This window comes from Achromobacter spanius, assembly GCF_002812705.1.
Classification (GTDB): Bacteria; Pseudomonadota; Gammaproteobacteria; order Burkholderiales; family Burkholderiaceae_B; genus Achromobacter; species Achromobacter spanius.
Genome location: NZ_CP025030.1, coordinates 682,674 through 1,144,046 on the forward strand (window position 1 = coordinate 682,674; position 461,373 = coordinate 1,144,046).

At 65.0% G+C, this 461,373-nt stretch carries 384 protein-coding genes, 2 tRNA genes, 1 pseudogene and 1 riboswitch (2 of these 388 running past the window's edge); of the genes and pseudogenes, 147 read left to right on the plus strand and 240 right to left on the minus strand.

Annotated features, from left to right (window positions below; all coding sequences use genetic code 11):
* The 6 genes from CVS48_RS03170 to CVS48_RS03195 form a co-directional block, all read right to left on the minus strand.
* Positions 1-210, minus strand: the beginning of a protein-coding gene (locus CVS48_RS03170; protein WP_100853221.1) for a DUF3426 domain-containing protein. It extends 1,104 nt beyond the left edge of the window; 210 of the gene's 1,314 nt are visible here — the first part of the coding sequence; the start codon lies at positions 208-210; its stop codon lies beyond the left edge, outside the window.
* Positions 211-237: 27 nt separating this feature from the next.
* The gene (prmA, locus tag CVS48_RS03175; protein WP_100853222.1) at positions 238-1,164 is read right to left on the minus strand and encodes a 50S ribosomal protein L11 methyltransferase; all 927 of its coding nucleotides are present in this window, start codon (positions 1,162-1,164) and stop codon (positions 238-240) included.
* Positions 1,165-1,260: 96 nt separating this feature from the next.
* Positions 1,261-2,607 (minus strand): acetyl-CoA carboxylase biotin carboxylase subunit, encoded by a 1,347-nt coding sequence (accC, locus tag CVS48_RS03180; RefSeq protein ID WP_050447096.1) that lies wholly within the window; start codon positions 2,605-2,607, stop codon positions 1,261-1,263.
* 9 nt (positions 2,608-2,616) lie between these two features.
* On the minus strand, positions 2,617-3,072 hold the full coding sequence (gene accB / locus CVS48_RS03185; protein ID WP_100853223.1) for an acetyl-CoA carboxylase biotin carboxyl carrier protein: 456 nt from the start codon (positions 3,070-3,072) through the stop codon (positions 2,617-2,619).
* A gap of 90 nt (positions 3,073-3,162) precedes the next feature.
* Complete coding sequence (gene aroQ / locus CVS48_RS03190; protein WP_006217272.1) at positions 3,163-3,597, minus strand: type II 3-dehydroquinate dehydratase; 435 nt, start codon at positions 3,595-3,597, stop codon at positions 3,163-3,165.
* A gap of 97 nt (positions 3,598-3,694) precedes the next feature.
* A complete protein-coding gene (locus CVS48_RS03195; RefSeq protein WP_100853224.1) occupies positions 3,695-4,228 on the minus strand; it encodes a TlpA family protein disulfide reductase in 534 nt (177 codons plus the stop codon).
* Positions 4,229-4,389: 161 nt separating this feature from the next.
* On the opposite strand from CVS48_RS03195, the gene mpl reads away from it, so the two are divergent.
* From mpl to CVS48_RS03260, 13 genes are all read left to right on the plus strand, one after another.
* Positions 4,390-5,760, plus strand: coding sequence for a UDP-N-acetylmuramate:L-alanyl-gamma-D-glutamyl-meso-diaminopimelate ligase (mpl, locus tag CVS48_RS03200; protein WP_100853225.1), 1,371 nt, complete (start codon positions 4,390-4,392; stop codon positions 5,758-5,760).
* 25 nt (positions 5,761-5,785) lie between these two features.
* Complete coding sequence (locus CVS48_RS03205; RefSeq protein ID WP_050447091.1) at positions 5,786-6,388, plus strand: YqiA/YcfP family alpha/beta fold hydrolase; 603 nt, start codon at positions 5,786-5,788, stop codon at positions 6,386-6,388.
* A gap of 77 nt (positions 6,389-6,465) precedes the next feature.
* The gene (locus CVS48_RS03210; RefSeq protein WP_100853226.1) at positions 6,466-8,361 is read left to right on the plus strand and encodes a ribonuclease catalytic domain-containing protein; all 1,896 of its coding nucleotides are present in this window, start codon (positions 6,466-6,468) and stop codon (positions 8,359-8,361) included.
* A 144-nt stretch (positions 8,362-8,505) separates the two neighbouring features.
* A complete protein-coding gene (locus tag CVS48_RS03215) occupies positions 8,506-9,177 on the plus strand; it encodes a response regulator transcription factor (protein WP_100853227.1) in 672 nt (223 codons plus the stop codon).
* The gene (locus tag CVS48_RS03220; protein ID WP_100853228.1) at positions 9,164-11,662 is read left to right on the plus strand and encodes a sensor histidine kinase; all 2,499 of its coding nucleotides are present in this window, start codon (positions 9,164-9,166) and stop codon (positions 11,660-11,662) included. Before CVS48_RS03215 ends, CVS48_RS03220 begins: the two co-directional genes overlap by 14 nt.
* Positions 11,663-11,768: 106 nt before the next feature.
* The gene (locus CVS48_RS03225; RefSeq protein ID WP_100853229.1) at positions 11,769-12,866 is read left to right on the plus strand and encodes an ABC transporter substrate-binding protein; all 1,098 of its coding nucleotides are present in this window, start codon (positions 11,769-11,771) and stop codon (positions 12,864-12,866) included.
* Between the two features lie 61 nt (positions 12,867-12,927).
* Positions 12,928-14,706: an ABC transporter permease gene (locus CVS48_RS03230; RefSeq protein ID WP_100853230.1), complete on the plus strand. Its 1,779-nt coding sequence runs from the start codon at positions 12,928-12,930 to the stop codon at positions 14,704-14,706.
* Complete coding sequence (locus CVS48_RS03235) at positions 14,699-15,787, plus strand: ABC transporter ATP-binding protein (RefSeq protein ID WP_100853231.1); 1,089 nt, start codon at positions 14,699-14,701, stop codon at positions 15,785-15,787. Before CVS48_RS03230 ends, CVS48_RS03235 begins: the two co-directional genes overlap by 8 nt.
* A gap of 120 nt (positions 15,788-15,907) precedes the next feature.
* On the plus strand, positions 15,908-16,804 hold the full coding sequence (locus tag CVS48_RS03240) for a TonB family protein (protein WP_100853232.1): 897 nt from the start codon (positions 15,908-15,910) through the stop codon (positions 16,802-16,804).
* Positions 16,801-17,664, plus strand: coding sequence for a shikimate dehydrogenase (gene aroE / locus CVS48_RS03245; protein WP_100853233.1), 864 nt, complete (start codon positions 16,801-16,803; stop codon positions 17,662-17,664). Before CVS48_RS03240 ends, aroE begins: the two co-directional genes overlap by 4 nt.
* Positions 17,665-17,669: 5 nt before the next feature.
* A complete protein-coding gene (gene mtgA, locus CVS48_RS03250; RefSeq protein ID WP_100853234.1) occupies positions 17,670-18,395 on the plus strand; it encodes a monofunctional biosynthetic peptidoglycan transglycosylase in 726 nt (241 codons plus the stop codon).
* A 91-nt stretch (positions 18,396-18,486) separates the two neighbouring features.
* Positions 18,487-19,665 carry an LPS export ABC transporter permease LptG gene (lptG, locus tag CVS48_RS03255; protein WP_100853235.1) on the plus strand — a complete coding sequence of 393 codons (1,179 nt, stop codon included), beginning with the start codon at positions 18,487-18,489 and terminating at the stop codon, positions 19,663-19,665.
* The gene (locus CVS48_RS03260) at positions 19,662-20,495 is read left to right on the plus strand and encodes a symmetrical bis(5'-nucleosyl)-tetraphosphatase (protein WP_100853236.1); all 834 of its coding nucleotides are present in this window, start codon (positions 19,662-19,664) and stop codon (positions 20,493-20,495) included. The genes lptG and CVS48_RS03260 overlap by 4 nt, the downstream gene beginning before the upstream one ends.
* 103 nt (positions 20,496-20,598) lie before the next feature.
* Here the strand turns inward: CVS48_RS03260 and CVS48_RS03265 are convergent, their stop codons facing one another.
* The 7 genes from CVS48_RS03265 to CVS48_RS03295 form a co-directional block, all read right to left on the minus strand.
* On the minus strand, positions 20,599-21,870 hold the full coding sequence (locus tag CVS48_RS03265) for an IS256 family transposase (RefSeq protein ID WP_100857483.1): 1,272 nt from the start codon (positions 21,868-21,870) through the stop codon (positions 20,599-20,601).
* 265 nt (positions 21,871-22,135) lie between these two features.
* Positions 22,136-22,861 (minus strand): amino acid ABC transporter ATP-binding protein, encoded by a 726-nt coding sequence (locus CVS48_RS03270; RefSeq protein WP_100853237.1) that lies wholly within the window; start codon positions 22,859-22,861, stop codon positions 22,136-22,138.
* Positions 22,858-23,574 carry an amino acid ABC transporter permease gene (locus tag CVS48_RS03275; RefSeq protein ID WP_100853238.1) on the minus strand — a complete coding sequence of 239 codons (717 nt, stop codon included), beginning with the start codon at positions 23,572-23,574 and terminating at the stop codon, positions 22,858-22,860. Before CVS48_RS03275 ends, CVS48_RS03270 begins: the two co-directional genes overlap by 4 nt.
* A gap of 1 nt (position 23,575) precedes the next feature.
* The gene (locus CVS48_RS03280; protein ID WP_100853239.1) at positions 23,576-24,277 is read right to left on the minus strand and encodes an amino acid ABC transporter permease; all 702 of its coding nucleotides are present in this window, start codon (positions 24,275-24,277) and stop codon (positions 23,576-23,578) included.
* Positions 24,278-24,305: 28 nt separating this feature from the next.
* Positions 24,306-25,133, minus strand: a complete 828-nt coding sequence (locus CVS48_RS03285; protein ID WP_100853240.1) for an ABC transporter substrate-binding protein — start codon at positions 25,131-25,133, stop codon at positions 24,306-24,308.
* Between the two features lie 82 nt (positions 25,134-25,215).
* Complete coding sequence (locus tag CVS48_RS03290) at positions 25,216-26,433, minus strand: aminotransferase class I/II-fold pyridoxal phosphate-dependent enzyme (protein ID WP_100853241.1); 1,218 nt, start codon at positions 26,431-26,433, stop codon at positions 25,216-25,218.
* Positions 26,430-27,104 carry an RraA family protein gene (locus CVS48_RS03295; protein ID WP_100853242.1) on the minus strand — a complete coding sequence of 225 codons (675 nt, stop codon included), beginning with the start codon at positions 27,102-27,104 and terminating at the stop codon, positions 26,430-26,432. The genes CVS48_RS03290 and CVS48_RS03295 overlap by 4 nt, the downstream gene beginning before the upstream one ends.
* A 215-nt stretch (positions 27,105-27,319) precedes the next feature.
* On the opposite strand from CVS48_RS03295, the gene CVS48_RS03300 reads away from it, so the two are divergent.
* The gene (locus tag CVS48_RS03300) at positions 27,320-28,210 is read left to right on the plus strand and encodes a LysR family transcriptional regulator (RefSeq protein WP_100853243.1); all 891 of its coding nucleotides are present in this window, start codon (positions 27,320-27,322) and stop codon (positions 28,208-28,210) included.
* A gap of 43 nt (positions 28,211-28,253) precedes the next feature.
* On the opposite strand, the gene CVS48_RS03305 is transcribed toward CVS48_RS03300, so the two are convergent.
* The 6 genes from CVS48_RS03305 to CVS48_RS03335 all read right to left on the minus strand — a co-directional run bounded on the left by CVS48_RS03305 (position 28,254) and on the right by CVS48_RS03335 (position 32,701).
* The gene (locus tag CVS48_RS03305; protein ID WP_100853244.1) at positions 28,254-28,994 is read right to left on the minus strand and encodes a lysophospholipid acyltransferase family protein; all 741 of its coding nucleotides are present in this window, start codon (positions 28,992-28,994) and stop codon (positions 28,254-28,256) included.
* On the minus strand, positions 28,991-30,316 hold the full coding sequence (locus tag CVS48_RS03310; RefSeq protein WP_100853245.1) for a dihydroorotase: 1,326 nt from the start codon (positions 30,314-30,316) through the stop codon (positions 28,991-28,993). The genes CVS48_RS03305 and CVS48_RS03310 overlap by 4 nt, the downstream gene beginning before the upstream one ends.
* Entirely contained in the window at positions 30,313-31,383 is a 1,071-nt protein-coding gene (locus CVS48_RS29555; protein ID WP_242001378.1) for an aspartate carbamoyltransferase, read from the minus strand. The genes CVS48_RS03310 and CVS48_RS29555 overlap by 4 nt, the downstream gene beginning before the upstream one ends.
* Positions 31,384-31,405: 22 nt before the next feature.
* Complete coding sequence (gene ruvX / locus CVS48_RS03325) at positions 31,406-31,807, minus strand: Holliday junction resolvase RuvX (RefSeq protein ID WP_100857484.1); 402 nt, start codon at positions 31,805-31,807, stop codon at positions 31,406-31,408.
* The gene (locus CVS48_RS03330; protein ID WP_050447075.1) at positions 31,800-32,387 is read right to left on the minus strand and encodes a YqgE/AlgH family protein; all 588 of its coding nucleotides are present in this window, start codon (positions 32,385-32,387) and stop codon (positions 31,800-31,802) included. The genes ruvX and CVS48_RS03330 overlap by 8 nt, the downstream gene beginning before the upstream one ends.
* Before the next feature lie 149 nt (positions 32,388-32,536).
* Positions 32,537-32,701 (minus strand): rubredoxin, encoded by a 165-nt coding sequence (locus tag CVS48_RS03335; RefSeq protein ID WP_003814980.1) that lies wholly within the window; start codon positions 32,699-32,701, stop codon positions 32,537-32,539.
* Positions 32,702-32,863: 162 nt separating this feature from the next.
* On the opposite strand from CVS48_RS03335, the gene CVS48_RS03340 reads away from it, so the two are divergent.
* The 3 genes from CVS48_RS03340 to hemL are packed head-to-tail and all read left to right on the plus strand — an operon-like array spanning position 32,864 to position 35,618.
* Positions 32,864-33,673: a hydroxymethylpyrimidine/phosphomethylpyrimidine kinase gene (locus CVS48_RS03340; protein WP_100853246.1), complete on the plus strand. Its 810-nt coding sequence runs from the start codon at positions 32,864-32,866 to the stop codon at positions 33,671-33,673.
* Complete coding sequence (thiE, locus tag CVS48_RS03345) at positions 33,670-34,335, plus strand: thiamine phosphate synthase (protein WP_100853247.1); 666 nt, start codon at positions 33,670-33,672, stop codon at positions 34,333-34,335. The genes CVS48_RS03340 and thiE overlap by 4 nt, the downstream gene beginning before the upstream one ends.
* A 5-nt stretch (positions 34,336-34,340) precedes the next feature.
* Entirely contained in the window at positions 34,341-35,618 is a 1,278-nt protein-coding gene (hemL, locus tag CVS48_RS03350) for a glutamate-1-semialdehyde 2,1-aminomutase (RefSeq protein ID WP_100853248.1), read from the plus strand.
* Positions 35,619-35,686: 68 nt separating this feature from the next.
* Here hemL and CVS48_RS03355 read toward each other — a convergent pair whose 3' ends face one another.
* The gene (locus CVS48_RS03355; protein ID WP_100853249.1) at positions 35,687-36,442 is read right to left on the minus strand and encodes a lytic transglycosylase domain-containing protein; all 756 of its coding nucleotides are present in this window, start codon (positions 36,440-36,442) and stop codon (positions 35,687-35,689) included.
* Positions 36,443-36,687: 245 nt separating this feature from the next.
* Here CVS48_RS03355 and CVS48_RS03360 point away from each other — a divergent pair, with 245 nt between their 5' ends.
* Positions 36,688-38,502 carry a DUF342 domain-containing protein gene (locus CVS48_RS03360; protein ID WP_100853250.1) on the plus strand — a complete coding sequence of 605 codons (1,815 nt, stop codon included), beginning with the start codon at positions 36,688-36,690 and terminating at the stop codon, positions 38,500-38,502.
* A gap of 74 nt (positions 38,503-38,576) precedes the next feature.
* Here the strand turns inward: CVS48_RS03360 and CVS48_RS03365 are convergent, their stop codons facing one another.
* From CVS48_RS03365 to CVS48_RS03390, 6 genes are read right to left on the minus strand one after another with little or no spacing between them, the layout of a single operon-like run.
* Positions 38,577-39,383: an SDR family oxidoreductase gene (locus tag CVS48_RS03365; protein WP_100853251.1), complete on the minus strand. Its 807-nt coding sequence runs from the start codon at positions 39,381-39,383 to the stop codon at positions 38,577-38,579.
* Between the two features lie 13 nt (positions 39,384-39,396).
* Positions 39,397-40,005 carry a cysteine hydrolase family protein gene (locus tag CVS48_RS03370; RefSeq protein ID WP_100853252.1) on the minus strand — a complete coding sequence of 203 codons (609 nt, stop codon included), beginning with the start codon at positions 40,003-40,005 and terminating at the stop codon, positions 39,397-39,399.
* Complete coding sequence (locus tag CVS48_RS03375) at positions 40,005-40,538, minus strand: aromatic-ring-hydroxylating dioxygenase subunit beta (protein ID WP_100853253.1); 534 nt, start codon at positions 40,536-40,538, stop codon at positions 40,005-40,007. Before CVS48_RS03375 ends, CVS48_RS03370 begins: the two co-directional genes overlap by 1 nt.
* Positions 40,529-41,872 (minus strand): aromatic ring-hydroxylating dioxygenase subunit alpha, encoded by a 1,344-nt coding sequence (locus CVS48_RS03380; protein WP_100853254.1) that lies wholly within the window; start codon positions 41,870-41,872, stop codon positions 40,529-40,531. Before CVS48_RS03380 ends, CVS48_RS03375 begins: the two co-directional genes overlap by 10 nt.
* Before the next feature lie 9 nt (positions 41,873-41,881).
* Positions 41,882-43,126, minus strand: a complete 1,245-nt coding sequence (locus CVS48_RS03385; RefSeq protein WP_100853255.1) for a dienelactone hydrolase family protein — start codon at positions 43,124-43,126, stop codon at positions 41,882-41,884.
* A gap of 60 nt (positions 43,127-43,186) precedes the next feature.
* Positions 43,187-44,365 (minus strand): ABC transporter substrate-binding protein, encoded by a 1,179-nt coding sequence (locus tag CVS48_RS03390; protein WP_100853256.1) that lies wholly within the window; start codon positions 44,363-44,365, stop codon positions 43,187-43,189.
* 280 nt (positions 44,366-44,645) lie between these two features.
* Between CVS48_RS03390 and CVS48_RS03395 the strand changes: the two genes are divergently transcribed.
* Positions 44,646-45,632 (plus strand): AraC family transcriptional regulator, encoded by a 987-nt coding sequence (locus CVS48_RS03395; protein WP_100853257.1) that lies wholly within the window; start codon positions 44,646-44,648, stop codon positions 45,630-45,632.
* 55 nt (positions 45,633-45,687) lie between these two features.
* On the opposite strand, the gene CVS48_RS03400 is transcribed toward CVS48_RS03395, so the two are convergent.
* From CVS48_RS03400 to CVS48_RS03480, 17 genes are all read right to left on the minus strand, one after another.
* On the minus strand, positions 45,688-46,095 hold the full coding sequence (locus CVS48_RS03400; RefSeq protein ID WP_006217230.1) for a RidA family protein: 408 nt from the start codon (positions 46,093-46,095) through the stop codon (positions 45,688-45,690).
* 50 nt (positions 46,096-46,145) lie between these two features.
* The gene (locus CVS48_RS03405) at positions 46,146-46,571 is read right to left on the minus strand and encodes an acyl-CoA thioesterase (protein ID WP_050447059.1); all 426 of its coding nucleotides are present in this window, start codon (positions 46,569-46,571) and stop codon (positions 46,146-46,148) included.
* 34 nt (positions 46,572-46,605) lie between these two features.
* Entirely contained in the window at positions 46,606-48,246 is a 1,641-nt protein-coding gene (locus CVS48_RS03410) for an AMP-binding protein (RefSeq protein ID WP_100853258.1), read from the minus strand.
* A gap of 61 nt (positions 48,247-48,307) precedes the next feature.
* On the minus strand, positions 48,308-49,477 hold the full coding sequence (locus CVS48_RS03415; RefSeq protein ID WP_100857485.1) for an acyl-CoA dehydrogenase family protein: 1,170 nt from the start codon (positions 49,475-49,477) through the stop codon (positions 48,308-48,310).
* A 2-nt stretch (positions 49,478-49,479) separates the two neighbouring features.
* Positions 49,480-50,337: an enoyl-CoA hydratase family protein gene (locus CVS48_RS03420; protein ID WP_100853259.1), complete on the minus strand. Its 858-nt coding sequence runs from the start codon at positions 50,335-50,337 to the stop codon at positions 49,480-49,482.
* Between the two features lie 42 nt (positions 50,338-50,379).
* Positions 50,380-51,171, minus strand: a complete 792-nt coding sequence (locus CVS48_RS03425) for an SDR family NAD(P)-dependent oxidoreductase (protein WP_100853260.1) — start codon at positions 51,169-51,171, stop codon at positions 50,380-50,382.
* Positions 51,168-53,519, minus strand: a complete 2,352-nt coding sequence (locus CVS48_RS03430) for a bifunctional salicylyl-CoA 5-hydroxylase/oxidoreductase (RefSeq protein ID WP_100853261.1) — start codon at positions 53,517-53,519, stop codon at positions 51,168-51,170. The genes CVS48_RS03425 and CVS48_RS03430 overlap by 4 nt, the downstream gene beginning before the upstream one ends.
* 1,042 nt (positions 53,520-54,561) lie before the next feature.
* Positions 54,562-57,135 (minus strand): sensor domain-containing protein, encoded by a 2,574-nt coding sequence (locus CVS48_RS03435; RefSeq protein WP_242001377.1) that lies wholly within the window; start codon positions 57,133-57,135, stop codon positions 54,562-54,564.
* Positions 57,136-57,174: 39 nt separating this feature from the next.
* Positions 57,175-57,975 (minus strand): biofilm regulation diguanylate cyclase SiaD, encoded by an 801-nt coding sequence (siaD, locus tag CVS48_RS03440; protein ID WP_100853263.1) that lies wholly within the window; start codon positions 57,973-57,975, stop codon positions 57,175-57,177.
* Complete coding sequence (siaC, locus tag CVS48_RS03445; RefSeq protein ID WP_100853264.1) at positions 57,972-58,349, minus strand: biofilm regulation phosphoprotein SiaC; 378 nt, start codon at positions 58,347-58,349, stop codon at positions 57,972-57,974. The genes siaD and siaC overlap by 4 nt, the downstream gene beginning before the upstream one ends.
* Positions 58,350-58,389: 40 nt before the next feature.
* Positions 58,390-58,929 carry a biofilm regulation protein kinase SiaB gene (siaB, locus tag CVS48_RS03450; RefSeq protein WP_050447051.1) on the minus strand — a complete coding sequence of 180 codons (540 nt, stop codon included), beginning with the start codon at positions 58,927-58,929 and terminating at the stop codon, positions 58,390-58,392.
* Positions 58,930-58,952: 23 nt separating this feature from the next.
* Positions 58,953-60,941, minus strand: coding sequence for a biofilm regulation protein phosphatase SiaA (gene siaA / locus CVS48_RS03455; RefSeq protein ID WP_197723164.1), 1,989 nt, complete (start codon positions 60,939-60,941; stop codon positions 58,953-58,955).
* 238 nt (positions 60,942-61,179) lie between these two features.
* Positions 61,180-61,884 carry an ABC transporter ATP-binding protein gene (locus CVS48_RS03460; RefSeq protein WP_100857487.1) on the minus strand — a complete coding sequence of 235 codons (705 nt, stop codon included), beginning with the start codon at positions 61,882-61,884 and terminating at the stop codon, positions 61,180-61,182.
* Positions 61,884-62,672, minus strand: coding sequence for an ABC transporter ATP-binding protein (locus CVS48_RS03465; protein WP_100853265.1), 789 nt, complete (start codon positions 62,670-62,672; stop codon positions 61,884-61,886). The genes CVS48_RS03460 and CVS48_RS03465 overlap by 1 nt, the downstream gene beginning before the upstream one ends.
* A complete protein-coding gene (locus tag CVS48_RS03470) occupies positions 62,669-63,634 on the minus strand; it encodes a branched-chain amino acid ABC transporter permease (protein ID WP_100853266.1) in 966 nt (321 codons plus the stop codon). The genes CVS48_RS03465 and CVS48_RS03470 overlap by 4 nt, the downstream gene beginning before the upstream one ends.
* A complete protein-coding gene (locus tag CVS48_RS03475; RefSeq protein ID WP_050447047.1) occupies positions 63,634-64,554 on the minus strand; it encodes a branched-chain amino acid ABC transporter permease in 921 nt (306 codons plus the stop codon). The genes CVS48_RS03470 and CVS48_RS03475 overlap by 1 nt, the downstream gene beginning before the upstream one ends.
* Positions 64,555-64,685: 131 nt before the next feature.
* Positions 64,686-65,849 carry an ABC transporter substrate-binding protein gene (locus CVS48_RS03480; RefSeq protein ID WP_100853267.1) on the minus strand — a complete coding sequence of 388 codons (1,164 nt, stop codon included), beginning with the start codon at positions 65,847-65,849 and terminating at the stop codon, positions 64,686-64,688.
* A gap of 337 nt (positions 65,850-66,186) precedes the next feature.
* Between CVS48_RS03480 and CVS48_RS03485 the strand changes: the two genes are divergently transcribed.
* The 9 genes from CVS48_RS03485 (at position 66,187) to CVS48_RS03525 (ending at position 75,595) form a co-directional block, all read left to right on the plus strand.
* Positions 66,187-66,681, plus strand: a complete 495-nt coding sequence (locus CVS48_RS03485; protein WP_100853268.1) for a MarR family winged helix-turn-helix transcriptional regulator — start codon at positions 66,187-66,189, stop codon at positions 66,679-66,681.
* Between the two features lie 62 nt (positions 66,682-66,743).
* On the plus strand, positions 66,744-67,784 hold the full coding sequence (locus CVS48_RS03490) for a hypothetical protein (protein WP_100853269.1): 1,041 nt from the start codon (positions 66,744-66,746) through the stop codon (positions 67,782-67,784).
* A gap of 111 nt (positions 67,785-67,895) precedes the next feature.
* On the plus strand, positions 67,896-69,122 hold the full coding sequence (gene argJ, locus CVS48_RS03495; protein WP_100853270.1) for a bifunctional glutamate N-acetyltransferase/amino-acid acetyltransferase ArgJ: 1,227 nt from the start codon (positions 67,896-67,898) through the stop codon (positions 69,120-69,122).
* A 373-nt stretch (positions 69,123-69,495) separates the two neighbouring features.
* Entirely contained in the window at positions 69,496-70,362 is an 867-nt protein-coding gene (locus CVS48_RS03500) for an ATP-binding protein (RefSeq protein WP_100853271.1), read from the plus strand.
* A complete protein-coding gene (locus CVS48_RS03505) occupies positions 70,355-71,317 on the plus strand; it encodes a Nudix family hydrolase (RefSeq protein ID WP_100853272.1) in 963 nt (320 codons plus the stop codon). Before CVS48_RS03500 ends, CVS48_RS03505 begins: the two co-directional genes overlap by 8 nt.
* 377 nt (positions 71,318-71,694) lie before the next feature.
* Positions 71,695-72,075 carry a DUF7259 domain-containing protein gene (locus CVS48_RS03510; protein WP_100853273.1) on the plus strand — a complete coding sequence of 127 codons (381 nt, stop codon included), beginning with the start codon at positions 71,695-71,697 and terminating at the stop codon, positions 72,073-72,075.
* 3 nt (positions 72,076-72,078) lie between these two features.
* A complete protein-coding gene (locus tag CVS48_RS03515) occupies positions 72,079-72,741 on the plus strand; it encodes a TetR/AcrR family transcriptional regulator (RefSeq protein ID WP_100853274.1) in 663 nt (220 codons plus the stop codon).
* Positions 72,742-72,748: 7 nt separating this feature from the next.
* Positions 72,749-74,266 (plus strand): N-acyl-D-amino-acid deacylase family protein, encoded by a 1,518-nt coding sequence (locus CVS48_RS03520; RefSeq protein ID WP_100853275.1) that lies wholly within the window; start codon positions 72,749-72,751, stop codon positions 74,264-74,266.
* Between the two features lie 78 nt (positions 74,267-74,344).
* Positions 74,345-75,595 (plus strand): D-amino acid dehydrogenase, encoded by a 1,251-nt coding sequence (locus CVS48_RS03525; protein WP_100853276.1) that lies wholly within the window; start codon positions 74,345-74,347, stop codon positions 75,593-75,595.
* A 60-nt stretch (positions 75,596-75,655) separates the two neighbouring features.
* Here CVS48_RS03525 and CVS48_RS03530 read toward each other — a convergent pair whose 3' ends face one another.
* The 8 genes from CVS48_RS03530 to CVS48_RS03565 form a co-directional block, all read right to left on the minus strand.
* A complete protein-coding gene (locus tag CVS48_RS03530) occupies positions 75,656-76,672 on the minus strand; it encodes a Bug family tripartite tricarboxylate transporter substrate binding protein (protein WP_167400941.1) in 1,017 nt (338 codons plus the stop codon).
* 181 nt (positions 76,673-76,853) lie between these two features.
* Positions 76,854-78,419: an efflux transporter outer membrane subunit gene (locus tag CVS48_RS03535; RefSeq protein WP_242001376.1), complete on the minus strand. Its 1,566-nt coding sequence runs from the start codon at positions 78,417-78,419 to the stop codon at positions 76,854-76,856.
* Entirely contained in the window at positions 78,416-81,529 is a 3,114-nt protein-coding gene (locus CVS48_RS03540) for a multidrug efflux RND transporter permease subunit (protein ID WP_100853277.1), read from the minus strand. Before CVS48_RS03540 ends, CVS48_RS03535 begins: the two co-directional genes overlap by 4 nt.
* Entirely contained in the window at positions 81,526-84,627 is a 3,102-nt protein-coding gene (locus tag CVS48_RS03545; protein WP_100853278.1) for an MdtB/MuxB family multidrug efflux RND transporter permease subunit, read from the minus strand. Before CVS48_RS03545 ends, CVS48_RS03540 begins: the two co-directional genes overlap by 4 nt.
* Positions 84,628-84,639: 12 nt before the next feature.
* A complete protein-coding gene (locus CVS48_RS03550; protein ID WP_100853279.1) occupies positions 84,640-85,905 on the minus strand; it encodes an MdtA/MuxA family multidrug efflux RND transporter periplasmic adaptor subunit in 1,266 nt (421 codons plus the stop codon).
* A gap of 1,091 nt (positions 85,906-86,996) precedes the next feature.
* Entirely contained in the window at positions 86,997-87,749 is a 753-nt protein-coding gene (gene zapD, locus CVS48_RS03555; RefSeq protein WP_100853280.1) for a cell division protein ZapD, read from the minus strand.
* A 68-nt stretch (positions 87,750-87,817) separates the two neighbouring features.
* Positions 87,818-88,435, minus strand: coding sequence for a dephospho-CoA kinase (gene coaE / locus CVS48_RS03560; protein ID WP_100853281.1), 618 nt, complete (start codon positions 88,433-88,435; stop codon positions 87,818-87,820).
* Positions 88,436-88,475: 40 nt separating this feature from the next.
* On the minus strand, positions 88,476-89,333 hold the full coding sequence (locus tag CVS48_RS03565; RefSeq protein WP_100853282.1) for a prepilin peptidase: 858 nt from the start codon (positions 89,331-89,333) through the stop codon (positions 88,476-88,478).
* Between the two features lie 193 nt (positions 89,334-89,526).
* On the opposite strand from CVS48_RS03565, the gene CVS48_RS03570 reads away from it, so the two are divergent.
* A complete protein-coding gene (locus CVS48_RS03570) occupies positions 89,527-90,288 on the plus strand; it encodes a copper resistance protein NlpE N-terminal domain-containing protein (protein ID WP_100853283.1) in 762 nt (253 codons plus the stop codon).
* 134 nt (positions 90,289-90,422) lie between these two features.
* Here the strand turns inward: CVS48_RS03570 and CVS48_RS29760 are convergent, their stop codons facing one another.
* From CVS48_RS29760 to CVS48_RS03590, 4 genes are all read right to left on the minus strand, one after another.
* Entirely contained in the window at positions 90,423-90,866 is a 444-nt protein-coding gene (locus CVS48_RS29760; RefSeq protein WP_100853284.1) for a response regulator transcription factor, read from the minus strand.
* 137 nt (positions 90,867-91,003) lie between these two features.
* A complete protein-coding gene (gene panC / locus CVS48_RS03580) occupies positions 91,004-91,858 on the minus strand; it encodes a pantoate--beta-alanine ligase (RefSeq protein ID WP_100853285.1) in 855 nt (284 codons plus the stop codon).
* 36 nt (positions 91,859-91,894) lie between these two features.
* Positions 91,895-92,785 (minus strand): segregation and condensation protein A, encoded by an 891-nt coding sequence (locus CVS48_RS03585; protein WP_100853286.1) that lies wholly within the window; start codon positions 92,783-92,785, stop codon positions 91,895-91,897.
* A 17-nt stretch (positions 92,786-92,802) separates the two neighbouring features.
* Positions 92,803-92,991: a DUF3460 family protein gene (locus CVS48_RS03590; RefSeq protein ID WP_100853287.1), complete on the minus strand. Its 189-nt coding sequence runs from the start codon at positions 92,989-92,991 to the stop codon at positions 92,803-92,805.
* Positions 92,992-93,091: 100 nt separating this feature from the next.
* Between CVS48_RS03590 and CVS48_RS03595 the strand changes: the two genes are divergently transcribed.
* From CVS48_RS03595 to CVS48_RS03605, 3 genes are all read left to right on the plus strand, one after another.
* Positions 93,092-94,546 (plus strand): DHA2 family efflux MFS transporter permease subunit, encoded by a 1,455-nt coding sequence (locus tag CVS48_RS03595; protein ID WP_100853288.1) that lies wholly within the window; start codon positions 93,092-93,094, stop codon positions 94,544-94,546.
* The gene (gene glpK, locus CVS48_RS03600; RefSeq protein WP_100853289.1) at positions 94,533-96,053 is read left to right on the plus strand and encodes a glycerol kinase GlpK; all 1,521 of its coding nucleotides are present in this window, start codon (positions 94,533-94,535) and stop codon (positions 96,051-96,053) included. Before CVS48_RS03595 ends, glpK begins: the two co-directional genes overlap by 14 nt.
* 80 nt (positions 96,054-96,133) lie before the next feature.
* The gene (locus CVS48_RS03605; protein ID WP_100853290.1) at positions 96,134-97,405 is read left to right on the plus strand and encodes an IS256 family transposase; all 1,272 of its coding nucleotides are present in this window, start codon (positions 96,134-96,136) and stop codon (positions 97,403-97,405) included.
* 377 nt (positions 97,406-97,782) lie between these two features.
* Here the strand turns inward: CVS48_RS03605 and CVS48_RS03610 are convergent, their stop codons facing one another.
* On the minus strand, positions 97,783-101,394 hold the full coding sequence (locus tag CVS48_RS03610) for an indolepyruvate ferredoxin oxidoreductase family protein (RefSeq protein ID WP_100853291.1): 3,612 nt from the start codon (positions 101,392-101,394) through the stop codon (positions 97,783-97,785).
* A gap of 172 nt (positions 101,395-101,566) precedes the next feature.
* Between CVS48_RS03610 and mutY the strand changes: the two genes are divergently transcribed.
* Positions 101,567-102,646 (plus strand): A/G-specific adenine glycosylase, encoded by a 1,080-nt coding sequence (gene mutY, locus CVS48_RS03615; RefSeq protein WP_167400942.1) that lies wholly within the window; start codon positions 101,567-101,569, stop codon positions 102,644-102,646.
* A gap of 54 nt (positions 102,647-102,700) precedes the next feature.
* Here the strand turns inward: mutY and CVS48_RS03620 are convergent, their stop codons facing one another.
* A complete protein-coding gene (locus CVS48_RS03620; protein ID WP_100853293.1) occupies positions 102,701-103,531 on the minus strand; it encodes a helix-turn-helix transcriptional regulator in 831 nt (276 codons plus the stop codon).
* A 93-nt stretch (positions 103,532-103,624) separates the two neighbouring features.
* Between CVS48_RS03620 and CVS48_RS03625 the strand changes: the two genes are divergently transcribed.
* Entirely contained in the window at positions 103,625-104,395 is a 771-nt protein-coding gene (locus CVS48_RS03625) for a class I SAM-dependent methyltransferase (RefSeq protein WP_100853294.1), read from the plus strand.
* A 57-nt stretch (positions 104,396-104,452) separates the two neighbouring features.
* Here the strand turns inward: CVS48_RS03625 and CVS48_RS03630 are convergent, their stop codons facing one another.
* From CVS48_RS03630 to CVS48_RS03670, 9 genes are all read right to left on the minus strand, one after another.
* Positions 104,453-106,000 (minus strand): mannitol dehydrogenase family protein, encoded by a 1,548-nt coding sequence (locus CVS48_RS03630; protein ID WP_100853295.1) that lies wholly within the window; start codon positions 105,998-106,000, stop codon positions 104,453-104,455.
* Complete coding sequence (manD, locus tag CVS48_RS03635) at positions 105,988-107,199, minus strand: D-mannonate dehydratase ManD (RefSeq protein WP_100853296.1); 1,212 nt, start codon at positions 107,197-107,199, stop codon at positions 105,988-105,990. Before manD ends, CVS48_RS03630 begins: the two co-directional genes overlap by 13 nt.
* Before the next feature lie 34 nt (positions 107,200-107,233).
* Complete coding sequence (locus CVS48_RS03640; RefSeq protein WP_100853297.1) at positions 107,234-108,052, minus strand: amino acid ABC transporter ATP-binding protein; 819 nt, start codon at positions 108,050-108,052, stop codon at positions 107,234-107,236.
* Positions 108,049-108,708, minus strand: a complete 660-nt coding sequence (locus tag CVS48_RS03645; protein WP_050450249.1) for an amino acid ABC transporter permease — start codon at positions 108,706-108,708, stop codon at positions 108,049-108,051. Before CVS48_RS03645 ends, CVS48_RS03640 begins: the two co-directional genes overlap by 4 nt.
* Positions 108,705-109,370, minus strand: coding sequence for an amino acid ABC transporter permease (locus tag CVS48_RS03650; protein ID WP_100853298.1), 666 nt, complete (start codon positions 109,368-109,370; stop codon positions 108,705-108,707). Before CVS48_RS03650 ends, CVS48_RS03645 begins: the two co-directional genes overlap by 4 nt.
* A gap of 41 nt (positions 109,371-109,411) precedes the next feature.
* Entirely contained in the window at positions 109,412-110,449 is a 1,038-nt protein-coding gene (locus tag CVS48_RS03655; RefSeq protein WP_100853299.1) for an L-idonate 5-dehydrogenase, read from the minus strand.
* Positions 110,450-110,459: 10 nt separating this feature from the next.
* On the minus strand, positions 110,460-111,308 hold the full coding sequence (locus tag CVS48_RS03660) for a substrate-binding periplasmic protein (protein ID WP_100853300.1): 849 nt from the start codon (positions 111,306-111,308) through the stop codon (positions 110,460-110,462).
* Positions 111,309-111,469: 161 nt separating this feature from the next.
* Positions 111,470-112,387: a substrate-binding periplasmic protein gene (locus tag CVS48_RS03665; protein ID WP_242001375.1), complete on the minus strand. Its 918-nt coding sequence runs from the start codon at positions 112,385-112,387 to the stop codon at positions 111,470-111,472.
* 95 nt (positions 112,388-112,482) lie between these two features.
* The gene (locus CVS48_RS03670; RefSeq protein ID WP_100853301.1) at positions 112,483-113,211 is read right to left on the minus strand and encodes a FadR/GntR family transcriptional regulator; all 729 of its coding nucleotides are present in this window, start codon (positions 113,209-113,211) and stop codon (positions 112,483-112,485) included.
* Positions 113,212-113,393: 182 nt separating this feature from the next.
* Here CVS48_RS03670 and iaaH point away from each other — a divergent pair, with 182 nt between their 5' ends.
* On the plus strand, positions 113,394-114,872 hold the full coding sequence (gene iaaH, locus CVS48_RS03675; RefSeq protein ID WP_100853302.1) for an indoleacetamide hydrolase: 1,479 nt from the start codon (positions 113,394-113,396) through the stop codon (positions 114,870-114,872).
* 114 nt (positions 114,873-114,986) lie between these two features.
* On the opposite strand, the gene metH is transcribed toward iaaH, so the two are convergent.
* Positions 114,987-118,760 (minus strand): methionine synthase, encoded by a 3,774-nt coding sequence (metH, locus tag CVS48_RS03680; RefSeq protein WP_100857490.1) that lies wholly within the window; start codon positions 118,758-118,760, stop codon positions 114,987-114,989.
* Between the two features lie 455 nt (positions 118,761-119,215).
* Here metH and CVS48_RS03685 point away from each other — a divergent pair, with 455 nt between their 5' ends.
* From CVS48_RS03685 to CVS48_RS03710, 6 genes are all read left to right on the plus strand, one after another.
* Positions 119,216-121,261 carry a TonB-dependent receptor gene (locus tag CVS48_RS03685; RefSeq protein ID WP_100853303.1) on the plus strand — a complete coding sequence of 682 codons (2,046 nt, stop codon included), beginning with the start codon at positions 119,216-119,218 and terminating at the stop codon, positions 121,259-121,261.
* Positions 121,262-121,313: 52 nt separating this feature from the next.
* The gene (locus CVS48_RS03690) at positions 121,314-122,300 is read left to right on the plus strand and encodes a cobalamin-binding protein (RefSeq protein ID WP_100853304.1); all 987 of its coding nucleotides are present in this window, start codon (positions 121,314-121,316) and stop codon (positions 122,298-122,300) included.
* Between the two features lie 225 nt (positions 122,301-122,525).
* Positions 122,526-123,335, plus strand: a complete 810-nt coding sequence (locus tag CVS48_RS03695; protein ID WP_100853305.1) for a thiazole synthase — start codon at positions 122,526-122,528, stop codon at positions 123,333-123,335.
* Complete coding sequence (thiD, locus tag CVS48_RS03700) at positions 123,332-124,174, plus strand: bifunctional hydroxymethylpyrimidine kinase/phosphomethylpyrimidine kinase (protein WP_100853306.1); 843 nt, start codon at positions 123,332-123,334, stop codon at positions 124,172-124,174. The genes CVS48_RS03695 and thiD overlap by 4 nt, the downstream gene beginning before the upstream one ends.
* 184 nt (positions 124,175-124,358) lie before the next feature.
* Positions 124,359-125,039, plus strand: coding sequence for a protein-L-isoaspartate O-methyltransferase family protein (locus CVS48_RS03705; RefSeq protein ID WP_100853307.1), 681 nt, complete (start codon positions 124,359-124,361; stop codon positions 125,037-125,039).
* Between the two features lie 79 nt (positions 125,040-125,118).
* The gene (locus CVS48_RS03710; protein WP_100853308.1) at positions 125,119-126,450 is read left to right on the plus strand and encodes a TolC family outer membrane protein; all 1,332 of its coding nucleotides are present in this window, start codon (positions 125,119-125,121) and stop codon (positions 126,448-126,450) included.
* A 366-nt stretch (positions 126,451-126,816) separates the two neighbouring features.
* On the opposite strand, the gene CVS48_RS03715 is transcribed toward CVS48_RS03710, so the two are convergent.
* The 7 genes from CVS48_RS03715 to ubiE form a co-directional block, all read right to left on the minus strand.
* The gene (locus tag CVS48_RS03715; protein ID WP_100853309.1) at positions 126,817-127,950 is read right to left on the minus strand and encodes an IS481 family transposase; all 1,134 of its coding nucleotides are present in this window, start codon (positions 127,948-127,950) and stop codon (positions 126,817-126,819) included.
* Between the two features lie 148 nt (positions 127,951-128,098).
* Positions 128,099-128,587 carry a D-glycero-beta-D-manno-heptose 1-phosphate adenylyltransferase gene (gene rfaE2 / locus CVS48_RS03720; protein ID WP_050449144.1) on the minus strand — a complete coding sequence of 163 codons (489 nt, stop codon included), beginning with the start codon at positions 128,585-128,587 and terminating at the stop codon, positions 128,099-128,101.
* A gap of 161 nt (positions 128,588-128,748) precedes the next feature.
* On the minus strand, positions 128,749-129,627 hold the full coding sequence (locus CVS48_RS03725) for a ferritin-like domain-containing protein (RefSeq protein WP_054421289.1): 879 nt from the start codon (positions 129,625-129,627) through the stop codon (positions 128,749-128,751).
* Positions 129,628-129,807: 180 nt separating this feature from the next.
* Positions 129,808-131,361, minus strand: coding sequence for a ubiquinone biosynthesis regulatory protein kinase UbiB (gene ubiB, locus CVS48_RS03730; protein ID WP_100853310.1), 1,554 nt, complete (start codon positions 131,359-131,361; stop codon positions 129,808-129,810).
* A gap of 3 nt (positions 131,362-131,364) precedes the next feature.
* A complete protein-coding gene (locus CVS48_RS03735; protein WP_100853311.1) occupies positions 131,365-132,012 on the minus strand; it encodes a ubiquinone biosynthesis accessory factor UbiJ in 648 nt (215 codons plus the stop codon).
* A gap of 188 nt (positions 132,013-132,200) precedes the next feature.
* A complete protein-coding gene (locus CVS48_RS03740) occupies positions 132,201-133,205 on the minus strand; it encodes a Tim44 domain-containing protein (RefSeq protein ID WP_100853312.1) in 1,005 nt (334 codons plus the stop codon).
* A 174-nt stretch (positions 133,206-133,379) separates the two neighbouring features.
* Complete coding sequence (gene ubiE, locus CVS48_RS03745; protein WP_100853313.1) at positions 133,380-134,156, minus strand: bifunctional demethylmenaquinone methyltransferase/2-methoxy-6-polyprenyl-1,4-benzoquinol methylase UbiE; 777 nt, start codon at positions 134,154-134,156, stop codon at positions 133,380-133,382.
* 162 nt (positions 134,157-134,318) lie between these two features.
* Here ubiE and phoB point away from each other — a divergent pair, with 162 nt between their 5' ends.
* From phoB to serA, 8 genes are all read left to right on the plus strand, one after another.
* A complete protein-coding gene (gene phoB, locus CVS48_RS03750; protein WP_006227196.1) occupies positions 134,319-135,017 on the plus strand; it encodes a phosphate regulon transcriptional regulator PhoB in 699 nt (232 codons plus the stop codon).
* Between the two features lie 12 nt (positions 135,018-135,029).
* Positions 135,030-136,337 (plus strand): phosphate regulon sensor histidine kinase PhoR, encoded by a 1,308-nt coding sequence (gene phoR / locus CVS48_RS03755; protein WP_100853314.1) that lies wholly within the window; start codon positions 135,030-135,032, stop codon positions 136,335-136,337.
* A gap of 84 nt (positions 136,338-136,421) precedes the next feature.
* Positions 136,422-137,108 (plus strand): heavy metal response regulator transcription factor, encoded by a 687-nt coding sequence (locus CVS48_RS03760; protein WP_100853315.1) that lies wholly within the window; start codon positions 136,422-136,424, stop codon positions 137,106-137,108.
* 39 nt (positions 137,109-137,147) lie between these two features.
* The gene (locus CVS48_RS03765) at positions 137,148-138,548 is read left to right on the plus strand and encodes a heavy metal sensor histidine kinase (RefSeq protein WP_167400943.1); all 1,401 of its coding nucleotides are present in this window, start codon (positions 137,148-137,150) and stop codon (positions 138,546-138,548) included.
* 144 nt (positions 138,549-138,692) lie between these two features.
* Positions 138,693-140,483 carry a copper resistance system multicopper oxidase gene (locus tag CVS48_RS03770; protein WP_100857492.1) on the plus strand — a complete coding sequence of 597 codons (1,791 nt, stop codon included), beginning with the start codon at positions 138,693-138,695 and terminating at the stop codon, positions 140,481-140,483.
* Positions 140,484-140,510: 27 nt separating this feature from the next.
* Complete coding sequence (locus tag CVS48_RS03775; RefSeq protein WP_100853316.1) at positions 140,511-141,485, plus strand: copper resistance protein B; 975 nt, start codon at positions 140,511-140,513, stop codon at positions 141,483-141,485.
* A gap of 39 nt (positions 141,486-141,524) precedes the next feature.
* Positions 141,525-141,980: a DUF411 domain-containing protein gene (locus tag CVS48_RS03780; protein WP_100853317.1), complete on the plus strand. Its 456-nt coding sequence runs from the start codon at positions 141,525-141,527 to the stop codon at positions 141,978-141,980.
* A 211-nt stretch (positions 141,981-142,191) separates the two neighbouring features.
* Entirely contained in the window at positions 142,192-143,388 is a 1,197-nt protein-coding gene (serA, locus tag CVS48_RS03785) for a phosphoglycerate dehydrogenase (RefSeq protein ID WP_100853318.1), read from the plus strand.
* 199 nt (positions 143,389-143,587) lie between these two features.
* Here serA and CVS48_RS03790 read toward each other — a convergent pair whose 3' ends face one another.
* Positions 143,588-144,721: an IS481 family transposase gene (locus CVS48_RS03790; protein ID WP_100853319.1), complete on the minus strand. Its 1,134-nt coding sequence runs from the start codon at positions 144,719-144,721 to the stop codon at positions 143,588-143,590.
* A gap of 137 nt (positions 144,722-144,858) precedes the next feature.
* Complete coding sequence (locus CVS48_RS03795) at positions 144,859-145,722, minus strand: LysR family transcriptional regulator (protein ID WP_167401087.1); 864 nt, start codon at positions 145,720-145,722, stop codon at positions 144,859-144,861.
* Between the two features lie 145 nt (positions 145,723-145,867).
* Between CVS48_RS03795 and CVS48_RS03800 the strand changes: the two genes are divergently transcribed.
* From CVS48_RS03800 to CVS48_RS03810, 3 genes are read left to right on the plus strand one after another with little or no spacing between them, the layout of a single operon-like run.
* Positions 145,868-146,299: a VOC family protein gene (locus CVS48_RS03800; RefSeq protein ID WP_100853321.1), complete on the plus strand. Its 432-nt coding sequence runs from the start codon at positions 145,868-145,870 to the stop codon at positions 146,297-146,299.
* 23 nt (positions 146,300-146,322) lie between these two features.
* Positions 146,323-147,057, plus strand: coding sequence for a 5-oxoprolinase subunit PxpB (pxpB, locus tag CVS48_RS03805; RefSeq protein ID WP_100853322.1), 735 nt, complete (start codon positions 146,323-146,325; stop codon positions 147,055-147,057).
* Positions 147,054-148,052: a 5-oxoprolinase subunit C family protein gene (locus CVS48_RS03810; RefSeq protein WP_100853323.1), complete on the plus strand. Its 999-nt coding sequence runs from the start codon at positions 147,054-147,056 to the stop codon at positions 148,050-148,052. Before pxpB ends, CVS48_RS03810 begins: the two co-directional genes overlap by 4 nt.
* A 13-nt stretch (positions 148,053-148,065) precedes the next feature.
* Here CVS48_RS03810 and CVS48_RS03815 read toward each other — a convergent pair whose 3' ends face one another.
* Complete coding sequence (locus CVS48_RS03815) at positions 148,066-148,779, minus strand: GntR family transcriptional regulator (RefSeq protein ID WP_100853324.1); 714 nt, start codon at positions 148,777-148,779, stop codon at positions 148,066-148,068.
* A gap of 141 nt (positions 148,780-148,920) precedes the next feature.
* Positions 148,921-149,559, minus strand: coding sequence for a trimeric intracellular cation channel family protein (locus CVS48_RS03820; protein ID WP_050449121.1), 639 nt, complete (start codon positions 149,557-149,559; stop codon positions 148,921-148,923).
* 291 nt (positions 149,560-149,850) lie between these two features.
* Here CVS48_RS03820 and CVS48_RS03825 point away from each other — a divergent pair, with 291 nt between their 5' ends.
* On the plus strand, positions 149,851-150,720 hold the full coding sequence (locus tag CVS48_RS03825) for a universal stress protein (RefSeq protein ID WP_100853325.1): 870 nt from the start codon (positions 149,851-149,853) through the stop codon (positions 150,718-150,720).
* Positions 150,721-150,777: 57 nt separating this feature from the next.
* Here the strand turns inward: CVS48_RS03825 and CVS48_RS03830 are convergent, their stop codons facing one another.
* From CVS48_RS03830 to metX, 3 genes are all read right to left on the minus strand, one after another.
* Complete coding sequence (locus CVS48_RS03830) at positions 150,778-152,061, minus strand: muropeptide transporter (protein WP_419191461.1); 1,284 nt, start codon at positions 152,059-152,061, stop codon at positions 150,778-150,780.
* 75 nt (positions 152,062-152,136) lie between these two features.
* Complete coding sequence (gene metW / locus CVS48_RS03835; RefSeq protein WP_100853326.1) at positions 152,137-152,751, minus strand: methionine biosynthesis protein MetW; 615 nt, start codon at positions 152,749-152,751, stop codon at positions 152,137-152,139.
* Positions 152,748-154,022 carry a homoserine O-succinyltransferase MetX gene (gene metX, locus CVS48_RS03840; RefSeq protein WP_172616211.1) on the minus strand — a complete coding sequence of 425 codons (1,275 nt, stop codon included), beginning with the start codon at positions 154,020-154,022 and terminating at the stop codon, positions 152,748-152,750. The genes metW and metX overlap by 4 nt, the downstream gene beginning before the upstream one ends.
* Positions 154,012-154,093: riboswitch (SAM riboswitch) on the minus strand. (Overlaps the previous gene by 11 nt.)
* A gap of 134 nt (positions 154,094-154,227) precedes the next feature.
* On the opposite strand from metX, the gene CVS48_RS03845 reads away from it, so the two are divergent.
* Positions 154,228-155,235, plus strand: a complete 1,008-nt coding sequence (locus CVS48_RS03845; RefSeq protein ID WP_100853327.1) for an Ldh family oxidoreductase — start codon at positions 154,228-154,230, stop codon at positions 155,233-155,235.
* An 84-nt stretch (positions 155,236-155,319) separates the two neighbouring features.
* On the opposite strand, the gene CVS48_RS03850 is transcribed toward CVS48_RS03845, so the two are convergent.
* Entirely contained in the window at positions 155,320-156,216 is an 897-nt protein-coding gene (locus tag CVS48_RS03850; protein ID WP_100853328.1) for an AEC family transporter, read from the minus strand.
* 272 nt (positions 156,217-156,488) lie between these two features.
* On the opposite strand from CVS48_RS03850, the gene CVS48_RS29565 reads away from it, so the two are divergent.
* On the plus strand, positions 156,489-156,734 hold the full coding sequence (locus CVS48_RS29565) for a helix-turn-helix domain-containing protein (RefSeq protein ID WP_279629469.1): 246 nt from the start codon (positions 156,489-156,491) through the stop codon (positions 156,732-156,734).
* On the opposite strand, the gene CVS48_RS03860 is transcribed toward CVS48_RS29565, so the two are convergent.
* Positions 156,724-157,281, minus strand: a complete 558-nt coding sequence (locus tag CVS48_RS03860; RefSeq protein WP_100853330.1) for a hypothetical protein — start codon at positions 157,279-157,281, stop codon at positions 156,724-156,726. The genes CVS48_RS29565 and CVS48_RS03860 overlap by 11 nt on opposite strands.
* A 42-nt stretch (positions 157,282-157,323) precedes the next feature.
* Between CVS48_RS03860 and CVS48_RS03865 the strand changes: the two genes are divergently transcribed.
* From CVS48_RS03865 to CVS48_RS03875, 3 genes are all read left to right on the plus strand, one after another.
* Positions 157,324-158,232, plus strand: coding sequence for an alpha/beta hydrolase (locus CVS48_RS03865; protein WP_100857495.1), 909 nt, complete (start codon positions 157,324-157,326; stop codon positions 158,230-158,232).
* 32 nt (positions 158,233-158,264) lie between these two features.
* Positions 158,265-159,836, plus strand: a complete 1,572-nt coding sequence (gene gshA, locus CVS48_RS03870; RefSeq protein ID WP_100853331.1) for a glutamate--cysteine ligase — start codon at positions 158,265-158,267, stop codon at positions 159,834-159,836.
* A gap of 97 nt (positions 159,837-159,933) precedes the next feature.
* On the plus strand, positions 159,934-160,452 hold the full coding sequence (locus CVS48_RS03875; protein WP_100853332.1) for a lipocalin family protein: 519 nt from the start codon (positions 159,934-159,936) through the stop codon (positions 160,450-160,452).
* 22 nt (positions 160,453-160,474) lie between these two features.
* Here CVS48_RS03875 and CVS48_RS03880 read toward each other — a convergent pair whose 3' ends face one another.
* From CVS48_RS03880 to CVS48_RS03935, 12 genes are all read right to left on the minus strand, one after another.
* Complete coding sequence (locus tag CVS48_RS03880) at positions 160,475-161,419, minus strand: M14 family metallopeptidase (RefSeq protein ID WP_100853333.1); 945 nt, start codon at positions 161,417-161,419, stop codon at positions 160,475-160,477.
* 93 nt (positions 161,420-161,512) lie between these two features.
* Entirely contained in the window at positions 161,513-162,505 is a 993-nt protein-coding gene (locus CVS48_RS03885) for a Bug family tripartite tricarboxylate transporter substrate binding protein (protein ID WP_100853334.1), read from the minus strand.
* Positions 162,506-162,661: 156 nt separating this feature from the next.
* Positions 162,662-163,576, minus strand: a complete 915-nt coding sequence (locus CVS48_RS03890) for a LysR family transcriptional regulator (protein ID WP_100853335.1) — start codon at positions 163,574-163,576, stop codon at positions 162,662-162,664.
* Positions 163,577-163,601: 25 nt separating this feature from the next.
* The gene (locus tag CVS48_RS03895; RefSeq protein WP_100853336.1) at positions 163,602-164,486 is read right to left on the minus strand and encodes an alpha/beta hydrolase; all 885 of its coding nucleotides are present in this window, start codon (positions 164,484-164,486) and stop codon (positions 163,602-163,604) included.
* Positions 164,479-165,240 (minus strand): GntR family transcriptional regulator, encoded by a 762-nt coding sequence (locus tag CVS48_RS03900; protein ID WP_100857496.1) that lies wholly within the window; start codon positions 165,238-165,240, stop codon positions 164,479-164,481. Before CVS48_RS03900 ends, CVS48_RS03895 begins: the two co-directional genes overlap by 8 nt.
* A 96-nt stretch (positions 165,241-165,336) precedes the next feature.
* The gene (locus CVS48_RS03905) at positions 165,337-166,041 is read right to left on the minus strand and encodes an ABC transporter ATP-binding protein (protein WP_100853337.1); all 705 of its coding nucleotides are present in this window, start codon (positions 166,039-166,041) and stop codon (positions 165,337-165,339) included.
* Complete coding sequence (locus tag CVS48_RS03910; protein ID WP_100853338.1) at positions 166,028-166,798, minus strand: ABC transporter ATP-binding protein; 771 nt, start codon at positions 166,796-166,798, stop codon at positions 166,028-166,030. Before CVS48_RS03910 ends, CVS48_RS03905 begins: the two co-directional genes overlap by 14 nt.
* Positions 166,788-167,774 (minus strand): branched-chain amino acid ABC transporter permease, encoded by a 987-nt coding sequence (locus CVS48_RS03915; RefSeq protein ID WP_100853339.1) that lies wholly within the window; start codon positions 167,772-167,774, stop codon positions 166,788-166,790. Before CVS48_RS03915 ends, CVS48_RS03910 begins: the two co-directional genes overlap by 11 nt.
* The gene (locus CVS48_RS03920; protein WP_054421256.1) at positions 167,771-168,685 is read right to left on the minus strand and encodes a branched-chain amino acid ABC transporter permease; all 915 of its coding nucleotides are present in this window, start codon (positions 168,683-168,685) and stop codon (positions 167,771-167,773) included. Before CVS48_RS03920 ends, CVS48_RS03915 begins: the two co-directional genes overlap by 4 nt.
* A complete protein-coding gene (locus CVS48_RS03925; RefSeq protein ID WP_100853340.1) occupies positions 168,682-169,875 on the minus strand; it encodes an ABC transporter substrate-binding protein in 1,194 nt (397 codons plus the stop codon). The genes CVS48_RS03920 and CVS48_RS03925 overlap by 4 nt, the downstream gene beginning before the upstream one ends.
* 46 nt (positions 169,876-169,921) lie before the next feature.
* Entirely contained in the window at positions 169,922-170,833 is a 912-nt protein-coding gene (locus CVS48_RS03930) for a fumarylacetoacetate hydrolase family protein (RefSeq protein ID WP_100853341.1), read from the minus strand.
* 116 nt (positions 170,834-170,949) lie between these two features.
* Positions 170,950-172,074, minus strand: a complete 1,125-nt coding sequence (locus CVS48_RS03935) for a cupin domain-containing protein (RefSeq protein ID WP_100853342.1) — start codon at positions 172,072-172,074, stop codon at positions 170,950-170,952.
* 199 nt (positions 172,075-172,273) lie between these two features.
* Between CVS48_RS03935 and CVS48_RS03940 the strand changes: the two genes are divergently transcribed.
* Complete coding sequence (locus tag CVS48_RS03940; RefSeq protein WP_006217094.1) at positions 172,274-172,519, plus strand: hypothetical protein; 246 nt, start codon at positions 172,274-172,276, stop codon at positions 172,517-172,519.
* A gap of 285 nt (positions 172,520-172,804) precedes the next feature.
* On the opposite strand, the gene CVS48_RS03945 is transcribed toward CVS48_RS03940, so the two are convergent.
* Positions 172,805-172,879 (minus strand) — tRNA-Arg (locus CVS48_RS03945).
* A gap of 231 nt (positions 172,880-173,110) precedes the next feature.
* On the opposite strand from CVS48_RS03945, the gene CVS48_RS03950 reads away from it, so the two are divergent.
* Complete coding sequence (locus CVS48_RS03950; protein WP_100853343.1) at positions 173,111-174,109, plus strand: c-type cytochrome; 999 nt, start codon at positions 173,111-173,113, stop codon at positions 174,107-174,109.
* A 210-nt stretch (positions 174,110-174,319) separates the two neighbouring features.
* Here the strand turns inward: CVS48_RS03950 and CVS48_RS03955 are convergent, their stop codons facing one another.
* From CVS48_RS03955 to CVS48_RS03970, 4 genes are all read right to left on the minus strand, one after another.
* A complete protein-coding gene (locus CVS48_RS03955) occupies positions 174,320-175,843 on the minus strand; it encodes a 3-hydroxyacyl-CoA dehydrogenase (protein ID WP_100853344.1) in 1,524 nt (507 codons plus the stop codon).
* A gap of 89 nt (positions 175,844-175,932) precedes the next feature.
* Complete coding sequence (locus tag CVS48_RS03960; protein ID WP_100853345.1) at positions 175,933-177,162, minus strand: CaiB/BaiF CoA transferase family protein; 1,230 nt, start codon at positions 177,160-177,162, stop codon at positions 175,933-175,935.
* Positions 177,163-177,368: 206 nt separating this feature from the next.
* Positions 177,369-178,517 carry an acyl-CoA dehydrogenase family protein gene (locus tag CVS48_RS03965; protein ID WP_100853346.1) on the minus strand — a complete coding sequence of 383 codons (1,149 nt, stop codon included), beginning with the start codon at positions 178,515-178,517 and terminating at the stop codon, positions 177,369-177,371.
* A 49-nt stretch (positions 178,518-178,566) separates the two neighbouring features.
* Positions 178,567-179,190, minus strand: coding sequence for a TetR/AcrR family transcriptional regulator (locus CVS48_RS03970; RefSeq protein WP_100853347.1), 624 nt, complete (start codon positions 179,188-179,190; stop codon positions 178,567-178,569).
* Between the two features lie 204 nt (positions 179,191-179,394).
* Here CVS48_RS03970 and CVS48_RS03975 point away from each other — a divergent pair, with 204 nt between their 5' ends.
* Positions 179,395-180,366 carry an NAD(P)H-dependent flavin oxidoreductase gene (locus CVS48_RS03975; RefSeq protein ID WP_100853348.1) on the plus strand — a complete coding sequence of 324 codons (972 nt, stop codon included), beginning with the start codon at positions 179,395-179,397 and terminating at the stop codon, positions 180,364-180,366.
* Positions 180,363-181,100 carry an enoyl-CoA hydratase-related protein gene (locus tag CVS48_RS03980; protein ID WP_100853349.1) on the plus strand — a complete coding sequence of 246 codons (738 nt, stop codon included), beginning with the start codon at positions 180,363-180,365 and terminating at the stop codon, positions 181,098-181,100. The genes CVS48_RS03975 and CVS48_RS03980 overlap by 4 nt, the downstream gene beginning before the upstream one ends.
* A 177-nt stretch (positions 181,101-181,277) precedes the next feature.
* Here CVS48_RS03980 and CVS48_RS03985 read toward each other — a convergent pair whose 3' ends face one another.
* Positions 181,278-182,111, minus strand: coding sequence for an enoyl-CoA hydratase/isomerase family protein (locus CVS48_RS03985; RefSeq protein ID WP_050446752.1), 834 nt, complete (start codon positions 182,109-182,111; stop codon positions 181,278-181,280).
* A gap of 115 nt (positions 182,112-182,226) precedes the next feature.
* On the opposite strand from CVS48_RS03985, the gene CVS48_RS03990 reads away from it, so the two are divergent.
* From CVS48_RS03990 to dapD, 11 genes are all read left to right on the plus strand, one after another.
* Entirely contained in the window at positions 182,227-183,105 is an 879-nt protein-coding gene (locus CVS48_RS03990; protein WP_100853350.1) for an NAD(P)H-hydrate dehydratase, read from the plus strand.
* 121 nt (positions 183,106-183,226) lie between these two features.
* Entirely contained in the window at positions 183,227-183,460 is a 234-nt protein-coding gene (locus tag CVS48_RS03995; RefSeq protein ID WP_050446754.1) for a hypothetical protein, read from the plus strand.
* A 368-nt stretch (positions 183,461-183,828) separates the two neighbouring features.
* Positions 183,829-185,442: an ABC transporter substrate-binding protein gene (locus tag CVS48_RS04000; RefSeq protein ID WP_100853351.1), complete on the plus strand. Its 1,614-nt coding sequence runs from the start codon at positions 183,829-183,831 to the stop codon at positions 185,440-185,442.
* A gap of 93 nt (positions 185,443-185,535) precedes the next feature.
* Positions 185,536-186,507: a M14 family metallopeptidase gene (locus CVS48_RS04005; RefSeq protein ID WP_100853352.1), complete on the plus strand. Its 972-nt coding sequence runs from the start codon at positions 185,536-185,538 to the stop codon at positions 186,505-186,507.
* Positions 186,508-186,648: 141 nt separating this feature from the next.
* Entirely contained in the window at positions 186,649-187,626 is a 978-nt protein-coding gene (locus CVS48_RS04010; protein WP_100853353.1) for an ABC transporter permease, read from the plus strand.
* Positions 187,627-187,632: 6 nt separating this feature from the next.
* Entirely contained in the window at positions 187,633-188,550 is a 918-nt protein-coding gene (locus CVS48_RS04015; RefSeq protein ID WP_100853354.1) for an ABC transporter permease, read from the plus strand.
* Between the two features lie 138 nt (positions 188,551-188,688).
* Positions 188,689-189,672, plus strand: a complete 984-nt coding sequence (locus CVS48_RS04020; RefSeq protein ID WP_100853355.1) for an ABC transporter ATP-binding protein — start codon at positions 188,689-188,691, stop codon at positions 189,670-189,672.
* Complete coding sequence (locus CVS48_RS04025; protein ID WP_050446760.1) at positions 189,669-190,679, plus strand: ABC transporter ATP-binding protein; 1,011 nt, start codon at positions 189,669-189,671, stop codon at positions 190,677-190,679. The genes CVS48_RS04020 and CVS48_RS04025 overlap by 4 nt, the downstream gene beginning before the upstream one ends.
* Positions 190,679-191,584, plus strand: coding sequence for an alpha/beta hydrolase family protein (locus CVS48_RS04030; protein WP_100853356.1), 906 nt, complete (start codon positions 190,679-190,681; stop codon positions 191,582-191,584). The genes CVS48_RS04025 and CVS48_RS04030 overlap by 1 nt, the downstream gene beginning before the upstream one ends.
* A 39-nt stretch (positions 191,585-191,623) precedes the next feature.
* Entirely contained in the window at positions 191,624-192,754 is a 1,131-nt protein-coding gene (locus CVS48_RS04035) for a M20 family metallopeptidase (RefSeq protein WP_100857497.1), read from the plus strand.
* A 284-nt stretch (positions 192,755-193,038) separates the two neighbouring features.
* On the plus strand, positions 193,039-194,016 hold the full coding sequence (dapD, locus tag CVS48_RS04040) for a 2,3,4,5-tetrahydropyridine-2,6-dicarboxylate N-succinyltransferase (RefSeq protein ID WP_100853357.1): 978 nt from the start codon (positions 193,039-193,041) through the stop codon (positions 194,014-194,016).
* An 8-nt stretch (positions 194,017-194,024) separates the two neighbouring features.
* Here dapD and CVS48_RS29150 read toward each other — a convergent pair whose 3' ends face one another.
* From CVS48_RS29150 to CVS48_RS04050, 3 genes are all read right to left on the minus strand, one after another.
* Positions 194,025-194,171 (minus strand): hypothetical protein, encoded by a 147-nt coding sequence (locus CVS48_RS29150; protein WP_157814447.1) that lies wholly within the window; start codon positions 194,169-194,171, stop codon positions 194,025-194,027.
* A 123-nt stretch (positions 194,172-194,294) separates the two neighbouring features.
* Complete coding sequence (locus CVS48_RS04045; RefSeq protein WP_100853358.1) at positions 194,295-194,915, minus strand: hypothetical protein; 621 nt, start codon at positions 194,913-194,915, stop codon at positions 194,295-194,297.
* Positions 194,916-195,072: 157 nt separating this feature from the next.
* Complete coding sequence (locus CVS48_RS04050) at positions 195,073-195,924, minus strand: class II glutamine amidotransferase (RefSeq protein WP_100853359.1); 852 nt, start codon at positions 195,922-195,924, stop codon at positions 195,073-195,075.
* Positions 195,925-196,040: 116 nt separating this feature from the next.
* Between CVS48_RS04050 and CVS48_RS04055 the strand changes: the two genes are divergently transcribed.
* Positions 196,041-197,102, plus strand: coding sequence for a threonine aldolase family protein (locus tag CVS48_RS04055; RefSeq protein WP_172616210.1), 1,062 nt, complete (start codon positions 196,041-196,043; stop codon positions 197,100-197,102).
* 28 nt (positions 197,103-197,130) lie between these two features.
* Here the strand turns inward: CVS48_RS04055 and CVS48_RS04060 are convergent, their stop codons facing one another.
* The 16 genes from CVS48_RS04060 to CVS48_RS04135 form a co-directional block, all read right to left on the minus strand.
* Positions 197,131-197,958: an AraC family transcriptional regulator gene (locus CVS48_RS04060; protein WP_100853361.1), complete on the minus strand. Its 828-nt coding sequence runs from the start codon at positions 197,956-197,958 to the stop codon at positions 197,131-197,133.
* 15 nt (positions 197,959-197,973) lie between these two features.
* Complete coding sequence (locus CVS48_RS04065) at positions 197,974-200,034, minus strand: UvrD-helicase domain-containing protein (RefSeq protein WP_100853362.1); 2,061 nt, start codon at positions 200,032-200,034, stop codon at positions 197,974-197,976.
* Positions 200,035-200,047: 13 nt separating this feature from the next.
* Positions 200,048-202,138 (minus strand): primosomal protein N', encoded by a 2,091-nt coding sequence (locus CVS48_RS04070; RefSeq protein ID WP_100853363.1) that lies wholly within the window; start codon positions 202,136-202,138, stop codon positions 200,048-200,050.
* 352 nt (positions 202,139-202,490) lie between these two features.
* A complete protein-coding gene (gene hemE / locus CVS48_RS04075; RefSeq protein WP_100853364.1) occupies positions 202,491-203,564 on the minus strand; it encodes a uroporphyrinogen decarboxylase in 1,074 nt (357 codons plus the stop codon).
* A gap of 57 nt (positions 203,565-203,621) precedes the next feature.
* Positions 203,622-204,491, minus strand: a complete 870-nt coding sequence (locus CVS48_RS04080) for a helix-turn-helix domain-containing protein (RefSeq protein ID WP_242001373.1) — start codon at positions 204,489-204,491, stop codon at positions 203,622-203,624.
* Between the two features lie 206 nt (positions 204,492-204,697).
* The gene (locus CVS48_RS04085) at positions 204,698-205,123 is read right to left on the minus strand and encodes a F0F1 ATP synthase subunit epsilon (protein ID WP_006217064.1); all 426 of its coding nucleotides are present in this window, start codon (positions 205,121-205,123) and stop codon (positions 204,698-204,700) included.
* A 9-nt stretch (positions 205,124-205,132) separates the two neighbouring features.
* Positions 205,133-206,536 (minus strand): F0F1 ATP synthase subunit beta, encoded by a 1,404-nt coding sequence (gene atpD, locus CVS48_RS04090; protein WP_100853365.1) that lies wholly within the window; start codon positions 206,534-206,536, stop codon positions 205,133-205,135.
* Positions 206,537-206,578: 42 nt separating this feature from the next.
* Positions 206,579-207,484 (minus strand): F0F1 ATP synthase subunit gamma, encoded by a 906-nt coding sequence (atpG, locus tag CVS48_RS04095; RefSeq protein WP_050446771.1) that lies wholly within the window; start codon positions 207,482-207,484, stop codon positions 206,579-206,581.
* Between the two features lie 98 nt (positions 207,485-207,582).
* Complete coding sequence (gene atpA / locus CVS48_RS04100) at positions 207,583-209,124, minus strand: F0F1 ATP synthase subunit alpha (RefSeq protein WP_006217061.1); 1,542 nt, start codon at positions 209,122-209,124, stop codon at positions 207,583-207,585.
* Positions 209,125-209,152: 28 nt separating this feature from the next.
* Positions 209,153-209,692 (minus strand): F0F1 ATP synthase subunit delta, encoded by a 540-nt coding sequence (locus CVS48_RS04105; protein WP_100853366.1) that lies wholly within the window; start codon positions 209,690-209,692, stop codon positions 209,153-209,155.
* A 12-nt stretch (positions 209,693-209,704) separates the two neighbouring features.
* Complete coding sequence (locus tag CVS48_RS04110; protein ID WP_006227275.1) at positions 209,705-210,175, minus strand: F0F1 ATP synthase subunit B; 471 nt, start codon at positions 210,173-210,175, stop codon at positions 209,705-209,707.
* Positions 210,176-210,318: 143 nt separating this feature from the next.
* A complete protein-coding gene (gene atpE, locus CVS48_RS04115) occupies positions 210,319-210,561 on the minus strand; it encodes a F0F1 ATP synthase subunit C (protein ID WP_003815363.1) in 243 nt (80 codons plus the stop codon).
* A 117-nt stretch (positions 210,562-210,678) separates the two neighbouring features.
* The gene (gene atpB / locus CVS48_RS04120) at positions 210,679-211,560 is read right to left on the minus strand and encodes a F0F1 ATP synthase subunit A (protein WP_006227276.1); all 882 of its coding nucleotides are present in this window, start codon (positions 211,558-211,560) and stop codon (positions 210,679-210,681) included.
* Between the two features lie 87 nt (positions 211,561-211,647).
* Positions 211,648-212,073 (minus strand): ATP synthase subunit I, encoded by a 426-nt coding sequence (locus CVS48_RS04125; protein WP_100857499.1) that lies wholly within the window; start codon positions 212,071-212,073, stop codon positions 211,648-211,650.
* Between the two features lie 480 nt (positions 212,074-212,553).
* Entirely contained in the window at positions 212,554-214,107 is a 1,554-nt protein-coding gene (locus tag CVS48_RS04130) for a DUF1254 domain-containing protein (RefSeq protein ID WP_100853367.1), read from the minus strand.
* Positions 214,108-214,360: 253 nt separating this feature from the next.
* A complete protein-coding gene (locus tag CVS48_RS04135) occupies positions 214,361-215,137 on the minus strand; it encodes an enoyl-CoA hydratase (protein WP_050446775.1) in 777 nt (258 codons plus the stop codon).
* Positions 215,138-215,176: 39 nt separating this feature from the next.
* Here CVS48_RS04135 and CVS48_RS04140 point away from each other — a divergent pair, with 39 nt between their 5' ends.
* Positions 215,177-216,949 (plus strand): M61 family metallopeptidase, encoded by a 1,773-nt coding sequence (locus CVS48_RS04140; protein WP_100853368.1) that lies wholly within the window; start codon positions 215,177-215,179, stop codon positions 216,947-216,949.
* Positions 216,950-217,008: 59 nt separating this feature from the next.
* Here the strand turns inward: CVS48_RS04140 and CVS48_RS04145 are convergent, their stop codons facing one another.
* The 9 genes from CVS48_RS04145 to CVS48_RS04185 form a co-directional block, all read right to left on the minus strand.
* Positions 217,009-217,962 (minus strand): fimbrial protein, encoded by a 954-nt coding sequence (locus CVS48_RS04145; protein WP_157814448.1) that lies wholly within the window; start codon positions 217,960-217,962, stop codon positions 217,009-217,011.
* Positions 217,959-220,547 carry a fimbria/pilus outer membrane usher protein gene (locus CVS48_RS04150; RefSeq protein ID WP_100853370.1) on the minus strand — a complete coding sequence of 863 codons (2,589 nt, stop codon included), beginning with the start codon at positions 220,545-220,547 and terminating at the stop codon, positions 217,959-217,961. The genes CVS48_RS04145 and CVS48_RS04150 overlap by 4 nt, the downstream gene beginning before the upstream one ends.
* Before the next feature lie 8 nt (positions 220,548-220,555).
* Complete coding sequence (locus CVS48_RS04155) at positions 220,556-221,353, minus strand: fimbria/pilus periplasmic chaperone (protein WP_100853371.1); 798 nt, start codon at positions 221,351-221,353, stop codon at positions 220,556-220,558.
* Entirely contained in the window at positions 221,350-221,895 is a 546-nt protein-coding gene (locus tag CVS48_RS04160) for a fimbrial protein (RefSeq protein ID WP_100853372.1), read from the minus strand. Before CVS48_RS04160 ends, CVS48_RS04155 begins: the two co-directional genes overlap by 4 nt.
* A 152-nt stretch (positions 221,896-222,047) precedes the next feature.
* Positions 222,048-223,010 carry a Bug family tripartite tricarboxylate transporter substrate binding protein gene (locus CVS48_RS04165; RefSeq protein WP_100853373.1) on the minus strand — a complete coding sequence of 321 codons (963 nt, stop codon included), beginning with the start codon at positions 223,008-223,010 and terminating at the stop codon, positions 222,048-222,050.
* 35 nt (positions 223,011-223,045) lie between these two features.
* Positions 223,046-223,798: a 3-oxoacid CoA-transferase subunit B gene (locus CVS48_RS04170; protein ID WP_242001372.1), complete on the minus strand. Its 753-nt coding sequence runs from the start codon at positions 223,796-223,798 to the stop codon at positions 223,046-223,048.
* Position 223,799: 1 nt separating this feature from the next.
* Entirely contained in the window at positions 223,800-224,465 is a 666-nt protein-coding gene (locus CVS48_RS04175) for a 3-oxoacid CoA-transferase subunit A (protein WP_100853374.1), read from the minus strand.
* On the minus strand, positions 224,466-225,434 hold the full coding sequence (locus tag CVS48_RS04180; protein ID WP_100853375.1) for a Bug family tripartite tricarboxylate transporter substrate binding protein: 969 nt from the start codon (positions 225,432-225,434) through the stop codon (positions 224,466-224,468).
* Between the two features lie 144 nt (positions 225,435-225,578).
* Positions 225,579-226,481 (minus strand): NAD(P)/FAD-dependent oxidoreductase, encoded by a 903-nt coding sequence (locus CVS48_RS04185; RefSeq protein WP_100853376.1) that lies wholly within the window; start codon positions 226,479-226,481, stop codon positions 225,579-225,581.
* A 124-nt stretch (positions 226,482-226,605) separates the two neighbouring features.
* Between CVS48_RS04185 and folB the strand changes: the two genes are divergently transcribed.
* Together folB and ttcA are read left to right on the plus strand one after the other, a co-directional pair.
* Positions 226,606-226,965 (plus strand): dihydroneopterin aldolase, encoded by a 360-nt coding sequence (gene folB / locus CVS48_RS04190; protein WP_050446785.1) that lies wholly within the window; start codon positions 226,606-226,608, stop codon positions 226,963-226,965.
* A gap of 2 nt (positions 226,966-226,967) precedes the next feature.
* Positions 226,968-227,957: a tRNA 2-thiocytidine(32) synthetase TtcA gene (gene ttcA, locus CVS48_RS04195; protein ID WP_100853377.1), complete on the plus strand. Its 990-nt coding sequence runs from the start codon at positions 226,968-226,970 to the stop codon at positions 227,955-227,957.
* Between the two features lie 60 nt (positions 227,958-228,017).
* On the opposite strand, the gene CVS48_RS04200 is transcribed toward ttcA, so the two are convergent.
* The 5 genes from CVS48_RS04200 to apaG all read right to left on the minus strand — a co-directional run bounded on the left by CVS48_RS04200 (position 228,018) and on the right by apaG (position 232,928).
* A complete protein-coding gene (locus CVS48_RS04200; RefSeq protein WP_100853378.1) occupies positions 228,018-228,986 on the minus strand; it encodes a D-2-hydroxyacid dehydrogenase family protein in 969 nt (322 codons plus the stop codon).
* 64 nt (positions 228,987-229,050) lie between these two features.
* Positions 229,051-229,839, minus strand: coding sequence for a DsbC family protein (locus CVS48_RS04205; protein ID WP_100853379.1), 789 nt, complete (start codon positions 229,837-229,839; stop codon positions 229,051-229,053).
* Between the two features lie 168 nt (positions 229,840-230,007).
* Complete coding sequence (locus tag CVS48_RS04210; RefSeq protein ID WP_100853380.1) at positions 230,008-231,177, minus strand: UbiH/UbiF family hydroxylase; 1,170 nt, start codon at positions 231,175-231,177, stop codon at positions 230,008-230,010.
* Positions 231,174-232,475: a murein transglycosylase A gene (gene mltA, locus CVS48_RS04215; RefSeq protein ID WP_100857501.1), complete on the minus strand. Its 1,302-nt coding sequence runs from the start codon at positions 232,473-232,475 to the stop codon at positions 231,174-231,176. Before mltA ends, CVS48_RS04210 begins: the two co-directional genes overlap by 4 nt.
* 78 nt (positions 232,476-232,553) lie before the next feature.
* Complete coding sequence (apaG, locus tag CVS48_RS04220; protein WP_050446790.1) at positions 232,554-232,928, minus strand: Co2+/Mg2+ efflux protein ApaG; 375 nt, start codon at positions 232,926-232,928, stop codon at positions 232,554-232,556.
* 150 nt (positions 232,929-233,078) lie between these two features.
* Here apaG and rpe point away from each other — a divergent pair, with 150 nt between their 5' ends.
* From rpe to trpC, 6 genes are all read left to right on the plus strand, one after another.
* Positions 233,079-233,807, plus strand: coding sequence for a ribulose-phosphate 3-epimerase (rpe, locus tag CVS48_RS04225; protein ID WP_100853381.1), 729 nt, complete (start codon positions 233,079-233,081; stop codon positions 233,805-233,807).
* An 18-nt stretch (positions 233,808-233,825) separates the two neighbouring features.
* On the plus strand, positions 233,826-234,533 hold the full coding sequence (locus CVS48_RS04230; protein WP_100853382.1) for a phosphoglycolate phosphatase: 708 nt from the start codon (positions 233,826-233,828) through the stop codon (positions 234,531-234,533).
* 286 nt (positions 234,534-234,819) lie between these two features.
* The gene (gene trpE, locus CVS48_RS04235) at positions 234,820-236,340 is read left to right on the plus strand and encodes an anthranilate synthase component I (RefSeq protein ID WP_100853383.1); all 1,521 of its coding nucleotides are present in this window, start codon (positions 234,820-234,822) and stop codon (positions 236,338-236,340) included.
* Positions 236,341-236,383: 43 nt separating this feature from the next.
* Complete coding sequence (locus CVS48_RS04240) at positions 236,384-236,950, plus strand: aminodeoxychorismate/anthranilate synthase component II (RefSeq protein ID WP_050446794.1); 567 nt, start codon at positions 236,384-236,386, stop codon at positions 236,948-236,950.
* 17 nt (positions 236,951-236,967) lie between these two features.
* On the plus strand, positions 236,968-237,999 hold the full coding sequence (gene trpD / locus CVS48_RS04245; RefSeq protein ID WP_050446795.1) for an anthranilate phosphoribosyltransferase: 1,032 nt from the start codon (positions 236,968-236,970) through the stop codon (positions 237,997-237,999).
* Positions 237,996-238,784, plus strand: a complete 789-nt coding sequence (gene trpC / locus CVS48_RS04250; RefSeq protein ID WP_100853384.1) for an indole-3-glycerol phosphate synthase TrpC — start codon at positions 237,996-237,998, stop codon at positions 238,782-238,784. Before trpD ends, trpC begins: the two co-directional genes overlap by 4 nt.
* Before the next feature lie 57 nt (positions 238,785-238,841).
* On the opposite strand, the gene CVS48_RS04255 is transcribed toward trpC, so the two are convergent.
* Positions 238,842-240,803 (minus strand): sigma-54-dependent Fis family transcriptional regulator, encoded by a 1,962-nt coding sequence (locus CVS48_RS04255; RefSeq protein WP_100853385.1) that lies wholly within the window; start codon positions 240,801-240,803, stop codon positions 238,842-238,844.
* A 229-nt stretch (positions 240,804-241,032) separates the two neighbouring features.
* On the opposite strand from CVS48_RS04255, the gene adh reads away from it, so the two are divergent.
* Positions 241,033-242,562: an aldehyde dehydrogenase gene (gene adh, locus CVS48_RS04260; RefSeq protein ID WP_100853386.1), complete on the plus strand. Its 1,530-nt coding sequence runs from the start codon at positions 241,033-241,035 to the stop codon at positions 242,560-242,562.
* A gap of 92 nt (positions 242,563-242,654) precedes the next feature.
* Positions 242,655-243,032 (plus strand): DUF779 domain-containing protein, encoded by a 378-nt coding sequence (locus CVS48_RS04265; RefSeq protein ID WP_100853387.1) that lies wholly within the window; start codon positions 242,655-242,657, stop codon positions 243,030-243,032.
* Between the two features lie 87 nt (positions 243,033-243,119).
* Here the strand turns inward: CVS48_RS04265 and CVS48_RS04270 are convergent, their stop codons facing one another.
* Both CVS48_RS04270 and CVS48_RS04275 read right to left on the minus strand, forming a co-directional pair.
* Positions 243,120-243,740 carry a 2-hydroxychromene-2-carboxylate isomerase gene (locus CVS48_RS04270; protein WP_100853388.1) on the minus strand — a complete coding sequence of 207 codons (621 nt, stop codon included), beginning with the start codon at positions 243,738-243,740 and terminating at the stop codon, positions 243,120-243,122.
* On the minus strand, positions 243,737-243,991 hold the full coding sequence (locus CVS48_RS04275) for a DUF2917 domain-containing protein (protein ID WP_242001371.1): 255 nt from the start codon (positions 243,989-243,991) through the stop codon (positions 243,737-243,739). The genes CVS48_RS04270 and CVS48_RS04275 overlap by 4 nt, the downstream gene beginning before the upstream one ends.
* A 141-nt stretch (positions 243,992-244,132) precedes the next feature.
* Here CVS48_RS04275 and CVS48_RS04280 point away from each other — a divergent pair, with 141 nt between their 5' ends.
* The gene (locus CVS48_RS04280) at positions 244,133-245,050 is read left to right on the plus strand and encodes a LysR substrate-binding domain-containing protein (RefSeq protein ID WP_100853389.1); all 918 of its coding nucleotides are present in this window, start codon (positions 244,133-244,135) and stop codon (positions 245,048-245,050) included.
* Between the two features lie 59 nt (positions 245,051-245,109).
* On the opposite strand, the gene selD is transcribed toward CVS48_RS04280, so the two are convergent.
* Positions 245,110-246,171: a selenide, water dikinase SelD gene (selD, locus tag CVS48_RS04285; RefSeq protein ID WP_100853390.1), complete on the minus strand. Its 1,062-nt coding sequence runs from the start codon at positions 246,169-246,171 to the stop codon at positions 245,110-245,112.
* Between the two features lie 166 nt (positions 246,172-246,337).
* Here selD and CVS48_RS04290 point away from each other — a divergent pair, with 166 nt between their 5' ends.
* Positions 246,338-247,441 carry a transglutaminase-like domain-containing protein gene (locus CVS48_RS04290; RefSeq protein ID WP_100853391.1) on the plus strand — a complete coding sequence of 368 codons (1,104 nt, stop codon included), beginning with the start codon at positions 246,338-246,340 and terminating at the stop codon, positions 247,439-247,441.
* 35 nt (positions 247,442-247,476) lie between these two features.
* On the opposite strand, the gene CVS48_RS04295 is transcribed toward CVS48_RS04290, so the two are convergent.
* The 7 genes from CVS48_RS04295 to fdnG form a co-directional block, all read right to left on the minus strand.
* Positions 247,477-247,572, minus strand: a tRNA-Sec gene (locus tag CVS48_RS04295).
* Between the two features lie 37 nt (positions 247,573-247,609).
* A complete protein-coding gene (gene selB / locus CVS48_RS04300) occupies positions 247,610-249,568 on the minus strand; it encodes a selenocysteine-specific translation elongation factor (protein WP_100853392.1) in 1,959 nt (652 codons plus the stop codon).
* Positions 249,565-250,995 (minus strand): L-seryl-tRNA(Sec) selenium transferase, encoded by a 1,431-nt coding sequence (gene selA / locus CVS48_RS04305; RefSeq protein ID WP_100853393.1) that lies wholly within the window; start codon positions 250,993-250,995, stop codon positions 249,565-249,567. The genes selB and selA overlap by 4 nt, the downstream gene beginning before the upstream one ends.
* Before the next feature lies 1 nt (position 250,996).
* Positions 250,997-251,929 (minus strand): formate dehydrogenase accessory protein FdhE, encoded by a 933-nt coding sequence (gene fdhE / locus CVS48_RS04310; RefSeq protein WP_100853394.1) that lies wholly within the window; start codon positions 251,927-251,929, stop codon positions 250,997-250,999.
* A gap of 101 nt (positions 251,930-252,030) precedes the next feature.
* Positions 252,031-252,663, minus strand: a complete 633-nt coding sequence (locus CVS48_RS04315) for a formate dehydrogenase subunit gamma (RefSeq protein ID WP_100853395.1) — start codon at positions 252,661-252,663, stop codon at positions 252,031-252,033.
* Complete coding sequence (gene fdxH / locus CVS48_RS04320) at positions 252,656-253,555, minus strand: formate dehydrogenase subunit beta (RefSeq protein WP_100853396.1); 900 nt, start codon at positions 253,553-253,555, stop codon at positions 252,656-252,658. The genes CVS48_RS04315 and fdxH overlap by 8 nt, the downstream gene beginning before the upstream one ends.
* A 10-nt stretch (positions 253,556-253,565) precedes the next feature.
* On the minus strand, positions 253,566-256,634 hold the full coding sequence (gene fdnG / locus CVS48_RS04325; protein ID WP_145964665.1) for a formate dehydrogenase-N subunit alpha: 3,069 nt from the start codon (positions 256,632-256,634) through the stop codon (positions 253,566-253,568).
* A gap of 287 nt (positions 256,635-256,921) precedes the next feature.
* Between fdnG and CVS48_RS04335 the strand changes: the two genes are divergently transcribed.
* Positions 256,922-258,361: a DUF1254 domain-containing protein gene (locus CVS48_RS04335; RefSeq protein WP_167400944.1), complete on the plus strand. Its 1,440-nt coding sequence runs from the start codon at positions 256,922-256,924 to the stop codon at positions 258,359-258,361.
* 77 nt (positions 258,362-258,438) lie between these two features.
* A complete protein-coding gene (locus CVS48_RS04340) occupies positions 258,439-258,939 on the plus strand; it encodes an acyl-CoA thioesterase (RefSeq protein WP_100853400.1) in 501 nt (166 codons plus the stop codon).
* A gap of 48 nt (positions 258,940-258,987) precedes the next feature.
* On the opposite strand, the gene CVS48_RS04345 is transcribed toward CVS48_RS04340, so the two are convergent.
* The 5 genes from CVS48_RS04345 to CVS48_RS04365 all read right to left on the minus strand — a co-directional run bounded on the left by CVS48_RS04345 (position 258,988) and on the right by CVS48_RS04365 (position 264,258).
* Positions 258,988-259,995: a sterol desaturase family protein gene (locus CVS48_RS04345; protein WP_100853401.1), complete on the minus strand. Its 1,008-nt coding sequence runs from the start codon at positions 259,993-259,995 to the stop codon at positions 258,988-258,990.
* A 2-nt stretch (positions 259,996-259,997) separates the two neighbouring features.
* On the minus strand, positions 259,998-260,789 hold the full coding sequence (locus CVS48_RS04350) for a polysaccharide deacetylase family protein (RefSeq protein ID WP_167400945.1): 792 nt from the start codon (positions 260,787-260,789) through the stop codon (positions 259,998-260,000).
* Positions 260,773-261,753, minus strand: coding sequence for a YncE family protein (locus tag CVS48_RS04355; protein WP_100853403.1), 981 nt, complete (start codon positions 261,751-261,753; stop codon positions 260,773-260,775). The genes CVS48_RS04350 and CVS48_RS04355 overlap by 17 nt, the downstream gene beginning before the upstream one ends.
* 176 nt (positions 261,754-261,929) lie before the next feature.
* Positions 261,930-262,802 (minus strand): DUF2950 family protein, encoded by an 873-nt coding sequence (locus CVS48_RS04360; RefSeq protein WP_100857503.1) that lies wholly within the window; start codon positions 262,800-262,802, stop codon positions 261,930-261,932.
* Between the two features lie 4 nt (positions 262,803-262,806).
* Positions 262,807-264,258 (minus strand): DUF3300 domain-containing protein, encoded by a 1,452-nt coding sequence (locus CVS48_RS04365; RefSeq protein ID WP_100853404.1) that lies wholly within the window; start codon positions 264,256-264,258, stop codon positions 262,807-262,809.
* A 206-nt stretch (positions 264,259-264,464) separates the two neighbouring features.
* Here CVS48_RS04365 and CVS48_RS04370 point away from each other — a divergent pair, with 206 nt between their 5' ends.
* Positions 264,465-264,902, plus strand: a complete 438-nt coding sequence (locus tag CVS48_RS04370) for a universal stress protein (protein WP_100853405.1) — start codon at positions 264,465-264,467, stop codon at positions 264,900-264,902.
* A gap of 92 nt (positions 264,903-264,994) precedes the next feature.
* On the opposite strand, the gene CVS48_RS04375 is transcribed toward CVS48_RS04370, so the two are convergent.
* The 4 genes from CVS48_RS04375 to CVS48_RS04390 all read right to left on the minus strand — a co-directional run bounded on the left by CVS48_RS04375 (position 264,995) and on the right by CVS48_RS04390 (position 269,692).
* Complete coding sequence (locus tag CVS48_RS04375; protein ID WP_100853406.1) at positions 264,995-266,005, minus strand: 2Fe-2S iron-sulfur cluster-binding protein; 1,011 nt, start codon at positions 266,003-266,005, stop codon at positions 264,995-264,997.
* Between the two features lie 12 nt (positions 266,006-266,017).
* A complete protein-coding gene (locus CVS48_RS04380) occupies positions 266,018-266,497 on the minus strand; it encodes a GlcG/HbpS family heme-binding protein (protein ID WP_100853407.1) in 480 nt (159 codons plus the stop codon).
* A gap of 34 nt (positions 266,498-266,531) precedes the next feature.
* Positions 266,532-267,965, minus strand: coding sequence for an aldehyde dehydrogenase family protein (locus CVS48_RS04385; RefSeq protein ID WP_167401090.1), 1,434 nt, complete (start codon positions 267,963-267,965; stop codon positions 266,532-266,534).
* Between the two features lie 194 nt (positions 267,966-268,159).
* Positions 268,160-269,692, minus strand: a complete 1,533-nt coding sequence (locus CVS48_RS04390) for a hypothetical protein (protein ID WP_100853409.1) — start codon at positions 269,690-269,692, stop codon at positions 268,160-268,162.
* A gap of 224 nt (positions 269,693-269,916) precedes the next feature.
* Here CVS48_RS04390 and CVS48_RS04395 point away from each other — a divergent pair, with 224 nt between their 5' ends.
* Both CVS48_RS04395 and CVS48_RS04400 read left to right on the plus strand, forming a co-directional pair.
* Positions 269,917-270,657, plus strand: coding sequence for a sulfite exporter TauE/SafE family protein (locus tag CVS48_RS04395; protein WP_100853410.1), 741 nt, complete (start codon positions 269,917-269,919; stop codon positions 270,655-270,657).
* 106 nt (positions 270,658-270,763) lie between these two features.
* A complete protein-coding gene (locus tag CVS48_RS04400; protein ID WP_100853411.1) occupies positions 270,764-271,480 on the plus strand; it encodes a GntR family transcriptional regulator in 717 nt (238 codons plus the stop codon).
* A gap of 47 nt (positions 271,481-271,527) precedes the next feature.
* Here the strand turns inward: CVS48_RS04400 and CVS48_RS04405 are convergent, their stop codons facing one another.
* The 4 genes from CVS48_RS04405 to CVS48_RS04420 form a co-directional block, all read right to left on the minus strand.
* Positions 271,528-271,878, minus strand: coding sequence for a 2Fe-2S iron-sulfur cluster-binding protein (locus CVS48_RS04405; RefSeq protein ID WP_100853412.1), 351 nt, complete (start codon positions 271,876-271,878; stop codon positions 271,528-271,530).
* A gap of 6 nt (positions 271,879-271,884) precedes the next feature.
* The gene (locus CVS48_RS04410) at positions 271,885-272,211 is read right to left on the minus strand and encodes a ferredoxin (RefSeq protein ID WP_100853413.1); all 327 of its coding nucleotides are present in this window, start codon (positions 272,209-272,211) and stop codon (positions 271,885-271,887) included.
* 4 nt (positions 272,212-272,215) lie between these two features.
* A complete protein-coding gene (locus CVS48_RS04415) occupies positions 272,216-272,515 on the minus strand; it encodes a 2Fe-2S iron-sulfur cluster-binding protein (protein WP_100853414.1) in 300 nt (99 codons plus the stop codon).
* Between the two features lie 73 nt (positions 272,516-272,588).
* Positions 272,589-273,320, minus strand: a complete 732-nt coding sequence (locus CVS48_RS04420) for an iron-containing redox enzyme family protein (protein ID WP_050446826.1) — start codon at positions 273,318-273,320, stop codon at positions 272,589-272,591.
* 237 nt (positions 273,321-273,557) lie between these two features.
* On the opposite strand from CVS48_RS04420, the gene CVS48_RS04425 reads away from it, so the two are divergent.
* The gene (locus CVS48_RS04425) at positions 273,558-273,773 is read left to right on the plus strand and encodes a hypothetical protein (RefSeq protein ID WP_100853415.1); all 216 of its coding nucleotides are present in this window, start codon (positions 273,558-273,560) and stop codon (positions 273,771-273,773) included.
* Between the two features lie 74 nt (positions 273,774-273,847).
* Here CVS48_RS04425 and CVS48_RS04430 read toward each other — a convergent pair whose 3' ends face one another.
* Positions 273,848-274,279 carry a ribosomal maturation YjgA family protein gene (locus tag CVS48_RS04430; protein WP_100853416.1) on the minus strand — a complete coding sequence of 144 codons (432 nt, stop codon included), beginning with the start codon at positions 274,277-274,279 and terminating at the stop codon, positions 273,848-273,850.
* 350 nt (positions 274,280-274,629) lie between these two features.
* Between CVS48_RS04430 and CVS48_RS04435 the strand changes: the two genes are divergently transcribed.
* From CVS48_RS04435 to CVS48_RS04445, 3 genes are all read left to right on the plus strand, one after another.
* Positions 274,630-276,747 (plus strand): site-specific recombinase, encoded by a 2,118-nt coding sequence (locus CVS48_RS04435; protein ID WP_100853417.1) that lies wholly within the window; start codon positions 274,630-274,632, stop codon positions 276,745-276,747.
* Between the two features lie 66 nt (positions 276,748-276,813).
* The gene (locus CVS48_RS04440; RefSeq protein WP_100853418.1) at positions 276,814-278,232 is read left to right on the plus strand and encodes an MFS transporter; all 1,419 of its coding nucleotides are present in this window, start codon (positions 276,814-276,816) and stop codon (positions 278,230-278,232) included.
* Between the two features lie 148 nt (positions 278,233-278,380).
* The gene (locus CVS48_RS04445) at positions 278,381-279,979 is read left to right on the plus strand and encodes a methyl-accepting chemotaxis protein (RefSeq protein WP_100853419.1); all 1,599 of its coding nucleotides are present in this window, start codon (positions 278,381-278,383) and stop codon (positions 279,977-279,979) included.
* Between the two features lie 37 nt (positions 279,980-280,016).
* Here the strand turns inward: CVS48_RS04445 and hutI are convergent, their stop codons facing one another.
* The 7 genes from hutI to hutC form a co-directional block, all read right to left on the minus strand.
* Positions 280,017-281,234: an imidazolonepropionase gene (hutI, locus tag CVS48_RS04450; RefSeq protein ID WP_100853420.1), complete on the minus strand. Its 1,218-nt coding sequence runs from the start codon at positions 281,232-281,234 to the stop codon at positions 280,017-280,019.
* 83 nt (positions 281,235-281,317) lie between these two features.
* Positions 281,318-282,724: an amino acid permease gene (locus tag CVS48_RS04455; RefSeq protein WP_100853421.1), complete on the minus strand. Its 1,407-nt coding sequence runs from the start codon at positions 282,722-282,724 to the stop codon at positions 281,318-281,320.
* A 115-nt stretch (positions 282,725-282,839) separates the two neighbouring features.
* Positions 282,840-284,369: a histidine ammonia-lyase gene (gene hutH, locus CVS48_RS04460; protein WP_100857504.1), complete on the minus strand. Its 1,530-nt coding sequence runs from the start codon at positions 284,367-284,369 to the stop codon at positions 282,840-282,842.
* Positions 284,370-284,425: 56 nt separating this feature from the next.
* The gene (locus CVS48_RS04465) at positions 284,426-285,826 is read right to left on the minus strand and encodes a purine-cytosine permease family protein (protein WP_100853422.1); all 1,401 of its coding nucleotides are present in this window, start codon (positions 285,824-285,826) and stop codon (positions 284,426-284,428) included.
* Positions 285,827-285,909: 83 nt separating this feature from the next.
* Positions 285,910-287,589, minus strand: a complete 1,680-nt coding sequence (gene hutU / locus CVS48_RS04470; RefSeq protein ID WP_100853423.1) for a urocanate hydratase — start codon at positions 287,587-287,589, stop codon at positions 285,910-285,912.
* A 420-nt stretch (positions 287,590-288,009) separates the two neighbouring features.
* Positions 288,010-288,603, minus strand: coding sequence for a HutD/Ves family protein (locus tag CVS48_RS04475; RefSeq protein WP_100853424.1), 594 nt, complete (start codon positions 288,601-288,603; stop codon positions 288,010-288,012).
* On the minus strand, positions 288,600-289,343 hold the full coding sequence (gene hutC / locus CVS48_RS04480; RefSeq protein ID WP_172616209.1) for a histidine utilization repressor: 744 nt from the start codon (positions 289,341-289,343) through the stop codon (positions 288,600-288,602). The genes CVS48_RS04475 and hutC overlap by 4 nt, the downstream gene beginning before the upstream one ends.
* Before the next feature lie 128 nt (positions 289,344-289,471).
* Between hutC and CVS48_RS04485 the strand changes: the two genes are divergently transcribed.
* The 3 genes from CVS48_RS04485 to CVS48_RS04495 all read left to right on the plus strand — a co-directional run bounded on the left by CVS48_RS04485 (position 289,472) and on the right by CVS48_RS04495 (position 292,361).
* The gene (locus tag CVS48_RS04485; protein ID WP_046805570.1) at positions 289,472-289,762 is read left to right on the plus strand and encodes a metal/formaldehyde-sensitive transcriptional repressor; all 291 of its coding nucleotides are present in this window, start codon (positions 289,472-289,474) and stop codon (positions 289,760-289,762) included.
* 26 nt (positions 289,763-289,788) lie between these two features.
* Positions 289,789-290,898: an S-(hydroxymethyl)glutathione dehydrogenase/class III alcohol dehydrogenase gene (locus tag CVS48_RS04490; protein WP_100853426.1), complete on the plus strand. Its 1,110-nt coding sequence runs from the start codon at positions 289,789-289,791 to the stop codon at positions 290,896-290,898.
* Between the two features lie 99 nt (positions 290,899-290,997).
* Positions 290,998-292,361, plus strand: a protein-coding gene (locus CVS48_RS04495) for an IS3 family transposase (RefSeq protein WP_100853427.1) whose coding sequence is annotated in 2 segments (ribosomal slippage) — positions 290,998-291,472 and positions 291,472-292,361 — 1,365 coding nt in all. Because the reading frame shifts where the segments join, the coding sequence is not laid out codon by codon here.
* A gap of 70 nt (positions 292,362-292,431) precedes the next feature.
* On the opposite strand, the gene CVS48_RS04500 is transcribed toward CVS48_RS04495, so the two are convergent.
* From CVS48_RS04500 to CVS48_RS04515, 4 genes are all read right to left on the minus strand, one after another.
* Positions 292,432-293,574, minus strand: coding sequence for a glycosyltransferase (locus CVS48_RS04500; protein WP_100853428.1), 1,143 nt, complete (start codon positions 293,572-293,574; stop codon positions 292,432-292,434).
* Entirely contained in the window at positions 293,574-294,584 is a 1,011-nt protein-coding gene (locus CVS48_RS04505) for a hypothetical protein (protein ID WP_100853429.1), read from the minus strand. The genes CVS48_RS04500 and CVS48_RS04505 overlap by 1 nt, the downstream gene beginning before the upstream one ends.
* Before the next feature lie 340 nt (positions 294,585-294,924).
* Positions 294,925-295,971 carry an agmatinase gene (gene speB / locus CVS48_RS04510; protein WP_100853430.1) on the minus strand — a complete coding sequence of 349 codons (1,047 nt, stop codon included), beginning with the start codon at positions 295,969-295,971 and terminating at the stop codon, positions 294,925-294,927.
* A gap of 80 nt (positions 295,972-296,051) precedes the next feature.
* Positions 296,052-297,455: a sodium:solute symporter family protein gene (locus CVS48_RS04515; protein ID WP_100853431.1), complete on the minus strand. Its 1,404-nt coding sequence runs from the start codon at positions 297,453-297,455 to the stop codon at positions 296,052-296,054.
* Between the two features lie 226 nt (positions 297,456-297,681).
* On the opposite strand from CVS48_RS04515, the gene CVS48_RS04520 reads away from it, so the two are divergent.
* The 4 genes from CVS48_RS04520 to CVS48_RS04535 all read left to right on the plus strand — a co-directional run bounded on the left by CVS48_RS04520 (position 297,682) and on the right by CVS48_RS04535 (position 302,550).
* Complete coding sequence (locus CVS48_RS04520; protein WP_100853432.1) at positions 297,682-298,638, plus strand: LysR family transcriptional regulator; 957 nt, start codon at positions 297,682-297,684, stop codon at positions 298,636-298,638.
* 39 nt (positions 298,639-298,677) lie between these two features.
* On the plus strand, positions 298,678-299,784 hold the full coding sequence (locus CVS48_RS04525; RefSeq protein ID WP_100853433.1) for a YcjF family protein: 1,107 nt from the start codon (positions 298,678-298,680) through the stop codon (positions 299,782-299,784).
* A gap of 256 nt (positions 299,785-300,040) precedes the next feature.
* On the plus strand, positions 300,041-302,125 hold the full coding sequence (locus tag CVS48_RS04530; protein WP_100853434.1) for a putative bifunctional diguanylate cyclase/phosphodiesterase: 2,085 nt from the start codon (positions 300,041-300,043) through the stop codon (positions 302,123-302,125).
* A gap of 212 nt (positions 302,126-302,337) precedes the next feature.
* Positions 302,338-302,550, plus strand: a complete 213-nt coding sequence (locus CVS48_RS04535; RefSeq protein WP_100853435.1) for a DUF1059 domain-containing protein — start codon at positions 302,338-302,340, stop codon at positions 302,548-302,550.
* Positions 302,551-302,651: 101 nt separating this feature from the next.
* Here CVS48_RS04535 and CVS48_RS04540 read toward each other — a convergent pair whose 3' ends face one another.
* Entirely contained in the window at positions 302,652-303,701 is a 1,050-nt protein-coding gene (locus CVS48_RS04540) for an ornithine cyclodeaminase (protein ID WP_100853436.1), read from the minus strand.
* Between the two features lie 124 nt (positions 303,702-303,825).
* On the opposite strand from CVS48_RS04540, the gene CVS48_RS04545 reads away from it, so the two are divergent.
* Positions 303,826-304,251: an Lrp/AsnC family transcriptional regulator gene (locus CVS48_RS04545; protein ID WP_100853437.1), complete on the plus strand. Its 426-nt coding sequence runs from the start codon at positions 303,826-303,828 to the stop codon at positions 304,249-304,251.
* 106 nt (positions 304,252-304,357) lie between these two features.
* Here the strand turns inward: CVS48_RS04545 and CVS48_RS04550 are convergent, their stop codons facing one another.
* The 8 genes from CVS48_RS04550 to CVS48_RS04585 form a co-directional block, all read right to left on the minus strand.
* Positions 304,358-331,606: an Ig-like domain-containing protein gene (locus CVS48_RS04550; protein ID WP_100853438.1), complete on the minus strand. Its 27,249-nt coding sequence runs from the start codon at positions 331,604-331,606 to the stop codon at positions 304,358-304,360.
* A gap of 97 nt (positions 331,607-331,703) precedes the next feature.
* Positions 331,704-333,860, minus strand: a complete 2,157-nt coding sequence (locus CVS48_RS04555) for an HlyD family efflux transporter periplasmic adaptor subunit (protein ID WP_100853439.1) — start codon at positions 333,858-333,860, stop codon at positions 331,704-331,706.
* Between the two features lie 4 nt (positions 333,861-333,864).
* Positions 333,865-335,346: an efflux RND transporter periplasmic adaptor subunit gene (locus CVS48_RS04560; RefSeq protein WP_100853440.1), complete on the minus strand. Its 1,482-nt coding sequence runs from the start codon at positions 335,344-335,346 to the stop codon at positions 333,865-333,867.
* A gap of 12 nt (positions 335,347-335,358) precedes the next feature.
* Positions 335,359-336,339: an efflux RND transporter periplasmic adaptor subunit gene (locus CVS48_RS04565; RefSeq protein ID WP_100853441.1), complete on the minus strand. Its 981-nt coding sequence runs from the start codon at positions 336,337-336,339 to the stop codon at positions 335,359-335,361.
* Between the two features lie 21 nt (positions 336,340-336,360).
* A complete protein-coding gene (locus tag CVS48_RS04570) occupies positions 336,361-337,800 on the minus strand; it encodes a TolC family protein (protein WP_242001370.1) in 1,440 nt (479 codons plus the stop codon).
* A 524-nt stretch (positions 337,801-338,324) separates the two neighbouring features.
* Entirely contained in the window at positions 338,325-339,839 is a 1,515-nt protein-coding gene (locus CVS48_RS04575) for an AMP-binding protein (protein WP_157814449.1), read from the minus strand.
* A 247-nt stretch (positions 339,840-340,086) separates the two neighbouring features.
* Positions 340,087-340,719: an NrsF family protein gene (locus CVS48_RS04580; RefSeq protein ID WP_157814450.1), complete on the minus strand. Its 633-nt coding sequence runs from the start codon at positions 340,717-340,719 to the stop codon at positions 340,087-340,089.
* Complete coding sequence (locus CVS48_RS04585) at positions 340,719-341,288, minus strand: sigma-70 family RNA polymerase sigma factor (RefSeq protein ID WP_242001369.1); 570 nt, start codon at positions 341,286-341,288, stop codon at positions 340,719-340,721. Before CVS48_RS04585 ends, CVS48_RS04580 begins: the two co-directional genes overlap by 1 nt.
* 352 nt (positions 341,289-341,640) lie before the next feature.
* On the opposite strand from CVS48_RS04585, the gene CVS48_RS04590 reads away from it, so the two are divergent.
* The gene (locus CVS48_RS04590; RefSeq protein ID WP_100853445.1) at positions 341,641-342,738 is read left to right on the plus strand and encodes an EAL domain-containing protein; all 1,098 of its coding nucleotides are present in this window, start codon (positions 341,641-341,643) and stop codon (positions 342,736-342,738) included.
* Between the two features lie 21 nt (positions 342,739-342,759).
* Here the strand turns inward: CVS48_RS04590 and CVS48_RS04595 are convergent, their stop codons facing one another.
* On the minus strand, positions 342,760-343,707 hold the full coding sequence (locus CVS48_RS04595; RefSeq protein ID WP_100853446.1) for a LysR family transcriptional regulator: 948 nt from the start codon (positions 343,705-343,707) through the stop codon (positions 342,760-342,762).
* A gap of 98 nt (positions 343,708-343,805) precedes the next feature.
* On the opposite strand from CVS48_RS04595, the gene CVS48_RS04600 reads away from it, so the two are divergent.
* On the plus strand, positions 343,806-345,020 hold the full coding sequence (locus CVS48_RS04600; protein WP_100853447.1) for an MFS transporter: 1,215 nt from the start codon (positions 343,806-343,808) through the stop codon (positions 345,018-345,020).
* Here CVS48_RS04600 and CVS48_RS04605 read toward each other — a convergent pair.
* On the minus strand, positions 345,004-345,897 hold the full coding sequence (locus CVS48_RS04605) for a DUF4261 domain-containing protein (protein WP_100853448.1): 894 nt from the start codon (positions 345,895-345,897) through the stop codon (positions 345,004-345,006). The two genes, CVS48_RS04600 and CVS48_RS04605, sit on opposite strands and share 17 nt — an antisense overlap.
* Before the next feature lie 89 nt (positions 345,898-345,986).
* Positions 345,987-346,901 (minus strand): LysR substrate-binding domain-containing protein, encoded by a 915-nt coding sequence (locus CVS48_RS04610; RefSeq protein WP_100853449.1) that lies wholly within the window; start codon positions 346,899-346,901, stop codon positions 345,987-345,989.
* A 125-nt stretch (positions 346,902-347,026) separates the two neighbouring features.
* Here CVS48_RS04610 and dkgB point away from each other — a divergent pair, with 125 nt between their 5' ends.
* Complete coding sequence (gene dkgB / locus CVS48_RS04615) at positions 347,027-347,833, plus strand: 2,5-didehydrogluconate reductase DkgB (RefSeq protein WP_100853450.1); 807 nt, start codon at positions 347,027-347,029, stop codon at positions 347,831-347,833.
* Here the strand turns inward: dkgB and CVS48_RS04620 are convergent.
* Entirely contained in the window at positions 347,796-348,764 is a 969-nt protein-coding gene (locus CVS48_RS04620; protein ID WP_100853451.1) for a LysR family transcriptional regulator, read from the minus strand. The genes dkgB and CVS48_RS04620 overlap by 38 nt on opposite strands.
* Before the next feature lie 95 nt (positions 348,765-348,859).
* On the opposite strand from CVS48_RS04620, the gene CVS48_RS04625 reads away from it, so the two are divergent.
* From CVS48_RS04625 to CVS48_RS04635, 3 genes are all read left to right on the plus strand, one after another.
* Entirely contained in the window at positions 348,860-349,852 is a 993-nt protein-coding gene (locus tag CVS48_RS04625) for a Bug family tripartite tricarboxylate transporter substrate binding protein (protein WP_100853452.1), read from the plus strand.
* Between the two features lie 14 nt (positions 349,853-349,866).
* Positions 349,867-351,075 carry an amidase gene (locus CVS48_RS04630; protein WP_100857506.1) on the plus strand — a complete coding sequence of 403 codons (1,209 nt, stop codon included), beginning with the start codon at positions 349,867-349,869 and terminating at the stop codon, positions 351,073-351,075.
* Positions 351,076-351,185: 110 nt separating this feature from the next.
* Entirely contained in the window at positions 351,186-353,498 is a 2,313-nt protein-coding gene (locus CVS48_RS04635; RefSeq protein WP_242001368.1) for an FdhF/YdeP family oxidoreductase, read from the plus strand.
* A gap of 24 nt (positions 353,499-353,522) precedes the next feature.
* Here the strand turns inward: CVS48_RS04635 and CVS48_RS04640 are convergent, their stop codons facing one another.
* The 10 genes from CVS48_RS04640 to CVS48_RS04685 all read right to left on the minus strand — a co-directional run bounded on the left by CVS48_RS04640 (position 353,523) and on the right by CVS48_RS04685 (position 364,324).
* Entirely contained in the window at positions 353,523-354,314 is a 792-nt protein-coding gene (locus CVS48_RS04640; RefSeq protein WP_100857508.1) for a fused MFS/spermidine synthase, read from the minus strand.
* Between the two features lie 109 nt (positions 354,315-354,423).
* Positions 354,424-356,007 (minus strand): serine hydrolase, encoded by a 1,584-nt coding sequence (locus CVS48_RS04645; RefSeq protein WP_167400946.1) that lies wholly within the window; start codon positions 356,005-356,007, stop codon positions 354,424-354,426.
* A 9-nt stretch (positions 356,008-356,016) separates the two neighbouring features.
* On the minus strand, positions 356,017-357,174 hold the full coding sequence (locus tag CVS48_RS04650; RefSeq protein WP_100857510.1) for a hypothetical protein: 1,158 nt from the start codon (positions 357,172-357,174) through the stop codon (positions 356,017-356,019).
* A gap of 35 nt (positions 357,175-357,209) precedes the next feature.
* Entirely contained in the window at positions 357,210-358,355 is a 1,146-nt protein-coding gene (gene ampH / locus CVS48_RS04655) for a D-alanyl-D-alanine-carboxypeptidase/endopeptidase AmpH (RefSeq protein ID WP_100853453.1), read from the minus strand.
* A gap of 152 nt (positions 358,356-358,507) precedes the next feature.
* The gene (locus CVS48_RS04660) at positions 358,508-359,425 is read right to left on the minus strand and encodes a GAF domain-containing DNA-binding protein (protein WP_242001367.1); all 918 of its coding nucleotides are present in this window, start codon (positions 359,423-359,425) and stop codon (positions 358,508-358,510) included.
* Positions 359,426-359,526: 101 nt separating this feature from the next.
* The gene (locus CVS48_RS04665) at positions 359,527-359,985 is read right to left on the minus strand and encodes a carboxymuconolactone decarboxylase family protein (protein ID WP_100857512.1); all 459 of its coding nucleotides are present in this window, start codon (positions 359,983-359,985) and stop codon (positions 359,527-359,529) included.
* A gap of 71 nt (positions 359,986-360,056) precedes the next feature.
* Positions 360,057-361,025, minus strand: coding sequence for a tripartite tricarboxylate transporter substrate binding protein (locus CVS48_RS04670; protein WP_100853454.1), 969 nt, complete (start codon positions 361,023-361,025; stop codon positions 360,057-360,059).
* 73 nt (positions 361,026-361,098) lie between these two features.
* Positions 361,099-362,103 carry a cyclase family protein gene (locus CVS48_RS04675; RefSeq protein WP_100853455.1) on the minus strand — a complete coding sequence of 335 codons (1,005 nt, stop codon included), beginning with the start codon at positions 362,101-362,103 and terminating at the stop codon, positions 361,099-361,101.
* Between the two features lie 55 nt (positions 362,104-362,158).
* Positions 362,159-363,442 carry a CaiB/BaiF CoA transferase family protein gene (locus tag CVS48_RS04680; RefSeq protein ID WP_100853456.1) on the minus strand — a complete coding sequence of 428 codons (1,284 nt, stop codon included), beginning with the start codon at positions 363,440-363,442 and terminating at the stop codon, positions 362,159-362,161.
* A 36-nt stretch (positions 363,443-363,478) separates the two neighbouring features.
* The gene (locus CVS48_RS04685) at positions 363,479-364,324 is read right to left on the minus strand and encodes an HpcH/HpaI aldolase/citrate lyase family protein (RefSeq protein WP_100853457.1); all 846 of its coding nucleotides are present in this window, start codon (positions 364,322-364,324) and stop codon (positions 363,479-363,481) included.
* An 85-nt stretch (positions 364,325-364,409) separates the two neighbouring features.
* On the opposite strand from CVS48_RS04685, the gene CVS48_RS04690 reads away from it, so the two are divergent.
* Complete coding sequence (locus CVS48_RS04690) at positions 364,410-365,315, plus strand: LysR family transcriptional regulator (protein WP_100853458.1); 906 nt, start codon at positions 364,410-364,412, stop codon at positions 365,313-365,315.
* Here the strand turns inward: CVS48_RS04690 and CVS48_RS04695 are convergent.
* From CVS48_RS04695 to CVS48_RS04735, 9 genes are all read right to left on the minus strand, one after another.
* The gene (locus CVS48_RS04695) at positions 365,286-366,497 is read right to left on the minus strand and encodes a pectate lyase family protein (protein WP_100853459.1); all 1,212 of its coding nucleotides are present in this window, start codon (positions 366,495-366,497) and stop codon (positions 365,286-365,288) included. The two genes, CVS48_RS04690 and CVS48_RS04695, sit on opposite strands and share 30 nt — an antisense overlap.
* Before the next feature lie 62 nt (positions 366,498-366,559).
* A complete protein-coding gene (locus tag CVS48_RS04700) occupies positions 366,560-368,521 on the minus strand; it encodes a tetratricopeptide repeat protein (RefSeq protein WP_100853460.1) in 1,962 nt (653 codons plus the stop codon).
* Complete coding sequence (locus CVS48_RS04705; RefSeq protein ID WP_242001366.1) at positions 368,514-369,677, minus strand: KpsE/RkpR family capsule polysaccharide export protein; 1,164 nt, start codon at positions 369,675-369,677, stop codon at positions 368,514-368,516. Before CVS48_RS04705 ends, CVS48_RS04700 begins: the two co-directional genes overlap by 8 nt.
* On the minus strand, positions 369,667-370,383 hold the full coding sequence (locus CVS48_RS04710; protein WP_100853461.1) for an ATPase: 717 nt from the start codon (positions 370,381-370,383) through the stop codon (positions 369,667-369,669). Before CVS48_RS04710 ends, CVS48_RS04705 begins: the two co-directional genes overlap by 11 nt.
* 9 nt (positions 370,384-370,392) lie before the next feature.
* A complete protein-coding gene (locus tag CVS48_RS04715) occupies positions 370,393-371,730 on the minus strand; it encodes an ABC transporter permease (RefSeq protein ID WP_100853462.1) in 1,338 nt (445 codons plus the stop codon).
* A 7-nt stretch (positions 371,731-371,737) separates the two neighbouring features.
* Positions 371,738-372,895 (minus strand): polysaccharide biosynthesis/export family protein, encoded by a 1,158-nt coding sequence (locus CVS48_RS04720; RefSeq protein ID WP_100853463.1) that lies wholly within the window; start codon positions 372,893-372,895, stop codon positions 371,738-371,740.
* Positions 372,896-372,974: 79 nt separating this feature from the next.
* Complete coding sequence (locus tag CVS48_RS04725) at positions 372,975-375,050, minus strand: glycosyltransferase (protein ID WP_100853464.1); 2,076 nt, start codon at positions 375,048-375,050, stop codon at positions 372,975-372,977.
* On the minus strand, positions 375,047-377,536 hold the full coding sequence (locus CVS48_RS04730; protein WP_100853465.1) for a hypothetical protein: 2,490 nt from the start codon (positions 377,534-377,536) through the stop codon (positions 375,047-375,049). The genes CVS48_RS04725 and CVS48_RS04730 overlap by 4 nt, the downstream gene beginning before the upstream one ends.
* A 39-nt stretch (positions 377,537-377,575) precedes the next feature.
* Positions 377,576-378,835: a nucleotide sugar dehydrogenase gene (locus CVS48_RS04735; protein ID WP_100853466.1), complete on the minus strand. Its 1,260-nt coding sequence runs from the start codon at positions 378,833-378,835 to the stop codon at positions 377,576-377,578.
* 644 nt (positions 378,836-379,479) lie between these two features.
* On the opposite strand from CVS48_RS04735, the gene CVS48_RS04740 reads away from it, so the two are divergent.
* Both CVS48_RS04740 and CVS48_RS04745 read left to right on the plus strand, forming a co-directional pair.
* Positions 379,480-380,067 (plus strand): TetR/AcrR family transcriptional regulator, encoded by a 588-nt coding sequence (locus tag CVS48_RS04740; protein ID WP_100853467.1) that lies wholly within the window; start codon positions 379,480-379,482, stop codon positions 380,065-380,067.
* A 96-nt stretch (positions 380,068-380,163) separates the two neighbouring features.
* On the plus strand, positions 380,164-380,679 hold the full coding sequence (locus CVS48_RS04745; RefSeq protein ID WP_100853468.1) for a DUF2306 domain-containing protein: 516 nt from the start codon (positions 380,164-380,166) through the stop codon (positions 380,677-380,679).
* Between the two features lie 519 nt (positions 380,680-381,198).
* Here CVS48_RS04745 and CVS48_RS04755 read toward each other — a convergent pair.
* A complete protein-coding gene (locus tag CVS48_RS04755) occupies positions 381,199-382,374 on the minus strand; it encodes an oxidoreductase (protein WP_100853469.1) in 1,176 nt (391 codons plus the stop codon).
* A gap of 1 nt (position 382,375) precedes the next feature.
* A complete protein-coding gene (locus CVS48_RS04760; protein ID WP_100853470.1) occupies positions 382,376-382,771 on the minus strand; it encodes a RidA family protein in 396 nt (131 codons plus the stop codon).
* 146 nt (positions 382,772-382,917) lie between these two features.
* On the opposite strand from CVS48_RS04760, the gene CVS48_RS04765 reads away from it, so the two are divergent.
* Positions 382,918-383,811 carry a LysR substrate-binding domain-containing protein gene (locus CVS48_RS04765; protein ID WP_100853471.1) on the plus strand — a complete coding sequence of 298 codons (894 nt, stop codon included), beginning with the start codon at positions 382,918-382,920 and terminating at the stop codon, positions 383,809-383,811.
* A gap of 79 nt (positions 383,812-383,890) precedes the next feature.
* Positions 383,891-384,892, plus strand: a complete 1,002-nt coding sequence (locus tag CVS48_RS04770; RefSeq protein ID WP_100853472.1) for a GSU2403 family nucleotidyltransferase fold protein — start codon at positions 383,891-383,893, stop codon at positions 384,890-384,892.
* A 76-nt stretch (positions 384,893-384,968) separates the two neighbouring features.
* Here the strand turns inward: CVS48_RS04770 and CVS48_RS04775 are convergent, their stop codons facing one another.
* A complete protein-coding gene (locus CVS48_RS04775; protein WP_242001365.1) occupies positions 384,969-385,586 on the minus strand; it encodes an SDR family oxidoreductase in 618 nt (205 codons plus the stop codon).
* Between CVS48_RS04775 and CVS48_RS04780 the strand changes: the two are divergent.
* Positions 385,537-385,914, plus strand: a pseudogene (locus tag CVS48_RS04780) (helix-turn-helix transcriptional regulator); the annotation flags it as partial. The gene CVS48_RS04775 and the pseudogene CVS48_RS04780 sit on opposite strands and share 50 nt — an antisense overlap.
* On the opposite strand, the gene CVS48_RS04785 reads toward CVS48_RS04780, so the two are convergent.
* From CVS48_RS04785 to urtA, 7 genes are read right to left on the minus strand one after another with little or no spacing between them, the layout of a single operon-like run.
* Positions 385,904-386,236: a zinc ribbon domain-containing protein gene (locus tag CVS48_RS04785; RefSeq protein ID WP_100853473.1), complete on the minus strand. Its 333-nt coding sequence runs from the start codon at positions 386,234-386,236 to the stop codon at positions 385,904-385,906. The pseudogene CVS48_RS04780 and the gene CVS48_RS04785 sit on opposite strands and share 11 nt — an antisense overlap.
* Positions 386,237-386,245: 9 nt before the next feature.
* A complete protein-coding gene (fmdA, locus tag CVS48_RS04790; protein ID WP_100853474.1) occupies positions 386,246-387,475 on the minus strand; it encodes a formamidase in 1,230 nt (409 codons plus the stop codon).
* Positions 387,476-387,504: 29 nt separating this feature from the next.
* Positions 387,505-388,197 (minus strand): urea ABC transporter ATP-binding subunit UrtE, encoded by a 693-nt coding sequence (urtE, locus tag CVS48_RS04795; protein WP_100853475.1) that lies wholly within the window; start codon positions 388,195-388,197, stop codon positions 387,505-387,507.
* A gap of 14 nt (positions 388,198-388,211) precedes the next feature.
* Positions 388,212-388,955, minus strand: a complete 744-nt coding sequence (urtD, locus tag CVS48_RS04800; protein ID WP_100853476.1) for an urea ABC transporter ATP-binding protein UrtD — start codon at positions 388,953-388,955, stop codon at positions 388,212-388,214.
* Complete coding sequence (urtC, locus tag CVS48_RS04805) at positions 388,952-390,073, minus strand: urea ABC transporter permease subunit UrtC (RefSeq protein ID WP_100853477.1); 1,122 nt, start codon at positions 390,071-390,073, stop codon at positions 388,952-388,954. Before urtC ends, urtD begins: the two co-directional genes overlap by 4 nt.
* A 10-nt stretch (positions 390,074-390,083) precedes the next feature.
* Complete coding sequence (gene urtB / locus CVS48_RS04810; RefSeq protein WP_100853478.1) at positions 390,084-391,001, minus strand: urea ABC transporter permease subunit UrtB; 918 nt, start codon at positions 390,999-391,001, stop codon at positions 390,084-390,086.
* Positions 391,002-391,055: 54 nt separating this feature from the next.
* Positions 391,056-392,318, minus strand: coding sequence for an urea ABC transporter substrate-binding protein (gene urtA / locus CVS48_RS04815; protein ID WP_100853479.1), 1,263 nt, complete (start codon positions 392,316-392,318; stop codon positions 391,056-391,058).
* A 196-nt stretch (positions 392,319-392,514) separates the two neighbouring features.
* Between urtA and CVS48_RS04820 the strand changes: the two genes are divergently transcribed.
* From CVS48_RS04820 to CVS48_RS04830, 3 genes are all read left to right on the plus strand, one after another.
* Positions 392,515-395,907: a hybrid sensor histidine kinase/response regulator gene (locus CVS48_RS04820; protein WP_100853480.1), complete on the plus strand. Its 3,393-nt coding sequence runs from the start codon at positions 392,515-392,517 to the stop codon at positions 395,905-395,907.
* Positions 395,876-396,784: a response regulator gene (locus CVS48_RS04825; RefSeq protein WP_172616208.1), complete on the plus strand. Its 909-nt coding sequence runs from the start codon at positions 395,876-395,878 to the stop codon at positions 396,782-396,784. Before CVS48_RS04820 ends, CVS48_RS04825 begins: the two co-directional genes overlap by 32 nt.
* A 147-nt stretch (positions 396,785-396,931) precedes the next feature.
* Entirely contained in the window at positions 396,932-398,254 is a 1,323-nt protein-coding gene (locus tag CVS48_RS04830; protein WP_100853481.1) for a tetratricopeptide repeat protein, read from the plus strand.
* Positions 398,255-398,482: 228 nt separating this feature from the next.
* Here the strand turns inward: CVS48_RS04830 and CVS48_RS04835 are convergent, their stop codons facing one another.
* The 7 genes from CVS48_RS04835 to glmS form a co-directional block, all read right to left on the minus strand.
* Complete coding sequence (locus CVS48_RS04835; protein ID WP_100853482.1) at positions 398,483-399,019, minus strand: hypothetical protein; 537 nt, start codon at positions 399,017-399,019, stop codon at positions 398,483-398,485.
* A gap of 189 nt (positions 399,020-399,208) precedes the next feature.
* Positions 399,209-402,412, minus strand: a complete 3,204-nt coding sequence (locus CVS48_RS04840) for a UvrD-helicase domain-containing protein (protein ID WP_100853483.1) — start codon at positions 402,410-402,412, stop codon at positions 399,209-399,211.
* A gap of 2 nt (positions 402,413-402,414) precedes the next feature.
* Entirely contained in the window at positions 402,415-405,108 is a 2,694-nt protein-coding gene (locus CVS48_RS04845) for a PD-(D/E)XK nuclease family protein (protein WP_126376243.1), read from the minus strand.
* A 73-nt stretch (positions 405,109-405,181) separates the two neighbouring features.
* On the minus strand, positions 405,182-406,837 hold the full coding sequence (locus CVS48_RS04850; RefSeq protein ID WP_100853485.1) for an ATP-binding domain-containing protein: 1,656 nt from the start codon (positions 406,835-406,837) through the stop codon (positions 405,182-405,184).
* A 782-nt stretch (positions 406,838-407,619) separates the two neighbouring features.
* Entirely contained in the window at positions 407,620-408,645 is a 1,026-nt protein-coding gene (locus CVS48_RS04860) for a helix-turn-helix transcriptional regulator (protein ID WP_100853487.1), read from the minus strand.
* Positions 408,646-408,776: 131 nt separating this feature from the next.
* Complete coding sequence (locus CVS48_RS04865; protein ID WP_126376237.1) at positions 408,777-409,505, minus strand: hypothetical protein; 729 nt, start codon at positions 409,503-409,505, stop codon at positions 408,777-408,779.
* A 418-nt stretch (positions 409,506-409,923) separates the two neighbouring features.
* A complete protein-coding gene (glmS, locus tag CVS48_RS04870; RefSeq protein ID WP_100853489.1) occupies positions 409,924-411,756 on the minus strand; it encodes a glutamine--fructose-6-phosphate transaminase (isomerizing) in 1,833 nt (610 codons plus the stop codon).
* A 150-nt stretch (positions 411,757-411,906) separates the two neighbouring features.
* On the opposite strand from glmS, the gene CVS48_RS04875 reads away from it, so the two are divergent.
* The 3 genes from CVS48_RS04875 (at position 411,907) to CVS48_RS04885 (ending at position 413,524) form a co-directional block, all read left to right on the plus strand.
* Positions 411,907-412,395, plus strand: a complete 489-nt coding sequence (locus tag CVS48_RS04875) for an Lrp/AsnC family transcriptional regulator (protein ID WP_100853490.1) — start codon at positions 411,907-411,909, stop codon at positions 412,393-412,395.
* An 89-nt stretch (positions 412,396-412,484) separates the two neighbouring features.
* Positions 412,485-412,799, plus strand: a complete 315-nt coding sequence (locus tag CVS48_RS04880; protein WP_100853491.1) for a hypothetical protein — start codon at positions 412,485-412,487, stop codon at positions 412,797-412,799.
* Positions 412,796-413,524 carry a nucleotidyl transferase AbiEii/AbiGii toxin family protein gene (locus CVS48_RS04885; RefSeq protein ID WP_242001364.1) on the plus strand — a complete coding sequence of 243 codons (729 nt, stop codon included), beginning with the start codon at positions 412,796-412,798 and terminating at the stop codon, positions 413,522-413,524. The genes CVS48_RS04880 and CVS48_RS04885 overlap by 4 nt, the downstream gene beginning before the upstream one ends.
* A gap of 33 nt (positions 413,525-413,557) precedes the next feature.
* Here the strand turns inward: CVS48_RS04885 and CVS48_RS04890 are convergent, their stop codons facing one another.
* The 6 genes from CVS48_RS04890 to CVS48_RS04915 all read right to left on the minus strand — a co-directional run bounded on the left by CVS48_RS04890 (position 413,558) and on the right by CVS48_RS04915 (position 420,380).
* Positions 413,558-414,616 (minus strand): glycosyltransferase family 4 protein, encoded by a 1,059-nt coding sequence (locus CVS48_RS04890; protein ID WP_100853493.1) that lies wholly within the window; start codon positions 414,614-414,616, stop codon positions 413,558-413,560.
* Positions 414,613-415,935 (minus strand): UDP-glucose dehydrogenase family protein, encoded by a 1,323-nt coding sequence (locus CVS48_RS04895; protein WP_100853494.1) that lies wholly within the window; start codon positions 415,933-415,935, stop codon positions 414,613-414,615. The genes CVS48_RS04890 and CVS48_RS04895 overlap by 4 nt, the downstream gene beginning before the upstream one ends.
* A 102-nt stretch (positions 415,936-416,037) precedes the next feature.
* On the minus strand, positions 416,038-417,408 hold the full coding sequence (locus tag CVS48_RS04900) for an MFS transporter (RefSeq protein WP_100853495.1): 1,371 nt from the start codon (positions 417,406-417,408) through the stop codon (positions 416,038-416,040).
* Complete coding sequence (glmU, locus tag CVS48_RS04905) at positions 417,408-418,781, minus strand: bifunctional UDP-N-acetylglucosamine diphosphorylase/glucosamine-1-phosphate N-acetyltransferase GlmU (RefSeq protein ID WP_100853496.1); 1,374 nt, start codon at positions 418,779-418,781, stop codon at positions 417,408-417,410. Before glmU ends, CVS48_RS04900 begins: the two co-directional genes overlap by 1 nt.
* A 66-nt stretch (positions 418,782-418,847) precedes the next feature.
* Complete coding sequence (locus CVS48_RS04910) at positions 418,848-419,657, minus strand: PhaM family polyhydroxyalkanoate granule multifunctional regulatory protein (protein WP_100853497.1); 810 nt, start codon at positions 419,655-419,657, stop codon at positions 418,848-418,850.
* A 39-nt stretch (positions 419,658-419,696) separates the two neighbouring features.
* Positions 419,697-420,380: a glycine zipper 2TM domain-containing protein gene (locus CVS48_RS04915; protein ID WP_100853498.1), complete on the minus strand. Its 684-nt coding sequence runs from the start codon at positions 420,378-420,380 to the stop codon at positions 419,697-419,699.
* 143 nt (positions 420,381-420,523) lie between these two features.
* On the opposite strand from CVS48_RS04915, the gene CVS48_RS04920 reads away from it, so the two are divergent.
* On the plus strand, positions 420,524-420,751 hold the full coding sequence (locus CVS48_RS04920) for a DUF3717 domain-containing protein (protein ID WP_100853499.1): 228 nt from the start codon (positions 420,524-420,526) through the stop codon (positions 420,749-420,751).
* 21 nt (positions 420,752-420,772) lie between these two features.
* Here CVS48_RS04920 and CVS48_RS04925 read toward each other — a convergent pair whose 3' ends face one another.
* The 5 genes from CVS48_RS04925 to CVS48_RS04945 form a co-directional block, all read right to left on the minus strand.
* The gene (locus tag CVS48_RS04925) at positions 420,773-421,387 is read right to left on the minus strand and encodes an SCO family protein (protein ID WP_100853500.1); all 615 of its coding nucleotides are present in this window, start codon (positions 421,385-421,387) and stop codon (positions 420,773-420,775) included.
* Between the two features lie 17 nt (positions 421,388-421,404).
* Complete coding sequence (cyoE, locus tag CVS48_RS04930; protein ID WP_100853501.1) at positions 421,405-422,298, minus strand: heme o synthase; 894 nt, start codon at positions 422,296-422,298, stop codon at positions 421,405-421,407.
* A gap of 13 nt (positions 422,299-422,311) precedes the next feature.
* Positions 422,312-423,346, minus strand: coding sequence for a COX15/CtaA family protein (locus CVS48_RS04935; protein ID WP_100853502.1), 1,035 nt, complete (start codon positions 423,344-423,346; stop codon positions 422,312-422,314).
* Positions 423,347-423,658: 312 nt separating this feature from the next.
* Entirely contained in the window at positions 423,659-424,234 is a 576-nt protein-coding gene (locus CVS48_RS04940; protein ID WP_100857515.1) for an SCO family protein, read from the minus strand.
* An 89-nt stretch (positions 424,235-424,323) separates the two neighbouring features.
* Positions 424,324-425,247, minus strand: a complete 924-nt coding sequence (locus tag CVS48_RS04945; protein WP_100853503.1) for an SURF1 family protein — start codon at positions 425,245-425,247, stop codon at positions 424,324-424,326.
* A 36-nt stretch (positions 425,248-425,283) separates the two neighbouring features.
* Between CVS48_RS04945 and CVS48_RS04950 the strand changes: the two genes are divergently transcribed.
* On the plus strand, positions 425,284-425,484 hold the full coding sequence (locus tag CVS48_RS04950; RefSeq protein WP_006392373.1) for a twin transmembrane helix small protein: 201 nt from the start codon (positions 425,284-425,286) through the stop codon (positions 425,482-425,484).
* Positions 425,485-425,921: 437 nt separating this feature from the next.
* Here the strand turns inward: CVS48_RS04950 and CVS48_RS04960 are convergent, their stop codons facing one another.
* The 5 genes from CVS48_RS04960 to coxB all read right to left on the minus strand — a co-directional run bounded on the left by CVS48_RS04960 (position 425,922) and on the right by coxB (position 430,094).
* Entirely contained in the window at positions 425,922-426,797 is an 876-nt protein-coding gene (locus CVS48_RS04960) for a cytochrome c oxidase subunit 3 (protein WP_100853505.1), read from the minus strand.
* 38 nt (positions 426,798-426,835) lie between these two features.
* Positions 426,836-427,060 (minus strand): DUF2970 domain-containing protein, encoded by a 225-nt coding sequence (locus CVS48_RS04965; RefSeq protein ID WP_100853506.1) that lies wholly within the window; start codon positions 427,058-427,060, stop codon positions 426,836-426,838.
* A 9-nt stretch (positions 427,061-427,069) separates the two neighbouring features.
* Positions 427,070-427,195 (minus strand): cytochrome oxidase small assembly protein, encoded by a 126-nt coding sequence (locus CVS48_RS29570; protein ID WP_217482134.1) that lies wholly within the window; start codon positions 427,193-427,195, stop codon positions 427,070-427,072.
* Between the two features lie 30 nt (positions 427,196-427,225).
* Entirely contained in the window at positions 427,226-428,833 is a 1,608-nt protein-coding gene (ctaD, locus tag CVS48_RS04970) for a cytochrome c oxidase subunit I (RefSeq protein WP_100853507.1), read from the minus strand.
* Positions 428,834-428,936: 103 nt separating this feature from the next.
* Positions 428,937-430,094, minus strand: a complete 1,158-nt coding sequence (coxB, locus tag CVS48_RS04975; protein ID WP_100853508.1) for a cytochrome c oxidase subunit II — start codon at positions 430,092-430,094, stop codon at positions 428,937-428,939.
* A 300-nt stretch (positions 430,095-430,394) separates the two neighbouring features.
* Between coxB and CVS48_RS04980 the strand changes: the two genes are divergently transcribed.
* On the plus strand, positions 430,395-431,201 hold the full coding sequence (locus tag CVS48_RS04980; protein WP_100853509.1) for an NUDIX hydrolase: 807 nt from the start codon (positions 430,395-430,397) through the stop codon (positions 431,199-431,201).
* A 1-nt stretch (position 431,202) separates the two neighbouring features.
* Here CVS48_RS04980 and CVS48_RS04985 read toward each other — a convergent pair whose 3' ends face one another.
* Positions 431,203-433,947 (minus strand): cation:proton antiporter, encoded by a 2,745-nt coding sequence (locus CVS48_RS04985; protein ID WP_242001363.1) that lies wholly within the window; start codon positions 433,945-433,947, stop codon positions 431,203-431,205.
* Between the two features lie 233 nt (positions 433,948-434,180).
* Here CVS48_RS04985 and CVS48_RS04990 point away from each other — a divergent pair, with 233 nt between their 5' ends.
* Positions 434,181-434,972, plus strand: coding sequence for a phosphodiesterase (locus CVS48_RS04990; RefSeq protein WP_172616237.1), 792 nt, complete (start codon positions 434,181-434,183; stop codon positions 434,970-434,972).
* Between the two features lie 304 nt (positions 434,973-435,276).
* On the opposite strand, the gene rpoH is transcribed toward CVS48_RS04990, so the two are convergent.
* From rpoH to fghA, 3 genes are all read right to left on the minus strand, one after another.
* Positions 435,277-436,161 carry an RNA polymerase sigma factor RpoH gene (gene rpoH / locus CVS48_RS04995; protein ID WP_100853511.1) on the minus strand — a complete coding sequence of 295 codons (885 nt, stop codon included), beginning with the start codon at positions 436,159-436,161 and terminating at the stop codon, positions 435,277-435,279.
* Between the two features lie 155 nt (positions 436,162-436,316).
* On the minus strand, positions 436,317-437,006 hold the full coding sequence (locus CVS48_RS05000; protein ID WP_100853512.1) for a hypothetical protein: 690 nt from the start codon (positions 437,004-437,006) through the stop codon (positions 436,317-436,319).
* Between the two features lie 98 nt (positions 437,007-437,104).
* Positions 437,105-437,971, minus strand: a complete 867-nt coding sequence (gene fghA, locus CVS48_RS05005; protein WP_100853513.1) for an S-formylglutathione hydrolase — start codon at positions 437,969-437,971, stop codon at positions 437,105-437,107.
* Between the two features lie 230 nt (positions 437,972-438,201).
* Between fghA and CVS48_RS05010 the strand changes: the two genes are divergently transcribed.
* The 6 genes from CVS48_RS05010 (at position 438,202) to CVS48_RS05025 (ending at position 447,074) form a co-directional block, all read left to right on the plus strand.
* A complete protein-coding gene (locus tag CVS48_RS05010) occupies positions 438,202-438,960 on the plus strand; it encodes a hypothetical protein (protein ID WP_100853514.1) in 759 nt (252 codons plus the stop codon).
* A 354-nt stretch (positions 438,961-439,314) separates the two neighbouring features.
* Entirely contained in the window at positions 439,315-444,054 is a 4,740-nt protein-coding gene (locus tag CVS48_RS05015; RefSeq protein ID WP_100853515.1) for a glutamate synthase-related protein, read from the plus strand.
* A gap of 8 nt (positions 444,055-444,062) precedes the next feature.
* The gene (locus CVS48_RS05020) at positions 444,063-445,529 is read left to right on the plus strand and encodes a glutamate synthase subunit beta (RefSeq protein WP_100853516.1); all 1,467 of its coding nucleotides are present in this window, start codon (positions 444,063-444,065) and stop codon (positions 445,527-445,529) included.
* A 205-nt stretch (positions 445,530-445,734) separates the two neighbouring features.
* Complete coding sequence (locus CVS48_RS29155; RefSeq protein ID WP_157814451.1) at positions 445,735-445,890, plus strand: hypothetical protein; 156 nt, start codon at positions 445,735-445,737, stop codon at positions 445,888-445,890.
* 75 nt (positions 445,891-445,965) lie between these two features.
* Positions 445,966-446,121, plus strand: a complete 156-nt coding sequence (locus tag CVS48_RS29160; protein ID WP_157814451.1) for a hypothetical protein — start codon at positions 445,966-445,968, stop codon at positions 446,119-446,121.
* 314 nt (positions 446,122-446,435) lie between these two features.
* A complete protein-coding gene (locus CVS48_RS05025) occupies positions 446,436-447,074 on the plus strand; it encodes an OmpW/AlkL family protein (RefSeq protein ID WP_100853517.1) in 639 nt (212 codons plus the stop codon).
* Between the two features lie 50 nt (positions 447,075-447,124).
* Here the strand turns inward: CVS48_RS05025 and CVS48_RS05030 are convergent, their stop codons facing one another.
* Positions 447,125-447,997, minus strand: a complete 873-nt coding sequence (locus CVS48_RS05030; protein ID WP_100853518.1) for a LysR family transcriptional regulator — start codon at positions 447,995-447,997, stop codon at positions 447,125-447,127.
* Between the two features lie 64 nt (positions 447,998-448,061).
* Here CVS48_RS05030 and CVS48_RS05035 point away from each other — a divergent pair, with 64 nt between their 5' ends.
* The 15 genes from CVS48_RS05035 to hisC form a co-directional block, all read left to right on the plus strand.
* A complete protein-coding gene (locus CVS48_RS05035; protein ID WP_100853519.1) occupies positions 448,062-449,402 on the plus strand; it encodes a YbfB/YjiJ family MFS transporter in 1,341 nt (446 codons plus the stop codon).
* A gap of 24 nt (positions 449,403-449,426) precedes the next feature.
* Positions 449,427-450,404 (plus strand): Bug family tripartite tricarboxylate transporter substrate binding protein, encoded by a 978-nt coding sequence (locus tag CVS48_RS05040; protein WP_100853520.1) that lies wholly within the window; start codon positions 449,427-449,429, stop codon positions 450,402-450,404.
* 17 nt (positions 450,405-450,421) lie between these two features.
* On the plus strand, positions 450,422-451,483 hold the full coding sequence (locus CVS48_RS05045) for an NAD(P)H-dependent flavin oxidoreductase (RefSeq protein WP_100853521.1): 1,062 nt from the start codon (positions 450,422-450,424) through the stop codon (positions 451,481-451,483).
* Between the two features lie 288 nt (positions 451,484-451,771).
* The gene (locus CVS48_RS05050) at positions 451,772-452,608 is read left to right on the plus strand and encodes an ABC transporter ATP-binding protein (protein WP_100853522.1); all 837 of its coding nucleotides are present in this window, start codon (positions 451,772-451,774) and stop codon (positions 452,606-452,608) included.
* The gene (mlaE, locus tag CVS48_RS05055) at positions 452,605-453,393 is read left to right on the plus strand and encodes a lipid asymmetry maintenance ABC transporter permease subunit MlaE (RefSeq protein ID WP_100853523.1); all 789 of its coding nucleotides are present in this window, start codon (positions 452,605-452,607) and stop codon (positions 453,391-453,393) included. The genes CVS48_RS05050 and mlaE overlap by 4 nt, the downstream gene beginning before the upstream one ends.
* A 12-nt stretch (positions 453,394-453,405) precedes the next feature.
* Positions 453,406-453,903, plus strand: a complete 498-nt coding sequence (mlaD, locus tag CVS48_RS05060; protein WP_100857516.1) for an outer membrane lipid asymmetry maintenance protein MlaD — start codon at positions 453,406-453,408, stop codon at positions 453,901-453,903.
* Between the two features lie 80 nt (positions 453,904-453,983).
* A complete protein-coding gene (locus CVS48_RS05065) occupies positions 453,984-454,784 on the plus strand; it encodes an MlaA family lipoprotein (RefSeq protein WP_100853524.1) in 801 nt (266 codons plus the stop codon).
* A 39-nt stretch (positions 454,785-454,823) separates the two neighbouring features.
* Positions 454,824-455,453, plus strand: coding sequence for an MlaC/ttg2D family ABC transporter substrate-binding protein (locus tag CVS48_RS05070; RefSeq protein WP_100853525.1), 630 nt, complete (start codon positions 454,824-454,826; stop codon positions 455,451-455,453).
* A 174-nt stretch (positions 455,454-455,627) separates the two neighbouring features.
* A complete protein-coding gene (locus CVS48_RS05075) occupies positions 455,628-456,440 on the plus strand; it encodes an ABC transporter ATP-binding protein (RefSeq protein ID WP_100853526.1) in 813 nt (270 codons plus the stop codon).
* Entirely contained in the window at positions 456,437-457,249 is an 813-nt protein-coding gene (locus CVS48_RS05080; protein WP_100853527.1) for an ABC transporter permease, read from the plus strand. The genes CVS48_RS05075 and CVS48_RS05080 overlap by 4 nt, the downstream gene beginning before the upstream one ends.
* A gap of 5 nt (positions 457,250-457,254) precedes the next feature.
* Positions 457,255-457,500, plus strand: coding sequence for a BolA family protein (locus CVS48_RS05085; RefSeq protein ID WP_046805270.1), 246 nt, complete (start codon positions 457,255-457,257; stop codon positions 457,498-457,500).
* A complete protein-coding gene (murA, locus tag CVS48_RS05090; protein WP_100853528.1) occupies positions 457,500-458,768 on the plus strand; it encodes a UDP-N-acetylglucosamine 1-carboxyvinyltransferase in 1,269 nt (422 codons plus the stop codon). Before CVS48_RS05085 ends, murA begins: the two co-directional genes overlap by 1 nt.
* Positions 458,769-458,844: 76 nt before the next feature.
* Positions 458,845-459,522, plus strand: coding sequence for an ATP phosphoribosyltransferase (gene hisG / locus CVS48_RS05095; protein ID WP_100853529.1), 678 nt, complete (start codon positions 458,845-458,847; stop codon positions 459,520-459,522).
* A 54-nt stretch (positions 459,523-459,576) separates the two neighbouring features.
* Positions 459,577-460,881 (plus strand): histidinol dehydrogenase, encoded by a 1,305-nt coding sequence (gene hisD / locus CVS48_RS05100; RefSeq protein ID WP_100853530.1) that lies wholly within the window; start codon positions 459,577-459,579, stop codon positions 460,879-460,881.
* Positions 460,878-461,373 carry the 5' portion of a histidinol-phosphate transaminase gene (gene hisC / locus CVS48_RS05105; RefSeq protein WP_100853531.1) on the plus strand. The gene runs 611 nt beyond the window's last position, so only the first 496 of its 1,107 coding nucleotides appear in the window; the start codon lies at positions 460,878-460,880; its stop codon lies beyond the right edge, outside the window. Before hisD ends, hisC begins: the two co-directional genes overlap by 4 nt.

Below are 461,373 nucleotides of genomic sequence, written 5' to 3' on the forward strand. Positions count from 1 at the left end.
AGCGGCGGCGGCAGACGACGCCACGGGCGGCACGGGCGGCACCGGCGGCGCGGATGGCGGCAGCGATCCGGCCTCGGGCAGCAGGCAGGCTCGGCCGTCAAAGACGGTCGAGCAGGCGCCGCAGCGCACCAGGCCATTGCGAACGCGGAGCTGGTCAGGCACCACCTTGAACGTGGTGCCGCACTGCGGGCAGCGGGTGGTCAGAGCCATGTGATGCAATCCTGCCTATCTGGCCACTCAGGCCTTCTGGCCGTGCAGGCATACCCAGCCGTCGCGGGCGCGCCAGACCGACATGGCGAGCCAGGGCGCGTAAGCCGCGGCCACTTCCTCGGCCTGACGCTCCAGCACGCCGGACAGCACCAGGTGGCCGCCAGCGGCAACGCGGCCCGCCAACATCGGCGCCAACACCTTCAACGGATTGGACAGGATGTTGGCAACCACCACCTGGAAGGTGCCGTCGGCCAGCGCATCGGGCAGCATGGCTTGCAGTTCGACGCGGTTGACCTCGGCGTTGTAGGCCGTGCTTTGCACCGCCTGCGCGTCGATGTCCACGGCCAGCGTCGGACCGGCGCCCAGCTTGCGCGCGGCAATGGCCAGAATGCCCGAGCCGCAGCCGTAGTCCAGCACCGTGGCGCCCGTGGGCAATTCGGCTTCCAGCCAGGCCAGGCAAAGATGCGTCGTGGGATGGCTGCCGGTACCGAAGGCCAGGCCCGGGTCCAGTTCGATATGGATGGCGCCGTCTTCGGCGGCGGCCGGGTCCAGGCCCGGCACATCGGGATTGTCGCGGTGCCAACTGGGCACGATCCACAGGCGTTCAGCAATGTGGATGGGCCCAAACTGCGATTGCGTCAGGCGCACCCAGTCGGCGTCCGGCACGTCGCGCAGCGTCCAGCCGGCAAACAGCGCCGGGTCCAGCTCGCCGGCCGAGGCGGCCTCTTCCATGATCTGCGTGGGGTCGGCGCCATCGGGCAGCAAGGCAACGACGCGGTTGCGGTCCCAGGCTTGGATGTCGGGCTCGGTGCCGGGTTCGCCGAACAAGGGGCGTTCGTCATCGGTGCCAAAGTCGGCGTCTTCCACGGATACCGACAGCACGCCCGCTTCCAGCAACGCATCCGACAGGGCTTCGGCCTGCGCCTCCAGGCAATGGAGCACGAGTTCACGCATGATTATTCTTCCATCTGGCCATCGGGCCACGGCTCGCGCCGCGGCCCGATAGACCATAAACGTAAAAAGGGGCCGTGAGGCCCCGGGGGTAGTTGGTCAGGGGCGCTGAGCCAACTTGTTTTCCAGATAGTGGATGCTGGTGCCGCCTTCGATGAAGCGGGCGTCTTGCAGCAATTCACGATGCAGCGGGATGTTGGTGGAAATGCCTTCCACCACCATTTCCGACAGCGCAATGCGCATGCGGGCCAAAGCCTGATCGCGCGTGTCGCCATACGTGATGACCTTGGCGATCATCGAATCGTAGTTGGGCGGCACAAAATAGCTGTTGTAGGCATGCGAGTCGATACGCACGCCAGGACCGCCCGGCGTGTGCCAGTTGGTGATGCGGCCGGGGCTGGGCACAAAGCGGAAAGGATCTTCCGCGTTGATGCGGCATTCGATCGCATGGCCCTTGAACGTGATGTCGCGCTGGCGCAGCGTGAACTTTTCGCCCGCGGCGATCAGGATCTGCTGCTGCACGAGGTCAATGCCCGTGATCAGTTCGGTGACCGGGTGTTCGACCTGGATGCGGGTGTTCATTTCAATGAAATAGAACTCGCCGTTTTCAAACAGGAATTCGAACGTGCCCGCGCCACGGTAGCCCATCTTGCGGCAAGCGTCGGCGCAACGGTCGCCGATGCGCTCGATGGCGCGGCGGGCGATGCCGGGTGCCGGCGCTTCTTCAATGACTTTCTGGTGGCGGCGCTGCATGGAGCAGTCGCGTTCGCCCAGCCAGACGGCGTTGCGGCCGCCATCGGCCAGCACCTGGATTTCCACATGGCGAGGGTTCTCAAGGAACTTCTCCATATAGACTTCCGGGTTGTTGAACGCGGCGCCCGCTTCCGAGCGCGTCATGGTGACGGCGTTCAAGAGCGCGGCCTCGGTGTACACCACGCGCATGCCACGGCCACCGCCGCCGCCTGCAGCCTTGATGATGACCGGATAACCGACTTCGCGCGCAATGCGGATGATTTCCTGCGGATCTTCGGGCAACGCGCCCTCGGAACCCGGCACCACCGGCACGCCCGCTTCGATCATGGCGCGCTTGGCGCTGACCTTGTCGCCCATCAGGCGAATGGTGTCGGGACGCGGGCCGATGAAGACGAAGCCACTCTTTTCGACGCGATCGGCGAAGTCGGCATTTTCGGACAAGAACCCGTAACCCGGGTGGATTGCCTCGGAATCCGTCACTTCGGCGGCCGAAATGATGGCCGGCATGTTCAGGTAGCTGTCACGCGACGGCGCGGGCCCGATGCACACGGATTCATCGGCCAGGCGCACGTACTTGGCCTCGCGGTCAGCCTCGGAGTGCACGACCACGGTTTTAATGCCCAGCTCACGGCAAGCGCGCTGAATGCGCAGGGCGATTTCGCCCCGATTGGCGATCAGGATTTTTTCGAACATTTTCAGCTATCAGCCAATGACGAACAGGGGTTGACCGTACTCGACGGGCTCACCATTTTCGACCAGGATTTCTTTGATGACGCCGGACTTGTCGGCTTCGATTTCATTGAGCAGCTTCATGGCTTCAATGATGCACAGCGGGTCGCCTTCCTTAACGGTGGCGCCCACGTCGATGAACGGGGCGGCGCCCGGGTTCGGCGAACGGTAGAACGTGCCGACCATCGGCGCCTTCACGACATGGCCCTGGATGACCGGGGCGGCTTCGGCGGCCGGCGCGGCAGGCGCGGCGGCCTGGGCGACGGGTGCGGCGTGCGCGCCGGCTTCAGGCTGGTGGTAAGCCACCGGCTGCAAGGTTTGCGAGAACTTGACGATGCGTACCTTGCCTTCGCCTTCGGTGATTTCCAGCTCGGCGATACCCGATTCAGCCACCAGGTCGATCAGGGTTTTGAGTTTTCGAAGGTCCATAGAAGCTGCTTCCCGAGATAGTGTCGGCGGCGTCCCAGCGTGGGGTCCGCGCCGTGTATAAGATGTAAAAGCCGTGAGTTTGGTGCGAGATCAGTGCCGCACTGCGTAACGCAGAGCCGCCTCGTAGCCGTCCGCGCCCAGGCCGGTGATAAGGCCTATCGCCAAGTCGGACAGATAAGAGTGATGCCTGAAGGGCTCTCGCTTATACAGATTGGACAAATGTACTTCAATAAATGGGATCGCGACCCCAGCCAGCGCATCGCGAATCGCGACGCTGGTGTGCGTATAAGCCGCCGCGTTGATGATGATGAAGTCCGTGCCGTCTTGCCGGGCCGCCTGAATGCGGTCGACCAACGCACCTTCGTGATTGCCTTGCCAAGCAGTCAGCTTGGCGCCCAATTCCCCTGCAAGCAGCTCCAGGCGCTCATTGATCTGGGGCAGCGTCAAACTGCCGTAGATATGAGGTTCCCGGGTGCCAAGCAGGTTCAGATTCGGGCCATGCAATACCAGTATGTTTTGCGCCATGCGCTTGCCAATGAGTGGATTGCCAACGGTGGAATTGCTGGCAAAACAGCCGATAAACCAGCTTTTTACGCCAATTCCTACTATTTGTCCAACAGACTTATGCCTTCAAACCCGACAGGGTTTTGTTCAGGTCGTCTGGTTGGATTTCGCCCAGTATTTTCCGGTTAATTCCGCCATCAGCATTGAACACGATGGTAAAAGGCAAGCCGCCGCTGGGGTTTCCCAGCTTGCGCAAGGTGTCGATGGCGCCTGCCCCGATAACCCACAGCGGGTAGGAAACTTGCACTTTCTCGACAAATTTTTGCATGTTGGCGGCGGAATCGACGCCGATGCCGACAAAGCGCACATGCGGGTATTTTTTCTGCAATGCATCGAGTTCGGGCATTTCGCGCACGCAGGGCGCGCACCATGTTGCCCAGAAATTGACCACCATCGGCTGGCCTTTCCAGTTGGCCAGCGACTGCGTCGCGCCGTTCAGGTCGGGCAACTGCAACTGCATGAGTCCGGCGACGGGGTCGCTGGCGTCGGCCGGTGCCGAAGACGTGCGGGACTTTTGCCCCAGCAAGGTGTAGGCGCCCGCGACCGTGGCGGCCACTGCCACGCCGGCGGATAGAAGTAGGCGTCGATTCATGGCGCGATCATAACCGCTGCCGCTGTTTTACGCGTTGTTGCGGCGTGGCCAGGTGGGCCGGTGCCCGACGCGGAGCTCCCCGCTCGGCGCGCCCAACCAGGCGTCCCGGCTCGGTGCCCCACTCTCCGCTATATATACAATGCCGGACAGGAGAGTTTTCAATGCACCTGCACATTCTAGGCATCTGCGGTACGTTCATGGGCGGCTTGGCGCTGATTGCGCGGGCCGCCGGCCACAAGGTCACGGGTTGCGATGCGGGCGTGTACCCGCCCATGAGCACCCAGTTATCCGAACAAGGCATCGAGCTGATCGAGGGCTTTGGCCCCGAACAGATGGCGCTTGCGCCCGACCTGTACGTGATTGGCAACGTGGTCAGCCGCGGCAACCCGCTGATGGAAGCCATTCTGGAGTCCGGCGCGCGCTACGTGTCCGGCCCGCAATGGCTGGGCGACAACATCCTCCCGGGCGCGCACGTGCTGGCAGTGGCGGGCACGCATGGCAAGACCACCACCAGCTCGATGCTGGCCTGGATACTGGAAGCCGCGGGCCTGGCGCCCAACTTCCTGATCGGCGGCGTGGCGGCGGACCTGCACGTGTCGGCCCGCTACGACCCCGCGCGCCGTCCCTTCGTGATCGAGGCGGACGAATACGACACGGCCTTCTTCGACAAGCGCTCGAAGTTTGTCCATTACCGCCCGCGCACCGCCATCTTGAACAACCTGGAATACGACCACGCCGACATCTTCCCCGATCTGGCGGCCATCGAAACGCAATTCCACCACCTGGTGCGCACCATCCCCGCGTCCGGTCGCATCGTGCGCCCCACCCGATGCGACGCGTTGGACCGCGTGATTGCGCGCGGATGCTGGTCTGAAGCCGTCACGTTCGGCCCCGATGGCGCCTGGCAAGCATCGCCGCCCGATGACGATGGCGCGTTCACCGTGTTGCGCCACGGCGTTGAAGCCGGCACCGTGCGCTGGAACCTGAGCGGCGAACATAACCGCATGAACGCCCTGGCCGCGCTGGCCGCCGCCGAACACGCTGGGGTTTCGGCCGCCGACGGCATCGCCGCCCTGACCCGCTTTGCCGGCGTGAAGCGCCGCATGGAATTGCGCGGCACGGTCAACGGCGTCAAGGTGTTCGACGATTTCGCGCATCACCCCACCGCCATCGCCACCACCCTGGAAGGGCTGCGCCGGCAGGTCGGATCGGCCCGCATCCTGGCCGTGCTGGAACCGCGCTCCAACACGATGAAGTTGGGCACCATGGCCGCCCGCCTGCCCGATGCCCTGGCCGACGCCGACCTGGTGTTCTGCTTCGGCGCCCACAACGGCAAGCACGCCCTGGGCTGGAACCCGGCGGACGTCCTGGCGCCGCTGGGAGACCGGGCTTCCAGTTACGATGACATCGACGCGCTGGTCGCGGCCGTGATCGCCGCCGCCCGCCCCGGCGATCAGGTGCTGGTCATGAGCAACGGCGGCTTTGGCGGCGTCCACGGCAAGCTGCTGGATGCGCTGCGCGCACGCGGCTGACCCCCCACTCTTGGACGAGCACGAAATGATCCTCTACCTGCACGGTTTTCGTTCCTCGCCAAGCTCCACCAAGGCCCGGCAGATGGCCGACGCCATGGCCCAGCGCGGGCTGGCCGCGCTATGGGCCTGCCCGCAGCTTCCCGCCAGCCCCCGGCAAGCCATTGCGCTGTGCATGGACATTGCCCAGCGCCAATTGCAGGGCGCTGACAGCCCCCGCGCGCTGACCGTGATCGGCTCATCGCTGGGCGGCTTCTACGCCACCTGGCTGGCCGAGCAACTGGGTTGCAAGGCCGTGCTGTTGAACCCCGCCGTCGAGGCGGCGCGCGACCTGGCCACCCAGGTTGGCGAGCACCACATGTATCATTCCAACGCGCCGTTCGTCTTTCTGCCCGAATATGTGGACGAATTGGCGGCCATCCACGTCCCTCGCATCACCCAGCCCGACCGGTACTTCCTGCTGGCGGCAACTGGCGACGAGGTGCTGGATTGGCGCGAAATGCGCGATCGCTACCTGGGTTGCCAACAGCGTATCGTCGAAGGCAGCGACCACGGTTTGTCCGATTTTGAACGTTGGATGCCCGAGGTGCTTGAATTCGCCCTTGGCGGCAAGCAGGTTCGCCCTCAATAATCAGTACCAGGCATCAACACTCTATCTATATAGCTGCGCAAGGCGGCGCGTGCGCGTCGCCCAGGAAGATCCCCACCATGTATGTGTTTTACGAAGATGACGGCAGCTTCAAGGCCGGCAACATCCTGTCCGAAACCGACGCCAGCCTGCAGGTGGAGTCGGAATCGGGCAAGCGCAGCAAAATCAAGCGCGCCAACACCCTGTTCAATTTCGCGTCGCCCGAACCGGCGGCGCTGATGAGCCAGGCCGCCGCGGCCGCCGATGAGCTGGACCTGCAATTCCTTTGGGAATGCGCCCCCCAGGAAGAATTCGACACGCCGGCGCTTGCCGCCGACTACTTCGGCCATGCCCCCACGCCCGTGGAGCACGCCGCGCTGCTGATGCGTCTGCACAGCGCGCCCGCGTACTTCCACCGCCGTGGCAAGGGCCGCTACCGCCCTGCCCCGCCGGACATCCTGGCCGCCGCGCTGGCCGCACTGGAAAAGAAGCAGCGCCAGGCCGAGCAGCAACAGGAATGGGTCGATGAGATGGCCGCGGGCCGCTTGCCCGAGCCCATTGCGCAGGTTGCCGAAACTCTGTTGATCCGTCCGGACAAGAATTCGCAGCAATGGAAGGCGCTGGACGCCGCCTGCGCCAAGCTGGGCAAAAGCCCCGACCGCCTGCTGCTGGAACTGGGCGCGTGGCCGCATGCGCTGGCGCTGCACAAGCGTCGCTTCCTGGCGGTTAACTTCCCGCGCGGGCTGGAATTCCCCGAGCTGGAACTGCCGCCCATTGACCGCGAACTGCCGCTGTCGGACGCCGAGATCTATTCGGTGGACGACGTCACCACCACCGAGATCGACGACGCGCTGTCTGTCACCACGCTGCCCGACGGTCGCCTGCGGGTGGGCATACACGTGGCCGCCCCCGGCCTGTCGGTCACCCGCGACAGCGAATTCGACAAGCTGGCGCGCGCGCGCCTGTCCACCGTCTACATGCCGGGCGACAAGATCCCGATGCAGCCCGACAACGTCATCAAGGCGTTCTCGCTGGACGCGGGCCGCGAAGTGCCCGTGCTGTCGCTGTACGTGGTGGCCGACCCTGAAACGGGCGAGATCATCGAATCGGACACGCGCCTGGAGCGCGTGGTGGTGCGCGAAAACCTGCGCCACAACATGCTGGACGCGCAGGTCACCGAGGCCAGCCTGGCTGACCCGTCGGTCGATATTCCTTACGGCCACTGGCTGCGCCCGCTGTGGAAGCTGGCCCAGGCGCTGTCGGCGCAACGCGAAAACGTGCGCGGCAAGCCCGAAAACAATTCCCGCGTGGAATACAGCTTCTATCTGGACGGCAACCCCGACGATCCGGACACGCCGGTGCGCCTGGTTCCGCGCCAGCGCAACGCGCCGCTGGACCGCATGGTGGCCGAATACATGATCCTGGCCAACAACCTGTGGGGCGGCCTGCTGCACCAACACGGCGTGCCGGGCATCTACCGTTCGCAACAGGCCGGCCGCGTGCGCATGAGCACGCAGGCGCTGCCGCACGAAGCGATCGGCGTGCCGCAATATGCATGGAGCACGTCGCCGCTGCGCCGCTATGTGGACCTGGTCAACCAATGGCAGTTGATTGCCGCGGTGGAACACGGCGTGTCGGCGCGCCTGGTGGCCCCGTTCAAGCCGCGCGACGCGGACCTGTTCGCCATCATCGGCGCCTTCGACGCGCAGTACGCTGCGTGGGCTGAATTCCAAAGCGCCATGGAGCGCTACTGGTGCCTGCGCTGGCTCAAGCAGCACGGCGTGACCCGCACCGTAGCGCACGTGCTGCGCGACGACCTGGTCCGCTTCGCCAACGCGCCGCTGGTGACCCGCGTGGGCGGCATGCCAGAACTGGAACGCGGCACCGCCGTCGAAATCGACATCCTCGGCATGGACGAACTCGGCCTGGAGCTAGACTGCCGCTACGTAGGCGAACTCCCCCCCACTAGCCCGTAGGATGGGTGAAGCGCGCAAGGGCCAACACAAGAACGCCACCGCCCAACGCGCGCAACCCATCAAGCACCCGTAACCAGCCCAACGCCCCACAAAAGAACCCACACCAAAACAAAAGAACAAAAACAAAAACAACGGAGACAAAACATGCGCATTCTGCTGGTCGAGGACAACCTCGATCTGGGCGATACCGTGGAAAGCAAGTTGCGGTCCGCCGGCCATAGCGTTCAATGGGTGCGCGACGGCGTAGCCGCCTTGCGCTGGGGGCTGGACGAGACCTGGGACGCGCTGGTGCTGGACATCAACCTGCCTGGCAAGGACGGGTTCCTGGTCATCCGGGAACTGCGCGCCGCCGGGGTCGACGCCCCCGTGCTGGTCATGACCGCGCGCGCGGAAATCGAAGACAAGATCGACATGCTGGACCTGGGCGCCGACGACTACCTGGTCAAGCCCTTCGACCTGCGCGAACTCGAAGCCCGGCTGCGTGCGCTCATGCGGCGGCCCGCCGGGCAGACCAGCAGCACTACGTCCTACGGCAATCTGAGCCTGGACCTGGCCGGGCGCAGCGTCACGCTTGCCGGCGCGCCGCTGGAACTGGGCCGGCGCGAATTCCGCTTGCTGGAGATCCTGCTGGGCCGCATTGGCCAGACCGTGGCCAAGGAACGGCTGATGAACCAACTGTTCGACCTGGACGATGGCTCGCTCAACGCGCTGGAACTGTTGATTTCGCGGTTGCGCAAGAAGCTGGCGGGCGCGTCGATCGACATCGTTACCGTGCGCGGCGTTGGCTATCAGGTCCGCAGCCATGAGCATTCCTGAAAGCGCCTCGATCCGGCGCCGCGTCTTCACGCTGGGCGCCGCGCTATTGGCCTGCGCGCTGATCGGCCTGGTGTTTTTCTTGCGGGGCTATGCGCATCGCGCGGCGGAACAGGCGTTCGACCGCTTGCTGGCCGCGTCGGCGTTGACGATCGCGGGCTCGGTGCAGATCGACGACGAAGGCGTGACGGTGGAGCCGCCCGTGTCGTCACTGGCCATGCTGTCCAGCGGCGAGCGCGTGTTCTACGAAGCCCGCACCTCTAACGGCCGGCTGATCACCGGTTACGGCGACCTGGCCCCCAACCTGCCGCTGGCCCTGGCGGCCACGCCGGTATTCGCCTATGTGACCTATCACAACGAACCCGTGCGCGTGGCCACCGTGGGGCGCCTGGTGTCGGCCAGCCAGCACGCAGGTTGGGTCACGGTGCGGGTGGCGGAAACGCTGGGCTCGCGCGACGCCCTGGCCGATGAAATCCTGGGGCGCGGCGTGCTGCCGCTGCTGATCATGTCCTTGGTGGCGCTGGGCCTGCTGTGGTTCGGCGTGCAACGCGCGTTTGCCCCGCTGGCCGTGCTGGAACGCGAACTGCGCACGCGCGCGCCCGAAGACCTGACCCCCGTCACCACGCCGGTGCCGCGCGAAGTGCGGCGGCTGGTCGAAGCGCTTAACGCCTTCATGCAACGCCTGTCCGTCATCATGGATACCTTGCACACGCTGGTGGCCGACGCCACGCATCAAGTGCGCACGCCGCTGGCGTCGCTGCGCGCGCAGGCCGAAGTGGCGCTGGACGAAACCGACCCCAAGCGGCTGCGCGAACGCATCACGCGCATTCACCTGAACGCCACGCACGCCAGCCAGCTGATCAACCAACTGCTGATGGACGCCACCATCACGCACCGGCTGGGCAAAGGCCCACCCGGGCCGGTGGGCGTGGCGGAAACCATCAACGAAACGCGCCGCCGCATCGGGCCGCTTGAAGCCCGGCGCCTGCGCATCGACATCGCCCCCGAGGTGCGACGCGCGCGTGTGTCAGGCGACCGCGTGGCGCTGCGCGAAATGCTGCGCAACCTGGTTGATAACGCCCTGCGCTATGCGCCGGATGGCACGGTGGACATCCAGGCCACACCGGTCGCGGGGTTCCGCGTGGCGTTGACGGTGTCCGACCGAGGGCCGGGCATTTCCGACGACGAGAAAGAAGCCGTGCAGCAGCGCTTCACCCGGGGCCGCGCGGGCGAATCGCAACCGGGTTCCGGCTTGGGGCTGGCCATTGTGCGGTCGGTGGCAACGGCGCATGGCGGTTCGCTCTGGCTGCAAGACCGGCCGGGCGGCGGGCTGTCGGCCCGCGTCATCCTGCCGCTGCTGCCCCAACCCGCCGGCCGTGGCCTGATGACCTGGCTGGGCGCCGCGTGCACCGCCTTGCTGTTGCTGGCCGGCGCGCCCGACCACGCGCAGGCGGCGGAGCTGCATGAAATCGTCACCCGCTACCCCGCGCCGCAGCCCACGTCGCGCACGCTGGTGATCGCTGGCCCAACCGACACGCCGGTCGTCGCGCCGCTGATCCAGGGGTTTCAGTCGCAGCGGCCCGACGTCACCGTCGTGTATCGCGAAATCAGCAGCCGTGATCTGTACGAAGCCACCATCGACGGACGCCTGACGCAGGTGGACGTGCTGATGAGTTCGGCGTCCGACCTGCAAATCCGCTTGGCCAACGATGGTTACGCGCAAAGCTACGCTTCGCCCTACGCTGCCAAGCTGCCTTCCTGGGCGGTCTGGCGCCACGAGGTCTACGGCTTCACGTTTGAACCCGCGGTGATCGTCTACAACCCCAAGCGCTTTAGCGAAGCCACGGTGCCGCGCTCGCGCCAGGACATCCTGCGCCTGTTGGAACGCGAGCAGGCCAGCCTGCAAGGCCGCGTGGGCACCTACGACATCGCCACCAGCAGCGTGGGTTACCTGCTGGCCGAACAGGACGAACTGGTGTCATCCAACTTCTGGGGTCTGGCCAACGCGATGGGCCAGGTGGGCGTGCGCCTGTCGCCTACCAGCGCCCAGATCCTGGATGCCATCGAGCACGATGAACTGGATCTGGCCTACAACATCCTGGGTTCGTACGCGCTGTCGCGCGAGGCTACGGGCAGCAAGATCGGCGTGGTCTTTCCACAGGACTACGTGCTGGTGCTGGCGCGCTCGGTGTTGATATCGCGGCGCGCGCCCAGCCCTGACCTGGCGCGCGCGCTGGTGGATTGGCTGCTGTCGCCTGCCGGCCAACAGGTGGCGTCCAGCCACGCCGCGCTGGGGTCCATCATGGAAGACACGCCCGGGCGCTGGACGTCCGAGGCCGTGCTGGCACGCTCGCAAGGCATTGTGCAGCCCGTGGTGCTGAGCCCCGCGCTGCTGGTGGGCCTGGACCAACGACGGCATTCCCGCTTCGTGCAGAACTGGGTGCGCCTGGTGACCGATACGCCCAAGCGGCCGGGGGATTACCCCTAGCCGCCGACCGCCGCCCTGACAGGACGGTGACAGACGCCGCCTCCTAAGATGGCCGCAGGCGGGACCCAGATCCCGCTGTAGACCAATTCCAATCGGAGACGAACTCATGCTTGCCAAGTCCCAACTGGCGGCCGCCTGCGCCGCTGCATTCGCCATCGCCACCGGCAGCGCCTTCGCGCAGGCCGCGCCGGCGGGTTACCCGGCCGACTATCAAAAAATCCTGGACGGCGCCAAGAAGGAAGGCAAGGTCGTCATCTATTCGACCACCGACACCAAGGCCGCCGGCCCCATCATCAAGGGCTTCGAAGCGCTGTATCCGGGCGTCAAGGTCGAATACAACGACATGAACAGCACCGAGCTCTACAACCGCTACATCAGCGAACAGGCGGCGGGTGGCAGCAGCGGCGACGTGGTCTGGAGTTCGTCCATGGATTCCGCCTTGAAGCTGGCCAGCGACTACGCGCTGCAGTACAAGTCGCCCGAAGCCGGCAAGCTGCCTGCCTGGGCGGTGTGGAAGGATTCGGCCTACGGCACGACCTACGAGCCGGCCGTGTTCATATACAACAAGCGCCTGATCGCCGCCAACGAAGTGCCGACCACGCACGGCGCCCTGGCCAAGCTGATTGCCAGCCAGCCGGACAAGTTCAAGAACAAGGTCACCACCTACGACATTGAAAAATCGGCCGTGGGCTTCATGCTGGCCGTGCAGGACAAGGCCAACGACCCCAAGTATTTCGACACGCTGAAAGACATCGCCAAGGGCGGCCTGGTGGTGCAGTCGTCCACGGGCACGATGATGGAGCGCGTGTCGTCGGGCGAGAACCTGATCGGCTACAACATCCTGGGCTCCTACGCCGAAACGCGCGCCAAGGCCGACCCGTCGCTGGGTGTGGCCTACCCCACCGACTACGCGCTGGTGCTGTCGCGCGTGGCGTTCATCAGCAAGAAGGCCAAGCATCGCAACGCCGCCAAGCTGTGGATGGACTACCTGCTGTCGCAAAAGGGCCAGGAAATCATGGCCAATCAGGCTGACCTGGCGTCGGTGCGCGACGACATCGACGGCGACAACGATGTGGACGGCATGACCAAGAAGCTGGGCGCCTCGCTCAAGCCGATTCCGGTCAACGAAACGCTGCTGGACTACCTGGAACAGACCAAGCGTCTGCAGTTCATCAAGGACTGGCGCGCCGCGGCCGGCAAGTAAAGGCCGCGCGGTTCCGGGGCGCGGCGCAATCGCCGCGCCCCTTCCATAACAGGATCTCCCCATGCAGTCATTGCGCAGAAAATGGCAGTCCCTGCCGCGCGGCGTGGTGGTGTTGATCACGGCATTGGCCATCTACGTGCCGCTGTCGTTCATCATCATCCAGAGTTTTCTATCCGCGCCTTTCTTTGCCCCGTCCAAGGTCTTCAGCCTGGATGCGTTCCGCTTCATCTTCGCGGACCCCGATTTCTACAAGGCGCTGAAAAGCGGCTTCATCCTGGCCTTCGGGCTGGCCATCATCGCCATCCCGCTGGGCGGCATGCTGGCCTTCCTGATGATCCGCACCGACCTGCCCGGCCGCCGCTGGATCGAGCCGCTGATCCTGGTGCCGGTGTTCGTGTCGCCCATGGTGCTGGGCTTTGGCTATGTCGTGGCCGCCGGCCCCGTGGGCTTCTTCTCGATCTGGGCGCAGAACATCCTGGGCTTCGTGCCATGGAACGTCTATTCGCTGACCAGCATCGTCATCATCGCCGGCCTGACGCACGTGCCGCACGCCTATCTGTACATCTCGTCGGCGCTGCGCAGCATGGGGTCCGACGTGGAAGAGGCCGCCCGCGTGACGGGCGCATCGCCGCTGCGCGTGATGGTGTCGGTCAGCCTGCCGATGGTGCGCCCGGCCATGCTGTATGCCACCGTGCTGCTGTTCTTCCTGGGCCTGGAAGTGTTCGGCCTGGTGCTGGTGCTGGGCGACCCGGAAGGCAACCTGGTGCTGGCCACCTACCTGTACAAGCTGACCAACAAGCTGGGCATTCCGTCGTATCACCTGATGGCGGCCGTGGCAGTGGTCCTGATCTGCATGACGATCCCGCTGGTGATGCTGCAACGCCGCCTGATGCGCACGGCAAACCGCTTTGTCACCGTCAAGGGCAAGGCCTCGCGCGCGCGTCCGCTGCCGCTGGGCAAGTGGCGCTGGTTGGCGGGCGCCGTGGTGGCGTTCTGGCTGCTGGTCACCATCGTGGTGCCGCTCATGGGCGTGCTGCTGCGCGCCTTCGTGTCCAACTGGGGCATGGGCGTGTCGCTCTTTGACGTGCTGTCGCTGGAAGCGTTTCGCACGGTCTTCGCGCAGCCCAACCTGATCCGCGCCATTGTGAACTCGGTGGCCATCGGGGTGTTTGGCGGCGCGCTGGCGGTGATGTGCTACATGTTCGTGGGCCTCGCCATGCACCGCAAGCCCGACAACGTGACGCGCTTCATGGACTACAGCGTGCTGGTGCCGCGCGCCGTGCCGGGCCTGCTGGCCGGCCTGGCCTTCCTGTGGGTGTTCCTGTTTGTGCCGATGTGGCTGGACAACGCGCTGGACGTGGACCAGAACGGCTGGCTGTCCGCGCTGCCGTTCGCCGAATGGCTGCGCGAGCACTTCATCGAATGGCTGCGCGCCATGCGCAGCACCATCTTCAGCGTGTGGCTGGCCTACACCGTGGTGTGGATGGCCTACGGGCTGCGCCTGATCTCATCCACGCTGCTGCAAGTGGGGCCGGAACTGGAAGAAGCCGCCCGCAGCGCCGGCGCGCGCCGGGGCCAGGTCACGCGCCACGTCACGGTGCCGCTGGCCAAGTACGGCCTGATCGGCTCGTGGCTGCTGATGTTCCTGATCTTCGAGCGCGAATACTCCACCGGCGTCTACCTGCTGTCGCCCGGCACGGAAACCATCGGCTCCATGCTGGTGTCGCTGTGGGCCTCGGGCGCCATCGACATCGTGGCCGCGCTTTCCTTCATCAATATCGTTCTGGTCGTGATCGGCCTGGGCATCGCCCTGCGATTCGGAGTCAAACTTCATGATTGAGCTTTCTGTAGAAGACCTGCACCTGGACTACGGCGACAACCCGGTGCTGAAGGGCGTGTCGATGCAACTGCGCCAGGGCGAAGTGGTGTCGCTGCTGGGACCGTCGGGCAGCGGCAAGACGACGCTGCTGCGCGCGGTGGCCGGGCTGGAAGGCCCAAAGCGTGGCCGCATCACCATCGGCGAGCGCGTCGTCTATGACGGCGGCGCCCGCAAAGAGATTCCGGCCGAAGAGCGCAACCTGGGACTGGTGTTTCAGTCTTATGCGCTGTGGCCGCACAAGACCGTGTTTGAAAACGTGGCCTACCCGCTGAAGCTGCGCAAGGTGCCCTCGGCCGAGGTACGCGACCGGGTGCAGGCCGTGCTGGACCAACTGGGCCTGGGCAAGCTGGGCCAGCGCCATCCGCATGCGCTGTCCGGCGGCCAGCAACAGCGCGTGGCCATTGGCCGGGCGCTGGTGTACAGCCCGCCCGTCATCCTGCTGGACGAGCCGCTGTCGAACCTGGACGCCAAGTTGCGCGAAGAAGCCCGCGCCTTTCTGCGCGAACTGATCATGCGCCTGGGGCTCTCGGCCCTGATGGTGACGCATGACCAGAGCGAAGCCATGGCGATATCCGACCGCATCCTGCTGCTGAACAACGGCAAGATCGAACAGCAGGGCACGCCGCAGGAAATGTATGGCTCGCCGTCCACGCTGTTCACGGCGGAATTCATGGGCAGCAACAACCGGCTGGAAGGCAAGGTGATCGAACTGCGCGACGGCCGCGCCCGTATCGAAGGCCATGGCTGGGCGCTGTGGGGCAAGGCGGGCGAAGGGGTGGCCGCCGGCCAGGACGGCACCGCCGTGATCCGGGTCGAACAGGTGCGCCTGGCCGACGACCCGGACGGCAACCATCTCGACATGCCGCTCTTGACCAGCATGTATCTGGGTGACCGCTGGGAATACCTGTTCCGCACGCCGGACGCGGATTCTCTGAACACGCTGGCCCTGCGCGCCTACGGTCCCGAAGGTCGCGATCCCGGCCCCAGCCGCCTGGCGCTGCCCGCGGACAAGGTCTGGGTTTTCCCACGTAAAAGCGCCTGATCTCCCTGGCCTGTGGCGGGGCAGGCGCCCCGCCACGACAGGCGGCATGCCGTCCAAAAGCTGTTACACAGCGGTCGGCCGGCATGGCCGGGCGACGCGGACTCGCCTTACAATGCGACCGTGCAACGCCCTGACTCCTCCTCCCCGCTAGGCCGTTATCTGCGGTGGCTGGGCGCTCCCGCCCAGCACTACCTGCGTATCGGCATTGCAATATCGCTGTTGGTGCACGCCGGCGCCCTGGCGTGGCGCTTCGGCGCGCCCGCGCTGACGCGCCCGCCCGTGACCAGCCTGGAAGTGGTGCTGTTGAACGCGCGCAGCGAAACGCCGCCTGAGGCGCCGCGAGCCCAGGCCCAGAACCAGATGAGCGGCGGCGGCAACGCCGAACACGGCATGACCACCACGCCGCTGCCCCAGACGGGCGATTCCGCCGAAACCATCGTGCTGGAGGCCATGCGCAAACGCCAGGTGCAACTGGAAGCCGAACAGACCCGCCTGATGACCCAGTTGCGGTCTGCGGACAAGGCGGGCGCCGAACGACAGGCCGTGAACCCGTGGCCGGATGGCGCCGACCTGGGGCAAGACGCCGAAGACCAGGCCAGCGTCATCCAGAATGCGCAAGTCGCCGCCCTGGCCGAACGGGTCCAGCAATACAGCAACGAACCCCGCAAGCAATTCGTAGCGCCCTCGGCCGAGGCCTCGCGCTACGCCGCGTATCTGGACGCCTGGCGCGCCCGCATCGAGGCCATCGGCACCCAGCACTATCCCGACGAGGCGCGGGGACGCATCTATGGGTCGTTGCGCATCACCGTGTCGGTGCGTGCCGACGGCAGCATCGCCGATGTCGAAATCGACCAGCCTTCCCCGCACGCCGTGCTGAACCAGGCCGCCCGCCGCATTGTCCAGTTGGCCGCGCCCTTCCCTCCCTTCCCGCCCGATATTGCCCGCGATACGGACGTGCTGGTCATCACCCGCACCTGGCACTTCGTCAACGACACCCTGGAAACAAAAGCCCCATGACCGAGGCGTCCCCTCTTGCCCGCTACGCCGTCATCGGCAACCCCATTGCGCACAGCCGCTCGCCCCAGATCCACGCCCTGTTTTCCCAGCAAACCGGCAAGCCGCTCAGTTATGAGCGGCTGCTGGCGCCTGTTGATGGCTTTGCCGAGGCCGTAGCCGGGTTCGTGGCCGAGGGCGGGCTGGGTCTGAATGTGACGGTGCCGTTCAAGCTGGACGCCTACGCGCTGGCGGCGGGCAATCTATCCACACGCGCGCGGCTGGCCGGCGCGGTCAATACCTTGTCCTGGCGCGATGGCGCCTGGCACGGCTGCAATACCGACGGCGTGGGCCTGGTGTCCGACCTGCTGCGCCTGGGCGTGCACCTGTCTGATGCCGCCGTGCTGCTGGTGGGCGCGGGCGGCGCGGCCCGAGGCGTGCTGCAACCGCTGGCGCAAGCCGGCTGCGCGCGCATCCATATCGTCAACCGCACCGCGGCCAAGGCGCTGGAACTGGCCGACGCCTGGCGCGCCAGCGGCGTGTCGCCGCAAACCCAGGTCACGGCGGGCGGCCTTGCCGACGCCGCGCGGCCTGGGGGCTGGAACGTGGTCATCAACGCCACGGCCAGCGGCTTGCAGGATGCCGCGCCCGCATTGCCCGGCGGGCTGTACGCCGGTGGCGCGGCGGCCTACGACATGATGTATGGCGCCAAGCCCACCGCCTTCATGAAACAGGCCGAGGCCGACGGCGCCGCACTGACGGCCGACGGCCTGGGCATGCTGGTGGGCCAGGCCGCCGAGAGCTTTTTCATCTGGCACGGGGTGCGCCCCGACCCGGCGCCCGTGCTGGCCGCGCTGCGCGAGGCCCTGGCGGCCGGGCACTAAGCGGCATGGCGACGCGCAAACAAGGCCGATCCTGGTTCCGGATCACCACCGGCGTGCTGATGGCGCTGGTGTGCGCGGTGCTGCTGTACCAATTCTGGCTGTTCTCGCAGGTGGTCTGGTACAACTACCGCGACCCCGGCAGCAGCGCCATCATGCGCGAAGAACGCTCACGCCTGCGCGAAGGCAACCCCGCCTTCCAGCTGAAATATGAGTGGGTCCCCTACGACAAGATCAGCCGCAATCTCAAGCGCGCGGTGGTGGCCTCCGAAGACTCTCGGTTCACCGAACACGACGGCATCGAATGGGACGCCATCCGCAAGGCCTGGGAATACAACCAGCGCCAGGAAGAGGCCGGCCGCAGCAAGATGCGCGGCGGCTCCACCATCACGCAGCAACTGGCCAAGAACCTGTTCCTGTCCAGTTCGCGCAGTTACATCCGCAAGGGCCAGGAACTGGTGCTGACCTACATGATCGAACACGTCATGAGCAAGGAACGCATTCTTGAGCTGTATCTGAACGTGGCGGAATGGGGCGTGGGCGTATTCGGCGCGCAGGCGGCCGCGCAGCACTATTTCAATACCTCGGCCGCCAACCTCAGCGCCAGCCAGTCGGCGCGGCTGGCGGCCATGCTGCCCAACCCCCGTTTCTACGACACCCGCCGCAATTCCAACTACCTGAACTCCCGCGTGGGCGTCCTGACCCGCCGCATGCGGATGGTTGACATCCCCTGACACGCAAAAGCACGCGCCGCCGTCCGGTCATCCCCACCCTGGACGGCGGGATTTGTTAAGCTTTCACGTTTAGCGCTCCCCCATCATTTTCATGCGTACCGCACGTCGCTACCTGGCCCGCGAGATCTATCGCTCTTGTGCAGTGGTCCTTATGGCCCTGCTGGGTCTTTTCACGTTCTTCGCGCTGGTGGACGACCTGGACAACGTGGGCGACAAGTTCTCCATGATGGCCCTGCTCTACATGCAGGCGCTGGCCATTCCCACCCGCTTGTATGACCTGCTGCCCATCGGGCTGCTGATCGGCGCGATCCTTGCGCTGGCCGGCCTGGCCCAGCGCAACGAGCTCGTCATCCTGCGCGTGTCGGGCGTCAGCGGCATGCGCCTGTTGCGCATGCTGTGGGTGGTGACCATTCCGCTGATGATCGGCGCGGCCTTGTTGTCCGAATACGTCACGCCCTGGGCCGAGATCAAAAGCGGTGAGGCCAACCTGATGTTTCGCGGCAAGGCCGGCGGCGACCGATTAAAGAGCGGCTACTGGTTCAAGGAACCCACCGCCAACGGCGGCATGCGCATCATCAACATCGCCGAACTCAAGGGCGACGGCCAGGTGGCCGGCATCACCCTGTACGAATTCAAGAAAGACCAGACGCTGACCGCGCTGTCCACCGCGCCCACCGGCTTGTTCGCCCACGGCGACCTGGTGCTCAAGGACGTGTCGGAAACGCGCCTGGATGACGACGCGGCCGATGCCCTGGCCGACGCCCGCCAGCCCAAGAACCCGCCCGCCTCGGTGGTGAAGCTGCCCGAGCGCACGGTGGACACGACCCTTAGCGCCGAACGACTGCTGGCCCGCGTGCTGACGCCCGAGCGCATGTCCATCGTTACCCTGTTGGACTATGTGGAGTATTTGCGCGACAACCAACTGCAATATGGTCGACAGGTGGTCGCCCTGTGGCGCAAACTGGCGTATCCCTTCACCCTGCTTGTGATGATCACGATTGCCGCCCCCATCGGCCTGATGCAGACGCGCCGCGGCGGCGTGGGCGCGAAGGTGTTCATCGGCATCTTGCTGGGCGTGGGCTTCTTCATGCTGAACCAGTTGGCGCTGAACGTGGGCATGCTGGGCAAATGGCCGCCCTGGTTCACCGCCCTGGGTCCGAACCTGGGCGCCATGGCGCTGGCGCTGGGCGCCATGAGCTATATGGAATACCGCCACACGATTACCCGCATCGTTCAACAACGTTGGCCCTGGAGCAAGAGTCCCGCATGAACGGCAGTATCTGGATGATCGGCGACGTGCAGGGATGCTGCTCGCCGCTGGATCGCTTGCTGGCCCACCCCGACCTGGTCGGAGATCCCCGCTCGCGCTTCTGGTTCGCGGGCGACCTGGTCAACCGTGGTCCGCAGTCGCTGGATACCCTGCGTCGCATCATCGACCTGGGCGACCGCGCGACCTCGGTGCTGGGCAACCATGACCTGCACCTTCTGGCCGCCGCCGCCGGGGTGCGCAAGCCGTCAAAGTCGGACACGCTGGACGAAATCCTGCGCGCGCCGGACGCCACCGCCCTGATCAACTGGCTACGTTTTCGCCCCCTGGCCCACTTCGAACAGGGTCACCTGCTGGTGCATGCGGGCACCTTGGCGAAGTGGGATGTCGCCAAGACGCTGGCCCTGGCGGGCGAAGTGCAGGACGCCTTGCGTGGCCCGAATTGGCAGAAGGCGCTGCAAAAGATGTACGGCAACGAGCCGGCCACGTGGAAAGAAGACCACAAGGGCGGCAAACGGATGCGGGTCATCATCAACGCGCTGACACGCATCCGCCTGTGCACGCCGAACGGCCACATGGAGTTCGCCACCAAGGTCGCCCCCGGCGCCTGGCCCCCGGGCCTGGTGCCCTGGTTCGACGTCCCCAACCGCGCCACGCGCGACATCACGACGGTGTTCGGCCATTGGTCCACGCTGGGCTTGCTGCAGCGACCCGACGTCATCTGCCTGGACACCGGCTGCGTCTGGGGCGGCTCCTTGACCGCGCTACGCTTGCAGGATCGCAAGCTGGTGCAGGTAAAGTGTTCGCAGTTCCAGGACCCGTTGTCGGAATAAGCGTTCACGCAACGTCGCAGATGGGTTACGTGCGGCAAGCACCGCATTTCTCGCGCAAACCGGGCCTGTCCGTATTTTTGTGGGCGAGGCGTTTTAAAAGTTGTTATCCCCGCACCGCAGTAAACCGTTCACCGAACAGGATAGCAAACTGGTTCATGGCGGCTTTCCAGTCGAAGGTCGCCCTGACGGACTTGGCCAGCACATTGCGTAGCGCCAGCCATAGGAGCTTGATGGCGGCCTCATCGTTGGGGAAGTGCCCCCGCGTCTTGATGATCTTGCGCAACTGCATGTTCAAACTTTCAATGGCGTTTGTGGTGTAAATCACGCGTCTGATGTCTGGCGGAAAGACGAAGAACGGCGTGACGTTCTCCCAGGCCCGCTGCCAGGCCTGGACGATCGTTGGGTACTTGATCCCCCAGGGTCCATCGGCGAACGTTTGCAGCGCCTGCTCGGCCGCTTGTTCGCTGGCGGCAGCGTAGATCGGACGCAGGGCAGCGGCCACTGCCTTGCGGTCTTTCCATCCCGCGTAATCCAGGCTGTTGCGGATCAGATGCACGATGCAGGTCTGTACCGTCGTGCGCGGGAAGGCTGCGCCAATAGCATCGGCCAGGCCCTTCAGGCCGTCGACGACCGCGATCAGGATGTCCTGGCAGCCACGGGTCTTCAGGTCATTGAAGACCTTGAGCCAGAACTTGGCCCCTTCGGTCTGCTCAACCCATAGGCCCAGCACGTCGCGCTGGCCGTCGGCCTGCACGCCCAGCGCCAGATACACCGCCTTGTTGCTGACCCCGCCGTCGTCACGGATCTTGACCCGCAACGCATCGAAGAACACCACCGGGTACATCGCCTCCAGTGGCCGGTTCTGCCAGGCGATGGTTTCGGTCATGACCTCGTCGGTGACCGAGCTGATGAAGTCAGGCGAGACCTCGGTGCCGTAGCTCTCGGCCAGGAACGCCTGGATCTCGCGCACGCTCATGCCCCGGGCGTACATGGCAATGATCCGGTCATCGAACCCGGTGAAGCGCCGCTCGTGCTTGGGGATCAGGATCGGCGCGAAGGAGCCGTCCCGGTCGCGCGGCAGTTCCACGCGCACCGGGCCATGCTCGGTCAGCACCGTCTTGCCACTGGCGCCGTTGCGCTCGTTGGCCTGGCCTTCGGGCTTGTCCTCGCCTGGCCGATATCCCAGATGCAAATTCATCTCTGCGGCCATCGTCCGCTCGATCACGGCCTTCTGGAACGACAGGAACAGGTCTTGAACCTCGCTGGGCGTCATCGGTCCCTTGACCAGATGATCCAGCAACTCGGCCGGCACTTCAGGCAGCGGCCCGCGGGCCGCTGCCTGAGCAGCTGCTGTGCGTCTCTTCTTCATCGGCATATCCATGGTCTTTAGTCCTCATGATATGCCTCGCACACAAAATCACGGATAGGTCCCGCAAACCCTCTCGCACTTCACCCATCCTACGATCCCAATCCGTAGGATCGTAGGATGGGTGAAGCGCGGCAGGGCCGCAAAAAGAACCCCACCCACGACCGCGCGCAACCCATCAAACAGCCACACCCGTAGGATGGGTGAAGCGCGCCAAGGCCGCCAAAAGAACCCATTCCACAGCCGCGCGCAACCCATCACTCCCCAAAAAAACTCAATGCCGAATCTCCGCCAGGAACTTCTGCGCCCGCACCGTTCCCGGCCGGTTAAAAAACCCCTCCGGCGTTCCCGTCTCCACAATCCGCCCCGCATCCATGAACCACACCCGGTCCGCCACCTCACGCGCGAACCCCATCTCGTGTGTCACGCACACCATCGTCATTCCGTCCCGGGCCAAACCCTTCATCACCTGAAGCACCTCGCCCACCATCTCCGGATCCAACGCGCTGGTCGGTTCATCGAACAACATCACCGGCGGATTCATTGCCAGGGCCCGCGCAATCGCCACCCGCTGCTGCTGCCCCCCTGAAAGCTGCGCCGGATACGCCTCGGCCTTGTGCGACAGGCCTACCCTTTCCAGCAACTGCATCGCCCGCTCGCGGGCCTCGGCGCGTTTTGCGCGCTTGAGTTGCAGCGGCGCCAGCATCAGGTTTTCCAGCACCGACAAATGCGGAAACAGGTTGAACTGCTGGAACACGAATCCAATATGGCTGCGCAACTGATCCAGGTGCACCTTCGGGCCATAGATGTCCTGGCCATTGACCTCGATCACGCCCTTCTGAATAGGCTCCAGGCGGTTCACGGTACGGATCAGGGTCGACTTGCCCGAACCCGATGGCCCGCAGACCACCACCACTTCGCCTTGCTTGACCTCTTCGGTCACGTCGGCCAGCGCCTGGTAGTCGCCGTACCACTTCTGCACTTGTGAAAATCGGATCATGTCGGCACCACTTTAGAGACAGCACCAAGCCCGGCGCGCCGTCTGCCGATACGTCGTTCGGTCAGGTGCACCAGTGAACTCAGGCCAAAATTCAGGATGAAATACGTCATCGCCAGCAGGCCGAACACCTCGAACGGCTTGGTCAGCAAGACGCTGTTGATCTGGTTGGCGGCGTAGGTCAGTTCCTGCACGCTGATCACATAGGCCAGCGACGTTTCCTTCACCGTCGATACGAACTGGCTCAGCATGCTGGGCAGCATGTTGTAGAGCGCTTGCGGCAGGATCACGCGCCGCATCGTCTGCATGTACGACAAGCCCAACGCCCGGCTGGCCTCTTGCTGCCCCGGCGGCAAGGCCTGGATACCCGCGCGGATGATCTCGGCCAGGTAGGCGCTTTCGTAGCAGACCAGCGCCACCACCATTGTGGTCGTGCCCGCAACGGGGCGGCCGATGATGATCGGCACGAAAAAGTACGCCCAGAAGATGAACATCAAGAGCGGCAGGCCGCGCACCAGATACACCACCGCCGACGACGGCCAGTAGAAGATGCGGTACGGGCTGATGCGGCCCAGTGCCAGCAGCACGCCGCAAGGCAAGGCCAGCGTCAGGCTGATGGCCGCCAGGCCCAGCGTGGCGACCAGCCCCCCTATCGGGCCGTGCGGATACTGCCCGATCAAGAGCAGCAGCCAATTGTCTTTCAGTATGTCCCACATCTCAGCGCGCCCCCAGCGGACGATAACGTCGTTGCAAGATCGCGCCGCCGCCCATGATCAGGAACGACAGCAACAGATAAATAACCGTCACCACCGCATAGGCCTCGAAGGTGCGGAACGTGTAGTTCTCGATCTCGCGGCCGGCCGCCGTCAGTTCCGTTACGCCGATCGCCATCGCCAGGCTGGTGTTCTTCAGCAGCAGCAGGGTCTGGTTCAGCAGTGGCGGAATCGCGATGCGAAACGCCTGCGGCAACACGACGCAGCGCATCGTGCGCAGAAAGCTCAGCCCCAGCGCGCGCGATGCCTCGACCTGCCCCGGCGGGATGCCGCGCACGGCGCTGCGCAGGTCTTCGCAGATGTAGGCCGACATCACCAGCCCGATCGCGATGCACGACATGATGAATTCACTGCCGTGGCTGTTGAGCCAATCACTCAAGCCTTGCGGCAGCAACGCCGGCACGCCAAAGTACCAGAACAGGATGTGCACCAGCATGGGCACGTTGCGGTGGAACGCGACATACACCGCGATCACCGCGTTGGCCACGGGCGAACCCGTCAGGCGGATCACCGCCAGCAGGCTGCCCAGGCAGAACGCCAGAATCCAGGCCAGCCCGGCCAGCGCCAGGGTGGTGATCAACCCCCTGAGCAGCCAGTCCGGGTACTCGCCTTGGAAAATGGCGCTGAAGTCGAAAACGTAGTGCATCGAACGAGGCTCCAGCGCGTGTCGCGCATCAACCCTTGATGGCTTCGATGCGGAAGTCGCGCTTCATGTTGAATTGCGTGCCCGCGCCGAACCACTTATCGAACAGCTTGGTGGCCTGGCCCGAGGCTTCCATGCCGTCCAGCACCTTGTTCACCTGGTTCAACATGGCGGTGTCGCCCTTGCGCACGCCCATGCCCCACGGTTCGACGAACAGCGCCGGTTGCAGGATCTTCACGGGCACCGCGCTGCCGGCCGCCTGCTGCTGCAGCTTCACCAGCATCATTTCCGACGCCACGAAGCCGCTGACCTTGCCCTGCTGCAGCGCCAGGAACGCGCCGCTGGGGTCTTTGAAAGTCACCGTATCCACATTCGGGATGTTCTTGCGCGCGCCCTGCTCCGAGGACGATCCGCGCACGGCGCTGACGCGCTTGCCCGCCAGGTCGGCAGGCGCCTTCAGGTCTTTCTCGGACTCGCGCGCCAGGATCTTCTGCAGGCTCACGAAATGCTGGTGCGAATAGTCGATCTGCTTCGCGCGGTCCGGGCTCCAGCCCAGGTTGGCGGCCACCAGGTCGACGCGGCCGGCGATCAGCTCGGGGATGCGGGCTTCGACGGCGATCAGCTTCAGTTCCAGCGGCACGCCCAGGCTATCCGCCACGGCCTGGCACATATCGACTTCGTAGCCGACCACCGCGCGGGTCTTCGGATCTTGAAAGCTGAAGGGCTCGGCCGTGCCCATGGTGCCGCAGATGAATTTGCCGCGCGCCTTGATGTCTTGCACGGTGTCCGCGTGCGCGGCGGGCGCCAGCGTGGCGGCCAGGCCGACGGCGGCAACGAAGGAAGCAATGGTGGTCTTCATGGAAATTCCCCTTGAATGTAAGTATGGGTACTGCCAGGTATGCGTACTGCCAACAAAAACGGCGTTCAGTAAAAAACCGCGTTCACCTCAGCGCCGCGCAGGCGCTGTCGATACGGCGGCATCCTTCTTCGATGTTCTCCATCGACGTGGCGAAGCTCAGCCGCAGGTAGGGCGACAAGCCATAGGCCGCGCCATCCAGCACGGCCACACCGGCCTCGTCCAACAGGTACATCACCACGTCCAGATCGCTTTCCAGCACGCGGCCGGCCGGCGTGCGCTTGCCCAGCAACCCTTCAACCGACGGGTAGACATAGAACGCGCCCTGCGGCTGGGGGCAGCGGATGCCCGGCACCGCGTTCAGCAAGGCCACGATGCGATCGCGGCGTGCATGGAATACGGTGGCGGCGTCGCTGACGCAGCGCTGGTCGGCGGTCAAGGCCACGCGCGCGGCCGACTGACTGATGGCGCTGACGCAACTGGTGCTTTGCGAAATCAGCGTGGCCATGGCCTTGATCAGCGGCTTGGGGCCGCCCGCGTAACCCAGGCGCCAACCGGTCATGGCGTAGGCCTTGGACACGCCGTTGATCGTCAGCGTGCGGCCCGCCAGCGCCGGCACCACCGCGGCGGGCGATGCGTGGCGCGCGTCGCCGTAGGCCAGGTGTTCATAGATTTCGTCGGTCATCAGCCACACGTGGGGATGGCGCGCCAGCACCTCGCCCAAGGCACGCAGTTCATCCGCGCTGTACATGGCGCCGGTGGGATTGCTGGGCGTATTCAGCAGCACCCATTTCGTGCGCGGCGTGATGGCTTGTTCCAGCGCTTGCGGCGTCAGCTTGAAGCCATCGGCTTCAGGGCAGGCCAGCACCACGGGCGTGCCATCGTTGACCAGCACCATGTCCGGGTACGACACCCAGTAGGGCGCGGGGATGATGACTTCGTCGCCGGCTTGCACCGTGGCGGCCAGCGCGGTGAAGATCAACTGCTTGGCGCCCACGCCGACGATCAGCTCGTCCAGCCCGTAGTCCAGGCCGTTTTCGCGCTGGAACTTGGCGCGCACCGCTTCCAGCAGCGGCTTGGCGCCGGCGGACGCGGTGTAGCGGATGTCGCCGCTATTCAGCGCGTCGATGCCCGCCTGCACAATGTGCGCGGGCGTGGGCAGGTCGGGTTCGCCCACGGTGAAGTCGACGATGTCGCGGCCCTCCGCGCGCAACTGGTCCACGCGCGTCTTGGCGGCCATGCTGGGCGACGGCTTGATCGCGCGGGCGCGTTCGGCCAGGAAGGCGGTGTCGGCGGCGCTCATGCCAGCCCCTTGGCGGCAAAGGCGGCCTGCATCCAGCTTTGCGTCTTATCGCCCTTGGCGATCTCGGCCATGATGCGTTCTTCCTTGGCCGCATGCGCGTGCGCGGCGGCAATCAGGCTTTCCGCGTCGGACGCGGCAAAGCAGACCAGGCCGTCTTCGTCGCCCACGATGATGTCGCCGGGGTTGACGACCTGGCCGCCGATCGACACGGGCACGTTGACCTCGCCCGGGCCGTCCTTGTAAGGGCCACGATGGATGTGGCCACGCGCATAACAAGGGAAGTTGTCGGCTTCAAACGCGGCCACGTCGCGGATGGCGCCGTCCACCACCACGCCCGCGCAGCCATGCACTTGCAGGTAGCGCTTCATGATTTCACCAAGCACGGCGTTGGACAGGTCACCGCCCGCGTCCACCACCAGCACGTGGCCGGGCTGGATTTGCATCATGGCCTTGTAGATCATCAGGTTGTCGCCCGGGCGCGTCTTGACCGTCAGCGCGGTGCCCACAAGCTTGCCGCTGCCGTTGTAGCGGTGCAGGCCCGAGATGCCCTCGCGGCGCGCCAGGTTGTCGCTAAGGTGGGGCGTGACGATGCCGGCAAGCGCTTCAAGAATGGCGGCGGGAGCAACGGGGGAAGCCGGCAATTGGCGGGCGCCGGTAAGAATATTGGCCATGACGATCTGCAGTTCCTGGGTCGGTAGCCGCCGGCAACCCTGTGGAATTTTTCAGGATGCAGGCCGGCCGGGTGAACGGTCAGATGGCATGTTGCGAGCTTTTCCATTTTGGAAAAAGGGATTAAATTTCCACGAACCTCATCAATTTTTGGAATATAGGGGTTAGCCCTAGGCGGAAATTTCGGAATGAACATCACCACCACGCGTCACCCGGCATGCTGACTTTCAAACAAATCGAGGCCCTGTACTGGACCGTCCGGCTGGGCACGTTTTCCGCGTCGGCGCAGAAGCTGCACACGACCCAATCGGCCATCACCAAGCGCATCCAGGAACTGGAGGCGGACTTCAACGTAGCGCTATTCGACCGCTCGGGCCACCGAGCCGAACTGACCGCGCGGGGTCACGAGGTCTATGCGCTTGCCGAAGACATGCTGGGCCATCGAGACCGCTTGCTGGTGCGGCTGAAAGGCCAGCACACGCTGACCGGCACGTTCCGTTTCGGCATTACCGAGATCACGGCCATGACGTGGCTGCCCGCCTTGATCCGCCTGCTGCGCGCGCACTATCCGCGCATCACGCTGGAACCGCACATCGACCTGGGCGCCGACCTGCTCAAGCGCTTGCAGGCGGGGCAGTTGGACATGGCGTTCCTGCACGGGGAATTCGCGGAACCGAACCTGCAGGTCGTGGCGCTGCAACGATTGGAATTCGCATGGATGGGCAGCCCTGACCTGATCGACGCCAGCCGCGTCTATACGCCCGCCGACATCGCGCGCCTGCCGCTCTTGCGACAAAGCCGCGAGTCGGGGTTGAACATGATCTACGACGGGTGGCTGCGGCCTCATACGCCGGACAGCAATATCTTCACGATCAACAGCCTGATCGCCATGGCGGGCTTGACCGCCGCGGGCTTCGGCGTCAGTTGCCTGCCCCGCGATTACTTCGCGGACATGGTGAGCAAAAAGCAGTTGGTGATCGCGCGCACCAGCACCGCGCCGCCGCAATCGGTCTACAGCGCCATGTTCCGCCGTGACGCGGACGTGGCGTTTTGTGAAAGCGTGGCCGAGCTGGCGGAAAGCTGCTGCGAGTTTTCCGGCGGGGTGTAGGGGGGAAGGCCTGCGCTTCAGGTCTGCGCTTCAGGCCCTGGCTTTACAACGCACCAAGAATCGCGTCGCGCGCCTGATGCGACAGTTCAAGGCGCGTCGGCAGGGTGCCATCCGGATGCCTTGCCGCCAATACCGGCAGAAACACCACTTCGACGGACAAGCCCGTCGCGCCCAGCACGCGCCAAAGATTGGCCACCAGGCTTTCTTCGCCGACGAACGCGGCGAAGCCGTCGCGCTTGCCGTCGCGCAGGAAGCGCAAGGCCACGGGTTGGATTTCCACGGCTGCCGAACGCGCCGGTTCGAACAGGCTGGCGTGGAAAGGAAGCATGTCGAAGCCTTCCGTCGTCGTGCCTTCCGGAAACAGCCCCACCGCATCGCCCAGCTTGAAACGGGCCTGCATGGCCTCGCCCATGGCATGTACCGCGTGGCGTTGGCCGCGTTCGATGAAGAGCGTGCCCGCGCCCGCCACCAGCCAGCCGATCACGGGCCATTTGCGGATCTCGCTCTTGGCCACAAACGACGTGGGGCGCGCGGAATTCAGGACGAAGATATCGATCCAGGAGACGTGGTTGGCCACCAGCAGCACCGGGCCGGTCATGCGCGGGTCACCCCTGAACACGACCCTCACTCCGCAGGCCGCCATCAGCGCGCGCGACCACGATCGATTCAGCCAGGCCCGGCTTCGCGGGCGGATGAAGGGGTAGACCAGCCCCACGCACAACAAGCCATAGACGATCAGAGGCAGCACCAGGGCCAGCCGTAAGACAAAGCGCAGCAGCTTCAAACTGAGGTCTCCCAGGCCAGTTGACCACCGACCACGGTGGCGCGTACCCGACCGGGCAGCATCATACCCGCGAACGGCGTATGCGGGCTGCGGCTTTGAAGCGCCATGGGCGTCACGAGCCATTCGGCGTCCAGATCCACCAGGCAGGCGTCGGCGGGCGCGCCCACGCCCAACTGGCCGGCCAGCGCGGCGGGGTTGCTTGTGCCGCTGCTGATGCCACTGAGTACCGCACCCGGACCCGACGTGACCCGAGCCAACGCATCGGCCAGCGGCACGCGATGGTCACGCGCCCATTTCAAGGTCAGCGGCAGCAGCAGTTCCAAGGCCGTCGCGCCGGGGGTGGACACCGGAAACGGCACCGCCTTGCCGTGCTTGTCCACGGGCGTGTGATCCGAACACAGCGCCTGGACCAGCCCTTCGGCCAGCGCCGCCTGGATGGCGTCGCGGTCGCGCTGGCCGCGCAGCGGCGGCTGCAGGTGGAAGTGCGTGTCGAAGAAGCCGATATCGACATCGGTCAGGAGCAGGTTGTGCGCCGACACGTCCGCCGTCACCGCCAGGCCCTCGCGCCTGGCCGCGCGCAGCAGCGCCAGCCCCGGCGCGGAGGACAGGCGGGTCAGGTGCACGCGCGCGCCGGTGGCGCGTTGCAGTTCGAAGATGGTGTTCAAAGCCACCGTCTCGGCTTGCGGCGGCAGGCCTTCCAGGCCCAGACGTTCGGCATACGCGCCGCTGGCGGCAACGGCGCCCTGGGCCAGCCAGGGGTCCTGCGGACGCAGCCACAGCGTGTAGCCCAGCCCGCTGGCATAACGCATCGCGCCCCACAGCACGCGCGTGTCCGCGATGCCGTGCTCGCCTTGGGCATAGGCCAGGCAGCCCGCTTGCGCGAGCAGGCCCATTTCCGTCAGCGTCTCGCCCGCCAGGCCCACCGTCATCGCGCCCAGCGGATGAATGCGGGGCTGGCCGGTTTCCATCTGGCGCATCAAGGTATCGACCTTGCCGGGCTCGTCCAGCGCGTCGTCTGAGGCGGCATCCGGCGGCATCACCAGCCGCGTGACGCCGCCGGCCAACGCCGCGCGCAGCTCGGCGGGCGCGAACGCCAGGCCCGTCGCGCGGCCAGGTTGCGCCACGCGCGCCGACAGGTCCACCAAGCCAGGCAAGACCGCCAGGCCGGTTGCGTCCAGCACGCGATCGGCCTGAAAGCCGTCCGGCGCGGCGCCAGCCGGAACCACCGCCACCACCCGGCCGTCGGCTAGGTAAAGGTCATGCGGCCCGTCCACTCCGTTGGCGGGATCGATCAAGCGGCCATTGGCGATGTGCAGCCTCATGGCGCGTCTCCGGCCAGCACGCTCAAGGCGGCCAGGCGCAGGTGTTGTTCCAGGTCGGCCAATTGCGCCTGCACGGGCGGCAGGGCCGCGGCCACGTCGCCATCCACTTCCACGCCCGGGGTCAGCGCGCCGCCGGGCAAGAGCAGCGCATCCGGCTTGGCGCCGGCCAGCGTGGCGGGAGTCAGGCCATAGGCATGGGCGTATTCACGCGCGGACGGCAGCAGCGCGCCGCTGATGCGTTCCACCTGCAAGGGCAGCACGATGATGACGTCGGCGTCTTGCAGCCCTTCGTGCAGGTTCACGCATTCGCGCACGCCCAGCTGCGGCAAGCCTTCGGGCAACAGCGTGCGCGGCGCCACCACACGCACCTCGGGCACACCCAAGGTCGTCATGGAGTGGATGACCGAACGCGCCACGCGCGAATGCCGGATATCGCCCACCAAGGTCACCGCCAGGTTCGTCAGGTCCTGCTTGGCGTGCAGCATCGCCAGCACCAGCGCCAGTGCCGGCAAGGGGTCCGCATGACACCCATCACCGGCGTTGATGACGCGCAAGCCCGGCGCGGCGTGGGCGGCGGCGCAATGGGCAGCGCCGCTGGCCGCGTGGCGCAGCACCAGCACGCCGGGTTGCAAGCGCGCCACCGTCTCGGCCAACGCGTCGCCCAGATGCGGGTTGAACGCCACCGCGCCCGACGGGGCATGCACGTCGGGCGCGTGTTGTGGGTGTGGCGGGTGTTGCGCGTATTGCGCATGTTGCGCGGGTTGCGCGGGTTGCGCGGGTTGCGCGTGTGGCTCAGTCTGCGCGTCCAGCACCACGGGCAAGAGCGACAACCGGGTCGCCAGCGCGGCATAGGCATCGCCGTCGGCAAGGTCGTCGCCAAGGGATAGAAAGACGGGGCATGGCGCGGCGTGCGCGGGGGGCATCAAGGCGGCTGGAGAACCGGCGTCGCCCGCCGCCGCATAGGCACGCGCGGCGTCCAGCAAGCGCTCGACGTGGCGCTTGGGCAGCCCTTCCGTTGTCAGCAGATGAATGAGTTCGCCGCGGCGATCAAGTTGCGGATTGAGCATAGAAAAGGCCGGGCCACGCGCGTTACGCCGCAGGCAGGGAGTCTAGATATCGTTGCAGGATAACAGCCGCCGCCATCGCGTCATCGGCGGCGTGCGTGCCCAAGAGGCGCTGCGCTTCCATGCTGGAACCGCGCTCGTCCACCAGTTCGACCGCGATGCCGAAACGGCCATGCAATTGATTGGCGAAACGCCGGCAGCGCGCGGTGGCGGGCTGTTCGCCGCCATCGGCATCCAGCGCCAGCCCCACCACCACGCGATGGGGCTGCCACTCCTGCAACAGCGCGGCGATGCGGCCAAAGCGCGCATCGCGGATTTCACTGAAGATGATTTCCAGCGGGCGCGCCTGGCGCGTCAGGGTGTTGCCGATGGCGATGCCGATCTTCTTTTCGCCAAAGTCGAAACCAAGCAGTGTTTCTTCAGGCATGGCCCGCATCGCCCGCCAGCATGACCGGATCAATGCCCAGCAGCTTGAGCGCGGCGGGGTAGCGGTCTTCGGCGGGTACGTCGAAGATGATGTGGTCGTCGGCGCCCACGCTGAGCCAGGCATTCTGGCCCATTTCGCTTTCCAGCTGGCCGGCGCCCCAGCCGGCGTAACCCAGCGTGACGAGCATGCGGGCGGGGCCATTGCCGTCGGCCACGGCTTGCAGCACGTCGCGCGAGGTGGTCAGCGCCATGGCGCCCATCTTGATGCTGGAACTGTAGTCGCCGGCGGGCGCGTGCAGCACGAAGCCGCGGTCGGTCTGGACCGGGCCGCCGAAGTAAACCAGCGTGTCTTTGACCGGGCCGATTTCAAGCGTCAATTCGATGCGCTCGAACAAGGTGCCCAGGGTCAGGTCGGTGGGCCGGTTGATGACCAAGCCCAGCGCGCCGCGTTCGGTGTGTTCGCACACGTAGATGACCGAGCCGGCCAGGCTGCCTTCGACCATGCCGGGCATGGCGATCAGGAACTGGTTGGCAAAGTTGGCCGCCTGCGATGCGGCGGATTCGTGATGTTTTTCCGTCATGGCAACCCCTTTGGGTAGTCTGAAAGAACCGTGGACGTCGCACACGCGAGCGTGGCCGTCTTGCCTGGCGGCAGACCGTCTTTGGTTACGTGGGATGGGGTCAATGCCCCATCTTACGAGCCCTGGCGGAATGGGTCAGCGGATCGGGTTCAGATTTCCATCAATTCAAAGTCCTCTTTGCGGGCGCCGCATTCGGGACAGACCCAGTTCGGCGGCACGTCTTCCCAGCGGGTGCCGGGAGCAATACCTTCGTCGGGCAGGCCGGCCTCTTCGTCATAGACCCAGCCACAAATCAGACACATCCAAGTACGCATAGTTCTCTCTTACATCAAAACCCCACCCGGTTCCCCGAGGCGGGGCAAAGGTGGGGGGCTTCCATTAGAATGGGGACAATCTTACCGAAACCCAATAGGGGTTCCCCTGATTCACCTCAAAATGAATCCGGGTACTCCGCTCAAAGCTCAAGCGCTGTCTACGTGGCCCCCGTTACCCCCCCTCTCGTTTTGGTCTTCGGCCCGTTCGATCCCTCGGGATCCGACGGCTTGCCCGCTGACGCCGTCACCTGCGCCCGCCTGGGCTGTCATGGCCTGGCGGCCGTGACCGCGCTGACCGTGCAGGACACTGCCGGCATCGAAGAAATCCATCCCGTTTCGCCCGACCTGCTGGACGACCAGGCTCGCTGCCTGCTGGAAGACATGTCCGTGCAGGCCATCAAGGTGGGCGGACTATACACCGCTGAAACTGCCAGCGTGGCAGCCCAGGTGGCCGCTGACTACAGCCAGGTGCCGCTGGTGCTGCACCTGGGCCAGCGTGCCCCGCTGCCGACCGACGCGGCTGATGAAGACGAGGCCGACGACCTTCTGGCCGCCACGCTTGAACTGGTGCTGCCGCAGACGGATCTGGTGATCATCGAGCATTTGCGCCTGGCGCAATGGCATGCCGACGGCGACATCGATATCGGGGACGCACCTTCGCCCATGCACGCCCTGGTGGCGGCGGGCGCGCAGTGGGTGCTGGTGCTGGGCAGCCCGCAGCGGCCCGGCCATTTTGCCAATGTGCTGCTGGGCCCCAGCGGCCAGACGCACACCTGGCCGTGGCAGACGCCGCCCGACCGCAATGGCGATGCCGGCGGCCTGGCCGCCACCGCCATCACCGCCATGCTGGCGCGCGGGCTGGAGATGCCCGAGGCGGTGCGCCAAGGCCTGGCGCATGCCGATGCGTCGGTCGCGGCCAGCTTCCTGCCGGGCATGGGCCGGCGCATTCCCAACCGGATCCAACCGCAATGAAACCCTTGCGCTTTCCTGCCGGCCTGTACGGCGTCACGCCTGAATGGGACGACACCGACCGCCTCTTGCAAGCCGTACGCAAGGCCGCCGACGGCGGCATGCGTTCCCTGCAATTGCGGCGCAAGAACGTGCCCGACGCGGTACGCGCCGAACAGGCCCGCGCGTTGGCGCCGCTGTGCCGCGAGCTGGGCGTGGTGTTCCTGATCAATGACGACTGGCGCCTGGCGCTGGACGTGGGCGCCGACGGCGCGCACGTGGGCCGCGACGACGAAAGCCTGGCGCGCATCCGCGCCGAGGCCGGCCCCGACCTGATCCTGGGCGGTTCCAGCTACGACGACCTGACGCGCGCGCGTGAACTGCTGGACGCGGGCGCCGACTACATCGCCTTTGGCGCCATGTTCGCGTCCACCGTCAAACCCGACACCGTGCGCGCGCCGCTGTCCGTGCTCACCGAAGCCCGCCGCCTGGTCGACGAGCGTGATGCGCCGCGCCCCGCCGTGGTGGCCATCGGCGGCATCACGCCCGACAACGCACGGCTGGTGGCCCAGGCGGGCGCCGACGCCATCGCCGTCATCACCGCACTTTTCGAAGCGCCCAGCATTCGCGCCGCCGCAACGGCCTGCTCCGCGCCCTATTCCGTCAACCCTCTTCGCAAGCCTTGAACGCCATGTCCCGTAACGAACAGCTTTTCGAACGCGCCTGCCGCAGCATCCCCGGCGGCGTCAACTCGCCCGTGCGCGCTTTCCGCTCAGTCGGCGGCACGCCGCGCTTCATCAAGCGCGCGCAAGGCCCGTACGTGTGGGACGCGGACGACAAGCAGTACATCGATTACGTGGGCTCCTGGGGCCCCGCCATCCTGGGCCATTCGCACCCCGACGTGGTGCGCGCGGTGCAGGAAGCCGCCGTCAACGGCCTGTCGTTCGGCGCCCCCACCGAAGCTGAAATCGAACTGGCCGAAGTGTTGATCTCGCGCCTGCCGTCGCTGGAACAGGTGCGCCTGGTCAGCTCGGGCACCGAAGCCACCATGACGGCAATCCGCCTGGCGCGTGGCGCCACCGGCCGCGCCAAGATCGTGAAGTTCGAAGGCTGCTACCACGGCCATTCCGACAGCCTGCTGGTCAAGGCGGGCTCGGGCCTGCTGACCTTCGGCAACCCCAGCTCGGCCGGCGTGCCGCCCGAATTCGTGTCGCACACGCTGACCCTGGAATACAACAATCTGGACGCGGTGCGCGAGGCCTTTGCCCAGCACGGCGCCGATATCGCCTGCATCATCGTGGAACCGGTGGCCGGCAACATGAACCTGATCAAGCCCACGGCCGGCTTCCTGGAAGGCCTGCGCGAGGTCTGCACCCAGCACGGCGCGCTGCTGATTTTTGACGAAGTGATGACGGGTTTCCGCGTGGGTCCGCAAGGCGTGCAGGGGCTGACCGGCGTGAAGCCGGACATCACCACGCTGGCGAAAGTGATTGGCGGCGGCATGCCGGTGGGCGCTTTCGGCGGCAGCGCTGAAGTCATGAAGCACATCGCCCCGCTGGGCGGCGTGTATCAGGCCGGCACCTTGTCCGGCAACCCAGTGGCCGTGGCCGCGGGTCTGGCCACGCTGCGCCTGATCGCCGCGCCCGGCTTCTACGACAAGCTGTCGGCGCAAACCGCCAAGCTGGCCCAGGGCCTGCAAGAGCGCGCCCGTGCCGCCGGCCTGGCCTTTTCGGCCGATTCGGTGGGCGGCATGTTCGGCATCTATTTCAGCAACACGGTGCCCACCTCGTTTGCCGAGGTCTCCAAGTGCGACACGGCGGCGTTCAACCGCTTCTTCCATGCCATGCTGGACCACGGCGTGCACTTCGCGCCGTCCGCGTTCGAAGCGGGCTTCGTGTCGGCCACGCACGACGACGCGGTGATCAAGTCCACGCTGGACATCGCCGAGAAGGTCTTCGCCGCGATGTAAGCGGCTGGGGTCCGCCCAGGGCCTCAGTTAAAAAACCCGGAATGAAAACCCCAAACAAGACGCCCTGCTCAGGGCGTCTTGTACTGTTCGTACAGGGCGGTCACGTCCCTGACATACGCCTGGGTTTCGGCATACGGCGGCACCGCATCGTATTTGCGCACCGCCCCCTCGCCCGCGTTGTACGCCGCCAGCGCCAGGTCCAGCCGGCCGGGGTATTGGTCGATCAGCCGACGCAAATGACGCGAGCCCGCTTTCACATTGGTCGCCGGGTCCACCAGCGCGCGTTCGATATCATCCACCGCCAGCACCGCCGCCGCCGTGGCGGGCATCAGCTGCATCAGCCCCAGCGCGCCCTTGGGCGAGCGCGCGTCGCTGCGAAACCCTGATTCGATGGCGATGACGGCCGTCAGCAAGGCCCGGTCCACGCCGGAATCCTTGGCGGCGCGCTCAATCAGGCCATCATGCGCGGTGGGCAGCTTGATCTCGCCCCAGCGCTGCGCCCGGGACGTCGGCGCCAGCGTCGCCATCCGCGCACCGTCGCCCTGGCGCGGCGCGCATTCCAGACAGACCTTGGTGGTGCTATTGCGGCGCCAGGCCGTGCGCGCCTGCGCCCGCTTGTAATATTTGGCGTAGCCCGTGGGCACTTTCATCACGCGCCAGACGCCGTAGGGGTCTTTGTAGCGGTAGATTTCGGCGGCCTGGGCGGGGCTTGCAGGCGCCAGCGCCAGAGCACCCACGGCCAGGGCCATCAGCACCGCCATGCCGCCGACGCGCGCCACGAAGGCGCTAAAGACAGGCGGGTAACTTCGGTGTCGAGGGTCCATGGTTTGGGGCTCCGGCGGCGTCCGAAGACGCGTTGGCGAGTCCCTATGCTGCGGCGATCAACCCGGTTTGTCGCTCGCCCCTAAGCCCTAGTCCTCGTTTTGCCCAGCCAAGCCCCGAAAACTTCGAAAACCTCGGGGACTTACCTAGGGCATATGGCGGACGACTACGCTAATATGTCGCAATATTTCCGTTATTTACCAAATGAATGAACCTGGCCGCTCGTGCCAGGCAGGGAGAGGCAAAGATGGACGCAGAAAACACGTTGCAGCTGGTGCTGGATGCCGGCACCAACGTCCTGTCGGCAATTTATACGCCGCCGCCACGCCCGGATCCCGACCCGACCCCCGACCCCGACACCGCAACCCATGCCGCCGGCGAAGCCGATCAGGGCAACCGCGGCGACGATGCCCAGGAAGCGGACACCGACGCGGCGGCCGTTGCCGCGGCGGCCGTTGCCACGGCGGCCATGGCCGAGGCAGCCAGTGACGAGCCGGTCGAGCCCGCTCCCATCATCAATACCGACATCCCCAGTTGGGAAACCCTGACCGCCGCCGCCATCGCCCAAGGCTTGAGCGCCGACGCGCTGGACAGCCACGCCGTGCTGGCCTTCATCGACCGCTGCCGCCACGCCACGGAGCCGGTGCAGTTTCCGGTGGGCCAGGTCGTGGACGGCTCGTTCGAGCTGGAACTCGACCCCGACCGCATGACCGCGCTGCTGACCCTGCACCCGCCCCGTGGCGGCCAGCCCGTCACCCTGGACGTGCTGCGCCAGGCCGTGGCCGACCGCGGCATTGTGCAGGGCGTGCAGGAACAGGCGCTGGCCGAGGCCGTGGAAAAGGGCAATGGCGAAACCGTCGTCATCGCCCAAGGCACACCGCCCACGCGCGGCACCCCCACCCGTTTCGAAAGCCTGCTGGACCGCCTCAAGCCGCGCGCGCAGGAAATCGACGAGCTGGCCCATGTGGACTACCGCGACCTTGGCAGCCTGCTGCTGGTGTCGCCGGGCACGCCCCTGATGCGCCGCTTCCCGCCCCTGCCGGGCGTGGACGGCGTCAACGTGCTGGGCGAGCCGGTGCTGCCGGACGAACTGCCCGACACGCCGTTCTCCAAGGACATAAGCGGCGTGGCCGTGGACCCGGAAGACCCGCTGCTGCTGCGCGCGACCATCGCGGGCACGCCCACGCTGGTCAGCCACGGCGTGCAGGTGAACCCGATGGTCGAGGTGGATGCCGTCGACCTGTCCACCGGCAACATCACCTTTGAAGGTTCGCTACAGGTGCGCGGCGACATCGCCGCCACGATGGAAGTGCGCGTGACGGGCGATGTGGTGGTCAACGGCACCATCGAGGCAGCACTGGTGGAAGCGGGCGGCAGCGTCACGGTCAAGGGCGGCATCATCGGCATGGCCGAAGCCTTGCAAGACCCCGCCGCCACCGCGCGCACCGCCCACATCGTCTGTAGCGGAACGCTGCGCGCCAAGTTCATTGAAAACGCCATCATCAGCGCCGGGCAGGACGTGGACGTTGAACGCGAGATCCGCCAGAGCAGTATCGCGGCGGGCGGCAGCGTCAACGTCGGTCCGCCCAACACGCAGCAAAGCGCCATCACGGGCGGCCAGATCCGCGCGCTGAACGCCGTACGCGCCGGCACCATCGGGTCTCCCTCCGGCATTCCCACGCTGGTGCAGGCCGGCCTGGACCCGCATGCCGACATCAAGCGCTCGGCATTGACGCGCAAGCGCCTGAAGATGAACGAGGAAAAGGCCAAGCTGGAACAACTGCTGATGTTCCTTCAAGCCAACCCGCAGCGCGCGCCCGGCGACGTGGTGGAACGCGCCCGCAACACCCATATGAAGCTGGGCAGCGACTTGCTGGCGCTGGACGAAGAAGAAGCCCAGTTGGTGCGCGACCTGCAACCGCTGCACACCGCCACGGTGGCCGCCACGCGGCGCTTTTGCAGCGGGACGAAGATTCAGTTGGGCAACAAGGTGCAGGAATTCCTGGAAGACCAGATCGGCGGCAAGGCCGGGCTGGAAGAAGGCGAGATCGTCATTCGCTAAGGCCGCGCCCTGCCTCCCGGCAGGCCGCCTTAGAGCCCCACGGCGCGCGTGGCCCGGCCCGATCGCTCAGGGAATCAAGGCGCCAGTTCCTTGAACCAGACGCGCGGCGAAATGCCGCGGTCTGGCCCCAGGATGGAAAAGCCGCCGTCCACGGGGATGTCCACCCCCGTCATCCAGGACGCCGCATCCGAACACGCAAAGCACACGGCGGCGGCGATTTCTTCGCCCGACCCTACTCGGCCCAGCGGATGAAAGTGCGCCCCCACGGCGTCCGCCGCCTCGCGCGAGCCGCCCGACAACTGTTCCACCGACGGCGACCAGGTCCATGCCGGCGACACCGCCAGCACCCGCACGCCGGCCGGCGCCAGTTCCACCGCGAAATTCTTGGTGATCTGCAACATGGCCGCCTTGGACGCCGGATACAGCGCGCGTCCCGCCGCGCCGAACTTGCCACCCGTGCTGCCCATGTTGACCACCACCCCGCCGCGCGGCAGATGCGGCGCGGCCAACTGCGTGAAGATGGCGGCCGAGACCAGGTTCGTGTCCAGCGTGGCGTGCCATTCGTCGCGCGAGGAGGCCAGCCCCCGGTCCGCGTACTGGCAGGCGTTGTTCACCAGGATGTCCAGACGGCCAAAGCGCGCCAGCGCGGCGTCGATGCAGCGTTGGATCTGCGCGTCGCTGCCGATGTCGGTTTCGCAAAAAAGCGCGCGCCCGTCCAGTTCCTGCTCAAGCGCCTGGCCGGCTTGCGCGTTGCGCCCCACCAGCACCACGTGGGCACCGGCGGCCGCCAGGCCGCGCGCGATGTCGGCGCCCAGCCCCTGGGTGCTGCCGGTGATGATGGCGGTCTTGCCGGCCAAGCCGGGAAAGCCTGAAAAATCCATGAATAGTCCTTGATCAGTGCGGCGCGGCGGCCCAGCGCACCGCTTCGGCCACCGAACCCGTTTGCGCAATCAGGCGCATGCTGGCCAGCGAGGCAGCATGCACCGCCGGGTCGGCGGACGCGCAGGCGTCCTCGGCCACCATCACATCAAAGCCAATGTCGGCGGCGTGCCGCACCGTGCCTTCCACCACGGAATGCGTGGCCACGCCCGCCACCACCAGCCGGCGCGCGCCAATCACGCGCAGCGTTTCTTCCAGCGGCGTGCCGTAAAACGCGCTGATGCGGGTGTGCTTCACGATGAACTCGCGCGGGCTGCCGGCCAAGGGCTGCAAGCCGTCGTAGAACTCGCTGCCCCACTGCCCTTCCGGCACCGCCCCAATCGCGGCCACGTTGCGGAAGATGGCGCAGTTGGGCAGCAGGTCGGCGTAGTCCGGGCGGAAGGCGATGCGCACATGCACGATGGGCATGGCCTGCGCGCGCGCGCCGTCCAGCAAGGCGGCGGCGTTGTCCAGCAGGCGCTGGCGCGCGCCGTTGTCAGCGTCCAGCCCGACGCGGATCTTGCCGTCGGGGTGCAGCACGTCGTTCTGATAGTGCAGCGCCAGCACCGCGGTATCCGCCGTCATCAGACAAACACCTCGAACACGTCGTGCACGTCGTCGCAATTGACGAGGTCAACGCGCTTCATGCGGATGCGCCAGCTATCGCCATCAGCCGCCAGCTTGTGCGTGTAGCGGCCGGCCAGTTGGCGCGGTTGGCGCTTGCGCCATTCGGTCATCTGGAAGGCGGAATGCACCACCAGGTTGCCGCCCGCATCCACCCCTTCCACCTGCACGCCGCCCACCAGGCGCACGCTGCGCGTGGGCGGTTGCTGCGACCAATTGCGCGGGTGCTCCAGGCGGCGGATCCGCACATCGCGCAGCATGCGGTCTTCCCAGAACAGCGAAATATGGTCGTACGGGCTTTGCTGGCCGTGCACGCGCGGCATCCAGTACATGCCGTCCTGCGTCCACAGCGCCTGCCAGTCGTCGTAGCGCCGTTCGTCCAGCAGCCGCGCCTCGCGGTACAGGAATTGCGCAATGCGGTGATAGGCGTCGGCGGGCACCTCGGCAGGTGCCAGGTCAGCCGTACCGACATCGAAATCCAGGTCTAGCAGCATGCGCCTTCTCCCGTGGCGGGCGCGTTAGACGCCGCGCCGGCTTCCATATAGGTCTTCCATGCGTGGAACTGGTTGCGCATGGGCAGTTCGCTGGTGCCGTTGACCGACACCATGCCGTCCGCGTCGCTGCGGTCGCTGCCGTGGTAGCGGTGCATGCTGACCCATTCCCCGCCGCGCGTGGCGTTGCCTTCCTGGCAGCGGTTGTAGAGTTCGATGTCGTCGGGCATGACGTTGGACGACGGCGAGTTGATGACGTTGGCGTACAGCATTGCGCGCTTGAACACGCCGTCGGGCGCGCCCTTGCAGCGGAAGGTCTGGATCTCGATCAGCGTGCGATCCACGGCAATCGGACGGATCACGCGGAACTGCTGGAACACCGTGTGCGGTGACCCGCTGCCATAGATGACCGTGTTGTGCCGGTTCATGCCCAGGATCTCGCGGGCGCGCTCCTCGCCGTAGGCGGCGGCCAGCGTTTCAAAGTGCGCGCGCGATACCGGGTCGCGTTCGGCGGCGCCCGGGTTGAAGATGCCTTCCATATAGCCGTGGCCGTTTTCGTAGGCGCGCAGTTCCAGCTTTTCCCAGAACTCGTAGGGTTCGCCGTTGCCGTCCATGATGTGCAGCTCAAGCGGCATTTCGCCCATTTCCTTGGCCTCGTCGCGCGCGGCGGCGTAGGACGATTCATGCGTGACGCGGGCGTGCATGGTGTCGTGCAGGTTTTCGTAGAACACCTTCCAGTTTGACCGCTGCATCACGCGGAAGATGCCGCCCGCCACTTCCACCTCGCCTACCGGCGAGCGGTCGCACAGGTTGTCGATGGACGAGCGCACGCCGCCCAGGAAGTCGGCCAGCGCCGGGCCTTCCTTGGCCTGGCTGGCGAACACGAAGCCGCGATAGCTTTCCACGCGCGCCAGCCGGCGCATCGAGAACGCCGGGTCGGTGGGGTCATACGACGTGCCTTCCAGGCCCTGCTTGAGCGGCACGCCCAGATGGCTGCCGTCCAGCTTGAAGGTCCAGGCGTGGTACGGGCAGCGGAAGAACTTGCCCACGCAGCCTTCGCCATCCGCCACCACCTTGGCGCCCTTGTGCGGGCAGCGGTTGTACAGCACGTGCACATGTCCGTCGGACGCGCGCACCATCAGCACGTCCTGGTCGCCCACGCGGGTGGTGTGATAGTCGCCCGTCTTGGGCACCTGGCTTTCATGGCCCACGTAGATCCAGGCGCGGCCATAGATGCGCTGCATCTCCAGGTCGAAGATGGCGGGGTCGGTGTAGACCCCGCGATGCACGCTGTCGCCACGCACCATCGCGGACAGTTGTTCGTCGGTGTAAGACATGGGGGGCTCCTACTTGTTCTCGCTGTCTTTCCAGCGCGCCATCAGCGTGTTCGACGGCAGGGTTTCGTCCAGCAGCTTGGCGGCGGTTTCGCGGCCCGCTACCGGCAGGCCGGCGGGGTCCAGCAAGCCCACCTGCACCAGCACGCTGGCCTGGTCCCAATAGATGTGCTCGTGGTAGAGCTTGTCGCCCCGGAACTTCACAACGGCGATCAGCGGAATCTCAACCGGCCGGCCCGTGGGCGCCACGCCGGGCAGCATCCAGTCGATCTCGGTGGTGTGGGTGAAGCAGAACAGCAGTTCGTCCACGATCTGCGTGGCGCCCACCGTGCGCGACAGCGGAATCAAGCGCGTGTCGGGCGGGTTGCCGTTCACGAAATGGTGCTGGTAGAAGCGCGACAGTTCCTTGTGGCCCACGCCGCCCGTCATCGTGGGGATGTGGTTCACGTAGGGTTCGGCCACCATCGTGGCCATGGTGGCGGCCACGTCGCGCGTGCCGAATTCGTATTCGCAGTGCTTGTCCCACAGGTACGAATAATCGAACTCCGGGCCGATGGCGCGTTGCAGCGCGGCCATGCTGCGCTGGTGCGCCATCAGCGCCGACGGTTTGTCGTAGTGATCGCCGCCCGTGCGGGCGAACGCATGGTCCATGCCGGGGTACACATACAGTTCCACGCCGGGCTTGCCGCCCAGCGCATCCAGGATGCGCTGGCGCGCGGCGGGCGGACAGAAGCCATCCTGCTCGGCAATGTGCAGCACCAGGCGGCCGCGCAAGTTGGCCGCTTCGTCCAGGCTGTCTTCGATGCCCACGCCGTAATAGCCCACGGCCACGTCCACATCGGTACAACAGGCGGCCAGGTAGGCCAGCTTGCCGCCCAGGCAATAGCCCAGCACGCCGACGCCGCCCTGTTGCTCGGGCAACTCGCGCAGCATGGCGATGGTGGACGCGATGTCTTTCAGGCCCTGCTCAACGTCGAAGCCCTGGTAGAGCTCGAACGCGCGCGGCATGTCGGCCGGGCCGTCGGTCAGTTGAATGCCGGGCTGCTGGCGCCAGAACAGGTCGGGCACCAGCACCACATAGCCCTCTTCGGCCAGCAACTGCGCAGCGCGGCGCATGAAGTCGTTCACGCCGAAGATTTCCTGGCACAGCACCAGCCCGGGGCCATGGCCCGAGGCGGGCACGGCCAGATAGGCGCTGAATGTCTTGCCATCGTGCGAGGGAATGGTCACCTCGCGCGTCGAGATCTGTTGGGTCATTCGGTTCTCCTGTGTTGCTTGATGCCTGATGCAAGATGCCTGGGTTGCGTGGCCGGCCGCCTATTTCATCTGGCAGGTAGCGGCAAACGGGTCCTGGTACTGGGTCAGCACCGTGCCCGACAGCTTGTTGGCCAGCTTGCCGTCCGCGCCCGCTTCCACGACGCGCAGGTAGTAGTTCTGGATGGGGTATTGGTTGCGGTTGAACTTGAAGTCGCCCCGCACCGATTTGAAATCCGCGCGCCGCAGCGCCGGGCGCAGCGCGTCGGCGTCAAGCTTGCCGCCCGTTTGGCGCACGGCGCTGTCCAGCAGCATGGCGGCGTCATAGCCTTGCGAGGCATACAGCGTGGGCGTGCGCTTGTAGGTCTTCTTGAAGTCTTCAACGAATTTGCGGTTGGCGGGGTTGTCCAGATCGGCCGCCCATTGCGACGTGTTGCGCATGCCGGCGATCGGCGCGCCGACGGCGGCGATGGTGTCCTCGTCGCCCGAGAAGCCCGGCGCCAACAGCGCGATGTCCTTGGACAGGCCCGCGCCGTTGAACTGCTTGATGAAGTTCACGCCCATGCCGCCAGGCAGGAAGAAGAAGACCGCATCGGGCTTGCTGGCGCGCAAGCGCGAAATCTCAACGCCGTAGTCCAATTGGCCGAGCTGGGTGTAGATCTCTTCGGACAAGCCGCCCTTGTATAGACGCTTGAAACCCTTTAGCGACTCACGGCCGCCCGGGTAGTCGGGCGCGATCAGCGCCACGCTCTTGTAGCCCTGGTCCGTGGCGTACTTGCCCATGGCGGCCGGGATGTCTTCGTTCTGCCAGGCCACCGCGAAGAAGTTGGGGTTACAGCCCGCGCCCGCGTAGTTTTCGGGGCCGGTATTGGTGCTGAGGTAAATGGTGTCAGACTGCAAAATGGCCGGCATCACGGGCAGCAGCACGTTGGAAAACACGATCCCGGTCATGACGTCCACGCGGTCGCGCTTGAGCAGCCGTTCCACCGCCTGGCGGCCCGTATCCGCTTTTTGCTGGTCGTCGGCCACCACGACCTCGGCGGGCAGCCCGCCCAGCTTGCCGCCCGTATGTTGCAGCGCCAGATTGAAGCCGTCGCGGATCTCGTTGCCCAGCGCGGACCCCGGACCGGACAGCGTCGTCAGCATGCCTACCTTGACCTTGTCGGCCGCCGAGGCGCCAGCCATGGCGGACATACAGACCAGTGCCGCCAGCGCGCGCCGGCTCCAGAGATTTCGATTCATGGGCCACCTTCGATTCTGCCGCCAGCCGTGCTGGCGGAAAGCTGACAGATCCCGTCTGCCGTCGGACCACGCATGTCGCCGATCAAAGTCGCCAAGCTTACGCGCCGTGACGACGCCCTCCAAGAGCTGGGGAGAGCCTGCTGGCTAGCGTATGCCTCGCGGCCGCGCGGCTCTATCCGAATACGCGCAGTCTTATCCGGGATTCACTTAATTCCAAAGCCTGGACAGTTAATTTATTCTGGGCTGCTGATACGGGAGCGTTCCCGTCCCGGAGGCACCCATGCACGGCTGGTCCCGACTCGAACTGGCGCCGCTTTTCAAGCGGCGCGTGTTCAGCTCCACCCAACAGGACGAAACACGCACCCGCGTGTCGGAAGCGCTGAAGGAACACCGGCTGACATGGAAGGCGGGCCGCGTGGACGCCGAGCTGAACCGGGGCCGGTTCGGCTCGCTAACGGTCTGTACCTTGCGCTACGGCGCCGAAGTCCACATCGAACCCGACCGCCTGCAGGACTTCATGCTGGTGCAAGTGCCGCTGCGCGGCCGCGCGCGCATCGAATGCGGCAGCGAGCACGTGGACGCCCACCCCGACTGCGCCGCCGTCATCGCGCCCAACCGCCCGGTACGGCTGCACTGGGAGGCCGGCTGCGAACAACTGTTGTTGAAGATTCCGCGCGGCAAGCTCGAAGCCATGGGCCGCCGCGCCTTTGGCGACGCCGCCACGCTGGCGCTGGACTTCCACCCCGCCCTGCGCCTGGACAACCCGGTGGGCGCGGCCTGGCGCAGCATGGTCGCCAGCATGATCCACCTGCTGCCCACGCTGGATGACGGCGCGCGGCGCCCGCCCGCCGCGTGGCTGGAACACCTGGAAGACACGCTGGTGCTGCACCTGCTGTACAACCAGCCCAATAGCTGGCAAGCGCAGGCGGGGCAAGCCCAAGATCTGCCGCGCCGCCTGACACTGGCGGAATGCTATATGCGCGAGCACCTGTCGGCCCCGCTGACGCTGACGGACATCGCCCGCCACGCCGGCGCCAGCGTCACCGCGCTGACCCGCTTGTTCCAGGAACACCGCGACACCACGCCCATGATGGCGCTGCGGTCACTGCGCCTGGACACGGCAAGGCAGAAGCTGAAGACGAACGCCCACGCCAGCGTGACCGAAGTCGCGCTGGGCGTGGGGTTTGGACATCTGGGAAGGTTCTCGGAGTACTACCGGGAACGGTTTGGAGAACTGCCGCGCGAGACGCGGCGTGGGCAGGGGTAGAAAGCGCCCGGGGGCCGGAAAGCCCCCGGCCTCACATGGCCGTAGCCCGCACTGATCAGGCCGCCGGCACCACCGCCGTCACTTCGATTTCCACCTTGGCGCGGTCCTCGACCAGGTCGGCCACTTCCACCGCCGTCATCGCCGGGAAGTGCCGGCCGATGAATTCGCGGTAGTGCTTGCCGATGGCCGGATACGCGGCCACATAGGCTTCTTTGTCGGTGACGTACCAGGTCATCCGCACAATATGTTCGGGCTTGGCGCCGCCTTCGGCCAGGATGGCGACAATGTTCGACAGCGTCTGGCGGACCTGGTCCGCCAGGTCATCCGATTCGAATTGCTGCTGCCCATTCCACCCCACCTGCCCGCCTACAAACACGAGCTTGCTGCCCACCGTCATTTCGGTAAGCACACCATTCGAATAGCCCCGGGGCGCCATCCAATCCGGCGGTTGCAGAATCTTCATAACGTCTCATCCTATTTATAAAAAACAAACGACAGGGTGGTCTCGCGGCCTTACGCCGCGGGAACCAGATAAGCCTGCATGCGTTCCCGCAGGTCGGCAGGCATGGGCATGGACTTCATCGTCCGTAAATCCACCGTCACGATCGTCAGCGTGGCCGACAAGCGCAACTGTCCGTCCGGCCCTTCAAAGCGCACCAGCGCCTTGAAGGACGCGCCGCCAATGCGCTGGACCTCAAGCGTTTGGCGCAAGCGTTCATGCCAGCGGCTGGGCGCGCTGAAATCGCAGGTGACCGAGGCCATCGGCGTACCGATATGCCGATCGACATGCAGCGCATGAAACGGCAGGCCCATGCCCTTGTCGAACCATTCCTCGACAAAGTCATTGATCATCTCGAAATAGCGCGGATAGAAGACAATGCCCGCCGGGTCGCAATGACGGAAGCGGACTTCTACCTGGCTGGTGAATGCTGCGGACATGATGATTTCCTGATTACTTATTTCAACGACCGGTTCAAGCCATCTGGCGCAACGCAAAGCGCTGCAGCTTGCCCGTTTCGGTACGGGGCAGTGCGGCCACGAACTCGATGGCGCGCGGATATTTATACGGGGCGATGCTGGCCTTCACGAACGCCTGCATGTCGGCCACGAGCGCATCGCTGGGCGCAAAGCCCGGCTTGAGCACCACGAAGGCCTTGACCAACTGGCCGCGTTCGTCGTCCTGCGCTCCCACCACGCCGCATTCGGCCACGGCTTCGTGGCGCAGCAGCGCGTCTTCCACTTCGGGGCCGGCGATGTTGTAGCCCGCCGAGACAATCATGTCGTCATTGCGTGCCTGGTAATACAGATAGCCGTCGTCGTCCTGCATGAAGGTGTCGCCCGGCAGGTTCCAGCCCTGCTGCACGAAGCGGCGCTGGCGGTCGTCGGCCAGGTAGCGGCAGCCCGTGGGGCCCTTGATGGCCAGCCGCCCCACCGTGCCGTTGGGCACGGGCTGCATGTCGTCGTCCACCACTTGCGCCACATAGCCTGGCACGACCTTGCCGATGGCGCCGCGCTTGACGGCCTCGGGTGGGCTGGACACGAACACGTGGATCATTTCGGTGCCGCCGATGCCGTCGATCATTTCAATGCCGCTGGCCGCTTTCCACAACTGGCGCGTGGCATCCGGCAGCGCTTCGCCGGCAGACACGCTTTTCTTCAGCGAAGACAGATCAAACTTGCCTACCAGCGCGGCCATCTGGCGATAGAACGTGGGCGCGGTAAAGACGATGGTGGCGCGGAAGTCCTGGATCAGTTCCAGCAGGCTTTCCGGCGACAGCTTTTCGGCCAGCACGGTGCTGGCGCCCACGCGCAAGGGAAAGCACAGCAGGCCGCCCAGGCCGAACGTGAACGCCAGCGGCGGCGTGCCGCAGAAGATGTCGTCGGGGCCGGGCTTGATCACATGCTTGGGGAACAGGTCGCACATCGCCAGCACGTCGCGATGAAAGTGCATGCAGCCCTTGGGCGAACCCGTGGTGCCGCTGGTGAAGGCGATCAGGCAGACGTCATCGGCGGCGGTGTCGCAGGCCGTGAAATCGTCGGGCTTGGCCGCGGCCAACGCGTCCAGCGCATCGGGCGCGGCATCGTTGAAGTACATGACCTGCGCGAGTTCCGGGCAATGATGCTCGTGGCCGGGCTCGGCGCAGAAACGGGCTTCGTCCTTCAGGCGCGCATCGCACAGCACGGCCTGGATCTGGGCCTTTTCGATGATCTGCTTGAGTTCCTTGGCGCGCAGCAGCGGCATCGTGGGCACCGTCACCAAACCCGCCTTGATCGCGGCCAGCCACGAGGCCGCCATCATCGGGTTGTTCGGCCCGCGCAGCAGCAGGCGGTTGCCGGGAACTAGACCCATGTCTTCGGTCAGCACGCGCGCAATGCGGTTGGTAAGCGCAGCCAGTTCGCGATAGGTCATCGTGGCCTGCTTGTCGCCGTCGCGCCAGCGCAGCGCCACGCGGTCGGCAAAGCCGCGTTCGGCCATGGCGTCCACCAGTTCCACGGCGCAATTGAAGCGCTTGGGGTAGGCCACGTCGGGGCCATCAAGCAGGAATTCAGGCCATTGTTCGCCCGGGGGTAGGTTGTCCCGGGCGAAGGTGTCGGTGTGGGCGGATACTTCCATGAAATTCCCCTTGCTTGTGCGGTGTGGTTTGCTGTGCTGATGGCGAGAGCTCGATGGCCCTTTACGCCTTCAGCAGTTCACGGGCGATGATCAACTTCTGCACTTCGGTGGCGCCTTCGTAAATACGCAGCGCTCTGATTTCCCTGTAAAGCTTCTCCACCGGCATCCCCGACACCACGCCCGCGCCGCCAAACATCTGCAAGGCGCGGTCGATCACGGTCTGCGCCGATTCCGTGGCCATCATCTTGGCCATCGCGGCTTCGCGCGTGGTGCGCAGCTTTTGCACGTCGCGCATCCACGCGGCGCGATACGTCAGCAGCGCCGAGGCGTCGATGGCGGTGGCCATGTCGCCCAGCGCGGCTTGCGTCAGTTGCAGGTCGGCCAGCGTCTGGCCGAACATGCGGCGCGACTTGGCGCGCGCCAAGCCTTCGTCCAGCGCGCGGCGGGCGAACCCCAGCGCGGCGGCGGCCACCGAGGCGCGGAAGATATCCAGCGTCATCATGGCCAGCTTGAAGCCCTGGCCCGCATCACCCAGGCGGTGCGAGGCCGGGATGCGGCAGTTGTCGAAGGTGATCGTGGCCAGTGGATGCGGGGCGATGAGTTCGATGCGTTCGCTGACCTCGAAGCCCGGAGTGTCGGCATCCACCACGAAGGCGCTGATGCCGCGCGCGCCCGGCGCTTCGCCGGTGCGGGCGAAGACGACGTAGAAGTCCGCGATGCCGCCGTTGGAAATCCAGGTCTTGGCGCCGTTCAGCACGTAGTGCTCGCCGTCCAGCTTGGCCTCGCAGGCAAGTGCGGCCACATCCGAGCCCGCGTCGGGCTCGGACAGCGCGAAGGCGGCGATGGCCTCGCCGCGCGCCACGCGCGGCAGGTAGTGCTGGCGCAGTTCGTCAGAGCCCATCAAGGAGATGGCGCCGCTGCCCAGGCCCTGCATGGCGAAAGCGAAGTCCGCCAGCCCTTCGTGGCGGGCGAACGTTTCGCGCAGGATGCAGACGGCGCGGGAATCGACTTCCGGCAACGCGCCACCCCAGGCGCCGCCCGGGCCGCCCGCGACCGCATAGCGCAGCCAGCCGGCCTGGCCCATGGCCTTGACCAGTTTCTTGCAGGCCGCGTCGGCGTCGTGATGGTCCACGTCGCCCAAGGACGCTTCGCACCAGGCGTCGACGTCGTGCGCCAGCTTGCGGTGCGCGTCGTCAAAAAAGGGCCAGTCCAGCCAGCTTGCATCACGCATCATCAGTTCCCCTCGAAGACGGGCTTTTGCTTGGCCACGAAGGCCTCGTAGGCGCGGTGGAAGTCGCGCGTCTGCATGCAGATGGCCTGGGCCTCGGCTTCGGCCTCGATGGCCTCGTCCACACCCATGTTCCATTCCTGGTGCAGCAGCTTCTTGGTGACGCCGTGCGCGAAGGTGGGGCCGGCGGCCAGTTGCGCGGCCAGCGTCTGCGCGGCCTCGGCCAAGGTGGCGGAATCGTGCAGCGCGTTGAAGAAGCCCCAGCTGGCGCCTTCGTCAGCCGTCATGGCGCGGCCGGTGTACAGCAATTCAGAGGCGCGGCCCTGGCCGATCATGCGCGGCAGCAAGGTGCAGGCGCCCATGTCGGCGCCGGCCAAACCTACGCGGGTGAACAGGAAGGCGGTACGCGCGGCGGGCGTGCCCAGCCGCATGTCGGCGGCCAGCGCCACCATGGCACCCGCGCCCGCGCACACGCCGTCCACCGCCGCCACGATGGGTTGCGGGCAGGCGCGCATGGCCTTGACCAGGTCGCCCGTCATGCGGGTGAAGTCCAGCAGTTCGGGCATGCTCATCTTGGTCAGCGGCCCGATGATTTCATGCACATCGCCGCCCGAGCAGAAGTTGCCGCCCGCGCCCGTCACCACCACCACCTTCACGTCGGTGGCATACACCAGCGAGCGGAACAGGTCGCGCAGTTCGGCGTAGGAATCGAACGTCAACGGGTTCTTGCGTTCGGGCCGGTTCAGCGTAACCGTGCCGATCTTGCCGTCGGCCGACACCTCCCACAGGAACGTCTTGGCCTGGTAACCGGCCAGCGGGCGCCTGTGGTGCTTCATGGTGTGCTCTTCGGACTGGGTGCTCATGGTGTCTCCGTTCGTTATCCAGGGGTTGATGGGGCGCCGGGCTTAGCCGGTCATCACTTCGCCGCCGTCCACGGCGATCGCCTGCCCATTGACCGAGGCGGAGGCCGGCAGCGCCAGCCAGGCCACGGTTTCGGCCACTTCCTCGGGCTGCACCAGGCGGCCTTGGGGGTTGCGCTCGGCCAGCTTGGCGCGGGCGGCGTCCGGCGTCATGCCGGTCTTTTCCACGATATTGGCGACCGCACCGCGCACGATGTCGGTCTCGGTATAGCCGGGGCAGACGGCGTTGACGGTCACGCCCTTTTGCGCGGTTTCCAGCGCCAGCGAACGGGTCAGCCCGATCACGCCATGCTTGGCGGCGCAGTAAGCGCTGACATAGCCGTAGCCGATCAGGCCGGCGGTGCTGGCCACGTTGATGACGCGGCCCCACTTGGCTTGCAGCATGCCGGGCAGCGCGGCCTGGATGCAATGGAACGTGCCGGTCAGGTTGACGGCAATCATCTGGTGCCAGAGCGCGGCGTCGGTGCGGTCAAAGCGCTGGCTGACGGCTTGGCCGGCGTTGTTCACCAGCACCAGCACCGGGCCGAATTCGGTTTCGGCCTGGGCAAAGGCGGCACGCACCGAGGCTTCGTCCGCGATGTCGGCGCTAACCGCCTGCACCTGCCCCACACTGGCCAGGCTGTCGGCGGCGGCATCCAGCGCCGCGCCATCGCGGCCCAGCAGCGTGACGCGCGCGCCGCGCGCCAGCAGCGCCCGCGCGCTGGCCAGGCCGATGCCGCGCGCGCCGCCCGTCACCAGCGCGTGGCGACCGGCCAAGGGTTGCGCAAGGCTCGTCATTTGATGTCCAGTTGCGCCATGGCGGCGGCGCGTTCGAAGTTGGTTTCCAGTTGGCGCTTGCCCGCGAAATACTGGCTGGGCCAGGCGATGTCACGATAGCCCACGCGCGCGGCTTCGCGCAGCGTCCAGGAGGCGTCGGCCAAGTGGGGACGCGCCAGGGCGCACAGGTCGGCACGGCCCGACGCGATGATGCCGTTGGCGTGGTCGGCTTCGAAGATGGCACCCACCGCAATGGTGGGGATGCCCGCTTCGTTGCGCACGCGGTCGGCGAACGGAGTCTGGAACATGCGGCCGTAGACGGGCTTTTCTTCCTTGCTGACCTGGCCGGACGAGCAGTCGATCATGTCGGCGCCGGCGGCCTTGAAGTAGCGCGCGATGTCCACCGCGTCATCAGCGGTGATGCCGCCTTCGACCCAGTCGCTGGCGGAAATCCGCACCGACATGGGCTTGTCTTCGGGCCAGACGGCGCGCACGGCCTTGAACACTTCCAGCGGGAAGCGCAGGCGGTTTTCCAGGCTGCCGCCGTATTCGTCGTCACGGTGGTTGGTCAGGGGCGAGATGAAGCTGGACAGCAGGTAGCCGTGGGCGCAGTGCAGTTCCAGCCAGTCAAAACCGGCCTGCTCGGCGCGGCGGGCGGCGGCAACGAAGTTGTCGCGCGCGTCGTCCATGTCGGCGCGCGTCATGGCGCGCGGCGTTTGCGACACGCCTTCGATGTACGGCAAGGCGGACGCCGACAGCAGCGGCCAATTGCCTTCGGCCAGGGGGTGATCGATTTTCTGCCAGCCCAGCTGCGTGGAGCCCTTGCGGCCGGCATGGCCCAACTGCACGCCGATGCGGGCGTCGCTATTGCCGTGCACAAAATCCACGATGCGGGTGAATGCCTGCGCCTGCTCGTCGTTCCACAAGCCCGGGCAGCCCGGGGTGATGCGGCCATCCGGCGACACGCAGGTCATTTCCACCATGACCAGGCCGGCGCCGCCCATGGCGCGCGCGCCCAGGTGCACCAGGTGGAAATCGCCCGGCACGCCGTCGGTGCAGGAATACATGGCCATGGGGGACACCAGAATGCGGTTCTTCAACCGTACGCCACGCACCTGGTACGGCGTCAGCATCGGGATGGCGGGACGCTGGCCGGACGCGGTGGGCGCGCCGGCGCGTTCGGCGATCCAGCGCTCAAAGCCTTCCAGCCAGGCCGGGTCGCGCAAGCGCAGGTTTTCGTGCGAGATGCGCTGCGAGCGGGTCAGCAGCGAGTAGGCGAATTGCTCGGGTTCCAGTTCGGCGTAGCGCTCGACGTTTTCGAACCACTCGGTGGAGTTGCGGGCGGCGTTCTGGATCTTCAGGACCTCGACGCTACGGACTTCCTCGTAGTGCTTCAGGCCCGCTTCGACGCTGCCTTCGGCGCCGCTCAGGCAGCGCGCGAGTTCGATGGAATCTTCAAGCGCCAATTTGGTGCCGGAGCCGATGGAGAAGTGCGCGGTGTGCGCGGCATCGCCCATCAGCACGACGGGCACGCGGCGCTGGCCGCGCGCCGTGTCCAGTGTGTTCCAGTGCACCCAGGTGTTGCAGATGACGCGCGGGAAACGAATCCAGATGGCGGACCCGCGCAGGTGCGTGGCGTTGCTGATCAGCGCATTGCCGTCCAGCCAGGGCGCGAACAGTTTTTCGCAGTAGGCAATGCCTTCTTCCTGGCTCATCTGCTCGATGCCGGCAGCCTGCCAGGTTTCCTCGGGCGTTTCCACGATGAAGGTGGACATGCCGTCTTCGTAGCGGTAGGCATGCGCCTGGAACCAGCCGTGTTCGGTCTGGACGAAGGCGAAGGTGAAGGCGTCGAACACCTTCTTGGTGCCCAGCCAGACGAAGCGGCAGCGGCGCTGGTCGATGTCGGGGTGGAAGGTGTCGGCGTAGCGGGTGCGGACCTGGCTGTTGATGCCGTCGGACGCAATGACGAGATCGGCGTCGTATTCCCGGGCGATGGCCTGGTCGTCCTGGACGAAGTTCTCGAACACCAGCTTCACACCCACGTCTTCGCAACGCGCCTGCAAGATGTTCAAGAGCTTCTTGCGGCCGATGCCGATAAAGCCGTGGCCACTGCTGCGGATGCTGCGGCCCTTGAAGTGGATGTCGATGTCATCCCAATGGTTGAACGCGTCGCCAATGGTCTGAGCGGAAACGGGGTCTGCCTCGCGCAGGTTCTGCATGGTGGCGTCGGAGAACACCACGCCCCATCCAAAAGTGTCATACGGACGATTGCGTTCGATGACAGTGACGTCGTTGGCGGGGTTCTGCAGTTTCATGAGCAGACCGAAATACAGGCCGGCGGGACCGCCGCCGATGCAGACTATTTTCATTGCCGTAACGCTCCGAGGTACGCGACAGTCGCTCGTTTATCGGGAGCGGGGCGCCGCGGATATTTAGGTCTGGATAGTTTAGGCTTGAAATATATACCCGAAGTGAGGGGTTCGCAAATGGGGGAAAGCTATTAGGCGGGAATGAAATGGGGGACGCGGTGGTGGAGGGGGAAGAGATGGGTTACGTGCGCTGGGCGCCGGGGTTCGCGGGACGAACAATCGCGCACTTCACCCATCCTACGTAGGATGGGTGCGGCGCGCCCACATGAAGAGAAGAACAACACCCCCCATCGCGCAAACCCATCAGCAGCGCCCCGCCCCGAGACAACGTATGAACCGCGCCCACGTAGGATGGGTGTAGCGCGCGCAAATGAAGAGAAGAACAACACCCCCCATCGCGCAAACCCATCAGCAGCGCCCCGCCCCAAGACAACGTATGAACCGCGGCCCCGTAGGATGGGTGTAGCGCGCGCAAATGAAGAGAAGAACAACACCCCCCATCGCGCAAACCCATCAGCAGCGCCCCGCCCCAAGACAACGTATGAACCGCGGCCCCGTAGGATGGGTGTAGCGCGCGCAAATGAAGAGAAGAACAACACCCCCATCGCGCAAACCCATCAGCAGCGCCCCGCCCCAAGACAACGTATGAACCGCGGTCACGTAGGATGGGTGTAGCGCGCAAATGAAGAGAAGAACAACACCCCCCATCGCGCAAACCCATCAGCAGCGCCCCGCCCCAAGACAACGTATGAACCGCGGCCCAGTAGGATGGGTGTAGCGCGCGCAAATGAAGAGAAGAACAACACCCCCCATCGCGCAAACCCATCAGCAGCGCCCCGCCCCGAGACAACGTATGAACCGCGGCCCAGTAGGATGGGTGTAGCGCGCGCACATGAAGAGAAGGACAACACCTCCAGCGCGCGAACCCATCAGCAGCGCCCCGACCCAAGACATCCCGTCGCCGGAGATGGGTTACGTGCGATCGGCTTCTGCGTTCGCGGGGCCGCCTTCGCGCACTTCATCCATCCTACGAGACGTATACCTACCTGCCCCGCAGCCACTCCTCCAATTCCTCCGCCGGCAACGGCGGCGAAAACAAGAACCCCTGTCCCGCCGCGCAGCCCTGCTCGATCAGGAACCTGCGCTGCTCTTCGTTCTCGACCCCTTCGGCCACTACCGGCAGGCTCAGGCTTTCTCCGATCCTGATGACGGCGCTGGTAAGGGCCCGCGCCGCATCGTCGCTTTCCAGGCCCTGCACGAAACTGCGGTCCAGTTTCAACTCATCCACGATCAAGCGCCGCAAGTGCCCCAGGCTGGAATACCCCGTGCCGAAGTCATCCATCGACAGCCTTACCCCCAGCCGATGCAGCTCGGCAATGGTGCGCAGCGTACCGGCCGTGGCATCCAGCACCACGCCTTCGGTAATTTCCAGCATCAAATCCGCCGGCGCCAAGCCGAACTCGGCCAGGGTCGCCGCAATCATCCGTGGCAGGTTCAGGTTGTGGAAATTGGTCGCCGACAGGTTCACCGACACCGACGGCACCCGCAGGCCGTTGTTGCGCCAGATAGCCAGTTGCGAACACGCCTCGCGCAGCGCCCAATCACCCAGGTCGCCGATCAGCCCGCATTCCTCGGCCAGCGGCACGAAGCGCACGGGCGAAATATCGCCCAGCGTGGGATGACGCCAGCGGGCCAGCGCCTCGACCCCATACAGGCTGCCGTTCTTCAACCCCACCTGCGGCTGATAGTGCAAGCGCAGCGCCTTGGCTTCCAGCGCATCGCGCAGCGCGGCTTCCAGGGCCAGGCGTTCTTGCGCCTGGCGGTTCATTTCGGCGCTGAAGAACGAGATGCGGTTGCGGCCCGCCGTCTTGGCCTGGTACATGGCCATATCGGCGTGGCGCAGCAAGGTATCCATGTCGCGCCCGTTTTCCGGGAACACGCTGATGCCGATGCTGACCGACGGATTCAGCGTAATACCGCCCACCGTGAACGGCTGCGCCAGCGCCACCAGCACATGTTCGGCGGCCGCGGTCAGGCGGCCGTGTTCGAAGTCCGGCATCAGCATCACGAACTCGTCGCCCGACAGGCGGCCCACGATGTCCGACGCGCGCGCCAGGCGGCGCAGACGTTGCGCCACATCGCGCAGCAACGCATCGCCCACCGGATGGCCCAGCGTGTCGTTGACCTGCTTGAAGCGGTCCAGATCCAGGAACAGCACCGCCACGCGCTTGCGTTCCGGTTCGGCGCGCGCGATGGCCTGCTCGGCTTGCGCCAGCAGCAGATTACGGTTCGGCAGGCCGGTCAGCTCGTCGTAGAACGCCAGTTGCCGGATGCGGGCGCGCGCTTCCTCGCGTTCCAGCGCCAGCGCGCACAGGTAGACGCACACGTCGACCAGGCGATGATGGAAATCATCAGGCAGGCGGCGTTCGCGGAAATAGAACCCGAAGGTGCCGATCACCCTGCCATCGCTGGACTTGATGGGAGATGACCAGCACGCCTTGATGTCGTCCGGCAAGGGAAGATGGCGGTAATCGTCCCACAGCGGGTCAGTGGCGATGTCCGGCACGATGACCGGGCGGCCCAGAAAGGCCGACGTGCCGCAGGCGCCCACTTGCGGCCCGATCTTCACGCCGTCCAGCGCGTTTGAATAGGCCTCCGGCATGCTGGGTGCGGCCAGCGGCCGCAGATGGCCGGTATCGTCCACGCGCAAGACCGTGGCCGCCACTTCGGGCGCCAGGCGCTCGACCTCGCGGCACACCATGTTCATGACTTCAACCACCGAAGCCTCGTTGACCATGGCCTGCAACACGCGCCGCTGCAATACCTCATGCACCTTGGTGGGCGTAATGTCGGTCAGCACGTCGACGATATTGACCAGCGTACCCCGGTCATCGAAGACGGAATTGGCCATGACCGACACCCACAGCGGCTTGCCGCAGCGGTCATAGACCAGCACGTCCTTGTGGAAGCCTTCGCGGCAGGCGATGCGGCGGTCCAGCTCTTCGCGGGTGCCGCCATCGGGGCGACCGCCGGCCAGCAACTCGCCCAGCTCCTGCTGTAGCGCGTCGCCGCGCGCAAAGCCCAGCATGCGTTGAAAACCATCGTTCACGTAGACGATGCGGCCATCCGAGCCGGATACCGCGACCGCGTTGCCGGTTTCATTGATGCCCAGCAGCAGCAGGCGGATTTCTTCCTGGCGTTCGGCATCGGCGATGGATTTGCGCGACACGACCGACACGCGGGCGGTCAGGCCGTCGTCGCCCGGCAAGGGCAGATAGGTGGCTTCGATCCACAAACTACCGCCGTCTTTCATGCGGTAGCGGCAGGTACCCGAAAAGTGTTCGCCCCGACGCAGCCGGGCCCACACCTGCTCGCCGCTGGCGATGCCCTTGCCTTCGTCCACGCTGTCGCACAGCATGTCGTGGCGCAGCAGCAAGGCCTCGTCAAGGGTGTAGCCCACGGCCGCCAGGAAATTGGCATTGGCGTTAAGCAGCGCGCCGTCCGTATCGAAATCGAACAGCAACAGCGCCCGGTCCATCGACGCCAGATAATTGTCGGCATGCCACGCGGCGCCCTGGGGGCCCGCGCTTGAAACGCTTGCTTGAGTGTCAAGCATAAGGGGCTCCATACCGGAATACAGCGGTTCCGGTTTCATTCAGCGCTTAGGAAAACCAAGGGCGACGCGGTCGCGTCCGTCCTGCTTGGCCAGATACAGCGCCTGGTCCGCGCGGCTCAGCGTCTCCGAGAAGGTTTCTCCCAACTGGTGATGCGCCATGCCGATGCTTACCGTCAGCCTCAATACGTCGTTTTCGCCCGCCGCCACCGCCAGTCCGCGCACCGCGCCGACCAGCCGGTCCATGACGCCCTGGGCGGCTTCGGGTTGGGTGTTGGGCAGCATCACCAGGAATTCCTCGCCGCCCCAACGGCCGCACATATCGTATTCACGCAGGCTTTCGCCCAGCACGCCCGCCAGTTCGACCAGGGCGCGGTCGCCCGTTTCGTGGCCGTAGCGGTCGTTGACCGCCTTGAAGTGATCCACGTCCAGCATGGCCACCACAAAGCTCTCTCCGCTGCGCGCGGCGCGCTCCACTTCCTTCTTGATCATGTCCATCAACGCGCGCCGGTTGAGCAGGCCGGTCAGCGGGTCGCGGCTGGACGTTTCCGCAAGCGCCGTGTTCAGGTCGCGCATCATGTTCTGGTAGTGATCGGATATGCGCGCAATGCGCGTCAAGCGCCGCAATTGGCGGTCGAACTGGTCGCATAGCCCCAGCTCTCGCTCGTGCGCCATGGACTGATAGGCGTCCGACAACTGGGTCACGCGCTCGATCCGCGCCATCTGGTCCGCCGTATGCCGCCACAGCGCCTCCAGCGCTTCGCGCAGCGGGTGTCCGGCATGGGTGGGATCAGCCAGCAGTTCGGCGATGCGGCGATCCAGTTCGGCGGCGCCCGGCTTCATTCGCGGCCAACCACCGAGAACGGAAAGGTGCAGTCTTCCTTGAATTCCTCGGCCAATTCGCCGACGCGCTCGTTGCGCTTGTCGTAGAACCAGGTGACGCTGACCTCGCGGCCCTTGCAATGGGCGGCTTCGAGCAGGTCGAAGACGTCCATGACGGACTTGATGCTGCTGGTATTGAGGTACAGCAGTTCCAGTTCCAGGTTCAGCGGGGCGGCCGTGTTCAGCAGATAGGCTTCGACCCATTCGATCACCGGACCGAACAGTTCAAAGGAATTCTCGGGATAGGAGTCGCCGCGCATCGCCAGCACGCCGGCGGCGGCGTCGGCGGTGATGGCGGGCGTGGACTGCGTCCCGGGAATGTTCAGGTCTTTCATCAGATACTCCGAAAATGATTCTTTGATGCGCGCGGAGCCTTCAAATCACGACGCTCAGGCTGAAGAACGCCTTGCCTTCGTGCGCGGTGGGCGTCAGGCTGGCTTCCAGCGGAGCGCCGGCGCGCCGCGCGATATCGATCAAGCCCAAGCCCGCGCCCGAGGCCACGCCCTGGGCACGCGGCTTGTGCAGCTGTGTCTTGTATTCGGCCTTCAACGCCGCCTTGTCCAGCGCGGCAAGTTCGCGGATGCGGGCGACCAGCGCGTGGCCATCGTCGGACTTGACCAGGTTGCCCGCCGACACCACGTAGCGGCTTTCGTCGCGGCGGCCGATGACGACCGTGGCGCTGGCCTCGGCATCGCCATTGGCGGCGGCGTACTGGCGGATGTTCTGGATCATTTCGATATAGACCGAAAAGACGTCCATGGCTTCCGCCGGGCGCGCATGTTCCGCATTCAGGTAATTCTTGAGCGCGTTGCCGATTTCTTCGATCAGGCTGCGGGAGATCGGCCCGTTAAAGCAGAGCAGGGTCCGGTTCTGGTTGAACCGTTCACCCAGCGCGTAGAGATCGGAGGCATTCATAGGGGTTACCGCCCTGATAACGATTATTCGAAACGGAAAGACAACAGGGTGATGTCGTCGCGTTGCGGACGGCCACCCTGGTATTCGGCCAGCGCTTGCGAAAACGCGGCGGCCTGTTCTGTTAACGGCCGGCGCGCGTGTCTCTTGAGCATTTCCGCAAAACGGGTGTTGCCAAAGCCAAAGCCGTGCTCGCCGCCCGCCTGGTCCAGGAAGCCGTCGGTGGCCAGGTAGTACGTCCAGCCGGCCTCCAATTGCACGTCGATGTTTTCATAGCGGCCAACCCGCTTGTCGCCCAGCGCGCGCTTGCCGCCGGGCACTTCACGCAAGGTCTCGCCATCGCTGGCGTACAGGCTGATCTTGGCGCCCGCATAGCGCAGGCGCCCGGATTGGCGGTCAATATATACCAGGCCCGCGTCGGTATTGGTGGCCAGCGCGCGCGGCAATTGCGCATCCGCAAGCATGGCGCGGATGGCGCCGTCGGTGCGGGTCAGGACGCCGGCGGGGTCGGCGGGACCGACCTCGGTGATCGCCAGGTCAATGGCGGCGCGCGCCAGCATGGTCATCAGCGCGCCGGGCACGCCATGGCCCGCGCAGTCCATGATGCCCAGCAGGCAGTTGGCGCCGTCGGAGCGGAACACGTAGAAGTCGCCGCCCACCACATCACGCGGCTTCCACAGCACGAAATGGTGCGCGCCCAGCGACTGCGTCAGTTGGCGGTCGGGCAGGATGGCGCGCTGGATCAGGCTGGCGTAGTCGATGGAGTCGCCAATTTTCTTGTGCGCGGCGGCCATGGCGCGGTTGGCGTCTTCCAGCGCCGAGGTGCGTTCGCGCACCTTGGTCTCCAGTTCGGCCGTGTGCTGGCGGACCTTGTCGGCCATGACGCCGAAGGCGCGGCTCAGGTCGCCGATTTCGTCCTGGCCGCCCGGCGGCAGGCGCACGTCGTAGCTGCCGTCCGCAATGGCGCGGGCCGATTGCTGCAGGCGGCGCAAGGGGCGCAGCATCAAGCGCTCGATGGCGAAACCGAAGCACAGCAGCATGGCGGCAAACAGCACCACCAGGCCGATGGCGGCCGGCCACAGCCAGTCGGTGTCCAGCACGCGCGCGGCGCCCAGGTCCACCACCGTCAGCACGTGCCAGTGCAGCTCGGGCATATAGGCCACCGACACCAGTTGGCGCGTGCCGTCCATGCTGACCCACGCCGTCTGCACCGATTGCGGGTCGGCTTGCGCCGCATGCATGGCCGAGCGCAGTTCGTCCCGGCCCGGGCCCGCGTCCAACAGGTTGTACACGCGCCCGCGATCGGCGGCGCCGCCACCCGCGCCGGAGTTATAGGCGATCAGCGAGGCGTCCATGTGCGCCTGGATGGCGCCCTCTTCGTCCACGATGATGGGGGTGACGCCAGGCTGGCCGCTGTTGACGAATTCCCGCAGGAAGCCGCCCACGTCCAGACCCGCGCCAGTCAGCCCCACAACCTTGTTGCCGTCGCGCACCTGGACGTTGATCCACACTTTGGTGGTCTTCAGCTTCAGGTCGGGGTTGACGTTGATGTTGTATTTGGCGGGCGATTTCAGCGACGCGTAGAACCAGCCGTCGTCGGCCGCGCTAGGGCTGAGCGTATAGCGCGGCGCTTCGGACAGCGGCTTGTCGTCGTTGAAGTAGTAGTTGCCGGTGGCGGCGCTGGCGATGAAATAGGCGCGTCCAAGCAAATCGCGCCGGTAGCCATCCGCTTCTCGAAAGAACAATTCGCGCGCGGCCGGGTCGCTTTCGTTGCGCAGCCAGCGGCGGGTGACTTCGCTGTCGGCCAGGCGCAAGGACAATGCCAGTTCACGGGACACCGGCGCCAGGATGCGTTGCCGGTTCAATTGCGTGAAGTTGTCGGCGAAGGCGCGTCCGAAGTGGTCCCTGACCCCATCCAGCACCAACCAACCGATTACCGCCGCGGGCGCCAGGGCGACCACGCACGCCAACAACAGCGCCATCAATGATTTTTTGCGCAAACCCCATTTCGCCATGCGAAGTCTTCCTGACAGCTTGATAAGACGTACTTGCGTAACGTGCGTGCCCACTCGGTAGGCTCGCGAAGGGCCTGGCGGGACAAGTGTAGAGAACAGCCGGGGCAATTGAAACAGGCGCAAACATCAAGATTCAGTGCAGACACCTTGTGTTTCAGCCCAGCAATGAAAATGGCGGTTTATTGCGATTTATATCTAATTTTTCTTTCGCTCACCCGCGCATTGTGCAGCTTTATTACTACACGCCCAGATAGCGTTCCCATAGGCCGCGGTCCGCATCCAGGGCCTTGGAATCGCCCGTCCAGACGACCTTGCCGCGTTCCAGGATGACGTGCTGGTCGGCCAGGCTCAGCAATCTTTCAACATATTTGTCGATGACCAGGATGGTCTGGCCCGCTTGGCGCAGGCGCGCCAGGCACATCCAGATTTCTTCGCGGATCTTGGGCGCCAGGCCTTCCGTGGCTTCGTCCAGGATCAGCAGGCGCGGGTTGGTGACCAGGGCGCGGCCGATGGCCAGCATCTGCTGCTCGCCGCCCGACAACTGGTTGCCCATGTTGCGGGCGCGTTCGCGCAGGCGTGGAAACAGCTCGAACACGCGGTCCGGCGTCCAGGGTTCACCGATGCCGGGATTGCGCGAGGCGGTAAACGCCGTGAGGTGTTCGCGCACCGTAAGGTTGGGAAAGCACTGCCGCCCCTCGGGCACGATGGCCACGCCGGCGCGCGCGATGCGATCGGAGCTCCAGCCGCTGATGTCCTGGCCCGCGAAATGGATCTTGCCGCCACGCAGTGGCAACTGGCCGAAGAGCGTGCGCAGCAGCGTGGTCTTGCCCATGCCGTTGCGGCCCAGCAAGGTCACCACCTGGCCGGCGCCAATCTGCAGGTCCACGCCAAACAGCACCTGGCTGGCGCCGTAGCCGCTTTGAGCGGATTCGATGGTGAGCATCATGCGGTCTCCTCGTCGCCCAGATAGGCTTGCCGCACTTCCGGATTGGCGCGGATTTCGTCGGGGGTGCCGGTGGCAATGACGCGGCCATACACCAGCACCGACAGACGGTCGGCCAGGCGGAACACCGCCTGCATGTCGTGTTCAACCAGCAGCATGGCGGCGCGGCCCCGCAGGGATTCGATCAATTCGGTCAGGCGCACGGTTTCGTCCGGCCCCATGCCGGCCATGGGCTCGTCCAGCAACAGCACGCTGGGGCGCGCGGCCAAGGCCAGGGCGAACTCCACCTTGCGTTGTTCGCCGTGCGGCAGCGTGCCGGCCGGGCGTTCCAGCAGGCTGGCGTCGATGGCGCATTCCCGCGCCAGCTCGCGCGCCTGTTCGTACAGCGCGGTCTGGGCCGTGCGCGGCGACCAGAAGCGGAAGCTGCTGCCCGCGTGCGCCTGCACCGCCAGCACCAGGTTGTCCAACACGGTGGACTGCTTGAAGATGTTGGTGATCTGGTAGGACCGCGACAGCCCGGCTGCCACGCGCTGGTGCGCGTTCATGCTGGTGACGTCGCGCCCACCCACGGTCAGCGTGCCGGAATCCGCCGCCAGCGTGCCTGACAGCAGATGGATCAGCGTGGACTTGCCGGCGCCGTTGGGGCCGATCAGCGCGTGGATTTCGCCCGGGTTCAGGGATAGCGACACGTTGTCGGTGGCGACCAGGGCGCCAAAGCGGCGCACCAGGCCGGTGGCCTGCAAGGCCGGCACGCCCGAGTTGTTGTTGGTGTTGGATGCCAGGTTCATGATCCCACCTTGCCGGATTGGGCCGCGGCGCGTCCGCCGAACATCGGGCCGAACAGGCCGACCAGACCGCGCGGCGCGCCAAACACCACACACAGCAGCAGCACGCCCAGGGGCAGGTGCCAGTATTCGGTCCACAGGCGCAGCACTTCTTCCAGCGTCAGCATCACCACCGCGCCGGCCACACCGCCCCAGCGCAGGCCGATGCCGCCCACCAGCACCATGATCAGCAGGTTGGCCGACTGGGTCCATTGCATCAGGTTGGGCGAGATGAACAGGTTGTGGTTGGCCAGCAGCGCGCCCGCCAGGCCCGCCGCCGCGCCGCTCAGCGTGAAGGCCACGAGCTTGATGCGGTAGACCGGATAGCCCATGGCTTCCATGCGCGATTCGTTTTCGCGGATGCCCTGCAAGGCGGTGCCGAAACGCGAAGACACCACGCGGCTGAATACCCACATCAACACCGCGAACAGCGCCAGCACCAGGTAATAGAAGCTGACGTCGTTGGCCAGGTCGATGCCCGGCAGCGTGGAATAGCCGGGCAGGTTCAGCCCGTCTTCCCCGCCGTACTGGCGCAGCGAAATGAAGATGTAGTAGAGCATCTGCGCGAACGCCAGCGTGATCATGATGAAGTACACGCCACGGGTGCGCAGCGAGATCGCGCCCGTGATTGCCGCCAGCACGCCAGCCAGCACCATGGCCACCGGCCAGACGATCAGCGCCGACGTGACGCCCGACATGGCCAGGATGCCGACGGCGTAGGCGCCCGCGCCGAAGAAGGCCGCGTGCCCCAGCGCCACCATGCCGCCATAGCCCAGGATCAAGTTCAGGCTGGTCGCGGCCAGCGCGTAGATCAGCACGCGGCGCACGAAGGATATGTAGAAGTCCAGGCCCAGCGCCGGGGCCACCAGCGGGAACACCGCCAGCGCCAGCAGCAGGAGAACGGTCCAGATTGTGCTTTTCATCATCAACCCCGCGCCGGAAACAGGCCAGAGGGCCGGAACACCAGCACAGCCGCCATCAATACGTAAATGGCGATGGCGGCCAGCGTCGGGCCGACGCTGGAGGCCACGGCCGGCGAAAAGATCTGGCGCAGCAGCATGGGCAGGAAGGCCCGCCCCGCCGTGTCCACCATGCCCACCAGCAGCGCACCCACAAAGGCGCCGCGAATGGAACCGATGCCACCGATGACGATGCACACCAGCACCAGGATCAGGATGTCTTCGCCCATGCCCAACTGCACGGCGGTGATCGGCCCAAGCAGCGCCCCGGCCACGGCGGCCAGCATCGCACCCAGCACGAACACGCCCAGGAACAGCAGCGGTACGCGCACGCCCATCAGCGTGGCCATCTGCCGGTTGGACGCCCCGGCCCGCACCAGCACGCCGGCACGGGTGCGCGTCACGAACCAGTACAGGCCCGCGGCGGCGGCCACGCCGAACACAATGATCATCAAGCGGTAGGCGGGATACAGCAGGTCGGGCATCAAGCGCACGGGACCTGACAGCATGGCCGGCATGTTCAGCATGACGGGGGCAGGCCCCCAGATCATCTTGACCAGGTCATTGGCGATAAGAATGACAGCGTAGGTACCCAGCACCTGGGCCAGGTGGTCGCGCAGCGCCAGGCGGCGGATCAGCGTCAGTTCCAGCACCACGCCGACCAGGCCGGTGGCGACGGCCGCCACCAGGACGGCGGCGGTGAATGAACCTGTGCGCTGCATGGTTTCGGCGGCGACATAGGCGCCGGCCATGTAGAGCGAGCCGTGAGCCAGATTCATGATGTCCATGATGCCGAAAACCAGGGTCAGCCCGGCCGCGATCAAAAACAACATCAACCCAAACTGCAGACCGTTCAGCAATTGCTCGACGATCAGCGTAAACGTCATGAACACTTCCCCCTGCCGCGAACCTTGATGGCGGTGCGCGTGCGATTCGAACCTGCATTGGACGGCGGCACGCGCCGGCCGCGTCCGGCATGGCCGGAAAGCGCGGCTGACGTGTGCTTGGGCGTCTTACCTCAGAGCTTGCACTCGCCGACGTAGACGTCCTGGTACTTGTCGAACACCTTGCCCACCAGCTTGTTGGTGATGCGGCCGCTGCCATCCTTGTCGATGACGCGCAGGTAGTAGGCCTGGATCGGATAGTGGTTCTTGCCGTAGGTGAAGCTGCCGCGCACCGAGGGGTAGTCGGCCTTTTCCAGCGCGGCGACGACGGCCGCGCGGTCCGAGGCCTTGCCGCCGGCCTGCTTGACGGCGGCGTCCATGGCCATGATGACGTCGTAGGCCTGGGCGGCGTACACCGACGGATAGCGGCCGTTGTATTCCTTGCGGAAGGCGTCCACGAAGATCTTGTTCTGCGGCACGTCCAGGTCATGCGCCCACTGCGCGGTGTTGTACATGCCCAGCATGGGGTCGCCCACGGCCTGGATCACGTCTTCGTCGGCCGAGAAGCCGGGGCCGATCAGCTTGACGCTTTGCGACAGGCCCGCCGACACGAACTGCTTGACGAAGTTGATGCCCATGCCGCCCGGCAGGAAGATGTAGACCGCGTCCGGCTTGGCCGCGCGGATCTGCGCGATTTCGGCGGCGTAGTCGATCTGGCCCAGCTTGGTGTAGACCTCGTCGCCCGGGGCGATCTTGTAGCCGCGTTTGAAGCCCGTCAGCGCGTCCTTGCCGGCCGGGTAGTCGGGCGCCATGATGAACATCTTCTTGAAGCCGCGGTCGGCGGCAACCTTGCCGGCCGCTTCGTGGAAGGCGTCGTTCTGGTAGGACGTGCCGAACCAGTAGTTGTTGCATTGGGCGCCGGCGAATTGGCTGGGGCCCGGGTTGTTCGACAGGTACGGAATCTTGGCGGCGAACAGCGCGGGGCCGACGGCCAGTGCCACGTTGGAACCAATCGGGCCCGTGAAGAAGTCGATTTTTTCGCGCTGGATGTAGCGCGTGACCAATTGGCGGGCCTGGTCCGGGTTGCCGCCCATGTCGGTCTGCACGAATTCGGCGGGCTGACCGCCCAGCTTGCTGCCCAGTTGCTTGATGGCCAGATTGAAGCCATCACGGGCTTCGGCGCCCAGCGCCGAGAACGGGCCGGAGATGTCGTTGGCGATGCCGACCTTGACGGCGTCAGCCATAGCCACGGCCGGAACCAGCGCGGCGGCGGCGATAAGGGAAGTGATCAAACGCATGGTGGTGTGCTCCGTGCGCGAGCCCGCGCAGAGGGTGTTCTTATTGAGGGTGCGATTCGAATGACTTCTTTGCCCGGCCTGCCGGCGCCAATGCGCCGCCGTCAAACACGTGCTTGCAAGCCTGCTTGCCACACCACCATCCCCCTTGTGCTGCACAGGGAAAGCTGGCGCGGTTCATAGTTTAGGTTTAAAGTATTCTTCAAAACAAGACTAGGGTTTTTACCAGCCCTGGGTTTACACCAGCCCTTCCATCAACGAAGACCGTATCGACGAAACGCCTGGTACGACGCTCGCGCGACAGTACCCGACATCTCGCCGAACCTCAAGAAAACCGCCGATGACTGACGCTCCTGATCTCGAATCCCGCGCCGCGCCCGACGACCACCACGCGCTGCGGCTGTGGCTGCGCATGCTCACCTGCGCCAATCTCATCGAAGGCGAAATCCGCAGCCGCCTGCGCAACGAATTCGACACCACCCTGCCCCGCTTCGACCTGATGGCGCAACTGCAACGCGCGCCCAAGGGCATGAAAATGGGCGAACTGTCGCGCCACATGATGGTCACCAACGGCAATATCACCGGCATTACCGACCAGCTTGAAAAAGAAGGGCTGGTAGTGCGCACCAAGGTCGAGTCCGACCGCCGCAGTTCACTGATCAAGCTGACGCCCCAGGGCAAGAAGAGCTTTGCGCGCATGGCCCGCGCGCATGAAACCTGGGTCAAATCCATGTTTGGCGAACTGCCCGAGTCCACCCGCAATGCGCTGTTCCAGGCGCTGGGCGAACTCAAGCTGCAAGTGGTGGCCACCCGCTCGGAATCCGCCAAGGGCTGAGCCCGCCGCCGCCTTGCCGCCAGGGCTGAAAACCGCATCCGGATTGGCGCATAATTGCCGCCATGATTCCGGTTTCTCTTCCTGGCGGTAACTTCTACGTGCTGATGGTGGCCTCGTTGGCCTGCCTGGCCACCTTGCTGACCTGGCTGGCCGTGCTGGCCACCACGCCCAGCGCGCGGCTTTGGCTGGGCGACCACCGGCGCGCCGGCACCATCTTGATGACCATTCTGGCGCTGGTGGGCGCCATCTTTCCGTATCAGCAGCTCAGCGTGTGGTTCGCGACCCAGCGTGACGCCCAGGCCGACGCCGGCCGCAAGACAACGCTGACGCAGCCCACGCGGCTGGCCGGTGTCGACATGCCCGCCGGCACCGTGCTCAGCCTGACGCAAGCGGGCGACCTGGCCTCGTTTGACCGCGCGGTATTTCCCGACACACAGCCCGCCGCCATCCAGGGCCTTGCCGCCACCCGCCTGTTCCGCTACGCCGCCACCCCCAAGCAGCCCGAAACCCTGTCCGTGGAAATTGCCCGCGACCAGGCGCAGGAAGGGTGGCTGTGCGCCCATGGGCACCGGCTTGAATTCGTATTGCAGGGCGGCCAGGCGCGGTTTGCCAGTTGCCATCTGGCCGTGGGCAATACGCTGGACCAGCAAGCGGTGCCGCCCGGCGCCTGGCTGAAGGTGGATGAAGCCGCGCGCGGCACGGCGCCGGACGCCAACACCGGCGCGCCGCGCTGGCTGCTGCGCACCGAAGGCAGCGACGCGATTGACCTGCGCCAACTGCCCCTGCTGAAGGTGGACATGCGACTGGACGGCCAACGCCGCCTGCTGGATTTTGAAGGCCTGCTGGCCCGCGACACCACGCTGGGCGCCATGACCTACCCGCCCGGCACCCGCGTGCTGACCGCCAACCCCCGCCTGCCCGGCGCCCAGCCAGGCGACCTGCTGTTTTCGCCCTCGCGCGGCCGCTCGGCGCGCCGTGATGGCGGCGAAGACGTGGCGGCCGGCAGTTCGGTGCTGCAAGCGCCCGACGGCACGGTGCGCAGCGTGCTGAGCAACCGCGATGCCGGGGTGCTGGACGTGGCCGCGATGCGCATGGCCCCCTGAGCCGTCCCCCTGACAAGCCCCTGCCGCAAAGCGGTGGGATAATACGAACCTTTCCCCCGCACGCCGCCTAGCCTGGCGGCGATTTTGTCCTGCCTACCAAGAGACGAAGTCATGGCCGTTAATTTGCAGATCCCCTCCGAGTCCGAAATTTTTCCTGTTGCCGGCGTTGAAATCGGCGTCACCGAGGCCGGCATCCGCAAAGCCAACCGACGTGACCTGACCGTGTTCCGCCTGGCCGAAGGCACCAGCGTGGCGGGTGTGTTCACCCGCAACCGCTTCTGCGCCGCACCGGTGCAGGTTTGCCAGGCCCACCTGGCCGCCGGCGGCCCGATCAGCGCGCTGGTCATCAACACCGGCAACGCCAACGCGGGTACCGGCGAAGAAGGCCTGAAGAAGGCGCGCGACACTTGCGACGCGCTGGGTAAGTTGCTGGGCGTGCCCGCCTCGCAGATCCTGCCGTTTTCCACCGGCGTCATTCTTGAGCCGCTGCCGCTGGACCGCCTGGTCGCCGGCCTGCCGGGCGCCATCGCCAACCTGGCGGCCGACCACTGGTCCAGCGCCGCCCACGGCATCATGACGACCGACACGCTGCCCAAGATCTCGTCGGCCAAGGTGCAGATCGACGGCAAGACCGTTACCTTCACCGGCATCAGCAAGGGCGCGGGCATGATCCGCCCCAACATGGCCACGATGCTCAGCTTTTTGGCCACCGATGCCGGCATCGCCCAGCCGCTGTTGAAGAAGCTGGCCGTGGAAATTGCCGATGCGTCCTTCAACCGCATCACGGTTGACGGCGACACATCCACGAACGATTCCTTCATCATCGCCGCCACCGGCAAGTCGGGCGTGAACATCAACAGCGAGTCCGACGCCGCCTACGCCGCCGTGCGCGAGGCGCTGACCGCCGCCGCGCTGGAATTGGCCACGAAGATCGTGCGCGACGCCGAAGGCGCCACCAAGTTCATGACCATCCGCGTGGAAGAAGCCGGCACCACGGAAGAAGCGCTGAAGGTGGCGTATGCCGTGGCGCATTCGCCGTTGGTCAAGACCGCGTTCTTTGCCTCGGACCCCAACCTGGGCCGCATTCTGGCGGCGGTGGGTTACGCGGGAATCGACGATCTGGACGTGTCGAACATCCGCCTGTGGCTGGACGATGTGCTGGTGGCGAAAGACGGCGGCCGCAACCCGGATTACCAGGAAACCGACGGCCAGCGCGTAATGAAGCAGGCCGAGATCCAGGTGCGCATCGCGCTGGGCCGCGGCAAGGTGGCGGACACGGTGTACACCTGCGATTTCTCGCATGAGTATGTGTCGATCAACGCGGATTACCGTTCGTAAATTGATGGGGTGCGCGCCATTTATTTGGTGGGTGCGCGTGGTGTAGGTTGATGGGTTGCGCGCGATGTTAGGCGGTGTTCTTCTTGAAGCTATCGCGCGCTTCACCCATCCTACGCCGGCACGGCCATCCTACGCCGGCACGGCCATCGTACGCCGGCACGGCCGTCGTACGGTCGAACGACCATCGTGCGGTCGAACGGCCATCGTAGGATGGGTGTAGCGCGGCAGGCTGCGGCCAAGAACGCAAGCGCCAAGCGCGCAAACCCATCAGGTCCGCGCACCCAAGCCCATCGTCCCACCCCACCACCACCCACAACGACCGCCCCCTCCGCCGCAACCCACAACGCCACCCACGCCACCCAAGGATGAAGACGTGACCGCAACTGAATTTTCCACCCTGATCCAGCGCGCCGAGCGGGTGTTGGCGCAGCTTGAGGCCTTTCTTCCGCCCGCCACGCCCGAGATCGACTGGAGCGCGCACGCCTTCCGTTGGCGCAAGCGTGGCTCGCGCGGCTGGCTGGACGCGGTGCGCCACGTTGCGCGCATCGACATGCAGGACCTTCAGCACATCGAACGCCAGAAGGCCACCATCGACCGCAACACCCTGCAGTTCCTTGAGAACAAGCCGGCCAACAACGTGCTCATGACCGGCGCGCGCGGCACCGGCAAGAGCTCCCTGGTCAAGGCCATGCTGGCGGCCTATGGCGAGCGCGGCCTGCGTTTGATCGAAGTCGACAAGTCCGACCTGGGCGACCTGCCCGACATCGTTGAACTCGTCGCCTCGCGCCCCGAGCGCTTCATCGTGTTCTGCGACGACCTGTCGTTTGAAGAAGGCGAGCCCGGCTACAAGGCGCTGAAGTCCGTGCTGGACGGCTCGGTGTCGGCCTCGGGCGACAACGTGCTGATCTACGCCACGTCCAACCGGCGCCACCTGATGCCGGAATACATGAGCGAAAACCTGCAAGCCAAGCATCAGCCCGATGGCGAAATCCACCCTGGCGAGACCGTCGAGGAGAAGATCTCGCTGTCGGAACGCTTCGGTCTGTGGCTGTCGTTCTACCCCTTCAAGCAGGACGACTACCTGGACATCGTCTACCACTGGCTGCGCGAGCTGGGTTGCCCCGAGGCGCATATCGAGCCCTCGCGCACCGAGGCGCTGCAATGGACCATCGAACGCGGCTCGCGTTCGGGCCGCGTGGCCTATCAATTCGCGCGCGACTGGGCGGCCCGCCATGTCTGAGAAGATCGTTGACGTTGCCGCCGGTTTGATCCTGCGTCCCGATGGCATGCTGCTGCTGGGCCAGCGGCCCGAAGGCAAGCCGTGGTCGGGCTGGTGGGAATTGCCGGGCGGCAAGCTGGAGCCGGGCGAAACCGTGCTGGAAGCGCTGGCCCGCGAACTGCACGAAGAGCTGGGCATCCGCGTGACGCAGTCGCGGCCGTGGGTGACCTATGTGCACGTGTATCCGCACACCACGGTGCGCCTGGCGTTCTGCCACGTGACCGCGTGGGAAGGCGAGCCGCAAGGGCTTGAGAACCAGCGCCTGGAATGGGTGGACCCTGCCAACGCAGCGTCCGTCGGCGATCTCTTGCCCGCCACCCTGCCCCCGTTACGCTGGCTGCAACTGCCCACTACCTACGGCATCAGTTCGATCGGCTCGCGCGCGGGCGTGGCCGCGTTCCTGGGCCGTCTGGACGCGGCGCTGGCGCGCGGTGTGAAGCTGGTGCAGTTTCGTGAGCCGCAATGGCCGGACGGCGCGGGCGCAAGCTCGCTGCACGAGGTCCTGCAGCAGGTGATCAAGCGTTGCCGCGCCGCCTGCGCGCGCGTGCTGGTCAATAGCGCACACCCCGCCGCCTGGTGGAAGGAAGCCGACGGCGTGCATTTGCGCACGGCGGATGCCGCCCGCCTGCACGCGCGGCCCGAACTGCCGGCGGGCGCGCTCGTTGGCGTGTCCGCGCACGACAACCCGCAAGTGGTCCACGCCCGCGAACTCGGCGCCGACTTCGCGGTGCTGGGCCCGGTGCTGGACACGCCCAGCCACCCCGGCGCGGCCACGCTGGGTTGGGAAGGCTTTGTTGCCGGCAACCGTGATGCCGGCATCCCCGTGTTCGCGTTGGGCGGCCAGTCGACCACGACCGTGTCGCACGCACTGCGCCATGGCGCGCACGGCATCGCCGGCATTCGTGGCGTGATCTGACACGCACCTTATCGTCTGCCAGCTGCATCAAGACGCCGCGTTCCGTGCTTGCCACGGCGCGGCGTTTTTCATTCCGGTTGCGCTTCGATTGCGTTACGACCACGTTCCGTTTGTGCTTCGATTGCGCTTGGTTGCGTACCGCTTGTCCGTCGCTTGCATACCCTTGCCCTTCGGCTGCATTGCTCATGCGCCGTCGCTGCATTGCCCCCTAGGGAAACTCCCCCCTTGCTGCCCTCTGGCCGAAAGCAATATCTTCGAATCCTTAATGTGACCATGTAGTCACATTACGTCTGAACCGCAGTCGCTGCACCCTCTCTTTGTCGTCGTCCCCACAACAAGGAAGTCCAGGATGCCCCAGCGTTCCTCCTTTGAAGGCGATGCCAATCCGGTCCGCCGCGACTTTCTCTTGCGCGGCGCCGCTGCTGGCCGACGCCATCGCGGACCTGGCCTGGTGCGCCATGACCGGTAAGCCCGCTTCCTACCGCGCCCTGACCCCGCATGCGGCAACGCCGATCACCCTCGCAACCCATGACCGCGTGCGGGTCAACGCGCTCGGACGCCTCCTCGCCATCGAACAGGCCGACCCTGCATGGCCCCTTTACCCGGGGCGTGCGAATGTGGTCTACCTGGGCAGCGAACTCTGGCAAGATGGAAGGCTATTCGGCCACACCGTCAGCGAACTTATTGCCGACCTGGCTGACGGGCAAGTGACCGGCGTGCCGGACCCCGCCCGCTTCCTCATCTTCATGAAGGAATAAGCCATGTCCCGCCGCGAAAATACCGAGAGACTGATCCTGCAAGCGCTGGAAGCCCAGATACTGGAAACGGGCATGGGCGGGGTGGGCATCAACGCCATCGCCAAGCGCGCGGGGGTCAGCAAAGAACTTATCTACCGCTACTTCGACGGCATGCCCGGCCTGATGCTGGCCTGGATGCAGGAACAAGATTTCTGGACGCGCAACCCCGGCCTGCTGGCCGAAGATGAATCCAGCCAGCGCACGCCCGCGGAACTGGTGCTGTCCATGCTGCGCGCGCAGATCGACGCGCTGGGCGGCAATGAAACGCTGCGCGAAGTGCGCCGCTGGGAATTGATAGAACGCAACGAGGTGTCCGCGCCGTTGGCCGAACGGCGCGAACGCGCGGCGCGCGGCTTCATCGACCGCCTGGACGGCCTGGCGCCCAACCTGGACATGCCCGCGACGGTCAGCGTGATGTTGGCGGGCGTGCTGTACCTGATGCTGCGCGCCAAGACCGAATCCCATTTCCTGGGCGTGCCACTGCGCACGCCCGAAGGGTGGGAACGGATCAGCGCCGCGCTGGAACACCTGGTGGCCCGTGGCTTGCCCGCCCCCCTGAATACCGAATCCCTTGCCAACCTGGAGGCGCGGCGCGGCAAACCGTCGGCCGCCGATCCCCCAACCTGAGCCCTACATGCCCGCGCATCTTGACCCGCAGGAATACGACATCATCATCATCGGCGGCCAGGTCGCCGACGGCCTGGGCGGGCCCGCCCGCCGCGCCGACATCGCCATCCAGGGCGAGCGCATCGCGGCCATCGGCGACGGCGCGCAGTGGCGCGCGCGGCGCCGCCTGGATGCCACCGGCAAGGTGGTGTCGCCGGGCTTCATTGATTGCCATACCCACGATGACCGCGCGTTGCTGGGCTCTCCGCTTATGCGGCCTAAAGTCAGCCAGGGCATCACCACCGTGGTCACCGGCAACTGCGGCATCAGCCTGGCGCCGGTGCGCGCACCGGGCGACGTGGTGCCGCCCCCGCTGAACCTGCTGGCCAAGCACACGGGCGAACTCTACGCCCGCATGCAGGACTACGCCGACGCGCTTTCCGCCGCGCCCGCCGCCGTCAACAGCCTGGCGCTGGTGGGCCATTCCAGCTTGCGCGTATCGGCCATGAACCGGCTGGACCGCCCCGCCGACAAGGGCGAGATCGCAACCATGCGGCGCGCGCTGGACGAGGCCATGGCGGCGGGTGCCGCGGGCTTGTCCACGGGCCTGTACTACCCCACCGCCATGCACGCCAGCACCGAGGAAGTGATCGGCGTGGCCGAGCCCTTGTCGGCCTGGCGCGGCCTGTATACCACCCACCTGCGCGACGAAGCCGACCACGTTTGCGACGCCATGGAAGAAGCTTTCCTGATTGGCCGCGCGGCCGACGTGCCGGCCATCCTGTCGCACCACAAGGTCACCGGCAAGCACAACCACGGACGCACCGCGCAAACGCTGGCGCTGTTCGACCGCGTGCGTGCCGACCAGCCGCTGGGCATGGACGTCTACCCCTACGCGGCGTCGTCCACCATTCTGGAACCACGCCGCGTGGCGGCCGGCGAAAAAATCATCGTCACGTGGTCGCAGACGCGCCCGGAAATCCAGGGCGTGGACCTGCGCGAACTGGCCGCGCGCGAAGGCAAGGACCCCACCCGCCTGGCCGAAGAACTGTCGCCGGGAGGCGCCATTTATTTTTCGATGGATGAAGCGGACGTCAAGCGGGTCATCGGGCATGGCAGCGTCATGATCGGGTCGGACGGCCTGCCGCATGACCAACGCCCGCACCCGCGCCTGTGGGGCGCGTTTTCGCGCGTGCTGGCGCGCTATGTGCGCGAGATGCGCGTGCTGGGCCTGGAAGAAGCCGTGCGCCGCATGACGAGCCTGACCGCCGCGCAATTCGGCTTGAAGGATCGCGGCGTGCTGCGTGCCGGCTGCTATGCCGACGTGGTGGTGTTCGACGCCGCCACCGTCGCCGACCTGGCCAGCTTTGCCGAACCGACGCTGCCGTCCACCGGCATCCACGCGGTGCTGGTCAATGGCCAACTGGTTGAAGAAGACGGCGCCCCCACGGGCGCCCGCCCGGGCCGCCTGCTGCGCGGCGACGAGCGCGCCGCCCCCGGTTTCGAAACACCGGCTTGGGCGGCCTGTAACGCGAGCGCTACTTAAAGCGAATAGCAAAAGGCAAATAGCAAAAGCAACCCTGAACGCCGCGCGCTCGGCGCGCGGCGGCTTTCCTGGAGCATCATGCACATCGTTGTCATCGGCGCGGGGGTGGTCGGCATGGCCACCGCCTACTTCCTGCATCGCGAGGGCCATCGCGTGACGGTCGTGGACGCGGGGTCCGGCCCCGGCCAGGCCACCAGCATGGCCAACGGCGCGCAACTGAGCTATAGCTTTGTGGCCCCGCTGGCCGACCCCGCCGTGTTGCCCAAGCTGCCGTCCTGGCTGCTGGCCCAGGACGCGCCGCTGCGCTTTCGCCCCCGGCTGGATCCCGATCAATGGCGCTGGAGCCTGGCGTTTCTACGCGCCTGTACGCGCGTCAAGAACCGCGAGACCACGCGCGAACTGCTGGCCTTGGGCATGTACAGCCGCTTGTGCGTGCACACGCTGGTGCGTGACGAACAGCCCGATTTCGACTTTGCCAGCGCAGGAAAACTGCTGGTCTACCAAGATGCCGACGCCTATCGGCAGGCCCTTGCGCAACGCGACTACCTGGCCCGCCTGGGCTGCGAGCAACAGGTGATGGACACCCGCGCCTGCCTCGACATGGAACCCGCGCTTGCCGGCATCGAGGCAAGCATCCAGGGCGCGCTCTATACCCCCACCGAAGACGCCGGCGATTGCCAGCGGCTGTGTACCGAACTGGAACGCATCCTGCGCGCCGCGCCCGACCCCGTGCGCTTTCACTTCAACACGCGGGTCGACACGCTGCGCCGCGAACACGGCCGCGTGATGGGCGCCGCCACGACGGCCGGCGACCTGGAAGCCGACCACTTCGTGCTGGCCAGCGGCATGGGCGCGCAAGCGCTGGCGCGGCCGCTGGGATTGAACCTGGGCATCTATCCGCTAAAGGGCTACAGCCTGACCTACACGCTGACGCCCGACAGCGTGGCGCCCACCGCCAGCATCAGCGATATCCGCCGCAAGGTGGTGTATGCGCGGCTGGGCCAGCGGCTGCGCGTGGCGGGCATGGTGGACATCGGCACGGGCGGCGCGGGCGTGGACCCGCAGCGCGCGCGCAGCCTGGAGCGCGACGTGGCGCAGTTCTTTCCCAGCCTGAAACCTAAGGGTGCGCCAAGCGCCTGGGCGGGGCTGCGGCCGGCGCGGCCCGACGGCAAGCCGCTGATCGGCGCCACGCCTTACCGCAATCTGTGGCTGAACACGGGCCATGGCGGCCTGGGTTTTACGCTGGCCCTGGGCAGCGCGCGCGTGTTGGCGGATTTGATGCGGGGCCGCGACCCCGCCGTGGACCCGTCCGCCTTCGCACTGAAGTAAGCGCAGGCGTAGGTGTAGGCGTAGACGAAGGCGGATATAGCCCCGCCTGCGCCCGCACGATCAGTCGGCCTTGATGCCGCGGCTTTGGATCAGCTTGCTCCACTTGCCGCGTTCTTTCTCTTCAAACGCAGCCAGGTCGGCGCCAAAGACATTGCCCGGCGTGGCGCCGCCTTGCGCCAGCGATTGCTGTAGCTCGGGCGCTTTCAAGGCCTGCTTCATGGCGGCAATCAACTTGTCGACCACCGGCGCGGGCGTGCCGCGCGGTGCATACAAACCGGACCAGGCGGTGACCTCGAAGCCGGGCAAGCCCGCTTCCGCCATCGTCGGCAGATCGGGCGCGGCGGGGCTGCGTTCGGCCGACGTTACGGCAATGCCGCGCAAGCGTCCGCCCGGTTTCATGGCCGCCATGGAGCTGGGCAGGTTGTCCATCAGGATGTCGACCTGACCGCCGATCACGGCGGGTATGGCGGCGGATGATCCCTTGAACGGCACGTGCAGCATCTGCAAGCCCGCCAGCGATTCGAAGTAGGCGCCCGTCAGATGCACCGATGAGCCGATGCCGGGCGACGCATAGGAATACTTGCCCGGGTCCTTCTTCACCGCCTTCATCACGTCATCCAGATTGCGCCATGGCGATGTGGCGGCCACCGCCATCACGTTGGGCGTGGACGCGATGATGCCCAGCGGCACCAGGTCGGTGGCGGGGTTGAAGCCGATGTTGCTGTACAGATACTGGTTGACCGTCTGCGTGCCGATGGAACCCAGCACAATCGTGTAGCCATCCGGCGCGGCGCGCGTCGCGGCGGCCACGCCCAGGTTGCCCGCCGCGCCCGGCTTGTTTTCAACCACGATGGACTGGCCCAGCGTGGGCGCCATGTGCTGCGCGATGGTCCGCGCGAAGAGGTCGGTGGTGCCGCCCGCTGGAAACGGCACGATCAGGGTGATGGGCCGCGTCGGCCAAGTCTGTGCGGAGGCAGCCGCGGAAAATGCCAGCGTGGCGGCTGCCACGGCGGAAGTCGCCTTGCCTGTCCAGCGCCCGGCACTGGCAATGCTCCGCCATTGAAATGACCAGCCCATCCTCTTTCCCCTTCGTGTGATTGTGTTCGTGTGATCAAACGGAAGTCGGCGTCGGTGCAGCATGACGTCATGCACAGCGAAAGTGACCATGCGGTCACTTTTCCCGCATTAAGAACCGGCGCCGAAAACTTGTCAACGACAGCAAAGAGTTTTAGGCGTAATCCCTAGCCTCAGGAATTCCCTAGGATCCTTGCGGCACCGGGGGCTGTTGGGACACCCGCGATTCCTGGGTTTCCTGAGACACCGGGGACTGCTGGGTTCCTTGGCCACCCTGGGTTGCCGGGGCTTCCTGGGAAGCCACCTCCCAGCCGCCGCCCAGGGCAACGATCAGGTTCACGCTGGCCACCAGGCGCGTGCCCAACAGGCTCAGCGCATTGCGTTCGCTATTGAGCGCGGTGGCGTCCACCACCGCCACGCTCAGGTAGTCCACCAGCCCGGCCTGGTACTGGTTCTGGATCAGGCGCAACGATTCGCGCGCGGACTCCAGCGCGCGGCGCTGCACGATCTGTTCTTGTTCCATGACCCGAAGCTGGATCAGGTAGTCCTCGACTTCGCGCAGGCCCACCAACGCCGCCTGGCGGTAGGCGGCAGCCTGCGAATCGTAGGAGGCTCGTGCCTGTTCAACTTGGGCTGCGCGCGCGCCGCCATCGAAGATCGTCAGCGCCAGCGCCGGCCCCAGGGACCAGAAGCGCGCGGGCGCGGTCAACAGTTCGGCGAACTGGCCGTTGCGAAAACCGCCATCGGCCGACAGGATCAGCGACGGGAACCACGCGGCCTGCGCCACGCCAATCTGCGCGTTGGCCGCCGCCGCGCGGCGCTCGGCCGCGGCGATATCGGGGCGGCGCTCAAGCAGCTCGGACGGCAAGCCCACCGGAATCTGCGGCAACTGCAACGTGAAGACGGCGGGCGCCAGGCTGAACTGCGACGGAGCCTGGCCCATCAGCACCGCAATGGCGTGCTCGTACTGGCCGCGCTGCCAGTCCAGGTCGATGGACTGGGCACGCGTGCTTTCCACTTGCGTGCGCGCCACCGCCACATCGGCCTGCCCCGCCACACCGACCTCGTAGCGATTCTGCGTCAGCTTCAACGACCGTTCATAGGCCGCCACCGTGGCATCCAGCAGACGCTTCTGTTCGTCCAGCACGCGCAACTGGAAATAGGTTTGCACCAGCGCCGCTTGCGCACTCAGGCGCGTGGCACCCAGGTCCGCCAGACTGGCGGCGGCGCTGGCTTCGGACGATTCGGTGCTGCGGCGCACGCGGCCCCACACGTCTACTTCCCAACTGACGCTGCCGGTCACGGAATACTGATTCGACACGTTGCTGCCGTTGGATGACGACGACGATGAGCCGTTGCCGACACCCGCGCGCGATGCGCCCGCGCTGGCGCCCACGGTGGGATAGAAGCCGGCGCGCGCGGCGCGCACCAGGCCCAGCGCCTGGCGGTAATTGGCTTCGGCCTGGGCGATGGTCTGGTTCGACGTGTTCAGGCGTTCCACCAGCGTGTTCAGCGTGTCGTCCCCATACACCAGCCACCACTTGCCACGGTCCGCCTCGTCGCGCGGCTGGGCCGGCTTCCAGCCTTCCACCTGCTGCTGGCCCTGGGCTTCCTTGTAGGACGCGCCCACATCAAGCTCAGGGCGTTGGTAATCGGGGCCTACCGCGCAGGCGCCCAGCAGCGCGCACAGCGCCAACGTGGCGGCGCTGCGAGTAAGACGGGTGGTGACTAGCGGCTTGGGTCGGATCATGTAGGTTCTATGGAAGCAGGGGCGTCTTTGCGCCGGCCGCGCCCGCGCGCGGCCCACAGGCGAAATCGGTCCAGGTAAAGATAAACCACGGGCGTGGTGTACAGCGTCAGGATCTGGCTGAGCACCAGGCCGCCCACGATGGTAATGCCCAGCGGCTGGCGCATCTCGACCCCGGCGCCGGTGGCCAGCACCAACGGCAGCGCGCCGAAGATGGCGGCCATCGTCGTCATCATGATCGGACGAAAGCGCGTCAGGCACGCCTGGAAGATGGCCTCGCGCGGCGCCATGCCCTGCACCCGCTGGGCTTCCAGCGCAAAGTCCACCATCATGATGGCGTTCTTTTTCACGATGCCGATCAACAGGAACACGCCGATCAGCGCAATCAAGGTGAAGTCATGGCGTACCAGCAACAGCGCCAGCAGCGCGCCCAGGCCTGCCGACGGCAGCGTCGACAGGATCGTCAGTGGATGCACGAAGCTTTCGTACAGAATGCCCAGCACGATGTACATGGTGACCAGCGCCGCCAGAATCAACCAGGGCTGTTGCGACAAGGTCTGCTGCAAGGCCGCCGCCGTGCCCTGGAAGCCCGCCTGGATCTGGTCCGACGGCAAGCCGATGCGCGCCACCGCCGCGTCGATGGCGGCCGTGGCCTGCCCCAGCGACACGCCGGGCGCGAGGCTGAACGACACCGTATCCGCCACGAACAGGCCCTGGTGTTGCACGCTGAGCGGCGCGTTGGAATTTTCAAGCCGGGCAAAGGCCAGCAGCGGCACGCGCGCGCCGGTCGACGTGATCACTTCAACCTGCTTGAGCGATTCAATGTCTTCGGCAAACTTCGGCTCCAGGCCCAGCACCACGTGGTACTGGTTCAGCGGGCCGTACATGACCGACACCTGACGCTGGCTGAACGAGTTGTTCAGCACGGTCGATATGGTGGCCATGCTGACGCCCAGCCGGGTCGCGGCCTCGCGGTCGATCACCAGGTCGATCTGGCGGCCCTTGTCCTCGACATCGGTATCCACGTCGGTGATTTCGGGAATCTTGGCCATGGCCTGCTGCACCTTGGGCATCCAGGTGCGCAGCAGTTGAAGGTCGCCGGACATCAGCGTGTAGTCGTAAGACCCCTGGCTTTGACGCCCGCCAATGCGGATGTCTTGCTGCGACACCAGGAACATGCGCGCCCCCGGCATGTTCTGCAGCTTGCCGCGCAGGCGGTTGATGACGTCGTCGGCCGACACCTTGCGCTCTTCCAGGGGCTTAAGCTGGATCTGCATGAAGCTGCTGTTGCTGCCGCCGCGCCCGCCCGCGTAGCCCGTCATGCTTTGCACCGCCGGGTCCGCCAGCACCACCTTGCGCAGCGCATCCAGCTTGGGCACCGTGGCCTGGAACGACGTGCCCTGGTCCACGCGGAAAAAGCCCAGCAATTGGCCCGTGTCCTGCTGCGGGAAAAACCCCTTGGGCACCGCCATGTACAGGTACACGTTCAGGCCCACGGCGACGGCCAGCGTCAACATCATCAACCTGCCATGCGCCAAGGCCCAGCTCAAGCTGCGGCGGTAGCCGTTCAGCATGGCCTCGAAGCCGCGTTCGGACCAGCTCGCCAGGCGGCCCGGCGGCTTGGCGTCCTGCGGTTCGGGGCGCAACAGCCGCGCGCACATCATCGGGGTCAAGGTCAGCGACACCACCAGCGACACCATGATGGCGGCCGACAAGGTCACCGCGAATTCGCGGAACAGGCGGCCGACCACGCCGCCCATCAGCAAGATCGGAATGAACACCGCCACCAGCGACAGGCTCATGGACAGCACGGTGAAGCCCACCTCGCGCGAGCCGCGCAGCGCCGCCCGCATCGGCGACATGCCGTTTTCCACGTGCCGCATGATGTTTTCCAGCACCACGATGGCGTCGTCCACCACAAAGCCCGTGGCCACGATCAGCGCCATCAGCGAAATGGTGTTCAGCGTGAATCCGCACATATACATGATGCAGAAGGTGCCGATCAAAGACACCGGCACCGCCACGCTGGGAATGATGGCCGCGCGCCAGCGCCGCAGGAACAACAGCACCACCAGCACCACCAGGCCCACGGCGATGATCAGCGTCAGCTCGGCCTCGTGCAGCGACGCGCGGATGCTGGGCGTGCGGTCTTGCGCCACCGTCATGTTCACGTCCGCCGGCATCAACGCCTGCAACACGGGCAACTGCGCGCGCACGGCGTCCACGGCTTCGATGATATTGGCGTCGGCCTGGCGCCGCACAATCATCAGGATGGCCTTGCGGTCGTTGTAGAAGCCGGTCTGGTAAAGGTCTTCGACGGAATCTTCCACCGTGGCCACGTCCGACACGCGCACCGGCGCGCCGTCTTTCCAGGCGACGATCAGCGGCCGGTACTGCTCGGCGCGGCTGAGCTGGTCGCTGACCATGATCTGCCAGTGGTAGCGGTCGTTTTCCAGCACGCCCTTGGGGCGGTTCGCGTTGGCGTTGGCCAGCGTGGTGCGCAACTGGTCCAGCGACACGCCCTGGTTGGCCAGCGCGCCGGGCAGCACGGTCACGCGCACGGCCGGCAGCGAACTGCCGCCCACCGTGACTTCGCCCACCCCGTCCACCTGCGCCAGCTTCTGCGCCACGATGGTGGAGGCAATGTCGTACAACTGGCCCTGGCTCAGCGTGTCGGACGTAAGCGCCAAGGTCATGATGGGCGCGTCCGACGGGTTGGACTTGTGATACGTGGGGTTGCTGCGCAAGCTGGTTGGCAAGAGCGAGCGCGCCGCGTTGATGGCGGCCTGCACGTCGCGCGCCGCGCCGTTGATGTCGCGCGACAGATCGAATTGCAAGGTGATGCGGGTCGAGCCCTGCGAGCTGCGCGACGTCATCTCGGTCACGCCGGCAATGCTGCCCAGCGACCGCTCAAGCGGCGTGGCCACGCTGGACGCCATGGTCTCGGGGCTGGCGCCGGGCAGGCTGGCCGACACGGAAATCGTGGGGATATCCACCTGCGGCAGGGGCGCTACCGGCAGCAGGAAGAACGCCAGCAAGCCCGCCATCACCACCGCCAGGCTAAGCAGCGTGGTCGCTACCGGCCGCATGATGAAAGGCGCCGACAGAATCATGACGCATCCCCGGCCGCCGGCTCGCGCACGCCACGCCAGCGGCGCGACAGGCGGTCGAACATCAGGTAGATGACCGGCGTGGTGAAGAGCGTGAGCACCTGGCTAAGCAACAGCCCGCCCACCATGACCAGGCCCAGCGGCTGGCGCAGTTCCGCCCCCGTGCCGGTGGACAGCATCAGCGGCAAGGCGCCGAACAAGGCGGCCAGCGTCGTCATCAAGATGGGCCGAAAGCGCAGCAGCGCCGCTTCGTGGATGGCCGCGCGCGGGCTCAAACCCCGCTTGCGCTCGGCGTCCAGCGCGAAGTCGATCATCATGATGGCGTTCTTTTTCACGATGCCGATCAAGAGGATGATGCCGATGATGCCGATCATGTCCAGCTCGGTACCGCTGATCAGCAAGGCCAGCAAGGCGCCCACGCCGGCTGACGGCAAGGTCGACAGGATGGTGATGGGGTGGATGTAGCTTTCGTACAGCACGCCCAGCACGATGTACATGGTGATCACGGCGGCCAGGATCAGCCACAGCGTGCTGGTCAGGGAATTCTGGAACGCCAGCGCCGCGCCCTGGAAACGGGTTTCAACGCTGGCGGGCATGCCGATCTCGGCCTCGGCGGCGGTGATGGCTTCCACCGCGTTGGACAGCGATGCGCCCGGGGCCAGGTTGAACGACACGGTCACCATCGGGAACTGGTCCAGGCGGTTCACCGCCAGCACGGTCTTGCCTTCGGAAATATGCGCCACCGACGACAAGGGCACCTGCGTGCCGGCCGAGGTGGGCACATGGATCTGGCCCAGCGCGGCGGGGTTCATCTGAAACTGCGGCTGCACTTCCAGCACCACGCGGTACTGGTTGGACTGCGTGAAAATCGTGGAGATCAGGCGCTGGCCGAAGGCGTCGTAAAGCGCCTCGTCGATGACGGCGGCGGCGGTGATGCCCAAGCGGGACGCCGCGTCGCGATCAATCTCGACCCAGGTTTGCAGGCCGTCGTCCTGCAGGTCATCGGTCACGTCTTTCAAGCCCGGCACCTGGCGCAGCCGGTCCACCAGCTTGGGTGTCCATTCGCTCAACACCTTCAGGTCGGGGTTGGACAGCGTCATCTGGTATTGCGTGCGGCTGACGCGGTCTTCAATGGTCAGGTCCTGCACGGGCTGCATGTAGACAGTCAGCCCGTCCTGCTTGCTCAGCGATTCCTGCAAGCGCGCCATGACCGTGCGCAGGTCGCCGTTGCGTTCGGCCTGGGGCTTTAGCGCAATCTGCATGCGCCCGGCGCTCAGCGTGGCGTTGCTGCCATCGACCCCGATGAACGACGACACGGCCTGCACGTCCGGGTCTTCCAGCACGAGGCGCGCCGCGGCCTGCTGGCGTTCGGCCATGGCGGGGAACGAGATGGATTGCGGGCCTTGCGTAATGGCCTGGATCAGGCCGGTGTCCTGCTGCGGGAAAAAGCCCTTGGGCACCATCAGGTACAGCACCACCGTGAGTGCGAAGGTGCCCAGCGCCACGAGCAGCGTCAGCGTCTGATGCCGCAGCACCACTTGCAGCATGCGGTCGTAGCCGGCGATGACGCGGTCGATGAAGTTGCCGGTAGCGGTATGAAAACGCCCGTGCTTCTGTTCGGATTCGGCGCGCAGCAGGCGCGCGCACATCATCGGCGTCAGGGTCAATGACACCACCAGCGATATCAGGATGGATACCGCCAGCGTGATGGCGAATTCCCGGAACAAGCGGCCCACGACTTCCGTCATGAACAGCAGCGGGATCAGCACGGCGATCAGCGAGAAGGTCAGCGAGATCAGCGTGAAACCGATCTGCGAGGCGCCCTTCAACGCGGCCTGCATCGGCGTTTCGCCTTCTTCAAGGTGGCGCGCGATGTTCTCGATCATGACGATGGCGTCATCCACCACGAAGCCGGTGGCGATCGTCAGCGCCATCAAGGTCAGGTTGTTGATGGAGAAGCCGGCCAGGTACATGACGCCGAACGTGCCCACCAGCGACAGCGGCACCACGACGCTGGGGATCAGCGTGGCGGTCAGGCTGCGCAGGAACACAAAGGTCACCATCACCACCAGCCCGACGGCCAGCAGCATTTCAAACTTCACGTCTTCAACGGAATCGCGAATGGTCTGCGTGCGGTCGGACACCACGGTCACGTCCAGCGTGGCGGGCAAGGCGGCGCGCAACTGCGGCAACAGCGTCTGGATGCGGTTGACCACGTCGATCACGTTGGCGCCCGGCTGGCGCTGGATGTTCAAGAGGATGGCGGGCTTGTCGGCAACCCAGGCGGCCTGGCGCGTGTCTTCGGCGCCCTCGACCGCGCGCGCCACGTCGGACAGGCGCAGCGGCGCGTTGTTCTTGTAGGCGATGATCAGGTCGTTGTAGTCGGTGGGCGACTTCAACTGATCATTGGCGTTGATGGTGGTGGACCGCAGCGGGCCGTCCAGGTTGCCCTTGGGCTGGTTGACGTTGGCGCCCACGATGGCGGTGCGCAGGTCCGACAGCGCCAGGCCATTGGCGGCCAGCGCCTGCGGGTTGACCTGCACGCGCACGGCCGGACGCTGCCCGCCCGCCACGCTGACGAGACCCACGCCCGGAATCTGCGACAACTTTTGCGCGACCCGCGTGTCGACCAGGTCGCGCACCTGCGGCAAGGGCATGGTGGGCGACGTGATGGCCAGCGTCAGCACGGCGGCATCAGCCGGGTTCACCTTGTTGTAGGTGGGCGGCACCGGCAGGTCGCTGGGCAGCAGGTTGGACGCCGCGTTGATGGCGGCCTGCACCTGCTGCTCGGCCACGTCCAGCGGCAGCGTCAGGTTGAACTGCATGGTGATGACCGACGCGCCGCCCGAACTGGTGGACGACATCTGGTTCAGGCCCGGCATCTGCCCAAACTGCCGTTCCAGCGGGGACGTGACCAGAGACGTCATGACGTCGGGGCTCGCCCCCGGGTACAGCGTCACCACCTGGATCGTCGGGTAGTCCACCTCGGGCAGCGCCGACACGGGCAAGAGCCGGTAGGCGATGAAGCCGGCGATCAGGATGGCCACCATCGCCAGCGTGGTGGCCACGGGACGCAGAATGAACAGACGCGACGGACTCACGATGGGCTCGGCTTATTTCGACGGCGGCGTGGTGCCGGCCGGCGCACCCGCGCCCAGCGTCTTGTCGCGGGTGGCGGGAATGACTTCGGCGCCGCCCACGATTTCAACCTTGGCGCCGGCGCGCAGGCGGTCGGTGCCTTCGGTCACCACGCGGTCGCCCGGTTGCAGCCCTTCGTTCACGGCCACCATGCCGTTGTTGATGGCGCCCAGCTTTACCGGGCGCACGACGATGGTGTCGTCTTGCTGCACCAGGAAGACAAAGGCGCCGGCCGAGCCTTGCTGCACGGCGGCGGTGGGAATGGCGGTGACGTCCTTGCGCGTCAGCACGTGCAGGCGCACGTTGACGAACTGGTTCGGAAACAGCGCATCGTCGGCGTTTTCAAACTTGGCTTTCAGCTTCAAGGTGCCGGTGGTGACGTCGATCTGGTTGTCCAGCGTTTCCAGCACGCCGGTGGCGATGCGGCGGGTGTCGGCGCGGTCATAGGCGTCAACGGGCAGGGTGCGGCCGGCGGCGATTTCACCGCGCACTTCGGGTAGCTGGGTTTCGGGCAACGTGAAGACGACAGAGATCGGCTGCGTCTGGGTAATGACGACGAGCCCGTTGGTGTCCGAACTGGACACCAGGTTGCCCCGGTCAACCTGGCGCAAGCCCAGCCGGCCGCTGATGGGCGCGGTGATGCGGGCATAGTCCAGTTGCAGCTTGGCGTTGTCGACATTGGCCTGGTCGCTTTTGACGGTGCCTTCGTATTGGCGCACCAGCGCGGCCTGCGTATCCACCTGCTGCTTGGCGATGGAGTCCTGCTTGAACAGGGCCTGGTAGCGCTGCAGGTCGCGCCGCGCGTTTTCAAGCTGGGCCAGGTTCTGCATCTGCGTGCCGCGCGCCTGATCCAGCGCGACCTGGAAGGCTCGCGGATCCACCTGCGCCAACAGGTCGCCCGCCTTGACGCGCTGGCCTTCCTGGAAAGCCACGTCCACCAGCTCGCCGCTGACGCGGCTGCGCACGGTGACGGTGTTGTAGGCGGTGACGGTGCCGAGTGACTTCAGGTAGATGTCGATGTCCTGCTGGGTGGCGGTGGCAATGCGCACCGGAACGGGCATGTTGGCCATGGCGGCCATCGACGGACGCGCCCCGCCCGGCCCCCGCGCCCCGGCTTGCTTGGGGGAAGGCCGCAGCGCAAACCAGGCAACACCCGCCACCACCAGCAACAACACGGCCAGCCCGACAACGCGGCGGCGGCTCCAGCGGGAGGGTTGGGAAACAGGACGACTTTCGGACATGGAACGGTTCCGGCACTAATGCAGAAAGCCGTATTGTCTACTAGTCAGTCCCGATTTCGCGCGTTGGAAGTTCCAGTTGAAACTGGCCGCAACAAGAATCGGGTGGGGGGTGGGGCTGGGTGGGGGGATGGGTTTCGCGCGCTTGTTCGGAGCGGGGACTTGGGGGATAGGTGTTCGGGGGCACGGGTGATGCGTGTTCGCGGAGATGGGTGAGACGTGTTTGCGGAGATGGGCGAGACGTGTTCGCGGAGATGGGTGACGCGTGTTCGGGGACGTGGGTTCTTGGCTTGGGCTTGCTGCGCTGACCCGTCCTGCGGGCTTTTTGCGGGGCCGGCGACGTGATTCGGGGTGCTTGATGGGTTTCGCGCGTTGGGGGGCTGGGTTCTTGGCTATGGCCTGCCGCGCTCCACCCATCCTACGGGTGCGTTTTGCCGGGGGGTGACGTGATGGCGCGAATTCGGCGGTGTGTGATGGGTTTCGCGCGTTGGGGGGGCTGGGTTCTTGGCTTTGGCTTGCCGCGCTCCACCCATCCTACGGGTCCGGTTTTCCGGGCGGGTGACGTGATGGCGCGAATTCGGCGGTGCTTGATGGGTTTCGCGCGTTGGGGGGGCGGGGTTCTTGGCTTTGGCCTGCCGCGCTCCACCCATCCTACGGGTGCGTTTTGCCGGAGGGTGACGTGATGGCGCGAATTCGGCGGTGTGTGATGGGTTTCGCGCGTTGGGGGGCTGGGTTCTTGGCTATGGCCTGCCGCGCTCCACCCATCCTACGGGTGCGTTTTGCCGGGGGGTGACGTGATGGCGCGAATTCGGCGGTGCTTGATGGGTTTCGCGCGTTGGGGGGCTGGGTACTTGGCTATGGCCAGCCGCGCTCCACCCATCCTACGGTGCTTTTGCAGGCGGATGGCGCGATGTGATCGTAGGATGGGTGGAGCGCGGGAAACTGGTCGCTAGAACACGATTGGATATCGCGCGAAACCCATCAGGCAGCGGTGAATTCTAGGAAAGGGGGGACGACAGCGCGACGGCTGCTTGATGGGTTTCGCGCGATCTGCGGTGGGGTTCTTGCCACGGATCCCCCGCGCTGCACCCATCCTACGAGCTGCACAGAGTCATTTGAAAGGCGACGTCGCGGGCGACTTGCTGGGGTTTGAATTCGCCGTCCTGGGTGGAAAAGCGTATCCAGATCATGTACTTATTGGCGCTGATCTCGGGAAACAGACCTTGATCCGGGTCTACCCAGACACGCAGCAATTGGAATTGCTTGCCGCCCAGCATCTGCTGGTAGGCGCCCTGCTCGGCCACGATGTCGGTCTTGCGGCCGGATTCGCGCAGCAATCGCAAGGCCAGCGTCAGCCCGTCGTACAGCGCCAGGAACGGCGACACCCAGGCCTGCAGGTCCGCGCAGCGGGCGGCTTCGGACTTGTTCTGCCAGGCGAAGTAAGAAGGCATGTCCACTTGCGTGGCACTGCCCGGCACGGACAGGCGTCCGCGCAAGCTGGTCAGCCATTCATTTTCACGCAGCGACTGCCCGGTCTTGCCGGGCGCGGTCAGGGCGCTGGCCACTTTTTCAAGTTCGCGCAGCATGCCTTCCAGCGCATCCTGCGCCACGCCGGGGTGATCGCGCAGCCCCATCAGCGCGGAGCGCTGACGCTCCAGGTCTTGCAGCACCGCGCCTTTCACGTCGGTGCGTTCGCAAGCGTCGAGCAGATCGAAAAGAGAGGTGACGGCCACCTGATGTTGGCGTGAGTCCCCAGCCCGCGAAAAGAAAAACAACCTGTCCAACAGGTATTCCAATCGCAGGTAAGCGCGGATGCGCTCATTGAAGGGATATTCGTAAACAATCACGCTTTTTTACAGGCCCATCAGTGGTCGGCCAAACGGCCGAGATGTTCAGAGTGCCGGTCAAGTTGTGCTTACCGGCCCGTTGTCGCCGCCAGCGCAAGCCAGCGGTCATGCAAGATCTTTGCCTGCGCGCGCAACTGCTCTGGTGATGTGGCGCCGTCGTTGGTGATGACGTCGTCCGCGATGTCCAAGCGAGTTTCCCGCGCAGCCTGTGCCGCCATAATACGCCTGATGGCTGGCTCCGTCAGCCCGCTGCGCGCCTGCACCCGAGCCACTTGCGTGTCGGGGTCGCAATCCACCACGCAGATGCGATCCACGCGCCCGCGCCATCGCGTCAGGGACTCCACCAAAAGCGGCACAACGAACACCAGATACGATCCGGTCGCGGCCGCGGCCTGGCGCCGCGTTTCTTCAGTGATGATGGGATGCAGCACGGCTTCCAATCGCAGCCGCGCCTGGGGGTCCGAGAAGGCGCGCTCGCGCATCCATTCACGGTTGAGCGCGCCGTCTGGCGTCAGCGCCTGCGCACCGAATTCGGCTTCAATGGCGGGCATCGCCGCGCCGCCCACCGCCGTCAACGCACGCGCGATTTCATCGGTGTCGACCAGCGTCGCGCCCCATTCCGCCAGCATGTCGGCCACGCGGGACTTGCCCGAACCGATGCCACCCGTCAGCCCGATCTTGAACATGATGTTTATCCTTTCTTGCCGGACTTTCGTCCTGGTGCACCTAGTGCATTAACTGCCACAGGCCCGCATCGCCGCCCAGCAGCAACATCACGATACCGGCCAGGGCCAGGTAGGGTCCGAAGGGCAAGGGCTGCCCTCGGCTCGCGCGCCCGCTCAGGGTCAGCGCGCCGCCGATCGCCACGCCCACCAACGACGCCGCCAGCAACAACATCGGCAGTGACTCGGCGCCAAACCACGCGCCCAATGCCGCCAGCAGTTTGAAGTCGCCATAGCCCATGCCTTCGCGCCCGGTCAGCAAGCGGAACAGATGAAAGATCAGCCACAGGAAAACATAACCGGCCACGGCCCCGATCACCGCCATGGGCAGCGTGGTGAACGTGCCGAACAGGTTGACCAACAGACCCGCCCACACCAAGGGCTGGGTCAGCACATCCGGCAGCAGCGTGGTCTCAAAATCAATCCAGGCCAAGGCGATCAGCATGGTCGACAGGCCCATGGCGAACAAGGCTACCGGCGTTGCGCCATAACGCCACGCACAGGCGGCGAACAAGGCGCAGGTCAGCAATTCAATCGCGGGGTAACGCCAGGCGATCACCGCGTTGCAGGCGGCGCAGCGTCCACGCAGCAGCAACCAACCCAGCACGGGCAGCCGGCGCCAGCCGCGTACCGGTGCGTTGCACGCCGGGCAGTGCGATGCAGGGCGGAACAGGCCATCGGGGCTGTCCGGCCGCGCGCGGCCCACCGCATCCAGGCACTGCGCCTGCCATTCGCGTTCCATCATGCGGGGCAGTCGGTAGGTCAGCACCGTGAGCCAGCCACCGATGAACAGCCCGGCCAGCGCGGCCAGGCCAATAAACATGCCCAAGGGAAAATCGAATGCCTGCCACACCACGTTCATGCAGCCGCCTGACTCACGCGCGCGCCCGATTCCGCGCCCCATCTGTCGGCCAGAAGGCAAAAGGCGAAACACCGGCCGTGTCGTTTATTGTTCATAAAGTGCTGGCTACACCCAAGAGTGGCTAAGGGAACGTATCGAATCTTCGCATAAGTGCGTAAAATCGGAGACAGACTCAATTCACGGATAAGCTGCCATGACCGCCCGCGTCGACATCGTTTCCCGATCCCGCAAACTCAGCGTCATGGGGCTGCTGCTGGCCGGAACCGCCCTAGGCGCGGCAGGCTGCGCCCAACAAAAAACCGAAGGCTATTACGACCCCCCGGTTGAAAGCACGGTGACCGATGCCCAATACCAGGGTTCGGGCGCCGGCTACCGCAGCGTCATCCGCGCGCCGTCGCAAGTGCAAATCGCACTCAAGCCCGATGCCCGCAAGCCGCAGAACCAAGCCGCGCAAGCCTCGGCGGAAACCCCCACCACCGAAGACGGCCAGGCCGTGCCGGAAGGCGCCAGCGACGCAGGCGGCGCTTCTGCCCCCGCCCCGGCCGCGGCCCCCAATGCCGCGTCGCAAAGCCTGGTGCCGCAGCCGCAAACCTATATGGGCACCCTGCCGTGTTTCTCGCCCGCCATGCAGTGCACGGCGCAGCGCGTCACGCTGACGTTGGCCCCCAACGGCCGTTGGCGCGGCCGCACGGCCTACCTTGAAGACGACCCAAAAAAGGGCCCCGCCGTCACCGAGCAAGGCTGCTGGGACGCGACCGACGAACGCCCGCCGCGCGTCATCCTGATGGATGCCAACGGCAACGTCCGTGTTGAATTCGTGGTGGCCGCCAACAATGTGCTGCGTGTGCGTTCCATTGGCGGCCAAACGCCCAACCTGAACTACAACCTGACCCGTCAGCCGGACCTGGATCCGATTGACGAGCTGGCCAAGGCCGCAGCGCCCAAGTGCCCCTGATGCCATAAAAGCAGTACGGCGGCGGGCCGGTTGAATCTGCCCTGCTCCACGACGCAACGCCCATCGGGCCTGACGAACACCACGTTCGCCAGGCCCGGTTCTTTTTGGGCGCAAGCTGGCGGCACATGGGTGCGTCATGACTCGGGCGCGCCGGGTCGGGGGTCAGGTGCGAGGGGTTCAGGAATAGAGGGTTGGGAATCACCGGCGCCCGGTGGGTAGCCGCCATATTCCTGCGTGGGTTCGTGCAGCACGTGGAACGATGGCGATGGCAATGGCGGAACATGCGCGGGGGCAATCGACGAGCTTTCAGGCAAATCCCCCAGCGCCGCGGCTTCCAGGATGGGAGACGCGCCGGAGCGGCCGTGTGCGCACAAACGGCAAGCCAGTTGCATGGCGTTGCGAACGTCAAGCTTGGCGAAGATGCGGGCGCGATGGGCCTCGGCCGTGCGCAGCGAAATGCCCAGGTCAATGGCGATGACCTTGTTCGGGCGGCCGGCCGCCACATAGGCGACGATTTGCCGTTCGCGGGGCGTCAACGCGGAAAGCGCCGTATCAAGATCGGGACGGGAAACACGCATGGGGCGACTCGTTTTTGCAATGTAGGATTACAAGAAGTCTGCCCGGCCGCCCAAAACGGCGATAGCTGGCAATTCTGTCAGGGGTCAGGGCGGCGCAGGGACGCCACGCCCGACCCGGGCCCCGCCCCCGCATAGGATCAGGCCTTGTAGGCCAGTTCCAGGTTGTCGATCAGGCGGGTGGCGCCCAGCTTGGCGGCCGCCAGCACCACCACGGGTTCGCCGGCCTGCAGGTCGGCGGCGTCAGGGCGGTTCAGGTCACGCTGACGGCGCAAGGCAATGTAGTCCACCTTCCAGCCGCGCTGGGTCAAGTGATTGGCGGCGTCACGCTCAAGAGCCTGGGCATCGCGCTCGCCTTGGGCCAGGCGCTGGCCCATGTTCTGCAGGGCGGCATAGAGCGCGGGCGCCTCGGCGCGTTCGCCCTCGGTCAGATAGCGGTTGCGCGACGACAGCGCCAGGCCGTCATCCGCCCGCACCGTTTCGTGCGCCAGCACTTCCACCGGCAGTTGGAACTGGCGGCACATATTGCGCACCACCATCAACTGTTGATAGTCCTTCTTGCCGAATACGGCCACGCGCGGCTGCACGCAGGAAAACAGCTTCAGCACCACCGTGCTGACACCCTCGAAAAAGCCCGGGCGGAACTCGCCTTCCAGGATGTCGCCCAGATCATTCGGCGGCTGCACGCGGAAGTTCTGCGGTTCGGGGTACATCTCGCGCTCATTGGGCGCGAACAGCACGTAAACGTCGCGCGCCTGCTCCAGCTTTTCGATATCGGCGGCCAGGGTGCGGGGATATTGGTCGAAGTCTTCGTTGGGGCCGAATTGCAGGCGGTTCACGAAAATACTGGCCACCACGGGGTCCCCGTGCTGACGCGCCAGCTTCATCAAGGACAGGTGGCCTTCGTGCAGGTTGCCCATCGTGGGCACGAAAGACACGCGATTTTGCCCGCGCAGGTGATCGCGCAATTCCTGGATGGTGTGTACGACTTTCAAGGAGACTCTCCGGGGTTGGGGGCAGCCCGGTCAGGATCAGGCCGCGACCGCCGCCACGCTGGTGTAAGCCAGGCGGACATAGATGGGCGCGTAGGGCTCGGCCTGCGTAATCTCAAGCAAGGATTCGCGGGCCAGCTCCAGCATGGCGATGAAATGCACGACAACGACCGCCGCGGGCGCGCCTTCGCGGACACGCTCCATGAACAGATCGCCGAATTCCATGAAGCGCACATCGTTCAGGCGCCGCAGGATATGCGTCATGTGGTCACGTACCGACAACTGTTCGCGCGTGATGTGATGGTGCTGGTTCAGCTTGGCCCGTTTCATGATGTCGGCCCAGGCCTGGCGCAGGTCGTCGACGCTGACCTCGGGCATCATGCGTTCAACGCTGAGGTCGGCCACGGCCTGGCTGCTGACAAAATCGCGGCCCAGTTGGGGCAGCTTGTCGAGCTTTTGCGCGGCCAGCTTCATCTGCTCGTATTCGAGCAGGCGGCGCACCAGCTCGGCGCGCGGATCCTCGGGCTCTTCGCCGGTGTCGGTTTTCTTTACCGGCAGCAGCATGCGCGACTTGATCTCAATCAGCATGGCCGCCATCAGCAGATACTCGGCGGCCAGCTCCAGATTGGTGATGCGGATCTGGTCCACATAAGACAGGTACTGCCGCGTGACATCCGCCATCGGGATGTCCAGAACGTTGAAGTTCTGCTTGCGGATCAGGTACAGCAGCAGATCCAGCGGCCCTTCGAACGCCTCCAGAAACACTTCCAGCGCATCCGGCGGAATGTACAGATCCGTCGGCATCTGGAACAGCGGCTCGCCGTACAGGCGCGCGAACGCCACGCTGTCGACGGTGTCTGGCGTGCTGTCCACAGGCGGTTCCACTAGCTTGGCCAGTGCCTCGCCAGGGACTGAAGGGTTACGGGACATGTCTGCCGCAACGGGGATCAGTCTGCCGAGTACACGTACGGTTTTTGCGGCACGCGGGCCGCGCGGAAGCCTTCAAGCAGTTCCGAATCTTGCTGTTTGTCCCAAAGCCGGGCGCGGCCTTCACGCTGGCGCTCTTCCGTGCCAGGGTGCGACTGCTTGAAGTCTTTCAGGAAAAGGGTGATCTCGGATTCGTAGTTGGTCGCCATGACGCCAATTTCAGTAGGTTGCAGATCCGACGAGTTTACTTCACGCCGGGCAAATCCCCCCGGCGTTACAATCGTCAGGCTTCCAACGCCCCCGCCCGCCATGTCAGCCGAATCCGCAGCCGCAGCCAATCCCGCTCCGCCCTCAAACCCGGACGCGCTGCGTGCGGCACGCATGATCCCCTTCATCGTGGGCTGTGCGCTGTTCATGCAGATGCTGGACGCCACCGTCGTGGCCACCGCCCTGCCCGCCATGGCGCGGGCCTTGGGGTCCACGCCGGTGCGGCTGAACGTGGCCATTACGTCCTACCTGCTGGCGGTGGCCGTGTTCGTGCCGATCAGCGGCTGGGCGGCTGACCGCTACGGCGCCCGTCGGGTGTTCTTGGCCGCCATCGGGCTGTTTACGCTCAGTTCGGTCGCCTGCGCCATCTCGCAGGACCTGCCTCAGTTGGTCATGGCACGGATCGTCCAGGGAATGGCGGGCGCGATGATGGTGCCCGTGGGGCGCATCATCCTGCTGCGCACCGTGCCCAAGCAAGATCTGCTTAAAGCCATGTCGTTTTTGTCCATCCCTGCGCTGCTTGGGCCGGTGATCGGACCGCCGCTGGGCGGTTTCATGGTCACGTATATGTCGTGGCACTGGATTTTCCTGATCAATATCCCTATTGGCGTGTTGGGTATTGCGCTGGTGCTGCGCTATGTAGCTGAAATCAAGGAAGAATCCACCCCGCGCCTGGACTGGCTGGGGTTTCTGCTTAGCGCGGTCTGCCTGGCGTCGCTGGTCAGCGGCTTTGAAGCCATTGGCCGCGATGTGATGCCCTTGCCCATGTTGCTGGGGCTGATCGCGGTGGGCGCGGCGTGCGGGTTCCTGTACGCCTGGCACGCGCGGCGCATCGAACATCCCATCATCGACCTGTCGTTGATGCGCATTCCCACCTTCGCCATTTCCACGCTGGGCGGCAACCTGTGCCGCTTCGCGGTGGGCGCGACCCCGTTCCTGCTGGCCATGCTGCTGCAGGTGGGCTTTGGCCTGACGCCGTTCGCGGCCGGCATGATCACCTTTGCCAGCGCCGCCGGCGCGCTGCTGATGAAATTCGTGGCCACGCCCATCGTCCGACACTTCGGTTTCCGCCGCGTACTGACCGTGAATGCGCTGCTTACCGGCGTGTTCATCATGGTGTGCGCCACCTTCACGCCCGCTACGCCGGTGTGGTTGATGATTGCCATTCTGCTGGTTGGCGGCTTCTTCCGTTCGCTGCAGTTCACCGGGGTAAATACGCTAACCTATGCCGACATACCCCCGTCCAAAATGAGCCACGCCAGCAGTTTCGCCGCCATGGCGCAACAACTGGGCATCACGTTGGGCGTCGGGGTGGCCGCGGTGACGCTGAACGTCAGCATGACCCTGCGCGGCGCCGAGACGCTTGCGGTCAGCGACGTCATCGCGGGCTTCCTCGTCATCGGGCTGATGTGCATGGCATCGGTCTTTTCCTTTAGACGCCTTGAGCCGCAGGCCGGGGCACACCTGAACGGCGGCAAACAAAGTGACGACGAATGAATTTGTCCTAGCCCTGGACCAGGGCACGACCAGCTCGCGGGCCATCGTATTCGACCGCGCGGGCGTGGTGCGCGGCGTCGGCCAGCGTGAGTTTCGCCAGCACTATCCCCGGCCGGGCTGGGTGGAACACGATGCCGGCGAGATCTGGCACAGCCAACTGGACGTGGCGCGCGAAGCGCTGCGCAATGCCGGCGCCACCGCCGCCGACATCGCGGCCATCGGCATCACCAACCAACGCGAAACCACGCTGATCTGGGAACGCGCCACCGGCCGCCCACTTGCCCGCGCCATCGTCTGGCAAGACCGGCGCACCGCGCCAATGTGCGACCAACTGCGCAACGACGGGCACGCCGACTTCCTGCAATCGCGTACGGGTCTGGTGCTGGACGCCTATTTCTCGGGGACCAAGCTCGCGTGGCTGCTGGACCACGTGCCCGGCGCGCGCAAGATGGCCGAGCGCGGCGAACTGGCTTTCGGCACGGTGGACACCTGGCTGATCTGGCAACTGACCGGCGGCGCCGTGCACAGCACCGATTGCAGCAACGCGTCGCGCACGATGTTGTTCGATCTGCACACGCAGGATTGGAACGACGAGATCCTGGCGCTGCTGAACATCCCGCGCAGCGTGTTGCCCCGCATGGCGCCCAGCAGCGCGGTCGTGGGCGAGGCCCTGCCGGAATGGCTGGGTGGGTCTATCCCCATCGCGGGCGTGGCCGGCGACCAGCAGGCCGCCACTTTCGGCCAGGCCTGCTTCACCCCCGGCATGGCGAAGAACACCTACGGCACCGGCTGCTTCATGCTGATGAACGTGGGCGACAAGCCGGTGCAGTCCAAGAACCATCTGCTGTCGACCGTGGGCTGGGGGTTGCCGCAAGCGGGGGTTGATGGCTGGAAGCCCACCTATATGCTGGAAGGCGGCGTGTTCGTGGCGGGCGCGGCGGTGCAGTGGCTGCGTGATGGGCTAGGCATCATCCAGCGTTCGGAAGACATTGAGTCCCTGGCCGCCAGCGTGTCGGATACCGACGATGTGTTCATGGTGCCGGCCTTCGCCGGCCTGGGCGCGCCGCACTGGGACCCTTATGCGCGCGGCACCCTGGTGGGCCTGACCCGCGGCACGACGCGCGCACACATCGCGCGAGCCACGCTGGAATCCATCGCCCTGCAAAGCGCGGAGTTGCTGACCTGCATGAACGGCGACAGCGGCATCGCGCTGACCGAGCTGCGGGTAGACGGCGGCGCCGCCCGCAACGACCTGCTGATGCAAATGCAGGCAGACCTGCTCGGCGTACCGGTAGTGCGCCCGCGAGTCCCGGAGTCGACGGCATTGGGCGCCGCGGGCTTGGCCGGGCTGGCGGTAGGCTTCTGGGGCAGCCAGGAAGAATTCGCCTCCAAGTGGCAAGCCGAACGCACCTTCGAACCCGCCTGGCCACAAGCCGTGCGCGAAGCCCGGATGAAACGGTGGCGGCAGGCGGTGGAATTATCGAAGGGGTGGAGTTCGGGGAAGTGATGGGTTACGTGCGCTGGGCACCTGGGACCTATCCGTGATTTTGTGTGCGAGGCATATCATGAGGACCAAAGACCATGGATATGCCGATGAAGAAGAGACGCACAGCAGCTGCTCAGGCGGCGGCCCGTGGGCCGCTGCCTGAAGTGCCGGCCGAGTTGCTGGATCATCTGGTCAAGGGACCGATGACGCCCAGCGAGGTTCAAGACCTGTTCCTGTCGTTCCAGAAGGCCGTGATCGAGCGGACGATGGCCGCAGAGATGAATTTGCATCTGGGATATCGGCCAGGCGAGGACAAGCCCGAAGGCCAGGCCAACGAGCGCAACGGCGCCAGTGGCAAGACGGTGCTGACCGAGCATGGCCCGGTGCGCGTGGAACTGCCGCGCGACCGGGACGGCTCCTTCGCGCCGATCCTGATCCCCAAGCACGAGCGGCGCTTCACCGGGTTCGATGACCGGATCATTGCCATGTACGCCCGGGGCATGAGCGTGCGCGAGATCCAGGCGTTCCTGGCCGAGAGCTACGGCACCGAGGTCTCGCCTGACTTCATCAGCTCGGTCACCGACGAGGTCATGACCGAAACCATCGCCTGGCAGAACCGGCCACTGGAGGCGATGTACCCGGTGGTGTTCTTCGATGCGTTGCGGGTCAAGATCCGTGACGACGGCGGGGTCAGCAACAAGGCGGTGTATCTGGCGCTGGGCGTGCAGGCCGACGGCCAGCGCGACGTGCTGGGCCTATGGGTTGAGCAGACCGAAGGGGCCAAGTTCTGGCTCAAGGTCTTCAATGACCTGAAGACCCGTGGCTGCCAGGACATCCTGATCGCGGTCGTCGACGGCCTGAAGGGCCTGGCCGATGCTATTGGCGCAGCCTTCCCGCGCACGACGGTACAGACCTGCATCGTGCATCTGATCCGCAACAGCCTGGATTACGCGGGATGGAAAGACCGCAAGGCAGTGGCCGCTGCCCTGCGTCCGATCTACGCTGCCGCCAGCGAACAAGCGGCCGAGCAGGCGCTGCAAACGTTCGCCGATGGACCCTGGGGGATCAAGTACCCAACGATCGTCCAGGCCTGGCAGCGGGCCTGGGAGAACGTCACGCCGTTCTTCGTCTTTCCGCCAGACATCAGACGCGTGATTTACACCACAAACGCCATTGAAAGTTTGAACATGCAGTTGCGCAAGATCATCAAGGCGCGGGGGCACTTCCCCAACGATGAGGCCGCCATCAAGCTCCTATGGCTGGCGCTACGCAATGTGCTGGCCAAGTCCGTCAGGGCGACCTTCGACTGGAAAGCCGCCATGAACCAGTTTGCTATCCTGTTCGGTGAACGGTTTACTGCGGTGCGGGGATAACAACTTTTAAAACGCCTCGCCCACAAAAATACGGACAGGCCCGGCACCTGCGTTCGCGGGCCGACCGCCTCGCACTTCACCCATCCTACAAGGCACAGCATCACACCCGTAGGATGGGTGCAGCGCGCGAGGCCCGATGCAAGAACCCCGTAGCCAACCGCGCGAAACCCATCAAGCAGCACACATCGCAGGATGGGTGCTGCGCGCCAAACCCAGCGCAAGAACCCCCCCCAACCGCGCGAAACCCATCAAGCAGCACACATCGCAGGATGGGTGCTGCGCGCCAAACCCAGCGCAAGAACCCCACCCCCAACCGCGCGAAACCCATCAAGCAGCGCCCCACTCTTAACAGAATCAGCCACACCCGATCACGGCCATCAAGCCGCCCGCACCCCAATCGCCACCACCCGCGCGCTAAAGTCCTTCAGCAACTCCTCCCTGATCTGCTCCGCCCGCGCCAACGCCTCTTCCTTCACGTGTCCGTACCCACGTATCTCCTCCGGCACACTAGCCAGCGCAACAGCCCGATCCAGATTCCCGCGATTCAGTTTCGACAAGATCGCCGTCAGCGTTTCCCGATATTCCCGAATCAACTCCCGCTCCGCGCGCCGCTCCGCCGTATACCCAAATACATCCAGCCTGGTCCCGCGCAAGCGCCGCAGTTTCGCCAACACCCCAAACACCTTCAACATCCCCGGCCCATAACTGCGCTTGGTCAGATGCCCTGCCTTATCGCGTCGCGAGAACAGCGGCGGCGCAAGGTGGAAATGCAGCTTCCAATTCCCCTCGAACTGCTCGCTGACTTGCTTCACGAACTCGCCATCCGAATACAAGCGCGCCACTTCGTATTCGTCCTTGTAGGCCATCAGCTTGAAGTAATACCGAGCCACCGCCAGCGCCAGCCGCTGGGTGCCGGTAGCCTCTTGTTCGGCGCGCGCCACCTTGTCCACCAAATCCGTGTACTGCTTGGCGTAGGCCGCGTTCTGGTATTCGGTCAGGAAGGCCTTGCGCTGCGCCACCACTTGCGCAAGCTCACCCGACGGCTTCTTCAGCTCGACCACTGGGCTGGCGGTGCGCGGCCGCTTGATCTCGATGATGTCTTCCGGCGGCGCCAGCGGCACGCCGCCGTTGGTCATCAGCCGCGCCACGTCGGCCGGGTCATGCGCGGCGCGACGGCCCCAGGCAAAGGCGGTGAGGTTATTGGCAACCTGCTGGCCGTTCAATTCAATCGCGCGCAGCAGCGCTGCTTGCGATAGCGGGATCCAGCCCTTTTGATAGGCGTATCCCATCATCAAGGGATTGGAATAGATCGCGTCACCCAGCAGCGCCACGGCCATTGCCGCGGCATCGACGGCGTGGAACTTGTCGTTGCCGCAGGCGGCTTGCAGGTCCGCCGTCAGGTTGGCGCCGGGCAGCGTCCAGTTGGGGTTGGCCACGAATGCAGCCGTAGGCGCGGTGTCGCTGTTCAGCAGCACGCGCGTGCGGCCGGGGCGCACACGCGCCATGCTGTCCGCGCTGGTCGCCACCACCAGGTCGCCCGCCAGCAACAAGTCGGCCTCGCCCATGGCAACCCGCGTATTCAACAAATGGTCGGGCGATTCCGCCAACACCACGTGCGAATACACCGCGCCGCCCTTTTGCGCCAGACCGGCCATATCCAGCACTGAACAGCCCCTGCCCTCCAGGTGCGCGGCCATTCCCAGCAATTGTCCGATGGTCACCACGCCCGTGCCGCCCACGCCGGCAATGAAGACGCCATACGGTTGATCCAGCAACGGCACGCCGGGATGCGGCACGCCTTCGTCCACAACGCCCTCTTGCGACAAGGCCTTGGGCTTTTTCAGCTTGCCGCCTTCCACCGTCACAAAGCTGGGGCAGAAGCCCTTCAAACAGGAAAAGTCCTTGTTGCAGCTTGATTGGTTGATCTTGCGCTTGCGGCCGAACTCCGTTTCCAGGGGTTCCACCGACAAGCAATGCGACGCCTTTGAGCAATCGCCACAGCCTTCGCACACGCGCTCGTTGATGACGACGCGGCGGGCGGGGTCGGGATAGGCATTGCGTTTGCGGCGGCGGCGTTTTTCGGTGGCGCAAGTCTGGTCGTAGATCAGCACCGATACCCCGGGATGCTCGCGCAGATCGCGCATCACCGTGTCCAGTTCGTCGCGATGCATCACCGGCACGCCCGGCGCCAGGTCGGAGATGTCCTTGTATTTGTCGGGGTCGTCCGTCACCACCACGATCTTGTCGATGCCCTCGGCCGCCACCTGCCGGCTGATCATCGGCACGTTGATGGGGCCGTCCACCGGTTGCCCGCCCGTCATGGCCACCGCGTCGTTGAACAGGATCTTGTACGTGATGGGCACCTTGGCCGCCACGGCCGCGCGGATCGCCAACAGGCCCGAATGAAAATACGTGCCGTCGCCCAGGTTGGCGAAAACGTGTTTCTCTTCAGTGAAGGGCGCCTGGCCCACCCAGGGCACCCCTTCCCCGCCCATCTGCGTATAGACCTCGGTATTGCGGTCCATCCACCTGACCATGTAGTGGCAGCCGATACCCGCCATGCCGCGCGAGCCTTCCGGCAAGCGGGTCGAGGTGTTGTGCGGACAGCCCGAACAGAACCACGGCTTGCGTTCTTCCACCACGCGCGGACGCGCCAGCGCCTGTTCGCGGTCGCGGATGAAAGCCAGGCGCGCATCGATGCCCGCGCGCACGTCTTCCGGCAGATCAAAACGCAGCAGCCGCGCGGCGATGGCGCGGGCCACCATCGCGGGCGAAAACTCGTAGTGCGCAGGCAGCAGCCAGTTGCCCTGCGGCACGGACCATTCACCGCCATCCTTGTCATCGAACTTGCCGACCACGCGCGGAATCTTCTTGCCGCTGCCGATCCAACTGAACAGTTCTTCCTTCAGTTGGTATTCCAGCACCTGGCGCTTTTCCTCAACCACCAGGATCTCGTCCAGCCCCTCGGCAAACTGCTGCGTGCCAGTGGATTCCAGCGGCCACACCATGCCCACCTTGAACAGGCGCAGGCCGATGCGCTGGCACACGGCTTCCGTCAAGCCCAGGTCCGACAGCGCTTGGCGCGTGTCCAGATACGCCTTGCCCGACGTCATGATGCCAAAGCGCGCATCGCGTTGCGGCACGTGCCAGAGCTCGCGGTTGAGCTTGTTGGCCCGTGCGTAGGCCAGCGCGGCATACAGCTTGTAGTCCAAGAGCCGCGCCTCTTGTTGCAGCGGCGTGTCGGACACGCGGATGTTCAGGCCGTCGGGCGGCAGAATGAAATCTTCGGGCAACTGGATTTGCACGCGCTGCGGGTCCACGTCCACCGACGCCGACACTTCAACGATATCGGTGATGCACTTCATGCCCACCCACACGCCCGCGTAGCGGCTCATGGCCCAACCGTGCAGGCCGTAATCCAGCACCTCCTGCACGCTGGACGGAAACAGCACCGGAATCATGCAGGCCTTCAGGATGTGGTCGCTTTGGTGCGGCAAGGTGGATGACTTGGCAGGATGGTCGTCGCCCGCCACCACCAGCACGCCGCCATGGCGCGACGTGCCCGCTGCGTTGGCATGCTTGAAGACGTCGCCGCAACGGTCCACGCCGGGGCCCTTGCCGTACCACATGCCAAAGACGCCGTCGTATTTCGCGCCGGGAAACAGGTTGACCTGTTGCGAGCCCCAGACCGCCGTGGCCGCCAGGTCTTCGTTGATGCCGGGCTGGAACTCAACATGGTGCGCCTTCAGGTGCTTGGCCGCCTTCCACATGTTCTGGTCCACCCCACCCAGCGGGGACCCGCGGTAGCCGGACACGAAGCCCGCCGTGTTCAAGCCCGCCTGTGCGTCGCGCACGCGCTGCATCATGGGCAGCCGGACCAGCGCATGGATGCCGCTCATCCAGGCGCGCCCGGATTCCAAGGTGTACTTGTCGTCCAACTGGACGGATTCAAGCGCCGCGCGCAAGGCGGGAGTCAGGGGGGCATTCATGTCTACTCCAAGATCCTGGATGCCCCTCCAGCTACGCGAGCCGCCTCGCTTGACGGTCACGCGGGCCAACAAGGGCCGTGAAAGTGAAGTCGTGGCGCGTACGCGCTGTAGTGCCGTCAGTTGTAACCGGTCACCCCCACCCCGGCAATAGGGCGATGCGATAATTGCCGCCATGGACTTCGCCCCTCGAATCGTTGCCTGGCAACGCCAGCATGGCCGCCACGATCTGCCCTGGCAAAACACACGTGACCCGTATCGGATCTGGTTGTCCGAGATCATGCTGCAGCAAACGCAAGTGGCTACGGTGATTCCGTATTACGAGCGCTTCCTGCAACGCTTTCCGAACGTGGCCGCGCTTGCCGCCGCCACGCAGGAAGATGTGATGCCTTATTGGGCGGGGCTGGGCTACTACGCCCGCGCCCGCAACCTGCATCGCTGCGCCGTGCAGATCGCCGAAAACTGGAACGGAAGCTTTCCGCCTTCCGCCGAAGCCATCGCGACGCTGCCCGGCATCGGCCGGTCCACCGCCGCCGCCATTGCCGCCTTCGCCTATGGCGAGCGTTCACCCATTCTGGACGGCAACGTCAAGCGCGTGTTCACCCGCCACTTCGGCATCGCCGGCGACCCCGCCAAGCGCGAAGTCGAAACCCGGCTGTGGACACTGGCCGACGCACAGGTCGAGGCCGCGCCCGGCCTGGACATGGCCGCCTACACGCAAGGCCTGATGGACCTGGGCGCCACGCTATGCACGCGCGGCAAGCCCGCCTGTGAACGATGTCCCATGGCCCAGACCTGCGTCGCCCGCCGTGAAGGACGCCAGGCCGAACTGCCCACGCCCAAGGTACGCAAGACGATTCCCGAACGCGAAACGGGTATGTTGGTGCTGCAATACCAGGGTGCATTCCTGTTGCAGCAGCGGCCCGAACCGGGCATCTGGGGTGGGCTCTGGAGCCTGCCTGAATTCGACGTGTCGGGCGACCCCGATGCCGCTTCCCGCGCGCTGGGCCTGGAACCCGAACAACGCTTTGAACTGGCCGCCTTCGCGCACACGTTCACGCACTACCGCCTGCACATCCGCCCCTGGCTGGTGCCGGTGCGCGCGGCCAGCCTGCGCGAATCGACCTTACCCGAACGCTGGGTGCCAGCCGACAAGCTGGCGTCGATGGCACTGCCCGCGCCGGTCAAGAAGCTATTGCAGGGGCTGGTCGACGCGGGGATGCAAGACAGTTTGTTCTCCACGACCAAGGCCTGAACGGCAATCACGGCGGGCGGCTGCGGGCGACCGGCGAACCGCACCCCGCCCGCGCTACCGGTCTTCAGGCGCCGCCCCGCTCAACAACATCACCAGCTTCAAGTCCGGATGCGTGGCCAGCCGGAACGTGATCTGCTGAAACGCCAGCTTGCCGTCGCGCGGATGCTGGAATTCGCGCAAGCCCCCTTCGCGTTCCACCACGGCGTGGCGCGTCCACCAATGGGCGAAGACGGGGCTTTGGCGATTCAGCGTGTCCAGCAAGGCCAGCACGGCGGACTCGTCCAGATGCGCGCCCGCGTCGGCGCGAAACTCCGCCACGACGCGGCGCGCGCGCTGGTCCCAGTCGACCACCAGATCACGGGCGGCCGGGTCCAGGAAGATGTAGCGCAGCAGGTTGGGTTCGGGGTCGCGCGTGGGCCAGTGGTCGAACAGGTCGCGCAGCGGCGCGTTACAGGCCAGCACGTTCCAGGCACGGTCCAGCACATAGGCCGGCGCGTTGATCGCGTCCACGCATTCCTGCAAGGGGCCGGGCGCGGCGCCCGCGTCATCGCGCGCGTGTTGGGGGTCGGCGCAGTCAGCCAAATCGAACAGGTAGGCGCGTTCCGCGCGCGCCAATTGCAGCACGCCCGCAATGCGCGACCACACGGACGGCGACACCGAGACCTCGCGCCCTTGTTCGATCCACGTGTACCAAGTGACGCTGATGCCGCACAACTGCGCGACCTCTTCGCGCCGCAGGCCAGGCGTGCGCCGCCGCATGCCTTCGGGCAGCCCGGCCATGCGCGGGGTGATGCGGGACCGCGCGCTGCGCACGAATTCGCCCAGTGCCTGGCGGCGCAGGGGCGATCCGTCTTGGGGGGCCGTGCCTTGGGGGGAAGTAGTCATACCAGGATAAGCAATGGACTTGTACGTGTATAAAGGCCGGCCTATCTTAGCGCCTGCACCTGACATCCCGCACAACGCCATCAAAGGAATTCCATGACCGCCAGCACCCACGACGCCGCCGTCGACCGCCAGTTCAGCCCCCGCGCCACCGCGTACCTGACCAGCGCCGTCCACGCCCAGGGCGAAGACCTGCTGCAAATGGCCGGCATCGCCCGCCAACACCCCCAGGCGCGCGTGCTGGACCTGGGCTGTGGCGGCGGCCACGTGAGCTTTCACGTGGCGCCCGAGGTCAAGGACGTGACCGCCTACGACCTGTCCCAGCAAATGTTGGACGTGGTGGCGGGCGAAGCCGCCAAGCGCAGCCTGGCCAACCTGGCCACGCGCCAGGGCAAGGCCGAATACCTGCCCTTTGCGGATGGCGAGTTCGACCTGGTGATGTCGCGCTATTCCACGCACCACTGGCAAGACGCCGGCCGGGGCCTGCGCGAAGCGTTTCGCGTGCTCAAGCCCGGCGGCATCGCCGTGTTTGCCGACGTGGTGTCGCCCGGCGAGCCGCTGCTGGACACCTGGCTGCAAACGATAGAAGTGCTGCGCGACACGTCCCACGTGCGTGACTACTCGGTGGCCGAATGGACGCGCATGCTGACCGAGGCCGGCTTCACGTTGCAGGGCCTGTCACCGCGCCGCCTGCCGCTGGAATTCCAGACCTGGGTCACGCGCATGCGCACCCCGGACACGCTGGTGGCGGCGCTGCGCCATATGTTCAGCATTGCGCCTGATGTGGTGCGCGCGCATTTCGACGTGCAAGAGGACGGCTCGTTCACCAGCGATACGGCCACGATCGTGGTGAAGAAGCCGGGCTGATTCACGCCAGCGCCAGGCGATGTCCGGGATGGGCGCCGGGCTGACGGCCACGGCAACTCACGCCAGCGCACCGTTCAGCGCCCCGCCCACTCCCTGGCTGCGTAGCGCGTGCGCCGCTTGCGACACCGCCCGTACAAAACGCGGGTCCGCACCCAGGTCGCCGAACACCGCAGCCAGCCCGGTCAGCGTTTCCGTCCAGGCCAGCATGGCGGCCGGCACCGGGCCGCCGCGTTCAGCGGCAAGTTCCGCTTGCGCGTAGCGTTGCGCTAGCTCGGCGGCCATGGGGTCCTGGATGTCGTAGCGCAGCCCAGCCTCGTCAACGCCGCGCAGGAAATGCAGCCACGCGGCCACCGCCAGCGCCAGCTTGCCAATCGGCAAATCCGCCGCCAACCGTGCTCGCACCGTGTCCAGCAGGCGCTGCGGCAGCTTCTGCGAACCGTCCATCGCAATCTGTCTGGTCTGGTGCTTTAACGCCGGGTTCTCAAAACGCTGCAACAACCTTTGCTGATAGCGCGCCAGGTCCAGGCCTGGCAAGGGCGGCAATGTCGGCACGATTTCATCCTGCATCAGCGCCGCCAGATAGGCTTTCAACGCGGGCTGCGCCATCGCTTCGTCCACCGTTGCCCAGCCCGCCATCACCGACAAATACGCCAGCGCCGAATGCACGCCGTTGACGGTGCGCAGCTTCAAGGTTTCAAACGGCGCGGCCTCGGCCACGAAGCGCGCGCCGCCCGAGGCCCAGTCCGGGCGGCCGGCCGCGAACTGATCTTCCACCACCCATTCCAGATAGGGCTCGCCCAGCACCGGCCAGGCATCGTGCAGGCCCAGCGTCCGCGCCACGTCGCGCCGGTCCTGATCGGTAGTGCGCGGCACGATGCGGTCCACCATTGAGCACGGGAACGTGCACAACGTTTCGATCCACGTCGCCAGCGCCGGGTCCACCTGCCGCGCAAACGCCAGCACCATGCCGCGCAGCAGATGCCCATTGCTGGGCAGGTTGTCCAGCGACATCAGCGTGATCGGGCCCTGCCCCGCCGCGCGCCGTTGCTGCAAGCCGCGCACCAGAGAGCCGATGGTGCTGCGCGGCGCCTGCGCTTGTGCCAGGTCATGCACGATGTCGGGGTGTTGCAGGTTCAAGCGGCCGCTGGCCGGGTCGTGGCAATAGCCTTTTTCCGTCACGGTCACGCTGACGATGCGCGTGTCCGCGTGCGCAATGCGCGCCAGTACGGCTTGCGGATCTTCCGGCGCAACCAGCATTTCAAGCAGGCAGCCGATGACCGTTGCCTGCTGTTGCTCGCGACCGTTCGCGTCGGCGCTGCGCAGCGCCAAGGTGTACAGGCCCGCTTGCGGCGCCAGCGCATCGCGCGTGTCGGCCTGCCGCAAGGACACGCCGCAAATGCCCCAGGCGAGGTCCGCGCCCCCGCTCGCATGCAGCGCCGCTTCGTTGACCGCCGCCAGATGCGCGCGCGCGAACGCGCCCAGGCCCAGATGCACGATGCCCACGCGCAAGGCGTCGCGGTCATATGCCGGCCGCGCCACCTCCAAGGGCAACGCGGCAAGATGCGCGGGCGTCAGGCGCGCGACATCGGCCGCTACCAGTTCCATAGCGTGCCGTCCTGCTGCAAGCGATTCACCGGCAGGTAGGCGCGCTTGTACGGGTACTTGGCGGCCAGTGCTTCGTTGATGTCGACGCCGTGGCCCGGCACATCGCCCGGGTACAGCATGCCTTGGTCGAACGTGTAGGCATGCGGGAACACGGCGTCGGTCTCTTCCGTGTGGCGCATGTATTCCTGGATGCCGAAGTTGGGCACCCACAGGTCAAAGTGCAGCGCAGCGCCCATGCAGACGGGCGACAGGTCGGTGGCGCCGTGGCAGCCGGTGCGCACCTGATACAGCGAGGCCAGGTCCGCGATACGGCGCAGGTGCGTGATGCCGCCCGCGTGCACCACGGTGGTCCGGATGTAGTCGATCAACTGGTTCTGCACCAGGTCCTTGCAGTCCCAGATGGAATTGAAGATCTCGCCCACGGCCAGCGGCGTGGTGGTGTGCTGCCGGATCAGGCGGAAGGCATCCTGGTTCTCGGCCGGCGTGGCGTCTTCCATCCAGAACAGGTTGTAGGGTTCCAGCGACTTGCCCAGCCGCCCGGCTTCGATCGGCGTCAGGCGGTGATGCACGTCGTGCAGCAGATGGTGCTCGAAACCCAGCTTGTCGCGGATGCGGTCGAATAGCTGCGGCGTGTGGCGCAGGTACTTTTCGGTGGACCAGTCGTGTTCGCTGGGCAGGTCGGCGTCGGCGGGTTCGTAGAACAGGTTGCCGCGCCCCACGCCATAAACCTTGTCCAGCCCCGGCACGCCGCTTTGCGCGCGGATGGCGCGGTAGCCCATGTCGGCATAGCGCAGCACTTCATCCACGGTGTGCTCGATGTCCGAGCCATTGGCGTGCCCGTAGACCATGACGCCGCTGCGGCTCTTGCCACCCAGCAACTGATATAGCGGCATGCCCGCCGCCTTGGCCTTCAGGTCCCACAGCGCGGTGTCCACGGCGGCAATCGCCGTCATGGTGACAGGTCCGCGCCGCCAATAGGCGCCTTTGTACAGGTACTGCCAGATGTCCTCGATCTGGTGCGCGTCGCGCCCGATCAGGCAGGGAATCACGTGTTCAGTCAGATAGGCCGACACCGCCAGTTCGCGCCCGTTCAAGGTGGCGTCGCCGATGCCGGTCAGGCCCTGGTCGGTTTCAATTTTCAAGGTGACGAAATTGCGTCCCGGCGAACAAACGATCACGCGAGCATTCGTAATTTTCATTTTGGTTTTCCGAGTAGACGGGAAAAGAGGCGGCCTAGCCTTCCCAGCCCAGGTGGCTGAGGAAGTCCCGGGTGCGGGCGACTTGCGGGTTATCGAAAATCTGCGTGGGCGGGCCTTGTTCAAGGATGGCGCCGTTCTCGAACACCACCACCCAATTGGCCACGCGCCGGGCAAAGCTCATTTCATGCGTCACAACGATCATCGTCATGCCTTCCTGCGCCAGCTTCTTCATCACGTTCAGCACTTCGCCCACGGTTTCGGGATCCAGCGCCGACGTGGGCTCATCGAACAGCATCACTTCGGGCTCCATCGCCAGCGCGCGCGCAATCGCCACGCGCTGCTGCTGCCCACCCGACAGATTGGCGGGAAAGCTGCCGGCCTTGGCCGCCAGCCCCACCTTTTCCAGCAGCGCCATGGCGCGGGCGCGGGCAGCCTCGGGCGACATGCCCAGCACCGTAATGGGGCCCATCGCCACGTTGTCCAGCGCCGACTTGTGCGGAAACAGCTCAAAGCTCTGGAACACCATGCCCATCCGCTGGCGCACCCGGCGCACGTCGGATTCCGATTCGGGCAGCGCCACGCCGTCCAGCAGCACACGGCCACCATCCAGCTTTTCCAGCGCGTTAGTGCAACGCAGCAGGGTCGACTTGCCCGAGCCGGACGGCCCGATCAGGCACATCACTTCGCCCTTGTTCACTTGCAGCGACACGTCGCTCAGCGCGACGAAATCGCCGTAGACCTTGCGCACGTGTTCATAGACCAGCACAGGCGGCTGGTCCGCGCCCTTGCGCGCGGCGGCGGAAGCGGCGGCGCCTGCCACGGCCGGCGCGTGTTCCAGGATCATGTCGTTCATTCCTTGACTCCGTATTTGCGATGGACCCAGTCAACCAGCTTGGCTTGCGGATAGCCCATCAGCCAATAGATCACCGCCATCGCGGTCAGCATTTCCAGCACGCGAAAGCTCTGCGCGCGCACTTGCATCGAGGCGTACGCCAGTTCGCTGACCGCGATCACCGACACCAGCGACGTATCCTTGAACAGCGAAATCCAGGTGCTGGCCAGCACCGGCAGGATGCGCCGCCCGGCCTGCGGGATCAGCACCTTGAACATCGCCTGGTGGCGCGACATGCCCATCGCCAGCGCGGCTTCCATCTGGCCCTTGCGGATGGAGTTGATGCCGGCGCGAAACGTTTCCGAGTTGTAGGCGGACACGTTCAGCACCAGCGCGACCAGCGCGGTGGTCACCGCCGAGAACTGCACATCCAGCGCCATCGGCATGACGTAGAACGCCCAATAGATCACCAGGATCAGCGGCAGGTTGCGAAAGAACTCCACGATGGCCACCGCGATGCCGTTGGCGACACGGTTGGACGACAGCCGCATCAGCGCCAGCACGATGCCACCCGGCACGGCCAGCACCATCGTCACCACCGTCAACATGATGGTCATCGCCGCGCCTTGCAGCAGCAGGTTGCGCGAATCCCAGATGATTCCCCAGTCCAGATTCATGACCGCCCCAGGTGTGCATAGCGTTGATAAAGACGATCCACCCCGCGCGTGACCGGGAACAGAATCACGAAGTACGCGATGATCACCGCCGTGAACACTTCAATGGGCCGGTAGCTCTGGCCCGCGATCGTCTCTGCCTTGTGCATGAGTTCCGGCACCGCGATCACGGTGGCGATCGCCGTGTCCTTGATGGCCACCGTCAGCACCGACCCGAAGGCCGGCAACATGCGAATAGTGGCCTGCGGCAGAATGATCTTGCGCAGCGCCTGCGCGCGCGACATGCCCAGCGCCAGCCCCGCGCGCATCTGCCCCGGCCGCACCGATTCAATGCCGGCGCGTATCACCTCGGCCGAATAGGCCGCGATGTGCAGCGTCAGCGCCACCAGCGCCGCCCAGAACGGCGCGAAGTTCACGCCGGCCAGCAAGGGGAACGCGAAGTAGATCCACACCAGCACCACCAGTACGGGTATGGCGCGCATGCTGTCGATGTAAAACACCAGCGCCACGCGCAGCCAGCGCGGCCCATACAGGCGTAACAGGGCAATCACCAGGCCCAGCAGAATGCTGGATATCGCGGTGATGGTGCTGAGCGCGACGGTGATTCCCAGGCCGCCAGCAAAGAATCGCCAGTTGTCGACGATGGGGGAAAAATCGAGATCCATGGAACCTCCGTGGGATCAGGACGCAAAGGACGCGCGGCGCCTCAGAACGTCACCATCACTTTCATTGCCTGATGCCGGTCGGCCGCCAGCGCGAACGCGGCATGCACGTTCTGCACCGGCACCGCCGCCGTCAACAGGGGCGACACGTCCAGCACGCCACGGCTCAGGTAATCCACGGCCCAGGCGTATTCGTCGACAAAGCGGAAGCTGCCGATCACCGACAGGCTCTTGACCATGATCTGGTTGAAGGGGCACTGTTCGCTGCTGCCATTCAAGGTGCCCACGGTGACGATCACGCCGCGCGGGCGCGTGGCGCGTATGCAGTTGGCCAGCCCGGCGTAATTGCCCGACGCTTCGAAGCACACGTCGATGGTGCCCTTGCCCGCCGCCAGCGCATCGATGGCGGCGGGGTCGGTGGCGGCGTTGATGGTGCGGGTGGCGCCCACGCGCGCGCAGGTGGCCAGCGTTTCGTCCACGATGTCCACCACCGTCACCTGGCTGGCGCCCGCCAGCCGCGCCGCCATCAAGGTCAGCGCGCCGATGGGGCCGGCGCCCACCACCATCACCGACTTGCCCAGCAGGCTGCCGGCACTGCGCACCGCGTGCAGCGCCACGGCCAGCGGTTCGCCAAAGGCGGCCAGTTCGAACGACAGGCCGTCTGGCACCGGCAGGCACTGCCTGGCCTCTACCACTACCTGCTCGCGCATTGCGCCCTGCATGTGCGGATACTTGCTGGCGCTGCCAAAAAAATGCACTGCTTCGCAATGGTTGGAATCGCCCTGGCGGCAATAGCGGCACACGCCGCAGGTGCGCGCGGGGTCCAGCGCCACGCGGTCGCCCGGCTTGACGCTGGTAACGGCCGCGCCCACCTCCAGCACCTGGCCGGCCGCCTCGTGCCCCGGCGTCAGCGGTTCGCGGATGACGAAGTCGCCCACCTTGCCGTGTCGGTAGTAATGCAGGTCGGACCCGCAGATGCCCACGGCCTTGATGCCCACCCGCACCTGTGTCGCGCCCAACGGCTCGGGCGCCTGTTCGGTCAGGCGCAGGTCCTGGGCCCCGTGAATCGCGCAATTCAACATGGTTGTGTGCTCACTTCAGGGTTTGCGTCATGCGGCGTTCTTCGGCCGCCAGCTCGGGGTGCAGGCGCGCTTCCACCTTGCGCAGCCAGTCCAGATAGACGGGCTGATTCTTCGCCACGCCCATGCCGGCCTTGATTTCGAAGATCTTGCTGTCCTGGCAATCGTTTTCCTTCGGGAACACGGCCAGGCCCTTCACCTTCTTGCTGATGTTGGGCCACAGCATGCGGTTCAGCGGCGCCACATCGGAACGGCCGGCCAACACTTCTTCAATGGGCGCGACCGAACCCGAATTGGTCACGCCGCGCAGGCGGGCCTTTGAAAAATGTTCCCGTACCAGCGGCTCTTCGCCCGCGCCCGAGAAATACGCCATCGTGATGCCGGGCTGGTTGAAATCCTCGACCTTGGTGGCGCTGGTGAACTTGGGGTTGGACGCCAGGCCGAACATGCACACGCTGGTGCTTGAGAACGTCACGAAGTCGATGATCTTGGCGCGTTCGGCGTTCTCGTTCAGCGGCCCGATCATGATGTCCATCTGGTTGGCGATCAGCGCGGGGACCTTGGTTTCATGGCTGACCTGCACGGGCACGACCTTCACGCCCAGCAACTGCGCGAATTCCTTGCCCAGCGTCCACGACGATCCCATCCACGGCTCGCCAGATCCGCTGGTGTTCTGCACCAGCCACGGCGGGTTGTTGACCACGCCGACGCGCAGCACGCCCGCTTTGCGGATAGCGTCCACGCGGGCGCTTTCGCCGGGCGCGGGCGGGGTCTGCGCCTGGGCGGACCCCGCACCCGCCAGCATCGCGGCGGTCAGGAAGAAGCGGGCAGCGCGGTGGCGCGAAGGGAAGCGGGACAGCATGCAAAGTCTCCTTGATGAACATCGAAATCCGGGGATTCCCGCCGCGTTCGCCCGGAGGCGGCGCGTCGGGTACCGGCGCGCGCAGGCGCCGGCGGATTCGCCAGATGCGCACGCGCCACGCGCGTGCGGAAAAGTGATCGTTTGGAATGCGGCCGAGCGGCCTACTTGCTCTGTTCGATGATGCGGGTTTCGTCAGCCAGCAAGGTGGACTTCATCGCCTGGGCCACCTGCCGCAGCCAGGCCAGGAATTCCGGCTGGTTCTTGTCCACCGCCAGCCCCACCGGCGATGCCTTTTCGGTGCTGTGCTGGCAGTTCGCCTCGGCGGGAAAAACCACCAGGCCACGCACCTTGTGGTTCAGCCCCACCCACGGCACGCGGTTGATCGGCGCGGCGTCGGCGCGCTTGGCCATGATTTCCTCGATCGGCGCCGTGGCCCCGGAATTGGCAACGGCACGCAGCCGTGCGCGCGGGAACCGTTCCTTCACCCAGGCCTCTTCGGCGCCGCCCGTGAAGTACGCGATGGTGATGTCGGGTTGGTTCAGGTCGTCAACCGATTTGACGCGGGCCAGCTTGTCGTTGCCCGCGCGGCCGAACATGCAGACGCTGGTGGCGGAATACAGCACGAAGTCCACCACCTTCAGGCGGTCGGCCGTCTCGGCCAGCGGGCTGATGGTCATGTCGACCTGGTTGGCCGCCAGCACCGGCACCTTGGTCTCGTGCGAGACAGGAATGGCGGTCAGCTTGACGCCGAGTTGGCGCGCGGTTTCCTTGGCCAGCAGCCAGGCGGGGCCGGTCCAGGCCTCGCCGCTTTTGCCGGACACATCCTGGATCAGCCAAGGTGCGTTTTGCAATACACCCACGCGCAGTTCACCGGCTTTGCGAATCGCATCCACGCGCGGGCTTTGGCCGGGCGCGGGCGCCGTCTGCGCGCTGGCCGACAGCGACACCGCCAGCAGCGCCACCGCCAGCACCGCGGAGGTCGCCAGCACCGCAGAAGTCGCCAGCACCGCGGAGGTCGCCAGCTCCGCGGCGGCCACCAGGCGCGTCAGCGCGCCGTTTCCCTTGTCCTGCTGCTGCATTGCTTGTCTCCTGATCTTGTAAGGCCCGGATCCGGGGCGCGGTTATCTTCCGCGCTCTGCCGGGGGCCGTCTGTGGCACAGCATGCCGGGATGCGCTATCGCCACCCCTGCGCGAACTCACCGATGACGCGCTCAAGGTGAGCGCGCATCGCTTGCCTGGCCGCCTGCGCATCGCTCGCGACCAAGGCGCTGAAAATGCGCTGATGGTCTTCCTGCGATGCCTGGCGTAATTCCTGCGTATGGAAGTGCTGTTCTATCTTTTCCCAGATCGGGCCTTGGGCCTGATCCCACATCGACGTCACCGTCGCCAGCAAAACGCTATTGCCGGTGGACTGAGCGATGTACAGGTGAAAGCGGCGGTCGGCCTCTTCGTTGGCCGCCTTGTCCGTCATTTGTTCGCGCATGGTCGTCAGCGCTTCAAAGATGCGGTCCAGGTCGGCGTCGTTACGGGTGGTGGCCGCCAGCGCGGCGATTTCGGATTCGATCAGGCAACGCGCCCGCAGCAATTCAAACGGCCCCGCCCCGACTTCCTGCGCCGCCGGCAGGCGGGCAACGCCGGGCTTGGCTTCGCAGACGTAGATGCCCGACCCGCCCCGCACTTCCACCACCCCTTGCAGTTCCAGCGCAATGATCGCTTCGCGCAACGCGGTGCGGCTGACGTCGAAACGTTCGGCCAGCGCGCGTTCGGCCGGCAGCCGCTTGCCAACGGCGAATTCGCCTTGGGCGACCAGGGCCTGGATTTGTGCGGCCAGCCGCACATAGGCGCGGTCCGCCCCCGGCTTGGTGGCGAGTTCTTCGGATTTGGGGAGTAGTTGCAGCGTCATGGCATTTGAAAATTGGTTAGACCAAATTTAAATTGGTTTACCAATTTTCAACATCATGGTTTACCAGTAGCCAAGCGGTAAACCACGGAAGCACACGGGCAAAGCGAGGCTGCTCGACACACCCCGCGCCCACGCGGTATAGATGGCGGTTCCACAAAATCCGTGCCGGTAAGGAAAGCGCCATGTCCGAATCATCATCCCAGCCCTCTTCCGCCCAGCCTCTGCCGCACCCGGCCGGCGACGACACCCTGGCCACCCTGACCGTGGGGAAAGCCGCCGCCCTGATCCGCGAAGGACGCTTGTCCAGCCTGACGTTGACCCAGGCCAGCCTGGACCGTATCGACGCCCAGGCGGCGCTGAATGCCTTCATCACCGTGGACCGCGACGGCGCGCTGGCGCAAGCCCGCGCCTACGACGCCAAGCCGGGCAAGGGGCCATTGGGCGGCGTGCCCATCGCCATCAAGGACAACATCCACGTGGCCGGTTTGCCCAACACGGCCGGCACGCCCGCGCTGAAATCGTTTCGCCCCGCCGAAGATGCGCCGGTGGTGCAACGGCTGCGCGCGGCGGGCGCGGTCATCGTGGGCAAGACCAACATGCATGAACTGGCCTTTGGCGTGTCGGGCTACAACACCGCGTTTCCCGGCCCTTTGGGCGATGGCACGCGCAACGCCTACGACCACAGCCGCATCGCCGGGGGCTCGTCGTCCGGCAGCGGCACGGCGGTGGGCGCGCGCCTGACGCCCGCCGCGCTGGGCACGGACACGGGCGCGTCGGTGCGCCTGCCCGCGTCGGTGAACGGGGCCGCGGGTTTCCGGCCATCGGTCGGGCGTTACGACGGCGCGGGCATCACGCCGATTTCACATACGCGCGACACCCCGGGGCCCATCGCCAACAGCATGGAAGACATCGTGCTGCTGGACGCGGTGCTGGCCAATGACACCACGCCGCTTGCCGTCCTGTCCCCAGAAAACATGCGCTTGGGACTGGCCAGCTATTTCTGGACCGACCTGGAACCCCAGGTGCGCGACGTCACTTACGCCGCGCTGCAAAAGCTGCGCGACGCGGGCGTGCAACTGATAGAGATCGACATGCCCGAGCTGCCGGCCGCGAACGCGGCGGTGGGCATGCCGCTATGCCTGTACGAACAAAAGCCCGACCTGACCGCCTACCTGCAACGCTATGGCACGGGCGTGAGCTTTGACGAGGTGGTGGCGCAGATATCCAGCCCCGACGTCAAAGGCATCTTCGAAGGCTTGATCGTGCCCGGCGTGCTGCCCACGCCGGACGGCCAGGTGCTGGCGCTGCAACCGCTGTACGAGCGCGTTATCGCGGAACAACGCGATGAACTCATCGACGTTTATCGCCGCGCGTTCCAGGAACACCAGCTTGACGGCCTGCTCTTTCCCACGGTGCCGATCCTGCCGCTGGCGGCCACGCCGGAAGCCAGCAGCTTCGAGGCGTTCAGCCAGTTGGCCCGCAATGTGGACCCCGGCAGCAACGCCGGCCTGCCGGGCTTGAGCGTGCCGGCCGGGCTGTCGAAAGAAGGGCTGCCGGTGGGCCTGGAAATCGACGGGCTGCCGGGCGCGGACCGAACGGTGCTGGCGATCGGGCTGACCGTGGAACGCATCCTGGGCCGCATTGCCCCGCCGAAGCCATAGGCAGGAATAGGCGGCGATGGTTGGGAATAGGCGCCACAGGCGCCAAGGGCGCCAATTGCCAGGGCCGGCGCTTAGCCCCGAAGGGCCAGCGCCTTAGCGCGGAAGGCCGGCGCCTTAGCCCAAATTGGGCGCCAGCGTGCGCTTCAGGTCTTCGATGCTGCGGCCGCTGCGCTTGGCGTAGTCCTCCAGCTGGTCTTCGCCGATCACGCCCACGTTGAAGTACTGCGAGTCGGGGTGGCTGAAGTAAAAGCCGGACACGCTGGACGCGGGGTACATGGCGTAGCTGTCGGTCAGCATCATGCCGATGTCGCTGCCGTCCAGCACGCGGAACATGTCGGTCTTGACCACGTGTTCCGGGCAGGCCGGGTAGCCGGGCGCGGGACGGATGCCCACGTATTTCTCGGCAATCATGTCTTCGTTGGACAGGGCCTCGTCGGGCGCATAGCCCCACAGGTCCTGGCGCACGCGGGCATGCAGGCACTCGGCGAAGCCTTCGGCCAGGCGGTCGGCCAAGGACTTCAACATGATGCTGGAATAGTCATCCAGCGCCTTCTCGAATTCCGCTTCCTTTTTCTCGATGCCGATGCCCGCCGTCACGGCGAACATGCCGATGTAGTCCATCTTGCCCGACGACTTGGGCGCGATGTAGTCCGACAGTGACTTGTTGCTGACGCCCTCGCGCTTGGCGCCCTGCTGGCGCAGGTTGCGATACGTGAACAGCACTTCGCTGCGCGTTTCGTCCTTGTAGATTTCGATGTCTTCGTCGTTGACGCTGTTGGCCGGGTAGAAGCCCACCACGCCGTTGGCGGTCAGCCAGCGGCCTTCGACGATGCGCTTCATCATGGCCAGGCCGTCGGCGTAGACCTTGCGCGCCTGCTCGCCCACGACCTTGTCGTCAAGAATGGCGGGGAACGGGCCGAACAGGCTCCACGTCTGGAAGAACGGCCCCCAATCCACGTACTTCACGATCTCGGCCAGGTCATAGCTCTTGAACGTGCGGCGGCCGATGAACTTCGGGCGCGGCGGCGTGTAGTTGTCCCAATCGATCACGGGACGCGAGGCGCGCGCGTCCGCCAGCGGCAGAATCGGCGTGGCCTTGCGGTTGGCGTGGCGGCGGCGCACGTCCTCGTATTCCTGGGCCAGGTCGGCCAGGTAGGTTTCGGATTGGTCCGACATCAGGTTGGTGGCGACACCCACCGAACGGCTGGCGTCGGGCACATAGATGACCGGGCCGTCGTAGTTGGGCGCGATCTTCACGGCGGTGTGCACGCGGCTGGTGGTGGCGCCGCCGATCATCAGCGGCAGCTTGCGGCTGCGGAAGTAGTCGTCGCGCTGCATTTCGCTGGCCACGTAGGCCATTTCTTCCAGGCTGGGCGTGATCAGGCCGGACAGGCCGACGATGTCGGCGTTTTCTTCCTTGGCTTTTTCCAGAATCTGCGCGCAGGGCACCATCACGCCCATGTTCACGACTTCGAAGTTATTGCACTGCAAGACCACCGACACGATGTTCTTGCCGATGTCGTGCACGTCACCCTTGACGGTGGCGATAACGATCTTGCCCTTGGCGCGCACGTCGCCGCCGGCCGCCGCGATCTGGCGTTTTTCTTCTTCGATGAAGGGAATCAAATGGGCCACGGCCTGCTTCATGACGCGGGCCGATTTCACCACTTGCGGCAAGAACATCTTGCCTTCGCCGAACAGGTCGCCCACGACGTTCATGCCGTCCATCAGCGGGCCTTCGATGACTTCGATGGGGCGGCCGCCCCGGTCGAAGATCTTCTGGCGCACTTCTTCGGTGTCTTCCACGATGAACGTGGTGATGCCGTGCACCAGCGCGTGCGACAGGCGCTGCTCGACGTCCGCCTTGCGCCAGGTCAGGTCTTCTTCGCGCTTGGCGCCGGAGCCCTTCACGCTGTCGGCAAACTGCACCAGGCGTTCGGTGGGCGTGCGTTCGTCGTCGGGCTCGGTCTTGCCCACGGGGTTGGGGCGGTCCAGCACCACGTCTTCAACCAGGTCACGCAACTTGGGATCCAGGTCAGCGTACACGCCGAGTTGGCCGGCGTTGACGATGCCCATCGTCATGCCTTCCTTGACCGCGTAATACAGGAACACGGTGTGAATGGCTTCACGCATGGGCTCGTTGCCACGGAACGAGAAGCTGACGTTGGAGACGCCGCCCGAGATGCGGGCGTGCGGGAGGTTGTCGCGGATCCAGCGGGTGCCTTCAATGAAGTCCACCGCGTAGTGGTTGTGTTCGTCGATACCGGTGGCGACCGCGAAAACGTTCGGGTCAAAAATGATGTCTTCCGGCGGGAAGCCTTCTTCCTCGACCAGGATCTTGTACGCGCGGCCGCAGATTTCCTTGCGGCGTTCCAGCGTGTCGGCCTGGCCCAGTTCGTCAAAAGCCATGACGACCACGGCCGCGCCGTAGCGGCGGCACAGGCGCGCGTGATGGCGGAAGGGCTCGATCCCTTCCTTCATGGAAATGGAGTTCACCACCGCCTTGCCCTGCACGCACTTCAGGCCGGTTTCGATGACTTCCCACTTGGAACTGTCGATCATGACCGGCACGCGCGCGATGTCGGGCTCGGACGCAATCAGGTTCAGGAAGCGGTGCATGCAGGCCACCGAATCCAGCATGGCCTCGTCCATGTTGATGTCGATGATCTGCGCGCCGTTCTCAACCTGCTGGCGGGCCACGGCAAGCGCCTCGTCGTACTTTTCCTCGCGGATCAGGCGGGCGAACATCTTGCTGCCCGTCACGTTGGTGCGTTCGCCCACGTTGACGTACAGCGTGTCTTCGTCGATGTTCAGCGCTTCCAGGCCCGACAGGCGCGTCTTGACCGGAATGTCGGGCACGACGCGCGGCGTCAGCGACGCGACCTTGTCGGCAATGGCGCGAATGTGGTCGGGCGTGGTGCCGCAACAGCCACCCGACATGTTCACCAAGCCCGCGCGGGCAAATTCTTCCAGCAGCGCGGACGTGTCGGCGGGCGTTTCGTCAAAGCCGGTTTCGGCCATGGGGTTGGGCAGGCCGGCGTTGGGATACACGCAGACGTAGGTGTCGCAGATCTTGGACAGCTCGGCCACATAGGGCCGCATCAGCGCCGCGCCCAGCGCGCAGTTCAGGCCGATGGTGACGGGGCGCGCATGGCGCACGGAGTTCCAGAAGGCTTCAACCGTCTGGCCCGACAGGATGCGGCCGGAAGCGTCGGTGACGGTGCCCGAGATCATCACGGGCAGACGGATGCCGCGCGCTTCGAACACTTCTTCGGTGGCGAAGATGGCGGCCTTGGCATTCAGCGTGTCGAAAATGGTTTCGATCAGGACGATGTCGATGCCGCCGTCCAGCAAACCGTTCAACTGCTCTATATAGGCCACGCGCAATTCGTCGAACGTGACGTTGCGGGCGCCGGGGTCGTTCACGTCGGGCGAGATCGACGCGGTCTTGGGCTGCGGGCCCAGGGCGCCGGCCACGAAGCGCGGCTTGTCCGGCGTGCTGTAGGCGTCACAGGCTTCGCGCGCCAGTTGCGCGGACACCCGATTCAGTTCGTAGGCCAGTTCCGGCAGGTCGTAGTCGCCCTGCGCGATGGTGGTGGCGCCAAAGGTGTTGGTCTCGATGACGTCGGCGCCCGCTTCCAGATACTGGCGGTGGATCTCGGAGATGACGTCGGGGCGCACCAGCGACAGCAGTTCGTTATTGCCCTTGACGTCCTTGCCGTGGTCCGCGAAACGCTCGCCCCGGAAGTCGGCCTCGCCCAGCTTGTAGCGCTGGATCATGGTGCCCATGGCGCCGTCCAGGATCAGGATGCGCTTGCCCAGCAGACGGGCGAATTCGCCGCCCTGGGTATAGGCTTCGGGCGGGTACGGCAGGCGGGGATATGACACGGGCAAGTCCGGATAAAGTGGCCAACGGCGGCGCGGATGTGGCTAAAAAGCGAAAAACGCCGGAAAAACAAGCCCTGATCGTAACAAAACGGGGTCTCTCGCGGCCTCGGGTGATACAGTTTCGGCCCCGAACCGGTGCTTTCGGCGCATTGGGCTGGCAAGAACGCAACACTTGCTGGTTCGCGTGCGAAAGGTAAACGGGAAACAGGAAGACGCCCACCCGGGCCGCCGCCGCCTTGCCACACAGCAGGCTGCCGGCAGGCCCCGCGTCCAGCCTGTGCTGCCCCCGCAACGGTCCCCATGCGCGCATTGCGCCCATGGCAGCCCGATACCGGCCAGTTCGATCGCCAGGAAGTCCATCGCCGCCACCCAGGCCAGCCTGGTTTGCCGTGGCGCGGGGCATCCTCCCATCGTGTTTGGCCTGCGGGGTCGCGGGTCGCATCGAGGTTACGTAGATGAAAGCCCGCTCTATCCGGCGTTACGCCGGCGCCCTGCTCTGTTCCGCTCCGGCCATCGCCGCCGCTCAGCAAGCTGCCTCCCCCACCCCTGAACTCGACACGGTCACCGTCACCGCCCAACGCGTGCCGACCGACGGCCGCACGCTGCCGGTGTCCATTTCGGTGATCAGCGCCGAAGACATCGCCGCCAGCAGCGCCCGCACCATGCAGGACCTGCTGTCGACCCAGGCCGGCATCAACCTGATCAACACCAGCAGCTCTAGCGACAACGCAATTGTCGACCTGCGCGGCTTCGGCATCACGGGCGCCAGCAACACGCTGATCCTGATCGATGGCGTCAAGCAGAACACCAACGACCTGTCGGCCCCCAGCCTGGGCGTGGTGCCGCTGGACCAGGTGGAGCGCGTGGAAATCGTGCGCGGCAGCGGCTCGGTGCAATACGGCGGCGGCACGACCGGCGGCGTCATCAACATCATCACCAAGTCCGATTTCTCGAAAGAGCCGGTGACGGCCCGCGCCACCGCCACGTTCGGCAGCTACGGCCTGCGCCAGTACGACGCCGCGGTCGCCTTGAACAACCAGAAGGTCGGCGTAGACGCCTACATGCAGTCGCTGCACAGCGACGGCTACCGCGACCACAGCGGCGAACGCCGCGAAGGCGGCGGCGCCGGCATCACGCTGCGCCACGACAACGGCTCGATCCGCCTGTACGGCCGCACCACCACGCAAAAGCTGGAACTGCCCGGCCCGCGCCTGATCAGTCCGTCGACCGGCGTAAACGAATTCCAGGACGACCCGCGCGGCGCGAAGAACGATGTGGATTACGTCAAGACCACGTCCAGCACCTTCGGCCTGCAAGTGGAGCAAGCCATTGGCGTGGGCATGCTGTACGCCGACCTGTCCACCCGCGAAAAGAAGCTGAACGGTCTGTCTTTCGACGGCTTTGGCGACACCCTGCGTGACCAGAAGCTGGAAGAGAACATCGCCAGCGTGCGCTATCGCCTGCCGATCAACGGCGGCCACAGCATCGTCTTCGGCGCCGACGCGCAGGAATCCAAGACCACCGCCGACCAGAACGCCTACTACGACTTCGAACCGTCGAAGTGGCAGTCGCGCCAGCACCAATACGGCCTGTTCGCCGAAGGCCTGATCCGCGCCACCGACAGCACCACCGTGACGGCCGGCGTGCGCCGCCAGTACGCCTCGGACGACCTGGAAGTGCTGAGCGGGTCGGGCACCGCGTCGGACCGCAGCAACCACCTGACCGCCTGGCAGTTGGGCGTGCGCCAGGAACTGTCCGCCGGCTTCGGCCTGTACGGCAAGGTCGGCCGCAGCTTCCGCCTGCCCAACGCCGACGAACTGCTGTCGGTGCAAAGCCCGCTGGCCCCGCAAACGTCCACCGACAAGGAAATCGGCGTGACGTGGCAAGGGCAGGCCAGCAGCGCCCGCCTGTCGTACTTCCGCTATGACCTCACCAACGAAATCCAGTACAACCCGCTGGCCGACGGCATGTGGGGCCCGGGCACCGGCGCCAATACCAACCTGGATCCGACCCGCCGCCAAGGCATTGAACTGGAAGGCCGCACCGCCGTGTCCAGCAGCGTCACGCTGGATGCCAACCTGACCTGGATGGAAGCGCAATTCCGCTCGGGCACCTACGCGGGCGTGGACCTGGCCGGCAAGACCGTGCCGCTGGCGCCCAAGTGGCTGGCCAACGCCGGCGTGACCTGGCGCCCCACCGATGCGTTCCTGTGGAATGTGTCGGCGCAGTACGTGGGCAAGTCGCGCATGGACAACGACCAGGCCAACCAGTTCGATAAGGAACTGGACGCCTATGTGCTGTTCAACACCAAGGTGGCCTACAAGTTCACGCGCAACATCGAAGGCGCCATCGGCGTGAACAACATCTTCGATCGCCAGTACGCCACCTACGGCATACGCGGCGGCAATGCGTCGTTCGAAATGCTGGGGCCGGTTGCCAACTACAACCTGTACCCGGCGCCGGGCCGCAATTTCTACGCATCGCTCACGCTGCGCTATTGATGGCGGACATCCGATATAGTCGGCGTTCTTCGCTGACCCTATCGGCTCTTGCATGACGTTCGCACGCGCATTGCCCCGGCCCTGCCCGGGGCGGTTCCTGAAGTGGTCCCTGGGCCTTCTGCTGGCCCAGGGCGCCCTGCTGGCTTCGGCGGCGACCATGGCCGCGCCCTCGGTCGCAGCGTCGGCCGCAGCCTCGGCCACTACCCCTGCCGCAGCGCCCGCCGTCACGGCCATCCACACGCAAGACGACAAGGGCCGCCCGGTTTCCCTGGCCGCGCCCGCGCGCCGCGCCATCACGCTGGCCCCGCATGCGACTGAACTGGTTTACGCCGCCGGCGCGGGCGACTATCTGGCCGCCACCATCCGCGGCAGCGACTACCCCCCGGCCGCGCGCCAGGTGCCCGTGATCGGCGACGGCACGCAACCCGACGCCGAGCGCGTGGCCGCCGTCCGCCCCGACCTGCTGATCGCCTGGCAACCCACCGCCGCGCAACCTGTCGTGCGCGTCATGGACAAGCTGGGCGTGCCGGTGTTCTACAGCGACCCCTTGACGCTGGCCGCCATTCCCGACGCGGTGGAACGCATGGGGGTGTTGTTCGGCACCCAGGCACAAGCCCAGCCGGCCGCCGCGCAACTGCGCGCGCGCCTGGCCGCCCTGACCGCTCGCTACGCCGGACGCCGGCCCGTGCGCGTCTTCATCCAGGCGGGGCTGGACCCGATCTACACCTTGAATGACAGCAGCATCGTCAGCGACGCGCTGCGCATCTGCGGTGGCGTCAACGTCTTTGGCCAAGCGCCCATCGTGGCCCCCCAGGTCAGCCTGGAAGGCGTGCTGGCGGCCCGGCCCGAGGCCGTGCTGGCGGGCGTGAGCCGGCCTGAAGACACCGCCCGCAACCTGGCCGCGTGGCAGGCGCTGGGGCTGCCCGCCGCCCGCCTGGGGCACGTGTACGGCGTGGATGCCGACGCGCTGTATCGGCCGGGGCCGCGCCTGATCGACGCGGCCGAGGCAATCTGCGCCGACCTGGACCGGCTGCGCTGATCGGTTTTTGCTGATCCGTCCTTGGTAATCCGTTCTTGGTAATCCGTTCCTGGTGATCCGTTCTTGCTGCTCCGTTCCTGGCAATTGCCGCAACCCTTGAAAAACGGAACGCGGCTTCCCAGGGACTTCCGCATGCGGCGCGACATCGTGCTTTATCATTCGCAAAAGCCTCTCAGTCAGCCTCCGCGGGCATCGCTGTGCGCACCCGCCCTTTGAAACACCGCCATGACCACACAAGACACTCTCACCATCGCCGGACGCGCCTATTCGTCGCGCCTGCTCGTCGGCACCGGCAAGTACAAGGACTTTGAACAGACCCGCGCGGCGCTGGACGCCAGCGGCACGGAAATCGTCACCGTCGCCATCCGCCGCACCAACATCGGCCAGAACGCGGGCGAACCGAACCTGCTGGACTACGTCCCGCCGTCCAAATTCACGCTGCTGCCCAACACCGCCGGCTGCTACAGCGCCGATGACGCCGTGCGCACGCTGCGCCTGGCGCGCGAACTGCTGGACGGCCACGATCTCGTCAAGCTGGAAGTGCTGGGCGACCCGCACACGCTGTTCCCGAACATGCCTGAAACCCTGAAGGCCACCAAGACGCTGGTCGACGAAGGCTTCAAGGTCATGGTCTATTGCACCGACGACCCCATCCAGTGCCGCATGCTGGAAGACATGGGCGCCGTGGCGGTGATGCCGCTGGCGTCCCTGATCGGCTCGGGCATGGGCATCCTGAACCCCTGGAACCTGCGCCTGATCATCGACCAGGCCCGCGTGCCGGTCGTCGTGGACGCCGGCGTGGGCACCGCGTCCGACGCCGCCATCGCCATGGAACTGGGTTGCGACGCCGTGCTGATGAACACCGCCATCGCCGCCGCGCAAGACCCGATCCTGATGGCCAGCGCCATGAAGAAGGGCGTGGAAGCCGGCCGCGAGGCCTTCCTGGCCGGCCGCATGCCCAAGAAGCTGTACAGCGGCGCGCCCAGCTCGCCCACCGAAGGGCTGATCACCGGCGGCCCGGGCGCAACGAAATGAGTTCGCGCCAACAGGACGGCAACGCCCGTCCCATTCCCAACGCGCTGACCATCGCCGGCGTCGACCCGTCCGGCGGCGCCGGCATCCTGGCCGACGTCAAGGCCATGAGCGCGCTGGGCGCCTATGGCTGCGCCATCATCGCGGCGCTGACGGCGCAGAACACCAAGGGCGTCACCGGCATCTCGGCCGTGCCGCCCGCTTTCGTGGGCTTGCAGATCGACACGCTGTTCGCCGACGTGCGCATCGATGCGGTCAAGATCGGCATGCTGGGCCAGTACCCGGTGATTGAGGTCGTGGCCGAGAAACTGGCCAAGTGGACCCCGGCGCATGTGGTGTTGGACCCGGTCATGGTGGCCAAAAGCGGCGACCTGCTGCTGGAGAACGACGCCGTGGGCGCCATGCGCGAGGCGCTGCTGCCGCAATGCACGATGCTGACGCCCAACCTGCCCGAAGCCGGAGTGCTGCTGGAAGAACGGCCGGTGGAAACCGTCAAGGAAATGCGGCGCGTGGCCGAACGCCTGCGCAACAAGCTGGCGCATTCGGGCGAACGCTGGGTGCTGGTCAAGGGCGGCCATCTGCCCGGCAACGAAACCATCGACCTGCTGCACGACGGCGACCGCATGATCGAGCTGCCCGGCCACCGCATTGAAACGGCCAATACCCACGGCACGGGCTGCACGCTGTCGGCGGCGCTGGCGGCCTTGTTGCCCCAAATTGGGGACGTACCTGAGGCCGCTCGCCGCGCCAAGGCGTATCTGACCGAAGCCATCCGCCACGCCGAGCGCCTGTCGGTGGGATCGGGCCACGGCCCGGTGCATCACTTCCACGCCTGGTGGTAGGCGCGTAGACCAAGCCTGCTTTTTGCCAGAGACCTCGCGGCGCTTTTCGAAGCGCCGCGTTCATTTCCACGGCCGAATTCGCGGCGCGGCCCGGCCTGAAACAGGTGCCTGCGGCGCGTGCCGTCACAGGACGCTACGAATCGGTACAATGGCCGGCTGATTCCTCTGTTTTTTCCTGACCGTCATGAACGCTTCGACCCTGCCCGACGTAGAACAAGCCCGCTTCAATATGGTGGAACAGCAGATCCGCCCTTGGGACGTCCTGGACGCCAACGTGCTGCAAGCGCTGTTCGATGTGCGCCGCGAACAATTCGTTCCGCCGGCCCTGCGCGCCCTGGCGTTTTCCGACCTGGAACTGCCGCTTGAAATCAATGCGGTCAACACCCGCCAGACCATGCTCGCCCCCAAGGTCGAAGCGCGTCTGGCGCAAGAACTGCAATTGACCAAGTCCGACTGCGTGCTGGAAATCGGCACCGGTTCCGGCTACCAGGCCGCGCTGCTGGGCTATCTGGCCCAACAGGTGACCTCGGTTGAAATCGACAGCCGCCTGGTGACGTTCGCGCAGCAGAACCTGCAAATGAACAACGTCACCAACGTCAAGGTCGAAACCGGCGACGCCCGCAACGGCTGGGGCTCCACCGAATACGACGCCATCCTGGTAACGGGTTCGGTGCCGGTCGTGCCGGACGCGCTGAAGTACCAATTGCGCGTGGGCGGCCGCCTGGTCGTGATCGTGGGTCAGGCTCCCGTCATGACGGCCTGTCGCATCACCCGCACCACCGCCGCCAGCTTCGAAACGGTGAACCTGTTCGAAACCCTGATCAAGCCGCTGCGCGGCGTTGCGGTGTCGCAGTTCAAGTTCTAAACCCTCTCCCTGCCGCCCCGCGCCCGCCCTGCATCGGGGCCAGCGCATTCCGGGGCGGCCCGGCGTATCGTTGAAAATCATGCGCGTCCGACTGCTTACGGCTTTACTGGTATTTACCTGCGCCGCAAGCGTCGGGCCGTCACCCGCGTTCGCGCAGAACCTGATCCAGGTCTGGCAAGCCGCGCTGGGCAATGACCCGACCTACGCCGCCGCCCGCGCCAACTATCGCGCCGGGCTGGAAAAAGAACCCCAAGCCCGTTCGCTGCTGCTGCCGCTGATCACGGCGGAAGCCGGCGGCGCCTACCAGGAAACGCGCAGCACGCGCGGCCTGGGCGTGTCGTATAGCGGCGGGCGCGGCGTCTGGGATCTGGCGCTGACCCAGCCTCTGTTTGATTGGGGCCGCTGGCAGAACTACGAACAGTCCAAGCTGATCGTTGCCGATGTCGAGGTGCAACTACAGCAGGCCTATCAAGACTTGCTGCTGCGCGTGGCCGATGCGTATTTCAATGTGCTTTATGCGCAAGACGCGCTGACCGCCACCGAGGCCGAGAAGGCCGCCGTGGCCGGGCAGTTGGAGTCGGCGAAGCGCAATTTCGAGCTGGGCAATTCCACGGTCACCGACACGTATGAAGCGCAGGCGCGCTACGACCTGGTGGTGGCGCAGGAACTGCGCCTGCAGAACGATCTGGACGTGCGCCGCGACGAGCTCGCCAAGATCATCGGCTCACCGCCTGGCGCGCTGGCCGAGCTGCCCTACGGCGTGCAATTGCCCGCGCCCCAACCCGCGCGCGTCAACGACTGGAGCACGCAAGCCGAGTCGTCCAGCCTGGAAGTGCTGCGCGCGCAGCTGCTGACCCGCATCGCGGGGCGAGAGATCCAGATCGCCAAGAGCGGCCACTACCCCAGCCTGAACCTGCGCGCCACCAGCGGCAGCGCCAGCGACGCGGTCATGCGCAATGCCGCGCCGGGCAAGCCGATCGACAACACGGTGGGCGTGGTGCTGTCCATTCCGCTGTATTCGGGTGGCGGCGTGTCGTCGCAAGTGACCGAAAAGGTGCAGTTGGAACAGAAGGCCCGGCACGACTTCGAAACCGCGCGCCGGCAAGCCATTCAGGCCGCGCGGCAGTATTACACCGGCGTGACGAGTGGGCTGGCACGTATCCAGGCGCTGGAAGCGGGCGAGAAGTCCAGCCGGGCGGCGGTGGAAGCCAACCGCACGGGCTACGAAGTGGGCGTGCGTATCAATTTGGATGTGTTGAACGCGCAGCAACAGCTTTATGCCACGCAACGGGATCTGGCGCTGGCGAGGTACAGCACGGTGTTGTCGGGATTGAGGTTGAAGGCAACCAGCGGGATTTTGGCCGAGACGGATCTGGAAGCGATCAATCGGTTGTTGCGGGAACCGCGGTGAGGGGGTGATAGGTTACGCGCGGTGGGCGTTGGGTCGTTCATGACCGATGTGCCGCGCTTCACCCATCCTACGCATCAAGGACAGGATGCCCCGCTCGTAGGATGGGTGAAGCGCGCGATACCCGCCGCAAGAACCCGGCCGAACATCGCGCGGACGTTGCTGATGGGTTACGCGCGACAGGCGCCAGTTTTCGCGGGTAGGCAGTGCCGCGCTTCACCCATCCTACGTCAAGGACAGGATGCCCCGGCCGTAGGATGGGTGAAGCGCGCGATACCCGTCGCAAGAACCCGGCCGAAGATCGCGTGTATGGACCGGGGACATGGGTGACACATGTTCGGGGACATGGGTAACACATAGGTTTTTATCCTATTGGCGTGCTCTGAGGTCGATCTGTTGAACAATTTTGTACAGGAAGACGACATCAAGCACGCCGTCTTGCGAGGAGGGTCTGACCGCGACAGGCAGACCCGCCATTCCCTCTCCGACGAAGACGACGCGTCCGTTCACAATGATCTGCCCTTTGGTCCTGACCTTGAGCACTCGATCGCCCGGCTCGTATTCGATCGGAGGCAACGAGGCAGGATAGCGACGAGGGCTAGGTCTATATCTCGACAGGGGCGGCATCTGCCCCAACGCCTGGTGGGGCCGGACGTGGTTGTACTGTTCACGCCACTGATCCATGGCTTGCTGGCAGTCCAGCAGACTGCTAAACCCCCGGGCCTGGATCAACTCGCGCTTGAGCGTTCGATGCAGGCGTTCTAGCTTGCCTTGGGTTTGCGGGTGGCGAGGGCGACTGTGGCTGATACGCACACCCAGCCGCATGAGCCAAACCTCCAGGCCTGTCAGCCCCAGGCCGCGCACCGATGCCCAGGATGGGCCGTTGTCCGCGGTGATCCGTTCGGGCAATCCGTAACGGCGAAATACGGCCTTCAGGTGCTGCTGCACGGTTTTGCTGCGCTCATCGCCACAAGCCTGGATGCACAGGGCGTAGCGTGAGTGATCGTCCAATAGCGTCAGCGGATGGCACCGTCCCTGACGCGCGTCGGTCAGGGCAAAGTGCCCCTTGAAGTCCATCTGCCACAACAGGTTTGGCGCCTCATGCTCAAAGCGCTGGTTCGCCAGCCCGGCGTTCGAGTCCTCGCCTTGGACCCGATAGCCATGTCGTCGCAAAATTGCCGAGATGGTACTGGGCGCGGGCGCCGTAGTCGGCCCAAGCAGCGCCCGCAACTTGCGAGGCCCCCAGTACGGGTAACGCTTGTGCAGGTCGATCACCTGCGCTTCGATTTGCTCACACGTGCGCCCAGGACTATTGCCTGGCCTGCGAGACAGATCTTGCAACCCAGCCTGGCCGTTCTGCTCGTAGCGGCCCAACCACTTGTATGCGGTCTTGGCGCTGATATCGAAACGCCGGCAAAGCTCCCGCACATTGCTGCCCGGTTGCAGGGCAAGCTGAACGAACTCCATTCGGCAGGACATAAGGCTTGACTCCTTCCACGGCATCGCTCGCTCCTAAAAACGACCATACCGTGATGCTAGAAGTGTTACCTATGTCCCCGAACACCCGTTACCCATGTCCCCGGGCCATACAATCGCGCGTAACCCATCAGCTTCCCGCGCAAAAAGATGCGGCCCTTGAGCCGCATGTTTGTCAGCCACCCTGGATCTTCTTCACCAGCGCCGTCGTGGACCGTTCAAATTCAAACGGGATCGCCACCGCGCGGCCGCCCCAGCTTTTTACCAGCGCCGTTTCCGGCAGCGTTTCCATGTCGTAGTCGCCGCCCTTGACGATCAGGTCGGGCTTGATCTCGCCGATCAAGGCTTCGGGCGTGTCTTCATGGAACGACGTGACCACGGTCACGCAGCCCAGCGCGGCCAGCAGCGCGGCGCGGTCTTCCATGCGATTTAACGGGCGTTCGGCGCCCTTGCCCAGGCGGCGCACCGACTCGTCGGTGTTCACTGCCACCACCAGCGTCGCGCCCAACTGGGCGGCCTGGTCCAGATACGTGGCATGGCCGCGATGCAGGATGTCGAAGACGCCGTTGGTGAATACCAGCGGCCGCGGCAGACGGCCAGCGGCGACGGCAGCGACGCATTCGTCGCGGGACAGGACTTTGGATTCAAAACGGGCGGCGGACATGCGGCGATTATATCCGCGCATCCGCCGCCAAGAAGCAGCATCCCCGGGGGCTCTCCGGCGAGCTTTCCGGGCAGCATCTCGGCATCATTCCCGGCAGCATCCCGAGCATCATCCCCCGCAACACGGCAGGCGGCCCAGAGCAGCCCGCCGCCCGAGAAATATCAGGCGCCGCCCAGGATGATCTTCTTTTCCTTGGGTACGATCAGCGCCGTCATTTCCTTGCGGTAGCGATTCAGGTCCTTCACGGTTTCGAAGCTGCGATCCATCAGCTTGGACAAAATGTGCAGGATGCGGCTGGCGACCTTTTGTTCCCAGATGCCGTCAAAGCGGATCTGCGTGTCCAGCCAGTGCTCCAGCCAGCCCGGCTCCGGCAGGCGCGATTGCACCGTGTCGTTGGGGAACAGGTCTTTGTTCACGTGCAGGTTGGTCGGGTGCAGCGCCTGCTGCGTGCGGCCGGCCGAGGCCATCAGCACGCCGATCTTCGAGAACGCCAGACGGGCCTGCTCGCTGGTGTCCTGGCCACGGTCATGCAGCGCGCGGCGCATGTATTGCAGGTACGCGCCGGCATGGCGGGCTTCGTCTTGCGCCACGGTCTTGTAGATGGCCTTGATGACCGGTTCCGTGTGCCATTCGGCGGCACGGCGATACCAGTGGTTCAGGCGGATCTCGCCGCAGAAGTGCAGCATCAGCGTTTCAAGTTCCGGCGCGGCGTCGAACTCGAAGCGCACGTTGTGCAGCTCTTCTTCAGTGGGAACCAGGTCCGGGCGGAAGCGGCGCAGGTATTCGATCAGCACCAGCGAATGCTTCTGTTCTTCAAAGAACCACACCGACATGAATGCGCAGAAGTCGCTGTCGCCGCGGTTGTCGCGCAGGAACATCTCCGTGGCCGGCAGTGCCGCCCATTCGGTGATGGCGTTCATCTTGATGGTTTGCGCCTGCTCGTCAGAGAGCTTGCTGCGATCGAAATCCCCCCAGGGGATGTCGTGAGCCATGTTCCAGCGCACCGCTTCCATGGTCTTGAAGAGTTCAGGATAAAGCATGGTCTGCCCTTGTATTCGTCCCGCTTGTGGGGCGATAGAAATTAATGAATGGCGCGCGCGTCTTGTCGGCGTGACGCTGCATTCATCCACCGCAGCGCTATTTTTCGCCGTTTCCCGCGAAGCTATGATGACCGTTTCATGAATGAAACATGACAGCGTTCGTCTAGATCATCGCGCCGCCTACCGGGTCAAGGCCCATATTGCGACCCCGATCGCAAGAGCCACTACCCCAACCAGCGCTGCAACCAGCCGGTTGTTCTGTTCCTGGGCGCGCCGCAAATGAATCATCTCGGCCAGCAGCGCCGGCGAGACGTTCGGACGGCTCAGGTGGTCATGAACCAGCCTGGGCAAAGCGGGCAGCATTTGCGACCACTGCGCGGCTTCTTTTTCCAGGCTTTGGCGCAAGCCCTTGAATCCGACACGCTGGCGCATCCAGCGTTCCAGATAGGGCTTGGCCGTCTTCCAGAGGTCCAGGTCGGGGTCGAGCTGACGGCCCAATCCCTCGACGTTCAGCAAGGTCTTTTGCAGCAAGACCAGTTGCGGCTGGATCTCTACATTGAACCGACGCGACGTCTGGAACAGGCGAAGCAGAACCTGCCCCAGCGAGATCTCGGACAGCGGCCGGTCAAAGTACGGTTCGCAGACGGCGCGCACGGCGCCCTCCAGTTCTTCTTCGCGCGTATCCGCGGGCACCCACCCGGATTCGATGTGCAACTGCGCCACACGCCGGTAATCGCGGTGGAAGAAGGCCAGGAAATTCTGCGCCAGATAGTTTTTGTCGAACTCGGACAGCGAGCCCACGATGCCGAAGTCCAGCGCGATGTAGCTGCCGAGCGTGTCGGGGCGATCCGACACATAGATGTTGCCCGGGTGCATGTCGGCGTGGAAGAAGCCGTCGGTGAACACCTGCGTGAAGAAAATCTCCACCCCCGTGCGCGCCAGCGTCGGGATGTCGATACCCGCCTCGCGCATGCGCTGCACCTGGCCCACCGGCATGCCGTACATGCGTTGCATCGTGAACACGGTGGATGCCGTGTATTCCCAGATCACCTCGGGCACGATCAGCATGTCGCCCCGGCCGGATTCCGGGCCGAAATTGCGGCGCAACTGGCTGCAGTTGGACGCTTCGCGCACCAGGTCCAGTTCGTCGTGCAGGTATTTGTCGAATTCGGCCACGACTTCGCGCGGCTTCAGGCGGCGCCCGTCGGCGCCCAGGCGCTCGATGATGCGCGCCACGATCTTCAGCAGCGACAGGTCTTTTTCGATGATGCCCAGCATGCCGGGCCGCAGCACTTTCACGGCAACCTCGCGGCCGTCGTGCAGCACGGCGAAGTGCACCTGCGCGATCGACGCCGACGCCACCGGGTCCACGTCGAACTGCGCGAACAGCTTTTCGGGCGGCGCGCCCAGCGCGGCCTCGATGCAGGCCGCGGCCTGTGCCGACGGGAACGGCGGCACGCGGTCTTGCAGCAGGGCGAGTTCGTCGGCGATATCAGCGGGGATCAGGTCGCGCCGGGTGGACAGCACCTGGCCGAACTTCACAAAGATGGGGCCCAGCGACTCCAGCGCCAGCCGCAGGCGCTGCCCACGGGGCTGGCGCGGGCGCGTACCCAGGCGGATGACGCGCAACAGGCAGGTGGCCAGCGGGTGGTTCAGGCTGGACAGGACCAGCTCGTCCAGGCCATAGCGCAGGGATACGACGATGATGCGAAGCAGGCGCAGCAGCGGAAACATGGATCAGGCACCCCGCTTTGCACTGGCGGAAGCCAGACGGGTTTGCAGCGCGCCGGCCGAACGCGCCAGCGCCTCTGCGCGCGTGTTCAGCTCGGCCAGGTCCAGACGCCATTGCTCCAGCGCGGGGCGGCCCACCAGCACGCCGCTTTCTTCGGCCAGGTATTCGGACACGTTTTCGGCCAGCCGCTTGCTGGCCGTGCGCGCGCCGTCGGCTGCCGCGCGCGCGCCACCCACGATACGCAGGGCGGCGATATCGCCCACCACGCGGGCCAGCGCGTCTTCGGGATCCCAGCGCAACTGCTTGGACAGGTCAGCCACCACCTGCGCCAGGGCGGCGTCGCCCGAGATATGCGTGGCTTCAGCGAAATCAGGGGCTTCGCGATCACCACCCAAGGCGCCGAGGCGAGGCAAGGGCAGTTTTTCAGGGGCGACCGTCAAGGTCACGTCGGGCACCACGGCCGGGTCTGCTTGCGCGGCCAGCCCTTCGCTGTCGATCGTCAAGGCCAACGTAAAGGCGCCCAGCGCAAAACGCACGGTCTTGCCCGCGTGCTTTGCCAGACGCTCGCGCGCCCAGTCCTCGCGCCGCAACAAGGCGTTGAGCGCGCTGACAGCCATTCGCGAGGGGGTGGGCAGGAACGAAAAAGGCAGCATGACGGTGTGCAACGACCCGGTAGCCGGGGTTGCCGAAATTAGTGGGTAAATCGGGAGTGTAACGGGTTAGATGCGAGCGCGTTTCACGCAGCGGGACAAGGAAAAACCGGCCCATCTAGGGCCGGTTCTATCGGATGCCGGGTGGCATCCTTCAGCAGAGGACAGGGTCAACCCCGGCCAAGCAGCGTTCAGCTGGCCAGATCCACGGGGATCTGTTGAATGCCGGCCAACAGCCAGCCGCCGTTGGCGGGCTTGAACAGGTTCCAGACTTCTTCGAAGCGGAAGGCCTCGGCGCCCGGGGCCTCGCGCAGCATGCCGGAGAAGCGCACGCTGGCCAGGTGGCCGTCGGACACGGTTTCGATACCCAGCATTTCAGCGTTCAGCAGGACCACTTCGGTCTTGTTGGGCGCCGCGCCGCGCTCGGCCAGTTGCGGCTTGAGCTCGGTGATGAGGTCGTCGGTCAGGAAGTCACGCAGACCGTCGGTGCTGCCGCTGTCCCACACGGCCTGGATGCGGACAAACTGCTCCTTGGCCTGCTTCAGGAAGGCGGGCGTGTCGAAATCGCCCGGCACGAACCAGTTGTTGTCCGCGCCGACTTCGGGCAGCACAGCCGGCGGTGCGACGGGCGCGGCGGCGGCAGCAGCGGCCGGAGCGGCAGCGGCGGTCGGCTTCAGCGCTTCACGCCACATGGGCTGCTGTTGCTGGCCCGGTGCATTGTTGGCGCCATTGAACGCGCCTTGGGTTGCCGTACGCGGGCCGGCGCCACGCAGGCGGCGGATGATGAACATGACGGCGAACACGACAGCGGCGATCAGCAGCGCGGAACCGAGGAATTCGGCGAACGCGCCCGACAGGCCCATGCTGGACAACAGGGCGGCGATACCCAGGCCAGCGGCGATGCCGGCGATGGGGCCAAGCCAGCGCGACGCGCCGCTCTTGGCGGCGGCGCCCGCGGCACCTGCCGTGGCCGCGCCCGCGGCTGCCGGGGCCGCGGTGGCGCCGGCGGTATTGTTGGCGGCGGCCGGCGGCGTGGTGGCCTGGCGCTGCTGGGTCACATTGGAGGATTGACGGCCGACGCTGCTGCCACCACCCGCGCGACGGGCTTCGGCATCAAACGATGCCGTGACCAACGCCGCGCCGGAAACGGCGATGAGCGCCGCGGCGACAAACCGCGAAAAACAGAATTTGGACATAGAGTTTGCTCCCTCGTACTCGCGCCCCCGCTGCCCCGAGCAGCAAGGAGTCCCACGGACAGCGGGACCTATTCGCGACTTTCTTACAGTAATCTGAACGCCGTAAGAATAACGGACAAGCGGCCGCCCCACAAGTTCCCCGTGGGGGACGAATCATCCGATGAATATGCCGGTTCAGCCCAGGCGCACGCCTTCGTGCAGGGCGGCGATGCCGGCGGTCAGGTTGAAGTACTGCACCCGATCCAGACCGGCGGTGCGCAGCATGTCGGCCAGGGTGTCCTGGTCAGGATGCATGCGGATGGATTCAGCCAGATAGCGGTAGCTGGCTTCGTCGTTAGCAATTTTCTTGCCCAGCCAAGGCAATACATTGAAGGAATACCAGTCGTAGGCGGGCGACAAGGGCTTTGCCACGCGCGAAAACTCCAGCACCAGCAGCTTGCCGCCCGGCTTCAGCACCCGCGCCATTTCCGCCAGTGCACGGTCCTTGTGGGTCATGTTGCGCAGGCCGAAGGCCACGCTGACACGGTCGAAATACCCGGAGGGAAACGGCAGGCGCTCGGCGTCGCAGACGGCGGTGGGCAGCAGCAGGCCGGCGTCGGTCATGCGGTCGCGGCCCACGCGCAGCATGGAATCGTTGATGTCGGTCAGCCAGACCTCGCCCGTGGGGCCGGCGCGCTTGGCGAACGCCTTGGCCAGGTCGCCGGTGCCACCGGCAATGTCCAGCACCTTCATGCCGGAGCGGATGGCGGCGCGGCCAATGGTGAAGGCCTTCCAGATGCGGTGCAGGCCCGCCGACATGAAGTCGTTCATGACGTCGTAGCGCTGGGCGACCGAATGGAAGACTTCAGCGACCTTACGGGCCTTTTCGCCTTCCGGCACCGTTTGGAAGCCGAAATGCGTGGATGAGTCGTTGGATTGCGCGGAATGTTGCGATTCGGAGGGGTTTTGCATAGTGAATTCCCGATATATCGGGCAATGGTAGCCTATCGAGCATGCGGCAGCGGCTCGAAAACCCGCCCTGAAAGCGCCTGGCGGTCACATACCTGAAATATTGCGGCCATACTATCGCAATGTTCGCGCCGCGCCGGCGCTCAGAAGCGTGCCAAATTCGCCATGTCCAGCACCATCCTCGTCGTCGAAGACGAACCCGCAATCCAGGAACTGATCGCCGTCAACCTGTCCTTCGCGGGGCACAAAGTGCTGCGCGCCTTCGACGCCGACCAAGCCCAGACCCTTATCCGCGCCGAATTGCCCGACCTGATCCTGCTGGACTGGATGCTGCCCGGCACGTCCGGCCTGGCCATGGCCCGCAAGCTGCGCAATGACGAACGCACCCGCGCCGTGCCCGTCATCATGCTGACCGCAAAGGGTTCCGAGCAAGACAAGGTTGACGGCCTGGAAGCCGGCGCCGACGACTACATCACCAAGCCCTTCTCGCCCAAAGAGCTGATGGCCCGCATCAAGGCCGTGCTGCGCCGCCGCGCGCCCCAGTTGACCGACGACGTCATCGACGTGGGCGGCCTGAAGCTGGACCCGGTGACGCATCGCCTGTCGGGCAACAGCCAGTCGCTGCAGATCGGCCCCACCGAATTCCGCCTGCTGCACTTCTTCATGACCCACCCCGAGCGCGTGTTCTCGCGCTCGCAACTGCTGGACCAGGTCTGGGGCGACCACGTGTTCGTTGAAGAACGCACCGTGGACGTCCATATCCGCCGCTTGCGCAAGGCGCTGGAACCCAGCGGCCACGACGCGCACGTGGAAACGGTCCGTGGCAGCGGCTACCGGTTTACGGCACAGCTTCCGACGCGGTAAAACTCCCGCACGATGATCTGGCTGCGCACACTTTTCCTGGTCGCCCTGTGGGCGGTGATTGCCTTACTGGCGCAATGGCTCATAGGAGACCCGGCGGGCTGGATTGTATTTTCAGCCGCACAGGCCACCATGCTGCTCTGGCGCAGTTGGCGCCTGACGCTGGTTTCCCGTTGGGCCAATCAACCCGACACCTCGCCCCCCGCTTCCGTCGGCCCCTGGGACGACATCCTTGCCCCCCTTTACCGCTATACCCGCGCCCGTGCCCGTGAACTGACCGAAACTCGCGACACCATGCAAGGCATGCTGGCCGCCGCCCAGGCCTTGCCGGACGGCGCGGTCACGCTGAATGAAGATTTTCAGATTGACTGGTGCAACCGCATGGCGCGCCAGCATCTGGGCCTGCGCCTGCCGGCCGACCGTGGCCACAATTTGCTGAACCTGCTGCGCGCCCCCGAATTCGTGGAATACGCGCATCGGCCCGCGTGGCCCGAGCCCATCCTTGTGCGCCTGGGCCAACAGGGCCAGGAACGCTTGATGATGATGCAGCTGACGTCCTACGCCAGCAACCAGCGTCTGCTCATCACCCGAGACGTGACGCAGATCGAGCGCCTGGAAACGACACGCCGCGACTTCGTCGCCAACGTCTCGCACGAACTGCGCACGCCTCTGACCGTGTTGGCGGGCTTTCTGGAAACGCTGCGCGACATGCCCGCCGACGCGCTGCCTGAAGAACAGCGCGCGCAGTACATCGACATGATGCACGAGCAGGCCCAGCGCATGCAGGCCATCGTGGAAGACCTGCTGACCTTGTCCACGCTGGAATCGTCGCCGGGCAGCGACCCGCGCGCCATCAACATGGGCGCGCTGCTGCAAAAGGCGCGCCAGCAGATCGAGGCGCTCTCGGGCGGACGCCATGTGCTCGAATGGCACATAGACGAAGCGCTGGACGTGTTGGGCGCCGAGACGGAGCTGACCTCTGCCTTGTCCAACCTGCTGACCAACGCGGTGCGCTATACGCCCGATGGCGGCACGATCACCGTGCGCTGGGAACGCGAGCCCGATGGCGGCGCACGCTACAGCGTGCAGGACACCGGCATCGGCATCCCCGCGCGCCACCTGCCGCGCCTGACCGAACGCTTCTACCGCGTGGATCGCGGACGTTCGCGCGCGGTCGGCGGCACCGGCCTGGGGCTGGCGATCACCAAGCACATCGCCATGCGCCATGACGCCGAACTGCTGATCACCAGCGAACCCGGCAAGGGCAGCGTGTTCACCCTGCGCTTTCCGCCCGAACGCATCGCCCTGGACGAAGCCGAATAAAGGGTTGCAGCCCCGGCTGCAATCCCGGCTGCCCCCCCGCCCAACCCACACCGCACTCGCGGCGCGGGTGGTAAATTCCGGGCCATGCGCATCCTGGTCATCGAAGACGAACCCAAGCTGGCCGACTACCTGAACAAGGGCTTGTCGGAACAGAGCCATGTCGTGGACGTGGCGCGCGACGGCGTGGACGGCCTGCATCTGGCGCTGGAAGGCGCGTACGACCTGATCGTGCTGGACGTGATGCTGCCCGGCGTGGACGGCTTCGGCATTCTGGCCGCCGTGCGGGCGCGCAAAGACACCCCCATCCTGATGCTGACCGCGCGCGACGCGGTGGAAGACCGCGTGCGCGGCCTGGAAGGCGGCGCCGACGACTACCTGGTCAAGCCCTTCGCCTTTTCGGAATTGCTGGCGCGCGTGCAGGCGCTGTTGCGCCGAGGCCGCGCGCAGGAACCCACGCTGCTGCGGCTGGCGGACCTGGAGCTGGACCTGGCCAGCCGTCGCGCCCAGCGCGGCGGACGCCGGCTGGACCTGACCGCCAAGGAATTCAGCCTGCTTGCGCTGCTGCTGCGCCGCCAGGGCCAGGTGCTGTCGCGCACCACGCTGGCCGAACAGGTGTGGGACATGAATTTCGACAGCGACACCAACGTCATCGACGTGGCGGTGCGCCGCCTGCGCAGCAAACTGGACGACCCCTACGAGGCCAAGCTGCTGCATACCGTGCGCGGCATGGGCTACGTGCTGGAGTCGCGCAGCCCGCCGCTGCCGGCATGAAGCCGGCTGACGAATGGCCGCGCCCATGAGGTCACTCCGATGACACCGCCCCGCCCCAAGCCGCCCCGCATGCGCTCGATGCAAGCCCGGCTGACGCTGTTGCTGGGCGCCATTGCGCTGCTGGTGTCCAGCCTGGCGGGCGCGACCTTGTTCTGGGCGCTCAAGCGCGAAGTCGAGCGCCAGGAAATCACCGAGGTCAGCGGCAAGCTGGAACTGATCGACCACTTGATCGACATGCAGAACAGCGCCAGCGGCCTGCAAGACCTGGCCGCCACCTTTGACCAGATGCGCGCGGGACAAGGCCAGTTGGGCATCTGGATCGTGGACGCGCAAGGGCATGCCGTCTATGGCGGACCGCCGCCTGAAACGCTGGACACGGTCAACGGCCGGCAGGTGGTGCTGCAAACCGCCGACGGCGGCCGCATGCGTGGTTTGCGCGTCGCCATGAACGACCGCATCCTGCCCGGCGCGCAATTGACCGTGGCGGTCAGTACCCGCACCAGCTCGCAATTCCTTTACGCCTATGGCACGGCGCTGGTGCTGATCTGCGCGCTGTGGGTGGGCGCGACCGTGGTGCTGGCGGCCTGGGCCGTGCGACGCAGCATGGCCCCCACTCGGCGCCTGTCGGAACAGGCCGCGCGCATCCAGCCCGACAACCTGGCGCACCGTTTGCCGCTTGAAGACACCGACCGCGAACTGCATGACCTGGTGCGCTCGTTCAACCGCACGCTGGAACGCCTGCAAGCGGCCTATCAGCAGATGGAAGGGTTCAACGCCGACGTGGCGCATGAGCTGCGCACGCCGCTGGCCACGCTGATCAACGGCGCCCAGGTCATGCTGTCGTCGCCGCGCGATGCCGCCGAATTGCGCGACGCGCTGGAATCCAACCTGGAAGAACTTGAAGACCTGAAGACGCTGGTCAACGACATGCTGTTCCTGGCCCGCGCCGACCGGGGCGAACAGGCGGCTGACCTGGCGCCCGTGTCATTGGCCGCCGAAGCGCGGCGGGTGGCTGACTACTACGAGGCCATGCTGGAGGCGCAAGGCGTGCGCCTGCGCTGCGAGGGCGACGCGACGGTCGCAGCCAACCCCGGCCTGGTGCGCCGCGCGCTGGCCAACCTGATCGCCAACGCCATCAAGGCCACGCCCGAGGGAAGCGAAATCGTGCTGACCTGTTCCGCGCAAGCGGCGGGCGCGCGCGTGGAAGTGCGCAACCCCGGCACGCCGATTCCGGCGGCGGATCTGCCTCGCATCTTTGACCGCTTCTTCCGGTCGGGCGCATCGCGCGCGCCGCGCAGCGAAGGCCACGGCCTGGGCCTGGCCATCGTGCGCGCCATCGCCCGCATGCATGGCGGCGATGTCGATGCGGCGTCGGACGCGAACGGCACGGTGGTGGGGATCACACTGAGGGGTTCTCACTCGACCCCAGACCGGCCCTGACCTCCTCCCCGGCGAACATTACAAAACCGTAATCCAGGCGACAGAATCGGGTCACCCCGGTTTTCCTAAAGTGTCATCACGGTCACTCCTTCAAGGACTTTCGTGAAAGACGCTTTGCCCCGCTTCCGTCCCGCCGCGAAGCCCATGGGCACCTCATCTCTTGCCCGCCGCCGCTTTGTGCAAGGTCTTGCCACGGGCGGCGCGTTGGCGGCGCTGGGCGGCTGGCGCGCCGCCTGGGCCGCGCCCACCTCCACACCCGCACCCGCCCCCACCGCCGAACTACGCGGCACCGAATTCCATCTGGAGATCGGCGAAACGCCCGTGAACTACACCGGCGCGGCCCGCACAGCCACCACGGTCAACGGCCAGTTACCTGCGCCCATACTGCGCTGGCGAGAAGGCGACACGGTCACGCTGCACGTGACCAACCGGCTGCGCGAACAAACGTCCATTCATTGGCACGGCATTCTTCTGCCCTCGAACATGGACGGCGTGCCGGGCCTGAGCTTTGACGGCATCGACCCCGGCCAGACGTTTACCTACCGCTTTCCCGTGCGCCAAAGCGGCACGTACTGGTATCACAGCCACTCGGGCTTTCAGGAACAGACCGGCCTGTACGGCGCCATCGTCATCGACCCGCGCCACCACGACCCCGTCGCCTTCGACCGCGAGCACACCGTGCTGCTGTCCGACTGGACGGACGAAGATCCCATGCGGCTGTTCAACAAGCTCAAGGTGATGCCCGATTACTACAACGGCATCCAACCCAGCGTCCAAAGCCTGTCGGCCGACGCGCGCGAGCACGGCTGGCGCGCGGCGCTCTCCGAACGGCTGATGTGGGAGCAGATGCGCATGAACCCGTCGGACCTGGCGGACGTGTCCGGCGCCACCTACACCTTCCTGACCAACGGCGCCACGCCCGCCGGCAACTGGACGGGGCTGTTCAAGCCGGGCGAACGCATCCGGCTGCGCTTCATCAACGGCTCGGCGATGACCTACTTCGATGTGCGCATTCCCGGCCTGAAGATGACGGTGGTGGCCGCCGACGGGCAGGACGTGCGACCGGTGGACGTAGAGGAATTCCGCATTGGCGTGGCGGAAACGTATGACGTGATCGTCGAACCCAAAGACGAGCGTGCCTACACCATCTTCTCGCAAGCCATGGACCGTTCGGGATACGCACGCGCCACGCTGGCGCCGCGCGCCGGCATGCAGGCGGACGTACCCGCGCTGGACCGCGTGCAACTTCTGGGCATGATGGATATGGGGATGTCGCATGACATGGGATCGGGCACGGAAGCCCCAATGGACAATGCCGGCGACACGGACCATGGCGCGATGAACCACGGCACCGTGCCCGGCATGGACCATGGCGACGCGCACGGCTCAGGGGCCGGCCAAGGCGGCATGGTTCAAGTCCAACACCCCTACCCCACGGAACGCGGCGTGGGTAATTCCATGTTGCCGGACCAGGTGTCGACGCGCCTGGACGACCCGGGCGTGGGCCTGCGCAACAACGGCCGCCGCGTGCTCACCTATGCGGACCTGCATTCGCTACGCGAACCCGACGACAAGCGCGCGCCATCGCGCGAGATCGAACTGCATCTGACCGGCAACATGGAACGCTACATGTGGTCGTTCAACGGCGTGAAGTTCACGGATGCCAAGCCCATCGTGCTGCGCTACGGCGAGCGCGTGCGCTTTGTGCTGGTCAACGACACGATGATGACGCACCCCATCCACCTGCATGGCCTGTGGAGCGACCTGGAGTCACCCGACGGCGCATTCCAAGTACGCAAGCACACCATCACGCTGAACCCCGCGCAGCGGCTCAGCTACCGGGTAAGTGCCGACGCGCGCGGGCTGTGGGCTTACCACTGCCATCTGCTGTATCACATGGAGGCCGGCATGTTCAGAGCGGTCGTGGTGGAGTAATCAATGACGCTTTCGATGAAACCCTCAATGACATCGAGCACACGGCAACTGAAGCTGTGCGCGCTGGCAATGGCAATGACGCTGGCCGCGGCAGGCGCGCAGGCGCAGTCGCCCGCCGCGGATCATGGCACGATGGACCATTCCAGCATGGACCACGGCGCGACGCCCTCACCCGAGCCGGCCGCGACAGACCACTCCAGCATGGACCACGGCGCGACGCCGCCAACTGCTCCGGCTGCGATGGATCACGCGGACATGAACCATGACGCCCCCGCTTCGGTTTCGCCGCCCCTGGGCAGCCTGCCGTCCAGCGACGGCGCGGGGGAACGCGGCTACGACAGCTATGGCATCCACCCACACATGATGGACAACGCGCCCGCCTGGCAGGTGCTGTTCGACAAGTTCGGCGTATCGCGCAACCGCGATGGCCAGAACGCGCTGGACTGGGATGGCCGCTTCTGGTTCGGCACCGCCACCGACCGCCTCGTCATCAAGAGCGAAGGCGAACGCGAAAGCGGCGGCGGGTCGGACGGCAAGGTCGAAGCCTTCTGGAGCCACGCGGTATCGCCTTTCTGGGACCTGCAACTGGGTGCGCGCCGCGACATCGGCACCGGCCCCAAGCGCAACTGGGCCGCCTTCGGCATTGAAGGCGTGCTGCCTTACAACGTGGAACTGGAAACCACCGCGTATGTGGGCGCGTCGGGCCGCACGGCGCTGGCGCTGAAGGCCGAGTACGACCTGCTGCTGACGCAACGGCTGATCTTTACACCCGAGCTGGAAGCCAGCCTTTATGGCAAGTCCGACGTCGAACGCGGCATTGGGTCGGGCCTGTCCACGGGCTCGCTGTCCTTGCGCTTGCGCTATGAAGTCACGCGCGAATTCGCGCCTTATATCGGCGTATCCTTTGAACGAAAGTTCGGCCAGACCGCACGCTACGCGTCGGACGCCGGCGCCAGCCGGTCGCAGACCGCCGTCATGGCCGGCGTGCGATTTTGGTTCTGACGAACGCCTGCCCTTTTCCATCACCCTGATCGGAGCATCATGAACGTATCCCGACTGACTCGCCTGGTTCTTGCCGCAGCGCTCTGCGCGCCAGCGTTCGCCACCGCTCAAGGCCCCATCAAGGTCGAGGTCTGGAAAACGCCCACCTGCGGCTGTTGCGAAGACTGGGTCAAGCACATGCGCGACAACGGTTTCGTCGTCACCACCCACGATGTGCAGGACACCGGCCCCATCCGCCGCAACGCGGGCATGGCCGACTACGGCTCGTGCCACACCGCGATGGTCGACGGCTACGCGGTCGAAGGCCACGTGCCCGCCAGCGACGTGCGCCGCCTGCTGCTGGAAAAGCCCGACGCCGCCGGCCTGGCCGCCCCCGGCATGCCGCTGGGTTCACCGGGCATGGATGGCCCCGAATACGGCGGCAGGAAGACCCCGCACGACGTGCTGCTGGTCGGCAAGCAAGGCGGCGCCCAGGTGTTTCAGGCCTATCGTTAAAACCATTCATCCGCACTGGCAAGCACGGCGGTGCCCAGGTTTCCGCGCTACCGCTGAAACCACTCATCGACACCGGTAGCCAGGCGCTGCCCGGGTGTTTCCGCCCTACCGTTGAAACAATTCATCCACACCGCCTCAATGGCTACTCCTTGCACTGCAGCAAAAATGCGCCACAATAAATAAAACGCTTTCTCACCACCCCCTGGCAGTCATGGCAAAAATCGTCCTGTTCGAGAACATCCATCCGAGCGCCCGCGCGGTCTTCGAAGCCGCCGGCTACACCGATATCGTCACGCACGCAGCGGCCTTGCCGCCGTCGCAGATGCACGACGCCCTGCGCGGCGCGCAGGTGGCGGGGATCCGTTCTCGCACGCACCTGGACGCCGCCTTGCTATCCAGCCCCGACCTGCGCGTGGTGGGCTGCTTTTGCATCGGCACCAACCAGGTCGACCTGGACGCGGCCATGCAGCGCGGCATCCCGGTATTCAACGCACCGTTCTCCAACACCCGCTCGGTTGCCGAACTGGTGCTGGGCGAAGCAATTCTGCTGCTGCGCCGTATTCCGGAAAAGAACGCCCGCGTGCACTTGGGCCATTGGGACAAAAGCGCCGCGGGCGCGTTTGAAACGCGCGGCAAGACGCTGGGCATCGTGGGCTACGGCAACATCGGCTCGCAGATCAGCACGCTGGCCGAAAGCCTGGGCATGCGCGTCATTTACCACGACGTCGAAGCCAAGCTGCCGCTAGGCAATGCACGCCCCGCCGGCACGCTCAACGAGTTGCTGGAGCAAGCCGACGTGGTCACGCTGCACGTGCCGGGCGGCAAGTCGACCGAGAACATCATGAATGCGGAGACCATTGCGCGCATGCAGCGCGGGGCCATCCTCATCAACGCCTCGCGCGGCACGGTGGTGGACATAGACGCGCTGCACGCGGCGCTGAAGTCCGGCCACCTGGCCGGCGCGGCGCTGGACGTTTTCCCCACCGAACCCAAGAGCGCCGACGAACCCTTGGCCAGCCCCTTGATCGGCATGCCCAACGTGATCCTGACCCCGCACATCGGCGGCAGCACGCAGGAATCGCAAGAGAACATCGGCCGTGAAGTGGCCGAAAAGCTGGTGCGTTTCATGCAGGCGGGCACCACCAAGGGCGCGGTCAATTTCCCCGAGCTGCCCTACCTGGAACCGGCCGGCGCCACCCGCATCCTGCACGTACACCGCAACGCGCCGGGCGCGCTGGGCACGCTGGACAACCTGATGGCGCAACATGGCCTGAACATCGTCAGCCAGACGCTGCAAACCAAGGGCCAAATCGGCTACGTCATCACCGACGTAGAAGGCCAGGTCGACGACATCGTCATGACCACCCTGCGCAGCCACCCTATCACCGTCCGCTGCGACAGACTGTAGGATGGGTAGGATGGGTGCAGCGCGCGAGATCGGTGGCAAGAACGCCGCCAGGTTTCGCGCGAAACCCATCGTGCGGCGTTGCCTATGTGGCTGCTGCCGTTTTGGGTTTACCGATGCTTGATGGGTTGCGCGCGTTTGTATGGACCGGGGACATGGGTGACACATGTTCGGGGACATGGGTAACACATAGGTTTTTATCCTATTGGGGTGCTCTGAGGTCGATCTGTTGAACAATTTTGTACAGGAAGACGACATCAAGCACGCCGTCTTGCGAGGAGGGTCTGACCGCGACAGGCAGACCCGCCATTCCCTCTCCGACGAAGACGACGCGTCCGTTCACAATGATCTGCCCTTTGGTCCTGACCTTGAGCACTCGATCGCCCGGCTCGTATTCGATCGGGGGCAACGAGGCAGGATAGCGACGAGGGCTAGGTCTATATCTCGACAGGGGCGGCATCTGCCCCAACGCCTGGTGGGGCCGGACGTGGTTGTACTGTTCACGCCACTGATCCATGGCTTGCTGGCAGTCCAGCAGACTGCTAAACCCCCGGGCCTGGATCAACTCGCGCTTGAGCGTTCGATGCAGGCGTTCTAGCTTGCCTTGGGTTTGCGGGTGGCGAGGGCGACTGTGGCTGATACGCACACCCAGCCGCATGAGCCAAACCTCCAGGCCTGTCAGCCCCAGGCCGCGCACCGATGCCCAGGATGGGCCGTTGTCCGCGGTGATCCGTTCGGGCAATCCGTAACGGCGAAATACGGCCTTCAGGTGCTGCTGCACAGTTTTGCTGCGCTCATCGCCACAAGCCTGGATGCACAGGGCGTAGCGTGAGTGATCGTCCAATAGCGTCAGCGGATGGCACCGTCCCTGACGCGCGTCGGTCAGGGCAAAGTGCCCCTTGAAGTCCATCCGCCACAACAGGTTTGGCGCCTCATGCTCAAAGCGCTGGTTCGCCAGCCCGACGTTCGAGTCCTCGCCTTGGACCCGATAGCCATGTCGTCGCAAAATTGCCGAGATGGTACTGGGCGCGGGCGCCGTAGTCGGCCCAAGCAGCGCCCGCAACTTGCGAGGCCCCCAGTACGGGTAACGCTTGTGCAGGTCGATCACCTGCGCTTCGATTTGCTCACACGTGCGCCCAGGACTATTGCCTGGCCTGCGAGACAGATCTTGCAACCCAGCCTGGCCGTTCTGCTCGTAGCGGCCCAACCACTTGTATGCGGTCTTGGCGCTGATATCGAAACGCCGGCAAAGCTCCCGCACATTGCTGCCCGGTTGCAGGGCAAGCTGAACGAACTCCATTCGGCAGGACATAAGGCTTGACTCCTTCCACGGCATCGCTCGCTCCTAAAAACGACCATACCGTGATGCTAGAAGTGTTACCTATGTCCCCGAACACCCGTTACCCATGTCCCCGGGCCATACACGCGTTTTGCGGCTCTTTTTTCTGACTTTCCTGCCGCGCTTCACCCATCCTACGAGCTTGCTGCCTCGGCTAAACATTCCGCCATTTTTTCGCGCACGCTGCCGGCATCGAAAGGCAGGCGGCCGATGATGCCGATTTCGCGCTGAAAGGCATGGTCGCCTAGCGGCAGCAGGCGCAGCCCCGTCGTGTCCAGCCCGCGCAATTGCGGCAGCAGTGCCACGCCAACGCCGTGCCGGACCATGCTGGCAATGGCCTCGATCTCATCAAGCTCCACGGCCTCGTGCACATTGATGCGATGTTTCTTCAGGAAGATATCCACCACGCGCCCACCGAACGACGCACGGTCGTAACGGATGAACGGTTGCGTGGCCAAGAGCTCACGCCAGGGTGCCACGGGCATGGAATCCGGCATGGCCAGCACCACCGGCTCGCTCAGCAAACGCTGCCAGCCTAGTTCCGGCGGCAGCGCAAAAGGCGGGCGGATCAGCACGGCCATGTCCACTTCGCCCGCGTCCACCTGCCCCAACAGCGACAGCGACACGCCCGGCACCACGCGCACCCGCACGTCGGGATACACGGCGCGAAACCGGCCCAGCGCGCCGACCAGCAAGTCTTGCTGCACCGAAGCAATCGCCCCGATACGCAAGGACCCGCTGACCTGCCCGGCGCCGGCCGTGGTGACCATGCGTTCGGCCATGGCCACCAATTCTTCGGCCTGCGGCAGCATCTCGCGGCCATGGGCATTCAGCACGGCGGCGCGCGCGCTGCGATCAAACAGCACCACGCCCAGGTATTCCTCCAGGCGCTTGATCTGGGCGCTGACGGCCGACTGCGTCAGGCCCAGATGCGTGCCGGCTCCGGTGAAGGTGCCATCCCGCGCCACGGCGATGAATGTCTTGAATTCTTTTATCACGATCAATTTTTTCGATGCTAAGACACAAAAAATATCGTTTTTCAATCAAAAAAACAATACCTAAACTATGCCCTGGAGCTTGTGATCAGCAACACCAGGCAAGCATCCGCATCACCATCACACTTTGAACGACCCGGAGTTTTTCATGACCGCCCAAACCAACCTGCCGCCGTTCCATTTGGCCTTCCCGGTCCGCGACCTGGCCGAAGCCCGCGCCTTCTACGGCGAAACGCTGGGCTGTCCGGAGGGCCGTAGCTCGAACGAATGGATCGACTTCAACTTCTACGGCCATCAGATCGTTGCCCACCTGGCCCCCAGCGAATGCGGCCACAACGCCACCAGCGCCGTTGACTCGCACAACGTGCCCGTGCGCCATTTCGGCGCCGTGCTTTCCATGGAACAATGGGAAGCCATGTCCAAGCGCCTGATCGACGCCGGCACGGAATTCGTCATCGAACCGTACATCCGCTTCAAGGGCGAAGTGGGCGAACAAGCCACGATGTTCTTCCTGGATCCGTCGGGCAACGCCCTGGAATTCAAGGCATTCAAGAACATGGATTCGCTCTTCGCCAAGTAATCCGCCCAACAGGTGCCGCGCCGTTGAACGATTCTTCCGAACCTCCTTCCTCGGCCCGCCCCCGCTGGCGCATTCTGCCCCAGGGTGACCGCTGCATCGTCGTCTCGTTCGGCGACCGTATCGACGCCGACCTTGGCCGCACCTGCCTGGCCGCCGCGCGCAAACTGCGCGACGCGCGCTGGGCGGGCGTCACCGACGTGGTGCCATCATTTGCCGCAGTCGCGGTGCATTACCGGCCCGATGGCCTGGGCAACGGCCCCACCTGCGCCAGCCTGACCGACCGCATCAACGCCTTGCTGGCCGAAGGCATTCCCGCCGACGCCGTGGGCGGATGCGACATCGACATTCCCGTTTGCTATGGCGGCGAACATGGGCCCGACCTGGCCGACGTGGCGCACGCCGCGGGCCTGTCGCCCGACGCCATCATTGCCCTGCACAGCCAGCGCCGCAGCATGGTCTTCATGCTGGGATTCGCGCCCGGCCATGCCTATCTGGGCGTGCATGATGAACCGCTGAACATTCCACGCCGGCCCTCGCCACGCACCGTCGTCCCCGCGGGCGCCGTGGCGGTGGCCAACCGCCAGACGGTGATCTACCCGAGCCGCCTGCCGGGCGGCTGGAACATCATTGGCGCCACCCCGTTGGCCCTGTTCGACCCTGCCCGCGAACCCGCCTCACTGCTGCAACCCGGCGATTCCGTACGCTTCGTGCCGATTACGCCCGAGGAATTCGACCGCATCCGCAAAGGCCAGCCATGAGCATGACCGTCATCAAGCCCGGCATGCTGTCCAGCTTTCAGGACCGAGGCCGCGCGGGCTACCAGCACCAGGGCATTCCCGTAGCGGGCGCGATGGACGAGCGCGCGCACCGGCTTGCCAATGCGCTGGCAGGCAACACGGGCGACCCCGCCACGCTGGAAATCACGCTGACAGGCCCCACCCTGCGTTTTGACGTGCCGGCCTGTTTTGCCCTGGCCGGCGCCGACCTGGGCGCCACGCTGAACGGCCAGGACATTCCCGTGCATCGCCCGCTGGTGGCCCGCGCGGGCGACACGCTGGCCTTCGGCGCCCGTGCCGCAACAGGCGTGCGCGCTTACCTGGCGGTGCACGGCGGCTTTGCGCTACCGCCTGTGATGGGCAGCGAAAGCACGTATCTGCGCAGCGGCTTCGGCGGTTTCCAGGGACGCGCGCTGGCCAAGGGCGACCAGGTTGCGCTACGCACGCCGCTGGCGGAGGGCCGCGACCTGGACGCCTTGCACAAGGCACTGTGGAACCTGCGCATCTATCTGCCCGGCGTGGTGGCCAACAAGCGGCGGGAGTCCATCCGCTTTCTGCCCGGCCTGCACTGGGAAGCGTTTTCGGAGGCCTCGCGACTAGCCTTCACCACGGCCGAATTCCGCATCAGCCCCCAGTCGGATCGCATGGGCTATCGCCTGCTCGGCCCGGCATTGAACATGGACGCGCCGCGCCAGATGCTGTCGGAGGCCGCCTGCTTCGGGACCGTGCAGGTGCCCGCGGGCGGCGAGGCCATCATCCTGATGGCCGACCGGCAAACCACGGGCGGCTATCCCAAGATTGCGCAGATCGCCACGGTGGACCTGCCGGCGCTGGCGCAGGCGGCGCCCGGCCAAACCTTGCGTTTTCAGCAGATAGAGATGGAAGACGCGCAGCGCCTGGATGGGGAACGTGAACGCGCCTTTGCGCAATTGCACGAGGCCTTGGCGCCGCTGCGCGCGGTGCTGGCGCCGGCTTGACGAACCAGGCGGATCAGCCCCGGGCGTAACGGGCGGGCGTGTCCGCCGTGGCTTGCGCCGTGCTCTGCCCCGCGGCTTCTCGGTAAGCCTCCAGAATGCTCGGCAGCACTTCCAGCACATACGTGCGCGTCAACTCAGCAGCGCGGTCGACGTCGCGTGCCGTCAACGCCAGCGTGATGCTGTTGGTGTACGACTGGATCACATGGGCTTGCACCGACCGCTTGGCCAGCAGAAAGCGCAGCGGCTCCACCTGTTCGTAGAGCTTGCTCAGCATGCTGGTCAGCGGGGTATTGCCCGTATAGCGGGCGCAAGCCAGATAGAACTCGCGCGCGGCCGCAATGCAGGCGCGCGCGTCGCGCTTGGCCATCGAGGACGCGATCGCCTGGTCGTAGCTGCGCAGTTCGGCAACCAGCGGCGCCAGGTCTTGCATGTCGGCCAACTGGCGCATGCAATACGCCTCCAGTTCGGCGCGCAGCATGTACAGATGACGGATCTGCGCTTCGGTATAGAGCGTGGCCCGAAAGCCCTTGCGCTGGATATGCGTGACCAGGCCACTCAGTTCCAGCAGGCGCAGGGCTTCCCGGATCGGGCTGCGGCTGGTGCCGAAACGCTGCTCCAGTTCTTGCTCCCGCAAGGGCTGGCCTGGCCGGATCGTGCCATCCACGATCAACGCGCGGATTTGTTCCTGCAGAAAATACGGAATCGTGGCGGGCGCTTTGACGTCCAATCGGCTCCCCTTTGTACTGCGCGAGGCATGGTATGAGACAGCGAGAAGATACTAGAAATCTATTGAAACACAAATAAGAAAATTGTTGCAGAGGCGAATCCGAGCCGCAGGCGAGGCCGGCAGGCGCTCGTTACCCGGCGCTCAGTGCCAATCGTCCCGATACACGAATTTGGGCATCTGCCAGTTGAAACGCAGCGCCAACAGCCGCAGCGCCAGGCCCGCCACCAGCGCAAGCGGCACGGCCGCGTTGGCCGACAGGCCCAGGGATTGGCCGCCCAGGTACAGCGCTCCGGTCACCACCGACACGCTGGCGTAGAGCTCCTTGCGAAACAGCAGCGGCACTTCGTTGCAGAGCACGTCGCGCAGCACCCCGCCCGCGCAGCCGGTGATCATGCCGCTGATCAGTACGACGGTAATGGGCAACTGCATCATCTGCGCCACCTGGCAGCCAATAACGGTAAAGGCCACCAGGCCCAGCGCGTCAGCCAGCAGGAACAGGCTGCGCAGGCGCCGCATCACCGGCGCGATCAACGCGGTCAGGATGGCCGCGCCCCCCGTCATCCACAGGTATTCGGGGTGGATGACCCAGGTCAGCGGGTAATGCCCCAGCAGCACGTCGCGCAGCGACCCGCCACCCAGCGCCGTCACGCACGCGATGATGCAGACGCCCATCCAGTCCATGTCGCGCCGGCCGGCCGACAGCGCCGCGGTCATCGCTTCGGCCACGATGGCGACCAGGTACAGCGTGTGCAGCAACAAGGGGGATATGTCGGAGAGCATGGGGAAAATTCAGGAATGTCGGGGATCGGACCCTGCCCGCGCACGGGCAAGTAACGGCGGCCAAAGCTTGAGCCGCAAGGCAAGGCTGGCCCCCATTGTATTGAGACTGACCTGGCTCAAGGCGGGATTGCCACCCGTGCTGTCATCCCCTACGCTGGACCGTGCGTTGATATCCATCAATTCCCGATTTGCATCGCGGCGAGACAATCGGGACATGCCCTTCAAGGGCCAGAAAGCCAGGCTGCGCGGACGCGGGGTTCGTCACCCTGGCTGCAACCGGGAGATAAAGATATGACACAGCAAACAGGCCCCATCCTTTTGGCGACCGACCTGAGCGCGCGCGGCGACCGCGCCCTGGACCGCGCGCTACAGCTCGCGCGTGAACTCGGCACCCAGCTGATCGTGCTGCACGTCATGGAAAGCCACGCCACAACGGCGCGCCTGACCACCCCGGTCTGGCGGCGGCTGTCCACCGACCACAAGGCGCTGGCCGAACGCGAGCTGGCCGAAGACCTGGCCGCAGCCGACGTCTCCACCGAAGTGGTCGTGGTATCGGGCGACCCTCTCACGCGCATCATCGAAACCGCCGACAGCTATGGCTGCTCGCTGATCGTCACCGGTACCGCGCGCGACGAAACCCTGGGCCGGCTGCTGCTGGGCACCACCGTCGAAAAGCTCGCCCGCCAGGCGCGCCAGCCGGTGCTGGTGGTGAAGACCCGTCCGCGCAAGCCGTATCGCGATGTGCTGGTCGCCACCGACTTTTCGGACGGATCGCGCCATGCCTTGCGTGCCGCGCTGCAACTGGTGCCCAACGCCAACCTGACGTTGTTCCACGCCTATGACGTGCCGTTCAAGGGCGCGGCCGCACCCGACGATGCCGTCACGCGCAGCTTTTACAAGGGCGCGGAGCAGAGCGCGCGGGAATTCACGGCCAACACGCCCGAATTGGCGGGCCGCACGCCGCCCGAGGTGGTGCTGGAACCCGGCCAGCCCGAGACCGTGCTGTCGGAATATTCGTTCCACCATCGGTCGGACCTGGTGGTGACGGGCACGCATGGCCGCACCGGCATCCTGCGCACCGCGATCGGCAGCGTGGCCGAGCGTCTGCTGGAATCCCTGCCCAGTGACGTGCTGATCGTCCGGCTGCAAGACGAAAGCTAGCCTGAACATGGCGGCGCATTGTGCGCCGCCATTTTTTTCACCCAGCACGCCACCGCATCAGACCTGGTCGCCCTGCTTTTCCATCGTGTCGATGGTGCCGCGCAAGACCTTCAGCAGCACCAGGCCCGGCAAGGCGATCACCACCGTCAACAGGAAAAAGCCCGGCCAGCCCATATGTTCCACCAGCGGCGGGGTCAGCGGCCCGGCCAGATAGGTGCGGCCCACGGCCGATAACGCGGACAGCAGCGCAAACTGCGTCGCGGAAAACCGCCGTTGGCACAGCGCCATCAACAGGCCCACGAAAGACGCCGTGCCCAGTCCACCGCACAGGTTTTCGATACCCACGCCGGTGGCCATCAGCCACAGCGTTTTCGGGCTGATGGCGATCAGCCAATACGCCAGGTTCGACACGGCCTGCAACAGGCCAAAGGCCATCAGCGAGCGGTACAAGCCCCAGCGCGACATCAAGGACCCGCCGGCCAGCGCGCCCACGATGGTGGCGGCCAGGCCAAGCACCTTGTTGACGGTACCGACCTCGGTGGGCGAGAAGCCCGCGCCGCGTATCAGGAAGGTGGTGGACAGGGCGCCCGCGAAGGCGTCGCCCAGCTTGTACAGCACGATCAGCGCCAATACCGACAGCGCACCGCGACGGGTGAAGAATTCGTGGAGCGGCTCGCCGATCGCCTCGCCCAGGTTGCGCGGCGCGCGCGCGACGTGCTCGGGCTCGGGCGCCAGCAGCGTGGCGATCGCGCACAGCAGCATCAGGCCGCCCATCAGCACATAGGTATAGCCCCAGCCGATCCACTGGTCCGCCATGATCAGCGCCAAGCCGCCGGACGCAATCATCGCCAGCCGGTAGCCCATGACCTTGACCGCCGCGCCGGCGCCGCGTTCCTCTTTGCGCAATACGTCCGTGCAATAGGCGTCGAACGCGATGTCCTGCGTGGCGGACAGGAATGCAACCAGCACCGCCAGCATGGCCAGCGGCATCAGCGCGGTGGAGGGTGACAGCGCCCCCATCACCATGATCGCCACGGCCAGCAGCAGTTGCGTCAGCAGCATCCAGCCCCGGCGCCGACCCAACAGGGGCGGCACGTAGCGGTCGACAAAGGGAGCCCAAAGAAACTTGATGGTGTAGGCGGTGCCCACCAGCGTAAGAAACCCGATTTCCTGAAGCGGCACCCCTTCCACGGTGGCCCAGGCCTGCAAGGTACCGCCGGTTAGCGCCAAGGGCAGTCCGCTGGCAAAGCCCAGGACCAGCAAGGGGGCCACGCGGGGGCTGGTATAGACGTTGGATACAGCGGTAATGACGGTCTCCTGAAACGCGGCGGCGCGGCGCAACAGGCGTTGCGCCACGGGCTTGCGGCATTTTAGGGCCTGTTCAGCCGCGCCGTCAGGAGGATCGGTGTCGGAATGTCAGGGCGTGGCGAAACGGTACACCGCCAGCGTGCTGCGCCAGCTTGGGAACAACTTGACCTCGTGGCCTTCGTTGAACGTGGCGCGTTCCAGGATGCGCAGCTTCAGCTCGTCGGCCAATTGCTCGAAATCGCGCAGCGTGCACAGGTGGATGTTCGGCGTGTTGTACCACTGGTAGGGCATCTGGCCGGTGACCGGCATACGCCCGCGCAGGATGGCCCAGCCATGCGGCCAGTAGCCGAAGTTGGGAAACGACACGATGCCGTGGCGGGCCACGCGCGCCATCTCGCGCAGGATGTGCTCGGTGCGGTGCATGGACTGCAAGGTTTGCGACAGCACCACGGTGTCGAACTGCTTGTCGTCGAACAGCGCCAGCCCGTCTTCCAGGTTTTGCTGAATCACCTCGACCCCGCGCCGCACGCAAGCGATGACGCAGGTGTCGTCCAGTTCGACCCCCGCGCCGCGCACCTGACGGTGGTCGCGCAGGTGCGCGAGCAGCGCGCCGTCGCCACAGCCCAGGTCCAGGACGCGGCTGCCGGGCTCGATCCAGCCGGCGATGCGCGCCAGGTCGGGCCGCAGCGCGCTATGGGCATAGCGGGGGGTGACAGGATTCATTCGGAGCGTCCTTCGGTCTGCGCGGCGCCGGCGGCCAGGCCAAGCTCGCGCGCGATACGTTCGTAGTAGCCGCGCACCACGGCGTGGTAGCGCGCGTCTTCCAGCAGGAAGGCGTCGTGCCCATGCGGCGCGTCGATTTCAGCGTAGGTCACGGGGCTGGCGTTCTTCAACAGCGCGCGCACGATTTCGCGCGAGCGTTCCGGCGGAAAGCGCCAATCGGTGGAAAACGACACCAGCAGGAAGTCGGCCTTGGCCGGCGCCAGCGCGCGCGCCAGGTCGCCCCCCGTGGTGCGGGCCGGATCGAAGTAATCCAGCGCGCGCGTGATCAGCAGATAGGTGTTGGCGTCGAAATAGCGGGTGAACTTTTCGCCCTGGTAGCGCAGGTACGACTCCACTTCGAATTCGACGTCGTAGCCGTAGTGGTAGGCGCCGTTCTCGGCCGGCGCGCGTTGGGCACGGCCGAATTTTTCGGCCATGTCGTCGTCGGACAGATACGTGATGTGGCCGATCATGCGCGCCACCGACAGGCCGCGGCGCGGCACCGTGTCTTGCGCGTAGTAGTCGCCGCCGTGGAAATCCGGGTCGGTGATGATGGCGCGGCGCGCCACTTCGTTAAAGCCGATGTTCTGCGCCGACAAGCGCGGCGTGCTGGCGATGACCACGCAATTGGCCACGCGGTCGGGCAAAGTGATGGCCCAGCTAAGCGCTTGCATGCCGCCCAGCGATCCGCCCATCACGGCCGCGAAGCGGTCAATGCCGAAGTGGTCGGCCACGCGAGCCTGGGCGCGCACCCAGTCTTCCACCGTCAATACCGGGAATGCGGCGCCCCAGGGCTTGCCGGTGGCCGGGTTGATGCTTGCCGGGCCGGTCGAACCAAAGCAGGAGCCCAGGTTGTTGACGCCGATCACAAAGAAAATATTGGTGTCCACCGGTTTGCCGGGGCCCACCATGTTGTCCCACCAGCCGACGTCGCTGGGGTTGTCGGCCGCTTGCCCGGCAACATGGTGCGAGGCGTTCAGCGCGTGGCAGATCAAGACCGCATTGCTGCGCTGGGCGTTGAGCGTGCCGTAGGTTTCCACGGCCAGTTCGTAGGCAGCCAGCGACTGGCCGCTAAGCAAGGGCAGCGGCTCATCGAAGCGGATGAAGGTGGGTGCGACCAGGCCGACGGAACCGGGATCAACGGTGTCGGAAGTCGTGACGGTGGCGGGGATGAACCCGCTGGCCGGATCAGCGGCCAGATCACCGGCCAAATGTTGGGCAGGAGTGGTCATACGGACCTCTTTAGCTGGATTTATTGGAAGGCGCCCGCAAGCGGATCAGGCAAATCGGCGCCGAAATATGGGTAATGCATGGGTACAGCGAAAAGAATTCTAGCACTGCTTGCGGATGCTGCAGCCGCCCCGCGCTGGTGGGACAATCGTGTTTACCGGCGGCGCCCCGCCCCTGCGCGGCGCGCGCTCTCCTGACAGGAAGGCTATGGCTCACATCTATCTGGACGAACTGCAACACCTGGCGGCCGCCGCGCTTGCCGCCGCCGGCGCCAACCCGGCCATGGCGGACAGCACCGCCCGCGCGCTGGTTTTTGCGGAAAGCCAGGGCATCAGTTCGCACGGCCTGTCGCGCGTGCCGTTCTACGCCGGGCACCTGCGCGCGGGCCGCGCCATTGGTTCAGCCGTGCCGCGCATCGTGCATGAACGCGGCGGCGCGGCGCTGATCGATGCGGGCTCGGGCCTGGCGTTTCCCGCCTGCGCGATGGCGGTCGAACAAGCCGCGCTGCGCGCCCGTGAACACGGCATCGCCTTCATTGGCGTGGCCAACAGCCACCATTTCGGCGAAGCCGCCTACCACCTTGAAGCCCTGGCGGACGCCGGGCTGGTAGCGCTGGCCCTAAGCAATTCCCCCGCCGCCATGCCCGCCTGGGGCGGCAAGCGCCCGCTGTTCGGCACCAATCCCATCGCGGCGGTCTTTCCCCGGCGCAACGGCGCAAGGCTGGTGATCGACATGTCGCTGTCGCAGGTGGCGCGCGGCAAGCTGATGATCGCCGCGCGCGACAACCAGCCCATTCCGCTGGGCTGGGCGCTGGACGCCGATGGCCAACCCACCACCGACCCCAAGGCCGGCCTGGCGGGCAGCATGCTGCCGGCGGGCGGCGTCAAGGGCGCCATGCTCGCGCTGATCGTCGAACTGCTGGCTTGCGCGCTGACGGGAGCGCACTTTGGCTTCGAAACAGAATCGTTCTTTGTCGACGCGGGCGGCCCCGCGCGGCTGGGGCAGGCGTTCATGGCGATCGATCCCGGCGCGCTGGCCGGCAACAACGCCTACCTGGAGCGCGTGGAAACGCTGGTCGACGCCATGCTGGAAGACGACGGCGTGCGCCTGCCCGGCGACCGCCGCCGCAAGCTGCGCGACGCCGCCATCAAGCACGGCGTGGACATTCCCGACGCGCTGATGGCGCAGTTGCGCGACATGGCCGGGGCGGCCTGAAACCGCGAGTTTGGCCGGGGGTCTGGCTGCGGGTTTCGCCACGGGCTTCGCCAGGCATCACGACCCGCATCCCAGTCCGCCGCGCTACGCCCCGTGTGTGAACCACAGCATCAGCGGGGCCAGCAGCAGGAACACCACTGTCGACACCAGCACCGCGCCCGCCGCAGTGTCGCCCATCGTCGTGTAGCGCTTGGCATACATATAGCTGACCACGGCGCAGGGCATGGCCATCTGCAAGGTCAGCGCCCCGCCGAGCACGGGCTCCAGGTCCAGCGCCCACACCACGGCCAGCCCTGCCGCCAAGCCCACCACCAGCCGGATCGCCGCCACCTTGGCGCCATCGCGCAGGCCATTGGACGGAATCAACGCCAAGGCGTGGCCCAGGCTCAGCAGCATCAGCGGCACGGTGACGGCGCCCAGCATGCGCGCCGTTTCAATCAGCCATTCCGGCACCGGAATGTGCAACAGGCGCATCGCCACCGCCACCACCGACGCCAGCAGGATGGGGCTTTTCCAGCTGCCCTTGGTGTTGACGCCGGGCAGCAGCCGCACGGCCACGGTATGCATGACGAACGAATTCACCGCAAAAAACGCCACCGCCACCGACAGGCCCGCGTCGCCAAACGCCAGTTGCGAAATCGGCAGCCCCAGGTTGCCGGCGTTCGGCAGGCTCGCCGTGGGCAGCAACGTGCGCACCGGCAGCTTCCAGACCTTGAGCAGCAGCGCGCCGACCAACGCGCACAGCAGCAGCGCCAACAGCGTGGCGGCCGCCACGTCGGCCAGCGCGCGGTCGTCGAGCTGGGTCGTGACAAAGGTGTGGAACACCAGGGCGGGCGTGGTCACCGAGGTCACCAGCGTGGTGATGAACGCGCCGCCAAAGGGGATATCGCGCTTGCCCCAGAACACCCCGATGCCCACGCAGGACAGCAGGGGCAGCATCAGCACGATGGCTGAAAGATAGAACTGGGCGATGGCCAACATACAGCTATTCCGTCAAAGATAAGTAGATCAATTCGCCAAGGCATCAATGCTTGCGCGCTGGTCGGGGCGGCCGCAGCATGCAGCAACTTCAACGACGGGGCGCCTTGCCCCCTGCCGCCATGACCGCTACCCGCCGCCTGCCCACGATTCCGCGTTCATCCGAGTTTTCGCGTTCATCCGCATTCCCGCGTGCATCCGCATTTCAACGTTTGTGCGCGTTCCACCCAGAGCTTGCCCAGAGCGGCGGGCCCTTGTCGGCCCTGGGGCCACCCTTGGCGCCACTCACGTCGCTGTCGGCGCTGCCTGCCCCGAAAGCGCTGTCAGACCGCCAGGCCATGTGCCTGTTCTGGTCGGCGGCGGGCAAAACCAGTTGGGAAACCAGCCGCATCCTGGGCGTCAGTGAAAGCACCGTGAATTTCCATCTGCGCAACGCCTGCGCCAAGCTGGGTGTACGGGGCCGACGGGCCGCCGTGGTGGCGGCGCTGCGCCAAGGGCTGCTGGACACCGTCATTGCTTGACGGGGCTGCCGGGCTTGATCGCCACTGACTGCAGGAATTCCCGTGCGCGTTCCGGGGGCAGGCTTTCCGTCGTGCCGGCGGCCACCGCTTCGATCAGCATGGTGTCGGTCACCCAGACCCTGGCCTGTAACCATCCCGGCTTGCCCATGGCCTTGCCGTGCACCTCGATGTCCTGCCCATAGGCCGGCCATTGGGTGGGCGGCGGCGCCTGCATGTTGGTGTACAAGGACTGCATCAGCGCCATGCCCAGCGCCTGCCTGGCGGCGGGGTCGGCCGAAATCTCGGGCGGCAGCGGCGCCGACCCGATCGCGAACACGGCTTCGCCCACGGTCGCGGAGGACAGGGTAAAACGCAAGGTGTGGGTATCCAGGCGCAGGTCGCGGCTGTCGGTGGACACGCGGTCCGGGAATGCCGCGCGCACATGGCCATCGGCCACGTCGACTTCCCGCCAGTTGTAACGGGGCGAACAAGCGGCCACCAGCAAAGCCAACCCCACAATCAGGCCGGCTTTCTTGAACATGAAACGAAACAGCGATGAAATCGTCATTACCGTGACCCGACGGCCCACTCATTTCGAGGAATGCTGAAATTGTCGCCGATTTCCATGACCCCCGCGCCCGACGGCACCCCCTTGGCCAACTATCTTTGGCCCGCCGCCCCCAATGTGCCCGCCCCCATCACCGGCCCCGGCACCCCCAGCGTCTACCTGATGCATGGGCTGAGCGAACACGCCGGCCGCTACGACCGCCTGGCCCGTTGGCTGGCCGCGCGAGGCTGGACCGTGGGCGCGCACGACCATCGCGGCCATGGGCGTTCGGGCGGCCCGCCCGCCACCCTGAGCCACCAGGACGACCTGGTCCACGACGCCGTGGACCGCCTGCAGGCCTGGACGCAGGCTCAAGGCCGCCCGCCCATCTTGCTGGCTCACAGCCTGGGCGCGCTGGTGGCCGTGCGCATTGCCCTGCGTCGCATGGCCGAGCTGGACGCGCTGGTACTCAGTTCACCGCCCTTTGTCGTCAACGTGCCCCTGTGGGTGCGCCGCACGCTGACCTGGATGTCGCTGCATGCGCCCGACCTGCGCGTGCCCCACGGCCTGGCGCCCGCCCGTATCTCGCACGACCGGGCCGTCGTGAAAGCCTACCGGTCCGACCCGCTGGTGCGGCGGCGCATGACTGGCCGGTTGGCCCGCTTCGTGGATGAAAACGGTCGCGAATCCCTGCGCGAAGCCGGCCTGCTACCCTGCCGCACCCTGCTGATGGTGGCGGGGGATGACTCCATCGTCGCCGCCGAAGGCAGCCGCCAATTCGCCCAGCGCGCCCCCGCCGAATTGCTGACCCTGCGCTGGTACGACACCGCCTGGCACGAGATCTTCAATGAAACGGCCCCTATTTCCGATCCGGTTTATGCTGACCTGGACGAATGGCTGGCGCGCACGGCGCAGGCATTGTCCCTGCCCCCTGTATTGACTCCCTCGGCACAGGAGGCCGGCACCCCGTAAAATCCCGCGACAGACCCAAACGAGAAGAATCCGTGACTGATACCGCCGCCAACCGCCTCTCCCGCCTAGAGGCCAACCGCTCGCTGCTGACCCAGACGCTGCGAGGCATTGAAAAAGAAGGCCTGCGCGTGGACGAGCAGGGCATTTTGTCCCGCACGCCCCACCCTGCCGGCCTGGGTTCGGCGCTGACCAATGAACACGTCACCACCGATTACTCCGAATCGCTGCTGGAACTCATCACGGGCACGCATACCGATGTGGATGCGCTCCTGGCCGAGCTCACCAACACCCACCGCCACGTCTACAGCGTGCTGGACCACGAGCTGATCTGGAATCAGTCCATGCCCGCCACGCTGCCCGCCGAAGCGGACATTCCCATCGCGTGGTACGGCAAGTCCAACACGGGCATGCTCAAGCATGTGTATCGCCGCGGGCTTGCCGAACGCTATGGCAAGAGGATGCAATGCATTGCCGGCGTGCACTACAACTTCTCGCTGCCCGAAGACCTTTGGTCGGTGCTGGACACGCAAGCCGGGTCCGCGCAAGACCGCCGTTCGCGCGGCTATATCAGCCTGATCCGCAACTTCACGCGCTATTCCTGGCTGCTGATGTACCTGTTTGGCGCGGCCCCCGCGCTGGCCAGCGATTTCCTGCGCGGCCAGGACCACCCGCTGCACCGCCTGGGTGACCACACGCTCTACCTGCCCTACGCCACCAGCCTGCGCATGAGCGATCTTGGCTACCAGAACAAGGCGCAGTCGCAGCTGAAGCTTTGCTACAACGACCTGGACACGTTCCTGGGCCGCCTGTACGACGCCGTGACGCAACCCTGGCCTGATTACGAAAAGATCGGCACGCATCGCAACGGCGAATGGATTCAGCTCAACACCAACGTGCTGCAGATCGAAAACGAGTACTACTCCAGCATCCGCCCCAAGCGCGCCACCGGCCGCTGCGAACGCCCCATCACCGCGCTCACGGAACGCGGCGTGCAGTACGTGGAAGTGCGCTGCCTGGATATCGACCCCGAATCGCCCGTGGGCATCGATGCCAGCACGAGCCGCTTCGTCGACGCCTTCCTGCTGTTCTGCGCGGCGTCCGACAGCCCCTTCTTCCCCGCCAACGGCTACTGTCAGCGCAGCGCCGACAATTTTTCCACGGTGGTCAAAGAAGGCCGCAAGCCCGGCCTGACGCTGGACCGCGATGGCCAGTCCGTCGCGCTGCCGCAGTGGGGCCACGATCTTCTGGACCAGATCGCCCCCTACGCCGCGCTGTTTGATTCGGCCCTGGGCGGCAGCGCCTACGCCGACGCGCTGGCCGCGCAACGCGTCAAGCTGGATCAGCCCGACGCCACCCCGTCGGCGCGCCTGCTGGAAGCCCTGACGCAAAGCGGCCTGTCGTTTCACGACTACTCGCTGGCGCAAAGCGCCAGGCACGCCGACACGCTGCGCGCCCAAGCCCTGCCCACAGACCTGGCCGCGGCCTATGAACAGGCGGCGGTGAAGTCAACGCAGGAACAGCTACGCATCGAGGAGTCGGACACGGTGGACTTCGCCACCTACGTGGCCCGCTATCACGACGCCCTGAAAGCACCGCGCAAATAAGGCGTATCGTTAGGGTTTGCGTTCGCGGCGCGCGCGCCCAACAGGCAAGCGCGCGCCGTGGCTCAATCCGTTATTCGTCAAGCCGGAGGTTTTTTACATGCGCCGCACCGCAACATTCCTGATGGCCCTGGCCGCCAGCGTGGGCATCGCCCATGCCGCGCCGCCGCCCATGCAGACCGTGGAATCGGTGGACCTGAAACGCTACGCCGGGATGTGGTACGAAATCGCGAATTTCCCCATGTTCTTCCAGCGCAACTGCGTGGGCGACACCACCGCCGAATACACCGCGAATGCCGATGGCACCATCGGCGTGAACAATCGCTGTCGCACCAAGGACGGCGACATTGATTCCGCGACCGGCAATGCCACCGTCGTGGAAGGCAGCAACAACGCCAAGCTGGAAGTCACCTTCTTCAAGCCGTTCAAGGGCGACTACTGGGTCATCGGCCTGGACCCCGAATACCGTTGGTCCGTGGTGGGCACGCCTGATCGCAAGTACTTGTGGATATTGTCGCGTTCGCCGCAACTGCCCAAGGAAGAATTGGACAAGGCCCTGGCTGCTGCCAAGGCCCAGGGCTATGAACTAGACGAGCTGCGGTACACGCCGCAGAAATAACGCGCAGGGTCAGCCGACGCGCTCAGCCCGCATAATCGCGGGCCAGCCGCACCACCGTCACGCCCGGCTTCAACTGCCGCAACGACGGCATGATCAAGGTGCAGTTGTCGTAGGGCGTCACGATGGGCTGGCCATCCGCCCAGCCGATCACCGACCCAGCCTGCTCCAGCGTTTCCAGGCCCGTCCACGGCTGCGCGAACGTCACATCCATCGACGGCGCGACCACGGCGTCAGTCACTTCCAGCACGCGCTGCGTTGCCGGATCGGGCAGCCGCCAGCCGGCCGGCACGTCAGCCTCATCCAGCACCCCCGACTCCACCAGCATGCGGGCCACCATGTCGCGAGCGACATCGCGCGCGGCCAGCTCACCATGGAAACCGCATTCGATCAGCAAGGCGCAGGCGTCTTCACGCGCGGCGTCGCCGAACTGCGCGAAGTCACGCATCCGCACGCCGTCCTTGTGCCCCGCATCCACGATCACGTGCTGCGGCGCTTTCAGCCGACGCGCCAGCGCAATGTTGCGCGGCAGTACGCCGGTCAGCAGTAAAGGCGCGCCCGGCTCGTGCATGGAATGCAAGTCCAGCAGCCAATCTGCTTGCTGCACCCAGGGGCGCAACTCGGCGCCGCGCTGGCGGTCGGGCGTTGTGGGGTTGTCCAGACGCTCGGCGCTCCAGACGCGGTTCATGTCTTCGGCCACAAAACGCGAGGCGTCATGGTTGGCGTGGTCGAAGCGGTCGAAGGCGTTCAGGTTGCAAAAGGCCAGCGTCAGGCTGCCACGGCGCGGCTTGACGCCGGCCGCCAGCAGGTCCTTCAGCGCCCAGGCGCCGCACAGCTCGTTGCCATGCACCAGCGCGGTCACCATCAGCGCCCGCCCCGGCACGCCCGAATCAAAATGCCAGACGCCCGGCGTGTCGGTATTGCCGGCGCGCTCGGCGCTCAGGTCAGGAACGGGTAGCTTGAATTCCATGGTGTGATCCGCTTTATTCCGGTGTGGCAAGCGCTTGCGCTTGTGCTTGTGCCTGGGCTTGTGCCTGGGCTTGTGCCTGGGCTTGTGCGTGATTTATTGCGCTTCGATCTTGGCGGCCTTGACCAGCGCGCCGTACTTCTTCGTTTCTTCAACCTGGTAGGCCGCAAGGTCCACGCCCGGCTTGGCGATTTCACCGCCAGCGTCCTGCATCTTGCCGCGGAACTGGTCCGACTTCAGCGTCTCGTCCAGCGCGCCGCGCAGCTTGGCGACCACCGGCTCCGGCAGGCCGGCCGGGCCATACAGCGCGAACCACAGGTTGATGTCGACGGATTCAAAGCCCGGCGTTGCGGCCAGCGGCGCGATTTCGGGCGCGGCCGGCGAACGCTTGTTCTCCGTCAGGCCCAGCGCCACGATGTTGCCACTGCGCACTTGCGGCAGGCCCGAGGACAGCACCAGCATGCCGAAGTCCAGTTGGCCGCTCATCAGGTCGGTGACCAGGGGCGACACGCCACGGTACGGCACGTGCTCGGCGCGTGTGCCGGTGGCCTGGTTGATCATTTCACCGGCCAGATGCAAGGTGGTGCCCACGCCGGACGAGCCGTAATTGAACGTGCCCGCTTCCGCGCCGCGCAGCTTCTGCAAGTACTCGGCAGCCGTCTTGACGCCGGAGTTCTTGCTGGCGGCCAGCAGCATAGGCTGCGACGCCACCAGGCCCAAGGGCGTGAAGTCCTTGGCGCTGTCGTACTTCACGGCGGTGTTGATCATGCGAGCAATCACCATTTCGTTGGTGGAGCCCAGGAAAATCGTATAGCCGTCGGGGGCTGCGCGCGCCACGCGCTGCGCGCCGATCGTGCCGCCGGCGCCGCCCACGTTTTCAACCACCACGGTCTGGCCCAGGCGCTTGCCCAGCTCTTCGCCCAACAGGCGCGCGGTCAGGTCCAGGCTGCCGCCGGCGGGGTAGCCGACAACCAGTGAAATGCTACGGGAGGGGTAATCGGCGGCGAAGGCGGCCGGCGCGGCGGCCACGGCCGAGGCGGCACAGAACGCAACAAGCGCCGCACGCAGCGGATGCAGGTAAGACTTCATGTTTTCTTCCTTGGGGTGCTGAGGTGGACGGCGTAGCCGTCTCGTTGGAGGTATAGGCTCGTATTTTCACGGGCGCCCCGGCCATCAGCCGTGCTGAAACGGCACATCTTCGTGCTGATCCGGCCTGATCCAACCCCGCCGCCGCGACGGCGCGCGTCAGACCTTGCGATTCGCGGTGGCCTCCCAGGCCGCCTCCGCCAGGTCCGTCAAGCGAGCGCGCGGACGGTAAAGGCGCACCTCGAAAGCGATCTCTTCGCTGCGGCCGCCCAGCGCAACCAAGGCGCCGCGACGGCAATCCGCCGCCACCATGGACCACGGCAGCCACGCCACACCCAGACCCTTGGCGACCGCGCCGTGCGCCGCGTCCAACGAATCGCTGCGCACGAAAGGCGTCAGTGCATAGGGCGTGGTTTCCAGGCGGTCGCCCACAATGCGCTCCATCGCCAGGCCGCCCGTATAGGTGATCAGCGGCACCGGCTGGCCACCGTCTTGCAGCGCATAGCGGGTACGGCCACGCGCATCCACCTGGCTCACCGGCACCAGCTTGTCGGTGGCCAGCGTCATGTAGCGGTAGCGCGCGGGGCTCAAGGGCACGGACAAGGCCGGATGCTCGTAGCAGCACAACAGATCCACCTTGCCCTGCTCCAGCCGCACCACCAGATCTTTCGCCTGACCCGTCGACAGTTCAACCTGCGTGCCTTCGGTCAGCACCTTGGGCGTGCGATGCCGCAAGCGCGCAATCCAGTCCGCGACCAGCGTGCGCGCCAGGCTGCGGCCGGTGGCAATGCGCAGCACGGCGTCCCCGCCCGCGCCCGAACTGCTGATGCGATGGCGCACCAGCCCCATCTGTTCGACCACCTGCGTGGCCGTCCTGAGCAGCGCCTCGCCTTCCGGGGTCAGCGTCACGGGGAGGTGCTGGCGTTCGACCAGCGGCGCGCCCGCCCAGGCTTCCAGCGCGCGGATGCGCCGCCCGAACGCGGGGTGGGTGACGTGACGCAGTTCGGCGGCGCGCACGAAACTGCCCGTGCGCGCCAGCGCGATCAGGTCTTCCAGGAGTTTCAGATCAGCCATGCGCGGCGGCCATCAGCGCTGGCCCTCAACGGGCGGCCAGCCCCATCATCGCCAGCGTGGCCCGGGTCAGCGCGCTGTCCGGGTCTTCCAGCTCGTTGACCAGGTCAAAGTGGTTGCAGTGCGGCGTGGGAATGCGGGTGGACGCCAGGCCCGCCGCGTTCCAGGCCGCCTCGAACGCGCTCGTCTGGTTCTTGAAGCCCTGCGTCTCCAGCCCGCCCACGGCCAGCAACATGGGGCCGGCGCGCTCGGGCAGATTGAAGATGGGGCTTTGATGCGCGGCCTGCTCCGGCGTCAGGCGCAGCCAGGTGTTGGGCAGGATGTCGCACAGCGGGCGCAGATCAAACAGGCCGGACAAGGCCAGCGTGCCCTTGATGATGTCGTCCGGCACGCCATAGCGCGCGGGCCAGCCGGGTGCGGCCAGCATGCCGGCCAGGTGGCCGCCGGCCGAGCTGCCGCTCACGTAGATGCGCTCGGGGTCCACACCATAGGCCGCCACGTTCTGGTACAGCCAGGCCACGGCGGAACGCACTTCGCGCACCACTTCGCCCAGCGTGGCTTCGGGCACCAGCGTGTATTCCAGTGTGGCCACGGCCGCGCCCGCCGCGTTGAAGGCCTCGGCCATCACGGGCGCGTCTTCCTTGCGCTGCGCGCGCCAGTAGCCGCCATGGATGAACACGAACAGCGGCGCGGGCGCGCGGGACGCGGCGGGCAGGAACAGGTCCAGCCGCTCGTCCTGACCCATGCCGTAGCGCAGGTCCAGCACGCCGGGGCGGCGCGAGCGTACCCGCGCCGACGAGTCCGCGTAGCGCCGCACGCAGGCGTCAAAGTCGGCCACGGACTCGCGCGCGTTGTATTGCACATCGCGCTCGGCGATAGAGGAAAAGAAAAGATCGATCTCGGCGTTATGCATGTCGTGCCTGGGTGTCGGGCTGTGAAATGATGCGTTCGATGAACTGCGCGGTCTTGCGGTAGTGCGCGGCCAGCATGGCCACGGAACGCTCGGCGTCGCGCGAGATCGCGGCGTCCAGCAGTTGGCGGTGCTCGTCATCAACGTTGCGTTCCGGCCCATAGGCCGTGGCGCCCGCGCGCGCGGGGCGGCGGTAGCGCTCGGTTTGCGCATACAACTGCGTGGACAGGTCCAACAGCCAATGCGAGCGGCAGGCGCCAATCAGCGCGTGATGGAAATCCAGGTGGCGGGCTTCCAGCAAATCTTCCAGTTCGTCGGACGGGGCTGACGCTTCACTCGCGCGCTGCGCCGCCAGCGTCAGCGCGTGGTAGGCGCCGACCAGCCGCGCTTCCCAGGCGTCGTCCGCATTCGCCAGCGACCGGCGCAAGGCATCGCAGTCGATCAGGATGCGGGTTTCACAGGCGTCCCACATTTCCTCGACCGACAAGGGCGCGATGCTGAAGCCGCGCGACGTGGTGTTCACCACCATGCGTTCGCTGCGCAAGCGGTTGAGCGCTTCGCGGATGGGCGAAAAACTGCTGCCGTAGCGCTGCTTCAACAATTCCAGCCGCAGCGACTGGCCCGGCGCGAAAACCCCGCTCATGATGTCGCGCCGAAGCAGGCGGTAAACCTGCTCCGACAGCGTGATGTCTTCAACGTCGGCATTCCCGGCCGATCCGGAATCGTCCTGGCGGGAAGCTTTGATTCTTGGCTTCAACATGCTCTCCAGATGTCAGCGGCGTGTCCGCTGATCCGCGCACAGGCGGCCCATTCTACTCGCGCCCAGGGGCGGCACGGGTAGGCCGGGCGGGCCTCATATACCCAGATACCGCTGCGCCAATTCGGGTTGGGCGGACAGCTCGGCGGGCTTGCCCGACCAGGCCACGCGGCCCTTGTCCACGATGTAGTGGCGGTCGACCAGCGTGGCCATTTCGGGCAGGTTCTTGTCGATGACCAGAATGGTCTGGCCCTCGGCCTTCAGCGACCGTAGGCAACGCCAGATCTCCTGGCGAATCAGCGGCGCCAGCCCTTCGGTGGCTTCGTCCAGGATCAGCAGCTTGGGGTTGGTCATCAGCGCGCGGCCCACCACCAGCATCTGCTGCTCGCCGCCCGACAAGGTGCGCGACGACTGCCCGCGACGCTCTTTCAGGCGCGGGAACAGGGTGTAGACGCGCTCCAGGTCCCAGCCGTTCGTTGACCCACCCGCCGCCGCGCGTGCCGTCGCCACCAGGTTTTCCTGCACCGTCAGCGAACCAAACACGCGCCGCCCTTCCGGCACCAACCCCACGCCCAGGCGCGCCACCGTGCTGGGCGCGGACCGGCCCAGCGTCTGCCCCCGGAACTGCACCGCGCCGCCGGTGGCGGGCAACATGCCCATCAAGGTCTTGACCGTGGTGGTCTTGCCCATGCCGTTGCGGCCAATCAGCGAAATCACCTCGCCCTCGCTGGCCTCGAACGACATGCCGAACAGCACCTTGCTGGATCCGTAACCGCCCGTCAGGCCGTCAACCTTCAACATGTTCTTCTCCCAGGTAGGCCGCGCGCACTTCCGGATGGCGGCGCACCTCGTCCGGGGTGCCGCTGAACACCACGCGGCCGTAGACCAGCACGCTGATGCGGTCGGCCAGCGCGAAGACGGCGTCCATATCGTGTTCGACCAGCAGCACCGCGTAATCACCCTTCATGCCTTGCAGCAGGCGCGTCATGCGCGCCGATTCCTCGGGCCCCATGCCGGCCATGGGTTCATCCAGCAGCAACAGACGCGGCTCGCGCGCCAACGCCACCGCCAGTTCCAGTTGCCGCCGTTCGCCATGCGCCAGATCGGCCGACCGCACATGGCGGCGGTCAGCCAGCCCCACATGCGTCAACCACTGCATGGCCTCGGCCTTCAGGCCGGCGTCGCGGCGCGGATCGGACCAGGCGCCAAACGCGGGCCCGTCCTTCAGCATGCGCGACAAGATCACGTTTTCCAGCGCGGTGAATTCGTGGCAAAGCTCGGTGATCTGGAACGAACGCCCCAGGCCCAGCCGCGCCCGCTCGAACGCGCGCAGCCCGGTCACATCCTGCCCGTCCAGATGGATGGTGCCGGAGTCCGGCTGGATCTCGCCGCAGATCTGCGCAATCAGCGTGGACTTGCCCGCGCCGTTGGGGCCGATGATGGCGTGGATTTCGCCGGGCCGCACATCCAGGTCCACCCCATTGGTGGCCACCACCGCGTCAAAGGCCTTGCGCAACTGCGTCAGCCGCAACAGGCTTGCTTGGGCGTCAGTCGACATGGCGCGTCTCCAGCAATTTGCCGAACAGGCCCTTCTGGCCCCACAGCACCACCAGCACCAGAATCGGCCCCATGTACAGCAGCCAATGCTCGGTCAGGGACGACAGCATCTGCTCCAGGCCCAGGAATACCGCCGCGCCCGCGATCGGGCCCAGCAAGGTGCCCACCCCGCCCAGGATGACGATGGCCATCAGCTCGCCGGACTTCGTCCACGCCGCCATGTCGGGCGTCACCAGCCCGGCATAGTTGGCCCACAGCACGCCCGCCAGCCCCGTGCCCACCGCCGACAGCACGAACGCGCTCAGGCGGTACGGCGTGGGCGCCACGCCCAAATTCAGCGCGCGCCGCTCGCTTTGGCGTAGCGCCTGCAACACCATGCCGAAGCGCGAATTGGTGATGCGGATGCACAGCAGCGTCCACGCCGTCAGCAGCGCCAGGCACACGTAATAAAACACCATGGGGCTTTCCAGATTGATGCCCGGCAACACGTTGCGCTGCGTGATCATCAACCCGTCGTCGCCGCCGTAGAACTGTAGCGACACCAGGATGAAATACACCATCTGCCCGAAGGCCAGCGTAATCATGATGAACTGCACGCCGCGCGTGCGCAGCGCCAGGTAACCGAAGACCCAGCCCGCCAACGCGCACACGGCCAGCGCAATCGGCCACACCACCAGCGCGGCATTGCTGCCGGCCCAGCCGAAGATGGGCCCCGCCTCGGCCGTGTGAAAGGCAATGATGCCCACCGCGTAGCCGCCCAGGCCGAAGAACATGGCGTGGCCAAAGCTGACCATGGCGCCGTAGCCGATCACCAGGTCCAGGCTGACCGCCGCCAGCCCGTAGATAAGAAAGCGCGTCACCACGCCAATCAGGAACGGCGAGCCCGAAGCCAGCGCGGCGGCCGGCAGCAGGATCAATACCACCAGGCCGGCCAAGCCCCAGCGGGCGCGATTCGAAAGTGTCTTTGCCATCATCATCCTCGCGCCGGAAACAAGCCGCCCGGCTTGGCGATCAGCACAATCGCCATCAACACATAAATGCTGGCCGACGCCATGCCGGCGGCCAGCGGGTCCGCCGTGGCGGGCGAGAACATCGTGGACAGCAACTGCGGCAGGAAAGCCCGACCCAGGCTGTCGACCATGCCCACCAGCAAAGCGCCCGCCAAGGCGCCGCGCACCGAGCCGACGCCGCCAATCACAATGACCACGAAGGTGGTGATCAAGATGCGTTCGCCCATGCCGATTTCCACCGCCAGCAGCGGCGCGGCCATCACGCCGGCCAGCCCGCACAGCAGCGCGCCCAATCCGAACACCAGCGTGTAGAGCTTGCGGATGTCCACGCCCAGCGCGTCCACCATTTCACGGTCATCCGCGCCGGCGCGGATCAGCATGCCGATGCGCGTGCGGTTCACCAGCCACCACAAGCCCACCGCCACCAAGGCGCCGATGGCGATGAACGACAGGCGGATCAGCGGATACTGAAAGCCCGGCGCCAGCGTCACCGCGCCTTCCAGGAACGACGGAATGCCCACCAGCGGCGGACGCCGGCCAAAGATCAGGCTGACGGCTTCGTTCGAAAACAGCAGCAGGCCGAAGGTGGCCAGCACCTGGTACAGGTGATCGCGCTTGTAAAGCTTGCGTATCACCAGCACTTCGACGGAGATGCCGTACAGCCCCGCCCCCAGCAGCGCCGCCAGCACGCCCGCCAGGAACGAGCCCGTGGTGCCGATGGCATAGGCCGCGCAGTACGCGCCCACCATGTAGAACGAGCCATGCGTCAGGTTGACCACGCCCATGATGCCGAAGATCAGCGTCAGTCCGGCCGCCAGCATGAACAGCATGGCGCCGAACTGCAGGCCGTTAAGCAGTTGTTCGAACAGCAGCGTCATGACGGCATCTTGCAGAATTGGGCGTAGGCGTCCTTGTCGTCAGACACCAGCTTGCGAACCAGATGCGGCGCCAGGCCGCCCGCGCTGTCCTTGTCGATGCGCATCAGGTACAGGTCCTGAATGGGATGCTGATTGGTGTTCATGCTGAAGTTGCCGCGCAAGGACGTGAAGTCGGGCTTGCGCAGCGCCGCGCGGAATTCCGCCGCCTTGGACAGATCGCCACCCGTGGCCTTCAAACCCACGCCGATCAACTGCGCGGTGTCGTAAGCCTGCATCGCGTAGTCGGTGGGCACGCGGCCATAGGCTGCCTTGAAGGCTTTGACGAAGGCCTGCGATTGCGGGTTGTTGAAGTCTTGCGACCAGATGCCCGTGGTGTAGGAACCCAAGGACGCGTCGCCCGTGGCCTGGATCATGCGCGCGTCCATCGAGAAGCTGGGCATCAGCATGGGGATGCTCTTGTTCAAGCCCGCCGCCGCATACTGCTTGACGAAGTTGATGCCGGTGCCGCCCGGATGAAACTGGTAGATGGCTTCAGGCGCCAGCGAGCGCAAGCGCGCCAGTTCCACGGAAAAATCCGACTGGTCGAGCTTGGTGTAGATCTCGGCCACGACCTCGCCCTTGTAGGTGCGCTTGAACCCTTCGATGGCGTCGCGGCCGGCCTGGTAATTGGGGGCCAGCAGCACCACGCGCTTGTAGCCCAGTTCATTGGCCGCCACGCCGCCCGCCGTGTGGAAGGCGTCGTTCTGGTAGGACGCCACAAAATAGTTGGGGTCGCACTTTTCGCCCGCGAAGTTCGACGGGCCAGGATTCAGGCTCACGTAGAACGCGCCCGACTTCACCACGCCGGGCACCACGGCGGCCAGTACGTTGGAGAAGTTCACCCCGGTAAAGAGCTTCACGCCGGATTGCACCAGGCGGTCGGCCGCCTGCTTGGCGTTGGCGGGCTTCAAGCCGTCGTCTTCGATGACCAGTTGCACGGGCACCCCGCCCAGCTTGCCGCCGCCTTCCTTGATGGCCAGGTTGAAGGCATCGCGCTCGTCTTCGCCGATGTAGCCGGCCGGCGTGGACAAGGTGGCGATGAAGCCGATCTTGACGGGCTCGGCGGCGCGCGCGGCGCCCATCACAACGGCCGCGCCCAGCGCGACGGACAACGCGGCGGCCACGCCGCCCAGTTTCTGTTTCTTGATCATGTTTTCCCCTTGAAGACTGCGTTGCCCGCCTGGCGGCAGGCCTGAGCTAAACCGCCACCACCGGATGGCGCAGCGTGCCGATGCCTTCCACACACGCCACCACCACATCACCCGGCCACAACCATTCCTGCGGCTTGCGGCCCGCGCCCACGCCTTCCGGCGTGCCGGTGGCGATGATGTCGCCCGGTTCCAGCGTGATGCCGGCGCTGATGTCCGCAATCAGGAACGGCACTTTGAAGAGCATGTGGCGCGTGTTCGATCCCTGCTTTTTTTCGCCGTTGACGGTGAGCCACAAGTCCAGCACCTGCGGGTCCGGAATTTCGTCGGCGGTGACGATGCACGGGCCGAACGGCGCGTAGGTGTCCTGGCCCTTGGAATAGATCCATTGCCCGGCGCGGCGGCAGTCGCGCGCGCTCATGTCCAGCATGACGCTGTAGCCGAACACGTAGGACAGCGCATCGGCCTCGGCCACGCGCGAGGCACGGCGGCCCATGATCACGGCCAGCTCCACTTCCCAGTCCAACTGCTGCGTGATCTTGGCGTTGTGCTCGATGGCGTCGCCCGGACCGATCACGGTGGTGGGCGGCTTGGAGAAGATCACGGGCTGCTTGGGCAGGTCGGCCGACGTATCCAGCGTGCGGCTGGATTCAGCCACGTGTTCAACGTAGTTCAGGCCGATGCCGAAAATGTTCTTGCGCGGACGCGGAATGGGCGCCAGCAGCTTCACGTTCTCTTGCGGCAGCGCCGTGCCCACGGGCCACTCGCCACGGTAGGCGTCCATCAGGCGGCTGGCCTGCGCCACGGCCACCGGGCCCAGGTCGATGAACGCCAGCATGTCGTCGGGCAGGTCCACGCCGCCGGCACGGCCGAGCAAGGCCAGGTCAATTACATAGCCTTCGGCCAGCGCGCCAAGCCGCGCGGCAGCGGTGGGATGAGCGCGAAAAGTCACCAAGCGCATAGGAACTCCATTGATTCAGGACGGGTTGAGTAGGAAGAGTTAAGTCAGGACGAGTTGAGCCAGGCGCGCGGACCAAGCCCGCGCGGCGGATAAAAATTCGAACAGGGGTGGCGGTGCTAGATCAGCACTTGATGGCCGTCGTTTTCCTTGACCGCTTCTTCGCGGTAGAGCGCCAGCGACCGCATCACGGGCAGGTCGTTGAAACAGAACAGGCAGGCGTCATCGTTGCCGGACAGGTTGGCGTGTTCGTGGATGGCCCAGGACGGCACGCAGAAAATATCGCGTTCGGTCCAGTCATAGCGTTTGCCGTCGATGATGGAAAAGCCGCTGCCCTTGGCCACCTGGTAGATAAAGCTGCCCGTGTGCCGATGGGCCTTGGTGTGTTCGCCCGGGCGCAGCAACTGCATGCTGGCGCCGATGGTCGGCATCACCGGTCCGCCCGTGGCGGGGTTCACGTAGTCAAGCAAGATGCCGTCGTACGGGCTGCCGGCGGTGGTGCGCGCATAACGGCGCAAGGCCTCGTAGGTGGGTTCCCATTCGTACTTGAAGAGCGGCGAATACGGTTTGGTCCAGCCCGACACTTGCGGGCGCAAGGCCGCGTTGCCCCAGGCGGCGCTGGTGTCGTCCACCGGATGGGTCACGGTCTGGTTCAGGTCGGGATGCACGGCGTAGAAGCCCGCTTCCAGCGCATTGACCAGCGGAATGTCCAGGCCGTCCTGCCAGATGCAGGTGGTGCCGTCCGCGGCCACGCCGTGCTCATGCCAGGTGCCGTTGGGCGTCAGCACGAAGTCGTTCGCGCCCAGCGTCATCTTGTGGCCATCCACCACTGTGTAGGCGCCCTGGCCTTCCATGATGAAGCGCAGCGCCGAATGCGAATGCTTGTGGGCCGAGGCCAGTTCGCCGGGCTGCATCACCTGCAAGCCGGAATACAACCAGCCCACGGCCGCGGCCACGTCGCGCCGGCCAGGGTTGTTCAGGTAGATCACGCGGCGGCCCGCTTCCTCGGGCGAGACCAGTTCGGCCGACCGCAGCACATGCGCGCGCAGGTCCTGGTAGCGCCACACCACGGGCACCGACGCCGAGCGCGGCGCCCAGGGTTCAATCTTGTTCGCCACGGTCCACAAGGCGCCGGTTTCCAGGCGCGCCAGCTCCTGGTAATAGGCAATGCGTTCGGGCGAGTCCGCCACATTGGCCCGGCCTGCGGTGTCCTCGCGATAGGCGTCGTACCGGTTCGCTTCCATCCCTTGCCTCTTTTTATAAAATCGTGAAGATTTTCGAAAATAATAGAGGCGAGCGGAATTTCGGGCAATGATTGCCCGCTAGGGGTTTTCCCGCCGCGCAAGAATTAGTTGGTGCGGCGCTTCAAAATACTGTACAAAAACACAGTGCGACGTGATACATTTCGCTCGCCCAAAAAACCTGTCATCCAGGGAGAAACCTGTGTCAGAAGCCGCTCATCTTGTTCAGTACATCGTCGTGCCCTATCGCGCTGCCGCCAACGGCGTGGCCCCCGGGGAAATCCGTCCGGCCAGCAGCGAATTCGGCGCCATCCGAATTGCCAATTCCATGGCCTCCAAATTCGCGGGCGTGGCCGCTTATGAAGTATGGATCGACAAAGAAACCGGCGACATGGAATCGCCGCGCATCCTGACGCAAATCGGCACGGTGCCGTCGCTGGATGATTGAACGCGAATATGCCGCCGCGCGTGTCGAAGCGAATTTAATCCAGGGGGGTTTGATATTCAGGGAGCTTGATGGCCGCATGACTGGATGGCCGCCCTGATGTGTCGATGTTGATGTGTCGACGTTGATCTATATACGCTGATGAATCCCGGGTTTCGAATGTCGAATCCCGGGATTCGATTTTCTAAGCCACGTATCTACATCAGGTAGTGCACGTCACACATTGCGCGTCACGTATTTGCACATCCGCATTTGCACATCCGCATTTGCACGTCATGCCATGATTTGTGGTGCGCCCGACAGGAATCGAACCTGTATCAAGAGCTTCGGAAACTCTCATTCTATCCATTGAACTACGGGCGCAGCGCAAAGAGGCGACATTGTACCTAGTTTTCGATAGCCTGCATGAAGCTGATCAAATCTTCTGTCAATCTCATCGAAAACCCGGTCAGATGCATTGGACGTGCGTCCCTGACACCGTTATATAATCCAGCGTTTGCTTGCAGGCGGATGCCCGACTTGTTCGCCGATTTGTGCAGTTACTGATTTTCTGTTGCCGCCGCCAGGCGCCCCACCCGTTAGCAGGATTTGGTCATGAGCAACGAGCAGGAACACATAGAAGAGCACTCCTCCCCCATCAAGACCCCCAAGCAACTGGTCGTCACGATCGTCCTGTCTTTCGTGATCCCAATCGCCATCATCATCCTCCTGGTGAACATGGTGGTCTCCGGCAACAAGACCGGAGCCGGCTCGGACACGCTGACGCCGGAAGCCGTCACCAAGCGCATCGCCCCGGTCGCGGGGTTTGAACTGGTAGACGCCAACGCCCCCCGAGTCTTCAAGACGGGCGAACAGGTCTTTGCCGCCGTCTGTACGGCCTGTCACACCGCCGGTGTGGCCGGCGCACCCAAGATGGGCGACAACGCGGCCTGGGCGCCGTTCATCAAGGCCGGCTACGACACCATGCTGAACGTGGCCCTGCACGGCAAGGGCGGCATGCCCGCCAAGGGCGGCAACCCCACGCTGTCCGACTACGAAGTCGCGCGCGCCGTGGTCTACATGGCCAACAAGTCCGGCGCCTCGCTGCCCGAACCCGCCGCCCCCGCCGAAGAAGGCGCGAAGAAGGAAGCGGACGCGGCGCCGGCCGTTGCCGCGCCGGCCGTTGCCGCGCCGGCCGCTGCCGCGCCAGCTGCTGGCGCGCCTGCCGCTGGTGCTGCTCCCGCCGCTACTGCCGCTGCTGCCGCTGCTGCTCCCGCCGCTGCTTCTGCACCCGCTGCTGCTGCACCCGCAGCCGCTCCTGCTCCGGCCGCTGCCGCACCCGCCGCCCCGCAACAGGCCGCCGCTGCCGTCAACCCGGCCGGCGAAAAGCTATACAAGAGCGTCTGCTTCGCCTGTCACGCCACCGGCGTGGCCAACGCCCCCAAGTTTGGCGACAAGGCCGCCTGGGCGCCCTACATCAAGACCGGCATGGACGCCATGGTGAAGGTCGCCATGCAAGGCAAGCCGCCCATGCCCCCCAAGGGCGGCGCCGCCAACGCCTCGGAAGAAGACATCCGCGCAGCCGTCCAATACATGGTCGACCACGCCAAGTAGGATGGGTGAAGCGCGACAGGCTTTGTGCTACTGAGATACTGCCCAACGCGCGCAACCCATCAAGCAACCGAGCAAATAAAAAACCCCCTGAGTTTCTTCTTCAGGGGGTTTTTTCTTGCCGGGGTCGGGTGACGCTTGGGGTGCTGCTTGATGGGTTGCGCGCGTTGGCCGGCGGGGTTCTTCTGCCGGGCCTTGCGCGCTTCACCCATCCTACGAGGCTGATGATTTCAGTAGGGACAGGCCCAATTGGACGCGGCGTTGCAGCCAGAGGCTGGGGCGGTAGCGCGGGTCGCCGGTCACGCGCTGCATGCTCTTCAGGATTTCCAGGATGCGGTCGGCGCCCAGCTTGTCGCCCAAGGCCAACGGCCCTACCGGGTAACCCAAACCCAACGTTACGGCTTGGTCGATGTCTTCCGGCGTGGCGATCTGCTGCTGCGCGATGTCGCTGGCAATGTTGACGATCATGGCCACGATGCGCTGGGCAATGAAGCCCGGCGAGTCCTCTATCACCGTGACCGGCACGCCATCGGCGGCCAGCAGCGCGTGCGCGGCGTCGCGCCATTTGGCTTCGGTGGCGGGCGACACCATGATGGTGCGGCGCTTGGCGCCATCGAAGGCATACAGCGTATCCAAACCCACCGTGCGGCCGGCGTTCAAGCCTTGGGCAGACACCGACGTCGACACATCATCACCGAACGGCGTGACGATAATCAACGCGTCGGCGTCGGGCGTCGAACCCGTCACCAACGTGGCGCCCAGCTTTTCGATCAGTGCCGACGCGCGCGCGTAGCCTTCCGCGTGCTTGGGGCTGACCCAGACCTTCAGGCCTTCGGGCAGCGCCGGCACGGGCGGCTCGGCCGGCACTTGCTTCTGGCCGTCGGCGTAGACGTAGAAGCCTTCGCCCGCCTTGCGGCCGATCAGCCCGCCCGCCAGGCGCACGGTCGTGATCGGCGATGGGCGGAAACGCGCTTCGTCGAAGAACTGGCGGTAGATGGATTCCATCACCGGATGCGACACGTCCAGCGCGGTCAGGTCCAGCAGTTCAAAAGGCCCCATGCGGAAGCCGGCCTGCTCGCGCATCACGGCGTCGACTTGCGCAAACGTGGCCACGGCCTCTTGCGCCACGCGCAGGCCTTCGGTATTCATGCCACGACCGGCATGGTTGACGATGAAGCCGGGCATGTCCTTGGCGCGCACGGGCGTGTGGCCCATGCGGCGGGCCAACGCTGCCAATGCATCGCCCACTTCGGGCGCGCTGCGCAGGCCGTCGATCACTTCAACCACCTTCATCAACGCCACCGGGTTGAAGAAGTGATAACCGACCACGCGGCGCGGGTGCTTGCAAGCGGCCGCGATGGCGGTGATGGACAAGGACGACGTGTTCGACGCCAGGATGCAGTCTTCCGACACCACGCCTTCCAGCGCGGCGAACAGGTCACGCTTCACGTCCAGCCGTTCAACGATGGCTTCCACCACCAGTTGGCAGGCCGACATATCGGTCAGCGCGGTGGCGGGCTCCACACGCTCCAAGGCGGCTTGCGCATCGGCGGCGGTCAGCTTGCCCTTTTGCGCCAGCTTGTCCCAGGTCTGACGCAAGGACTCGCGCGCGGCGGCAACCGCATCGGCGCTGGTGTCGTACAAGCGCACGCGCAAGCCGGCTTGCGCCGCAATCTGCGCAATGCCGCGCCCCATGGCCCCGGCGCCCACGACGCCGATGGTTTGAATCTCCGTCATCAACTCTCTCCTGCCTGTATTGGAATGGATGGTGCGCGCCGCGGCATGGCGCGTGGCAAGCGGGGCGGCGCGCGGCCACCCCGCCGCGATCAAGGCTGGCTTTGTGCCAGCGCCTGGATGTCTTCGGCCGACAAGCCCAGTTTTTCCGCCAACACCTGTGCGGTGTGCTCGCCCAACATGGGCGGCGGACGGCGGTATTCAACGGGGCTATCGGAAAACTTCAGCGGGCTGGCGGCCATCGGCACCTTGCCGGCGGCCGGATGCGGCAGTTCGCGCTTCATCTGACGCGCCAGCACGTGCGGGTCTTCGTAAACCTGGTCCAACGTGTTGATGGGGCCGGCCGGCACGCCCACAGCTTCCAACGCGGTCAGCCAGTGGTCGCGCGCGCCGGTGGCCATGCGTTCGGCCAGCAGCGGCACCAGTTCAGTACGGTTCTTCACGCGCTGCGGGTTGGTGGAAAAACGCGGGTCGGCCGACAACTCGGGCAGCCCGATGGCGCCGCAGTAATTGCGGAACTGGCTGTCGTTGCCCACCGCCACGATCAAATGGCCATCGGCCGCGGCGAACACTTGGTACGGCACCAGGTTCTGGTGCGCGTTGCCCGCGCGCTGGGGCGCCACGCCCGAGGTCATGAAGTTCAAGTTCTGGTTGGCCATCATGCTGACCTGGCAGTCCAGCAAGGCCATGTCGATGTGCTGGCCCAAGCCGCTATTGGCGCGCTCAAGCAGCGCGGCCAGGATGCCCACCGTGGAATACATGCCGGTCATCAAGTCAGCCACGGCCACGCCGGCCTTTTGCGGGCCGCCGCCGGGCAGGTCGTCGCGTTCACCGGTGATGCTCATCAGCCCGCCCATGCCCTGGATCATGAAGTCATAGCCGGGGCGGCTGGCGTACGGGCCGGTCTGGCCGAAGCCGGTGATCGAGCAATAGATCAGGCGCGGGTTGATGGCCTTCAGGCTTTCGTAGTCCAGCCCGTATTTCTTCAGGCCGCCCACTTTGAAGTTCTCAACCAGGATGTCGCTTTGCAGCGCCAGTTCGCGCACCAGCTCGGCGCCGCGCGGCGACGCGATATCCAGCGCCACCGACATCTTGTTGCGGTTGGCGGACAGGTAGTAGGCGGCTTCGGTGGTGTCGTTGCCCGCTTCGTCCTTCAGGTAGGGCGGCCCCCAGGCGCGCGTATCGTCGCCCGCGCCGGGCCGTTCGATCTTGATCACCTCGGCGCCAAGGTCGGCCAGGTTCTGGGTGCACCAGGGGCCCGCCAGCACGCGGGTCAGGTCCAGCACGCGGATGCCGGTAAGGGGAGCAGGACGTTGCGACATCTGTAGTCTTTTCGCTAGATGAGAAATGAAAACGTCCGGCTTGCGGCCACGCGCGAAGCCAGACTGGAATTCCGTCATGCCGGCGGCCCGGGCCGCCAGCGCGTCATACCCGGACGCGGACCGTTAGGGTCGCGCCCGGAGCACCATTCGTCAATCCGGATATTAGCTGTTTGGACACTCTGGCCGGATTTCCGCTTGCTGCCGGCTCAGGAATGCGCCTTGATCGTCTCGCGCGCGATCACCAGTTGCTGGATCTGCGAGGTGCCCTCGAAGATGCGGAACAAGCGCACGTCGCGGTAGAAGCGTTCCACGGCGTACTCGGACATATAGCCCGCGCCGCCGTGGATCTGCACGGCGCGGTCGGCCACGCGGCCCACCATTTCGGTCGAATACAGCTTGCAGCAGGCGGCCTGCATGGTGGTGTTCTCGCCGCGGTCGCGCATGCGGGCGGCGTCCAGCACCATGCAGCGGGCGGCATAGAGTTCGGCCTGGCTGTCGGCGATCATTGCCTGGATCAGTTGAAACTCGGCAATCGGCTGGCCGAACTGCTTGCGCTCCAGCGCGTACTTGACCGCGTCAGACAGCAGGCGATCGGCAATCCCCACGCACAGCGCCGAAATGTGCAGCCGGCCCTTGTCCAGCACGCGCATCGACGTCCGGAAGCCGTTGCCCTCTTCCCCGCCCAGCAAGGCGCTGGCGGGCACGCGGCAGTTGTCGAACACCACGTCGCTGGTCAAGGCACCCGCCTGGCCCATCTTCTTGTCGGGCTTGCCGATGATCAGGCCCGGCGTGCCGGCTTCGACCAGGAAACACGAAATGGAATTGGCGCGGCGTTCGGGCGCGGTGCGCGCCATCACCGAGAACAGGCCGGCGATGGGCGCGTTGGTGATGTAGCGCTTGGTGCCGTTCAGCACATAGCCGTCGCCATCGCGCTCGGCGGACAGGCGCAGCGCCATGGCGTCCGAGCCGGCGTCCGGCTCGGTCAAGGCGAACGAGCCGATCAATTCACCGCTGGCCAGCTTGGGCAAGTAGCGCGCGCGCTGCTCGTCGGTGCCGGCCAGCACGATGGCTTGCGAGCCGATGCCGATATTGGTGCCGGCCAGCGAACGGAACGCGGGCGAGGTCTGGCCCAGTTCGAACACCACGCGCACTTCCTCTTCCATCGTCAGGCCCAAGCCGCCGAAGTCGGGCGAGATCGACAAGCCGAACAGGCCCAGCTCGCGCATTTCGTTGACGATGTCCGGCGGCACCTGGCCGCTAGAGGCCAGTTCGTCTTCGGCGGGAATCAGGCGTTCGTGCACAAAGCGGTGCACGGCGTCCAGCAACAGGTTCAGGGTTTCGGTGTCGAGGGCCATGATGAAAGTCTCAGTAAATAAGCAATGCAGTTTCCGGACGGCGGCGCGATCAGGCGCGCATGCCGCCAACCAATAAATCGAAGTAACCGGCGGCGATGGCTTCGGCGCTGTCGCCCTGGCCGGGCTTGTACCAACGCACCATCCAATTCAGCATGGACAGCACGGCGCGGCCGGTAGCAGCCACGTCCAGCGGGCGGAACACGCCCTGCTCCACGCCTTGGGCGATCAGTTCGCGCAGGCGCTTTTCGTAGCCGTCGCGCAGGCGGGCGGCGTCTTCGCGTTCGGGTAGCGCCATGCCGGAATAGCCGATCAGCATGGTGACGAATTCGGCATGGTGCTGTTCAAAGTAGCGGGCGTGACCCACCATGAACGCGCGCAACCGGTCGGCGGCGCCCTGCGCATCGGCCACATCCTGGCCGACGTTTTGCGTCAGCCCGTTCAACACGCCCAGGATGATGGCGTCGTAGATGTCCTGCTTGGTGGTGTAGTAGTGATAGATGGCCGCCTTGGACACCCCGATGGCGGCGGCCAGGTCAGCTACCGAGCTGCCGTCGTAACCGCTTTGCGCGAACAGCTTGGCGGCTTCTTCCAGGATGCGTTCACGCGGGGCTGCCAGCGTGGGGGGCCGGCCAGCGCGGGCGCGTTTCTGAGCGGGAGGGGCGGAGGTCGCCATGACAGCCTTTGCAAGGGCCGCGCCTGAGGCTGCGGGCAGGCCGCGCGGGCCTCCATTGACAGCGGTTCGGCGCATGCCGTTAAATAAAGATTAATTAATTACCGGACGGTCGGTAGGTAATTATAGGCACATCCGCTTTCAGGGCTCAAGGCCCAATTGCGGAACGCCTTTTCTGGACTGACCTGAACACAACGCGACGACGCTATGCCCCACTCTCTTGTGACAGATTTGTATGGCCAGATGTCCCTGCCGGTCATCAGCGCCCCCATGTTCATCGTGTCCAACCCGCAACTGGTGATCGCGCAGTGCACGAGCGGCATCGTGGGTTCGTTCCCCGCACTGAACGCGCGCCCGCAAAGCCTCTTGACCGATTGGCTGGACGAGGTCCAGGCCGGGCTTGCCTCGTACCGCGAAGCGAATCCCGGCGCCGCCGTGGCGCCGTTCGCGGTCAACCAGATCATCCACCAGTCCAACGACCGCCTGGAACAGGACCTGGCCGTGTGCGCCAGCCACCGCGTGCCGCTGATCATCACCAGCCTGCGCGCGCCGGGAGACCTGGTCAAGGGCGTGCACGACTGGGGCGGCAAGGTCTTTCACGACGTCACCACGCTGCGCCACGCCGAGAAAGCGCTGGAAGCGGGCGTGGACGGGCTGATCCTGGTGTGCTCGGGCGCGGGCGGCCATGCGGGCACGCTGAGCCCGTTCGCGCTGCTGTCCGAAGTGCGCCGTTTTTACGACGGCCCGCTGATCCTGTCGGGCGCCATCACGTCCGGCGCGCATGTGCTGGCCGCGCTGGCCATGGGCGCCGACTTTGCCTACATGGGCACGCGCTTCATCGCCAGCCAAGAAGCCAACGCCAGCGAGGGCTATAAGTCCGCCATCGTCGAGGCCAGCGCGTCCGACATTCTGTACACCCCGTTTTTCACGGGCATTCCCGGCAACTATCTGAAGGCGAGCATCACCGCGTCGGGGCTCGACCCGGCCAACCTGCCGCAGCCCGACAGCGGCGCGTCCAACTTCGGATCGACACGCGTCAAGCCGTGGAAAGACATCTGGGGCGCGGGCCAGGGCGTGGGCGGCATCGCCAGCGTGCTGCCCACGCGGGAAATCGTCGACACGCTGCGCCGCGAATACGCCGAGGCCAAGGCGCAACTGGCCGGCAGGTCGTTCGCATGAGCGCGGGCCTGAAAGTCAGCCGGGATGGCGCGGTGCTGACCCTGATCATCGACCGCCAGGACCGCCGCAACGCGCTGGACACGGCCACCTACGCCGCCCTGACCGAACAGATTTCGCTGGCCAGCGCCGACCAGGCCATCTCGGCGGTGATCCTGACCGGTGCGGGTGAACACTTCACGGCCGGCAACGACCTGCGCGACTTTCAAGCTGAGCGCGGAGCGGGTGACAGCGCGGGGCTGACGTTCCTGCGGGCGCTGACCCTGGCCGACGTGCCGGTGATTGCCGCCGTCGAAGGCTATGCGATTGGCATCGGCGTCACGCTGCTACAGCATTGCGACTTTGTCCACATTGGCGAAGGCGCCACGCTGCGCATGCCGTTCGTGGCGCTGGGCCTGTGCCCGGAGGGCGCCTCCAGCCTGTTGATGCCCCGCCTGGCCGGGCGGCGCGCCGCCGAATGGCTGTTGCAGGGCAAGGCGTTTTCCGCCAAGGATGCGCGCGAGGCTGGCTTGGCAACGTCGGTTACGCCAAAAGGCCAAGCGCTGGCCGCGGCCCGGGCCACCGCTGCTGATTTGGCCCGCCAACCGCCCGCCGCGCTGCGCCTGACCAAGGCCATGATGAAGCGGGCGGACCGCCAGGCCATCCAGGAAACGCTGGATTACGAAGCCCAGCAGTTTCGAGCGCGGTTGCAGACCGAGGAAGCGCAGGCTGCGTTCGCGAAGTTTTTTAAGAAATAGTGGGACTGCAGTTCATGGGTTGCGCGCGTTGGGTTTTGGCGTTCTGACGTCGAGTCATTCGCGCTTCACCCATCCTGCGGTTGAGACGTAGGATGGGTGCGGCGCGGCACAACCGACATAAGAACCCGGCCGCCGACCGCGCAAACCCATCAAACAGCCGCCATCAAACAACACCCCTCAAAACGGCGAATCCGGCCGGAAATTCGGCGCCCGGCGTTCGCGCAACGATTGAATCCCCTCTTTCACGTCCGGCCCGCCAAACCCCATGAACTCCAGGGCCAGCGACGTATCGAAGCTCGGCCCCGCCATGCGCAGCCAATTGTTCAGCGAATACTTGGTCCAGCGTATCGCCGTCTGCGAGCCTGCCGCCAGCTTGTTGGCCACCTCGAACGCGCGGGAAATCAGCTCGGCTTCATCCACGCACAATGACACCAGGCCGATCCGCTCCGCCTCTTCGCCGGTCACGGTTTCGCACAGCATCAGGTAGTACTTGGCCTTGGCCATGCCGCACAACAGCGGCCAGACAATCGCGGCATGATCTCCCGCAGTCACGCCCAGGCGGGTGTGGCCATCGATAATGCGCGCGTCGCGCGCCGCGATCGAGATGTCGGCCAGCAAGCCCGCCACCAGCCCCGCCCCCACCGCCGCGCCGTGCATGGCGGACACGATGGGCTTGTTGCAATTGATGATGTTGTAGACCAGGTCGCGGGCTTCCCGCCACACGCGGGTACGCACGTCGAAGTCGTCGGCCATCTGCTGCACCAGTTCCAGGTCGCCGCCGCCCGAAAAGCCCTTGCCTTCGCCCCGGATCACCACCACGCGGGTGTCGGGATCGGTATCGATGTCGCGCCAGATGTCGGCCAACTCGCGGTGCATGCGGTCGTCCGCCGTGGACAGCTTGCCGGGCTGGCCGCCCTTGGCCCCCATGATCACCTCCAGCACCCCGCCGGGATGCCGGCGCAGCTTCAGGGATTCATAGGCTGAATAGTGTTGCAGCGTGATATCAGTCATTGTCTACTCCGCGTTGTCTTTAGCCGCTGCGCGAGCCTTGGGGCCGGCGCGTTTTTGCGCACTATAGTGGATACGCGGGCGCCCGCCCCGCCGCTTTCCCACGGAGCCTCAGCCAATGAACACCCTCGTCACGTCCGTCGGCGCCCCCATCGACCGCGCCAATCTGCCCGCCCTGTTCGCCCCGCGTGGGCAGGACACGCATAAAGGCAGCTTCGGCACCGTCGGCGTGGTGGGCGGTGGCCCGGGGATGACAGGCGCCGCGCTGCTGGCCGCCCGCGCCGCATTGAAGACGGGCGCCGGCAAGGTGCTGGTCGGCTTCGCCCAGGAAGCCGCGCCGCTGGCGTGCGACCCGCTGCAACCCGAACTGATGCTGCGCGACGCCCGCTCGCTGCTGGAGGCGGACTGGGGCGTGACCGCCTGGGTGGCCGGCTGCGGCATCGGCACGGATGCGCTTGCCGCAAACGCGCTGTCGGAATTGTTCGTGCTGCGGCGCGAAGCCCCGCTGGTGCTGGACGCCGACGGCCTGAACCTGCTGGCCACGGGCGACATCCGCCCCAACTGGGGCGCGGGCTCTGTCGTGCTGACCCCCCATCCCGCCGAGGCCGGGCGCCTGCTGGGCGTCAGCGCCGCGCAGATCCAGTCCGACCGCCCCGGCGCCGCCCGGCAATTGGCGCAGCGTTACCACTGCTGGATTGTTCTGAAGGGCGCGGGCACGGTCGTTTGCAGCCCGGCGGGCGACATACGCATCAACACCAGCGGCAACCCGGGCTTGGCCACGGCGGGAACGGGCGATGTGTTGGCCGGGATGCTTGGCTCGTTGTTGGCGCAAAAGCTGCCGGTGGACCAGGCCGTGGCCGGGGCGGTCTGGCTGCACGGGGCCGCGGCCGACGCGCTGGTGGCCCAGGGCATCGGCCCCATCGGCTTGACGGCGGGTGAGCTTGCGGACGCCGCCCGCGCCCTGCGCAACGAGAAATGGGGCAGCTTGGGCAGCTAAGTCCCCGTCAAATAAACATTTTTACAACATACTAGGGTTTTCCCTGAAAAGCCCATTGCTTTCGGACTAGGGTTATCCCTATAATGGTTTTCACCAAGACGAAACGGACTGGAGAAAGACCATGAGCGAACTGACCCTGAATAGCACTGCCCGCCTGACCGACGCGCTGGAGCGCGACCTGCTGCGCGGCGCCCTCGAGAACCAACCCAATTCCCATCCGCTGACCAGCCTGAAGAAGGCCGGCCAAGCCGTGATCGCCGCTGTCGCCAGCGTGTTTGCCTTCATCGACGAAGTGAACGAATCGATGAACAAGGCCCGCGCCGCCAGCTCGCGCTTCTCCGGCTCGCAGTGGTAAAAACAGCCGCGCTGGGCTGAAACCGCGATCGATATTCGCGGTTTCGCCCGGCGCGCTGCCGTTTTCGGCCCGCTTGTCGGAGAAGCAGCCGAAGACAGGCGTTAGGTGTCTTTTTTCGGCACTCTCGCCCGAGCAAGCATCCCCGCTTGTTCCCCCACTTGTTCCCCTCCTCTCGGCGTTTTCCCTAGCGCCAGATTCGCCGTTCTTCATTGACAACGCGCGAAGCCCCTATTGATAATCGGCCCCTTGCCGTCGTGCCTGGCGCCAACCCATCCTAGTTTTCCCGCGGCCGACAATTGGGTCCGGCCGCGGCGGCGGTGGTTTTCGCGCAGGCATGATCCGGTTCGCTATCCCTCCGGAGTTGTCACATGAAGTTGCGCACCACCCTGGCCCTTGTGGCCGCCGCCATTCCCCTGGCAGCCGCTCAAGCCCAGACGCTGAAGATCGGCCTGTCGGCCGAACCCACTTCGGCAGATCCCCACTATCACAAGATGACGCAGAACGATGCGTTCTCCGCGCACGTCTACAGTTCGCTGGTGGGCCGCAGCGCCGACATGAAGCTCACGCCCCAGTTGGCCAAGTCCTGGAAGAACCTTGACGATCTGACCTGGGAATTCAAGCTGCGCGACGACGTCAAGTTCTCGAACGGCAAGCCGTTCACGTCCGAAGACGTGCTGTTCACGATCTGCCGCACGCTGAACAACGAAACCAACGTGTCGCAGTCCTACATGGACATGACCAAGCGCATCGCCGACGTGCAAACGCCCGACGCGCACACCGTCATCATCAAGACCTCCGAACCCTTCCCGCTGATGCCCGCCGAGCTGGCCCGCTCGCTGCCCATCATCTGGAACGGCATCGTGGAACACGGCAAGCTGACATTCGACCCCAAGAAGGGTTGCGGCGTGACCGGCGCCTGGCCCACGGTTGCCGACTTCAACAACGGCAAGGATGCCATCGGCACCGGCCCGTACACCCTGAAGTCCTACGTGAAGGGCACCGGCATCGAACTCGTGCGCAACGAGAACTACTGGGGCGACAAGCCGGCCTGGAAGGAAGTAAAGTTCGTGCCCGTGCCGTCCGCCGGCCCGCGCCTGACCGGCCTGCTGTCGGGTGATTTCGACATGATCGAAAACCCCGCCGCCCGCGATCTGCCCCGCCTGAAGGACAACCCGAAGTTCGGTTTCGTCGCCACGCCGTCCACCCGCCTGGTGTTCTTCCAGCCGGACGTGGCGCGCAACCCGAGCCCGTTCGTCAAGAGCGCCGACGGCAAGAACCCGCTGCAAGACCTGCGTGTGCGCAAGGCCATTTCGATGGCCATCGACCGCAAGACCATCACCGCGCGCATCATGGACGGCATGGCCACCCCGGCCTACCAGTTCATGCCCGACGGCATGTTCGGCGCGCTGCCCAAGGCGCCGGAAATCAAGTACGACCCGGAAGGCGCCAAGAAGCTGCTGGCCGAAGCCGGCTACCCGAACGGCTTTGAATTGACGCTGTCGTCCACCAACGACCGCTACGTCAACGACGGCCAGATCGCCCAGGCCGTGGCCCAGTACCTGGCCCGCGTCGGCATCAAGACCAATGTAGACGCCATGACGGCCTCCATCTATTTCCCCAAGCGCGCCAAGCGCGAATTCAGCTTCTCGCTGGGCGGCTGGCCGGCGGAAACGGGTGAAGCCTCGGCGCTGTTCCAGTTGTGGGTCGCGTCGCTGGATTCGCCCAAGAGCCTGGGCACCAGCAACTACGGCGGCTTCTCCAACGCCGATTTCGACAAGGTCTACAAGGAAGCCATCGTGACGGTTGACGCGCCCAAGCGCGAAAAGCTGTTGCAGGAAGCCACCCAGATCGCCCTGGACAACGTGCCGCTGATTCCGCTGCACTTTGAAAGCAGCATCTGGGCGTTCCGCAAGGGCATCACCTACGAAGGCCGCCGCGACCAATACACGCTGGCGACGTCGGTCACGCCCGAAAAGAAGTAATCTGGTTCGCTTGAACCGTGAGACGGCTGCCTCGTGCAGCCGTTTTCTTTTGCCGGATCCCTATACAATTCCCCCGCTTCATCGGAGTTCCCCATGCCCACGTCCACGCCCGCGGTCCAGCCCCGCCCTTTTCTTCTTGCCTGTCCGGATTTGTCGTCGGAGCGCTTGGGCAATACGGAGACGCCCGGCGTCTGGCATTTTGACTCCGGCGTGCCGGGCAAGCGGGTGATGTTGAGCGCGCTGATCCACGGCAACGAGCTGTGCGGCGCCTGGGCCTTGAAGGAAGCGCTTGCGGCCGGGCTGCGTCCACGCCGGGGCTCGCTGACCCTGGCCTTTTGCAATCTGGCGGCGTTCGACCGCTTCGATTCCACCAATTACGCGCCCGCGCGTTTTGTCGACGAAGACATGAACCGCGTCTGGAGCGACGACAAGCTGACCGTGCCGATCAGCCAGGAACGCCGCCGCGCCGCGCAGCTTCGCCCGTGGGTGGAGCAAGCTGACTGGCTGCTGGACTTCCATTCCATGAGCAATTCCGACGTGCCGCTGCAATTGACCGGCATGGAACAGCGCAATATCGACCTGGCGCTGGCCTTGGGCAACCCCGCCACCATCATCGCAGACGCGGGCCATGCCGCCGGCGTGCGCATGCGCGACTACGGCCGCTTTGGCGAAACGGGTGACAACGGCACGCGCTCGCTGCTGATCGAATGCGGCTTTCACGGCGCCCCCGAAGCACGCGGCGTGGCGGTGGACCAGATGGCGCGCTTCCTGCTGCAAGCCGGCACGGTAGACAGCGACGATATCCCCGACGCCTGGATCGCGCCCGCACAAGCAGCCCAACGCGCGCTGCGCGTCACCCACGCCATCGCCGCAAAAAGCGCGGACTTCCGCTTCGACCAGCCCTGGAAGGGCCTGGAAACCCTGGCGAAGGCGGGCACCGTCATCGGCTGGTCCGAAGGTGAAGCGGTCGTCACGCCTTATGACGACTGCGTGCTGATCATGCCGTCCACCGCCAATCTGCGGCCCGGCGTCACCGTGGTCCGCCTGGCGCAAGCTATCGTTTGATCTTGAAGAACACCCTGGCCATGTCGGCGAAATACGCCAAGTAATTCCGCCAAGTAATTCCGCCAAGTAAACACGCCAAACAAACCCGCCAAGCAAGCACTCGGCGCCAAGCAACCCTGAGCCCACCAAGGAAATCATCACGTGGCCTTGTTCATCCTGCGCAGACTGATACAGAGTCTGTTCGTACTGCTGGCCGTTTCGGTCGTGGTCTTCTTCGCGGTGTATGCCGTGGGCGACCCGATCGAACTGCTGGTCAGCCCCGAAGCCAGCCAGGCAGCTCGCGAGGCGATGATCGCCCGCCTGGGCCTGGACCTGCCGGTTTGGCAGCAATACATCGGGTTCCTGTGGCGCGCGCTGCATGGCGACCTGGGCACGTCCTTCGTGCACGGCATCCCGGCCATTGAACTGATCGTGCAGCGCATCCCCGCCACGTTCGAACTGGTCATCGTGGCCATCATGCTGACCTGTGTGATCGGGATTCCGCTGGGGCTGGTCGCCGGCCTGTACCGCGACGACTACCTGGGACGCGGCATCATGGCGTCGTCGGTGCTGGGCTTTTCGCTGCCGAACTTCTGGCAGGGCATGATGCTGATCCTGCTGTTCGCCGTGTGGCTGGGCTGGCTGCCCGCCACCGGGCGCGGCGACACCGTCACGGTGCTGGGCATCCGCCTGTCCATCCTGACCGCCGACGGCTGGTCGCACCTGATCATGCCGGCCATCAACCTGGCGCTGGCCAACATTGCGCTGGTGCTGCGCCTGACCGCCTCGGGCGTGGTCGAAGCGCGCAGCCAGGACTACGTGAAGTTCGCGCGCGCCAAGGGTGTGAAGCCCGGGCGCATCGTGCGCCGCCACATCCTGCGCAACATCCTGATCCCGGTCGTGACCGTGATCGGCATGGAGTTCGGCACCTTGATCGCCTATTCCACCATCACCGAAACCGTGTTCGCGTGGCCGGGAATGGGCAAGCTGCTGATCGACAGCGTCTACCAGTTGGACCGCCCCGTGGTGGTCGCCTACGTGATGCTGGTCACCCTGATCTTCGTGGTCATCAACCTGGTTGTGGACATTCTGTACGCCGCGCTCGACCCGCGCGTGCAGCTCGTGGCCCCCGCTCAATAATCCGCCATGGCTAACATTCCCAATTCCGGCCGCACTCGCACCGTCCAGCCTTTGGCCGAGACCCCGCAGCGCGCCTCCATCCTGAAGAAACTTCGTGCGCGCCCCACGGTGCGCGGCTCCGTGATCGCGCTGGCCATCCTGATCATCCTGGTGGTCTTCGCGCCCTACTTCGCGCCGCAAAACCCCTACGACCTGGCCAACCTGTCGCTGCTGGACGGCCGCCTGGCGCCGCGCCAGGCGCTGATGGACGGCAGCATCGCCTGGCTGGGCACCGACGACCAAGGGCGCGACATGCTCAGCGCCATCCTGTATGGCTTGCGCATCAGCCTGATGGTGGGCCTGTCGGCCGTGGTGCTGGCTACCGCCATCGGTGGCGCCATCGGCCTGATCGCCGCCTACATCGGCGGCCTGGTCGACACGGTGCTGATGCGCATCGTCGACTTCATCCTGGGTTTCCCGACCATCCTGGTGGCGCTGGTGCTGCTGGTGGTGCTGGGGCGCGGCGTGGACAAGGTCATCCTGGCGCTGGTGCTGGTGCAGTGGGGCCACTACGCCCGCATCATGCGCAGCCGCGCGCTGCAAGAGCGCCGCAAGGAATACGTGGAAGCCGCCGCCAATCTGGGCTTTCCGGCCTGGCGCATCATGGTGTTCCACCTGCTGCCCAACTGCCTGGGCCCCGTCATGGTGTTCGCCACCATCCAGATCGCCACCGCCATCGCGCTGGAAGCGACGCTGTCGTTCCTGGGCGTGGGCGTGCCGATCACCGAGCCGTCGCTGGGCTTGTTGATTTCCAACGGCTTCCAATACCTGCTGTCGGGCGATTACTGGATCAGTCTGTTCCCCGGCATTGCGCTGCTGGTGCTGATTCTTTCCATCAACATCGTGGGCGACCGCCTGCGTGAAAGCCTGGATCCCAAACGATGACGCCCACCCCGAAGCGCGATGCGCTTCCCCCTCAAGGGGGCATGCCGGCGGACCGGCAAAGCCGGCTCCGCGGCATCCCGATGGCGCGACTCCCGTGGCATACGCTGCGGGTAGCCTGTGGCGCAATGGACTACTGAAATGAGCGATATCCTTCTTGATGTGCGCGGACTGCGCACTGCATTCCATACCGAAGCCGGCGCGTATCTGGCTGTCGACGGTGTCGACCTTACCGTGCGCCGTGGCGAAATCGTGGGCCTGGTGGGCGAATCGGGCTCCGGCAAATCCGTGACCGGCTTCTCACTGCTGGGCCTGATCGATCCGCCCGGGGAAGTCGTCGACGGCGAAGTGAAGTTCAAGGGCACCGACCTGCGCAACCTCACGGAAGAGCAGATGCGCCAGTTGCGCGGCAACCGCATCGCCATGATCTTCCAGGATCCGCTGATGACGCTGAACCCGGTGCTGCGCATCGGCGAGCAGATGATGGAAGCCATCCTCACGCACGAAAACGTGTCCCGGGCGCAAGCCGAGGAACGCTGCCGCGAAGCGCTGGAGATGGTGGGTATTCCGTCGCCCGAAAAGCGCTTGAAGAGCTACCCGCATGAGTTCTCCGGCGGCATGCGCCAGCGCGTGGCGATCGCCATCGCCATGCTGAACAAGCCCGACCTGATCATCTGCGACGAGCCCACGACCGCGCTGGACGTCACCATCCAGGGCCAGATTCTCTACCGCATGCAAGAGATCTGCCGCGAGCACAACACCGCGCTTATCTGGATCACCCACGACCTGGGCGTGGTGGCCGAACTGGCCGACCGCGTGGCCGTCATGTACGCCGGCCGCATCGTGGAAAGCGGCCCGGTTGAACAGGTGCTGGAATCGCCGCGCCACCCCTATACCCGGGGCCTGTTGGATTCGATGCCCGGCGCCACCCAGCCCGGCGCGCGCCTGCACCAGATCAACGGCATGGCACCCAGCCTGGCGGGCCGCCCGTCGGGCTGTGCGTTCCGGCCGCGCTGCCCCAAGGCGATTACGCGCTGCACCGAACAAGCCCCCTCCGTTACCACCGAAGGTCCGCGCAGCTACCGCTGTTACGTGCCGATAGCCCGCGAGGCACAGCAAGCATGAGCCAAGCCGATACTCCCGTCATCGAGCTCAAGAACGTCCACAAGCGATTCGAACAGCGCCCCGACCTGGCCCAGCGCATCCTGGCCCTGACCGGCCGCCCGCTGGACCGCCGCACGGTGTATGCCGTGAACGGCGTGGACCTGTCCATCAAGCGCGGCGAAGTCGTCGGGCTGGTGGGTGAGTCGGGTTGCGGCAAGTCCACCCTGGGCCGCGTCGTGGCCGGCCTGCACCGCCAGACCGAAGGCGAGCTGCTGTACCAAGGCCGCGACGCGGTGCGCCTGCGCGGCGCCGACAAGCTGGCCTATACGCTGGGCGTGCAGATGATCTTCCAGGACCCGCAAGCGTCCTTGAACCCGCGCCAACGCCTGCGACAGATCCTGGGCGAATCGCTCAAGGTCCACAAGCTGGCGCCGCCCGCCGAGATCCCCGCGCGTATCGACCAGGCCTTGAAGGAAGTGGGCCTGGACGCCGAATACCGCGACCGCTTTCCGCATCAGATTTCCGGCGGCCAGCGCCAGCGCATCGGCATCGCCCGCGCACTGATGGTGGCGCCCAAGTTCCTGGTTTGCGACGAACCGGTGGCCGCGCTGGACGTGTCCATCCAGGCGCAGGTGATCAACCTGTTCATGGACCTGCGCGAACAGCACGGCTTTACGTATCTCTTCATCAGCCACGACCTGGGCGTGGTCAAGCACATCTCGGACCGCGTCGCGATCATGTATCTGGGCAAGATCGTGGAAATCTCCACGTCGGCCGAGATCTTCGCGCGCGCCAACCACCCGTACACTCAGGCCTTGATGGCCGAGGTGCCGGACGTGGCCCGCCGTGGTCGCAAGTTCACGCCGATCAAGGGCGAAATCCCGTCGCCGCTGAATCCGCCCCCGGGCTGCACCTTCAACCCCCGTTGCCCCCACGCCATGCCGCGATGCCGCGAGCAGGCGCCGGCCCTGAAAGAAATCTCGGCGGGCCACTGGTCGGCCTGTCACCTGAACGAAGCGAGCGCCTGATGAAACCCTCCGACATGTCCAACGTGGACCGCATCGCCATCGAAATGGGCCATGCGGGCCGCAACACCATCCAGTACATCGACGAAGATCGCAATTCGGATCGTCCGTTCAAGCTGCAAACGTACCGCCCGTACGGCTACACGCCCGACCGCCCGGTCGTCATCGTGCAGCACGGCGTGCTGCGCAACGGCGACGAATATCGCGACTTCTGGGTCGAAGCCGCCGACAAGCACAAGCTGCTGATCGTGGCGCTGACGTTCTCCAACGAGATCTGGCCCGGCGTGGAAAGCTACAACAACGGCCGCGTGTTCTCGGCCGGCGGCAACCCGCGTCACATCGACGGCTGGACGTATGCGCTGGTGGGCAACGTCATCAAGGACATGATGGACGGTGAAATCACCGACGGCCAGAACGTCTACCTGTTCGGCCACTCGGCGGGCGGCCAGTTCGTGCACCGCCTGATGAGCAGCCAATCGCACGCGCCGTTCAAGGCCGTGGCGGCGGGCAACCCCGGCTGGTACACGCTGCCCACGTTTGACTACCCGTTCCCCGAAGGCATGGACGGCGTGGGCCTGACCGAAGAGCATCTGGTGAAGCTGCTGGCCTATCCCATGACGATCCTGGCGGGCGATCAGGACATCGCCACCGACGACCCGAACTTGCCGGCCGAACCGGCCGCCATGCGCCAAGGCCCGCACCGCTTCGCGCGCGCCCAGAACTACTACGACTTCGGCAAGCAAGAGGCCGAACGCCGTGGCGTGCCGTTCGGCTGGACGCTGCAAGTGGTGCCCGGCATCGGCCACGATGGCCGCGCCATGTCGGCCGTTTGCGCCAGCCTGTGGTTTGACGGCAAGATGCCCGACGACGCCGAACTGGCCCGCCTGGCCGGCCAGCAGGTCGCCTGATCGATCCTTCCTTTTTCATTGCTGAACATCGAACCCGCCATGTCCAACACTCAAAGCACTGAACAGATCGTCGCTGGCATCCAGAGCTGGCTGCAATGCGAATCGCCATCGAACTTTCCCGAAGGCATCGCCGCCATGGCGCGCATCATCGCCGACTACGCGGCCGCCGCGGGCTTGACGGTGGAACTGTCGTCGCTGGGCCCCACCACGGGTCCGCTGCTGTACGCCACCAACCGCGCGCCCGGCGACACCCGCCCCGGCATCCTGATCCTGGCGCACATGGATACGGTGCATCCGGTGGGCACGCTGCTTGAGAACCCGGTGCGCATTGATGGCGACCGCCTCTACGGCCCGGGCAGTTATGACATGAAGGCGGGCATCTACCTGGCGCTGACGGCGCTGGCCGGCGTGGCGCGTCCCGGCGCGACGCAACTGCCGGTGGACTTCCTGGTGGTGCCGGATGAAGAAACGGGCAGCCATGCGTCCCGCGTGCACATCGAACGCTTCGCCGCCAACGCCAAGTACGCGCTGGTCTGCGAACCGGCCCGCCCGAACGGCGGCAAGTGTGTGACGGCGCGCAAGGGCACGGGCATGCTCAACCTGAACGTAAAGGGCCGCCCGGCGCACGCCGGCATGCAGCACGAAAAGGGCCGCAGCGCGATCCGCGAAATGGCGCACCAGGTACTGGCGCTGGAAGCGATGACCGACTACGACCGGGGCATCACGGTCAGCGTGGGCACGATTGCGGGCGGCACGGTCACGAATACGGTGCCGGCGCTGTGTCGCTGCGTGGTGGACTTCCGCGTGCCGGACATGGGCGCCGCCGAAGACGTGCTGCGCCGCATGCGTGAATTGTGCGCGGTGGGGCCGGACGTGGAACTGGATATCAACGTTGAACTGAACCGCCCGCCGATGGTGAAGACGGACGCGGCGGCGGCGTTGCTGGCGTTGGTGCAAGGCTACGCGGATCGGGCGGGCTTCCTGCTGGAAGACGCGCCGATGACGGGCGGCGGCAGCGACGCGAACTTCACGTCGGCGATGGGGATACCTACGCTGGATGGGTTGGGCGCTGATGGGGACGGGGCGCATACCTTGAATGAGTATGTGCTGGTGTCGACGCTGGAACAGCGGCTGAAGTTCTGGGAATTGCTGTTGAAGGAATTGGCGTAGGGGGTGATGGGTTGCGCGCGATTTACGGCGGCGTTCTATTGAACGGCGGTTCGCGCTTCACCCATCCTACGTTTGCCCCGCATCGTAGGATGGGTGTAGCGCGCGGGGTCGATGGCAATGGCGCCGGTGGCCCATCGCGCGTAACCCATCTTGCGGCGGTCACGGGTTCATCCACGGGCGGCTGATGGGTTGCGCGCGATTTACGGTGGTGTTCTTTTGAACGGTATCGCGCGCTTCACCCATCCTACGTTGAATTTTTCTATTTTTTTTTATCGCAAATTATCATGTCTGCCGCTTCCTCCAGCGCCATCGCCTACGGCTTGGCTACGCTTGCCGCCGATGGCTCCGTGCTTGACACCTGGTATCCGCGCCCGTCGCTGGCCGAGCGTACGCCCGCTTCCGGCACGCGTCACCTTACGCCTGAAGAAGCCCGCGCGGCGTTGGGCGAACATGTGCCCACGGCCTTGATCCGCGACACGCGGCGCAAGGTGGATATCGTTGCCGTGCGCACCGCCATTGCTTCGCTGGATGAACCGCCTGCCGATGCGCATGACGCCTATCTTCGGCTGCATCTGCTCAGCCATCGCCTGATCCGCCCTCACGATGCAAACCTGGATGGCTTGTTCGGCGTGCTGACCAACGTGGCGTGGACGTCCGTGGGGCCTTGCGCGGTGGATCAGGTGGATGCCTTGCGCTGGCAATTGCGCGCCACGGGGCAAACGCTGGAAATACGAGGCGTGGACAAGATTCCCCGCATGACCGACTACGTAGTGCCCAGCGGCGTGCGCATTGCCGATACGGCGCGCGTACGGCTGGGTGCGCACTTGTCAGCGGGCACGACCGTGCTGCATGAAGGGTTCTGCAACTTCAACGCCGGCACGCTGGGCGCCTCGATGGTCGAAGGCCGCATTAGCGCGGGCGTCATCGTGGACGACGGCAGCGATATCGGCGGCGGCGCGTCCATCATGGGCACCATGTCGGGCGGCGGCAAGCAGGTGGTATCGATCGGCAAACGCTGCCTGCTGGGCGCGAACTCAGGCGTCGGCATCTCGCTGGGCGACGACTGCGTGGTGGAAGCCGGCTGCTACATCACCGCCGGCACTCGGGTGCTAACGCCGGAAGGCACGGTCGTGAAAGCGGCGTCGCTGGCGGGTCGGCACGGGCTGCTGTTCCGTCGAAATTCGCAGACGGGGGCTGTGGAAACGCTGATCCGCACCGCCGCCTGGGGCACGCTGAATCCCGCGCTGCACGCGGGGCATTGATCCGCGCGTCAAGACGGTAAGGACAACAGCAACCTCAGCGGCAGCAGCATCAGCAACTGCGCCAGTGATGGCGTCACCGTCAACAGCAGCGCCAGCAACTGCGCCAGCGATAGCGTCACCGTCAACAGCAGCGCCAGCAACAGCATCAACGTCATCGGCAAAGCGACACAACAACAAACGCCAAACCCCATGCAAAAGGGCCGCTCGTAATGCTCGGGGCGGCCCTTCGTCTTTACGTATCAAGCGAGCCCGTTACGCTGCTTGCGGGACGACTCCCGTCAGGCGTATTCCGCCGTTTGACCCAACTGGTCATAGACCAGGTTCACCAGCAGATCCGAGCTGAGAATGCGCGTCGCCACGCATGAAAACACGGTCTTGCCGTTGTCGTCTTGCAGGGTGATCGTCTCGGTCCAGTCGTTCAGGTCGATGCGCTGCAACGATTCATAGGGCCAGGTGGCGCCGTCAATATGCAGGCCTTCGGCCGACAGGGCCAATTCCTGCGTGTCAAAGCCGGGAAAATCACCGGACTTGATCGTCCGGAATGCCACGCGCTTGCCGTCGGCCATCAACGCTTCCAGCACGGGCAGGCGCTGCGCGACGTAGCGCGAGCGGAATGCATCCAGGAGCTGGGCGAAGTTGCTGACGTCGCCGGACACCACGGTCCAGTCTTGCGTCGTGCTGGTACGGTAGGCAAATTGGTTAATCGGGCCTGCCGTTGCGCCCGCTTCGGCGGGGAACAGGCAAAGGTCCAGTACATCCGCGAAGGCGGTGTAGCTGCGGGTGTCGCCTTGTTGGCGGACCACGCCCTTGTCATGCAATTCAAAGCGAACCGGGGCGTTCCCCGTGTGCGTAAACACCGCCAATGCGTCTGAGACCTGCGGGGTTTTGCTATCTGTCATGCAACTTCCTTATTGAGTTGGGGTGCTTTCGCGGCCCAGGACGTCGCAAAGTCACTGCGACACGCATTCTCCCTTATATGAGCGATACGTGCTTGATGACCCCTACTTATCGGCCATTTTCGACGATATTTGGCCGGATTTTGCCCAAAACCGCGCGTCAAGGGCCCGGCGCGATCGGTACGAAGGGGTAATGCCTCACATCGCCGCCCCCGGCGATGATGGCGGTGGCTTCGGGCACTTCTTCCCAGACGCCGGGCATTTCGCTCAAGGGCTCGGACAGCAGCAGAAAGGCGTTTTCGTCCAGCGCGGCGATCTGCGGGTCCTGCGGATACAACTCGCGCAAATGGCGCACGCAGGTGTTGTGGAACAGCGTGCGCGACTCTGCCTCGCTGGAATAACGCACCGCAATCAGCCTTTCGCCGTCCAGCGCGCACACCGTCATGTTGATGGGATGCGTCACGCCATGGCGGCGACCCGTCTCTTCCACCGCGCCCACCATGCGGGCCAGCGCGGGAATCGGGTCTTCCTCCAGCCCGAAAGTGAGGGCCAGCAGGAACATCACCTCGGAATCGGTGGACCCTTCCAGCGACCCGAAATAGGCCGGCGCAATCATCAGCATCAGGTCGCGGCGCAGCAGGGGGTAGTCGCGGATCACCCCGTTATGCACGAACAGCCACTGGCCGTGGCGAAACGGATGGCAGTTGGTTTCTTGCGCGGGCGTGTCGGTGGCCGCGCGGATATGCGCCACGAACAGCGGCGCGTGGATGGCGCGCGCCGCCTCGCGCAGGTTGCGATCGTTCCAGGCGGGGTGCACGCTGCGGTAGCGGAACGGCGGTTCGATGTGGCTATTCGCGGGCCGACTGTACCAACCCAGGCCAAAGCCATCGCCATTGGTCGTGGTGGCGCCCAGGCGCGCATGCAGGCTCTGGTCGATAAGCGAGTGCTTGGCCTTGAACAGCACGCTTTCCATCTGTAGGGGACTTCCGGTGTAAGCCAGCCAACGACACATGATGCGCTCCTTCAAGATGGACTTGCCCAGTGTAGGAGCCCGCCGCAATTTTCTACAAGCCCGCAAGCACGCGCCCCGGCATAGTGACGGCTTTCCCGTATCAGCCGAAGCCAACCGTGAACACGCCCCTATCCGTCCCCGCCCCCAATATGGGCTTTTCCAGCGACAACATCGCGGGCGCCAGCCCCGAAATAGTGGAAGCGCTGCTGCGCGCCAGCGCCGGCCAGGCCCAGCCGTATGGCGCCGACGACAGCACCCTGAATGTGCAGCGCCGGCTTGCCGATCTGTTCGAGCACGAGGTCGACGTGCTGCTGGTGCCCACCGGCACGGCCGCCAATTCGCTAAGCCTGGCCGCGCTGACGCCGCCCTGGGGCGCCGTGCTGTGCCATGCGCAAAGCCATATCGCCAACGATGAGTGCGGCGCGCCGGAGTTCTACACCCATGGCGCCCGCCTGATGCTGCTGGGCGGGGCCGACGCCAAGATCGACCCAGTTGAATTGGCGGAGCAGGCGCGGCGCAAGGTGGGTGACGTGCATTCCGTGCAGCCGTCCTGCGTCAGCATCACGCAGGCCACGGAAACCGGCAGCGTCTACACCCTGGATGAAATCCAGGCCATCAGCAGCGTCTGCCGCGACGCGGGCCTGCCCTTGCATATGGACGGCGCGCGCTTTGCCAACGCGCTGGTCAGCCTGGACTGCACGCCGGCGGAAATGACGTGGAAGGCGGGCGTGGAGATCTTGTCGTTCGGCGCCACCAAGAACGGCGTGCTGGGCGCCGAGGCCATCGTCATGTTCAAGCCCGAGCGTGCGCGCGACCTGGCATTCCGGCGCAAGCGCGGCGGCCATCTGTTGTCAAAGATGCGCTTGCTGTCCGCACAAATGGAAGCGTATCTGGACGACGGCCTGTGGCTGCGCAACGCGCGCCAGGCCAACGCCATGGCCGCCCGATTGGCGGCGGGCATGCAAGGCCTGCCCGGCGTGACGCTGCAAGGCAAGGCCGATGCCAACATCCTGTTCTGCCAATTGCCCACCGCTGCCATCGACGGCCTGCTGGCCGACGGCTTCCGTTTCTATCACGACCGCTGGGGCCCGGGCATCGTGCGTCTGGTGACGTCCTTTGCCACCACGGAACAAGACGTCGACCACTTCCTGTCGGCGCTGCGCGCGCGGGTGAGCTGAACCAGCCGTGTGACGCCCGCGGCTTCGCCTACGCTGCGGGTTGATAAGCCGAAGGCGGTGCGCCATAGGCGGCGCGGAAGGCGCGGTTGAAATGGCTTTGATCATAGAAACCCACTTCCGCCGCCACCTCGGCCACCGACATGCGCGCGGTGGCCAGCACCGCGCAGGCCCGCTCCAGCCGCAGCCGCACCAGCCAGGCGTGGGGTGTCAAACCGGCCGTGTGCGTAAAGCGCCGCAGGAATTGAAACCGGCTGATTCCGCACAACCGCGCCAGGTCGTCCAGCGCGATCTTCTCGCTCAGATGCGCATGGCAATAATCCCGCACGGCAAGCCGGTGCGCCACCGACAAGCCGCCCTTGACCACTTGCGGCGTCACCGTGCGCGTGCGCAGGAACAGGTCGGCCATCAAGGCCAGTGATTGCGACTGCCGCGCCAACGGCTCGTCCGGCGCGCGCGACATCCACACATTGTGCAAGGCCATGAAGCGCTGCGCCAGCGGGGCGTCTTGCAGCAGCGTGCCGAAGAAGTGCTCGCGGGGCGCGGCGTCCGACACGTCTTCGATCCAGGCGCGCATCAGCGCCGCTGAAATCCGGAACGTCTTCAGCACATAGGCCGAGCCATGGTCGTCCGCTCCCATGCCGTCATGGATTTCGCCGGGCGGCATCAGCGCAATGCCGCCCGGCCCCAGCAGAATGCTCTGCCCGCGAAAATGCTGGCGTTGCACGCCCTGCGTCACCAGGCCGATGTGATAGTCCTCGTGATAGTGGCGGTCAAACTGGAATTCGCTAAGACGCGCCTGCCCCAGCACCAGCCCCGGCGTGCCGGGCACGGGCAGATAGCGGACGTCGTCTTTCATGGCACGGGCCGCCCGCTACTTCTTCAGCAGCGCTTTCAACATGGCCATGCGCTCCTTGGGGTTCATGGCGGCGGTGGCTTCGTCTTCCTGCACGCGCACATCTCCCAGCCCCATCTCTTCGATGAAGCGCGACGGCTCGCGCACCAGGTCTTCGCGCGCGCGGCGGCGGCGCTTGCACCAGCTCAGGTTCAGGCTGCGCTGCGCGCGGGTGATGCCCACGTACATCAGGCGGCGTTCTTCCTGAATGCGCGTGGCCAGGTTCTCTGCCGCGCGCGCGGGGTCGCCCACTTCATCGTCCTTGCCCAGGTGCGGCAGCAGGCCTTCTTCAACGCCCGCCAGGTACACGTGCGGATACTCCAGGCCCTTGGACGCATGCAGGGTCGACATCTTCACCGCATCGGGCTCGTCTTCCTCGCCGCGCTCCAGCATCGTGACCAGCGCCACGTGCTGCACCAGGTCGAAGAGCGTCATGTTGTCTTCTTCGGCCTTGCGCTTGAGCCAGCCGGTCAGCTCCAGCACGTTCTGCCAGCGCGTTTGCGCGGGGCGTTCCTCGAACAGTTCAAACAGATGGCGTTCGTACTGAATGGCTTCCACCAGGTCGTCAAGGATGACGCCGGCGGGTTCGGCCGGCGCGGCGTCCTTGCCCGTGGCGCCGCGTCCGGCGCGCCACTGCATCCGGCGGATGAATTCGGCAAAGGTGCGCAAGGGCTCCAACTGGCGCGGCGCCAGCAGGCTTTCCAGGCCGGTTTCGGCCACGGCGGCCAGCAGCGACGTTTCGCGCGTGGCCGCGTATTGGCCCAGCACCTGCAACGTGGCCTGGCCGATACCGCGCTTGGGCGTGGTGGCCGCGCGGATGAACGCGGGGTCGTCATCGTCGTTGGCCAACAAGCGCAGGTACGACAAGATGTCGCGCACTTCCGCCTTGTCGAAAAAGCTTTGCCCGCCCGAGATCGTGTACGGAATCTTCAGGTTGCGCAGCGCCTGTTCCAGAATGCGCGACTGGTGATTGCTGCGGTACAGGATGGCGAAATCCTTCCACTGCGCCTGCCGCTCGAAGCGCGAGGCCGACACCTTCATGGCGATGGATTCGGCTTCCTGCTCTTCGCCATCCATGGCGGACACCAGGATGGGCTCGCCCACGCCCAGGTCGGACCACAGCTTCTTGTCGAACAGCTTGGGGTTCTTTTCAATGACCGCGTTGGCGGCGGCCAGAATGCGCTGCACCGAACGGTAGTTCTGTTCCAGCTTGATGAGCTTGATGTTGGGGTAGTCGGTGGTCAGCTTGGCCAGGTTTTCGATGGTGGCGCCGCGCCAGGCATAGATGGCCTGGTCGTCGTCGCCCACCGCCGTGAACATGGCCCGCGAACCCGTCAGCAACTGCACCAGCCGGTACTGGCATACGTTGGTGTCCTGGTATTCGTCCACCAGCAGATAGCGGACGCGGTTTTGCCAGCGCGTGCGCACCTCTTCGTTGCTGGACAGCAGCAGCGCGGGAATACGGATCAGGTCATCGAAGTCCACCGCCTGATAGGCCGCCAGCGTGGCGGCATAGCTGCGGTAGATGTGGGCGGCTTCCACGTCGCCGGGCGTGACGGCTTCGCGCGCGGCGTCGTCCGGCTCCATCAGCCCGTTTTTCCACAGCGAAATAATGCCCTGCACGTGCCGCAGCCGCGCCTTGTCGGTGGTGGCCAGCAGTTCCTGGATGATGGACATGGCATCATCGGCATCCAGGATGGAAAACGTGGGCTTGAGCCCGGCGTTGCGCGCTTCCTCGCGCAGCATCTTCACGCCCAACGAGTGGAACGTGCTGATGATCAGGCCCTTGGACAGCTTGCGATCCACCAGCGTCTTCACGCGCTCGTCCATCTCGCGCGCGGCCTTGTTGGTGAAGGTCAAGGCCACCACGTTGCGGCCCATGTAGCCGCATTCACGCAGCAGGTACGCAATTTTCTGCGTGATCACGCGCGTCTTGCCGCTGCCGGCGCCGGCCAGCACCAGACAGGGGCCGTCCAGGTACAGCACCGCCTCGCGTTGGGCGGGGTTCATCCCTTGGGCAATGGCTTCGTTGGCGGACATGTTGGACCTTAAGCTAGATTTCAAGCGGATCGACTTCCAACTGCCAGCGCACCCGCGCCTCGTTGGCGATATACGGCAAGTGGTGCGACCACGACGTCAGAAAGGCCTGCAAGGCCGGCCGGCTGCTGCTTTCCACCAGCAGTTGGGCACGCTCGATATTGGCCACCCGCACCACCCGCAGCGGCACCGGGTCGTACAGCATGATGGCGTCCAGGCCGGGGAAGTCGGCGGCCCATTCGCCTTCGGGCAGCACGCGCGCGCGCTCCAGGAAGGCTTGCGCCACCTTCAGTTCGCGCGCTTCGGCCGTCAGCAGGGCTTGATAGACGAAGGGCGGCAAGCCGGTGCTTTCGCGTTCATGCAGGGCATGGCGCGCAAAGCCCGCGTAGTCATGGCGCAGCAAGGCCTGATACACCGGCTGCTCCGGGTAGCCGGTCTGGATAAGCACCTCGCCATTGCCCTGGTGGCGGCCGGCACGGCCCGCCACCTGCATCAGCTGAGCAAACAGGCGCTCGGGCGCGCGGAAGTCGTGCGCGAACAGCATCGAATCGGAATTCAGCACGCCCACCAGGCCCAGCCGCGCAAAATCATGCCCCTTGGCCACCATCTGCGTGCCGACCAGGATGTCGACCTCGCCCGCGTGCACGGAGGCGAACAGCGCTTCGGCACTGCCCTTCTTGCGCGTGCTGTCGGCGTCGATGCGCAGGATGCGCGCGCCTGGGAACAGCTCGGCCAGATGCTCTTCGATGCGCTGGGTGCCACGGCCCATGGGCGCCAGGTCCTGGTCGCCGCATTCCGGGCACGCACGCGGCACCGGCGCCTGGTAGCCGCAGTGGTGGCACTGAAGCCGATGGCCGCGCCCATCCGTGCGATGCAGCACGGTAAACGCGGTGCAGCGCGGGCAGTTGCTGACCCAGGCGCAGGACTGGCAATGCAGCACTGGGGAATAGCCGCGCCGGTTCAGGAAGATCAGCGACTGCTCTTTGCGTTCCAGTCGCTGGCCGATGGCCTCCAGCAAATGCGGCGACATGCCGTGCTTCATCTGCAGGCGGCGCGTGTCCACCAGGCGCATCGACGGCAGCGTGCTGGAGCGCGCCCGGCCCGGCAGCGTCAAGCGCAGATAGCGGCCGCGCTCGGCGTGCTGCCAGGTTTCCAGGGACGGCGTGGCCGACCCCAGGACCACGGGAATATCCAGATCATGCGCACGCCACACGGCCAGGTCACGCGCCGAATAGCGCAGGCCGTCCTGCTGCTTGTAGGAAGCGTCGTGCTCTTCGTCCACCACGATCAAGCCCAGCTTGCTCAGGGGCGCAAAGATCGACATCCGTGTGCCCAGCACCATGCGCGCTTCGCCGCGCTGAGCGCGGGCCCAGGCTTGCAGCCGTTCACCGTCGGACAAGCCGCTGTGCATGACGGCCAGGCCATCCGGCCCCACCAGGGCTTCCAGGCGCGCGCGCAGCGCGGCTTCCAACTGCGGCGTCAGGTTGATCTCGGGCACCATCAGCAGCACTTGCCGCCCCTGCCCCAGCACTTTTTCGGCCGCCCGCAGGTAGACCTCGGTCTTGCCGCTGCCCGTTACGCCATGCAGAAGCACCGGCTTAAAGCTGGTCAATGCCCCAATGGTGTCCACGGCGGCGCGCTGCGCGTCGTTAAGTTCCGGCGGCTGATCCGCCTTGGCCGGCGCACGCACCGGCTTGCGCTTGCGGTTGTCCAGGCGCGCCACCGGGCCGCCCGCCGAGCGCTTGCCTTGATACGCGGTAGGCTTGCGCAGTGGCGGCGGCAAGGTCGGCAACATCACTTCGCCCAAAGGCCGCTGATAGTAGTCCGCCGCAAAGCGCGCCATGCGCAGCCAGTCTTCATCAAAGGGGGGCAGGTCATCCAGCACCTGCTCGATCGGCCGGATCTGCTTGGGGTCGTATGACGGCTCCGCCGGGTTCTCCACCACCACGCCAACCATCTTGCGCCGCCCGAACGGGACGATCACCCGCAAGCCCACCGCAACCGGCGCATCGCTGCGGTAGTCGAAGGGGCCGGGCAAGGGGACGTCCAGCGCCACGCGCACCCAGCAGACGGCTTCGGAAGTCGTTCCTGGCAGCGGTTCAGACATGGATGCTTGGACGGGTCATGGAAAAAGGATTAATCCGAATGGCTGATAAGTAGTGGGGGATGGCGCCGCCGGACAATTGCCGCCCGGGCGCGCCGGCCGGCTTGGGCGGCGCCTGTGGATAACTTTGGGGAAAAGGCTGGAGCAACGTCAATTTTCGGAATAAGCCAAGATTGCGAAGCCCGCTGCAATCCGGTGGAAAACTCACTTTTTCCGTTTAAAAACAATAGCTTATATAACGTTCCAAGATTGTAAACTAGCTTCTAAAGGGTTTTCCCCGAGCAAATTCCTGCTGTGCACAAGTACTTGCCCGGGCCCTCAAATGTCGGCCCTTGGAACCGAAGCGTCCACTCACTTACCCCCGCAGCGTGCGGCTGTGTTGGTGGACTTCTTCGACCAATTCGGCTACGGCTTCCGGCGGAGTGAAGCGCGAAATTCCGTGTCCCAGGTTGAACACGTGGCCGCCCTTGCCGACCGGACCAAAAGCGTCCAGCACGCGGCGGGCTTCGGCGCGGATGGCGGGGCCACCGCCAAACAGCGCCATCGGGTCCAGGTTGCCCTGGAAGGCAACCGAGTCACCCGTGCGGCGGCGCGCCGCGGCCAGGTCCACCGTCCAGTCCAGCCCCACGGCGTCGCAACCGCAAGCCGCAATCTGCTCCAGCCATTGGCCACCGCCCTTGGTGAATACGATGACAGGAACGCGCCGGCCTTCGTTTTCACGGGTCAGGCCATCCACGACCTTCTTCGTGTACGCCAGCGAAAACTGCTGGAACAGGCCATCGGCCAACACGCCGCCCCAGCTGTCGAACAGCATGACGGCCTGCGCGCCCGCGGCGATCTGCGCGTTCAGGTATTGCAGCGTGGCCTCGGCGTTGATTTCCAAGATGCGGTGCAGCAGGTCCGGGCGCGAATACAGCATGGTCTTGATCAGGCGGTAGTCGTCGCTGCCCTTGCCTTCGACCATGTAGCAGGCGATGGTGAACGGGCTGCCGGCAAAGCCGATCAGCGGCACCTTGCCGTCCAGCTCGCGGCGGATCACGCCTACCGCGTCGAAGACATAGCGCAGCTTGTCCATGTCGGGCACCGCCAGGCGGGCGACGTCTTCCTCGGTACGCACCGGGTGGGCAAAGCGCGGGCCCTCGCCTTCAGCGAAGTCCAGGCCCAGGCCCATGGCATGCGGCACCGTCAGAATGTCCGAAAACAGAATGGCGGCATCCAGGTCGTAGCGCGCCAGCGGCTGCAACGTGACCTCCATGGCGTAGTCCGGGTTTTGAGCCAGGCCCATGAAGGAGCCTGCACGGGCCCGCGTGGCGCGGTACTCCGGCAGGTAGCGACCCGCCTGGCGCATCAGCCAGATCGGGGTATAGGGCACGGGCTCGCGCAGAAGCGAGCGCAAGAACACATCGTTCTTCAAGCTGGAAGCAGACACGACTATCCTCGTTGATCGGAAGCCGTGATTTTACTTCCCTTGGGGATGAAGAGCGGTTTAGTCACGCATCCGTCGTCCTTGCGCCGCCTGCCGGTACGGCGCGGCCTCGATGCCGTGCTTGCGCATCAAGGCCCAGAAGGCACGCCGATGCTTTTCGCAGGCCCGCGCGGCCTGCGCCACATTGCCGCCATGGCGTGACAGGGCGTGGCGGATGTAGTCGCGCTCGAACCCATCCACCACCCGCGCCTTGGCCTGGCGGAATGACTCCTGCGCCGCCTGGCGCCGGGTGTCGCGCAGGTTGGCCAACCCCTGTTCCAGGATGTCCGGCGCCACTGGCGGCCGGGCAGCGTGTGGCGGTGGCGCGGGGCTGGCGCCATGGGCGGCGTAGCGCGCCGGCGCCTCTTCCACCCTGGCATGGCGCCAAGCCGGGTGCGAGCCCGAGGCGGGCCGGCGCATACGGGCGAGCCGGACCCGCATGCTTTCCACGCAGGCGGGCTGCGCCATGAAGTCGGTGACGCCCAGGCCCAGCAAGTCTTCGATGGCGGGCGCTTTCATGCCGTCCATCAGTAGCAGCAACGGCGTGGTCAGCGCATCGCCCGCGTGCGACAGGGCCATGCGCGCCCAGGCCACCGACGAGGGCGCCACCGGCAGCACGCAACTGTCATAGCGCCGTAGCGACACGGCAACGCGGGCCAAGGCCTGCACGTCTTGTTGCAGGCTTGCGGGCAGGTAGGTGGTCTCGGGTGCGCCCGCGTGGTCCACGGCCGCATGACCCGTGGCCGTACTACCCGTGGCCGCCTGCGCCTCCAAAGGCACCAGATGCAGGCGGACGCGCGGCAGCCCGCCCTGACACCGCGTCACCCAGTCGCGCATGGCGGCTTCGTGGCCGGGCGCCAGCAGCACCCCGCAATCCAGGACTTCTCGCACGCTTCCCCCCAAGGCTCGTTAGGCAAGCTTGAAGGCTACTGTTGCAAATCCCGCCCAGCTATTCGTATCGAACGCATTGCGGTCGCCACGCCCAGGGCCGGCGCGGCTTGTCCGTGCAATCCCGAGCCATTCGAACGGGCATGAAAAAAGCGGCCAATGGCCGCTTTTTCCAATCCGGAGCAAGCCCCGGCGTACTGCTTTGCCGCTTAGTGCGAACGGCCGCCTTGGCGCAGCTTGCGCGCCGCGATGGCTTGCGCAGCCAGCATGGCGAGTTCCGCTTCGACAACTGCGATGTCCGCCTTGTCCTTGGCGTTCGCCAGGGCCTCTTCGGCCTTCTTGCGAGCTTCCACGGCGCGGGCTTCGTCCAGATCGGAAGCACGGATAGCGGTGTCGGCCAAAACCGTCACGCTGCCCGGCTGCACTTCCAGAATGCCCCCGGCGACGAAGATGTTTTCCTCGCCTTGGTCGGCACGAACGATCTTGACCGTGCCGGGGCGTATGCGCGAAATCAGCGGGGTGTGGCCGGGCAAGATGCCCAGTTCACCCGCTTCGCCAGGCAGCACCACGAACTTCGCCTCACCGGAGAAGATCGCTTCCTCTGCGCTGACGACATCCACATGCAGGGTAGCCATATCGGTTCCTTATTGCAGTTTCTTGGCCTTCTCGAAGGCCTCGTCGATCGAACCGACCATGTAGAAGGCCTGTTCCGGCAGTGCATCGCACTCGCCTTCCACGATCATCTTGAAACCACGGATGGTTTCGGCCAGCGGAACGTACTTGCCGGGCGAGCCGGTGAACACTTCAGCAACGTGGAACGGCTGCGACAGGAAGCGCTGGATCTTACGCGCGCGGGCCACGGCCTGCTTGTCTTCCGGCGACAGTTCGTCCATGCCCAGAATCGCGATGATGTCGCGCAGTTCCTTGTAGCGTTGCAGCGTTTGCTGCACGCCACGGGCAACCGCGTAGTGCTCTTCGCCGACGACTTGCGGGTCGAGCTGGCGGCTGGACGAATCCAGCGGGTCCACGGCCGGGTAGATACCCAGCGAAGCGATGTCACGCGACAGCACGACGGTGGAGTCCAAATGCTGGAAGGTCGTGGCAGGCGACGGGTCGGTCAAGTCATCCGCGGGAACGTACACGGCCTGGATGGACGTGATCGAACCGGTCTTGGTCGACGTGATGCGCTCTTGCAGCTTGCCCATTTCTTCAGCCAGCGTGGGCTGGTAGCCCACGGCCGACGGCATACGGCCCAGCAGTGCGGACACTTCGGTACCGGCCAGGGTGTAGCGGTAGATGTTGTCCACGAAGAACAGGATGTCGCGGCCTTCGTCACGGAACTTCTCGGCCATCGTCAGGCCGGTCAGCGCCACGCGCAGACGGTTGCCCGGGGGTTCGTTCATCTGACCGAACACCATCGCAACCTTGTCCAGAACGTTCGACTCTTCCATTTCGTGGTAGAAGTCGTTGCCTTCGCGGGTACGCTCACCCACGCCGGCAAACACCGACAAACCGCTGTGCTGCTTGGCGATGTTGTTGATGAGTTCCATCATGTTCACGGTCTTGCCCACGCCGGCGCCGCCGAACAGGCCGACCTTGCCGCCCTTTGCGAACGGGCAGACCAAGTCAATAACCTTGATGCCGGTTTCCAGCAGTTCCACCGACGGCGACAGTTCGTCGAAACGGGGAGCCGGTTGGTGGATGCCACGCTTTTCTTCGTGTTGGATCGGACCGGCTTCGTCGATGGGACGACCCAGCACGTCCATGATGCGGCCCAGCGTGCCGGTGCCGACGGGCACCGAGATCGGGCCGCCAGTGCCCGTGACCTTCATGCCGCGGCGCAGGCCGTCGCTGGAGCCCAGCGCAATGGTACGCACCACGCCGTCGCCCAACTGTTGCTGCACTTCCAGCGTCAGGCCCTTTTCGGCGAACGAGGAGGACTCGTCGTCGGCCAGGGTAAGCGCCTCATAGATCTTGGGCATGTGATCGCGGGGGAACTGAATATCCACCACGGCGCCGATGCACTGAACGATGGTTCCGTTGCTCATGTCGATTCCTTGCTTGATAGCTTTAGATGGGAGCTGCCTGCCTTAAACGGCGGCAGCGCCCCCTACGATTTCCGAAATTTCTTTGGTGATCGCGGCCTGACGGGTCTTGTTGTAGACCAGTTGCAGCTCTCCGATGACCTTCTTGGCGTTGTCCGACGCCGCCTTCATGGCGACCATCCGGGCCGACTGCTCCGAAGCCATGTTCTCGGCCACGGCTTGATACAGCAGGCCTTCAACGTAACGCTGCAGCAGGTCGTCGATCACGCTACGGGCGTCGGGTTCGTAGATGTAATCCCAGCTGTAGTCCGACTTCACTTCCGACGTCTTGGCCAGGCTCTCGGCGCCCGATTGGTACGGATCGTCCAAACCACTGGCCAACGGCAGCAGACGCAAGAACAACGGCTCCTGCTTCATCGTGTTGACGAAGCGGGTCGAAGCCACGTACAGCGCGTCGATGCGGCCTTCCAGGTAGGCGTCCAGCTGCACCTTGATCGCGCCCAGCAGGCGGTCCAGTTGCGGCTTGTCGCCCAGTTGCACTTCCTGGGACACCAGTTTGGCGCCGATACGGGTCAGCACACCCACGCCCTTGTTGCCGAAAGCGGTCGCTTGCACGGCGATGCCGTTTTTCTCGAACTCTTTCAGCTTGCCCAACGTCACGCGAGTGATGTTGGTGTTCAAGCCGCCGCACAAACCCTTGTCAGTCGTCACCATGACCACGCCGACCGCTTTGACTTCGCGTTCGACCAGGTACGGGTGGCTGTACTCGGGGTTGGCCTGCATCAGGTGCGCAGCAATCTCGCGCACCTTGGTGGCGTACGGACGACCAGCACGCATCCGTTCCTGCGCCTTGCGCATTTTGGATGCGGCGACCATTTCCATCGCCTTGGTGATCTTGCGCGTGTTTTGCACGCTCTTGATCTTGGTTCGGATTTCCTTAATTCCGGGCATTGCGCTTTCCTGTGAAGACTGGCCGATGGGTTCCGCTCACGCCTCAACCATCCGGTAAGGACGGGTGAGGCGTTGCAGACGCCTAACCCATCACTTTCTTAAAAAGCACCGTGCTTCTTGAATTCCTGAACGGCGGTGGCCAGTTCGGCCTCGTCGTCCTTGGACAGTTCCTTGGTGTCTTCGATGCGTTGGATCATGGCCGCATGCTTGGCCTTCAGTTGATCCTTCAGCGATTTCTCGAACGACAGCACTTGGGCCACGTCCACGTCATCCAGGTAGCCGTTGTTGACCGTGTACAGCGTGACGGCCAGTTCCCACACTTGCAGCGGCTGGTATTGCGGCTGCTTGAGCAGTTCGACCACGCGCTTGCCGCGTTCCAGCTGGCGACGGGTGGCGTCGTCCAGGTCGGAAGCGAACTGCGCGAAGGCGGCCAGTTCACGGTACTGCGCCAAGTCGGTACGGATACCGCCGGACAGCTTCTTGACGACCTTGGTCTGAGCAGCGCCACCCACACGCGACACCGAGATACCGGCGTTGATTGCGGGGCGGACACCGGCGTTGAACAGGTCGGTTTCCAGGAAGATCTGGCCGTCGGTGATCGAGATCACGTTGGTCGGAACGAAGGCGGACACGTCGCCTGCCTGGGTTTCGATGATCGGCAGTGCGGTCAGCGAACCGGTCTTGCCCTTGACGGCGCCGTTGGTGAACTTTTCGACGTAGTCTTCGTTCACGCGGGCAGCACGTTCCAGCAGACGCGAGTGCAGGTAGAACACGTCGCCCGGGTAGGCTTCACGGCCCGGCGGACGGCGCAGCAGCAGCGACACCTGGCGATAGGCCCAGGCTTGCTTGGTCAGGTCGTCATAAACGATCAGGGCGTCTTCGCCACGATCGCGGAAGTATTCGCCCATCGTGCAACCGGCGTAGGCAGCCAGGTATTGCATGGCGGCCGAGTCCGAAGCCGAAGCGGCCACGACGATGGTGTATTCCATCGCGCCGTGCTCTTCCAGCTTGCGCACCACGTTGTTGATCGTGGAAGCCTTCTGGCCGATAGCGACGTACACGCAGGTGACGCCCTTGCCCTTCTGGCTGATGATAGTGTCGACGGCGACAGCGGTCTTGCCGGTTTGGCGGTCGCCAATGATCAGCTCGCGCTGGCCACGGCCGATCGGCACCATCGAGTCGATAGCCTTGACGCCGGTTTGCAGCGGCTGCGACACCGAGCGGCGGGCAATAACGCCAGGCGCCACTTTTTCAATGATGTCGGTTTCTTTGGCGTTGACCGGGCCCTTGCCGTCGATCGGCTCGCCCAGCGTGTTGACCACGCGGCCTTTCAGTTCCGGACCAACCGGAACTTCCAGAATGCGGCCGGTCGTCTTGACCTGGTCGCCTTCGGAGATGCCGGTGTAGTCGCCCAGAATAACGGCGCCGACGGAGTCGCGCTCGAGGTTGAGCGCCAGACCGAAAACGTTGTTGGGAAATTCGAGCATTTCGCCCTGCATCACGTCGGACAAGCCGTGGATGCGGGTAATACCGTCGGTCACGGACACGACGGTGCCCTGAGTACGGACATCAGCCGAAGCGCCCAGGCCCTCGATGCGGCTCTTGAGCAGTTCGCTGATCTCGGAGGGATTGAGTTGCATATTGACTCCTGGAATCCTGTTAGTTGCCTTAAGCGGCGAGCTGATCGCGCATGCGGACCAATTGGGCTTGTACGGAAGTATCGAGCACTTGGTCGCCGACAGCCACGCGCACGCCGCCGATCAACGACTGGTCGACGGTGACGTTGGGCTTGAGCTTGAGGCCGAATTTTTGTTCGAGCGCGTCGACCAGGTCTTTGACCTGGGCGTCGCTCAGTTCGAACGCGCTGGTGATTTCCGCCTGCGCCGTGCCCTCGTGACGATTGCGCAGCACCACGAATTGCGAGGCGATGTCGGGCAGCAGCAGCAGCCGGTCGTTTTCGACCAGCAGCTCGATGAAATTACGGGCGGCCTGCGGCAGTTCGGCCTTGATCAGGCCGGAGAACAGCTCGACGCGCTGCTTATCGCCCAGACGCGGGTCGGCCATGGCCTCGCGCACGTCGGGGTTGGAGGCGACCTGCGACATTTCGCTGACCAGGTCGGCCCAGGCCGGCAAGCCGGCCTTGTCGTCGCGCGCTGCGCTGAAGAGCGCTTCAGCGTAGGGCCGGGCAACAGTGGAAAGTTCAGCCATGACGGTCCCGGATTAAAGCTGCGCGCGAAGCTGGTTGAGCAGCTCGGCGTGGGCGCGGGCGTCAACCTCGCGCTTGAGGATCTGTTCAGCACCCTTGACAGCCAACGCGGCAACATCGTCGCGCAGCGAGTCACGAGCGCGCTGGACTTCCTGCGCGGCATCCTGAGCGGCTTGAGCCACGATACGGGCGCGTTCAGCTTCCGCTTCACGGCGGGCTTGCTCGATCAGGGAGGCGGCTTGCTTCTCGGCCTCGATGATGCGGGCGTGGTTTTCGGACTTGGCAGAAGCCTCGATCAGACTGACACGCGCCTGGGCTTGAGCCAAATCGGCTTTGCCCTTCTCGGCGGCGGCAAGGCCGTCGGCGATTTTTTGGCGGCGCTCGTCCATCGCCTTCGTCAGAGGAGGCCACACGAATTTCATCGTGAACCAGCCCAGAACGAAGAACACGAGCATCTGGAAAATGATCGTCGCGTTCAGATTCACGGTCGTTCCTTTAACACCTTGCGGCTCCGACCGCACCCGGAAAGGGGCGTCACGGAGCACTCGATACTTTGCTGGCCGGCGACGGGGCTATGCCCACATCGCCGCCAACGTCATGACCCGCCTATTCGCCGGCGGGCGCTGCCTTAACCGACGAACGGGTTGGCGAAGGCGAACAGCATGGCAATACCCACGCCGATCAGGAATGCCGCGTCGATCAGGCCGGCCAGCAGGAACATCTTCGTTTGCAGAGCGTTCATCAGCTCAGGCTGACGAGCCGAAGCTTCCAGATACTTGCCGCCCATCAATGCGATGCCGATGCAAGCGCCGATAGCACCCAAACCGATGATGAGACCGCAAGCGAGGGCAACGAAAGCGACGTTGGTCATGACAACTCCTTGGTTAGAAATCTGAAGTCAAAAATTGAAAATAAGGGGTACAGCTCAATGCAAGATAATCTTGCTATCCCACGCTGGCCGGGTGGCCAGCGCAAGAAATTCGGGGGATCAGTGACCTTCGTGTGCCTGGCCGAGATAAACCAGCGTCAGCATCATGAAGATGAAGGCCTGCAGAAGGACGATCAGGATGTGGAAGATCGCCCAGATGGAGCCGGCCAGGATGTGGCCGATTCCCAAGCCGATGCTGGCACCGTTAAAGCCGGTCCAGGCGCCACCCAGCAGGGCGATCAGCATGAAAATCAGTTCGCCGGCGAACATGTTGCCGAACAACCGCATGCCCAGCGACACGGACTTGGCGGCGTATTCGATCAGGTTCAGCAGCAGGTTGAACGGGGCCAGCACAACGGCGCCCAGGCCATGCGCATGGAACGGCGCGGTGAACAGTTCTTTGACAAAGCCGCCCGGGTGCTTGATCTTGATGCCGTAATAGAACATCAGCAGCAGCACGCCCAGCGACATGCCCATCGGCACGTTCAGGTCGGCCGTCGGCAGAATGCGGTGGTAATAGAGGGGATCGCCGTGCTCGGCACCCAGGCCGGTCAGGCGCCAGATGGAGGGCAACAGGTCAACCGGCAGCAAGTCCAGCGCGTTCATCAGGATGATCCAGAGGAACACGGTGAGCGCCAGCGGGGCGATGAAAAGACGGCTTTTGGCGTTGTGGACGATGCCCTTGGCCTGGTCGTCGACCATGTCGACGATCATTTCCACGAAAGCCTGGAAGCGGGTCGGCACGCCACTGGTGGCGCGGCGAGCAGCGCGCCACAGAAAGAAAATGACGATCAGACCCATCAGGCCGGACCAGAACAACGAGTCGTAATTGATGATGTCGAACTGAGCAATTGCGCTCTGTTTTTCACCGGTATTGTTCAGATGCACCAAGTGATGCTGAATATACGCGGACTGAGGCGACACGTCGCTGGCAGCAGCCATTTGAATCCTACCCTATTTGCTGTATGCCCGAACCCTTGCGAGTCGGACGATTCCACGATCACGTTTGCCGCTACTTACTGCTCGGCGCTAAGACAACTTGCGGAACATCAAGAGCAAGAGATAACCCTTCAATGTGAGTATCAGACCCAGCAATGCGGCAGGCCAAACCAGACTGTCCTGTGCCACACGCGAAAGCATCCACAACAGCAATGCGGTTGCGAACAACTTGATCAACTCACCAGAGAGAAAGGTAAAGGGATTGGCTTTACCGGCCCGAACACTGACAGCCAGGCGCAATGCAAACAATGCATTGGGTATGAAATACGCTCCCGCCCCCGCCAGCGCCGACCAACCAGCCGCCGCCCCTCCGACAACTCCCGCAATTACCGCTGCTGCGAGCCCCATGGCGCCTTGCGCCGCCAGTGCCAACAGGAGACCGCGGCTTGCCTGAGCATTCAGCGCCACGCGATCCGCGTCGCTTAGAACCAGGACCTTGATGTCGTCATCGACGATGCCATCACTATTGATGCCACCACCGCCAACTCCACCCTCTTTACCGCCCTGGCCCGACAACCCTCGTTGCTGTGCACCTTGCGCTGTGTCTCGTATTGAGTCCCGCACCGTGCTTTGCATCGAGTTTTGCATTGGCTCATGCATCAAACACCCCGCTACTTCTTGCCCCTGTCAGAACCGGCTTAGCCTGCACAAAAGTAGTGTCTTTCAACTACTTTTACCTACCCGGCCGCCACGTGTTCTTATCCCGCAAGCGTCAAACCCGCAGAGTATAGCTTGAATCTTTTTGCCCAAGCAAATGAACTTTCGGGAGTTTGTAAGGTGCGCGCAACGTCCCGGCAAACATCGAAATTAGGGACGCGAACCGCGCTGGCCGCGCGCTGCGCAAGCCTTGCGCAGCGCGGCCTCGGCACGAAAAAACGGCCCTTCATCGAAGGGCCGCTTTTGGTTCCGGTGGGCGGTGCTAACCCACGCCGAAGATCAGTCTTCCTTGACGGGCGGCGGGGCCCACAGGCCGTCCAGCGCCGTGTCCTGCGGCCAGTACAGGCGCATGCTCAACAGGAACTTGCCGTCGGCGGCCGGCGTGCTGACCCAGTTCGAACGCTTCCTGTCACCCGGATCCCGGCGCTGGATGTAGATGTCCAGCGAACCATCGTCGTTGTACTTCAGGTCGTCGGTGCTGCGCAGCGCGTAGCGGTTGGCGGGGTTTTCAGCAAAGCCATGCTTGTCGTTATAGACATGCAACGACCAGAACGCATTGGCCGGCGGCAGTTGGCCCTTGTCGAAATGCAGCACGTAGTCTTCGTTCGAATCGAGCTGGCGACCCTTGGAGTCCGACATGGTCACCGGGTAAAGCACGTCTTCCGGCGTGGGCGCGCCCAGGCCTGCATAGGCAATCGCGGCGCGGCGGGAATAGTCGGTGCCATAGGTGCCGATGCCCGACAGCACGGTATTCCAGTTATTGATCGGCGTGCCCAGGCGCGACACTCCATCCGCAATGCGGCGGCCCGCCATCGGCTGCGCGTCGGCCAGCGCCTGCTGCACGGCCGGGCTCAGGCGTCCGTACGAGAACGGTTGACGGCTATCCAGGCCGATGCGACGCATGCGGTCAAGAATCGGCGTGTCGTTGGCGTGCGGCGGGTTGTTGCGCATCACATCAAAGAACAGCGTGAAGAACGAGGCCGCGTCCATGCTGGCGGCTTGTTCGGCCGGCGTGCCGTCGGGCACCGTCACCGGCATCGGCATCGGCAAGCCGCTGCCGATGGGCGCCGAGCCCACGCGCGAGCCGGTTTGCGGATACGCGTTGCCGGCGTTGCGGTTGCGCGATGACGGGGTCGCGGCCATCGGCGCCATCATCGGCGAGGCCGTCATGCCTGCCTGGATCTGATTGACGGCGGCATAGTCCTGCGGGCCCTTGGCCTGCGTCCAGCCGATCAGCCAACCCGTGGAGGTGGGGCTGTGGATGACGTCGACACCCGCGGGCACGCTGCCCTGCCAATTGGGGCCGACGATGGCGAACGACTGAGCGCCGGATCCGTTGGTGCGCGTGCCGCGCGAGGCGAACACGTCGCTCCACATATCCAGCGCCGACAGCACCGAATAGCGGCCGCCGGTATCCGGCAGGTTCACGATCAAGGGCGCTTGCGACACGTCGAACCACAGGCTGGAATACAGCGCATCGGCGCTGGGCCACGGGGCGTCGGCGGCGCGCGGATCCGGGAAAGCGGTCTTGTGGCCGAACTGGTTGACCGGCGCACGCCCATCCAGAGGCGTCTGTACGGCGGTGGCCTTGCGGCGCGCCAGTTCCATCAGCACCATCGGATAGGCGTAGACGTAGGCGTCGATCGCCGTGTCGCGCAGTTCCTGTTCGCTCATTTGCGGGGCGGGCGCGGACGACGCCGGATACGGCGTTTCAGAGACCAGCCGCAGCGTGGACTGCGGCGCTTGAGCCTGGGTGGCGGTCATGGCGCAGGCGCTCAAGGCACCGGCAAGCACCGCGGTGGACCACCGGCGGCGAGCAATAAATGTACGCATGCAAGGCTCCTTCTTGATTTTGTTTGCTAGCGAGCCGCCGCGCGGGACTTGCCAGTGGGGCAAGCCGCTCTGGCGCGGCACCTCTTGATGTCGCTCAACCAGCATAGGGAAGAAGCCTGCAACAAGGTGCTGCCCAGACGTTTCAATGCGCAACGGCCGTGCAACACCCACGCGCCCATGAAAAAGCGCGCCGGAATGGGCGCGCTGGGCTTTCTGCGACAAAACCGCAGGCGTTTTGCGGTAGTAACAAGCTTTAACGGTGTTTAAAGTCCGGTTTGCGCTTTTCGGTAAATGCGGCCATGCCTTCCTTCTGGTCTTCGGTGGCGAACAGGGAATGAAACACCCGGCGCTCGAACAACAGACCTTCGTTCAAGGACCCTTCGAACGCGCGGTTCACGCATTCCTTGGCCATCATGACGGACGGTAGCGACATCGACGCGATGACGGTGGCGGCGTCCAGCGCTTCTTCCATCAGCTTGTCGGCAGCGACCACGCGCGACACCAGGCCGGCGCGTTCGGCTTCTTCGGCGCCCATCATGCGGGCGGTCAGGGCCAGGTCCATGGCCTTGGCCTTGCCCACCGCGCGCGGCAGGCGCTGCGTGCCGCCGGCGCCGGGAATCACGCCCAGCTTGATTTCGGGCTGGCCGAACTTGGCGGTGTCGGCGGCGATGATGATGTCGCACATCATGGCCAGTTCGCAACCGCCGCCCAAGGCGTAGCCGGCCACGGCGGCGATCACGGGCTTGCGAATGCGCTTCAGGGTTTCCCAGTTGCGGGTGATGTATTCGCTGCCGTACACGTCCATGTACGACCAGTCTTTCATGGCGCCGATGTCCGCGCCCGCGGCAAACGCCTTTTCGCTGCCGGTGATGACCACGCAGCCGATGTCGGCGTTGTCCTCGAACGCCAGCAGCGCCGCGCCGAGCTCATCCATCAGTTGATCGTTCAGCGCGTTGAGCGCCTTGGGGCGGTTCAGCGTCAGCAGACCGACGCGGCCCCGGGTTTCGACCAGTACAAACGACTCGCTCATTGAATGTCTCCAGTAGGAAGTATGAAATAAGATACGAGCATGAAAAAAGACAACGCTTGCCCCGTACTTTACCGCCTGACGCCCCATGACCCGGCCGGACACCGCTACCGGATAACCCTAACGATCGACACGCCCTCGCCCGACGGTCAGCGCCTGTCTTTGCCGGCCTGGATTCCGGGCAGCTACCTGATCCGCGACTTCTCGCGCCAGATCGAATCCGTAACGGCCCACGCGGGCTCGCGCCGCGTGATTGTCGACAAGATCGACAACCACACCTGGCAGGTCGCCCCCACCGACGGCCCGCTGCGGGTGGAGTACGTGGTGTACGCCTGGGACTTGTCGGTACGCGGCGCGCACCTGGACGAAACCCACGGCTTCTTCAATGGCACCAGCGTGTTCCTGCGTGTGCATGGGCAAGATCACCTGCCCTGCCTGGTGGACCTTGCGCCCCCGCGCGGCATCGACGGCTGGAAGGTCTACACCAGCCTGCCCGAAGCCGCCGGCCAGCGCGGCGCGGCACGCCGCCACGGCTTCGGCCTGTATCAGGCACCCGACTACGACGCGCTGATCGACCATCCGGTGGAAATGGGCACACCGCAGGTTGCCCGCTTTACATCCCACGGCGCCGAGCACGAATTGGTCTTCACCGGCGTTGCGCCCAATCTGGACCTGGCGCGCATCGCGACCGACGTAAAGAAAATTTGCGACACGCAGATTGAATTCTTCGAACCGCGCACCAAGCGCGCGCCCTTCCTGGACAGTTCCAACCGCTACGTCTTCATGACGATGATCACGGGCGACGGCTACGGCGGCCTGGAGCATCGCGCCAGCACCGCGCTGATGACCGCGCGCAAGGACCTGCCCGTGCTGGGCCAGCAAGGCCAGGGCGAAGGCTATCGCGGGTTCCTCGGGCTGGTCAGCCATGAGTACTTCCACACCTGGAACGTCAAGCGCATCAAGCCGCAGGCCTTTGCACCCTACCATCTTGAGCAGCCGGACCTGACCCGCCTGCTGTGGGTGTTCGAAGGCTTCACGTCCTACTACGATGATTTGCTGCTGCTGCGCTCGGGCGTCATCACGCAAACGGAGTATCTGCGCTTGCTGGCCAAGACCATCACCAGTGTGGCCCGCACCCCGGGTCGCGCCAAGCAATCGGTGGCGGAAAGCTCGTTCGACGCCTGGACGCGCTATTACAAGCAAGATGAGAATTCGCCGAACGCGCTGGTCAGCTATTACACCAAGGGCGCGCTGGTGGCATTGGGGCTGGACTTGTTGATCCGCCGCGAAAGCGCCAACGCGCATTCGCTGGACGACGTGATGCGCCTGCTGTGGGACCGCTACGGCCGCGACTTTTATCAAGGCAAGCCGCAAGGCCTGGCGGAAGACGCGCTGCCCGGCCTGATCCGGGAAGCCACCGGCGTCGACACTCGCCGCTTCATCGCGCGCCATGCCTATGGCACGGCGGATGTGCCCTTGGCCGAACTGCTGGCCGATCAAGGCATCACGCTGCAATGGAAGACGGCGATGAGCATTCCGACTCTGGATGTCCGCCCCCGCAAGCAGGGTGACGCGGTGATGCTCGCCACGGTGCTGGAAGGCGGCGCGGGCCACAAGGGTGGGTTGTCGGCGGGCGATGTGCTGGTGGCGCTGGACGGGCTGCGCGTGGAATCACCGGCAGGCCTGGATATGCTGCTGTCGCAGTATCTGCCCGGCGACCGCGTGACGGTGCATGTATTCCGGCGCGACGAGCTGCGCGCGTTCCGCGTCAAGCTGAACGCGCCCGAAGCGCTGGACTGCGTGCTGACGGTGTAGGAAAGTGGGCGGGCCGCTTCATCCGCGCCCGCCCCGGTCACTGCCCTGGCCACTGATCCCTATTCGTAGAACAGCGTCACGGTGGCCGTGGCATTGATTTTTCCCGCCACCAGCGTGTCATCGGTCTGGTAGTAGCGCGCCACCAGCGGGATGGTCAGCTTTTCCTCGTCAACCGTCGTCACGGCGGTCGTGAATTCAGTACGGGTCGCAAGCGGTTGGACGACATTGCTGCCGAGATCGCCCCGCAGCAATTGCACGCCGACGCCCCGCGCCATCTCGCCCCCTTGAGCGTTCTTGATGACGTGTTCCGGCGTGCCATCCGCATCGATCCGATAGGCCACCTTGACGCCTTGATCGCATTTCAGCTTGATGCCAAACGCCTTGTCCGCGGCCGTGGCGCCGCGATGACCCAGGTGACGGTTGTTGATCGTAAGAAGTTCCACCTCTACCAAAGGCCCGCCGTCCACCGTACAGCCGCTGCTGTTGACCTCGTAAGGCACGTTGCTGAAGAGCACCATATTGCTGCGCAGCGCGCCGTAATAAACATCCGCGCGATGCGCGAAGGACACGCCGGATTTGATGGGGCCGATCTTGATGAGTTCGAACTCGAAATGCTGCGGCGGGGAATAGTGGAAGTTTCCGAGCTTAAAACCATATCGGGGGTAGTTCATATACACACCCCCTTCGTGCGTCCAGAATATGCGCATACCAATGCCCGGGATGCCACTCTCATACACGTTTTTGTAACCCGGCACCGCTTTCGCCCCCGCCTGCAAACCATACTCGAACCGCTCGCCGAAGGTGTTGCAATGGAGATAGGCAATCCCCTCGTTGATCGTTTTCTTGTATATCGTGCTGCCTATCGCCGCGTCACGCGGCGGCTTCATTTCTTTCAAGTGCTGCGCGGTGATGGTCGTCGTCAAAGACAGTCCGGTACATTTCGCCCAAGCCGGACGCGCCAGGCACATCAACAGGGCGACTCCAAAAACCGCCCTCCGCAAGTTTGTATTCATGACGCTGATTCCTGTAGAGCAAAGGGTTGGACGGTCGTGCACGACAACTCCAACTGCGGGTAGTAACGCGCGTCTTCGGGCACCGCCTGCTCGTCCACCTGATAGATGGCCTGGCATTGCTGGTCGGCAGCTTCTCCCCACTTGACCGCCAACTGCCCGTGCCCCTGCAAGCCGCGCACAAAGGCCCGCCCCCCCTGGCCCACCAGCGTGACGGCGTCGATACCCGGGATGATGACTTCCGCGCCCATGGGTATCGTCGCACCACGATCACGCACCAGTTTCAACAAGATCGGCCGACCCGACACGGTGGGGTAACGCAACAACACGACCGCCCCCGCGCGCGGGGCAACCTGCTGCGACGTGATTTCCAGTTCGACATCACGTGACGTGCCCTTGGGATCCAGCCCGACCTCGTTGCGGCGGTACGGCATCAGGCCCGCCATGACGCCATAACCGTTACTGCCGATGCGCCCGCGCGCGCCCGAGACGATTCCCGCGCCGTAGGCCTCGGGCGCTTCAAGCACCGCCATCGTTTCACCCTGCGCCTGGGTCGCGTTGATGCCTCCCGCGTGGGCGATCAAGGTGCCGCGCATGCCTGCGCCGAACTGGCGATAGCCGCCGCCGCCGCTGCCCGACAAGGTGTAGTTCGCGTGTGCCGTGTCATAGCGCAAGCTGCCGCCCTGGTTGCGGCTGCCTTGGTTGTCGGTACGGTTATACGTTCCGTACACGTTGTACCCAAACTGCCCCGTATCACCGGCTGATCCGCTAACAGAAGCGTTGGTGCCGCGCTTGCCGTTGCCTTCAAGGTTCAACGATGTACTGAGATACGCCGAGTTCGGCCCACGCCCCAAGGGCAGGTTGAGGCTAAGCAGATACTGGTTGCCGAAGCGGCCGCCCTGGTCCCGCGTGCGGGATACGCTGATATTGACGCTGCCCCAAGCGTAGCCATTGGAGTAGCTGGCGTAGTAGCTGGTATCGCGGCTTTGGTGGCGGTTCCAGTAGTTCTGCGCCACCCCGGCCAGCGTCACGTGCCCGTAGCCTTCGCCCAGGGGTTGGCTGACGTTGAACTGGAGGCGGCTGCGCTCTTTGCCACCATATGCCACCGTGCCGCGCGATTCGCGCAGGCGTGCAAATTCACCAAGGCTCAGATAGCCTTCGCTGGAAAACCGATACGCCACCACGCTGAAGTTCGTCGATGTAGGCTCCACCAGCTTGCTATAGCTCAGCCGCACACTGCGCCCGCTTGACGGGCTGCGCGTTGATTTCGTTGTGGCGTGCGACTGCGTCAGGTCCGCCGCCAATGCGCCCAGCGGCGTACTCAAGGCAACGCCGCCCTGCATCGCCCGATACTGCTGCGCCGCGATGACGCCACCGTAGCCCGTCACCGTATCGGACAGCCCGCGCTGATACGTTCCCTGCAAGAACGCGGGCGGTGCATCCAGGGTGTCATCGCGATACCGTCCGCCCGTCACGCTGAAACGCGAACTACCCGGGCGCAACAACTGAGCCACCGACGCATAGGGCACCACAAACTGTTTGGTTCGCCCGTCCGCTTCGGTGATGGTCACGTCAAGATCCCCGGCGTAACCGGTGTTGTAAAGATCATCGATGGCAAAAGGCCCGGGCGACACGGTCGTTTCATACAACAGGCTGGTGCCCTGGCGCACGCTGACCTTGGCCGTGGTATCGGCCACGCCACGCACCACCGGCGCAAAACCGCGCATCGAGTCCGGCAGCATGCGTTCGTCGCTGCTGAGTTGAATGCCCGTGTACGGCATGCTGTCAAAGAGATTGCCGGGCGTGTAGAACTGCCCCAGCGTCAGCTGGGCGCTGGCCGCGGTCACTTCACGCTGCGCATAGCTGCTTAACGCCTGATAGCGACTGCGCTGGAGAGCGCCCGGCAGATCGGTATAGCTGAAAGACCCGTTGTGCCGAAAGCGCCAGTCGCCCAGATTCAGGCCCGCGTTTGTACTGCTGAAGAACTGGCGCTCGGTGCGGTTGCCAAAGCGGTTGGACGACAGGTTGATGCCATACCCCAGAAAGCCGGCGTCGATGCCCGAGTCCCACTCTTCGGGCGGCACATAGCCGCGCGCCGTGGACTTGATATAGATCTGCGGAATGGAAAGGTCCGCGCGCAGCTCTGACATATCCACATCAAAGCGGCTGGAAGGCGGCAGGCCCTCCAGCCCTACGCATTGTTCGTCGGACACCGGCTCGGCCTGCTCCGCGTTCAGCAGCGGGATGTTGACGCCGATCCGCTCATACACCTTCATGGGCAGGCAGGGTTGGGCGTCGGCATGCGCCGCGGTGGTGGCCGGTGTTGTGGCCGACGGAGTGGCGGTATCAGCCACGCGCACCCGGACCTGCTGCCGCCCGACGTGGTTGCCGTTCAGATACAGGTCCAGTTGATGGACCCCGGGAGTCAGCGCATTGCCGCCTTGAAAGCGCGACAAATCGACCGCTTTCCCGTTGCGTCCACCAAAGAACGCAGGATTGAACTCAACGGGTTCCTGCGCTTGGAGCGTGGCGCTGAGCAAACCGGAAAAAAGCAGGAATGCGATGCTCAACCGTACGTGACGAGACACGGCGCGGCCTACGGCTCAAGCGGACTTTCGCGCCGCTCGGCGGCGCCATAGTCATTGATCCATTCAAACGCCACGGCGCCCTTGGCGCCCGCCGCATTCGACAATTTTCCAAGACCCAGATCCGTCACGGATAGTGGCGGCAACATTTGAGCGGGCACGGTAACGTCACGTCCATTGCCAAGCTGCACGGTCACGGCGGTCAGAGACACATGGAATGCGCTGTCATTGCGCACTTGCAGCGCCCCGCCCTTGCTGGTGGCCACCACGCGCCAATTCAGGCGCTCGGCGGCCTGGCGGGGTGAACCGGACAGGCCGGCGGGGCGGTAGAACAGTTTGATGCGGCTGCGGAAAGCCAATTGCATGTGGTTCGCAACCTGGGCGGACGGCAGGGGGGGAACGTCAAGCACGTTCATCCAGAACACGGATTCGCGATCCGTCGCAACGCCAGGTTGGGGAATATAGGCAATGCGCAGCGTCTGACCCATGCGCGGATTGACGCGCGCCAGCGGCGGCGTAATCGCGAAGGGCACGTCCGTTTCGTCGGGGCTTGAATCCAGGTCGCCGTCGTCTATCCAGGCCTGCACCAGCGCCGGCTTGCCGCCTTCATTGGTCAGGCGCAATGTGACTTCGCGTTCTTCGGCGGGGTAGATGATGCGCGTACCACCGATCACCACATTGGATTGGGCGGCAGGGGGCAGCAGGGTCGCACATGCCAGGCACAGCAACGCGCAGAAACGGCGAAGCGTGGCCCGGCTTGCGTGGTCCGAAAGCCCCCCGAGCATGCGCTCAAGGGGGATCGGCTTCATTCGTAGATCAGGTCCAGCAGGACTTCGGCATGGACCGGGCCGGGCGTGGTGTTGCTGGTGGCCGCCAGGTACTGCGCGTAGAACTCAATGTTCGCGGCATTGCCCTCGATGCTGAAGGTTTCAGTGCCAGAGTTGTCGGACAGGCGGATCGGCTGGTATTTGCTGTTCAGCAGCTGGACTTGGGCGTTTGACGGCGTCTCGCCGTCGCCGCTGGGCAGTGCCTGGTTGATCAAGGCGCCCGTGTTGGGATCGACGCTCGAACCGTTGTTAAAGCGCGTGGTGACCTTGCTGCCCGAGCAGCCGGACAGCTTCAACTCGACCAGCTTGCGGCCGGCCACATCGTTCTGCTTGGCCAATGCACGAGTGCTGACGTTGGGCAGTGTAACTGCCTTGACGTATTGGCCCTCATCACTGTCGCCGATTTTGCAGGTGGACGGAGACACCTTGCCCGTGAACACCAACTTCACATCCGCTGCCATCGCGCTGCCGCACAACAGCAGGGACGAAAAGGCCAAACTTGCCGCAACAATCTTCTTATTCACCGAAATCTCCGAATGCCTGTTTCCCCAAGTGGGGGATGGCAGTCATTGTTTCGATTTCACTTGGCAAGCAATATGAGAAAGTTCTCAAAGGAAACACGCAGGGAATGTAGTGATGTCGCCCCGCCACATATCCTGCTGGTGAACGACAGACGTCAATTCACTTTGGCGCCCGACTGCTCAACCGCCTGCTTCCACGTGTCCAGTTCGCGCTCGATATGGCTGGCGAAGGCTTCCGGCGTGGACCCGACGGTTTCATAGCCATAGCCCATCAGTTGCTGCTTCAAGGCGGGCACCGCCACGGCGTCGGCGATGGCGCGGCTTAGGGCGTTGACCACGGCGGGCGGGGTGCCCGCGGGCGCCAGCACGCCGTACCAGCCGTTCACCACAAAGCCGGGGACGGTCTCGGCCACGGTCGGCACATCGGGCAGCAGGGGTGAACGGCGTTCGCCCGTCACCGCAAGCGCCTTCAACTTGCCGGCCTGCACCTGCGGCAACGACGTAGAAATGCTGTCGAACATCAACGAGACCTCGCCGCCCAACAGCGCCACCACGGCCGGGCCGCTGCCTTTGTAGGGCACATGCATCATGTCGGCGCCGGTCTGGCTCTTGAACATCTCGGCAGCCAGATGGCTGGTATTGCCGTTGCCCGCCGATGCAAAGCTGAGCTTGCCGGGATGGCTCTTGCCGTAGGCGATCAGCTCGGCAATGTTGTTGGCCGGCGTGCTCAGGGGCGCGGCCACCAGCATCGGCAAGGTTGCCACCAGCGAGACCGGTGCAAAGTCTTTCCGTGTGTCGTAAGGCAGAGACGGGTACAGGCTGGGGTTGATGGCGTGCGCGGCCAGCACCATCAGCAGGGTGTAGCCGTCGGGCTTGGCGCGGGCCAGTTGCGCGGAGGCGATCGCTCCGCCCGCACCGGGCTTGTATTCCAGCACCACGGGCTGGCCCCACTTTTTTTGCAGTTCCGCCCCCAAGGGGCGCGCCAGCATGTCGGCGCTGCCGCCGGGCGGGTATGGAATCAGCAAGGTGACGGGCTTGTCGGGATACGTGGGCGCGGCTTGCGCGGCGCCCACAGACGCCAGGCAGAGCGAGGCTGCGGCGAACAGGGAACGGATCATCAACGGTCTCCTTGGCCCGGGCCGGGCGCTAACAATCAGGCGTAGCGCGGCGCGCCGGCCGGGTCCAGGACGATCGCGCGCGGCGTCGCCGGGAAAGTCAGGGGTGCATCGGTAACGGAACGCAGGAAGGCGGCGTCGACGCCGGCGACCATGGCGTAAACGGCCAACCCATCCGGCGTTACGTCGATCACCGCCAGGTCGGTATAGATGCGCGTCACCACGCCCTTGCCGGTCAGCGGATAGGTGCATTGGCGCAGCACCTTTGGCGTGCCGTCGCGGCCGCGATGCTCCATGGTGACCAGCACCTGCTTGGCGCCCACGGCCAGATCCATCGCGCCGCCCACGGCGGGGATGGCGTCGGCCGCGTCGGTCTTCCAGTTGGCCAGATCGCCGTTTTCCGACACCTGGAACGCGCCCAGCACGGCGTAGTCCAGATGGCCGCCGCGCATCATCGCGAACGACACCGTGTGTTCGGTAATGGACGCGCCGCCCAGCAAGGTGATGGGCTGGCGGCTGGCGTTGATGAGGTCCGGGTCCACGTCCTTGCCGCTGGCGGCGGGGCCCATGCCCAGGATGCCGTTTTCGCTGTGCAGCAGGATGTCTTTGTCGGGCGGAAGATAGTCGCCCACAAGCGTGGGCATGCCGATGCCCAGGTTGACGATGGAGCCGTCCGGGATATCACTGGCCAGCAATTGCGCAATCTGTTGCCGGGTCAGGCCCTTGATGTCTTGCGCGTTGTTCGCGGCGTTGGTGTTGTTGCTGCTGTTCGTGCTGTTCGCGTCTTGCATGTCAGGCCTCCACCCGCACCACGGCTTTCACGAAGATGCCCTGCGTCATCACCTGTTCCGGCACGAAGGTGCCCAGCGGCACCACCTCGTCCACTTGCGCGATGGCGTGGCCCGCGGCCATGCACATGACCGGATTGAAGTTGCGCGCCGCGTGGCGGTACATCAGGTTGCCCCAGCGGTCGCCCAGATGCGCGCGGATCAGCGCGAAGTCGGCGCGCAGCGGATGCTCCAGCACGTAGCCCACGCCGTCGATCACTTCCTGGCGGCGGCCTTCGGCCAGTTCCGTGCCGTAGCCGGTGGGGGTGTAGAACGGCCCCAACCCGGCGCCCGCGGCGCGCAGGCGCTCGGCCAGCGTGCCTTGGGGCACACATTCCAGTTCGACCTCGCCGGCCCCGTAGGCGCGCGCGAAGGCATCGGAATTGGGCGGGCGCGGATGCGAGCAGATGATCTTTCTGACCTGCTTGCGGATCAGTAATGCGGCGATGCCCCGTTCGAACGTGCCGGCGTTGTTGGAAATGATGGTCAGGTCGCGCCGCCCGGCATCCGCCAGGCATTGCAGCAACTCGTAAGGCACGCCCGCTTCGCCAAAGCCGCCGACCAACACGGACGCGCCGTCGGGAATCACGGCCACGGCCTCGGCCATGGAGGCTTGAATCTTGTCGATCATTTATTGCTCCCGGGCCAGGCCGGCCGTATCCACGATCTGCTTCCAGCGGGCGCGCTCCTGGTCAATGAAGGCCGTGAACTCGGCGGGGGTGTTGCCGCCCGCCTGCCCGCCCATGGCCTTGAAGCGGCCGCTGATGTCGGGGCTGCGCACCACGTCGCGCGCGGCGGCGTAGAGCTTGTCGACCACGTCCTTCGGTGTGCCGGCCGGGGCTATCAAGCCGAACCACGCCGTGACCACCATGTCCTTGACGCCCGCCTCGGCCATGGTGGGTACGTCCGGCAGTTCGGCCAGCCGTTTGTCGCTGGTGACGGCCAGCGCGCGCAGCTTGCCGGACTGGATGAACGGCATCGAGCTGGGCAAGTTGTCGATCATGAAGGTGAACTGCTGGCCCAGCAGCGCGGCCACGGCAGGGCCGGCCCCTTTGTAGGGAACATGCGTGCCCGCGATGCCCGCGCGCTGCTTGAAGAGTTCGGCGGACAGGTGCGGCGATTGGCCCGCGCCGGAACTGCCGAACGACACCTGGGACGGGTCGCGCCTGGCCTCGGCCAGCAAGTCCTTCACGCTGCGGGCAGGCGACGCTTCGTTGACGACCAGCACGTTGGGCACCGAGATCACCAGCGTCACGGGCGCGAAATCGGCCGGCTTGTAGGGCAGTGTCTTGTACAGGGCGTAGTTGATGGCGTTGGGGCCGATGTTGCCCATCAGCAGGGTGTAGCCGTCGGGCTTGGCCCGCGCCAAGGCCTGCGCGCCGATGATGCCGGCCGCGCCCGCGCGGTTTTCCACGATGACCTGCTGGCCTAGCTTGGCGGCCATTTTGTCGGCGATCAGCCGTGCGGCGATGTCGGTGGTGCCGCCAGGGGCAGCCGGAATGATCAGGGTGATCGGCCGTTCAGGCCAGGCGGCGTGGGCCGGGCTGGCGATGGCGGCCGCCATCACGCCCGCGGCCAGCCAGCGATGCGCTTGCAACATGCTTGTCTCCGAACGCGGTCATGGATGACCAACTTGTCGGGCAAGTGTGTGCGCCGCGCGGGCAAATGCCAATTCTGCAATCTGGAGGGCAGGCTTCGCCTGGGCTGAACGCCGGGCTTGGCTGCCACGCAGCCGCGCGGAAACTTAGTCGCCCGCCCGTTCCCAGCGGCGCTGGATCGCCTTGGCCGCCACCACGCCGTCCGCCATCGACGTCACCACGCACGGATGCATGCGGTGGGCGACTTCACCGATGGCATAAATATCCGGCACGCTGGTTTCGGCGGTGGCGAAGTCGGTGCGGATATAGCCGCGCTCGTCGCGGGCCAGTTGCAGGCTGTCGGCAAAAGCGGCCTGCGGTTCCCAGCCATAGAACACCAGGATCAAGTCGTATTGCCGGCCATCGACACTGCGGCTGGCGGGGTCCACCGTGTACGGGCCGATGCGCACGCCTTCGCGGCCGGCGCGGGTAACCCATTGCTGCTGGGCGCGCACGCTGCGGGCATACAGATGCACGGCGCGGGCGCCCCGGTTGCGCACATAGACGTAGTTTTCGAAGGCGTTGTCGCCCCCGCCCAGCACCGCCACCGACAAGCCGGAATAGTCCTGGGCGACGATGGGCGAGCCCGGGCCGATCAGCACGCCGGGCCATGACGCGCCCAGGGGATGATCCGGCAAACCCTTGGCGCGCACGCCGGACGCAATCACCAGCGCGCGGCCGCGCACCTGCGTCTGGTTGCCGTCCGCACCGACCAAGCTGGCTTCAATGCCGCCTTTGCAGGGCACCAGGCCGACGACGCGGGTTTCCATGCGCAGCGGCACCTGGGCCGCGCGCACGCTGGCGTCGATGTTGTCAGCCACCTGTTGCCCGGTCACGCGAGGCAGCACCGCGATCCAGTCGTCGGCGAAGGGGTTGTCCTGGGCCAGGCCGCCCAGGCGGGCGCTGGCCTCAATTAATATTGGGGACAAACCAAGTCTGGCCAGCCACAGGGCGCAGGACGCGCCGGCCGGGCCGCCGCCTACAATGACCGCATCGTGCATTTGTTGCATTTGAACCCTTATTGACCGCGCCGGCGCCTCACGGGCGCACGGACGTGGCTGAATTGTAGCCAGCGCGCCGCCCCCCGATCCGCCGTCCCCTTACAATTCCGGCTGTCCCACCCAGGTTTTCACCATGCCCACACGTCGCATCATCCTATCCGGGCTTGCGCTCGACGCCCGCATCGGCATCCTCGAACACGAGCGCCGCGCCACCCAGCCCCTGCATGTCGACGCCGAGTTCGATGTGGACATCCATCGCTCGGTGGACGACCACGATATCCACAGCGTGCTGGACTACCGCCGTCTGCGCGAGGCCATCGTCGAGGAATGCACGCAGGCGCATGTGAACCTGATCGAAACCCTGTCCGAACAAGTCGCCGCGCGCCTGTTGGCCGACTTCCAGGAAATCCGCTCGTTGCGCTTGCGCATCAGCAAGCCCATGGCCTTTTCCGACTGCGCGGCGGTAGGCGTGGAAATCCAGATCACCCGCTGACCATGAACGATATTGCTCCGCCCCCCGCCGTCCGCTCCCCCGAGGTCCGCTATCGCACCGAGGCCGAGGAAAAGGCCCGCCACGAAGGCAACAAGCTGACCAAGCGCCTGGCCCGCGAAACCACGCGCGCGCTGTCCGACTACAACATGATTGAAGAAGGCGACCGCGTGATGGTCTGCCTGTCGGGCGGCAAGGATTCCTATGCCATGCTGGACATCCTGCTGCAATTGCAGAAGCGCGCGCCGTTCAAGTTTGAACTGATCGCCGTCAACCTGGACCAGAAGCAGCCGGGCTTTCCCGACCACATCCTGCCCCAGTACCTGAAAGACCTGGGCGTGCCCTTCCACATCGAGACGCAGGACACGTATTCCATCGTCACGCGCGTGCTGGAAGAAGGCAAGACGATGTGCTCGCTCTGTTCGCGCTTGCGTCGCGGCATTCTGTACCGCGTCGCCTCGGAACTGGGCGCCACCAAGATCGCGCTGGGCCACCACCGCGACGACATCCTGGCCACGTTCTTCCTGAACCTGTTCTATGGCGGCAAGGCCAAGGGCATGCCGCCCAAACTGGTGTCGGACGACGGCCGCCACACCGTGATCCGTCCGCTGGCCTATGTGGCCGAAACGGACCTGATCGCCTATGCGGAGTTGAAGCAATTCCCCATCATTCCGTGCAACCTCTGCGGCTCGCAGGAAAACCTGAAGCGCAAGGAAGTGGGCCGGATGATCAAGGACTGGGACAAGCAGCATCCCGGCCGTTCGTGGAACGTGTTCAACGCCTTGTCGCGCGTGGTGCCGTCGCACCTGATGGACCGCGACCTGTTCGACTTTGTCGGCCTGAAGCCCACCGGCGTGCCGGACGCGAATGGCGACACGGCGTTTGACGCGGTGGACCCGGACGACAACGCGGACGAGGCTTGCGGCGACACGCCCGAAGCGTCGACCGACGCAAGCGGCATCGTCGAGAAAAAGGTGATGTTCACGCGCGGGTAGTTGCCCGCGCTGTTGCCTGGGTAGTGTCATGGACAGGCGCGCGAACCCGCGCGCCTGCGATCACGCAGCCGTTGATGGGTTCAACACCCGAATCGGCTTGCCCGCCTGAAACGCCTTCACGGCGTCCAGCGCGTTCTGGTAGAACGCCTCGAAATTCTCGCGGCTGACATAGCCCAGGTGCGGGGTCAGGATCACGTTGTCCAGGTCACGCACGGTGTCTGTCGGCGACAGCGGCTCTTCGGGGTACACGTCCAGGCCCGCGCCCGCGATGCGGAACTTCACCAGCGCGTCCATCAAGGCTTCGTTGTCCACCAGCCCGGCGCGCGACGTGTTCACCAGATAGGCGGTCGGCTTCATGGCGGCCAAGGCCGCGGCGTCCACCACGTGGCGGCTGCGGTCGGACAGGATCAGGTGCAGGCTGACCACGTCGGACGTGGAAAAAAGTTCGTGCTTGTCGACCCGCGTCACGCCCGCGGCCTCGGCGCGTTCGTCAGTCAGGTTGGGGCTCCAGGCCACCACATCCATGCCGAACGCCAGGCCCACCTTGGCCACGGCGGCGCCCAGCTTGCCCAGGCCCACCACGCCCAGGCGCTTGCCGGCCAGCGGTTCGGGCATGGCGGTTTGCCACATGCCGCGCCGCATGGCCGCGTCTTCCGTTGTCAGGTGCTTGAACAGGCCGAGGATATGCGCCCAGGCCAGCTCGGCCGTGGCGGTATTGGCGTCGGCGCTGCCCGGCGCGCCGCACACGACTATGCCTTGGTCCGTGCAGGCTTGCATGTCGATGGCGTTGTTGCGCATGCCGGTGGTGATCAAGAGCCGCAGGCGGGGCAAGGCGCGGATGCGTTCGGCGGGGAATGGCGTGCGTTCGCGCATCGCCACGATCACGTCGAAGGGTTCGAGCGTGGCCTCGACCTGTTCCGCCGGAATGAAGTTATTGAAGATCTGCACCTCGGCGTCACCGCCCAGCGAGGTCCAATCCGCATAGCGCCGTGCTACGTCGTGGTAATCGTCGAGTATTGCGATTTTCAAGTGAGGTCTCCGGGTGGCTAGGCGGCAATCGCGCCAGCCACCCGGCCGGCGCGACCAGCGCCGGTCAGTTCAAGCGTTCTTTCAGTTGGTCCAGCGGAATGGCGCCGCTGACGCGCGAGCCGTCGGCAAAGAACAGCGTGGGCGTGCCGCGCACCATCAGCTTGTGGCCCAGCGCAAGCAGCTTGTCTTCAGGCACGTCGCAGTTGGCGGTGGCCGGCTTCTTGTTGCGCACCATCCAGTCGTCCCAGGTCTTGCCCTGGTCCTTGGCGCACCAGACGTCGCGCACCTTGTCCTTGGAATCCGGCGACAGGATCGGGTACATGAAGGTGTAGACGGTGACGTCGGTAAGCTCTTCCATCGTCTTGCGCAACTGCTTGCAATAGCCGCAGTTGGGGTCTTCAAAAATGGCGACCTTCTTCGCGCCGGTGCCCTTGACCTGCTTGATGGCCAGTTCCAGCGGCAGTTGGTCGAACGTGACGGCGCTGAGCTTTTCCTGCGTGGCGCGCGTGACGTCCTGGCGCGTCATGGCGTCTATCAACGGACCTTCCATGACCCAGGTGACCTTTTCGTCGGTGTAGATCAGGTCCATGCCCAACTGCACTTCAAAAATGCCGTAGGGCGTCAGGCGCACGGCGGTCACGTCCATGCCGGAAAAGCGTTGCTGGAAGCGTTCCTTGACGGCGTCGAGCTGGGGCGTGGACACGCTTTTCTCGCCCTTGCCGGGCTGTCCGACCGACTGCGTGGATACGGTCTTGCCGCCTTCGGCGGGCGCTTGCGCCAGGGCCGAAGCGGACAAGCCCAGCCCGCCGGCCAGGAAACAAGCCGCCAGCGTGGCGGAGATGCGGAAAGTCATGGGTGCTCCTGTACTTATCGTGTTCTTTGGGGAAAAGCGTAACTCATCCGGCTGGGAGCCGGGCCGGACGACATGCCGGGGCGACGCGGAAAGGCGGAGTGTCCTTCAGACGCCGGCCGCCCCTCAAGGTTCCAAAAGAAAACCTCAAGAGACCACCGGAAATACGCGTCAATTGGCCGACGCCCCGGCGATCAGGCGGCGCTTGATCAGGGGCGCTTTTTCCACCCAGTGCATGCCGGCGTTGCGCAGCCACACCAGGGGCGTGGCGCGCGAGGCGAACAGCTTGTGCAGGCCGTCGGTGGCCAGGCGCATCGCCAGTACCGGTTCGGCGCGCGCACGCTGGTAGCGGTGCAGCACACGGATGTCACCCGCCGAGCGGTACGGCTCGCGCCCCGCCACGGTGCGGGCCAGCGCCTCGACATCGCCCAGGCCCAGGTTCAGCCCCTGCCCCGCCAACGGGTGCAGGCGGTGCGCGGCGTCGCCGGCCAGCGCGATACCGGGCGCCACCATCTGCGCGCGTTCCAGCGTGAGCGGAAAACCGTGCAGCTTGCTGCGGACCGTCAAGCGGCCCAGCCGGCCCTCGGCGGCATCGGCCAGCAAGGTTTCCAGGCGCGACGCCTGTTGTTCGGGCGGCAAGGCCAGCAGGCCCTGCGCCAATTCGCTGCGCATGGACCACACCATCGACACTTGCGGGCCGCTGGCGGTGTCGGGCAGCGGCAGCAAGGCCAGCACGCCGTCGTCGCGGAACCACTGGAACGCCGTGCCGTGGTGGGCGCGTTCCGCGTCCAGGTGCACCACCAGCCCGGTGTCGTTGTACGAGACCGCATCGTGCTTCAGGCCCGCCGCCGTGCGCAGCGGCGAGGCCGCGCCATCGGCGCCCACGAACAGTTCGGCCTGGATGCGCGCACCGCTTTCGGTATCGACCGCGCCATCCCGATAGCCCGTGCAGCGGTCTTCCAGCCAGGGGATGCCGAACATCCGCACGGCTTGGATCAGCACGCGCTCGATCTCGCCGGATTCGACGATCCAGGCCAATTGCGGCAAGGCCGCCTGCCAGGCGTTCAGGTTGACTTGCCCGTCGGCGTCGCCGTGGATCTCCATGGCCTCGACCGGCGTCAGCCGCGCGGCGGGCATGGCGTCCCAGACGCCCAGGTCGGCCAGAAAACGTTGGCTGGCGGGCGAAATGGCGTAGACGCGCGGGTGGTAGTGATCAGCGTCCGCTGCGGGCACGGATGCGCGCGGCGCCAGCACGGCAACGCGCTGGCCGCGCCGGGCCAGCGCCAGGGCGGTGGACAGGCCGACGACGCCGGCCCCGCAAATAACAATTTGATGGCTCATCTTGCCGAGGGCTCCCCCGCTTGCTTGGGCCACAGCACCCACATCTGGCCCCGTTGTTTCATGCGGCCCGCCTGCTGGCCGGCTTCTTCGCCGTAACCCCAGTAGAAGTCTGCGCGCGCGGCGCCCCGGATGGCCGTGCCCGTGTCCTGCGCGAACACCAGGCGTTGCAGCGGCCGGTCGGAAGCCGGAAGGGTCGTGCTCAGGTACACCGGCGTACCCAGCGGCACGAAAGTGGCGTCGACCGCGATGGAGCGCCGGGGCGACAGCGGGATCGCGTAGGCGCCCTTCGGCCCTTGTTCGGGATCGATGACGGGCTCTTCGCGGAAGAACACGACCGCCGGATTGGCGTTCAGCATCTCGGGCACGCGCTTGGGATTGCGCTGCGCCCAGGCGCGGATGTTCTGCATGGACGCCTGATCGGCGGTCAGCTCGCCACGGTCGATCAGCCAGCGGCCGATGGATGCATAGGGCTGGCCGTTATGGTCGGCGTAGGCGACACGGATCGTCTTGCCGGCATCCGGCCCATCGGTCAGTTGGACGCGGCCGGAGCCTTGCACCTGCAGGAAGAAGTTGTCCACCGGGTCGTCTACCCAGACCAGCACCGGGGGCTTGCGTCCCGAGGACTCGATGGCTGCCCGGGTGTCATAGGGCACGACGCGCTTGCCGTCGAGCTTGCCGCGCACGCGCTTGCCGGCCAGGTCCGGATACACGGAACCCAGGTCGATCGTCAGCAGGTCGGCCGGCACGGCGTAGAGCGGCCACTGATACTTGCCGCCCTGGCGACGCGAGCCGCGCACCAGGGGTTCGTAATAGCCGGTGACCGTGTTGGCCGCGGGCTTGCCGTCGGCGGCATTCAGACGCCACGGCTGCAAATAGGTTTGCAGGAAGCGGCGCACGCCTTCGCCGTCGCCGGCGGCCGGTGCGCGGGCCGGGTCGATGGCGGCGGCGCAGACGGGCTGCCAGACGCGCGGCGTGGCGCGCGCGGGCGCGGCCAGGTTGCCGCTGGTCTGCCGCATCAAGCCTTTGCAATTGCGCAGGAACAAGGGCCAGAACTGGGTCAGGTCGTCGGACGTCCAGCCCGGCATTTCCGACCAGTTGGCCGGTTTGAACTTCCCGGCCAGCGCCCGGGCCGGCGTATCGCGCAGCGCCGACAGCGACGGCACCACCAGCGGGCCGTCGGCCACGGGGGCCGCCACGCCGGGCGTACCGAGGTCGCCTGAATCAGGAGGAATATCCGACGGGGTGGAACATGCGGCCAACAGGATGGGCAGCAGGGACAGGCTAAGAATGCGCTTCATGAGCAAAGGAAAAAAGCGGGCGACGGGCAACCGGCGACGGGCGGCGGGCGGCGTGCAACAGAAGGCGGGCACAAGCATTCAATGCAGGGTGCGAGGCATGGCCAGGACGAATTCAGAGATCGGCACTTCGAACGGGATACCGTTCTCGCCGACGCAATGGTAGGTGCCACGCATGGTGCCCACCGGCGTGGGCAGCGGACAGCCACTGGTGTATTCGAAGGTTTCGCCGGGCGCCAGCAGGGGCTGCTGGCCCACGATGCCCAGCCCACGCACTTCCTGCACGCGCTGGTTGCCGTCGGTGATGACCCAGTGGCGGCTGATCACCTGGGCGGGATGTTCGCCGGTATTGGTGATGCGCACGGTATAGGCAAAGACGAATTGCTGCTCGCTGGGATCAGACTGTTCAGGCACGAAGCGCGGAGAGACAGAGACGCTCAGGTCGTAAGGTTTCACAGTCCTTCCTGTGTGGCTGGACGCCCCGGGCCGCAGACCGGCGCCGGGCGCTTGGGAGACATTTGGGAGACGTATGAGAAACGCAGATTTCGGTCCCGCGAAACCGGGCCTTTTCCGAAGCCGCGCCCCAAACTGCAATAATGGCACATTATGCCCTCCCCGATCCCGAACATCATGTCATCCTCCATGGCCTCCACTCGCATCACCCCCAGCATCCTGTCGGCTGACTTCGCCCGCCTGGGCGAGGAAGTCCGCAACGTTGTCGCCGCCGGCGCCGACTGGATCCACGTGGACGTGATGGACAACCACTATGTCCCCAATCTGACGATCGGCCCGATGGTGTGCGCGGCGATCCGCCCCCACGTGCAAGTGCCGATTGACGTGCATCTGATGGTTGAGCCGGTGGATGACCTGGTGCCGATGTTCGCCAAGGCGGGCGCCGCCTACATCAGCTTCCACCCGGACGCCAGCCGCCACGTGGACCGCACGCTGTCGCTCATCCGCGAAAACGGCTGTAAGGCCGGCCTGGTCTTCAACCCCGCCACGCCGCTGTCCTACCTGGATTACGTCATGGACAAGATCGACCTGATCCTGATCATGTCGGTGAACCCGGGCTTTGGCGGCCAGAGCTTCATTCCCGGCGCGCTGACCAAGCTGCGCGAAGCGCGCGCCCGGATCGACGCCTGGATGCAGGCGGGCGGCCAGGAAATCGTGCTGCAAGTGGACGGCGGCGTAAAAATCGACAATATCGCCGAAATCCGCCGCGCGGGCGCCGACACCTTCGTGGCCGGCTCCGCCATTTTCGGCAAGCCGGACTACGCCGGCATCATCAAGTCCATGCGCGAACAGATCGCCATCGGCGAAACCACCGCCGTCTAAGCCCCAGGAATATTCGACATGACCGCTTTTCGCGCCGCGCTGCTGGACCTGGACGGCACCCTGCTGGACTCCATCCCCGATCTGTCCTTCGCCGCCAACGCCATGCGCGTTGAGCTCGGCATGACGGCGCTGCGTGTAGACGTGGTGGCCACGTTCGTGGGCAAGGGCGTCGACAACCTGGTCCGCCGCAGCCTGGCCGGCAGCCTGCACGCCGCCGACCCCTCGCCCGCCGAATTCGAACGCGCCCGGGAATCCTTCTATCGCCACTACCACCTGGTCAATGGCGAACGCGCCCAGGTCTACCCCGGCGTCATCGACGGCTTGAAGCACATGCGCGACCAGGGCCTGAAGCTGGCCGTCGTCACCAACAAGCCCACCGAATTCACGCTGCCGCTGTTGCAGCGCACGGGCCTGGCGGGCTTTTTCGACGCGGTGGTCTGCGGCGACACCTGCGCGCGCCGCAAACCCGACCCGGACCAGGTCGTGCACGCTTGCGAACTGCTGGGCGTGGCGGTGGGCGAAGCCGTCACCATCGGCGACTCGATCAACGACGCCCAGGCGGGCCGCACGGCCGGCACGCAGGTGCTGGTGGTGCCTTATGGCTACAACGAAGGCCGTGACGTGCGGGAGCTGGATGTCGATGGTATAGTTGACACGCTTGTTGACGCCGCCCAGTGGGTGGCGCTCTGGAACCAAAACCAGAACGCCGCGAAAGTTGCCTCATGATCGGTGCCTGAAGCTGAATTTCAGAACACCAGCAATACCCCCAACACGTAAAGACACACCCGGATCAATGAACGCTTACCCCAAGAACCAAATGCTCGGCGCCTCGTGGCGCTGGTGGCGTTTGTCTTCCGGGTGGCGATGATCCCTCCCGGCCCTGGACGCGTATGCCGCCTAGTGCCGTAGCTGTGTAAACACAGAGCCAAGCCCGGAACCAGACACCTGGACCGGGCTTTTTTGTTGTGCGCCCGGTCTGAAAGCAAATCAAAAATCGCTCACGAGACCCGACATGACCGAAATCGAATTCAAGGCCCTCGCCGCACAAGGCTACAACCGCATCCCGCTGGTGGCCGAAACCTACGCCGACCTGGATACCCCGCTGGGCATCTACCTGAAGCTGGCGCACGCGGGCCCCTTGGCCGGCCGCATGACCTGCCTGATGGAATCCGTGGTGGGCGGCGAGCGCTTCGGCCGCTATTCCTTCATCGGCCTGCCCGCCCGCACCGTGATCCGCGCCAGCGGCAGGCTCACCGAAGTGCTGCACGACGGCAAGGTTGTGGAAACGCACGAAGGCGACCCGCTGGCCTTCATCGAGCAATACCAAAGCCGCTTCAAGGTGGCGCTGCGCCCCGGCATGCCGCGCTTTTGCGGCGGCCTGGCCGGCTACTTCGGCTACGACACCGTGCGCCACATCGAGCCCTGCCTGGGCCCTGCCGTCAAACCGTTCCCGGCCGGCATGGAAGGCGGTACGCCCGACCTGATGCTGATGCATGTGGACGAACTGGTCATCGTGGACAACCTGGCCGGCCGCATCTACCTGATGGTGTACGCCGACCCCAGCCAACCCGAGTCCTACAGCCGCGCCCAGCAGCGCCTGCATGACCTGCGCGCCCGCCTGCGACGCCCGGTTGAAATTCCGTACAGCCACGCCAGCATGCAGACCGAAGAGCGGCGCGACTTCAAGAAAGAAGACTATCTGGCCGCCGTGCACCGCGCCAAGGAACACATTGCCGCCGGCGACCTGATGCAGGTGCAGATCGGCCAGGTCATTGCCAAGCCGTTCCGTGATTCCCCGCTGTCCCTCTACCGCGCCCTGCGTTCGCTGAACCCCTCGCCCTACATGTACTTCTGGAACTTTGGCGACTTCCAGGTGGTGGGCGCGTCGCCCGAGATCCTGGTGCGCCAGGAAAGCGTGGTGGACAACGGGGTGCCCAAGTCGCAGATCACCATCCGCCCGCTGGCCGGCACCCGCAAGCGCGGCGCCACGCCCCAGGAAGACGCGGCGCTGGCCGCCGAGCTGAAGGCCGACCCCAAGGAAGTGGCCGAACACGTGATGCTGATCGACCTGGCGCGCAACGACGTGGGCCGCGTGGCCGAAGTGGGCTCGGTCAAGGTCAGCGACACCATGGTCATCGAACGCTATTCGCACGTGATGCACCTGGTGTCCAACGTCACCGGCAACCTGAACCCCGGTATGAGCAGCATGGACGTGCTGCGTGCGTCCTTCCCCGCCGGCACCCTGACGGGCGCGCCCAAGGTGGAAGCCATGAAGATCATCGACGAACTGGAACCCGTGCGCCGTGGCATCTACGGCGGGGCTGCCGGTTACCTGAGCTACGGCGGCGAAATGGACGTGGCCATCGCCATCCGCACCGGCGTCATCAAGGACGGCACGCTGTACGTGCAGGCCGCCGCCGGCATCGTGGCCGACTCCAACCCCGAAGCCGAATACGCCGAAACCGAAGCCAAGGCCCGCGCGGTGCTGCGCGCCGCCGAGCAGGTCCAGCACGGCCTGGACGAACCCATCTGATTCCGGCCCCGGCCAGACGACCCCCGCCCGCACGGAGAAAAAAATGCTGTTGATGATTGATAACTACGATTCGTTTACCTACAACCTGGTCCAATACTTCGGCGAACTTGGCGAAGACGTGCGTGTGGCGCGCAACGACCAGATCACACTGGAAGAAATCAGCGCGCTGAACCCCGACCGCATCTGCGTGTCGCCCGGCCCGTGCTCGCCTTCTGAAGCCGGTATTTCAGTGGCCGCCATCCAGGCCTTCGCCGGCAAGAAGCCGATTCTGGGCGTGTGCCTGGGCCATCAGGCCATTGGCGCGGCCTACGGCGGCGACATCGTGCGCGCCCAGCAGATCATGCACGGCAAGACAGTGCAAATTTCCCATACCGGCACCGACATCTTCACGGACCTCCCCACGCCGTACACCGTGATCCGTTACAACTCGCTGACCATCGACCCCGCCACCCTGCCCGACTGCCTGGCGGTGACGGCAACGGCGCCGGACGGCGACATCATGGGCGTGCGCCACAAGACCCTGCCCCTGTACGGAGTACAGTTCCATCCCGAGTCCGTGCTCAGCGAACACGGCCATGCCCTGCTGCGCAATTTCCTGAACCTCGCCTAAGACAAGAAGGACGCACCGTGACTATTTCCCCCACCGAAGCCCTGACGCGCTGCATTGAACACCGCGAAATTTTCCACGACGAAATGCTGCATCTGATGCGCATGCTGATGCGCGGCGAGATGTCGCCGCAGATCGCCAGCGCGCTCTTGATGGGCCTGCGCGTCAAGAAGGAAACCATCGGCGAGATCACCGCCGCCGCCCAGGTCATGCGCGAGTTCGCCACGCCGGTCGTCACGCCCAACCCGCAAGACCTGCTGGACATGTGCGGCACGGGCGGCGACGGCAGCCACACCTTCAACATCTCGACCACCGCCATGTTCGTGGCGGCGGCGGCCGGCGTGCCGATCGCCAAGCACGGCAACCGCAGCGCCTCGTCGTCCAGCGGTAGCGCCGACGTGCTGGAAGCGCTGGGCGCCAACCTGGTGCTGACGCCTGACGAAGTGGCCGAGTGCATCCAGGCCACCGGCATCGGCTTCATGTTCGCGCCCGCGCATCACGGCGCCATGAAGAACGTGGCCGCCGTGCGCAAGGAATTGGCCGTGCGCACCATCTTCAATATTCTTGGCCCCCTGACCAATCCGGCCGGCGCCGCCAACCAGTTGATGGGCGTGTTCCACCCCGACCTGGTCGGCATCCAGGTGCGCGTGCTGGAACGGCTGGGCTCGCGCCACGTGCTGGTGGTGCATGGCAAGGACGGCATGGACGAAGCGTCGCTGGGTGGCGCCACGCTGGTGGGCGAGCTGAAAGATGGTCAAATACGGGAATATGAAATCCACCCCGAAGACTACGGGCTATCCATGATGTCCAACCGGTCCATCAAGGTGTCCAATCGCGAGCAGTCACGCGAACTTGTCATCGAGGCGCTGGAAAATGTCGAGGGCACGGCCCGCGACATCGTCGCCCTGAATGCAGGACTTGCCATCTACGCCGGCAATAAAGCCGATTCCATTCCCGAAGCCTTAGCGCTAGCATTTGAACTGATCGCCACCGGCGCGGCGCGAGCCAAGCTGGAAGAATTCTGCGCATATACCCGGAAATTCCAGAAATGAACGATATTCTCGCGAAGATCCTCGCCGTCAAGGTCGAGGAAGTCGCCGCCGCTCGCCAGATGCGCAGCGAAGCCGAAGTCCTGCGCGAAGCGCAGGCTCGCCAGGACGTGCGCGGCTTCGCGCAAGCCATCGAAGACAAGATCTCGCAGGGCAAGGCCGGCGTCATCGCTGAAATCAAGAAAGCATCGCCCTCCAAGGGCGTGCTGCGCGAGACCTTCGCCCCCGCGGAAATTGCGTCGTCCTATGCCGTGCATGGCGCGGCCTGCCTGTCGGTGCTGACCGACGTGCAGTTCTTCCAGGGTTCGCACGACCACCTGCGCCAGGCCCGCGCGGCCTGCTCGCTGCCCGTGCTGCGCAAGGACTTCGTGATCGACTCCTACCAGATCATCGCCGCACGCGCGATGGGCGCCGACTGCGTGCTGCTGATCGTGGCCGCCCTGACGCCGTCGCAACTGCGCGACTACGAAACGCTGGCGATGGAATTGGGCATGGACGTGCTGGTGGAAGTGCACGACGCCCGTGAACTGGACGTGGCGCTGACGATGAAGACGCCGCTTTTGGGCATCAACAACCGCAACCTGCGCACCTTCGAAACCAGCCTGAAGAACACACTGGACCTGCTGCCCAACATTCCGGCGGGCAAGCGCGTCGTCACGGAAAGCGGCATCCTCAAGCCGGAAGACGTCAAGCTCATGCGCGACCATCAGGTCAATGCCTTCCTGGTTGGCGAAGCCTTCATGCGCGCCAAGGACCCGGGCACGGAACTCGCCCGCCTGATGCACTGAAGCATCACAACGGGTGGTGGCCGGGGCCGAGAGGTCAGCGGCCGAGAAATCAGAGGCTTAGCGCGATCGCGCCAAACCCAGCGCGCCCGCGCGCCGGTACACGGTGCTGCGGTGCACACCCAAGGCTCGCGCCGCGCGGCTGACATTGCCGCCGTGCGCGGCCAGCGCGTCGCGGATCGCCGTGTCCGTGATCGATTGCAGATCGTCCATGCCGCTGTCAGCAGCAGCCGCCGCGTCGGTGGCGTGGCGCGCGTCCATGGTTGGCAGCACATCGGTGGACAACGAACCGGCGGGCAGCACATCACGCGGCAACCCCTTGGCCGGCAACAACTCGGCCGGCAACATGTCGGCATCCACCACGCCCGACGGGCCCGCCAATACATGCATGTTGCGCAGCACCGCCGCCAACTGGCGGTAGTTGCCCGGCCAGGAATACGCTGCCAACAGCGCTTCGATGTGCGGCGGCAGCATCGGCCCGGGGCCTTGCGCCGCCCACAACCCCCGCAGCAATTCCAGGCGGTCGGCGCGGGCGCGCAGCGGTTCCAGCGTGACCGTGTATTCGGCGATGCGAAAGTACAGGTCAGGGCGCACCGGCGCATCCGTCCCGTCATGCGCCAGCGGGCGATGGGTGGCGCACACCAGCGCAAAATCCACCGGCACCGGCCGCGCCGCGCCCAGCGGCGACACTTCGCGCGTCTGCAACACCCGCAGCAAACGCGATTGCAGCAACAGCGGCATATCGCCGATTTCATCCAGGAACAGCACCCCGCCATGCGCCTGGCGCAGCAAGCCCTTGCTGCCCTGGCGGCGCGCACCGGTAAAGGCGCCGTCCTCGTAGCCAAACAGTTCGGATTCGATCAGGCTTTCGGGCAACGCCGCGCAATTGACGGCCACGAACGGCCCCGCCGCGCGCTTGCCGCGCGCATGCAATTCGCGGGCAAACACTTCCTTGCCCACGCCGGTTTCGCCTTGCAGCAAAATCGATACGCCCGCGTCCGACAGATGCACGGCACGCGCCAACGCGCCCAGTGTGGCCGCGTCGAAGCTGGGCGCCACGGGGCGCTTGGCCTCGGTGGGCGGCTCGCCGAGCGGTAACGCGGGCGCCGCAGGGCGCGGCGGACGCGAACGCGGCAGGCGCAAGCGGGCGTGGTAGCTCGTGCCCGCGCGCGCCTGCACGCGGCCGGCCGCGTCGGGGCAACGTTCCAGTTCGCCGTCGAACACATCGGCGTAGCGGTACACGCCCAAGGCGGTCGCGGCCAGGCCCAAGGCCTGCAAGGCGCGGCGGTTCGCGCCGATCAACACGTCCCCCTGAAACGCCAGCAAGCCTTCACCCGGCGCGCCCAGGCCGGACGCATCGGCATGCAGGCGCAGCACGGCGTAATGCTCGTAGGCTTCTTCGAACAGCCGGTGTTCGATCACATCCACGGCCGCGCGCACCAGGGCCAGCACATCTGGCCGGACCTCGCGCGCCTGGCTGGACAGGTCCAGCACTCCCAGCATGCGCCCTTCACTGTCAGTGATGGGCACGGCCGCGCAGGTCAGGATGCGATTGGGTTCGAAGTAGTGTTCCGCGCCATGCACGGCGATGGGCCGGCCTTCGACCAGCGCGGTGCCGATGGCGTTGGTGCCGGCCGCGGCCTCGTCCCAGGGCGCGCCGGGCATCAGCGCCACGCGGGACGCGCGGCTGGCGAATCCCGTATCGCCATCGCTGTCCAGCACCAGCCCTTGCGCGTCCGACAAGATCACCAGGTTGCCATTGCCGCCGGCCTGGCGGCGCAGGTAGGACATGGCGGGTTCGGACAGGCGGCGCAGGGCTTCGTTGCGCTGCTGGGCTTCGCGCAGTTCGCCTTGCGTCATGAGTTCAGCCCGGCGCACGCCACGCATGTCAAAGCCCAGGTCGGCACAACGCCTCCAGGATCGCAGGATGGGTTCAGCGACGATGCCGCCGGGCACCGCCCCCTGCTGGTTGAACAGCAGGCGCGCTTGCGTCAGCGCGTGCTGACGGGATTGACTGGCCATGCATGTCTCCTTGGACGGGTGTTCTGCGACACCTGTTCCGCGACAACGTCGCAAAAAACGTCATCTTGAAAGGGCAAAAATCGTGCACGCCCGTCGGGGCGCGTCGAAATCAACTTTCGCACGCTGGGGCCCGGACTGTCCAGCGGGGAAGCCCCAACGTTGGCACGCTCCTTGCTTGATAGGAAGCAGGCAGCTCACTGCCACTATCCCAACAATATCGGAGACAAGCATGGACATCGCGACCCGCATCACCCCGGACACGTACGGCACGCGCCTGGACCTCAAGACGCAGTACGACAATTTCATCGACGGCAAATGGCAGAAACCGGCCGATGGCGAATACTTCGACAACGTGACCCCGGTGACCGGCCAGGTGTTGACGCGCAACGCGCGCTCGAAGGACCGCGACATCGAGCTGGCGCTGGACGCCGCACACCGTGCCGCGCCGAAATGGGGTTCGACCCCGGCCGCCGAACGCGCGCGCATGCTGATGCAGATCGCCGACGTCATGGAAGCCAACCTGGAACGCCTGGCCACCGCCGAAACCTGGGACAACGGCAAGCCGATCCGCGAAGCCCGCGCCGCCGACATCCCGCTGGCCATCGACCACTTCCGCTACTTCGCCTCGTGCATCCGCAGCCAGGAAGGCGGGCTGTCGGAAATCGATAGCGACACGGTGGCCTACCACTTCAACGAGCCGCTGGGCGTGGTGGGACAGATCATTCCGTGGAACTTCCCCATCTTGATGGCCGCATGGAAGTTGGCGCCAGCTCTGGCCGCCGGCAACTGCGTGGTGCTCAAACCCGCCGAGCAAACGCCGCTGGGCATCCTGCTGCTGATGGAACTGATTGGCGACATCCTGCCCCCGGGCGTGCTGAACGTGGTGACGGGCTTTGGCCTTGAAGCCGGCAAGCCGCTGGCCTCCAGCAAGCGCATCGCCAAGATCGCCTTCACCGGGGAAACCACCACCGGCCGGCTGATCATGCAGTACGCCTCGCAGAACATCATTCCCGTCACGCTGGAACTGGGCGGCAAGTCGCCCAACATTTTCTTTGCCGACGTGGCGGCGCAAGACGACGACTTCCTGGACAAGGCCGTGGAAGGCTTCGTAATGTTTGCCCTGAACCAGGGCGAAGTGTGCACCTGCCCCAGCCGCGCGCTGATCCAGGAATCGCTCTACGACAAGTTCATGGAACGCGCCTTGAAGCGCGTGACCGAGATCAAGCAGGGCAACCCCCTGGATGGCGACACGATGCTGGGCGCACAGGCGTCCACCGAACAGTTGGAGAAGATTCTGTCGTACCTGGACATCGGCAAGCAGGAAGGCGCCGACGTGCTGGCGGGCGGATCTCGGGCGCAGATGCAGGGCGCGCTGGAAGGCGGCTACTACGTGCAGCCCACGGTCTTCAAGGGCCACAACAAGATGCGCGTCTTCCAGGAAGAAATCTTCGGCCCGGTCGTCGCGGTGACGACGTTCAAGGACGCCGACGACGCGCTGGCGCTGGCCAACGACACACTCTATGGCCTGGGCGCGGGCGTGTGGTCGCGCGACGCCAACACCTGCTACCGGATGGGGCGCGCCATCAAGGCCGGCCGCGTGTGGACCAACTGCTATCACGCCTACCCCGCGCATGCGGCGTTTGGCGGATACAAGCAGTCGGGCATCGGGCGGGAAAATCACAAGATGATGCTCAACCACTACCAGCAGACGAAGAACCTGCTGGTGAGCTATTCGCCGAAGAAGCTGGGTTTCTTCTAAGCATCACGCCGCGACACGCGCACCGGGCCATCGGGTCCGGTGCGCGTATTTGCCGCCAGTCATGCCACTAGGCAAGCGACAAGGAAAACACCATGGATGAACCCACCCCGCGCGTGGTTGCCACCGATGCGGCGCGCGAGTTGATCGACACGCTACGCGCCAAACACGGCCCGCTGATGTTCCACCAATCGGGCGGGTGCTGCGATGGCAGCTCCCCCATGTGCTATGCGCAAGGCGAATTCATGGTGGGCGGGTCGGACGTGTTGCTGGGCCAGCTTGATGGCTGCCCGTTCTATATGGGCGAGGACCAGTTCGCGTACTGGGAACACACCCAGCTCATCATCGATGCCGTGCCCGGACGCGGCGGCGCGTTTTCGCTGGACAGCGCGGAAGGCAAGCGCTTTTTACTGCGCTCGCGGCTGTATTCGGACGACGAATGGGCGCGCGTGGCGCCCGTGACGAAGGGATAGCGCGCGGGTAAAGGCTGCGAGACGGGGCTGCGAGTCGGGGCTGTAAATCGGGACTGTAAATCGGAACTGTAAATCGGGGCTGACGAATCAGGCCTGCCCGCGACGCGCCCAGTCCAGCGCGTCTTCCAGCCGGTCATTGCCCCAGAACATTTCATCGCCCACAAAAAAAGTGGGCGCGCCGAACAGGCCCAGATCGCGCGCCCGGTCAACCTGGCGGCGCAACGCTTCCTTGGCGGCTTCGGACTTGGCGCGTGCGATCAGCGCATCGGCGTCCAGCGACAGGCCGTTCAGCAAAGCGTGCACCACGTCTTCGGACTGGATGTCCTCGTCATGCTGGAAGTTGGCGCGAAACACCGTCACGCAGAAATCCCGGCACCAGGGCTCGTCCTGGCCCAGCAGCGCGATGCGGGCCGGCAGCACGCTCATGCGCGGAAACAGGCGCGGGCGCTTGTAGACCACGCCGTACTTGTCGGCCAGGCGCGCGATGTCGCGCATCATGTACGCGCCCTTGCCCGGAAACAGCCGGAACGGCGAATCGTTCCAGCCCTGCGCCTGGAAAATCGGCCCCAGCAGGAAGGGACGCAGGTCCACCCGCACGCCGGCGTCTTCCGCCAGGGAGTCTATGCGTTCGATCGCCAGATAACTGTACGGGCTGGCAAAATCGAACCACATCTGCATGCGGGGACCATCGGGCAAAGGCGCGGTCATTCTGGGGACTCCGACAAGGAAAGTAGCGCGACCTGCGCATTCGGCAGGCCGCTGAGCACGACATCGCGATCGCTGTCGACGGTAAGGGAGTCGCCGGCTTGCAGCACGCTGTCATCCAAGCGGCGGTACTCGGAAATCCACACCGTGCCGGCACGGCACACGATGCGGACGCCCGAGGCGCGCTTGAGCAGCATAGTCGAGCCGCCATCCAAACGGAATGACATTCCCGTGGTGCAGCGTAACTGGATCATGGCAACCCCCTGGCCGCGTCGGCGGCGATCACGTCGGACATCAGGGATATTTCCCTCCGCCTGTCGCATGGTTCCCATTGGACGCTGGCGGCGTACTATTGCTCAAGCGACTTTTCCGTCCAACACGCATGAGTTTCACGAATGCCATATCCGCTAGCCAAGCTTCCTCCGCTGGACCTGGTCCGAGGCTTTGTCGCCGTGGGCCGGCGCATGAGCATCACCTTGGCCGCGCAGGATCTGCACGTGACGCAATCCGCCGTCAGCCGCCAGATTCGCGCGCTGGAAGAACACCTGGGCGTGCCCCTGCTGGTGCGCGGATTCCGCAGCGTGTCGTTCACGTCCGAAGGCGCGCAACTGTTTCGCATGGCCGACGTGTGGCTCAGCCAATTGGGTGACCTGACCGAACAACTGCGCGCGCCCGAGCGGCGCACGCCGGTCACCGTCACCACCACCATCGGCGTGGCCTCGCTGTGGCTGCTGCCGCGCCTGGGGGATTTTCAGGCGGCGCATCCGCATATCGACGTGCGCGTGGCGGCCGACAACCGCCTGATCGACATCGACCGTGAAAGCGTGGACATCGCCATTCGCTACAGCGAGCGCGACAAGGTGCCGGACGCCGCCGCGTGGCTGTTCGGCGAAACGGTGGTGCCGGTGGCCCATCCCTTGCTCAATGTGCGCGAGCTGGATGCGCGCGCGCTGCAACGCCATGTCTTGCTGGAATTCGATGACCCGACCCGGCCGTGGCTGCAATGGTCGGAATGGCTGAGCGCGCGTGGCCTGGGCCGCACGCGCGCGCGCGGCATGCTGCGCTTTAACCAATACGACCAGATTGTGCTGGCGGCGCTGGCCGGCCATGGCATTGCGCTGGGCAGGCTGGCATTGATTGCGCCCATGCTGGCCGACGGCCGGCTACAGGCGGTGGGCGACCAGCCCGCCCGCGCCACCGAACTTGCCTATTGGCTGGTGCGCAATACACGCCGCAGCACGCCGGATGCGGATGTGGTGGCCCAATGGTTGATCGAGCAGGCCGCGAGTACCGCGCAAGATCTGCGGGCTTGAGGTAACGCGGGGCAACGCGGGCCTGCGCGATGCGGCCCGCGCTCGGTCAGCCGACCTGCTCAGCCGACCTGCACCCGCGCGTCGCCTTCGACCATCTCACCGACCACCGTGGCGTCGCCGAACCCCTGGCTGTGAAACAGCGCCAGCACCGCATCGGCCGCTTCCGGCGCGCACGACACGAGCAGCCCGCCGGAGGTTTGCGGATCGGTCAGCAAGGCGCGTTGCGTGTCGCTCACGTTGGCGCCCAGCCGCACGGATTCACCATAAGACGCCCAGTTGCGGCCGGATGCGCCGGTAATCACGCCGTCCGCCGCAAAGGCTTCCACTCCAGGCAACCACGGCAGCGCGTCCAGGCGCAGCCGCGCCGTCAGATTCGCGCCGCGCGCCATTTCCAGCGCGTGGCCCGCCAGGCCAAAGCCGGTGACATCCGTGACCGCATGCACGCCGTCCATTGCCGCCAAGGCGGCGCCGGGCCGGTTCAGCCGAGTGGTCGTATCGATCATGACGCGGTAGCCGGCGTCGTCCAGGCGGTTCTTTTTCAGCGCGGCCGACAAGATGCCCACGCCCAGCGCCTTACCCAGAATCAGCACATCGCCCGCGCGCGCGTCGGCGTTACGCTTGACGCGGCTGGGGTGCACCAGCCCCATCACGGCCAAGCCGTAGATCGGCTCGACCGAATCAATGCTGTGCCCGCCCGCCACCGGAATGCCCGCTTCCGCGCAGACCGATTCGCCACCGCGCAAGATCTCGGCAATGACGCTGTGCGGCAGCACGTTGATCGGCATGCCCACGATGGCCAGCGCCATGATCGGCGTGCCGCCCATGGCATACACGTCCGACAGCGCGTTGGTGGCCGCGATGCGGCCGAAGTCATGCGGGTCGTCCACGATGGGCATGAAGAAATCAGTGGTGGCGATAAGCGCCTGCTCGTCATTGAGCCGGTAGACCGCCGCGTCGTCGGCGGTCTCGGTGCCGACCATCAGGTTGGGATAGCTTGCGGCGGGACCGAAACGCTTGAGCAATTCGGACAGCACGCCCGGCGCGATCTTGCAGCCACAGCCGCCGCCGTGCGACAGCGAAGTCAAACGCGGCACTGCCGCGGACGCTACTTCCTGGGTCATTTCAGTCTCCGGGGATCAATCAAAAAAGGATAGCACCGCGCCCGCCGTTGGCCCTATGATGTTTCGGCGGCAGGCATTGCCGCAGTATGCTCGACTTCAGCAGCAACGGACGGCCGCCCGGCCCCGGGCGCACCGACAGCCAATCTTCACCGTGCGTGAGGGCTCTATGGATCGCCGACACTTTCTCCGTTTATCTGGCGCATTGTGCGCCGCCACCACCACCGCCTTGCCACAGGTGCTGCGCGCGCAGCAAGCGCCCGTCACCGTGGGTTGGCGTGGCTTTGAACTCACTACCGACATCAGCGTTGCGGATTCCGGCGCACACACGCGCATCTGGATTCCGGTGCCCTACGCCACCGACACGGACTACCAGCGCGGGGTGACGACCACCTGGAACGTCAGCGGCGGCGGCACCGCGCAGTTGACGCAAGCCCCCGGCTACGACGTGCAGATGCTGGCCGTGCAATGGCCGGACACCCAGGCGCCGCGCGGCGTGACGGTGACCAGCCGCTTCCAGACCCGCAACCGCCGCGTGGACCTGACGCAGCCCCCGCCCGCCAACGCCGTGCTTGAAGACCCGGCGGTACTGCGCGAATTCGTGAAGCCCACGGCGCTGCTGCCCACCGACGGCATCGTCAAGGCCACCGCCGACCAGATCACACGCGGCCACCAGGGCGACGTGGCGCGCGCCCGCGCCATCTACGAATGGGTCGTTGAAAATACCTGCCGCACCGCATCAACGCCCGGCTGCGGCGTGGGCGACGTGCATTACATGCTTAGCGCCAACGACTTGAACGGCAAGTGCGCCGACATCAACGCGCTGTTTGTGGCGTTGGCGCGCGCCTCGGGCATTCCCGCGCGCGATGCCTACGGCGTGCGCGTGGCCAATTCCGAGTTGGGCTACAAGAGCTTGGGCAAGGCAGGCGACGTCACCAAAGCGCAGCACTGCCGCGCCGAGTTCTATGCCGCCGGCTATGGCTGGGTGCCGGTCGACCCGGCTGATGTGCGCAAGGTGATGCTGGAAGAGCCGCCCGGAGAACTACCCTTGACCAATGCCAAGGTGCGCGCGGCGCGTGTCATGCTGTTTGGCGCCTGGGAAATGAACTGGGTGGCGTACAACCACGGCCACGACGTCGCGCTGCCGGGCTCGGCCCACGACCCCGTGCCGTTCCTGATGTATCCCAACGGCGAGACCAGCGCGGGCCGCCTCGACAGCCTGGACGCGGACGGTTTCCGGTATCGGATCAGCGCGAAACCCGTGTCCGTCTGAGACGGCAAGACACGCCGCCTGGGTCAGAAAGGAGGTGGCGGAAGGCAGCAGGAGTCGAACCTACCTGGGAACGTCTGACGCCCCCAACTGGGTTTGAAGCCCAGCCGTGCCGCCGGGCACGGATGCCTTCCGTGGCGGACTGCCTATGATACCGGCTGCCGGCGAGTTTTACGTCGACTCTTGCCTGGAGTCTTGCATCGGGTTTTGCATCCCCGCATACGCGCTTTCACCGCGCAGGAGGTGCGTGTCCCGCACGCGCCGGGTATAGCCGACGCGGTCGAAGAATTCCAGGATCTGGATGGCGCGCTTGCGCCCCAGCCCCGTGCGGTCGCGGAACACTGCGGCGTTCAGGCCCGGGGGCTGGGCGGCCAGTTCGGCGGCCAGGCGCGCCAGTACGCGCACCTGGTCGCGGTGATAGAACAGGTCCTTCACCACTTGCGCGACCTCTCCGCGCCGCAGCAGCTTGCGCATCAGTTGCCGCACACGCTCTTCAGGTTCGCCTTGCATGCGCGCCAGGTCCCGCACCCAGGGCGGATCGAATGCGCCGGCATCCAGCAGCGGCAACAAGCGCTGCGCCAGCGCGCTTTCCTCGCCGGCCAGCGTGGCCGTGTGCGAAGGCAGATGCAGCCAGGGGCCGTTGCGCGCCACCCGACCATCGCGTTGCAGGTGGTCCAGCACCGCCGTCCACAAGGCATCCGATCCCACCGGCATGGCCATACGGCGCAGGCGCGCGCTATCCGGGCCGGGTTCGTCCGGCGCACTCTGATGAAAGCTCGCCAGCGCCTGCTCCACGCGGCCGCGCAGCGCATCCCAATGGGCTGACCCGATCAGCGTGCGCGGGCCTTGCGCGTGGCGCGACTCGATCCACAAGGCGCCGTGCGGGGCTTCGATGTCTTGCACAGGCTTGCCGGTCAGGCGTTGCAAGGCCCCTTCGTCCAAGCCCAAGGGTGCATGCGCCAACACCGGGGGCAGCCCGCCGCCGTCCAGCATGTCGCACAGCGCCTGCAAGCCCTGCATGCGCGCCGCCGCGCGGCGCTTGCGGTCCGGTGCGTTGGGGTCCAGCACGCGGCCGCCACCCACCGTGCGGGTGGCCTGCGCGTTGCGCACAATGAAGCGGTCGCCGGGCATGGCGCACACCGGCTCGTCGAACACCAGTTGCACCCAGCCCGATTGCCCCGGCGCCAGCGTCTCCGCGCTCAGCGGCACCACGTGCGCCACCTGGCGCGCGGCGCCGATGTGCACGTGCAAGGGCGCCCAGGCACGCAAGGGCGCGTCGGCCGACGGCAGCAGGGTCAGCGCAACATCGACATGGCGCGACGGCAGGAAGCAACGCGCATCCGCGATCCAATCACCGCGTGAAATAGCCTGCTTGTCGATACCCGCCAGGTTCAAGGCGCAGCGCTGGCCGGCCGTGCCGGTGTCGCTGGGCTGGTTTTGCGCGTGGATGCTGCGGACCCGCACGCGCGTGCCGGCCGGCATCACGCGCAGGTCGGCGCTGTCGTCGCCCGCGCGCGCCTGACCCGAATGGGCCGTGCCCGTCACCACCGTGCCGTGGCCCGCCAGCGTGAAGACGCGGTCGACCGCCAGCCGGAACAGGCCATCGCTGCCCCGCCGCTGCAAATGTTCTGCCTGCGCGTGCAGGTAATGCTTGAGATCCGCCGTGCCGGCATCGTCGGCTTGCGCCGCGCAGACGGCGTATACGGGTGTGCCATCCAGGAACGTGCCGGCCGTGAGCGCGGCGATCTCGGCGCGCACGGCCGCCAGCCGCGCGGCGTCGGCGCGGTCGGCCTTCGTCAGCGCCACCGCGCCCTGGGCCACGCCCAACAGCGTCAGGATGGCCAGGTGCTCGCGCGTTTGCGGCATGACGCCGTCGTCCGCCGCCACCACCAGCAGGCCGAAGTCGATGCCGCTGGCGCCGGCCGCCATCGTGTGCACCAGCTTTTCATGGCCGGGCACATCGATAAAGCCCAGCACGTCGCCGTTGGCAAGTGGCGTATAGGCGTAGCCGAGTTCGATGGAGATGCCGCGCGCCTTCTCTTCCTTGAGCCGGTCTGTGTCGACCCCGGTCAGGGCGCGCACCAGCGTGGTCTTGCCGTGGTCGATATGGCCCGCCGTGCCGATGATCATGCCAGCGGCTCCGCCAGTTGCTCGACGAAGGCGGCTTCATCGCGCGCTTCCAGGCAGCGCAGGTCCAGCCACAAGGCGTCGTCGGCAATCCGGCCGATGACGGGCGTGGGCAAGCCGCGCAGTTGCGCTTCCAGCTTGTCCAGATGCCGGCCCGGCCGGCCGCTGCCGGTATAACGCGCCGCCAGGCCGAAGCTGGGCAATTGGTCCACGGGCAAGGCGCCGCTGCCGATCTGGCTGAACATGGGCACCGCCTCGACCGCGTAGTTCGCGCCCACCGCATGCGCCAGCACGGCGCGCAGCCGTTCGGCCTGCGGCTGGATGTCGCGCTGCGGCCGGGTCAGCAAGCGCAAGGTGGTCAGGCGCTGCGCCAGGAATTCCGGCGCGCGGTACAGGTTCAGCACGGGTTCCAGCGCCGCCAGCGTCAGCTTGCCGACACGCAATGCGCGCTTGAGCGGGTTCTTCTTGATCTTGCGGATCAGGTCGGCGCGGCCCACCAGCAAACCCGCTTGCGGCCCGCCCAGCAGCTTGTCGCCGCTGAAGGTGACCAGGTCCGCGCCCGCCGCGATGGTGTCGCGCACCGTGTCTTCGCGCGGCAGGCCGAACTGCGTCAGGTCCACCAGCGTGCCGCTGCCCAGGTCGACCGTGGCGGGCAGGCCCTTGGCATGCGCCAGCGCCGCCACCTCGGCCAAGCCGACGCTTTTGGTGAAGCCGGTGACGGCGTAGTTGCTGCAATGCACCTTCATCAGCATCGCGGTGCGCGGGCCGATGGCGCCGTCGTAGTCGGCGGCGTGGGTGCGGTTGGTGGTGCCGACTTCAACCAGCTTGGCGCCCGCGCGCTTCATGATGTCCGGAATGCGGAACGCGCCGCCGATCTCGACGAGTTCACCGCGCGACACCACGACCTCGCGCCGGTCGGCCAGTGCGTTCAGCATCAGCAGCACGGCGGCGGCATTGTTGTTGACGACGGTGGCGGCTTCGGCGCCGGTCAGTTCGCATAGCAGCTCATCGACGAGATCGTCGCGGTCGCCGCGCCCGCCCGTGTCCAGGTCGAATTCCAGATTGGCCGGCGTGGTCAGCGCGCGCATCACCGAGGCCACCGCTTCGTCGGGCAGCAGGGCGCGGCCCAGGTTGGTGTGCAGCACGGTGCCGGTCAGGTTGTAGACGGCGCGCAGGCGGGGCTGGGCGGCCTTGTTTAACGCCGCCGTGACGCGGGCCGCCACGGCGGCGGCTTCCAGTTCCGGGCGCATCAGGCCGCCCGCCAGCGCGCGTTGGCGCAAGGCGTCCAGGTCGCGCCGCAACGCCGCCACCACTTGCGTGCGGCCGTGCGTATCCAGGGCGGCGCGCAGGGCATCGGCGTTCAGCAGACGATCCAGCGGAGGAATATCCGAGGCCGCGGCCACGTCACCGCCTGACGGTTGCTGGGCCATGCTATTCCTCGTTGCCATGCCACAACAGGGGGTTGCCGCTGGCACGCGAATAGCCGGCCTCGCCCACCAGCACATCCAGCATCAAGCTGGCCAGGTCATCGGCCACCGGCTCAACGTACAGGTCTTTGTCTTGATAGAAGATCTTGCGGTAGGTGTGGCAGTGGTCGCAGGTCTCGGCCTTGATGGCCGGCGAGCGGCCGTCGATAGCCTGATAGGCGACGGATTCCACGTCTTCACAGTGCGTGCACTTGACGCGCACCATGTGCCACTGCGTGGCGCACAGGCTGCAACACAGGTAGCGGTAGCCTTCGAATTGGCCGCCCACGCGCACCACGCTGGCCACCGGCAGGCTGGCGCAGACGGGGCACACGCCAAAGGGGCTGACCACCGGCAATTGCTTGGCGTCGAAGCGGCTGGCCAGATCAGTCCAGTAGACCTGCAAAGCCGCCATCACGAAGGGCGCGGCGGCGCCGTCCACGCCCTGGTCCTGCTCGGACAACACGGCTTCGGCCAGGTCTTCCAAGGATTCGGGGTCTTCATCCACGGCACGGCGCAGCGCCGTACAGACTTCAATGGCTTCGGCCGGCACGCCCTGGCCGCGCGCCACGTCGTCGACCAGCCGCGCCAGAATGCCGCGCCACAGCGGGTCGCGCGGCCAGCCTACGGCCTGCAACGGCGGCATGGCATGGGCCTGCGCCAGCGCCAGCCGGTCTTCGGACGCACCGGGCGCGGCGCAGTCCTGCAAGGCACGGTGTTGAGCGTCAACCAGTTGTGCCATCAACAGCAGGTAATCCGCCACCGGGCTGTCTGAGGCCAGTTGCCGCAGGCGCGCGGCGCGCGTCGAAAAAACCGACCCGCGTTCAGGCAGGCTGACGCGGGGGATGACATTGTGGTCTAGCGCTTCGATCTCACCGCGCGGAAGAATTCGCTGCAATTGCGTCTCCAAGAAAACAAACACGGCTGCCAGCCTTCGTGCAAAGAAGGATAGCAGCCGTTGGCTACCCGGGGGCAAGCCCCCGGCGGGGCGGGCGAACCCTATTTTTTGACTTGCTCGCGGAACCAGGCGCGGTGGTGTTTCCAGGCCCATCCCGCCGTCACGTAACCGCGCAGCATCGCCGTCAATGATCCCTTGACCCAGATCGCCGCATAAATGTGCACGATGATCGAGCAGATCAACACCAGCGCGCTTACCGCGTGCACCACCGATGCGACCCGCACCACCCAGATCGGGAAATAGAACGCGAAAAACTCGCGCCAGATCACGATGCCGCTTGCGAACAAGCCCAGCATGCACAACACCAGCACATAGAAAAGCAGCTTCTGGCCGGCGTTGTACTTGCCGACTTCGGGCAGCTTTTCTTCGCGGTTCTCAACCACGTCGTTCAACTGCCTGAGCCACTGGCGGTCTGCCTTGGTCAGCATGTTGTGCCGCCACATGTGGCCGGCGAACACCACGAAGCACACGAACATCACCACCCCGATGATGGGGTGGAGAAAGCGCGTCCAGGGACCGCCCCCGAACAGGTTGGTGAGCCAATACATCGACGGGTGAAACAGCGCCAGCCCGGACAACGCCAACAGGATGAACGTGAAGGCGATGATCCAGTGGTTGGTGCGCTCGCCCGGCGAATAGCGCTTGATGCGGCGGTGATGGCGGTCTTCAGTCATGACGCATCTCCTCTTCGGCGCGGCGTTCGTCTTCTTCCGAGACCTCGTTGCGGCCCACGCGGGCGTAGTGGAAGAAGCCCGCCAGGGCGGTCAGGGCCATCATGGCCACGCCCACCGGTTTAGCCAGACCCTTCCACAGCGACACCATGGGGCTGATGTGTGGGTCCTTGGGCAGGCCGTGATACAGCCCGGGCTGGTCAGCGTGATGCAGCACATACATGACGTGGGTGCCGCCCACGCCTTGCGGGTCGTACAGCCCCGCCTGGTCGAAGCCGCGCGACTTCAAGTCCACGATGCGCTCTTCGGCATGCTGCTTCATGTCTTCCTTGGTGCCGAAGACGATGGCGCCGGTGGGACAGGCCTTGACGCAGGCCGGCTCCTGGCCGACAGCCACGCGGTCGGAACACAAGGTGCACTTGTACGCCTTGTGGTCTTTCTTGGAGATGCGCGGCACGTTGAACGGGCAGCCTGTGATGCAGTAGCCGCAGCCAATACAGCTTTCCTCGTGGAAGTCCACGATGCCGTTGTTGTATTGGATGATGGCGCCCGGCGAGGGGCAGGCTTTCAAGCAGCCCGGATCCTCGCAGTGCATGCAGCCGTCTTTGCGGATCAGCCATTCCAGGTCGCCCGCGGGGTTCTCGTATTCCGAGAAGCGCATAACGGTCCAGGAATGCTCGGTCAGGTCGGCCGGGTTGTCGTAGACGCCGACGTTGGTGCCGATCTCGTCGCGCAGATCGTTCCATTCCATACAGGCGCTTTGGCAAGCCTTGCACCCGATGCACTTGGACACGTCGATCAGCTTGGCCACCGAACCCGTGATGGGCTCGCGAATGCCGGGCGGCGGCGTGGTGGTGGCGGAGCGCCGCTTGATGTCTAGGGATTGCATGGACATGTCGGTTCTCCTAAACCTTTTCGACCTTGACCAGGAACGACTTGAATTCCGGAGTCTGGGAATTGCCGTCGCCCACGAATGGGGTCAGGGTGTTGGCGAGGAAGCCGGGTTTGGCCAGGCCCACAAAGCCCCAGTGGATGGGTATGCCCACGTGGTGCACGGTCTTGCCCTCGATGGTCAGGGCGCGCAAGCGCTTGGTGACCAGCGCCACGGCCTTGATGTAGCCGCGGTTGGACGACACCTTGACCCGCGACCCGTTGGCAATGCCCAGTTCCTTGGCCAGCGCGTCGCCGATCTCCACGAATTGCTCCGGCTGGAGAATCGCGTTGATGCGGACGTTCTTGGTCCAGTAGTGGAAGTGCTCGGTCAGGCGATAGGTGGTGGCCACATAGGGGAAGTTTTCCACCGTGCCCATCGCGGCCAGGTCGTCCTTGAAGACGCGCGCGGCCGGGTTGCTGGTCACGCCCTTGGCCTTCGGGTACAGCGGGTTGTAGCCCAGTGGGGTTTCGAAGGGTTCGTAGTGTTCGGGGAACGGCCCTTCGGCCATGCCCGCCCGCGCGAAGAAGCGCGCCACGCCCTCCGGGTTCATGATGAACGGCCCCATGCCGCCCGCGGGGTTCTCGTCGCCCTTGAAGTCGGGAATGTCGGCGCCCGCCCAGATCTTGCCGTTCCAGCCGATCAACCTGCGGCGCGGATCGAAGGGCTTGCCCGTCACATCGCAAGACGCGCGGTTGTACAGGATGCGGCGGTTGGCCGGCCAGGCCCAGGCCCAGTTCAGGGTCTGGCCGATGCCGGTGGGGTCGCTGTTGTCGCGCCGCGCCATCAGGTTGCCGCCGGGGCCCCAGGCGCCGGCGAAGATCCAACAGCCGCTGGCCGTGGAGCCGTCGTCGCGCAGTTCCGCAAAGCCCGCCAATTGCTCGCCCCCCTTGCGCATGACCTTGGTGGGGTCCTTGGGGTCGACCAGGTCCACCAGCGCACGGCCGGAATATTCCTTGGCCAGCTCCTCGGCGGTAGGGTTCTGCGGGTTGGCGTACGGCCAGGACAGGTTGACGATGGGGTCCGGATACTTGCCGCCTTCGTCCTGGTAGAGCTTGCGCAGGCGCGTGAAGATGAGCGACATGATTTCGATGTCGCTCTTGGCTTCGCCGGGGGGCTCGGCGCCCTTCCAGTGCCATTGCAACCAGCGCCCGGAGTTCACCAGCGCGCCATCTTCCTCGGCAAAACAGGTGGTGGGCAGGCGGAAGACTTCGGTCTGGATCTTGGACGGATCCACATCGTTGAGCTCGCCTGCGTTGCGCCAGAATTCCGAGGTCTCGGTGACCAGCGGGTCCATGATGACCAGGTACTTCAGCTTGGCGAAGCCGTCGTTCATCTTGGCCTTGTTGGGCGCGGCCGCCAGCGGGTTGAAGCCCTGCGCGATGTAGCCGTTCATCTTGCCCTGGACCATGAGCTCGTAGACCTGAAGCATGTCGTAGAGCTTGTCCAGCTTGGGCAGGTAGTCGAAAGCCCAGTTGTTTTCGGCCGTGGCGGCGTTGCCCCACCAGGCCTTCATCAGGCTGACGTGGAACTTGTTGTAGTTCTGCCAGTAGCTGAGCTGGTTGGGACGCAGCGGCTTTAACGTGCGGGTCTCGATGTACTTGGCGTAGTCCTGCTCGGGTTCGTTGGGCAGCGTCATGTAGCCCGGCAGCAGGTTCGACATCAGGCCCAGGTCGGTCAGGCCTTGAATGTTCGAGTGCCCACGCAGCGCGTTCATGCCGCCGCCGGCAATGCCGATGTTGCCCAGCAACAGTTGCACCATGGCGCCGGTTCGGATGATCTGCGAACCGATGGAATGCTGCGTCCAACCCAGCGCGTACAGGATGGTGCCCGCGCGGTTGGGGCTGGCGGTGGACGCCAGCATCTCGCACACCTTCAGGAACTTGTCTTTCGGCGTGCCGCACACGCGCTCGACCATGTCTTCGGTGTAGCGCGAATAGTGCTTCTTCATCAGCTGGTAGACGGTGCGCGGATGCGCCAGCGTGGGGTCCGTCTTGACGAAGCCGTCGTCGCCGCGCTCGTAGTCCCAGCTTGCCTTGTCGTACGTGCGCTTGTCGGCGTTGTAGCCCGAATACAGGCCCGCCTCGAACGCAAAATCCTCGCGCACGATGAAGGAAAAGTCGGTGTAGTTGCGCACGTACTCGTGCTGGATCTTGTCGTTATCCAACAGGTACTTGATGACGCCACCCAGGAAGATGATGTCGGTGCCGGTGCGTATGGGCGCGTAGAAGTCCGCCACGGATGCCGAGCGCGTGAAGCGCGGATCCACAACGATCAGCTTCGCCTTGTTATGGGCCTTGGCTTCGGTTACCCACTTGAACCCGCACGGGTGGGCCTCGGCGGCATTGCCGCCCATGATCAACACTACGTCCGCGTTCTTGATGTCGACCCAATGATTCGTCATCGCTCCACGGCCAAACGTCGGGGCAAGACCTGCCACCGTCGGGCCGTGTCAGACACGTGCTTGATTGTCGAACGCCAACATCCCCATGCTGCGCACGGTCTTGTGCGTGATGTAGCCCACCTCGTTGCTGCTTGCCGAGGCGGCCAGCATGCCGGTGGTCAGCCACCGGTTAACTGTTTTGCCATCCGCGGTCTTCTCGACGAAGTTCGCGTCGCGGTCGGCTTTCATGAGTTTGGTGATGCGGGTGAGCGCGTCGTCCCACGACATCCGCTGCCATTTGTCCGACCCGGGAGCCCGGTATTCCGGGTACTTCAGGCGGTTGGGGCTGTGGATGAAATCGATCAGCGCCGCACCCTTCGGACAGAGCGTGCCGCGGTTGACGGGGTGATCAGGGTCGCCCTCAATGTGCATGATGCTGGCGCGCGCGTTCTTGGACCCATCGCCCAGACCGTACATCAGCAAGCCACAGGCGACCGAACAGTAGGGACAGGTGTTGCGCGTTTCAGTCATGCGCGCAAGTTTGTACTGACGGACCTCAGCCATGGCCGTGCCGGGGGCTACCCCCAGCAATGCCAGGCTGGAGCCTGCCAGGGTTGCACCTGTCACCTTGAAGAACTGGCGGCGATTCATGTTGACCATGAAGCACTCCTCTCCTGGTGAATGAACAAGGCTGCTGGCTCGCCCAAAGCGGAAAAGCCCCACAGCCTTGAAGGACATTGCAAAAGTATATGCCTAAGGGGGACGCCCACGCCATGCATAACGCACGCTGCACTGCGGAAATGAAAGCGAAATGGAAGTTGTTCGCAGATTTTGGATCTTCTTGCGGCTGCTACATTTCGCTTTCACTGCTGACCGTTGGAACACCGATGCGCCGCCGCTTTGCCCGCTTTGCCCTCTCGGCTCTCTTGCTTGCCGGCTTGGCCTGGATGCCAATCCCCACCGCCTACGCGGCCCCCGCGTCCGGCCAGCCCACGCCCGCCGCCGCCGCCACCGAAGCCGCGCATCAAGCGGCCATGGAGGGCTATCTGTACTTCTATCCGCTGGTCACGATGGACCTGACCCGGCGCCAGTTCACGCACCCATCGCAAGCAGACAAAGGCGCGGCCGCCAATACCTTCCTGCATGGCCGCACGCTGCCCCAGGCCGGCGCCGTCGCGGCCTCGCCCTGGGCCAACCCCGACATGCTGCGCAGCACCGGCTGGGTGGACTTGACGGCCGGCCCCGTGGTGCTGTCGGTGCCCGACACGCAGGGCCGGCTGTCCACGCTGACACTGCTGGACATGTGGACGGACGTCTTCGCCACGCTGGGCCCGCGCAGCACCGGCACGGCCATGTCCAACACCGTGATCGTGCCGCCCGGCTGGACGGGCACGCTGCCTTCGGGCATGGCGCGCATCGACGCACCCACCGCCCAAGCCTGGGCCAAAATCCTCATCCAGACCAACGGGCCCGCCGACACCGCCGCCGTCCACGCCTTGCAGGACGGCTACACGCTGACGCCGCTGTCGCAATGGAACCTGCCCGCGCAATCGCAGCGCGTGAAGTCCGACCCGAACCTGGACCTGAAGATCTCGGTGCGCGAACAGGTGGAATCGATGCCGACCGATGCCTTCTTCACCTACGCCGCCGCGCTGCTGCGCAAGCACCCGCCGCACGCCACCGACCAGCCGGTGCTGGCCATGCTGCGCCGGGTGGGATTGATACCCGGCAGGCCCTTTGACTTCGACAAGCTGGACCACCCCGCGAAGCAAGGCATGCGACGCGGCCTGCGCGCCGCGCGCGAGCGCATGACCGCCGCCTCGGGCGCCAGCTTGCGCAGCCTGAACGGGTGGCAGCAGGAGACGGCCAGCGTGGGCGTGTATGGCAACGCCTATCTGCGCCGCGCGCTGGCCGCCCAGGCACAACCCGGCGCCGGCCTGCCCGAAGACTTGTCCGTGCTGCTGCTGGCGGCCGACAGCCAGGGTGCACCCATTAATGGCGCGCACCACTACGTCATGCGTTTTGAAGCCGGGCAGTTGCCGCCCGCCGGCGCGTTGTGGTCGCTGGCGGCCTACGACGACCAGGGCATGCCGGTGGCAAATATCCTGAACCGGTATGCCCTGGGCGATCGCTCGCCCTTGCTTTACAACGCCGATGGCTCGCTCGAGCTGCACATCAGCCAGGCGCCGCCCCCGCCCGAGCAGCAGGCCAACTGGTTGCCGCTGCCGTCAATGGGGTCGGCAACCCTGCTGCTGCGCGTGTACGAACCGCGCCCCACGCTACTGGATGGCTTGTGGATACCGCCCGCGCTGGTGCGCAACGGGCCAGAGGCATTGCCCGACGCCGCGTCGCCGGTCGCGCAGGCGGCGCCCGCGAATAAACCCTAGGACGCGCCCTGTTGTCGGCACCATGACAGCCACTGCCGCTACCATAGGCGTTTTATTTTTAGTGATGAGCGCCCGCCATGGACGACGCCTTTAGCCACCAATTGTCGATGACCATCCTGATGACGCCGGACATGGCGAATTTTTCAGGAAACGTCCACGGCGGAACCATCCTGAAGTACCTGGACCAGGTGGCCTACGCCTGTGCCAGCCGGTACGCCGGCCAATACGTGGTGACGCTGTCCGTGGATCAGGTGGTGTTTCGCGAACCCATCCACGTGGGCGAATTGGTGACTTTCCTGGCGGCCGTGAACTACACCGGGCGCACGTCGATGGAGATCGGCATCAAGGTCGTTACCGAAGACATCCGCCAGAAGCTCGTGCGCCACACCAACAGTTGTTATTTCACGATGGTGGCGGTGGACGACAAGGGCGCTCCCACGGCCGTGCCCCCGCTGGCCCCGCGCAACCTGGAAGAAAGGCAGCGTTTCGAAGCCGCTCGCCTGCGCCGCGAACTGCGCCAGGAAATGGAACGCCGCCACGACGAGATCAAGCGCGAAACCACGCACGACGCGGCGTAGGCCGGATCCGTCGCGCGCATTCATCCTTCGCGCGACGTCAGATCGCGATCAGGCCCGCTCCGCCGCCCCCGGAGGCGCGGGCGGCACGGACGCCGGCTCGCGGTCACGCCCCACCATGCGCTTCAATCCCAGCCATTGCTGGGACCAGAATCCGCGGCCGTAGTCGCGTCCGCCCAATTCGGCCTGTTGGTCGTGGATGCCCGTGGGGCCGTAGCCGACGCCGAAGCGGGCGGTGCGAAACAGCACGTCCCAGATGGGGAACAGCGCGGCGAAGTTATAGCCGCCGACGGGGCCAGGCGTGGATGCGTCGTAGGCAATGGAATGGTGGTGCCGATGAAAGCGCGGGCTGACCAGCAAGCGTTCGCCCAAGGCGCCAAAGTGCATGCGCAGGTTTGCGTGCGACAGGCTCTGCGCCAATTGGGTAATGGCCACCACCACCACGAACTGCGCGGGCGGCACGCCCACCAGTTGCGACACGAACACGACCAGCACGTCGCGCAGCATGTCGTCCAGCAGATGGTTGCGGTCGTCGCTCCAGACGGTCATCTGGCGCTGGCTGTGATGCACGGCGTGCAGCGCCCATAGCCAGCCAAAGCGATGTTGCGCGCGATGGTAGAAGTAGTCGACCGCGTCGAACAGCAGCAGATAGATGATCAGGCTGACCCAGGCTTTGTCCGTGACGCCGGGCCAGTACTGGTCAAGCTGGAACGGCGCGAAGCCCCACACGTGCAACTGCCCGAACACACTGTCCCAGAACGGATCGATGGTGAAGAACAGCGCCAGCCGGAAAACGCCCAGCCGGTGGATCAAGGTATAGAGCACGTCGATGCCGATCTGGCGGCGGTCGGTAACGGGCTCGACCGGCCGCAGGCGTTGCAGCGGGCCAAGCACCAGCACCAGCACGGCTACCTGCACCAGCCCGACCAGCAGCCACATGGTGGCGTCGTAGCCGTCCTCGATGAGGTTGCTCATGCCCAGGTGAAACAGCGCGGGCTGGATCAGGGTTTCGAAGAGCCACTGCTGGCAGGCTCCGAAGAATTGGCTAAGCGTGTCCATGATCAATGATGCGTGGCGATCCAATCGCGATAGGCGGGGTTCTTGTCCAGGGTGGCGAAACAATAGCCCTTCTGTTGCAGGCCCACAATCAGGGGCTCAAGCACGGCGGGGGCCCAGGGGTCCTGGCGCGACCAGATACCCAGGTGCGCCAGCAGGATGTCGCCCGGCTTGATGGTGCGCAGGGCCTGGTCCAGCAGCTTCGCGTTGGGGAATTTGTCGCTGGGCAGTTCATCGCCCAGGAAACCGGCAGGCGACCAGCCCACGTGTTCGTAGCCACATGCCTTCGCGGCCTTGAGCAAGGCGGGCGAGGTCTTGCCGCCCGGCGCGCGGTACAGCGGCAGCATGGTGGCGCCGGTCATCTGATGGAAGCGGGTGGCGGAGCGCTTGATTTCGGCGCAGTACTGTTCGGCCGACATTTCAGCGCGCTTGCCGGTGTTGGGGCCGGCGCTGGGCTTCACGCGGAATTTGCCGCCGGGCAGGTCGCCCTGCCAGTAGACGTGATCGTAGGTGTGCGAGGCAAACGCATGGCCTTCCGCCACGCGCGCCTTCCACCAGGGCGCCCACACGTCGTCCAGGCTTGCGCCGTCGGTCTTGGTGCGTTCGTTGGCCAGGAAGAAAGTGACCTTCACCTGATGGCGCGCCAGCACGTCAGCGATCAGCGGCGCCACGCCCATGTGACCGGTATCAAAGGTCAGGTAGACCGGCTTGTCGCAGGTCGTCGGGGCCGCGGCATTTGCCATCGGAACGGCGAATGCCAGCGCGGCGGCGAGCAGGCTCCTAACGGGTTGGAGCATGATTCAACGTCCATACGCCGTGCGGCGATTTTCCTACGGGAACTTGCTGCACGACCTTCTTCTGTTCCAGATCCACCACGGTCAGCTTGCGCGCCCAGCGCGACGTCACCAGCAGCGTCTTGCCGTCGGCCAGGATGTCCATGCAGTCCGGGCCGCCCGGCACGGCGAAGGTGTCGGTGACGGTCAGCGTCAGCATGTCGATGCGGCTGATGGTGTTGGCGGTGCGGTTGCTGACGAACAAGTGATGCTTGTCGCCCTGCGCGCGAAAGGCGTGCGCGCCGGCCCCGGTGGGGATGCGCTTGACCAGCTTGGCGGGGCCGTGGCTGACGTCATAGGCTTCCACGAAGGGATCACCCGTCAGTGCCACCAGCAGGGTTTTCTGGTCGGGCGTCAGGAACACGTCGGCCGGCGTCTTGCCGACCGACACCGTCCACTTCGGTGTCTGCGTGGCCAGGTCGATGGCAATCAGTTGATCGCTGTCCTGCAAGGTGACGTAGGCCGTGGTGCTGCTTTTGTCGATCATGATGTGGCTGGGCGTCTTGCCCGCCTGCACGCGCTTGACCAGTTTCAGTTCCGCGCCCGGATGCTGCGGCTCCCAGGCGTAGATGTCGATATGGTCCAGCCGGTTGGCGGCGGTGACGAACCACTTCATGTCCGGCGAAAACTGCAACTGATAGGGGTCGACGATATCCGTCAGGGTGCGCTGCACCTCGCCTGTCTTCGGATCCATCATGGTGATGGTGTTGCCCGTCGCGTTGGCCACCATCAGCGACTTTTCGTCGGGCGTCAGGTACAGGTGGTGCGGTTCCTTGCCGGTGGGTACCCGTCGCAGTTCTTTGTAGGACACCGGGTCGACGATGCTGACATTGGCGTCCAGGGAATTCAGGACAAAAATCGGCGCGGAAGCCGCCGCTGCGCTAAGCGCCATCCCTACGCCGGCCAGGGCGTAGCGGACAAAATGCAAGGGGTTCAATTTAAAGGTCCGGCGAAGAAGGATCGGGCACCGATCCCGGTGCTCGCCATTTTATGCACACGCACCTTTCAAAAGGGCATCAGGCGAGGGCGTGCGCGCATTCGCTTGCGCCTGTTGCGACTCAGCAACAACCCCCGCCCGCACCGCCCCCTATAAATGCCAAAAACTCATTTGGTGTCAGCGGGTTGCGCGTCGGCCTCGACCCAGTTGCCGTTGTCGATATCGCGATCGCGCAGCGACGCCGCGCGCGTGGCGGACGAGGGTCCAAGGTCGGCCTCGCGCACCCCACCCTGCGGGCCGATGACGAAGGTGCCAACGCCCGTCTGCCCGTAACGCGCGGGCCATGCCACGATGCGGTAGGCCGTGCCGTCGTCGCCCGGCAGGATTTTGTAGCGATACCCGTAATACGCATCGGCCACCGGCACCTCCGGACCCATGACCAGCGCGTCGGGGCCCAGGGCTTGCGGCGGGGCGCCGGGCACTTCCGGCCAGTACAGGCCATCCATGGCGCCGGGGCGGCTGACCAGGCGGCTGGCGTAGCGGCCTTGCCCCACGCCTTGCTGGTAACGGGTTTGCGCGGCCTGCAACTCCTGCAAGGTATCAATGGCGGTCAATTCGTTGCGGCCGATTGCGCGGCGCTGAAGTTCGGCCTTGCCTGCCACCGGGTCAAACCGCCAGCCCTTGCCCGCGCTTACGATGGGCACGGGCAGCGTCCAGCCGGACTCGCCCACGGCCAGCCAGGAGCTGCCGACGTCGGTGATGACCTCGTGCTTCTTGGACCAGGCCGCCAGGAAGCGGTAGATGTCGTCTTGCGCCACCCCGCCCGGCACAAGCTGATTGTGGTTCGGCCCCAGTACCTTCGCCATGGCAGCGGGATCGCTGGTGGCCAGGGCGTCGGCAAAGGCGTCGGCCGCGGCCTCGGGGGTGGGATACACGCTTTGCGCCGCCAGCGGCGCGGCCAGCCCCAGTGCCAGCAGTGTCGCCGCGCCCAAGGCACGGGCACGAATCCAGGCATTCGTCATGAAAGCTCCCTTGTCCATGGTGCTACCTCCGGCCGCCGCGATGACCGCCGCCGCCCGCGTGTCCGCCGCCGCCGCGAGGGGTGCCACCGCCGCCCCGGCTCATGTCGCTTCGGTGACTTTGCTGGCGCATGCGGTCGCCGTTGCCGGAATCGCGTAGCGCGTTATTGCTGTTGGCCGAGCGGGCACGGTTGCGGGCGGCGCTTTCATCCGCGCGCTGGCGCTGGGCCGCGGCCTGATGGTCCTGCGTGGACACGCTTGAAGAGCGCGGGCTGGAGGTGCCGCTGTGGGTGCCGGTCTGTGTGCTGCGCGCCCCTTGACCCTCTTGCCGTCCCGCCGCGCCTTGGCCATTACGGCCCGCCGCAGCTTGGCCACCACGGTCCGCACCCTGGCCGCCACGGTCAGCGGCGCCCTGGCCACGGTCAGCGCCCTGACCACGCCCTGCGCCTGGTTGTGAATGGCCCGCAATGGGCTCCCCGGTGCGCCCCTCGAACGACTGTGCCGCGCGATCGCGCGCCACGTCTCGTGAATTCGCCGCGGGTGGGGCGCCGCCAACACGTCCGCCCTGTCCAGCCTGGCCTTGCCGCTGACCCGCCTGCCGGTCCTGCAAGCCCGCCTGCCGTTGGCTATCGAAGCGCTGACGGTTGGCCTGGTCCGCATAAGGCGTGTTGCCACGGTTCTGTGGGTTGTGCTCCCAGGACACATTGTTGTTGCGGGCGTTGTCGATGCGCTGATTGACGTTGACGTTGTTGTACCGGTTGACGTCGATGTCGACGTCGTTGCTTCCCCAGTTAAAGCCGCCCCACATCGAATTCACCGCCGCCACGCCCAAGCCAAAGCCAATGCCGGACACCAGCGCGGTCCCAAAGACGGACCCGGGCGGCGGCGGGTAGTAGTAAGGCGGGTAGGAAGGATAGGCCCACGCCCCGTAGACCACGGTGGGGTTGTAACTGGGCACGTAGACCACCTGCGGATCAGCCGGTTCGATCACAACCACTGTCTTGTCGTTGGTGGTGTTGGTGGTGACCGTTTGCTGCGGCGTGCTTTTCAGGTTGCCGGCCTTTTGCGCCTGCGTGCGCAAGCGCTGAACCGAATCCATCACGGCGTCCGGCTGCGCCAGGAAGGCATCGCCCACGGACTTCACCCAATCGGGCTGGCGGCCCATCATGTCCATGACGGAAGGGAACGCCACCAGTGATTTCACGCTGGGGTCCCAGGCCTCGCCTTCAACGGCCTTGACCGCCTGGTCACCTGATTCAGAGGTGTGCGCCGCCGACCACTTGGCGGCGGCGGCGACGTCGTCGGGGTACGTGGCCCCCATGAGGATTTGCGACAGCAATGAATCGGGATACAGCGCCACCGGCGCCATCAACTGATCCAATTGGCCGTTGTCCAGCTTGGTTTGCGCCGCCGCGGGCATGCAGACTGCCAGCCCCAGACACAAACAAGCAATTAACCACTCTTGCAGTCGACGCATGAACCGTTCTCCGTGATGCAACGCATGAAGCTGAAAGCCACGAGGGAACTGCCGGATAACGCGCTGTCAATATATGCCCATCGCCGGGGCATGGGAAGCCCCGGCGCCGCGCGCCTCGTCCTTTTGCGGGACTGGATTGCCGGCAGGGCCAGGCCTATACTGATTTCGCCGTTGCTCGACATTCCTTTTCCTAAAGGAGAGGCAACATGTACAGGCACTTGCTCATCGCCGTGGATGGCTCCCTGCTGTCCGAATCGGCATTCAAGCGCGCGCTGGTTTTCGCCAAGGAAATGGGCGCAACCATCACGCTTATCCGCGCTATTCCGGAGGACCATCTGCTGGTTCACCAGGCTGAAATGCTGGGCACCACGCAAACGCATCACACCGACCAGACGCGCAAGAACGCGGAAAACTACCTGAACGGTCTTGAAATGGAAGCCCGCCACGCGCTGGTGCCGTGCAATTGTGTCGTGCTGGTCAACGACCACCCGCACGAGGCCATCGTGGAAACCGCGAAGGGCCAGGGGTGCGACCTGATCATCATGGGGTCGCACGGGCGTCACGGCATGACGGGCTTTCTGCTGGGTAGTGAAACGCAGCGCGTGCTGGCCAAGACGCGGCTGCCCGTGCTGGTGTTCCGCTAGGGCGCGGTGTGGCGTGGCCTGACGCGGCCCGGCCTGACGCGGCCCGGCCTGACGCGGCTCGACCGAGCTCCCAGGCCGGACGTCCTTTGCCGTCAGCCCGCCGGCTCCAGCGCGTGCTGGAAGGTGAAGCTGTCTGCGTAGATGTGGTCCAGGCTGGCGCCGCGTCCGGCCAGCACGTGCTTGGCGTCTTGAATCATGGCGGGTGCGCCGCACAGGTAGATCGCGTGTTCGGAAAGGTCGTCGTGGTCTTGCGCCACGGCGTCCTGCACATGGCCGCGCCGCCCCTGCCAGCTTGCGTCCGCGCGCGACAGCACCGGCACGAAATTGAATTCGTACAAGCGCCCCGCCCAGCCCGCGATTTCGTCTTGCAGATACAGGTCCGCCTGCGTGCGCATGCCCCAATACAGGGTCACGGGCGGGCAGTCTTCCTTGTCCAGCAAGGATTCCAGGATGGCCTTGATCGGCGCGATGCCGGTGCCCGTGGCCACCATGATGAGCGGGCGCCAATCTTCCTCGTGGTAACTGAACACGCCCAACGGCGCCTCGATCGTCAAGGCCGCACCGGCCTGCGCCTGGCCCAGCCATTGGTCGGTGTAGCGGCCACCGGGAATACGACGCACATGGAAGTCGACCATCCCATCCGAGGGCACGGACGCCATCGAGAAACTGCGCGTTTCACCATCCGGCAGCAGCACGTTCATGTACTGGCCCGGCACATAGTCCAACCCGCCGTCGGGCAGCGCCAACGTCAGGTGGATGATGTCGTCCGTGTAGGCGTCGATGCGGTGCACGGTGGCGGCCAGTTGGCGCGGCTCGGGAAACACCTGGCGGCTGCTGGGCACGCTGATGCATAGATCGCTTTCGGCGCGCGCCTGGCAGGCCAGCGCGTAGCCCTCGGCAGCTTCCTCCGGCGTCAACGCCATCGGGAATTCGTCATAGCGCACCGCGCCGGATTCCAGCTTGATGCGGCAGGTGCCGCAGCCGCCGAACGTACATTCGTGCGGCAGCTTCACCGCCGCGCGTTCGGCGGCGTCCAGCAGCGATTCGTCGGCGCCGGCGACGAAGGCGGCGCCGGTCTGCAGGATGTGCACGCGGTATGCCATGACGGGCCTCGCTTATTTCTTGATGTCGGCCTGCACCAGCACTTTCATGCCGCGCGGCTCCAGCAGTTCGGCCAAGGCCGCCAACGCAGCCAGGCCCGCCTGCGTGTCCTGTTCACCATTGCCGCCGCTCAAGCCCACGCCGCCGATCACCTCGTCATTCACCACGATGGGAAAGCCGCCCACGAACACGGCGAACTTGCCGTCAAAGCTCCATTGGATGCCGAACGCTTCGTTGCCGGGCAGCGCGGGTCCGTTGGGCGGCGTGTTGAACAGATGCGTCGAACGCTTGTGGCCGGCGGCGGTAAAGGCCTTGTTCCAGGCGATTTGCGGGCCGGTGATGCGCGCGCCATCCATGCGTTCCAAGGCGATGGGATAGCCGCCGTCGTCCACGATGCAAATGGATTCCAGCACCCCGATGGCTTCGGACTTGGCCATGGCCGCACGCACCATCACGCGCGCTTCTTCCAGTTCCAAGCGGTAAATCTGTTTCATAGTCGTAGCCTCTTCAGTGATTGATCGCGCGCGCTCAGCCGGCGCGGTAGATGGTTTTGATTTGCGTGTAGAACTCCAGGCCCACGCGGCCGGATTCCCGGAACGTGGACGTGCTGGAATGCTTCAAGCCGCCAAACGGCGCGTTGATCAGGTTGCCGGTGGTGGTGCGGTTGATCTTCACCGTGCCCGCCTGGATGTCGCGCGCGAATCGATGTGCGTAGCGCGCGTCGGTGGTGGCGATGGCGGCGGACAGGCCGTATTCGGTGTCGTTGGCCTTGGCGATGGCGTCGTCATAGCCGTCGACTTCAATCAGCGCAATCACCGGCCCGAAGATCTCTTCGCGCGCGATGCGCATTTGCTGGGTCACGTCGGTGAAAAGCGCGGGCGTGACGTAGTAGCCGCCGTCAAAGCCTGGGCCGGTCAATTGCTCGCCGCCGCACAGGTGCGTGGCCTCTTCCTTGCCGATCGCCACGTAGCTCAGCACGTTGTCCAACTGCTTGCGAGTGGCCAGCGGCCCCAAGTCAAAGTTGCCTTCCAGGCCATTGCCGATGGTCAGCGCCTTGACGCGCGCCACCAGTTTTTCGGTGAACGCCTGGCGCACCTTGGCATCCACCAGCACGCGGCTGGTACCCGTGCAGGCCTGGCCGCTTAGCGAAAAGCCGCCTTTCACCGCCAGGTCCACGGCGCGGTCCATGTCGGCGTCGGCCAGCACGATCAGCGGGTTCTTGCCGCCCAGTTCCATCTGCGTGCGCGTCGTCAGGCCGGCGCTGCGGTGGATCTGTTCGCCCGCGGCGGTGGACCCGGTGAACGAGATGGCGCGCACGGCCGGCGCGCTGGTGATGGCGGCGCCCACCGCCGCCGCCGGGCCGATCACCAGGTTCAGCACGCCCGCCGGCAAGCCGGCCTGCACAAAGGCTTCGGTCAGGCGGTAGCCCGATAGCGGCGCGTCGGACGACGGCTTGAATACCACCGTGTTGCCGGCGATGAGCGCGGGCGCGATCTTGCGGGCCGGGATGGAAATGGGAAAGTTCCACGGCGAGATCACGGCCGCCACGCCCAGCGGTTCGCGCTGGCTGTAAACCACCATGTCCGGGTCATCGTTGACGAAGGTTTCGCCAGTAAAGCTCTGACCTTCGACGGCATAGAAACGGATCGTTTGCGCCGAACGCAGCACTTCGTCCTTGGCCAGGTTCAGGCCCTTGCCCTCTTCGCGCGTCAGTTCGCGGGCGAATTGGTCCGCGTGGTCTTCCAGGTACTGCGCCGCGCGAAACAGAATGGCCGCGCGCTTCGAGATCGGCATGTCGCGCCAGGCGGCAAAGGCGGCATCGGCCGCCTGCACCGCGCGCCGCGCGTCGTCGGCGTCCGATACCGGGAAGTTGCCCACGATGTCGCTGGTGTCGGCCGGGTTGATGTTGGGGGCCGTGCGGCCGGTGGCGCTGGGCACCCAGGCGCCGCCGATATGGTTCATGAAGGTTTGCTGCGAAAGATCGTCCACGGAAGCGCTTCCTATGCCGGTACGGGAGTGGCCCGAAATGGGGCGTCTGAGGTAATTTCTGAACATTGTATACTTTAATCTCTAGCGATCGATACGTGAAAACCCCAGCCACGCCGTGAAAAAGGGGCCAACAGGCCCCTTCGTGGTTGGCGTGGGTGCGGCCCCGGTCAACTCCAGATCAGCACCGCGCAGATGGTGGACACGGATAGCGCCAGCACTACCGGCAGCAGCAGCGCCCGCACCAGCGACAACACGTTCACGCGGGCAAAGCCTGCCACCGCAATCAACGAAGACCACGCGATCAGCGTGCCGCCACCCGTCCACACCGCTCCCATCTGGCCCACCGCGGCGAGCGTCGCGGGGTCCACGCCCACCACCGGACCCAGCGCGCCGGACAAGGTGCCGGTGAGCGGCAGCCCGGCGAAACCGGACCCGTCGATGCCGGTGATCATGCCAACCAGCAAGACGCCGAACGCGACCAGGAAGTGGTTTTCGGGAATCAGGTGCTGACCGGCCGAGATCACTTCGAACAGCAGCCCAGGGGCCTGCGCCTGCGGCACGCCCAGGATCTGCGCCGCCGTTTCGTTCGCGCCGATGAAGAAGAAACCGGCAATCGGCAGGACCGATCCCATGGCCTTGAAGGCAAACACGAAGCCGTCCGTCACATGTTCGGGGCACACGTCCAGCATCTTGCGCGGGCCTTCGGCGGCCAGTGTCACCAGCATCATCACCACGAAGGCGACGCCGCCCACCAGCGCCGCCGCGTCGCCGCCGCGCAAGGCGGGCAGGGTCGGGAACAGCCGGGGCAGCACCATCACGCCGATCACCGCCAGGAAGGCCAGCGGCGTCACCACGGCGAAGGTCTTGGACCAGCGCACCCGGCGCCGTTCTTCCTCGCTGACGGTGGGGCCGCTGGGCAAGGCCGGGTCGGCGCCCATGGTGCCGCGCGCGAGCTCCGCCTTGTCGAACGAGCCGGATTGCTCGATGCGCGCCAGGCTGCCGTCCTGGGCACGCGCCTGCCAGGCGTCCAACAACCCCGCGTTGGCGGGCACGATGTGCTTGCGGATCAACAGATAGGCCGCGGTCAGCGCCACGGCGCCGGTGATCAGCGACAACACCAGCGCACGGTCGGCCACCACGGCCGCGCTGACCGCCGCGCCCGCCGCCTTGGCGCTGATGCTGGGTGCCACGCCAATCACATAGTCCGACGACAAGGCCATGCCCTGGCCGGCGATGGCAATCGCCATGGCGCCTGCCAGGGGCGGCAAGCCGGCGGCGATGGCCGCGGGCAGCAAGATGGCCGACACCAGCGGCACGGCGGGCGTAGGCCAGAAGAACAGCGAGATCACATAGGTACAGAGCGCGATGATGATGAACGACGAATGGCCGCCCCGCATCACGCGCCGAAACGGCTGCACCATGCGCACGTCCGCCTGCAAGGTCTTCAGGGAATTCAGCAGGGCGGTCATGAACGTGATGACCAGGAAGATGTTGAACAATTCCTTGGCCGCCACGAAGCTGGCGGAAAAGATGCCGATCAATGCGCTGATCGGATTGCCGGTAATGGCCAGCACCACCAGAAAGGTGCCGATTACCGATGGCACCACCACGTTGGCCCGCAAAATCATCGTCAGGATGATGGCGGCCACGCTGATCAGATATATCCAGTGAGCAGCAGTGAGCACGACGTCCGCTTGCATGCGTGATTCCCCTTGTGACGTGGCTGTTAGGTCGCCACAATCGGTATACTATATTTCGTTTGGAGGCATACCAATCGAAATATGCAGTGCCTAGGGAAACCGATAATTCTGAAAATTCCATGAATACCGCTTAGAAATTACGGGTTTACCCTGAATTTCGAACGGGATATTCATTGCGATCAAAATCAACCCTCGACTATCGTATACAAGAAAAGGCCTAGGCCATGTCCACCCTGTCTTTCCCTGATTTCTGGCAGTACGCCGCCATGGCCGTGGTGGTGTTTGGCGCCGCTGTGGCGCAGGGCGTGGGCGGTATCGGCTTTGCGATGTTCGCGGCCCCGGTGGCGGCAATGTTCTTTCCGCAACTGGCTCCCGGCCCCCTGCTGACGCTGGGCGGCTTCATTTCACTGTTGACCGCCTTGCGCGAACGGGCCTTTATCGACTGGTCCAACGTGTCGTACGCCTTGGCCGGCCGCGCGGTCGGCACGCTGCTGGCCATCTATGCAATGGCGCGCTTTGCCCCGCAGACCCTGGGCGTGCTGTTCGCCGGCATGATCCTGGTGGCCGTGGCGCTAAGCGTGGCGGGCTTGCGCTTTACCGCCACGCCGGGCCGGGTGTCCGGGGCCGGCGTGGCCTCCGGCATCATGGGGACGATGACGTCGGTGGGCGCCCCGCCCATCGCCATCGTGTTGCAGCACACCACGCCGCCGCAATTGCGGGCCACGCTGGGCGTGGTGCTGTTCCTGGGGTCGATTTTCTCGCTGGCCATGCTGGCGCTGGCCAAGCGCTACACGGGCTACCACCTGGGGCTGGCGCTTAGCCTGGCGCCGTTCCTGCTGGCCGGTTTTGTCGTGTCCAACCGCTTGCGCACGCTGCTGCCACCGCAAGCCGTGCGCGGCGTGCTGCTGGCGGCGTGCGCGCTGGGCGCGGTGGGCGTGCTTGCCAAATCCTTCTGGGGGGCCTGATGCGCCGCGTCGATGCCTGGTCCGCCGCACCGGCTTGCCGTCGCGGCATTCGGCTACACCCGGTAATACAATGCGGACTGTATCCATTAATCCATATCTGCTCGCCATGACCACTTCTCCCGTCAGCCCGCAAGCCGTAGAGACGCTGTCTTCCGCCCCGCTGAAGATCGGCGAGCAGCATCCGCAGTTATTCGCCGTTATCCGGGACAAGCTGCGCGAACGCATCCTCAGCGGGGAATTCACCCCCGGTGACCGCTTGGTGGAAGGCCGCTTGTCCGAAGAAATGGGCGTATCGCGCATCCCCGTGCGCGAAGCGCTGCGCGCCCTGGCCGCCGAAGGGCTGGTCACCATCGAGCCGCGCCGTGGCGCGTCGGTATCGGTGCTGTCCGATGCCATCGCCTACGACATGGTGGAAGTGCGCGCCACGCTGGAAGGGCTGAACGCCAAGCTGGCGGCGCAACGCCGCGACGCCAAAACCGTGGAACGCTTGCAGGAATTCCTGCGCGAAGGCACCGAGGCCGCGCGCGGCGAGCAGTTGGACAAGTTCCTGGCGCTGAACTCCCAGTTTCACGAAATGCTGGCCACCATTGCCGGCAACGTGGTGCTGACGGATCTGATGCGCTCGCTGCGTGACCGCACGGCGCTCTTGTTCGCGCCCAGCAACATGCATCGCGCCAAGGCGAATTGGGATGAACATTCGCAGATCTTGAATGCCGTGATCGCGGGCAATGGCGACCTGGCCGCCTTGCTGGCCAGCCAGCATGTGCACAACGCGGCCAAGGCCTACACAGACGCCCAGCAGCCGCACGACGCGGCTGACTGATCAGTCAAATAAAAGGCGACAGCGCAACGGGCGTTGCGCCCGCCATGTCAGGCGGAGGGCACCGACGCGTCGGCCGCGTCTGACGCCACCCCCACCACCACGCCCTTGCCGTTCTGCACCACCCACGACACCTTCACGTCGCCGGTCACAAAGGTCTGGCAGGCCATGCGGTAGCCGGCTTCGAAGTCTTCGGGACGCAGGTGCTTGCGTTCCTTGGGCTTGATCGCGTCAGTGTGTTCCAGGCCTTCCTCGATACGGCACTTGCAGGTGCCGCACAGGCCGCCCCCGCACTTGAAGGGGATGCCGCCCTTTTCCTTGAGCGAGACGCGCAGCAGGTTGCTGTTCTCAGGCGCCGTGGCGACCTTGCCGCCGTTCGAGACGAATGTAATCTGAACCATGTTTTTTCAATGCCTTGCGACGGTGGCGGCGGGGCGCAGCGTCAAGGTGGATTCCATGCTGCCAAAGCGGGTCAGGTGGGCAAGTTCCTTGCGGGCCGCCTCCACCGACGTGAATGTCTCCAGAAACTTGGCGGGCACGCGGTTGACGACATAGGGAGGAGTTTCTTCCGTCACGACCAGGCGCGTATCGCCGTGCAGCCGCGCGATGCAGAACACGGCCAAGGCCCGCCCGTAGAACTCGTAGTCATACGTTTCGATGATGTCGACGTCGTCGCCGACCTCGGTGCGGAACACGCCGGGCTTGGACGTCAGGATTACGTACACGGCATCCATGGCGCTATGCCTCCCCGTCCTGAACCAGCTCGACATCGTTGTTGAGCCATAGTTGGCAGGCCAGTCGATAGCCCTGGTCAATGCGATCGCCCAACTGCTTCTTCTCTTTCCAGTTGACCGGCGGCAGATGCTCGGCACCCGCCAGCACGCGGCACGCGCACTTGGCGCACTTGCCCATGCCGCATTCGTAGCGCAGATGCGGATACGGAAACTGCTTGATGCCGGCCCGCACCACCAGATTGGTGTTGTCCTTCACCACGTCGGTGTAGGTCTGGCCGCCTTTATGAAATACAACGGTAGGCATGAGTCTGTCGTCCAGGAACTGCGGGCCGCGCGCCGCGCCTGCGCGGCGCGGCTTCGGCGAACATCAATAACAATCAGGCGGCCAGGCCGAGTTCGGGCAGCTTGATCTCGTGCTGCACGTAATCGGTGTAAAGCGCCGTGGTGTACAGCAGCCGCATCTGGGCTCCGATTTCGCAGATCTTCAGGCAGCGCTGTTGCAGGTCGACCGTGTTCGCGTGTTCCAGCACGATTTGATAACCGCGTTCACCGTGGATCTCGTCGGACACGATGTGCAGGTCGAAGAATTCCACTTCTTCGTCGGTGAAGCCGTACTTCTCGCGCAGCGTGGGCGTCTGCTTGCGGTAGATGGACGGCACCTGCGATTCCAGGCCGACCACCAGGCCCGCCACCGCCACGATGGGGTCTTCGCGCATGGCCACGGCATAACACCAGCTTTGCAGCGCGCGCGTGGTGGGCGACATGTTGTCCGGGTTGGTGACCCGTTCGCGCGTGGTGCCGCAGGCTTCGGCAAAGCGGATCAGCAGGTCGGTATGGCGGTCGCCGCCGATCTCTTCTTCATACATATTGGCCAGCAGGAAGTCCTTGGCCTCGGTATAGGTGTCGGGCGTGCGGGCGTAGAGATACCCCAGGTAGTCCGCGAACGGACCCACGTAGTGGTAGTGGTTCTCGGCCCAGCGCGACAGATGTTCGCGGCTGAGCTTGCCTTCGGCCCAGGCAATGGAAAAGGGCGACGCATTGGCGCTCTTGCCCTTGATCGCGTTTTCCAACGCGGTACGGAATTCATCTCGGTTCATCAGTTCTGCCATGACGCGCTCCAGTCCAGTAGGGAGGGATACCAGGCTGGTTTAGCCCGGGCATGTTGAACATTGTATACCGTCTACTGTTTTGAACTGCTAGGGCAATCCCGAAGACGCCACAAAGAAAAGGGGCCGGAGCTCTTTAAATCAAGGGGTTGCGGGAAGGTGGGGCGACAGGAGGCTGGGTGGACGACATCGCGCGCGCTGAGTACAATGAATACATTATCAATGCAATACGGAAATACCATGAATACCCGCCACCCTCTGGGAGACGCCCCCATCGGTCAGCAACTGCTGACGCATTACGCCCGCCGCGATGCGGTGCGCCACGCCACGCCCCTGTTCCCGTCGTCCTGGGCTGAACTGTTTGCCCCGTTCCGCAGCGCTCGCCTGCAACCGCTGCGCGCAGCAGCGCCCACGGTTCGTCGGCACGACGACGAACCGGTGTGTCAGACAGGTTGAAGCATTGCTGACCGGGTAGCGTTGCCCCCGGTCGCCGCACCGGGGAGTCTGCCCCGGCTGTTGCGCTGTGCCGCCTAGCGGCGCGCGCGCAGGCTGGCCCGCATCCGGGCATCTTGCAGAGACGCCGCGTGTTGGCGGCGTTCATTGGCGCCGGCCAGCATCAGCACCACCACGAATCCCACGGTGTAGGCCAGCACGTCCCACCAATCGGGCACGCTGCCCAGCACCACGCGCAGCACCGGCTGCTGGATCTGCCAGCCGTACAGCCGCGCCAGGTATTGGCAGAATTCGACCGCGTAGCCCGTCAACAGGGCTGCCACCGCCAGCGGCAACACGCGCGCCCGGATGAACGTGCGGTACAGCAGAAACGCCCAAGCCACCGCCACCACGTCGCCCACGAACCCGCGCAGGAACGGATAGGGCGCGCCATACAGGGCAATCACCGCCAACAGCGCGGTTATGGCAAGCAGGGCGGCAAAGGCGCGCCCGTTGAAAGTCAGGGTCATGGTGGGATACGGCTGAGGGTGAAAGGACAACGTACGGCGCGAACTTGCCTGGCGTTTCGGGGAGCTAAGCCCGGCAACGCGGGCAGGCACGCTCAGAGCACCGGGCAGCGTACTCGAAATCCGAGGGAAAACCCGGAAACAGAGATCGCGTATCCGTCACCAAAAGTTATCCCGTGTTGTCCACCGGCTATCCACCGCCTATCCACTGGCTATCCACCCCCTATCCACCGGCTTGCCCACATAGTTATCCACCGCTCGGCCCCCTGCACGGCCGAGGGCTTCGGGCGTACCATTGTTCACCACGCAGTGCCCCCGCTTGCCCCCTGATCCCATGAATCGCAAGGCCGTCGATGCTTACCTCTCTTTGGCGCAAATGGCAGGCCGCGCGCCACGGCGGACCGCAGTTGGACGTGATACTGGCCAGTGCCGATCCGGACGCGCCGCTGGCAGACCGCAATTTGTGGATGCTGGATTTGTGCCGCTGGCTTGACCGCCCGGCTCCCGTCGCGTCGCCGCGCCATAGCAAAACCGCCGACACCGCCGACGCCACCGACCCTGACCCCACGGCAAGCGCACGCTACCCGCAGCACACGCGCCTGCGTTACCTGCTGCACGTGCTGGAACACACCCCCGAGCGCGCCGCGCGTGTCGGCGCCACCTTGCGTTCACTGGTTGCCGACAACGACCCTACCTCGCTGCTGTGCGACACGGGCGTGGCCGCCCACCCCGGCTTCTGGAACGAGTTCTGGAACCGCGTGCAGACGCGCCTGTTGCCGCCGCCCCCCACTCGCGGCGACATGTCCGGCCTGTTCTCGCTGATGTTCCGCGGTAGCGGCAACGCGGAATGGATCGACGCACTGGACGACGACACGCTGGCCCGCATGCGCGCCGTGTTCCGCGCGGGCGACGCCATGGCCACCCCGGCGGCGCCTGCCGTCGATCCGTTTCCGCCAAGCATCGAACAGGCCCTGATCAACAGTATCCAGGTGCTGGTCAGCCAGGTGCGCGCCACCGGCCTGAGCCAGGACATTCGATCTCGCCTGCCGGGTCCTGTCGAGGACTCGCCGTTCTTTGCGCTGGCCCCCGCCGTGGCCGACCTCTGTGACAGCACGCCCGACACGCCCCCCGAGGTCTTCGCGCGCCGCTTGAACATGTTCCGCGCGCTGCTGGACGGTTGCCGCATGACCGCGCAAGGCGTGTATGACGAGCTTGCAGAAAACGGCGTGTCGGTCGACGTCGTGTTTCAGATTGAACGCATGAAGCTGCGCCTGGCGCGCATCGAACTGCTGCTGGGCGTATGGGTGGATCCGACCCCGCGTCATAAATTCGTACAGCTGACCACGGAGCTGATCCGGTCCACCCAGGCGCGCAACAGCATCCGCCACCTGGTGGCCTCGGCCTTCGCGCAACTGGCGCGCCGGGTCATGGAACGCACCGCCCAAACCGGCGAACACTACATCGCGCGTGACACCATCGAATACCTGGCGATGCTGAAAGCCTCGCTGGGCGGCGGCTTCGTCATGGTGTTCACGGTGTACTTGAAATTCTTCATCACGTCGGCGCACCTGGACAAGCTCCTGGAAGGGCTGTTGGCGGCGCTGAACTACGCGGGCGGATTCCTGGTGATCCACTTTGCGCATTTCACGCTGGCCACCAAGCAGCCCGCCATGACCGGGCCCGCGCTGGCCCACCGCCTGGACGACTCCCACACACCGGAGGGTCGCGACGCCTTCCTGGACGACACGCTGGCGATGCTGCGATCCAACGCCGCCGCCATCGCGGGCAACCTGGCGGTCGTGTTCCCGCTGGCCCTGGCCGTGCAATGGGTGGCGGTCCATGCGCTGGACCGGCCGCTGATCAACGCGGACAAGGCAGAGGAAACGCTGGCGTCGTTCTCGATCTGGGGCGCGACCCCGCTCTACGCCGCCGTCACCGGCGTGCTGCTGTGGCTGTCCAGCCTGATCGCCGGGTGGGCCGACAACTGGTTCGCGCTGCATCGCGTCCACGACGTAATGGCCTACAGCCGCCGGGCGCGGCACCTGTTTGGCCCGCGCGGCGCGTTGCGATGGGCCGGCTTCTGGCAACGCAACATCTCCGGCATCGCGGCCAACGTGTCCTTGGGCCTGATGCTGGGCTTGGGGCCGGCCATCGTCGAACTGCTCGGCGCACATGTGGAGGCGCGCCACGTGACGCTCAGCGCCGGCCAGCTTGGCACGGTGATCGCCACGCTGGGTTGGGACATCGTGCATACCCAGGGGTTCTGGCTGGCCGTGGCCGGCATTGCCGCCACGGGTCTGCTGAACGTGGCGGTCAGCTTTGCGCTGGCCTTCAATGTGGCGCTGCGTTCACGCGACCTGCGTCGCGGCGACCGCAGTTCGCTGTCGGCCGGCGTGCGTCAGCGCATCTGGCAGCGGCCCGCCACACTCTTCTGGCCGGTCAAGCCCCGGCCCGCACCCAAGCAGACCTGATGCCGCATTAGAATCAGTCCCTTGATGCCGGACGCCCCGCCCGCACGCCTCGCCATGTAGCTGCCCATGCTCCCGTTCTCCCGCAATACCGTCTATCCGGCAGGCGCCGGCCTGCCCGCCTCGGAACGTCTTGGCGCCTTGCTCGCCGTCATGTTGGCCGTGTGCATGGCAAGCCTGGACACGGCGATCGCCAACACGGCGCTGCCCACCATCGCGCGTGACCTGCAGGCCAGCGACGCCGGGTCGATCTGGGTCATCAGCGGCTATCAACTCGCCATGGTGGCCGGGCTGCTGCCCGCCGCCGCGCTGGGCGAAATCCTGGGGCATCGGCGCGTGTACATGGTGGGGCTGGTGGTGTTCACCCTGTCGTCGCTTGCCTGTGGCCTGGCGCCGTCCCTGCCCACGCTGGTGGTGGCGCGGATTCTGCAAGGGCTGGGCGCGGCCGGCGTCATGAGCGTGAACGGCGCCTTGCTGCGCTTTATCTACCCGTCATCCATGCTGGGACGCGGCCTGGGCTTGAACGCGATGGTGGTGGGCTTGTCGTTCGCGGCAGGCCCGACCGCCGCGTCCGCCATCCTGTTGCTGGGCTCCTGGCACTGGCTGTTTCTGATCAACGTGCCGATCGGCATCCTGGCCGCGGTGCTGGGCCTGCGCGGCCTGCCCGAAACCGAGCGCGCGCCGCACGGCTTTGATGGCATTGCCGCCGTGCTGTGCGCGTTGACGCTGGGCCTGTTCGTCTTGGGATCCAATGAACTGGCGCATGGCGCGCCCTGGCCGCGCGTCACGCTGGAATGGGGCGGCGCCATCGCCAGCCTGTGGCTGCTGATGCGGCGCCAGGCCGGCCACCCGGCGCCCATCCTGGCGGTTGACCTGCTGCGGCGCCCCTTGTTCGCGCTGTCCGCCGCCACCGCCGTCTGCGCCTTCGCCGCGCAGGGGCTGGCGTTTGTATCGCTGCCGTTCATGTTGCAGACCGTGCTGGGCTATAGCCAGGTGCACACCGGCTTTCTGATTACGCCGTGGCCGGTGGTTGTGGCCTTCATGGCTCCGATCGCGGGCCGGCTGTCCGACCGCTATCCCGCCGGCATCCTCGGCGGCGTCGGCCTGGCCTTGCTGGCCTTGGGCATGGTGCTGCTGGCGCTGCTGCCAGCCGCACCCTCCGCGTGGGATATCTGCTGGCGCATGGCCATCTGCGGCGCCGGTTTCGGTTTTTTCCAATCGCCCAATCTGCGGGCCATCATGACGTCGGCACCGGCGTCCCGGGCGGGCGGCGCCAGCGGCATGATCGGCACCGTGCGGCTGCTGGGCCAGGCGTCCGGCGCGGCACTGGTTGCGGCGTGCTTTCACGTGTCCACCACGCACGGCGCGGTGACCGCCTTGTGGCTGGGCGGCCTGTGCGCCGCCCTGGCCTGCATCGCCAGCTTTTCGCGCTTGCGCTTTGACGCGTCGGAACCGATCGCATGCCCCGCGCCGCGGTCCATGAAATAGCATCCAAATCGCAACAATGTTGCGGCATCTATCGATATATTCGTCGAACGGACCGATATATTCGTAAGTTGTGAAACAGTTGCTAAATATCCGCTAAGCGGCGTCGTTCTCCGTAGTGCAGCACTCGCTGTATATCGGACGACTCGCTATGACACAGTTATTGAAAGACATCACGATCCGACGCATGATCCAGTGCACCCTGCTCGCCATCAGCGCGCTGGTCATGGGCTTGTCAGCCATCAGCGTCAACGGATTACGCAGCGCCGGGGAAGCGCTTGCCACCAGCGGCGACCTGCTCCACGAGGTTTCGGCGCTATCCCGCGTCAACGACCAGATCATGCGCGCCCGCCTGCGCTTGTCGCGGCAATTGGAATATGCCGCCGAAGGCCAGGCCGCCAAGGCGGCCGAAGAAGGCCGCAGCATCGACAGCGCGCTTGCCGAAGCGCGCAAGCACCAGGCCGTCTTTGTTGAGTTGGCCCTCAAGGACGCCCCCGACACCATCCTGCAACCCATGCAAACGGGCTTTGACGCGCTGGTCAACGGCGGCATCGCGGTGCAGCGCCAGCACCTGGAAGCGGGCGACATCGCACGGGCGCGCGAGCACGCCGCCACCGCCGTGGTGTCGGCCAGCCGCGCGTTCGGCAAGAGCATGGAAAACTACGAAGCCTATGCAAAGGACCGCGAAACGCAGTTGTGGGCGGACGCCGCCACCAAGCGCCAACAGGCCTATATCAGCATGGGCACCGTGCTGGGCATCTGCCTGTTGCTGCTGTTGCTGGGCGACCGCTACGTGGTGGTGTTCGTGCGACGCCCGCTGGACCAGGTCAAAGCGCACTTTCAACGCATCGCCGGCGGCGACCTGACCGCGCCTATTCCGCTCTACGGCGGCAACTGCGTCGGGCAGCTGATTCCCTATATGCAGGAGATGCAGACCAGCCTGGTGCACACCGTACATGCCGTGCGCGAGGGTGTGGTCGAGATCAACGCGGGTTCCAGCGAAATCGCGGCCGGCAACCAGGACCTGTCCAGCCGCACCGAACAGCAGGCCGCGTCCCTGGAAGAAACGGCCGCCAGCATGGAACAGTTGCTGTCCACCGTGACAAGCAACGCCGAGAACGCCCGCCAGGCCAACCAGATGGCGGCCACCGCCAGCCAGGTGGTGCAGCGCGGCGGCATGGCCGTGCAGGAAGCGGTGAGCACCATGCGCGAAATTGCGCAGGATTCGGGCCGCATCGAAGACATCGTCGGCGTTATCGACGGCATTGCCTTCCAGACCAACATCCTGGCGCTGAACGCGGCGGTCGAAGCCGCGCGCGCGGGCGAGGAAGGCAAGGGCTTTGCCGTGGTGGCCGCCGAAGTTCGGTCGCTGGCGCAGCGCAGCGCCGGTGCCGCGAAAGAGATCAAGCAACTGCTCTCGGCATCCAGCGCCACGGTGCAGGCCGGCTCGGCGCAGGTCGAAGCGGCCGGGCGCACCATGCAGGAAATCCTTGAGACCATCGAACGCCTGACGCTGCTGGTCAATGACATTGCCACGGCGTCGCAGGAGCAGGTGACGGGCATCGACCAGGTCAACACCGCCGTGAATCAGATGGACCAGGTCACGCAGCAGAACGCCGCGCTGGTGGAAGAAGCCGCCGCGGCCGCCTCGTCGCTGGAAACCCAGGCCCAACGCCTGCAAGGCGCCGTCAGCGCGTTCCGCCTGCCGACGCTGATCCAGGATCAGCGGCAGATGGCTATCGCGGCCTGACGGGAAAGGGGCGGCGCTGGCCTGAACCCAGACGGCTTCAGGCCAGCGCCGCCACCTCCACCAGCGCGCCGTGACGGATCACGCGCTTCGGGATATCCCCGCCGATCCAGTACGCCAGCTCAGCCGGATGCCCCACGCGCCACGCGACAAAGTCCGCCACCTTGCCGGGTTCCAGCGCACCGTGCGTGGCATGCAGGCCCAGCGCGCGCGCCGCGTTCACCGTGGCGCCCGCCAAGGCCTCTTCCGGTGTCATCTTGAACAGCGTGCACGCCATGCTCAGCATCAAGCGCAGCGACAGCACGGGCGACGTGCCCGGATTCAGGTCGGTTGAAATGGCAATGGGCACGCCGTGGCGGCGCAGCAGGTCCAAGGGCGGCAACTGCGTTTCGCGCAGCGCATAGAACGCGCCCGGCAACAACACCGCCACGGTGCCGGCGTCGGCCATCGCCCGCACATCGCTTTCGGTCAGGTATTCCAGATGGTCCGCCGACAAGGCCCCATAGCGGGCGGCCAGCGTCGCGCCATGCAGAGAAGACAATTGCTCGGCATGCAGCTTCACGGGCAGGTCCAGATGCTTTGCTGCCTGGAACACCCGTTCAACCTGCTCGGGCGAAAACGCCAGATGCTCGCAGAACGCATCGACCGCATCAATCAGCCCTTCGGCCGCCAGCACCGGCAGCATGCGCCGCGCCACTTCGTCGATGTAGTCATCCGACCGCCCCGCGAATTCCGGTGGCAGCGCGTGCGCGGCCAGACAGGTGGCCTGCACGGTCATCGGCAGTGTCTGCCCCAAACGCCGCGCCACGCGCAGCATCTTGCGTTCATTGGGCAGGTCCAGGCCGTAGCCCGACTTGACCTCCACCGTGGTCACGCCATCTTGCAGCAGATGCAGCGCGCGTTGGCGGGCGCTGACATACAGCGCGTCTTCGGACGCCTCGCGCGTGGCGCGCACCGTGCTGGCGATGCCGCCGCCTTGGGCTGCAATCGTTGCGTAGTCCACGCCTTGCAGCCGCTGTTCGAATTCCTTGCCGCGGTTGCCGCCAAAGACCAGGTGCGTGTGGCAGTCGATAAGCCCGGGGGTCACCCACGCGCCGCCCAGGTCGTGTTCATGCGCCGCATCCACCGGCGGCAGGTCCGTTTCGTGGCCGATCCATTCGATGCGGTCGGCTTGGGTCACGATGGCCGCGCCTTCAATCACCGAATAGGCGCCTCCCGCCATGGTGGCGGCGTGGCAATGTCGCCAGATCTGTCTCATGCACATACTCCTTGAAACCGGCGCCGCGCCACCGGGAGTGGCGGGCGCCGTGCTCGGTCAGTCGGACCTATCAGTCCGATCCATCAGTCGGACCCCTGCGCCACCGGCACCGGGATGCCGCCGCTGGGACCGCGCGGCAGGACCAGGTAGCGGTACGCCACGCACAGCAACGCGATCCACACCGCGCCCACGACCAAGGCCATCTGCGTGCGCGGAAAATACCCCAGCACCGCGATCACGAACACCAGGAATGCAATCGCCAGCAGCGGCCCGATCGGCCAGAAGGGCACCGGGAACTTCAAGTCGGCGACTTCCGCAGGACTCATCTTGCGCCGCATCGCCACCTGCGACAACAGAATCATCAACCACACCCACACGGTCGCGAAGGTGGCAATCGACGCGATCAACACGAACACGTCTTCGGGTATCAAATAGTTCAGCAGCACGCCCAGCAGCAGCGCCACGGTCATCACCACCACCGTCATCCACGGCACGCCGGATTTGGACACCGCCGCGAAGCCGCGCGGCGCCTGGCCCTGGCGGGCCATGCCGTAGAGCATGCGGCCCGCGCCGAAGATGTCGCTGTTGATGGCCGACACGGCGGCCGAGATCACCACGATATTCAAAATGGTGGCCGCCGACTTGATGCCCAGCCCGTCAAAGATCTGCACGAAGGGGCTGCCCTGGCTGCCGATCTGCGTCCACGGAAAAATGGACATCAGCACGAACAACGTCAGCACATAGAACAGCAAAATGCGCAGGGGCACCGCATTGATGGCGCGCGGGATGGTGCGACCGGGGTCCTTGGCTTCGCCCGCCGTGATGCCGATGATCTCGATGCCGCCAAAAGCAAACACCACCACCGCCAGCGACGCGATCAGCCCGCCCACGCCGTTGGGCATGAAGCCGCCGTGCTCCCACAGGTTATGCACACCCGTCGCCGCGCTGTCCACATTCAAGCCGAAGCCGAACAGCATGATGCCCAAGCCGCCGGCAATCATGGCGATAATCGCGCCCACCTTCAGCAACGACAGCCAGAATTCCAGTTCACCAAACACCTTGACCGAACACAGGTTGATGGCGCCGATGAAGAACACGATGGACAGCACCCAGATCCAGCGCGGCACGTCCGGGTACCAGAACCCCATGTACAAACCGAAGGCGGTCACGTCGGCGAGGCAGACGATGATCATCTCGAAGGCATACGTCCACCCCGTCAAAAATCCCGCGATGGGGCCGAGGTAGCTGGTGGCGTACTGCCCGAAGGACCCGGACACGGGGTTTCTGACCGCCATTTCCCCCAACGCGCGCATCACCATGTACACAGCCGCGCCGGCAATCAGATAGGCGATCAGCACCGACGGGCCGGCGTCCTGGATGGCCTTGGCCGACCCGTAGAACAGGCCCGTGCCGATGGCCGATCCCAATGCCATGAAGCGTATGTGCCTGGCGTTGAGCCCCCGTTTCAAATCCTGCGTTTCAGCTTGCATTTCCGTCTCCGTACTTGTTATAGGCGTGCAGCATCACGCCGTGCGAGCGCCTTCTACGGGCGCGTACGCACAGCGCGGGAATGCGGCCGTCAGACGCCGGCCGCAAGGGAAAAAATCAAAAACTGGGCAACAGCCCCGCGGGCATCAGCCCGTTCAAGACCTGCGCCGATATCAGGCTGCTGGCGGCGGCGATATCCGGCGCGAAGAAGCGGTCTTCTTCGTAGTGCGGCACTTGCTCGCGCAACACGCGGCGCGCCTGTTCAAGCTGGGGTGACGTCTTCAAGCCTTCGCGGAAGTCCAGCCCCTGGCACGCGCCCAGCCATTCGATGGCCAGGATGTCGCGCACGTTGTCGGCCATCGCCCAGAGCCGCTTGCCGGCGTTGGGCGCCATCGATACGTGGTCTTCCTGGTTGGCCGACGTGGGCATGCTGTCCACGCTGGCCGGATGCGCCAGCGCCTTGTTGTCGCTGGCCAGCGCGGCGGCGGTCACCTGCGCAATCATGAAGCCCGAATTCACGCCGCCCTTGGCGACCAGGAACGGCGGCAACTGCGACATGTGCTTGTCCATCATCAGCGCAATGCGCCGTTCGGACAGCGCGCCGATCTCGGCCAGGGCCAAGGCCAGGTTGTCCGCCACCATGGCCACGGGTTCCGCATGGAAGTTGCCGCCCGAGATCACGTCGCCCTGGGACACGAACACCAGCGGGTTGTCCGACACGGCGTTGGATTCAATTTGCAGCACATGCGCCGCGTGGCGGATCTGCGTCAGGCAGGCGCCCATGACCTGGGGCTGGCAGCGCAGGGAATAGGGGTCCTGCACCTTTTCACAATCGGCGTGCGAATGGCCGACTTCGCTGTCCTGGCCCAGCAGGTCGCGATAGACGCCGGCCACGGCGATCTGGCCCGGCTGGCCGCGCGCGGCGTGAATGCGCGCATCGAAGGGCACCCGCGAACCCAGCATGGCTTCCACGCTGAGGCTGCCGCACACCAGCCCGGCCGCCATCATGTCTTCGGCGTCGAACAAGCCGCGCAGGGCGTAGGCCGTGGACACCTGCGTGCCGTTCAACAGCGCCAGCCCTTCCTTGGCCGCCAGCGTCAGCGGCACCAGGCCGGCGCGCGCCAACGCTTCCTGCGCGGGCAACCACTCGCCTTGATAGCGCGCGCGGCTTTCGCCCAGCAGCACGATGGACATATGCGCCAACGGCGCCAGGTCACCCGAGGCGCCCACCGAGCCTTTTAGCGGTATATGCGGATAAACGCCCGCGTTCACCATCGCGATCAGGCTGTCGATAACGTGGCGGCGGATACCGGAATAGCCACGCGCCAGGCTGTTGATCTTCAAGACCATGATCAGCCGCACCATGGCGTCATCCAGGGGCTCGCCCACGCCCGCCGCGTGCGAGCGCACCAGCGAACTTTGCAGCGCTTCGAGGTCTTCGCGCGCGATCTTGGTGGATGCCAACAAGCCAAAGCCCGTGTTGATGCCATACACCGTGCGGCCCTCGGCGATCAGGCGCTCGACGGTCGCCACGCTGGCGTCGATGGCGTCCGCCGCGCCCGCATCCAGCGTCAAGCGGACCGGCTCTTGATAGACGCGCCGCAAATCGGCCAAGGTGAGGTGGCCGGGTTTCAAGTGCAATTCCATTTTTTTCTCCTGCGCCGGTGCTTCGGCGTCTTGCAATGGGGTGGTCAGGCCGGCCGTCATGCCGGCGCGTGCGCCGCAAGCCGCGTATCGCGGTGGGCAAATAGGTAATAAAGAATGCTGGGAACGATCAGGCCGATGATCCACGAGATGTCCACGCCACCCAGGCGTTCGACCATCGGGCCCGTATAAAGCTTGGTCGAAATGAACGGCATCTGCACCAAAACGCCGAAGGCGTAGACCAGGATGCCGGGCAGGTTCCAGCGGCCATAGCGGCCGTTGGGGTCGGACAGCGCCGCCACGTCATAGCGTTCACGATTCACAAAGTAGTAGTCCACCAGGTTCACCGCGCTCCAGGGCACGAAGAAGGCCAGGAGGAACAGGATGAAGGACTTGAATGCGTTCAGGAAGGAATGCTGGCCCACCAAGGCCACCGCCGTGGCGGCGCCCACGATCAGCAACACGGCCACCGCGCGCTGGCGCCGCGTAATGTCGACATGCCCGCGAAACCCGCTGACGATCGTCGCGATGCCCATGAAGCTGCCGTAGGAGTTCAATGTCGATATCGTGACCTTGCCGAATGCAATGCTGAAGTACAGCAGCGCCGCCATCGTGCCCGTGCCGCCCAGGCCCACGATGTAGGCGACTTCCCGCCCCGCGAACTGCCCGGCCGACATTGCCGCGGCCAGCACGCCCAGCACCATGGCAATCTGCGCACCCAGCACCGAACCCAGCCCTACCGCCAGGAACGTCTTCACCGACGACGTCGAACTGGGCAGGTAGCGCGAGTAGTCGGCCACATAAGGCCCATAGGCAATCTGCCAGGACGCGGCCAGCGACACGGCAAGCAGGAACGGCCCCCACGCAAAATGCCGGATCTGCAGCAACTGGCCTACATCGCCCACGGCGATGACGCGGCTGAACAGGTACACGAACGCGATCAAACCGAACACGGTGGCGATGCGCCCGATGATATGGATGACCCGATAGCCAAACAGCGTGGCCACCACGATGACGGACGCGAATATCAGGATGCCGATGGTGTCGCTCACGCCGAACAACTGCCCCAGCGCCTGGCCCGACAACACCGTGCCCGTGGCCGTGAAGCCCAGGTACATCAGGCACACCAGCACGATGGGTATCGCCGCGCCATACACGCCGAACTGCACGCGGCTGGAGATCATCTGCGGCAAGCCCAGCTTCGGCCCCTGCGCCGCATGCAGCGCCATCACCACACCGCCCAGCACCTGTCCGATGAACAGCCCGATCAAGGACCAGAACACGTCGCCGCCCAGCACCACCGCCAGCGCGCCCGTGACAATGGCGGTGATCTGAAGGTTGGCGCCCATCCACAGCGTGAACTGGCTGTAGAGCTTGCCGTGCCGCTCGGACGCCGGAATGTAGTCGATGGAACGCCGCTCGATAAGCGGCGTGGAACCTGCCTCGCTTGCCTGCACCATCGCGTTGTCTCGTGGGTGGCGTGGGGCCGATCGTTGCCGGTCGCGGCCCCACGCGGGTTGGCGGAATTGAAACCGGTGTGGCCTTAGCGCTTACCCGTGACCATGGGCAGGTTCAGCCCCTGCTCTTTTGCGCAGTCGATGGCGATGTCGTACCCCGCGTCCGCATGCCGCATCACGCCCGTTGCCGGGTCGTTGGTCAGTACGCGGGCGATGCGCTCGGCGGCCTCGTCGGTGCCGTCGCACACCACGACCATGCCGGAGTGCTGCGAGAACCCCATGCCCACGCCGCCGCCATGGTGCAGCGACACCCAGGTGGCGCCGCTGGCGGTGTTCAACAAGGCGTTCAACAAGGGCCAGTCGGACACGGCGTCCGAGCCGTCGCGCATGGATTCGGTTTCGCGGTTGGGGCTGGCGACCGACCCGGAATCCAGATGGTCACGGCCGATGACGACGGGCGCGGACAGTTCGCCCGAACGGACCATTTCATTGAAGGCCAGGCCCAGCTTCGCGCGTTCGCCCAGGCCCACCCAGCAGATGCGCGCCGGCAGGCCCTGGAAGCTGATGCGCTCGCGCGCCATGGCCAGCCAACGGTGCAGGTGCTCGTCGTTCGGAATCAGTTCCTTGACCTTGGCGTCGGTCTTGTAGATGTCTTGCGGGTCGCCGGACAGCGCGGCCCAGCGGAACGGGCCCACGCCCCGGCAGAAAAGCGGCCGGATGTAGGCGGGCACGAAGCCGGGGAAGTCAAAGGCGTCGGCCACGCCTTCTTCCTTGGCCATCTGGCGGATGTTGTTGCCGTAGTCGAAGGTGGGAATGCCCTGGCGCTTGAACGCCAGCATGGCCTGCACGTGGACGGCCATCGACTGCTTGGCGGCCTTGATGACGGCGGCGGGCTCGCGCTTGGCGCGTTCGCGGTATTCCTGCCAGGTCCAGCCGGCGGGCAGATAGCCGTTGAGCGGGTCGTGCGCGCTGGTCTGGTCCGTGACCATGTCGGGCTTGACGCCACGACGCACCAGTTCGGGCAGGATGTCGGCGGCGTTGCCGCAAAGCGCGATCGACACCGCGCGGCCTTCCTTGGTGTACGCGGCAATGCGCGCCAGCGCGTCGTCCAGGTCGGTGGCCTGTTCATCCACATAGCGGGTGCGCAGGCGGAAGTCGATGCTGGTCTGCTGGCATTCGATGTTCAGGGAACATGCACCCGCCAAAGTGGCGGCCAGCGGCTGCGCGCCGCCCATGCCGCCCAGGCCCGCCGTCAGCACCCAGCGGCCGGTCAGGTTGCCGCCGTAGTGCTGGCGGCCGGCTTCCACAAAGGTTTCGTAGGTGCCTTGCACGATGCCCTGGCTGCCGATGTAGATCCAGCTGCCCGCCGTCATCTGGCCGTACATGGCCAAGCCCTTGGCGTCCAGTTCGTTGAAGTGTTCCCAGGTGGCCCAGTGCGGCACCAGGTTGGAGTTGGCGATCAGCACGCGCGGCGCATTGGCATGGGTCTTGAACACGCCTACCGGCTTGCCCGACTGCACCAGCAAGGTTTCGTCGTCGTTCAGGTTGGTAAGCGATTCAACGATCTTGTCATAGCAATCCCAGTTGCGCGCGGCACGGCCGATGCCGCCGTACACCACCAGTTCCTTGGGGTTCTCGGCAACGTCCGGATCCAGGTTGTTCATCAACATCCGCAACGGCGCTTCGGTCAGCCAGCTCTTGGCGGTCAGCTTATTGCCGCGCGCGGCACGGATCACGACATCGCGGTATCGGTTCGATTGGTCCAAGAGAGTCTCCTTGATCAGTTCGGCCGCGAAGTACCCCACGCAGCGGTTGCCCGCATCATAGGACGCCTAGGGTTGTATATACAAGCCTAGATAAGCGAAATTTTAGTAGGGGAATACCCGGATGGGTGGGGAGTGTTGTGGGGTCGGCTGATTGATGGGTTACGCGCGATCCGCAAGCGGGTTCTTGTCGTTGTTTTTTCGCGCTTCACCCATCCTGCGGGCATGTAGGATGGGTGAAGCGCGCATGACTCAAGGCAAGAATCCAAACGCACAACGCGCGAAACCCATCAGGCAGCGTTGGGTTCTAAACACGATTCGCCACAACGCAATCGCGTTCTATACGAAATCGGCTACAGCGCAGGCGCTGCTTGATGGGTTACGCGCGATCCGCAGTCGGGCTCTTTTCATTGTTTGTTCGCGCTACACCCATCCTACGGGCGTTAGCTCGATCACGCACGCATCGACTTCGCCTTCCAGGCGGTATTCCACCAACTCCACCGGCCCATCACTGTGCAGGCAGTCATATCGTGACGGCAGCGCGTGTTTCTCACCATCCACCCGCACCACCAACTCACTGCCCGCGTTCAGCACCAGCACGGCGGGCGCGGCGCTATGGAACACCAACGGCCCCGACGCCCATTGCAGGCGCGCCTGATAGCGCTGGGGTGCATAGATCAAGTTGAAATCCCGGATCGCCCCATCCAGCAATCGGCAATCCACCCGCGCATCCCCCGGGAATGCGTAGGCCTGGCGTGACGTCAACGGCGTTTGCTCTCGGCCATCAACCGTCAACTGAATTCCCTGGCCTTCAAGCACGGTGATAACCCGCTGATAGCCATTGAACGCCGAAAACCCCCCATCCTGCGCCACATCGGCAATCGACAAGCGCCACTCAAACGCAGCGCTGCTGTCTCCAGGATGGCGGGCGACCTCTTGCGTGGTGCCTCCGCCGTTCTTCCACGGCATGCGCGGATAATCGGCGGCTTGATACAAACGGATGTTGCGCGCTGTCATGTCGTGAACTTGCCTTCCAGACGATGCCGCGACCCGGGGTGGATCAGGCGGGCAAGCGTGACCGCGCGGTCGCCGGACCAGGTGCGACGGCGGATCAGCAAACACGGTTCGTTGCGCTCGATCTGCAACAACTGGCATTCGCGCGGCTTGGCCAGAATGGCCTCGACCACGTGCTCGCCCTCGCTCAGCGGCGCCACGCGCGTCAAATATTCATAGGGCGTGTGTTGCGTGAAGTCCTGCTTCAGGTAGTCGGGCGCCAGCCGCACATTGACGTAACGGTCTTCCAACTGGATCGGCACGTCGTCTTCAAAATGCACGATCACGGAATGGAATACCGGCTGGCCGGGGCGCAGCTCCAGCGCCTGAGCCTGCTCCGGGCCGGCCGGTTCTTCAACCAGGCGCACCACGCGGCTGTGATGGTGATGATTACGCGCCGCGATTTCATCGGCGATGTTGTTCACCGCGAACAGCGCCGACCGCGCCTTGGGCTGCGCCACGAACGTACCCACGCCCTGCATCCGCACCAGCAAGCCTTCGGCGGTCAGCTCGCGCAGCGCGCGATTGATCGTCATGCGGCTGAACCCCAGCTCATCAACCAGTTCGCTTTCCGAGGGCACGCGGTAGTGCGCGGGCCAGGCGCCGGTGCGGATCTGCTGCGCGATCATCTGCTTGACCTGCGCATACAAGGGCGCGGGCAGGGCGTTGGTCTGGACGGGCAATCGGGGGGGAGGAGAAGCCACGGAAGAATCCTGGGTGGGCGCCGCTGGGGCGGTAAAAATTGGCCTCCAGTATAGACAGGTACACATGACTTGCGAATTGCCCGGCGCTTTCCGTATACTCCCCCCCTGTATCGTTTTCGGAGCCTGCCGTGCCGCATTCGCCGGAAGAAAAAAAACGTGTCGTCACCCGCTTGCGCCGTATCCAGGGGCAGGCGTTAGCATTGGAACGCGCGGTCAACGAGGGCACGGAATGCGGGGCGCTGCTACAGCAACTGGCCGCCTTGCGCGGCGCCGCCACCGGCCTGATGGCCGAGGTGCTGGAAAGCCATCTCCGGGAAACCTTCCTGCAATCCGCCCAGGGCGGGCCGCAACACGCCGGGATCGACGCCGAAGCCGAAGTCGATCAGCTGATGCGCATCGTCCGTTCCTATTTGAAGTAATTCCCCCGACATTCGTGGAGCACAATATGAAATCACGCGCAGCAGTCGCATTCGGACCCGGCAAGCCGCTGGAAATAGTTGAAATCGACGTCGCGCCCCCGCAGCGCGGCGAAGTGCTGGTGCAGATCACCCACACCGGTGTCTGCCATACCGACGCCTTCACGCTCAGCGGCGACGACCCCGAAGGCCTGTTCCCCGCCGTGCTGGGCCACGAGGGCGCGGGCATCGTCGTGGAAGTGGGCGAAGGCGTCACGTCCCTGAAACCCGGCGACCACGTCATTCCGCTCTACACGGCCGAATGCCGCGAGTGCAAGTTCTGCCTGTCCGGCAAGACCAACCTGTGCCAGAAGGTGCGCGCCACCCAAGGCAAGGGCGTGATGCCCGACGGCACCTCGCGCTTCAGCTACGAAGGCAAGCCGCTCTACCACTACATGGGCTGCTCGACCTTCAGCGAATACTCGGTCGTCAACGAGATCTCGCTGGCCAAGATCAACCCCGCCGCCCCCCATGAAAAAGTCTGCCTGCTGGGTTGTGGCGTCACCACCGGCCTGGGCGCCGTGCACAACACCGCCAAGGTCAAGGAAGGCGACACCGTCGCCGTGTTCGGCCTGGGCGGCATCGGCCTGGCCGTGATCCAGGGCGCAGTGCAGGCCAAGGCCGGCCGCATCATCGCCGTGGACACCAACCCGAACAAGTTCGTGCTGGCCAGCGCCATGGGCGCCACCGACTGCATCAACCCCAAGGACTACGACAAGCCCATCCAGGACGTCATCGTCGAACTGACCGATGGCGGCGTGGACTTCTCGTTCGAGTGCATCGGCAACGTGCACGTGATGCGCGCGGCGCTGGAATGCTGCCACAAGGGTTGGGGCGAGAGCATCATCATCGGCGTGGCCGGCGCGGGCCAGGAAATCAGCACGCGCCCGTTCCAACTGGTCACCGGCCGGGTGTGGCGCGGCTCGGCGTTCGGCGGCGTGAAGGGCCGCACGCAACTGCCCGGCATGGTTGAAGACGCCATGAGCGGCAAGATCGACCTGGACCCGTTCGTGACGCACACGCTGCCCCTGGAACGCATCAACGAAGCCTTCGACCTGATGCATGAAGGCAAGTCGATCCGCACCGTGATTCACTTCTGAACGCCGCGTCCGTCGCGGCATAAAAAAAGGTCCGACGCATTCCGTGCGTGAACTGACCCCCGAAAGTTGGAGATATATCCAACCTTCGGGGGTTTTTACATGGCGAAGTACGACGAGCGTTTTAAGGTCAAGGTGGTCAAGGACTACCTGTCAGGCTCACTGGGTTTCAAAGCTGTGGCAGCGGTTCACGGCCTTAGGCACGCAACCGTTGAGCGGTGGGTGAACGGCTATCGCGAGCACGGTGTCTCGGGCTTGCGCCGCAAGGGCGCAAGCTATGACCAGGCCTTCAAGCTGAAGGTGCTCAAGCGGATGTGGCAGAAGCACTGGTCACAGGCCAAGACAGCGGTGGTGTTCGACATTCGCAGCGCGGCGCACATCGGTAAGTGGGCACGCCAGTATGATGCAGGGGGTATCGACGCACTGCGTTCCCGTCGAAAGGGGCCCCGCATGACCATGAGCAACAAGCCACCCAAGCCTACCTCCTCGGTCGCTGAACTGGACGACAAGCAGATCATTGCTCGGCAGAACAAGGAGTTGATCCTGCTGCGCGCCGAGGTCGCGTACTTAAAAAAACTCGATGCCTTGATCCAGGAAAAGCGTGCGGCTGCGCAGAAAAAGCGCAAGTCGTGACTGGATTAAGGCAACAACATCCGCTGTCAGCCTTGCTCCAAGTGGCAGGTCTGGCATCGAGCACTTACTACTACCAAGTGAAGATGGCCCAGGTCGCTGATCGGCATGCCACCCTCAAGGCCAGCATCGGCAAGACCTACGTGTACCACCAGGGACGCTATGGCTACCGGCGCATCACGGCCGCGCTGTGCCAAGCCGGGCAGCATGTGAACCACAAGACGGTACAAAAACTGATGCAAGTGCTAGGACTGAGGTCCGTGGTACGACCGAAGAAATATCGCTCCTATCGGGGCCAGGAGGGCCGTGTGGCGCCTAATCTGTTAGCGCGCCAGTTCGATGCCGACAGGCCGAACCAGAAATGGGTCACCGATGTGACGGAATTCAATGTGCGTGGCCAGAAGCTGTACCTGTCGCCCGTCATGGACCTCTACAACGGCGAAATCGTGGCTTACCAGACCAGTCTGCGGCCCATGTTCCAGCTAGTTGGCGCTATGCTGAAAAAGGCGCTCATGCGGCTCAAACCCGCCGACCACCCGATGCTGCACTCTGACCAGGGGTGGCACTACCAGCAGCCTCAATACCGGCACATGCTGGCCACTCGATCAATAACACAGAGCATGTCACGCAAGGGAAACTGCCTGGACAATGCCGCCATGGAAAGCTTCTTCGGCACATTAAAGGCCGAGTTCTTCTACCCGAACCGCTTCGAGACCATCGAACAGTTGCAGGCCGGCATACGTCTGTACATCCGTTACTACAATTACGAACGCATCAAGCTCAAGCTAAAAGGCCTGAGTCCGGTTCAGTACCGAACTCAGGCCTTCGGCCCTTAGCTTCTGACTCTCCAACTTCTGGGGGTCAGTTCAGCGCCGGACCTTTTTCATGACACCCGCAAGACCGCGATCAGGACGTCAGGCCGAATCGCCGGACCGGCGTCCTGCCCTCCAGATACACCTGCTCGGTCTCACCCACAAACTGGGCCAGCGAAAACTCCCGCAGCGCGGTGTTGCGGGCGTCTTCGCCCATCCGCGCGAGGATGCCGCGGTCGTTCAGGATGGCGGACACGGTCGTCATGACGTTGCTTACCGCTCCGGGGGCCACCACCCAGCCGTTGCGGCCGTCGGTGACGTTCTCGGTCAGCCCGCCCACCTTGCTGACGATGACCGGCTTGCCGGCCGCCATCATTTCGCGGCAGGCGAATGAAATCGTCTCCAGCCGGGACGACAAGACAAAACCCACATCCATCGCGGCCAGGACGGGGCGGACGTCGTCGAGCAGCCCCGTGAACACCACTTGATGCGTCATGGCCAGATCGGCCACGCGCTGGCGCTGTTCCGCATCGGGTTCCTTGCCGGCAATCAGAATCACGACCTGGTCGCGCTGATGCTCGGGCAGGAGCGACACAGCCGTCACCATGTCCAGCCAATTCTTGTAGGACGCGGTGCCCGCATTGCTGCCGATCACGAAGCGGCGCCGCAAGCCCTCGGGCAACAGCGCGGCGCGTGCCTGCGCGGCTTGTTCGGGGGTCGCCGGCTGGTACTTCTGCGTATCCACGCCGTTGAGCACCACCCGCAGGTCTTCGTCGCGGTACACCGATTCCTTCATGCGCCGGAACGTGTGGCCGCAGACGCAGATGACGCGGTTGGTGCCCCACTTGGCCCGCACGCGCACGCCCAGGCTCTTGGCGCTGCGGTCGTTATGCTGCGTGTAAACGATGAACGGGCGCTTGGCGCCCATGCCCACGGCGGCCAGCATGCAAAGACGGTGATCGGCCGAGCCGTTCACGTGAATGACGTCGAACCGTTCCTTGCGCAACAACGTGCGCAGGCGGTGCAAGGCGCCCAATTGCTGGAAGGGCCGGCCCTTGAATTCCAGGTCGATCGAATGCACGCCGGGCAAGGCGTCCGCTTCGGCCAGCAGACGGCTGCCGCGCGGCGCGGCAACCGTGATCTGGGCACGCTGGCGCAGCATGCGCGCCAAGGACATGACGTAGGTGGTATGACCGCCCCCATCGCCCTGGTGGAAGTTGGTGTAGAGAATTTTCATCATGAAAGGCCTGAAAGCCGTTGCGGGGATGGCGGAGATTCCCCTTGATTGAGCAAACAGCTCCAATGACGCTTTTCGAATACGTCGTCGCCCAGGCGGCTGTCGACCGACAGGTTGTAGACCTTGACGCCACGCTCGGCCAACAGGCGGCTGGCCTGCCGGAACGCGGGTTCGATGTGTCCGGCAAACTGCCGGTCCAGCGCGGTGGCCAACTGCGCGCCGGGTTGTTCATAAAAACGCGGACCCGCCGAGGCGGTCAGGTCCAGGCCATGCAGGTACAGCGTGCGAGCGCCCATCCAGGCCAACAGTTGCAGGGCCGTGTAGGCGACGGTACCGCCACCGAAAAGCCCGCGCGCCGGGTTCAAGCTGAAGCCGTGCGCGTGCTGGGGGTTGTGGGCGTCGAACAGCACCAGCTCGGGGTCTGTGGCCAACTGCGCCTCCAGCTCGTCCGGCTGCGCGCGCGGTTGCAGCGCACGTTGATGCACTTCCTCGAACAGCGCGATGCGGCAGCGGACTGCCTTCGCATCGAACAGGAACGAGATCCAGCGATACACCTCGGGCGTCACGAACAGCAGCAGGTCCTGCGACAGCACATCGGCCACCAGATCGCGCCGACGCTTGACGAAGCCCGCATCCAGCATCGCGTAGTAATGAAAGCGCAACGTCGGATGCGCGCGTTGCAGCGCGATGGATCCGTTCACCCCCATGACGGTGCCCAGACGGCACCGCGCGTAGTCGATCTGGGCAACCGAGGGGCCGCTAAGAATCAGGTGTGCGTCGCCGCGTATGTCTTGCGGCACCTGCGCCATCGGCAGCGTCGCCGGGCCACGCACACCAACCAGGTCGCACGCCACCAGTCGTTCGCGGCCGTCGCGGCGCACCTTCACTAGCGGCCACAGCGTCTCGTTGTGCCGATAGGCCCCGTCTCGGGTATAGCGGTATAGATAGCGAAAGCCCTTGGTCAAAGGACGCGAGCGAAGCAGACGAGGAACGAGGGCAAAACGGGTCATGAATGGTGCCGCTGAAAGCGCGGCGAAACCTTACGAGGCGCTGATTCTACGCAGCCGCTTCCCGTCCCAGGCGCTTAGAAACATTTGAGATGTAACAACGTGGAATGGGTGCATTCGCCCCCTATTTTTGGGCGTGCACCGCGCGGAAAGCCTCCTTCCCACATAGCGGAACGGAGGTGGCCGAATGCGCCGAATCGGCACCATTTCCGTGCATCGGCACCATGCATGTCGTACTAAACCCGTTGCGCGCAGTGCCCACCGCGCTGGTACCTTCCATTACCATTTGCGCCAAAGCGATAGGCAATTGCAAGCGACTTTCCTGCAAGGCGATCCGGCCCCGTCAGCCCGCGTGCCGAATGCTGATCAGGCTGAGAATTTCGAACAGAATTTGCGCCCCCGCGTGCGCCGTGTTCGCCGTGGCGTCATAGGCGGGCGCCACTTCGACCACGTCGCCACCAATGATGTTGATGCCGGCCAGCCCGCGCAATATCGCCTGCGCTTCGCGCACCGTCACGCCCCCGACCTCTGGCGTGCCCGTGCCCGGCGCGAAGGCGGGGTCCAGGCAATCGATATCGAAGGAGACATACACGGGCGTGTCGCCAACGACGTCGCGGGCGCGCGCGATGATGCCGGGCAAACCCACGCGCGCGATGTCTTCCGCATGCACCACCGTCATGCCGGATTCATACGAGAATTCCCACAGGTATTCCGCCGACCCTCGAATACCGATCTGGATGGTGCGGGTGGGGTCCAGCACGCCGTCCAGCACTGCCTGGCGGAACGGGCCACCATGATGGAAGCGGCTGCCGTCGAACGGCCCGCCCGTGTCGCAATGCGCGTCAAAGTGGATCAGCGACACCGGCTCGCGCTGGCCAAGCGCGCGCAGGATCGGCAGCGTGACGGAGTGGTCGCCGCCCACCGACACGGGAATGACGCCCGCCGCCTGGATCTGGGCATAGGCGCTTTCGATATCTTCGTGCGATTGCTCCAGGCTGAAGCGGCTGCGCATGGGCACGTCGCCAATGTCGGCCACGCGCAGGTCGCGCGTGGGGGTACAGCGCAGCACGTGGTTGTATGGGCCGACTCGTTCAATGGCGCGCAAGGCGCGCGGCCCGAAGCGGCAACCGCTGCGGTTGCTGGCGCCCAGGTCCATCGGTACGCCGGCCAGCGCCACCTGCAGGTCGCCGAAGTCGGGCGACTGCCAGTCGATGTATCGCGCGGGCGCGTCCAGCAAGGTGGGCATGCCGGCATAGGGCGCGCTGCGCGTGCCGCTGTTGTCGATGATGTTCGCGGCCACCGCCCGAAAGTGGGCGTCATGGATGGAGGCTTCGTTGTCGCCGCCAAAGCGGGCGCGCAGCGCCGCGAGGCGTTCCGGGGTAAAGCTCATGTTGTATTCCTGAACAGGGGTAGATAAGGTGGGGTCGATAAAGCGGCGCCGATGGGTTGGCGCCACGAGATGCGCCGGGATCAGTCGGCATCCGCCGGCGCCGCCGCGGGCTGGCCATAAGGCGCGCCGGCGCGTCCCATCAGGCTGATCAGCACGAAGCTGGCCGCGCTGGCCGCCAGCGCCGCGTAGATCGGCGAGTTCGCCGCCAGGCCGTCCTTGACCATGAAGATGATCGCGGCCACGCAGCCCAGCAACATGCTGGCAACGGCCCCGGCCGTGGTCGCGCGGCGCCAGTAGATGGCGCCCAACAAGGGCACGAGCATGCCGCCCACCAACAGGTTGTAGGCGCAGGTCAGCGCGCTGAGCACGTCGTCGACCACCAGCGCAATGCCCACCGCCGACAGCGCCGCCAGCAGCGTGATCACGCGGTGCACGCGCAGGTCCTTGAAAGACCGCCCGCCACGCAGGGCCGGCAGCAGGTCTTCGGCCAGTACCGTGGCCGTGGCCAGCATCGTGGCGCTGGCGGTCGACATCATGGCCGCCAGCGCCGCGGCGATGACCAGCCCGCGTATGCCGTCCGGCAACTGCGATTGCACGATGGCCGCGAAGGCGTTGTTGGCGTTTTCCAAACCGGGAAGCAGCACCTGTGCCGTCATGCCTATCAAGGCGCCGACCAGGCCGTAGACAATGCAATACAAGCCGGCGGCGGTGCCCGCCACGCGCGCCACGCGCTCATCGCGGGCGGTGAACACGCGCTGCCATATCTCCTGGCCGATCAGGATGCCCAGGAAGTAAATGACGAAGTACGTGATGATCGTGCTCCAACCAATCGAGGTCAGGTCGAAGCTGGCGGCGGGCAGGCGGGCGACAAGTTCGTCCCAGCCCCCGACCCGCATCAGACAGATGGGCAGCAACACGAACATCAGCCCCACCGTCTTGATCACGAACTGGACAATGTCGGTCAGCGTCAGCGACCACATGCCGCCCAGCGCCGAATACACCGCGACAATGCCGCCGCCCACCACCACCGCTACCCAGAACGGCAGGTCGAACAGCACTTCCATCACCGTGCCGATGGCGATGACGGACGTGGCCGCCAGCATCAGCGCATAGGCCATCATCACCAAGGCGCTGACGTGCTTGGCGCCGGTGCTGAACCGCCGTTCCAGGATCTGCGTCACGGTAAAGATGCGCAGTTTCAGCAAGGGCTTGGCCAGCACCCGGTTCAGCACGATGATGCCCAGGCCCAGCGCCCCGCATAGCCAGAACCCCGACAGGCCGTAGGTATACCCCAGCCGCACCGTGCCCACCGTGCTGGCGCCGCCCAGCACGGTGGCGGCCATGGTGCCCATGTACAGGCCCGGCCCCAGGTTGCGGCCCGCCACCAGATAGTCTTCATGCGTCTTCGCGCGCCGCATGCCAAACCAGCCCAGCAGCAGCATCGCCGCCAGGTAAATCGCGATCACGGCGATATCCAGGATCATGTCCGTAGCCTCCTCACTTCCTACGCTAAAAAAACAACGACTCACATAGAAGTGATTCACTGCCGTTGCTTGCTATCGCCGCGACCGGCCGCCTTGTTTTGTGCAGGACATCTCGTTCAACCTGCCCGACGTTCCTGTGGATAATAGAAATGACGCCATCGCCGTTCCATATTTACTTCGAACTGCAAACATCGATGGATATCAACGTTTGATAGGTACTAACCCTATGCTTTCTCAAGTTTCTGATCTTGATATCCGCTTGATCCGCGTCTTCCTCGCCATCGTCGACGCGGGCGGCTTGTCGGCCGCACAAGAAATACTGGGCGTCGGCCAGTCCACCATCAGCAGCCAGTTGGCCACCCTGGAAACCCGGCTTGACTTCAGGCTGTGCGAACGCGGACGCGGGGGCTTTCGGCTCACGGCGAAAGGGCAGCGCTTTGAAAGACTGGCGCGTGGCGCGGTCGCCTCGCTGAACGACTTCAGCGCACAGGCACGCAACATGCATCGGCAGTTGGTGGGCGACCTGACGCTGGGCTTGATAGGAGACGCCACGATGGCGCACAACGTGCGTGTCGGACACGCCATTGCCAGCTTTCGTCAACGGGACGAAGCCGTTCGCTTATCAGTACTGATCCGGGGACCGCGCGAGCTGGAGGAATTGCTGTTGAAGGACGACATACAGATCGCCGTGGGCTACTTCCTGCATCGTGTCCCCATGCTGGAGTACACCCCGCTGTTCCAGGAGCGCCAGGTGGCGTACTGTGGCGCGACGCATCCGCTGGCTGCGCGCGCGGGCCGCGTCACGGTCGATGACGTGGCCGATGCCGACTGGACCTGGCGCACCTATCCCCTGCCGGAAGCCTCGTTCACCGGCCGCCCCCGGCGCATCACCTCGCAAGCCGACAACATGGAAGCCGCCGCGATGTTGATCCTGTCCGGCGCGCATCTGGGGTATTTGCCCGAGCACTTCGCCGCGCCCTATGTCACAGCCGGCTTGCTGCATGCGCTGGACGCAAACACCTTTCACTACGAGGTGGACATCAGCATGGTTGCCAAGAAGCGCCGCTACCTGAACGACATCACGGTCGCGTTCATGGAAGACATCAGCAAAGCGATGGGGGTACAGGGCCAGGCAGGCGACGCCATGGCGGCCCCCGCACAGCACGAGCGCACCGCCTTCTGATATTGTTCCCACGAGCCCTTCTTTTTTCACCAACGCCCCATGCCTCTACGCCCCGACTCCCCCGCCTTGCAGGACGCCATCGCCGACGCCATCAGCACGGCCACGCGCGGCGCGGGCCGCGTGAACATCCTGATCGCGGGCAAGACGGGGGTAGGCAAAAGCACGCTGATCAACGCGGTGTTCCGGGGCGAACTGGCCAAGACCGGGGCGGGCAAACCCGTCACCCAGACCACCCAGGAATACACCAAGGCCGGTCACCCGCTGACCATCATCGACACGCGCGGCCTGGAAGTCAGCGACTACGCGCGCTCGCGCCAGCAGTTGACGGACCTGATCCAGGAACGCTCCGCGTCCGACGACCAGGACAAGCACCTGCACGTGGCCTGGCTTTGCATCCAGGACAGCAGCCATCGCGTGGAAGACGCCGAGATCGAGCTTGCCGACATGCTGGCCAACGCCGGCATCCCGGTGGTGGTGGTGCTGACCAAGGCCCGCAAGAACAGCGCGTTCGTCGAGCAGGCGCGCGCCCTGCTGCCGCGCGCCAAGCAAGTGGTGGCGGTGCGGGCGCTGCCGGAATGGATCGAGGAACTGGACGCGGAACTGCCGCCGATGGGCCTGGACAAGCTGATCGAGGTCACGGCCGAGTACATCCCGGAGTCACAGCAGCGGGCCTACGCCAACGCACTGTCCACCCGCAACAAGAAGGCCCTGGAAGTAAAAAAAAAGCGGGCTGAGATAGAGGTCAACGTGGCCGCCGGCCTGGCCGCGTCGGCCGCCGCCGCGCCCATTCCGTTTTCCGATGCCTTCGCGCTGGTGCCGATCCAGGTGGGCATGATCGCCAAGATCGGCATCACCTTCGGCATGGAACTGGACACCGCCGCCATCACCACGCTGGTGACATCCACACTGGGCGCCTCGGCCGCCACGCTGATCGGCCGGTCAGTCGTGTCGGGCATGCTGAAGTTCATACCCGGCGCGGGCAGCGCCGTGGGCGGCACCATCGCCGCCACCACCGCCGGCGCCATCACCAAGCTGCTGGGCAATGCCTACGTGGCGGTGCTGTACGACTTTTGCCAGAAGAACCCGGGCAAGGACATCGACATCGGCATGATCGCGCAGGCACTCAAGCAGCGGGTAAAGCTCTAAGCCTCGGCGCGTTCGCATCCCTACGCGCAGGCATGCCCGCAACGCGCGCGCAACGTGCCCGCATGCAATGAATTGCTTTTTCACGACATCATTCGTTAGATTTGCGCCTTTTCGGGCGCTCGGCTTAACTATCGTCCGTCATACGACGTAAAGCCGTATATCCCTCAGTCTTTTTGCGGGACGACCCACGCAGGCAAACGCAAGCGCAATCGCAAGCACCAACGCCCCGCGGCGGGGTCGGCTCCCGTCACATCCAATGATCATCGACAACTCCGACGTCATGTACCGGCATCTTGTGCAGGGTGTCGTCGACTACGCCATCTACATGCTGCATCCGGACGGCACCGTCGCCAACTGGAACGCCGGGGCGCAACGCGCCAAGGGCTACACACAGGAAGAAATCGTCGGCAAGAACTTCGCTTGCTTCTACAGCGAAGCAGACCAGGCGTCGGGCCTGCCGCAACGCGGACTGGCCACCGCCCGCGAACAAGGCCGCTTTGAAGCTGAAGGGTGGCGGGTCCGCAAGGACGGCACGCTGTTCTGGGCCAACGTGGTGATCGATGCCATCCACGACGACCAGGGCGCGCTGCTGGGCTTTGCCAAAGTCACGCGGGACATCACCGAACGGCGTGAACGCGAACAGCAGCTTGTCCGCGCCAAAGAGCTGGCCGAGCACTACAACACCGAGCTGGCCTCGCTGTCGAGCTTCCTGGACGCCGTGGTGTCGCACATCCCGTCGTGCGTGCTGGTGCTGGATGCCGTGTCGCGCAACATCCTGCTGGCCAACCGCCAGGCCGAAACCACGTTCGGCGCCACCCGCGCCGACATGTTGGGCAAGACTGCCCAGCAATGCCTGCCCGCGCCGGTCTGCGAATTTTTCGACCGCCTGACCAACGATGCCCTGCGCACGGACGGCGCGCTGCGCGAAGCCGAAGAAGAACTGGTCACCGCGCGCGGCCTGCGCACCTTGCGCACGCGCACGCTGGTGTTCCACAGCAGCGACCCGCGCTCGCGCTACGCGCTCTTGATCTCCGACGACGTCACCGACGAAAACGCGGCCCACGCGCAGGTGCGCTACATGGCGCACCACGACACGCTGACCGGCATGCCCAACCGCCGGCTGTTTCGCGAACAACTGCTCAAGGCGCTGCAAAACCGCGCCGCCGACCGCCGCACCGCCGTGCTGTGCCTGGACCTGGACAACTTCAAGAGCGTGAACGATACGCTGGGCCACCCCTGCGGCGACGAGCTGCTGCGCCTGTTCGCCAAGCGCCTGCCCAAGGTGCTGCGCGAGCAGGACACGCTTGCCCGGCTGGGTGGCGACGAATTCGCCGTGGTGCTGCCCAACATCGGCCAGCAAGAAGATGTGCGCAAGCTGGTCGACCGCTTGATCGAGGCGGTGCGCCAGCCTTTCGAGGTGGACGGCCATACCGTGCCCGTTACCGTCAGCATCGGCATCGCGCTGGCCGAAACGCCGGACTACACGGCTGACCACCTGCTGCGCTACGCCGACATGGCGCTGTATGAAGCCAAGCGCAACGGGCGCAACCGCCTGGCGTTCTTCGAACCGGAAATGGAAGCCGCCGCGCTCAAGCGCCATGAAATCGAGATGGACCTGCGCCAGGCCATCATGGGGCAGCAGTTTCAATTGCATTACCAGCCCATCCTGGATGCCAGCCATGTCCGCATCGTGGGCCGCGAGGCGCTGATGCGTTGGCAGCATCCGGTGAAGGGCCTGATCATGCCCGACGACTTCATCCCCATCGCCGAAGAGACCGGGCTGATCCACGAGCTGGGCGCCTTCACCCTGCACGAGGCGTGCGCCGAAGCCATGCGCTGGGACGACCACGAAACCGTGGCGGTCAACCTGTCGGCCACCCAGTTCACCAACAGCGCGCTGGTGTCGCTGGTGGAGTCGGCCCTGTCCAATTCCGGCCTGCCCGCGTGGCGCCTGGAACTGGAGATTACCGAGTCGGTGCTGCTGGCGAACTCCGCCACCAACCTGAGCACCCTGAACCGCCTGAAGGCGCTGGGCGTGAAGGTGGCGCTGGACGACTTCGGCACCGGCTATTCATCGCTGGGCTATCTGCGGTCGTTCGACTTCGACAAGATCAAAATCGACAAGTCGTTCACGCAAGATGTGGAATCCAGCAAGGAAGCGCTGGCCATCATCCGCGCCATCAACGGCATCGGGCGCAGCCTGGACATTCCCACCACCGCCGAAGGCGTGGAAACCGCCGCGCAACTGGAGCGGCTGACCCAAGAGGGCTGCTCGCACTTCCAGGGCTATCTGCTGGGCCGTCCGGTGTCGCACGAAACGCCGCCGGACGACGCGACGTAGGGCGTTACGAGGCTTTCAGGGTTAGCGGGGGTCGGATCAAAACAGGGGCCGACCCCTCATTTGCGCCCCCCGCCTGACTACCCGCGGACCTATACTTTTCAAATCATCGGGTGCGCTGTGACGCGCCATCCTGCCCGGTGCCTGCTACTACGCCGCGCGTCGGATATTCCATCGCGCAAGCCGCCCCCGGGCCGCTGCGCAGGGAGCCCATCATGAGCCGCAAATACATCGATTGCCGCGAATACCCAAGCGAGCTGAACTGCTCGGTGGCCTTGGTCGCGGATACCGACGACGAACTGCTGGAAGCCGCCGTGCAGCACGCCACGACCGTACACAAACATGCCAACACGCCGGAGCTACGGACTCTGCTGAAAGGCATGTTCCACGACGGCACACCCTCGGTCGAGACGCCCCCGCCCGCGTGATCGCCGAGAGCTACGCGCCATCGACTACGCGCGTCAACTAAGGCTCTTCAACTACTGGCCGTCAACAACGGGGCCGTCAACCAAGCGCCGTAGCCACGCCTTCAACCCGCGCCACCCGTCGTGACGCGGGTTGCCGCGCGCACCACGTCGAACAGGTTCTTGGGGTCTTGCAATTGCGGCGCCACTTCAATGCGGGTGCCCACGCCCAGCCGGGCAGCGCTGTCGCGCAGCCAGCGCAGCGCCGAAAAGTCCTCCAGCGCGAATCCCACCGAATCAAAGATGGTCACGTCGGACGCGCTCTGGCGGCCGTCCGCCTGGCCCGTCAGCACACGCCACAATTCCGTCACCGGGAAATCCGCGGGCATCTGCTGCAAGTCACCTTCAATGCGGGTCTGCGGTTCGTATTCAACGAACACCGGGCCCATCTTCAACACATCGGCATGCAGCTCGGTCTTGCCGGGGCAATCGCCGCCCAAGGCATTGATGTGCATGCCCGGCTCGACCATGTCGGCGCAAAGAATCGTGGCGTAGGCCTTGTCGGCCGTCACGGTAGTGACGATGTCCACGCCCTTGACGGCCTGGGCGGTGCCATCAAAGCGGACGACGCGCAAGGACGGCGCGACGGCGGCCAGGTTGGCTTGCAGCTTGCGGGTGGCGTCTTCGTCCACGTCGTACACGTGCAGCGTGTCGATGCCCAGCACGGTGTGGAAAGCCAGCGCCTGGAATTCGGCTTGCGCGCCGTTGCCGATCAGGGCCATCGACCGCGAATCCGGCCGCGCCAATGCCCGCGCGGCCAAGGCAGAGGTGACAGCGGTGCGCAGGGCGGTGGTCAGCGTCAGTTCGCTGATCAGCAGCGGCTCACCCGTGTTGACTTGCGCCAGCGCGCCGAAGGCCATCACGGTGGATAGGCCGGCATGCGGATTATTGGGGTGGCCATTCACGAACTTGAAGCTGTAGAGCTCGTGGTCGGCGGTGGGCATCAATTCGATGACGCCGTTGGGGGAATGGCTGGCGACGCGCGCGCACTTGTCGAATTCCTGCCATCGCAAAAAGTCCGCCAGCACGTAGTCGAGCAGTTCGGTGTAGACCTTTTGCGAGCCTTGCAAGGCCATGATGTTGGCCACATCCGACGTCGTGAGCAGTGTCGTCATTTTTTTCTCCCCAAGTTATGGAAAGGAAATTCTGGCTGATGCCCAAATCAATTCATAGTGACAACATTCCACACGAAACGCTAAGATTCTGGCATTCCGACAGCCATGATTAGCACTTTTTGCAATGGACACGCTAGACCAAAGCCTGCTTGGGCTGCTGCGCGCGAACGCCCGCCTGTCGATCGCCACCCTGGCCAAGAAACTGGACGTGTCGCGCGGCACCATCGATAACCGCATCCGCAAGCTGGAAGAGCGGGGCATCATCGTTGGTCATACCGTGCGGCTGCGCCCCGAAGCTGAAACCGACGACATCGTGGCGTGGATGAGCATCGCCGTAGAAGGCCACGAAACCCGCAAGATCGTGAACTTGCTGATGGGTGAGCCCGCCGTGGCGGGCCTGCATGACACGAACGGGCGTTGGGACTTGCTGGCGGAACTGCGCGTGCCCACCATCGACCAGTTGTCCGAAGTGCTGGACCGGCTGCGCACCCTCAAAGGCATCTCGGCCACCGAGACCAGCATTCACTTGAAGACCTTCAAGGCCATCTGAGCGCGCTATCCGGGCTTCGGGCTGCGCGTGCGGGAGTCGGACCCCAAAAGCGCAACCGGGCGGGCAGGGTTGCCCCGCCCGCCCGGTTCTCCCTGTCACCAGGGCCTTAGTCCAGCAGGTCCATCAAGGCAGCATCCTCCGCGTCGTGCTGCCGGGCCGCTTGCGCCAACTGCTGCGCGAACGATGCTCCCGCCAACCTGACCGGCTCGGCTGCCGCTGCCCGGGGCGTGGTGTCGGGTGAGGTTTCCGGACGCAAGGCGGCACCCGCCGAGCCACGTTGTTCACGCAGCTCGCCAGACAGGAAGTCGATCGTGACAAGCCGGTCGACCACTGCTCCAGACGCCGAGCGCTGCGTCAATCGGAGAGTCAGCGCTTCCACGCCTGCCGGACGATTGATCAAAAAGAGCCCTCGTCCATCCGCCCGCACCCAAGCCGGCAGTGGAGCACCGTTGGCCAGCGTGACGCTCATGCCGTCCGCGCCTGCCCCTGCGTTGATGATGATCAGCAACTGGTCGCCACGCCCCAGCAGATCCAGCTGCAATCCGCCACCCAGCGGCAAGGACGACAACACCGACTGACCGCCTTCCAGCCCGCCGCCCAAGGCGGACCCCAGCAGTTGGTGCAAGCCGCTGCGCGTCCCCATATCGCCGTTGCCGTTCAGCGGCGAAATATCGTTGACCGCTTGCAGGACCGCGCCAGAGGCCCCGAAGGAAGCCACATGATCAAGGCTGTCGACTCCATTGACCGCCCGCGACACCGCGCCATCCGGATGCAGCAGATCCGCGGTGCCGTTCAGTGAACCCAGGCCATTCACCGTTTGGATCAGCACCGAATCCGCCTCGCCTGCGCGAGCCAGACCGCCGTTGCCACTCGTGTCCAAGGCGCCGGCCCCCGGCAGCGGAACCCGACGAAGCTCCTCTTCCTCCGTAAACACAGGTGTCGAGTTGGACAGCCTGATCGTCGCTTCGGTTACACCGCCGTTGCCGTCGCCGACCGTGTAGCGCACGACCAGCTCGCCCACGAAGTTCGCCAACGGGGTGAAGACATAGCTGCCGTCGGCCCGTACCAACAACGTTCCCCGGCCCGGGATCACGATCGGCGTGCCGACGGGCGTGCTTCCGGCCACCCCGTCCACGCTGACCTCGATGACGCGCAAGGGGTCGCCTTCGGAATCCGACGCGCCGGCCAGCAAGCCCTGGTCAGCCGGCACGTCCACGCCGTCACCCAGCGGCAAGCTCACAGATCCTCCCGGCACGATCGGACTATCGTTCACGGCCGTCACATTCACCGTAACGGTCGCCGTCTCGGTGACGCCACCCGCAGTCACGGTGTAGGTGAAGTTCGTGGTGCCGTTGTAGTTGGCCGAAGGCGTGAAGTCCAAGGTGCCATCGGCACGCAGCGTCACCAGACCGTTGGCGACCGCGACCGGGGTTCCCGCCACCACGGCCGACCCATCAATGGCCGTAATGACGTGGGTGGCGTTCTCGAAGGTGTTGTTGGCCTGAACCGCGATATTGACCGTTGTATCTTCGTTGGTCGTCACCGTGTCGTGGTCGATGTCCACAATCGCCCCGACGGTCACGTTCACCACCGTTCGCACCGAGCCGCCGCTGCTATCGGTAATCGTGACCACGAAGCGGTCGTTGCCGTGGAAATCGCCGATGGCCGTGTAGACGTAGTCTCCCGTCGCGGCATTCAGCGTCACCACACCGTGGGCCGGCAAGGTGGTCATCGAGTACTGCACCGGTTCACCGTCCGAATCCAGCGCCTCCACGCGTCCGGCGACCGATGTGTCCTCCGTTGTCGGTACGCCGTACTCGCCCGTGGCGGGGTTCAACACCTGGCCGCCAATCCGGACATCCACCAAGATGGGTACGTCGTTGATCGAGGTGACGTTGACCGTGGCCGTCGCGGTCTCGGTGACGCCCCCCGAGGTCACGGTGTAGGTGAAGCTGGTTGAACCGTGATACTGCGAGGCCGGCAGGAAGTCCAGGGTGCCGTCGGCCTTCAGCGTGACCGAACCGTTGGCGACTGCCACGGGCGTGCCCACCACGATGGCGTTGCCGTCGATGGCCGAGATGATGCGCCCGGCGTTCTCGAAGCTGTCGTTGCCGAGCACCGCGATGTTGACCGTGGTGTCCTCGTTGGTCGTGATCGTGTCGTCGGCAACATCCGCCACGGCTGCCACGGTCACCGTCACGGTCGACAAGCTGATGTTGCCCATGCCGTCGTCGATGCTGATGATGAAGCTGTCGGTACCGTAGTAATCCGCCGTCGGTGTGTAGGTGTAGGCACCCGTCACCGGATCCACCGTGACCACACCGTGCGTGGCCGGAGCATCCACCCCATAAGCCAGCGTGTCACCGTCGCCATCGACCGCCGAGACCTGGCCATTGAAGGCCGTGTCTTCAACGGTGCTGACCGCGTAGTTGCCCGTGGCCGGATCAAACGTCTGACCGGGGACCGCGGGGTCCACCATCGTCGGCACATCCGCCACGGCGGTCACGGTGACCGTCACGGTCGCCGTCTCCACCGCGCCGCCAGACGTCACGGTGTAGGTGAAGCTGGTCGAACCGTTGTAGTTCGCGGCCGGGGCGAAGTCCAAGGTGCCGTCGGCCTTCAGCGTGACCGAACCGTTGGCGACCGCGACCGGCGTACCGACCACGACGGCGTTGCCGTCGATGGTCGTGATGCTGCGCCCGGCGTTCTCGAAGCTGTCGTTGCCGAGCACCGCGATGTTGACCGTCGTGTCTTCATTGGTCGTGATCGTGTCGCTGGTGATGTCCACCATGGCGGCCACCGTCACGGTCACCGTCGACAGGCTGATGTTGCCCGTGCCGTCGTCGATGCTGATGATGAAGCTGTCGGCACCGTAGTAGTCCGCCGTCGGCGTGTAGGTGTACGCGCCCGTTGCCGAGTCAACCGTGACCGTGCCATGGGTCGCCGGGGTGTTCACCCCATAAGTCAGGGTGTCACCGTCGCCATCCACCGCCGAGACCTGGCCATTGACGGCCATGTCTTCAACGGTGCTGACCGCATAGTTGCCGGTGGCCGGGTCAAAGGTCTGACCGGGAACAGCGGGATCTACCGTCATGGGTACGTCGGCGACTGCCGTCACGGTCACCGTGACGCTTGCCGACTCGGTGACGCCACCCGAGGTCACCGTGTACGTGAAGCTGGTCGAGCCGTTGTAGTCGGTAGCCGGGGCGAAGTCCAAGGTGCCGTCGGGTTTCAGGGTGACCGAGCCGTTGGCGACCGCGACCGGCGTACCCACCACCGCCGCAATGCCGTCGATGGCGGTGATGCTGCGTCCGGCGTTCTCGAAGCTGTCGTTGCCGAGCACCGCGATGTTGACCGTCGTGTCTTCGGTGGTCGTGATCGTGTCGCTGGCGACGTCCACCACCGCCGCAACCGTCACGCTCACCGTCGACTGCGTCACGTTGCCTTCGCCATCGTCAATGCTGATGATGAAGTTGTCGCTGCCGTTGTAGTCGGCCGTCGGTGTGTAGGTGTAGGCGCCAGTTGCTGCGTCGACCGTCACTGAGCCATGCGTCGGCACCGCGCCCACGCTGTAGGTCAGCGTGTCGCCATCGCCATCCACCGCCAAGACCTGGCCGCTTACCGCCGCGTCTTCAGTCGTGCTGACGGCGTAGTTGCCGGTGGCCGGATCGAAGGTTTGGCCAGGCACTGCCGGGTCTACCGGCATCGGCACATCCACCACGGCGGTGACCGTCACCGTAACGGTCGCCGTCTCGGTGGCGCCGCCAGACGTCACGGTATAGGTGAAACTGGTCGAGCCGTTGTAGTTCGCGGCCGGCGCGAAGTCCAAGGTGCCGTCGGCCTTCAGCGTGACCGAACCGTTGGCGACCGCGACCGGGATGTCCACCAAGATGGCATTGCCGTCGATGGCCGTGATGCTGCGTCCGGCGTTCTCGAAGCTGTCGTTGCCCACTACCGCGATGTTGACCGGGGTGTCTTCATTGGTCGTGACCGTGTCGTTGGCGATATCCACCACGGCGGCCACTGTCACCGTCACCGTCGACAAGCTGATGTTGCCCATGCCGTCGTCGATGCTGATGATGAAGCTGTCTGTACCGTAGTAGTCGGCCGTTGGCGTGTAGGTGTAGGCGCCCGTCACCGGATCCACCGTCACCATGCCGTGCGTTGCCGGGGTATCCACCCCATAAGTCAGCGGGTCTCCGTCGCCGTCGACCGCGGAGACCTGGCCGTTGAAGGCCCCGTCCTCGTTCAGGTTGATTGCGTAGTTGCCCGTGGCCGGATCAAAGGTTTGACCGGGAATCGCAGGGTCGACCGTCACTGGCACATCCGCCACCGCCGTCACGGTCACCGTAACCGTTGCCGTCTCCACCGCACCACCAGACGTCACGGTGTAGGTGAAGCTGGTCGGGCCGTTGAAGTCCGTTGTCGGCGTGAAGTCCAAGGAGCCGTCGGCTTTCAGCGTGACCGAGCCGTTGGCGACCGCGACCGGCGTACCGACCATGACTGCAATGCCGTCGATGGCCGTGATGCTGCGCCCGGCGTTCTCGAAGCTGTCGTTGCCGACCACGGCGAGGTTGACCGTCGTGTCCTCGTTGGTGGTGATCGCGTCGTTGTCGATGTCGACCACTGCCGCGACCGTGACGCTTACCGTCGACTGCGTCACGTTGCCTTCGCCGTCATCGATGCTGATGATGAAGCTGTCAGCACCGTAGTAGTCGGCCGTCGGCGTGTAGGTGTACGCGCCCGTTGCCGGGTCAACCGCCACCATGCCATGCAGCGCCGGGTTGCTTACGCCATAAGTCAGCGTGTCACCATCGCCATCCACAGCCGAGACCTGGCCAGTGAAGGCGCCGTCCTCGTTCAGACTGATTGCATAGTTGCCCGTGGCCGCGTCAAAGGTTTGACCGGGGACGGCAGGATCCACCGTCGTCGGTACGTCAGCCACCGCGGTGACAGTCACCGTGACCGTTGCCGTCTCGGTGGCGCCACCTGAGGTCACCGTATACGTGAAGCTTGTCGGACCGTTGAAGTCCGTGGTCGGTGTGAAGTCCAAGGTGCCATCGGCCTTCAAGGTGACCGAGCCGTTGGCAACCGCGACCGGCGTACCCACCAAGACAGCGTTGCCGTCGATGGCCGTGATGGCGCGTCCGGCGTTCTCGAAGCTGTCGTTGCCGACGACTGCGATATTGACCGTCGTGTCTTCATTGGTCGTGATCGCATCGTTGGCGATATCCACCACCGCCGCCACCGTCACACTGATCGTCGACAGGATGACGTTGCCCTCGCCGTCATCGATGCTGATGATGAAGCTGTCGGCACCGTAGTAGTCGGCCGTCGGGATGTAGGTGTACACACCCGTTGCCGAATCCACCGTCACCATGCCGTGCGTCGCGGGGTTGTTAACTCCATAAACCAGCGTATCGCCGTCGCCATCCACCGCCGAAACCTGTCCTGTGAAGGCCCCGTCTTCGTTCAGGCTGATCGCGTAGTTGCCGGTGGCCGGGTCAAAGACCTGACCCGGGACCGCCGGATCCATCGCTACCGGCGCATCAGCCACCGAGGTGACGGTGATGGTGACGGTTGCCGTCTCGGTGGCGCCACCTGACGTTACCGTGTACGTGAAGCTGGTCGAGCCGTTGTAGTTCGCAGCCGGGGCGAAGTCCAAGGTGCCGTCGGCCTTCAACGTCACAGAACCGTTGGCAACCGCGACCGGCGTACCGACCATGACTGCGTTGCCGTCGATGGCCGTGATGCTGCGACCGGCATTCTCGAAGCTGTCATTGCCGATCACCGCGATGTTGACCGTCGTGTCTTCATTGGTTGTGATCGTGTCGTCGGCAATATCCGCCACGGCGGCCACGGTCACCGTCACCGTCGACAAGCTGATGTTGCCCGTGCCGTCGTCGATGCTGATGATGAAGCTGTCGGCACCGTAGTAGTCGGCCGTCGGCGTGTACGTGTACGCGCCCGTTGCCGAATCAACCGCCACCATGCCATGCAGCGCCGGGGTGTTTACGCCAAAAGTCAGCGGGTCACCGTCACCATCAACCGCCGAGACCTCGCCAGTGAAGGCGCCGTCCTCATTCAGGCTGATTGCATAGTTGCCGGTAGCCGGGTCAAAGGTTTGACCGGGTACTGCCGGGTCGACCATCATCGGCACGTCAGCCACCGCGGTGACGGTCACCGTGACGCTTGCCGTCTCGGTGGCGCCACCTGAGGTCACCGTATACGTGAAGCTTGTCGGACCGTTGAAGTCCGTGGTCGGTGTGAAGTCCAAGGTGCCGTCGGCTTTCAGAGTGACCGAGCCGTTGGCGACCGCGACCGGCGTGCCCACCACGATGGCGTTGCCGTCGATCGCCGTGATGGCGCGTCCGGCGTTCTCGAAGGTGTCGTTGCTGACTACCGCGATATTGACCGTCGTGTCTTCATCGGTCGTGATCGTGTCGTTGGCGATATCCACCACCGCCGCCACCGTCACACTGATCGTCGACAGGATGACGTTGCCCTCGCCGTCATCGATGCTGATGATGAAGCTGTCGGCACCGTAGTAATCCGCCGTCGGGGTGTACGTGTAGGCGCCCGTTGCCGGGTCAACCGTCACCGCGCCGTGCGTCGCCGGGGTGTTCACCCCATACACCAGCGTGTCTCCATCGCCATCAACCGCCGAGACCTGGCCAGTGAAGGCGCCGTCCTCGTTCAGGCTGATTGCATAGTTGCCCGTGGCCGGGTCAAAGGTTTGACCGGGGACCGCAGGATCCACCGTCGTCGGTACATCGGCCACCGCCGTGACGGTGATCGTGACTGTTGCCGTCTCGGTGGCGCCACCTGACGTTACCGTGTACGTGAAACTGGTCGAACCGTTGTAGTTCAAGGCCGGCGCAAAGTCCAAGGTGCCGTCGGCCTTCAACGTCACAGAACCGTTGCTGACCAGGACCGGCGTCCCCACCACCACCGCGTTGCCATCAATGGCCGTGATGGCGCGACCCGCGTTCTCGAAGCTGTCGTTGCCGAGCACGGCGATGTTGACCGTGGTGTCCTCGGCGGTCATGACGGTGTCGTTGGCGATATCCACCACCGCCGCCACCGTCACCGTCACCGTCGACAAGCTGATGTTGCCCGTGCCGTCGGCGATGCTGATGATGAAGCTGTCGGGACCGTAGTAGTCCGCCGTCGGCGTGTAGATGTACGCGCCCGTTGCCGGGTCAACCGCCACCATGCCATGCAGCGCCGGGGTGCTTACGCCATAAGTCAGCGCGTCACCGTCTCCATCCACCGCCGAGACTCGGCCATTGACGGCCGTTTCCTCGCTAGTGCTCACCGCATAGTTGCCGGTGGCCGGGTCAAAGGTCTGGCCCGGTACTGCCGGGTCGACCATCATCGGCACATCCGCCACTGCCGTGACCGTCACCGTGACGGTTGCCGTCTCCAGCGCGCCACCCGAGGTCACGGTGTAGGTGAAGCTCGTCGGGCCGTTGAAGTCGGTTGCCGGGGTGAAATCCAAGGTGCCGTCGGCCTTCAACGTCACAGAACCGTTGGCGACCGCGACCGGTATGCCCACCAAGATGGCGTTGCCATCGACGGCCGTGATGGCGCGTCCGGCGTTCTCGAAGCTGTCGTTGCCGACCACCGCGATGTTGACCGGAGTGTCTTCATTGGTCGTGATGGTGTCGTTGAGGATGTCCACCACTGCCGCGACCGTGACGCTTACCGTCGACTGCGTTACGTTGCCTTCGCCGTCGTCGATGCTGATGATGAAGCTGTCGGCACCGTAGTAGTCGGCCGTCGGCGTGTAGGTGTAGGCGCCCGTTGCGGGATCAACCGTGACCATGCCGTGCGTGGCAGGGGTGTTCACCGAATACAGCAGCGTATCGCCATCACCATCCACCGCCGAAACCTGGCCGTTGAAGGCCCCATCCTCGTTCAGGCTGATCGCGTAGTTGCCCGTGGCCGGGTCGAAGACCTGGCCCGGGACTGCCGGATCGACCGTCACGGGTACATCCGCCACCGCAGTGACAGTCGCCGTGACGGTTGCCGTCTCCACGGCGCCACCAGACGTCACGGTGTAGGTGAAGCTGGTCGAGCCGTTGTAGTCGGTGATGGGCGTGAAGTCCAAGGTGCCATCGGCCTTCAGCGTGACCGAACCGTTGGCAACCACGACCGGCGTACCCACCACCATTGCAATGCCGTCGATAGCCGTGATGGCGCGACCCGCGTTCTCGAAGCTGTCGTTGCCGACCACCGCGATGTTGACCGTCGTGTCTTCGTTGGTGGTGATCGTGTCGTCCGTGACATCCACCACCGCCGCAACCGTGACACTCACCGTCGACAGGACGAAGTTGCCTGCGCCGTCACCGATGCTGATGATGAAGCTGTCGGCACCGTAGTAGTCGGCCGTCGGCGTGTAGGTGTACGCGCCCGTTGCCGGATCGACTGTCACCATGCCATGCGTGGCTGCCGAGGATACGCTGTAGGTCAGCGTATCGCCGTCGCCATCAACCGCCGAGACCTGGCCAGCGAAGGCTCCATCCTCGTTCAGGCTGATTGCGTAGTTGCCCGTGGCCGGATCAAAGACCTGGCCGGGGACCGCTGGATCCACCGCTATCGGCGCATCCGCCACCGCCGTGACCGTAACCGTGACGGTTGCCGTCTCCACCGCGCCGCCAGACGTCACGGTGTACGTGAAGCTGGTCGAGCCGTTGTAGTCCGTTGCCGGCGTGAAGTCCAAGGTGCCGTCGGCTTTCAGCGTGACCGAACCGTTGGCAACCGCGACCGGCGTTCCCACCACCACCGCCATGCCGTTGATGGCCGTGATCGTGCGACCCGCATTCTCGAAGCTGTCGTTGCCGACCACTGCGATGTTGACCGTCGTGTCCTCATTCGTCGTGATCGTGTCGTCGGTGATATCCACCACTGCCGCGACTGTGACGCTTACCGTCGACTGCGTCACGTTGCCTTCGCCATCGTCGATGCTGATGATGAAGCTGTCAGTACCGTAGTAATCCGCCGTCGGCGTGTAGGTGTACGCGCCCGTTGCCGGGTCCACCGTGACCATGCCGTGCGTGGCCGGAGCATCTACCCCATAAACAAGCGTGTCTCCATCGCCATCCACCGCCGAAACCTGGCCGTTGAAGGCCCCATCCTCGTTCAGGCCGATCGCGTAGTTGCCCGTGGCCGGGTCGAAGACCTGGCCCGGGACTGCCGGATCGACCGTCACGGGTACATCCGCCACCGCAGTGACAGTCGCCGTGACGGTTGCCGTCTCCACGGCGCCACCAGACGTCACGGTGTAGGTGAAGCTGGTCGGACCGTTGAAGTCGGTGATGGGCGTAAAGTCCAAGGTGCCATCGGCCTTCAGCGTGACCGAACCGTTGGCAACCACGACCGGCGTACCCACCACCACTGCAATGCCGTCGATAGCCGTGATGGCGCGACCCGCGTTCTCGAAGCTGTCGTTGCCGACCACCGCGATGTTGACCGTCGTGTCTTCATTCGTCGTGATCGTGTCGTTGACGATATCCACCACCGCCGCGACCGTGACGCTTACTGTCGACTGCGTCACGTTGCCTTCGCCGTCATCGATGCTGATGATGAAGCTGTCGCTGCCGTAGTAGTCGGCCGTCGGCGTGTAGGTGTACGCGCCCGTTGCCATATCCACCGTCACCATGCCGTGCATGGCTGCCGAAGATACGCTGTAGGTCAGCGTATCGCCGTCGCCATCAACCGCCGAGACCTGGCCATTGAAGACAGCGTCCTCGTTCAGGCTGATCGCGTAGTTGCCCGTGGCCGGGTCAAAGGTTTGGCCAGGCACTGCCGGGTCGACCGTCACTGGTACATCCGCCACCGCCGTCACGGTCACCGTGACCGATGCCGTCTCCACGGCCCCGCCAGACGTCACGGTGTAGGTGAAGCTGGTCGAACCGTTGTAGTCCGTTGCCGGCGTGAAATCCAAGGTGCCGTCGGCCTTCAAGGTGACCGAACCGTTGTTGACCAGGACCGGCGTTCCCACCACCACCGCGTTGCCGTCAATGGCAGTGATCGTGCGTCCGGCGTTCTCGAAGCTGTCGCTGCCGACCACGGCGATATTGACCGTCGTGTCCTCATTGGTCGTGACCGTGTCGTCGGTGATATCCACCACTGCCGCGACTGTGACGCTTACCGTCGACTGCGTCACGTTGCCCGCGCCGTCGTCGATGCTGATGATGAAGCTGTCACTGCCGTAGTAATCCGCCGTCGGTGTATACGTGTACGCGCCCGTTGTCGAGTCCACCGTGACCACGCCGTGCGTCGCGGGGGTGTTAACGCCGTAAACCAGCGTATCGCCGTCGCCATCAACCGCCGAGACTTGGCCAGTGAACGCTCCGTCCTCGTTCAGGCTGATTGCGTAGTTGCCGGTGGCAGGGTCAAAGGTTTGGCCAGGCACTGCCGGATCCACCGTCATCGGCGCATCCGCCACCGCGGTGACGGTGACCGTAACGGTTGCCGTCTCCATGGCCCCGCCAGATGTCACTGTGTACGTGAAGTTGGTCGAGCCGTTGTAGTTCGCAGCCGGGGCGAAGTCCAAGGTGCCGTCTGCCTTCAAGGTGACCGAACCGTTGCTGACCAGGACCGGCGTACCCACCACCACTGCAATGCCGTCGATAGCCGTGATGGCGCGACCCGCGTTCTCGAAGCTGTCGTTGCCGACCACCGCGATGTTGACCGTCGTGTCTTCATTCGTCGTGATCGTGTCGTTGACGATATCCACCACCGCCGCGACCGTGACGCTTACTGTCGACTGCGTCACGTTGCCTTCGCCGTCATCGATGCTGATGATGAAGCTGTCGCTGCCGTAGTAGTCGGCCGTCGGCGTGTAGGTGTACGCGCCCGTTGCCATATCCACCGTCACCATGCCGTGCATGGCTGCCGAAGATACGCTGTAGGTCAGCGTATCGCCGTCGCCATCAACCGCCGAGACCTGGCCATTGAAGACAGCGTCCTCGTTCAGGCTGATCGCGTAGTTGCCCGTGGCCGGGTCAAAGGTTTGGCCAGGCACTGCCGGGTCGACCGTCACTGGTACATCCGCCACCGCCGTCACGGTCACCGTGACCGATGCCGTCTCCACGGCCCCGCCAGACGTCACGGTGTAGGTGAAGCTGGTCGAACCGTTGTAGTCCGTTGCCGGCGTGAAATCCAAGGTGCCGTCGGCCTTCAAGGTGACCGAACCGTTGTTGACCAGGACCGGCGTGCCCACAACCACCGCGTTGCCGTCAATGGCAGTGACCGTGCGTCCGGCGTTCTCGAAGCTGTCGTTGCCGACCACGGCGATGTTGACGGTTGTGTCCTCATTGGTCGTGACCGTGTCGTCGGTGATATCCACCACTGCCGCGACTGTGACGCTTACCGTCGACTGCGTCACGTTGCCTTCGCCGTCGTCGATGCTGATGATGAAGCTGTCACTGCCGTAGTAATCCGCCGTCGGTGTGTACGTGTACGCGCCCGTTGCCGGGTCCACCGTCACCATGCCGTGCGTGGCAGGGGTGTTCACCGAATACAGCAGCGTATCGCCATCACCATCCACTGCCGAGACCTGGCCATTGAAGGCTCCATCCTCGTTCAGGCTGATTGCGTAGTTGCCCGTGGCCGGGTCAAAGACTTGGCCGGGGACCGCCGGGTCCACCGTCACTGGTACATCCGCCACCGCCGTCACGGTCACCGTGACGGTTGCCGTCTCCACCACGCCGCCAGACGTCACGGTGTACGTGAAGCTGGTCGAACCGTTGTAGTCGGTGGTTGGCGTGAAGTCCAACGTACCGTCGGCCTTCAACGTCACAGAACCGTTGTTGACCAGGACCGGCGTTCCCACCACCACCGCGTTGCCGTCAATGGCAGTGATCGTGCGTCCGGCGTTCTCGAAGCTGTCGTTGCCGACCACGACGATATTGACCGTCGTGTCCTCATTGGTCGTGACCGTGTCGTCGGTGATATCCACCACTGCCGCGACTGTGACGCTTACCGTCGACTGCGTCACGTTGCCTTCGCCATCGTCGATGCTGATGATGAAGCTATCGCTGCCGTAGTAGTCTGCCGTCGGCGTGTAGGTGTACGCGCCCGTTGCAGGGTCCACCGTGACCATGCCGTGCGTGGCCGGAGCATCCACCCCATAAACAAGCGTGTCTCCATCGCCATCCACCGCCGAAACCTGGCCGTTGAAGACCCCATCCTCGTTCAGGCTGATCGCGTAGTTGCCCGTGGCCGGGTCGAAGACCTGGCCCGGGACCGCCGGATCGACCGTCATCGGCGCATCCGCCACGGCAGTGACGGTGACCGTGACCGATGCCGTTTCCACCGCGCCACCAGACGTCACGGTGTAGGTGAAGCTGGTCGGACCGTTGAAGTCGGTGATGGGCGTGAAGTCCAAGGTGCCATCGGCCTTCAGCGTGACCGAACCGTTGGCAACTGCGACTGGCGTACCGACCATGACTGCATTACCGTCGATGGCCGTGATGGCGCGCCCGACGTTCTCGAAGCTGTCGTTGCCGACCACTGCGATGTTGACCGTCGTGTCCTCATTCGTCGTGATCGTGTCGTCGGTGATATCCACCACTGCCGCGACTGTGACGCTTACCGTCGACTGCGTCACGTTGCCTTCGCCATCGTCGATGCTGATGATGAAGCTGTCGGCACCGTAGTAGTCGGCCGTCGGCGTGTAGGTGTACGCGCCCGTTGCCAGGTCCACCGTCACCATGCCGTGCGTGGCAGCCGAGGATACGCTGTAGGTCAGCGTGTCTCCATCGCCATCAACAGCCGAAACCTGGCCAGTGAAGACAGCGTCCTCGTTCAGGCTGATCGCGTAGTTGCCCGTGGCCGGGTCAAAGACCTGGCCGGGGACCGCCGGATCCACCGCTATCGGCGCATCCGCCACCGCAGTGACGGTGACCGTGACGGTTGCCGTCTCCACGGCCCCGCCGGATGTCACGGTGTACGTGAAGCTGGTCGAACCGTTGTAGTCCGTTGCCGGCGCGAAGTCCAAGGTGCCGTCGGCCTTCAACGTCACAGAACCGTTGGCCACCAGGATCGGCGTTCCCACCACCACCGCCATGCCGTTGATGGCAGTGATCGTGCGACCCGCATTCTCGAAGCTGTCGTTGCCGAGCACGGCGATGTTGACCGTTGTGTCCTCATTGGTCGTGATCGTGTCGTCGGCAGTATCCGCCACGGCGGCCACGGTCACCGTCACCGTCGACAAGCTGATGTTGCCCGCACCGTCGTCGATGCTGATGATGAAGCTGTCAGTACCGTAGTAATCCGCCGTCGGTGTGTAGGTGTACGCGCCCGTTGCCGGATCCACCGTGACCACACCGTGCGTGGCCGGGGCATCTACCCCATAAACAAGCGTGTCTCCATCGCCATCCACCGCCGAAACCTGGCCATTGAAGGCCCCATCCTCGTTCAGGCTGATCGCGTAGTTGCCCGTGGCCGGGTCGAAGACCTGGCCCGGGACCGCCGGGTCGACCGTCATCGGCGCATCCGCCACGGCAGTGACGGTGACCGTGACCATTGCCGTCTCAACCACACCGCCAGAGGTCACGGTGTACGTGAAGCTGGTCGAGCCGTTGTAATTAGCAGCCGGGGCGAAGTCCAAGGTGCCGTCGGCCTTCAGCGTGACCGAGCCGTTGGCAACCAGGATCGGCGCACCCACCGCCACCGCCATGCCGTCAATGGCCGTGATGGCGCGCCCGACGTTCTCGAAGCTGTCGTTCCCGACTACGGCGATGTTCACCGTCGTATCTTCATTCGTCGTGATCGTGTCGTCGGTGATATCCACCACTGCCGCAACCGTGACGCTCACCATCGACTGCGTCACGTTGCCTTCGCCATCGTCGATGCTGATGATGAAGCTGTCGCTGCCGTAGTAGTCCGCCGTGGGCGTGTAGGTGTAGGTACCCGTCGCCGGATCGACTGTCACCATGCCGTGCGTGGCAGCCGAGAATACGCCGTAGGTCAGCGTGTCGCCGTCGCCATCAACAGCCGAAACCTGGCCATTGAAGACAGCGTCTTCGTTCAGACTGACCGCGTAGTTGCCCGTGGCCGGGTCAAAGACCTGGCCGGGGACCGCTGGATCCACCGTCATCGGCGTATCCGCCACCGCGGTGACGGTCACCGTGACCGATGCCGTCTCCACGGCCCCGCCGGATGTCACGGTGTAGGTGAAGCTGGTCGAACCGTTGTAGTCCGCTGCCGGCGTGAAATCCAAGGTGCCATCGGCCTTCAACGTGACCGAACCGTTGGCAACCACGACCGGCGTTCCCACCACCACCGACATGCCGTCGATGGCCGTGATACTGCGTCCGGCGTTCTCGAAGCTGTCGTTGCCGACCACCGCGATGTTGACCGGAGTGTCTTCAGCAGTCGTGATCGTGTCGTCGGCAATATCCGCCACGGCGGCCACGGTCACCGTCACCGTCGACAAGCTGATGTTGCCCGCGCCGTCGTCGATGCTGATGATGAAGCTGTCACTGCCGTAGTAATCCGCCGTCGGTGTGTACGTGTACGCGCCCGTTGCCGGGTCCACCGTGACCATGCCGTGCGTGGCCGGAGCATCCACCCCATAAACAAGCGTGTCTCCATCGCCATCAACCGCCGAGACCTGACCATTGAACACAGCGTCTTCGTTCAAGCTGATTGCATAGTTGCCCGTGGCCGGGTCGAAGACCTGGCCCGGGACTGCCGGGTCGACCGTCATCGGCGCATCCGCCACCGCCGTCACGGTCACCGTGACCGATGCCGTCTCCACCGCGCCGCCAGAGGTCACGGTGTACGTGAAGCTGGTCGAGCCGTTGTAGTTCAAGGTCGGCGCGAAGTCCAAGGTGCCGTCGGCTTTCAACGTCACAGAACCGTTGGCGACCGCGATCGGCGTGCCCACCACCACCGCAACGCCGTCAATGGCCGTGATCGTGCGTCCGGCGTTCTCGAAGCTGTCGTTGCCGACCACCGCGATATTGACCGTTGTGTCTTCATTGGTCGTGATCGTGTCGTTGACGATATCCACCACCGCCGCCACCGTGACACTTACCGTCGACTGCGTCACGTTGCCTTCGCCGTCATCGATGCTGATGATGAAGCTATCGCTGCCGTAGTAGTCGGAAGTCGGCGTATAGGTGTACGCGCCCGTTGCCGAATCCACCGTCACCATGCCGTGCGTGGCTGCCGAGGATACGCTGTAGGTCAGCGTGTCGCCGTCACCATCCACCGCCGAGACCTGGCCATTGAAGGCCATGTCCTCGTTGGTGCTGACCGCATAGTTGCCGGTGGCCGGATCATAGGTTTGACCAGGCACTGCCGGATCCACCGTCATCGGCGCATCGGCCACCGCCGAGACCGTCACCGTGACGGTTGCCGTCTCAACCGCGCCGCCCGAAGTGACCGTGTAGGTGAAACTGGTTGATCCGTTGTAGTTGAGCGTCGGCGCGAAGTCCAAAGTACCGTCGGCCTTCAAGGTCACAGAACCGTTGCTGACCAGGACTGGCACCCCGACCGTAGCCGCAATTCCGTCGATAGCGGTGACGCTGCGTCCGGCGTTCTCGAAGCTGTCGTTGCCGAGCACCGCGATGTTGACCGTCGTGTCTTCATTCGTCGTGATCGTGTCGTCGGTGATATCCACCACGGCCGCGACCGTGACACTCACCGTCGACTGCGTCACGTTGCCTTCGCCGTCATCGATGCTGATGATGAAGCTGTCGCTGCCGTAGTAGTCGGCCGTGGGCGTGTAGGTGTAGGCGCCCGTTGCGGGATCAAGCGTAACCATGCCGTGCGTGGCCGGGGTGTTCACCGAATACAGCAGCGTGTCGCCGTCGCCATCCACCGCCGAGACCTGGCCATTGAAGACCATGTCCTCGTTGGTACTGACCGCATAGTTGCCGGTGGCCGGGTCGAAGACCTGGCCCGGGACTGCCGGATCCACCGTCATCGGCGCATCGGCCACTGCCGTGACGGTGACCGTGACCGTTGCCGTCTCAACCGCACCGCCAGATGTCACGGTGTAGGTGAAGCTGGTCGAGCCGTTGTAGTTGGCTGTCGGCGCAAAGTCCAAGGTGCCGTCGGCCTTCAGCGTGACCGAGCCGTTGGCAACCGCGACCGGCGTACCGACCAAGACAGCGTTGCCGTCGATGGCCGTGATGCTGCGTCCGGCGTTCTCGAAGCTGTCGTTGGCGACCACGGCGATGTTGACCGTCGTGTCTTCATTGGTCGTGATGGTGTCGTCGGTGATATCCACCACCGCCGCGACAGTCACATTGACCGTGGCGAGGATGATATTGCCTGCACCGTCGTCGATGCTGATAACAAAGCTGTCGGCACCGTAGTAGTCGGCCGTCGGCGTGTAGGTGTAGGCACCCGTCGCCGGATCAACCGTGACCATGCCGTGCGCTGCCGGGGCATCCACCCCATAAACAAGCGTGTCTCCATCGCCATCAACCGCCGAAACCTGGCCGTTGAAGACAGCGTCCTCGTTCAGGCTGATCGCGTAGTTGCCTGTGGCCGGGTCGAAGACCTGGCCCGGGACTGCCGGGTCAACCGTCATCGGCGCATCCGCCACCGCCGTCACGGTCACCGTGACCGTTGCCGTCTCCACCGCTCCGCCAGAGGTCACGGTGTACGTGAAGCTGGTCGAGCCGTTGTAGTTCGCAGCCGGAGCGAAGTCCAAGGTGCCGTCTGCCTTCAGCGTGACCGAGCCATTGGCAACCAGGATCGGCGCACCCACCACCACTGCAATGCCGTCGATGGCGGTGATAGTGCGTCCGGCGTTCTCGAAGCTGTCGTTGCCGACGACTGCGATGTTGACCGTCGTGTCTTCATTCGTCGTGATCGTGTCGTCGGTGATATCCACCACCGCCGCGACCGTGACACTCACCGTCGACAGGACGAAGTTGCCTGCGCCGTCACCGATGCTGATGATGAAGCTGTCGCTGCCGTAGTAGTCCGCCGTGGGCGTGTAGGTGTACGCGCCCGTTGCCGGGTCCACCGTGACCATGCCGTGCGTGGCCGGAGTATCCACCCCATAAGTCAGGGTGTCGCCGTCGCCATCAACCGCCGAGACCTGGCCGTTGAAGACAGCGTCCTCGTTCAAACTGACTGCGTAGTTGCCCGTGGCCGGGTCAAAGACCTGGCCGGGGACCGCTGGATCCACCGCTATCGGCGCATCCGCCACCGCAGTGACGGTGACCGTGACGGTTGCCGTCTCCACCGCGCCGCCAGACGTCACGGTGTACGTGAAGCTGGTCGAGCCGTTGTAGTCCGTTGCCGGCGTGAAGTCCAAGGTGCCGTCGGCTTTCAGCGTGACCGAACCGTTCGCGACCAAGACCGGCGTGCCCACCACCACCGCCATCCCGTCAATGGCCGTGATGCTGCGTCCGGCGTTCTCGAAGCTGTCGTTGCCGACCACGGCGATATTGACCGTTGTGTCCTCATTGGTCGTGATCGTGTCGTCGGCAATATCCGCCACGGCGGCCACGGTCACCGTCACCGTCGACAAGCTGGTGTTGCCCGCGCCGTCGTCGATGCTGATGATGAAGCTGTCAGTACCGTAGTAATCCGCCGTCGGCGTGTAGGTGTACGCGCCCGTTGCCGGGTCCACCGTGACCATGCCGTGCGTGGCCGGAGCATCTACCCCATAAACAAGCGTGTCTCCATCGCCATCCACCGCCGAAACCTGGCCGTTGAAGGCCCCATCCTCGTTCAGGCTGATCGCGTAGTTGCCCGTGGCCGGGTCGAAGACCTGGCCCGGGACTGCCGGATCGACCGTCATCGGCGCATCCGCCACGGCAGTGACGGTGACCGTGACCGTTGCCGTCTCAACCACACCGCCAGAGGTCACGGTGTACGTGAAGCTGGTCGAGCCGTTGTAATTAGCTGCCGGGGCGAAGTCCAAAGTGCCGTCGGCCTTCAGCGTGACCGAGCCGTTGGCAACCAGGATCGGCGCACCCACCGCCACCGCCATGCCGTCAATGGCCGTGATGGCGCGACCCGCATTCTCGAAGCTGTCGTTGCCGACTACTGCGATGTTGACCGTCGTGTCTTCATTGGTCGTGATCGTGTCGTCGGTGATATCCACCACCGTCGCCACCGTGACACTCACCGTCGACAGGATGACGTTGCCTGCGCCGTCACCGATGCTGATGATGAAGCTGTCGCTGCCGTAGTAGTCGGCAGTCGGCGTGTAGGTGTAGGCGCCCGTTGCGGGGTCCACCGTGACCATGCCGTGCGTGGCCGGCGTATCCACCCCATAAGTCAGGGTGTCGCCGTCGCCATCAACCGCCGAGACCTGACCGTTGAAGACAGCGTCCTCATTCAAACTGACTGCGTAGTTGCCCGTGGCCGGATCAAAGGTTTGGCCAGGCACTGCCGGGTCCACCGTCATCGGCGCATCAGCCAATGCCGTCACGGTCACCGTGACCGTTGCTGTCTCCACGGCGCCGCCAGATGTCACGGTGTACGTGAAGCTGGTCGAACCGTTGTAGTCCGTTGCCGGCGTGAAGTCCAAGGTGCCGTCGGCTTTCAAGGTGACCGAACCGTTGGCAACCGCGACCGGCGTTCCCACCACCACCGCCATGCCGTCGATGGCCGTGATCGTGCGACCCGCATTCTCGAAGCTGTCGTTGCCGACCACAGCGATATTGACCGGGGTGTCCTCGTCCGTCGCGATCGTGTCGTTGACGATATCCACCACTGCAGAGACCGTGACGCTTACCGTCGACTGCGTCACGTTGCCTTCGCCGTCGTCGATGCTGACGATGAAGCTGTCGCTGCCGTAGAAATCCGCCGTCGGCGTGTAGGTGTACGCGCCCGTTGCCGGGTCCACCGTGACCATGCCATGCGTTGCCGGCGTATCCACCCCATAAGTCAGAGTGTCGCCATCGCCATCCACCGCCGAGACCTGGCCAGTGAACGCCCCGTCTTCGTTCAGGCTGATTGCGTAGTTGCCTGTGGCCGGGTCGAAGACCTGGCCCGGGACTGCCGGGTCAACCGTCATCGGCGCGTCCGCCACCGCAGTGACGGTCACCGTGACCGCTGCCGTCTCAACCGCACCCCCAGAGGTCACGGTGTACGTAAAGCTGGTCGAACCGTTGTAGTTCAAGGCCGGCGTGAAGTCCAAGGTGCCATTGGCTTTCAGCGTGACCGAGCCGTTGGCAACCAGGACCGGCGTATCGACCACCACCGCAATGCCGTCGATGGCGGTGATCGTGCGTCCGGCGTTCTCGAAGCTGTCGTTGCCGACAACGGCGATATTGACCGTGGTGTCCTCATCCGTCGTGACCGTGTCGTCGGCGATATCCACCACCGCCGCCACCGTCACAGTGACCGTCGACAGGATTACATTGCCCGCGCCATCATCGATGCTGATGACGAAGCTGTCGCTGCCGTAGTAGTCCGCCGTCGGCGTGTACGTGTAGGCACCCGTTGCCGAATCCACCGTGACCGAACCGTGCGTCGCGGGGGTGTCAACGTCATAAACCAGCGTGTCGCCATCGCCATCAACCGCCGAGACCTGACCAGCGAATGCCCCGTCTTCGTTCAGGCTGATCGCATAGTTGCCGGTCGCCGGATCGAAGGTCTGTCCGGGCACCGCCGGGTCCACGATCATCGGCGCATCCGCCACCGCCGTCACGGTCACCGAGACGGTTGCCGTCTCCACCGTACCGGCCGACGTCACGGTGTACGTGAAACTGGCCAACCCGTTGTAGTTGGGCGTTGGTGTGAAGTCCAGGGTACCGTCGGCTTTCAGGGTGACGGTCCCATTGGCGACCCCGACCGGCGTGTCCACCACGACCGCAATGCCGTCGATGGCCGTAATCGCATACCCGGCGTCATCGAAGTTATCGTTGCCGCTCACCGCGATATTGACCGTGGTGTCTTCATTGGTCGTGATGGTGTCGTTGGCGATGTCCGCCACCGCCGCCACGGTCAGGTTGACGGTGGAGGTCACCGTGCCGCTGAAGCCGTCCGACACCGTTACCACGAAGCTGTCGCTGCCGTTGTAGTCCGCGGCGGGGGTGTACGTGTACATGCCCGTCGTGGCATCGATCACCACCGCGCCATGCAGCGGTTGCGTCGTCACCGCGTAGGTCAGCGTGTCGTTGTCGGCGTCGGTGGCCGTGACCTGGCCATTGAAGGCGGTGTCCTCGGTGGCGCTGACGGCATAGTTGCCGGTGACCGGGTCAAAGGTTTGTCCCGCCACCGCTGGGTCGGCGGGCACGGGCGGGCGGTTGCCCGGGGTGACTTGCACCGTGGACACGGCCGACGCCGACGTCGCGCCTCCGGTGTCCGTCACAACGAAGCCAAACAGGCGCGCGCCGGCGGTAGCCGACAACAGCGTGTTGCCGTAGGTGGCGCCGCGCACCAGCGTGTCCAGCACGGTGTGGGCGATTACCCCCCCGCCGCTGCGCGTGATCACGAAGCCGCCCGCCACGGTGTAGTTGATCAGCAAGTCCACGCTGTCGACGGTCACCGTTTGGGTAGCGGTGGCATCCAGGGCAAAGCCGGCTCCGCCCAGCGTCAGGATTTCGTTGGCGCCATCCTGCACGCCGGAAACGGAGATCGCCAATTGTTGAATGTCGGTGTCGCCAATGTCCGAGACGTCGGCGGCGGCCGCCGCCGTGTTCACGGCGGCACCGGCACCGATCTGGCTCGTGCTGTAGGTGATCAAGCCATCCGCCGCGCCCACCGTGGAATTCAAGTCGATGGCGGGGTTGTTGAGGCCGTCGCGCCAATTGAAATCGCGCGTCAGCGGCACGGCGTTGCTGCCGTTGATAGCGGTATCCAGGTCGGTGTCGCCCAGGTTGAAGCTGACGACGGTGGTCGCCAGGCCCGATCCGCTGGTGACGACGTTGCCGTCGTGCACGACGTAGCCATCATTGGGCGTGCCGTGTTCAAAGATATCCAGCAAGCCGTCCTCATCCGTGTCGGTGGTGCTGGTGATCGAGGTGGGCTGACCATCGCCACGTTCGGCCACGTCGGCCACGCCGTCGTTATCGCTATCGGTATCCCGATAGTCCGGCAGGCCATCGCCGTCGGTGTTCACCGGCGTCAGGCCCAGGCTGGCCGCCGCCGTGGTCCGGTTGACGCTGACGGTATCCGCGTCATAGCGATCGTCCAGGCCGTCCTGGTCCACGTCCACGATGGACACGCCTTGGCCGCTGGGCGGCTTGTACGCCGCCGTGGTCTGCGCTTCAACATTGTCGGTGATGCCGTCATCGTCGCTGTCCAGATCCAGGCGATCGACAATGCCATCGGTGTCGGTACTGTTGCCTTCGTTGATATCCAGGATGCCGTCGTTGTCGTCGTCAATATCGGCCACGTTGGCCACGCCATCGCTATCGGTATCGAGGGGCGTGATGGTGGTGACCGCCACGTTGGACGCGGTGGGCGCGGCAACCGAGGTGGCCTGCACCGAGATCGTGCGCGCGGTGGTCGAGCCGGACGTGGTGGTGAATGTGACCAGGCCCAGCGCGGTCTGGTAATTGGCCAGCGTGGTGCTGCCGCTTAACGTCAGCACGCCCGTGCCGCTGTTGTAGCTGGCCGTGATGCCGGCCACGGCGCCACCCAAGGCCAGGGTGTCGGCCGCGGTTGCGCCCGACAAGGTGATTGTCATCGAGGACAGGTTGTTGTTCTCGGGATCCGTGACCGACACCAGGTTACCGATGGCCACGGCGGTTTGATCGTAGGTCGCGCTATGGTTGGCGCCCACGGTCGCGCCGTTCAGATCCACGCGCGGCGCATCCTGCACCTGCGTCACGGTGACCGTGACGTTGGCGGTCTCGGTCAGCCCGCCCGAGGTCACCGTATACGTGAACACCACGTTGCCGGACGCAGCGGTTCCCGGGTAATCGGCGGCCGGCGTGAAGGTCAGCGTGCCGTCGACGTTCAACACCACCGAGCCGTTGGTGACGGCAACGGCCGCTCCGCCCGCTGTGATGGCCGTGCCATTGATGGCCGAGATGACGCGGCCGCTGTTCTCGAAGGTATCGTTGGCCAGCACATTGATCACCACCGCCGTGTCTTCGGCCGTGGTGATGGTGTTCGCCACGATGTCGACAACGGCGCTGATCGTCAGACCGACCGAACCCGTGGTGCTGGAGAAGGCGGTTGCACCGCCGTTGACGCTGGCGTCGGCCGTGGCGCCATTTGTGCCGCTGCTCTGGTCCCAGGCGCGGATTGTCAGCGAGGCCGTGCCGTTGTAATCCGCGTTGGGGCGGAAGTACACGCGCGAATTGCCGCTGTTGGCAAGCAACAAGGCGCTGGTGTCGGACACCGCGCTCATCTGCGTCCAGTTCGTGCCGTTGTTGATCGAATACCACCAGGTGCCATTGGTGCTGTCGGCGCCCACAATGGCGACGCCCGTCAGCGCGCCGCTGTCCTCATCGGACGTCGAGCCGATAAAGTTATTGACCGAGGTACCGACCGCGCCGGTGGGCACGGGCGCGGGCACGCTGGCGTTCAAGTCTTCATTGATGGTCGACAGATTGCGGGTGGCAACGTTGAGCACCGGCGCGTCATTGATGTCCGTGACGAAGACGACTACGGAGTCACTGGCGCTAGAAAAGGCATTAGAGGTGCCGATATTGACCTTGGTGCCCGCCGTGCCGGAACTCTGGTCCCAGCCGCGCAACGACATTTCGATGGTCGCATCCCCCGTGAAACCGGGATCCGGCACGTAGTAAATGCGCGCGTTCGGATCGTCGGGCAACAGCAGGGCGTTGCTGGTCGACACCGCTCCCATCGCGGTCCAGGTGGCGCCGCCATCCAGCGTGTACCACCAATCGCCGTGCGTGCCCGTAATGCTGATGATCGCAACGCCCTTGAGCGCGCCCGCATCCGCATCGGTCAAGCCGCCCGTGAAGTGGGATACCAGCACCCCCACGGCGCCAGTCGGCGCAGGCGCGTCTTCCTGGCCGGTGTAGAGCAGGTCCAGCGAGGTATCCAGCACTGGCGCCGTGTTGGCGCGCATCAGGATGGTGTCTGTCGTGCCCGAGTATGCCGTCGAACCGCCATTCACCGTGGCGTCGCCCGTTCCGCCATTGGTGCCGCTGGTCTGGTCCCAGGCGCGGATGGTCAGCGCGTCCGCCACGTTGCCCACCACGCCGGTATTGGGTCGGAAGTACAGGCGCGTCACGCCATCGGCCGCCAGCAGGCGCGCCGTGGCCTCGGTCAGCGTTGTCACCTGCGTCCAGTTGGCGCCGTTGTTCAACGAGTAGTAAAGCGTGCCGGAGCTGTTGATGGCCGTGACGGCAACACCCTTGACGGCGCCAGTGTCGACATCCGTGATGCCGCCCACCAGATCCGATACCAGCATACCCACCTGATTGCTCGGCGCCCCGTTGGTCGGCATGACCCCGACGACCGTCAAGCTGGTATCCGTCAATACCGGCGCGTCATTGACCGGCGTGATGGCAAGCGACAGATCGCCGCTGGACATACCGCCCGGGGTGGTGACGGTGTAGCGCACCAAGGGCACCAGGCCGTCGTAGTTGGCGGCCGGCGCGAAGGTGTAAGAGCCGTCCGCGTTCAGCGTCAGGATGCCGGTGGGGGTGCCATTGCGCAGCAACGTGGTGGCCGCGCCAACGGAGATCGCCGTGTCCGGCGTACCGTCGGCGTTGCTGTCGTAGCTGGCGGCGGTAATACTGCCATCGCGGTTGAAGGTGTCGTTAGCCAGCAGGCCTGCCGCCGCCGATACCGACAGCGGCGTGTCTTCCACGGCGGTGGCGGCATCCGCCAGCGCCACCGGCGGCGCCACGCCGACGAAGTTGTCGCGCCAGTCTAGATCGGCGCTCAGGACCTGGGCATTGCTGCCGTTGGCCAACATATCGCCGTCGCTATCGCTCAGGGTAAAGCCGGTGACCGTGGTGCTCAGGCCGCTGCCGCTGGTGATGACGTTGCCGTCTTGCGCGACAAAGCCGTCGTTGACGGTGCCGTGTTCAAAGATGTCCAGCAGACCGTCCTGGTCGGTATCGGTGGTGCTGGTGATTGACGTAGGTTGGCCATCGCCGCGTTCGGCGACGTCCGCCGTGCCGTCGTTGTCGCTGTCGGTGTCGTAGACGTCGGTGGTGCCATCGGCGTCGGAATCCACCGGCGTCAGGCCCAGGCTGGCTGCCGCCGTGGTCCGGTTGACGCTGATGGTGTCGGCGTCATAGCGGTCGTCCAGGCCGTCGTCATCGGCATCCACCATGGCCATGCCCTGGCCACTGGGCGGCTTGTAGCCGGCCGTGCTTTGCGCTTCAACGTTGTCGGTGATGCCGTCGTTGTCGCTGTCCAGGTCGAGGCGATCAACCAGGCCGTCGCCATCGCGGTCCTGCGCGGCGGTTAGCGAACTGACCTTGTAGACGCGGACATCGTCCAGGCCCAGATACGCGCCATCACCGCCATTGGGTCGGCCTATGGAAAACACGACCACGGGCGCTGTCGACGTAGCGGTGAAGGTGATTCCCCCGGTGGACCAGGTCTTGAAGTTGTTGCCGTTGTACGTCAGCGTATCGGCGTTGTACGACACGCCGTCCACGGTGACGATGAAGTACGCCTCCATGCCCGGGATGGTCTCGCCGTTGACGCCCCCGAAGATCTCCTGGAACGAGATGCGCACCACGTCACCCACCTGGATGCCCGCGGAGGCGGGGATGATCAATTGCGCGGCCTCTTCCACGAAGCCGCTGTAGATCGCCATGAAGACCTGCCCGTCCGCCGCGCCGGGCACGCCATTCATGGCGCCCGCCCACTGGCCCGAACCCGCCAGCGAGAAAGTGCCCTTCCAGGTGTCCGGGGTGGCCGCCGCGTCCGTGAAGCCGGTGCCGTCGATGCTGAAGTTCAGGCTTTCATTCTCGGTATGCGCAACCCCCAGCGCGCCTTCCATCGAACCGTCGATAAGAGACGGCGTGGTGGCTTGGGACTCCACACTGTCCAGGATGCCGTCGTTGTCGTCGTCCAGGTCGACCGCGTTGGCCACGCCATCCGCATCGGTGTCGATCGGCGTGATGGTGGTCACCGCCACGTTGGACGCCGTGGGAGCCAGGGCCGACGTGGCCTGTACCGAAATGGTGCGCGCGGCGGTGGAGCCGGACGTGGTGCTGAAATTGACCAAGCCGAGCGCGGTCTGGTAGTTGGCCAGCGTGGTGTTGCCGCTGAGCGTCAGCACGCCCGTGCCGCTGTTGTAGCTGGCCGTGATGCCGGTGACGGTGCCACCCAGCGTCAGCAAGTCGCCCGCCATGGCGCCCGACAGGCTGATCGTCATCGAGGCCAGGTTGTTGTTCTCCGGGTCGGTGACTGACACCTGGCGGCCGATGGCGGCGGTGCCTTCGTCAAGGGTATTGCTGTAGCTGGTGCCGAGGGTGATGCCGTCCAGATCGATGCGAGGCGCGTCCTGCACCTGCGTCACGGTGACCGTGACGTTGGCGGTCTCGGAAGCCCCGCCAGAGGTCGCCGTATAGGTGAAGACCGTGTTCGCCGACGCGGCCGCGCCAGGGAAGTCGAGCCCCGGCGTGAACGTGATGGTGCCATCGAGGTTCAGCACGACCGAGCCGTTGGCGACGCTGACTGCCGGCCCGCCCGCCGTAATTGCCGTGCCGTTGATGGCGGTAACCACACGCCCGCTGTTCTCGAAGGTGTCGTTGCCCAGCACGTTGATGATCACCCCCGTCTCTTCGGCGGTGCTGGCGGTGTCCGCCACGATGTCCACAATGGCGTTGACGGTGATGCCGACCGAGCCCGTGGCGGTGGAAAATGCCGTGGTGCCGCCATTGGTGCTGGCGTCGGCGGTGCCGCCGTTCGTGCCGCTGGTCTGGTCCCAGGCCCGGATGGTGAGCGTGGCCGTGCCGTTGTAGTCCGCGGTGGGGCGGAAGTACACGCGTGAGTTACCGCTGTTGATGAGCAGCACCGCGCTGGTGTCGGACACCGCGCCCATCTGCGTCCAGTTCGTGCCGTTGTTGGTCGAATACCACCAGGTGCCGTGGGTCGTGTCGGCGCCCACGATGGCGATACCCGTCAGCGGGCTGGCGTCAATGTCGGACGTCGAGCCGATGAAATTGTTGACGGAGGTGCCGACCGCGCCGGTGGGCGCGGGCGCTGGCACGCTCGCGTTCAAGTCTTCATTGATTGTGGACAGGGTGCGCGTGGCGGCGTTCAGCACCGGCGCATCATTGACCGCCGTGACCGTGACCGCCACGGTGTCCGAGGCGATCGAGACCGCGCCGGTGATCGTGGTGGGGTTGACCTTGGTGCCGGCCGTGCCGACGCTTTGGTCCCAGCCGCGCAGCGTCAGCGCGTTGCCCGCGCTGCCGTTGAAGTTGCCGTTGGACTGGAAGTAGATGCGCGAATCCGGCGTGTCGGACAACAGCAGCGCGCTGGTGCCGCTGACGGTGCCCACCGCGGTCCAGTTGGTGCCGCCGTCCAGCGTGTACCACCACGTACCGTTGGTGCCCACGGCGGCGGTCAGCGCAATGCCCTTGAGCGCGCCCGGATCGATGTCGGTCAGGCCAGCCGTGTACGCGGAGACCGTCGTGCCCACCGCGCCGACCGGCGCAGGGGCGTCTTCCACGCCGGTGTAGGTCAAGTTCGGCAGGTTGTTCAGCAGCGGCGGCGTCAGCGCATAGTTCCAGTCCTCGGCCGATACCGCAGTGGCCTCGATGGACCCGCTCTGTTGCTCCAGCGTCCAGTCGCCACCCAGCGTGGCCGTACCGGTGGTGTCCAGGGACGCGGCTACATCCGCGCCGGTAATCACGCCCAGTGTCTGCACCGCAAGCGCGCCAAGATCGCCCTGGCCGAAGTCGCAGCCGTAAAGCAGCACATCGGCGTCGGCGCTCAGGGCCGACCCAATCTGCGTCAACACCTCGCGGTATTCGCCCTGCATGGATTCGAGCGTCAGCGTGGCCGTGCCCAGTTGCAGCGTGCCCGCTCCGCCATGGCTCAGGATATGAACGGCATCCACATCCTGGCGGCCGTTGAGTGTGTCGGCCATGAAGCGCACGCCGTCGACACCCGGCTCGATGAAGTGGACCTCGGCCCCGGGAGGCAAGGACTGCGCCAGCGCATCCGCGTCGTCAACGGTCCGGTCAATGAAGTAGACCTCATTGCGCTCCGCCGCCGGTTCGGTGGCGGTCGCCTTGTGCTGTTCCACGGTGCCCAGGGCGGCGATCAGCTCGGCATGCGCCTGGGTATCCGCTGCGGGCGGCGCGTCGGGGACGGCCTGCGCCACTTCGTGCGCCGTCTGGGCCATGGCGGCGTCCAGCAGGACGCGGGGTTCAAGGGCCTGGAGGAAGAGGCGCGAGCTCAGCGTGCGAGGGCCGAGGGCTTGCTGGGTCTTCTTGCCGAAACGCGAAGCGGATTTGTTTTTCACTGCACACCTCTCACAGAGATCGCTTGGACGCTGCCGGTGGCAACGCCCCAATACTCATGCAACACGCCTACGGCGCGTCGTTCATGTTTCTTCGTGCTCATGCGCCGGCCTCGCGCAACAGCACGCTTGCAACGCGCCGCACCAGGCGGCTGGCCAAGCTGATCGGTTCACCACGTATCTGCATTTCGCCGCGCAGTTCGGTCAAGGGCAGGGCGTGGCGGGACAAGTCGGTCACGTCGCCAGCCACTTCGAACACGGCCTGTTCGGCGCGCAGCCGGCCCTCGAACTGGCGCGCCGGCACGTCGCCGCCATGCGCGGACGTCAGCACCCAGTTGTCCAATGTGTCGTTGGCTGCCGCGCCCACGCGCGAGACCTGGATGGCGCGCGCGGGCATCAGGCGCTGCTCGTCCACGAACTCGCCCGCGTCGCCTTCACGGATGCGGTGCAGGTCGTCCGCATCGATATAGCCGCGCGCCTCCAGGCTGTCGGGCGCGGCAATCAGGGCCAGGCGCGTCTTCTCGTCCACCCAGCGCCCGGGCGACAGTTCCAGCGCCAGCTCGACCACCACGCCGTCGATGGGCGCGCGCACGGCCAGACGGGCACGCTCGCGTTCCAACCCCGCAATACGGTCGCGCTCCAACTGGACTTCGCGCGTCAACGTCAGGGATTCGGAAAGATCCTTGCGGTCGGCGCTGCGACGGTCCAGCCGTTCGTTCAGCAGCCGTTCGCGCTCACGCGCGGCGTCCAACTGTTGTTCGATCTCTGAGGCGCTCAGCGCCATCAGGATCTGTCCGGCACGCACGGTTTCGCCCTGGCGCACGCGCACGGCTTCCAAACGCGCGGGGCGCGGCGCGAAGGCGGGCGCCTGCTCCGTTGCGGTCAGCACGGCGGGAATGCGCACGGTGTAGGGCAAGGGCACCAGCAACACGGCCGCGAGTATCGCAACCACCCCCATCGTGACGAACGCCTGCCGGCCCACTTCGTGGCGGCGGCGTACCCACACTTTCATTTCGCGCCAGATCGGCAACACGATGAACCAGCCGATCTCCACTACGAACAGGAAGATGCCCAGGATCTTGAAGAAGTAGTGATAGATCAGCAGGGCGATGGCCAGGAACAGGAAGAAGCGATAGATCCAGGTGGCGTACGCAAAGACGATGAACAAGGTGCGCGTCGAGCCGTAGGTGGGCTCGGGCTGCTCGTCGCCGTAGCCGAAGAGCCGTTCGCGCATCCACCAGCGCGCCATCGCAAACGAGCGGTCTTGAAGGCTGGGAATGCCGATCAGGTCGCTGAAGAGGTAGTAGCCGTCAAAGCGCATCAGCGGGTTGAGGTTGACCGCCAGGCTCAGCACCCAGCTGGTGGTGGCCAGCGCGAAGGCCACGTTGCGCCAGGCGCCGTCGGGCAGGAACACCCAGGCCAGCGTCGCCAGCACCGCCACCAGCAGTTCCACCGCCATGCCGGCGCTGTCGATCAGGACGCGCTGACGCTGGGGCAAGCGCCAGGCGTCGGTCGTGTCGGTGTACAGGATGGGCGTCATCACCACGAACGCCACGCCCATGGTGGTGACGCGCGACCCCAGGCGCACGGCGGTATAGCCATGGCCGAGTTCGTGCAGCGTTTTCACCAGGGCCAGACTGAGACCGAAGGCGATCAGGCCCGTGGCCGAGATCATGTCGGGGAAGGTGCTCAGGAAGGTGTCCCACTGGCGTGAAACCAGATACAGGCTCAACACGCCCAGCAACGCTGCCAGGGCCCAGAAGGTGCGCGAGAAGAACACCGTTACCCACGGCAGCGTGCGGCGCAGAAAGGCGTCGGGGCGAGCCAGCGGCACCTTGAAGAACAGATAGCCGTGCAGCAGCCGGGCGCTTAGCGAGCGCTGTTGCGCGCCGCGCTGCTGGCGCACGCGCGCATAGGTTTCGCCCGCTGCGGGCGCCAGCAGTTCATGGCGTTGCAGGAATTCGATCAGGCCCAGGATCTTCTGGTCGTCGGGCGTGCGGCCCGTGCTGCGCGCCACCGCTGAGCGCAGCGCGCCGACCGTGCCCTGATGCCATTGGGCCAGCATGCCGACGGTGTCCTGGTCAATCGCGAAGAAGCGATGCGCGGCGGGGTCATGGATACGCCAGTTGCCGCCCCATTCGCCCGCGCGCGCGCCGCCCTGGTCGGCGATCAGGCGCAGGTCCTGGCGCAGCGGCGGCAGCTTGCGCGCGTCCGGGTCGGCCTCGGGGTTGTCGATGCGCAGTGCGGTGGCATCCATGGCGTCAAACTCCGGTCCATTGGCGCAACGCCGTGATGGGCCGCCGCATCAAGTAGTAGAACAAAGACACCGGCTCGCCATAGACGCGCGCCGTGCCGCGCAGGCCCAGGCGTTCGGGCGCGGCGGCGGGGTCGTTAAGCCGTGCCAGCACGGTGTAGCTGGCCACGCCGGCGGCGTCGGATTCCGCGCGATACGCCACCCGCACGATCTTCGCGTCCAGCGGGTCCAGCGGGGCGGCGTCCAGGAACACACGCACGGAGGCGCCCTCCTGCAAATTGACCGAGTCCGCCACCGGCACCTTCAATTGATATTGCACCCGGTTAGGGTCGGCCACGCGCATGATGGCTTCGCCCACCGCCACCGGGCGGCCCAGCCAATCGCGCGGGTCGCCATACAGGGCAACGCCGTCCTGCGGTGCGCGCAGCAAGGCCTTGGCCAGCATGGCGCGTGCGTAGTCACGTTCCGCCGTGGCGACGGATTCTTCGCTCATGGCCACGGCCAGTTCACGCTTGGCGGTAGAGTCGGACACGGCCGCCTGTTGCAGCCGCAGCACCTTGGCGCGGGCCACTTCCACCTTCTGAATAGCCACTTCGTAATCGCTGCGCAGTTGGGTATCCACCAATTGCACCAGCGGCGTGCCGGCGGCGACGGTTGCGCCCGGGGCCACCAGAATGCGCTCCACCACGGCGGGCAGCGCCGCCGTCACCACGAAGGGGTCTTGCGGCGTGACTTCCACCGGCGCCAATGTCGTCAGCGGCACGTGGACAAACGCCAGCGCCGCCGCCAACGCTGCCAGCAATACATAGAGCTTGGGGCGATGACGGCGCAAACCGGCGGGCGGCCGGGCGCGGCCGGCGATGGCGGACAGGCCATGGGCATAGGCCCCGCCCAGGCGCGTAGCCAGGCGCTGGTGCGCATCTTCCCAGGGTTGATCACGCGCCAGCAGCCAGCCTGCGCGCGGCGCCTGCCCCACATCGGCCAGCGGTACCCACAAGAGCGAAGTCAGCACTGCGTCGGCCGAGCAGGGGTCGTCCGGATCGGCGTAGGCGTGTACATCGAAAGCGCGGACGGCCCTTGGGTCTGGCGTATCGGAAGCAACGGGCGCGCCGGCCGCATTCCCCTTCTGACGACACAGCGACGACACCATGTTCTCGTACCAGCGCACCAGCGGCGCATCGCGGTTCACGCTTGCCAGGCCCGATATGGCCGCCACGCGCCAGCGGCCACCTGGCGCGCCTTCGAACACCAGCGCCTGGCCAAAGGGCAACAGCGCGATGGGCTCGTTGGCCAGGTGCTGCCACAAGGCATCGGGCGAGTCGCAACGGCGCAGCTCGCCTTCCAGCCGGATCAGTTGCGCGCCCGTGCTGTTCTGCGGATCGGCCTGCGATACCGACGGCGCATTCGCGGCGGGTCGAGGCCGCGCGGCTTCGCCGCCAGCCACGGATTCAGCCGGCCCACTCCGGGAGCTTGCAACATGAAGGGCCATGACAAGCACTCCTTACCGCACACCGCTATTGCTGGAACCCGGCGCGCCAACACGCACCGACCCCGAGGGCGTGGCATGGGCTGGCGTCGACGGTATCGGCATGACCGCGGGCGGTTGGCCTTCGCTACCGGGCGGCACGTGATAGACCGCCTGAACGGGCAGCTTGCCGGCTGGCGCTTGCACCGGCTCCGGCGTCGACGCCATCGGGGTGGCGGACGTGGCGGCGGCGCCTTCCAGGGTTGCGCGTCCGCTCATGCCCGGCAGCACGCCCACGGGAGCCTGTTCCACGCGCGCCACCACCTTGATCGTCTGGCTGACCGCATCCACCGCCGCCGAGACCCGCGTCACCTTGGCCGGCAGCACATCACCGGTTTCATCGACGATGAAGTCCAGGTCGGACCCTTCCTTCAGCCACGCCAGCCATTTGGACGGCACGACCATGTGCAATTCCATCGGGCCATCGCTCACGATAGAGATCAGCTTTTCGTTGGCGGGCGGCGTTTCGTCCAGGCGCGCCAGCGTTTCCACCACGCTGCCGGCATACGGCGCCACCACCTTGCAGTCCACCATGCGCTGCTGGATGACGTCGGCCTGCGCCTGGCGCTCTTGATGCTTGAAGCGTGCGATGTCGGCATCGGCGCGGCCGGTGGCCGCCATGCGCAACAGTTCCGACTGCACCTTTGCATTGCGCGCTTCGACGGCGGCACCGGCGCGCGCGGCGCGCAGTTCCGCTTCCAGCCGACGGCAATCGAAGCTGACCAGCACGTCGCCCTGCTTGAACCGTTCGCCTTCGCGCAGCGGCATGCTAAGGATCTTTTCAGAGACCGATGACGACAGCGTGGCCTCGGCCGTGGCGCGCAATACCCCGCGCGCGGAACCTCCGTCAGCCGGCGGTTGCGAGCCCCAGGCCGTGGCGCAGGCCAGCAGTAACGGCGTCAACCAGACGCGACGAGGCCAACCCGCCTTGGGCGCGATGCTTCTTTGCTTGTTCATGATGGTTCCCGCGAAAGAGGGTTAGCGTGTCGGCGCGACCACGGCCACGCGAGCGTCCTGCTCGTTGTTGGCGAAGGCGTCGCGCGCCGTCCACATGCCGCGCAGCTTGCCCGCCAGCGTCGGCACGGCGTCAGAGGTGCTCATGGTGGTGTCCACGGGGTCGATGCCGAGCGACGCGAAGACGTTGGCATAGGCGTTTTGCAGGTCCGCCAGCGCCAGGTCATAACGCACCCGCGCCACCAAGGTGTTCATCTGTTCCCGGATCAAGGTCTGGCGGCTGAGCTTTTCCGCCTTGAAGCCCGAATCGATCTGCCCTTCAATACGCGACTGCACGTCGTAGAAGCGTCGCGCCGTGTCCAGCTCATCCTGGCGCAGGGCGTAGCGCGCGCGGCTGACTTCCACTTGCGTGGCCACTGCCGTGGTCAACGCCAACTGCCGCTGGTCCAGCAGGTCTCCTTCCGCCTTGATCTGCGCCTTCTCGGCGGGCAGGCGGAAGATGTTCAGCAGATTCCAACTGGCCACCGCACCCCAACCGATCCAGTTGCTGTTGTAGAGGAGGTCGTTGGTGCTGGCGTTCAAACCGCCAAAGAGCTTCAGGCTGGGCAAGGAGCGCAACAAGGCGGCGGTGTTTTCCTGATCGTTCGCACGCAGCTGATACGCCACTTCGCGCAGCTCGGGCCGGTTCTCGATCGCCACTTGCAACCATGCCGCCGAGTCATCGGCGATGCCGGGCAGTACCAACGGCTTGTTGCTTTCCATCGGCGGCGGCATCGCGATCGTGTATTGGGTGTTGGGCGGAAGGTTCATCAAGGCGGCCAACTGCTGCTTGGCCACGCCCAGCTCGCGCCCCAGCGCCTGCACGTCGCGCCGGATGCCCAGCATTTCGCGCTGGTAGCTCAAGGGCGCAAGCGGCGCGGTCAGGCCAAGACGGTCTTGCTCGGCGGCCAGGTCCAGCGCCGTCTGCGTAGCCGTTTCCAGTTCACGGATCTTGCCCAGCAAACGCTCCGCGCTGACGGCGCGCCAGTAGGCGGTGCGCACGTCTTCGATCAAACGGTTCATGACCTTGCGCTTGCGCTCGTCGGCCATGTTGACCCGATCGGCCGCTTGTTTGGCGCGCACATACGACAGGCCAAAATCCAGCACGTCCCAGCTCAGTTGCAGATTGCTTTGCAGCACATTCTTTTCAGACGACGTGGAAGGTTCCAGCGAGGTCTGGCCCGTCAGCAATGACTGGCTGGCGCCGCCCGAATAGTTATCGCGGCCGGAGTAATCCAGTGACGCGACAAACTTCGGCAGCATGTCGTAGTGCTTCAAGTCCAGCTCGCGCTGCGCCAAGGCGACGCCCATCATTTCAACGCGCACATCAAGGTTGTATTTGATGGCGCGTGCCATGGCTTCGTACAGATCCACCGGGCCCAGGATGGGCTCCTGGTTGGCGGTGGATCGCGCAATCAAATCCATGGCTCGATCGCGATTTTCGGCCGCTTCGAATTGCTTGGGTTGCACCGAGCAACCGGCAAGCAATACCGCCGCCAAGGAAGCCGTTACGGCGCATATCCGGGCTTTACTTTCTAATCTGGGCCGGCGTGTGCCGCCGATGCCGAGGCTTACGATGGAGCTCATGTTCTTTACCCTTGTCGCGCACGACTGCGTGCGTCCCTGACAGAATCCGCCTAAGAAAAACTCGTATGGAATCGACCCGGAGAATGCAGACGAGCGGCCCATAGCTGTAAATACGAGCGCGCGCTGCATCCGGTTACGGGGGCAATAGTTAAGAACGGTAAATAATGGACATAGCTTTGCGGGAGTTCGGCATATTTGTCTCTCGCTCAATATGGTCTGAAGTTTGCGAGTATTTTTCTTGTCATATAAATGCGGACATGCCGGGTCCGCCAACGCAACAGTCTTGCGATGATTCGGCAATTACGTCGGGGATAAAACAAGGGCGCGCAGTGATGCGCGCCCTTTATCGCGCCGCCATCCCATCACACGTCGGCGATCAGCGCATCGTGGCGGGCGTCTTCGGCGATCGCCTCATTGAACTCATGATCATGCAGGCGCAAGATCATCGAACGGCGTGGCCGGCCTCGCGATGTGGCAAGCCCCGCCACGAATGAAAACGGCGCTTTGGCGCGCGTCCATCTCACCAACTTCGACCGCGCGTCCAGACGGGCGTTGCATCGGTCGATGGCAGCCTGTATTTCGCCGTCGGACAGGCTCTGGCCGATCGGCCATAACACCGCGCAGCATCCCACGCGCGGCTTGAGATACACGACGGCCTGCATGAACAGCAACGTATCCATCAAGGCGCGCTCGGCGCTTGCCTGCGTGGGCCCCGCGCGCGAGGTCGCAACGAGAGCCGAGCCCGCGCGATCCAACAGATACACGAACCCTTCGGCGTCGATCTCTCCATACCGGCCCGTGCCCAGCCATTCCCCCGTATAGGGCGCGTCGCCAACGTAGCCCAGGAACAGCGTTCCCTTGACCTCGAGTTCACCTCTGGCGGACACGCGCATCCACATGTGCGGCAGCACCTTTCCCGCCGAGCCGGCGTGGCGGATGCCGTCGGTTCTCATCGTGATGACGGAAGCGGCCTCGGGCAAAGAGAAGGTCGGCACGACAGGCAGTCCGGTCGCTTCGAACAGTCGGCGCACACCCAGCTCGTCCGCCGGGCCGTCGATCAGCGCACAGCGCAATGTGACGGGCGCGCGGGCGCGACGGTCCTGCAAGAACGTGGCGTAATCGACCAGCGTTTGCAGCGTCGCCAAAAAGCTCTGCGCGCCGTGGTGCTCAAGCTCTTCGTGCAAGGCCAGCGGGTCCACGCCCATCGCGTCCAGCGCGAAATGGCTGCCCGGCATGGCCACACACGTTGCGCCTGATATCAAGCTGGCATAGGCCCCCATCACGCACTCTTGCAGCGTGGCCAAGGGGCGGGTCATCAAATGCCGTTTGATTCCCCGCTCCGCCAAGGCTTGCGCCGTCGACGACGCGGCCGACAGCAACGCTTGCTCGCTCAGGCATATGCCCCGGCCCATGCCTTCGCCGTCGATGTCGAACACAATCTTCGCGGTGCCTGGCGGCAGCGCGCGCGCGGGCGATGCAACGTCCCGGACAAACACGCCATCGCCGCCGGACAGCGTGACCGACGGCCGCAGCCCCAACCTGACAAGCCTGGCCGCCATGGCGCCGGGCGCGATCACCGTATCCGCGCCGCAGCGTTCCAGCGCGCTAGTCACCATGCGGTCCGTCGCGAGCGGCGGCAACGGGACATGGACGACATCGGTCATCAATGCCGCGACATCATCGACGATGGTCCAGGGCGAGTTGTCTTGAAGCGTCAGCAACACGCCCACCGACAACTGCTTGTATAGCGCCGCGCGTTCTTTCACATGCGCGCACAGCGCGCTATAGGACAGCGACGCGCGCGGCCCGATCACCGCGGGCCGGTAGGTGCTTGCCGCATGCTGAGTCAACACATCGAAGAATTCTTGGGCGTTCATGGCGTACTCGTTGGCGCCGACGCGGCGCGACGGCTGGGCGCCCGCGCGTCTCGCCCCATTCACACGACTGAAGAGCGGGGCGGCCAGCGCCGGCATGTCTTCTTATTCGCCGTCGTGCGCCGTTTCGTTACAACGCTTGCACCATGCAGTCACACCACGAATCAACGCCGCAAACATCAACGCCAAAAACAACAACGGACCCCAATGGGTCCGTGACGACATCCGCTATCAATACGTACCAATACGCCTACCAGTTCAGCACCTTGGGCCCAAGCAACATGCCAAGCAAGCCACTCAAGCCAATTCCCAACGTGTACCAGACCGCCACGAACAAGAACGAATCTTCAAGGCAAATCACGCTGTAACCCAAGGCCCCCAACGACCCCGCAAAAACGCCAGCGGCAAAGCCGGCAAGACGTAATCGTGTGGGCGCCAACGAGCGCAAGACCCATAGCAACGCCGCCAAACCAGGTAGGGAAAACAGCAGTATCAGCAATGAGCAAACCTGCCAGCTCTGGCCTAATAACAACGCGGCGTATTGATCGGGCGGTGCGTTCATCAAGGCCCCGGCACCGAATCCGGCCATGATCAGCACCACCGCCATCAAGCACCACATGGACCGATGCACGCGCGATATCGGACGGGCCAACTGCGTGACCATGAACCATCCGCACGCAAGGATCGACAAGGCATAAAGCAGCTTGTACCAGCGGCTGGCCAACAAAATAGCGGGAGTTGCGGTGCCGTTCGCCACCAGGCCTATTCCCAGGCTGGTGGCCAATCCGGCCAGCAAGGCGGCGCGGAGTTTTAAAGACGTATTTGATGTCGGCGCAGGCCCCGCGCCGGTGGCTAGAAAATCGATGTAGTCCTTGGTTTTCACTATATGACCACCTTGACGAGTAGGCTCAGCCGTTTTAACCCACGGTGGACTTGAACCCGGATGGCGCCTTCTGACATGCCAATCCGCGCCGCGGCCTCCGCCACACTCAATCCTTCCAGTTTAGTCAGTTCGATGGCTCGACGTTGCGCATCCGGCAACTCGCCCAACAAACGAGCCAGATCCATATGGGAGGTCGCTTCATTGGCTTCCCCGGCAAGAAGCAGTTCGTCCACGTCGTCGATAGGATCGTTCAGCGCACCATAGCGCCGATTGCGGCGCCAGAAGTCGACCAGCTTGTGACGAGAGATTGCATATACCCAGGCGGAAAGCGGCTGGTTGGAGTCATAGCTTGCACGCTGCAGATGCAGGGCCAACAGGCATTCTTGAACCAGGTCTTCGACATCGTCCAGGCAACCGGCCATGCGCCGGCGCAGATAGGCGCGCAGCAAGCGGGCAATGCGGCCCAACACATCTCGATAGGCGACTTCGTCTCCGGCCTGGGCTTGTAGCCACAGTGCCTTGAGCTCGGATTCCACAGTCCCTAACTGGGAGGAGAATTCTCTGGGCATTTCTACCGCCATTCAGAACAGCGGCTTGGCCGCAACGATGGCGCATGGGCGTGAACCATGCAGCGGAGTATACGCTCCGATAAACAGACAGATACACAATTTCATGCGCTGTCTATAACTGAACATTGCGTTTGCGATGAGCTTAGCAACAAGGCATCGAGCCAAATGAAAATTAACGTCAAGACTGCAACAAGCCCGCGTTATCGCGCGAACTAGTGAGTGCGTGCTGAGTAATCGGCACGGTCTTGCAAGGTGTCCACATGGTCACTGCGCAAGCCCTTTATTAGTGCTCGGTTTCTTGGCTTTTATTTTGCCGCGGCAACCAAGACATATTGCGGATCTGCTCGCATCCATGACCATTCCTCATCGTTTCTTGCGCCCCTGCCTGCCCTATTTTTTATTGCTCGTTTTAACGGGGGCTATCTTTGGCGTCGCCTACGATGCCATCGCTTCCTCGTCGGGTGAGAACAGCGGCGCAGTCGAGCAACCCGCGCGCGATGTGCACTGGCCCGCCTTGCTTGGCGCCATTGGCGGCGTGCTGCTCAGCCTGTTGTGCTATCGCTGGTTTGGCGGTGCGTCAGCGGTGCGACGCCGATTGAACCGCGCGATGCGGCGCGGCCATATCCACATGGCCTATCAACCACTTGTGGAGATGTCCACGGGCCACATGGTTGGCGTCGAAGCGTTGGCGCGCTGGACGCACGAGACGCTGGGCGTGATTCCGCCCGATACGTTTTTCGCGTGGGCAGAGTCAACGGGCCTGGGACGCAAACTCACGCGCCACATCGTGCGCGCCGCCTTCTGCGACCTTCAAGATCGTTTGCGAGAGCCGGGCGATTTCTACGCCAGCATCAACGTCACGCCGCGCGACATCGAAGACGCTTCCTTTGTGAAGTTCATGGTCGATACCACACGCGAGTTTGGAATACCGCCCGACCGAATCGTGCTTGAGATTACGGAGTCTCTGGCGTTCTTGGTGGAAGACCCGCGCACGTTGATTGCCCAATACTTGCGAGTTGGATTCCGCGTGGTGATTGATGACTTCGGGGCGGGCTACGCCAACCTCAGCAATCTGCTCACGTGGGGCGTCAGCGGCCTGAAGCTGGACCGCACGTTGATTCGTTGGATCAGCGCGAATGCGTGGGCGACCACGGTGCTGGACACGGTGTTCGAGATGACACGCCGTTTGAATATCTCTGTGCTGGTCGAAGGCATCGAAACCGAAGAGCAGGCGCGCTATGTGCTGGAACGCGCGCCCGAAGCCACCGGCCAGGGCTGGCTGTATGGTCGCCCGTGCCGGGCGGAACTGCTGCGCGCCAACGCAACCCGGCCCGCCGCCCCCGCGTCCGCGTCCGCGTCCGCGTCCGCCCCGCAAGCGGCAACGTCTTTCTGTCCGGGAGCCAGCGCCGCCACGTCCGGCCATTGCGACCCGACGGTATGGCCGGTCTGATAAGCGCGGGGGCTGTCCACGTCAGCCGCCTGCCAGCCCGACAGGCAGATGCTCGCGCATGATCTCGATGAATCGACGCAGCCGCGCCGGCTGAAAACGCGACGGCGCATACACCAGGAATACCGGCAGCGGGTCGGCGCGCCACTGGGGCGCCAGATGCACCAGGCGGCCGGCGGCCAGGTCGTCTTGCATGACCCACGCCGATCCCAGCGCCACGCCCAGGCCCAGCACGGCGGCCTTGCGCAGCGCGTGCAAACCGTCGGTGGACAGACGCGGGTGGATGCCGAAGCGCTCGGTTGCGCCCGTGTCGCAATGCGTCAGGCTGACCTCGGTGCGATAGAACGTGCGCAACGCCAACCAGGGCAGGCACGCCAGCGCCTCCGGCTGCAAGAGCACGGGCGCCCCGCGCAACAGGTCGGGCGATGCAACGACGATGCGCGGCACTTCGCCCAGCTTCACGGCGATCACGGACGGGTCGGTCACCGCGCCCACGCGAATCGCGCAGTCCACGTTTTCGGCGATCAGGTCCGGCATGCGGTCATGCAGCAGCCATTCCACGCGCATCGCCGGATACTGCTGCAAGTAGCGCGCCAACGGCTCCACGAATTGGTCCTGGCCAAACGCGTGCGGGGCCACCACGCGCAAGGTGCCGGTGGGTTCATCGCCCGCGCCGCGCACATCACTTTCAAACGACTGCCAGGTGGCAAGCAGTTCCTTGGCGCGTTCATAACAGCGCTGCCCATCCTCGGTCAGCCGGATGGCGTGGGTGGAGCGTTGCAGCAGCCGCACCCCCATCGAGCGCTCCAGCAATTGCAGCCGGCGGCTGACGGTGGGTTGCGTGCCGCCCAGTTGCGCGGCGGCGGCCGACAGGCTGCCCGCCTCGACGATGCGCACGAACGTTTCGATCAGCAGCAGGCGGTCGGTGCCGGCGGCGGCGGGGGTGATGACAGTCGGGGCAGAGGTGCTCATACGCCAACCGTATAACCGATGTACCGCCGCGCCGGCTACCAAAACATGATCCAGACGCCCAGAATCTGCCCCGTACACGAACCTTCGGACACGTCATCATGTCATCCCAAACTCCTTCCGCCACCTTGTCGCGTGGCCTGGTTTTTCTACTAGCGATCGGCGCCGGCCTGTCGGTTGCGTCCCTGTATTACAGCCAGCCCATGCTGGGCGTGCTGGGCGTTGAGATCCACGCCAGCGCCGAAACGCTGGGCTGGATTCCGACGCTGACCCAACTGGGCTACGCCTTCGGCATCCTGCTGCTGGCGCCGCTGGGCGACCGCCACGACAGAAAGCGCATCATCCTGATCAAAGCCGCCGTGCTGAGCCTGGCGCTGTTGGCGGCCGCCATGGCGCCGTCCATCGGCGTGCTGTTGGCGGCAAGCTTCGTGGTGGGCTTGTCGGCCACCCTGGCGCAAGACATCGTGCCCGCCGCCGCGCATCTGGCGCCCGCCGAGCAGCGCGGCAAGATCGTCGGCACCGTCATGACCGGCCTGCTGCTGGGCATCCTGCTGTCGCGCGTGGTCAGCGGTTTTGTAGCCGAGCAATTCGGCTGGCGCGCCATGTTCGTGGCCGCCGCCGTCGCCATCGTGGCCTTGGGCGCGGCGCTGTGGCGCGGCCTGCCGCGCTTTGTGCCGACCGCTCAGTTGTCGTATGCGGCGTTGCTGGGTTCGCTGGCCACCTTGTGGCGCCAACATCCGGGACTGCGCCGCGCGGCCACGGCGCAGGGCTTGCTGTCGTTGGGCTTCAGCGCGTTCTGGTCGACGCTGGCGGTCATGCTGCATGGCGCGCCGTTCCACCTGGGCGCCGGTGCGGCGGGCGCGTTCGGCCTGGCGGGCGCGGCCGGTGCATTGGCCGCGCCGCTGGCCGGCCGCGTGGCTGATACGCGTGGCCCGCTGGCCGTGGCCAGCCTGGGCGCGGGCCTGACCATGGTGTCGTTCGCCGCCATGATCTTCCTGCCGTTCCTGTCGCCGCACGCCGCCCTGTGGCTGATTGCCGGCGCCGCCATCGGTTTCGACCTGGGCATCCAGACCTCGCTGATCGCGCATCAGAGCATCGTCTATGGCATCGACCCCGCCGCCCGCAGCCGGCTCAATGCCATCCTGATGACGGGCGTGTTCATCGGCATGGCGGCTGGCGGCGCGCTGGGCAGCCTGGCGCTGGCGCACTGGGGCTGGACCGGCGTGACGGTGGTGGCGGCCAGTGCGGCAGCGGTGGCGCTGGGCTTGCGGGTGTGGCCCGCCTTGGGCGGCCGCGCGGTTATTGCGGCGCGTTGATCTCGTCGGCCGTGATGATCTCGGCCACCAACACCTGCGCGGGACCGTCCAGGAAATACTCTTCGCGGGCCGGCTCGCGCAGTTTCATATAGGCGTTCTCGCCGATCTGCATGGTGTGCCCGGCGGCCAGTTCCGCGCCGCTTTCCAGCATGTAGCCCATGATGTTGTTGAACATGTTCGAGTAGTACTCGCCTTCATCATGGCCCCGCGCCAGCGCCGCGAAATCGGGCAGGCCGAACCGGTCGGCGCCATACGTGCGCATCCACACGCCCGCCACGCCGTCCACGTCGTATTTCACAAAGCCGCAATACAGCATGTTCAGCGGCAGTGTGCGCAGCAGGTCCAGGCTTTCTTCGCCCAGCGACTCGGCATCGAACACGCCGGCCGGCAACGAGGTGTGCGCGGTTTCGTTCAACACCGCCACGGCGCCGAACCCCGTCAACGCGCCGGCCACGGCGGCCAGCGCCACGTATTGCTCCAGCGGATCTTTCGCGAACCCGCCGTAGTACAGGATGATGTGGCTGGCATGCGCGCGGACTTCGTCCTTGACCGTGCCCGGGTAATGGGCCGGCGCCACGCAGGCTTCCAACGAATCCTTGGGATAAGGTGCGTTAAAACCCACCAGCCGCACCACGTGCTCGCCCCAGCCCGCCAGGCCCAGCACTTCCGGCATGTCGGGCGCGATCTCGACGCGAGCCTTGCTCATTGACGGGTGATACGCGCACAACGCGGCCTTCAAGGTGTCCTCGTGCAACGCCAGCGGTGCGTTGAACAGCACCTGCAAGCTCAGCGGGTTTTCAACGTCGGGGTTGGCGGCCAGCGCGCGGGAGTCGGCGGATTCTTCCTTGCGGCCAAAGAAGCGGGAGAAGATGCTCATGGAGTTTGGGGCTATCCAGAATTAAAACGGGGGCAGTATACGTTTGCCCCTAGTCGCGCCTGACGCCATGTCTCGATTGGACACATCTCTCACCGTCCGGCCGGCTCCGAGAATCCGTTCGGCCCCACGGTTTCAACCACATAGTCGATGAACGATTTGATGCGCGACGAGATCGCGGTGTTGCGGTAATACACCGCGTTGATCGGCTGCCTGACATCTTGCGTGTGGCGCGGCAGCACTTGCTGCAAGGCGCCCGATTCACGGTCCGCTCGCGTCATGAAATCCGACAGGCAGACAATGCCGCCGGCGTTCAACGCCAACTGCCGCAGCGTTTCGCCGCTATGCGCGCGCACGCCGGGCTTGACGTGCAAGGCTTGCCCATCGGCATCCAGCAGCGGCCATTCGTTCAGCGCTTCCAGTTGGCTGAAACCCAGCAGCGTGTGCGTGCTCAAGTCAGCCACGCGCTTGGGCGTGCCGTGTTGCGCCAGATAGGCCGGGCTGGCCAGCACGCGCACGCGGCTTTGCCCCAGCGGCACCGCGTGCAGCGACGAATCCTTCAGCCGCCCGATGCGAATGGCTAGATCGGTGCGCCGTTCCAGCAAATCGATATTGCCTTCGTTGCTGTTGAGCTCCAGCTCCACTTGCGGATAACGCTTGCGGTAGCCCGGCACCAGCGGCGCGATGACGTGCAGCATGAACGGTGACGCGGCATCCACGCGCAACAAGCCGGCCGGCTGATTGCGCCGCACATTCATCAGGTCTTCGGTTTCTTCCACCGCCGCCACGATGCGGCGCACCTGTTCCAGATAGGCGCGACCTTCTTCGGTCAGTTCCAGCCGGCGCGTGGTTCGTCGCATCAGCGTGGTTTGCAGCTTTTCTTCCAGCCGGCTCATGGTGCGGCTGGTAGCCGAAATAGTCTGCCCCAGCACGTCGGCGGCAGCGGTGATGGACCCGCTGTCCACCACCGCGATAAAGACCTGCATTTCGTCGAGTGTGGTTTTCATGTTTGACGTTATATCAAAAGTCTTTCGCCAATACAGGGCTTTTTCTGCAAGGATCGGGCGGGCACACTGCATGCATTCCCGGGCCATCGCCGCCTGGATCTTCACCCCCAATTTTGGAGTTTTACATGAGCATTCCCCAATTCGGCGTCGGCACGTTCCGTCTGCAAGGCCAGGTCGTCATTGATTCCGTGCGCAACGCGCTGGACGTCGGCTACCGCGCCATCGATACCGCGCAGATCTACGAAAACGAAGCCGACGTCGGCCAAGCCATCGCCGAATCCCGCGTGGCGCGCGCAGACCTGTTCATCACCACGAAAATCTGGGTGCCCAACATGGCGCAGGACAAGCTTGTACCCAGCCTGGAGGACAGCCTGGCCAAGCTGCGCACCGACTACGTGGACCTGACCCTGATCCACTGGCCCGCGCCCGGCAACGGGGTGTCGATCGCGGAGTGCATGGGCGCGCTGGCCGACGCCAAGTCGCAAGGCCTGACGCGCCAGATCGGTATCTCGAACTTCCCCATCGCCGAAACCCGGGAAGCCATCGAAGCCGTGGGCGCTGACGCCATCGCCACCAACCAGATCGAACTCAGCCCCTATCTGCAGAACGCCGCGCTGACCGCCTTCCTGAAGGAACAAGGCATCCACGTCACGTCGTACATGACGCTGGCCTACGGCAAGGTGCTGAAAGACCCGGTCATTCAGCAGATCGCCCAACGCCACAACGCCACGCCCGCGCAAGTGGCGCTGGCCTGGGCGCTGCAACGGGGCTATTCCGTGATCCCCTCGTCGACCAAGCGCGACAACCTGGCCAGCAACCTGCTCGCCCTGCAACTGCGCCTGACCGAAGAAGACATGACGCAAATTGCCGCGCTGGAACGCAAAGGGCGCGAAGTCAGCCCCGACGGGCTGGCCGCGAAGTGGGACGAATAGGAGCAGGACGAACAGGCGTAGGACGATCAGGCGTCGTCACACGCTTGTCGGGCGTTTCCCGCATGATCGCCACGAAGGCGTCGACCAAGGGGTTGTGGTTGTCCGGATGGCGGGCGGCGGCCAGTTCCGCGCGGAAGGCGCCGGGGCCGCGTATGCCCACGTAAGCCAGCACATCCATGCGCATCCGAGCCAGTGACGCCGGCACGACCGCTGCGCCAAAGCCGGCTTCGACCAAGGTCAGAATCGTGGGAATCATGCTTTCCTGCACGATGTTGGCGGGCTTGCCCGCCACTTCGATCATCTGCCGCAGCACCTGGCTGAAGTAGCGCGAGCGATCGCGCGCATAACCCACCAACTCAAGCTCAAGCACCTGCGCCATCGTCACCCAGCGCTTGGCCGCCAAGGGGTGATCCGCCCGCAACGCCAACACCATCGGCTCGGAATACAGCGACACCGGCGCCAGGTCGGCATCCGCGAAGGGCGGCCGCAACAATGCCAGGTCCAGGCGCCGCTGGTGCAGGGCTTCGGGCATCTCGCTTGAATTCATCTCTTGCAGGTCGAGCATCACGCCGGGATAGCGCTGGCGAAACGCGAATAGCGCCTGCGGCACATTCGAATACGCCGCGCTGGGCGTCAGGCCGATGGTCAATTGACCGGCCTCGCCGCTGGCCGCCTGCCGCACATGGCGGATGGTTGCGTCATGCTCGGCGGCCATCATCCGGATGCGGCGTTGCAGTTCAGCGCCCGCCGATGTCAGCCGGACAGATCGGGTGGTGCGCTCCAGCAACTGCACGCCCAGCTCTTCTTCCAGCTTGCGCACGCTTTGGCTCAAGGGCGGCTGGCTAAGATGCAGCCGTTGCGCGGCGCGTCCAAAATGCAGTTCTTCCGCCACCACGGCAAACACGTGCAGCAATCGGCTGTCGATCAGCATTTATTTTCCTGGTGAATCAATAGACAGAGAATAAGGTATTAGACAACCTAATCCCCCTTTCCTACTATGCGCTGACAAATCAACCGGGGGATGCCATGCGCACGACTACTGCAACCATCAAACTTCTGGCCGGCGCCTTCGCCGCCAGCCTGTCCGTGGCGTCCGCCAACGCCTGGGCACAAGCCGCGTATCCCACGCAGGCCATCAAGTTCATCGTGCCCTACGCGGCAGGCGGCAGCTCAGATACGCGCTCGCGCCAACTGGCGCAAAAGCTGAGCGATTCGCTGGGCGTGCCGGTCGTGGTGGACAACAAGCCAGGCGCCAGCGGCAACATCGGCACCGGGCAGATCGCCACCGCCAAGCCCGACGGCTACACCATCGGCCTGGGCAACTTCGCGCCGCTGGCGGTCAACAAGGCGCTGTACACCATGCCCTTCGACCCGGCGCGCGACCTGACGCCCATTGCGCTCATCGAGCGTGGCCCCATGGCGCTGGGTGTAAGCGACAAGTCGCCCTACGCCAACCCCGCCGCGTTGATCGAAGACGCCAAGCGCAACCCCGACAAGCTCAACTATGCGTCCACCGGGGCCGGTAGCGCCTCGCACCTGAGCAGCGAACTGTTCAAGGACCAGGCCGGCGTGAACGCCACCCACGTGCCGTACCGGGGTGGCGCGCCCGCCGTCAACGACCTGATCGCCGGCAACGTCGACTTCTATATCGAACTGCCCAGCCTGTTCCTGCCGCACGCAAGCGGCGCTACGCCCCGCATCAGGATGTTGGCGGTCGCCGCCGACAAGCGCGTACCCGGCTTGCCCGATGTCCCGACCTTCAAGGAATTGGGCATGCCGGACATGGTGGTGTCGAACTGGTTTGGCGTCGTCGCGCCGGCTGGCACTCCGCCCGAGGTGATCAAGACCCTGAACGAGCACATCAACCGTGCGTTGCAGGACAAGTCGTACCGCGAGATCGTGGAATCCCAAGGCGGTGAAGTGGCTGGCGGCACGCCGGAGCAGTTCAGTGCCTTCATCGCCAGCGAAAGTGAGCGCTGGACACAACTGATCCGCCAAAAGCAGATCAAGGTCCAATGATGCGGGGTGCACTGATGCGGGGTGCACGCGACGCATGGCTGCGCAGCAAGGATCAAGACGCCGCCATTCAGGCCTGGACGTGGCTGGCCGAGCCGGCCGACACACCCACGGCCGCTGGCCCGCGCAATGCCCTGGCGGGCGTGGGCTTCGGCGTCAAGGATGTGATTGATGTCGCGGGCATGCCCACCCGGTCCGGCTCGCTTGCCACCTCGCCGGAACCGGCGCGGTGGGACGCAAGCTGCGTGGCGCAGTTGCGCACGGCGGGCGCCGTCCCGATCGGCAAGACGGTGACGGCGGAGTTCGCCTACGCCGCGCCCGGCCCCACCCGCAATCCCCACCACGCCTTGCACACGCCGGGCGGATCGTCCAGCGGTTCGGCGGCGGCGGTGGCGGCCGGCATGGTCGATATCGCGCTGGGTACGCAAACGGGCGGGTCGATGATCCGGCCGGCGGCGTTTTGCGGCGTGGTCGGCTTCAAGCCCACCTTCGGCCGCGTCCACCGGCAGGGCATGAGCGTGCTGTGCGACTCGCTGGACACGATAGGCTGGTTCAGCCGCACCGTGGCGCAATCCCGCGAGGTCGCGTCCGTGTTGCTTCCCCAAGCCGAGCCTGATCATGCATCCACGCGCGCACCGCGCGTTGCCATGCTGGCGTGCGAGGCCATCGGTACGCTGGACACGGCGTCGCGCCAAGCCCTGGATGATTGCGCCATGCGGCTGCGCGAACAAGGGGCCGACCTGATCACGCCCGATGTGGACGCCGACTTGAAGTCGCTGCTGCACCTGCACACGCAGATCATGCACGCGGAACTGGCACGCGGCCTGCTGTCGATTGCGCGCGGTTCGCAGGCCGACTTGCTGTCGCCGGTGCTGCGCAACGCGATCAAGCTCGGCCTGGAGATTTCGTATGCCGACTACGTGCAATGCCAGCAGGCCCGAGATCGATTGTCGCAAGACTGGCTACGCCGCTTCGGCGAGATCGACATCATCATTGCGCCCAGCGCACCCGGCCCCGCGCCCAAGGGCTTGCAGTCGACCGGCTCGTCAGTCTTCAACCGCATCTGGTCGCTACTGGGATGGCCCGCGCTACATCTGCCTACAGGCCAGGCTGACAACGGATTGCCGGTGGGTGTGCAATGGGTGGCACGCCCGGACCAGGATCACGCCTTGCTTGCGTGGGCGGCGGACTGGGGCACGGCGACGGGGATGGCAACGGCACGCTGAGCCAGGCATCGCCTCAAAGCCGCTCGTGCATGCGCTGCCGACTTGGCGTCACATTTTATTGACGTCACTTGGCATACAGTGCTTCATAGCATCTTGAACCAGAGATTTTTATGAAGCCAAGCAAGCCGTCAAACAACCCGCCTAGCAAGAACCCACCCAAGAATCCCAGCAACCTGACCGGTATCCAACGCTACGACGCCCCCGCCGGTGGCTGGGGTGCGCTCAAGGCCACCGCCCAGGCCGTGGCTGACCAGATGCGGATCGCCGAGGCGCCCGTCCTGCTGCTGCGCACCAACAAGCCGGACGGCTTTGACTGCCCGGGCTGCGCCTGGCCCGACAAGGCCCATACGTCCACCTTCCAGTTCTGCGAAAACGGCGCCAAGGCGGTCACCTGGGAAGCCACCAAGAAGCGGGTCACGCCCGAGTTCTTCGCCGCGCACACCGTCACCGAACTGCTGACCTGGAGCGACCACAAGCTGGAAGACGCCGGCCGCCTGACGCATCCCTTGCGCTACGACGCCGCCAGCGATACCTATCAGCCCATCTCATGGGACGCGGCCTTTGCCCACATCGGCCGCACGCTGTCCAGCGTGCCTGACCCCGACATGGTGGAGTTCTACACGTCTGGCCGCGCCTCGAACGAGGCCGCCTTTCTCTTGAGCGTGTTCGCGCGCGAGTTCGGTACCAACAACTTTCCGGACTGCTCGAACATGTGCCACGAGGCCACCAGCGTCGGCCTGCCGCAAGCCATCGGCATCGGCAAGGGCACGGTGTCGCTGGATGATTTCGACGCCTGCGACCTGATCATCTCGATGGGTCACAACCCCGGCACCAATCACCCGCGCATGATGGGCACCTTGCATGAATGCGCCCGGCGCGGCGTGCCGATCATTGTGTTCAACCCCTTGCGTGAACGCGCGCTGGAACGCTTTGCCGACCCGCAAGACCCCATTGAAATGGGCACCTTCGGCTCGACCCGCATCGCGTCCACCTACTACCAGGTGAAGGTCGGCGGCGACGCGGCGGCGCTCAAGGGCATCATGAAGGCGCTGGTGGAGGCGGACCGCAAGGCGCCGGGCGCGTTGGATCACGCCTTCATCGCGGAACACACGAACGGGTTTGATGCCTACGTCCAGGACCTGGACAACACCGACTGGGCTGACATCGAACAGGCCAGCGGCCTGGCGCGCGCGGAACTGGAACAGGTGGCCGCCGCCTACGCCAAGTCCAACGCCACCATCGTCACCTACGGCATGGGCATCACCCAGCACGCGCGCGGCACGCAGAACGTGCAGCAGATCGCCGCGCTGCTGCTGATGCGGGGCAACTTCGGCAAGCCCGGCGCCGGCATCTGCCCGTTGCGCGGGCATTCCAATGTGCAAGGCAACCGCAGCGTCGGCATCACCGAAAAGATCGACCCGGTGATGTTCGACAACTTTGAAAAGACGTTTGGCTTTCGCCCGCCCGAACGCCATGGGCATGACGCCGTCGACGGCATGAAGGCGATGGTGAACGGGGACGCGCGCGTGCTGATCTGCCTGGGCGGCAACCTTGCCATGGCGCTGTCCGACACAAGCCAATGCGAGGCCGGCATGCGCCGCCTGGACCTGGCGGTGCACATGAACACCAAGCTGAACCGCTCGCAGTTGCTGATCGGCCGCGACGCGATCATCCTGCCGGTGCTGGGCCGCACGGAAAGCGATGTGCAGGCCGGCGGCGCGCAGTCGATCACCGTCGAAGACTCGATGTCGATGGTGCACGCCTCGCGCGGCAAGCTGACGCCGGCGTCCGAGCACCTGCGTTCCGAACCCGCCATCATCGCCGGCATCGCCGCCACCACGCTGCCCGACAGCCGCGTTCCGTGGCTATACCTGGTGGAAGACTACGGCCGCATCCGCGACCTGATTCAACAGGTCTACCCGGACTTCCACGGCTACAACGAACGCATCCTGAAGCCGGGCGGCTTCCGCCTGCCGCTGCCCCCCACCGAGCGCATCTGGAAAACGCCCTCGGGCCGCGCTGAGTTCCTGCCGTTCAAGGGTTTGCAGGAAGATCCCGCGATCACCCCTGGCAGCCTGAAGCTGACGACCTTGCGCAGCCATGACCAGTACAACACCACCATCTACGGCCTGGACGATCGCTACCGTGGCGTGTTCGGGCGGCGCGATGTGCTGTTCATGAATGCGTCCGACCTGACGCGCCATGGTCTGGAACCCGGCGACGAGGTCGAGCTTCAGACCGACCTGCCCGGCCAGTCCCACCGGCGCCTGCGCCTGACGGCGATTGCCTACGACATCGCGGCCGGCTCGGTCGGCGCGTACTACCCCGAGGCCAATGACCTTTGCCCGCTGGACTACCAGGACAAGCAAAGCGGCACGCCCAGCTACAAGTCGATTCCGGTGGTGATTCGTAAGGTGGCCTGACGCGGGACTGGAGAAGCTGCGGCCCTAGCGAAGCTCCAACGTCGCCCCGATCACCCGCATCGTCGGCATCAACTGGCGCCAGGCGTCTCGGGGTATGGAGGCCGGGCGCTTCAATTCGGCGGCGGCGGGGTCGTTCAACAGGTCGCCCTTGCAGGCGAACACGATGCTGTTGGTCATGTCGTCGTCCACCACTTCGAACATGGCCGGCCCGAACGATGCGCGCACGCGGGCCAGGTAGTCGTGGTGCATGGGGTGGTTAACGTGGTAGTTGATGACCAGAATGCCGTCGTCGCGCAGCGCGCGGAAGCAGTCGGCGTAGAACGCTTCCGAACACAAGGCATCGGGGATGCCGCCCACGCCGTAGCCGTCCAGGAAGATCACGTCGGCGTGGTCAGACAGGCCGCGCAGGTGGTCGGCCGCGTCGGCCTGGATGACCTGGAAGCGGTCGTCGTCGCGCGGCACCATGAAGGTGTCGCGCAGCGCAATGACGGCGGGGTCGATCTCGACGACTTCAATGCGGGTGCCGGCCAGGTAGCGATAGCAGAACTTGGGCAGCGAGCCGCCGCCCAGGCCCACCATCAGCATGCGGGCGGGCTCGGGCTTGAACAGCACGAAGCCCATCATCATCCGCGTGTATTCGATTTCCAGCGCGTCGGGATTAAGCACCGACATGCTGCTCTGAATTTCCTTCTGCGTGAAATGCAGCGTGCGGCGCGTGCCCGCGTTCTGAACGAAGGGCCGGTGGATGGATGCGGGCGCGTCGCCAGGCGCGGAGTCGGGTGGCGATGCGTCGACGGGAAGATGGGGGTCGGACATGGGCGGGGCTTGTGGTGAAAACAGGCACAAGATACCACCAGCAATAGGCCGGCCATCACTCCGCGCGCTTGCGATGGCCCGCCCCTACCGCGCCTGCGACGGCTTGCCCCTACTTGCGGACCCAGCGCCCCAGGCCCCCATCGTCGTAGAACTTGATATCCAGGCCGTTGGCCTGACCTTCGCCAGGGTCCGTCTGGAACACGACTGAAGCCAGCGAATCCACCAGATCCGCTTCCCCGGCGGGCGCGAACGCGAACGTGTCGCCATCCCAGTGCGTCATCGGAAAGCGCATGCCCTTGGGTCCCAGCACCAGCGTCAGCGCGCCGTCGGCCTCCTGGATCTCGGCAGGCCCGTAGTAGGCGTTGTCATAGCGGCCCACATACTGGCGCAGCGGTTTGGCGGGCGTGGGGGTCGCGGGCTTGGCGATGCCGGAAAGATCGGCCTGCGGTTCAAAGAAGCCCAGCATGGCGCCGTGATAGGCCGCGTACCAGTCGCGCGTGGGCTTGCCGTACAGCGCCGTATCAATAAACGTTGCGGCCACGGATTCCGCCGCGCCCACCGGTGCGCCGTTGGTCAACACCACGATGCCGATACCGGCGGACGGCACGATCTTGAACGTGGTGCCCGTGCCCATCAGGAACGCGCCGGAATGCCCCATTGACGGGCGTCCGCCCAGTTCCGTGTTGACGTTGAAGCCGTAACCGTAGAAGCCGGAACGCGCATCGATGTCGTGGGCGCGCGCGCTGAATGATTGCGGCGACAAGGCAGGCAGCAGCGCGCTGGCGGCAATCATGGGCTTGCCCTGGTATTGGCCGTTGGCCAGCAACAGCTTCAACCATTGCGCCAGATCCACCACCGTGGAGGACACGCCACCTGCCGGCGCCTGTTGATCGGCGTTGCGCTGCCCCAGCGGCACGAACGCACCCTTCTGATAGCCATGCAGCACGGCGCGATTATCGTGCGCCAGAAAATCGTTGTAGCGATAGCTGGTCGACGTCATGCCCAGCGGCGCGAACAGCAGGTCTTGCGCCAGGCTTTCCCACGGACGGCCCGCCGCCTTCGCCACCGCCTCGGCGCCGATCGTCGTGCTGAAGTTCGCGTAGTGATAAGACGTGCGAAACGCGTCCAGCGGTTGCAGCCGCAGCCGCGCGATGACCTCAGCGCGCGTGTAGCCCAGGTCTTCCAGGTCGTCGCCCGCGGTGCCCGGCAGGCCGGAGCGGTGCGCGAAGAAATCGCCGACGGTGCCGTGCGTGGAGACGTAGGCGTTGCTGAGCGCGAAGTCCGGCAGATACCGCGCAACGGGGTCATCCCACGACACCACGCCCTTGGACACCTCGATGGCCGCCACGGTTGCCGACAGCGACTTCGAGATCGACGCAATCTGGAACACCGTGCGCGCATCCACGGGTGCGTTCTTGCCTGCCTCGCGCGTGCCGTAGCCCTGGGCCAGCACCGTCTTGCCATCGATGACGACCGCCACCGCCATGCCTGGCACCTGACTGCGCGCCATGATGTCCTGGACGATGCCCGGCAGCGCCTTCACCGCCAGGTCCTTGCTGCCCGCCGGAATCGCGATGGCGTCGGCGGGCGGGCTGGCGTGGCTTTCAATGGCGATGGGCTGCGCCCGCGCCGTCATCGAACCGCCCAGGGCCAGAACGACAAGGCTGGCGATGATGGTGTGTGTGTTCGTCATGGTGCCCTCTCAGAAACCCGCTTGATACGCGATGCGGAATACGCCCTGGTTGATGCGGATGGCCTGATCGCGCTGATGCGTGATGCCGGCCTGAATGATGAAGCCCATCGGCGTCACGTAGGTGACAGCGCCCGATAGCGCCCAGTCCCAATCGTCTTGCAAGCCGTACTGCGCCAGCTTGCCGTCACTGCCGGACAATTTGCGCGCGGCGGCCGTGGCGGTGAATTGCCAGCGCTCGCGCGACAGCGATACCGACGTCACCCCATTGCCGTTGCCCACCGGCGCGCCCCGGAACGCGCTGGCAAAGGTGGCCTCGTTGAACCAGCTCAGGCTCCAGGCATCGGCCAGCGGCGCGTCGACCCGAAACCGAGCGGAAACCGTGTTGGCGCTTTCGCCCTGGCCCGGGTCCACGTGCAGCCGGCCGGCGTCCACCCCGCCCGACAGCCCCTCCCAACCCGGCAAGTCTCGAAAGTCGTAAGACACGATGAACGATTTCAGTTGGTCGCTGAACGCCGGCGGCTGGTCGGGCCGGATGAAGCCGTCGTCCACGCTAAGCCGATGGTTGAGCGCCGTGTCGTCGCGCTTGAACAGCATCGCCGCCACCGAGTGCGTGCCGTAGCCGCCGGCGTCGAAGGTGTAGCGGCCGCCCAGGCCGATGGACCCGCGAAATTCCGAGTTCTCGTTAAAGCCGCTGTACAGGCCGTCGATGACATGCCAGGCGTCGCCGAAGCCCAGGTCCATCTTGCCGCCATAGAGCGCGTAGCGGTCCGCCGTATAGGCCGCGAACAGGTTGTCCAGGTCCACGCCCAGATCCGAAAAGGCGTTGTCCTGGGTCTCGTTGTTTGACGAGTTGAGCGTGGCCTTGGTCCGGATCGAGAACCGCTGCGTCAGTTGCAACACCAGCGCGGCTTCCGCCGTGGGTTGCACGCTGCTCCAGTGCGAACGCGGAATCTGTCCGTTGTCGTCCTTGATGCCGAAAAACTCGGTGTAGCCGGTCATCAGCAAGAAGCGGCCATTCACGTGCGGGTAGTCATCCGCGCCGTCGCCCAACTGGCTGTAGGGGGTCAGGAAGATCTCGGTCTTGAAAGGATCAGGCCCCTCTTGCGCGGACGCGGCGCCGGACGCCAGCGCGACCAATGCCATGGCGCGGCCAAGCGCTCTTGTCATACGCGCGCCCATTGCTGGACACCGGCCAGCCCCGATCACCTCGCCAGCTCGGCCGCCAGCTCGCGCACTTGGGAATGGATGTTCCCGAACATGGCGAAGTTGACCCGGCTGGCGACGACGAACACGCCCAGGCCACGATTGGGCGACAACACCGCATAGCTCATGAAGCCGCCCAGGCCGCCGCTTTTGCCCAGCAGCAACGGCGCGCCATTGCGCGGCAGGCTCATCACCCAGCCCAGCCCCATGCCGTCGGCATCGGTCACTTCCGTGCCCACCACGGACTTCAAGCCGTCATACGGCAGCCACATCGTGTGGGCCAGGGTGAACGCTTCCTTGCCCTGCCTGGCGCCGTCCAGATGCCAGCGCATCCAGCGCGCCATGTCGCCCGCCGTGGAATAGATGCCCGCGCTGGCGTACATCACGTCAGGCACCGGCGCGTTCGGATCGGGTTTGTCGAAAGGATCCAGGCCCGTCATCAAGCGCTTTTTCTGCGCGTCGTTCAGCACGTTGGTCGTGTCGACCAGGCCGGCGGGCTTGATGACTTCGTTGGCGAGCACCGTGGAATAGTCGGCGCCCCCCGCCCGGGCCAGCGCATCGCCCAGCAGGCCGAAGCCCAGGTTCGAGTACAGGGTGGTGGTGCCGGGCCGATAGGCGGGCGGGTTGGCGCCGATCCACTTCCAGTAGTACGCGCGGTCGAAGGCCGCGAAGGGATTGTCGGACGGCTTGGCGTTCGGGTCCGGCAGCTCGCGCGGCAAGCCCGCCGAATGCGTGGCCAGGTCCAGCAGGGTGATGGGGCGGCCCTGGGTCTGGACAGGGGCCTTGTCGGGTGCGTACTTGGCCAGGGGGTCGGTCAGCTTGAGCTTGCCCTGGGCCGCCAGCGACGCCAGCACGTCGCCGGCGAACACCTTGGATACCGACGCGATCCGGAAGATGGAATGTTCGTCCGGCTCAACACCATTGCCCGGCGCCGTCTCGCCGTAGCCCTGAATGACGACGTCGTCGCCACGCACCACGGCGATGATCAGGGCGGGCGCGCCGGCGTTCAGGTACAGCTGCATGCCGGCCATGGATACGGCGTCTTGCAAGGCCAGGTCGGTGGCGCGGGCCGGGGCCGTGCCTAGCGCGCAAGAGGCGGCAACAGCCAGGAAGGTAAAGCGTGAAAGGACGCGAGACGCCAGCATGCCGATTCTCTCAAGAGTGCCCGGGGAAGCGGGAATCCCGCCAAGCGAGATGATCCCAAAAACTTCGGCATTGGCCACATTGCAAGGACGAAACAACATTCCGGCATGACGAATGGCATGGCGGGGGCCACGCCCCGGGTCAAAGCCCCGGGTCAAATCCCCATGCGTTCGCGCAGCGGCTTTCGGTACGAGCGTGACACCGGCCAGGCGCTCTCGACCGACCGCATCCGGATCAGCCACTTGTCGACGCTGCGGCGGTCGACGTCCATGACATGCAACGCATTGGCAATGGCGGTGCGGTGGACCCGGAAGAAGATCTTCTCGGGCAGCAAGGTCGACCACAGCCCCAAGGCGCGGGAATCCAGCACCATCGAGCCGTCTTCCAGCCAGATCTCGCTGTAGTTGCCGGCCGATCGCACGCCCACGATCGTCTCGGGCTGCACGCCGCGCACCACGCCGCGCATCGTCAGATAGACCACGGACATGGCGCTCTCGTGCATCGCCGTCCGGCTCTTCTCGAGACTGTGCGAATACTTGGCCTGGCCGATCAGATTGGCGCATTGGTACAAGGCGTTGATCTCGGCGGCGGACCAGGTCCGATGCAGGACGGTGGTGTCGAAACCGATGATCCCGCATAGCTTCTTGTCGTGGAATACCGGCACGCTCAGCACGCTCTTGTTGCCCTGGCGCACGAATTCGGCCTGGATGATGCGTGCGGTGCGCGGCAGGTCGTGCACATCGTGGATGGCCACGGCATAGCCTTGCACCATGAACTTGTGCAGCCATGCGATCAGCGTCGTGGGCACATCCTGAAGTTCGGCGACAAAGGGCTGCGTCTGGCCCCGGCACCATTCATGAGTGTTGCGAAAGCGGAGCATGTCGGGCCGGTATTCAATGAACCAGGCGCGGTCGACATCCGAGGTTTCGCCCATGAAGGCCAGCAGCTCGGCGATGGCGTCATCGACCGGGCGCTTTAGCAAACTCATCGCGCATCGATACAGCCACTTCAGCGACGAGTCAGGCGCGAGTTCGCCTATGGTGTGCGTCTGGTATTGGACTGCATCCTTCACTGCGTTTCCCCTGGCGACCGGATCGAACATCGTCCATGTGCTGCCATGCAGCACGCCAAGCGGCGATTTTCACTCCGGCCCAGGGCAAAGACAAGCTTGAATCAGGAAGATGCGCCGCCAAACAGATCCGCCTGGCGGGGGTCCGCGGCGGTCAGGTCGTAGCCGATCTGCTCGGCCACCTCGCGCAGGATGGCCTGCGCCAGATTGAACGCGGTGTTGGCGGCGGGCACGCCCGCGTAGATCGCGTTTTGCAACAGCACTTCCTTGAGCTCGTCGGGCGTCAGGCGGGACTCATCCGGCGCCGTCAACGCCGCGCGCACATGCAGCTCGAACTCTTCCCACCGGCCCAGCGACAGCGTCACCGCCAGCACCATCATGCGGCGGGCCTTGTGCGGCAAGCCCGGACGGCTCCAGATATCGTGCCAGGCATAGCGCGTGATCAGGTTCTGGTAGTCGGCCGTGAACGTGGTGGCGCGGTCCAGCGAGCGCTGCACCCATTCATCGCCCAACACGGCGCGGCGGTTGGCCAAGCCCCGCTCGAAATCGTCTTGCCGGCTCATCTGATACCCCTTTTGCGTGAATGCGTGAGGATAGGGGCGCAAGCTGAACATCCGCCCGCGCCCCTTGTCGATCAATTCACCGTGATGTTATTGGCTTTCACGACCTCGGCCCAGCGCACTTGTTCGGCGTCGACGAACTTGGCGAAGTCGGCCGCGCTGCTGCCCACGGGGGTCAGGCCCAGCTTGCCGAGCTTTTCGCGGGTGTCGGGGCGGGCCAGCGCTTTCTGCACCAGGTCTTGCAGCTTGGCCACCACGGCGGGGTCGGTGCCGGCGGGCAGGAACAAGCCGTTCCACTCGGCCACGTCAAAGTCCTTGATGCCGGCTTCGCCGACGGTAGCCACGTTCGGCAGTTCGGGCATGCGCTTGGCCGACGATACCGCCAGCGCCTTCAGCTTGCCGCCGCTGACGTAGTTCAGGCTGGACGCGGCGTTGGCGAAATAGACGTCAACCTGCCCGCCCATGACATCAACAATGGCCGGCGCGCCGCCCTTGTACGGCACGTGCACCACGTCGATGCCCGCGTCTTTCTTCAGCAGTTCGGCGGCCATCTGCGCCAGGCTGCCCGGGCCGTAGGACGCAAACGTGTAGCGGCCCGGGTTGGCGCGCGCGGCCGTGATGAAGTCAGGCAGGTTGTTGAAGGCCGAGCCGGGCGCCGCCACCAGGATGTTCGGCACGCTGACGGCCTGCGAGACCGGCACGAAGTCCTTTTTCACGTCGTAGGGCAGCTTGCGCAGCGCCGGGTTGATCGCGAAGGCGGACGCATCGAACAGCACCGTGTAGCCGTCCGGCTTGGCACGCGCCACGTAGGCCGCGCCGATAGCGCCGCTGGCGCCACCCTTGTTTTCGATGACCACGCTTTGGCCGGCTACTTCGCCCATGCCTTGCGCGATGATGCGCGCGGCGTTGTCGGCGCCGCCACCGGCGGAATACGGCACCACCATGGTGATGGGTTGCTCGGGATAGCCGGCGGCGTGAGCCGTGCCCAACGCGCTGGTCAGGCCAATGGTGGCGGCCAGGGCCGCGATGTAGGTTTTCTTCATGTGTGCTCCTCAAGTCCCCCCTACGGGGATGTGAAATGGATCATGGAATCGTGGCGCGATCCGCCTGGCAAAGTCAGACGGTCGCGATGGGGTTGACCGGCGCGCCCACCAGACCGGGCACGTACATGGGTGCGGCGGTCAGGAAAAAAGCGTGTCGGCCATGCTGGCGCAACCATTGCGCCAGCGGGGTCAGGTGCCAAAGCTCGCCCAGCGGCAGGCCCAGCTTGAACAGGCATTGTTCGTGCAGGGGCAGCAGCGGCCCCGTGCCCGTATCCAGGTGATGGTTGCGCAGTTCCACGGCGTGGTTGTCGGCGGCGATGGCCGCGATGCGGCTCTCCTTTATCCACGCCAGCAGTTGCGCGTCCGCGCCATCCAGCACGCAGCAACTGGTCTTGAGCCGGTCTTGTTCGTCGTCGCCCAAGGTCAGCGCCAGATCGGCCAGGCCGGTGTGCAGGCACAGCACGTCGCCCGGGCGAACCTGCACGCCATCGGCCTGCATCACGTCCATCAGGTCGCGGTAGGAGACCTTGCGATGCGCGTCGCCAAAGCGGGCGCGCAGGTCCACCATCACGCCACGGCCCTGGATGCCGTGCCGCGCCATCGGGGCAATGGACAGGTCTTGGGTGCCGGCAAAGTTCTCTGATTGAGGTTCGCTGACGGTAAAGCCGTTGTAGCCGGTGGGCTGCGCGTCACCGGTGCCATGTGCGTCGTACATCGATCCCACATGACCCAGCGCGTCCCATTGCGTGGAGTACTGCGGCGACAGGGTGACGCGGTCATCGCTGACAACGTCGGTGGCGCCGGGCACGTCGCGCGCCAAGGGGTAGCGGTAGACCGGCACGCCATTCTTTTCAGCGGCTTGGATCACCGGGCCCTTGCGGCGCGGGTTGAGCACGGGTGCGCGCGGCACCGTCAGCGGCAGGCTCAAGGAAAACGACAGGCCGGTCTGAATTTCGGCAACAGCGGCCAAGCGCGCCTGGCTGTCCAGGTAATTAAGGGTGCCGAGCTGGTCGTCATGCCCGAAGTCCCCCCAATTCGATCCTTCCGGCCGATGCCCGTAGCGGCGTGCTTGATTCATGGCTGCTGTCTCCTCGTCCTGTCACGGACGAATTTTGCTATCGTTTTGTTACGGCTTATTGCACCACAGCGGATTGCATTAATTGCTCGATTTCCTGCTCGGTGTATCCCAGGGTGGACAGTATTTTTTCGCTGTGTTCCCCCAAACTGGGCGCGGCGCGGCCGGCGGCGCTGTCGTTGGTGCTGTCGTTGGTGCTGTTTTTCGCGCTTCCGATGGCGTTCTCGGTGACCGCTTCGGGGGCCTTGCCTTCGCTGGCAGCGGCCTGGCCGGACGCACCGAAATGCGCCCATTGCGCCAGGCCCAGATAGTTGCCCGCCTGCTTGCTGTGATACGGGCGCATCAGCCCCATGGCTTCCACCTGCGGGTGGTCGAACATGTCTTCCACCGGGCGCACCTCGGCGCAGGGCACGCTCTGGCCAAAGCGCTCGGCCCATTCACGGGCGGAGGCGCGCGACAAGGCCTGGCGCACCAGCGGCACCAGCACGGCCGCCTGCGCCGCGCGCTTCTTGACGGTGTCGTAGTCGGGGTGGTCGGCCAGGTCAGGCAGGTCCAGATGGCCGCACAGGGCGCGCCAGAAATGCGGCGTGTTGGCCGACAAATACAGATGGCCTTCGCGCGTGGGATGGATGCCCGTGATGCCGCCCGAGCGCATGTCGCGCTCAAGGTGGCGCGGCTCGCCCTCGGCCCACACCAGGCGGGCCGATTGCATGGCCAGCGCGCTACCCAGCAGCGATACCTCGATGGCCTGGCCCCGCCCCGTCTTCTCGCGCTGGTAAAGCGCCGCCGACACGCTGTTCGAGATCAACGCGGCGCCGTAGTAGTCCACCACCGATCCGTACAACACTTCGGGCGGGCCGTCGGCCTTGGCCTGCGCCGCGCACATGCCCGTCATCGATTGCAGCACCTGGTCGTAACCCGCATGGCGCGCCATGGGGCCGACCGCGCCGTAGCCCGTCATGGCGCAATAGATCAGGCGCGGGTTCACGGCCGACACGGTGGCGAAGTCTATCCGCAGCCGTTCCGGCACGCCCGGCCGGAAGTTATGGACCAGCACATCGGCCTCACGCACCAGCCGAAGCAGCACCTCGTGGCCGGCCTCGTCCTTCAGGTTCAGGCACAGGCCGCGCTTGTTGCGGTTGATGCCCAGAAAGGCGCGGCTTTCAGCCGCCAGTGTGGACGGGTACTTGCGCAGGTTGTCGCCTTCGGGCGGCTCCACCTTGATCACGTCGGCGCCCATGTCGCCCAGCAGGGCGCAGCCGTAGGGGCCGGCAATGTAGGCGCTCAGGTCCAGCACCTTGATGCCTGCCAGCGGCAGGTTGGCGGGGGATTCAAATTCCATTTTTTGGTTCACTTAATGTCCATGGCCTGGCGCGCGTCAGGCGGCCCGGCCGGCTGCCAGCAGCACATCGCGGGCGCGTTGCACGAAGGGCGCGTCGATCATCTTTCCGTCCAGCAGGAAGGCGCCCACGCCGTCCTGCTCGCGGCTGGCCGACACAATCCGCTCGGCCTCGGCGACCTCTTCGGCGCTGAAGCCGAAGACCTCGTTGGCGATGGCGACCTGGCTGGGATGCACGCAGGATTTGCCCAGAAAGCCCAGCGAACGGGCCAGCTTCGCTTCCGCGCGAAAGCCCTCGGCATCGCGCACGCGGGCATAGGCCGCGTCCATGGCGTACTTGCCCGCGCAACCGGCACCCAGCCGCAAGGGCAGCATCACCGCGCGCAGCGTTTCGGGCTGGTAACGGTCGATACCCAACGGTTCGAACAGATCGGCCAGGCCCAATTGCAAGCCGGCCACACGCGGATGCGCGGCGGCCAACTCGGCCGCGCTGGCCAAGGCGCGCGGGGTTTCCACGGTGATAAGGAATTCATTCTGAAAGCCCGCGGCAATGGCTTGGGCGGCGGCCTCGCACAGCGCCGTGGCGCTTTCCACCTTGGGCAGATTCAGCAGGTCAATCGGCAAGCCGCCCAGCGCGTCCAGGTCGGCGGCAAAGTACGGGGTATCGGCCGCATTCACGCGAACGATAATTTTCTTGGGATGTAGCGCCTGCGCCGACGCAAAGCCGGGGGAGGCCAGCCAGTGGGCCAAGGCATCGCGCGCCTCTTGCTTGCGCGTGGGGGCAACAGCGTCCTCCAGATCGAAGGACAGCGCGTCCGCCTGGCTGGCCATGGCTTTATCGAAGAGGTCCGGGCGCGAACCCGGCACGAATAGCTTGCTTCTCATTGGTGTCTCCTGGTGGCATTGTGGCGCTGCGCCACGGCGTCAGGGGACAGCCAAATTACGATAAGAAGATAGAATATCTATCGTTATGAACACCGACTTCCTACATACGCTGGCCGCCGTGGGCCAGCATGGCTCCATGGCCGAGGCCGCTCGCCGCCTGGGGTTGACCCATGGCGCCGTGGCGCAACAGGTGCGCAAACTGGAGCAGGAACTGGGCGTGCCGCTGGTGGCGCGCGCCGGCCGCACGGTGCACCTGACGGCCAAGGCGATTGAACTGATCGGCCCCATGCGCGAGGTCCTGGAGCGCATCGAGAAGATCCGCTACCTGGCGCGATCCGACGAAATGATGGGAGAGCTGAGGCTGGGCGCCGGCAACACCGCGTTGAATTCCATGGTGCCGGCCATCCTGGAACATCTGGTCAGCCGCCACCCGCTGATCAACGTCGAGATTCAGCCGGGGCATTCGGTGCGCTTCTATCCCGCCATTGAAAGCGGCGAACTGGATGCCGCCATCGCCCTGGAGGCGCCTTACCCGCTATCCAAAAGCCTGGGCTGGCAGTTGCTGCGCGAAGAACCCTATGTGCTGGCGGCGGCCCCACGCCACGCGGGGCGGCATCCGCACAGCCTGCTGACCACCGAGCCGTTCATCCGCTATCAGCGCAGCGACTGGGGCGGCAGCCACGTCGATGACTATCTGCGGCGGGTGGGCATCACACCGCGTGAACGCTTCGAACTGAACGCCATCGAGTCGATCGCGGTGATGGTCAGCCGCGACCTGGGCGTGGCGATCCTGCCGCAATCGACCAACGGCGCGATCGAACGGCTGGGCCTGTTGGCGCTACCGCTGCCCGAACACTGCGAACCGCGCCGCTTCGGGCTGATCTGGTCACGGGTGTCGCCCCGGCTGGCGCTGATCCGGGCGTTTCGTGACATCGCGGTGGTGGAGTACGCCAAGGTGCAACTACCCGGCGCACCCCGCCCCGGTGCGTGACGCCGGCAAAGGCGTATCGGCCGAGGTATTGCCGGCGAACTTGCGGATCTTCTCGGCCAGTTCCGGTGTTGGCCGCTCATAGCTGTAGCAGTACGGCGGCGTGGGGGCTGACTCGGGGCGGTAGTCCTGAAGCACGGGCTTGGCATCGCCCAGGTACAGGTTGTCTTTCAAGCGCAAGAAGGCCTTGTAGTCGCGCGTGTAGCCATGCACGGCCTTCAATTTTTCATAGGCGCCGCGATCCGATTCGCCGTTGTCCAGCGCGCTGCGTCCGGAGGCGATGGGAATGTAGCGGCAGTAGTTCACATTGATGCCTTCCACCGTAGGGAAGAATTCCGGCTCGACGCATTTGCGCTTCGTGTCGTTGTTGAAGATGTTTCCTTCGACCAGCGCTTTCGCTTCCAGGCTGAAGCTCATGCCGTAGAAGTCCCAGTTTTCAAGCAGGTTGTTGAACAGGTGGAAGGTGCCGAATTGCCCGCGCGGATTGCGCTGCACGGTATTGAAAAAGTAATTGTGGTGCAGCGTCACGCGGGCAATGGAATCGCGCTCGTAGTTGTGGAACAGGTCTTTGGACGTAATGTTGTTCAGCAGCATGACCTTGTTCGAGTTATGGAACTTGGTCCATGAAATCGTGACGTCGGTCGAGCCGTTCTTCACGTTGAGCAGCCGGTCGGACATGCGCGACAGATCCATATGATCCACCCACACGTCGCGGCTGCCATTGGCCACGTTCACCGCTTGCGTCAGCCGGTTCAGGCGCCCGTCTATCGTCAGATGCGTCAGGATCACGTTCTGGCTGCCATACACGCCCAGGCCGTCGTCGATCAATGCGACACGCTTGCCGCGTCCATCGATCGTGGTGTTCGACGGCACGCGAAGCTGCTTCTTCAGCACAATCGTCATGTCGGACGCAAAGCGGATCCACGTGGGTCCTTTCTTGGCTTGCGCCAGCGCGGCGCGCAGCGTGCCCGGCCCCGCGTCCTGGTCGGAGGTGACCTCGATCAACCTGCCGCCCAAGCCGCCCGTGGCCCGGGCGCCGTAGCCCTCGCGCTGTTGCAAGAGCGACGAAACCCAGGCGCAGCTTGCATCCGGGGTGGCGCACGATTCACTGGCTGCGGCGGTGCCGCCCGCCAACATGGCGAAGGCCGGAATGGCCCAGGCCAGCAAGCGACGCAACGCCTTCATTCCGGGCTTCGCTCGGGTCTTCGTTTCTGGCTTCTTTCCAGGCTGCATTCGCGCCCTCCTAGTCACTGCGCGGAGCGATCCGCGGGCGTCACATGGCGCCAGATGCCGCCGCTTGCGCGCAGGTCTTCCGGCGGGCCGGCCAGGTGTTCGCGCAGCCGTTCGAAGTAGGCGGCCTTCCAACGCTCCGCATACGCATCGGCGTCTTCACCGGGATTGGCGGCAGGCAGCATTTCCAAGGTATAGGCCACGTGGCCGTTTTCCCAGCGCGGCACGTAGAACACCGACGGCACGCCCAGCCGATGCGCCAGGTGCGACGCAAAGCTGGAATACGTGACGTCCTGCCCTTCGAAAGTGGTTCGCGGCGCGGCCGGGTTTGCCGCGCCATCGATGGCCAGACACAGCACATAGCCCGAGTTCAGTGCGCGCATGCAGGCCTTGGCCACCTGCGCCTCGGTCTGGTCGGCGGTGGAAATCAAGGCCGTGGCGTAGCTGCTTTGGGCCACGCTGGGCGCGGTCGCGAGCCAACGCGAGGGGATGCCCAGCAATTCCAACGCCATCAGCCCGGCATACATGGGGCCGACGTGCGCCGTGGCAACGACCACCCCCCGGCCGGCCGCCAAGAGCGGCGCAAAAAAGCGTTCGCCGGTGTCCAGCTCGCCCAGCACCTGCATGGCCTCTTCGACGCTGTCCTCGCGGCATTCCAGCCAGTCGAACAGCAGGTGGTCCATCATGTGGCCCCAGCGCACCCGGCGCTCCCATTCCACGCGATCAATATCCTTGTCACCGCGCAACGACCACGCCCAGTCCAGACGCGCCTGCGGGATGGGCGCGGAATCCAGACGCGCTTCCATCTGGCGCACGGCTTCCTGAAAGGTCGCGGGCAGTTGCTCGCTACGTGCCGCGACATACTTGTCGTACAGCGCCTCGGCCTCTTGCTTGCGGCCCGCCTGCGACAAGGCGCCGATGGTCGAGCGCTGCCACATTCCCTTCTCGGGCGATTTCTCCAGCAGCTTCAGCATCTGCTCGGCGGCTTCGTCGTACCGCAAGGTGTAGCGCAGCGCGCGCGCATACAGCGCCCGCGTCTGCTCCAGATCCGGCGCCAGTTCAATCGCCTGCGCAAGCGGCGCAACGGCCTCTTTGTAGCGGCCGGCGCGCAGCAGGGTTTCGCCGTATAGCGTCAGCAGCCTGACGTCGGCCGGCGACGCGCGCAAGCCCGCCTCGAAGTGCGTCAGCGCATGCACCTTGCGGTCATCTTCAGTGCTCCGCCGAAGGTGCGACAAGCCGAGCGACGAGCGCAAGGCGGCGCTGTCGTGCCCCGCGCCCAGCGCCGCATTGCCAAGCTGAATGGCGGCCTCGGCGCGGTCATCGTCCATCAAGGCGCGCACGGCAACGGTCGCCACGCGCTCGTTCGGCAGCTTGTTCGGATCCAGCGACGCCGCGATGCCTGCCGCATCAGCCGCATCGCCGTTGCGCGAAAAGGCCAGCATCCAGAAGTGCGCTTCGCCGGGGTCCGCGTGCGCGATGTCCAGCGTGGCGCGGGCGACGTCGGCGGCCTCGGCGACACGGCCGGCCTGCACGCGCAACTGGATCCGCGCGGCATGCATGGCTGCGGATTCCGGCGCCAACGCGCCGGCGGCGTCGGCCTCGGCAATGGCGCGTTCCCACTGCTCGGTGCGCCCCAACAGGCTGGCCAGCGTGCGGCGTTCATCGGCGCGCAAGGGGTAGGCGGCAATCAGCACCTCCAGCGCGGCAATGGCTAGCGCAAGCCGGCCTTCCCGCATGTAAGGCGAAACCAGCAAGCGTCGCACATCGCGCCAGCCATCGCTTGCGCCCACCAGCACCGGCGCAAGCTTGGCCATGTCGCGCGCGGGGTCTTCGGCGTCCAGGATTTCCTTGATGACTTCGCGCAGCCGCGCGGTGGCGTCGGCCTGCGCGCGGCGCGCCGCGACGGCAGGATTGACAGCCGAAGCACCAGCCGAATCAACCGAATTTTGAACCGGGTTTTCAACCGGGTTTTCAACCATGTCGCAGCCCCCTCAACAACGCCATCCCCACACGGGTGATGAACATCAACACGAATCCCAGCGCCAGCGCTTGCAGCAACAAGATGGCAGTGCGCGGGCTGCTCGGCCGGTCGGTGGGCACCGGTTGCGCAATGATGGACAGGTACCGCTGCAAGCGCAGCGCATCCGTCATGGCCTGCTGGTATGACTGCTGCGCCAGGGTCAGGTTCGAATCCGCGAAGGCCTGGGTGTTTCTCAGCGCTTCGTAGGATTTAAGCTGCTTCGCTTCGGTGTTGCCCTGGCCGCTCAGGCGACGGCGCACCGACTCAATCCGCTTCTTCAACGCTACCACCTGCATTTCAGCGGGCTTCAGCATGAAATGGTCTTTGTTGCCCAGCGCACGAATCTTGTCCAGATTGATCTGCGCGCTGCTCAACTCGGTCTCAAGCTGGCTGGACAGGTTCAGCAGCATCGACACCGTGGCGGTCGGGTCGATGTTGCCGTGCGTGGTGCGCCACGCCGTCAGCGCCTCGCGGGCGCCAAGCGCCTTTTGCTCGGCAAGCCGCACCGACTCTTCGCTGACCTTGAGCTTGTCGGCCACGCCCTTCTTGTTCATCGAACTGACGAATTCCTCGGCCAGCCCGATCAGCGCGCGGGACAAGGTGGCGGCGTCGTCGGGGGAATACGCGCTGACGCGCAACACGTCGATCTGCTCCAGCGCGTTGAACGACACGTGCACCGCCCGTTGATAGGCACGGTAAAGATCGTCGTTGCTTGAGTCTTCGGAAAGATGGTTGAGCGGGTCCACGCCCGCATGCACCAGGTATTGGCGCAGGCCCACGCGTTGATCAAGCTGCTGCATGGCGTCGCGCGATTTCAGGAAATCGGCCACGGCCCAGCCGTCGACAAAGCCGCCCAGCATGCCGCCCATGTTGCCGGTGGTGAGCAGGCTTGCCGGCCCGCCTCCGCCGCCTTGCTGACCCGACCCCGCCTGCACGAAGAAGCGCGATTCTGCTTCGTAGCGCGGCGTGGCGATGATCAGCGCGTAGACCAGGGCGAACGCCACCGGCGCAATCACGATCAGCGCATTGATCCAGCGGTGGCGGCGGCGCTCGCGTATCGACGCCTGCCGTTCCAGACGGCGGCGTTCGATCTCGGAGCCGCCTTCAGATGCCAAGCTGGCTGTCCTCGAAGCCTCCGAAGACGTCGTCGCCCGCGTTGCCGGATTCGTTCCTTGATCGTCTTGGGGGGAACCGGCTGATGCATTGGTCGAGGTCGTCTTCGATCCGGAGGTTGCTTCGTTCATAAATCAAGCCTTTCAGGCAATAGTCCGCCAACTGATTCTGGCGATAACTGGAAAAAATCAATGTCCGGCCAATCAGCCGCTCTTCGAACAGCGCCAGCCAGAGACGGGTGAAACGGCAGGGCTCGAAAGGGATGGACCCTTCGATCACATACACGTCGAACGCCGGCGCCAGCGCCAGTGCGAACGAAAATTCCTGCCGTGCGTAGAGCGGCCAATGCTCCATGGGCTTGGCCAGGGTCTTGGGGTCGCTGATCAGGTCGGCAACCAGTTCGTGGGTGGCATCCGCGTCGATCTCGTACATCTCGCTGACGAAGTCGATCATGCTCAGGCCGTTTGCCTTGCCGCGAATAAAGCCTTGCCGGCCGATGGCCCACGACACGTTTCCGTCGTGCTTGACGAAGCCCTGGCGCGGCGGGCGCAGGTTGCACAGCACGTCGATAATCTGGCGATGCATTTCCGGCGCGGGCGACAGCAGCGCATAGCGCCCCACCGGAATGTCCAGGGTGACGTTGGCCAGCAGCGCCTGCCTGGCGCCAAAGGCAAAGGGCTCGTCGGTGACGCCGTTCAGATGAATCATCTTCGTGCCTCACATTGGCTGGATGTTGGGGCGGGCCAGACGCTCGGCCGCCAAGGCAACCACCATCAGGAACACCAGGGACGTCAGGAAGTAACCCAGGCTGGCGTCGGTCGATTCGTAGGCCTCGAAGTACGCGGAGCGCAACAGCTGCATGCCGTGCGCGAACGGCGACCACAGGATCCACGGGCGCAGATGCTCGGGTAGCTGTTCCGACACGAAGAACACGCCCGAGAAAATCTGCAAGAAGCGCTCGATCACCGGCGCCAGCCGCAGGAAGAAGTGCCAGAAGGTGGCAATCGACCCGAACAGCAGGCCCATGGCCGAGCCGCAACATCCCATCAGCACGACAAACAGCACAAACCCGCCCCAGCTTATCGGCAGGGTGATGAACCCCAGCGCGTGGCCGGCACTGATCAGTATCGCGAACACCACCAGGTATATCGAAAGGTAGATAAGCGACTGCACCAGCGCGCACATCAGCGGCGTCACCCCCTGGAAGTTCAAGATGCCGCGCGCCGAAATATAGGCCGCGCTGCTTCTGAAAATGATCTGCCGGAACATGATCCAGGTGGTGGCGCCCAGCAGCGAAAACGTCTGCACATCCATGCCCAGGATGTAGTGCGTGCCCATCAGGATGTACAGCGACGAAATCAGCGTCAGCAGCACCACCGGGCCCACCAGGGCCCACAGCAGGGCGATGCGGCTTTCGCCGTGGATCACGCGCAACTGAAACACGAACAGCGCCAGCAAGGTGCGTCCCACGGGCCGGTATTCGGCCATGCGCGGATGATGCCCGTCATGCAGCACCCGCAGGTGTTGCCGCAGGATCGCAAGGTCCGCGGCCTCGTCGCGCGGCAGCTCGACTTCCAGCGCGATGTCGTTGCGCGAGGCATGGCGACGCGCGTCACGCGCCTCGTCCTGCTTGCGCCGCTCCACGCGCCGCGCATGCGCATCGGCCAGGCGTTGGTCTTCGGCCACCAGCTTGGCCGGCATGTAGCCCGGCGCGAACACCTCGACACCCGCGCGGATGTCCTGCTCAAGCAAACGCACGATGATGCGCAGCCTGCGCCGCGAAAAATCGGCGACGGTCTCATCGACTTTGCCGCGCGCAATCTCCGCGTCCAGTTCCGCCTGCACGGCCTCGTACACCGCCCGGCGGGCGGCCACGGAGTCGTGCGGCTCGCCCTGCAGGCGCGCCAGCAAAGGCTTGAACAAGACAGCAGGCGGCGCCTTGGCTTCAAACAGCACGGCCGGGTCCAGCCGCCAGGCGTCGACCCCGGACCCTACCGCGTAACTACTGTCCTTGCGGCGCGAGCGCCAACCCTTGATCCGGTCCTCGTTGCTCATCGACACGCTATTGAGACACGCCGGTAGAGCTGCCGCCCGAATCGCTGTCGATGGCCCGCGTGGCGCTGAAGCCTGCGCTCATGGTGACGCGGAATGCCGACAAGACCTTCTGAACCTGGGTAAACGGCGCATCCGAAATGTAGATGGCCTGGCCTTCATGCACGGTGAATTCACGCGCCAGCGCCACCTGCTCCGGACGGGTCAGGTCAAACTGGTAGACCACCGGCAGCATGTCCGGCTTGCCTTCCACGCCCGCCTTCGCTGGCGTGAACAGGAACACCGAACGCGGATCCGCCAGCTTGTCGTCCAGGCCGCGCGAATCAGCCAGCGCGTCCAGCACGCTGTAGTTGCGCTTGCTGATCGCCACGCGGCCTTGCGTGCCGGCCGCGCCCAGCACCGTCAGGTACTCGCGCGAATCGTAGGCGGTGATGACGTCGCCCGGCCGCAGCAGGATGTCGTTGTTCTGGTTGCGATAGATATCCGACAGCCGCACGGACGCCACCTGGTTGTCGCGGCGCAGGCTGATGACCAGTTGCTCGGGGTTCGTCTGCACGGGCGCGGCCTGCGCCAGCGCGCTGCTCAGCCGTTGCGCGGTCTGGGTGATGGGGTACATGCCGGGCTTGGTCAGGTTGCCCTGCACGGTCACCATCTGGCCGCGCTCGGCGGCGGCGCGCGTCACGCTGACGTCGGCGCCCACCACCAGCTTGGCCAGGCGCTGCACAACGCGGTCATGCAGCTGGGCCAGCGTCAGGCCGCCGGCCTGGAATTTTCCGATGATGGGGAAATAGACGTTGCCCGCCCGGTCGATCTGCTGGTTGCCCAGGTCGCTGACGCCGGACGGGTCCGCCGCGAACACGCCCAGGCCACCGCGTTCCCACACTTTCACGTTGATGCCGTCGCCCGGAACCAGGCGGTCGAACCCCGCCTCGGTCAGGTCACGGTAGCGGACCGGAAAGTCCGCGACGTCGGGCACCCTGCTTTCTTGCACAAGCTCGCGCGAGGCGGGCATCACGATGACGTCCTTGTCGTCGTGCGCCCCCGTCATCTCGCTCAACATGGGACCGGAACGCGGCAGCTGGCATCCCGTCAATGACAGGGCGGCAAGCACCATCATGGTGATTGCCGCGTTGCGCCGCAGGCTCGGAGCCGGGACGTTCATTTGCATAAAAACCTTAACCTTTAAGACCTCGGAAAATTGAACGGCTGATCAGCGCAACCGCTGATCAGCCGCTCAAAGCCGCCTATCAGGCAAGCATCCGTTGCATCGGCACGTAGTCGATGCGCTCATCGTTCTCGGAGACAGGCATGACGGGCACGCACAGGCTCAGGAACATGGACAACATCGCGTCCAGCGAAAACAGGTTCTGCGCCCGCTGCCGGCTTTGCGTTTTCAATTCCTGGTTGGTGCGCGCCAGGTCGATCATCGACTCCACCTTGTCGCAGGCCTCGTGCATGTCCGGATGCTCGACATCCGAAAGCAGATGCCCCGTCTCGTTCTCGACAAAGCACTCGCCCGCGCCGCCGGCCGGTGTGGAGATCACCGGCACGCCCAGAAGCTGGGCCTCGATCAGCACGTTGGGCAAGCCCTCGTAGCGCGACAGCAGCACACTGGCATCCATCTGCGAATACCAGTAGCCCACGTGGTTCGACAGGCCCACCAGCAGCAGCCGGTCTTGCACGCGCAGCTCTTCGGCCAGCGCCACGATGTTGTCGTGCAGGCGGCCGTCGCCCACGATGACAAAGCGCGCCTGCGGTCGTCGTTTCAGATAGAGCGCGGCAAGCTTGATCCATAGTTGCGGGCGCTTGTCGGGCTCCAGGCGGAACACGCCGCCGATCGTTTCCGTCGCGTCACTGGTGCTTTCCTTGAAGGCCTCCCACTTGGCTTCGTCCGCGGGCGAGGCATTGACCGCCAGGTCCGGCACGCCGTTGTACAAGACGTGAAAGCGCACGATGGGGATGCCCAGCCAGTCCGCATAGGCCTCGGCGGCCGTGCGGCTGTTGCTGACGAAATACACCCCGGGCACTTGCGCCAGGGCCTGAAACAGTTCGGGGTATTCCTCGCGGAACCGATCCTTGCGGATGTTGGGCGGCAGCCCGCGAAACACCAGGTGGATGGTCGGGGCGCCGGCCAGCAGCGCGGCCAATGCGCCGAACAGGCACGTGCCGTCCTGCCACAGGCTGACCACGTCGAAAGGGTTGGCGCGCAACACCGGCGCCAGGCGCGTGACGCCATAGTGCACGGGCGGCGGCAACTGTTCCAGCAGACGGCCCAGGCGGCCGTCGGGCACGGATTGATGCGCCACCGACACGGCGGGCAAGCGATTGATTTCGGTGACCGGAATCTGCGCCTTCACCAGCACGGGCAAGAAGAAGTCCAAGCCCTGCTTCTTCGAGGAACCGTTCGGCTCGGTGTGCTGCTTGACCATCACCTCAACCTTCTCGGGCCGCATCAGCGCGGGGGCCGCGCCATTGCCAGGCAATACTTGGTCAGGCAATTCGGCCATGCGCGTCAATTCGCCGGCCAGCCGCGTCAATTGCCGTTCGGCGCCGCCCGGCCCCAGGCTGCCGGTAACCAGCGCCACCGAGATCGGCTTTTCCGGCGGCTGCTCGGGAATCTGGCGATTCCGAAAATGCAGGATCGCATGCTTCATCGACACGATCCTGATGTCCTTGCCCGCCAGCGCCGCCTCGGGCTCCAGGCCGCGATAGAAGGCGTAGTCGCGAGCCAGGCCCTCGGCCAGTTCCGCCGCCTTGCTGCCCGGCGCCAGATGGCTGGCCACGGGCCGGATCGCTTCATAGGCTTCAAGCAGCAAGCCGCGCTTGCGCAGGCGCTTGGCGAATTCGACGCGGATATTGCGATCCGTATGTTGCAGGATCAAGCGGCGAAACAGCGCATCCGACTGCGCGTGCGCGCGGATGTCGCTCAGCAGCTTGGCACGCGCAAACAAGCGCGAGGGGTTCTCCGACGACTCGGGCAGATGGCGGTCGACCAAGGCCAGGGCCTCGTCGACATGCCGTTCCTTGACGAGGCGAGTCGCGCAGTAGCGGACGATCAGAAGATCGTCCGGCCATTCTTTCAAGAGCGTGGCCCACTGCTCGGCCATGCCCTCGTTCAAGCCCGCCGACTCCTTCAGTCGAAGGAGCAGAAAACGCACTTTGGAGTCTTCCAGGTGCTCGCGCGCCAGCGCCTCGGCGCGCGGCAGGTTTTCCTGGGCGACCTGAACCCGCACCGACGCCGCAACGATCTCCTCCAACTGGGCGTGCACCCATTGAAGGTCGGACATTACGCCAGTCCGCTCGGCTGTCAGCGGCGGGTTCATGCGGCCTTCCTGCGGTTGGCCTTTTCAATCCACACCAGGCAACGGTCGATGTAGTGGTCGTACTGTGCCGGGTTGTCGGACTGTTCCTTCAGGCGCCGCCAGTAAGGCAGGGCGTGCTCGAAGCGATGCAGGCGCATGGCGCCCACGGCGGCCAGGCGCAGGCCGATGGCGTCGGTGGGCACAAGCTGCAGAATGCGTTCGCCCAGCGCCAGGCGCTCGGTGGTGCTGGCCGGATCCAGCGCACGCGCTTCGGCATACAAGACCGCGATGATGCGGCGCTTCTCGTGTTCGACCTCGGTCATGGCCGGCCACGCCTGCGCCACGCGCTCCAGCAAGGTCCAGGCGCCGCGATGATCGCCGGCGGCCAGGATTTCGCGGGCGCCACGGATGGCGCGCGGGCCCAGCCTGCCAAGCTGGCGCTCGGCTTCGTCCTTGGCGCTTTGATCGGCCGATGCATGCGCCAGCACCATCTTGTAGGCGTCGATGGCTTCGCCGAACCAGCCGCCGTTGAATGCCACACGCGCAAAGTACAACTGCGTGCTGAGCGGGGCGGCTTCTTCCGCCGCGGCTTGCTCCAGATGGCGCATCGCGGTTTGCTTGTCGCCCAGGGCGTCGGCGGCGCGGCCACGCATGGTGTCCAGCTCGGGGAAGTCCACCTGGCTGTCCAGCGCGATGTCCGTCAGGTCGATCACTTCCTTGTGGTTGCCCGCCAAGAGCGCGGCGCGCACGCCCAGGCGCATGGCACGTTCGAAGGCGCGTTGCGAGCGCAGGGCGGTCAAGGCATCGGGGTTAAGCAGGCGGTGCGCGCAGATGCGTTCGGCCGCGTCACGCAAGCGCCCTTCTTCCAGGGCGCGCGTGCCTTCTTCGGCCCATGCCGAGGATTGCGACAACAGCCAGGTGCGGATGTCTTCCCGCTCGCTCTGGGCCAGTCGGCAAGACACGGCCAACGCCGCCGCCGCCAGAATGAAGCCGCGCCACGAAGCCTCTTTGACCAGCTCCAGCGCCAACACGTCGTCCAGCGCGGGCGACTCGGACGCCAGCACGCGCAGCGCCGCGCGGTCACCATTCAACAGCCTGTCGCGCCACAGCACCGCAAAGCCTCGGCCATGCGACGGAATGGCCTCGCGCACTTCCTGAACCCAGCGCAACACCGCTTCCATGTCACCGCTGGCTTGCAGCAGCGACAGCACCGTGTCGGCCGCTTCCAGCGCGCTGGCCTCGTCCGGCGAGGCAATGCGGAACAGTTGCTTCCAGTTGCCCAGCGCTTCGTCCACATAGCCCAACTGCCCCGCCGACACGGCGGCGATGCGCACGATTTCGGGGGTTTCGATTTCGTCGCCCAGCAGGCCGGCCGCCAGCGAGTACGCCACGTCGTAGCGACCCAGCTTGAACTGGTTGCGCATCAGCACCTGCTCGGCCTTGCTGCCGGTGGCCAACGCACCGTCTGCGCCGTCCGCGCTACCCAGTAGCGCCAGCGAGCCTTCGTAGTCGCCCAGCTCTTCTTGAATGCGAGCGAACAGCAGCGTGTGCTCGGGCAGGCCGGGATGGCGGCGCAGCACGTCGCGCACCCGGCGCGAGGCTTCGCGCAGGTCGCCCGATTCCCAGATCTTTTCAATGCGCTCGGCGCTTTCGTCCGCGGTCAGCTTGGGCACAACGGGCTGCGTCGTGGCGGTGCTCATGCGCGGACGCATGTAGTTCTTGAACCACTCGGCGTACAGGCGCTCGGCGAAGGTCTGCGTGTAGTGCGTCAGGTCAAGCCCGCCGTTTTCCATCGCATCGGCCTGGCCGATCTTGTTCATCAGCGGCGTCGGGTCATAGCACGGCACGCCGATGCGCTGCGCGCCGGCGGCCACCGCGGCAATCAGTTGGGCGCGCTGTTCGATCGGCACGTTGTCCGGCGTCAAGGCGTTGACGTGCGTGACGAACACCACTTTGTCGTGGCCCAGCAGGTCCACCAACTGACGCATCTCGCCGTCGATCTCTTCGTCCGTCTGGTCGCGCTTGACGATGCGGGCGAGCAGCTCGCGGTCGTCCTGGGAAAGCCCCTTGAAGACCGGATCCTGGTCCAGCAGCGCGCGGCGTTCAGCCAGGCGGTCTGCGTGCGCCATGGACCAGAACATCCGCGTGCGGGTGCGGTCGGCGAAGAACTCACTGAAGTAGCGCCCCAGGTAGTTGGACTGGATGGGGTAGCCGTCAATGGTCAGCAGCTTGCGCGAGGACAGCTCGACCATGTACAGGTCGGCCGGCTTGTGCGTGCCACGGCGAGCCTGCTCGCCGTTGGACGGGCGGAACACCAGGCGCTGCACGTCGGCCGGAATATCGGCCTGGCCGAACATGAAGCGCGCTTGCTGCAGCGCCTCGGCGCTGGTGTGCACAAAGCCGTAGTTGCGGCCGAGCTGCAACTTGATGGGGTAGCGGCCCACGGCGTCGCGCAGCGGGGTGTGGATGCGGCAGGTGCCGATCGGAGCAATGGTAAATGCGGTCATTCAGGGTCTCTCCTGTAGTGAGGGATAGCGAGCCTGAACTTAAAGAGTCCAGTACAAGAGGTCGGAGGCGAGCCGCTTGCTATCAAGCACAGACTTCAAGTCGCACACCATGCCTCCGCTCTTGACCAAGGTGGGCATGTCTTCCCAGATGGTCTCCATGGTTTCGCGGTGCGGAACTGCAAGAATCAGCACGTCCATGTCGCGGAAATCTTCGCGCTTGACGAGCTGGATGCCGTATTCGTGCTCCATCTGGTCCGGATCGACCATCGGGTCGCACGCGACCGGGGTAATGCCGTAATTGCCAAGCGCCTTGTAGAGGTCGACGACTTTGGAATTACGGATGTCGGGCACGTTTTCCTTGAAGGTCATGCCCAGGATGCCGACGCGAGTCGACGCATTCAGGCGACCGGCGCGCGCCAGGTTCTGCACGATGCGCGAGGCCACGTGGTTGGCCATGCCGTCGTTGATGCGGCGGCCCGACAGGATGACTTCGGGGTGATAGCCCAGTTCCTGCGCCTTGGACGTCAGGTAGTACGGGTCGACCCCGATGCAATGGCCACCGACCAGGCCCGGCGTGAACTTGAGGAAGTTCCACTTGGTGCCGGCGGCGTTCAGGACTTCCGAGGTGCGGATGCCGACCAGGTCGCAGATCTTCGACATCTCGTTCATCAACGCGATGTTGATGTCGCGCTGGGTGTTTTCCAGCACCTTGGCAGCTTCGGCCACCTTGATGGACGAGGCGCGGTGTACGCCGGCATCAATGATCTTTTCGTAGACGCCCGCGATGATTTCCAGCGACGCTTCGTCCTGGCCGGACACGATCTTGACGATCTTTTCCAGCGGGTGCTCGCGGTCGCCCGGGTTGATGCGTTCGGGGCTGTAGCCCAGCTTGAAATCGACGCCGCAGCGCAAGCCCGACACTTTTTCCAGCTCGGGGCCGCAGATTTCTTCGGTGGCGCCAGGGTGGACGGTGGATTCAAAGACAACGATGCAGCCCGGGCGCAGCACGGGGCCGATGGACCGGCACGCCCGCACCAGCAGGGAAAAGTCGGGGTTGTTTTTTTCGTCCACGGGTGTCGGGACGGCGACCACGAAGAAGTCGCAACCTTCCAGTTCAGAGATCTGGTCGGTGAAGGTCATGGGAGACGCTAGCAATGCGTCACGTTCGATCTCGCCAGTCCAGTCATGTCCCTCTTTCAGTGTCGCGATTCGCCGCTTATCCACATCAAAGCCGATGACATCAAAGCGCTTGGAAAATGCGACTGCCACGGGCAGGCCGACATAACCAAGGCCACACACTGCGATTCTCTTTACCACGGGGGCCTCACTGTTTTCGTCGTGTCTGGGACACTAGAAATCGACGCCCAAAAGACAAAAAATCGACGCGAAATCGATTTACTTTTGTCCCACTTGGGCGGACTTATTGCTAGGGGGGTTGTTACGTCTCGATACCCAAATAACGCTGTTGGGCGGCGAGCAGACGAATCGTAGAGGGGCTGGACAGCAATTTTCTTTCTAAAGATTTATTTTGCTGTGCAAATAAGTCAGAGGTTCCGTAATAAACCCCGGGGATTCCCTCAAATAATTACATTCATTACACAAACGGCAACATGGCGTTGTCGCCAACCTGTTAGTGAATGTTGAAAGTCGTGTTTTTTATTATTAATTCACGAAACTGAAAAGCGCGTTAACAGCGTCATAATATCGACTCAGGCAAAGGTTATTAATTAATAACTGAAAAAAATATTATCAGTTTCTAATTCAGGTAACGACACCGTGCTAGCCATTCACCCCTCCTATGCGCCAGCTTTCCGGTTGCGGCATCGCTTGACAACGTAACCGACCAACTAGTAGATTGGCTGCCACACGAAGTCTTCGACCGACCCTGCCCTATTGCGTGTATCGGCGCTTCGTTTTTTTTCAGCAGACCAGAGTTGTTACCCATGAGCTTGGAGCTTTCCCCCCGCGCCCTTGAGATCGTCGAGCAGACCCGGCTGCTGCTGGGCGCCGGTGGTTATCACGGGTTCAGCTACGCCGATGTGTCCGAACGGGTGCATATTGGCAAGCCCAGCATCCATCATCACTTCCCCACCAAGGCGGACCTGGTCCTTACCGTGGTGTCGCATCACCGCGCGCAAGCCCGGCAGGGCCTGGCGGCGCTGGACCAACATGTGCCGGACCCGCGTGCGCGCTTGACCGCCTATGCCGACTACTGGGCCACCTGCATCCGCGAGGGCACGATGCCCATGTGCATCTGCGCCATGCTGGCCGCAGAATTGCCGATGATTCCCCCACCCATCGCGGACGAGGTCCGCGCCTATTTCGGCGAGCTGACGGCGTGGATCGCGTCGGTGCTGGAACGCGGTGTGTCGCAAGGCCAATTCCGGTTGCGCGACAACGTCGAGGCAGACGCGCAAACGTTCATGTCGACCTTGCACGGCGCGATGTTGACGGCGCGCGCGTTAGGCGACCCCAAGGTATTCGCCACGATTTCAAGCGCGGCCATCAAGCAGTTGGCCGCCTCGACCTGATCACCGCAGGACTCGAACCGACACTTACCCAGCGGTGCGCTTTTTTTTACTTGCTTACCAACCAACTAGTCGGTTGTTTATTTTGGAGAATTCCCCATGCCACATCCTATTTCCACCCTGGGGGCCGCGCACACCCTCATCAGCCTGGTGCCTCTTGCAGCAGGCGCGTACAGCTTTGCGCGCTATCGCGGCATCCACAGCGCAACGCGAACCGGCAAGATCTATCTGGGCGGCCTGCTGATCGCGGTGCTGACGTCGTTCGGGTTGTCCAGTTCGGGCGGGTTCAATGTCGGGCATGCGCTGGGCATCCTGGCGCTGCTGTCGGTGGCGGGCGCATTGCTCGTGCCGCGACTGCCCCTGCTGTCCCGCGCGCATCCTTATCTGTCGCAGCTTGGTTTTTCATTCAGCTTTTTCCTGATGTGCGTGCCGGGCATCGCGGAAACGCTGACGCGGCTGCCCGCCTCGCATCCGCTTGCCGATGGGCCGCAATCGCCGTTGGTGCGAGGCGCGCTGGCGACATGGTTCGCGGTGTTCCTGGTGGGGTCGGTGGCGCAGTTGATCTGGATCGGTACGCAACGTGATCCGTCACACTCAGACCAGGATTTGCCATGAATTCCAGCGCCATCGACCCGATTGGCCACACCCGCATCGACACGGTCCCGGACCCCTACCGCGCTCAACACGCGGCGCGAACGCAGGCGCAGCAGTTCGCGCGTATTCATTCCACGCGGCAGGCAGCCGCGGCAACCCCGCCGGCGCCCCGGCAGTCGTCCAGTCCGAACGCCGACGTGCCTGACGCATCCATTGACCCACTGCGCGATCAGTACACCGCCCACTGCTTGAAGCTGGCCATCCAGGCGTTCCATGACCAGCAAGCCAGACTGGACGCGCACGCCATCGCGGTCAATCGGGCATTGCGAGACGAGCAGACCGTCTTGCAGGCGCGCGCCGACGAGGCCAATGACCTGGGCACCATCCAAGGCCTGTTGCCGCAACTCCCGTATCGCTTCGTGGTGGGCGTGCCGCCGATGCTGCCGCTGCCCTTGAGCGCGGCGGCACAGCCCACGTCCGCCATGGTTGCCCCGGTGACCCAGGCGGAAAAGCTACGCAGCAGCACTGAAGGCGCGGCGTCTAACCCGCCGCCACGTCCGCAATACAAGGCTGACGCTGGGCGCGATGACGAATCGCGTTGGCCAGGTCGGCAATCGGCGCCAGCAGACCGCGATCAAATGCCTCGTGCGCCAGACCCGCGCGCAGCCTAGCGGGCCAGTCGGCATGCGTCAGCGCCCCCCGGCCCAGCGACACGAAGTCCGCCTCTTGCCTGGCCAGAATTCCTTCGGCCTGCGCGGCGTCATGCAAGGAGCCGTTCGCCAGCACCGGCACGGAAACCTGCTTGCGCGCCAATGCGGCAAGACTCTCGCCATGCTCACCGAAGGCAGGACGCCAGGCCTCGAATTCAGTCGTGTGCAGGTAGTCGATGGGCTGCGCACCTAGCGTGCGGAAGATGTGCGCCGCGTCGGCCTCGCCGCCTTCCCACTTGTGCGTGAAGTCGTTCACCTTGCCTTGCGAAGCACGCACGCCCACCACGAATGGCGCCGACGTGGCCTGCCGCACCGCCTGAATGACATCCACCGTCAAGCGCAGCCGCTGGTCCAGACTTCCGCCATAGCGGTCGTCGCGCACGTTGGTGTGGGCCGTCAGAAACTGGTCCAGCAGATAGCCGTTGGCGCCGTGTATTTCAATACCGTCGAACCCGGCCTCTTGCGCCCGCCGCGCCGCTTGTGCAAACCCGTCGATGGCCTCGGCGATGTCATCGGCCGTCATCGCCTCGGGCAGGCGGTACGGCCCTACGCCACGATAGAAAGCCATCTGCTGCCCCTTCGGCAACGCCGCCGAAGGGCCCTTGGCCGTGTCGCGATAGGGGTTGCCCTGCGACAGCGCGCCCGCATGCATCAACTGCGCCACGATGCGGCCACCTTGGCCGTGCACGCGATCCACTACGGCGCGCCACGCATCGCGCTGCGCATCGTCGGCCAGCCCCGGTTGAAAGAGATAGCCCTGCGCGTAGGCCTTGTCCGTATAGATGCCCTCGGTAATCACCAGGCCAAAGCCGCCTGCCGCGAAGGCCTCGTAATAATCGGCCATCAACGTCGTGGCGTGGCCGTCCGCCGTGGCGCTGACGCGCGTCATGGGCGCAACGGCGAGACGATTGGGCAGGCTTAGCGCCGCACCTATCCGCAGCGGCGTGAACAGCCCCGCTTGCGTTGTCGGCGTGTTGCTTACCGGACGATCGACAGGCGTGTTCATATCAGTTGCCCTCTTGGTGGCGCACGGCCGCAATGGCCTCGATTTCGATCATGGCGGCGGGGTCGTACAAGGCCTTGATTTCCGCGATGGTGTCGGCCGGATAGGGCGCCGAGAAGAAGCGGCGGCGCAAGGCCACCACGTCTTTGAAGTGCCCCATGTCGGTCACGAAGATGGTGACCTTGATGACGTCGTCCAGGCTGGAGCCGCCGGCTTCCAGCGCGCGGCGCAGGTTGGAGAAGGCCTGCTCGCCTTGCGCCATGAAGCCGCCTTCCACAATCTTGCCGTCATCGGCGGCACCCGCCTGGCCCGAGATGAAAAGCAGGTTGCCAAACTGGATGCCCTGCGACAGCAGGAAGGGCGCGTAGTTGTCGGGTTGAGTCGTGACACGTTTCAGCATGATGCGAATTTCCTCATTTGTAGATGCTGGGAAGATCAGCCGTGGATGACTGATCCATTCCCTTAATGTAGGAATACGCCGCACCCCTGACAAAGGTTCATTTGTCAGCTATAAGAAGAGATAAATTCATCTATCAGCCCACCGCCATGCATCGCCGCACCCTTCCGCTATCTGCGCTGCGCGCCTTCGAAGCCGCCGCCCGCCTGGGCAGCTTCAAGGCCGCCGCCACCGAACTGGCGGTGACACCAACCGCCGTCAGCCATCAGATTCGCGCACTGGAAGCCCAAACCGGCCTGGCGCTGTTCGACCGCCAGGTGCGCAAGGTGGCGCTGACCGAAGCGGGCGCGCAGTTGTTCCCGGTGCTGCGCGACGGCTTCGATGCGTTCGAAGCCACGCTGGCCCGATTGACGCAACCGCGCACGCGCGTTCTAGTCAGCATCTCCGCCACCAATGCGTTCACCGTGAAGTGGCTGGTGCCGCGCATGAGCGATTTCCGCAGCCAGCATCCCGGCATCGACTTGCAGTTGCAAGCCAGCGACGAGCTTGCCGACCTGCGATCCACGGCGGTCGACATCGCCATCCGCTACGGCCGAGGGCCGTATCCCGGCCTGGTCACGCAACCCTTGTTCACCGACCGCTTCGCCCCCGTGGCGAATCCCCGCCTGGGCGTCACCTCGCCGGCAGATCTGGCGCGCCTGCCCTTGATCCGTTTCGACTGGAAGCAGGCGCATCCCGAAAACCCAACCTGGGAACGCTGGTTCGCCGTCGCGCAATTGCCGCAGCCGCAACAAGCAAGCCAGTTGCGCTTTTCAGATGAGGGGCACGCAATACAAGCGGCCGTGGCCGGCCATGGCATTGCGCTGGTCAGCCTGGCGTTGATTGCCGACGAGTTGGCAGCCGGCCACTTGGTGCAGCCATTCGGACCCGAGATTGATGGGCACACTTATCACCTGGCCACCCATGCCGACCGACCGAGTTCCGCGCCGGTTCAGACGGTGGCGGAGTGGTTGCGTGCGCAGGCCAGGGCTGAAAACAGTTAAGCAATTGATTTCATTGACTTTTGGATGGTATTGAACAAAAATCGCAAAACCATCCAAAATTCTTTTAAATCAGCTAGTTATGACAGAATCGCCGTTCCGAGAAGTCGCTGAGCAGAAGCTTAAGCAGATCATTGATGCTCAGCAACTTTATGCCAGCTACCGCTCCGCCTTCGAAGAGGCCAAAAGGTACCAGGGTCGTCTTAAGTGGGAGACGGCCGCTGGTACCGAATATCTGGTCAATACCCGCTACAACCATGGCGTTCGTCAACGAAAAAGCCTAGGGCCACGTGATAGCAGAACCGAAGACATCGCCCGAATCTACGCTGAACGTTCCGAGGCTGCCCATGATCGGCTGGCGTCACTGACGGCACAGATGGAGAAGCAGGTAAGGCTGAACCGGGCATTGCGCCTTGGTGACGTGCCCCCACCCGTCACCAAAGTGTTGGCGCAGATCGAGAATGCCGGACTGGCCCGGAAGATCATCACGATCGGCACGAATGCGATGTATGCGTACGCAACGGCTGCTAGCGTCACGTTTTCCGATTCGATCATGGCCACGCAAGACCTCGACCTGCTCCGGGACAGCAGATCAAAGCTGCGGATTGCAAGCCCAGATCCCAAAGGGCTTTTGGGCGTCATTCAGCGCGCTGACGCTTCTTTCGCAAAGATGGAAGACCAGCCATTCACCTTGATGAACAACGAGGGTTATCAAGTCGACCTGATCAAGCGAGACGAGGGCTGCCAGACTGCGGAACCCGGTCAAATCTGGAACAACGCAGACGACTTCTGGGCAGTGAAAGTGCACAACATGGATTGGCTGCTCTCGGCACCAAAGTTCGAGCAGGTAATCATCAGCACGAACGGGGGAATGGCGACGATGACGACGGTAGACCCGCGCGCGTTCGCGCTCTTCAAACTGTGGCTGAGCGAACGAAAGGAACGCGATGCCGGTAAACGTCGGCGGGACTATGCGCAGGCAACCGCCGTTTTCCAACTGGTGGAAACGTGGTTGCCGCAGCTTTCCTTTGAAGATATCAAACCGATCCCCGAGCGCATTCGCGCACGCGCGCGCGACTTGTAGGAATAGTGAATAGCTCTCCCAGCGCGCCCCTATTGCTAGGCAATTTATTCCGCGAAGTCAGCCCCGACAACGGCGTTCAGTAAGGGCTGGCCGTAGGCCGCACCACGATCTCGCTGACGTCGACGTCAGCGGGCTGCTCAACCGCGTAGGCGATGGCGCGGGCGATGGCATCCGGCGTGATGGCGATGCGACGGAACTCCCGCATGGCCGTGCGCGCGGTGTCGTCGGAGATGGTGTCGGCAAGCTCGGACTCCACGACACCGGGGCAGATCACCGTGACGCGGATCTTGTCCGTTTCCTGGCGCAGCCCGTCCGAGATGGCGCGCACGGCAAACTTGGTGGCGCAGTACACCGCCGCCGTGGGCGACACCGACACGCCGCCGATCGACGAAATGTTGATGATCTGGCCCTGGCCTTGCGCTTCCATCGTCGGCAGCACGGCGGCGATGCCATGCAGCACGCCCCGCACATTCACGTCGATCATGCGATTCCACTCGTCGACCTTCAGCGCGTTAAGCGGCGAGAGCGGCATCACGCCTGCGTTGTTGACCAGCACGTCAATGCGGCCAAACGCATCAAGCGCGAAACGTGCAAACGCCGCCGTGTCATCGGCCGAGGTCACGTCCAGTTCGCGATAGCGAAGCGCGGCGCTTGCCCACCACGGGCGATTCGGCCGCGTTGCGAAAGCGCTCAAGCGCATCCACACCGACTACGCCGCGCCGCTGAATGTGACGCACCTTGCTGAAGAAGCCGGCATGAGCGTGCCGGCGTTTCACGCGAACTTCCGCACGGTGACGCAGACCTCGCCCATCCAGTACATCAAGTCCACCCGCCTGCACCAGGCACGTCTGATGATGATCCGCGACGGTGCCACGGCGGCCGCGGCCGCCGGGCGCGTGGGCTATGAAAGCACTTCGCAGTTCAGCCGGGAATTCAAGCGCCTGTTTGGAAGAACGCCCATTGAAGAGGCGCGCGACATGCGCGAGTCTTTTACGCTGTCGCCACCCACTTTCAGTGACTGATCATCCACGGCCGCGCGCCGGCGAAGGTTTTGCCGCCGTCGGCTGTCTGGCGTGTTCGGCCGGTGGCTTTGGTGCCTGAGCAGCACCCGCAACCCATGCCGTGGCCGCCGCGGGTGCTGCGGGGTTCATGGGCGGCGCGTTCGTTGACGGCGCGGGCGCGGTGCATTGCCGAGGACAGCGCCGAGACCGCCGGCGCGCCGCTCACAAAGCGCTCGCAAGCCCCACCGCAATCAGGGCAAGGCGCGGGGTCACGCCATTGCGACAAGGGCCTTAGCACCGAGAACTCACCGCAGTCCTGGCAGCGATAGTCATAGAGCGGCATGGTGCCTCCTTAAAGGTCTTTGGCGATGGGCATGTCCATGCCGCGCGTTATCTGCGGCACGTCGCCCAGCGCATTGGGCTGGATGTCGATGTCGAAGATCTCGGTCGGCAGCCACAAGGTCGCGCAGGCATTGGGGATGTCCACCACGCCGCTGATGTGGCCCTGCACCGGCGCCGTGCCCAATATCGAATACGCCTGCGCACCCGAATAGCCAAACTTCTTCAGGTACTCAATGGCGTTCAGGCAGGCCTGGCGATAGGCGATGTGCACGTCCAGATAGTGCTGCTTGCCGCCTTCATCGACCGAAATGCCTTCGAAGATCAGATAGTCTTTGTAGTTGGGCGTGATGGGGCTGGGCTTGAAGATGGGGTTGCGAATACCGTACTTGGCCATGCCGCCCTTGATGAGCGACACCCGCATATGCACCCACCCCGCCATTTCGATGGCGCCGCAGAAGGTGATCTCGCCGTCGCCCTGCGAGAAGTGCAGGTCACCGACCGACAGGCCGCCACCGTTGACGTAGACCGGAAAGAACACCCGGGAACCGCGCGACAGATCCTTGATGTCGCAGTTGCCGCCGTGCTCGCGCGGCGGTACGGTGCGCGCACCGGTGGCGGCGGCGCGATCGCGCTCGGCGCCCTTCAGCTTGCCCATATGCGCCGTCTTGGGCGCCGGCGGATTGGCCAGGGGCGGCACGCGTTCCGGATCGCTGTCGATCAGCTTCTGTTCACGCTCATTCCACGTGTCCAGCAGCGCCTGATCCGGCAGGCAGCCGATCAAGCCCGGATGGATAAGGCCGGCGAAGCGCACACCGGGGATATGGCGCGAGGTGGTGAACATGCCTTCAAAATCCCAGATCGATTTTTGCGCCGAGGGGAAGTGTTCGGTCAGAAAGCCGCCGCCATTGTTCTTGCTGAAAAAGCCGTTGAAGCCCCACAGGCTTTCCTGCTTGGCGCCGATATCCAGCAGGTCCACCACCAGCAAGTCACCGGGCTCGGCGCCCTCGACGCCGATGGGGCCGGACAGGAAGTGCACCGTGGACAGGTCCACGTCGCGCACATCAGAGGCATCGTCATCGTTCTTGATCGCGCCGCCCGTCCAGTCGTAGGTTTCAAGCACGAAGTCATCGCCCGGCTTGACCCACGTCGCCATGGGAATATCGGGATGCCAGCGATTGTGCACGCCTTCGTTTTCGTAGGGGGATTGGGCCAGGTCGACCTTGATCAGGGTTTCAGGCATGTCATGCTCCTTTGAGATGGACAACGACTTCAGACAGACAGGTATTTGCTGATCGTCTTCTCGTCAACGCGCTCGCGCGGGTCTTCGTGCACGAAGCGGCCCTTGTCGATCACGATGAGCCGGTCGGCGATCTGCATGGTGAAACTCAAGACTTGCTCGGACACCACGATGGCCAGATTGCGCAGCGTGCGAATCTCCAGCAGGCTGCGGGCGATGTCCTTGATGATGGACGGCTGTATGCCCTCGGTGGGTTCGTCCAGCAGCAGCACGCGCGGGTTGGTGACCAGGGCGCGGGCAATGGCAAGCTGCTGTTGCTGCCCCCCCGACAGATCGCCGCCACGCCGGCCGCGCATGTCGTGCAACACCGGGAACAGGGCGTAGATGTCTTCCGGAATGGTGTCGCGCAGTGCCCGCCCGCGCATGCCGGTACGGATGTTCTCTTCCACGGTCAGCGTCGGGAAGATCATGCGGCCTTGCGGCACGTAAGCCACCCCGCTGCGCACGCGCTGATGGCTCTCCAGGCGTTCAAGCGCCTTGCCGTCCAGCGAGATCGAGCCCTGCATGGTGGGCAGCATGCCCATCATGGTTTTGAACAGCGTGGTCTTGCCCATGCCGTTGCGGCCCATCACGGCGACGATTTCACCGGCAGACACGGCAAGGTCGACACCGTGGATGACTTTGCTTTGGCCATAGCCTGACACCAGGCCAGCGATATTGAACATATTGCCTCCTGGCCTCAGTGGCCGAGATAGACTTCAACCACGCGCGGATCGGACTGCACCATGTCCATGCTGCCCTCGGCCAGTACACGGCCCTGGTGCAGCACCGTGACCTTGTGCGCTATGTTTTTCACGAACTCCATGTCATGCTCGATCACGATGAGCGATCGATTGCGGCTGATGCGATTGAGCAGTTCGGCGGTGCGCTCGCGCTCGGACACGCTCATGCCGGCCACCGGTTCGTCCAGCATCATCAGCTCGGGCTCCTGCATCAGCAGCATGCCGATTTCCAGCCATTGCTTTTGACCGTGCGAGAGCAGCTCCGCCGAGCGGTCCAGATGATCAGCAAGAAAAATCTCTTCGGCCACCTGCTCGACCCGTTCGATCACGGCCGCACTACGCCGAAAGGTCAGCGCACCAAACACGCTGCGCCCGGCCGGGAACGACACTTCCAGGTTTTCGCGCACGGACAGGGTTTCGTAGATAGAGGGGGTCTGAAACTTGCGGCCCACGCCGGCCCGCACGATTTCATATTCGGCCAGGCCGGTCAGCTCCGTGTCCTTGAAGCGGATAGAGCCGGCGGTGGCCTTGGTGCGGCCGCAGATCAGATCCAGCAACGTGGTCTTGCCGGCGCCATTGGGGCCGATGACCACGCGCAGCTCTCCCTGATCGACATACAGGTTGAGGTCGTTGACGGCGACAAAGCCGTTGAACGAGACGGTCAGGCCTTCGATGTACAAGGCGAACTCTGAGGGGTTCATGCGGCCTCCGTGGCGCCATCCGCCTGGCGGCGCGGTGCTTTGCGCGCCAGGCGTTTTTGGGCGTATTGCTGATACAGACCGGCCAGCCCGTTGGGGAAGGCCATCACGACGGCAATGAACAGGCCACCCATCAGGAACAGCCAGAGCTGCGGGAAAGCCTCGGAGAAATAGCTTTTGCCGAAGTTGACCAGCAGCGTGCCGTAGACCGCGCCCAGCAGGGACAGACGGCCGCCGACCGCGGCGAAGATGACCATTTCAATGGAAGGCACGATGCCCACGAAGGAAGGCGACATGAAGCCGACCTGCAAGGTGAACATGGCGCCCCCTATGGCCGAGAACACGGCGGCCACGCAGAAGACAAAGACCTTGAAGCTGGCGACGTCGTAGCCCGAGAAGCGCACGCGCTCTTCTTTGTCGCGCATGGCCATCAAGAGCTTGCCCAGCTTGGAAGAAAGCAGGTAGCGGCCGAACAGGATGCAGGCAAACAGCAGCGCGCCGTTGATGAAATACAGCACCAGCCGCGCGCTGTCCGTGCGGATATCCCAGCCCAGCAGCGTCTTCAGATCGGTGATGCCATTGACGCCGCCGGTCCAGCCTTGCTGGCCGATGATGAGCACCGACAGAATCAGGGCCACGGCCTGCGTCACGATGGCGAAATAGGTGTCGCCCACGCGGCGCTTGAACATGGCCGCGCCCAGAATCAAGGCCAGCAGGCAGGGCAGCACCGGTACTGCCATCAAGGTGAACCAGAAGCTTTTGAAGGGCACCCAGAGCCAGGGCAGCGAGGTCAGTTGGTTCCAGTCCATGAAGTCCGGGATGCCGGGCGTGGACTGAATCTTGGTGGCCTCCGGCGTCGAGGCTTCCAGCTTCAGGAACATGGCCATGCAATAACCGCCCAAGCCGAAAAACACCCCCTGGCCCAGACTCAGGATGCCGCCATAGCCCCAGCACAGCACCAGGCCCAGCGCGACAAAGGCATAGGAAAGGTATTTGCCAATCAGATTGAGCCGGAAGACGTCCAGGCTTAGCGGAAACACCACAAAGAGCAGCAGCGCCAGAATCGCCAGCCCAGCCAGCCCTTCACGTCCACCCACGACATTGCGAAAGAATTTCTGCATGATCCGCCCCCTACTTGCGTACCTTGATGCTGAACAAGCCTTGCGGGCGCAGCATCAGAATGATCACGATGGCCGACAGCGTCAGCACTTTTGCCATCGAACCCGTCATGAAGAATTCCGAGATCGATTGCGTCTGCGCGATGACGAAGGCCGACGCGATGGTGCCGAACAGGCTGGCCGCGCCGCCAAACACCACCGTCAGGAAGGTGTCGACGATGTAGAGCGAGCCGCTGGTCGGGCCGGTGGAACCGATGGTTGTGAAGGCCGCGCCGGCAATGCCTGCGATACCGCAACCCAGCGAGAACGTCACGCGGTCCACGCGCTTCGTATCGATACCGACCGCGCCGCTCATGGCGCGGTTTTGCACCGTGGCGCGCACATGCAGGCCCCAGGTTGAGCGGAACAACGCCAAGAGCAGCCCGCCGGTCAGCAGGATGCTGATGGACATGACGAACAGGCCGTTGATGGGAATGTCCACGCCGTCCAGCGGTTGCCAGGAACCCATCAGCCAATCGGGCAGCGTGGGGCTGACTTCACGCGGGCCGAACAGCGAGCGCAGCGTTTGCTGAAGCACCAGCGACAAGCCCCAGGTCGCCAGCAGCGTGTCGAGCGGCCGGCGATAGAGATGACGGATCATCAGCCACTCGACCAACCAGCCCAAGCCGAAAGTCACGGCAAAGGCCAACAGGATGGCGATGAAGAAGTAGGCCGGCATCAGGCCGGGCGCGTACTGCTGGACCAGTTCGGAACAGAGGTAGGTGCAATAGGCGCCCACCGCCAGGAACTCGCCATGGGCCATGTTGATGACGCCCATCTGGCCAAAGATGATCGCAAGGCCCAAGGCCATCAGCAACAACACGCTGAAGACCGATAAGCCGTTGAAGCCCTGCATCAGCAGGATGGCCCCGAGATCGGAAAAGGATTCCATGGATGGCTCCCGGCAGTGAAAAGGGCGCCGCGCGCGGCGCCCGGATCGAGGTGATTACTGATAGCCCTTGGGGAAGGGATCGGGCTTGATCAGTTCCGGGGTTTCGAAGATCACGTCAACCTGGCCGTCCTTGCGAATCTGGCCGATGCGGGTCTTGCTCCACAGGTGGTGGTTGGGATCGATCTTGACGTAGCCTTCGGGCGCTTCCTTGAACTCCAGGCCGGCCGAGGCGGCGACCACCTTGTCGACATCGAAGCTGCCGGCCTTTTCCACCGCCATCTTCCACAGCCAGGGGCCCAGATAGGCCGCCTGGGTCACGTCGCCGATCACGGCATTGGCGCCGTACTTGGCCTTGAAGGCTTCGACGAATTTCTTGTTGTTGGCATTGTCCAGGCTCTGGAAATACTTCATGCACGACCAGAAGCCCTCGGCGTTTTCACCGCCGATGCCCAGCAATTCATCTTCGGTCACCGAGATGGTCAGGAGCTTTTGCTTGCCGCTGGTGACGCCGGCCGCCTTGAGCTGTTTGTAGAAAGACACGTTGCTGCCGCCCACCACCACGGCGAAGACGACATCGGGCTTTTTCAGTTTGATCTTGTTGATCAGCGAACCGAATTGCGTGTGGCCCAGCGGGTAGTATTCCTCGCCGACCACTTCGCCCTTGAGCACGTTCTCGATATGCTTGCGGGCAATTTTGTTCGAGGTGCGCGGCCAGATGTAGTCAGAGCCGATCAGGTAGAACGAGCGCGCCTTCTTCTCGCGCGACAGCCAGTCCAGGCTGGATAGAATCTGCTGCGTCGCTTCCTGGCCGGTATAGAAGACGTTCTTGGATTGCTCCAGGCCTTCATAAAAGGTCGGGTAGTACAGCAGGCCGTTTTCTTTCTCGAACACCGGCAAGACCGCCTTGCGCGAGGCCGAGGTCCAGCAGCCGAACACGGTGGCGACCTTGTCGCTGACCAGCAGTTTGCGGGCCTTCTCAGCAAAGGTCGGCCAGTCCGAGGCGCCGTCTTCCTGGATGATCTTGATCTTGCGGCCCAGAATGCCGCCCATGGCATTGATCTGCTCGATGGCCAGGCGCTCGGATTGAATCGACCCGGTTTCGCTGATGGCCATGGTGCCGGTGGCCGAGTGCAACTGGCCTACCGTGACTTCGGTGTCGGTAATGGCCAGGCCGGTGCCGTTGATGGCGGAAGTGGCCGGCGCGGCCGCGCGCGACAGCGCCGGTATGCCCAACAGCGGCAGGGAGGCAAAAGCCAGGGCCAGGCGCCGGCGCGAGGGCAGTTCCGGGGCATTATCAAAAGGGGTTTTGCCAGACATCGATGACTCCTCAATGGATCACGACCAGGGAAACCGAGCATGCGCGACACATGCCGCGGCCCGGAGGGTGAGGGCATACTAGGAGCCTATGACGCAGTGCAACATACGTTGATTGACGTACAGGCAGGCCCGCCCCCCGGGCGTTACAACGGCATCTACGTTCAATGACGTATCCCCTACTCGCCCGGAGCCCGATTTGTCTGCCAGCGCGCCTCAACGCATCGTCAAGATCCGCCGTGACTACAACACCTGGGTCGCCAATGAGACGCTGGAAGACTACGCGTTGCGTTTCACGCCGGTGTCGTTTCGCAAGTGGTCGGAGTTCCGCGTCGCCAATACCGCCCTGGGCGCCGTGTCTTTCCTGGCGCTGGAAGCCATTGGCGGGGCGCTGGCGCTGAACTATGGCTTTATCAATGCCTTCTGGGCCATCATCGCCGTGGCCCTGGTCACCTTCCTGACCGGCTTGCCGATAGCCTATTACGCGGCGCGCCATGGCCTGGACATGGATCTGCTGACGCGAGGCGCGGGCTTTGGCTATATCGGCTCGACCATTACCTCGCTGATCTACGCCTCCTTTACCTTCATCTTCTTTGCGCTTGAGGCGGCCATCATGGCGCTGGCCATCGAGCTGGCCACCGGCTTGCCGCTGTCCATCGGCTATCTCTTGTGCGCCGCGGTCATCCTGCCCATGGTGGCGTATGGCATTACCTTCATCAGCCGGTTGCAGGCATGGACGCAGCCGATATGGCTGGTGCTGCTGCTCTTGCCCTATGCCTTCATCGCCTTCCGTGATCCCGGGACCTTGCAGGAGTTTCTGCGGTTTCCGGGCTATGACGGCCGGGGCGGCAATTTCAATCTGCTGATGTTTGGCTCGGCGGTGGCGGTGGCCGCCTCGCTGGTGACGCAGATCGGCGAACAGGTCGACTTCCTGCGCTTCCTGCCCGAACGCACGGCGGCCAACCGCAGGCGCTGGTGGCTCGCCCTTATCTGCGCGGGTCCGGGCTGGATCCTGCCGGGCGCGGCCAAGATTCTGGGCGGCGCCTTTCTGGCCTGGCTGGCCCTGTCCCTGGGAGCGCCCGCCGACAAAGCGGGCGACCCCACCCATATGTATCTGGCGGCCTATACCTATGTGGTCAGCGATCCCGGCCTGGCGCTGGCTCTGGTCACGGCCTTCGTGGTGGTCTCGCAGGTCAAGATCAATGTGACCAATGCCTATGCCGGCTCGCTGGCCTGGTCCAACTTCTTTGCCCGCATCACGCACAGCCATCCGGGCCGGGTGGTGTGGCTGGTGTTCAACGTGCTGATCGCCGTGGTCCTGATGGAGATGGGTGTGTTCGGCGCGTTGGAGCACGTGCTGGCGGTGTTCTCGCACGTTGCGCTGGCCTGGATTGGCGCGCTGGTGGCGGATCTGGTGATCAACAAGCCGCTGGGTCTGTCGCCGAAGCGAATCGAGTTTCGCCGCGCCTATTTGTATGACATCAACCCGGTCGGTGTGGGCAGCATGCTGATCGCCATGACGCTGGGCCTGCTGGCCTTTGCCGGCGTGTTTCCAGGCACGGCGGGCGCGCTGGCGCAGGCGTTATCGCCCTTTGTGGCCTTGCTGGCGGCTTTTATCTGCGCGCCTGTCATCGCCTGGCGCACGCGCGGGCGCTACAACCTGGCGCGCACGCCGGTGGATGCCGCGGGTTCGGATCATGTCTGTGTGATCTGCGCCAACCGTTTCGAACAGCCGGACATGGCGCATTGCCCGGCCTATAACGGTTCCATCTGTTCCTTGTGCTGCACGCTGGATGCCCGCTGCCAGGATCGCTGCAAACAGCAGGGACGCTTGAAGGATCAGGTGCGGGCGGTCTTGGACCGGCTGTTGCCGGCGCGGGTCACACCGCTGCTGCATAGCCGCCTGGGCCACTACCTCTTGATCGTGGCCGGGATGGGGTCGCTGCTGGCCGGCATTCTGGGCTTGATTTACTACCAGGAGTACGCCAGTCTCATGCGGGCCGGCCTGGACCCCACGGGTTTGCGGCCCACCTTCTTGAAGTTGTATGCCGCCTTGTTGCTGATCGGCGGCGTGGTGGCCTGGTGGCTGGTACTGGCCCACGAAAGCCGGCGCGTGGCGCAAGAGGAATCGGATCGACAAACCCATTTGCTGCTGCGCGAAATCGAGGCGCACAAGCAGACCGACGCGCAGTTGCAGCAGGCCAAGGAAGCAGCCGAAAGCGCCAATCTGGCCAAAAGCCGCTTCATGAGCGGCATGAGCCATGAGTTGCGCGCGCCCTTGAACAGCATTTTGGGCTACGCGCAGATTCTGCAGCGCGACCCAAGCTTGCCACCGGCACGGCGTGAGGCCATTGATGTGATTCATCGCAGTGGCAAGCATTTGATCGGCCTGATCGACGGTTTGCTGGACATCGCGCGCATCGAGGCCGGCAGGCTGAGGCTGGAGAACAGCGAACTGCGCCTGCCGGAGTTCCTGGAGCAGATCGTGCAGATGTTCCGGCCTCAGAGCACGCTCAAAGGGCTGCGCTTTTGCTATGAAGCGGCGGAACTGCCGTCCATCGTGCATATCGACGAAAAGCGGCTGCGGCAGATTCTGATCAACCTGTTGAGCAATGCGCTGAAGTTCACCTCGGAAGGCCAGGTGTCGATGCGCGTGAAGTCGGCGGCGGATATGGTGTTGTTCGAAGTCGAGGATAGCGGCCGGGGCATACCGGCCGAGGATCTGGAACGCATCTTCCTGCCCTTCGAGCGCAGCTGGGCGGCGGCCGAGCAGGCCGATTCCGGCACGGGTCTGGGCCTGACCATCTGCCGCATGCTGACCGGCATCATGGGCGGCGAGTTGACGGTGCGCAGCGCCGTCGACCGCGGCAGTGTGTTTACGCTCAAGCTGTTTTTGCCTGAGGTGCGTTCGCCGCGCAGCGATGCCCGGCCGTCGGGGCTGGTGGTGGGCTATCGCGGCGAGCGGCTGCGGATTCTGACGGTGGATGACCAGCCTTCGCAGCGGCGCCTGGTGCGCGACCTGCTGGAGCCGCTGGGCTTTGAGGTACACGAAGCGCCGCATGGCGCGGCTTGCCTGGCCTGCGTGCATACGCTGCGGCCGGCCCTGATATTGATGGACGTCTCGATGCCGCAGATGACGGGGTGGGAAGTGTTGCGGTGCCTGCGTGATGAAGGCGTGGCCGTGCCCATCGTGATGTTGTCGGCCAATATCCTGGGGCTGGATCCGAAAGACCCGGCGCAGAGCGGGCACAACGCGTTCATTGCCAAGCCGGTGATCTATGACGATTTGCTGAGTCAACTAGGCCGTTTGCTCAAGCTGGACTGGCAGGTGACGCAGGTGGAAGCGGCGCTGCCGGCGGGTGATCTGCATCGGGTGGCGCTGGAACGCGAAGATGCCGAGGCACTGCTCGAACTGGGGGCCATGGGCTATATCAAGGGCATACAGGCCAAGCTGGAAGAAATACAGGGCCGCCGGGCCGAAGCGCGCGAATTGACGGCGCATCTGCGGGCGCTGGCGGGCGAGTTTCAACTGAGTGAATTCAATCAGGTGCTTAAACACCATGTACAGCGTCACCATGCCCACGCCCGATAAAAACCTCGTCATGCTGGTCGATGACGCGCCGGACAATCTGAAAATGCTCTCCACCGCATTGGATGCAGCGGGCTATCAGGTGCTGGTGGCCACCGACGGCCAATCGGCGATAGAGCGGGTGGATTTCGTGGTGCCGGATATCGTGCTGCTGGATGCGGTGATGCCGGGGATGGATGGATTCGAGACCTGCGCGCGCTTGAAAGCGCATCCGACGGCGGGAGATGTTCCGGTGGTGTTCATGACGGGCCTGACCGAACCCGAGCACGTGTTGAAGGGGTTTCGGGTGGGCGGCGTGGATTATGTGACCAAGCCGCTGGACCCGGATGTGGTGGTGGCCAGGCTGCGTACGCATTTGCGCAATGCGCGCAGCCTGTCGGCGGCCTTCGATGCGATCGACGCGGCGGCGCGGGCCGTGGTGGCGCTGGATGCGCGCGGGCTGCCGATCTGGAAGACGGGCAAGGCGCGGATCTGGTTGGCGGCCTATTTTGGTTGCGCGGAGGATGCGGCGGATCTGCCGGCGCCCCTGGCGGATTGGGTGGCGGGCAATCTGGCGGCCGGACCGGCGGCTGAACCCTTGAGTGTTGTCAGTGCGCGTGGGCGCTTGACCTTGAGCCTGTCGGCATCACGGCGTAGCGGCGAAACGTTGCTGCTGTTGCAGGAGACGGCGCCGTTCGCGCCGGCCTACGGCCTGACGCCGCGCGAGGCCGATGTGCTGCGCTGGTTGGCCAAGGGCAAAACCAATCGGGATATCGCCGACATTCTGGGCATGGCGCCACGAACGGTGAACAAGCACCTGGAACACATCTACGTCAAACTGGGCGTGGAAACGCGCGCGGCGGCGGCTGCGCTGGCGGTGCGGCAGGGGGAAGCCTTTTGAAGCGCTTCGCGGCATGGCGATGCCGGGCACGCTGATGACGACATGTCAGCGGTACAAGCGCACTAGCGCAGTTGCGCTTTGCCGTAGGGCGGCATCCGTGCTTACATCGTCGGAACCCGTCGCGGGGCGGCATCCCAGGAGACCACCATGGCGCAGACCGATGTGCGGGGCAATCCCGTTTCCACGGATGATCAAACATCCCTGGCCACCTGCGAACAGGCGCAATCCCTGTTTCTTGGCTATTACGGCGACCCGCTAGGAATCATCGACCAGGCCTTGGCCAACAACCCCGTGTTCGTCATGGGTCATGTGCTGCGCGCAGGGATGATGATCACGGCCAGCGACCAATGCGTGGAGCCGCTGCTGCGCGAAAGCGTGGAAGCCGCCGAGCGCCTGCACGACATCGCCAACACGCGCGAACGGCGCCACACCGCCGCCGCGCGCGCTTGGCTGGATGGCGAATTCTCCACTGCACTGCGGCGCTACGCCGACATTCTCATTGACTACCCGCACGACACGCTAGCCCTGCAAGTGGGCCATATCGGCGACTTCCTGCTTGGGCGCTCGACCATGCTGCGCGACCGCGTGGCCGGCATTCTTCCGGAATGGAACAGCCAGATGCCGCACTACGGCTACGTGCTGGGCATGCATGCCTTCGGCCTGGAGGAAACCAACTTGTACGCCCAGGCCGAGGCCCAGGGCCGGCGCGCGCTGGAGTTGAACCCCCGCGATCCCTGGGCCGTGCACGCGGTGGCCCATGTGCTGGAGATGCAGGGGCGCGTGGAGGAGGGCATCGCATGGTTGGACGGACGCCGCGAAGACTGGTCCACCGACAATATGCTGTCCATCCACAACTGGTGGCATCTGGCACTGTTCCACCTGGACCGCGACGAGACAACCGAGGTGCTGGCCCTGTACGACAAGCGGCTGCGCGAATCGTCCACCGGGCAGGTCCTGGACCTGGTCGATGCGTCCGCCATGCTGTGGCGCCTGCTGCTGCGCGGCGTGGACGTAGGACCGCGCTGGCGACAGTTGGCCGACGTATGGCAGGAACGCGGGGGCACGGGGTATTACGCGTTCAATGATGTCCATGCCTTGATGGCCTACCTGGGCGCGAGCAATGACGCGGCCGCGCAGCAATTGATAGGCGCCATGGAGGCCGCGGCGGAAAGCAGCGGCACCAATGCAATGATGACGCGTGCCGTCGGCCTGCCCGTGGCGCATGCGTTGGTGGCCTTCGCCCGCCAGGACTATGCGCTGGCCGCGGACCTGCTGCGTGACGTGCGCCTGATCGCGCACCGCTTTGGCGGCAGCCACGCCCAGCGTGATGTGCTGGCGCTGACCCTGGTGGAAGCGGCCTTGCGCGATGGCGCTCGCAGCCTGGCCAAGGTGCTGACGGCGGAACGCATGGCCTTGAAACCCGCCAGCGAAGGCAACCGCAAGCTGGCTTCGCGGGCGGCGGCGCTGTAGCGGGGGCGTTGCAGGGTGTTCAGTGAACCATAGCCACTTCTTTCAAGCGGCCTGTGGCACTGCAGCGACCTCACGTATCCCGAAACAAGTCGGTGATTGTCCTTTGCTTCCGCTTGCAACCCGACAAGGCGGGTGTCGGCCTAACCCGGCATGGCGCCGAACACCGGCACCAGGCTGCTTACCTCATGGGGCGCGCTTGCCTTGCATACGGACATGTGGTGATTCTTGTCATGCAGCTTGATACTCGCGCTTATCGTGTCTCGACCGACCGCGTATCTCCATCTCTGCAGCGAGCAGCTCCTCCAACAGCAACGCGGTGCTCGTGCCGTGTTTCGCATGCTTCAAGGCGGCGCGCGCCGCTTCGCCCAGGGTGTCGAAGTGCAGCTTCTCTGCAAACTCTCGGGAGCCCGTCGCCTTGTTCATGTACCAGATCTTAGGGCTCTTTACCGCTACGATTCCCAGCCAGTCCTCGCGCCAACCGTTCTCCAGACCGAAGGCCTCGTCTTCGCTGATGCAAGCCAGCATCCGCGTGACACGGGCGCGAACCGCCGCATCAACTTGACCGTCAGGCAGCACCATCGGTCCATACACGACGTGCTTTCCGCGCACGAGAAAGATCCAATGGTTGCCGTTGGTGACGACACCCATCATCCCGGGCTTGAGATAACAATCGATAAGGTCCGGATGCAATTTCCTGGCGAACTTCTTCGCCTCAATCAACCAGACAGGCCGGGATCCCTGCACGATGGCGATGTCCGCCGACAACCGCTTTTCCGAACCGTTCGGCTGGGGTATTCATAGAAGGCTTCCAGGCCGCTGATTTCCAATGCGGCATCCGTCACGGGACAGATCAACCGATACATCGCCCACCGTTCGGATGGCTGGGGTCGAATCGGCTTCCCGCCGAACGACGTATCGAACTCTTGCTGGCCCGAGGCACTGCTTTTTATGAACTTATTCATGGGCTGCAGCAATCTGCACAGCGCGAGCGGCAACGGGCAGGAATAGCCAGCGCTCACGCACGGCCTCTCCCGACGCGGCCTCGACTGCGCGAGCGTAGGCCTCCAATTGTCCGCCGTGCGTCGCGGCCAGGCGCTCGCCATCCGCGACGCCGCGCGGGTCGGCCTTGTGATCGATGAGGATGCGGCCAGCCGCGACGCGGATCAGCAGATCGATCTGGCCGCGGATGACGGTGCCGTCGGCACGTGGCACCTGAATCGGCAGTTCCGCCTGGGCAGTGCCTTCGGGCCACTTCGACTGCCACCAGTCCTGAAAGGCCTCCACCTGGAAGCGGACCGCTTCCGGCGTCACGGCGCCATGGACGCCCCAGCGTATCAGGACCTCCCTGATCTGTTCATCGCTGATGGGACGCGACGGATCCGCCACCGAGCAAGCGATGCAACCATGCAGCGCCGAACCCAGCGCAGCCATGTCGGTGTCGGACTGGACAACGATCCGCTTGCCTACGTCCTCCACCTTCACCGCCCGATGCTGCCCGGCCTGGGCGGCGCTGGGCGCAAACCAGAGCCGGTCAAAAGACTTTGGCTGGCGTGCGTCGAAGTAACGCATGGCCCGTGCGGCCGGCGCGGGCGGTGCGTCGAGTGATTCATCGAAGTCCCAGGCTTTCGTTTCGCGGACGACCGTCTGGCCGTCCATCACGGAAGCGCCCGCCGGTCCCCAGAGCTTGGCGGCCGCGTCGATCTCTTCGAGCCAATCGCAGGACGGGGCCGAATCCACCGTCTTGGTACCGCCCACCAGGGCGAGCACATCGCGTGCGCGGGTAAGGGCGACATACAGCAGGCGTGTGTTCTCAGTGCGCGCCTGCTCGGCCATGAGCTTGCCGGTTTCCGAGGCCTCCGCATCGGCGATGACCTGCACGGCAGACCTGAAGGGATTCACCCAATGATGGATGTAGCGGTTGGCCAGAGGGGCTGTCGCGTCAAAAGCACCGATTGTCCGGGAACGCACGTTCCATAGATCAGTGCGGTAGCCGTGATCCAGGCCGATCACGATCACCATCGGCCACTCCAGGCCCTTGGCCGCATGGAAGGTCATGACTTCGACCGCGCCATGGGCGGCGGCCGCGCGTCCGTCCGCCCCATCAGCCACCAGTTCCTGGAACCAAAGCAACATCCCGTTGATCGTCGCCGGTTGCCGCGAGCCCAGACAAGCCTCCTCGTACTGTTGCGCCAACGCCAACAGCGCTTCGATGTTGGCGATACGAACCTGCGCCTCACGCTCTGCCGCCGACCACTGGTGGGCCAAGCGCGCGACGCCGGACTCGGCTTTTGCCAGCCGCAGCGCTTCACGCGGCGTGAGCGACACCAGGGACGGCCGCAAGCTGGCCAGCCGGGCGATAAGCGGATGAGCGTCCGCTCCCTCCGCCTTCCATGCCGACACCGAGGGGGAAGTCTCGCCGTCTCCGTCCGCAGCTATCCCGGCAAGAAACTGCAATCGGTCTTGCAGCCAGTCTTCCGGCCTGATCGAACCCGTCAGCCCGACAATCATGGCCGTGGCCACCGTATCCGAGGCGTCCTGCAAACGGCGCAGGCAGGCCAGCACCAACTGAACCTCGGGCGTCGACATCAAGCCGGGCCGGGCCGCCGCCGCGGCAATGCCCCAGCGGCTCAGAGCATCGACCGCGGACTTGATATGGTCGTTCTTGCGGCACAGCACGGCGATGTCGCTGGCTTGCAACGGACGCTCCTGGCCCGTAGCCTTGTCGGCAATCAGGATGCCGCGCCCCAGCAGCTCCGACACCGCGGGTCCCAAGGCTTTCAGCGAAATTGAGCGTTTCCCGGCTTCCGTCACGAATGACCAGTTCAAAAGCTGAGTCTGTCCGGCAAGCGGCGTGCGCACCGGCCTGAGCGCGGTTTCGGAGGCTGGCGCGGGGTGAAACGCCGGCACGAACACCTCGTTGGCCAAGCCCACCAACCCAGGGGTGGACCGGTACGAATCCGACAACGGTGTACCCATCGTGCCGCCCCAGCCTTCCACGGAATCAAGGATCTGCTGAATGAGTGTCGAATCCGTGCCGCGAAAGCCATAGATGGCTTGCTTGGGGTCGCCTACCCATATCGAGCTTTTGGCCAGCTTCGCCAACTCTACGAAGATGGCCAATTGAAGCGGATTCGTGTCCTGGAACTCGTCGACCAGCACGAGATCGAGTTCCCCTGCGAGCGCTTCACGCACCAGGGTGCTGCTTTGCAAGGCTCGCAGCAGCAAGACCTCTTGATCCGTGAAGTCGACCACGCCAAGTTCCCGCTTGGCATCGGCAAAGGCTTGCAAGGCACGTCCCGCCAGGTCGAACACCGTACAAAGATAGTTCCGCACATCATCGTGAAACCGGCCATGGGTAGGATGGCGTGCCGCGATATCTTGAAGGTCCTCCACGATGCTGGCCTGCTTGGCGCCCGCCTTCAGTTTCGACAGCTGCTGCCAGGCGTTCCAGGAAAGTTGCCCGCGAGAGAGCGCGCTGCGGGCAGTCGTGATGCTCTCGATCGCGTCGTTCAGAACCTTGGTATTCGCGCCGGCGGCCTGCACCCGCTTGAGTTCGTGCTCCGTACGTTCAAGCGCCTCGGCCAGGACTGCATCGTGATCGCCCTGCGGGCGCGGCCAGCACGCAAGCATGGCTTCCGAATTGCGTGGCCCCATCTTGGCCAGTTCGTCGGGGTTGAGGTTGTTGGAGCGCGCCGCGTTCATGATCGCGTGCAGCGTGGCCGTCACCGCGTCATCCTTCAGGTCCAGTCGCGCGGCCAGCTGCGCCAGATTCTCGACGCCGCTCGCATCCTGAACGCCTTCCACAGCCACGCGCACAAGGCGGCGGCCTTCGTCTTCGGTCAGCACCGTCTGATCCGGCGAGATGCCGAGTTCAAAGCAGAATCGCTGAATCAAACGCCCGCAGACGCTATTGACCGTACCGATGCTCGCCTGCCCCAGCGCGGCGGCAAGATCAAGCCGCCGCTGGTTCAACAACGTCGACCTCGCGCGCTCGCGCAACTCCGAGGCAGCCTTGACCGTGAAGGTGGTGGCCAGGATCGCTGCTGGCCGCGCAGCGCCGCTTCGCAGACGGTCCGCCAGCAAGTGAGTCAGGTAATAGGTCTTTCCGCTGCCCGCCCCGGCGCGGACGAATTCCACATTCATATTCTTCTGATCCATGGTTATTCCCTGGTGCCGAACAGCGCCGTGTAATCGCCATGCCACGGCGCGGTTTCGCCCAGCGGCAGGCAATCTTCCGGAGATGGTTCCGGTTCTGGATAGAGTCCCTTTTCGATCACGTCAACACGGCCTTCCTGCCACTGCCGCACCCGCCAGGCCCAGGTGGCTCTGGCCTGCATGACGAGCTCGGACGCATTGATGCCGTTCTTTGCACTGATGACACGGGCTTGTGGGCCGAAGACGTCTGGCGTAACGGTCAACAGCAGAGCCTCACGGAACGTGAAATAGCCCACCGCGGCAGGCAGCGCGCCGAGTTCCTGCCGGATCATTTCGCCATACAACGCCAGTTGCAGGTAGGTGCCGTCGGACAGCGCTTGCCGATAGCGCTTCGCGCCCGTCCATTTGAGATCGAGCGCGGCGGTCCTGCCATCGGCAAGATGCAACAACAGGTCGGTGGCGCCGTTGAGACGCAACGCACCGAGCATGCCAGCCAGCGGCCGCTCGGCCTCGACACGGACGACGCCGGCATGCGCCATATGCTGCAGCAACACCCACAGGCCGTGACGCATGGTGTTCTTGAACTGAAAGAGCGCGGCGCTGTTGCCCGGCGCAAGCAACGGCATGCCTTCCTGTTCAAGCAATCTTGCCAACTCCGGCTCCAGCCACGCTTCCAATTGGGCCTGGCTCCAGGATGGCGCATCATCGTTGACGAAGAGGGTCTCCACCAAGCGGTGCGAGAGGTTGCCGAGCAAGCGGCCATCCTTCGCGACCACCGTAGCCCGCCCAGTACGCAAACCGGCCGCATACTTCAACACGGCGATCGCCGGGTTGTTGAAATGAAGATCCAATGACGTGTAAGACTGCGAGGGCAGGCGTGTCGGAAGCGGATAGGCGGCCCGCCATGGCGCATCCGTGTCCAACTCCCAGACGCCTTGCGCGCGTTGCAATGGCAGAGACGCGACCTGCCTCAACTGGTCGCGCACCATTGGATGCTCTTCGAGCTGCGATGCGACCAACGCAGGCGCGAGCAAGGCGATAAGCTGCCATGCCGGATGGTCTTCCGCCGGTGCCGGCGGCAAGACCAGAATCAGGCGATCCGCAGCAGTCAGCAGCGGCCGCATCCACAACGCGGCCAGGCTTCCCATGGCGAACGCCTGGTCCACAAGCTCGACCCCGCCCGCTGCCAGCGCCTCGATTTCAGGACGGCTCCACGGATGCCCCGCTGGCAGCTTCGGCGCGGAGGGCATCCACCAGATGACTTCGGCGACCGGCCCCAGGGCGCAGGCTTCGGGCGTCGTGGCGCTGAGCATGCAAGCCGCCTCGGCCACGGCCAGGCTATTGCCGCAGGCCGTGGTCGCCTGAGCGCACAGCTGTTCGAGCAACCGGGGCTTGACGTGCTTGACCCCGTCCCGCTGCAGCGACAGGAGGCCGCTGAGCGTGCCCGCGCATTGCCCCAGGGCCGCACCGAGATCACGCGCCACGGCGTCGGTAGGCATGAGGTGCAGCAAACGGCCGCGCAGTGCCTGCGCCAGCAGTTTGACCCGCTCGATTGCATAGTCAATGGGCGCGCCGAGGGCTCGCGGATGGCGGGGCGATTCAAGCCAGACCCGGATGTGCTGCTCCAGTTCCGCGCGAAATTCGGGCGGTGTCTCGGCCAGCAGGTGTGCGCGCGCCTTGATCCACTCGGCCCCGCCGATACCCGGATGCTCTGAAAAGACCGCGCCGAACGCGCGACGCGCCGAGGCCCGGAAGGGCCCGATCGGATGCATGAGGAAATCCAGCAGGCGCGCAGGTTCCAGAGGATCCCAGAAGGTCTCGAAGCTCAGCGGCAACGCCAACAATGCCGGACGCAAGGCACTGGACTCGTCAAAACCGCAGACCGGTGCGCCGTTGACACGCAAGGTATCGTCGACCGAAGCGCCGTGCTGCTCGCTGACCAGGAGCATCTGGGCCTGCCCGGCATGATAGTGATGAGCCAGCCATTGCTCCGCGGTTTCGCACGTGTGGGGACGAAGCACGACAATCGAGCCATCGCTGCCGTCGATATCCGGCTGAGCCGTGAACGATTGGTCAAGCGACACCGCATCCGACACGGCGCGTTGCAGACGCCCCAGTTGCGTATGCGGCTCGGCCGCGGGAACCAGGACGCTTCCGTCGACAACCGGAAATCGGGCCAAGAGCCTACGCCACAAGGACGGAAAAAGCTTGCAGTCCTCCAGCAGTACGATCTCGCCGACCGGTACGCTGCGCTCATCGAGCCGGCGCAGGACAGCGAGCAGGCGATCGCCTTCGCCGGGGGGCAACAAGCCGGCCGCCGCGGCTTCGACGACGGCCATGTCAGACAAGCGAGCCGGCCATCCCGCTGCCGCCGTGCCCGTCCATCCTCCAAGAATCCATTCGTCGCGCCATTGCAGGAGGCGGGCCGCGGTGCCGATTTCATCGGCCGCCAAACTGTCGTGAAAAAACCTGTCCGGCCCATCGGATTGACGCAATGCCAGCAGGAAGGCCGCGGTCCGTTCAGCCGCACTGACTGGCAACGACGACAGGCCAAGCCAGGTTTCCAACATCCCGAGAAAAGCCTGACGCCCCACGGTCGCGCGTTCGAGCGACGCCCCGGGGTGAGGCCCTTGCCACTGCTCGATATGCAGGCCCAGGGTAATTCTCAGCGCTGCCGTGGTGCCTTGTTGCTCTTGCATTTCGCTCGCTCTTTGGTCATAGGTGCGGATTGGGGGTGACGGGCTGCCTCCAGGGAAGTCGCCACGGGACTGATCACGCCGGAGTCGGGCAGGCGTCGAGACGTTCGAGCAGTCGCGCCGCCGCCCGCTCGGACATGACCAGGACCAGCTTCATCGAGGCGCGCGTCGCGCCTACGAACAGGCGGCGAACCTCGTCGTCGCCCAGCATTTCGAAGTCGATCTCCGCCATCACGACTGCCGGCGCGGACTGCCCCTTGAAGCGGTGCACGGTATCCGTCACCAGCGTGCCTTCGGAATACTGCGGCCGGCCTTCACCGTCGTAGGTGCCAAGAAATTTTCTCAGCGCATAGGAACCCAATTGATCGTAGGAAAGGATGCGAGAGCTATCCCTTCCCCGATAACTGAGAAGCGCGATGTCCATCGTGGCGAACCCGGCCAATTCGCACAGGCGCACACCTTCTTTGACTTGGTCGAGCAATTGCGCGCCCGTCTCGTAGGTAAGGAATTCCACGTCGTGGCCCGCAACGGGCGATGCCGGCACGACCGCCACGCCGTCCGGGACCAATGCCTGCAGCAATTGAACGACAGCGCGCGGACTGCGGAAATTCATGTCTGCTCGCAGGCGTATCCAACCCGGCAGTTCCACGGCGGCATGGCGATACAGCTTCTGCATTGGATCTTCGAGCCAGAGAATGCGGGCATCATCTCGGGCATGGCGCAGAATCAGCTCAAACCAATCGGCCTTGATGTCCTGCCCCTCATCGATGATGACCGTGTCGAACATCAGATCCGGCGGGACCGCCAATTCCCGGCAGGCGTTGACCAGTTGCTCGAAGGCCATGGCCGCATTGAAGTCAGGCACCGACCCCGACTGTCTGACCATGCGTACGCACAGCATGTGGAACGTGCACACCACGCCGCCAGCGGGCACGATCGCGGCAATGTGATCTGCCAGGGGCCGGTTGAAGCAAAGATACAGCGGCCTGCGTCCGGCTTCGATTGCCGCGCGGTATTCGGCCAGGGCCAACTGCGTCTTTCCAGAGCCAGCCGTGCCGTTCACGTGCAGTCGAAAGGGCGTCATGTCGATTTGCCGGGCCCAATACGCCAGCCCGCTGGACACGCGGGTGACCAGGGCCTGGGCCTGCCCCACCAAGGCGCTGGCATCCACCTCCAGTTGAATGACGTCGCAGAGAAACCGATGTACCTGCCCGTACAACGGACCCGCGATGCCTGCGGGAAGAATCTGCTGAATCACCGTACACAATGCGTCGCGTCGGCCTGCGTCGACGATACGCTCGGACATCACGCCCACCGTTTGCGGCGTCTTGCACAAATAGTCGGGGCAATAGAGCAGATGCTCAATCTCGATATAAGCACCATTCAAGACCCGTGCCAGCTTGCCTCGCAGGCTGTTCACCGTGCGGCCCATCTGCGCGGGTACCGATTTCAGTTTGCCGCCGCCATAGTTCTTGGCCAGCCCATCAGGCGTCTCTTCCAATGGCCCGCATTTCTGCTCGATGAGCATCATGTGTCCGGCCTGGTTGACGATGACGAAATCGACTTCGCCGTGGATGGCGTGGGATCGTTCGATATTGGTCCAATGCACGGCGTGATACACCGTATATTCATCCGGCAACCCCTGCGCCAACAATTCCAGCGTCTCGAATTCCCGACGCATCGCGCCAATGGCATCCATGGTCTGCCAACCATCCGGCACGATACGCGCCATGTTGCGAAGCTCCTTTGCAGGCGAAATTGGCGGGCGGTGTCCGGGAAAAGTACAGGGGCGTCCGCCTGAAGAACACAACCACCTCATTGCAGAGGGGTCTGTCCAGCCAAAATCAACATTTGGATTTAATTGTACGTATTTAAATACATATACGTCAGCATACCCTATCCAGCATTTCTTTTTTTATTGCGATCTGATTGCCGCTTTAACGGATAGTGGGCCACGGCCCTGGGCCCGAGTCGAGAAACGTGGCGAAATCCATGCGCTTTATCCTGGGCTAAGAAGGCGTTTCAGCCAGCTCGCAATCAACGCTGGCGTCGAAGGCGCAATGCATTGCAGTTGCCTTGATTGGCATTTTGGACAGTGGGCGGCAATGTCCCTCCCAACGACAAGCGCGTCACTGACGGGCGAAAATGTCTGTGTCCAATTGCATTCGGTGCAGATCTGGGTGAATGGCCGGGGACGGACAGGCATGCTGCGATTCCAGGAAAAATAGGGAGAAATACTCAGGAAAATGCGAGCTTGCACCTGGCTCAATCATGTCGCGCGCATGCGTCTTCTGCCGCATCTCGCCTGACCGCGTCAATATATCTGCCCAGAATTGCCGTGCCTAATACACCCGTCACGAAAACGATAGCGAATGCAGCCAAGTGTTCGAGGGGTGTGGCGTTGTTGTTGATCATGTGAATCCAGGATAGGCAAAATCGGCAGCCCGATGACTGCCGCACCGCAACCAGAATAAGAGGCGATCGGGACATTACGTGTCTCGATCACCCACTCGCTCACGCACGCGCTGAATAAAGCGCCGCAAGCGTTTCCGCTTCGTTGGCCATTTCCTCGCGTAGCCTTGCCGGCCCCAGGACCTCGACATTCGGGCCAAACGCTCTCAGCCACCAACGCAGGCGTTTGCTGAGCAAGACCGTGCCCCTGACCCGCAGTTCCGATCCGACATACTCCGCCACTTGATCATCGGATAAGGGCGATTCGATCAGGTGATTGCCAGCGCCGCTGAGAAACCGCAGTTCCAGCTTGATGGCGCCCTCCACCATGAAATCGAACTGCCTCTGATGTTTCACATACTCGGCCAGGCTGAATTCCCGGGGATAGGCGAATATCTCTGGCAGCATGGTTGCGCTGACCACCCTGTCAAGCCGGTACATGGCGGGCTTGGGATAGCCGACCATGGCTGCGACAAGATAAATCACCCCGCCCACCTCGACCAATCCCAGCGGGTCGATAATCTTCGCCGTTTCCTGGTCCCCTTTGGAGCGAACGCGATAAACCACTTCGAGTTTCTGCTCAAAAAATAAAGCACGGGAAACGGTAGAAAAGGTATTTGAGTCTATGGCCGGATGCTGCAAGGCAAAGGCCCCGCTTTCTACTTCGACCTTATCCACCCATTTTCGATAGCGACGTTCGCTGTCGCTCTGCGAAACGCCCAGGCGTTTCTCCGCAGTGTCGAACAAGGAAGACAGCGACTCGGAAACCAGCGACGGAATCTGGCGGGATGAAAAGCGCTTCAAAGTCTGCAGCGCCAGCGCTTGTTCATGCGTCATCAAGCCGGCCGACCTGGCGGCCACACCTCCAGCGCCGGCCCGCCTGCGCCAGACCAGCGCCGTGCCACGCTTTTCGGACTCCACCAACTGTTGGTCGAGCAACTTCTGCAATGTGCGCAGAACAGTCTTGACGACGGGAGGCTCGGGATATGACCGGCACAACTCCCGGTGTATTTCCGGCGTACTCATGAAGTGCCCGCCTTGCTCGGCGTCCTTCAAGACGTGAAATATATTGGCGACCAGTGGGGGCATGCAGCAACTCACTCACTTCGACATGAAGTTGCTACGATAGCAAACTGGGATTTACCAGGCATGTCAGGGCCCACACATGCCGGTCCGGGAAGTCCCGATGCAGAAGTCGCGGTGAAAATAATCGGCCAGATTTAATCGAGCGCGGGCCAGGGAAAACCCAGCAAGGCATCCACGCGCATCGCACCGTCCAGCGTCATGGGCGCGGCGACCAAAGGTTGCAATTCGTGCAGACCCGCTTCGATTATCGTGCGCTGCACCTCATGCTCGGGAACGCCGGCAACGGCGAGCGCTGCAGGTTGCATCAACAGCGCGGTCAGCGCCTCGCGCAGGACCTCGGAAAAGCCGGCGGCGGTTTCCTCAAAACCCAGAACAGCAAGTAGATTGGCATCGGCGAACTTGCGCGCCGCGCGCCACGCAGGCACTGCCTTGTAGCCCTCCGCACGGGTCCATTCCAGAGCCGCCAACGCCCGCACTGACGTTTGCACGGCGCATGCCCACGGTTTGTCCGCCGCCATGACCCAGACACCCTTGCGAACAGCGGGCAACTGGCTGACCCGGCCACGGCACAACGCCAATGCCGCCACGCCCTGCTCACGGGCCTGACGCATGGCCTCGATCGGGCCAAAGGCATTCCAGGCGGCGCGCCCTTTTCCCGTCAATGCGGCGAAGTCCACGAGATGCAGCGACAGCGCGCCGCGCGGCGCGTCCGTATCCGCGTGCCAATCAAAGGCCGGCACTTCCTCCGCAAGCTGCCGCACAAGCAAGGCGACATCCTCCGCAGACATCCCCCAGCCGTGCAGGGCGACCACGGGGCGATTGAATACGGTATGAGTTCCACGGGTTGCTATCGAATCCGACACTGTGTCTCCACTTGAGTTGGGAGTACGCAGTTTGGATCGCGGTCAGGACATTAGCTGTCCCGAAGGCCGCATTGGTGGTATTTACTTGCGAGGTCGCTTGAGTCGCGCGGGATAATGCGGAGAAATAGACTGCCAGTATCTGCTGCAGCACTAGGTCCCCAATGGGTTGGAAGTTCGCGTCCTCGAGTGGCTGCATCCGTCCAGCAGCCGTCGTAGCTGTGCCGGCAAAAACGGGATTGCACTGATGGCTGGATGCTTAGCCGAGCAGACGAAAAAAAAGGCCGCTTTAGCGGCCTTCTTGCTGCCTGAAGTGCGTCGATTGAGGGCAGCCCGGTCAGAATCAAAGGACAAAGCCAACCGTTATCAGTGCGGCCGACTTCATTCCTTGTTTTCACACCCAAGACAGCACCCCTGTCCCTCACTCCACCGTCACGCTCTTCGCCAGATTGCGCGGCTTGTCCACGTCCGTACCCCGCGCGCATGCCGTGTGATACGACAGCAGTTGCAGCGGGATCGTGTGCAGGATCGGCGACAGCTTGCCGTAGTTTTCCGGCATGCGGATCACGTGCATGCCTTCGGCGCTTTGGATCTTGCTGTCGGCATCGGCGAACACATAAAGCTCGCCGCCGCGCGCGCGCACTTCCTGCATGTTGGACTTCAGCTTTTCCAGCAGCTCGTCCTTGGGCGCGATGGTCACGACGGGCATGTGTTCCGTCACCAGCGCCAGCGGGCCGTGCTTGAGTTCGCCGGCCGGGTAGGCTTCGGCGTGGATGTAGCTGATTTCCTTCAGCTTCAGCGCACCTTCCAGCGCGATCGGGTAGTGCATGCCACGGCCCAGGAACAAGGCGTTTTCCTTGGACGCAAAGCGATCGGCCCAAGCCATGATCTGCGGCTCCAGCGCCAGCACCGAACCAATGGCCACGGGCAGGTGGCGCAGCGCCTTCAGGTGTTCGGCTTCCTGCTCGTCGCTGAGGTGGCCACGCACTTGCGCCAGCGCCAGCGTCAGCAGGAACAGCGCGGTCAACTGCGTGGTGAAGGCCTTGGTGGAGGCCACGCCGATTTCAACGCCGGCGCGCGTGATGTACGACAGCTTGCACTCGCGCACCATGGCGCTGGTGGACACGTTGCAGATGGTCAGCGTCTTGTCCATGCCCAGCGAACGCGCGTGCTTCAGCGCGGCCAGCGTGTCGGCGGTTTCGCCGGACTGCGAGATCGTGACGACGAGCGAACGCGGATTCGGCACGCTGTCACGGTAGCGGTATTCGCTGGCGATTTCGACGGCCACCGGAATCTTCGCAATCGATTCAATCCAGTACTTGGCGGTCAGGCCGGCGTAGTAGCTCGTGCCGCACGCCAGGATCAACAGCGAATCGATGTCCTTGAAGATCTTGTAGGCCTCGTCGCCGAACAGCTCGGGCGAAATCGATTCGATATCTTGCAGCGTGTCGCCAACGGCGCGCGGCTGCTCGAAGATTTCCTTTTGCATGTAGTGGCGATACGGGCCGAGTTCGGCGGCGCCGGTGTGCACGTGCACGGTGTGCACTTCGCGGTCCACGTTCTTGCCGTTGGCGTCCACGATCCACACGCGCGAGAGCTGCAGGTCGACGACGTCGCCGTCTTCCAGGTAGATGATCTGGTCGGTCGTGCCGGCCAGCGCCAGCGCGTCGGACGCCAGGAAGTTCTCGTTCTGGCCCACGCCCACCACCAGCGGCGAACCTTGGCGCGCGCCCACCACGCGATGCGGCTCATCGCGGCAGAACACGGCAATGGCGTATGCGCCGTGCAGGCGACGCACGGCGTTCTGGACCGCTTCGAACAGGTCGCCCGCGTACAGGTGGTTCACCAGGTGCGCGATGACTTCGGTGTCGGTCTGGCTTTCAAAGACGTAACCCACGGCCTGCAGCTCAGCGCGCAGTTCGTCGTGGTTTTCGATGATGCCGTTGTGCACCAGCGCGATGCGCGGCTCTTCGTTGCCCAGATGCGAAAAGTGCGGGTGGGCGTTGTGCGTGGCGGGCACGCCGTGGGTGGCCCAACGGGTGTGGGCGATACCCGTGAAACCCTGGACCTTGTCCTGTGCCACCTGATCAGCCAGCTCGGCCACGCGCTGCGTGCTGCGCGTACGGCGCAGATGGCCGTCGGCATACACGGCGACGCCGCAAGAGTCGTAGCCGCGATATTCCAGCCGCTTCAGACCTTCAACCAGGATAGGGGTGATGTCGCGCTGGGCGACGGCGCCAACAATGCCGCACATAGGAAGACTCCGCTTAAGTTCGTGTACCGACGCATTGTGCTCGAGGCAGTAAGAAATATGATTTCTTAATGATGATGAATTTGAAAGTTAATTCACTTACAGATTTGTGATTAAATAATCTTTCTTCAATTCGGCATTTTTGAATTAATCATGCACAACACGCCAATTTCCGCGCCCGAACTGGACGATTTGGATCTGCGCATCCTCGAGCAGCTACAGGCGGACAACTCGCTGACCAACCAGGATCTGGCGGCGCGGGTGCATGCGTCGCCCCCCACCTGCCTGCGCCGCGTTCGGCGCCTGGTGGACGAAGGGGTCATCGACAGGCAGGTCGCGATACTTGCCGCCGAAAAACTCGGCAGCACATTGACGGCGATCGTGGAGATCACGCTGGACGTGCAGGCGGCCGAAAGCCTGGATGCGTTCGAACAAAGCATGCTGACCGAACCGGCGGTGCTGCAGTGCTACCGCGTGTCGCCAGGACCGGATTTCGTGGTGATCGCCCAGGTAAAAGACATGCCCGCCTACCACGCCCTGGTACACCGCGCATTCACCGCACTAGCCAACGTGCGCAACGTGCGCACATTCTTTTCGGTGCACCGCGCCAAGTTCGAAACCAGGATTGATGTGCGGCGGTGAATCGAGAATGGCACAAAGAGTGCCTGGCCGGTGGATAATACGAAACGACTCGGCGACAGGCGCCAGAACGCCTCGCACAGGAGCATTCCGTGTATACGCATTCCACCAAGTACCTTGAGATGATCGCGACTCACCTCAACGCCCCATACGGGCGCGTGGTGGACCCCCGCGACGTTGCTGCCGCATTGCGCGACGGCGATCTCTCCTCGGCCTCGGGCGACGAACTTGTACAAGAGCTCCTGGCCAGCATGTTCATCGAACTCGAACCCGAATTTATTGGCAGGGCCAGCTTTGAAGCTGGCGTCCGGCTAGAAGAGGCGCACGCACTTTATCAACAGGCTCGCGACCAATTCGGATTGCCCCGGGTAGAACAATGGGAGCAGGCGCTCGAGGGGGTCCTGTGACCAAGACCACGCTTGCCGATATCCAAAAGCATCGCGAGGCTGGTCCGTGGAGAACACTTGAAGCGCGTGCGCAAAGGCTTGTTGACGACGCGCGCCATCATGGCGGCGAATCGTTTAAGCCCGTATTGGGCGGCGGCACACGCCTGATGCTGGCGCTAGACCATCGAATCAGCGACGACGTCGATCTATTCGTTGATTCGCCTGCCTGGCTTCCCTACATTTCGCCACGCCTGAACGATATGTTTGAAAGCGAGCTTGCCGGATACAACGAAGACAACGCGCACGTGAAATTGCGTTTTGCCGAAGGCGAAATCGACTTTGTCGTTGCCGCCCCCCTGCTTCCCGCCTCGACAAACACGTGGAACCCGCCTGCCGACGAAACGAGCTTTCCGATGGAGTCTCCCGCGGAAGTCCTGGCCAAGAAACTATTCTTCCGTGGATGGGCGCTTACCGCACGCGACTTATTCGATTGGGTGATCCTTCAAACAGAAGGGCCGGCGGACGCCATCCCTGAAAAGGCGCTGGCGGCGTTGCTAAACGCCAAGCTGGAAGGGATAGATACCGCGCTGTCGCACATGGCGCAGCGGCAGTCGCAGCGTCTGGCTTGGGAGCGGATTCGAACGCACCATTTGCCGGATTTTGACTGGGCTACGCAATGGGCCAAGGCACGCTTGACGCAATGGTCTCGGTTTGAACACCCAACCGGACCATCTCCGTCGGCTTGACCCACAGGCACTGAAACCCCCTGCGCCTACCGCCTAAACCCGCCCCAGCAACCGCTCGAACTGCGCCAGATAACGATTCCCCATCTTCTGTACGTCGTGCTCGCTCTTCACGTATTCGTACGCACGTTCCGTGACGTCTTTGCGGAATGCCGCGTCGTCCAGGCAGCGGGCCATGCCGGCTGCCATGGCTTGATGGTCGCCCACGGCCACCAGCACGCCGCGGCCATCAGCCAGGCTTTCCTTCAGGCCGCCCGCGTCGGTGGAGACCACCGGCACATGCTGCAAGAAAGCGTCCAGCACGCTGCTGCCTAGCGCTTCTTCTTCTGAACTCATGACGAACACGTCGAGGATGCTGTAGAAGTCTTCGACGCCTTTGCGAAAGCCCGCGAAGCGGTAGACGTCTTCGATACCCAGGCGGCGCGCTTCGTCCTTGGCCTGCTGCTCGCGGTCGCCGCCGGCGCCGAAGTGCAGGAAGATGAAATCGCGCCGTGTCTTGGCCAGTTCGCCCACGGCGCGCACCAGGGTCACGGGGTCTTTGTCGCGGATCAGCGCGGCGGACGTGGCCATGACCTTCTTGCCGGCCAGGTCGAATTCCTGCACCAGCTTGGCGACGTTGTCGGCGTTGATGGTGTGGGGTTCAACCGCGCTGCGGATGATGACGGGTTCAATGCCCAGGCGGCGCGGTTCGCCCGCCGCCATCTCGCTGATGGCCACGAACAGGTTGGCGTGACGCCACTTGAAACCGGTCTTCCATTCGTCGCCAGGTTTCACCACGAACGAGGTGCGGCGCGAGAACACCACGGGGCGACGATGCAGCCATTTGGTCAGCACGGCCCAGGTGATGGTGTTGGCCGTTTGCGCGTGGATGATGTCATAGCGGCCCGCGCCCGCCAGAAAAGCCAGTTGCCCCGGCACGTTGCGGCAGGTGTGAGCAACAAACCCTTCCTGGCGCGCGCGCTCGGCCAGCGGCGCGCCTTCCCGGCACATCACTTCGACGTCATGGCCCGCCTTGCGGAAGGCGCGCATGCAATACAGCGTCTGCCGTTCGCCGCCGCGCCAGCCTTTCTCGAAGTTCAGTTGCAAGATCTTCATGCGCGTCCGATGCCGGAATACTCGAAGCCCAGGGCGCGCACGTCAGCCGGCGTGTACAGGTTGCGGCCATCGATGATGACGGGGGCTTTCAGCAGGGCTTTGACACGGTCGAAGTCGGGCGCGCGGAAGACTTTCCATTCGGTGGCGATCAACAGCGCATCAGCGCCGTCCAGCGCGTCGTACATGTCGGTGGCGAAGCTGATGCCGGGCTGGCCGACCAGCACGCGCGCCGCTTCATGCATGGCCACGGGGTCGTAGGCGCGCACGTCGGCGCCACGGCGCGTCAGTTCGGCAATGACCGTCAGGCTGGGGGCTTCGCGCATGTCGTCGGTGTTCGGCTTGAACGACAGGCCCCACAGCGCAATCTTGCGACCGCGCAGGTCGTTGCCATAGCGCGCGACCAGCTTCTCGGACAGGCGGAATTTCTGTGCGTGGTTGGCGGCCTCGGCCGCTTCGATGACGCGCATGGGCAGGGAATTTTCAGCGGCGGTGTTCACCAGCGCCTGCACGTCCTTGGGGAAGCACGAGCCGCCATAGCCTGCGCCGGGGTACAGGAAGTGGTAGCCGATGCGCGGGTCGGCGCCAATGCCGCGACGCACCTGTTCGATGTCGGCGCCCAGCGCTTCGGCCAGGTTCGCCATTTCGTTCATGAACGAGATGCGCGTGGCCAGCATGGCGTTGGCGGCGTACTTGGTCAGCTCGGCCGAGCGCACGTCCATCACCATCAGGCGGTCGTGGGTGCGCTGGAACGGTTCGTAGATACGGCGCATCACGCCGACGGTGTAGTCGTCGTCGGCACCCACGACGACACGGTCGGGACTCATGAAGTCATTGATGGCCGCGCCTTCCTTCAGGAATTCGGGGTTGGACGCCACGCTGAACGGGATGTCCACGCCACGCGCGGCCAGTTCCTTCTGCACCACGGCGCGCACCTTGTCGGCGGTGCCGACCGGCACGGTGGACTTGTCCACGATCAGTTTGCGGGACGTCATGTGGCGCGCGATGTTCTGCGCGGCGGCCAGCACGTACTTCAGGTCGGCCGATCCATCTTCGCCAGGCGGCGTGCCCACGGCAATGAATTGCACGTCGCCAAAGGCCACGCTTTGGGCCACGTCGTCCGTGAAATGCAGGCGGCCCGCCTGCACGTTGCGGCGGACCAGGTCTTCCAGGCCGGGCTCATAGATCGGGATGCCGCCTTGGCGCAACAGGGCGATTTTTGCGGCGTCCACGTCCAGACACATGACGTCGTTGCCCATGTCGGCCAGACACGCTCCCGACACCAACCCCACGTAACCGGTACCCACGACCGTGATTTTCATGCCTGCACGCCTTCAAAATAGGGAATCTTGCGCGCCTGGCAAGAGGAACCAGACGCCGGCCGCCATTATAGAAGCGGCCGGGACCCAGGGGCGCGGCGGCCTCTAGGTGCGTAGTTTGTTGAATCGAACCGTGTTCACCACCACCGCCAACGCGGCGCATATCGTGCCCAGCACCAGCGCCAGGCCCGGGCCGTGCGCCAGGCTGATGCTGAACGCGATGGCCACCAGCGCGGTGCCGAAGCTTTGCCCGAACACGCGGGTGGTGGCCTGCAAGCCGCCCGCCGCCCCGCTGCGCGCGCGGGGCGCGGCCGACAGCATGGCGCGGTTGTTAGGCGTCTGGAAGAAGCCAAAGCCCACGCCCGCCACGAACATGCCGGCCACGATGGGCCAGTTCGACACCGAGGCCGGCAACAGGGTCAGCCACAGCATGCCGGCCACCATGGTCGCCGCCCCCACGCCGCTCAAGGTGGCGGCGGAATAGCGGTCGGACAGGCGGCCCGCCAGCGGGGCGATGATGGCCGTGCCCACGGGCCAGGCGCCCATCAGCAAGCCCACTTCCAGGTACGGCCGACCCAGCACCTGCTGGAAGTAGAACGGCAAGGACACATACGACGCCATCTGCGCGGCGAACGTGCAGGCGGATGCGCCCACGGCGAACGCCAGCGGACGGATGCGCAGCAGATCCACCGGCACCAAGGGCGCCGGTTGCTTGCTGGCGCGGCGCACCAGCACCCAGCCCGCCACCGATGCAATGGCCACCAGGCCGATGCCGCGCAGCAGGTCCTGGCCCATCATGTCGACACCGGAAATGAACACGCCCAGCGTCGCCATGCACAGCACCACGCTGACCCAGTCCAGCTTCACATCGTTGCGCGGCACTTCGGGCAGATGGCGCAGGCCGAACATGGCCAGCACGCAGATAGGCAGGTTGACGGCAAAGATCCAGGGCCACGGCGCCACCGACAGGATGGCGGAGCCGATGGTGGGCCCCAGCACCGACATCACGGCCACCGTGGTGGCGTTGATGCTGATGCCCCGGCCCAGCATGTGCAGGGGATAGATATTGCGCACCAGCCCGCCGAACATGCACATCAGCGTGGCGGCGCCCACGCCCTGGAAAACGCGCGCGGCGGTCAGTTGCCACAAGGTGCCGGCCAGCGCACAGCCCAGCGACGCCAGCGTGAACAGGATCAGGCCAAAGGTGAACATGCGGCGAAAGCCGATGCGCTCGGCCAGCGCCGACAAGGGCAGCAGCGTCATCACCACCGCCAGGTTGTAGGCGTTGACGATCCACACCGCCTGGGCCGGCGAGGCGTTGAGGTCCACGGAAATCGTGGGCAGCGCCACGTTGGCGATAGTGGTGTCCAGCACCGACAGGCTGATGCCTGTCATGACCGTGGCAGCCGCCCAGTAACGGCGCGGCGCGGGCAGGCCGTCAGGTAAGGCGTTCTTGGCGGATTCGCTCTCCGCCATCACGACTTCTTCGCGGGACGCTGCCAACCCTCAACGGTGATCTGCTTGGCGCGCGACACCGTCAGCTTGTCGGCCGGCGCATCGCGGGTCAGGGTGGTGCCCGCGCCCAGGGTTGCGCCCCGGCCCACGCGCACCGGCGCCACCAACTGCGTGTCCGACCCGATGAAGGCGTCGTCTTCGATGACGGTGCGGTGCTTGTTCACGCCGTCGTAATTGCAGGTGATGGTGCCCGCGCCCACGTTCACGCGCTGGCCAATGTCGGCATCGCCAATGTAGGCCAGGTGATTGGCCTTGCTGTCGGCGCCCAGCACGCTCTTCTTGATTTCAACGAAGTTGCCGACGTGGCTGCGGTCTCCCAATTCAGCGCCGGGGCGCAGGCGGGCATACGGACCCACGCGCGCATCCTGGCCCACTTCTGCTTGCTGCAAATGGCTGTATGCCTCGATCTGCGTACCCGCGCCCACGGTCACGTCGCGCAGCACGCAGTGCGGGCCTACGCGCACGCCGTCGGCCAGCGTGACCTTGCCTTCGAACACGCAGCCCACGTCAATGAATACGTCGCGCCCGCAAGTCAGCGTGCCGCGCACATCAAAGCGGGCGGGGTCGGCCAGCGTTACGCCGGCTTCCAACTGGCGTCGGGCCTGCTCGCCCTGCCAGCGGCGTTCCAGTTCGGCTTGCTGCACGCGGCTGTTCACGCCCAGCGTTTCCCAGCCGGCGCCGGGTTGCGCCGCGCCCACGGGCACCTTGTCGACCACGGCCAGGCCGACCACGTCGGTCAGGTAGTACTCGCCTTGCGCGTTCTTGTTGTCGATACGGGTCAGCCAGTCTTTCAGCTTGGCCGTCGGGGCGGTCAGGATGCCGGTGTTCACTTCCTTGATGGCGTGTTCGGCTTCCGACGCATCTTTGTGTTCGACGATCCGGCACACATTGCCCTTGTCATCGCGCACGATGCGGCCATAGCCGGTGGAATCGTCCAGCACTTCGGTCAACACGGCGGCGCCCGTGGCGCGCGCATCCAGCAGGCGTTGCAGGGTATCAGGCTGCACCAGCGGCACGTCGCCGTACAGCACCAGCGTGACATCGTCCTTGCCATCGCCTTCCAGCAGCAGCGGCACGGCCTGCTGCACCGCGTGGCCCGTGCCCTGTTGCGGCTGCTGCAACACGAAGTGCAGATCCGGCTGGCCTTCAAAAGCCTCTTTGACGCGGTCCGCGCCGTGGCCCACCACAACGATGATGCGCGCGGGCTTCAACTGGCGCGCGCTGTCCAGCACATGGGCCAGCATGGGTTTGCCGGCCAGCGTGTGCAAGACTTTGGGAAGGTTGGACTGCATGCGTTTGCCCAGTCCGGCGGCGAGGATCACTACATTAAGCATAAGTTCTGATAGGTTTAGAGACGGCGCAAACGGCCTTGCGGCCGATGCGGGTCGATTGAAAGGAGTTCAGGGCTTGCCGTCGGCAGGCCCGTTATTTTTAGATGCCCGGGGCGCGGACTTGGCTGCCGTCTTGCGCGCCGCGGGTTTGCGGGTGGCGGGCTTGGAAGCCTTGGCCTCGGTCTTGGCGGCCGGCTTGGAATCCTTGGGTTTGGGCGTGGCGGACTCGCCCGGCTCGGCGGGGTTGGTCGGCATGGACGCGGCGGTGGCGGCTGCAATCTGGTTGAACTGCTGCTGCAGCAAGTCCCACCACGCCTTGGAGGCCGACTGCGCGGCAGCGCCCATTTGCTCGGTCATGCCAGGCCCTGCCGAGTCGGCGGCCGACGCTTTGCCGGCATCCGATTCCGACAACGTGCCGGCGGAAGGTTCCTGCGGCTTGGCGTCGCGGGCGCTTTCCGATGATGCCGGTTTGGCGGCGGACTTCGGCGCGGGCTTCAAGCCCAGCACCACTTCAAGCGGCGAGGCCGCACCGCTGTCGCGCACGGCGTTCATGTCCATGCTGGCGGCGCTGTCCACAAAGGCACGCAAGGTGCTGATGGTGGAACGCTGCACTTCCATGCCCTGGATGGTGGACGACAGCATGGACAGATTCATGCGCAGCCAGTTTTCCACCGAACGCAGTTCGGCGATACGGCGGTCCAGGTCTTCAAGATTCATGGGCGGCGCCATCGGCAGGCTGCTGGCCAGGCCACCCGGGCCGGTCAGGCCGGCCCAGGCCTGGCGCATCATCTCCATGCTGGCCAGCAAGGGGTTGCCCGACAGATCGGAATTCTGTCCCATGCCGGGAAGGACAAACGGGTTCGTGAATTGGTCGCTCATGCCAGGTCTCCCCATGGACTGATCGCCACCGGCCTTGGCTTAGCCCGGCAGCAGCTGGTTGTTTTCCACGCGCACGTGATCGCCCGAGGCAAAGGCGAACGGCTGCGCGCTGCGGAACTGGCGCGCACTGCCGTCGTTCATGCGAACCGTCAGCTCATAGTGCGTCACCGTTTGTTGCTGTCTGATATTACGCTCAACTTCACGGCCTGCCAAAGCGCCGCCCACCGCGCCCAGCACGGTCAGCGCCGTCTTGCCGCTGCCTCCGCCAAATTGATTACCCACTACGCCGCCGACCACGCCGCCGCCGATGGTGCCAACCAAATGGTCGCTGTTGTCCTTCACCGGAACCTGCACCTGGCGGATGGTTTCCACCACCCCGCAGCTTTGGCATGCCTGCTTGGCCGGCGCGGGCGCCGCCGCGCGGGGCGCCGAGGCCGATGCCGGACGGGCCTGCTGGGTCTGCGGTGCGGCCTGCTGCGCCTGTTGTGCCTGTTGCGCTTGTTGCGGGACAGGCTGTGACCCTGGGGCGGGTGCCAGATTGGCGCCTTCGGGGCCCGCTTCAACCACGGGCGTATCGGCGTGCGGATTGGCCGACGGCGAAGGCAGCCAGCCCATCACCGCCGCCACGCCCACCGCGCACATGACAATGACCGCGATGGCCGCGGCCGCGACCAGGGGGTGCAAGCCGCTGCGCGAGTTCTGGATTCGGGTGGATGTATTCATAACGATGCTCCATCGTAACTAACCGGCATCGGTATAGCACCCGCGCGCGGTTTCGGCATGTTGCGATGGTGACGCTTCTTTGCAGGGGTTTCAGGCGCGGGGCGCGTCGGTGGACAGCCATGCCCATTCGTGGACAATAGCGCATGGATTCCATTTCCCTGCCCCAGCTCGAACAGGCAATCAACTACTGGCGCAACGTCTCGCCGTCGGTTGGCGACGAGTCGCGCCTGTGCCCTGAAGCCGCGGCGCTGGCAACGCCCTACGCCCTGATGATCATCACGCACCGGCACGACATCGCGGTGGCCGAGTTAAATGAAAAAGCCCAGGCGGCGTTGGCCGGCTGGGCTGCGGCGGGCACGCAGGCCCGCTGATCCTTCTTAAGCACTAAGCCGCTAGTCTTTCAGCAGCGCCTTGATGTCGTGCGTAAGCGCGTCCACGCCCAGCGTGTTGTTGGCCAGCACGCGCGATTCGCCCTTGCCATCCAGCAGGTAGAACGCGGCGGTGTGGTCCATGGTGTAGTTGCCGTCCTTGGTGGGCGCCTTGGCGTAATACGCCTTGAATGACGCGGCGGCCTTCTTGATCTGGTCGGGCGTGCCGGTCAGGCCCAGAAAACGCGGATCGAACGCGGTCACATACTGCTTCAACACTTCTTGCGTATCGCGCTCGGGGTCCACCGTGATCAGCAGCACCTGCACGCGGTCGGCGTCCGGGCCCAGCTTCTTCATGACTTCGGTCAGTTCAGCCAGGGACGTGGGGCACACATCCGGGCATTGCGTGAAACCAAAGAACACCACGACAACCTTGCCGGCAAAGTCCGACAACTGGCGGGACTTGCCGTTGGTGTCGGTCAGCTCCATGCCACGCCCCAACTGGGTGCCGCTGATGTCGCTGCCCTTGAATGTGGGCGCGCTTTCGCCGCAAGCGGCAAGGGTGGCGGTAAGGACAGTGACGGCGGCGGCGGCGGCAAGGCGCAGGCCCAGCCGGCGGCTGGCGGAAAACACGGACATCAAACAACCTCCAGGGGTCAGCGCAGCAGGGCGACCCAGTGGTCCACCAGCAGGGCGCCGAACAGCAACGCCAGGTAGAGAATGGAAAAGCGGAACATGCTGCGCGCCAGTTCGTCGCTATAGGCACGGTACAGGCGCCAGGCATAGGACACGAACATGCCGCCCAGCACCAATGCCGACAACAGATACAGCGCGCCGCTCATGCGGATGGCGTAGGGCAACAGCGTCGTGGCCACCAGCGCCACGCTATAGAGCAGGATGTGCAGGCGCGTGAACTGGTTGCCGTGTGTGACCGGCAGCATGGGCAGGCCGGCCTTGGCGTAGTCATGGTTGCGGTACAGCGCCAGCGCCCAGAAGTGCGGCGGGGTCCAGATGAAGATGATCAGCACCAGCACCCAGGCCTCGGCGGGCACGGAATCCGCCACGGCGGCCCAGCCCAGCGCGGGCGGCATCGCGCCCGACAAGCCGCCGATCACGATGTTCTGCGGCGTGCGCGGCTTGAGGATGACGGTATAGATAACGGCGTAGCCCACAAACGTGGCGAAGGTCAGCCACATGGTCAGCGGGTTCACCAGCGTGTACAGCACGAACATGCCCGCGCCGCCCAACAGGCCCGACAGGCTCAGCACCTGGAAGGCGGAAATGGTGCCTCGGGCGGTGGCGCGCCGCGCCGTGCGCAGCATGCGCGCATCCACTTCCTGTTCGATCAGGCAGTTGATGGCGAAGGCGGCCGCGGCAAGCAGCCAGATGCCGATGGTGCCAAACAGCACGCGGCGCATATCGGGTACACCCGGAACGGCGAGAAACATGCCGATGACCGCGCAAAACACCGCCAACTGCGTGACGCGCGGCTTGGTGAGTACGAAGTATTGGCGGAGCAATCCGGAGGGAGGAGCGGCAAGACTGGTCATAGTGGACCCTATTTTAAACGCGCACCGAATTGGGGCCACAGCCCCCGGTCGGCGCGCTTCCCGCCGTGGATAAACGCACCATCAGCACCACGGCGGCCAAGGTCAGGCCGGCGGCGCCCCCATTGTGCAGCACCGCAATCAAGAGCGGCCACTGGAAGAAGATGGTCGTCAGACCGGTGAAAAGTTGCGCGGCCAGCAGGGCCAGCATCAACGTTGCCGGGCCGCGCAAGCCCGGTTCGGCCCGCAGCCGCCAGGCCAAGGTCCCCAGGTACAGGAATACGACAAAGGCAAAATTACGATGTACCCAGTGGATGGCGGTCAGCGCGGGCTGCGAGATCATTTCGCCCGATGGCAGTTCACCCAGGCCACGGATCACCGAATAGCCGCCGTGAAAGTCCATATCAGGCAACCACTGCCCGTGGCACATGGGAAAGTCCATGCAGGCCAGCGCGGCGTAGTTGGTACTGACCCAGCCGCCCAGCGTCACCTGCACCAGCAGCAGGCCAAAGCCCACCGCCACCCAGGGCTTCCAGCGCGCCGCCGCGGCGGCAATCGCCAGGTGCGGACGTTCGCGGGCCGATAGCCACGTCATCAGCGCCAGCACCGACAGTCCGAACACCAGGTGGGCCGTCACCACGGCGGGCATCAGCTTGTGCGTGACGGTCCACGCGCCGAAGGCGCCTTGCACGCACACGGCGACGAGCGTCGTCACGGCCAGCGCGGGCGAGCGGCCCAGTTCGCGGCGATAGCGCCATGCCATGTAGACGATGCCGATGATGAGCATGCCCAGGATGGTGCCGACGTAGCGATGGATCATTTCGATCCAGGCCTTGGACATCGTCACGGGCCCGAACGGCATGGCCTGCGACGCTTGATGGATGTCGCCCTGCGCGCCCAGCGGCGTCACGCTGCCGTAGCAGCCGGGCCAATCCGGGCAACCCAGGCCGGAATCCGTCAGGCGCACGAAGGCGCCGAACATGATCAGGTCCAGCGTCAGGAACCAGGTGAAGAAAACGAGCTTGCGATAACGCGCTTTGATGCGTTCCATATCAACCATAAAAAATGCCCCCACGCCGCACACCCTGCGGGTGCTTGCTGCCCCCCGAGGGGGCTGCTTTTTTCCTTGGGGCGGCCCGGCGGAAAAAAATGCCCCCACGCCGCGCACCCTACGGGTGCTTGCTGCCCCCCGAGGGGGCTGCTTTTTTCCTTGGGGCGGCCCGTCGGAAAAAAATGCCCCCACGCTGCGCACCCTACGGGTGCTTGCTGCCCCCCGAGGGGGCCGCTTTTTTCCTTGGGGCGGCCCGGCGGAAAAAAATGCCCCCACGCTGCGCACCCTGCGGGTGCTTGTCGCGGGCAAAAGTTAACCAATGCGCGAGTTATAGACCAGCTTGCTGATGTCCTTGCGCACCTTCACGCCATCCGCCTGGGCAGGGTACTGCATCATCAGGTTGCCCAGCGGGTCGATCACCCAGATCGGGTCCTGCAAGCCCGGCTGCCCGGCGGCGGAGTCGCGGGCCAGCAGGTAGTGCGCAAGCTGGTCCGGGTTCACCCGCAGCATGACCGTGCCTTGATAGGCCTCCAGCACTTTCTGCGGCACCGGCGCGTCGTCGGTAATGAACCAGACGCGGGCCAGGCGGTCCACGTTCTTGCCCTGGCTGGCGTGCGTGTTGCGCGTAATGTAGAGCTTGCGAGCGCAGCTTTCCGGACATTCCGCGCCATCGGCCGCCACCAGCAACCACTTGCCCTTCAAGCTTTGCAGGTCGAACGGCTTGCCGTCCAAGGTCGTCAGCTTCAGGTCGTTGGCGGCGGGCATGGGCCGCTGCGGCGACACCAGCGTGCCATAGTTGGTGGATTCCGCCGGCCACCATTGCGGGTTCATGTACACCACGAAGGCGGCCACGATGGGCGCCAGCGAACACAGGAACACCAGCACCATGGGCGTCAGCGAGCGCTTGCGTGCGGGTGTGTGGGATGAGATGTCGCGAGCCACGTTATATCCTGGAAGAGTCATTCATTGATGCGCGCTCAGGCCCTGGGGCCTTGTCCCGCGCGCTGGCGCATGCGCTTGATGGCGCCCCCCAGCACCACCAGCCATGCGATGGCGGCAATCAAGCCGAACGCGAACCACTGGACCGCGTAAGACGTATTCTTTTGAAAATCAACGGACGGCTGGGGCCAGTCGCGCACCAGACCGTCGCCGTCGGCCTGGTTATACGGAGAGTTCTGGCTGTGCTGAGCGTTCTGGCTGCTCTGAGCGCTCTGGCTGTTCTGAACGTCGGGGCTATTCTGGCTGTTCTGACCGGTCTCGTTGGTCTGGCCACTCTTGCTGGTGGGGCCGGTCTGGGTCAACACGACGGGCAGCAGGTTCAGCCCCGTCGCGCGAGCATAAGCGTCCAGCGGCAAGTTTTGAACCTGCGGCACCTTGCCGCCCGAGGCAGGCAGCGCGGCTGGCAGGGCCGATTGATCCTGCCCGCCCAGCGACCACAATTCAAACAGGCGCGGCACACGGTCGGCCATCTCGCCGGTAATGGTCTGCGGGCCTTGCGGCGTGGCCGGCAACGCGGGGGCGCCCTGGCCGGGCATGACCCGGGGCAGCCAGCCGCGCAGCACCAGTACGGCCTGACGAGAAGACCCATCCAGCAACAGCGGCGTAGCCAGCCAGTAGCCGGGACGCCCTTCGTGGTTGCGGTTGTCCAGCAGTACACTGAATTGCGGTTGCCACACGCCCGTAGCCTGAGCCACGCGCCAAGGCGTCAAGTCGTCGGAGGACGTTGCGGGTGTCAGCATCACAGGCGCTTGCTTGCGGCCCGCTTCGATCGCGTCCAGAATGGCGCGTCGCTCATCGCTGCGACGCAACTGCCACTGCCCAAGCGACACCAGAATCACCACGGCGATGCCAAGCAGAAGTAGGGCGGTTACCGTGTAGCGTGTTGAATGCGGTCGGGCCATGTATCGTTGCTAACTCTGTTTTGTCCGGAGACCACCATGCGCGTTTTCGTCGTACTGGCCTTCATCGGAATCCTGGCCAGTCTGGCATCCGCCCTGGTCTATCTGATGCGGGACAAAGGGTCCACCAACCGCACCGTCAATGCGCTGACGGTACGCATCGGGCTGTCGGTCGCCCTGTTCCTGTTCGTGCTGTTCGCCCATCACATGGGCTGGATCGAAAGCACGGGTCTACGGTGATGGCCGTGACTGTGGCTGTGGCCATGGTTATGGCTACGGCTTCGGCCGGGGCTATGGCCGCGGCTACGACGCTGGCAACGTAGGATGGGTGAAGCGCGCAAGATTCGCCGCAAGAACCCCGATATCCAACGCGCGTAACCCATCAAGCAACCCCACCCTAATCACCAAGCTTGGCCACACCGCAACCTTCCGTTGGAGGGCTTGCACCACTTCACCGCTGCTTGATGGGTTGCGCGCGATTATCGACAGGGTTCTTGCGCAGGAGTTCCCGCGCTTCACCCATCCTACGATGTCCGGCAGCTCACCCGTAGGATGGGTGAAGCGCGCCGAATTCGCCGCCAATACCCCGGCCCCGAACGCGCGTAACCCATCACACAACATCAGCACCATCACACCACATCGGCGCCAACACCCAAGCTCAGAACCGACACACCCCATCAGAACCAATACACAAACAAATACAGCCCCAGCCACACCACGTCCACAAAGTGCCAATACCAGGCCGCGCCTTCAAATCCAAAGTGATGGTCGGCGGTAAAGTGCCCCCGCATCAGGCGCACCAGGATCACCGTCAACATCGTGGCGCCCAGGATCACGTGGAACCCGTGGAACCCGGTCAGCATGTAGAACAGCGAACCGTACGCGCCCGAATTGAACTTCAGGTTCAGTTCGGTATAGGCGTGGTGGTATTCCGCGGCCTGACAGGCCACGAAGATGAAGCCCAGGATGACCGTGGCGGCCAGCCAGAACATCGTCTTGCCGCGATGATTTTCGCGCAGCGCATGGTGGGCGATGGTCAGCGTGACGCCCGAGGACAGCAGCAGCGCGGTGTTGATCGTGGGCAGCCAGAACGGGCCGACCGTCTGGAATTCCTCGACCACGCCGGCCGGTCCGAAGTTGGGCCACGCGGCCTTGAAATCGGGCCACAGCATCAGGCGGTGATCGATGTCGCCCAGCCATGGCGTGGTGATCGTGCGCGTGTACCAAAGGGCGCCAAAGAACGCCGCGAAGAACATCACTTCCGAGAAGATGAACCAGCTCATGCCCCAACGGTATGACCCGTCGATGCGCTTGCTGTTCAGGCCGGCTTCGGATTCCTGGATGGCGTCGCCGAACCAGTAATACAGCACCACGATCAGGCCGATGAACCCCGCCAGGACAGACCACTTGGCCCAGCCGACCCCGTTGATCCAGGCCGCGGCGCCCAGCCCCATGAACAGCAGCGCCACCGCCGTGCGTACGGGATGACCCGAGTCGGCGGGCACAAAGTAGTACGGTGCCTCTTTACCTTGAACCGAGTGGCTTGCACTCATGGCTTTCTCCCTGGTACAGATTTATAGAATTAAGTGATTCAAGTCAGGCTGGAAACGGCCCAACGCACAATTAAAACCAGCACAGTTACGAAGATTGCCGCCGCCAGCAGCCCCGCCACAATCACGTGCACCGGGTTCAGCTTGGCGATGTCTTCCTGATGGCCCGCGCCCTTGCGCACACCGAAGAACCCCCAAGCCACCGCCTTCATGGTCTGAAGGAAACTCAGCTTGCGCCGGGAGGTCTCGTGCAGATCGTCGCTCATGGTCTGGGCCTAGTTGACCGCGTTGCCGGTCAGCAGGGCTGAACCGCGAAACACGGTCCAGCCAAACACGGCAATGACGAAGGCCACGAGGACCCATCCTGCAATCTTGTTACGGCGGCGCTGCTCGGGTGTCATTGCTGTGCTACCTGAAACGTGGAAGACGGTTTATTTGACTTCGGGCGGCGTTTCGAAGGTGTGGAACGGCGCGGGCGACGGCACCGTCCATTCCAGCCCTTCGGCGCCTTCCCACGGCTTGGCGGCCGCCGGTTCGCCCTTGCCCATGTAGCAGCGCACGATCGCCCACAGGAAGATCAGTTGCGACAAGCCGAACCAGAACGCGCCAATGGTGGCCATCTGGTGGAACGTCGTGAACTGCGCGGCGTAATCGGCGTAGCGGCGCGGCATGCCGGCCAGCCCCAGGAAGTGCATGGGGAAGAAGGTGACGTTGAACGAAATCAGCGTGAACCAGAAGTGCAGCTTGCCCAGCTTTTCGCTGTACATGCGGCCCGTCCACTTCGGCACCCAGTAGTAAGCGCCCGCGAACAGCGCGAACAGGGAACCCGCCACCAGCACGTAGTGGAAGTGCGCCACCACGTAATAGGTGTCGTGCACCTGGATGTCAATGGGCGCCACCGACAGGATCAGGCCGGTGAAGCCGCCCATCGTGAACACGAAGATGAAGCCGATCGAGAACAGCATCGGCGTTTCGAACGTCATCGAGCCGCGCCACATGGTGGCGACCCAGTTGAACACCTTCACCCCGGTCGGGATGGAGATGAGCATGGTGGCGTACATGAAGTAGAGCTGCCCGGTCACCGGCATGCCCGTCGTGAACATGTGGTGGGCCCACACAATGAACGACAGCACGGCAATGGAGGCTGTGGCGTACACCATCGAGGCGTAGCCGAACAGCTTCTTGCGGGCGAACGCGGGCACGATGGCCGACACGATACCGAACGCCGGCAAGATCATGATGTAGACCTCGGGATGCCCGAAGAACCAGAACACGTGCTGATACAGCACAGGGTCGCCGCCGGCGGCGGCGTTGAAGAAGCCCGTGCCGAAGTGGCGGTCGGTCAGCACCATGGTGATGGCGGCGGCCAGCACCGGCATCACGGCCAGCAGCAGGAACGCGGTGATCAGCCAGGTCCAGCAGAACAGCGGCATCTTCATCAGCGTGAGGCCGGGCGCGCGCATGTTCAGGATGGTCACGATGATGTTGATTGCGCCCATGATCGAGGACGCGCCCATCAAGTGCATCGCGAAAATGCCCAGGTCCATGCCCGGACCCATCTGCAAGGACAGCGGCGCATACAGCGTCCAGCCCGCGGCGGTGGCGCCGCCCGGTACGAAGAACGATGCCGTCAGCATGATCGCGGCCACCGGCAGCAGCCAGAAGCTGAAGTTGTTCATGCGCGCGAACGCCATGTCGGATGCGCCGATCTGCATCGGGATCATCCAGTTCGCAAAGCCCACGAAGGCCGGCATGATGGCGCCGAACACCATGATGATGCCGTGCATGGTGGTGAACTGGTTGAACAGTTCGGGGCGGAAGAATTGCAGGCCCGGCTCGAACAATTCGGTACGCAGCAGCAAGGCAAGCGTGCCGCCTTCCAGCAACATGGCAAACGAGAAGATGAGATACATCGTCCCGATGTCTTTATGGTTCGTGGCGAAAAGCCAGCGGCGCCAGCCCGAGGGCATGGCGTGGTGGTGGTCATCGTGACCGTGGCCGTGGCCCGGCGACACGTGGTCTACAGTGACGCTGCTCATGATGGACTCCTTCCTGCTGAGTGCCGGCCCCGATCCACGGGACCGGCAGGGTATCTCTAACTAAACGGAACCGGTTCTATCGGTGTAGGCGTAGGGTGCGCGATCAGCGCGCAGCCGCAACGTCCTTCGGTAGAACCGTCGGGTCCTGCCCCTTGCCTGCATTGCTCCAGGCATGGCGTGTATAGCTGATGACCGCTGCGATCTCGACATCATTGAGCTGCCCGCCGAATGCCGCCATGGCGGTGCCGGGCTTGCCCTTGAGCACGGTGTTGATCTGGGCCGCTTGGGGGCCCAGCACAACCTTGTCTCCGTCAAGCGGTGGGAAGCTGCCCGGAATGCCCTTGCCGTTGGCCTGGTGACAGGCCACGCAATTGGCGGCGAAGACTTTTTCGCCACGGGCAACCAGTTCGGCTTCCGTCCACTCTTTATTGGGATCGTCGGCGTTTGCCGCCATCTTCTTCTTTTGGTCTTCAACCCACTTATCGTAGTCGGCTTGCGCCAGCACTTCGACAACGATGGGCATGAAGGCGTGGTCTTTGCCACAGAGTTCCGCGCACTGGCCACGGTAGATGCCCGGGGTGTCGGCACGGAACCAGGCATCGCGCAGGAAGCCGGGGATGGCATCCTGCTTGACGCCGAAGTCGGGAATCATCCACGAGTGGATGACATCGGCCGCGGTCAGCACGACGCGGACCTTTTTGTCCACCGGCACAACCATGTGGTTGTCCACTTCCATCAGATAGAACTCGCCCTTGGGCTCGCGGTTCTCGATCTGCGCGCGAGGCGTGGACAGCGTGGACAGGAACTTGACGCCGGCGGCGGAGCCGTCGAGGTACTCGTAGCCCCACTTCCATTGATAGCCGGTGACCTTGATGGTGAGGTCGGCGCTTGAGGTGTCCTTCATGGCCACGACCGTCTTGGTGGCCGGCAACGCCATCGCGATGACGATGATGAAGGGGATGACCGTCCAGGCCACTTCCACGCCCAGATGCTCATGGAACGTCGCGGCCTTGTGCCCGCGGGATTTCCGGTGCGCCCAGATGGAATAGAACATCACCCCGAACACACCGATGAAGATCACGATACAGATCGTGAGCAACAGCCAGTGCAGCCACATGATGTCGCGCGAAATCGCGGTCACACCTTCATGCAGGTTGAGCTGATTGACCTTCGGGCCGCCGGGCATGTCTTGCACCTGAGCACCGGCCACGCTGCCAATCAGCATCGCACAAGCCCCCAGTATCCCTCTCCACTTCTTCATGCTTACCTCGAAACACGGCGCGAGGGCCCTTGTCGCCTAGTGGCACGAGTGTCACTTCAACAGGACTACGCGCAATTATTAGATGGCAGGGTTAAGCAGGGAGATAGAGCGGCCCCCGCGTTCCCACTCGAAATCACAAAGAAACTGGCGGATTATAGCGGACACGCAAATAGATGTAAGACAGGCCTCTTGAATAAAAGGGCCCCGCCCCCATCTGCGCCGGCCCAAGCTTCAACCCTTGACGCGCGCCGCAAACCGTGTGGCATAAAATCGTCGGCAACCTCATCACGACACGCCACGATGCCCAAGCAGTTGCCCGACTTGTATGCCGACCTGTGCGCGCGCGCGCAGGAACCCGCCCCCGACGGCGCGCACGCTTTATATATAGCGGGCCGCCGCTGCGGCTGGGCCACGCATGCCGCCTGCGACGCACTGCGCGATGCGCCCGGCGTCATCTGCGACGAGGCCGCGCTGCACATCGGCGCGCACCTGACACCCGGCGCGGCACTGAACGCCGTGCTGGAAAATACCGCGCAACTGTTGCGTCAAGCCAACTGCCTGCGTGGCTGGCGCGATGAACTGCTGGACGTGATGGACGGCGACGACGCGCTGGGCGTCATCGAGCGCGCGGCCGTCCGCCCGCTTGGCCTGCTGACCCACGCGGTGCATCTGAACGCCTGGACGCCGGACGGACGCATGTGGGTCGCGCGACGCGCGCTCAGCAAGTCGACGGATCCCGGTATGTGGGACACCTTGGTGGGTGGCCTGGCGGGCAGCGGCGAAGACCTTGAACTTGCGCTGGTGCGCGAATGCGGCGAGGAAGCGGGCCTGGACGCGCCCGACCTGGCCAACCGCACGCCCTTGCGCACCATCCTGCGCATTCATCGCCGGCTACCCGAGGGTTATCAGGTGGAAGACGTGCTGACCAGCACCTGCGTGCTGGCGGCGGGCGTGCGGCCCGCCAACCGTGACGGTGAAGTCATGGAGATCGCCACCGTGGACGTGCCGACCGTGCTGCGCCAGATAGCCGAAGGCGAATTCACGCTGGAGGCGGCGCTGGTGATCGTCGAAGACATCATGCAACGCCAGGCCGCCGGCCAGATCTGAATCAGCGGGGCGCCATTCCCGGCGCATCGATCGCCGGCTGATCTTGCATGCCGCTGGCGCCGCCGTCCAGGGTCTTGTTCTGGATCTTGTCCTGGGTTTCTTCCCGGGATTCTTCCTGGACTTCTTCCCGAGCCTCGTCCTTGCGGGCGTCCTCCAGTTCACGTGTCACGCCCGCCGCTTCGGCCGCTTCCGCCGCCTGCGCCGGGCTGGGGGCCGAGACGGGTGCGGGCGTGGCGGCGGGCGCCGCGTGCGACGCCTGCGAGAACTGCTTCCACACTTCGATGGCGCGCAGGCGCTGCTTGGCCACCACCTGGATACGCTCGCGCAGATGCTCATCGCGCGCCAGCAAGGCGTGGAAGTCTCGCGACGACAGCATCAACAGCTTGCAGTAGCCCAACGAGGTCACCTCGGGCGTAATCTGCTGTTCGCCCAGCAGGCCAAGTTCGCCGAAGAATTCGCCGCTGCCCAGCTCGATCAAGGTGTTGTCGGGCAGATGCACCGCCACGGCGCCCGACGCCACGAAGCACATTTCCTCGCCATGCCGCCCCTGGGTCAAGACCCGCTGGTCGGGTAGCGCCAGACGCGGCTTGAGCAGTTTGCTGATGGCGCGCAGCGAATCCGGCGACAGCCCCTCGAACAGCGGCACGCGCTTGATCAGCTCGGCCGCGCTCATTTCAATATCCAGCGGCGGGTGCGCGTCGATATGCGCCCACCGGCTCTTCAACTGCGCCATCAGGTCCGCATAGACCTCGCCGCTGATCAAAAATTGCTCAAGCATGTCGCGATAGCGGATGCGCTCGAGTTCGCGCGCGACACGGCCCAGATAGCTTTCCTGCAGCCATAACGCGTAGGACGGATATTGCAGGTTCAACGCCTGCAGGGCGTTTTCGACCAGATCCAGCCGACGCTGGTGCAAAGCCACGATGCGCTGCGTCGCCTCCTCGCCCAGCAAGGGCGTGATCTGCTCCCGGGCAAACACAATCAGCCGTTGCGCGACGGAACGCTTGCTCATCAGATTGGCGAAGCGCTGGCCCAGTTCGCGCGCCAGCCAGCTTTGAAAGCCAAACACGTAATGCATGCGCAACGCCAGCCGGAAGGCGGTGGAATAGCGCACGTCCTGCACGATGGCGCGTTCAAAACCCGGCACGCCGCCCAGGCGGATGGCGTCTTCCAGCCGCTCGGCGCGCGCCAACAGCGTCTCGGCCATGCGCCAGTCCACGATCTGCGCCTTCAGGATGTCAAAGAACATTTCCTCTTCGCGCTGCGCCACGATGGCCAGGCCCACGGCCACGCGCTGCTCGTCGCTCATCTGGCTGACCTGACCATCGTGCACGCTGGTCAGGCTGGCGTCGAACACGGCGCGAATACGGTCACGCACTTCGGTGCCGATGTGTTCGGTCTTGGCCACTTCATCCGTCTTGCCTTGCAGGTCTTCCAGCGCCACGGCCAGCGCCTGGTTGCGGATGGTGCGTTCCACCGAAGACAGTTGGTTCAGGCCCAGCATGCGGATCAAGGGCCGCAGACTGATGCCATTGATGAACAGCGTCAGCAGCACATAGCTGGTGGTGGCCACCGCAATGAACTGGCGCGCCTCTTCCGGCACGCCGGTCTGCTCGGTCACGGCCAGCGCCAGCGCCAGCGATACGGCGCCGCGCAGTCCGCCCCACAGCATCACCACCTTGTACGGGTTGCTGACCTTGGTGCCCAGGCGCGTCAGCCCCAGCAGGGGCAACAGGCCGAAGACGACGATGGCGCGCGCCACCAGGGTCGCGACGAACACCACGGCCACCAACAGCAGTTCCTGCCAATCCGCTGCTGCCATCAGCTTGGGGATCAGCATCGCCGCGAACAGGAAGATCAGGGAATTGGCCCAGAAGCCGAATTGCCCCCAGGCGCTGGCCAGGTATTCGAAGGTGGTGGGCGACATGCGCGTGCGGCCGGTGGAGCCCACGACCAGACCCGCGATCACGGTGGCCACCACGCCCGACACGTTCAGGTAGTGCTCCGAGATAAAGAAGGACAGGTAGGCCAGCGTCAACGTCAGCGTGATCTCGGCCGTGGGAAAGCCGCGCAGCCAGGCGAACAGGAAGCAAGCCAGCCGCCCCATCGCAAAGCCCGCGATGCCGCCCCCGATGAAGTGCACGATGAAATCGTTGAAGATGCCGCTGACGGTAAGTTCGCCGTGACCGCTCAGCACGGCCAGCAGCACCGAGTACAAAGCGATGGACGCGGCGTCGTTGAACAGGCTTTCGCCTTCGACCAGTGTCGTCAGCCGCTTGGGCGCGCCCACTTCCCGAAAAATGCCCACCACGGCGACCGGGTCCGTCGTCGCCACAATGGCGCCCAACAGCAGGCAGACCACCAGGCCGTAGGGCGAAATCGCGTCCAGCGTCACCCCGACCACCACGGTACACACCACGACAGCCACAATCGCCATCATCAGGATCGGCCCGATGTCGTCTATCAGGCGGCGCACGTTCATGGCCAGCGCGGTCTCGAACAACAGCACCGGCAGGAACACCATCAGGAAGGTTTCGGACGAGATTTCAAAGCGTTCCAGTGAATCGAGAAAATCTGCGATCCAACTGGGCGCCCAACCATGGACGTGGATGATGATGCCAAGCAAACACCCGACGATAGCCAGCAATACCGAATAAGGCAGCTTGAGCCGGCCGGCCAGCGGCGGCATAAAGCAAACCAGTGTGAGCAATCCGGCCAAGCCGAATACGAGAAATCCTACATCCATGGGTATTGCCACGTCCCGAGCAGTGAGAGGTGCGACAAGAATAGCGGCATTTTTCAGTGAGGCAGGGCGGGAAACTGTAGGGAATCGTAGAGAATGCACGTTTCGTTACCCTAGGTGCCGCCGCTGATACGCGCCACGCCCTGTTTTTTGGGTAATGTGCAAACGTGCAAACTACGCAGGAGCGGCACTTGCCACGCGTCCACCCTCTGGCCCGCCGTCACGACGCGCCCGCCATGCTGGTCCAGTTGACCGACAGCCATTTGTTCGGCGAACCCGACACCGCGATGCTGGGCGTCAATACCGACGCGAGCCTGCGCGCGGTGCTGCGCCAGATTGAAGCCGACGGCAAACGTCCCGACCTGCTGCTGGCCACCGGCGACTTGTCGCAAGACGGCGAGGCCGCCGCCTACCGGCGCTTTGCGGCCATTCTTGGCCAGGCCGGCGTGCTGTCGGGCGCGCAGATCCGTTGCCTGCCCGGCAACCACGACCAACCGGCCGTGATGCGCCAAGAGTTGCCGCAATGGTCGGCGCCCGTGACGGATGTGGGCGCCTGGCGCGTCGTGACGCTGGACACCACGGTGCCCGGTTCCAATGCCGGCCACTTGCCCGACAGCCAGTTGGACATGCTGGAGGCGGCGCTCGCCGCCGAGCCCGGCCGCCACACCCTGATCGCCATGCACCACAACCCCATGCAGATCGACAGCCATTGGCACGACTCGATGATGATCGACAACCCGCAGGCGCTGTTCAAGCGCCTGACGCGGTGGCCGCAAGCGCGCGTGCTGTTGTGGGGCCATGTCCATCATGAGTTCGACCGCCGCCGCCACAACCTGCGCATGCTGGCCACGCCGTCGACCTGCTTTCAGTTCAGTATTCGCGACGGCAAGCATGTGGTCGACAACCTGGCGCCAGGCTACCGTTGGATCAAGCTTTATCAGGATGGATCAATGGCCACGGGCGTGCGCCGCGTGCAGGACGCACTGTGGCATACGGCGCTGGCGCCGGACGACGCGCAAGCCGCATAAAAATCGGGGCACCAGATATACGAATATATGTGGTGCCCCGCAAGCATCCGTCTCATAGGGGAGGGGAAAGAGGAGAAGCCGAGACGGATGGCAAGACTGCAAACTAGCTAAAGTTCGCGGTCTACATGAACTTAGGCGGCGCTCTCATTATTAAGTTTCTGCAAGAGCACGAAATTTAGCGGCGAATTTGTATCAATTTATTGGCACCCATTTTTGGCAGGGTGTCACGCAAGGAATCGCCGGGCAAAGAAAAGGGCCGCTTGCGCGGCCCAGCTCAGACGTTACCCGGCAAATCAGCCAACCATCAGGAAGCCAGATTGCCGCGCATTTTCTTCAGCGCGGCGGCTTCGATCTGGCGGATGCGCTCGGCGGATACGCCGAATTCTTGCGCCAGTTCATGCAGCGTGGCGCCGCCGTCATCCTGCAGCCAGCGCGCCTCGACGATGCGGCGCGAACGGGCGTCCAGCGCATCCAGCGCGCCGGTCAGGCCGGTGCTTTGAAGCTGGTCGCGCGCGGCGCGTTCCAGCACCCGAGTGGGTTCCTGGCGGCCGTCGTCGGACAGGTAGGCGATGGGCGCATAGCTGTCGTCATCGTCATCCTGGTTTTCCAGCGACATGTCGCGCCCGGACATACGCACTTCCATTTCGCTGACATCTTCGCGGCGCACGTTCAGTTCGCGGGCGATGTGATCGACCTGGTCGGGGTCCAGCGTTTGGCCGTCGGGGCGCATGCTGCGCAGATTGAAGAACAGCTTGCGCTGAGCCTTGGTGGTGGCCACCTTGACCAGACGCCAGTTGCGGATGATGTATTCGTGGATTTCGGCCTTGATCCAGTGCACGGCAAACGACACCAGGCGCACGCCGCGCTCGGGGTCGAAGCGCTTCACGGCTTTCATCAGGCCAACATTGCCTTCCTGGATAAGGTCGGCGTGGGGCAAACCATAGCCCAGGTACTGGCGCGCAACCGACACCACCAGGCGCAGGTGCGACAGAATCAGTTCGCGCGCGGCACCCAGGTCTTCCTGGTCGCGCAGGCGACGGCCCAACTCGGTTTCACGCTCTGCCGACAGAACCGGCAAGCGGTTGACCGTGGAAATGTACGCGTCGATCGTGCCAAGTGCGCCCGGATTGGCAATGGCCAACGCCAGAGCGTTGCCAGACGCGGCCAACGAGGTACTGGGTTGCTTCATAGCGGGGGTCTCCGGAAAGCGAAGGGATAGCGACATGGATTCGATGTTAGCACTCTAGTAAAGGGAGTGCTAATACGACTATTGCGGCGCGTCAAAGTTTCAAGTTTGTGGCGCGTCCCTATTTTTTTGACGCGCCGTTCGGGGGTCGACTGGGGCTACCAACCCAGGCGCTTCAAGCCCTCTGCCGTTGCTTCACCGTCTGGGCGGATGAACAAGGCGCCGCGCGGGTCCATGAACACCTGGTACTTCGCGCCATCGAACATCGGCATGTAGGCGGCGCTTCCGAATTGGACATCGACGAAGGGGAACCAGTTCGGGAAACTCTTCTTCAAGGACCCGAGATCAGGCGCGGGCCAATCGTCCAGGGCGTGGACGGAGCGCGTGGCCGAGGCTTCCCGCGCGATGTCGCTGTGGCGGCCCGACAAGCGCTCCAGACGGTACAAGGGCGGCACGCCCGCCATCAGCGCCGGCAGCTTCCAGCGCACGACCCGGGCGTCGATCTGCCATTGGTCGCCATACAGCACATATTGCTTGGGGCCCGTGCCCGGTGCGGTGGTCGTCAGCTGGAACTGGCCTTCCGCCTGCTGGCGGACCTCGACCCGGGCCACGGATTCGTCCGTAGTCAGCTTGTAAAACTGCACCAGCGACAAGGCCAGCAGCCCGCAAACACATCCCAGCAACACCAGCATCAGGCCGAACAGGCGGCGCACCGGGCGAAACTGGAACATCTTGCGGCCGCGTTCGTCACGCGGGCCACCGCGGCTCAGCAGCATGACGAGGCCGGGCAGCAGGACGACAAGGGCGCCCAGAAGAATCCAGACGAAGGGAGCGATACCGTTGATCAAGTCAGGCGTTCCTATATAGCGCAGCCCGGCTCAGGGCCCGATGCGCCAGGGGCACCGCGAGCCTGCCGCAGCAGGCTTCCCAGTATAGAAGCGGGCTTTCACCCCGCCGGTTTTCCAAGCCGCTCGACGTGAAACCGGATGTGATCTTCGATGAAGGTAGAGATGAAGTAGTAGCCGTGGTCGTAGCCGGGCTGGCGGCGCAGGGTGAGCGGCTGCCCAGCGGTGGCACAGGCGGCTTCGAACACCTCGGGATACAACTGCTCGGCCAGGAATTGGTCGGATTCGCCCTGGTCGATGAGGATGCCGCCGGGAAAGGGCTGCTTCAGCCCTTGCATCAGCGAGGCCGCGTCATACGCGGCCCACTCGGCGGGGTTGTCGCCCAGGTAGGCGCCAAACGCTTTTTTGCCCCACGGGCACTGGCTGGGCGCGGCGATGGGCGCAAAGGCCGACACCGACCGGAATTTGCCCGGGTTGCGCAGTGCCAGCACCAACGCGCCGTGGCCACCCATGGAGTGGCCGAAGATGCCTGTGCGCGACGCATCGCCCGGCAACGTGTCGCCCGTGACGATGGCGTGCAGTTCTTCGGTCACGTAGCTATACATGCGGTAGTGGTCGCGCCAGGCCGGCGTGATGGCATCCACATAGAAGCCCGCGCCGGTACCCAGGTCCCAGCTTTCGTCTTCGCCGGGCACGTTGGCGCCGCGCGGGCTCGTGTCCGGCGCCACCAGCATGACGCCCAGTTCCGCCGCCAGTCGCTGGGCGCCGGCCTTGATCATGAAGGTTTCTTCGGTGCAGGTCAGGCCTGCCAGAAAGAACAGCACGGGCACCGGGCCTTGCTCGGCCTGGGGCGGTACGAAGACCGAAAAACGCATGGGCAGGCCGATCTGGGCGGACTCATGGCGGTAGTAGCGCTGCGTACCGCCAAAGCAGCGATGCTGGGAAATGAGTTCCAGGGCCACGGGCATGGATCTTCTCCGGTCTGGGGGTGAAAAATTCGTCGACGGGTTAGGGTATATCCACGGTACGACGTTCCGTCGCCGAATGTTAACCTGCCCTGCATACAGGCCGGACGACAAAAAAAAGCGATTCCGTGCCCATATTGTGATCGCGGTACTTGACCAGCGCCCATCGTGGCACTATTTATATACCGTGAGCGAAGACAACCCGTTCTTCCAGATACGCAAGCCCTGACACTATGGCCCGTCTGCCCCGTCTGTACGCCCCTGGGCTGCCCCAACTGGTGCAGGCCAACTTCATTTCGCCGCTGGCCGCGCCGTCTCAACCCGCGCCCGCCGACATCCTGAACCAACTGGCCACCTGGCTGGGCGAATCCGCTCAACGCCATCGGGTGTCGGTCCACGGCTGGCTGTTGGCCAACGACCGCATCCTGCTGTTGGCGACTCCCGCCGACGAAGAAGGCTTGCCTCGGTTGATGCAGACGCTGGGCCGCAACCTGGCCGCACGCTTGCGCGGTGGCCGGGTCTTCGCGGGGCGTTACCGATCCGCCTTGCTGGAACCGGGCGCGTGGGTGCTGCCGGCGCTGGTCTGGCTGGAAACATATCCCGTGCGCAGTGGCGCGTCGCAAGACCCTGATTCATGGCCCTGGTCCTCGGCGGCCAGCCACACCGGCAACACCACGGCCGCGCCCGTGCAATGGCAGTCGGACCACGCCGATTACTGGGCTTGCGGCAACACGCCGTTCGACCGCCAGGCCAATTACCGCAAGCGTCTGCAAGACGGCTTGTCGCGGGAAGAATCCCAGCGCATTGATCAAGCCGTCTCCGGCCAATGGGCATTGGGCGGACCCAGCTTCATCGCCAGCCTGGCACATACCGCCAGCCGGCGCGTGGCGCCGGGCCAGCGCGGCCGGCCGCGCAAGAAACCCGCCGCCACGACGGAATCGGATTCGCCCGCGCCGCCGGCGCCGGGCAACAACCCCCCGGCAACTTCCTGAGTATCCAACCCGCCTTCCTGGCGGGTTTTTTATTGGTCCCTTGGAGGGCCGGAGCTCGTCCGGCTGTGCATTTTTCGCCACACGCGATGGGCCAAGGATGCGCCAATAAATAGGGACATATTAATCAAGATAGATCGATTTTGGTGCAGGCTCGGATCTGCTTGTGCACACCCCTGCGCACCGGCCCAATAACGGCGCGCCCGTTATTGTGTCCCCATATTAATGCACTATGACGGCGCACCGATATAAATAGGGTCATACCCCTTTTGTTTTTATTGCACCCTACCCCTGGTGGGGGTATTGTCCGTCTCCTGCACTGCAACATTACGACGCAGGCTCACTGCGGAGCGCGCCATGCCCCAAATTACCCCGATCGAATCCTGTCCCACGCCCAAGGCCACCCCTATCGATGCGTCCCGCATCGGTATGCCCGCGGCCCAGGGTCTGTACCACCCCAAGAACGAGCATGACGCCTGCGGCGTTGGATTCGTTGCGCACATCAAGGGCAAGAAAAGCCACGCGATCATCCAGCAAGGCCTGAAGATCCTTGAAAACCTGGACCACCGCGGCGCGGTTGGCGCGGACAAGCTGATGGGCGACGGCGCGGGCATCCTGATCCAGATTCCCGACACGCTCTATCGCGACGAGCTCAGCCAGCAAGGCATCATCCTGCCGCCTCCGGGCGAATACGGCGTGGCCATGGTGTTCCTGCCCAAGGAAACCGCCTCGCGCCTGGCTTGCGAGCAAGAGCTTGAACGCTCGGTGCGCGCCGAAGGCCAGGTCGTGCTGGGCTGGCGCAATGTGCCGGTGGACGTCGACATGCCCATGTCGCCCACCGTGCGCGACTGCGAACCCGTCATCCGCCAGTTGTTCATCGGCCGTGGCGCCGACGTGATGGTGCCGGACGCGCTGGAACGCAAGCTGTACGTCATCCGCAAGACCGCCAGCCACGCCATCCAGGCCATGCATCTGGCCCACGGCAAGGAATATTTCGTGCCGTCGGCATCGGTGCGCACCGTGGTCTACAAGGGCCTGCTGCTGGCCGACCAGGTTGGCCGCTACTACCGCGACCTGGCCGACACCCGCACGGTGTCCGCCCTGGCGCTGGTGCACCAACGCTTCTCGACGAACACGTTCCCCGCCTGGCCGCTGGCCCACCCGTACCGCATGATTGCCCACAACGGCGAAATCAACACGGTCAAGGGCAACTTCAACTGGCTGCGCGCCCGCGAAGGCATGATGCAGTCGGCCGTGCTGGGTGACGACCTGAAGAAGCTGTACCCCATCGTCTATGAAGGCCAGTCGGACACCGCGACGTTCGACAACTGCCTGGAACTGCTGGTGAATTCGGGCTACTCGCTGGCCCACGCCATGATGATGATGATCCCGGAAGCCTGGGAACAGCACACGCAGATGGACGAGTCGCGCCGCGCTTTCTACGAATACCACGCCGCCATGATGGAGCCGTGGGACGGCCCCGCCGCCGTCGCGTTCACCGATGGCCGCCAGATCGGCGCCACGCTGGACCGCAATGGCCTGCGCCCCGCCCGCTATCTGGTCACCGATGACGACATGGTCATCCTGGCGTCCGAAGCCGGCACGCTGTCGATTCCGGAAAACCGCATCGTCAAGAAGTGGCGCTTGCAGCCGGGCAAGATGTTCCTGATCGACCTGGAACAAGGCCGCATCATCGACGACGCCGAAATCAAGCTGCAACTGGCCAACAGCCGCCCGTACCGCCAATGGATCGAGCGCCTGCAGATCAAGCTGGAATCGCTGCCCGCGCCGCGCCAGACCGCCGTTGCCACGCAGTCGGCCGTGTCGCTGCTGGACCGCCAGCAAGCCTTCGGCTGGACCCAGGAAGACTACAAGTTCATCCTGGAACCCATGGCGTCCACGGGCGAAGAAGTGATCGGCTCGATGGGCAACGACGCCCCGCTGGCCGTGCTGTCCGACCGCGCCAAGCCGTTCTACAACTATTTCCGCCAGTTGTTCGCGCAGGTCACGAACCCGCCCATCGACCCCATCCGCGAACAGTTGGTGATGTCCTTGGTGTCGTTCATCGGCCCCAAGCCCAACCTGCTGGACATCAACAACGTCAATCCGCCGCTGCGCCTGGAAGTGTCCCAGCCGGTGCTGGACTTCGCCGCCATGGCGCAGATCCGCGACATCGAACAGGTCACGGGCAAGAAATTCCGCAGCTTCGAACTCGACATCACGTACCCCGCCGCCTGGGGCTCCGAGGGCATTGAAGCCCGCGTGGCCGCGCTGTGCGCGCGCGCCGTCGATGCGGTGCAAAGCGGCTACAACATCCTGATCGTGTCGGACCGCCTGGTCGACAGCGAGCGCGTGGCCATCCCCGCGCTGCTGGCAACGTCCGCCGTGCACCAACACCTGATCCGCGCCGGCCTGCGCACCAACACCGGCCTGGTCGTGGAAACCGGTTCGGCGCGTGAAGTGCACCACTTCGCGCTGCTGGGCGGCTACGGCGCCGAAGCCATCCACCCCTACCTGGCGCTGGAATCGCTGGGCAAGATGAATGACCCCGAAAAGGCGGTCAAGAACTTCATCAAGGCCATCGGCAAGGGCTTGAACAAGGTCATGTCCAAGATGGGCATTTCGACCTATATGTCCTACACCGGCGCGCAGATCTTCGAAGCCGTGGGCCTGCAAAGCAAGCTGGTGGACAAGTACTTCACCGGCACCTCGTCCAACATCGAAGGCATCGGTATTTTCCAGGTGGCCGAAGAAGCGCTGCGCCAGCATCGCGCTGCTTTCAGCACCGACCCGGTGCTGGCCAACGACCTGGACGCGGGCGGCGAATACGCCTACCGCGTGCGCGGCGAAGAGCACATGTGGACGCCGGATTCCATCGCCAAGCTGCAGCACGCCTCGCGCGCCAACAACTACCGCACGTACAAGGAATACGCGCAGATCATCAACGACCAAAGCCGTCGCCACATGACCTTGCGCGGCCTGTTCGAGTTCCGCTTCGACCCCACGCGCGCCATTCCGCTGGATGACGTGGAATCGGCCAAGGACATCGTCAAGCGCTTTGCCACCGGCGCCATGTCGCTGGGTTCGATCTCGACCGAAGCGCACTCGGTGCTGGCCGTGGCCATGAACCGCATCGGCGGCAAGTCCAACACCGGCGAAGGCGGCGAAGACGAACTGCGCTACCGCGCCGAAATGCGCGAAGGCAAGAGCACCATCAAGGATGGCGACACGCTGGCCTCGCTGCTGGGTTCGGACCGTATCGAAGCCGACGTTGCGCTGAAGAAGGGCGACTCGCTGCGTTCGAAGATCAAGCAGGTGGCGTCGGGCCGTTTCGGCGTGACCGCCGAATACCTGTCGTCCGCCGATCAGATCCAGATCAAGATGGCCCAGGGCGCCAAGCCCGGCGAAGGCGGCCAGTTGCCCGGCCACAAGGTGTCGGAATACATCGCCAAGCTGCGCTATTCCGTGCCGGGCGTGGGCTTGATTTCGCCCCCGCCGCACCACGACATCTATTCCATTGAAGACCTGGCCCAACTGATCCACGATCTGAAGAACGTGAATTCCAAGGCCTCGGTGTCGGTCAAGCTGGTGTCCGAAGTGGGCGTGGGCACGGTGGCCGCCGGTGTTGCCAAGGCCAAGGCCGATCACGTTGTGATCGCCGGCCATGACGGCGGCACGGGCGCATCCCCGGTGTCGTCCATCAAGCATGTGGGCACGCCGTGGGAACTGGGCCTGGCCGAAACGCAGCAGACGCTGGTTTTGAACCGCCTGCGCAGCCGCATCCGCGTGCAGGCCGACGGCCAGATGAAGACCGGCCGCGACGTCGTCATCGGCGCGCTGCTGGGCGCGGATGAATTCGGTTTCGCGACGGCGCCGCTCGTCGTTGAAGGCTGCATCATGATGCGCAAGTGCCACCTGAACACCTGCCCGGTGGGCGTGGCCACGCAAGACCCGGTCCTGCGCAAGAAATTCCAGGGCAAGCCGGAACACGTCGTGAACTTCTTCTTCTTCATCGCCGAAGAAGTGCGCGAGATCATGGCGCAGTTGGGCATCCGCAAGTTCGACGACCTGATCGGCCGCGCCGATCTGCTGGACATGCGTTCGGGCGTGGAACACTGGAAAGCGCAAGGCCTGGACTTCGCCCGCGTGTTCCATCAAACGCAGTCCGACGCCGATGTGCGCCAGACCGAAGAGCAGGACCACGGCCTGGCCAACGCGCTGGACCACCAATTGATCGACCGCAGCCGCCCCGCGCTTGAGCGCGGCGAGAAGGTGTCGTTCATCGTACCGGTGCGCAACCGCAACCGCACGATCGGCGCCATGCTGTCGGGCGCCGTGGCCTCGCGCTATGGCCACGACGGCCTGCCGGACGACACCATCCACATCCAGTGCAACGGCACCGCCGGCCAAAGCTTCGGCGCGTTCCTGGCGCACGGCATCACGATGGACCTGGTGGGCGAAGGCAACGACTACGTCGGCAAGGGCTTGTCCGGCGGCCGCATCATCGTGCGCTCGCCCAATGACTTCCGCGGCTTCGGCCCCGACCACATCATTGCCGGCAACACCGTGCTGTACGGCGCGTTGGCGGGCGAGGCGTTCTTCAACGGCGTGGCCGGCGAACGTTTCGCAGTGCGTAACTCGGGCGCGGCGACGGTTGTGGAAGGCACGGGCGACCACGGCTGCGAATACATGACGGGCGGCACGGTCGTGGTGCTGGGCGCCACGGGCCGTAACTTCGCGGCCGGCATGTCGGGCGGCGTGGCCTACGTGTGGGACCCGGAACGCACGCTCAAGCACCGCGTGAACCTGTCCATGGTGGAACTGGAAAGCGTGGCGCCGCATGCGGAACAGCAAGCGCTGAACAACATCGACATCTGGCACAGCGCGCAGCGCGGTGGCGAACGCGAGACGGATGAAACCATCTTGCGCCGCCTGGTGGAAGACCACTTCCGCTACACCGGCAGCTACCGCGCCCGCGAAATCCTGGGCGACTGGGAAGCCTCGCGCGGCAAGTTCGTAAAGGTCATGCCGACGGACTACCGTCGCGCATTGGGTGAAATGTGGCGTGCGGCCAATCAGCAACAATTGGCTGCGTGAGGAATACCATGGGAAAGATAACTGGCTTTATGGAATTTCAGCGTCTGCAGGAGGCCTCCGAGGCCCCGCAGAAGCGGCTGAAGAACTGGCGCGAATTCGTGCTGCACCTGACGGATGACCAGGCCAAGCAGCAAGCCGCGCGCTGCATGGACTGCGGCATCCCGTTCTGCAACAACGGCTGCCCGGTCAACAACATCATCCCTGACTGGAATGACCTGGTGTACAAGCAGGACTGGCGCCGCGCGCTGGACGTGCTGCACTCCACCAACAACTTCCCCGAGTTCACCGGCCGCATCTGCCCGGCGCCATGTGAAGCCGCCTGTACCTTGAACATCAACAGCGACGCCGTGGGCATCAAGTCCATCGAGCACGCGATCATCGACAAGGGCTGGGAAGAAGGCTGGGTGGCGCCGCTAGTGCCGGCCCGCAAGACGGGCAAGAAGGTCGCGGTGGTGGGCTCCGGCCCCGCCGGCATGGCGTGCGCACAGCAACTGGCGCGTGCCGGCCACTCGGTGACGCTGTTCGAAAAGAGCGACCGCATCGGCGGCCTGCTGCGCTACGGCATCCCCGACTTCAAGCTGGAAAAGCACCAGATCGACCGCCGCATCTCGCAGATGGAAGCGGAAGGCGTGGAGTTCGCGCCGTCCACCTACATCGGCAATCCGAAAGACCCCGTGGCCGACGGCCTGACGGTGCGCACGCCGGAATCGCTGAAGGCGGAATTCGACGCGATCGTCATGACGGGCGGTTCGGAAACGCCGCGCGACCTGCCGGTTCCGGGCCGCGAATTGTCGGGCGTGTATTTCGCCATGGACTTCCTGCGCCAGCAGAACAAGGCCGTGGCGGGTGACCGCCTGACGAACCAGACGCTGGCCAAGGGCAAGCACGTTGTCGTGATCGGCGGCGGTGATACGGGTTCGGACTGCGTGGGCACCAGTAACCGCCATGGCGCGGCCTCGGTCACGCAATTCGAGCTGATGCCGCAACCGCCCGAATCCGAAAACAAGACCATGACGTGGCCGTACTGGCCGTTGAAGATGCGCACGTCGTCGTCGCACGAAGAAGGCTGCGAGCGCGACTGGTCCGTGACCACCAAGCTGCTCAAGGGCAGCAACGGCAAGGTCGAAAAGCTGGTCGGCGCGCGCGTCGAATGGTTCAAGGACGACGCCACCGGCCAGATGAAGATGCGCGAAGTCGAGGGCTCGGAGTTCGAGATCAAGGCTGACCTGGTGCTGCTGGCCATGGGCTTTGTGTCGCCGGTGCAGACCGTGCTGGAGTCCTTCGGCGTGGATCGCGACGGGCGCGGCAACGTGCGCGCCAACACCGACGACTACCGCACCAACGTGGAAAAGGTCTTCGCGGCGGGCGACATGCGCCGTGGCCAATCGCTGGTGGTCTGGGCCATCCGCGAAGGCCGCCAATGCGCACGCTCGGTGGATGAATTCCTGATGGGCAGCAGCGAACTGCCGCGCTGATCCTCAGGCTCTGCAAAACCCATTCGCCGCCTTCGCGCTGTAGCGCCAAGGCGGCGAATGCTATTTGGGAACGCGGCGACCAGATGGCATTGCAGGTTGGACGCAGGCAGGCGCCCAGGTGCTGGCGTAGGATGGGTGTAGCGCGGATGAAGCGTTAAAAGAACGCTGCCCGCCAACGCGCGCAACCCATCATGCAGCGCTCGCAATGTGGCTGCTCTTTCAGAAGAACCCGGCGTTGCTTGATGGGTTTCGCGCGATCTGCGTTGGCGTTCTCTTTTTGAATCTCTCGCGCTACACCCATCCTACGGTGCGTCGCGAAGCGGCGGTTGCCTCGGCGCGGTTGCGCAAGGTGCTGGCGTAGGATGGGTGAAGCGCGGATGAAACGATAGAAGAATGCTGCCCTCCAACGCGCGCAACCCATCATGCAGCGCTTGCAATGTGGCTGCTCTTTCAGAAGAACCCGGCGTTGCTTGATGGGTTTCGCGCGATCTGCGTTGGCGTTCTCTTTTTGAATCTCTCGCGCTACACCCATCCTACGGTGCGTCGCGAAGCGGCGGTTGCCTCGGCGCGGTTGCGCAAGGTGCTGGCGTAGGATGGGTGAAGCGCGGATGAAACGATAGAAGAATGCTGCCCTCCAACGCGCGCAACCCATCATGCAGCGCTCGCAATGTGGCTCCTCTTCAGAAGAACCCGGCGTTGCTTGATGGGTTTCGCGCGATCTGCGTTGGCGTTCTCTTTTTGAATCTCTCGCGCTACACCCATCCTACGGTGCGTTTGCAAAGCTCCTGTTGCCGCGCCGCCACGGCGCGGTCCGCATCTTTTCACGGCTTGATACACGTCAATCGAGCCAGGCGCCAGGTCTGAGAACCTGTGGCCTCACCCTCATGGAAAGATCGGAGAAGAAAAATGTTTTCGCTGAACGGGCGTATCCGCGCCACCGCCATCGCCGGACTGATCGCCGCCGGCGGGCTTGCCGCCCCGGCGCACGCGCATGAAGCGGGCGACGTGCTGTTCCGGGTGGGCGTCACGCAGGTTCGCCCCTCGTCCAACAACGGCACCGTACTCGACGGCAGCGTCAAGCTGGACGCCAACAACAACGTGCGCCCCAGCTTCACGCTGGGCTACATGGTGACGCGCAACATCGGGATTGAACTGCTGGGCGCGTGGCCGTTCCAGCATGACGTCAGCGGCAGCGGCCTGGGCAAGATCGGGTCCAGCAAGCAACTGCCACCCACGCTAAGCCTGCAATGGCACATCTTGCCGGACAGCATGATCCAGCCTTACATCGGTGTCGGCATCAACTACACGCACTTCTTCGACACCCAGGCCGAAGGCGCGCTGAAGGGTTCGGACTTGAAGATGGGCGATTCCTGGGGCGTGGCCGCGCAACTGGGCGCGGACTTCAAGATCAATGAACGCTGGTTCATGAACGCGGACATCCGCTACATCGACATCAAGTCGAAGGTGAAGCTGGACGGCCAGCACATCGGCACCGCGCGCATCGACCCCTGGGTGGCGACGCTGGGCGTCGGCTACCGCTTCTGATCAGTGGCAGGACCGGTTGCGCGCGACATGCCGCGCAACCCACATCCAGATCAATTGCCTTCAGGCTGCAACTGCCGACGCAGCGCCTGCAGCGCGGGTGTGTCGTCATCCGCGCGCCAGACCAACTGCGTGCGCGCCTGCCCGTACGGGCCGGACAAAGCACTGACGCGCACGGAATGCTCCGCCCCCAACACCGCCAACACCGAACGCGGCACGATGGCCACGCCAGAGCCCGCGGCCACACACGCCACGATGGCGTGATACGACGCAAATTCCATCACGCGCCCCGGCGCCACGCCTTCGTGGTTCAGCCAGGATTCCAGGATGCGCCGATACGAGCACCCCGCTGCGAACGCGATCACCGTGCGGCCGCCCACGTCGCGGGCGCCGTCGATGTCGCCCCAGGCCAGCGGCGAGATCAACGCCAAGTCTTCATCGAAGGCATCCATCGCAGCCAGGCCCTCGTCGGGAAACGGCTGGGCCACAAAAGCGGCTTCGATCTCGTAGTTGCGCACCTTGGCCGCCAGCGCGCCCGACGTGCCGGTGACAAGTTCAATGCCCACTTGCGGCCAGGCCGCGTGATAGGCCGCCAGAATCGGCGGCAAGCGCGCGGCCGCCGTGCTTTCCATGGTGCCGATGCGCAGCACGCCTTGCGGCGCGCCATCGCGCACGGCGGCCTGGGCTTCGTCGGACAGGCGCAAGAGGCGGTCAGCGTATGACAGCAGCACCCGCCCCTGATCCGACAGCACCAGCCGGCGATTCTGACGCCGGAAAAGCGGGGCGTTCAACGACGCCTCCAACTGCTTCAAGCGGGTCGACACGTTGGACTGCACCCGGTTCAAGTGCGCGGCGGCGCGCGCCACGCCGCCCTGGTCGGCCACCGCTTTGAAAATCTGCAAGGCATCGAGATCCAAGTTTCTCATTTCAAGAACCTGTGTTCTTAATAATTCACTATTAAAGATATAAGTACAGCCGTAGAGTGGGCGCATGTCAACGCCTGCTTACCCTTCCGTTTCCGATTCCCGCAGCGCGGCCAGCCTGGCTTGGCCGGCCGCGCTGGCGCTGGCCGCCGCCATGGGCATCGGCCGATTCGCCTTTACGCCGGTGTGGCCGCTGATGGCGCAGGAAGGCGGGTTGTCGCTGGCCCAGGGAAGCTGGATTGCATCGGCTAACTACGCCGGCTACCTGTTGGGCGCGCTGGCCGCCGTGGCCTGGCCAGTGCGCCACGCCCGCGCCCAGCTTGCCATCAGCCTGCTGGCCGTGGCGCTTTTGACCCTGGCGATGCCGCTCGCGCATAACGTGGCGGTCTGGTGCGTGCTGCGGCTTGCCGCCGGTTACGCCAGCGCCAGCGCCTTCATCTGCGTGGCCTCCAGCCGCGTCGTGCCCCAAGGAGACCCGCGCGAACCCGCCACGGCGGCGCTGACCTACGCCGGCGTGGGGGCCGGTATCGCGCTGACGGGGCTGGCTTGCCTGGCTTTGATGGCCTGGCAGGTGGGGGCCGACGGCAATTGGCTGATGCTGGGCGCGCTGACACTGGCGCTGTCCGCCATGGCTTGGCCGGGCCTGAACCGGCCGGCGGTAGCCGCGGCGCCGACCGCGCCAAACGCTGCGAACGACGCAATCTCCTCAAATGCTGCGAACGCCGCAATTGCCCCAGACGCTGCAGTTGCCCCGAGCGCTGCAAACGCTGCAAACTCCCCAAGCGCTGCAAGCGCCCCAAACACACCGACCGCGCACTTGCCCCGCGTCATCCCCCGGCTGGCGATGCACTACGGCGTGTTCGGCGTCGGCTACATCATTCCCGCAACATTCCTGCCCGCCATGGCCAAGCAGGTGATCCCCAACCCCGCGATCTTCGGCTGGGCCTGGCCGCTATTTGGCCTGGCGGCGGCGGTGTCTTGCCTGCTGGTGCCCCGCCTGGCGCGCGGACGCGACGAAAAGCGCGTCTGGCAAGCTGCACAGGCGCTGATGGCCGCCGGCATGCTGGCGGCGGCGCTGTGGCACCACATTGCCGCCGTGATTGTGGCCGCGCTGCTGGTGGGCGGCACCTTCATGGTGATTACTCAGGCCGGCATATTGACGGCCCGGCGCATGGCGGGGGCCGCTGCCCCGCGTGCCGCCGCCATCATGACCGCCGCCTTTGCAGCGGGCCAGATCCTGGGACCGCTCCTGGCATCGTGGGCGGCCCACTGGGGCGCTGGCCTGGCGCAGGTGCTGGGCGGCGGCGCGGCGCTGCTGGCGCTGTCGGCCTGGCGGTTGGGAAAAATCACGACAGAAGGCGAAGGCGCTGGGCATAATGCGATCGGCCCCAAGGGCTGTATCCATTAAAAAGAGAACGAGGAGTCACCCAGCATGAAAGCACTGCGCCCCCTGATTGCCACCCTGGCGGCTGTTACCGCCTTCAGCGGCGCCGCCCACGCCCAAGCCACCGACTGGCCCGCCAAGCCCATCACCATGATCGTGCCCTACGCACCGGGTGGCTTTGCAGATACGCGCGTGCGCCTCCTGGCGCGCAAGCTGGGCGAATCGCTGGGGCAACCCATCGTGGTTGAAAACAAGGCGGGCGCGGGCGGCGTGGTCGGCACCAACCTGATCGCGAAGGCCGCGCCTGACGGCTACACCATCGGCACGGGCAACCTGGCGCCCATGGCGGTCAACCCGACGCTGATGAAGGACATGCCCTACAGCCCGCAAAAGGACTTGGCGCCGATCATCCTGATCGAGAACAGCCCGCTGGTGCTTAGCGTGAACAACGAGCTGCCGGTCAAGACGCTGGACGACCTGATCGCGCTGGCCAAGAAGCAACCCGGCAAGCTGTCGTTCGGCTCGTCCGGGGTGGGCGGCGCGCATCACCTGTCGGGCGAAATGTTCCGTGAACAAGCCAAGATCGACATCGTGCACGTGCCCTACAAAGGCGGCAGCTTGGCCGCCACCGACTTGATGGGCGGCCATATCTCGATGATGTTCGAAATGGGCTATTCGGCGCTGCCGGCCATCCAGGGTTCCAAGATCCACCCCATTGCCGTCACGTCCGCCAAGCGCCTGGCCGTGTTGCCCAATGTGCCGACGATGGCCGAATCGGGCCTGACCGGCTTTGAGTCCTACAACTGGCAAGGCATCGTCGCCCCGGCCGGCACGCCCGCGCCGATCATCGCCAAGCTGAACGCCGAGTTCAACCGCATCCTGAAACAACCGGACGTGCAAAAGGCCATTGCCGACACCGGCAGCCAGGCCGGCGGCGGCACGCCCGAGGAATTCGCGGCCTTCATCAAGAGCGAAACCGAAAAGTGGGCCCACGTCATCAAGGCTGGAAACATCCAGCTTCAATAACCCAAAGGAGTCACCCCATGTCCCCCCGTCTGCTTGATCTGCTGAAGCTGGACCATCCCATCATCCAGGCGCCCATGGCTGGCGGCGCCACGACGGTGGAGCTGGTGTCGGAGGCATCCAAGGCGGGGGTCCTGGGATCGCTTGGGGCGGCTTACATGAGCCCGGCGCAGATTGAAGCCGCCGTGGTCGGCATCCGCGCCCAAACGGACCGGCCGTTCGCGATCAACCTGTTCGCCACCGTGCCGGACCAACCAATGCAGGGCGATGCCAACCGAATGCTGGCCTTGATGGCCCGCTACCACGCGCAATTGGGCCTGCCGGCCCCGACCATGCCGGGTCCGCAGGCGGATCCGCTGCCCGGCCAGATCGACGCCATCCTGCGACTGCGCCCCGCCGTCTTCAGCTTCACGTTCGGCCGCATCGCCCCCGATGTCCTGGCGCGCTGCCGCGAACTGGGCATCCTGACGGTGGGCACCGCCACCACGGTACGCGAAGCGGTCACGCTGGAGCAGGACGGGGTGGACGCCGTGGTGGCCCAGGGCGCGGAAGCGGGCGGGCATCGCGGCACGTTCCTGGATGGTTTCGAGCAATCGCTGATCGGCACCATGGCGCTGGTGCCCCAGATGGCGGACGCGGTCTCGCTGCCGGTGATCGCGTCCGGCGGCATCATGGATGGCCGTGGCATCGCCGCCTCGCTGGCGCTGGGCGCCCAGGCGGCACAAATGGGGACGGCCTTTCTGACGACCGATGAATCCGGCATCAGCGACGCCTACAAGGCCGTGCTGCCGGCATCGCGGTCGGAACAATCGCGCGTGACCCGGGCGTTTTCCGGCCGCCCCGCGCGCGGCATCGCCAACGCCTTCATGCAGGACGCGGACGCCATCGCGGCCGACATCCTGCCTTATCCGCTGCAAAACGCCCTGACGCGCCCGATGCGCACGGAAGGCGGCAAGGCGGGAAACATCAATGTTCTGTCCCTGTGGGCGGGTCAGGCCGCGCCGCTGGCCCGGCGCGAGTCCACGGCGGACCTGGTCCGCCGCCTGGCGCGGGAATTCGCCACTGCGCAGGCGCGCCGCTAGGCGCGGGCAGGCGGCATCCCGGTCTCCCCCCGGCAAGCCGGGGCGGGCCGAATTGTCCCCCATGCCGAAAACACTGTTCCACGGGCGGCCCCTTACATTGTGATTACAAAGCGTCGAGCTACAATGGCGCCTCGCCGCTGGGAGCCATGGTCTGTCTTGGCCCCCGCACCTGAGTAACCGGGCGCTTCCCGCCGCCGCTTGTCTCGCCCCCGCAGCCTCGGCTATCCGCCCTGCGGATCGACAAGCCGACAGGGCAAGCTCCGCCACCGAAACACCCTTTCGTTGCCCATGCCCGCTCAATCAAGCAGCACCCCGGAATTCGCCCTGCGCCTGGACGGTGTGGCGCTAGGCTATGGTGATTTCACCGTCTTGCGCGACATCTCCATGGACGTGCGCGCGGGCGAAGTGGTCGCCATCATGGGCGGCTCGGGCTCGGGCAAGACCACGCTGTTGCGCGCGGCCACCGGCCAGCTCATCGCCCGGCAAGGCCAGGTGCATGCATTCGGCCAGGACATCAGCCGCGCCAACCCCGACGAATTGCAGGCCCTGCGCAAGCGCATGGGCGTGCTGTTCCAGCAAGGCGCGCTGTTCACCGATCTGAACGTCTTCGAAAACGTCGCTTTCCCGCTGCGCGAACACACCCGCCTGTCCGAAGCCGACGTTACCGAGCGGGCACTGGACAAACTCGACGCCGTTGGCCTGCGGGCTGCCGCGCATCTGAAGGTTGCCGAAATCTCCGGCGGCATGGCGCGGCGCGTGGCCTTGGCGCGCGCCGTGGTGCTGGAACCCGAACTCATCCTGTACGACGAGCCCTTTGCCGGACTGGACCCGATCTCGCTGGGCATTACCGCCCGCCTGATCCGCCACCTGGCCGACCGCCTGGGCTGCGCCTCGGTGCTGATCACCCACGACGTTCAAGAATCCTTTTCCATCGCCGACCACGTGTACCTCGTCGGCCAGGGCAAGCTGGCCGCGGCCGGCACGCCTGAAACGCTGTCGGCGTCGCAAGACCCCTATGTCCAGCAATTCCTGAAAGGCGAACCCGACGGCCCGGTCGCGTTCCAGTACCCCGAGACACCCGCTTTCCAAAAGTGGCTGTCCCAACAGAAAGGGCGCAAAGAATGAGCGGTTCCAACAACGCGGTCGACGCGGTGGGCGGCTGGGTGCGCAAGCAAGTCTCCGGCATCGGCTTTTTCACCCGCTTTTTCGGCGGCATGCTGGCGCGCAGCGGCATCGTGTTCTCGCGGCCGCGCCTGGTGTCGCAGCAAGTCCATTTCATCGGCAACTATTCGCTGCTGATCATCGCCGTGTCGGGCATGTTCGTGGGCTTCGTGCTGGGGCTGCAAGGCTATTACACGCTGAACCGCTACGGCTCCGAAGAAGCGCTGGGCCTGCTGGTGGCGCTGTCGCTGGTGCGCGAACTGGGGCCTGTCGTCACGGCGCTGCTGTTCGCGGGGCGGGCGGGCACGTCGCTCACCGCCGAGATCGGCCTGATGAAGGCGGGCGAGCAACTGGCCGCCATGGAAGTCATGGCGGTCGACCCCATCCGCCGCGTGCTGGTGCCGCGCCTGTGGGGCGGCATCATCGCCATGCCTATTTTGGCGGCGGTGTTTTCCATGGTGGGCATCCTGGGCGGCTGGGTCGTCGGCGTCGTGATGATCGGCGTGGACGCGGGCGCTTTCTGGTCGCAAATGCAAAGCGGCGTCGACGTCTGGAAAGACGTGGCCAACGGCGTCATCAAGAGCGTGGTGTTCGGCATCACGGTCACACTGGTCGCGCTTTACGAAGGCTGGCAGGCCAAGCCCACCCCGGAGGGCGTTGCGCGCGCCACCACGCGCACCGTGGTCGTGGGTTCCCTGGCGGTACTTGGGCTGGACTTCCTGCTCACCGCCTTGATGTTTGGAAATTGAAACGGATTGATCATGTCACGCGAAAAAACCGACTTCTGGGTAGGCCTGTTCGTATTGCTGGGCGCGGTCGCGCTGGTGTTCCTGGCGTTGCGGGCCGGCAACCTCAGCACCTTTTCCTTCGCCCCCACCTATACGCTTTCCGCCAATTTCGATAACGTAGGCGGCCTCAAGCCGCGCGCGGCCGTCAAGAGCGCGGGCGTTGTGGTGGGCCGCGTGTCCAGCATCACCTTCGACGACAAGACCTTCCAGGCGGTCGTGTCGGTGAACCTGGAAAAGGCCTATCAGTTTCCGAAAGACTCGTCGGCCTCGATCCTCACATCCGGCTTGCTGGGCGAGCAGTACCTGGGCTTGACGGCGGGTAGCGAAGAAGAGAACTTTACCGACGGCGGAAAAATCCGCTATACACAGAGCGCGGTTGTGCTGGAGCAGTTGATCAGCCAGTTCCTGTACGGGTCCGCCGAAAAAGAAGGCACCACTTCGCCTGAACCTGCCGCGAAAGCGCCAAATTAAAGACGATGCGCAACGGGCCGTAACGGGCCGCGCCTCGACATCGCCGTAACATAAGAATCGTTGATAGGGATCTCCTGATCATGAACAAGAACGCACTTTCCCGAATTGCCACCATCGCGGCGGCGGGTGTCCTGATGGCCGGCTGTGCCGCGCCGCAGAACCCGGACCCGCGCGATCCGTGGGAAGGCTTCAACCGGGGCGTTTACAAGTTCAATGACACGGTCGACCGCGCGGTATTCAAGCCGGTGGCCCAGGCCTATACCTACGTCACGCCGCAGCCCGTGCGCAGTTGCGTGCACAACATCTTCAGCAACATGACCGACCTCTGGTCGGGCACGAACAGCTTCCTGCAAGGCCGTGGCCACGACTTCGTGAACACGCTGGGCCGCTTCCTGTTCAACACCACCATGGGCGTGGGCGGCTGCTTTGACGTGGCCTCGGCCAATGGCGCGCGCAAGATCCCGAACGACTTCGGCACCACGCTGGGCGTGTGGGGCTTTGGCCAGGGCCCGTACCTGGTGCTGCCGATCTTTGGTTCGTCGTCCGTGCGCGACGGCGTCGGCCTGGCCGGCGACTTCGCCGGCACCACCTACGGGTACATGGGCATCGACTCCATCGACAACGTGCGCCTGCGCAACTCGCTGTGGGGCCTGCGCCTGGTCGACACCCGCGCCAGCCTGCTGGACGCCACCGACACGGTCGACCGCGTGGCCCTGGACCCGTACAGCTTCATCCGCGACGCCTATCTGCAACGCCGCAACGCCATGGTGATGGGCCACCGCGTTGACGACGAAAGCTCGTTGCCCAACTACGAAGACGACGAGGACGATGCCCCTGCCGCCGGCAAGGCCGCCCCGGCGCCGGCGCCCGCAACCAAGTAAGCTGTGGCCTTGCGTTCATCGGTACAGTAAGGAGTTTTGATGCGATTTGCTTTTGTTTCCCTGTTGCAACGCCTGGCCTTCGCGGGCCTTGTCGGCCTTGTTGCGGCCGGCGCTGCCCAGGCCAAGCCCGATCCCAATGGCCCGCCCGACCAATTCGTCATCGCCACGGCCAATGAGGCCCTGGACGTGCTGAAGGCCGACGGTGCCGTCAAAGCCGGCAACACCGCGCGCATCAACGAAGTGGTGAACCAGCACATCCTGCCGTACGTCAACTTCCAGAAGACCACACGCCTGGCCGCCGGCCGCTTCTGGCGCCAGGCTTCCGAGCAGCAAAAGACCGAACTGGCCGATGCGTTCCGTGGCACGCTGGTTCGTACCTACAGCGGCGCGCTGACGCGCGTCACGCCCGACACCTCGGTCAAGGCGCTGCCGTTCCGTGGCGATCCCAAGGCCGACGACGTGGTCGTGCGCACGCTGATCAGCCAGTCCAACGGCCAGCCCACCGGCGTGGACTACCGCCTGGAAAAGACCCCGCAAGGCTGGAAGATCTACGACATGAACGTCGAAGGCATCTGGCTGATTGAAAACTACCGCAACCAGTTTGCGCAGCAGATCAACCAGAGCGGCATCGACGGCCTGATCCAGGCACTGAACAAGCGCAACCAGTAAGCGCAAGGTTTCGGCTGCTTTCGGCCCGGCGCGCCCTCAGTGGCCCGCCGGGCCGATTATTTCGGGGACGTATAACCTGTGCATCCCCCACGCTCGCCGGGGCCATAGGCGCTTGCCGTCACGGCGCGCTTATATAATGATCAATTCGCTCTTTTCCGGGCAACACCCGCCGTCATGTCAGCCGTCAGTCTCGAAAACGTCTCCAAGATCTACTCGCCGCGCCAGCGCGGCTGGCAAAAGCTGCTTGGGCGCAAGCCCACCCCCGGCTTCCAGGCGCTGGACAACGTCAGCCTGAACATCGAGCACGGCGAATTCTTCGGCCTGCTGGGGCCCAATGGCGCGGGCAAGACCACCCTGATTTCGATTCTTGCCGGTTTGGCGCACGCCACTTCCGGCCGGGCCAGCGTCTGTGGCTATGACGTCGTCACCGACTACAAGGCCGCGCGGCGTTCGCTGGGCGTCGTGCCCCAAGAGCTGGTCTACGACCCGTTCTTCACCGTGCGCGAAACGCTGCGCATCCAGTCCGGCTACTTCGGCCTGCGCAACAACGACGACTGGATCGACGAAATCCTGTTCAACCTGGGCCTGGCCGACAAGGCCGACAACAACATGCGCGCGCTGTCCGGCGGCATGAAACGCCGCGTGCTGGTGGCGCAAGCGCTGGTGCACCGCCCGCCGGTCATCGTGCTGGACGAACCCACGGCGGGCGTTGACGTCGACCTGCGCCGCACGCTGTGGGAATTCATTTCGCGCCTGAACAAGGCCGGCCACACCATCATGCTGACCACGCATTACCTGGAAGAAGCGGAAGCCCTGTGCGGCCGCATCGCCATGCTCAAGCGCGGCCGCATCGTCGCGCTGGACACCACGCAGGCGCTGATGGCGCGCGTGGGCGGTGTCGACCTGGAAGACGCTTTCGTGCGCATCATGCACCAAGGCGACGAACCCGCCGCGCCCGCTCTGCAACCTGAAGAGATCTCGTCATGACGCAGTCCAACGCGACCGCCAGCCAGCCGCTGGTGCAGCCCCGCCTGGATGCGGGTTCCGGCTTTCCCACCCTGCTGCGCAAGGAATTGCTGCGCTTCTGGAAGGTGGGTTTCCAGACCATCGCCGCGCCCGTCATCACGGCGCTGCTGTATCTGCTGGTTTTCGCGCACGTGCTGGAAGGGCGCCTGATGGTGTATGGCACCGTGCCCTACACCGCGTTCCTGATCCCCGGGCTGATGATGATGAGCATGCTGCAAAACGCCTTCGCCAACCCGTCCTCGTCTCTGATCCAAAGCCGCATCACGGGCAACCTGGTCTTCATGCTGCTGCCGCCGCTGTCGCACCGCGACATCTTCGGCGCCTTCGTGCTGGCGGCCATCGTGCGCGGCCTGACGGTGGGCGTGTTCGTCTGGTTCGTGGCGCTGTGCTTTGTGTCGCTGGTGCCGGCCAACCCGCTGTGGCTGCTGGTCTTCGCGGTGCTGTCCTGCGGCATCATGGCGGTGCTGGGCGTGGTCGCGGGCCTGTGGTCTGAAAAATTCGACCAACTGGCCGCCTTCCAGAACTTTTTGATCATGCCCGCGACGTTCCTGTCCGGCGTGTTCTATTCCATCCACACCCTGCCGCCGTTCTGGCAGGCCGTGTCCCACTGGAACCCCATCTTCTACGCCATCGACGGTTTCCGCTACGGATTCTTCTCGGTGTCGGACGTCTCGCCCTGGCGCAGCCTGGCGGTGGTGACGGGGGTATTCCTGGCGCTCTCGCTTTACGCGCTGCGGCTTCTGGCCAGCGGCTACAAACTCAGGAACTGACGTCCATGCTTCCCACTCCCGCGCAAGTCCGCCAATACATTGCGGACGGCCTGTCCTGTGAACATCTTGACGTACAAGGCGACGGCTCGCACTTCGACGCCGTCATCGTCAGCGCGGCCTTCGAAGGCAAGCGCCTGATCCAGCGTCATCAAATGGTCTACGCCGCCCTGGGCGACCGCATGAAGGCCGAGATCCACGCCCTGTCGATGCGCACACTGACTCCCGACGAATACCAGCAAGCAGGCAAGTAATGGATAAGCTGCGCATCACCGGCGGTACGCCACTACACGGCGAGATCTCGATTTCCGGCGCCAAGAATTCGGCCCTGCCGATTCTGTGCGCCGGCCTCTTGACCGCCGACGCGCTGACGCTGACCAACGTGCCGCACCTGAATGACACGGCCACGATGCTGCGCCTGCTGGCGCGCATGGGCATGCAAGCCACGCGCGGCACCGACGGCGTGGTGACGCTGCAAGCGGACCGCGTCGACAACCTGGAAGCGCCGTACGACCTGGTCAAGACGATGCGCGCGTCGATCCTGGTGCTGGGCCCCTTGCTGGCCCGCTTCGGCGAAGCCCGTGTCAGCCTGCCGGGCGGCTGCACCATCGGCCAGCGGCCGGTGGACCAGCACATCAAGGGCCTGGCCGCGCTGGGCGCGGAAATCAGCATTGAACACGGCTTCGTCGTGGCGCGCGCCAAGCGCTTGAAGGGCGCGTCCGTGCGCACCGACATGGTCACCGTCACCGGCACCGAGAACCTGCTGATGGCCGCCGTGCTGGCCGACGGCCAGACCGTGCTGGAAAACGCGGCTTGCGAACCGGAAGTGGTGGACCTGGCCGAACTGCTTATCAAGATGGGCGCCCGCATCCAGGGCCACGGCACCGGCCGCATCGTGATCGACGGCGTTGAGCGCCTGCATGGCGCCGAGCACCGCGTCATCTCCGACCGCATTGAAGCCGGCACCTTCCTGTGCGCCGTGGGCGCGGCGGGTGGCGACATCCGCCTGACCAACACCGACCCCGCCATCCTGGGCGCCACGCTGGACAAGCTGGCCGACGCCGGCCTGACCATCGAAACCGGCCCCGACTGGATCCGGGGCGCGATGTCCACGCGCCCCAAGGCCGTCGGGTTCCGCACGCATGAATATCCCGGCTTCGCCACCGACATGCAGGCCCAGGTCATGGCGTTGAACGCCGTGGCGGAAGGCACGTCCGTCATCGTCGAAACCATCTTCGAAAACCGCTACATGCACGTGCAGGAACTGCGCCGCATGGGCGCCGACATCGACATCGACGGCCACACCGCCGTGGTGCGTGGCGTGAAGCGCCTGTCGGGCGCCACCGTCATGGCCACCGACCTGCGCGCGTCAGCCAGCCTGGTCATCGCCGGCCTGGCGGCCGACGGCGACACGCTGGTCGACCGCATCTACCACCTGGATCGTGGCTACGACCAGATGGAAGTCAAACTGCGCGCCCTGGGCGCGAATATCCAACGCGTGACCGGCAAGGAACAGGCATGAAATGTAGTAGCCCCCACGCTACGCCTTCGGCTTGCTGCCCCCCGAGTGGGTCCGTTCATTTTGAGGCTGCCCGGCAATGAACAATGCCACCACGATGAAGCCCCTGACCCTGGCGCTGTCCAAGGGTCGGATTTTTGAAGAAACCATGCCGTTGCTGGCCGAAGCCGGCATCGAAGTCACGGAAAGCCCGGAAAGCTCGCGCAAGCTGATCCTGCCGACCAGCGACCCCGGCCTGCGCCTGATCATCGTGCGCGCCTCCGACGTGCCCACCTACGTGCAATATGGCGCGGCGGACCTGGGCATCGCGGGCAAGGACGTGCTGATCGAGCACGCCAAGGAGCAGCCCGGCGGCCTGTACCAGCCCATCGACCTGAACATCGCCAAATGCCGCCTGGCCGTGGCCGTGCGTAACGGCTTTGACTATGAAGGCGCGGTGCACCAGGGCGCGCGCCTGCGCGTGGCCACCAAATACGTGCACTCAGCCCGTGAACACTTCGCGGCCAAGGGTGTGTACGTGGACATCATCAAGCTGTATGGTTCGATGGAATTGGCGCCGCTGGTTGGCCTGGCCGACTGCATCGTGGACCTGGTGTCCACCGGCGGCACGCTACGCGCCAACGACTTGGTTGCAGTGGAAGACGTCATGCCGATTTCGTCGCGCCTGATCGTCAACCAGGCCGCGCTGAAGACCCGCGGCGCCCGCCTGCAACCCTTGCTGGACGCCTTCGAAAGAGCCGCCTCCCGCAACGCCTGACCCCCGCCCGCCGCGACCTCGCGGCGGCCGCTTTCCGCTTTGCTCCATGACGCCATGGCCCTGATCAATCGTCTCGACTCCCGCGATCCCGGATTCAAATCCGCCCTGTCCAAGCTGCTGGCCTTCGAGGCCACCGAGGACGAGTCCATCGACCGTGCCGCCGCCGGCATCCTGGCTGACGTGCGCGCGCGTGGCGACGCCGCGCTGGTGGAATACACGCAGCGCTTTGACCGCATGCCGGCCGCCTCGGCCGACACGCTTGAAATTCCCAAGGCCGATTGGCACGCCGCGCTGGCCACCTTGCCCACCGCGCAGCGCAACGCGCTGGAAGCCGCCGCCGACCGCGTGCGCGGCTATCACGAGCGCCAGCTTGCCCATACCTGGACCTACACCGAAGCCGACGGCACGATGCTGGGCCAACAGGTGACGCCGCTGGACCGCGTGGGCCTGTATGTGCCGGGCGGCAAGGCCGCCTACCCGTCGTCGGTGCTGATGAACGCCATTCCCGCCAAGGTCGCGGGGGTGCAGGAACTGGTCATGGTGACGCCCACGCCCGACGGCGTGCGCAACCCCATCGTGCTGGCGGCAGCCGCCATCGGCGGCGTGGACCGCGTGTTCGCCATCGGTGGCGCGCAAGCCGTGGGCGCGCTGGCCTACGGCACCGCCACCGTGCCCGCCGTAGACAAGATCGTCGGCCCCGGCAATGCCTATGTGGCCGCCGCCAAGCGCCGCGTGTTCGGCGTGGTCGGCATCGACATGATTGCCGGCCCCAGCGAAATCCTGGTCATCTGCGACGGCAAGACGCCGGCCGACTGGATCGCCATGGATCTGTTCTCGCAAGCCGAGCACGACGAATTGGCGCAATCCATCCTGCTCTGTCCGGATGCGGCCTTCATCGAAGAAGTCGAAGCCGCCATCGCGCGTCTCTTGCCCACGATGCCGCGCGCCGACATCCTGCGCGTCAGCCTGGCCAATCGCGGTGCGCTGATCCAGGTCCAAAGCCTGGAAGAAGCCTGCCAGATCGCCAACGACATCGCGCCCGAGCACTTGGAAATTTCCACCGAACAGCCTGAAATCTGGACCGCCAAGATCCGCCACGCCGGCGCCATCTTCATGGGCCGTTTCAGCTCGGAAGCGCTGGGCGACTACTGCGCCGGCCCCAACCACGTGCTGCCCACGTCGCGCACCGCGCGCTTTTCGTCGCCGCTGGGCGTGTACGACTTCCAGAAGCGTTCCAGCCTGATCCAGGTGTCGCACCAAGGCGCGCAAACGCTGGGCCGCATCGCCGCCGAACTGGCGCTGGGCGAAGGCCTGCAAGCGCACGCCGCCAGCGCCCAGTACCGGATCGACAAGCCATGAGCGCGGCCCCGGCGGCAAGCGTCGCTGGCCGCATCCAAGGCACCTTGCGCGCGGACGTCCTCGCACTGGCCGCCTATCCGGTCGCCCACGCGGATGGCTGCATCAAGCTGGACGCGATGGAATGCCCGTATGAACTGCCCGACGAGGTGCGCGAGGACATCGCCCGCGCCGTGCGCGACACGCCGCTGAACCGCTATCCCGCCGCCGATCTGTCCGCCTTGCAGCAGGCGGTGAAGGCCGGGTTCGGCGTGCCCGACGCGGCCGACGTGCTGTTTGGCAACGGCTCGGACGAACTCATCCACATCATCGTCCAGGCCTGTTGCAACCCGGGCGACGTGGTGCTGTCGCCGTGGCCGTCGTTCGTTTACTTCGACATGGCGGCGCGCTTTGACCACGCCCGCTTTGTCGGCGTGCCGCTGACCGAGGATCTGACCCTGGATCTGCCGGCGATGCTGGCCGCCATCCGCGAACATCAGCCCAAGGTGGTGTTCC

Excerpts from the sequence above, each read along its gene's own strand:
- prmA (WP_100853222.1), bottom strand. The coding sequence starts at position 1,164 with ATGCGTGAACTCGTGCTCCATTGCCTGGAGGCGCAGGCCGAAGCCCTG.
- accC (WP_050447096.1), bottom strand. The coding sequence starts at position 2,607 with ATGTTCGAAAAAATCCTGATCGCCAATCGGGGCGAAATCGCCCTGCGC.
- accB (WP_100853223.1), bottom strand. The coding sequence starts at position 3,072 with ATGGACCTTCGAAAACTCAAAACCCTGATCGACCTGGTGGCTGAATCG.
- aroQ (WP_006217272.1), bottom strand. The coding sequence starts at position 3,597 with ATGGCGCAAAACATACTGGTATTGCATGGCCCGAATCTGAACCTGCTT.
- CVS48_RS03195 (WP_100853224.1), bottom strand. The coding sequence starts at position 4,228 with ATGAATCGACGCCTACTTCTATCCGCCGGCGTGGCAGTGGCCGCCACG.
- mpl (WP_100853225.1), top strand. The coding sequence starts at position 4,390 with ATGCACCTGCACATTCTAGGCATCTGCGGTACGTTCATGGGCGGCTTG.
- CVS48_RS03205 (WP_050447091.1), top strand. The coding sequence starts at position 5,786 with ATGATCCTCTACCTGCACGGTTTTCGTTCCTCGCCAAGCTCCACCAAG.
- CVS48_RS03210 (WP_100853226.1), top strand. The coding sequence starts at position 6,466 with ATGTATGTGTTTTACGAAGATGACGGCAGCTTCAAGGCCGGCAACATC.
- CVS48_RS03215 (WP_100853227.1), top strand. The coding sequence starts at position 8,506 with ATGCGCATTCTGCTGGTCGAGGACAACCTCGATCTGGGCGATACCGTG.
- CVS48_RS03220 (WP_100853228.1), top strand. The coding sequence starts at position 9,164 with ATGAGCATTCCTGAAAGCGCCTCGATCCGGCGCCGCGTCTTCACGCTG.
- CVS48_RS03225 (WP_100853229.1), top strand. The coding sequence starts at position 11,769 with ATGCTTGCCAAGTCCCAACTGGCGGCCGCCTGCGCCGCTGCATTCGCC.
- CVS48_RS03230 (WP_100853230.1), top strand. The coding sequence starts at position 12,928 with ATGCAGTCATTGCGCAGAAAATGGCAGTCCCTGCCGCGCGGCGTGGTG.
- CVS48_RS03235 (WP_100853231.1), top strand. The coding sequence starts at position 14,699 with ATGATTGAGCTTTCTGTAGAAGACCTGCACCTGGACTACGGCGACAAC.
- aroE (WP_100853233.1), top strand. The coding sequence starts at position 16,801 with ATGACCGAGGCGTCCCCTCTTGCCCGCTACGCCGTCATCGGCAACCCC.
- mtgA (WP_100853234.1), top strand. The coding sequence starts at position 17,670 with ATGGCGACGCGCAAACAAGGCCGATCCTGGTTCCGGATCACCACCGGC.
- lptG (WP_100853235.1), top strand. The coding sequence starts at position 18,487 with ATGCGTACCGCACGTCGCTACCTGGCCCGCGAGATCTATCGCTCTTGT.
- CVS48_RS03260 (WP_100853236.1), top strand. The coding sequence starts at position 19,662 with ATGAACGGCAGTATCTGGATGATCGGCGACGTGCAGGGATGCTGCTCG.
- CVS48_RS03265 (WP_100857483.1), bottom strand. The coding sequence starts at position 21,870 with ATGCCGATGAAGAAGAGACGCACAGCAGCTGCTCAGGCAGCGGCCCGC.
- CVS48_RS03270 (WP_100853237.1), bottom strand. The coding sequence starts at position 22,861 with ATGATCCGATTTTCACAAGTGCAGAAGTGGTACGGCGACTACCAGGCG.
- CVS48_RS03275 (WP_100853238.1), bottom strand. The coding sequence starts at position 23,574 with ATGTGGGACATACTGAAAGACAATTGGCTGCTGCTCTTGATCGGGCAG.
- CVS48_RS03280 (WP_100853239.1), bottom strand. The coding sequence starts at position 24,277 with ATGCACTACGTTTTCGACTTCAGCGCCATTTTCCAAGGCGAGTACCCG.
- CVS48_RS03285 (WP_100853240.1), bottom strand. The coding sequence starts at position 25,133 with ATGAAGACCACCATTGCTTCCTTCGTTGCCGCCGTCGGCCTGGCCGCC.
- CVS48_RS03290 (WP_100853241.1), bottom strand. The coding sequence starts at position 26,433 with ATGAGCGCCGCCGACACCGCCTTCCTGGCCGAACGCGCCCGCGCGATC.
- CVS48_RS03295 (WP_100853242.1), bottom strand. The coding sequence starts at position 27,104 with ATGGCCAATATTCTTACCGGCGCCCGCCAATTGCCGGCTTCCCCCGTT.
- CVS48_RS03300 (WP_100853243.1), top strand. The coding sequence starts at position 27,320 with ATGCTGACTTTCAAACAAATCGAGGCCCTGTACTGGACCGTCCGGCTG.
- CVS48_RS03310 (WP_100853245.1), bottom strand. The coding sequence starts at position 30,316 with ATGAGGCTGCACATCGCCAATGGCCGCTTGATCGATCCCGCCAACGGA.
- CVS48_RS29555 (WP_242001378.1), bottom strand. The coding sequence starts at position 31,383 with ATGCTCAATCCGCAACTTGATCGCCGCGGCGAACTCATTCATCTGCTG.
- ruvX (WP_100857484.1), bottom strand. The coding sequence starts at position 31,807 with ATGCCTGAAGAAACACTGCTTGGTTTCGACTTTGGCGAAAAGAAGATC.
- CVS48_RS03330 (WP_050447075.1), bottom strand. The coding sequence starts at position 32,387 with ATGACGGAAAAACATCACGAATCCGCCGCATCGCAGGCGGCCAACTTT.
- CVS48_RS03335 (WP_003814980.1), bottom strand. The coding sequence starts at position 32,701 with ATGCGTACTTGGATGTGTCTGATTTGTGGCTGGGTCTATGACGAAGAG.
- thiE (WP_100853247.1), top strand. The coding sequence starts at position 33,670 with ATGAAACCCTTGCGCTTTCCTGCCGGCCTGTACGGCGTCACGCCTGAA.
- hemL (WP_100853248.1), top strand. The coding sequence starts at position 34,341 with ATGTCCCGTAACGAACAGCTTTTCGAACGCGCCTGCCGCAGCATCCCC.
- CVS48_RS03355 (WP_100853249.1), bottom strand. The coding sequence starts at position 36,442 with ATGGACCCTCGACACCGAAGTTACCCGCCTGTCTTTAGCGCCTTCGTG.
- CVS48_RS03360 (WP_100853250.1), top strand. The coding sequence starts at position 36,688 with ATGGACGCAGAAAACACGTTGCAGCTGGTGCTGGATGCCGGCACCAAC.
- CVS48_RS03365 (WP_100853251.1), bottom strand. The coding sequence starts at position 39,383 with ATGGATTTTTCAGGCTTTCCCGGCTTGGCCGGCAAGACCGCCATCATC.
- CVS48_RS03370 (WP_100853252.1), bottom strand. The coding sequence starts at position 40,005 with ATGACGGCGGATACCGCGGTGCTGGCGCTGCACTATCAGAACGACGTG.
- CVS48_RS03375 (WP_100853253.1), bottom strand. The coding sequence starts at position 40,538 with ATGCTGCTAGACCTGGATTTCGATGTCGGTACGGCTGACCTGGCACCT.
- CVS48_RS03380 (WP_100853254.1), bottom strand. The coding sequence starts at position 41,872 with ATGTCTTACACCGACGAACAACTGTCCGCGATGGTGCGTGGCGACAGC.
- CVS48_RS03385 (WP_100853255.1), bottom strand. The coding sequence starts at position 43,126 with ATGACCCAACAGATCTCGACGCGCGAGGTGACCATTCCCTCGCACGAT.
- CVS48_RS03390 (WP_100853256.1), bottom strand. The coding sequence starts at position 44,365 with ATGAATCGAAATCTCTGGAGCCGGCGCGCGCTGGCGGCACTGGTCTGT.
- CVS48_RS03395 (WP_100853257.1), top strand. The coding sequence starts at position 44,646 with ATGCACGGCTGGTCCCGACTCGAACTGGCGCCGCTTTTCAAGCGGCGC.
- CVS48_RS03400 (WP_006217230.1), bottom strand. The coding sequence starts at position 46,095 with ATGAAGATTCTGCAACCGCCGGATTGGATGGCGCCCCGGGGCTATTCG.
- CVS48_RS03405 (WP_050447059.1), bottom strand. The coding sequence starts at position 46,571 with ATGTCCGCAGCATTCACCAGCCAGGTAGAAGTCCGCTTCCGTCATTGC.
- CVS48_RS03410 (WP_100853258.1), bottom strand. The coding sequence starts at position 48,246 with ATGGAAGTATCCGCCCACACCGACACCTTCGCCCGGGACAACCTACCC.
- CVS48_RS03415 (WP_100857485.1), bottom strand. The coding sequence starts at position 49,477 with ATGCGTGATGCAAGCTGGCTGGACTGGCCCTTTTTTGACGACGCGCAC.
- CVS48_RS03420 (WP_100853259.1), bottom strand. The coding sequence starts at position 50,337 with ATGAGCACCCAGTCCGAAGAGCACACCATGAAGCACCACAGGCGCCCG.
- CVS48_RS03425 (WP_100853260.1), bottom strand. The coding sequence starts at position 51,171 with ATGACGAGCCTTGCGCAACCCTTGGCCGGTCGCCACGCGCTGGTGACG.
- CVS48_RS03430 (WP_100853261.1), bottom strand. The coding sequence starts at position 53,519 with ATGAAAATAGTCTGCATCGGCGGCGGTCCCGCCGGCCTGTATTTCGGT.
- CVS48_RS03435 (WP_242001377.1), bottom strand. The coding sequence starts at position 57,135 with ATGCTTGACACTCAAGCAAGCGTTTCAAGCGCGGGCCCCCAGGGCGCC.
- siaD (WP_100853263.1), bottom strand. The coding sequence starts at position 57,975 with ATGAAGCCGGGCGCCGCCGAACTGGATCGCCGCATCGCCGAACTGCTG.
- siaC (WP_100853264.1), bottom strand. The coding sequence starts at position 58,349 with ATGAAAGACCTGAACATTCCCGGGACGCAGTCCACGCCCGCCATCACC.
- siaB (WP_050447051.1), bottom strand. The coding sequence starts at position 58,929 with ATGAATGCCTCCGATCTCTACGCGCTGGGTGAACGGTTCAACCAGAAC.
- siaA (WP_197723164.1), bottom strand. The coding sequence starts at position 60,941 with ATGGCGAAATGGGGTTTGCGCAAAAAATCATTGATGGCGCTGTTGTTG.
- CVS48_RS03460 (WP_100857487.1), bottom strand. The coding sequence starts at position 61,884 with ATGCTCACCATCGAATCCGCTCAAAGCGGCTACGGCGCCAGCCAGGTG.
- CVS48_RS03465 (WP_100853265.1), bottom strand. The coding sequence starts at position 62,672 with ATGAACCTGGCATCCAACACCAACAACAACTCGGGCGTGCCGGCCTTG.
- CVS48_RS03470 (WP_100853266.1), bottom strand. The coding sequence starts at position 63,634 with ATGATGAAAAGCACAATCTGGACCGTTCTCCTGCTGCTGGCGCTGGCG.
- CVS48_RS03475 (WP_050447047.1), bottom strand. The coding sequence starts at position 64,554 with ATGACGTTTACGCTGATCGTCGAGCAATTGCTGAACGGTCTGCAGTTT.
- CVS48_RS03480 (WP_100853267.1), bottom strand. The coding sequence starts at position 65,849 with ATGCGTTTGATCACTTCCCTTATCGCCGCCGCCGCGCTGGTTCCGGCC.
- CVS48_RS03485 (WP_100853268.1), top strand. The coding sequence starts at position 66,187 with ATGACTGACGCTCCTGATCTCGAATCCCGCGCCGCGCCCGACGACCAC.
- CVS48_RS03490 (WP_100853269.1), top strand. The coding sequence starts at position 66,744 with ATGATTCCGGTTTCTCTTCCTGGCGGTAACTTCTACGTGCTGATGGTG.
- argJ (WP_100853270.1), top strand. The coding sequence starts at position 67,896 with ATGGCCGTTAATTTGCAGATCCCCTCCGAGTCCGAAATTTTTCCTGTT.
- CVS48_RS03505 (WP_100853272.1), top strand. The coding sequence starts at position 70,355 with ATGTCTGAGAAGATCGTTGACGTTGCCGCCGGTTTGATCCTGCGTCCC.
- CVS48_RS03510 (WP_100853273.1), top strand. The coding sequence starts at position 71,695 with ATGCCAATCCGGTCCGCCGCGACTTTCTCTTGCGCGGCGCCGCTGCTG.
- CVS48_RS03515 (WP_100853274.1), top strand. The coding sequence starts at position 72,079 with ATGTCCCGCCGCGAAAATACCGAGAGACTGATCCTGCAAGCGCTGGAA.
- CVS48_RS03520 (WP_100853275.1), top strand. The coding sequence starts at position 72,749 with ATGCCCGCGCATCTTGACCCGCAGGAATACGACATCATCATCATCGGC.
- CVS48_RS03525 (WP_100853276.1), top strand. The coding sequence starts at position 74,345 with ATGCACATCGTTGTCATCGGCGCGGGGGTGGTCGGCATGGCCACCGCC.
- CVS48_RS03530 (WP_167400941.1), bottom strand. The coding sequence starts at position 76,672 with ATGGGCTGGTCATTTCAATGGCGGAGCATTGCCAGTGCCGGGCGCTGG.
- CVS48_RS03535 (WP_242001376.1), bottom strand. The coding sequence starts at position 78,419 with ATGATCCGACCCAAGCCGCTAGTCACCACCCGTCTTACTCGCAGCGCC.
- CVS48_RS03540 (WP_100853277.1), bottom strand. The coding sequence starts at position 81,529 with ATGATTCTGTCGGCGCCTTTCATCATGCGGCCGGTAGCGACCACGCTG.
- CVS48_RS03550 (WP_100853279.1), bottom strand. The coding sequence starts at position 85,905 with ATGTCCGAAAGTCGTCCTGTTTCCCAACCCTCCCGCTGGAGCCGCCGC.
- coaE (WP_100853281.1), bottom strand. The coding sequence starts at position 88,435 with ATGTTCAAGATCGGGCTGACGGGTGGCATCGGTTCGGGCAAGTCCCGC.
- CVS48_RS03565 (WP_100853282.1), bottom strand. The coding sequence starts at position 89,333 with ATGAACGTGGTGTGGCAGGCATTCGATTTTCCCTTGGGCATGTTTATT.
- CVS48_RS03570 (WP_100853283.1), top strand. The coding sequence starts at position 89,527 with ATGACCGCCCGCGTCGACATCGTTTCCCGATCCCGCAAACTCAGCGTC.
- CVS48_RS29760 (WP_100853284.1), bottom strand. The coding sequence starts at position 90,866 with ATGCGTGTTTCCCGTCCCGATCTTGATACGGCGCTTTCCGCGTTGACG.
- CVS48_RS03585 (WP_100853286.1), bottom strand. The coding sequence starts at position 92,785 with ATGTCCCGTAACCCTTCAGTCCCTGGCGAGGCACTGGCCAAGCTAGTG.
- CVS48_RS03590 (WP_100853287.1), bottom strand. The coding sequence starts at position 92,991 with ATGGCGACCAACTACGAATCCGAGATCACCCTTTTCCTGAAAGACTTC.
- CVS48_RS03595 (WP_100853288.1), top strand. The coding sequence starts at position 93,092 with ATGTCAGCCGAATCCGCAGCCGCAGCCAATCCCGCTCCGCCCTCAAAC.
- CVS48_RS03605 (WP_100853290.1), top strand. The coding sequence starts at position 96,134 with ATGCCGATGAAGAAGAGACGCACAGCAGCTGCTCAGGCGGCGGCCCGT.
- CVS48_RS03610 (WP_100853291.1), bottom strand. The coding sequence starts at position 101,394 with ATGAATGCCCCCCTGACTCCCGCCTTGCGCGCGGCGCTTGAATCCGTC.
- mutY (WP_167400942.1), top strand. The coding sequence starts at position 101,567 with ATGGACTTCGCCCCTCGAATCGTTGCCTGGCAACGCCAGCATGGCCGC.
- CVS48_RS03620 (WP_100853293.1), bottom strand. The coding sequence starts at position 103,531 with ATGACTACTTCCCCCCAAGGCACGGCCCCCCAAGACGGATCGCCCCTG.
- CVS48_RS03625 (WP_100853294.1), top strand. The coding sequence starts at position 103,625 with ATGACCGCCAGCACCCACGACGCCGCCGTCGACCGCCAGTTCAGCCCC.
- CVS48_RS03630 (WP_100853295.1), bottom strand. The coding sequence starts at position 106,000 with ATGGAACTGGTAGCGGCCGATGTCGCGCGCCTGACGCCCGCGCATCTT.
- manD (WP_100853296.1), bottom strand. The coding sequence starts at position 107,199 with ATGAAAATTACGAATGCTCGCGTGATCGTTTGTTCGCCGGGACGCAAT.
- CVS48_RS03640 (WP_100853297.1), bottom strand. The coding sequence starts at position 108,052 with ATGAACGACATGATCCTGGAACACGCGCCGGCCGTGGCAGGCGCCGCC.
- CVS48_RS03645 (WP_050450249.1), bottom strand. The coding sequence starts at position 108,708 with ATGAATCTGGACTGGGGAATCATCTGGGATTCGCGCAACCTGCTGCTG.
- CVS48_RS03650 (WP_100853298.1), bottom strand. The coding sequence starts at position 109,370 with ATGGATCTCGATTTTTCCCCCATCGTCGACAACTGGCGATTCTTTGCT.
- CVS48_RS03655 (WP_100853299.1), bottom strand. The coding sequence starts at position 110,449 with ATGTTGAATTGCGCGATTCACGGGGCCCAGGACCTGCGCCTGACCGAA.
- CVS48_RS03660 (WP_100853300.1), bottom strand. The coding sequence starts at position 111,308 with ATGCTGTCCCGCTTCCCTTCGCGCCACCGCGCTGCCCGCTTCTTCCTG.
- CVS48_RS03665 (WP_242001375.1), bottom strand. The coding sequence starts at position 112,387 with ATGCAGCAGCAGGACAAGGGAAACGGCGCGCTGACGCGCCTGGTGGCC.
- CVS48_RS03670 (WP_100853301.1), bottom strand. The coding sequence starts at position 113,211 with ATGACGCTGCAACTACTCCCCAAATCCGAAGAACTCGCCACCAAGCCG.
- iaaH (WP_100853302.1), top strand. The coding sequence starts at position 113,394 with ATGTCCGAATCATCATCCCAGCCCTCTTCCGCCCAGCCTCTGCCGCAC.
- CVS48_RS03685 (WP_100853303.1), top strand. The coding sequence starts at position 119,216 with ATGAAAGCCCGCTCTATCCGGCGTTACGCCGGCGCCCTGCTCTGTTCC.
- CVS48_RS03690 (WP_100853304.1), top strand. The coding sequence starts at position 121,314 with ATGACGTTCGCACGCGCATTGCCCCGGCCCTGCCCGGGGCGGTTCCTG.
- CVS48_RS03695 (WP_100853305.1), top strand. The coding sequence starts at position 122,526 with ATGACCACACAAGACACTCTCACCATCGCCGGACGCGCCTATTCGTCG.
- thiD (WP_100853306.1), top strand. The coding sequence starts at position 123,332 with ATGAGTTCGCGCCAACAGGACGGCAACGCCCGTCCCATTCCCAACGCG.
- CVS48_RS03705 (WP_100853307.1), top strand. The coding sequence starts at position 124,359 with ATGAACGCTTCGACCCTGCCCGACGTAGAACAAGCCCGCTTCAATATG.
- CVS48_RS03710 (WP_100853308.1), top strand. The coding sequence starts at position 125,119 with ATGCGCGTCCGACTGCTTACGGCTTTACTGGTATTTACCTGCGCCGCA.
- CVS48_RS03715 (WP_100853309.1), bottom strand. The coding sequence starts at position 127,950 with ATGCCGTGGAAGGAGTCAAGCCTTATGTCCTGCCGAATGGAGTTCGTT.
- rfaE2 (WP_050449144.1), bottom strand. The coding sequence starts at position 128,587 with ATGTCCGCCGCCCGTTTTGAATCCAAAGTCCTGTCCCGCGACGAATGC.
- CVS48_RS03725 (WP_054421289.1), bottom strand. The coding sequence starts at position 129,627 with ATGCTTTATCCTGAACTCTTCAAGACCATGGAAGCGGTGCGCTGGAAC.
- ubiB (WP_100853310.1), bottom strand. The coding sequence starts at position 131,361 with ATGTTTCCGCTGCTGCGCCTGCTTCGCATCATCGTCGTATCCCTGCGC.
- CVS48_RS03735 (WP_100853311.1), bottom strand. The coding sequence starts at position 132,012 with ATGCTGCCTTTTTCGTTCCTGCCCACCCCCTCGCGAATGGCTGTCAGC.
- CVS48_RS03740 (WP_100853312.1), bottom strand. The coding sequence starts at position 133,205 with ATGTCCAAATTCTGTTTTTCGCGGTTTGTCGCCGCGGCGCTCATCGCC.
- ubiE (WP_100853313.1), bottom strand. The coding sequence starts at position 134,156 with ATGCAAAACCCCTCCGAATCGCAACATTCCGCGCAATCCAACGACTCA.
- phoB (WP_006227196.1), top strand. The coding sequence starts at position 134,319 with ATGTCCAGCACCATCCTCGTCGTCGAAGACGAACCCGCAATCCAGGAA.
- phoR (WP_100853314.1), top strand. The coding sequence starts at position 135,030 with ATGATCTGGCTGCGCACACTTTTCCTGGTCGCCCTGTGGGCGGTGATT.
- CVS48_RS03760 (WP_100853315.1), top strand. The coding sequence starts at position 136,422 with ATGCGCATCCTGGTCATCGAAGACGAACCCAAGCTGGCCGACTACCTG.
- CVS48_RS03765 (WP_167400943.1), top strand. The coding sequence starts at position 137,148 with ATGACACCGCCCCGCCCCAAGCCGCCCCGCATGCGCTCGATGCAAGCC.
- CVS48_RS03770 (WP_100857492.1), top strand. The coding sequence starts at position 138,693 with ATGGGCACCTCATCTCTTGCCCGCCGCCGCTTTGTGCAAGGTCTTGCC.
- CVS48_RS03775 (WP_100853316.1), top strand. The coding sequence starts at position 140,511 with ATGACATCGAGCACACGGCAACTGAAGCTGTGCGCGCTGGCAATGGCA.
- CVS48_RS03780 (WP_100853317.1), top strand. The coding sequence starts at position 141,525 with ATGAACGTATCCCGACTGACTCGCCTGGTTCTTGCCGCAGCGCTCTGC.
- serA (WP_100853318.1), top strand. The coding sequence starts at position 142,192 with ATGGCAAAAATCGTCCTGTTCGAGAACATCCATCCGAGCGCCCGCGCG.
- CVS48_RS03790 (WP_100853319.1), bottom strand. The coding sequence starts at position 144,721 with ATGCCGTGGAAGGAGTCAAGCCTTATGTCCTGCCGAATGGAGTTCGTT.
- CVS48_RS03800 (WP_100853321.1), top strand. The coding sequence starts at position 145,868 with ATGACCGCCCAAACCAACCTGCCGCCGTTCCATTTGGCCTTCCCGGTC.
- CVS48_RS03810 (WP_100853323.1), top strand. The coding sequence starts at position 147,054 with ATGAGCATGACCGTCATCAAGCCCGGCATGCTGTCCAGCTTTCAGGAC.
- CVS48_RS03820 (WP_050449121.1), bottom strand. The coding sequence starts at position 149,559 with ATGCTCTCCGACATATCCCCCTTGTTGCTGCACACGCTGTACCTGGTC.
- CVS48_RS03825 (WP_100853325.1), top strand. The coding sequence starts at position 149,851 with ATGACACAGCAAACAGGCCCCATCCTTTTGGCGACCGACCTGAGCGCG.
- metW (WP_100853326.1), bottom strand. The coding sequence starts at position 152,751 with ATGAATCCTGTCACCCCCCGCTATGCCCATAGCGCGCTGCGGCCCGAC.
- metX (WP_172616211.1), bottom strand. The coding sequence starts at position 154,022 with ATGACCACTCCTGCCCAACATTTGGCCGGTGATCTGGCCGCTGATCCG.
- CVS48_RS03845 (WP_100853327.1), top strand. The coding sequence starts at position 154,228 with ATGGCTCACATCTATCTGGACGAACTGCAACACCTGGCGGCCGCCGCG.
- CVS48_RS03850 (WP_100853328.1), bottom strand. The coding sequence starts at position 156,216 with ATGTTGGCCATCGCCCAGTTCTATCTTTCAGCCATCGTGCTGATGCTG.
- CVS48_RS03860 (WP_100853330.1), bottom strand. The coding sequence starts at position 157,281 with ATGACGATTTCATCGCTGTTTCGTTTCATGTTCAAGAAAGCCGGCCTG.
- CVS48_RS03875 (WP_100853332.1), top strand. The coding sequence starts at position 159,934 with ATGCGCCGCACCGCAACATTCCTGATGGCCCTGGCCGCCAGCGTGGGC.
- CVS48_RS03880 (WP_100853333.1), bottom strand. The coding sequence starts at position 161,419 with ATGGAATTCAAGCTACCCGTTCCTGACCTGAGCGCCGAGCGCGCCGGC.
- CVS48_RS03885 (WP_100853334.1), bottom strand. The coding sequence starts at position 162,505 with ATGAAGTCTTACCTGCATCCGCTGCGTGCGGCGCTTGTTGCGTTCTGT.
- CVS48_RS03890 (WP_100853335.1), bottom strand. The coding sequence starts at position 163,576 with ATGGCTGATCTGAAACTCCTGGAAGACCTGATCGCGCTGGCGCGCACG.
- CVS48_RS03895 (WP_100853336.1), bottom strand. The coding sequence starts at position 164,486 with ATGCATAACGCCGAGATCGATCTTTTCTTTTCCTCTATCGCCGAGCGC.
- CVS48_RS03905 (WP_100853337.1), bottom strand. The coding sequence starts at position 166,041 with ATGTTGAAGGTTGACGGCCTGACGGGCGGTTACGGATCCAGCAAGGTG.
- CVS48_RS03910 (WP_100853338.1), bottom strand. The coding sequence starts at position 166,798 with ATGTCGACTGACGCCCAAGCAAGCCTGTTGCGGCTGACGCAGTTGCGC.
- CVS48_RS03915 (WP_100853339.1), bottom strand. The coding sequence starts at position 167,774 with ATGATGATGGCAAAGACACTTTCGAATCGCGCCCGCTGGGGCTTGGCC.
- CVS48_RS03920 (WP_054421256.1), bottom strand. The coding sequence starts at position 168,685 with ATGACGCTGCTGTTCGAACAACTGCTTAACGGCCTGCAGTTCGGCGCC.
- CVS48_RS03925 (WP_100853340.1), bottom strand. The coding sequence starts at position 169,875 with ATGATCAAGAAACAGAAACTGGGCGGCGTGGCCGCCGCGTTGTCCGTC.
- CVS48_RS03930 (WP_100853341.1), bottom strand. The coding sequence starts at position 170,833 with ATGCGCTTGGTGACTTTTCGCGCTCATCCCACCGCTGCCGCGCGGCTT.
- CVS48_RS03935 (WP_100853342.1), bottom strand. The coding sequence starts at position 172,074 with ATGGAAGCGAACCGGTACGACGCCTATCGCGAGGACACCGCAGGCCGG.
- CVS48_RS03950 (WP_100853343.1), top strand. The coding sequence starts at position 173,111 with ATGAGCAACGAGCAGGAACACATAGAAGAGCACTCCTCCCCCATCAAG.
- CVS48_RS03955 (WP_100853344.1), bottom strand. The coding sequence starts at position 175,843 with ATGACGGAGATTCAAACCATCGGCGTCGTGGGCGCCGGGGCCATGGGG.
- CVS48_RS03960 (WP_100853345.1), bottom strand. The coding sequence starts at position 177,162 with ATGTCGCAACGTCCTGCTCCCCTTACCGGCATCCGCGTGCTGGACCTG.
- CVS48_RS03965 (WP_100853346.1), bottom strand. The coding sequence starts at position 178,517 with ATGGCCCTCGACACCGAAACCCTGAACCTGTTGCTGGACGCCGTGCAC.
- CVS48_RS03970 (WP_100853347.1), bottom strand. The coding sequence starts at position 179,190 with ATGGCGACCTCCGCCCCTCCCGCTCAGAAACGCGCCCGCGCTGGCCGG.
- CVS48_RS03975 (WP_100853348.1), top strand. The coding sequence starts at position 179,395 with ATGCCCCACTCTCTTGTGACAGATTTGTATGGCCAGATGTCCCTGCCG.
- CVS48_RS03980 (WP_100853349.1), top strand. The coding sequence starts at position 180,363 with ATGAGCGCGGGCCTGAAAGTCAGCCGGGATGGCGCGGTGCTGACCCTG.
- CVS48_RS03985 (WP_050446752.1), bottom strand. The coding sequence starts at position 182,111 with ATGACTGATATCACGCTGCAACACTATTCAGCCTATGAATCCCTGAAG.
- CVS48_RS03990 (WP_100853350.1), top strand. The coding sequence starts at position 182,227 with ATGAACACCCTCGTCACGTCCGTCGGCGCCCCCATCGACCGCGCCAAT.
- CVS48_RS03995 (WP_050446754.1), top strand. The coding sequence starts at position 183,227 with ATGAGCGAACTGACCCTGAATAGCACTGCCCGCCTGACCGACGCGCTG.
- CVS48_RS04000 (WP_100853351.1), top strand. The coding sequence starts at position 183,829 with ATGAAGTTGCGCACCACCCTGGCCCTTGTGGCCGCCGCCATTCCCCTG.
- CVS48_RS04005 (WP_100853352.1), top strand. The coding sequence starts at position 185,536 with ATGCCCACGTCCACGCCCGCGGTCCAGCCCCGCCCTTTTCTTCTTGCC.
- CVS48_RS04015 (WP_100853354.1), top strand. The coding sequence starts at position 187,633 with ATGGCTAACATTCCCAATTCCGGCCGCACTCGCACCGTCCAGCCTTTG.
- CVS48_RS04020 (WP_100853355.1), top strand. The coding sequence starts at position 188,689 with ATGAGCGATATCCTTCTTGATGTGCGCGGACTGCGCACTGCATTCCAT.
- CVS48_RS04025 (WP_050446760.1), top strand. The coding sequence starts at position 189,669 with ATGAGCCAAGCCGATACTCCCGTCATCGAGCTCAAGAACGTCCACAAG.
- CVS48_RS04030 (WP_100853356.1), top strand. The coding sequence starts at position 190,679 with ATGAAACCCTCCGACATGTCCAACGTGGACCGCATCGCCATCGAAATG.
- CVS48_RS04035 (WP_100857497.1), top strand. The coding sequence starts at position 191,624 with ATGTCCAACACTCAAAGCACTGAACAGATCGTCGCTGGCATCCAGAGC.
- dapD (WP_100853357.1), top strand. The coding sequence starts at position 193,039 with ATGTCTGCCGCTTCCTCCAGCGCCATCGCCTACGGCTTGGCTACGCTT.
- CVS48_RS29150 (WP_157814447.1), bottom strand. The coding sequence starts at position 194,171 with ATGACGTTGATGCTGTTGCTGGCGCTGCTGTTGACGGTGACGCTATCG.
- CVS48_RS04045 (WP_100853358.1), bottom strand. The coding sequence starts at position 194,915 with ATGACAGATAGCAAAACCCCGCAGGTCTCAGACGCATTGGCGGTGTTT.
- CVS48_RS04050 (WP_100853359.1), bottom strand. The coding sequence starts at position 195,924 with ATGTGTCGTTGGCTGGCTTACACCGGAAGTCCCCTACAGATGGAAAGC.
- CVS48_RS04060 (WP_100853361.1), bottom strand. The coding sequence starts at position 197,958 with ATGAAAGACGACGTCCGCTATCTGCCCGTGCCCGGCACGCCGGGGCTG.
- CVS48_RS04065 (WP_100853362.1), bottom strand. The coding sequence starts at position 200,034 with ATGTCCGCCAACGAAGCCATTGCCCAAGGGATGAACCCCGCCCAACGC.
- CVS48_RS04070 (WP_100853363.1), bottom strand. The coding sequence starts at position 202,138 with ATGTCTGAACCGCTGCCAGGAACGACTTCCGAAGCCGTCTGCTGGGTG.
- CVS48_RS04085 (WP_006217064.1), bottom strand. The coding sequence starts at position 205,123 with ATGGCTACCCTGCATGTGGATGTCGTCAGCGCAGAGGAAGCGATCTTC.
- atpD (WP_100853365.1), bottom strand. The coding sequence starts at position 206,536 with ATGAGCAACGGAACCATCGTTCAGTGCATCGGCGCCGTGGTGGATATT.
- atpG (WP_050446771.1), bottom strand. The coding sequence starts at position 207,484 with ATGCCCGGAATTAAGGAAATCCGAACCAAGATCAAGAGCGTGCAAAAC.
- atpA (WP_006217061.1), bottom strand. The coding sequence starts at position 209,124 with ATGCAACTCAATCCCTCCGAGATCAGCGAACTGCTCAAGAGCCGCATC.
- CVS48_RS04105 (WP_100853366.1), bottom strand. The coding sequence starts at position 209,692 with ATGGCTGAACTTTCCACTGTTGCCCGGCCCTACGCTGAAGCGCTCTTC.
- atpE (WP_003815363.1), bottom strand. The coding sequence starts at position 210,561 with ATGACCAACGTCGCTTTCGTTGCCCTCGCTTGCGGTCTCATCATCGGT.
- atpB (WP_006227276.1), bottom strand. The coding sequence starts at position 211,560 with ATGGCTGCTGCCAGCGACGTGTCGCCTCAGTCCGCGTATATTCAGCAT.
- CVS48_RS04130 (WP_100853367.1), bottom strand. The coding sequence starts at position 214,107 with ATGCGTACATTTATTGCTCGCCGCCGGTGGTCCACCGCGGTGCTTGCC.
- CVS48_RS04135 (WP_050446775.1), bottom strand. The coding sequence starts at position 215,137 with ATGAGCGAGTCGTTTGTACTGGTCGAAACCCGGGGCCGCGTCGGTCTG.
- CVS48_RS04140 (WP_100853368.1), top strand. The coding sequence starts at position 215,177 with ATGAAAAAAGACAACGCTTGCCCCGTACTTTACCGCCTGACGCCCCAT.
- CVS48_RS04145 (WP_157814448.1), bottom strand. The coding sequence starts at position 217,962 with ATGAATACAAACTTGCGGAGGGCGGTTTTTGGAGTCGCCCTGTTGATG.
- CVS48_RS04155 (WP_100853371.1), bottom strand. The coding sequence starts at position 221,353 with ATGAAGCCGATCCCCCTTGAGCGCATGCTCGGGGGGCTTTCGGACCAC.
- CVS48_RS04165 (WP_100853373.1), bottom strand. The coding sequence starts at position 223,010 with ATGATCCGTTCCCTGTTCGCCGCAGCCTCGCTCTGCCTGGCGTCTGTG.
- CVS48_RS04170 (WP_242001372.1), bottom strand. The coding sequence starts at position 223,798 with ATGCAAGACGCGAACAGCACGAACAGCAGCAACAACACCAACGCCGCG.
- CVS48_RS04175 (WP_100853374.1), bottom strand. The coding sequence starts at position 224,465 with ATGATCGACAAGATTCAAGCCTCCATGGCCGAGGCCGTGGCCGTGATT.
- CVS48_RS04180 (WP_100853375.1), bottom strand. The coding sequence starts at position 225,434 with ATGTTGCAAGCGCATCGCTGGCTGGCCGCGGGCGTGATGGCGGCCGCC.
- CVS48_RS04185 (WP_100853376.1), bottom strand. The coding sequence starts at position 226,481 with ATGCAACAAATGCACGATGCGGTCATTGTAGGCGGCGGCCCGGCCGGC.
- folB (WP_050446785.1), top strand. The coding sequence starts at position 226,606 with ATGCCCACACGTCGCATCATCCTATCCGGGCTTGCGCTCGACGCCCGC.
- ttcA (WP_100853377.1), top strand. The coding sequence starts at position 226,968 with ATGAACGATATTGCTCCGCCCCCCGCCGTCCGCTCCCCCGAGGTCCGC.
- CVS48_RS04205 (WP_100853379.1), bottom strand. The coding sequence starts at position 229,839 with ATGACTTTCCGCATCTCCGCCACGCTGGCGGCTTGTTTCCTGGCCGGC.
- CVS48_RS04210 (WP_100853380.1), bottom strand. The coding sequence starts at position 231,177 with ATGAGCCATCAAATTGTTATTTGCGGGGCCGGCGTCGTCGGCCTGTCC.
- mltA (WP_100857501.1), bottom strand. The coding sequence starts at position 232,475 with ATGAAGCGCATTCTTAGCCTGTCCCTGCTGCCCATCCTGTTGGCCGCA.
- rpe (WP_100853381.1), top strand. The coding sequence starts at position 233,079 with ATGCCCTCCCCGATCCCGAACATCATGTCATCCTCCATGGCCTCCACT.
- CVS48_RS04230 (WP_100853382.1), top strand. The coding sequence starts at position 233,826 with ATGACCGCTTTTCGCGCCGCGCTGCTGGACCTGGACGGCACCCTGCTG.
- trpE (WP_100853383.1), top strand. The coding sequence starts at position 234,820 with ATGACCGAAATCGAATTCAAGGCCCTCGCCGCACAAGGCTACAACCGC.
- CVS48_RS04240 (WP_050446794.1), top strand. The coding sequence starts at position 236,384 with ATGCTGTTGATGATTGATAACTACGATTCGTTTACCTACAACCTGGTC.
- trpC (WP_100853384.1), top strand. The coding sequence starts at position 237,996 with ATGAACGATATTCTCGCGAAGATCCTCGCCGTCAAGGTCGAGGAAGTC.
- CVS48_RS04255 (WP_100853385.1), bottom strand. The coding sequence starts at position 240,803 with ATGGCCAGTCAATCCCGTCAGCACGCGCTGACGCAAGCGCGCCTGCTG.
- adh (WP_100853386.1), top strand. The coding sequence starts at position 241,033 with ATGGACATCGCGACCCGCATCACCCCGGACACGTACGGCACGCGCCTG.
- CVS48_RS04265 (WP_100853387.1), top strand. The coding sequence starts at position 242,655 with ATGGATGAACCCACCCCGCGCGTGGTTGCCACCGATGCGGCGCGCGAG.
- CVS48_RS04270 (WP_100853388.1), bottom strand. The coding sequence starts at position 243,740 with ATGACCGCGCCTTTGCCCGATGGTCCCCGCATGCAGATGTGGTTCGAT.
- CVS48_RS04275 (WP_242001371.1), bottom strand. The coding sequence starts at position 243,991 with ATGATCCAGTTACGCTGCACCACGGGAATGTCATTCCGTTTGGATGGC.
- CVS48_RS04280 (WP_100853389.1), top strand. The coding sequence starts at position 244,133 with ATGCCATATCCGCTAGCCAAGCTTCCTCCGCTGGACCTGGTCCGAGGC.
- selD (WP_100853390.1), bottom strand. The coding sequence starts at position 246,171 with ATGACCCAGGAAGTAGCGTCCGCGGCAGTGCCGCGTTTGACTTCGCTG.
- CVS48_RS04290 (WP_100853391.1), top strand. The coding sequence starts at position 246,338 with ATGGATCGCCGACACTTTCTCCGTTTATCTGGCGCATTGTGCGCCGCC.
- selB (WP_100853392.1), bottom strand. The coding sequence starts at position 249,568 with ATGATCATCGGCACGGCGGGCCATATCGACCACGGCAAGACCACGCTG.
- selA (WP_100853393.1), bottom strand. The coding sequence starts at position 250,995 with ATGGCCCAGCAACCGTCAGGCGGTGACGTGGCCGCGGCCTCGGATATT.
- CVS48_RS04315 (WP_100853395.1), bottom strand. The coding sequence starts at position 252,663 with ATGACTGAAGACCGCCATCACCGCCGCATCAAGCGCTATTCGCCGGGC.
- fdxH (WP_100853396.1), bottom strand. The coding sequence starts at position 253,555 with ATGTCCATGCAATCCCTAGACATCAAGCGGCGCTCCGCCACCACCACG.
- CVS48_RS04335 (WP_167400944.1), top strand. The coding sequence starts at position 256,922 with ATGCCAATCCCCACCGCCTACGCGGCCCCCGCGTCCGGCCAGCCCACG.
- CVS48_RS04340 (WP_100853400.1), top strand. The coding sequence starts at position 258,439 with ATGGACGACGCCTTTAGCCACCAATTGTCGATGACCATCCTGATGACG.
- CVS48_RS04345 (WP_100853401.1), bottom strand. The coding sequence starts at position 259,995 with ATGGACACGCTTAGCCAATTCTTCGGAGCCTGCCAGCAGTGGCTCTTC.
- CVS48_RS04350 (WP_167400945.1), bottom strand. The coding sequence starts at position 260,789 with ATGCTCCAACCCGTTAGGAGCCTGCTCGCCGCCGCGCTGGCATTCGCC.
- CVS48_RS04360 (WP_100857503.1), bottom strand. The coding sequence starts at position 262,802 with ATGGACAAGGGAGCTTTCATGACGAATGCCTGGATTCGTGCCCGTGCC.
- CVS48_RS04365 (WP_100853404.1), bottom strand. The coding sequence starts at position 264,258 with ATGCGTCGACTGCAAGAGTGGTTAATTGCTTGTTTGTGTCTGGGGCTG.
- CVS48_RS04370 (WP_100853405.1), top strand. The coding sequence starts at position 264,465 with ATGTACAGGCACTTGCTCATCGCCGTGGATGGCTCCCTGCTGTCCGAA.
- CVS48_RS04375 (WP_100853406.1), bottom strand. The coding sequence starts at position 266,005 with ATGGCATACCGCGTGCACATCCTGCAGACCGGCGCCGCCTTCGTCGCC.
- CVS48_RS04380 (WP_100853407.1), bottom strand. The coding sequence starts at position 266,497 with ATGAAACAGATTTACCGCTTGGAACTGGAAGAAGCGCGCGTGATGGTG.
- CVS48_RS04385 (WP_167401090.1), bottom strand. The coding sequence starts at position 267,965 with ATGAACCATATCGGCGGCGCCTGGGTGCCCAGCGCCACCGGCCGCACG.
- CVS48_RS04390 (WP_100853409.1), bottom strand. The coding sequence starts at position 269,692 with ATGCAAGCGGACGTCGTGCTCACTGCTGCTCACTGGATATATCTGATC.
- CVS48_RS04395 (WP_100853410.1), top strand. The coding sequence starts at position 269,917 with ATGTCCACCCTGTCTTTCCCTGATTTCTGGCAGTACGCCGCCATGGCC.
- CVS48_RS04400 (WP_100853411.1), top strand. The coding sequence starts at position 270,764 with ATGACCACTTCTCCCGTCAGCCCGCAAGCCGTAGAGACGCTGTCTTCC.
- CVS48_RS04405 (WP_100853412.1), bottom strand. The coding sequence starts at position 271,878 with ATGGTTCAGATTACATTCGTCTCGAACGGCGGCAAGGTCGCCACGGCG.
- CVS48_RS04410 (WP_100853413.1), bottom strand. The coding sequence starts at position 272,211 with ATGGATGCCGTGTACGTAATCCTGACGTCCAAGCCCGGCGTGTTCCGC.
- CVS48_RS04415 (WP_100853414.1), bottom strand. The coding sequence starts at position 272,515 with ATGCCTACCGTTGTATTTCATAAAGGCGGCCAGACCTACACCGACGTG.
- CVS48_RS04420 (WP_050446826.1), bottom strand. The coding sequence starts at position 273,320 with ATGGCAGAACTGATGAACCGAGATGAATTCCGTACCGCGTTGGAAAAC.
- CVS48_RS04425 (WP_100853415.1), top strand. The coding sequence starts at position 273,558 with ATGAATACCCGCCACCCTCTGGGAGACGCCCCCATCGGTCAGCAACTG.
- CVS48_RS04430 (WP_100853416.1), bottom strand. The coding sequence starts at position 274,279 with ATGACCCTGACTTTCAACGGGCGCGCCTTTGCCGCCCTGCTTGCCATA.
- CVS48_RS04435 (WP_100853417.1), top strand. The coding sequence starts at position 274,630 with ATGCTTACCTCTCTTTGGCGCAAATGGCAGGCCGCGCGCCACGGCGGA.
- CVS48_RS04440 (WP_100853418.1), top strand. The coding sequence starts at position 276,814 with ATGCTCCCGTTCTCCCGCAATACCGTCTATCCGGCAGGCGCCGGCCTG.
- CVS48_RS04445 (WP_100853419.1), top strand. The coding sequence starts at position 278,381 with ATGACACAGTTATTGAAAGACATCACGATCCGACGCATGATCCAGTGC.
- hutI (WP_100853420.1), bottom strand. The coding sequence starts at position 281,234 with ATGAGACAGATCTGGCGACATTGCCACGCCGCCACCATGGCGGGAGGC.
- CVS48_RS04455 (WP_100853421.1), bottom strand. The coding sequence starts at position 282,724 with ATGCAAGCTGAAACGCAGGATTTGAAACGGGGGCTCAACGCCAGGCAC.
- hutH (WP_100857504.1), bottom strand. The coding sequence starts at position 284,369 with ATGGAATTGCACTTGAAACCCGGCCACCTCACCTTGGCCGATTTGCGG.
- CVS48_RS04465 (WP_100853422.1), bottom strand. The coding sequence starts at position 285,826 with ATGGTGCAGGCAAGCGAGGCAGGTTCCACGCCGCTTATCGAGCGGCGT.
- CVS48_RS04475 (WP_100853424.1), bottom strand. The coding sequence starts at position 288,603 with ATGACAGCGCGCAACATCCGTTTGTATCAAGCCGCCGATTATCCGCGC.
- CVS48_RS04490 (WP_100853426.1), top strand. The coding sequence starts at position 289,789 with ATGAAATCACGCGCAGCAGTCGCATTCGGACCCGGCAAGCCGCTGGAA.
- CVS48_RS04500 (WP_100853428.1), bottom strand. The coding sequence starts at position 293,574 with ATGAAAATTCTCTACACCAACTTCCACCAGGGCGATGGGGGCGGTCAT.
- CVS48_RS04505 (WP_100853429.1), bottom strand. The coding sequence starts at position 294,584 with ATGACCCGTTTTGCCCTCGTTCCTCGTCTGCTTCGCTCGCGTCCTTTG.
- speB (WP_100853430.1), bottom strand. The coding sequence starts at position 295,971 with ATGAGCTTTACCCCGGAACGCCTCGCGGCGCTGCGCGCCCGCTTTGGC.
- CVS48_RS04515 (WP_100853431.1), bottom strand. The coding sequence starts at position 297,455 with ATGATCCTGGATATCGCCGTGATCGCGATTTACCTGGCGGCGATGCTG.
- CVS48_RS04520 (WP_100853432.1), top strand. The coding sequence starts at position 297,682 with ATGCTTTCTCAAGTTTCTGATCTTGATATCCGCTTGATCCGCGTCTTC.
- CVS48_RS04525 (WP_100853433.1), top strand. The coding sequence starts at position 298,678 with ATGCCTCTACGCCCCGACTCCCCCGCCTTGCAGGACGCCATCGCCGAC.
- CVS48_RS04530 (WP_100853434.1), top strand. The coding sequence starts at position 300,041 with ATGATCATCGACAACTCCGACGTCATGTACCGGCATCTTGTGCAGGGT.
- CVS48_RS04535 (WP_100853435.1), top strand. The coding sequence starts at position 302,338 with ATGAGCCGCAAATACATCGATTGCCGCGAATACCCAAGCGAGCTGAAC.
- CVS48_RS04540 (WP_100853436.1), bottom strand. The coding sequence starts at position 303,701 with ATGACGACACTGCTCACGACGTCGGATGTGGCCAACATCATGGCCTTG.
- CVS48_RS04545 (WP_100853437.1), top strand. The coding sequence starts at position 303,826 with ATGGACACGCTAGACCAAAGCCTGCTTGGGCTGCTGCGCGCGAACGCC.
- CVS48_RS04555 (WP_100853439.1), bottom strand. The coding sequence starts at position 333,860 with ATGGATGCCACCGCACTGCGCATCGACAACCCCGAGGCCGACCCGGAC.
- CVS48_RS04560 (WP_100853440.1), bottom strand. The coding sequence starts at position 335,346 with ATGGCCCTTCATGTTGCAAGCTCCCGGAGTGGGCCGGCTGAATCCGTG.
- CVS48_RS04565 (WP_100853441.1), bottom strand. The coding sequence starts at position 336,339 with ATGAACAAGCAAAGAAGCATCGCGCCCAAGGCGGGTTGGCCTCGTCGC.
- CVS48_RS04570 (WP_242001370.1), bottom strand. The coding sequence starts at position 337,800 with ATGGATTTGATTGCGCGATCCACCGCCAACCAGGAGCCCATCCTGGGC.
- CVS48_RS04575 (WP_157814449.1), bottom strand. The coding sequence starts at position 339,839 with ATGAACGCCCAAGAATTCTTCGATGTGTTGACTCAGCATGCGGCAAGC.
- CVS48_RS04585 (WP_242001369.1), bottom strand. The coding sequence starts at position 341,288 with ATGCCCAGAGAATTCTCCTCCCAGTTAGGGACTGTGGAATCCGAGCTC.
- CVS48_RS04590 (WP_100853445.1), top strand. The coding sequence starts at position 341,641 with ATGACCATTCCTCATCGTTTCTTGCGCCCCTGCCTGCCCTATTTTTTA.
- CVS48_RS04595 (WP_100853446.1), bottom strand. The coding sequence starts at position 343,707 with ATGAGCACCTCTGCCCCGACTGTCATCACCCCCGCCGCCGCCGGCACC.
- CVS48_RS04600 (WP_100853447.1), top strand. The coding sequence starts at position 343,806 with ATGTCATCCCAAACTCCTTCCGCCACCTTGTCGCGTGGCCTGGTTTTT.
- CVS48_RS04605 (WP_100853448.1), bottom strand. The coding sequence starts at position 345,897 with ATGAGCATCTTCTCCCGCTTCTTTGGCCGCAAGGAAGAATCCGCCGAC.
- CVS48_RS04610 (WP_100853449.1), bottom strand. The coding sequence starts at position 346,901 with ATGAAAACCACACTCGACGAAATGCAGGTCTTTATCGCGGTGGTGGAC.
- dkgB (WP_100853450.1), top strand. The coding sequence starts at position 347,027 with ATGAGCATTCCCCAATTCGGCGTCGGCACGTTCCGTCTGCAAGGCCAG.
- CVS48_RS04620 (WP_100853451.1), bottom strand. The coding sequence starts at position 348,764 with ATGCTGATCGACAGCCGATTGCTGCACGTGTTTGCCGTGGTGGCGGAA.
- CVS48_RS04625 (WP_100853452.1), top strand. The coding sequence starts at position 348,860 with ATGCGCACGACTACTGCAACCATCAAACTTCTGGCCGGCGCCTTCGCC.
- CVS48_RS04630 (WP_100857506.1), top strand. The coding sequence starts at position 349,867 with ATGCGGGGTGCACGCGACGCATGGCTGCGCAGCAAGGATCAAGACGCC.
- CVS48_RS04635 (WP_242001368.1), top strand. The coding sequence starts at position 351,186 with ATGAAGCCAAGCAAGCCGTCAAACAACCCGCCTAGCAAGAACCCACCC.
- CVS48_RS04640 (WP_100857508.1), bottom strand. The coding sequence starts at position 354,314 with ATGTCCGACCCCCATCTTCCCGTCGACGCATCGCCACCCGACTCCGCG.
- CVS48_RS04645 (WP_167400946.1), bottom strand. The coding sequence starts at position 356,007 with ATGACGAACACACACACCATCATCGCCAGCCTTGTCGTTCTGGCCCTG.
- CVS48_RS04650 (WP_100857510.1), bottom strand. The coding sequence starts at position 357,174 with ATGACAAGAGCGCTTGGCCGCGCCATGGCATTGGTCGCGCTGGCGTCC.
- ampH (WP_100853453.1), bottom strand. The coding sequence starts at position 358,355 with ATGCTGGCGTCTCGCGTCCTTTCACGCTTTACCTTCCTGGCTGTTGCC.
- CVS48_RS04665 (WP_100857512.1), bottom strand. The coding sequence starts at position 359,985 with ATGAGCCGGCAAGACGATTTCGAGCGGGGCTTGGCCAACCGCCGCGCC.
- CVS48_RS04670 (WP_100853454.1), bottom strand. The coding sequence starts at position 361,025 with ATGAAGAAAACCTACATCGCGGCCCTGGCCGCCACCATTGGCCTGACC.
- CVS48_RS04675 (WP_100853455.1), bottom strand. The coding sequence starts at position 362,103 with ATGAATCAAGCACGCCGCTACGGGCATCGGCCGGAAGGATCGAATTGG.
- CVS48_RS04680 (WP_100853456.1), bottom strand. The coding sequence starts at position 363,442 with ATGGAATTTGAATCCCCCGCCAACCTGCCGCTGGCAGGCATCAAGGTG.
- CVS48_RS04685 (WP_100853457.1), bottom strand. The coding sequence starts at position 364,324 with ATGAGAAGCAAGCTATTCGTGCCGGGTTCGCGCCCGGACCTCTTCGAT.
- CVS48_RS04690 (WP_100853458.1), top strand. The coding sequence starts at position 364,410 with ATGAACACCGACTTCCTACATACGCTGGCCGCCGTGGGCCAGCATGGC.
- CVS48_RS04695 (WP_100853459.1), bottom strand. The coding sequence starts at position 366,497 with ATGAAGGCGTTGCGTCGCTTGCTGGCCTGGGCCATTCCGGCCTTCGCC.
- CVS48_RS04700 (WP_100853460.1), bottom strand. The coding sequence starts at position 368,521 with ATGGTTGAAAACCCGGTTGAAAACCCGGTTCAAAATTCGGTTGATTCG.
- CVS48_RS04710 (WP_100853461.1), bottom strand. The coding sequence starts at position 370,383 with ATGATTCATCTGAACGGCGTCACCGACGAGCCCTTTGCCTTTGGCGCC.
- CVS48_RS04715 (WP_100853462.1), bottom strand. The coding sequence starts at position 371,730 with ATGAGCAACGAGGACCGGATCAAGGGTTGGCGCTCGCGCCGCAAGGAC.
- CVS48_RS04720 (WP_100853463.1), bottom strand. The coding sequence starts at position 372,895 with ATGCAAATGAACGTCCCGGCTCCGAGCCTGCGGCGCAACGCGGCAATC.
- CVS48_RS04725 (WP_100853464.1), bottom strand. The coding sequence starts at position 375,050 with ATGAACCCGCCGCTGACAGCCGAGCGGACTGGCGTAATGTCCGACCTT.
- CVS48_RS04730 (WP_100853465.1), bottom strand. The coding sequence starts at position 377,536 with ATGACCGCATTTACCATTGCTCCGATCGGCACCTGCCGCATCCACACC.
- CVS48_RS04740 (WP_100853467.1), top strand. The coding sequence starts at position 379,480 with ATGAGCTTGGAGCTTTCCCCCCGCGCCCTTGAGATCGTCGAGCAGACC.
- CVS48_RS04745 (WP_100853468.1), top strand. The coding sequence starts at position 380,164 with ATGCCACATCCTATTTCCACCCTGGGGGCCGCGCACACCCTCATCAGC.
- CVS48_RS04755 (WP_100853469.1), bottom strand. The coding sequence starts at position 382,374 with ATGAACACGCCTGTCGATCGTCCGGTAAGCAACACGCCGACAACGCAA.
- CVS48_RS04760 (WP_100853470.1), bottom strand. The coding sequence starts at position 382,771 with ATGCTGAAACGTGTCACGACTCAACCCGACAACTACGCGCCCTTCCTG.
- CVS48_RS04765 (WP_100853471.1), top strand. The coding sequence starts at position 382,918 with ATGCATCGCCGCACCCTTCCGCTATCTGCGCTGCGCGCCTTCGAAGCC.
- CVS48_RS04770 (WP_100853472.1), top strand. The coding sequence starts at position 383,891 with ATGACAGAATCGCCGTTCCGAGAAGTCGCTGAGCAGAAGCTTAAGCAG.
- CVS48_RS04785 (WP_100853473.1), bottom strand. The coding sequence starts at position 386,236 with ATGCCGCTCTATGACTATCGCTGCCAGGACTGCGGTGAGTTCTCGGTG.
- fmdA (WP_100853474.1), bottom strand. The coding sequence starts at position 387,475 with ATGCCTGAAACCCTGATCAAGGTCGACCTGGCCCAATCCCCCTACGAA.
- urtE (WP_100853475.1), bottom strand. The coding sequence starts at position 388,197 with ATGTTCAATATCGCTGGCCTGGTGTCAGGCTATGGCCAAAGCAAAGTC.
- urtD (WP_100853476.1), bottom strand. The coding sequence starts at position 388,955 with ATGAACCCCTCAGAGTTCGCCTTGTACATCGAAGGCCTGACCGTCTCG.
- urtC (WP_100853477.1), bottom strand. The coding sequence starts at position 390,073 with ATGCAGAAATTCTTTCGCAATGTCGTGGGTGGACGTGAAGGGCTGGCT.
- urtB (WP_100853478.1), bottom strand. The coding sequence starts at position 391,001 with ATGGAATCCTTTTCCGATCTCGGGGCCATCCTGCTGATGCAGGGCTTC.
- urtA (WP_100853479.1), bottom strand. The coding sequence starts at position 392,318 with ATGTCTGGCAAAACCCCTTTTGATAATGCCCCGGAACTGCCCTCGCGC.
- CVS48_RS04825 (WP_172616208.1), top strand. The coding sequence starts at position 395,876 with ATGTACAGCGTCACCATGCCCACGCCCGATAAAAACCTCGTCATGCTG.
- CVS48_RS04830 (WP_100853481.1), top strand. The coding sequence starts at position 396,932 with ATGGCGCAGACCGATGTGCGGGGCAATCCCGTTTCCACGGATGATCAA.
- CVS48_RS04840 (WP_100853483.1), bottom strand. The coding sequence starts at position 402,412 with ATGGATCAGAAGAATATGAATGTGGAATTCGTCCGCGCCGGGGCGGGC.
- CVS48_RS04845 (WP_126376243.1), bottom strand. The coding sequence starts at position 405,108 with ATGCAAGAGCAACAAGGCACCACGGCAGCGCTGAGAATTACCCTGGGC.
- CVS48_RS04850 (WP_100853485.1), bottom strand. The coding sequence starts at position 406,837 with ATGGCGCGTATCGTGCCGGATGGTTGGCAGACCATGGATGCCATTGGC.
- CVS48_RS04860 (WP_100853487.1), bottom strand. The coding sequence starts at position 408,645 with ATGCCCCCACTGGTCGCCAATATATTTCACGTCTTGAAGGACGCCGAG.
- glmS (WP_100853489.1), bottom strand. The coding sequence starts at position 411,756 with ATGTGCGGCATTGTTGGCGCCGTCGCCCAGCGCGACATCACCCCTATC.
- CVS48_RS04875 (WP_100853490.1), top strand. The coding sequence starts at position 411,907 with ATGCACAACACGCCAATTTCCGCGCCCGAACTGGACGATTTGGATCTG.
- CVS48_RS04890 (WP_100853493.1), bottom strand. The coding sequence starts at position 414,616 with ATGAAGATCTTGCAACTGAACTTCGAGAAAGGCTGGCGCGGCGGCGAA.
- CVS48_RS04895 (WP_100853494.1), bottom strand. The coding sequence starts at position 415,935 with ATGAAAATCACGGTCGTGGGTACCGGTTACGTGGGGTTGGTGTCGGGA.
- CVS48_RS04900 (WP_100853495.1), bottom strand. The coding sequence starts at position 417,408 with ATGGCGGAGAGCGAATCCGCCAAGAACGCCTTACCTGACGGCCTGCCC.
- glmU (WP_100853496.1), bottom strand. The coding sequence starts at position 418,781 with ATGCTTAATGTAGTGATCCTCGCCGCCGGACTGGGCAAACGCATGCAG.
- CVS48_RS04910 (WP_100853497.1), bottom strand. The coding sequence starts at position 419,657 with ATGAGCGACCAATTCACGAACCCGTTTGTCCTTCCCGGCATGGGACAG.
- CVS48_RS04915 (WP_100853498.1), bottom strand. The coding sequence starts at position 420,380 with ATGAATACATCCACCCGAATCCAGAACTCGCGCAGCGGCTTGCACCCC.
- CVS48_RS04920 (WP_100853499.1), top strand. The coding sequence starts at position 420,524 with ATGGATTCCATTTCCCTGCCCCAGCTCGAACAGGCAATCAACTACTGG.
- CVS48_RS04925 (WP_100853500.1), bottom strand. The coding sequence starts at position 421,387 with ATGTCCGTGTTTTCCGCCAGCCGCCGGCTGGGCCTGCGCCTTGCCGCC.
- cyoE (WP_100853501.1), bottom strand. The coding sequence starts at position 422,298 with ATGACCAGTCTTGCCGCTCCTCCCTCCGGATTGCTCCGCCAATACTTC.
- CVS48_RS04935 (WP_100853502.1), bottom strand. The coding sequence starts at position 423,346 with ATGGAACGCATCAAAGCGCGTTATCGCAAGCTCGTTTTCTTCACCTGG.
- CVS48_RS04940 (WP_100857515.1), bottom strand. The coding sequence starts at position 424,234 with ATGGTGCTGGTGTTCCTGTGTTCGCTGGCGCCCATCGTGGCCGCCTTC.
- CVS48_RS04945 (WP_100853503.1), bottom strand. The coding sequence starts at position 425,247 with ATGGCCCGACCGCATTCAACACGCTACACGGTAACCGCCCTACTTCTG.
- CVS48_RS04950 (WP_006392373.1), top strand. The coding sequence starts at position 425,284 with ATGCGCGTTTTCGTCGTACTGGCCTTCATCGGAATCCTGGCCAGTCTG.
- CVS48_RS04960 (WP_100853505.1), bottom strand. The coding sequence starts at position 426,797 with ATGAGTGCAAGCCACTCGGTTCAAGGTAAAGAGGCACCGTACTACTTT.
- CVS48_RS04965 (WP_100853506.1), bottom strand. The coding sequence starts at position 427,060 with ATGAGCGACGATCTGCACGAGACCTCCCGGCGCAAGCTGAGTTTCCTT.
- CVS48_RS29570 (WP_217482134.1), bottom strand. The coding sequence starts at position 427,195 with ATGACACCCGAGCAGCGCCGCCGTAACAAGATTGCAGGATGGGTCCTC.
- ctaD (WP_100853507.1), bottom strand. The coding sequence starts at position 428,833 with ATGAGCAGCGTCACTGTAGACCACGTGTCGCCGGGCCACGGCCACGGT.
- coxB (WP_100853508.1), bottom strand. The coding sequence starts at position 430,094 with ATGAAGAAGTGGAGAGGGATACTGGGGGCTTGTGCGATGCTGATTGGC.
- CVS48_RS04980 (WP_100853509.1), top strand. The coding sequence starts at position 430,395 with ATGCCCAAGCAGTTGCCCGACTTGTATGCCGACCTGTGCGCGCGCGCG.
- CVS48_RS04985 (WP_242001363.1), bottom strand. The coding sequence starts at position 433,947 with ATGGATGTAGGATTTCTCGTATTCGGCTTGGCCGGATTGCTCACACTG.
- CVS48_RS04990 (WP_172616237.1), top strand. The coding sequence starts at position 434,181 with ATGCTGGTCCAGTTGACCGACAGCCATTTGTTCGGCGAACCCGACACC.
- rpoH (WP_100853511.1), bottom strand. The coding sequence starts at position 436,161 with ATGAAGCAACCCAGTACCTCGTTGGCCGCGTCTGGCAACGCTCTGGCG.
- fghA (WP_100853513.1), bottom strand. The coding sequence starts at position 437,971 with ATGCCCGTGGCCCTGGAACTCATTTCCCAGCATCGCTGCTTTGGCGGT.
- CVS48_RS05010 (WP_100853514.1), top strand. The coding sequence starts at position 438,202 with ATGGCCCGTCTGCCCCGTCTGTACGCCCCTGGGCTGCCCCAACTGGTG.
- CVS48_RS05015 (WP_100853515.1), top strand. The coding sequence starts at position 439,315 with ATGCCCCAAATTACCCCGATCGAATCCTGTCCCACGCCCAAGGCCACC.
- CVS48_RS05020 (WP_100853516.1), top strand. The coding sequence starts at position 444,063 with ATGGGAAAGATAACTGGCTTTATGGAATTTCAGCGTCTGCAGGAGGCC.
- CVS48_RS29155 (WP_157814451.1), top strand. The coding sequence starts at position 445,735 with ATGTGGCTGCTCTTTCAGAAGAACCCGGCGTTGCTTGATGGGTTTCGC.
- CVS48_RS29160 (WP_157814451.1), top strand. The coding sequence starts at position 445,966 with ATGTGGCTGCTCTTTCAGAAGAACCCGGCGTTGCTTGATGGGTTTCGC.
- CVS48_RS05025 (WP_100853517.1), top strand. The coding sequence starts at position 446,436 with ATGTTTTCGCTGAACGGGCGTATCCGCGCCACCGCCATCGCCGGACTG.
- CVS48_RS05030 (WP_100853518.1), bottom strand. The coding sequence starts at position 447,997 with ATGAGAAACTTGGATCTCGATGCCTTGCAGATTTTCAAAGCGGTGGCC.
- CVS48_RS05035 (WP_100853519.1), top strand. The coding sequence starts at position 448,062 with ATGTCAACGCCTGCTTACCCTTCCGTTTCCGATTCCCGCAGCGCGGCC.
- CVS48_RS05040 (WP_100853520.1), top strand. The coding sequence starts at position 449,427 with ATGAAAGCACTGCGCCCCCTGATTGCCACCCTGGCGGCTGTTACCGCC.
- CVS48_RS05045 (WP_100853521.1), top strand. The coding sequence starts at position 450,422 with ATGTCCCCCCGTCTGCTTGATCTGCTGAAGCTGGACCATCCCATCATC.
- CVS48_RS05050 (WP_100853522.1), top strand. The coding sequence starts at position 451,772 with ATGCCCGCTCAATCAAGCAGCACCCCGGAATTCGCCCTGCGCCTGGAC.
- mlaE (WP_100853523.1), top strand. The coding sequence starts at position 452,605 with ATGAGCGGTTCCAACAACGCGGTCGACGCGGTGGGCGGCTGGGTGCGC.
- mlaD (WP_100857516.1), top strand. The coding sequence starts at position 453,406 with ATGTCACGCGAAAAAACCGACTTCTGGGTAGGCCTGTTCGTATTGCTG.
- CVS48_RS05065 (WP_100853524.1), top strand. The coding sequence starts at position 453,984 with ATGAACAAGAACGCACTTTCCCGAATTGCCACCATCGCGGCGGCGGGT.
- CVS48_RS05070 (WP_100853525.1), top strand. The coding sequence starts at position 454,824 with ATGCGATTTGCTTTTGTTTCCCTGTTGCAACGCCTGGCCTTCGCGGGC.
- CVS48_RS05075 (WP_100853526.1), top strand. The coding sequence starts at position 455,628 with ATGTCAGCCGTCAGTCTCGAAAACGTCTCCAAGATCTACTCGCCGCGC.
- CVS48_RS05080 (WP_100853527.1), top strand. The coding sequence starts at position 456,437 with ATGACGCAGTCCAACGCGACCGCCAGCCAGCCGCTGGTGCAGCCCCGC.
- CVS48_RS05085 (WP_046805270.1), top strand. The coding sequence starts at position 457,255 with ATGCTTCCCACTCCCGCGCAAGTCCGCCAATACATTGCGGACGGCCTG.
- murA (WP_100853528.1), top strand. The coding sequence starts at position 457,500 with ATGGATAAGCTGCGCATCACCGGCGGTACGCCACTACACGGCGAGATC.
- hisG (WP_100853529.1), top strand. The coding sequence starts at position 458,845 with ATGAACAATGCCACCACGATGAAGCCCCTGACCCTGGCGCTGTCCAAG.
- hisD (WP_100853530.1), top strand. The coding sequence starts at position 459,577 with ATGGCCCTGATCAATCGTCTCGACTCCCGCGATCCCGGATTCAAATCC.